The organism is Neobacillus sp. DZ-9, from assembly GCF_059587065.1.
In genome coordinates this window covers 172,675-634,047 of record NZ_JCAIOL010000003.1, presented here as the reverse complement: position 1 = coordinate 634,047, position 461,373 = coordinate 172,675, and the positions used below count along the sequence as shown (strand labels likewise).

At 39.3% G+C, this 461,373-nt stretch carries 431 protein-coding genes, 3 pseudogenes, 5 riboswitches and 1 other annotated feature (2 of these 440 cut by a window edge); of the genes and pseudogenes, 328 read left to right on the top strand and 106 right to left on the bottom strand.

Translation table 11 applies throughout. From position 1 onward, the window contains the following. From phnW to AC59HZ_RS11420, 6 genes are all read left to right on the top strand, one after another. Positions 1 to 809: the 3' portion of a 2-aminoethylphosphonate--pyruvate transaminase gene (gene phnW, locus AC59HZ_RS11445; protein ID WP_496545916.1), read on the top strand. The gene continues 286 nt to the left of window position 1, outside the view; only the last 809 of its 1,095 coding nucleotides appear in the window; the start codon falls outside the window, past its left edge; the stop codon is at positions 807 to 809. Continuing rightward, a complete protein-coding gene (gene phnX / locus AC59HZ_RS11440; RefSeq protein ID WP_496545915.1) occupies positions 806 to 1,639 on the top strand; it encodes a phosphonoacetaldehyde hydrolase in 834 nt (277 codons plus the stop codon). The genes phnW and phnX overlap by 4 nt, the downstream gene beginning before the upstream one ends. A 314-nt stretch (positions 1,640 to 1,953) precedes the next feature. Continuing rightward, positions 1,954 to 2,373, top strand: a complete 420-nt coding sequence (locus tag AC59HZ_RS11435; RefSeq protein ID WP_496545914.1) for a hypothetical protein — start codon at positions 1,954 to 1,956, stop codon at positions 2,371 to 2,373. A gap of 70 nt (positions 2,374 to 2,443) precedes the next feature. Further along, positions 2,444 to 2,740, top strand: a complete 297-nt coding sequence (locus AC59HZ_RS11430) for a hypothetical protein (protein WP_496545913.1) — start codon at positions 2,444 to 2,446, stop codon at positions 2,738 to 2,740. 324 nt (positions 2,741 to 3,064) lie between these two features. Continuing rightward, on the top strand, positions 3,065 to 3,448 hold the full coding sequence (locus AC59HZ_RS11425; protein WP_496545912.1) for a DUF1259 domain-containing protein: 384 nt from the start codon (positions 3,065 to 3,067) through the stop codon (positions 3,446 to 3,448). 289 nt (positions 3,449 to 3,737) lie between these two features. Further along, the gene (locus tag AC59HZ_RS11420) at positions 3,738 to 4,760 is read left to right on the top strand and encodes a hypothetical protein (RefSeq protein WP_496545911.1); all 1,023 of its coding nucleotides are present in this window, start codon (positions 3,738 to 3,740) and stop codon (positions 4,758 to 4,760) included. A 197-nt stretch (positions 4,761 to 4,957) separates the two neighbouring features. Here the strand turns inward: AC59HZ_RS11420 and AC59HZ_RS11415 are convergent, their stop codons facing one another. Beyond that, complete coding sequence (locus tag AC59HZ_RS11415; protein ID WP_496545910.1) at positions 4,958 to 6,391, bottom strand: MDR family MFS transporter; 1,434 nt, start codon at positions 6,389 to 6,391, stop codon at positions 4,958 to 4,960. Positions 6,392 to 6,704: 313 nt separating this feature from the next. On the opposite strand from AC59HZ_RS11415, the gene AC59HZ_RS11410 reads away from it, so the two are divergent. From AC59HZ_RS11410 to AC59HZ_RS11310, 21 genes are all read left to right on the top strand, one after another. Continuing rightward, on the top strand, positions 6,705 to 7,322 hold the full coding sequence (locus AC59HZ_RS11410) for a TetR/AcrR family transcriptional regulator (protein ID WP_496545909.1): 618 nt from the start codon (positions 6,705 to 6,707) through the stop codon (positions 7,320 to 7,322). 17 nt (positions 7,323 to 7,339) lie between these two features. Next, a complete protein-coding gene (locus AC59HZ_RS11405; protein WP_496545908.1) occupies positions 7,340 to 8,446 on the top strand; it encodes an S-methyl thiohydantoin desulfurase family protein in 1,107 nt (368 codons plus the stop codon). Continuing rightward, positions 8,443 to 10,011: a hydantoinase/oxoprolinase family protein gene (locus AC59HZ_RS11400; protein WP_496545907.1), complete on the top strand. Its 1,569-nt coding sequence runs from the start codon at positions 8,443 to 8,445 to the stop codon at positions 10,009 to 10,011. The genes AC59HZ_RS11405 and AC59HZ_RS11400 overlap by 4 nt, the downstream gene beginning before the upstream one ends. 62 nt (positions 10,012 to 10,073) lie before the next feature. Further along, positions 10,074 to 12,134: a hydantoinase/oxoprolinase family protein gene (locus AC59HZ_RS11395; protein ID WP_496545906.1), complete on the top strand. Its 2,061-nt coding sequence runs from the start codon at positions 10,074 to 10,076 to the stop codon at positions 12,132 to 12,134. Further along, positions 12,115 to 13,863: a hydantoinase B/oxoprolinase family protein gene (locus tag AC59HZ_RS11390; RefSeq protein WP_496545905.1), complete on the top strand. Its 1,749-nt coding sequence runs from the start codon at positions 12,115 to 12,117 to the stop codon at positions 13,861 to 13,863. The genes AC59HZ_RS11395 and AC59HZ_RS11390 overlap by 20 nt, the downstream gene beginning before the upstream one ends. Positions 13,864 to 13,908: 45 nt before the next feature. After that, complete coding sequence (locus tag AC59HZ_RS11385; protein ID WP_496545904.1) at positions 13,909 to 15,510, top strand: ABC transporter substrate-binding protein; 1,602 nt, start codon at positions 13,909 to 13,911, stop codon at positions 15,508 to 15,510. A gap of 10 nt (positions 15,511 to 15,520) precedes the next feature. Beyond that, the gene (locus AC59HZ_RS11380; protein WP_496545903.1) at positions 15,521 to 16,546 is read left to right on the top strand and encodes an ABC transporter permease; all 1,026 of its coding nucleotides are present in this window, start codon (positions 15,521 to 15,523) and stop codon (positions 16,544 to 16,546) included. Between the two features lie 15 nt (positions 16,547 to 16,561). After that, the gene (gene nikC / locus AC59HZ_RS11375) at positions 16,562 to 17,482 is read left to right on the top strand and encodes a nickel transporter permease (protein ID WP_496545902.1); all 921 of its coding nucleotides are present in this window, start codon (positions 16,562 to 16,564) and stop codon (positions 17,480 to 17,482) included. 16 nt (positions 17,483 to 17,498) lie between these two features. Then, complete coding sequence (locus tag AC59HZ_RS11370; protein ID WP_496545901.1) at positions 17,499 to 18,476, top strand: ABC transporter ATP-binding protein; 978 nt, start codon at positions 17,499 to 17,501, stop codon at positions 18,474 to 18,476. After that, a complete protein-coding gene (locus AC59HZ_RS11365; protein WP_496545900.1) occupies positions 18,469 to 19,452 on the top strand; it encodes an ABC transporter ATP-binding protein in 984 nt (327 codons plus the stop codon). Before AC59HZ_RS11370 ends, AC59HZ_RS11365 begins: the two co-directional genes overlap by 8 nt. A 495-nt stretch (positions 19,453 to 19,947) precedes the next feature. Then, complete coding sequence (locus tag AC59HZ_RS11360) at positions 19,948 to 20,955, top strand: LacI family DNA-binding transcriptional regulator (protein ID WP_496545899.1); 1,008 nt, start codon at positions 19,948 to 19,950, stop codon at positions 20,953 to 20,955. 15 nt (positions 20,956 to 20,970) lie between these two features. After that, positions 20,971 to 22,074, top strand: a complete 1,104-nt coding sequence (locus AC59HZ_RS11355) for a BMP family ABC transporter substrate-binding protein (protein ID WP_496545898.1) — start codon at positions 20,971 to 20,973, stop codon at positions 22,072 to 22,074. An 84-nt stretch (positions 22,075 to 22,158) separates the two neighbouring features. Further along, positions 22,159 to 23,712, top strand: a complete 1,554-nt coding sequence (locus AC59HZ_RS11350; protein ID WP_496545897.1) for an ABC transporter ATP-binding protein — start codon at positions 22,159 to 22,161, stop codon at positions 23,710 to 23,712. A 49-nt stretch (positions 23,713 to 23,761) separates the two neighbouring features. Further along, a complete protein-coding gene (locus tag AC59HZ_RS11345) occupies positions 23,762 to 24,754 on the top strand; it encodes an ABC transporter permease (RefSeq protein ID WP_496545896.1) in 993 nt (330 codons plus the stop codon). Next, a complete protein-coding gene (locus tag AC59HZ_RS11340; RefSeq protein ID WP_496545895.1) occupies positions 24,747 to 25,667 on the top strand; it encodes an ABC transporter permease in 921 nt (306 codons plus the stop codon). The genes AC59HZ_RS11345 and AC59HZ_RS11340 overlap by 8 nt, the downstream gene beginning before the upstream one ends. A 14-nt stretch (positions 25,668 to 25,681) precedes the next feature. Further along, a complete protein-coding gene (locus AC59HZ_RS11335) occupies positions 25,682 to 26,617 on the top strand; it encodes a nucleoside hydrolase (RefSeq protein ID WP_496545894.1) in 936 nt (311 codons plus the stop codon). Positions 26,618 to 26,621: 4 nt separating this feature from the next. Further along, positions 26,622 to 28,019, top strand: a complete 1,398-nt coding sequence (locus AC59HZ_RS11330) for an ADP-ribosylglycohydrolase family protein (RefSeq protein ID WP_496546046.1) — start codon at positions 26,622 to 26,624, stop codon at positions 28,017 to 28,019. Between the two features lie 70 nt (positions 28,020 to 28,089). Then, complete coding sequence (gene rbsK, locus AC59HZ_RS11325) at positions 28,090 to 28,980, top strand: ribokinase (RefSeq protein ID WP_496545893.1); 891 nt, start codon at positions 28,090 to 28,092, stop codon at positions 28,978 to 28,980. A 332-nt stretch (positions 28,981 to 29,312) separates the two neighbouring features. Next, positions 29,313 to 29,600, top strand: a complete 288-nt coding sequence (locus AC59HZ_RS11320; RefSeq protein ID WP_496545892.1) for an ArsR/SmtB family transcription factor — start codon at positions 29,313 to 29,315, stop codon at positions 29,598 to 29,600. 75 nt (positions 29,601 to 29,675) lie between these two features. Then, positions 29,676 to 30,776: an alkene reductase gene (locus AC59HZ_RS11315; RefSeq protein ID WP_496545891.1), complete on the top strand. Its 1,101-nt coding sequence runs from the start codon at positions 29,676 to 29,678 to the stop codon at positions 30,774 to 30,776. A 106-nt stretch (positions 30,777 to 30,882) separates the two neighbouring features. Further along, positions 30,883 to 32,073, top strand: coding sequence for an MFS transporter (locus tag AC59HZ_RS11310; protein ID WP_496545890.1), 1,191 nt, complete (start codon positions 30,883 to 30,885; stop codon positions 32,071 to 32,073). Positions 32,074 to 32,209: 136 nt separating this feature from the next. On the opposite strand, the gene AC59HZ_RS11305 is transcribed toward AC59HZ_RS11310, so the two are convergent. Further along, positions 32,210 to 32,878, bottom strand: a complete 669-nt coding sequence (locus AC59HZ_RS11305; protein ID WP_496545889.1) for a YjbE family putative metal transport protein — start codon at positions 32,876 to 32,878, stop codon at positions 32,210 to 32,212. 234 nt (positions 32,879 to 33,112) lie between these two features. Next, entirely contained in the window at positions 33,113 to 34,597 is a 1,485-nt protein-coding gene (locus AC59HZ_RS11300) for an aldehyde dehydrogenase family protein (protein ID WP_496545888.1), read from the bottom strand. A 222-nt stretch (positions 34,598 to 34,819) separates the two neighbouring features. Between AC59HZ_RS11300 and AC59HZ_RS11295 the strand changes: the two genes are divergently transcribed. The 4 genes from AC59HZ_RS11295 (at position 34,820) to AC59HZ_RS11280 (ending at position 38,699) form a co-directional block, all read left to right on the top strand. Next, positions 34,820 to 34,993, top strand: a complete 174-nt coding sequence (locus AC59HZ_RS11295) for a hypothetical protein (RefSeq protein ID WP_496545887.1) — start codon at positions 34,820 to 34,822, stop codon at positions 34,991 to 34,993. 199 nt (positions 34,994 to 35,192) lie between these two features. Beyond that, entirely contained in the window at positions 35,193 to 36,080 is an 888-nt protein-coding gene (locus tag AC59HZ_RS11290) for a YitT family protein (protein WP_496545886.1), read from the top strand. Positions 36,081 to 36,410: 330 nt separating this feature from the next. Further along, positions 36,411 to 37,436 carry an ROK family transcriptional regulator gene (locus AC59HZ_RS11285; protein WP_496545885.1) on the top strand — a complete coding sequence of 342 codons (1,026 nt, stop codon included), beginning with the start codon at positions 36,411 to 36,413 and terminating at the stop codon, positions 37,434 to 37,436. A 30-nt stretch (positions 37,437 to 37,466) separates the two neighbouring features. Continuing rightward, on the top strand, positions 37,467 to 38,699 hold the full coding sequence (locus AC59HZ_RS11280; protein ID WP_496545884.1) for an MFS transporter: 1,233 nt from the start codon (positions 37,467 to 37,469) through the stop codon (positions 38,697 to 38,699). 1 nt (position 38,700) lies between these two features. On the opposite strand, the gene AC59HZ_RS11275 is transcribed toward AC59HZ_RS11280, so the two are convergent. Next, a complete protein-coding gene (locus AC59HZ_RS11275; RefSeq protein ID WP_496545883.1) occupies positions 38,701 to 40,122 on the bottom strand; it encodes a PQQ-dependent sugar dehydrogenase in 1,422 nt (473 codons plus the stop codon). 279 nt (positions 40,123 to 40,401) lie between these two features. Here AC59HZ_RS11275 and AC59HZ_RS11270 point away from each other — a divergent pair, with 279 nt between their 5' ends. The 9 genes from AC59HZ_RS11270 (at position 40,402) to AC59HZ_RS11230 (ending at position 52,225) form a co-directional block, all read left to right on the top strand. Then, positions 40,402 to 41,937 carry a pectinesterase family protein gene (locus AC59HZ_RS11270; RefSeq protein ID WP_496545882.1) on the top strand — a complete coding sequence of 512 codons (1,536 nt, stop codon included), beginning with the start codon at positions 40,402 to 40,404 and terminating at the stop codon, positions 41,935 to 41,937. A gap of 95 nt (positions 41,938 to 42,032) precedes the next feature. Then, the gene (locus AC59HZ_RS11265) at positions 42,033 to 44,636 is read left to right on the top strand and encodes a right-handed parallel beta-helix repeat-containing protein (protein ID WP_496545881.1); all 2,604 of its coding nucleotides are present in this window, start codon (positions 42,033 to 42,035) and stop codon (positions 44,634 to 44,636) included. A gap of 245 nt (positions 44,637 to 44,881) precedes the next feature. Next, complete coding sequence (locus tag AC59HZ_RS11260; protein ID WP_496546045.1) at positions 44,882 to 46,153, top strand: pectate lyase family protein; 1,272 nt, start codon at positions 44,882 to 44,884, stop codon at positions 46,151 to 46,153. Positions 46,154 to 46,220: 67 nt separating this feature from the next. Continuing rightward, positions 46,221 to 47,801, top strand: a complete 1,581-nt coding sequence (locus AC59HZ_RS11255; protein ID WP_496545880.1) for a response regulator transcription factor — start codon at positions 46,221 to 46,223, stop codon at positions 47,799 to 47,801. 77 nt (positions 47,802 to 47,878) lie between these two features. Then, positions 47,879 to 49,195 (top strand): multi antimicrobial extrusion protein MatE, encoded by a 1,317-nt coding sequence (locus AC59HZ_RS11250; protein ID WP_496545879.1) that lies wholly within the window; start codon positions 47,879 to 47,881, stop codon positions 49,193 to 49,195. Between the two features lie 242 nt (positions 49,196 to 49,437). Further along, entirely contained in the window at positions 49,438 to 50,265 is an 828-nt protein-coding gene (locus AC59HZ_RS11245; protein ID WP_496545878.1) for an electron transfer flavoprotein subunit beta/FixA family protein, read from the top strand. Beyond that, positions 50,266 to 51,300 (top strand): electron transfer flavoprotein subunit alpha/FixB family protein, encoded by a 1,035-nt coding sequence (locus AC59HZ_RS11240; protein WP_496545877.1) that lies wholly within the window; start codon positions 50,266 to 50,268, stop codon positions 51,298 to 51,300. It abuts the gene before it with no gap. Between the two features lie 117 nt (positions 51,301 to 51,417). Continuing rightward, positions 51,418 to 51,533: riboswitch (SAM riboswitch) on the top strand. Between the two features lie 91 nt (positions 51,534 to 51,624). Then, positions 51,625 to 51,978: a peptide-methionine (S)-S-oxide reductase gene (locus AC59HZ_RS11235; protein ID WP_496545876.1), complete on the top strand. Its 354-nt coding sequence runs from the start codon at positions 51,625 to 51,627 to the stop codon at positions 51,976 to 51,978. A 22-nt stretch (positions 51,979 to 52,000) separates the two neighbouring features. After that, positions 52,001 to 52,225, top strand: a complete 225-nt coding sequence (locus AC59HZ_RS11230; RefSeq protein ID WP_496545875.1) for a TetR/AcrR family transcriptional regulator — start codon at positions 52,001 to 52,003, stop codon at positions 52,223 to 52,225. 94 nt (positions 52,226 to 52,319) lie between these two features. Here the strand turns inward: AC59HZ_RS11230 and AC59HZ_RS11225 are convergent, their stop codons facing one another. Beyond that, positions 52,320 to 54,242 carry an LTA synthase family protein gene (locus AC59HZ_RS11225; protein WP_496545874.1) on the bottom strand — a complete coding sequence of 641 codons (1,923 nt, stop codon included), beginning with the start codon at positions 54,240 to 54,242 and terminating at the stop codon, positions 52,320 to 52,322. A 501-nt stretch (positions 54,243 to 54,743) separates the two neighbouring features. Between AC59HZ_RS11225 and AC59HZ_RS11220 the strand changes: the two genes are divergently transcribed. The 4 genes from AC59HZ_RS11220 (at position 54,744) to AC59HZ_RS11205 (ending at position 61,280) form a co-directional block, all read left to right on the top strand. Next, positions 54,744 to 56,030 carry a glycosyltransferase family 2 protein gene (locus AC59HZ_RS11220; protein WP_496545873.1) on the top strand — a complete coding sequence of 429 codons (1,287 nt, stop codon included), beginning with the start codon at positions 54,744 to 54,746 and terminating at the stop codon, positions 56,028 to 56,030. A 160-nt stretch (positions 56,031 to 56,190) separates the two neighbouring features. After that, positions 56,191 to 56,721, top strand: a complete 531-nt coding sequence (locus tag AC59HZ_RS11215) for a TetR/AcrR family transcriptional regulator (RefSeq protein ID WP_496545872.1) — start codon at positions 56,191 to 56,193, stop codon at positions 56,719 to 56,721. Positions 56,722 to 56,902: 181 nt separating this feature from the next. Continuing rightward, positions 56,903 to 59,995 carry an MMPL family transporter gene (locus tag AC59HZ_RS11210; protein WP_496545871.1) on the top strand — a complete coding sequence of 1,031 codons (3,093 nt, stop codon included), beginning with the start codon at positions 56,903 to 56,905 and terminating at the stop codon, positions 59,993 to 59,995. 181 nt (positions 59,996 to 60,176) lie between these two features. Next, positions 60,177 to 61,280 carry an AI-2E family transporter gene (locus AC59HZ_RS11205; RefSeq protein ID WP_496545870.1) on the top strand — a complete coding sequence of 368 codons (1,104 nt, stop codon included), beginning with the start codon at positions 60,177 to 60,179 and terminating at the stop codon, positions 61,278 to 61,280. 30 nt (positions 61,281 to 61,310) lie between these two features. Here the strand turns inward: AC59HZ_RS11205 and gltC are convergent, their stop codons facing one another. Next, entirely contained in the window at positions 61,311 to 62,222 is a 912-nt protein-coding gene (gltC, locus tag AC59HZ_RS11200) for a glutamate biosynthesis transcriptional regulator GltC (RefSeq protein WP_496545869.1), read from the bottom strand. A 154-nt stretch (positions 62,223 to 62,376) separates the two neighbouring features. Here gltC and gdhA point away from each other — a divergent pair, with 154 nt between their 5' ends. The 4 genes from gdhA to AC59HZ_RS11180 all read left to right on the top strand — a co-directional run bounded on the left by gdhA (position 62,377) and on the right by AC59HZ_RS11180 (position 65,216). Next, positions 62,377 to 63,750 carry an NADP-specific glutamate dehydrogenase gene (gdhA, locus tag AC59HZ_RS11195; RefSeq protein WP_496546044.1) on the top strand — a complete coding sequence of 458 codons (1,374 nt, stop codon included), beginning with the start codon at positions 62,377 to 62,379 and terminating at the stop codon, positions 63,748 to 63,750. 451 nt (positions 63,751 to 64,201) lie between these two features. After that, a complete protein-coding gene (locus tag AC59HZ_RS11190; RefSeq protein ID WP_496545868.1) occupies positions 64,202 to 64,708 on the top strand; it encodes a hypothetical protein in 507 nt (168 codons plus the stop codon). Positions 64,709 to 64,949: 241 nt separating this feature from the next. Next, a complete protein-coding gene (locus tag AC59HZ_RS11185; RefSeq protein ID WP_496545867.1) occupies positions 64,950 to 65,075 on the top strand; it encodes a YjcZ family sporulation protein in 126 nt (41 codons plus the stop codon). A 51-nt stretch (positions 65,076 to 65,126) separates the two neighbouring features. Continuing rightward, a complete protein-coding gene (locus AC59HZ_RS11180) occupies positions 65,127 to 65,216 on the top strand; it encodes a YjcZ family sporulation protein (RefSeq protein WP_496545866.1) in 90 nt (29 codons plus the stop codon). A 479-nt stretch (positions 65,217 to 65,695) separates the two neighbouring features. Here AC59HZ_RS11180 and AC59HZ_RS11175 read toward each other — a convergent pair whose 3' ends face one another. Continuing rightward, positions 65,696 to 66,208, bottom strand: coding sequence for a GNAT family N-acetyltransferase (locus AC59HZ_RS11175; RefSeq protein WP_496545865.1), 513 nt, complete (start codon positions 66,206 to 66,208; stop codon positions 65,696 to 65,698). Positions 66,209 to 66,356: 148 nt separating this feature from the next. On the opposite strand from AC59HZ_RS11175, the gene AC59HZ_RS11170 reads away from it, so the two are divergent. From AC59HZ_RS11170 to AC59HZ_RS11150, 5 genes are all read left to right on the top strand, one after another. Beyond that, on the top strand, positions 66,357 to 67,277 hold the full coding sequence (locus AC59HZ_RS11170; RefSeq protein ID WP_496545864.1) for a LysR family transcriptional regulator: 921 nt from the start codon (positions 66,357 to 66,359) through the stop codon (positions 67,275 to 67,277). A 248-nt stretch (positions 67,278 to 67,525) separates the two neighbouring features. Beyond that, positions 67,526 to 68,590: an endospore germination permease gene (locus AC59HZ_RS11165; RefSeq protein ID WP_496545863.1), complete on the top strand. Its 1,065-nt coding sequence runs from the start codon at positions 67,526 to 67,528 to the stop codon at positions 68,588 to 68,590. Further along, on the top strand, positions 68,583 to 70,037 hold the full coding sequence (locus AC59HZ_RS11160) for a spore germination protein (protein ID WP_496545862.1): 1,455 nt from the start codon (positions 68,583 to 68,585) through the stop codon (positions 70,035 to 70,037). Before AC59HZ_RS11165 ends, AC59HZ_RS11160 begins: the two co-directional genes overlap by 8 nt. Before the next feature lie 5 nt (positions 70,038 to 70,042). Then, positions 70,043 to 71,149, top strand: coding sequence for a Ger(x)C family spore germination protein (locus AC59HZ_RS11155; RefSeq protein WP_496545861.1), 1,107 nt, complete (start codon positions 70,043 to 70,045; stop codon positions 71,147 to 71,149). Between the two features lie 220 nt (positions 71,150 to 71,369). Beyond that, on the top strand, positions 71,370 to 71,570 hold the full coding sequence (locus tag AC59HZ_RS11150) for a cold-shock protein (RefSeq protein ID WP_223587661.1): 201 nt from the start codon (positions 71,370 to 71,372) through the stop codon (positions 71,568 to 71,570). Between the two features lie 76 nt (positions 71,571 to 71,646). Here the strand turns inward: AC59HZ_RS11150 and pdxR are convergent, their stop codons facing one another. Next, on the bottom strand, positions 71,647 to 73,026 hold the full coding sequence (pdxR, locus tag AC59HZ_RS11145; protein ID WP_496545860.1) for a MocR-like pyridoxine biosynthesis transcription factor PdxR: 1,380 nt from the start codon (positions 73,024 to 73,026) through the stop codon (positions 71,647 to 71,649). Positions 73,027 to 73,101: 75 nt separating this feature from the next. Here pdxR and AC59HZ_RS11140 point away from each other — a divergent pair. The 3 genes and pseudogenes from AC59HZ_RS11140 to AC59HZ_RS11130 form a co-directional block, all read left to right on the top strand. Continuing rightward, positions 73,102 to 73,254 (top strand): annotated as a pseudogene (locus tag AC59HZ_RS11140) (FMN-binding negative transcriptional regulator); the annotation flags it as partial. Between the two features lie 12 nt (positions 73,255 to 73,266). Beyond that, the gene (locus tag AC59HZ_RS11135; protein ID WP_496545859.1) at positions 73,267 to 73,881 is read left to right on the top strand and encodes an FMN-binding negative transcriptional regulator; all 615 of its coding nucleotides are present in this window, start codon (positions 73,267 to 73,269) and stop codon (positions 73,879 to 73,881) included. A 1,283-nt stretch (positions 73,882 to 75,164) separates the two neighbouring features. Beyond that, the gene (locus AC59HZ_RS11130; RefSeq protein ID WP_496545858.1) at positions 75,165 to 75,713 is read left to right on the top strand and encodes a hypothetical protein; all 549 of its coding nucleotides are present in this window, start codon (positions 75,165 to 75,167) and stop codon (positions 75,711 to 75,713) included. 280 nt (positions 75,714 to 75,993) lie between these two features. On the opposite strand, the gene AC59HZ_RS11125 is transcribed toward AC59HZ_RS11130, so the two are convergent. Further along, positions 75,994 to 76,911 (bottom strand): AraC family transcriptional regulator, encoded by a 918-nt coding sequence (locus tag AC59HZ_RS11125; RefSeq protein ID WP_496545857.1) that lies wholly within the window; start codon positions 76,909 to 76,911, stop codon positions 75,994 to 75,996. 196 nt (positions 76,912 to 77,107) lie between these two features. On the opposite strand from AC59HZ_RS11125, the gene AC59HZ_RS11120 reads away from it, so the two are divergent. From AC59HZ_RS11120 to AC59HZ_RS11100, 5 genes are all read left to right on the top strand, one after another. Continuing rightward, complete coding sequence (locus AC59HZ_RS11120) at positions 77,108 to 78,091, top strand: aldo/keto reductase (protein WP_496545856.1); 984 nt, start codon at positions 77,108 to 77,110, stop codon at positions 78,089 to 78,091. A 33-nt stretch (positions 78,092 to 78,124) separates the two neighbouring features. Further along, positions 78,125 to 78,976 (top strand): aldo/keto reductase, encoded by an 852-nt coding sequence (locus tag AC59HZ_RS11115; protein WP_496545855.1) that lies wholly within the window; start codon positions 78,125 to 78,127, stop codon positions 78,974 to 78,976. Positions 78,977 to 79,383: 407 nt separating this feature from the next. Then, positions 79,384 to 80,238 (top strand): Cof-type HAD-IIB family hydrolase, encoded by an 855-nt coding sequence (locus AC59HZ_RS11110; protein WP_496545854.1) that lies wholly within the window; start codon positions 79,384 to 79,386, stop codon positions 80,236 to 80,238. Positions 80,239 to 80,543: 305 nt separating this feature from the next. After that, positions 80,544 to 81,716, top strand: a complete 1,173-nt coding sequence (locus AC59HZ_RS11105; protein WP_496545853.1) for a sulfite reductase subunit alpha — start codon at positions 80,544 to 80,546, stop codon at positions 81,714 to 81,716. Positions 81,717 to 82,164: 448 nt separating this feature from the next. After that, complete coding sequence (locus AC59HZ_RS11100; protein ID WP_496545852.1) at positions 82,165 to 82,995, top strand: DUF4405 domain-containing protein; 831 nt, start codon at positions 82,165 to 82,167, stop codon at positions 82,993 to 82,995. A 219-nt stretch (positions 82,996 to 83,214) separates the two neighbouring features. Here the strand turns inward: AC59HZ_RS11100 and AC59HZ_RS11095 are convergent, their stop codons facing one another. Continuing rightward, positions 83,215 to 83,907 carry a hypothetical protein gene (locus AC59HZ_RS11095; RefSeq protein WP_496545851.1) on the bottom strand — a complete coding sequence of 231 codons (693 nt, stop codon included), beginning with the start codon at positions 83,905 to 83,907 and terminating at the stop codon, positions 83,215 to 83,217. Between the two features lie 467 nt (positions 83,908 to 84,374). Here AC59HZ_RS11095 and AC59HZ_RS11090 point away from each other — a divergent pair, with 467 nt between their 5' ends. The 3 genes and pseudogenes from AC59HZ_RS11090 to AC59HZ_RS11080 all read left to right on the top strand — a co-directional run. Then, positions 84,375 to 84,773 (top strand): DoxX family protein, encoded by a 399-nt coding sequence (locus tag AC59HZ_RS11090; RefSeq protein WP_496545850.1) that lies wholly within the window; start codon positions 84,375 to 84,377, stop codon positions 84,771 to 84,773. A gap of 95 nt (positions 84,774 to 84,868) precedes the next feature. Beyond that, positions 84,869 to 85,837: a ring-cleaving dioxygenase gene (locus tag AC59HZ_RS11085; RefSeq protein ID WP_496545849.1), complete on the top strand. Its 969-nt coding sequence runs from the start codon at positions 84,869 to 84,871 to the stop codon at positions 85,835 to 85,837. A gap of 12 nt (positions 85,838 to 85,849) precedes the next feature. Beyond that, positions 85,850 to 85,984: pseudogene (locus AC59HZ_RS11080) on the top strand (carboxylesterase); the annotation flags it as partial. Positions 85,985 to 86,065: 81 nt separating this feature from the next. Here AC59HZ_RS11080 and AC59HZ_RS11075 read toward each other — a convergent pair. Beyond that, positions 86,066 to 87,004, bottom strand: coding sequence for a DNA-3-methyladenine glycosylase 2 (locus tag AC59HZ_RS11075; RefSeq protein WP_496545848.1), 939 nt, complete (start codon positions 87,002 to 87,004; stop codon positions 86,066 to 86,068). 179 nt (positions 87,005 to 87,183) lie between these two features. On the opposite strand from AC59HZ_RS11075, the gene AC59HZ_RS11070 reads away from it, so the two are divergent. The 8 genes from AC59HZ_RS11070 (at position 87,184) to AC59HZ_RS11035 (ending at position 94,335) form a co-directional block, all read left to right on the top strand. Further along, positions 87,184 to 87,774: a bifunctional transcriptional activator/DNA repair enzyme AdaA gene (locus AC59HZ_RS11070; protein ID WP_496545847.1), complete on the top strand. Its 591-nt coding sequence runs from the start codon at positions 87,184 to 87,186 to the stop codon at positions 87,772 to 87,774. Further along, entirely contained in the window at positions 87,771 to 88,295 is a 525-nt protein-coding gene (locus AC59HZ_RS11065; protein WP_496545846.1) for a methylated-DNA--[protein]-cysteine S-methyltransferase, read from the top strand. Before AC59HZ_RS11070 ends, AC59HZ_RS11065 begins: the two co-directional genes overlap by 4 nt. 198 nt (positions 88,296 to 88,493) lie before the next feature. Further along, entirely contained in the window at positions 88,494 to 89,207 is a 714-nt protein-coding gene (locus AC59HZ_RS11060; protein WP_496545845.1) for a metallophosphoesterase, read from the top strand. A gap of 25 nt (positions 89,208 to 89,232) precedes the next feature. Beyond that, on the top strand, positions 89,233 to 90,198 hold the full coding sequence (locus AC59HZ_RS11055) for an NAD(P)H-dependent flavin oxidoreductase (protein ID WP_496545844.1): 966 nt from the start codon (positions 89,233 to 89,235) through the stop codon (positions 90,196 to 90,198). Positions 90,199 to 90,521: 323 nt separating this feature from the next. Beyond that, positions 90,522 to 91,550 carry an ABC transporter permease gene (locus tag AC59HZ_RS11050; protein WP_496545843.1) on the top strand — a complete coding sequence of 343 codons (1,029 nt, stop codon included), beginning with the start codon at positions 90,522 to 90,524 and terminating at the stop codon, positions 91,548 to 91,550. A 5-nt stretch (positions 91,551 to 91,555) separates the two neighbouring features. Continuing rightward, a complete protein-coding gene (locus AC59HZ_RS11045) occupies positions 91,556 to 92,242 on the top strand; it encodes an ABC transporter ATP-binding protein (RefSeq protein ID WP_496545842.1) in 687 nt (228 codons plus the stop codon). A gap of 39 nt (positions 92,243 to 92,281) precedes the next feature. Then, complete coding sequence (locus AC59HZ_RS11040; protein ID WP_496545841.1) at positions 92,282 to 92,962, top strand: response regulator transcription factor; 681 nt, start codon at positions 92,282 to 92,284, stop codon at positions 92,960 to 92,962. After that, on the top strand, positions 92,959 to 94,335 hold the full coding sequence (locus AC59HZ_RS11035) for a sensor histidine kinase (RefSeq protein WP_496545840.1): 1,377 nt from the start codon (positions 92,959 to 92,961) through the stop codon (positions 94,333 to 94,335). Before AC59HZ_RS11040 ends, AC59HZ_RS11035 begins: the two co-directional genes overlap by 4 nt. Before the next feature lie 196 nt (positions 94,336 to 94,531). Here AC59HZ_RS11035 and AC59HZ_RS11030 read toward each other — a convergent pair whose 3' ends face one another. Next, positions 94,532 to 95,380, bottom strand: a complete 849-nt coding sequence (locus AC59HZ_RS11030) for a helix-turn-helix transcriptional regulator (protein ID WP_496545839.1) — start codon at positions 95,378 to 95,380, stop codon at positions 94,532 to 94,534. 123 nt (positions 95,381 to 95,503) lie between these two features. Here AC59HZ_RS11030 and fabF point away from each other — a divergent pair, with 123 nt between their 5' ends. The 4 genes from fabF (at position 95,504) to AC59HZ_RS11010 (ending at position 98,637) form a co-directional block, all read left to right on the top strand. Beyond that, positions 95,504 to 96,736: a beta-ketoacyl-ACP synthase II gene (fabF, locus tag AC59HZ_RS11025; protein WP_496545838.1), complete on the top strand. Its 1,233-nt coding sequence runs from the start codon at positions 95,504 to 95,506 to the stop codon at positions 96,734 to 96,736. Positions 96,737 to 97,114: 378 nt separating this feature from the next. Then, positions 97,115 to 97,756, top strand: a complete 642-nt coding sequence (phaP, locus tag AC59HZ_RS11020; RefSeq protein ID WP_496545837.1) for a polyhydroxyalkanoic acid inclusion protein PhaP — start codon at positions 97,115 to 97,117, stop codon at positions 97,754 to 97,756. A gap of 174 nt (positions 97,757 to 97,930) precedes the next feature. Next, positions 97,931 to 98,086: a sporulation histidine kinase inhibitor Sda gene (gene sda / locus AC59HZ_RS11015; RefSeq protein WP_496545836.1), complete on the top strand. Its 156-nt coding sequence runs from the start codon at positions 97,931 to 97,933 to the stop codon at positions 98,084 to 98,086. A gap of 305 nt (positions 98,087 to 98,391) precedes the next feature. Then, positions 98,392 to 98,637: a hypothetical protein gene (locus AC59HZ_RS11010; protein ID WP_496545835.1), complete on the top strand. Its 246-nt coding sequence runs from the start codon at positions 98,392 to 98,394 to the stop codon at positions 98,635 to 98,637. A 56-nt stretch (positions 98,638 to 98,693) separates the two neighbouring features. On the opposite strand, the gene AC59HZ_RS11005 is transcribed toward AC59HZ_RS11010, so the two are convergent. Then, a complete protein-coding gene (locus AC59HZ_RS11005) occupies positions 98,694 to 100,727 on the bottom strand; it encodes a glycoside hydrolase family 27 protein (RefSeq protein ID WP_496545834.1) in 2,034 nt (677 codons plus the stop codon). Between the two features lie 304 nt (positions 100,728 to 101,031). Between AC59HZ_RS11005 and AC59HZ_RS11000 the strand changes: the two genes are divergently transcribed. The 37 genes from AC59HZ_RS11000 to AC59HZ_RS10820 all read left to right on the top strand — a co-directional run bounded on the left by AC59HZ_RS11000 (position 101,032) and on the right by AC59HZ_RS10820 (position 144,044). Then, complete coding sequence (locus AC59HZ_RS11000; protein ID WP_496545833.1) at positions 101,032 to 101,931, top strand: LysR family transcriptional regulator; 900 nt, start codon at positions 101,032 to 101,034, stop codon at positions 101,929 to 101,931. A gap of 186 nt (positions 101,932 to 102,117) precedes the next feature. After that, positions 102,118 to 102,468 carry a hypothetical protein gene (locus AC59HZ_RS10995; RefSeq protein ID WP_496545832.1) on the top strand — a complete coding sequence of 117 codons (351 nt, stop codon included), beginning with the start codon at positions 102,118 to 102,120 and terminating at the stop codon, positions 102,466 to 102,468. Between the two features lie 333 nt (positions 102,469 to 102,801). Beyond that, entirely contained in the window at positions 102,802 to 103,839 is a 1,038-nt protein-coding gene (locus AC59HZ_RS10990; RefSeq protein WP_496545831.1) for an LLM class flavin-dependent oxidoreductase, read from the top strand. A 126-nt stretch (positions 103,840 to 103,965) separates the two neighbouring features. After that, complete coding sequence (locus tag AC59HZ_RS10985; protein WP_496545830.1) at positions 103,966 to 105,303, top strand: LLM class flavin-dependent oxidoreductase; 1,338 nt, start codon at positions 103,966 to 103,968, stop codon at positions 105,301 to 105,303. Between the two features lie 12 nt (positions 105,304 to 105,315). Further along, positions 105,316 to 106,968, top strand: coding sequence for an ABC transporter substrate-binding protein (locus AC59HZ_RS10980; protein WP_496545829.1), 1,653 nt, complete (start codon positions 105,316 to 105,318; stop codon positions 106,966 to 106,968). Positions 106,969 to 106,996: 28 nt separating this feature from the next. Continuing rightward, the gene (locus AC59HZ_RS10975; RefSeq protein WP_496546043.1) at positions 106,997 to 107,923 is read left to right on the top strand and encodes an ABC transporter permease; all 927 of its coding nucleotides are present in this window, start codon (positions 106,997 to 106,999) and stop codon (positions 107,921 to 107,923) included. A 37-nt stretch (positions 107,924 to 107,960) separates the two neighbouring features. Continuing rightward, positions 107,961 to 108,851 carry an ABC transporter permease gene (locus tag AC59HZ_RS10970; RefSeq protein WP_496545828.1) on the top strand — a complete coding sequence of 297 codons (891 nt, stop codon included), beginning with the start codon at positions 107,961 to 107,963 and terminating at the stop codon, positions 108,849 to 108,851. Positions 108,852 to 108,865: 14 nt separating this feature from the next. Then, positions 108,866 to 110,881 carry an ABC transporter ATP-binding protein gene (locus AC59HZ_RS10965; RefSeq protein WP_496545827.1) on the top strand — a complete coding sequence of 672 codons (2,016 nt, stop codon included), beginning with the start codon at positions 108,866 to 108,868 and terminating at the stop codon, positions 110,879 to 110,881. A gap of 39 nt (positions 110,882 to 110,920) precedes the next feature. Then, entirely contained in the window at positions 110,921 to 111,979 is a 1,059-nt protein-coding gene (locus tag AC59HZ_RS10960; RefSeq protein WP_496545826.1) for an LLM class flavin-dependent oxidoreductase, read from the top strand. Positions 111,980 to 112,015: 36 nt separating this feature from the next. Continuing rightward, entirely contained in the window at positions 112,016 to 113,347 is a 1,332-nt protein-coding gene (locus AC59HZ_RS10955; RefSeq protein ID WP_496545825.1) for an LLM class flavin-dependent oxidoreductase, read from the top strand. Positions 113,348 to 113,435: 88 nt separating this feature from the next. Beyond that, on the top strand, positions 113,436 to 114,194 hold the full coding sequence (locus AC59HZ_RS10950; RefSeq protein ID WP_496545824.1) for an alpha/beta hydrolase: 759 nt from the start codon (positions 113,436 to 113,438) through the stop codon (positions 114,192 to 114,194). 144 nt (positions 114,195 to 114,338) lie between these two features. Continuing rightward, on the top strand, positions 114,339 to 115,673 hold the full coding sequence (locus AC59HZ_RS10945; protein WP_496545823.1) for an LLM class flavin-dependent oxidoreductase: 1,335 nt from the start codon (positions 114,339 to 114,341) through the stop codon (positions 115,671 to 115,673). Between the two features lie 140 nt (positions 115,674 to 115,813). Further along, the gene (locus AC59HZ_RS10940; protein ID WP_496545822.1) at positions 115,814 to 116,089 is read left to right on the top strand and encodes a glutaredoxin family protein; all 276 of its coding nucleotides are present in this window, start codon (positions 115,814 to 115,816) and stop codon (positions 116,087 to 116,089) included. A gap of 54 nt (positions 116,090 to 116,143) precedes the next feature. Then, positions 116,144 to 116,974, top strand: coding sequence for a transporter substrate-binding domain-containing protein (locus tag AC59HZ_RS10935; protein ID WP_496545821.1), 831 nt, complete (start codon positions 116,144 to 116,146; stop codon positions 116,972 to 116,974). A gap of 35 nt (positions 116,975 to 117,009) precedes the next feature. Then, complete coding sequence (locus tag AC59HZ_RS10930; protein ID WP_496545820.1) at positions 117,010 to 117,717, top strand: amino acid ABC transporter permease; 708 nt, start codon at positions 117,010 to 117,012, stop codon at positions 117,715 to 117,717. Between the two features lie 15 nt (positions 117,718 to 117,732). Further along, positions 117,733 to 118,443: an amino acid ABC transporter permease gene (locus AC59HZ_RS10925; protein WP_496545819.1), complete on the top strand. Its 711-nt coding sequence runs from the start codon at positions 117,733 to 117,735 to the stop codon at positions 118,441 to 118,443. Continuing rightward, on the top strand, positions 118,440 to 119,210 hold the full coding sequence (locus tag AC59HZ_RS10920) for an amino acid ABC transporter ATP-binding protein (protein ID WP_496545818.1): 771 nt from the start codon (positions 118,440 to 118,442) through the stop codon (positions 119,208 to 119,210). The genes AC59HZ_RS10925 and AC59HZ_RS10920 overlap by 4 nt, the downstream gene beginning before the upstream one ends. A gap of 31 nt (positions 119,211 to 119,241) precedes the next feature. Beyond that, the gene (locus tag AC59HZ_RS10915; protein ID WP_496545817.1) at positions 119,242 to 119,754 is read left to right on the top strand and encodes a GNAT family N-acetyltransferase; all 513 of its coding nucleotides are present in this window, start codon (positions 119,242 to 119,244) and stop codon (positions 119,752 to 119,754) included. Positions 119,755 to 119,770: 16 nt separating this feature from the next. Further along, positions 119,771 to 120,910: an amidohydrolase gene (locus tag AC59HZ_RS10910; protein ID WP_496545816.1), complete on the top strand. Its 1,140-nt coding sequence runs from the start codon at positions 119,771 to 119,773 to the stop codon at positions 120,908 to 120,910. A 39-nt stretch (positions 120,911 to 120,949) separates the two neighbouring features. Further along, positions 120,950 to 121,174: a Fur-regulated basic protein FbpA gene (locus tag AC59HZ_RS10905; protein ID WP_496546042.1), complete on the top strand. Its 225-nt coding sequence runs from the start codon at positions 120,950 to 120,952 to the stop codon at positions 121,172 to 121,174. Positions 121,175 to 121,214: 40 nt separating this feature from the next. Beyond that, the gene (gene ssuE / locus AC59HZ_RS10900; protein WP_496545815.1) at positions 121,215 to 121,772 is read left to right on the top strand and encodes an NADPH-dependent FMN reductase; all 558 of its coding nucleotides are present in this window, start codon (positions 121,215 to 121,217) and stop codon (positions 121,770 to 121,772) included. A 106-nt stretch (positions 121,773 to 121,878) separates the two neighbouring features. After that, the gene (locus AC59HZ_RS10895; RefSeq protein ID WP_496545814.1) at positions 121,879 to 123,513 is read left to right on the top strand and encodes an ATP-binding protein; all 1,635 of its coding nucleotides are present in this window, start codon (positions 121,879 to 121,881) and stop codon (positions 123,511 to 123,513) included. Continuing rightward, on the top strand, positions 123,503 to 124,189 hold the full coding sequence (locus AC59HZ_RS10890) for a response regulator (protein WP_496545813.1): 687 nt from the start codon (positions 123,503 to 123,505) through the stop codon (positions 124,187 to 124,189). Before AC59HZ_RS10895 ends, AC59HZ_RS10890 begins: the two co-directional genes overlap by 11 nt. Positions 124,190 to 124,344: 155 nt before the next feature. Further along, entirely contained in the window at positions 124,345 to 125,637 is a 1,293-nt protein-coding gene (locus AC59HZ_RS10885) for a CitMHS family transporter (RefSeq protein WP_496545812.1), read from the top strand. A gap of 78 nt (positions 125,638 to 125,715) precedes the next feature. Beyond that, positions 125,716 to 126,639: an AEC family transporter gene (locus AC59HZ_RS10880; RefSeq protein ID WP_496545811.1), complete on the top strand. Its 924-nt coding sequence runs from the start codon at positions 125,716 to 125,718 to the stop codon at positions 126,637 to 126,639. A gap of 112 nt (positions 126,640 to 126,751) precedes the next feature. Beyond that, a complete protein-coding gene (glgB, locus tag AC59HZ_RS10875) occupies positions 126,752 to 128,686 on the top strand; it encodes a 1,4-alpha-glucan branching enzyme (protein ID WP_496545810.1) in 1,935 nt (644 codons plus the stop codon). Beyond that, positions 128,634 to 129,764, top strand: coding sequence for a glucose-1-phosphate adenylyltransferase (locus AC59HZ_RS10870; protein ID WP_496545809.1), 1,131 nt, complete (start codon positions 128,634 to 128,636; stop codon positions 129,762 to 129,764). Before glgB ends, AC59HZ_RS10870 begins: the two co-directional genes overlap by 53 nt. A gap of 45 nt (positions 129,765 to 129,809) precedes the next feature. Then, complete coding sequence (locus AC59HZ_RS10865; RefSeq protein ID WP_496545808.1) at positions 129,810 to 130,814, top strand: GlgC family sugar phosphate nucleotidyltransferase; 1,005 nt, start codon at positions 129,810 to 129,812, stop codon at positions 130,812 to 130,814. 7 nt (positions 130,815 to 130,821) lie between these two features. Then, positions 130,822 to 132,270, top strand: coding sequence for a glycogen synthase GlgA (glgA, locus tag AC59HZ_RS10860; protein ID WP_496545807.1), 1,449 nt, complete (start codon positions 130,822 to 130,824; stop codon positions 132,268 to 132,270). 153 nt (positions 132,271 to 132,423) lie between these two features. Then, the gene (locus AC59HZ_RS10855; RefSeq protein ID WP_496545806.1) at positions 132,424 to 133,383 is read left to right on the top strand and encodes an aldolase catalytic domain-containing protein; all 960 of its coding nucleotides are present in this window, start codon (positions 132,424 to 132,426) and stop codon (positions 133,381 to 133,383) included. Positions 133,384 to 133,755: 372 nt separating this feature from the next. After that, complete coding sequence (locus AC59HZ_RS10850) at positions 133,756 to 136,113, top strand: FdhF/YdeP family oxidoreductase (RefSeq protein WP_496545805.1); 2,358 nt, start codon at positions 133,756 to 133,758, stop codon at positions 136,111 to 136,113. A 24-nt stretch (positions 136,114 to 136,137) separates the two neighbouring features. Beyond that, on the top strand, positions 136,138 to 136,944 hold the full coding sequence (gene fdhD, locus AC59HZ_RS10845) for a formate dehydrogenase accessory sulfurtransferase FdhD (protein WP_496545804.1): 807 nt from the start codon (positions 136,138 to 136,140) through the stop codon (positions 136,942 to 136,944). 332 nt (positions 136,945 to 137,276) lie between these two features. Then, positions 137,277 to 139,307, top strand: a complete 2,031-nt coding sequence (locus AC59HZ_RS10840; RefSeq protein WP_496545803.1) for an alkyl/aryl-sulfatase — start codon at positions 137,277 to 137,279, stop codon at positions 139,305 to 139,307. Between the two features lie 150 nt (positions 139,308 to 139,457). Continuing rightward, positions 139,458 to 140,789, top strand: a complete 1,332-nt coding sequence (locus tag AC59HZ_RS10835; RefSeq protein WP_496545802.1) for a hypothetical protein — start codon at positions 139,458 to 139,460, stop codon at positions 140,787 to 140,789. A gap of 96 nt (positions 140,790 to 140,885) precedes the next feature. Continuing rightward, positions 140,886 to 142,004: a mandelate racemase/muconate lactonizing enzyme family protein gene (locus AC59HZ_RS10830; RefSeq protein WP_496545801.1), complete on the top strand. Its 1,119-nt coding sequence runs from the start codon at positions 140,886 to 140,888 to the stop codon at positions 142,002 to 142,004. Positions 142,005 to 142,026: 22 nt separating this feature from the next. Further along, entirely contained in the window at positions 142,027 to 143,160 is a 1,134-nt protein-coding gene (locus AC59HZ_RS10825) for a M20 peptidase aminoacylase family protein (RefSeq protein WP_496545800.1), read from the top strand. A gap of 71 nt (positions 143,161 to 143,231) precedes the next feature. Further along, positions 143,232 to 144,044, top strand: a complete 813-nt coding sequence (locus AC59HZ_RS10820; RefSeq protein WP_496545799.1) for a GNAT family N-acetyltransferase — start codon at positions 143,232 to 143,234, stop codon at positions 144,042 to 144,044. 51 nt (positions 144,045 to 144,095) lie between these two features. On the opposite strand, the gene AC59HZ_RS10815 is transcribed toward AC59HZ_RS10820, so the two are convergent. After that, a complete protein-coding gene (locus AC59HZ_RS10815; RefSeq protein WP_496545798.1) occupies positions 144,096 to 145,397 on the bottom strand; it encodes a M14 family zinc carboxypeptidase in 1,302 nt (433 codons plus the stop codon). A gap of 277 nt (positions 145,398 to 145,674) precedes the next feature. Between AC59HZ_RS10815 and AC59HZ_RS10810 the strand changes: the two genes are divergently transcribed. The 5 genes from AC59HZ_RS10810 to AC59HZ_RS10790 all read left to right on the top strand — a co-directional run bounded on the left by AC59HZ_RS10810 (position 145,675) and on the right by AC59HZ_RS10790 (position 151,752). Continuing rightward, positions 145,675 to 146,349 (top strand): DUF421 domain-containing protein, encoded by a 675-nt coding sequence (locus tag AC59HZ_RS10810; protein ID WP_496545797.1) that lies wholly within the window; start codon positions 145,675 to 145,677, stop codon positions 146,347 to 146,349. A gap of 217 nt (positions 146,350 to 146,566) precedes the next feature. Continuing rightward, complete coding sequence (locus tag AC59HZ_RS10805; RefSeq protein WP_496545796.1) at positions 146,567 to 147,805, top strand: MFS transporter; 1,239 nt, start codon at positions 146,567 to 146,569, stop codon at positions 147,803 to 147,805. A 90-nt stretch (positions 147,806 to 147,895) separates the two neighbouring features. After that, a complete protein-coding gene (locus tag AC59HZ_RS10800) occupies positions 147,896 to 148,804 on the top strand; it encodes a LysR family transcriptional regulator (RefSeq protein ID WP_496545795.1) in 909 nt (302 codons plus the stop codon). A gap of 166 nt (positions 148,805 to 148,970) precedes the next feature. After that, positions 148,971 to 150,143 (top strand): acyl-CoA dehydrogenase family protein, encoded by a 1,173-nt coding sequence (locus AC59HZ_RS10795; RefSeq protein ID WP_496545794.1) that lies wholly within the window; start codon positions 148,971 to 148,973, stop codon positions 150,141 to 150,143. Between the two features lie 34 nt (positions 150,144 to 150,177). Further along, a complete protein-coding gene (locus AC59HZ_RS10790) occupies positions 150,178 to 151,752 on the top strand; it encodes a class I adenylate-forming enzyme family protein (RefSeq protein ID WP_496545793.1) in 1,575 nt (524 codons plus the stop codon). Positions 151,753 to 151,825: 73 nt separating this feature from the next. Here AC59HZ_RS10790 and AC59HZ_RS10785 read toward each other — a convergent pair whose 3' ends face one another. Then, positions 151,826 to 153,385 (bottom strand): catalase, encoded by a 1,560-nt coding sequence (locus AC59HZ_RS10785; protein WP_496545792.1) that lies wholly within the window; start codon positions 153,383 to 153,385, stop codon positions 151,826 to 151,828. A gap of 122 nt (positions 153,386 to 153,507) precedes the next feature. Beyond that, entirely contained in the window at positions 153,508 to 154,392 is an 885-nt protein-coding gene (locus tag AC59HZ_RS10780; RefSeq protein ID WP_496546041.1) for a LysR family transcriptional regulator, read from the bottom strand. Positions 154,393 to 154,560: 168 nt separating this feature from the next. Between AC59HZ_RS10780 and AC59HZ_RS10775 the strand changes: the two genes are divergently transcribed. The 6 genes from AC59HZ_RS10775 (at position 154,561) to AC59HZ_RS10750 (ending at position 161,081) form a co-directional block, all read left to right on the top strand. Next, positions 154,561 to 157,449: a 2-oxoglutarate dehydrogenase E1 component gene (locus AC59HZ_RS10775; protein ID WP_496545791.1), complete on the top strand. Its 2,889-nt coding sequence runs from the start codon at positions 154,561 to 154,563 to the stop codon at positions 157,447 to 157,449. 387 nt (positions 157,450 to 157,836) lie between these two features. Next, on the top strand, positions 157,837 to 159,087 hold the full coding sequence (odhB, locus tag AC59HZ_RS10770) for a 2-oxoglutarate dehydrogenase complex dihydrolipoyllysine-residue succinyltransferase (RefSeq protein WP_496545790.1): 1,251 nt from the start codon (positions 157,837 to 157,839) through the stop codon (positions 159,085 to 159,087). Positions 159,088 to 159,110: 23 nt separating this feature from the next. Next, positions 159,111 to 159,296, top strand: coding sequence for a Spo0E family sporulation regulatory protein-aspartic acid phosphatase (locus AC59HZ_RS10765; protein ID WP_496545789.1), 186 nt, complete (start codon positions 159,111 to 159,113; stop codon positions 159,294 to 159,296). A gap of 105 nt (positions 159,297 to 159,401) precedes the next feature. Next, positions 159,402 to 159,584 (top strand): 4-oxalocrotonate tautomerase, encoded by a 183-nt coding sequence (locus tag AC59HZ_RS10760; protein WP_166258818.1) that lies wholly within the window; start codon positions 159,402 to 159,404, stop codon positions 159,582 to 159,584. Between the two features lie 227 nt (positions 159,585 to 159,811). Next, positions 159,812 to 160,288 (top strand): hypothetical protein, encoded by a 477-nt coding sequence (locus AC59HZ_RS10755; RefSeq protein ID WP_496545788.1) that lies wholly within the window; start codon positions 159,812 to 159,814, stop codon positions 160,286 to 160,288. A 229-nt stretch (positions 160,289 to 160,517) separates the two neighbouring features. Next, positions 160,518 to 161,081, top strand: a complete 564-nt coding sequence (locus AC59HZ_RS10750; protein ID WP_496545787.1) for a DUF2062 domain-containing protein — start codon at positions 160,518 to 160,520, stop codon at positions 161,079 to 161,081. Positions 161,082 to 161,142: 61 nt separating this feature from the next. Here AC59HZ_RS10750 and AC59HZ_RS10745 read toward each other — a convergent pair whose 3' ends face one another. Beyond that, positions 161,143 to 161,871: a GntR family transcriptional regulator gene (locus AC59HZ_RS10745; RefSeq protein ID WP_496545786.1), complete on the bottom strand. Its 729-nt coding sequence runs from the start codon at positions 161,869 to 161,871 to the stop codon at positions 161,143 to 161,145. A 341-nt stretch (positions 161,872 to 162,212) separates the two neighbouring features. Between AC59HZ_RS10745 and AC59HZ_RS10740 the strand changes: the two genes are divergently transcribed. From AC59HZ_RS10740 to AC59HZ_RS10715, 6 genes are all read left to right on the top strand, one after another. Continuing rightward, positions 162,213 to 162,521, top strand: a complete 309-nt coding sequence (locus AC59HZ_RS10740; protein ID WP_496545785.1) for a PTS sugar transporter subunit IIB — start codon at positions 162,213 to 162,215, stop codon at positions 162,519 to 162,521. Between the two features lie 5 nt (positions 162,522 to 162,526). Next, a complete protein-coding gene (locus AC59HZ_RS10735) occupies positions 162,527 to 163,897 on the top strand; it encodes a PTS sugar transporter subunit IIC (RefSeq protein WP_496545784.1) in 1,371 nt (456 codons plus the stop codon). Between the two features lie 25 nt (positions 163,898 to 163,922). Then, positions 163,923 to 165,263, top strand: coding sequence for a 6-phospho-beta-glucosidase (locus AC59HZ_RS10730; RefSeq protein ID WP_496545783.1), 1,341 nt, complete (start codon positions 163,923 to 163,925; stop codon positions 165,261 to 165,263). Further along, positions 165,251 to 165,559: a PTS lactose/cellobiose transporter subunit IIA gene (locus tag AC59HZ_RS10725; RefSeq protein WP_496545782.1), complete on the top strand. Its 309-nt coding sequence runs from the start codon at positions 165,251 to 165,253 to the stop codon at positions 165,557 to 165,559. The genes AC59HZ_RS10730 and AC59HZ_RS10725 overlap by 13 nt, the downstream gene beginning before the upstream one ends. A gap of 42 nt (positions 165,560 to 165,601) precedes the next feature. Beyond that, the gene (gene chbG / locus AC59HZ_RS10720) at positions 165,602 to 166,324 is read left to right on the top strand and encodes a chitin disaccharide deacetylase (RefSeq protein WP_496545781.1); all 723 of its coding nucleotides are present in this window, start codon (positions 165,602 to 165,604) and stop codon (positions 166,322 to 166,324) included. A gap of 112 nt (positions 166,325 to 166,436) precedes the next feature. After that, positions 166,437 to 166,685, top strand: coding sequence for a hypothetical protein (locus AC59HZ_RS10715; RefSeq protein WP_496545780.1), 249 nt, complete (start codon positions 166,437 to 166,439; stop codon positions 166,683 to 166,685). Positions 166,686 to 166,723: 38 nt separating this feature from the next. On the opposite strand, the gene AC59HZ_RS10710 is transcribed toward AC59HZ_RS10715, so the two are convergent. Then, positions 166,724 to 167,005, bottom strand: coding sequence for a hypothetical protein (locus AC59HZ_RS10710; protein ID WP_496545779.1), 282 nt, complete (start codon positions 167,003 to 167,005; stop codon positions 166,724 to 166,726). A gap of 2 nt (positions 167,006 to 167,007) precedes the next feature. Further along, complete coding sequence (locus AC59HZ_RS10705) at positions 167,008 to 167,208, bottom strand: hypothetical protein (protein ID WP_496545778.1); 201 nt, start codon at positions 167,206 to 167,208, stop codon at positions 167,008 to 167,010. Between the two features lie 137 nt (positions 167,209 to 167,345). Between AC59HZ_RS10705 and AC59HZ_RS10700 the strand changes: the two genes are divergently transcribed. Further along, the gene (locus tag AC59HZ_RS10700; RefSeq protein WP_496545777.1) at positions 167,346 to 167,855 is read left to right on the top strand and encodes a hypothetical protein; all 510 of its coding nucleotides are present in this window, start codon (positions 167,346 to 167,348) and stop codon (positions 167,853 to 167,855) included. 1 nt (position 167,856) lies between these two features. On the opposite strand, the gene AC59HZ_RS10695 is transcribed toward AC59HZ_RS10700, so the two are convergent. The 3 genes from AC59HZ_RS10695 to AC59HZ_RS10685 all read right to left on the bottom strand — a co-directional run bounded on the left by AC59HZ_RS10695 (position 167,857) and on the right by AC59HZ_RS10685 (position 169,551). Further along, positions 167,857 to 168,237 carry a hypothetical protein gene (locus tag AC59HZ_RS10695; RefSeq protein WP_496545776.1) on the bottom strand — a complete coding sequence of 127 codons (381 nt, stop codon included), beginning with the start codon at positions 168,235 to 168,237 and terminating at the stop codon, positions 167,857 to 167,859. A gap of 144 nt (positions 168,238 to 168,381) precedes the next feature. Continuing rightward, complete coding sequence (locus AC59HZ_RS10690) at positions 168,382 to 168,816, bottom strand: DMT family transporter (protein ID WP_496545775.1); 435 nt, start codon at positions 168,814 to 168,816, stop codon at positions 168,382 to 168,384. A 39-nt stretch (positions 168,817 to 168,855) separates the two neighbouring features. After that, the gene (locus tag AC59HZ_RS10685; RefSeq protein ID WP_496545774.1) at positions 168,856 to 169,551 is read right to left on the bottom strand and encodes a LuxR C-terminal-related transcriptional regulator; all 696 of its coding nucleotides are present in this window, start codon (positions 169,549 to 169,551) and stop codon (positions 168,856 to 168,858) included. A gap of 146 nt (positions 169,552 to 169,697) precedes the next feature. Between AC59HZ_RS10685 and lipP1 the strand changes: the two genes are divergently transcribed. From lipP1 to pgoN, 12 genes are all read left to right on the top strand, one after another. Further along, on the top strand, positions 169,698 to 170,645 hold the full coding sequence (lipP1, locus tag AC59HZ_RS10680) for a LipP1 family hormone-sensitive lipase (protein WP_496545773.1): 948 nt from the start codon (positions 169,698 to 169,700) through the stop codon (positions 170,643 to 170,645). A gap of 31 nt (positions 170,646 to 170,676) precedes the next feature. Next, the gene (locus AC59HZ_RS10675; protein WP_496545772.1) at positions 170,677 to 172,302 is read left to right on the top strand and encodes a flavin-containing monooxygenase; all 1,626 of its coding nucleotides are present in this window, start codon (positions 170,677 to 170,679) and stop codon (positions 172,300 to 172,302) included. Positions 172,303 to 172,482: 180 nt separating this feature from the next. Further along, entirely contained in the window at positions 172,483 to 173,253 is a 771-nt protein-coding gene (locus tag AC59HZ_RS10670; RefSeq protein ID WP_496545771.1) for a L,D-transpeptidase family protein, read from the top strand. A gap of 440 nt (positions 173,254 to 173,693) precedes the next feature. Then, positions 173,694 to 175,646 (top strand): lipoteichoic acid synthase, encoded by a 1,953-nt coding sequence (ltaS, locus tag AC59HZ_RS10665; RefSeq protein ID WP_496545770.1) that lies wholly within the window; start codon positions 173,694 to 173,696, stop codon positions 175,644 to 175,646. A 162-nt stretch (positions 175,647 to 175,808) separates the two neighbouring features. Beyond that, on the top strand, positions 175,809 to 177,686 hold the full coding sequence (gene htpG, locus AC59HZ_RS10660; RefSeq protein ID WP_496546040.1) for a molecular chaperone HtpG: 1,878 nt from the start codon (positions 175,809 to 175,811) through the stop codon (positions 177,684 to 177,686). Between the two features lie 173 nt (positions 177,687 to 177,859). Continuing rightward, positions 177,860 to 177,960, top strand: a riboswitch (SAM riboswitch). A 68-nt stretch (positions 177,961 to 178,028) separates the two neighbouring features. Continuing rightward, positions 178,029 to 178,187, top strand: a complete 159-nt coding sequence (locus AC59HZ_RS10655) for a YezD family protein (protein WP_496546039.1) — start codon at positions 178,029 to 178,031, stop codon at positions 178,185 to 178,187. Positions 178,188 to 178,264: 77 nt separating this feature from the next. Further along, the gene (locus AC59HZ_RS10650) at positions 178,265 to 178,981 is read left to right on the top strand and encodes a phosphoadenylyl-sulfate reductase (protein WP_496545769.1); all 717 of its coding nucleotides are present in this window, start codon (positions 178,265 to 178,267) and stop codon (positions 178,979 to 178,981) included. Next, positions 178,914 to 180,086, top strand: a complete 1,173-nt coding sequence (gene cysP, locus AC59HZ_RS10645; RefSeq protein ID WP_496545768.1) for a sulfate permease — start codon at positions 178,914 to 178,916, stop codon at positions 180,084 to 180,086. The genes AC59HZ_RS10650 and cysP overlap by 68 nt, the downstream gene beginning before the upstream one ends. A gap of 5 nt (positions 180,087 to 180,091) precedes the next feature. Next, positions 180,092 to 181,240, top strand: a complete 1,149-nt coding sequence (gene sat / locus AC59HZ_RS10640; RefSeq protein WP_496545767.1) for a sulfate adenylyltransferase — start codon at positions 180,092 to 180,094, stop codon at positions 181,238 to 181,240. Between the two features lie 12 nt (positions 181,241 to 181,252). Next, a complete protein-coding gene (gene cysC / locus AC59HZ_RS10635; RefSeq protein WP_496545766.1) occupies positions 181,253 to 181,852 on the top strand; it encodes an adenylyl-sulfate kinase in 600 nt (199 codons plus the stop codon). Positions 181,853 to 181,862: 10 nt separating this feature from the next. Continuing rightward, positions 181,863 to 182,603, top strand: a complete 741-nt coding sequence (locus AC59HZ_RS10630) for a sirohydrochlorin chelatase (RefSeq protein ID WP_496545765.1) — start codon at positions 181,863 to 181,865, stop codon at positions 182,601 to 182,603. A gap of 121 nt (positions 182,604 to 182,724) precedes the next feature. Then, the gene (gene pgoN / locus AC59HZ_RS10625; RefSeq protein WP_496545764.1) at positions 182,725 to 183,567 is read left to right on the top strand and encodes a glyoxal/methylglyoxal reductase; all 843 of its coding nucleotides are present in this window, start codon (positions 182,725 to 182,727) and stop codon (positions 183,565 to 183,567) included. A 64-nt stretch (positions 183,568 to 183,631) separates the two neighbouring features. Here pgoN and AC59HZ_RS10620 read toward each other — a convergent pair whose 3' ends face one another. Beyond that, positions 183,632 to 184,876 (bottom strand): MFS transporter, encoded by a 1,245-nt coding sequence (locus AC59HZ_RS10620; protein WP_496545763.1) that lies wholly within the window; start codon positions 184,874 to 184,876, stop codon positions 183,632 to 183,634. Between the two features lie 37 nt (positions 184,877 to 184,913). Continuing rightward, complete coding sequence (locus AC59HZ_RS10615; protein WP_496545762.1) at positions 184,914 to 185,369, bottom strand: CBS domain-containing protein; 456 nt, start codon at positions 185,367 to 185,369, stop codon at positions 184,914 to 184,916. Between the two features lie 194 nt (positions 185,370 to 185,563). Between AC59HZ_RS10615 and AC59HZ_RS10610 the strand changes: the two genes are divergently transcribed. Next, entirely contained in the window at positions 185,564 to 185,992 is a 429-nt protein-coding gene (locus tag AC59HZ_RS10610; protein WP_496545761.1) for a MarR family winged helix-turn-helix transcriptional regulator, read from the top strand. 54 nt (positions 185,993 to 186,046) lie between these two features. Here AC59HZ_RS10610 and AC59HZ_RS10605 read toward each other — a convergent pair whose 3' ends face one another. From AC59HZ_RS10605 to AC59HZ_RS10580, 6 genes are all read right to left on the bottom strand, one after another. After that, positions 186,047 to 188,479 carry a cytochrome P450 gene (locus tag AC59HZ_RS10605; protein ID WP_496545760.1) on the bottom strand — a complete coding sequence of 811 codons (2,433 nt, stop codon included), beginning with the start codon at positions 188,477 to 188,479 and terminating at the stop codon, positions 186,047 to 186,049. A gap of 372 nt (positions 188,480 to 188,851) precedes the next feature. Further along, positions 188,852 to 189,982, bottom strand: a complete 1,131-nt coding sequence (locus AC59HZ_RS10600; RefSeq protein WP_496546038.1) for a polysaccharide deacetylase family protein — start codon at positions 189,980 to 189,982, stop codon at positions 188,852 to 188,854. Between the two features lie 69 nt (positions 189,983 to 190,051). Further along, the gene (locus AC59HZ_RS10595; protein ID WP_430061996.1) at positions 190,052 to 190,324 is read right to left on the bottom strand and encodes a YqhV family protein; all 273 of its coding nucleotides are present in this window, start codon (positions 190,322 to 190,324) and stop codon (positions 190,052 to 190,054) included. Between the two features lie 132 nt (positions 190,325 to 190,456). Continuing rightward, positions 190,457 to 191,221, bottom strand: a complete 765-nt coding sequence (locus AC59HZ_RS10590) for a sulfite exporter TauE/SafE family protein (protein ID WP_496545759.1) — start codon at positions 191,219 to 191,221, stop codon at positions 190,457 to 190,459. 115 nt (positions 191,222 to 191,336) lie between these two features. Then, a complete protein-coding gene (locus AC59HZ_RS10585; protein WP_430061990.1) occupies positions 191,337 to 191,618 on the bottom strand; it encodes a hypothetical protein in 282 nt (93 codons plus the stop codon). A 13-nt stretch (positions 191,619 to 191,631) separates the two neighbouring features. After that, complete coding sequence (locus tag AC59HZ_RS10580) at positions 191,632 to 192,876, bottom strand: MFS transporter (RefSeq protein WP_496545758.1); 1,245 nt, start codon at positions 192,874 to 192,876, stop codon at positions 191,632 to 191,634. Positions 192,877 to 193,039: 163 nt separating this feature from the next. On the opposite strand from AC59HZ_RS10580, the gene AC59HZ_RS10575 reads away from it, so the two are divergent. From AC59HZ_RS10575 to cysC (AC59HZ_RS10555), 5 genes are read left to right on the top strand one after another with little or no spacing between them, the layout of a single operon-like run. Then, entirely contained in the window at positions 193,040 to 193,807 is a 768-nt protein-coding gene (locus AC59HZ_RS10575) for a phosphosulfolactate synthase (protein WP_496545757.1), read from the top strand. Continuing rightward, on the top strand, positions 193,792 to 194,319 hold the full coding sequence (locus AC59HZ_RS10570; RefSeq protein WP_496545756.1) for a histidine phosphatase family protein: 528 nt from the start codon (positions 193,792 to 193,794) through the stop codon (positions 194,317 to 194,319). The genes AC59HZ_RS10575 and AC59HZ_RS10570 overlap by 16 nt, the downstream gene beginning before the upstream one ends. A 15-nt stretch (positions 194,320 to 194,334) precedes the next feature. Next, positions 194,335 to 195,045 carry a phosphoadenylyl-sulfate reductase gene (locus tag AC59HZ_RS10565; RefSeq protein WP_496545755.1) on the top strand — a complete coding sequence of 237 codons (711 nt, stop codon included), beginning with the start codon at positions 194,335 to 194,337 and terminating at the stop codon, positions 195,043 to 195,045. Between the two features lie 21 nt (positions 195,046 to 195,066). Next, complete coding sequence (gene sat / locus AC59HZ_RS10560; RefSeq protein ID WP_496546037.1) at positions 195,067 to 196,215, top strand: sulfate adenylyltransferase; 1,149 nt, start codon at positions 195,067 to 195,069, stop codon at positions 196,213 to 196,215. Between the two features lie 12 nt (positions 196,216 to 196,227). Further along, positions 196,228 to 196,824 (top strand): adenylyl-sulfate kinase, encoded by a 597-nt coding sequence (gene cysC / locus AC59HZ_RS10555; protein WP_496545754.1) that lies wholly within the window; start codon positions 196,228 to 196,230, stop codon positions 196,822 to 196,824. Positions 196,825 to 196,834: 10 nt separating this feature from the next. Here the strand turns inward: cysC (AC59HZ_RS10555) and AC59HZ_RS10550 are convergent, their stop codons facing one another. Continuing rightward, positions 196,835 to 197,452: a YitT family protein gene (locus tag AC59HZ_RS10550; protein ID WP_496545753.1), complete on the bottom strand. Its 618-nt coding sequence runs from the start codon at positions 197,450 to 197,452 to the stop codon at positions 196,835 to 196,837. A 99-nt stretch (positions 197,453 to 197,551) separates the two neighbouring features. Beyond that, a complete protein-coding gene (locus tag AC59HZ_RS10545; RefSeq protein ID WP_496545752.1) occupies positions 197,552 to 198,712 on the bottom strand; it encodes a polysaccharide deacetylase family protein in 1,161 nt (386 codons plus the stop codon). A gap of 264 nt (positions 198,713 to 198,976) precedes the next feature. Between AC59HZ_RS10545 and AC59HZ_RS10540 the strand changes: the two genes are divergently transcribed. The 3 genes from AC59HZ_RS10540 (at position 198,977) to AC59HZ_RS10530 (ending at position 203,523) form a co-directional block, all read left to right on the top strand. Further along, a complete protein-coding gene (locus AC59HZ_RS10540; RefSeq protein ID WP_496545751.1) occupies positions 198,977 to 200,446 on the top strand; it encodes an amidohydrolase family protein in 1,470 nt (489 codons plus the stop codon). Between the two features lie 126 nt (positions 200,447 to 200,572). Next, entirely contained in the window at positions 200,573 to 202,138 is a 1,566-nt protein-coding gene (locus AC59HZ_RS10535) for a glutathione ABC transporter substrate-binding protein (protein WP_496545750.1), read from the top strand. Between the two features lie 161 nt (positions 202,139 to 202,299). Then, positions 202,300 to 203,523, top strand: a complete 1,224-nt coding sequence (locus tag AC59HZ_RS10530) for an amidohydrolase (protein ID WP_496545749.1) — start codon at positions 202,300 to 202,302, stop codon at positions 203,521 to 203,523. Between the two features lie 33 nt (positions 203,524 to 203,556). On the opposite strand, the gene ncs1 is transcribed toward AC59HZ_RS10530, so the two are convergent. The 8 genes from ncs1 to AC59HZ_RS10490 form a co-directional block, all read right to left on the bottom strand. Next, positions 203,557 to 205,014, bottom strand: a complete 1,458-nt coding sequence (gene ncs1 / locus AC59HZ_RS10525) for an NCS1 family nucleobase:cation symporter (protein ID WP_496545748.1) — start codon at positions 205,012 to 205,014, stop codon at positions 203,557 to 203,559. Between the two features lie 7 nt (positions 205,015 to 205,021). Further along, positions 205,022 to 206,344, bottom strand: coding sequence for an SLC5/6 family protein (locus AC59HZ_RS10520; RefSeq protein WP_496545747.1), 1,323 nt, complete (start codon positions 206,342 to 206,344; stop codon positions 205,022 to 205,024). Then, on the bottom strand, positions 206,341 to 207,033 hold the full coding sequence (locus AC59HZ_RS10515) for a response regulator transcription factor (protein WP_430072375.1): 693 nt from the start codon (positions 207,031 to 207,033) through the stop codon (positions 206,341 to 206,343). The genes AC59HZ_RS10520 and AC59HZ_RS10515 overlap by 4 nt, the downstream gene beginning before the upstream one ends. Next, entirely contained in the window at positions 207,033 to 207,782 is a 750-nt protein-coding gene (locus AC59HZ_RS10510; RefSeq protein WP_496545746.1) for a sensor histidine kinase, read from the bottom strand. Before AC59HZ_RS10510 ends, AC59HZ_RS10515 begins: the two co-directional genes overlap by 1 nt. 100 nt (positions 207,783 to 207,882) lie before the next feature. Continuing rightward, a complete protein-coding gene (locus AC59HZ_RS10505; protein ID WP_496545745.1) occupies positions 207,883 to 208,878 on the bottom strand; it encodes an ABC transporter ATP-binding protein in 996 nt (331 codons plus the stop codon). Then, positions 208,878 to 209,897 carry an ABC transporter ATP-binding protein gene (locus AC59HZ_RS10500; protein WP_496545744.1) on the bottom strand — a complete coding sequence of 340 codons (1,020 nt, stop codon included), beginning with the start codon at positions 209,895 to 209,897 and terminating at the stop codon, positions 208,878 to 208,880. The genes AC59HZ_RS10505 and AC59HZ_RS10500 overlap by 1 nt, the downstream gene beginning before the upstream one ends. Positions 209,898 to 209,915: 18 nt before the next feature. After that, positions 209,916 to 210,836, bottom strand: coding sequence for a nickel ABC transporter permease (gene nikB / locus AC59HZ_RS10495; RefSeq protein WP_496545743.1), 921 nt, complete (start codon positions 210,834 to 210,836; stop codon positions 209,916 to 209,918). A gap of 25 nt (positions 210,837 to 210,861) precedes the next feature. Further along, complete coding sequence (locus tag AC59HZ_RS10490) at positions 210,862 to 211,716, bottom strand: ABC transporter permease (RefSeq protein WP_496546036.1); 855 nt, start codon at positions 211,714 to 211,716, stop codon at positions 210,862 to 210,864. 337 nt (positions 211,717 to 212,053) lie between these two features. Between AC59HZ_RS10490 and AC59HZ_RS10485 the strand changes: the two genes are divergently transcribed. The 3 genes from AC59HZ_RS10485 (at position 212,054) to AC59HZ_RS10475 (ending at position 216,191) form a co-directional block, all read left to right on the top strand. Beyond that, positions 212,054 to 213,631, top strand: a complete 1,578-nt coding sequence (locus tag AC59HZ_RS10485; protein ID WP_496545742.1) for a glutathione ABC transporter substrate-binding protein — start codon at positions 212,054 to 212,056, stop codon at positions 213,629 to 213,631. A gap of 76 nt (positions 213,632 to 213,707) precedes the next feature. After that, positions 213,708 to 214,946 (top strand): amidohydrolase family protein, encoded by a 1,239-nt coding sequence (locus tag AC59HZ_RS10480; RefSeq protein ID WP_496545741.1) that lies wholly within the window; start codon positions 213,708 to 213,710, stop codon positions 214,944 to 214,946. A gap of 21 nt (positions 214,947 to 214,967) precedes the next feature. Then, positions 214,968 to 216,191, top strand: coding sequence for an amidohydrolase (locus AC59HZ_RS10475; RefSeq protein WP_496545740.1), 1,224 nt, complete (start codon positions 214,968 to 214,970; stop codon positions 216,189 to 216,191). 42 nt (positions 216,192 to 216,233) lie between these two features. Here AC59HZ_RS10475 and AC59HZ_RS10470 read toward each other — a convergent pair whose 3' ends face one another. Further along, positions 216,234 to 217,946, bottom strand: coding sequence for a PucR family transcriptional regulator (locus AC59HZ_RS10470; protein WP_496545739.1), 1,713 nt, complete (start codon positions 217,944 to 217,946; stop codon positions 216,234 to 216,236). Positions 217,947 to 218,163: 217 nt separating this feature from the next. On the opposite strand from AC59HZ_RS10470, the gene AC59HZ_RS10465 reads away from it, so the two are divergent. The 7 genes from AC59HZ_RS10465 (at position 218,164) to AC59HZ_RS10435 (ending at position 226,382) form a co-directional block, all read left to right on the top strand. Further along, complete coding sequence (locus tag AC59HZ_RS10465) at positions 218,164 to 219,051, top strand: oxamate carbamoyltransferase subunit AllH family protein (protein ID WP_496545738.1); 888 nt, start codon at positions 218,164 to 218,166, stop codon at positions 219,049 to 219,051. After that, a complete protein-coding gene (fdrA, locus tag AC59HZ_RS10460) occupies positions 219,045 to 220,592 on the top strand; it encodes an acyl-CoA synthetase FdrA (RefSeq protein WP_496545737.1) in 1,548 nt (515 codons plus the stop codon). The genes AC59HZ_RS10465 and fdrA overlap by 7 nt, the downstream gene beginning before the upstream one ends. 2 nt (positions 220,593 to 220,594) lie before the next feature. After that, positions 220,595 to 222,022, top strand: coding sequence for a YlbE family protein (locus AC59HZ_RS10455; protein WP_496545736.1), 1,428 nt, complete (start codon positions 220,595 to 220,597; stop codon positions 222,020 to 222,022). A gap of 117 nt (positions 222,023 to 222,139) precedes the next feature. Next, the gene (locus AC59HZ_RS10450) at positions 222,140 to 223,306 is read left to right on the top strand and encodes an ankyrin repeat domain-containing protein (RefSeq protein ID WP_496545735.1); all 1,167 of its coding nucleotides are present in this window, start codon (positions 222,140 to 222,142) and stop codon (positions 223,304 to 223,306) included. Positions 223,307 to 223,328: 22 nt separating this feature from the next. Beyond that, positions 223,329 to 224,291 (top strand): carbamate kinase, encoded by a 963-nt coding sequence (gene arcC / locus AC59HZ_RS10445; RefSeq protein WP_496545734.1) that lies wholly within the window; start codon positions 223,329 to 223,331, stop codon positions 224,289 to 224,291. A gap of 72 nt (positions 224,292 to 224,363) precedes the next feature. Next, the gene (locus AC59HZ_RS10440) at positions 224,364 to 225,905 is read left to right on the top strand and encodes a xanthine permease (protein WP_496545733.1); all 1,542 of its coding nucleotides are present in this window, start codon (positions 224,364 to 224,366) and stop codon (positions 225,903 to 225,905) included. Between the two features lie 24 nt (positions 225,906 to 225,929). Then, positions 225,930 to 226,382 (top strand): nucleoside deaminase, encoded by a 453-nt coding sequence (locus tag AC59HZ_RS10435; RefSeq protein WP_496545732.1) that lies wholly within the window; start codon positions 225,930 to 225,932, stop codon positions 226,380 to 226,382. A gap of 135 nt (positions 226,383 to 226,517) precedes the next feature. On the opposite strand, the gene AC59HZ_RS10430 is transcribed toward AC59HZ_RS10435, so the two are convergent. Both AC59HZ_RS10430 and AC59HZ_RS10425 read right to left on the bottom strand, forming a co-directional pair. Then, positions 226,518 to 227,402 carry an alpha/beta hydrolase gene (locus AC59HZ_RS10430; RefSeq protein WP_496545731.1) on the bottom strand — a complete coding sequence of 295 codons (885 nt, stop codon included), beginning with the start codon at positions 227,400 to 227,402 and terminating at the stop codon, positions 226,518 to 226,520. Between the two features lie 329 nt (positions 227,403 to 227,731). Further along, the gene (locus AC59HZ_RS10425; RefSeq protein WP_496545730.1) at positions 227,732 to 228,049 is read right to left on the bottom strand and encodes a hypothetical protein; all 318 of its coding nucleotides are present in this window, start codon (positions 228,047 to 228,049) and stop codon (positions 227,732 to 227,734) included. 266 nt (positions 228,050 to 228,315) lie between these two features. Between AC59HZ_RS10425 and AC59HZ_RS10420 the strand changes: the two genes are divergently transcribed. Continuing rightward, positions 228,316 to 229,308, top strand: coding sequence for a VanW family protein (locus tag AC59HZ_RS10420; protein WP_496545729.1), 993 nt, complete (start codon positions 228,316 to 228,318; stop codon positions 229,306 to 229,308). A gap of 185 nt (positions 229,309 to 229,493) precedes the next feature. After that, positions 229,494 to 230,219 carry a hypothetical protein gene (locus tag AC59HZ_RS10415; protein ID WP_496545728.1) on the top strand — a complete coding sequence of 242 codons (726 nt, stop codon included), beginning with the start codon at positions 229,494 to 229,496 and terminating at the stop codon, positions 230,217 to 230,219. A gap of 664 nt (positions 230,220 to 230,883) precedes the next feature. Here AC59HZ_RS10415 and AC59HZ_RS10410 read toward each other — a convergent pair. Beyond that, entirely contained in the window at positions 230,884 to 232,302 is a 1,419-nt protein-coding gene (locus AC59HZ_RS10410; protein ID WP_496545727.1) for a sigma-54 interaction domain-containing protein, read from the bottom strand. 214 nt (positions 232,303 to 232,516) lie between these two features. On the opposite strand from AC59HZ_RS10410, the gene pruA reads away from it, so the two are divergent. The 11 genes from pruA (at position 232,517) to AC59HZ_RS10355 (ending at position 243,631) form a co-directional block, all read left to right on the top strand. Continuing rightward, complete coding sequence (gene pruA / locus AC59HZ_RS10405; protein ID WP_496545726.1) at positions 232,517 to 234,061, top strand: L-glutamate gamma-semialdehyde dehydrogenase; 1,545 nt, start codon at positions 232,517 to 232,519, stop codon at positions 234,059 to 234,061. Positions 234,062 to 234,088: 27 nt separating this feature from the next. Continuing rightward, positions 234,089 to 235,291 (top strand): ornithine--oxo-acid transaminase, encoded by a 1,203-nt coding sequence (locus tag AC59HZ_RS10400; RefSeq protein WP_496545725.1) that lies wholly within the window; start codon positions 234,089 to 234,091, stop codon positions 235,289 to 235,291. A gap of 102 nt (positions 235,292 to 235,393) precedes the next feature. Beyond that, positions 235,394 to 236,686, top strand: a complete 1,293-nt coding sequence (locus AC59HZ_RS10395) for a Glu/Leu/Phe/Val family dehydrogenase (RefSeq protein WP_496545724.1) — start codon at positions 235,394 to 235,396, stop codon at positions 236,684 to 236,686. 84 nt (positions 236,687 to 236,770) lie between these two features. Further along, on the top strand, positions 236,771 to 237,025 hold the full coding sequence (locus AC59HZ_RS10390) for a biotin/lipoyl attachment domain-containing protein (protein ID WP_496545723.1): 255 nt from the start codon (positions 236,771 to 236,773) through the stop codon (positions 237,023 to 237,025). 334 nt (positions 237,026 to 237,359) lie between these two features. Next, positions 237,360 to 238,802, top strand: a complete 1,443-nt coding sequence (locus AC59HZ_RS10385; protein ID WP_496545722.1) for an amino acid permease — start codon at positions 237,360 to 237,362, stop codon at positions 238,800 to 238,802. Positions 238,803 to 238,897: 95 nt separating this feature from the next. Beyond that, positions 238,898 to 239,074 (top strand): hypothetical protein, encoded by a 177-nt coding sequence (locus tag AC59HZ_RS10380; protein ID WP_496545721.1) that lies wholly within the window; start codon positions 238,898 to 238,900, stop codon positions 239,072 to 239,074. Between the two features lie 104 nt (positions 239,075 to 239,178). Next, a complete protein-coding gene (locus AC59HZ_RS10375; RefSeq protein ID WP_496545720.1) occupies positions 239,179 to 239,526 on the top strand; it encodes a PadR family transcriptional regulator in 348 nt (115 codons plus the stop codon). Further along, positions 239,507 to 240,145: an HAAS signaling domain-containing protein gene (locus AC59HZ_RS10370; protein ID WP_496545719.1), complete on the top strand. Its 639-nt coding sequence runs from the start codon at positions 239,507 to 239,509 to the stop codon at positions 240,143 to 240,145. Before AC59HZ_RS10375 ends, AC59HZ_RS10370 begins: the two co-directional genes overlap by 20 nt. 69 nt (positions 240,146 to 240,214) lie before the next feature. Beyond that, positions 240,215 to 241,675, top strand: a complete 1,461-nt coding sequence (locus AC59HZ_RS10365; protein ID WP_496545718.1) for a DUF4153 domain-containing protein — start codon at positions 240,215 to 240,217, stop codon at positions 241,673 to 241,675. A 118-nt stretch (positions 241,676 to 241,793) separates the two neighbouring features. After that, positions 241,794 to 242,669 carry an ABC transporter permease subunit gene (locus tag AC59HZ_RS10360; RefSeq protein WP_496545717.1) on the top strand — a complete coding sequence of 292 codons (876 nt, stop codon included), beginning with the start codon at positions 241,794 to 241,796 and terminating at the stop codon, positions 242,667 to 242,669. After that, positions 242,666 to 243,631, top strand: coding sequence for a hypothetical protein (locus AC59HZ_RS10355; protein WP_496545716.1), 966 nt, complete (start codon positions 242,666 to 242,668; stop codon positions 243,629 to 243,631). Before AC59HZ_RS10360 ends, AC59HZ_RS10355 begins: the two co-directional genes overlap by 4 nt. 334 nt (positions 243,632 to 243,965) lie before the next feature. Here AC59HZ_RS10355 and AC59HZ_RS10350 read toward each other — a convergent pair whose 3' ends face one another. Next, positions 243,966 to 244,757 (bottom strand): TIGR00266 family protein, encoded by a 792-nt coding sequence (locus tag AC59HZ_RS10350; RefSeq protein ID WP_496545715.1) that lies wholly within the window; start codon positions 244,755 to 244,757, stop codon positions 243,966 to 243,968. Between the two features lie 343 nt (positions 244,758 to 245,100). Between AC59HZ_RS10350 and AC59HZ_RS10345 the strand changes: the two genes are divergently transcribed. The 5 genes from AC59HZ_RS10345 (at position 245,101) to AC59HZ_RS10325 (ending at position 252,220) form a co-directional block, all read left to right on the top strand. Continuing rightward, on the top strand, positions 245,101 to 246,846 hold the full coding sequence (locus AC59HZ_RS10345) for a SulP family inorganic anion transporter (RefSeq protein WP_496545714.1): 1,746 nt from the start codon (positions 245,101 to 245,103) through the stop codon (positions 246,844 to 246,846). A 21-nt stretch (positions 246,847 to 246,867) separates the two neighbouring features. Beyond that, positions 246,868 to 247,224: an ArsR/SmtB family transcription factor gene (locus tag AC59HZ_RS10340; RefSeq protein ID WP_496545713.1), complete on the top strand. Its 357-nt coding sequence runs from the start codon at positions 246,868 to 246,870 to the stop codon at positions 247,222 to 247,224. A gap of 351 nt (positions 247,225 to 247,575) precedes the next feature. Further along, entirely contained in the window at positions 247,576 to 247,776 is a 201-nt protein-coding gene (locus AC59HZ_RS10335) for a cold-shock protein (protein ID WP_026575162.1), read from the top strand. A 164-nt stretch (positions 247,777 to 247,940) separates the two neighbouring features. Beyond that, on the top strand, positions 247,941 to 249,086 hold the full coding sequence (locus AC59HZ_RS10330; RefSeq protein ID WP_496545712.1) for an exonuclease SbcCD subunit D: 1,146 nt from the start codon (positions 247,941 to 247,943) through the stop codon (positions 249,084 to 249,086). After that, positions 249,083 to 252,220: an AAA family ATPase gene (locus AC59HZ_RS10325; RefSeq protein ID WP_496545711.1), complete on the top strand. Its 3,138-nt coding sequence runs from the start codon at positions 249,083 to 249,085 to the stop codon at positions 252,218 to 252,220. The genes AC59HZ_RS10330 and AC59HZ_RS10325 overlap by 4 nt, the downstream gene beginning before the upstream one ends. Positions 252,221 to 252,556: 336 nt before the next feature. On the opposite strand, the gene AC59HZ_RS10320 is transcribed toward AC59HZ_RS10325, so the two are convergent. Then, a complete protein-coding gene (locus AC59HZ_RS10320) occupies positions 252,557 to 252,874 on the bottom strand; it encodes an antibiotic biosynthesis monooxygenase family protein (protein ID WP_496545710.1) in 318 nt (105 codons plus the stop codon). A 157-nt stretch (positions 252,875 to 253,031) separates the two neighbouring features. Here AC59HZ_RS10320 and AC59HZ_RS10315 point away from each other — a divergent pair, with 157 nt between their 5' ends. Beyond that, the gene (locus AC59HZ_RS10315; RefSeq protein ID WP_496545709.1) at positions 253,032 to 253,496 is read left to right on the top strand and encodes a GNAT family N-acetyltransferase; all 465 of its coding nucleotides are present in this window, start codon (positions 253,032 to 253,034) and stop codon (positions 253,494 to 253,496) included. Continuing rightward, the gene (locus tag AC59HZ_RS10310; RefSeq protein WP_496545708.1) at positions 253,493 to 253,957 is read left to right on the top strand and encodes a hypothetical protein; all 465 of its coding nucleotides are present in this window, start codon (positions 253,493 to 253,495) and stop codon (positions 253,955 to 253,957) included. Before AC59HZ_RS10315 ends, AC59HZ_RS10310 begins: the two co-directional genes overlap by 4 nt. A 47-nt stretch (positions 253,958 to 254,004) precedes the next feature. Here the strand turns inward: AC59HZ_RS10310 and AC59HZ_RS10305 are convergent, their stop codons facing one another. After that, a complete protein-coding gene (locus tag AC59HZ_RS10305) occupies positions 254,005 to 254,280 on the bottom strand; it encodes a hypothetical protein (protein ID WP_496545707.1) in 276 nt (91 codons plus the stop codon). Between the two features lie 614 nt (positions 254,281 to 254,894). Between AC59HZ_RS10305 and AC59HZ_RS10300 the strand changes: the two genes are divergently transcribed. From AC59HZ_RS10300 to selB, 3 genes are all read left to right on the top strand, one after another. Then, on the top strand, positions 254,895 to 255,413 hold the full coding sequence (locus AC59HZ_RS10300; RefSeq protein WP_496545706.1) for a hypothetical protein: 519 nt from the start codon (positions 254,895 to 254,897) through the stop codon (positions 255,411 to 255,413). Beyond that, the gene (coaW, locus tag AC59HZ_RS10295; RefSeq protein ID WP_496545705.1) at positions 255,388 to 256,194 is read left to right on the top strand and encodes a type II pantothenate kinase; all 807 of its coding nucleotides are present in this window, start codon (positions 255,388 to 255,390) and stop codon (positions 256,192 to 256,194) included. The genes AC59HZ_RS10300 and coaW overlap by 26 nt, the downstream gene beginning before the upstream one ends. Positions 256,195 to 256,264: 70 nt before the next feature. Then, complete coding sequence (gene selB, locus AC59HZ_RS10290) at positions 256,265 to 258,148, top strand: selenocysteine-specific translation elongation factor (RefSeq protein ID WP_496545704.1); 1,884 nt, start codon at positions 256,265 to 256,267, stop codon at positions 258,146 to 258,148. Positions 258,149 to 258,198: 50 nt separating this feature from the next. Here the strand turns inward: selB and AC59HZ_RS10285 are convergent, their stop codons facing one another. Next, a complete protein-coding gene (locus AC59HZ_RS10285; protein WP_496545703.1) occupies positions 258,199 to 259,680 on the bottom strand; it encodes a TerD family protein in 1,482 nt (493 codons plus the stop codon). A gap of 141 nt (positions 259,681 to 259,821) precedes the next feature. Here AC59HZ_RS10285 and AC59HZ_RS10280 point away from each other — a divergent pair, with 141 nt between their 5' ends. The 7 genes from AC59HZ_RS10280 (at position 259,822) to AC59HZ_RS10250 (ending at position 266,084) form a co-directional block, all read left to right on the top strand. Continuing rightward, positions 259,822 to 260,361, top strand: coding sequence for a GNAT family N-acetyltransferase (locus tag AC59HZ_RS10280; RefSeq protein ID WP_496545702.1), 540 nt, complete (start codon positions 259,822 to 259,824; stop codon positions 260,359 to 260,361). Positions 260,362 to 260,500: 139 nt separating this feature from the next. Continuing rightward, positions 260,501 to 261,478 (top strand): efflux RND transporter periplasmic adaptor subunit, encoded by a 978-nt coding sequence (locus AC59HZ_RS10275; protein WP_496545701.1) that lies wholly within the window; start codon positions 260,501 to 260,503, stop codon positions 261,476 to 261,478. Then, entirely contained in the window at positions 261,478 to 262,188 is a 711-nt protein-coding gene (locus tag AC59HZ_RS10270) for an ABC transporter ATP-binding protein (RefSeq protein ID WP_496545700.1), read from the top strand. The genes AC59HZ_RS10275 and AC59HZ_RS10270 overlap by 1 nt, the downstream gene beginning before the upstream one ends. Then, on the top strand, positions 262,166 to 263,332 hold the full coding sequence (locus AC59HZ_RS10265; RefSeq protein ID WP_496545699.1) for an ABC transporter permease: 1,167 nt from the start codon (positions 262,166 to 262,168) through the stop codon (positions 263,330 to 263,332). The genes AC59HZ_RS10270 and AC59HZ_RS10265 overlap by 23 nt, the downstream gene beginning before the upstream one ends. A gap of 95 nt (positions 263,333 to 263,427) precedes the next feature. Then, positions 263,428 to 264,099, top strand: coding sequence for a response regulator transcription factor (locus tag AC59HZ_RS10260; RefSeq protein WP_496545698.1), 672 nt, complete (start codon positions 263,428 to 263,430; stop codon positions 264,097 to 264,099). 9 nt (positions 264,100 to 264,108) lie between these two features. Then, complete coding sequence (locus AC59HZ_RS10255) at positions 264,109 to 265,371, top strand: sensor histidine kinase (RefSeq protein ID WP_496545697.1); 1,263 nt, start codon at positions 264,109 to 264,111, stop codon at positions 265,369 to 265,371. A 185-nt stretch (positions 265,372 to 265,556) separates the two neighbouring features. Further along, a complete protein-coding gene (locus AC59HZ_RS10250) occupies positions 265,557 to 266,084 on the top strand; it encodes a PepSY domain-containing protein (protein ID WP_496545696.1) in 528 nt (175 codons plus the stop codon). A gap of 49 nt (positions 266,085 to 266,133) precedes the next feature. Here AC59HZ_RS10250 and AC59HZ_RS10245 read toward each other — a convergent pair whose 3' ends face one another. Both AC59HZ_RS10245 and AC59HZ_RS10240 read right to left on the bottom strand, forming a co-directional pair. Then, positions 266,134 to 267,009 carry a cupredoxin domain-containing protein gene (locus AC59HZ_RS10245; RefSeq protein WP_496545695.1) on the bottom strand — a complete coding sequence of 292 codons (876 nt, stop codon included), beginning with the start codon at positions 267,007 to 267,009 and terminating at the stop codon, positions 266,134 to 266,136. 109 nt (positions 267,010 to 267,118) lie between these two features. Continuing rightward, entirely contained in the window at positions 267,119 to 267,259 is a 141-nt protein-coding gene (locus AC59HZ_RS10240) for a hypothetical protein (RefSeq protein ID WP_496545694.1), read from the bottom strand. 146 nt (positions 267,260 to 267,405) lie between these two features. Continuing rightward, positions 267,406 to 267,621, top strand: a binding site (T-box leader). 47 nt (positions 267,622 to 267,668) lie between these two features. On the opposite strand from AC59HZ_RS10240, the gene proS reads away from it, so the two are divergent. Together proS and AC59HZ_RS10230 are read left to right on the top strand one after the other, a co-directional pair. After that, entirely contained in the window at positions 267,669 to 269,099 is a 1,431-nt protein-coding gene (proS, locus tag AC59HZ_RS10235) for a proline--tRNA ligase (protein ID WP_496545693.1), read from the top strand. Between the two features lie 231 nt (positions 269,100 to 269,330). Further along, entirely contained in the window at positions 269,331 to 269,891 is a 561-nt protein-coding gene (locus AC59HZ_RS10230; RefSeq protein ID WP_496545692.1) for a GNAT family N-acetyltransferase, read from the top strand. A gap of 33 nt (positions 269,892 to 269,924) precedes the next feature. Here AC59HZ_RS10230 and AC59HZ_RS10225 read toward each other — a convergent pair whose 3' ends face one another. Next, positions 269,925 to 270,518, bottom strand: coding sequence for a YdcF family protein (locus AC59HZ_RS10225; RefSeq protein ID WP_496545691.1), 594 nt, complete (start codon positions 270,516 to 270,518; stop codon positions 269,925 to 269,927). Positions 270,519 to 270,688: 170 nt separating this feature from the next. On the opposite strand from AC59HZ_RS10225, the gene AC59HZ_RS10220 reads away from it, so the two are divergent. Beyond that, positions 270,689 to 271,354 carry a vWA domain-containing protein gene (locus AC59HZ_RS10220; RefSeq protein WP_496545690.1) on the top strand — a complete coding sequence of 222 codons (666 nt, stop codon included), beginning with the start codon at positions 270,689 to 270,691 and terminating at the stop codon, positions 271,352 to 271,354. A gap of 451 nt (positions 271,355 to 271,805) precedes the next feature. On the opposite strand, the gene AC59HZ_RS10215 is transcribed toward AC59HZ_RS10220, so the two are convergent. Then, positions 271,806 to 272,654 (bottom strand): DegV family protein, encoded by an 849-nt coding sequence (locus tag AC59HZ_RS10215; protein ID WP_496545689.1) that lies wholly within the window; start codon positions 272,652 to 272,654, stop codon positions 271,806 to 271,808. A 226-nt stretch (positions 272,655 to 272,880) separates the two neighbouring features. Between AC59HZ_RS10215 and hmpA the strand changes: the two genes are divergently transcribed. From hmpA to AC59HZ_RS10175, 8 genes are all read left to right on the top strand, one after another. Then, positions 272,881 to 274,095 (top strand): NO-inducible flavohemoprotein, encoded by a 1,215-nt coding sequence (gene hmpA, locus AC59HZ_RS10210; protein ID WP_496545688.1) that lies wholly within the window; start codon positions 272,881 to 272,883, stop codon positions 274,093 to 274,095. A 147-nt stretch (positions 274,096 to 274,242) separates the two neighbouring features. Beyond that, positions 274,243 to 274,857 carry a DedA family protein gene (locus AC59HZ_RS10205; protein WP_496545687.1) on the top strand — a complete coding sequence of 205 codons (615 nt, stop codon included), beginning with the start codon at positions 274,243 to 274,245 and terminating at the stop codon, positions 274,855 to 274,857. A 247-nt stretch (positions 274,858 to 275,104) separates the two neighbouring features. Next, on the top strand, positions 275,105 to 275,881 hold the full coding sequence (locus AC59HZ_RS10200) for an SGNH/GDSL hydrolase family protein (protein ID WP_496545686.1): 777 nt from the start codon (positions 275,105 to 275,107) through the stop codon (positions 275,879 to 275,881). 15 nt (positions 275,882 to 275,896) lie between these two features. Further along, the gene (locus AC59HZ_RS10195; RefSeq protein WP_496545685.1) at positions 275,897 to 276,811 is read left to right on the top strand and encodes an ABC transporter ATP-binding protein; all 915 of its coding nucleotides are present in this window, start codon (positions 275,897 to 275,899) and stop codon (positions 276,809 to 276,811) included. Further along, on the top strand, positions 276,804 to 277,784 hold the full coding sequence (locus tag AC59HZ_RS10190; protein WP_496545684.1) for an ABC transporter permease: 981 nt from the start codon (positions 276,804 to 276,806) through the stop codon (positions 277,782 to 277,784). Before AC59HZ_RS10195 ends, AC59HZ_RS10190 begins: the two co-directional genes overlap by 8 nt. 116 nt (positions 277,785 to 277,900) lie before the next feature. Then, complete coding sequence (locus AC59HZ_RS10185) at positions 277,901 to 278,269, top strand: VOC family protein (RefSeq protein ID WP_496545683.1); 369 nt, start codon at positions 277,901 to 277,903, stop codon at positions 278,267 to 278,269. A gap of 223 nt (positions 278,270 to 278,492) precedes the next feature. Beyond that, positions 278,493 to 279,044, top strand: a complete 552-nt coding sequence (locus AC59HZ_RS10180) for a hypothetical protein (protein WP_496545682.1) — start codon at positions 278,493 to 278,495, stop codon at positions 279,042 to 279,044. 111 nt (positions 279,045 to 279,155) lie between these two features. Next, positions 279,156 to 279,281, top strand: a complete 126-nt coding sequence (locus tag AC59HZ_RS10175; RefSeq protein ID WP_496545681.1) for a hypothetical protein — start codon at positions 279,156 to 279,158, stop codon at positions 279,279 to 279,281. A gap of 51 nt (positions 279,282 to 279,332) precedes the next feature. Here AC59HZ_RS10175 and AC59HZ_RS10170 read toward each other — a convergent pair whose 3' ends face one another. From AC59HZ_RS10170 to AC59HZ_RS10140, 7 genes are all read right to left on the bottom strand, one after another. Further along, the gene (locus AC59HZ_RS10170) at positions 279,333 to 279,572 is read right to left on the bottom strand and encodes a twin-arginine translocase TatA/TatE family subunit (RefSeq protein ID WP_496545680.1); all 240 of its coding nucleotides are present in this window, start codon (positions 279,570 to 279,572) and stop codon (positions 279,333 to 279,335) included. Between the two features lie 67 nt (positions 279,573 to 279,639). Then, on the bottom strand, positions 279,640 to 280,854 hold the full coding sequence (dltD, locus tag AC59HZ_RS10165; RefSeq protein WP_496545679.1) for a D-alanyl-lipoteichoic acid biosynthesis protein DltD: 1,215 nt from the start codon (positions 280,852 to 280,854) through the stop codon (positions 279,640 to 279,642). Then, positions 280,851 to 281,087 (bottom strand): D-alanine--poly(phosphoribitol) ligase subunit 2, encoded by a 237-nt coding sequence (gene dltC / locus AC59HZ_RS10160; RefSeq protein ID WP_496545678.1) that lies wholly within the window; start codon positions 281,085 to 281,087, stop codon positions 280,851 to 280,853. The genes dltD and dltC overlap by 4 nt, the downstream gene beginning before the upstream one ends. A 5-nt stretch (positions 281,088 to 281,092) precedes the next feature. Further along, a complete protein-coding gene (gene dltB, locus AC59HZ_RS10155; protein WP_496545677.1) occupies positions 281,093 to 282,259 on the bottom strand; it encodes a D-alanyl-lipoteichoic acid biosynthesis protein DltB in 1,167 nt (388 codons plus the stop codon). Then, positions 282,256 to 283,773, bottom strand: a complete 1,518-nt coding sequence (gene dltA / locus AC59HZ_RS10150) for a D-alanine--poly(phosphoribitol) ligase subunit DltA (RefSeq protein WP_496545676.1) — start codon at positions 283,771 to 283,773, stop codon at positions 282,256 to 282,258. Before dltA ends, dltB begins: the two co-directional genes overlap by 4 nt. A 17-nt stretch (positions 283,774 to 283,790) precedes the next feature. After that, positions 283,791 to 283,940: a teichoic acid D-Ala incorporation-associated protein DltX gene (gene dltX / locus AC59HZ_RS10145; RefSeq protein ID WP_289983013.1), complete on the bottom strand. Its 150-nt coding sequence runs from the start codon at positions 283,938 to 283,940 to the stop codon at positions 283,791 to 283,793. A gap of 162 nt (positions 283,941 to 284,102) precedes the next feature. Continuing rightward, entirely contained in the window at positions 284,103 to 285,125 is a 1,023-nt protein-coding gene (locus tag AC59HZ_RS10140; RefSeq protein WP_496546035.1) for a M42 family metallopeptidase, read from the bottom strand. Positions 285,126 to 285,374: 249 nt separating this feature from the next. Between AC59HZ_RS10140 and AC59HZ_RS10135 the strand changes: the two genes are divergently transcribed. After that, positions 285,375 to 285,821: a hypothetical protein gene (locus AC59HZ_RS10135; RefSeq protein ID WP_496545675.1), complete on the top strand. Its 447-nt coding sequence runs from the start codon at positions 285,375 to 285,377 to the stop codon at positions 285,819 to 285,821. 89 nt (positions 285,822 to 285,910) lie between these two features. On the opposite strand, the gene corA is transcribed toward AC59HZ_RS10135, so the two are convergent. The 3 genes from corA to AC59HZ_RS10120 all read right to left on the bottom strand — a co-directional run bounded on the left by corA (position 285,911) and on the right by AC59HZ_RS10120 (position 289,611). Further along, positions 285,911 to 286,867, bottom strand: a complete 957-nt coding sequence (corA, locus tag AC59HZ_RS10130; protein ID WP_496545674.1) for a magnesium/cobalt transporter CorA — start codon at positions 286,865 to 286,867, stop codon at positions 285,911 to 285,913. 11 nt (positions 286,868 to 286,878) lie between these two features. Continuing rightward, positions 286,879 to 288,222, bottom strand: a complete 1,344-nt coding sequence (locus AC59HZ_RS10125; RefSeq protein ID WP_496545673.1) for a hypothetical protein — start codon at positions 288,220 to 288,222, stop codon at positions 286,879 to 286,881. 207 nt (positions 288,223 to 288,429) lie between these two features. Next, positions 288,430 to 289,611, bottom strand: a complete 1,182-nt coding sequence (locus AC59HZ_RS10120; protein ID WP_496546034.1) for a TIGR04053 family radical SAM/SPASM domain-containing protein — start codon at positions 289,609 to 289,611, stop codon at positions 288,430 to 288,432. A gap of 369 nt (positions 289,612 to 289,980) precedes the next feature. On the opposite strand from AC59HZ_RS10120, the gene AC59HZ_RS10115 reads away from it, so the two are divergent. The 3 genes from AC59HZ_RS10115 (at position 289,981) to AC59HZ_RS10105 (ending at position 292,978) form a co-directional block, all read left to right on the top strand. After that, positions 289,981 to 290,742: a C40 family peptidase gene (locus AC59HZ_RS10115; RefSeq protein ID WP_496545672.1), complete on the top strand. Its 762-nt coding sequence runs from the start codon at positions 289,981 to 289,983 to the stop codon at positions 290,740 to 290,742. Positions 290,743 to 290,889: 147 nt separating this feature from the next. After that, a complete protein-coding gene (locus AC59HZ_RS10110) occupies positions 290,890 to 292,317 on the top strand; it encodes a PAS domain S-box protein (protein WP_496545671.1) in 1,428 nt (475 codons plus the stop codon). Positions 292,318 to 292,348: 31 nt separating this feature from the next. Then, on the top strand, positions 292,349 to 292,978 hold the full coding sequence (locus AC59HZ_RS10105) for a TVP38/TMEM64 family protein (RefSeq protein WP_496545670.1): 630 nt from the start codon (positions 292,349 to 292,351) through the stop codon (positions 292,976 to 292,978). On the opposite strand, the gene AC59HZ_RS10100 is transcribed toward AC59HZ_RS10105, so the two are convergent. Further along, positions 292,975 to 293,334, bottom strand: a complete 360-nt coding sequence (locus AC59HZ_RS10100; protein WP_496545669.1) for a hypothetical protein — start codon at positions 293,332 to 293,334, stop codon at positions 292,975 to 292,977. The genes AC59HZ_RS10105 and AC59HZ_RS10100 overlap by 4 nt on opposite strands. A gap of 406 nt (positions 293,335 to 293,740) precedes the next feature. Between AC59HZ_RS10100 and AC59HZ_RS10095 the strand changes: the two genes are divergently transcribed. Further along, entirely contained in the window at positions 293,741 to 294,247 is a 507-nt protein-coding gene (locus AC59HZ_RS10095) for an NUDIX hydrolase (protein WP_496545668.1), read from the top strand. A 170-nt stretch (positions 294,248 to 294,417) separates the two neighbouring features. On the opposite strand, the gene AC59HZ_RS10090 is transcribed toward AC59HZ_RS10095, so the two are convergent. Continuing rightward, positions 294,418 to 295,959, bottom strand: coding sequence for a multicopper oxidase family protein (locus AC59HZ_RS10090; RefSeq protein ID WP_496545667.1), 1,542 nt, complete (start codon positions 295,957 to 295,959; stop codon positions 294,418 to 294,420). 132 nt (positions 295,960 to 296,091) lie between these two features. On the opposite strand from AC59HZ_RS10090, the gene AC59HZ_RS10085 reads away from it, so the two are divergent. The 5 genes from AC59HZ_RS10085 to AC59HZ_RS10065 are packed head-to-tail and all read left to right on the top strand — an operon-like array spanning position 296,092 to position 301,357. After that, complete coding sequence (locus AC59HZ_RS10085; RefSeq protein ID WP_496545666.1) at positions 296,092 to 297,102, top strand: XdhC family protein; 1,011 nt, start codon at positions 296,092 to 296,094, stop codon at positions 297,100 to 297,102. Further along, positions 297,084 to 297,728 carry a nucleotidyltransferase family protein gene (locus tag AC59HZ_RS10080; protein WP_496545665.1) on the top strand — a complete coding sequence of 215 codons (645 nt, stop codon included), beginning with the start codon at positions 297,084 to 297,086 and terminating at the stop codon, positions 297,726 to 297,728. The genes AC59HZ_RS10085 and AC59HZ_RS10080 overlap by 19 nt, the downstream gene beginning before the upstream one ends. Then, a complete protein-coding gene (locus tag AC59HZ_RS10075) occupies positions 297,716 to 300,034 on the top strand; it encodes a xanthine dehydrogenase family protein molybdopterin-binding subunit (protein ID WP_496545664.1) in 2,319 nt (772 codons plus the stop codon). Before AC59HZ_RS10080 ends, AC59HZ_RS10075 begins: the two co-directional genes overlap by 13 nt. Beyond that, positions 300,034 to 300,873, top strand: coding sequence for an FAD binding domain-containing protein (locus AC59HZ_RS10070; RefSeq protein WP_496545663.1), 840 nt, complete (start codon positions 300,034 to 300,036; stop codon positions 300,871 to 300,873). Before AC59HZ_RS10075 ends, AC59HZ_RS10070 begins: the two co-directional genes overlap by 1 nt. A gap of 28 nt (positions 300,874 to 300,901) precedes the next feature. After that, on the top strand, positions 300,902 to 301,357 hold the full coding sequence (locus AC59HZ_RS10065) for a (2Fe-2S)-binding protein (protein WP_496545662.1): 456 nt from the start codon (positions 300,902 to 300,904) through the stop codon (positions 301,355 to 301,357). A 374-nt stretch (positions 301,358 to 301,731) separates the two neighbouring features. Here the strand turns inward: AC59HZ_RS10065 and AC59HZ_RS10060 are convergent, their stop codons facing one another. Then, entirely contained in the window at positions 301,732 to 303,792 is a 2,061-nt protein-coding gene (locus AC59HZ_RS10060) for a peptidoglycan D,D-transpeptidase FtsI family protein (RefSeq protein ID WP_496545661.1), read from the bottom strand. Positions 303,793 to 304,062: 270 nt separating this feature from the next. Between AC59HZ_RS10060 and AC59HZ_RS10055 the strand changes: the two genes are divergently transcribed. From AC59HZ_RS10055 to pssA, 5 genes are all read left to right on the top strand, one after another. Next, entirely contained in the window at positions 304,063 to 305,595 is a 1,533-nt protein-coding gene (locus AC59HZ_RS10055; protein ID WP_496545660.1) for a carboxypeptidase M32, read from the top strand. Positions 305,596 to 305,597: 2 nt separating this feature from the next. After that, positions 305,598 to 306,239, top strand: coding sequence for a pyridoxamine 5'-phosphate oxidase family protein (locus AC59HZ_RS10050; RefSeq protein WP_496545659.1), 642 nt, complete (start codon positions 305,598 to 305,600; stop codon positions 306,237 to 306,239). A 268-nt stretch (positions 306,240 to 306,507) separates the two neighbouring features. Continuing rightward, a complete protein-coding gene (locus tag AC59HZ_RS10045; RefSeq protein ID WP_496545658.1) occupies positions 306,508 to 307,290 on the top strand; it encodes a TerC family protein in 783 nt (260 codons plus the stop codon). A gap of 121 nt (positions 307,291 to 307,411) precedes the next feature. Further along, positions 307,412 to 308,050: a phosphatase PAP2 family protein gene (locus tag AC59HZ_RS10040; RefSeq protein WP_496545657.1), complete on the top strand. Its 639-nt coding sequence runs from the start codon at positions 307,412 to 307,414 to the stop codon at positions 308,048 to 308,050. Positions 308,051 to 308,086: 36 nt separating this feature from the next. Next, positions 308,087 to 308,788 (top strand): CDP-diacylglycerol--serine O-phosphatidyltransferase, encoded by a 702-nt coding sequence (gene pssA, locus AC59HZ_RS10035; protein WP_496545656.1) that lies wholly within the window; start codon positions 308,087 to 308,089, stop codon positions 308,786 to 308,788. 72 nt (positions 308,789 to 308,860) lie between these two features. On the opposite strand, the gene qoxD is transcribed toward pssA, so the two are convergent. From qoxD to qoxA, 4 genes are read right to left on the bottom strand one after another with little or no spacing between them, the layout of a single operon-like run. Next, positions 308,861 to 309,154, bottom strand: coding sequence for a cytochrome aa3 quinol oxidase subunit IV (gene qoxD / locus AC59HZ_RS10030; RefSeq protein ID WP_496545655.1), 294 nt, complete (start codon positions 309,152 to 309,154; stop codon positions 308,861 to 308,863). Position 309,155: 1 nt separating this feature from the next. Continuing rightward, positions 309,156 to 309,761: a cytochrome aa3 quinol oxidase subunit III gene (gene qoxC / locus AC59HZ_RS10025; RefSeq protein ID WP_496545654.1), complete on the bottom strand. Its 606-nt coding sequence runs from the start codon at positions 309,759 to 309,761 to the stop codon at positions 309,156 to 309,158. Continuing rightward, complete coding sequence (qoxB, locus tag AC59HZ_RS10020) at positions 309,751 to 311,727, bottom strand: cytochrome aa3 quinol oxidase subunit I (RefSeq protein WP_335716009.1); 1,977 nt, start codon at positions 311,725 to 311,727, stop codon at positions 309,751 to 309,753. The genes qoxC and qoxB overlap by 11 nt, the downstream gene beginning before the upstream one ends. After that, positions 311,717 to 312,667, bottom strand: a complete 951-nt coding sequence (qoxA, locus tag AC59HZ_RS10015) for a cytochrome aa3 quinol oxidase subunit II (protein WP_335716010.1) — start codon at positions 312,665 to 312,667, stop codon at positions 311,717 to 311,719. The genes qoxB and qoxA overlap by 11 nt, the downstream gene beginning before the upstream one ends. 371 nt (positions 312,668 to 313,038) lie before the next feature. Between qoxA and AC59HZ_RS10010 the strand changes: the two genes are divergently transcribed. From AC59HZ_RS10010 to AC59HZ_RS09995, 4 genes are all read left to right on the top strand, one after another. Next, positions 313,039 to 313,344 (top strand): iron-sulfur cluster assembly accessory protein, encoded by a 306-nt coding sequence (locus AC59HZ_RS10010; RefSeq protein ID WP_496545653.1) that lies wholly within the window; start codon positions 313,039 to 313,041, stop codon positions 313,342 to 313,344. Positions 313,345 to 313,636: 292 nt separating this feature from the next. Next, positions 313,637 to 315,352: an ABC transporter ATP-binding protein gene (locus tag AC59HZ_RS10005; protein ID WP_496545652.1), complete on the top strand. Its 1,716-nt coding sequence runs from the start codon at positions 313,637 to 313,639 to the stop codon at positions 315,350 to 315,352. Between the two features lie 123 nt (positions 315,353 to 315,475). Continuing rightward, positions 315,476 to 316,213 carry a Cof-type HAD-IIB family hydrolase gene (locus AC59HZ_RS10000; protein ID WP_496545651.1) on the top strand — a complete coding sequence of 246 codons (738 nt, stop codon included), beginning with the start codon at positions 315,476 to 315,478 and terminating at the stop codon, positions 316,211 to 316,213. Positions 316,214 to 316,332: 119 nt separating this feature from the next. Next, positions 316,333 to 316,533, top strand: a complete 201-nt coding sequence (locus tag AC59HZ_RS09995) for a cold-shock protein (protein ID WP_223587819.1) — start codon at positions 316,333 to 316,335, stop codon at positions 316,531 to 316,533. A 59-nt stretch (positions 316,534 to 316,592) separates the two neighbouring features. Here AC59HZ_RS09995 and AC59HZ_RS09990 read toward each other — a convergent pair whose 3' ends face one another. Beyond that, entirely contained in the window at positions 316,593 to 316,796 is a 204-nt protein-coding gene (locus AC59HZ_RS09990) for a hypothetical protein (RefSeq protein ID WP_496545650.1), read from the bottom strand. 262 nt (positions 316,797 to 317,058) lie between these two features. Here AC59HZ_RS09990 and katA point away from each other — a divergent pair, with 262 nt between their 5' ends. The 19 genes and pseudogenes from katA (at position 317,059) to AC59HZ_RS09895 (ending at position 333,604) form a co-directional block, all read left to right on the top strand. Then, on the top strand, positions 317,059 to 318,519 hold the full coding sequence (katA, locus tag AC59HZ_RS09985) for a catalase KatA (RefSeq protein WP_496545649.1): 1,461 nt from the start codon (positions 317,059 to 317,061) through the stop codon (positions 318,517 to 318,519). A gap of 137 nt (positions 318,520 to 318,656) precedes the next feature. Next, entirely contained in the window at positions 318,657 to 319,880 is a 1,224-nt protein-coding gene (locus AC59HZ_RS09980; protein ID WP_496545648.1) for a CapA family protein, read from the top strand. A 97-nt stretch (positions 319,881 to 319,977) separates the two neighbouring features. Then, positions 319,978 to 320,502 (top strand): CBO0543 family protein, encoded by a 525-nt coding sequence (locus tag AC59HZ_RS09975; protein ID WP_496545647.1) that lies wholly within the window; start codon positions 319,978 to 319,980, stop codon positions 320,500 to 320,502. 121 nt (positions 320,503 to 320,623) lie between these two features. After that, on the top strand, positions 320,624 to 321,115 hold the full coding sequence (locus tag AC59HZ_RS09970) for a GyrI-like domain-containing protein (RefSeq protein ID WP_496545646.1): 492 nt from the start codon (positions 320,624 to 320,626) through the stop codon (positions 321,113 to 321,115). A 92-nt stretch (positions 321,116 to 321,207) separates the two neighbouring features. Beyond that, positions 321,208 to 321,354, top strand: a riboswitch (FMN riboswitch). A gap of 124 nt (positions 321,355 to 321,478) precedes the next feature. After that, the gene (ribE, locus tag AC59HZ_RS09965) at positions 321,479 to 322,138 is read left to right on the top strand and encodes a riboflavin synthase (RefSeq protein WP_496545645.1); all 660 of its coding nucleotides are present in this window, start codon (positions 321,479 to 321,481) and stop codon (positions 322,136 to 322,138) included. A 15-nt stretch (positions 322,139 to 322,153) separates the two neighbouring features. After that, positions 322,154 to 322,759, top strand: a pseudogene (ribB, locus tag AC59HZ_RS09960) (3,4-dihydroxy-2-butanone-4-phosphate synthase); the annotation flags it as partial. A 212-nt stretch (positions 322,760 to 322,971) separates the two neighbouring features. Continuing rightward, a complete protein-coding gene (gene ribH, locus AC59HZ_RS09955) occupies positions 322,972 to 323,442 on the top strand; it encodes a 6,7-dimethyl-8-ribityllumazine synthase (RefSeq protein WP_496545644.1) in 471 nt (156 codons plus the stop codon). A 65-nt stretch (positions 323,443 to 323,507) separates the two neighbouring features. Continuing rightward, positions 323,508 to 323,698: riboswitch (cobalamin riboswitch) on the top strand. Positions 323,699 to 323,881: 183 nt separating this feature from the next. Next, positions 323,882 to 324,847 (top strand): ABC transporter substrate-binding protein, encoded by a 966-nt coding sequence (locus AC59HZ_RS09950; protein ID WP_496545643.1) that lies wholly within the window; start codon positions 323,882 to 323,884, stop codon positions 324,845 to 324,847. Further along, positions 324,813 to 325,874, top strand: coding sequence for a FecCD family ABC transporter permease (locus AC59HZ_RS09945; RefSeq protein WP_496545642.1), 1,062 nt, complete (start codon positions 324,813 to 324,815; stop codon positions 325,872 to 325,874). Before AC59HZ_RS09950 ends, AC59HZ_RS09945 begins: the two co-directional genes overlap by 35 nt. A 4-nt stretch (positions 325,875 to 325,878) precedes the next feature. Continuing rightward, entirely contained in the window at positions 325,879 to 327,339 is a 1,461-nt protein-coding gene (locus AC59HZ_RS09940; protein WP_496546033.1) for an adenosylcobinamide amidohydrolase, read from the top strand. After that, positions 327,339 to 328,322, top strand: a complete 984-nt coding sequence (gene cbiB / locus AC59HZ_RS09935) for an adenosylcobinamide-phosphate synthase CbiB (protein ID WP_496546032.1) — start codon at positions 327,339 to 327,341, stop codon at positions 328,320 to 328,322. Before AC59HZ_RS09940 ends, cbiB begins: the two co-directional genes overlap by 1 nt. Next, positions 328,279 to 329,358 (top strand): threonine-phosphate decarboxylase CobD, encoded by a 1,080-nt coding sequence (cobD, locus tag AC59HZ_RS09930; RefSeq protein ID WP_496545641.1) that lies wholly within the window; start codon positions 328,279 to 328,281, stop codon positions 329,356 to 329,358. Before cbiB ends, cobD begins: the two co-directional genes overlap by 44 nt. Beyond that, positions 329,337 to 329,900, top strand: coding sequence for a bifunctional adenosylcobinamide kinase/adenosylcobinamide-phosphate guanylyltransferase (locus AC59HZ_RS09925; protein WP_496545640.1), 564 nt, complete (start codon positions 329,337 to 329,339; stop codon positions 329,898 to 329,900). Before cobD ends, AC59HZ_RS09925 begins: the two co-directional genes overlap by 22 nt. A 150-nt stretch (positions 329,901 to 330,050) precedes the next feature. Next, positions 330,051 to 330,842, top strand: coding sequence for an adenosylcobinamide-GDP ribazoletransferase (gene cobS, locus AC59HZ_RS09920; protein WP_496545639.1), 792 nt, complete (start codon positions 330,051 to 330,053; stop codon positions 330,840 to 330,842). After that, complete coding sequence (locus tag AC59HZ_RS09915) at positions 330,812 to 331,411, top strand: histidine phosphatase family protein (protein WP_496545638.1); 600 nt, start codon at positions 330,812 to 330,814, stop codon at positions 331,409 to 331,411. Before cobS ends, AC59HZ_RS09915 begins: the two co-directional genes overlap by 31 nt. Next, entirely contained in the window at positions 331,363 to 331,794 is a 432-nt protein-coding gene (locus AC59HZ_RS09910) for a bifunctional adenosylcobinamide kinase/adenosylcobinamide-phosphate guanylyltransferase (RefSeq protein ID WP_496545637.1), read from the top strand. Before AC59HZ_RS09915 ends, AC59HZ_RS09910 begins: the two co-directional genes overlap by 49 nt. 13 nt (positions 331,795 to 331,807) lie before the next feature. Then, a complete protein-coding gene (locus AC59HZ_RS09905) occupies positions 331,808 to 332,392 on the top strand; it encodes a cob(I)yrinic acid a,c-diamide adenosyltransferase (protein WP_496545636.1) in 585 nt (194 codons plus the stop codon). Beyond that, positions 332,382 to 332,888 (top strand): ECF transporter S component, encoded by a 507-nt coding sequence (locus AC59HZ_RS09900; RefSeq protein WP_496545635.1) that lies wholly within the window; start codon positions 332,382 to 332,384, stop codon positions 332,886 to 332,888. The genes AC59HZ_RS09905 and AC59HZ_RS09900 overlap by 11 nt, the downstream gene beginning before the upstream one ends. Next, positions 332,885 to 333,604 (top strand): ATP-binding protein, encoded by a 720-nt coding sequence (locus AC59HZ_RS09895; RefSeq protein WP_496545634.1) that lies wholly within the window; start codon positions 332,885 to 332,887, stop codon positions 333,602 to 333,604. Before AC59HZ_RS09900 ends, AC59HZ_RS09895 begins: the two co-directional genes overlap by 4 nt. Positions 333,605 to 333,656: 52 nt before the next feature. Here the strand turns inward: AC59HZ_RS09895 and AC59HZ_RS09890 are convergent, their stop codons facing one another. After that, positions 333,657 to 335,756, bottom strand: coding sequence for a transglycosylase domain-containing protein (locus AC59HZ_RS09890; protein ID WP_496545633.1), 2,100 nt, complete (start codon positions 335,754 to 335,756; stop codon positions 333,657 to 333,659). Positions 335,757 to 335,913: 157 nt separating this feature from the next. Here AC59HZ_RS09890 and AC59HZ_RS09885 point away from each other — a divergent pair, with 157 nt between their 5' ends. Beyond that, positions 335,914 to 336,183: a phage holin gene (locus AC59HZ_RS09885; protein ID WP_496545632.1), complete on the top strand. Its 270-nt coding sequence runs from the start codon at positions 335,914 to 335,916 to the stop codon at positions 336,181 to 336,183. Between the two features lie 207 nt (positions 336,184 to 336,390). Next, entirely contained in the window at positions 336,391 to 337,611 is a 1,221-nt protein-coding gene (locus AC59HZ_RS09880; protein WP_496545631.1) for an MDR family MFS transporter, read from the top strand. Positions 337,612 to 337,944: 333 nt separating this feature from the next. Here AC59HZ_RS09880 and AC59HZ_RS09875 read toward each other — a convergent pair whose 3' ends face one another. Further along, the gene (locus AC59HZ_RS09875) at positions 337,945 to 338,181 is read right to left on the bottom strand and encodes a YczF family membrane protein (protein WP_496545630.1); all 237 of its coding nucleotides are present in this window, start codon (positions 338,179 to 338,181) and stop codon (positions 337,945 to 337,947) included. A gap of 209 nt (positions 338,182 to 338,390) precedes the next feature. Here AC59HZ_RS09875 and AC59HZ_RS09870 point away from each other — a divergent pair, with 209 nt between their 5' ends. The 3 genes from AC59HZ_RS09870 to AC59HZ_RS09860 are packed head-to-tail and all read left to right on the top strand — an operon-like array spanning position 338,391 to position 342,265. Then, entirely contained in the window at positions 338,391 to 339,926 is a 1,536-nt protein-coding gene (locus AC59HZ_RS09870) for a spore germination protein (protein ID WP_496546031.1), read from the top strand. After that, the gene (locus AC59HZ_RS09865) at positions 339,926 to 341,131 is read left to right on the top strand and encodes a Ger(x)C family spore germination protein (protein WP_496545629.1); all 1,206 of its coding nucleotides are present in this window, start codon (positions 339,926 to 339,928) and stop codon (positions 341,129 to 341,131) included. Before AC59HZ_RS09870 ends, AC59HZ_RS09865 begins: the two co-directional genes overlap by 1 nt. A gap of 27 nt (positions 341,132 to 341,158) precedes the next feature. Then, the gene (locus AC59HZ_RS09860) at positions 341,159 to 342,265 is read left to right on the top strand and encodes a GerAB/ArcD/ProY family transporter (protein ID WP_496545628.1); all 1,107 of its coding nucleotides are present in this window, start codon (positions 341,159 to 341,161) and stop codon (positions 342,263 to 342,265) included. On the opposite strand, the gene AC59HZ_RS09855 is transcribed toward AC59HZ_RS09860, so the two are convergent. The 3 genes from AC59HZ_RS09855 to AC59HZ_RS09845 all read right to left on the bottom strand — a co-directional run bounded on the left by AC59HZ_RS09855 (position 342,262) and on the right by AC59HZ_RS09845 (position 344,955). After that, complete coding sequence (locus AC59HZ_RS09855) at positions 342,262 to 343,917, bottom strand: PAS domain S-box protein (protein ID WP_496545627.1); 1,656 nt, start codon at positions 343,915 to 343,917, stop codon at positions 342,262 to 342,264. The genes AC59HZ_RS09860 and AC59HZ_RS09855 overlap by 4 nt on opposite strands. A 248-nt stretch (positions 343,918 to 344,165) precedes the next feature. After that, on the bottom strand, positions 344,166 to 344,666 hold the full coding sequence (locus AC59HZ_RS09850; protein WP_496545626.1) for a GNAT family N-acetyltransferase: 501 nt from the start codon (positions 344,664 to 344,666) through the stop codon (positions 344,166 to 344,168). Between the two features lie 136 nt (positions 344,667 to 344,802). After that, positions 344,803 to 344,955, bottom strand: a complete 153-nt coding sequence (locus AC59HZ_RS09845) for a YpzG family protein (RefSeq protein ID WP_223587800.1) — start codon at positions 344,953 to 344,955, stop codon at positions 344,803 to 344,805. A 254-nt stretch (positions 344,956 to 345,209) separates the two neighbouring features. Between AC59HZ_RS09845 and AC59HZ_RS09840 the strand changes: the two genes are divergently transcribed. The 27 genes from AC59HZ_RS09840 (at position 345,210) to AC59HZ_RS09710 (ending at position 373,957) form a co-directional block, all read left to right on the top strand. Then, complete coding sequence (locus tag AC59HZ_RS09840) at positions 345,210 to 346,388, top strand: acyl-CoA dehydrogenase family protein (RefSeq protein WP_496545625.1); 1,179 nt, start codon at positions 345,210 to 345,212, stop codon at positions 346,386 to 346,388. A gap of 54 nt (positions 346,389 to 346,442) precedes the next feature. After that, the gene (locus AC59HZ_RS09835; protein WP_496545624.1) at positions 346,443 to 347,207 is read left to right on the top strand and encodes a beta-ketoacyl-ACP reductase; all 765 of its coding nucleotides are present in this window, start codon (positions 346,443 to 346,445) and stop codon (positions 347,205 to 347,207) included. A gap of 20 nt (positions 347,208 to 347,227) precedes the next feature. Then, complete coding sequence (locus AC59HZ_RS09830) at positions 347,228 to 347,677, top strand: MaoC family dehydratase N-terminal domain-containing protein (protein ID WP_496545623.1); 450 nt, start codon at positions 347,228 to 347,230, stop codon at positions 347,675 to 347,677. After that, positions 347,674 to 348,075: a MaoC/PaaZ C-terminal domain-containing protein gene (locus tag AC59HZ_RS09825; RefSeq protein ID WP_496545622.1), complete on the top strand. Its 402-nt coding sequence runs from the start codon at positions 347,674 to 347,676 to the stop codon at positions 348,073 to 348,075. The genes AC59HZ_RS09830 and AC59HZ_RS09825 overlap by 4 nt, the downstream gene beginning before the upstream one ends. A 284-nt stretch (positions 348,076 to 348,359) precedes the next feature. Continuing rightward, the gene (locus AC59HZ_RS09820; RefSeq protein ID WP_496545621.1) at positions 348,360 to 349,127 is read left to right on the top strand and encodes a class II aldolase/adducin family protein; all 768 of its coding nucleotides are present in this window, start codon (positions 348,360 to 348,362) and stop codon (positions 349,125 to 349,127) included. A gap of 442 nt (positions 349,128 to 349,569) precedes the next feature. After that, complete coding sequence (locus AC59HZ_RS09815) at positions 349,570 to 350,481, top strand: ketopantoate reductase family protein (RefSeq protein WP_496545620.1); 912 nt, start codon at positions 349,570 to 349,572, stop codon at positions 350,479 to 350,481. 29 nt (positions 350,482 to 350,510) lie between these two features. Further along, a complete protein-coding gene (locus AC59HZ_RS09810) occupies positions 350,511 to 352,118 on the top strand; it encodes a long-chain-fatty-acid--CoA ligase (protein WP_496545619.1) in 1,608 nt (535 codons plus the stop codon). A 32-nt stretch (positions 352,119 to 352,150) separates the two neighbouring features. After that, positions 352,151 to 353,299 (top strand): acyl-CoA dehydrogenase family protein, encoded by a 1,149-nt coding sequence (locus AC59HZ_RS09805; RefSeq protein ID WP_496545618.1) that lies wholly within the window; start codon positions 352,151 to 352,153, stop codon positions 353,297 to 353,299. Positions 353,300 to 353,325: 26 nt separating this feature from the next. Continuing rightward, a complete protein-coding gene (locus AC59HZ_RS09800) occupies positions 353,326 to 354,507 on the top strand; it encodes a thiolase family protein (protein WP_496545617.1) in 1,182 nt (393 codons plus the stop codon). Positions 354,508 to 354,515: 8 nt separating this feature from the next. Continuing rightward, positions 354,516 to 354,905, top strand: coding sequence for a PaaI family thioesterase (locus tag AC59HZ_RS09795; RefSeq protein ID WP_496545616.1), 390 nt, complete (start codon positions 354,516 to 354,518; stop codon positions 354,903 to 354,905). Between the two features lie 19 nt (positions 354,906 to 354,924). Then, positions 354,925 to 355,332, top strand: a complete 408-nt coding sequence (locus tag AC59HZ_RS09790; protein WP_496545615.1) for a PaaI family thioesterase — start codon at positions 354,925 to 354,927, stop codon at positions 355,330 to 355,332. Between the two features lie 204 nt (positions 355,333 to 355,536). Further along, complete coding sequence (locus AC59HZ_RS09785) at positions 355,537 to 356,742, top strand: acyl-CoA dehydrogenase (RefSeq protein ID WP_496546030.1); 1,206 nt, start codon at positions 355,537 to 355,539, stop codon at positions 356,740 to 356,742. A 22-nt stretch (positions 356,743 to 356,764) separates the two neighbouring features. Next, a complete protein-coding gene (locus AC59HZ_RS09780) occupies positions 356,765 to 357,538 on the top strand; it encodes an SDR family oxidoreductase (protein WP_496545614.1) in 774 nt (257 codons plus the stop codon). A 39-nt stretch (positions 357,539 to 357,577) separates the two neighbouring features. Next, positions 357,578 to 358,747, top strand: a complete 1,170-nt coding sequence (locus tag AC59HZ_RS09775; protein ID WP_496545613.1) for a thiolase family protein — start codon at positions 357,578 to 357,580, stop codon at positions 358,745 to 358,747. A 108-nt stretch (positions 358,748 to 358,855) separates the two neighbouring features. Continuing rightward, entirely contained in the window at positions 358,856 to 359,428 is a 573-nt protein-coding gene (locus AC59HZ_RS09770; RefSeq protein WP_496545612.1) for a TetR/AcrR family transcriptional regulator, read from the top strand. Between the two features lie 27 nt (positions 359,429 to 359,455). Then, positions 359,456 to 361,132 carry a long-chain fatty acid--CoA ligase gene (locus AC59HZ_RS09765; RefSeq protein ID WP_496545611.1) on the top strand — a complete coding sequence of 559 codons (1,677 nt, stop codon included), beginning with the start codon at positions 359,456 to 359,458 and terminating at the stop codon, positions 361,130 to 361,132. 93 nt (positions 361,133 to 361,225) lie between these two features. Further along, positions 361,226 to 362,089 carry a branched-chain amino acid ABC transporter permease gene (locus AC59HZ_RS09760; RefSeq protein WP_496545610.1) on the top strand — a complete coding sequence of 288 codons (864 nt, stop codon included), beginning with the start codon at positions 361,226 to 361,228 and terminating at the stop codon, positions 362,087 to 362,089. Beyond that, the gene (locus tag AC59HZ_RS09755) at positions 362,089 to 363,138 is read left to right on the top strand and encodes a branched-chain amino acid ABC transporter permease (protein ID WP_496545609.1); all 1,050 of its coding nucleotides are present in this window, start codon (positions 362,089 to 362,091) and stop codon (positions 363,136 to 363,138) included. Before AC59HZ_RS09760 ends, AC59HZ_RS09755 begins: the two co-directional genes overlap by 1 nt. Before the next feature lie 5 nt (positions 363,139 to 363,143). Next, the gene (locus tag AC59HZ_RS09750; RefSeq protein ID WP_430066053.1) at positions 363,144 to 363,908 is read left to right on the top strand and encodes an ABC transporter ATP-binding protein; all 765 of its coding nucleotides are present in this window, start codon (positions 363,144 to 363,146) and stop codon (positions 363,906 to 363,908) included. Continuing rightward, a complete protein-coding gene (locus AC59HZ_RS09745) occupies positions 363,901 to 364,608 on the top strand; it encodes an ABC transporter ATP-binding protein (RefSeq protein ID WP_496545608.1) in 708 nt (235 codons plus the stop codon). Before AC59HZ_RS09750 ends, AC59HZ_RS09745 begins: the two co-directional genes overlap by 8 nt. Before the next feature lie 88 nt (positions 364,609 to 364,696). Next, positions 364,697 to 365,908, top strand: a complete 1,212-nt coding sequence (locus AC59HZ_RS09740) for an ABC transporter substrate-binding protein (protein ID WP_496545607.1) — start codon at positions 364,697 to 364,699, stop codon at positions 365,906 to 365,908. Positions 365,909 to 366,160: 252 nt separating this feature from the next. After that, positions 366,161 to 367,105 (top strand): MBL fold metallo-hydrolase, encoded by a 945-nt coding sequence (locus AC59HZ_RS09735; protein ID WP_496545606.1) that lies wholly within the window; start codon positions 366,161 to 366,163, stop codon positions 367,103 to 367,105. A gap of 42 nt (positions 367,106 to 367,147) precedes the next feature. After that, positions 367,148 to 368,665 carry a long-chain-fatty-acid--CoA ligase gene (locus AC59HZ_RS09730; protein WP_496545605.1) on the top strand — a complete coding sequence of 506 codons (1,518 nt, stop codon included), beginning with the start codon at positions 367,148 to 367,150 and terminating at the stop codon, positions 368,663 to 368,665. Positions 368,666 to 368,893: 228 nt separating this feature from the next. Further along, positions 368,894 to 369,787, top strand: a complete 894-nt coding sequence (locus AC59HZ_RS09725) for a R2-like ligand-binding oxidase (RefSeq protein ID WP_496545604.1) — start codon at positions 368,894 to 368,896, stop codon at positions 369,785 to 369,787. A 27-nt stretch (positions 369,788 to 369,814) separates the two neighbouring features. Then, positions 369,815 to 371,341: an aldehyde dehydrogenase family protein gene (locus AC59HZ_RS09720; RefSeq protein ID WP_496545603.1), complete on the top strand. Its 1,527-nt coding sequence runs from the start codon at positions 369,815 to 369,817 to the stop codon at positions 371,339 to 371,341. A 17-nt stretch (positions 371,342 to 371,358) separates the two neighbouring features. Next, a complete protein-coding gene (locus AC59HZ_RS09715) occupies positions 371,359 to 372,567 on the top strand; it encodes an iron-containing alcohol dehydrogenase (protein ID WP_496545602.1) in 1,209 nt (402 codons plus the stop codon). A gap of 178 nt (positions 372,568 to 372,745) precedes the next feature. Then, entirely contained in the window at positions 372,746 to 373,957 is a 1,212-nt protein-coding gene (locus AC59HZ_RS09710; protein ID WP_496546029.1) for an acyl-CoA dehydrogenase family protein, read from the top strand. Positions 373,958 to 373,994: 37 nt separating this feature from the next. On the opposite strand, the gene AC59HZ_RS09705 is transcribed toward AC59HZ_RS09710, so the two are convergent. Then, complete coding sequence (locus tag AC59HZ_RS09705) at positions 373,995 to 374,609, bottom strand: TetR/AcrR family transcriptional regulator (RefSeq protein ID WP_496545601.1); 615 nt, start codon at positions 374,607 to 374,609, stop codon at positions 373,995 to 373,997. 158 nt (positions 374,610 to 374,767) lie between these two features. On the opposite strand from AC59HZ_RS09705, the gene AC59HZ_RS09700 reads away from it, so the two are divergent. The 4 genes from AC59HZ_RS09700 to AC59HZ_RS09685 all read left to right on the top strand — a co-directional run bounded on the left by AC59HZ_RS09700 (position 374,768) and on the right by AC59HZ_RS09685 (position 378,989). After that, entirely contained in the window at positions 374,768 to 376,021 is a 1,254-nt protein-coding gene (locus tag AC59HZ_RS09700) for a GNAT family N-acetyltransferase (RefSeq protein WP_496545600.1), read from the top strand. 19 nt (positions 376,022 to 376,040) lie between these two features. Beyond that, positions 376,041 to 376,901: a GNAT family N-acetyltransferase gene (locus AC59HZ_RS09695; protein WP_496545599.1), complete on the top strand. Its 861-nt coding sequence runs from the start codon at positions 376,041 to 376,043 to the stop codon at positions 376,899 to 376,901. A 104-nt stretch (positions 376,902 to 377,005) separates the two neighbouring features. Continuing rightward, positions 377,006 to 377,944, top strand: a complete 939-nt coding sequence (locus AC59HZ_RS09690; RefSeq protein WP_496545598.1) for a manganese-dependent inorganic pyrophosphatase — start codon at positions 377,006 to 377,008, stop codon at positions 377,942 to 377,944. Between the two features lie 211 nt (positions 377,945 to 378,155). Then, positions 378,156 to 378,989 carry a DMT family transporter gene (locus AC59HZ_RS09685; protein ID WP_496545597.1) on the top strand — a complete coding sequence of 278 codons (834 nt, stop codon included), beginning with the start codon at positions 378,156 to 378,158 and terminating at the stop codon, positions 378,987 to 378,989. Between the two features lie 41 nt (positions 378,990 to 379,030). Here the strand turns inward: AC59HZ_RS09685 and AC59HZ_RS09680 are convergent, their stop codons facing one another. After that, positions 379,031 to 380,890, bottom strand: coding sequence for a helix-turn-helix domain-containing protein (locus tag AC59HZ_RS09680; protein ID WP_496545596.1), 1,860 nt, complete (start codon positions 380,888 to 380,890; stop codon positions 379,031 to 379,033). A gap of 277 nt (positions 380,891 to 381,167) precedes the next feature. Here AC59HZ_RS09680 and AC59HZ_RS09675 point away from each other — a divergent pair, with 277 nt between their 5' ends. The 4 genes from AC59HZ_RS09675 to AC59HZ_RS09660 are packed head-to-tail and all read left to right on the top strand — an operon-like array spanning position 381,168 to position 385,334. Beyond that, the gene (locus tag AC59HZ_RS09675) at positions 381,168 to 382,415 is read left to right on the top strand and encodes a Zn-dependent hydrolase (RefSeq protein WP_496545595.1); all 1,248 of its coding nucleotides are present in this window, start codon (positions 381,168 to 381,170) and stop codon (positions 382,413 to 382,415) included. A gap of 16 nt (positions 382,416 to 382,431) precedes the next feature. Then, the gene (locus AC59HZ_RS09670) at positions 382,432 to 383,616 is read left to right on the top strand and encodes a M20 family metallopeptidase (RefSeq protein WP_496545594.1); all 1,185 of its coding nucleotides are present in this window, start codon (positions 382,432 to 382,434) and stop codon (positions 383,614 to 383,616) included. 48 nt (positions 383,617 to 383,664) lie between these two features. Beyond that, the gene (locus tag AC59HZ_RS09665) at positions 383,665 to 383,859 is read left to right on the top strand and encodes a DUF3311 domain-containing protein (RefSeq protein ID WP_496545593.1); all 195 of its coding nucleotides are present in this window, start codon (positions 383,665 to 383,667) and stop codon (positions 383,857 to 383,859) included. Beyond that, positions 383,859 to 385,334: a sodium:solute symporter family protein gene (locus AC59HZ_RS09660; RefSeq protein WP_496545592.1), complete on the top strand. Its 1,476-nt coding sequence runs from the start codon at positions 383,859 to 383,861 to the stop codon at positions 385,332 to 385,334. The genes AC59HZ_RS09665 and AC59HZ_RS09660 overlap by 1 nt, the downstream gene beginning before the upstream one ends. 58 nt (positions 385,335 to 385,392) lie before the next feature. Here AC59HZ_RS09660 and AC59HZ_RS09655 read toward each other — a convergent pair whose 3' ends face one another. From AC59HZ_RS09655 to AC59HZ_RS09645, 3 genes are all read right to left on the bottom strand, one after another. Then, positions 385,393 to 385,959, bottom strand: coding sequence for a hypothetical protein (locus AC59HZ_RS09655; RefSeq protein WP_496545591.1), 567 nt, complete (start codon positions 385,957 to 385,959; stop codon positions 385,393 to 385,395). Between the two features lie 333 nt (positions 385,960 to 386,292). Then, positions 386,293 to 387,777 (bottom strand): amino acid permease, encoded by a 1,485-nt coding sequence (locus AC59HZ_RS09650; protein WP_496545590.1) that lies wholly within the window; start codon positions 387,775 to 387,777, stop codon positions 386,293 to 386,295. A gap of 102 nt (positions 387,778 to 387,879) precedes the next feature. Then, positions 387,880 to 388,728, bottom strand: coding sequence for a MurR/RpiR family transcriptional regulator (locus tag AC59HZ_RS09645; RefSeq protein WP_496545589.1), 849 nt, complete (start codon positions 388,726 to 388,728; stop codon positions 387,880 to 387,882). Positions 388,729 to 388,966: 238 nt separating this feature from the next. On the opposite strand from AC59HZ_RS09645, the gene AC59HZ_RS09640 reads away from it, so the two are divergent. Then, positions 388,967 to 389,539, top strand: coding sequence for a DNA-3-methyladenine glycosylase I (locus AC59HZ_RS09640; protein ID WP_496546028.1), 573 nt, complete (start codon positions 388,967 to 388,969; stop codon positions 389,537 to 389,539). A gap of 39 nt (positions 389,540 to 389,578) precedes the next feature. On the opposite strand, the gene AC59HZ_RS09635 is transcribed toward AC59HZ_RS09640, so the two are convergent. From AC59HZ_RS09635 to AC59HZ_RS09625, 3 genes are all read right to left on the bottom strand, one after another. Beyond that, a complete protein-coding gene (locus tag AC59HZ_RS09635) occupies positions 389,579 to 389,743 on the bottom strand; it encodes a hypothetical protein (protein ID WP_496545588.1) in 165 nt (54 codons plus the stop codon). Positions 389,744 to 389,857: 114 nt separating this feature from the next. Next, entirely contained in the window at positions 389,858 to 390,973 is a 1,116-nt protein-coding gene (locus AC59HZ_RS09630; RefSeq protein WP_496545587.1) for a metallophosphoesterase, read from the bottom strand. A gap of 242 nt (positions 390,974 to 391,215) precedes the next feature. After that, a complete protein-coding gene (locus tag AC59HZ_RS09625) occupies positions 391,216 to 391,392 on the bottom strand; it encodes a YuzK family famiily protein (protein ID WP_496545586.1) in 177 nt (58 codons plus the stop codon). A gap of 420 nt (positions 391,393 to 391,812) precedes the next feature. On the opposite strand from AC59HZ_RS09625, the gene AC59HZ_RS09620 reads away from it, so the two are divergent. From AC59HZ_RS09620 to AC59HZ_RS09570, 11 genes are all read left to right on the top strand, one after another. Continuing rightward, positions 391,813 to 391,989 (top strand): hypothetical protein, encoded by a 177-nt coding sequence (locus AC59HZ_RS09620; protein ID WP_496545585.1) that lies wholly within the window; start codon positions 391,813 to 391,815, stop codon positions 391,987 to 391,989. A 448-nt stretch (positions 391,990 to 392,437) separates the two neighbouring features. Further along, entirely contained in the window at positions 392,438 to 392,773 is a 336-nt protein-coding gene (locus tag AC59HZ_RS09615) for a metal-sensitive transcriptional regulator (protein WP_496545584.1), read from the top strand. A 13-nt stretch (positions 392,774 to 392,786) separates the two neighbouring features. Continuing rightward, the gene (gene copZ / locus AC59HZ_RS09610) at positions 392,787 to 392,993 is read left to right on the top strand and encodes a copper chaperone CopZ (RefSeq protein WP_496545583.1); all 207 of its coding nucleotides are present in this window, start codon (positions 392,787 to 392,789) and stop codon (positions 392,991 to 392,993) included. A gap of 70 nt (positions 392,994 to 393,063) precedes the next feature. Further along, complete coding sequence (locus AC59HZ_RS09605) at positions 393,064 to 393,438, top strand: YfjL-like protein (RefSeq protein ID WP_496545582.1); 375 nt, start codon at positions 393,064 to 393,066, stop codon at positions 393,436 to 393,438. Positions 393,439 to 393,730: 292 nt separating this feature from the next. Beyond that, positions 393,731 to 395,257, top strand: coding sequence for a multicopper oxidase domain-containing protein (locus AC59HZ_RS09600; RefSeq protein WP_496545581.1), 1,527 nt, complete (start codon positions 393,731 to 393,733; stop codon positions 395,255 to 395,257). A 54-nt stretch (positions 395,258 to 395,311) separates the two neighbouring features. Beyond that, on the top strand, positions 395,312 to 396,625 hold the full coding sequence (locus AC59HZ_RS09595; RefSeq protein WP_496545580.1) for a multicopper oxidase domain-containing protein: 1,314 nt from the start codon (positions 395,312 to 395,314) through the stop codon (positions 396,623 to 396,625). A gap of 223 nt (positions 396,626 to 396,848) precedes the next feature. Continuing rightward, complete coding sequence (locus tag AC59HZ_RS09590; protein ID WP_496545579.1) at positions 396,849 to 397,379, top strand: copper resistance CopC family protein; 531 nt, start codon at positions 396,849 to 396,851, stop codon at positions 397,377 to 397,379. A gap of 7 nt (positions 397,380 to 397,386) precedes the next feature. Next, positions 397,387 to 398,469 carry a CopD family protein gene (locus AC59HZ_RS09585; protein ID WP_496545578.1) on the top strand — a complete coding sequence of 361 codons (1,083 nt, stop codon included), beginning with the start codon at positions 397,387 to 397,389 and terminating at the stop codon, positions 398,467 to 398,469. Positions 398,470 to 398,612: 143 nt separating this feature from the next. Then, on the top strand, positions 398,613 to 403,046 hold the full coding sequence (locus tag AC59HZ_RS09580; protein ID WP_496545577.1) for a multicopper oxidase domain-containing protein: 4,434 nt from the start codon (positions 398,613 to 398,615) through the stop codon (positions 403,044 to 403,046). Between the two features lie 63 nt (positions 403,047 to 403,109). Further along, a complete protein-coding gene (locus AC59HZ_RS09575) occupies positions 403,110 to 405,293 on the top strand; it encodes a PKD domain-containing protein (protein ID WP_496545576.1) in 2,184 nt (727 codons plus the stop codon). Positions 405,294 to 405,436: 143 nt separating this feature from the next. Continuing rightward, positions 405,437 to 405,970: a hypothetical protein gene (locus AC59HZ_RS09570; RefSeq protein WP_496545575.1), complete on the top strand. Its 534-nt coding sequence runs from the start codon at positions 405,437 to 405,439 to the stop codon at positions 405,968 to 405,970. Positions 405,971 to 406,039: 69 nt separating this feature from the next. Here AC59HZ_RS09570 and AC59HZ_RS09565 read toward each other — a convergent pair whose 3' ends face one another. The 4 genes from AC59HZ_RS09565 to AC59HZ_RS09550 form a co-directional block, all read right to left on the bottom strand. Then, positions 406,040 to 406,795 carry an anti-sigma factor gene (locus tag AC59HZ_RS09565; RefSeq protein WP_496545574.1) on the bottom strand — a complete coding sequence of 252 codons (756 nt, stop codon included), beginning with the start codon at positions 406,793 to 406,795 and terminating at the stop codon, positions 406,040 to 406,042. A gap of 4 nt (positions 406,796 to 406,799) precedes the next feature. Then, positions 406,800 to 407,366 (bottom strand): RNA polymerase sigma factor, encoded by a 567-nt coding sequence (locus AC59HZ_RS09560; RefSeq protein ID WP_496545573.1) that lies wholly within the window; start codon positions 407,364 to 407,366, stop codon positions 406,800 to 406,802. A gap of 171 nt (positions 407,367 to 407,537) precedes the next feature. After that, positions 407,538 to 408,812 carry an MFS transporter gene (locus AC59HZ_RS09555; RefSeq protein WP_496545572.1) on the bottom strand — a complete coding sequence of 425 codons (1,275 nt, stop codon included), beginning with the start codon at positions 408,810 to 408,812 and terminating at the stop codon, positions 407,538 to 407,540. A gap of 21 nt (positions 408,813 to 408,833) precedes the next feature. Beyond that, positions 408,834 to 410,141 carry an alkaline phosphatase family protein gene (locus AC59HZ_RS09550; protein ID WP_496545571.1) on the bottom strand — a complete coding sequence of 436 codons (1,308 nt, stop codon included), beginning with the start codon at positions 410,139 to 410,141 and terminating at the stop codon, positions 408,834 to 408,836. A 182-nt stretch (positions 410,142 to 410,323) separates the two neighbouring features. On the opposite strand from AC59HZ_RS09550, the gene AC59HZ_RS09545 reads away from it, so the two are divergent. Further along, complete coding sequence (locus tag AC59HZ_RS09545) at positions 410,324 to 411,232, top strand: alpha/beta hydrolase (RefSeq protein ID WP_496545570.1); 909 nt, start codon at positions 410,324 to 410,326, stop codon at positions 411,230 to 411,232. Positions 411,233 to 411,422: 190 nt separating this feature from the next. Beyond that, entirely contained in the window at positions 411,423 to 412,451 is a 1,029-nt protein-coding gene (locus AC59HZ_RS09540) for an ATP-grasp domain-containing protein (protein WP_496545569.1), read from the top strand. 110 nt (positions 412,452 to 412,561) lie between these two features. Here AC59HZ_RS09540 and AC59HZ_RS09535 read toward each other — a convergent pair whose 3' ends face one another. Further along, the gene (locus tag AC59HZ_RS09535; RefSeq protein ID WP_496545568.1) at positions 412,562 to 413,902 is read right to left on the bottom strand and encodes an APC family permease; all 1,341 of its coding nucleotides are present in this window, start codon (positions 413,900 to 413,902) and stop codon (positions 412,562 to 412,564) included. Positions 413,903 to 414,089: 187 nt separating this feature from the next. Here AC59HZ_RS09535 and AC59HZ_RS09530 point away from each other — a divergent pair, with 187 nt between their 5' ends. Together AC59HZ_RS09530 and AC59HZ_RS09525 are read left to right on the top strand one after the other, a co-directional pair. Then, positions 414,090 to 414,497: a hypothetical protein gene (locus AC59HZ_RS09530; protein ID WP_496545567.1), complete on the top strand. Its 408-nt coding sequence runs from the start codon at positions 414,090 to 414,092 to the stop codon at positions 414,495 to 414,497. 136 nt (positions 414,498 to 414,633) lie between these two features. Beyond that, on the top strand, positions 414,634 to 415,038 hold the full coding sequence (locus AC59HZ_RS09525) for an acyl-CoA thioesterase (protein WP_496545566.1): 405 nt from the start codon (positions 414,634 to 414,636) through the stop codon (positions 415,036 to 415,038). A 55-nt stretch (positions 415,039 to 415,093) separates the two neighbouring features. Here AC59HZ_RS09525 and AC59HZ_RS09520 read toward each other — a convergent pair whose 3' ends face one another. Then, positions 415,094 to 416,155 (bottom strand): putative glycoside hydrolase, encoded by a 1,062-nt coding sequence (locus AC59HZ_RS09520; protein ID WP_496545565.1) that lies wholly within the window; start codon positions 416,153 to 416,155, stop codon positions 415,094 to 415,096. A gap of 85 nt (positions 416,156 to 416,240) precedes the next feature. Between AC59HZ_RS09520 and AC59HZ_RS09515 the strand changes: the two genes are divergently transcribed. The 4 genes from AC59HZ_RS09515 to AC59HZ_RS09500 all read left to right on the top strand — a co-directional run bounded on the left by AC59HZ_RS09515 (position 416,241) and on the right by AC59HZ_RS09500 (position 421,897). Further along, a complete protein-coding gene (locus AC59HZ_RS09515; protein WP_496545564.1) occupies positions 416,241 to 417,752 on the top strand; it encodes a helix-turn-helix domain-containing protein in 1,512 nt (503 codons plus the stop codon). Positions 417,753 to 417,936: 184 nt separating this feature from the next. After that, positions 417,937 to 419,613 (top strand): urocanate hydratase, encoded by a 1,677-nt coding sequence (gene hutU, locus AC59HZ_RS09510; RefSeq protein WP_496545563.1) that lies wholly within the window; start codon positions 417,937 to 417,939, stop codon positions 419,611 to 419,613. Between the two features lie 21 nt (positions 419,614 to 419,634). Then, positions 419,635 to 420,933, top strand: coding sequence for an imidazolonepropionase (gene hutI, locus AC59HZ_RS09505; protein ID WP_496545562.1), 1,299 nt, complete (start codon positions 419,635 to 419,637; stop codon positions 420,931 to 420,933). Then, the gene (locus AC59HZ_RS09500) at positions 420,905 to 421,897 is read left to right on the top strand and encodes an agmatinase family protein (protein ID WP_496545561.1); all 993 of its coding nucleotides are present in this window, start codon (positions 420,905 to 420,907) and stop codon (positions 421,895 to 421,897) included. Before hutI ends, AC59HZ_RS09500 begins: the two co-directional genes overlap by 29 nt. A 207-nt stretch (positions 421,898 to 422,104) precedes the next feature. Here AC59HZ_RS09500 and AC59HZ_RS09495 read toward each other — a convergent pair whose 3' ends face one another. Together AC59HZ_RS09495 and AC59HZ_RS09490 are read right to left on the bottom strand one after the other, a co-directional pair. Beyond that, a complete protein-coding gene (locus AC59HZ_RS09495; RefSeq protein WP_496545560.1) occupies positions 422,105 to 423,433 on the bottom strand; it encodes a YheC/YheD family endospore coat-associated protein in 1,329 nt (442 codons plus the stop codon). 193 nt (positions 423,434 to 423,626) lie between these two features. Next, on the bottom strand, positions 423,627 to 423,920 hold the full coding sequence (locus tag AC59HZ_RS09490) for a YciI family protein (protein WP_496545559.1): 294 nt from the start codon (positions 423,918 to 423,920) through the stop codon (positions 423,627 to 423,629). Positions 423,921 to 424,537: 617 nt separating this feature from the next. On the opposite strand from AC59HZ_RS09490, the gene AC59HZ_RS09485 reads away from it, so the two are divergent. From AC59HZ_RS09485 to AC59HZ_RS09435, 11 genes are all read left to right on the top strand, one after another. Continuing rightward, the gene (locus AC59HZ_RS09485) at positions 424,538 to 425,311 is read left to right on the top strand and encodes a TatD family hydrolase (protein WP_496546027.1); all 774 of its coding nucleotides are present in this window, start codon (positions 424,538 to 424,540) and stop codon (positions 425,309 to 425,311) included. Positions 425,312 to 425,326: 15 nt separating this feature from the next. Further along, complete coding sequence (locus tag AC59HZ_RS09480; protein WP_496545558.1) at positions 425,327 to 425,572, top strand: glutaredoxin family protein; 246 nt, start codon at positions 425,327 to 425,329, stop codon at positions 425,570 to 425,572. 126 nt (positions 425,573 to 425,698) lie between these two features. After that, positions 425,699 to 425,808, top strand: a riboswitch (TPP riboswitch). Between the two features lie 80 nt (positions 425,809 to 425,888). Next, positions 425,889 to 426,695, top strand: coding sequence for a hydroxyethylthiazole kinase (gene thiM / locus AC59HZ_RS09475; protein WP_496545557.1), 807 nt, complete (start codon positions 425,889 to 425,891; stop codon positions 426,693 to 426,695). Positions 426,696 to 426,709: 14 nt separating this feature from the next. Continuing rightward, positions 426,710 to 427,519 carry a bifunctional hydroxymethylpyrimidine kinase/phosphomethylpyrimidine kinase gene (gene thiD, locus AC59HZ_RS09470; protein WP_496545556.1) on the top strand — a complete coding sequence of 270 codons (810 nt, stop codon included), beginning with the start codon at positions 426,710 to 426,712 and terminating at the stop codon, positions 427,517 to 427,519. Further along, positions 427,516 to 428,154: a thiamine phosphate synthase gene (gene thiE, locus AC59HZ_RS09465; protein WP_496545555.1), complete on the top strand. Its 639-nt coding sequence runs from the start codon at positions 427,516 to 427,518 to the stop codon at positions 428,152 to 428,154. The genes thiD and thiE overlap by 4 nt, the downstream gene beginning before the upstream one ends. Then, complete coding sequence (gene thiW, locus AC59HZ_RS09460) at positions 428,151 to 428,660, top strand: energy coupling factor transporter S component ThiW (protein ID WP_289983238.1); 510 nt, start codon at positions 428,151 to 428,153, stop codon at positions 428,658 to 428,660. Before thiE ends, thiW begins: the two co-directional genes overlap by 4 nt. Next, on the top strand, positions 428,657 to 429,946 hold the full coding sequence (locus tag AC59HZ_RS09455) for an acetylornithine deacetylase (RefSeq protein WP_496545554.1): 1,290 nt from the start codon (positions 428,657 to 428,659) through the stop codon (positions 429,944 to 429,946). The genes thiW and AC59HZ_RS09455 overlap by 4 nt, the downstream gene beginning before the upstream one ends. Then, entirely contained in the window at positions 429,943 to 430,614 is a 672-nt protein-coding gene (gene tenA / locus AC59HZ_RS09450) for a thiaminase II (protein ID WP_496545553.1), read from the top strand. The genes AC59HZ_RS09455 and tenA overlap by 4 nt, the downstream gene beginning before the upstream one ends. Positions 430,615 to 430,621: 7 nt before the next feature. After that, positions 430,622 to 431,356: an ABC transporter ATP-binding protein gene (locus AC59HZ_RS09445; protein ID WP_496545552.1), complete on the top strand. Its 735-nt coding sequence runs from the start codon at positions 430,622 to 430,624 to the stop codon at positions 431,354 to 431,356. Then, the gene (locus AC59HZ_RS09440) at positions 431,346 to 432,113 is read left to right on the top strand and encodes an ABC transporter permease (protein ID WP_496545551.1); all 768 of its coding nucleotides are present in this window, start codon (positions 431,346 to 431,348) and stop codon (positions 432,111 to 432,113) included. The genes AC59HZ_RS09445 and AC59HZ_RS09440 overlap by 11 nt, the downstream gene beginning before the upstream one ends. A gap of 24 nt (positions 432,114 to 432,137) precedes the next feature. After that, positions 432,138 to 433,133 carry an ABC transporter substrate-binding protein gene (locus AC59HZ_RS09435; RefSeq protein ID WP_496545550.1) on the top strand — a complete coding sequence of 332 codons (996 nt, stop codon included), beginning with the start codon at positions 432,138 to 432,140 and terminating at the stop codon, positions 433,131 to 433,133. Between the two features lie 47 nt (positions 433,134 to 433,180). Here AC59HZ_RS09435 and AC59HZ_RS09430 read toward each other — a convergent pair whose 3' ends face one another. The 3 genes from AC59HZ_RS09430 to AC59HZ_RS09420 form a co-directional block, all read right to left on the bottom strand. Beyond that, positions 433,181 to 433,615 carry a VOC family protein gene (locus tag AC59HZ_RS09430; RefSeq protein WP_496545549.1) on the bottom strand — a complete coding sequence of 145 codons (435 nt, stop codon included), beginning with the start codon at positions 433,613 to 433,615 and terminating at the stop codon, positions 433,181 to 433,183. An 82-nt stretch (positions 433,616 to 433,697) separates the two neighbouring features. Then, a complete protein-coding gene (gene tgl / locus AC59HZ_RS09425) occupies positions 433,698 to 434,426 on the bottom strand; it encodes a spore coat transglutaminase TGL (RefSeq protein ID WP_496545548.1) in 729 nt (242 codons plus the stop codon). Positions 434,427 to 434,517: 91 nt separating this feature from the next. Next, entirely contained in the window at positions 434,518 to 435,738 is a 1,221-nt protein-coding gene (locus AC59HZ_RS09420; protein ID WP_496545547.1) for an MFS transporter, read from the bottom strand. A 175-nt stretch (positions 435,739 to 435,913) separates the two neighbouring features. On the opposite strand from AC59HZ_RS09420, the gene AC59HZ_RS09415 reads away from it, so the two are divergent. From AC59HZ_RS09415 to AC59HZ_RS09385, 7 genes are all read left to right on the top strand, one after another. Next, a complete protein-coding gene (locus AC59HZ_RS09415; protein ID WP_496545546.1) occupies positions 435,914 to 436,702 on the top strand; it encodes a hypothetical protein in 789 nt (262 codons plus the stop codon). Between the two features lie 115 nt (positions 436,703 to 436,817). Then, a complete protein-coding gene (locus AC59HZ_RS09410) occupies positions 436,818 to 438,188 on the top strand; it encodes an MATE family efflux transporter (RefSeq protein ID WP_496545545.1) in 1,371 nt (456 codons plus the stop codon). A 162-nt stretch (positions 438,189 to 438,350) separates the two neighbouring features. Then, the gene (locus AC59HZ_RS09405; RefSeq protein WP_496545544.1) at positions 438,351 to 438,611 is read left to right on the top strand and encodes a hypothetical protein; all 261 of its coding nucleotides are present in this window, start codon (positions 438,351 to 438,353) and stop codon (positions 438,609 to 438,611) included. Between the two features lie 217 nt (positions 438,612 to 438,828). Then, positions 438,829 to 439,863 carry a Bug family tripartite tricarboxylate transporter substrate binding protein gene (locus AC59HZ_RS09400; RefSeq protein WP_496545543.1) on the top strand — a complete coding sequence of 345 codons (1,035 nt, stop codon included), beginning with the start codon at positions 438,829 to 438,831 and terminating at the stop codon, positions 439,861 to 439,863. 60 nt (positions 439,864 to 439,923) lie between these two features. Continuing rightward, positions 439,924 to 440,376, top strand: a complete 453-nt coding sequence (locus AC59HZ_RS09395; protein ID WP_496545542.1) for a tripartite tricarboxylate transporter TctB family protein — start codon at positions 439,924 to 439,926, stop codon at positions 440,374 to 440,376. 15 nt (positions 440,377 to 440,391) lie between these two features. Then, positions 440,392 to 441,918, top strand: a complete 1,527-nt coding sequence (locus tag AC59HZ_RS09390; protein WP_496545541.1) for a tripartite tricarboxylate transporter permease — start codon at positions 440,392 to 440,394, stop codon at positions 441,916 to 441,918. A gap of 409 nt (positions 441,919 to 442,327) precedes the next feature. Then, positions 442,328 to 443,689 carry an arsenic transporter gene (locus tag AC59HZ_RS09385; RefSeq protein WP_496545540.1) on the top strand — a complete coding sequence of 454 codons (1,362 nt, stop codon included), beginning with the start codon at positions 442,328 to 442,330 and terminating at the stop codon, positions 443,687 to 443,689. 224 nt (positions 443,690 to 443,913) lie between these two features. Here the strand turns inward: AC59HZ_RS09385 and AC59HZ_RS09380 are convergent, their stop codons facing one another. Then, the gene (locus AC59HZ_RS09380; RefSeq protein ID WP_496545539.1) at positions 443,914 to 444,858 is read right to left on the bottom strand and encodes a DMT family transporter; all 945 of its coding nucleotides are present in this window, start codon (positions 444,856 to 444,858) and stop codon (positions 443,914 to 443,916) included. Positions 444,859 to 444,981: 123 nt separating this feature from the next. Between AC59HZ_RS09380 and argH the strand changes: the two genes are divergently transcribed. The 4 genes from argH (at position 444,982) to AC59HZ_RS09360 (ending at position 449,378) form a co-directional block, all read left to right on the top strand. Further along, the gene (gene argH, locus AC59HZ_RS09375; protein ID WP_496545538.1) at positions 444,982 to 446,466 is read left to right on the top strand and encodes an argininosuccinate lyase; all 1,485 of its coding nucleotides are present in this window, start codon (positions 444,982 to 444,984) and stop codon (positions 446,464 to 446,466) included. Positions 446,467 to 446,557: 91 nt separating this feature from the next. Beyond that, the gene (locus AC59HZ_RS09370) at positions 446,558 to 448,153 is read left to right on the top strand and encodes an ATP-binding protein (protein WP_496545537.1); all 1,596 of its coding nucleotides are present in this window, start codon (positions 446,558 to 446,560) and stop codon (positions 448,151 to 448,153) included. 2 nt (positions 448,154 to 448,155) lie between these two features. Beyond that, a complete protein-coding gene (locus AC59HZ_RS09365; RefSeq protein WP_496546026.1) occupies positions 448,156 to 448,869 on the top strand; it encodes a response regulator in 714 nt (237 codons plus the stop codon). A 368-nt stretch (positions 448,870 to 449,237) separates the two neighbouring features. Further along, complete coding sequence (locus tag AC59HZ_RS09360) at positions 449,238 to 449,378, top strand: YrzI family small protein (RefSeq protein ID WP_496545536.1); 141 nt, start codon at positions 449,238 to 449,240, stop codon at positions 449,376 to 449,378. A gap of 44 nt (positions 449,379 to 449,422) precedes the next feature. On the opposite strand, the gene AC59HZ_RS09355 is transcribed toward AC59HZ_RS09360, so the two are convergent. Further along, entirely contained in the window at positions 449,423 to 449,626 is a 204-nt protein-coding gene (locus tag AC59HZ_RS09355) for a hypothetical protein (protein WP_496545535.1), read from the bottom strand. Beyond that, positions 449,627 to 450,163 (bottom strand): HAD family hydrolase, encoded by a 537-nt coding sequence (locus AC59HZ_RS09350; RefSeq protein WP_496545534.1) that lies wholly within the window; start codon positions 450,161 to 450,163, stop codon positions 449,627 to 449,629. A gap of 259 nt (positions 450,164 to 450,422) precedes the next feature. Between AC59HZ_RS09350 and AC59HZ_RS09345 the strand changes: the two genes are divergently transcribed. Beyond that, positions 450,423 to 451,097, top strand: a complete 675-nt coding sequence (locus tag AC59HZ_RS09345) for a sigma factor-like helix-turn-helix DNA-binding protein (RefSeq protein ID WP_496545533.1) — start codon at positions 450,423 to 450,425, stop codon at positions 451,095 to 451,097. A gap of 29 nt (positions 451,098 to 451,126) precedes the next feature. Beyond that, positions 451,127 to 451,708: an ATP-dependent Clp endopeptidase proteolytic subunit ClpP gene (clpP, locus tag AC59HZ_RS09340; protein WP_496546025.1), complete on the top strand. Its 582-nt coding sequence runs from the start codon at positions 451,127 to 451,129 to the stop codon at positions 451,706 to 451,708. Positions 451,709 to 451,752: 44 nt separating this feature from the next. Here the strand turns inward: clpP and AC59HZ_RS09335 are convergent, their stop codons facing one another. The 5 genes from AC59HZ_RS09335 to AC59HZ_RS09315 form a co-directional block, all read right to left on the bottom strand. Continuing rightward, entirely contained in the window at positions 451,753 to 451,887 is a 135-nt protein-coding gene (locus AC59HZ_RS09335) for a hypothetical protein (protein ID WP_496545532.1), read from the bottom strand. A gap of 5 nt (positions 451,888 to 451,892) precedes the next feature. After that, on the bottom strand, positions 451,893 to 452,051 hold the full coding sequence (locus AC59HZ_RS09330) for a hypothetical protein (protein ID WP_496545531.1): 159 nt from the start codon (positions 452,049 to 452,051) through the stop codon (positions 451,893 to 451,895). A gap of 259 nt (positions 452,052 to 452,310) precedes the next feature. Beyond that, the gene (locus AC59HZ_RS09325; RefSeq protein WP_496545530.1) at positions 452,311 to 454,284 is read right to left on the bottom strand and encodes a M6 family metalloprotease domain-containing protein; all 1,974 of its coding nucleotides are present in this window, start codon (positions 454,282 to 454,284) and stop codon (positions 452,311 to 452,313) included. Positions 454,285 to 454,585: 301 nt separating this feature from the next. Further along, complete coding sequence (locus tag AC59HZ_RS09320; protein ID WP_496545529.1) at positions 454,586 to 454,771, bottom strand: hypothetical protein; 186 nt, start codon at positions 454,769 to 454,771, stop codon at positions 454,586 to 454,588. Between the two features lie 202 nt (positions 454,772 to 454,973). Next, the gene (locus AC59HZ_RS09315; protein ID WP_496545528.1) at positions 454,974 to 455,495 is read right to left on the bottom strand and encodes a DnaJ domain-containing protein; all 522 of its coding nucleotides are present in this window, start codon (positions 455,493 to 455,495) and stop codon (positions 454,974 to 454,976) included. Between the two features lie 264 nt (positions 455,496 to 455,759). On the opposite strand from AC59HZ_RS09315, the gene AC59HZ_RS09310 reads away from it, so the two are divergent. Beyond that, on the top strand, positions 455,760 to 456,716 hold the full coding sequence (locus AC59HZ_RS09310) for a S8 family peptidase (RefSeq protein WP_496545527.1): 957 nt from the start codon (positions 455,760 to 455,762) through the stop codon (positions 456,714 to 456,716). Between the two features lie 82 nt (positions 456,717 to 456,798). Then, on the top strand, positions 456,799 to 457,020 hold the full coding sequence (locus AC59HZ_RS09305) for a hypothetical protein (protein ID WP_430065808.1): 222 nt from the start codon (positions 456,799 to 456,801) through the stop codon (positions 457,018 to 457,020). Positions 457,021 to 457,069: 49 nt separating this feature from the next. Here the strand turns inward: AC59HZ_RS09305 and AC59HZ_RS09300 are convergent, their stop codons facing one another. Then, positions 457,070 to 457,783: a DUF421 domain-containing protein gene (locus AC59HZ_RS09300; protein ID WP_496545526.1), complete on the bottom strand. Its 714-nt coding sequence runs from the start codon at positions 457,781 to 457,783 to the stop codon at positions 457,070 to 457,072. Positions 457,784 to 457,913: 130 nt separating this feature from the next. Here AC59HZ_RS09300 and AC59HZ_RS09295 point away from each other — a divergent pair, with 130 nt between their 5' ends. Then, entirely contained in the window at positions 457,914 to 458,411 is a 498-nt protein-coding gene (locus AC59HZ_RS09295; protein ID WP_496545525.1) for a GNAT family N-acetyltransferase, read from the top strand. Between the two features lie 32 nt (positions 458,412 to 458,443). Here AC59HZ_RS09295 and AC59HZ_RS09290 read toward each other — a convergent pair whose 3' ends face one another. The 3 genes from AC59HZ_RS09290 to yyaC all read right to left on the bottom strand — a co-directional run. Further along, the gene (locus tag AC59HZ_RS09290) at positions 458,444 to 459,544 is read right to left on the bottom strand and encodes an AbrB family transcriptional regulator (RefSeq protein ID WP_496545524.1); all 1,101 of its coding nucleotides are present in this window, start codon (positions 459,542 to 459,544) and stop codon (positions 458,444 to 458,446) included. 127 nt (positions 459,545 to 459,671) lie between these two features. Next, positions 459,672 to 460,940, bottom strand: coding sequence for an MFS transporter (locus AC59HZ_RS09285; protein ID WP_496545523.1), 1,269 nt, complete (start codon positions 460,938 to 460,940; stop codon positions 459,672 to 459,674). A gap of 156 nt (positions 460,941 to 461,096) precedes the next feature. Then, a protein-coding gene (gene yyaC, locus AC59HZ_RS09280; protein ID WP_496545522.1) for a spore protease YyaC crosses the window boundary here: on the bottom strand, positions 461,097 to 461,373 show its end. Its footprint extends 308 nt past the window's final position; 277 of the gene's 585 nt are visible here — the last part of the coding sequence; its start codon lies off the right edge, out of view — the gene reads right to left on this strand; its stop codon occupies positions 461,097 to 461,099.

Below are 461,373 nucleotides of genomic sequence, written 5' to 3'. Positions count from 1 at the left end.
AAATGGCCCAATATATTGGACTGAATTATTTGGAATATCGTGTGGATTATAATCAATACCCAAATGAAGATGAATTACGAAAGATTTTAGATAAAGATCCACAGATTACCCATATGGTGATGGTTCATTGTGAAACCACAACAGGAATTCTTAATCCGCTCGACATGATCTCCAGACTTTCGAAGGAATATGGAAAAACCGTAATTATTGATGCGATGAGCAGTTTTGGCGGCATGGAAATCAATGTACCCGCTCTTGGGATTGACTATTTAATCAGCAGTGCTAATAAATGCATTCAAGGGGTTCCGGGGTTCGGATTTGTGATCGCCAAGATTGATAAGCTCTTAGCCTGTGAAGGAAATTCACACAGCTTGTCATTAGATTTATATGCTCAATGGAAGGAAATGGATAAAGAAGGGAAGTGGCGCTATACATCCCCAACACATGTTGTGGCTGCCTTTTCGAAAGCGATTGATGAGTTAATGGAAGAAGGCGGCATTTCCGCAAGATTTGCACGTTATCAAAATAATAATCGTCTTTTAAGAGAGAGACTTGAAAAAATAGGTTTCCATACTTATATCTCATCCGAACAGCAATCACCGATTATTTCAACGTTTCTTTTTCCGAATGAACAGTTCAGCTTTGCTGACTTCTATTCCTATGTGAAAGAGAAAGGATATGTCATTTATCCAGGGAAGCTAACAGAAAGAGACACTTTCCGAATCGGAAATATTGGCGAAATCTATGAAGAAGACATTCAAGAGTTATGTACTATTATCGAAGAATATATGGGAGTGGTGGCGAAATGAACAAAATAGAAGGAGTAATCTTTGATTGGGCAGGTACAACCGTTGATTTTGGATGTTTTGCACCAGTCCGTGTATTCGTTGATATTTTTAAAGATGCCGGCATTTATGTGACCATGGAAGAAGCAAGAGCTCCGATGGGAATGTTAAAAATCGACCATATTCGGGCGATGTTGTCTATGTCCAGAATATCAGAATTATGGGAAGAGAAGTATGGAAGACCCTTTAATGAACAAGATGTGGAAAACTTGTATGAAAAATTTGAACCTGCCCTTTTGGCTTCCTTAGCCGAATATACGGACCTCATTCCGGAGATCATCGAGACCGTTCAAGAATTAAGGAAACAGGGATTAAAGATTGGGTCCACTACAGGTTATACCGATAAAATGATGGATATAGTCGTTCCGAATGCGAAGAAAAAAGGCTATAGTCCAGATTTTTATCTTACACCCGATGCAACGAATTCGGTTGGAAGACCTTATCCTTACATGATTTATCGTAATATGGAACAATTAAAATTATCGGCATCCTGGAAGGTAGTAAAGGTAGGCGATACCATTTCAGATATTCAAGAAGGGAATCATGCTGGAGTATGGTCCGTTGGTGTCATTATTGGAAGCTCTGAAATGGGATTAAGTTTAGATGAATTTAATGCGCTATCTTTATCTGATAGGGAAAGGGCCATCACTAAAACAGAACATTCCTTTATGAAAAATGGGGCCGATTTTACAATCAGGTCCATGGGTGAGCTGCCAGCGTTAATTAATGAGATTAATGAACGGATCTCAGAAGAAGAAAGACCAAATGCAAGAGCATTATCGCTTAAGGCGTGAGGGTGTTATCAATTTTAGCCAGCAGCGTAAAGAGTGGATGAATCAGCTGTCTACGGAAAGTATGGACCAAATCCAAAATATATAAAAGAATGGCCCAGTTTGAACTGGGCCATTCTTTTATATATTTAAGGCTGCTTCACTAATTCTTTTCATTCTTGCTTTAGAAGACTAGTTTTTCCCTCAGAAGGGAAGTGATGAAAGTCGCTCTTTTTTTCTTTTCAATTATAATCTATAGTATATATTGATAATGGTTCTCAATTGCTGCCGGAACTAATAAAGTGCGATGACAAGTCCTATATAAAGGGAGTATTTCAATGTTAAAAAATAGCTATGAAGTTTCAATAAAAACTCTCACTGATTATCATTTGGAATCATTTATTAGTTGTCCTTACAGATTTTATAATCAATATATTTTAAATGAACCTAACCTCCCAATTCATTGGAGACAAGTGGTTCAGAAGGTAATTAATAAAATTGTAAAGGATTATTTTCATCTTTCAATTAAAGAGCAAAATAATGTGGGTTTATTAAAGTTAATAGAACAAAATTGGAGAGCCATTAATGTAAATATCTTTGAAAATAAAATTCAATATTATACTGTCTTATCAAAAATAACCGACCATTTACTCAGATTATTATCATCCAAAGAGACGGTAACCCCTCCATTATTCCTTTACGAAAAAGTACATACATATATTACGGAATTTAGAATCAGCAATATCTATAACATTTGAAGTAGGAGAATGGTCAAAAGATACTTTTATTTTAAAAAAATATCTCCTCGACTGTGATGAAAGTTTGATCATGCTCTATCAATATTTATCCACTGTTTTTTCATATAAAGCATTTGGTGTTCTTCCCGAAAGAATTGAGATGATAAGCCTTTTAGAAGGAAAAAAGTACATTTTCTATCCGACTGAACAAGAAATTTCTAGAGGGTTGAATTATCTTGGATTTATTAAGGATTGGATTAAAAAGCCTAGCCGATATAAAAAGATGAACTCATTTACTCAATGTGTGAAGTGTCCCTTAAATAAACAATGTGAAGTAGAAGTTATTGAAGAAGATGACACTTTTTTTGATTTTCCTAAATTGCATTAAGGAAATTTGATGAAAGGGGATTGTAAAAGTGTTAGTTTGTAAATACCATGTTAAGAAGGCTCTCAACAGGCTTGATATTCCTCATGTTGTTAAGGTTGATAATTTCAAAGGCAACTGTTCTTTTTGCAAAAAAGAAGCAAATTTTAAAATCTTTTACTCAATACCTTTCTTAAAAACATTTAATAAAAAAAATCAAGAACTTGTTAGTAAATAATATTCGTTAGTTTAAAATCGTAATTTTTTATTTCGAAATAAGATACATGTCCGTTTCAGAACTGTTCATTTATTCATACCCTAGTAATACTAGGGGGGAGATGAATAGCTATGTCTAATGATGAATTAATTTGTCAAGAGTTTGCAAGAATTATCGGAGGGCAAGAGGGTTTTGCTGGTGGAAAATGCGTAGCAACCATAAATCGTAATGAAATAAAAGCCATTATTTTAGGAAAACGTTTCAGAGTAACCTCTTCTTTCTCATTCGAATCAAGAGATAATCAGACTGGACGAGCATTGTGCTTAGGTAGGGTTGCACTTTTGCAAGTTGAAGTCGAGAATTTTATTGCTTCAATTCTTAAACAAGGAATATTAGTTTCATCCATACACAATGAGTGGCTTTTTGATGATCCGAAATTGATTTACGTTAATATTGAAGATGTTGATGATCCATTAGTTTTTGCAAGGAAGGTTAGAAAAGCGTTAAGTAGCTAAAAGTCTAATAAGAGCTGAAGATCGATGAATTGATTTTCAGCTCTTTTTCTTATTAGCTAACGAAGCAGAAAGTTTTAGGATTATTTTTGAAATTGATGAAACTTTATTCAGAATAATTCTTTTTAGAAATGGTGAAATAGCCCTCTCCGTTTTGTAAGTGAAGTCATATTGTTTTTATATATCCATGAATACCTAAGCCTAGGACAATCGCTGAACATAAAATAAATTTGGGGCCGTTATAATCAGGATAATAAAAAAATAAATAACCTTTGTGAGGGGAATGCAGCAAATGGAAGAACAAAATCAATACCGTGAAGATTTGCTGGAAGGGTGTAATAACATTTATTCTTACTGGAATAGTATGAGGCCAAGGTTTTCAAAACTTGTTGATATAATGATTTTAGAGGAATGGGAAGGATATTGCCGTCAATTAAAAGAGAAATTACTGGCGGATTTAAAAGTGGAAGTCGAGAACAATCAGTCAGCTGAAAGGCTATATCAACAGTGGGAACAGCTTTTCAAAGAATCGAATGCATATCAAGAAGAGATTGTAGACAATTCTGATAAACGTTTGGAATTGGAAGAGCAAAAACAATCCCAGGAAGAAGGATCTTGGGAAATAGAAGGTATTCAAGTGGAGATTGAGGATGAATCAGATAAATGGATGGATTTAGAGGAACAAAAGCAATACCGGGAAGAATTGCTGAATTGGTGTAATAATATTTACTCTAATTGGGAAAGTATGAGACCAAGATTTTCAAAACTTTTTGATATAAAAAGCTTAGAGGAATGGGAAGAATCCTACCGCCATTTAAAAGAGAAATTACAGGCAGATATAAAAGTGGACTCCGATGACTATCAGACAGCTGAAAGGCTATATGAACAGTGGGAACTGCTATTCAAAGAATCGAATGCTTATCAAGAAGAGATTGAAGTCGAGTCTGATCAACGTTTGGAATTGGAAGAGCCAATACAAATCCATGAAGATTTTTTGGAAACGGAAGCTTTACAAGAGGAGATTGAGGTTAAATTAGATAAATGGTTGGATGTAGAGGAACAAAAGCAATACCATGAATATTTGCTGGAATGGTGTAATAACATGTTTTCTAATTGGGAAAGTATGAGACCTAGGTTTTCAAAACTTATTGATACAAAAAGTTTAGTGGAATGGGAACAATCCTGCCGCCATTTAAAAGAGAAATTACAGGAAGATTCAAAAGTGGACTTCGATGACTATCAGACAGCCGAAAGACTACATGAACAGTGGGAACAGCTATACAAAGGATCATATTCTTATAAAGCAATGCTTTGAGTTTAATCTGCTGTAAGATTAATATATTCATCTCTTATTAATGGAACGGCATATCACATTTATTATAGACAAACGTGTATTTTTTATAAAATGGTCGAGAACACTTGTGACTGCCGTCATGAGTGTTCTCGACCATTATTTTGTTTCTAATATTGTACTAAAGCAAACGGGCCCGTTGCGGGCTCCCTTTGAAAACATTAATGCATCGGATTCATTTCCGCATGCTTGACGATAACGCGGCGAATAAAGAAGGCTAGAACAAGACTAATCAGCGTCACGATCATGGCAAACAAGAATACGTTCTGTGAGCCGAGCGTCATCGCATTAGCCATCTCGGTCGGTTTGGTTGGAGCAGGGGATTCGTGCATATACTTGTTCATGCCGCTCGTGAGGATGATGATAGCAATCGTTGTTCCGATCGCACCCGCAACCTGCTGCAACGTGTTCATGACTGCCGTACCGTGTGGGTAAAGCTCCGGCGGAAGCTGGTTCAGACCGTTCGTCTGCGCGGGCATCCAGACCATGGAGATACCAATCATTAGTCCGATATGCAAGGCGACGATAAATGCAATCGAAGATGAGGACGATATGCTGGAAAGACACCACAACATAATCGCCACGACGGCTAGGCCGGAAATAACAAGCCACTTTGGCCCATATTTGTCGAACAAACGCCCCATGCGCGGCGAAAGGATTCCGTTCAGCGCGCTGCCTGGCAACAGCATAAGTCCAGTGGTGAAAGCGGATAGTTTCATACCGTTTTGAAGAAACATTGGCAGAATAATCATACTGGACAAGATAATCATCATACAAGCCAGAACCATAAGCAGCCCCACGTTATACATTGGGTATTTAAAGACGCCAAGGTCCATCATCGGCTCACGCATAAACACCTGCCTAAGTATGAACAGCACAAGTGCAACCAGCCCGATGACGATGGAAAAGAGAACGGCCGGACTGGTCCAACTTTCTACTCCTTCGCCCGCCTTGCTGAAGCCAAAAACAACGCCGCCGAAGCCAATCGTTGATAATACAACAGATAGTAGATCGATGCGAGGCTTAGTGACTTCCGTAACATTTTCCAAATACTTCAGCCCTACCAACAGCCCTATTACTAAAAACGGCAGCGAGAGCCAGAAGATGTAGTGCCATGTAAAATATTCAATTAGAAGACCAGCCACTGTCGGACCAGTGGCTGGTGCGAACATAATTACAAGTCCGACGAAACCCATCGCCGCCCCGCGCTTCTCTGGTGGATATACGACGAGAATGGTATTGAACATGAGTGGAATCAGCAGGCCCATGCCAGCCGCCTGAAGAACGCGAGCGACCATAAGCATTTCGAAATTGAACGCGAGCGCCGCAATCAATGTGCCTGCGATCGAGCTTACTAACGAACCTATAAACAATTGTCTTGTCGTAAACCATTGCAGAAGGAGCCCAGTCATCGGCATCAAAATGCCGAGAGTAAGCAGAAACCCCGTTGTCAACCATTGTGCCGTAGCGGCTGAAATTTGGAACACGACCATTAAATTACTAATCGCAATGTTGAGAGCTGTTTCACTGAACATGCCAACGAAACCGCAGATGAGCAGCGACGCCATAATGGCACGCGTATTGTATTGCTTCATTTTCGGATTTCACTTCCCTCTGATATCTATTTTCCATTCCTATAAGTCTGTTATCTGTTAAATTTTATTGTCCACAATAATCTAAGTCAATTTATGTGCACTGTAAGGGATCAGTCTCAACTTGTACTAAGGATTTCATATGATATTAATGTTGCCAAAAAGCATAAAATAATCTTCTATTTAAAAGAAACCGAAGGAAAATTCCTTCAGCTTCTTTGTTTTATATTTTTTAAAATAGTCTGAAAAAATAATTGATTTTGAATATTAAATTAACTATAATAATCCCTAACTAATGCTCGTTAGGTGGTGAAGTATGAATAAAGAAAAGATTAAAGAGGTGGCCTTAAGGCTGTTTGCCAACAAGGGTTATGAACAAACCTCGTTATCAATGATTACAGCGGAGGTTGGGATTAAAACTCCATCTTTTTATGCTTTCTATAAAAGCAAAGAAGAATTATTCCTTACGATTGTCGAGGAAGTATTTGCTCATTATACCGAGCATATTTCCCATGTTTTTAAAAGCGTCAGCCATGAAGCCACAGAGAGAAGACTGTTTAAGATTCTTGAAGAAATGTACAAGTTTCATCAAATGGAAGTTGAAGAAACGGATTTCTATCGCAGATTTATGATGTTTGCCCCCGAGGGATTACATGAAAGGTTCCAAGAAGAATTTATTGAATCTGACAAGCTTCTTTCAAATATGCTTGGAGAGATTTTCCAAGGCGCGATCGACAAAGGGGAAGTCAGGAAGATAGAGTTAGAGGATTTAGTCGCAAGCTTTCTTTGCCTAATGGACGGGCTGTTTACACAATTATTTTACTATGACAGGGTACCAGAGAAGCTAGAACACCGACTGAAGCTCAACTGGAATGTCTATTGGTCAGGAATAAAAGCTGAAAAAGCTGCAAATCCATATTCTTTTAAATTTTAACTACAAGGAGGTAGACAATGAGATATTTAGGGATTAAGGAGATTGAAAACATTGCCATCGGGGCTGCAATTTTAGGAACCGGCGGCGGTGGAGACCCCTATATTGGCAAAATGATGGCCATTGAGGCGGTTAAAAGATATGGAGAAGTAAAGCTCATCACAGTGGATGAATTAAGCGATGAAGATTTAGTAGTTCCGGTTTCCTCCATCGGGGCGCCGACGGTCGGTGTTGAAAAAATCCCATCTGAGCGGGAGCTAACTGCACCGCTTGAACATCTTGAAAAAATACTTGGCAAAAAAGCAACCGCTGTAATGCCGATTGAAATTGGCGGAAGCAATTCGCTCATCCCTGTTGCAGCGGCCGCTAAAAAAGGGATTCCGTTACTGGATGCGGATGCGATGGGCCGTGCTTTTCCGGAATCACAAATGGTCACGTACCATTTGGACGGCCTTCAGCCCGGAACAGTGACCATGGCAGATGAAAAAGGAAATGTTGCTGTATTTTACCCAATCAACGGAAATTGGTCCGAGCGCCTTGCACGTGCGGTGACTATTCAAATGGGTGGTACTGCGAAAATGTGCGACTATGCGCTCGAAGGTAAGTATGTCAAACAAAGTGCCATTCCGAACACACTGACACTGGCGGAAGAAGTTGGAGCCATTATCAGCGGCTCTAAAGAAAAGGGTTTGAACCCAGTTAGTGAACTTTTGGAAAAAATGAACGGATATCAGCTTTTCTGTGGAAAAGCCGTTGATATCCGCCGAAAAATCCAAGACGGATTTACACGCGGGGAAGCTCTTTTTGAAGGCATCAAAGAGGATAAGGATAATAGTTTTAGACTCTTTTTCCAAAATGAACACCTGCTGGCGATTAATGAAGAAACGAAAGAACCGCTCGCCATTACCCCTGACTTAATTGCTGTCCTAGACCTTGAAACCGGCGCGCCGATTACGACAGAAGGATTGAAATATGGAACTCGTGTAGTGGTAACGGCGTTTCCATGTGATAAAAAGTGGAGAACGGCAAAGGGAATCGAAACGGCTGGCCCAGGTTATTTCGGCTATCCGTCCGAGTATCAGCCGGTGGAAGAATTGGCAGTGAAAAGGGGGTGTGCAATTAGATGAGCTATCGAATTGGAATAGATGTTGGCGGAACGAACACGGATGCCGTCTTGCTGGATAGAGACTTGCACGTTGTATCTAAAGTAAAGGAGGCAACGACAAAAGATATCAGCACGAGCATTAACCATGCGGTGCAATCACTCATAAAGCGAAGTGGAGTCAAGCCGGAAAGTATCAGTCATGCCATGCTGGGAACGACCCACTGTACCAATTCTATCGTAGAAAGAAAAAATTTAATGAAGGTAGGCGTGATCAGGCTGGGTGCTCCCGCTACCGACACTGTGCCTCCACTGGCATCTTGGCCTGAGGACATGATGGAGCACATTGGTCGTTATACAAGAATCGTTCGTGGCGGCTATGAATATGACGGACGTACCATTTCCAACATCAATGAGGAGGAAATTCGTGAAGTCTGCCGCTCCTTCAAAGGGCATGTGAACTCAGTGGCTATCATCGGTGTGTTTTCCCCAGTGAATCAGGACCAAGAAAAACGGGTGAAGGAAATAGTTAGAGAAGAGTTGGGCCCGGATACATATATCTCGATGTCTAATGAGATTGGCAGCATTGGGCTGCTCGAAAGGGAAAATGCAACGATTTTAAATGCAGCCTTAAAGGATACCGTCCGCAATGTGGCAAACGGTTTTAAAGAAGCCCTTGAAAAAGAAGGAATTCAAGCGAAAATTTATTTTTGCCAAAATGACGGAACGCTGATGTCTAACCAATACGCGTTGGAATATCCAATTCTCACGATTGCAAGCGGACCCACCAATTCCATTAGAGGAGCTGCCCATCTGACAGGCATGAAAGACGCCATCGTAGTGGACATTGGCGGCACCACAACTGATATTGGTGTGTTAGTCAATGGTTTTCCAAGGCAGTCTTCGTTAGCGGTGGATATTGGCGGAATCCGGACGAACTTCCGTATGCCGGACTTGTTATCCTTTGGACTCGGCGGTGGAACGATCGTCCGTCAAGATCATGAACATATTACCATCGGACCTGATAGCGTCGGCTATCAATTAAAAGAGAAAGCGTTAATTTTTGGAGGAGATATCTTAACCTCCACGGATATTGCTGTTAAACTAGGAAACTACAATTTTGAAGGTGCACAGACCGAAAGAATCGACCAGGAACTGGCTGAAAAGGTATCGCAGCTGATGATGGAAATGATTGAAGAGGGAATCGACCGGATGAAGACATCAAACCAGGATGTGCCGGTTATCCTTGTGGGCGGAGGCAGTATTCTTGTTTCTTCCACATTAAAAGGAGTCTCCGAACTACATCGCCCAGAAAATTACGATGCAGCGAATGCCATCGGAGCAGCGCTCGGTGAAGTAAGCGGTGAGACCGACAAAATCTATTCATTGGAGAAAATGTCTTACGAAGAAGTCATCGAAGATGCCAAGCAAAATGCCATTCAGGGTGCCGTTGCTGCGGGCGCTGCTAAAGAGACTGTGAAGATTGTACAGATGGAAGATGTACCGCTGGCCTACCTGCCGGGGAATTCCATCCATGTAAAAGTAAAAGTCGCTGGGACACTTGCTGGAACACCGAGTTTCTCATACTAAAAAACGTCCAGATTGATAGTTTTACAGTTTTTACAATCCCTTGGAAATTGGAAGTGAGATAAATGAGAGCAGCTACCGATGTCGGCGGAACGTTTACCGATTTGGTCTATGTGACGGATGAAGGTGAAATTGGCTACTCCAAGGCACATACGACACCTCCCCATTTCGAAATCGGGGTCTTAGATGTCTTGAATCAAGGCGGCATTTCCTATCAAGAGATCGAAACGTTCCTGCATGGAACAACGGTCATTATTAATGCATTAACCGAGCGCAAAGGAGTAAAGACCGGGTTAATTACCACAAAGGGATTCCGCGATGTCCTCGAGATCGCCCGCGGGAACCGGCCGGATTTATTCAATATGCGCTACCAAAAACCGAAGCCGATTATCCCTCGCTACTTAAGGAGAGAGGCGGAGGAACGCATCAATTATAAGGGGGAGATATTAGTTCCCCTACAGAAGAGCCAAATACACAAAATTATAGAAGATTTTAAAAAGGAACATGTTGAATCGATTGCTATTGCATTTTTGCATTCATACCGGAATCCGGCCCACGAAATGGAAGCCGTCAAATGGATTCAGCAATTATGGCCAGACGTTTCCATTACCTCTTCCCATGAATTAATCAAAGAATGGAGGGAATATGAGCGGACCAATACGGCGGCCATGAATTCCTATATCAAACCGATTGCCACATCTTATATTGACCGGCTGGAATCTAAGCTCCTGGAACGTGGCGCAAATGGTCAAAAATATATCATGCAGTCCAATGGCGGGACGACAACCTTCTCCCAAGCGAAAACCGCCCCGATTAACATGGTGGAATCGGGTCCAGTGGCCGGTGTGTTTGGTACAGCGATTTTAGGTAAAATCCTAGGTGAAGAGAATCTGATTGCCTTTGATGTCGGCGGCACTACCGCGAAATGCTCGTTAATTGAAAAGGGCCAGGTCAAAATCACAACGGACTATTTTATTGAAAAAACGGAAAAAACAGCTGGATATCCATTGAAAATTCCTGTTGTTGATATTGTGGAAATTGGCAACGGCGGCGGCTCGATTGCCTGGATTGAAGACTCCGGTGCTTTAAGGGTAGGGCCCCAGTCGGCCGGAGCCGTTCCGGGACCTGTCTGTTATGGAAAAGGCGGAGAAAAGCCGACGATCACGGATGCCAATCTAGTGACCGGGCGTCTTTCGGCAGCCAATTTTGAAAACGAAGTGGATTTGAATAATGTCAAAGAAGCGATTTTTCAACAAATTGCCAAGCCCTATAGATTAACGGTTGAAGACGCGGCGCTTGGAATTATCCGCCTCGCTAACTCCAACATGATGAATGCCTTAAAGCTTATTTCGGTAAGAAGAGGGCATGACCCGCGGGACTTTACCATGGTAGCGTTTGGAGGCGGCGGCCCGCTTCATGCCACTTGGCTAGCAAAAGAGTTGGGTATCAAAAAGGTGATTGTCCCGGTTGCGTCGGCTGTATTCTCGGCCTGGGGAATGCTGATGACCGATCTTCGACAGGATTTTATCCAAACATCCATCCAAAAATTAACTAGAGCCAGTTTCGAAAAGCTTAACGAGGAATGGGAAACACTCGAAAGCCAAGCACTAGAGCAATTTTTGCAGGAAGGTGTCATCGAGGGGGACATCGTGTTCTCAAGATATGCCGACCTTCGCTATGCCGGTCAGGAACACACTGTAAAGGTTCTGGTTCCAGGCGGCAAATGGGATGAAGCAGTGATTCGAGAGGTTATCGCAGCCTTCCATGTACAGCATGAAAAAACGTATACCTTCAAATTAGACAGCGGGGTCGAATTGGTAAACTTGCATCTTACGGGGTTTGGCCGCACCCAAAAACCAACGCTAAAAAAGTTGGACCCTTTACTGTACACGAAGTCACATCCGGCAGAATCAAGAAAGGTCTACTTCGAAGAGGGAGGCTGGCTCCTGACGGATGTTTATAAACGTGACACGTTAGGTCCTGAATCGAAAGTTAAAGGACCAGCTGTCGTAGAAGACAAGATGTCGTCAGTCGTTGTGTATCCGTCGCAGGTATTAAAGGTCGATTCGTATGGGAATTTAATTGTCTGGACAGGGGGAGCAGCAGATGATTCAGAAAACGATTGACCCTTTCACACTGGAGATTATTAAGGATTCTTTGGCATCCATTAGTGAGGAAATGTTTCTGACGCTCGGAAAGACATCGATGAGTCCCATCATCTATGAGGTGCTGGATTATGCAACAGGCATCACGGACCCTGAAGGGAACTTATTGACACAAGGCAATGGTGTCGCCGGCTTTATTGGAATGATTAGTTCTATGGTGAAGGAAACCCTTGAAAAATATCACCACAATATTCGTCCGGGGGATGTTTTTATCATCAACAATCCTTACAAGGGCGGCGGCTCCCATTTATCTGATGTTGGGCTCGTTACCCCAATCTTTTTTGAAAATGAACTGGTTGCTTTTTCCGCAAGTAAAGCCCATTGGACCGAGGTGGGCGGTAAGGACCCTGGTTCCTTTACAAACGATGCCACGGAAATCTATCAGGAGGGCTTGCAATTTCCATGTATCAGGCTGTTTGATCAAGGGAAGCTCAATGAACCGTTACTCGAAATGATTAAGGCCAATGTCCGATATCCTGACCTTTCAGTAAGCGACATGTGGGCGGAGATTGCCGCCATCCGGATTGGGGAGAAGCGGTATCAGGAGGTATGCCAAAAGTATGGGAAAGAAACGGTGCAGCGTGCGGCCCAATATTTGCTCGATCAGGGAGAACGAGTATCGAGGAAGCTAATCCAAGACCTTCCGGGCGGCGAGTACTTTGCGGAGGATTACGTTGACGCAGATGGATTGGGAAACGGTCCATTTAGGGTCCAAGTGAAGGTGACAATTACGGATGATGAGTTTATTTGTGATTTCAGGGGCAGTCATCCGCAGGTTCCGGGCCCGGTCAATTGCTCCTACACGACGCTGGTTTCCGATGTTCGCACGGTTTTTCTGGCGATTACCAATGACGATCACCACATCAATGATGGGGTATTCCGACCGCTGAAGGTCATTACCGATCCGGGATCAATTTTTTCCTGCGAACGGCCTGCTCCGATGTCCATCTATTGGGAAAGCGGTGCAGTTGGCGGCGAGCTTGTTTGGAAGGCACTTGCACCGATTTTACCGGAAAAGCTTGGGGCTGGGCATTTCCTATCCGTTTGTTCCGTTTCACTTGCCGGGAAGCACCCGGATACTGAGGAACCATTCTTGATTGTGGAGCCGTCTGTCGGTGGCTGGGGAGCGAGCAGCACTGAAGATGGTGTGAGTGCTCAATTCTGCATTGGCGACGGAGAAACGTATAATGTACCGGTTGAGATTGCCGAATCCAGATATGGCGTGCTAGTCGAGGAATATTCTTTAAATCAGGATGGCACCGGGTTTGGCGAATATGCTGGCGGTTCCGGAGTGACCCGGTCCTACAAAGCTTTAACAGATGGTCAGAACATAACTGTCACTTTTGGACGACACCTGCATAGACCATGGGGATTGAATGGCGGTCAGGAAGGGTCCAATAATCGGTTTTATGTTGTCAAGCAGTCGGGTGCACAGGAAGGCCCCTTTGGATTTTATGCCCGTTATCCGCTGGACAAAGGGGATGTGGTCAAACTTGTCACCGGTACCGGCGGAGGCTGCGGCGATCCGTTGAAACGGGATATTGAGAAGGTACTCTACGATGTCCGGAATCAATATTTAACCATCGATCAAGCAGAGGAAGTTTACGGAGTTGTGATTGATGAGGAGACGTTAACCATTAAGAGCATTAAGCCCTTACGAAAAACTCTTTTCAGACAGGAAGACCAATAGATAATTAAATATTAAATTATCACCACAAAACAAGGAGGAGAAAATATGAGGAATCAGAAAAAATATTATTACCTTTTTGTCACCATGATTTGTTCGTTCCTATTACTTGCGGCATGTTCTGGCAATCAAAAGACAAACTCATCATCTACAACTGCAAAAGCAGGCAAACCTCAGGGCGGCATCGCCACCTACGGTTCCCATGAAGATGTCATGACCTTCTGGGATCCAAGTGACAGCTATTCCAATGAAATTATCGCCATGAACAACATGTATGAAACGCTTCTTCGATATGATCCAAAAACACAATCCTTTGAAAAGGTATTAGCTGAAGATTACAACGCCTCCAAAGATGGACTTACCTGGACATTCAAACTCAAACAGGGCGTAAAGTTCCAAACTGGGAATGAATTGACCGCAGATGCAGCGAAAGCTTCCATCGAACGCACGATTCAGCGCGGCAAAGGGGCAGCCTTCATCTGGGATTCCGTCAAAGAAATCAAAGCAGTAGATAAATATACTTTAGAATTCGACCTGAAATATCCATCTGCCTTGGATACAGTTGTTTCCTCAGGTTATGCAGCCTACATCTTTGATTCCAAATATGCAGAAGAAAAGGGCGGTGATAAATGGTTTAATGAGGGACATGCAGCCGGTACCGGTCCATATATGCCTGAAAAATGGGAGCGAGGCAGCCAGTTAATTTTAACAGCCTTCGACCAATATTGGGGAAAATGGAAAAACAACAATTACCAAAAGGTTGTATTTAAAACCATCCCTGAGGCCAATACCCGCCTGCAAATGGCCAAAGGTGGTCAGCTCCAGATTGTTGACCAGCTTCCAAATGAGTTAATCAAATCCGTTGAAGGAGAAAAGAATGTTTCCGTTGTAAAAACGAATAGCTTCCAGCAGCTGATTATGCAGCTGAATACACAAAAAGCTCCATTAAATAATCCAAAGGTCCGCCAAGCGATTGCCTATGCAATCCCATATGACAAAATCATTAAGGATGTTTTAGGCGGCATGGCAGAGCAGTCTCACGGGAATGTGCCGAAAGGGCTGTGGGGGTATGATGAAAGCCTGACTCAATATCACCAGGACCTAGACAAAGCAAAGCAATTATTAAAAGAAGCTGGTGTCAACGGAGGAAAATTAACGCTAACGTATGCCTCTGCGGATGAAGAGCAGCGCCAAATTGCCGAACTTTACAAAATTGAGTTGGCGAAGATCGGCTTTAACGTAGACGTAAAAGGGATGATCTGGGATGCACAGTGGGATTTATCCAAGTCATCTGATGCTAAAAACCGTCAGGATATCTTCTTCATGTACTGGTGGCCGGATTACGCCGATCCGTATTCATTTATGAAAAATCTATACGGGTCTGAGAAAGATATCGTGTTCAATCTCGCTTATTATAACAATCCGAAGTATGATGCCATGATTATTGATGCTCAACAAGTTGCCGGAGTAAATCGTGACAAGGCGATCGCCGATTACAAACAAGCACAGCAAATTTTAGTTGACGATGTACCGGGGGTATCTCTCTACGACCGTCTATATGTTCGTGTCATCGATAACAGCTTTGGAGGATATGTAGATAATCCTGCCTATCCAAACGTGGTATTCTTCCACAACACCTTTAAAAAGTAGGTGACAAGAAATGATTCGATTTTTCGTCCGCAGAATTGGCCTAGGAATTCTAGTACTGTTTGGGGTTTCTCTCATTACATTCGTCATTGCGCGCGTCATCCCGTCCAATCCTGCGGCCCGTTGGATCGGGCCAAAAGCAACGGCCGAACAGATCAAGGCGGCTACCGTTGAATTAGGGTTGGACAAGCCAATTTCCACCCAGTATGTTCATTACATTAAAGGGCTGTTTTCAGGTGATTGGGGAGTATCGATTACTTCCCATCAACCTGTTTTAAAGGAACTATTAACCTATCTGCCTTCGAGTCTTGAAATTATTATCGGAGGGATGCTTATTGCCCTTATTATTGGGATTCCACTTGGTGTGTTAACAGCTGTCTACAAAGGTACATGGGTAGACCACCTATCAAGGGGAATCAGCATCGGGGGAGTTTCCATTCCTGCCTTCTGGCTGGCAATGATATTTCAACTGATTTTCTACCAGTTTCTTGGCGTGCTCCCTCTCGGGGAAAAAGTGTCCACAGATGTATCGCTGCTCTATCCGATTAAAACCGTTACGGGTTCTAATTTGGTCGATTCGATCATTCAAGGGAATTGGATGTTTTTCCAGGATTCACTTCTGCATTCGATATTGCCAATGCTGACAATGGCGGCTTTTCCTCTGGGAGTGGTTACACGGATGACCCGTTCCTCGATGCTCGAAGTCGTTAATGAGGATTACATGCGGGTTACGAAGGCATTTGGCTTCTCCAAATGGGTCCGCACGTTTAAGTACGCGCTAAAGAATGCGATGGGACCTACTGTCACTTCCCTTGGACTGACCTTTGCCTATTCGTTGACTTCTACTTTTTTAATAGAGTCGGTGTTTACATGGCCCGGCCTTGGTTTATATACTTCGAAAGCAATTCTATCCTCCGATTTTCCGGTAGTTATGGGGGTTACCATTTTTGTGACGGCAGCCTACCTTATTGTGAATTTACTTGTCGACGCAATTCTAGCCCTCTTGGACCCAAGGATAAAAGTCAATGCAGAGAGTTAAGGAGGAAATAATAAGATGAATTCTAATACGAATATAGCTCCTCCAGCTGCAACAAAGAGCAATTCTAAATCAAAAGTTGCAAACAGGCCTTTTTTCATAGAGGCCCGCTATTTTTTTAAAAATAATAAGCTCGCCTTTATCGGTTTTATTATTATTGTTGTCCTAATCTTACTGGCTTTGCTGGCACCAGTCATTATCCCTTATAAGCAGGATATTGCCCAAGAGACGCATATGGAGAACAAACTGCTGGCTCCAAGCGTTGCTCACCTTTTTGGCACTGATGAACTCGGCAGGGATTTATTCAGCCGGACCATCTATGGAACGCGCATTTCCTTTCAAATTGGCCTGATTGCCATTGGATTGTCTATTCTCATCGGGATTCCGCTAGGGTTGATTGCTGGTTACTTTGGAAAGTGGATTGATGAGGTTATTATGAGGATTAGCGATATCTTCCTTAGCTTTCCACCGCTCCTGCTTTCCATTGCTATTTCGGCCCTGCTTGGTCCATCGCTTACTAATATGATGATTTCGATTGCCATTTCGTGGTGGCCATGGTACACAAGGCTCATCCGCGGACAGGTGATTTCATTAAGGGAACGCGGTTTCGTTGAAGCGGCCAAATCTCTCGGTGTACCGTCATGGGTGATTATCCGGCGCCATATATTGCCGAACAGCTTGGCGCCGGTGATCGTGCAGATTTCAATGGATTTTGGCTCCATCATCCTGACAGCGGCGTCGCTTAGTTTCTTAGGGTTAGGGGCTCAGCCGCCGCAACCTGAATGGGGGCTTCTCGTGAATATCGGGAAAAATTACTTTTTAACCAACTGGTGGTATGTGACGTTTCCCGGTTTATTTATTTTTATCACGGTTATGGCCTTTAATCTTTTCGGGGACGGGCTGCGGGACTATTTAGATCCAAAAACCCGGGAGTCTTAATGGAGGGGGAATCAACGTGGATGTTCTATTAGAGATGAAAAATGTAAAAGTCGAAATCGAAACCCGCACGGGAACATTTACCGCATTGGATTTAGAAAACCTGTTCATTAACCGGGGTGAAACCGTCGCGCTCGTTGGTGAAACGGGCTCCGGAAAGTCAATGACTGCATCGGCGATTATGAATCTTTTCCCGACAAAAAAAGCAAAAGTTACCAAAGGTTCCATTCTTTTTGATGGAGAGGATTTACTCAAGCTCTCGGAGGAAAAAATGGAACAACATCGTGGCCAATCAATGACCATGATTTTTCAAGACCCGATGACTTCTTTAAATCCAGTTTTTCGTATCGGCGAACCAATGGTAAAAATGATCCACCGGCATTTGGGGGTAACGAAGCAAGAGGCGGTTCAAAAAGCAATCGAGGCTCTTTCTTTTGTCGGTCTGCCTGATCCTAAGAATCTAATAAAAAGGTATCCTCATGAATTAAGCGGCGGTCAGCGGCAACGTGTGATGATTGCGATGGCGATGGCCTGCAATCCTATGCTGCTTATTGCGGACGAACCGACAACTGCTCTGGATGTGACGATTCAGCTGCAAATTCTTTATTTGCTTAATCAAATGAAGGAGAAAAATGGAACCTCGGTACTTTTTATTACACATAACCTTAGTGTTGTTTCTCATATTGCGGACAGGATTGTCATTATGTACGGAGGGGTGATTCTGGAGTCAGGGAAGACTAAAGAGGTATTCGAGCATCCGAAACATCCGTACACAAAAATGCTCATTGATGCAATACCGAGAATCAATGACCAGCGTGAAAAACTCCCGGTCATTGAGGGAATGATTGACAGGACGTTAACGGGTTGTCCGTTTACGAACCGCTGCCCGATGGCAAAGCCTAAATGCGCACTGGCCAGGCCAGTTCTGGCGAAGGTTTCGCAAGAGCACAGTACGGCCTGTTTCTATCCGCTGGAGGAGGTGGAGAAGGTTGTCTAATTTACTAGAGTTAAAGGAAGTAAAAAAATACTTTCCAGTAAGGACGGGCCTAATGGGTAAAAAACAATTCCTCCATGCGGTTGATAATGTGTCTCTGGCGATTGAAGAAGGGGAGTGCTTTGGTCTTGTAGGTGAATCCGGGTGCGGAAAAAGTACACTTTCACGGACCATCTTAAAAAGCTACTCCCCCACAGAGGGGACGATTACCTTTCTAGGGCGGGACCTTTTTCAAATGGGGAAGGAAGAGGAAAAGAAGGCAAAAAAGAATATCCAAATGGTGTTTCAGGACCCCTACTGGTCTGTGAATCCAAAGATGAGAATCGGGGCGATTATCGAAGAGCCGCTAATTACTCACTTGAAAATGAGTAAACAAGAACGGGAAATTGAAGCGAAACGACTTTTAGGAGAGGTCGGTTTATCTGAGGATTTTTATTACCGATACCCGCACCAACTGAGCGGCGGCCAGCGGCAAAGGGTCGGCATCGCCCGCGCAATTGCACTGAATCCTAAATTAATCATTCTCGATGAACCTACTTCAGCGCTCGATATGAGTGTTCAGGCGCAAATTTTGAATTTGTTAAAGGAACTACAAAAAACCAAAGGGTTCACCTACTTGTTTGTTTCACATGATTTAAGTGTCATCCAGTATATGTGTTCAAGATTGGCCGTGATGTATTTGGGGGAAATCGTGGAAATGGGGGAAACCCGGGAGATTTTTGCTGCTCCGAAACATCCCTATACGAAGCTTCTGCTTCAATCGTTGCCGACGCTCGATAAAACGGATTTTACCCTAACGATGTATGAAGGCGAAATGCCAAAAGCCATTGATCCGCCTGAAGGCTGCCGGTTCATTACCAGGTGCCCGTATGCGGTCAGCGCCTGTCAGACAAAACAAGAGCTTATTTCAATGGACGGAAGTGAAGAACAGTTTGTTCGATGTCATCGGGTAGAGGAAATTGGCGGTCAGTTGAAATAGGGCTGAATTATTAGAGAGAAAGAGAGGGCGCACCTCTCTTTTTTATTATAGAGATTTTGGCATAGAAAAAGCACCAGCTGCTTTTATTGTTAATTTTTCCTTTTTGTGGAGTTAACTCATTTCGTAAATCAAAGTTTGTGAAGGATTGTTCTTAACTAACGATTTCTATTGTAGAATAATGGAGCTGGTTATATAAATACATCTAAAGACATTTTGTGAGTTCTAATGAAGATTGCCCGGTATTGGTTTTACCGGGCAATTTTTTATTCGAATAGGAACGAAGGTGGAGAGTATTTTTCGCGCTGCTTTTTCAACTCTTTGTTTTTCAGCCTTCGATAATTTTATTTTAAAATTATTATTTTAATATAGTTAATTACGAAACATTCTAATATTGTAAAAATTTAAGTTGACAACCTTCACATTTCAATTGTAAATTAAGACTATAAAAGTTACTAAAACGTTTTCGAAAAACGTTTTAGTAAAGGGGAGGGTTCAATGACTGTCACGATTAAAGACATCGCTCGTATGGCTGGAGTATCCGTTACCACCGTGTCGAAGGTTATCAATGGGAAGGATCATGATATAAGGGACAGTACAAGAGAAAAAGTCCAAAACCTTATTAAGGAACACAAGTATTCACCTAATAGACTTGCCCAAAGTATGATTACCAAGAAAACGAAAACCATTGGATTAATTATTCCCGATGTGCGAAATCCGTTCTTCACCGAAATCGCGAGGGGCGTTGAGGATATTGCGATCGAGAATGGGTATACGGTCTTTATTTGTAATTCTGATGATGATATCAAAAAAGAAATCATGTACATTGAAATGCTTGCAGACAAAAAGGTGGACGGACTCGTCCTTGCTCCCGCGATTTTGAGGGATGAACAATTGGAAAAAGAGGTGAATATTTCGACTCCGATTGTTCTAATCGATAGAGAGACCTCCATTCATGGGATTAAAGGGAAGATTCGAATTGATAATTTTCAAGGTGCATATGATGCGGTAAAGTGCTTGCTGGAACTTGGACATAAAGAGATTCTTTTCTTCTCGGGGCCGATTCACGAATTTCCTTCTAAAGATCGTTTGGCTGGGTATCGAAAAGCCTTGGAAGATTACGGGATTCCGTTTGCCGAGGAAAATGTTATCATCGGGGATTTTAAGCGGAAATGGTCAGAGGAAAGAATGGATGAGTTGATTCAGAAAGGCAAGTCGTTTTCAGGCGTTTTTTGTGGAAATGATCTTATCGCCATTGATGTGATAAAAAGCTTGCAAAAAAATGGAATTAAAATTCCAGAGGAAGTAAGTATCATAGGGTTTGATGATACTCCGATTGCTACGGTTGTTAGCCCCGAATTAACCACCATTCGACAGCCAAGTTATGAAATTGGCTATAAATCGATTGAATTGCTGTTAAAACAAATCTATGACGAAACAAACAGCTATCAGGAAATTCTATTAAGGCATGAATTGATTATTCGCGGTACTACAAAAAATATATAAAAAGAGGGGAAACACATGAAAAAACCATTATTATCACTTTTACTTGTTAGTTCTCTTGCCCTATCAGCTTGTGCGACCAAAAAGGAAGATTCTTCTTCTTCAGAACCAAAAGGAAAAGATAAACTTGATGTTGTCTTATTGATTCCCGGAACGCTTGGGGATAAATCATTCTTCGATGCAGCCAATCGCGGATTGGAAAGTGTGAAGAAGGAACTAGGTGCTCACACAAAAGTTATTGAGATGGGAACCGATAAAACGAAGTGGGAACCTACCTATAATGATGTCGCTAACGAGGATTGGGATATTGTTATTTCCGGCGGATCGGAAATAACTGATATCTTCAATGCCACTGCAGAAGCTCATCCGGAAAAGAAATTTATTAACTATGATACAGATATTGAAGAAACTCCAGACAATGTGTATGCCATGTCTTATTCAACTAATGAGGTTTCCTTTTTAGCGGGAGCAACTGCGGCACTTATTTCGACCTCTAATATGCCAAATGCCAATCCGGAAAAAGAAATTGGCTTTCTTGGAGGAATGGATATCCCAGGAATCAATCAATTCTTAGTAGGTTATATCCAAGGGGCTAAATATGTTGTGCCGGATATTAAAGTCATGACTTCCTATGCTGGCGACTTCGTGAACCCTGCGAAAGGGAAAGAATTATCGCTGATTCAGTACAATTCAGGTGTTGACGTTATCTTTAACGTAGCCGGCGGTACAGGCCTAGGTATCTTTGATGCTGCTAAAGAAAAAACAAAATATGCCATCGGTGTAGACTCTGACCAAGGTGCGTTATTCCAGGATTCAGATAGTGCGAAAGCAAATCTTATTTTGACTTCTGCGATTAAAAAAATTGATTCTACTATCTTAAATGCGGTTAAGAAAACAGAAGACGGTACATTAAAATATGGTAAACGTGAAGTTCTGGGCTTTAATGAAGATGGAGTAGGTCTTGCTGAAAATGATATTTTCAAAAAGGAGATACCTCAGGATCTGCAAACCAAAATTGATGATGTAAAAGAAAAATTAGTCAATAAGGAAATTAAAGTTGATAATGCAATGGGAATGAAAACCTCTGAAGTAGAAAAAATCAGAAATTCTGTTAAACCTTAATGGATATTTTTTAAAAACTTGGTGGATGAAAGGAAGTAGATTCATACTTCCTTTTCAATTTTAGTTCAAAAGGTGGTTGAGTCAATGCAAGAACCGCTGTTGGAAATGCGAAATATAACAAAGGTCTATTCAAATGGTGTAGTGGCCAATAAGAATGTGAACTTTTCCTTAACTAAAGGTGAAATTCATGCCATTGTTGGAGAAAATGGTGCAGGAAAATCAACCTTAATGAAAATGATGTTTGGAATGGAAGAACCCAGTGATGGAGAAATCTTTCTAAGAGGGGAGAAAATCAAGCTACAATCCCCACAAGATGCCATTGATCGTGCAATTGGGATGGTTCATCAGCATTTTATGCTGGTTCCTTCCTTTACTGTTGCCGAGAATATGGTTTTAGGGATGGAGCCTAAAAAGGGAATCGGAATGGATCAACAAGAAGCCGTTAGAATGACTAAGGAATTATCGGTAAAATATAATCTTTCCGTTGACCCTAATGCAAAGGTTCAAGATTTATCGGTTGGAATGAAGCAAAAGGTGGAAATTTTAAAAGCTCTCCTCCGCGGGGCTAAAATTCTTATCCTGGATGAGCCAACAGCCGTACTAACTCCGCAAGAAACGGAAGAGCTTTTTAGAGAGCTTACGTTACTGAAGGAAAATGGCCATACGATTGTGTTTATTTCGCACAAGTTAAAGGAAGTAAAGGCAATTTGTGATCGAATAACCATTATGCGTAGTGGTAGAAGTGAAGGTGTTTTTGAAACAAAGGACATCAGTGAGCAAGATATTTCAAGATTAATGGTCGGCAGGGATGTTTTACTAAAATATGATAAGGATCAATCCTCCTATGGAGCACCTGTCCTTAAGGTGAATGGCATCAACTACACTAATGGTTTAGGAAAGCAAGTCCTTCAAAATGTGAATTTCACTGTCAGAGCTGGTGAAATTGTCGGAATCGCAGGAGTGGAAGGAAATGGCCAAACCGAGCTCATCCAGGCCATTAGCGGTCAATTGCGTATTGATGAAGGCTCAATTCAACTATATCATGAGGAAATTTCCCGTTCCAATATTAAGCAAATTAGAGATAAGAAAGTATCTTATATTCCTGAGGATCGGATGCGACAGGGAGCGGCGAAAGAAGCCAGTATTTCCGATAATCTCATTTCTACTCATTATCGAAAAAAAGAATGGAGCAATGGGCTTTTCTTAAAAGGAAGGAAAATCGTTCAATTGGCTGAAAGTCTCATCGACGAGTTTAAAGTGCGCTGCTCGGGGCCTTCCCAAGAAATCGGAATGTTATCAGGCGGAAATATGCAGAAGGTCGTTGTGGCTCGTGAATGTTCGACGAATCCGGAATTGTTGTTAGCAGAACAACCTACCCGTGGAGTGGATGTGGGGGCAGCTCAATTGATCCATCAAAAGATGCTGGAAATGAGAAAGATGGGCTGTGCAATTCTTTTAGTTTCTGCTGATCTTAATGAAGTACTTGAATTAAGTGATAGTTTACTAGTTATGTATAATGGAGAAATCGCAGCTTATTATCAACATCCCCAGACATTATCAGAATCAGAGCTTGGACTCAATATGCTTGGGATTAAAAAGCAAACTCCGGAAGAGATAGGGAGGGCTATTTATCATTAAGTTAAAACATTTTGAAGGAATCAGAACTTTTGCAGTTATTATTATCTCTTTGGTCATTGCCTTTCTGATTATTTCCTTCGTCAGTGAGCAGCCGTTAACTACTATCGGAATTTTTCTATTTGAACCCGTCTTAACTCTGTCACATATCGGAAACGTGATTGAAATGGCGATTCCATTAACCTTTGCCGGACTGGCAACTGCCCTGTTATTTCGGACTGGTTTATTTAATCTAGGAGCAGAAGGGATTTTCTATATCTCTGGAATCACCGCAGCTTCAGTGGCAATCTTTTTCCACCTGAATGGATTTCTTCACCCGCTCGTTGCTATTTTAGCAGGAGGCTTGGTTGGCGCATTGATTTCGACCATTGTGGGTCTGATGAAGGCGAAATGGAATGCAAGTGAATTGGTCACTTCCTTAATGTTCAATAGCATTCTATTAGGTGTTGGTTTATATATTCTAAACTATCATTTGCGTGATGCAAAAGCATTCTCGACGGTTTCCTTTAAGTTTGAACCCACAGCATTACTTACAAAAATATTACCTGGAACTAGAATTCATACAGGTTTAATTATTGTCATCCTCGTCGTCATTGCAACCCATTACTTTTTGTATAAAACAAAGTGGGGATATGAACTCAGAATGACAGGTGTAAATCGAGAATTTGCAGAGTACTCAGGAATTAATACGGTCAAGATTATTATTCTCGTTCATATCATTGCAGGATTTATATCGGGGGTTGGCGGCTCCGTTGAAATCCTAGGAATGTATACGAAATTTCAATGGACGGCCTTACCGGGATATGGATTTGATGGAGCCTTAGTGGCAATGCTCGCCAAGAATAAACCATTGCATATCATCGCATCTGCCTTATTCCTTTCCTATATTCGGATTGGGGCAGATCTCATGGCACGAATGTCCGATGTACCAGCTGAAATGATTTCCATTATCCAAGCTATTATTATTCTATTAATTTCTGCTGAATTATTCCTACGTTTCTTAAAGAATAGAATGCTACTGAAGGAGGCGGAAAAAAATGCATAGTTTTATTAATGTAATTTTGACAACCGATTTTGCCTTTTCCGTCATCCGTGTAACCACTCCTATTTTGTTTGCGGCATTAGGGGCATTGATTTCATCGCGAGCGGGAATCATTAATATTGGGATGGAAGGTTCTATGCTTGTTGCTGCTTTAACAGGGGTTGTTATAAGTGCCTATTCCGGAAGCGCATGGGTCGGTCTTCTAGCGGCGATCCTGAGTGGAATCATGATATCGGCAATATTGGCCTATTTCACGTTGAAAATTAAAACTGATATTATTCTTGGCGGAATTGCCATCAATATGTTTGCGTCAGGCGGGACCATTTTCATCCTTTATTTACTAAGCGGGGATAAAGGAGCATCTACATCTCTGAAAAGTCAATCCGTGCCGTCCATCAATATTCCGATTTTGCAGGATATTCCCGTTATCGGGCCCATTTTTTCAGGACATAATGTATTAACTTATATATCTATTCTTTCTGTCTTTATTGTTTATTATCTATTAAAACGAACTCCGCTGGGACTACGAATCCGTTCAGTTGGAGAGAATGCTCATGCGGCTCAATCCGTTGGGGTAAGTGTTTATAAGGTTCAATATATTTCATTGTTATTGAGCGGCCTTTTTGCCGGTCTTGGCGGTGCCTACATGTCGATGGGCTACTTATCGATGTTTACTCGCGATATGATTGCCGGACGAGGGTGGATTGCGATTGCCGCTGAAGCGATGGGAAGAGGTTCAACAATCGGAACAACAGCTACAGCGCTGCTTTTTGGCGCAGCGGATGCTTTATCCAATGCCTTCCAAGTACTGAAGATTCCGAGTGAATTGATTTTTACAATCCCTTATGTTGCAACAGTTATAGGGTTATTACTGTTTTCTATTAAAGAAACACGCCGAAAAGCTAAGGTTAAATAGAAAGGAAGTATAATATGAGACATATTATCATCGATTGCGACCCAGGTCATGATGATGCAATTGCCATTCTGATGGCAATCGCTCATCCACAAGAATTGAATATTCTAGGAATTACCACGATAGGTGGAAATTCTATTTTAGAAAATATTACCGATAACGCTCTTAAATTATTAAGCTTTGTTGATCAAGACATTCCGGTTGCGAAAGGTTCGAAGGGCCCTCTATTAGGGAATCTACAAACCGGCGAGATCGCACATGGGGAATCAGGAATGGATGGCCCTCTGCTGCCGCCTTCTAAATTTACTGTTGTAGAGGAAAATGCCGTAGAGTTTATGCTCCATAAAATACGCGCTTCAGAGGAAAAGGTCACATTAGTTCCGATTGGTCCATTAACGAACATCGCGTTGCTATTTACAAGTTATCCAGAAGTAAAGGAAAAGATTGAATGCATCTCCTTAATGGGTGGAGGCATTTACGAGGGGAATATCACTGCAACTGCCGAATTTAACATTTATGTCGATCCGGAAGCTGCCCAAATTGTCTTTTCTTCTGGGGTTCCGATTGTCATGAGCGGCTTAGATGTCACGACAAAGGCTGAAATCACTGTAGACGAAATTGCCGAATTGAAAAAGAGAGGGAAAGTCTCCTATATGGTCGGCGAACTTTTAGATTTTTATAATCAATATAGCAAAAAAATGGGGTATGACGGCAGTGCCCTCCATGATCCATGTGCGATTGCATGGCTCCTAAAGCCTGAACTTTTTCAATCAAAATCCCTATTTGTCAATGTTGAAACACGGGGTGTGCTGACAAGGGGGATGACGGTGGCAGACAATCGGAAGAAGCCTTCTAATCCACCGAATACAGAAGTGTTATTTGAAGTGAATCGTGAAGGATTTATTGAGCTCATTTTTGACTCACTTCAAATTTTAGATGAAAAAATGGGGTGATGAGATGGCAGGCTGGGACAGCTTACAAGAGTTAGTAAGATTTGAAATCATTCAACGCTCAGAAGAAGGCTGTAATGTGGATGGTTTTCAAGACATGGTGCTTGCTGCTGGTACGGATAAAATCAAATTGATGAATGTATACGATCAGTTGATGAAACTTCCTATTGAGAATGATTTTCCTTTCACGGAACCCTCTAATCTTGAGGACATCCGAAAGCTTCGCCCAAAAAGTGCGCCAAAGGTTCAGGCCACACTTAATAATGAGAAATGGTTATTGGATCAACTATTTGGTGCATGGTTAGGCAGAAGTGCCGGCTGTGCCCTTGGGAAACCAATAGAGCACTGGGATTATCTGATAGGGAATAAGCATCATCCAGGATGGAAAAATGTTGAGCTTTGGTTCAAAGGGGCCAATGCATGGCCGATAAAAGGATATACTCCCCGTCATTCCAGTGCGGAACAAGAGTGGGGCCTAGGATTAAATGATTGGTCACCTGGAAGTACTAGCGATACCATCAAATATATGGAAAGTGATGATGATATTCGCTACACTGTTCTCGGGTTAATCCTCCTAGAAGAAAAGGGAATACACTTTGATTCATGGGATATCGGTAAACTTTGGCATAGGTATTTAACGTATCAACAGGTATGTACCGCTGAAACACAATCCTATTTAAATTTTGCCCATATCACCTCCCATATGAAAGGGAGTAAGCCAAATGATTGGGAGCAAAAAATGGATTGGGTTAGGACCAATTTAAATCCTTATCGGGAGTGGATTGGAGCGCAAATCCGTGTAGATGTCTATGGTTATGCTGCTGCTGGAAATCCTGAACTGGCAGCGGAACTCGCCTATCGAGATGCTTCTTTTTCCCATGTAAAGAATGGAATTTATGGAGCCATGTTTGTTGCAGCCATGATCGCGGCAGCTTTTGTTGAAAAAGATAATGAGAGAATCATCGAAATCGGATTAGGACAAATTCCTGAAAATTGTAGACTCTCAAATGCAGTAAAGAAGGCAATTAACATTGCTCAGACAGCGAATAGTCAAGAAGAATTATATCGCCGTATTTGGGATAGCTTTCAACAGTATGATCCTGTTCATACGATTAATAATGCTGCTTTAGTAGCAGCATCACTGATATATGCTGGTGATGATTTTGAAAAGGCTATCACCACAGCCGTTGGTGGTGGATGGGATACGGATTGTAACGGGGCAACCGTAGGTTCTATTATGGGGACAAAATTAGGGGCAGAGCATCTGCCAGAAAATTGGATTTCTCCATTAAATAATACCCTTTATTCGGAAATTGTAGGATTTCATCCTACACTCATTTCAACATGTGCGGACAGAACTTACCAAGTATATACGAAAATTCAACAACAGATAGGAATGGTTTAGTGGGCAATCCTATAAAGAGGTTTTGCCAATATGTGTGTGACTAGACAACAAGTAAATTAGGTGAAATATCGTGGGGAAAATTGCAGTAATAGGCAGTATGAATATGGATTATATTATTGAAACGGATCAGCTCCCGAATCTTGGAGAAACGGTGATGGCGAATCACTATTTTAAGTTGATTGGTGGAAAAGGGGCTAATCAAGCCGTAGCAGCAGCACGCCTTGGTGGGGAAGTTACCTTTTACGGTTCACTTGGAAATGATGAAGACGGTAAGTTAATAAGGGACCTGTTGGCAAAGGAAAACATTAATGTTTCACATTTGAACCATGTTGACCATGCCCCTACAGGAGTTGCTTTTATTGAGATTTTGAAAAGTGAGAATCGTATTTTAGTCGTTCCAGGAGCGAATTCTTTTACAAATCAATCTTATATAAAAACAATAGAACAAAACTTATTGGAAAATGATGTGTTTGTTTTTCAATTTGAAACCCCCTTAGAAATACTAGAATATTTAGTGCCGATCTTACATCAACTGGGGAAAATTATCATTGTAAATCCTGCCCCGGCTTTAAGGTTACCCAAGGAACTTATTGATCGAATTAACTATCTGATTCCAAATGAACATGAATACAGAATTGTTTTAAATGAGGATGAACATACGTTTGAATCTATTTTAGAGAAATATTCAAATAGATTAATAGTTACTTTTGGGAAACAAGGCGTGCTATATCATGATGGTAAGCAGATTGTCACCACCCCAGCTATTAACGTTAGTGCAGTGGATACTACTGGTGCAGGAGATACTTTTACAGGTGCGTTTGCTGCAGCTATAGCCAGTGGGAAAAACAAATTAGAAAGTATTAAGTTTGCAACGATTGCAGCTGGTTTATCTGTCACAAAAAAAGGCGCTCAAACTGGAATGCCTATTATAGAGGAAATGGAAAATTTTTCAAATAATTGATTTAGTAACTGTCTCTTTGTTGAGGGGATGATATTCCTGATACCTTGGGCTCCAATGGTAAACGGAGAAACCGTTCAATGGCAATGCATGAAATAGCACCAGAAGTGTTGCCACATCCACTTCTCACATGTGGAATACGTAAACAACGAGTAGCAAGATGGTTAAACCCAATATTAAACATCGCATTTTAAGTGTATTCATTAAAGCCCTGATAATAATAATATCTGGGTTTTTTTGAATTATTTTTATTTAGATATTAAAAAATCGAAAAGCATTCTCTTGACAGAGCATCTCTAATTAAATACAATATTTCTAGAAATACTGAAATAAGGATGACTGAAAGGAGGTTTTTAGCGGTGAATGATGATATTGCAGTAAAAGTCTATAAGGCACTAGGTGAATCGACTCGTTTACAAATCGTAAAATTACTTGCAGGGCAATCAGAGTTAGCTTGCTTGGAAATGGCAAATCAATTAAAAGTCCCTGCCAATTCAACATTGACACATCATTTAAAACCATTACTCGATTGCGGATTATTAGCCGTTCGCAGAGAGGGAACCTTCAGATATTACAGTTTACAACGAGAAGTCCTTGCAAAATACGCTCCCGCTTTACTTTAATGTTAAAGCGGATTAATTTTAAAATCAATTTCAGTATTTATAGAAATATCGAATAAACGAACGGGGGAAAAAAATATGGCTCAAATTATCAAAGAAACAAATTCTGGGGAAAAATTAAAAAATAGTTCAGAAAGTAAATTGTTTGAACCGATTAAAATCGGTGCTTGGAATTTACGCTCTCGTATTGCAATGGCACCGTTAACAAGATCCTTTGCAGATGATGAAACGGGCGTAGTAGGAGAGGATATTGTTGAATATTACCGAAAACGTGCTGCTGATGGAGTTGGTTTAATCATTTCAGAAGGAACGGTCATTAGTCCTCGTGGAAAAGGCAATCCTGGAGTTCCAGGCATTTATTCAGACGAACAAATTATGGGATGGAAAAAGGTAACTGATGCTGTGCATAAAGAGGGAGGAACAATGATCGCGCAAATCTGGCATGTTGGTCGTCTATCTCATCACGAGCTTGCTGGAAATCTGCCTCCTCAAGCACCATCAGCGATTCCAGCTGAAGGCCATGTCTCTCGTTTCCGTAAGCCATATGATGTTCCGGAAGAAATGACAATTGAAGATATTAATGAAGTAATCAATCAATATACGCAAGCTGCGAAAAATGCAATAGCTGCAGGTTTTGATGGTGTGGAAATTCACGGTGCCCACGGATACCTGATTGACCAATTTAATTCAGATATAACCAATCATCGTAAAGACGGATATGGTGGTGACCTTGCTCAAAGGTTAACATTCTTGAAGAAAGTTACTAAAGCAGTTATCGACGCAATCGGTACAGAACGAACAATGATCCGATTCTCTGCTTTTAAAGGAGATATACCAAATTACATGTGGGATGATCCAGAAATGGCAATTCGCACTTTCGTTGAGGCATTTAAGGAAGTGGGTGCAACTATGATTCACCCATCGACTATGCAATTTGATCGTGTGCTTGCAGATGGAAAAACGATGCATCAATTGGTTCGAAAATATTGGGATGGTGTGATTATTGGGGTAGGTACATTAAATCCAGAAATGGCGAATCAGGCAATTGAAGAAGGAATAATTGATGTCGCGGCTTTCGGACGTCCATTCATTGCTAATCCTGATTTTATTCATCGTTTAAAAAGTGGTAAAGAATTGGAAGAATACGAGGTAAAGAAGCATCTTTTTACATTAATTTAAAGCATTAGAATAGAAAGAAGCTTTTATAGCTTCTTTCATTTTGTTTACTATTTCAGTGTTTATGGAAATATAGAAATTATAAATGATATTGAGGAGGAAAATTGACATGACAAATACTGCAAAGATTTATATTTTAGCATTGATAAGTTTTTTAGTTGGTACTTCACAGTACATCATCTCAGGTATTTTGGATAAAATGGCAGATGCTCTTGGAGTGTCAATTGGAGCGGCTGGTCAATTAATTACAGTCTTTTCATTATCCTACGCAATCGGTACACCTATATTAATGGTATTAACGGCTAAAATGGAAAGACGTAAATTACTGATCTATACGTTATTTGTTTTTATTGTGGGAAATTTATTATCAGTAATTGTTCCAGGGTATGGATTATTTATGATTGCTCGCATTATTATGGCCTTAAGTACAGGTGTAGCGGTCGTTACAGTTTTAAGTATCGCTGCAAAGATTGCACCTGCTGATAAAAAGGCAAGTTCAATTGCAACAGTTGTCATGGGATTTACCGCATCATTAATCATTGGTGTTCCTATTGGACGTTTTATTACTTCTACGTATGGCTGGAAATTTGTATTTATCGGTATCGCATTACTAGTTTTACTTGTCATTTTAATTGTTTTAAATACAATACCAAAAATAAATGGTGGTGCTTCAATCCCTTTAACGAGACAAATCGAAATGTTCAAAAAACCAAAAATTGCTTTAGCTTTATCCATCACCTTCTTTTTAATGACAGGGTACGGGATTATTTTTACTTATTTATCTCCATACCTTGTAAATACAGTAGGTATGAGTGATTCTCTTTTAAGCATTACTTTACTTGTTCTTGGAGTTGCAAGCTTATTTGGTTCTAAACTAGGTGGCTTAAGTGCAGATAAAAGAGGCGTAATTTTTACATTAAAAAGAGGGTTACTTGTAAACGTATCATCTTTAATTGTGCTGTCATTCATATCACATTCAATTATTGCAGTATTTATTATATTGACAGTCTGGTCATTTGCAGGCTGGTCATCAGGTGCAACTCAGCAATATAATTTAGCAACGATATCACCTAAATCCTCAGAAGTGTTGCTAGGTCTAAACCAATCGATGATGCAATTAGGTTTTGCAGTTGGGGCAGGTTTAGGTGGAGTAATTGTGGGGCAAATATCATTGTCTTCCATTACATGGTTCAGTGCGTTAAGTGTTGTGTTTGCAAGTATTACAACATTTGGATTATCACGTTTCTTAAATAATAAAAAGGTGGTCAACAAAGTTTATGCGGCACCAAAGCGAGCTTGATCAAAGTGGTGAAACCAGTTAGAAGTAAGCGCCAAATAATCCCCATCTTCTAAAATATGTGGATAATTTGACGCTTACATAAATAGAGATTTTGACATAGAAAAAGGCACCGGATTTGAACGGTGCTTTTTCATGCTTATATTGTAGCTTTTGCTTCTTTTCCCATGTTGTTCTTTACAAACACTGCTACCACTAAAATGATAGCCATAGCAATTGGAATAACTAAATGAAGTGATTCTGGAATTAAGATGTGGAACTTTTCTAATCCTTTATCTTCAACCATCATTTTACCTGCAGCAAAGGTTAATAAACCTGCACCAGCATAAACGATAATTGGAAATCGCTCCATTAAGCTCGTTAATAATTTGCTGCCAAAAATAATGATTGGGATGGAGATAGCAATCCCAATGATAATTGGAAGAATTCCTTCCGCAACGCTTGATAAAGCGATAACATTATCAATAGACATTGCGAAATCGGCCATCGCAATCGTTTTGATTGCTGTTAGAACTTGATCTGATGGTTTGATATTTGCATTTTCCTCTTCTTTATTTGCAATTAAATTGTAGCTGATACGTAACAAGATTAAACCGCCCACTAATTGCACGAAGGGTAATCCTAAAAACTGAATTAAAACTGTTGCTGCTAAAATCCTTAAAACAATAGCCATTAATGTCCCGCCAAAAATTGCTCGATTTCTCAAATGCTGGGGTACTTTACTAGCAGCTAATGCAATAACCACCGCATTATCACCCGATAACAAAATATCGATTCCAATTAAACTTAAAATTTGCAGAACTGTCATGCCTTTTTGGTTCCCCCTGTTTATGTATATTTTTGAACTTCTATAATATTGATATATCATATCTTTTTGGAATCTGGTAAAAAACTTTATGAACTTAATATGGGAATTCTATCCAAACCTATTTGGGCAGCGAATCTACTAGCTTGTGCCAAACCACTAGTTATCAAGAAAATGGAATAAAAAAAGAAGGTTGCTGAAAATCAGCACCTTCTTTTTAAGTAATCTATTAATATTTTATTGCATGGAAATCCATACACTCTTTACTTCTGTATAGTTATTTAGTGCATAGGATCCCATTTCGCGTCCAATACCAGATTGTTTATATCCGCCAAACGGTGAAGCGGCATCAAAGGCATTGTAGCAGTTTACCCAAACTGTTCCTGCACGAAGATTGTTGGCAATGTAGTGTGCCTTTGCGACATCCCGTGTCCACACACCAGCTGCCAGCCCATATTCGCTATTGTTTGCACGATTTATTAATTCGTCTAAATCGTCATATGGCATAGCAGAAATAACAGGTCCAAAGATTTCTTCCTTAGCGATGGTCATTTCATCACGAACATCTGCAAAAATAGTAGGGGACACAAAATATCCTTGTTCCTGAGGCTTTTCACCGCCAACTACTAGCTGTGCACCTTCATTTAGGCCCTTCTCAATATAGCCAAGTACCCGCTTTTGCTGCTCATCTGATACGAGCGGTCCAATTTCTGTATCAGCATGAAGTCCGGCACCTTGCTTAATTTTTTTCGCATGTGCAGCCATATCCGCTACAACATTATCGAATTGCTTCTTTTGGATGAATACGCGGGAACCAGCACAGCAAACCTGTCCTTGGTTGAACATTACACCGTTCAGTGCACCTGGAATTGCCTTTGTTAAATCCGCATCAGGCAGGATGATGTTTGGTGATTTGCCTCCAAGCTCAAGTGTTACTCGTTTCAATGATTTAGAAGCATTGGACATGATCGATTTTCCGACTTCAGTAGAACCAGTGAATGCAATTTTATCCACTAAAGGATGGTCAACAAGAGGCTGACCAGCTGTTTCTCCAAAACCAGGAACGATGTTGACAACACCTGCTGGGAAACCGGCTTCTTGAATTAGCTCTGCCAAGTAAAGAGCTGATAGAGGAGTTTGCTCTGCTGGTTTTAACACAACTGTACAGCCAGTTGCAAGCGCGGCTCCGAGCTTCCACATTGCCATTAGAAGTGGGAAATTCCAAGGGATAATTTGTCCCACTACTCCCACTGCCTCATGGCGAGTATAGTTTAAGAATGGTCCGTTTACAGGAATGGTTTGACCGACAATCTTTGTAGACCAGCCTGCATAGTAGCGCATATGCTCAATGGCCAAAGGAATGTCTGCATTGGTTGTTTCCCGGATTGGTTTACCGTTATCTAATGTCTCTAATTGTGCTAGTTCAGCACTGTTCTCTTCCATTAAATCAGCAAGCTTGTACATAAGCCGGCTTCGATTAGCAGCACTCATTTTTGACCATGGTCCTTGATCAAATGCTTTACGGGCAGCTTTTACTGCAAGATCAATATCTTCCGCACCCGCTTCGTAAACACATGCTAGTACCTCACCGGTAGCGGGATTGTAAGTATCAAATGTTTTTTGTGATTTGCTCTCAACGAATTCACCATTAATAAATAAATTCTTCTTTCCAGTTAGGAACTTTTCAACCTTTTCTTTTAAAGCTGTGGTTAATTGACTCATCTTATTCCTCCTTAAAAGAATATGTATTCTATTAGGAAAATCATGGTAGCGTTTACATATGAAATGTTAACACTATGAAAATATATAAACAACAAAAAGAAAAATAAAAATTCTGACAATAAACGACACAAACATTGATTTTCGCGAAAATATACAAATAGTATAAACTTGATTACAATCTGTAAAGACTATCTTCATAATCATATGAAGGGGTTTTTGAACATGATTAAATCAGATTTATTGAAAGAAATAATTGAAAGAATACCAACAATGTCTGATGAAGAATTAATTTCATGGAGTGAAGATTGTTCCAAAGAAATAGAAAGAAGGAAAATGGTCAAAAAGCAAAAATTTATGAAAGCCAAAAAGGAAAACAGAATGAAACGAATAAAATAGAAAAAACCTATCAATAGTGAATGGACAGGTAATTTTCAAAGAGAAATTTCCCAATAGCGAAGTACAATTGAAACTACTCTTGGGTAAAAAAGCTGGTCAAGTTTCCGACTAGCTTTTTCGTATGAGTATATACAATGGGCATATTATTTGATTTGTTAATAATAGGGAAACAATAATAAATATTGAAGGGAGAGATTTAATGAATACAGCTGAAGCAAAAAAGGGAATAAGACACAAAAAATTAACATTAAGGAATATTGTCAAAAGGGCGTTATTTATTACTATTGGTGCAATCATTATGGCTTATGGGTTAGAAGCAGTGTTAATTCCAAACAATATGATTGACGGCGGTGTAACGGGCTTATCCATGATATTGAGTCATGTGACCGCAATAAATCTAAGTATATTTTTAGTTGTTTTAAACTTACCTTTCTTTTTCTTAGGATATAAACAAATCGGTAAAACCTTTGCTGTTAGCATGTTGTATGGAATTGTAGCTCTTTCTGTGGCGACTACTTTTATGCATCATGTAAAACCTATTGTAAATAATGAGTTACTGGCAGTTGTTTTCGGTGGTTTAATTTTAGGTTTAGGGGTAGGCTTAACAATCAGAAATGGCGGAGTTTTAGACGGTACAGAAACATTGGCGATTTTAGTGGAGAAAAGGCTCCCGTTCTCTGTCGGAGAAATCATTATGTTTGTTAATGTGATTATCTTCGCGATTGCAGCCTTTGTCTACTCTTTAGAAAATGCTTTATTTTCGATGCTTACATATTATATTGCATTCAAGACTATTGACGTTGTTGTTAAAGGATTGGATGATATGAAATCTGTGTATATCATAAGCGATAATACTACTGAGATTGCGGATGCTATAACAGAGCGTTTAGGTCGGGGAGTGACCTATTTGCACGGAGAGGGTTCCTACAGCGGTGAAGATAAACGAGTTATTTTATGTGTTTTTACTAGGCTTGAGGAAACCAAGATGAAAGATATTATCAGGGAGCTAGACCCCCAAGCATTCATAATTGCTACAGACGTATCCTCTGTATATGGTGGTCGATTTAAGAAAAAAGATATTCATTAAAAAGGAGTCAAAGCTAATTATAGCCGCACAGTGAGGGTCGTCACTTGTGCGGCTTTTTCAAGTTTTAAATACCTAGTTTATTCTCGTATAGGAGTCGCTTACTATCGGATAAGCAAAATAACTCTCGGATAAGCGGCATTTTGTCATAAAATAATTAAATTTTATTAAAAATCATATGAAGTGAAGTTTGATTCAATTTATATCCCCATTGCTTTCGATAATTTTCTATGATATATTACCAGCATCACTTATTAAAGAGATTTAATAAGTTTTTTATTGTATACTTATTAAACCTCTTTAATAAGTTCATGTTAACAGGTGGTGACCCTTGTGAATACGACTCCAAAATCGCTGAAAACGGAAATTCTTCGCGGTATTCGTAAATCTCTTTTAGAAAATGGAAGTGCAACAAAAGTTGAACTCAGCGATAAATTAGGAATTAGTTTCCCGACAATAAGCAAATTCTTAACCCAGATGGAAAAGGACGGTGAACTTATTTCAGTTGGTCTTGATGATTCGAGCGGTGGAAGAAGGGCAAAAAGATATACATACAATCCGGAGTATATGTTGGGGCTGGCCATTTTTTTAGAAAGAACAGAGACCAATTATATTGTTTTTAACTGTTTAGGAGAAGAAAAGGACTCGGGAAAAACCTCAAGTGCATTAGTAGATGATGATTTAAAATTATTAACCAAGTGTGTTGAAGAGTTAATAGAGAAGTATCCGAAAATTAATTCTGTAGCCATTGGTGTACCTGGTTCCGTTGAAAATGGACGGATTATTTATATACCAGGGTATGAACATCTTCAAAATTTTGATTTGAAGAGATACTTGGAAAATCGTTTTTCACTCCCTATTGTAATAGAAAATGATATGAATGCGGCAGTGCTTGGTTATCACGATAGTAAGGGAAATAAGAAAAATAAATCTTTGATTTATTTATATTCAGGTCAAAATGGTCCAGGTGCCGGAATTATGGTAAATGGAGCTGTGGTGCGAGGCAGCACTAATTTTTCAGGAGAGGTTACATTCGTTCCACAGTATGATGACCGAAATTTTGGTGAAGCTTTGGGAAATGGAAACGGGACGAAGAAAGTATTTATATCTGAGGAATATGAAATCGACGCAATTAGCAGGTTAATAGCTTCCTTTACAGCTATCATTAATCCTCACACCATTATCTTTTGCGATGATGAAGTCAATCAATTGATCCTAGACCACATAGCAGAACGAAGCTCAAGGTATATTCCAGCAGAGCACCTGCCGGAACTAATAATGAGTGATTGGAAACAAGACTATCTATTTGGATTGCAAAGTCTTGGTCTTGATCTCATGATCACCGGAATTGGCAGCTAAGACATTTTTAAAAAAAGGCGGTGTTTATTTATGGCTACATTCTTTTTAGTTATTATCTACTTGGCGTTTATCAGCTTGGGTTTACCTGATTCCATATTAGGAGTGTCATGGTCTATGATGCAATCGGAATTTGGGGCACCGCTTGAGACTGCTGGATTGCTTTTTATGACAATCGCTGGAGGAACCATTATTTCCAGTTTTGCTAGCGGAGCAGTGCTAAAACGCTTCGGAACTGGCATTGTTACCTTTTTCAGTTGTTTTATGACAGCTGGAGCACTGCTTGGGTTTCATTTTGCTCCCTCGATTTTTTGGTTGTTTATTTGTGCCATACCACTTGGATTAGGTGCAGGTGCAGTGGATGCGGGATTAAACAATTATGTAGCATCACATTACAAAGCACACCACATGAGCTGGCTTCATTGTTTTTGGGGAGTGGGAGCTACACTTGGTCCCGTCATTATGGCTCAGTTTCTATCAGGGCAACATTCATGGAGAAGCGGGTATCTTGCCATTGCAGGTATTCAGTTTGCATTAGTTGTCATTCTTTTCTTCACTTTGCCTTTATGGAAAAAGGTTGGAGGAAACAACCATGGTATCTCAGCTAATGAGTCAGAAAACAATAATAGTGTTTTGAATGGAGCAGATGCTAAAAAACGTAAACCCATTCAAATTAGGGGAGTTAAACTAGCTTTGATCTCTTTCTTGTTTTATTGTGGCGCAGAATCAACGATCGGTCTCTGGGGAAGTAGTTTCCTAGTAAATGTTAAAGATATATCCGTAGAAGCAGCGGCAAAATGGGTTTCCTTGTATTACGCTGGAATAACAATTGGTAGATTCATAACAGGATTTATTACGTTAAAAATAGGAAACCATACTCTTATTCGGATGGGGCAGCTACTAGCATTAACTGGTGCGGCGCTTCTTTTCCTGCCATTGCCGTCCACGTTCTCACTAGTTGGTTTTATTATGGTTGGATTAGGATTAGCACCTATTTTTCCATGTATGTTACATGAAACACCAAGTCGTTTTGGACAGGAACATTCTCAGACCATAATGGGGTATCAAATGGCTGTTGCCTATACCGGCAGTACGTTCCTGCCGCCACTTCTTGGTTTCATTGCCGCACACTCAACAATAGGAATCTTCCCATTTGTCGTTGCGGGTTTTATTGCAATAATGTTTTTAGGATCTGAAAAATTAAATTCCATTTTGAATAGATTCGATTTATTAAGTGAAAAAAATAAAAACTCTAACGTAATTTAATTCATAAAACAATTTCAAAAATAGTACCTTGGTTAAAATCAGTCACTTTCATAGAGCCATAAACACCTAAATATAGTTTGGTATGATCCAGGTTTGTTCCCAAATTAACATAATAAGATGATTGAGTTCCAAAATTATAATCGGTTTCGATCACACTAAAATCATTAAGTTTTCCATCTGTTCTTACCCTGCTATAAGCTAAAACCCCTCTTACCGGAGGGCGAGATTCTTCTTTTCGGGCAAGATCGGTAAACACAACGCTTCCCGTTAAATCGGGGATTCCATTCCCCATATAGGCTTGCACTCCTGTAAGGGCAGTTCCTCCAAACTTATCGGGGCGGGGGTCTTTATGAAAATAACTAGTAAGTGGATGAAGACGCTTTACTGAAGTTTTGACTGCTTCATCGTAATAAGCAATTGTTTTCTCTTCTAAACCTTGGGTGTTGGTGCAATTCCTAATTATCGATGTAGGAAAAGCACCCTCCCATCCTCGCCAGCCAAAGTTAATCATTCCTTCTGGATCAGATTCGGTGTTACTTAAAGATGCTTGCACAAGCTGAGGAACCGGTATTGGTTTATACTGAACGAATGAAAAAATCGACTCCACCAGATCCTGTCCGACATTTCCTACATATTTGATAAATTGATGATAAAACCGTTGAAAGGAAATGCCTGGTATATTGCGGACCCCTTTGGCCATTACTGTTAGCGTTTCCTGAATAGGTGCGGGAAGTTCATTAAAACGTGTGACTACAGGTGGATTATTGATAAATGTATTTTTACTTACATCAATTTCAATAATTTTACCGGCGATTTCCATATTGTCCTGACTTAAATTGAATGGATCATATCCCGACCCGCCATCCCCGGTTGTTAAAACAAGTTTCCCTGTTTCGGGTGAAAAGTTTAAACTATTGACACCATTATGATTCATAAATGGTCTTCTTAAGTTTAGTAGTGTCCGTCGTTTTTGAGGCTGTCCATTTGATTGGAAAACCCATTCTTCTACTGTATCAATATGATCATATTGAGATTCTCTATTTGTCCACTTTAGGTTTAAGGTTTTGGGATCACACGGGTTAGGATTAAAACCCTCAGTTGGTGCACCTGCACCTGGACCTTGTGTTCCATCGAGTGAATAATGAAGATAAAATAGACCGGTATAATAAAATTGGGGATGAAACGCAAGACCCAGCAATCCCCGTTCATCATAACCACCGCCGGACTCCCCAAGTTTTATGATTCGTGGACGAATATCTAAAAAAGTCCGTAAACTTGAGTTTGCTATGTAAAAGATCTCACCTACCTGGGTTGCAATAAATAATCGTTCCGTTGTGTCACCCGGAAGGATCGTTGTTTTCAAAACAGTGGGTAAATTGATCTGACTAACAATAGGACGTAAACGAACCTTAACTTTTTTCACCCGACCTTCCACTCCTTCTTATTGATTTCTTTTATAAGAATATGACTAGAACAGTTCTATCAGTACCAATAAGGGATGTGGTGCTGTTTTTGTCTTCAGAAAATTTAATGAGTAATTGTAACTATTAGTCTGGCAAATATGAAGTAATAAAACTGAAACTATTTTACTGTTTATTGAAAAAGTAAAAAATATAAAACAATTATCTAAAAATTTTGTATTCTCAAAAAAAGAACTCGCTTGCATAATAACACTTAGACTTTGCGAAAGGAAGGAATAGAATTGGACGTTTTTAAAAAGGGAAATAAAAAAATGGTGCTCTCTTCAGTGACATTGGTCGCAATGTTAAGTGGTTTTCATCCAGTTTACAGTTATGCTGAGTCAGCTGTGGAATCACCTAACTATATGGAATCCTCCGCTAATGCTTCTGTAACCGAGATTACCGTCATGGATGCTTCTCAATTAATTAGCGGACTTCATATGAAAAAGTTAAAAATGTTAGGGATAGCAGCGGAAGAGATGGAAACAGAAACTTCGAAAGTTTATCCGCCAGGAAATAAAGTTAAAATCAAAGAAGTGGATTCCATTGGTCATAACCTGATAGCGGTAACTTTTGACAGAAAGCTAGAATCCATAAACGTAAATGACGTCTCTTTATTTAATAATGGAGAAAGTCTTGTAGTGAAAAGAGCAGCAATCGCTGAAAATAAAGAAGGTCAAACTGTCATTTTTTATGAATCCGAACTCCCCATTAATTCAGAATCCTTCATCATGGAAGACAAAATTGTAGCCTCAGTAGTTAAGGAAGACTCCAAAGATATCAGTGGAAATACTTTAATGATCAATGATCACAGAAAGCTCAAAGATATTACACCGCAGTTGAACGAAATACCGAATATATTGACGGTATCCAAGGACGGCCTGGCAGATTATACTACGGTCCAGGGTGCAATTGATGCGGTTCCTGCTAATAATACCGAAAAAGTGGAAGTGTTTATCGAAAATGGTATATACAAGGAGCTTGTGACCATTCCTAAGGATAAGCCTTTTATTCACCTCAAAGGTGAAAACGCTTCCGGGACCGTCTTAACTTATGATAACTACTCTGGTAAGGCAAAGCCTGAAGGCGGAACCTATGGGACAACCGGAAGTGCCAGCGTTTATATCTATGGAGATGATTTTACCGCTGAAAGCCTTACGTTTGAAAATTCATTTGATGAGCAAAGTGTGAATGTTAACAATAAGCAGGCTGTTGCGGTTTACGCAAGAGGAGACCGTCAAACGTTTAAAAATTCCCGGTTTATTGGGAATCAGGACACCTTGTATGTAAATGGCGGAACACAATATTTCTACCAATCTTATATCGAGGGTGATGTTGATTTCATTTTTGGGCGTTCTAGTGCCGTCTTCGAAGAATGTGAGATTTTTTCTCTTGACCGAGGCTCGACAACTAATAATGGATTTGTAACCGCTGCCAGTACATTGAATACGGAGCCTTATGGATACTTATTCCTGAACTCAAAGCTGTTAAGCAATTCTCCGGCAGGTACCGTTTATTTGGGCAGGCCTTGGCATCCAAGCGGTGATCCTAATGCCATCGGAAGTGTAGTTTTTATGAATAGTTATCTCGGGCCACATATCATTGCGCAAGGCTGGACTGATATGTCAGGTTTTTCTTATAAAGACGCGAGATTTTATGAATACAAAAATTATGGTCCGGGAGCTGTCATCAATGAGGACCGCAGGCAACTGTCCGACGAAGAGGCCAAACTTTATACCATTGAAAATGTTCTGAAAGGCTGGAATCCTAAAGAGTAACTTTTAAAAAAAGAGAATACAGAAGAGACGTATGAGAAAAAAGCTGATGAAATTGCCCAAATTAGGGTTATTAAAATGAATTGGGAGTGATAGATTTGAAGGCATTCAAAAAAATTCGAAATGTTTTACTTGCCTTGCCTTTCCTTTTCAGCAGCATTCCTGCTGCATTTGCAGAAGAAACAGGCGGGAAGGAGGACACCGCCCAAAGTGAGAATTTAGTGTGGCAAAGTGTAACATTTGGCCAGTCTACCGATTTGAATTTTGCCGCGAATGTTTTGCCTGAAAAAATTGGTACAAACTATGCAGCACCGGAAAAGCCAGGCACCATTGATGGAAAAATTACCTTGGAGAGCAGGGGAGGAAAGCTGGCTCCTGGACACGATGGGTTGACATTCTATTATACAAAGCTCAATCCTAATACAGATAACTTTGTCTTGGAGGCGGACATGACCATTGAACAGTTCGGTCCGGAAACAGGGGCTGGACCAAATGGTCAGGAAAGTGCCGGGATTATGGTCAGGGACACGATTGGTGCACCGCGGCAAGACCCAATGATCCTTGGTTATGAAGAGGTTCCGGCTGCTTCCAATGTTTTCGGAGTCGGGATGATGCGCAATGGTGTAGCTCCAATTTACAGGACTGGTGTCGTTTATCCATGGGGCAATCTTGGAAGCCAATTAAAAGCCTCTCCCTTTACAACAGATTCAAAATATAAACTTCCTGTTGGAACACCTGTTAAGGTAAGACTGGAGCGGACTGACACAGAATTTATCATGTCTGCTACCTTCACTCAATTGGCTGAAGAAAAAACATTTGAACAAAGAGTCAAAGGAGCCGATCTTGTTCAAGTGATGGACAAGGATAATATGTATGTTGGTTTTTATGCAGCTAGAAATGCCAAAATGACCATTCAGAATGCAAAGCTGACTCTTAGTGAGGCACATACTGTACCCACACCGCCAACGGATCCTGTTCCAGACAAACCAGCAATGAATTTACTTTCGGCGCCGGAATCTGGTTCACAGCAGTATGATCTGAAAGCACTTGCCAATTATAAAGGTACCATTTCAGTATTAAAAGATGGGGAAGAAGTTGTGAGCGGGGCAGCGGTTCAAAAGGATCAAGTATATTTGTTCAGTACAGTATTGGATAACGAAACCACCGATTTTACCGTCACCTTTACACCAAATGAAGGGCCATCCACCTCACCCATCACCAAAAATCTTACCGTAATAAAGAAAATTTATACGAACGGGGCAGGCTTGTTTGTATCTCCCAAAGGGACTAGTTCTGCCAAAGGAACAATTGATGATCCAGTAGACCTGGAAACGGCCATTAAATTCGCTATACCTGGTGAAACCATTTACATGCGTGAGGGTACATATACCCCGTCTTCTATCATTAATATTAAGAAGGAATATAGTGGTTCTAAAGAAAAAGTGAAAACGTTAAGGGCTTACAATGGTGAAAAAGTAGTGATTGATGGGCAAGGGAAACTTAGTAATGTCCTGCAATTAAATGGAGATTACTGGCACTTGATTGGCATTCAGATCACGAAGGCGTCAACTGGCGGAATGAGAGTGAGCGGTGACCATAATGTAGTCGAGCAAATGCTGTTCAATTATAACGGAGATACAGGTCTGCAAATTAGCGGAAGTGGTTCCAATCCAGATTTATGGCCGAAGTATAATTTGATCTTAAATTGTGAATCACATGATAACCGAGACCTTTCCGATGAAAATGCAGACGGATTTGCCGCCAAGCTGGGTGTCGGTGTCGGAAATGTCTTTAGAGGTAACATCGCCCATCATAATATAGATGATGGCTGGGATTTGTACAATCGGACGAATGAAGGCGCGAATATGCCAATAACCCTAGAAGGAAATATTGCCTACTCAAACGGTAAACTGAGCAATGGTTATAACAAAGATGGCAACGCTGGTAATGGGTTTAAGCTCGGTGGGGAAGGATTGCCTGTTGCTCATATTGTTCGAAACAATATTGCTTTTGATAATAATATGGACGGTTTTACTGACAATTTTAATCCAGGTAAGATGGTTGTTGAAAATAACACAGCTTTTAATAATAAACGATTTAACTATGTGTTTCGGATCAATCCATACTTCACCGCCGAAGAGCAAGGGACTTTTAAGAACAACCTTTCCTATCGAACTGCTTCCGGTGCGGTAAAAGATTTTATTTCAGGTGACAATGATAGCACGAATTTCTTCTTTGACGGATCCAAAACATCCAACAAAGAGGGGAATGTCGTTACTTCTAAAGACTTTGTCAGTGTTGAGATACCAGGCAAGTTTGATAGAGATATAGATGGAAACATCCTATATGGCAGCTTTCCTCGCATCTCTCCTGATAGTTTCCTAAATAGTGAGGGTACCAATAAAGGCTATGTTGGCGCACTTCCAGCAGATCCTGTGTCCATTTGCCTGGAAGGCCCTGATACTCTAAGAGAAGGGGAAACAGGTAAACTGGTTGTTGTTGCTAGATTCTTTGATGGCTCTGAAAAAGTTTTATCCCCAGGAGTTCAGTTCAAGAGTGGTAATATCTCGATTGCTTCAGTAGACCGGGGAGGCAATCTTCGAGCAGGGGAGAAAGGGAAAACTTCCGTTACTGCTTCTTACCATGGATTGGAGGCAAAGTTTGACATCCATGTAAAACAAATGCCCCCAGGATTAAAATAAACGGATAGTGTAAAAGAAGGCAGCTTTTCAAAGCTGCCTTCTTTTGTCTTGCCCTCTTAAACAATATTTAAAATATTTCGAAATCTAAAAATATCAAACAAACTGCTAAAGATATTGAATTCTTTGTGTAAGCGTTTTCCGATAAAATGAGAAATGTGAAACTATTATAAAAAGTGTTGATTTTGACGATGAAAGGAATGTTCTGGGTGAAAAAAACATTTAGTAGTCTTTTGGCAGTCTCTTTAATGGCAATAGGAATTTCGTCGGTTTCAGCAGCTTCATCTGATTTGGGAAGGGAAGTACTGGCACCGAAAGATGGCTGGGCCGCCTATGCAACGGGGACGACTGGCGGAGCAAACGCCGCTGCAAATCATGTTTTTACTGTAACCAACAAAGCCGAACTACTTAATGCTCTTGGCGGCGGTAACTATAATACTCCTAAAATCATTTATATCAAAGGGAGTATTGACTTTAATGTTGATGAGAATAATCAACCAATCGGATCTGAATATTATGCAGACCCAGCTTATGACTATAATGCCTATCTAGAAGCCTATAAACCTGAAGTATGGGGACACGAAAAAGAAGTGTCCGGTTCTCTCGAGAATGCACGTGCCCGCTCCGCTCAGAAACAAAAAGAGCAGATAGTTGTGAATATCGGCTCAAACACATCCATTATTGGACTGGGCGATGATGCCAAAATCATCGGCGGCAGCTTTATTATGAGCGGAGTGGAGAATATCATTATCCGCAATATCGAATTTGAAGCACCTGTTGATTTCTTCCCGCAATGGGATCCTACAGACGGGGAGTTTGGTGAATGGAACTCCGAATATGATAATGTAACGGTAACAAATAACTCGCACAATGTCTGGATTGACCATAACAAGTTTACTGATGGAAAACATCATGATGAGGATTTCGGAAAAGTTTTTGGAAGAACCTATCAGCAGCATGACGGCTTGCTTGATGTCACGAATGGCGCTGATTATGTGACGATTTCTTACAATGTGTTAGAAGATCATGACAAGACCTCGCTAATCGGTTCCAGTGATAGTAAGAAGACCGATGAGGGACACTTAAAGGTCACGATTCACCATAACTATTACAAAAACCTCACACAGCGTCTTCCAAGGGTCCGTTATGGCCAAGTCCATGTTTACAACAATTATTATGAGTTTAATAACGACTCAGATTACAAGTTTGATTATGCTCTTGGAGTTGGCGTAAACTCAAAAATTTATGCAGAGAACAATTATTTTAATTTTGATTATGATGTTGATCCAGGAGAAATTATCAAGGATTGGAAGGGCACTTCAATTTATGAAAGCGGATCTTTTGTCAATGGAAAAAGCTCTGCAAATGAAGTCGATTTAGTCGATGCATTTAATCGATCACATACCGTCCAGCTAAATGAAAATGTTGGCTGGGAACCATCCTTATTTACAAGAATTGATCCGACACAGGCTGTTCCAGCGCTGGTAAAAGCTAAGGCAGGTACTGGCAAACTAAAATAGACGGTAAAGAACCCATAAAATGATTATGGGTTCTAGCTGTTTTATCTGGAAGGTTGATGATGGGAAAATGTATAAGGTAGCAATAGTTGATGACGATCGAATTATCCGTAAAGGATTATCCAGTGTTATACCATGGACGGAATATGGATTTGACTTGGTTGGAGTAGGTGCCGATGGTGAACAAGGTCTGGAAATTATAAAAGAGCATGATCCACACATTGTTATATCCGATATTCAAATGCCTTTTATGAATGGACTAGAAATGACTAAGGTGATCAAAGAACATAATCCCAAAACAAGAGTGATATTTTTAACGGGTTATGAAAATTTTAAATATGCCCAAGAGGCAATTAAATTAAAAGCTTATGATTACCTCCTTAAACCAGTGGAAACTAGTGAATTGATTGAAAAGCTGAAACAAGCTGCAATCGAATTAGAGCTAGAGCTGCGAAAAGAAAATTATATCACCGAAAGCCAATATTATTTTCAGCAGCAATTACTTAAAAGGTTAAGTCTTAACGGCCTTACGAACGATGAAATTGTTAAAGAGCTAAGAATAGTAGGAATGGAGCCTAAGGAGACAATTGGTGCGGTACTGTACGTCAAAATGGACCAAACAGATTTTGGCTCCCTCCACAAAATGGAGACGGTAAAGGACTGTATTATGGAGCACGGCAGAAATATCCTTGATTATTATAAAATTAAAGGCTGTGTTGTTAACGCTGAAACCGAGCATTTTGCTGTCTTTCTATTTGGGTCCGCTTTACTGGCAGAGGATTTTACTCATTCAATTACCAATATAACCAGTGAATTCCTTTCAACAGTACAAGAAAAGCTTCATACGACCATTACGATTACAAGGGGAAGAATCTATCATGAATTGGCACACCTTAGATGCGCCTTTCGAGAAGCAGTAAAAGCGATGGATTTTCGTCATATGGTAGGTATCAATCGTGCGTATTCTATTGAAGAAATTGAAACTTTAGAGTGTGCGGAAGTGGCTGAACAATTAAAGATTGAAGAAGATTTTTTCAGATATATTTCCCTGGGACTTCCGGAAAAAGTGACGGAGCTATTAGAGAATGCTAAAAATGAACTTCTGACAAATAAAAAAGTATCCCTGCAGGAAATGGTTTTGTTTGCGGTTAGGCACATTGGATTAATTTTTTATGAATCATCTAAAATAGCAAAAAACTGGGACTATACAAAATTCGGTAATATCGAGAGCAGGCTAGTAAAATTGCAGACCATCGATGAGATCTTTTCCGAGATTAAAATAATTGCTGTCGATTTAGCTGACTTTGTAAAAAGACTAAATGGAAATCGAAAGCACACACTGGTTGATAAGGCGATTGAATTCATTCGCGACAATTACAATGTAGCCAATTTAAGTCTCCAAACAGTGGCTGAAGAAGTTCATGTGAACTCGGCCTATCTGAGTAATCTTTTTAAAGTAGAGAAAGGCTTCAACTTTGGAGATTTTCTCCTTGAAACGAGGATGGAGAAGGCTATGGAGTTATTTCAGAAAACAGATTTGAAAACCTATGAGGTAGCTGGAATGTTAGGATACTCTAACCCCCAATATTTCAGCAGCAGTTTTAAAAAATATACGGGTTTTTCGCCAATCGAATTTAAGAAGCTAAAATAGTCATATTATTTCGGAACTCGAGATAAAAATAAATGACCCTGTAAAAAAACGGAGATGAAAGGGGTGGAAAAATTACATTGCCAAAGATATTGAAGGATTCCAGTTTTATTAGGATACTGATATTTTTTATTCCATTGGCCGTATCTGCAAGTCTAACGTCCATTTCTCATGTGATTATAAATGGAACCTTGAGCAGGGCCGACCATGCTGAGGCCATTATTGCCAATTACGCTATTGCCTTTTCTTTATTTGGAATCCTTGAACGTCCCGTCTTAGTTTTTAGACAAACGAGCTCAGCATTAGCAAAAGGGAAAGCTTCCTTCAACAAAATTGCTGCTTTTTTTATCAAGGTTTCGCTTACAATAACAGCTCTTTGTTCATTAATTGGTCTCACTCGGCTTGGGGAATTGGTGTTTAAATATGGCTTTAATGCCGAAGCTGAATCTATGGCTTCCTTGAGGGTAACCTTTCTCGTTCTTTCAGGCGTCATCTTATTTTCCGGTCTCCGCTGTTTATATCAGGGAATGATTATTAATAAGCTGGAAACAAAATGGTTAACCATTGGCGTCGTTGTTCGGTTGGCAGGTATGTTTGCTGTCGCCGCTTATTTGAATTTATCTCATCATGCAAATACAAGTGCTGCAGGTGCGATCATCTTTTTAGCAGGTATGGCAATCGAGTGCTTCATTAGTGTCTGGCGGGGGAATTCGATAGTTAAAGATAACGATAAGGAAACTGAAACAACATTAAGACAAAAAGAAATTTCTAATTTTTATTTTCCGTTAGTTTTTTATTTATCCTTCCAAACAATCTTAATCCCGATCATTTACGCATTCCTTGGGAAAATTCAAGATGTACATTTAGGGATTGCCTCCTTCGCATTGGCTTATAGCATTACCAACTTGATACTCAGCTTTTTTATGTACACTCATCAGATTGTCCTGCAATTCTATGAAAAAGACAAACGAACGGTTATAAAATGCGTGATTGTTTTCAGTATCGTTCCATCTGTTTTGCTGGCATTTCTTTGTTTTACAGCTGCCGGCCCTTGGTTTATGAGAACGGTGCTAGGTGCAGACATGACACTGGCAGCTGAAAGTCTGTATGTATTGAAATTTTTTATCATTAAAACATTGGTATTTCCTTGGGTGGATTACTTCGGGGGCATTCTTATGCTTCAAAAAAGTACAAAATCTCTATTAAAACCGCAAATTTTTGATATGGTCGCTGTGGTCCTCGTAATTATTCCGTTAGTATTTTGGAATCCGGCACTTAATGGCAGTGCAGGTGCTATTGCAGCTTCGACAGGTGAATTAATCGGCTTGATTGCTGTTTACTTCGTAATATCTCGCAGGCAAAAAATCCCTCAAGTAACAGAACAGAAGACTATTTAATTTTTTCAAAATATGTTAACTTGAACATTTTTATCGCGCATGGCTCCTCTCTCACTCGTGCGTTTTTTTGTTTTGGTCTTTTATTTGCAATATTTATAGATATATCTGTCAGAAATTTCGAATGTTAGGACATCTCTTTTAATAAAGTAAAAGTAAACGGGCATAAAAAGGCTTATTAGCCAGAAAAAAGCCGGCATGGTAAGTAATAAACCATGTGCTTTTGATTATAAGGGAGGGGTAAAATGCTGCATATTGTAGCCTGTATCAAGCAAGTACCTGATACCAAAATTATCAAGATGAATCCTAAAACAAACACGATGGACCGCAGGACGGCACCTGCGATATTGAATCCATATGATGCTCATGCGGTTGAAGAGGCCGTTCGGCTAAAGGAAAGGTATGGGGGAATCGTATCCGTTGTCACGATGGGGCCGCCTCCAGCTGTTAACGCGATCAAAACGTGTATTGAAATTGGCGCCGATGAGGGGTATTTGATCACCGACCGCCGGTTTGCGGGTGCGGATACATTGGCAACGAGCTATGCCGTGACAAAGGCGATTGAAAAAATTGCCAAAACGATGCCAGTTGATTTGATTATTTGCGGCAAAATGTCCATTGATGGAGATACCGGGCAAGTCGGACCAGGAATAGCAAGAAGGCTGGATATTCCACCGCTGACTTCCGTGAACAAAGTGGAGGAAATAAATCAAGAAGAAGGATATGCCATTGTCCATCGCAAATTGGAGGACGGATATGAAGTCGTCAAGTCCACACTGCCATGTTTGTTTTCTGTAGAAAAAACAATCAATGAAGTGCCATATTCCCCGCTGCCAAACATGATTAAAGCTGCTAGATACAAACCGCATATCTGGTCTGTTGATGACCTGGAAGGGGTTGATATTAAGCAGCTTGGTTTGAAGGGATCCCCAACGATTGTTTCCAAAGTATGGGCTCCGCAAAAACCAGCAGGGGGAACATTCCTTGAAGGCAATCCACGGGAACAAGTGGAGCAGTTGCTTTCTGTCGTGCTTGAAAAGCGAGAACTGTTTGAAGTGAAGGGGGAAATGTAATTGGATTTCAAAGATTACCAAGGTGTTTGGGTATTCATTGAACAAAAGGATGGTGTGGTTGCTTCTGTATCCCTTGAACTATTGGGTGCTGGAAGGAAGTTGGCAGACAAACGGGGAGTGGAATTGGCCGGCATTTTAATCGGTGAAAATGTTAAAGATTTAACAAAAACCGTATTTGAATACGGAGCAGATAAAGTGTATGTCTATGACCAACCCATCTTTAAAGATTACCGAACTGAGTCCTTCATGAGGGCGCTGCTGGATTGCACGGAAAAATATAAACCAGAAATTATCCTCTTCGGGGCTACCTCAACGGGAAAAGACCTGGCAAGCGCAGTTGCCACCGATATGCCGACAGGTTTGACGGCGGATACGACAGAGCTAGATGTAGAAGAGGAAACGGGGTTACTCTTGGCGAGCAGACCGGCATTTGGCGGAAATATTATGGCAACCATTTTGTGTAAAAAATACCGACCGCAAATGGCAACGGTTCGCGCCAAAGTCATGAAGGCGCTGCCTCCTCAACCTGGAAGAACAGGGAAGATCGTTGAAGAAACAATATCCCTAAAGGAAGAAGATATTCGGACAAAAGTCTTAGAAATAGTAAAGGAGACGGTAAAGAAAGTTAGAATCGACGAAGCTGACATCATTGTTGCCGGCGGGAAAGGCTTAGGGAGTTTCGAGGGATTTCAGTTAATCCATCAATTGGCGAAATCCGTCGGAGGAGCGGTTGGTGCCAGCCGAGATGTGGTGGAAGCAGGTTGGATAGAACACGCACATCAAGTAGGGCAAACCGGTGTGACTGTGACGCCAAAAATTTATTTTGCAATCGGAATTTCTGGTGCGATTCAACATATTGTGGGTATGAAAAATTCCGGTTTAATTATTGCCATTAATAAGGATAAAGATGCTCCTATTTTTCAAAACTGTCATTACGGAATTGTTGGCGATGCCTTTGAGATCGTTCCTATACTAATCGAACAGTTTCAAAATGCTTTATCTAGAGAAAAGGTAAGCAGTAGCAGCGAAGGATGAAGTAATTTTGTAAAACAGAAAGGTGGGGTTAGTAAGGTCCCACCTTTGTTTTTTTATTTATTACTTGAATTTCTTTTAAGCGGGTGTTATTGTTAATAAAAATAAATAGCGATAAACTTCTTATCCAGAGTGGTAGAGGGACAGGCCCTATGATACCCGGCAACCATCAGTCAAAATATTGACTTGAAACGGTGCTAATTCCTGCAAAGGTGTTAACCTTTGAAAGATGAGAGAAAAGTATTTCATCATACCAACCTCTCTTTATATCAAAGAGAGGTTTTTTGAATGGTAAGAAGGCTTATCGCTCAGGAGGAGCGATATTAAATGGAAAGAGCAGTGTTTGGTGCAAGCGAATTTTTTAGTCAAAAAGCATTTATTACAGGATTTCGTGGGATTGAAAAGGTTCGAACAGGACATCTAAAAGACTCAAATGTGAAGATAGTAGAAATATGGTTTAATCCTTGGAAGGTATCTTATGATGAAATAGTAGAATTGTTTTTTGACTTACATGACCCTACATCTAGAAAAGGTCAGCAATTTAAAAATCAATCCTTCATTTTCTTTGCTGATCTTCATCAAGTAACAGTAGCGAAACAAAAGAAAAACGACCTCCAACAACTATATAAAAATGAAATTATTACAGAAATTACTCCAGTATGGGAGCATATTAGCTTTTGAATTCATGATAGGGATGTGAACTATGAACTATACGACCGAGCGCACACGGCGCCAAATCATACAAAGTTTTATGCGTGTTTTACAAACGAAACGATTCTCACATATCACGATTCAAGATATATGTGACGATGCATTAATTCATCGCACGTCTTTTTATCGGTATTATGAAAATAATTACAGCCTGCTAAGAGATTTTATTTATCATTATCTGAAGAGATTATTAATTAAGTATGTACACACAGGATGAATTTAAAAAATATATAAGATTCTACGATTATAATTAAATTGAAAGGGATAGACGATGAACCTCTATCCCAATTGTTTTATCCCTTCTGATAAAGCTAAGTTCCCTTTTTCTTTTTCGGGCCCAGATATTCATATTCGCTTGGGTTGATTTTTTTAAAACCACTCGGATGATAAAAACGAAGCAAATCTTGATTTACGACGATATCTGATATCTTGAGTTCATTTTCCACTCTGTTTCTGGTGTTATTGCATGCCTTTTCATCAGAAAAAAGAGTCCCCGTAGTCACGCTATAGCATATTCCCCCTGATTGTATCACTTTCGATGAGACAAAGTCCCCATTTCTAAAAGCAACCCAATTTCGGTGCTGTGGCGATAATAGATCGGAGCCAAATTCGATATAATCTTTTGTATCGATTCCAAGAAGATGAAGAAGAGTCGGTCGCACGTCAACTTCCCCGCCTACTTGATGCTGCAATCCGCCACTAACACCTGGAACATGAATGAATAATGGAACCCTCTGAAGATTAGTATCCATTACCGGTGTAATTTTGTCCTCCTCAAGGGCTTTTGCCAGGGCAGGATAATTGTTACTGGAGAGACCATAATGGTCCCCATAAAGAACGATCACCGACTTATCATATAATCCATCACTTTTCAGAGCATCAAAGAATTGTTTCAATGCTTCATCCATATAGTGCGCGGATTGGATGTATTGATCTAACGCCCAGTCCCCAAAATCTCCTTTTGGGAAATCTGTATCCGCAGGATCAATCTCATATGGAAAATGGTTTGAAAGTGTAATGAACTTTGTGTAAAACGGTTGATTTAAACTTTCAAGCATCCGTATGCTTTCGGCAAAAAAGGGCTTGTCCTTCATTCCGAAATTTTTTATATTTTTCGATGTCATGCTGTAATAAGAACCGTCAAAAAACTGGTCATATCCTAATGCCTTATACATCACATTTCGGTTCCAGAATGTCTTATAGTTTCCGTGAAAAACTGCCGAATTGTATCCGTATCCTTTTAAAATTGCAGGAGTTGCTTGATAGGTGTTCTGTGCTTTGTTTATAAACACAGCGCCTTGATTCAGGGGGTATAGCGAATTTTCAATTAAAAACTCCGCGTCAGACGTTTTCCCTTGTCCTGTTTGGTGATAAAAATGATCAAAATAAAAGGTATGGCCATCATGAGCCAATGAATTCAAAAAGGGTGTGACAGGTTGTCCGTTCGGCAATTTAAAATCAATGATAAAATTTTGCAATGATTCCATTGAAACAAGTATGATGTTCATTCCCTTCGCCTTTCCAAAGAGATCTGGATTGGGAGGGGTATAGGATGCTTTTCGGTAGTTGACCACATTTATAACATTGCTATCGGATGCGAAGACACGTTGACTTGATGAATGTAAATATTGAATCATATCAAAGATAGTATAATTGTACACACCTAGGTATTTAACAATATAATTCCGATCAAATGAGAGGGATAAAAGTCGCGGCCGGTCTTTTTCTGCCAGTGCTAAATTTACAAAAAAAACGGTGATAGATAACATCAAAACGAATTTGAAGGTGATCCGCTTTTCATTTTTCAACTGTTTATATTTGGTGCCGGCAAGAACTATCAAGAGGATTGTATCGGTAAAATAAAAAATATCGAAGAAAGACATCAAACCTGCAGCACTATCCCCTAATTCTGATGCATTAAATTTTGCCTGAAGCAATACTGGGACAGTAATAAAATCATTGAAAAAACGGTAATAAACTATATTGACATACAATAAAAGAGACAAGAAACATTGGATTCCAATCAATACAAGGGTAAAATTCCTTTTGGAAATGAAAGCGAACCCTAAAAAGAAAAGTGAAGAACTGATAGGATTGAAGAATAATAAAAACCTTTGAAAATTATTGTCGATGCCCAATTTAAAATTAAGTTGGTAAGCGATATACGTTTTTATGCTGAACAAAAATACAGCAATGACAAATAAAACTAGATAGTTATTAACAGTTTTTTTCATATTTTTCACCTCTCAATCCAACACATAATGGCTATATCATGACACCGTTTAAGCAGACATCAACAGCCATGTATAACAGGGCCTAAAGATAAAGGACTCAAAAATCAGTATTAACGGTTTAAAAGAATTTCATTAATTTAATCAATTTATTTGGCATTTACTAGCTAATGGTGGTGAACATTTATAAAATGTTCAAGCTAAATATCTAACAATTATACTCTTATTTGGATAGTTTTATTTATTGGAATATGAATTTTTATTAACTTTACATAGACTTAACCAGGCGTTAACACTAGATTTAAAGATTTGTTATATATTTTTATTAAAATGGTATTTGACGGGGGGCTTATATTTAGTGATTTTCTTTTAATTTGATTTTTTGGAGTCGCCAGACAGTTTATGAATTCGAATTTATACAATACATATTTAAATTTCTTTCAAGGGAATTTCAACTGGTGATGAATGCTGCAAAATAAATGATATTACCTAGGGGGTAACGTCTTGGGTTCAGCAATATCGAATATAACGGATGATATTAATTTCTTCATTTATCTCTTATTTGCAATTGTGTATTCGTATCAGATTGTATTCATGCTTGTTGCTCTCAAAGCAAAACAGAATCATAATTCAGGAACTAGCAATGTTCACCCTAATAAATACGCAGTGATTATCGCAGCACGAAATGAAGAAATCGTTATCGGACAACTAATCAAAAGCATTAAAGCCCAGAAGTATCCTAAGGAATTGATTGATATTTTCCTTGTAGCTGACAATTGTACCGACAAAACTGCCATGATTGCAGAGGAAGCTGGGGCAATTGTAAGGGAGCGCTTCAATAAAACTCAAATTGGTAAAGGGTATGCCCTCGATTATATGTTAAACATTATTGAAAGGGAATTTTCAACAGAAAAGTATGAAGGATTTTTTGTGTTTGATGCCGACAATCTCCTTGATGAGAATTACATTATGGAAATGAACAAAACCTTCAATCAAGGATACAGGGTTATTACCAGCTATAGAAACTCCAAGAACTACGGTCATAATTGGATTTCTGCAGGTTATTCACTTTGGTTCCTGCACGAAGCTGAATATCGCAATCATCCAAGAATGATTCTTAACTCTAGTTGTGCTATTTCTGGTACAGGTTTTCTAGTACATGCCGACGTTATTAGGGAGAACGGAGGCTGGACACACCATCTACTTACTGAAGACATCGAGTTTACCATTTCTCAAATCATTAAAGGCGAACAAATTGGGTATTGCAAAAACGCTATTTTCTATGACGAGCAGCCAGTCACTTTCTCCCAGTCCTGGCATCAGAGACTACGTTGGGCGAAGGGGTTTTACCAAGTATTAGGAAAATACGGATGGGAAATGTTCAGAGGTATTTTTCGAGGAAAAGGGAATAGATTTGCATGTTATGATATGACCATGACAATATTGCCAGCCATTCTCGTTACCTGTATCAGCATTCTGGTAAGTGTCTTATTGTATATAGCTGGTTTTTTTGAAATAATAAATGGAAAAGTGAATTTCTATGTAATCAGTATGACAATATTAAAATCCTTCGTCTATAATTACAGTATACTGTTTATCATGGGTCTAATCACAACTTTGACTGAGTGGAAGAAAATTCATTGCTCTGGCTGGAAAAAAATCGTATATACAATCACTTTTCCGTTGTTTATGGTTACCTACATTCCTATTTCAATCGTAGCCTTGATTAAGGACGTTGAATGGAAACCAATTGCTCACACAGTGGCGAAATCTCTGGATGAATTAAGATAATTGTACCGTTAGCATTAGGTGAAAACCAACTACTAGACTGATGTAGTAGTTGAGATTAATATATAGATGTAGAACGGAGTATACAGGTCCCATACAATGGGACCTTATTTAATTGGGAATCTTTGTTTTCATTTGTGAATTCTTGATAGGGATGTGTACCATGAACTATACAACTGAACGAACACGGCGTCAAATCATACAAAGTTTTATGCGTGTTTTACAAACGAAACGATTCTCACATATCACGATTCAAGATATATGTGACGATGCATTAATTCATCGCACGTCTTTTTATCGGTATTATGAAGATAAATACAGCTTGCTAAGAGATTTTATTTATCATTTATCTGAAGAGATTATTAAATTAAATAAGGAGTGTAATTCTGACACGTTTAAGTTACTGGTTGATTATGTAGATGAACATTTTGTGTTATTTGAAAATACGTTATTGGGGTCTGATGGGCATATCTTTTTCAAAAGCATGGTTAAAATTGCCAGTGATATTTTACGTGAACATTCAAAAACAGAGGATGATCCCATTTCAACAAAAATCAATCAGTCGAAGTATCCTGAGGTTATGTGTGACTTATACGCCACTTCGTTTATGACCATCTTACAGAATTGGGTTAGTAAAGAATATAATTATAAGAAAGAGGAGCTGTTCGAAATCTTCAATCAGGTGATGTTGTAATAATACAAATTGCTGATAATGTATTATTTTGATGCACTCGTTCTATTTTGGTTTTTGAACCCTTCCTAATCCCTTGCTATAGTGACTATTGTGAAGAGGGAATACGATGATGTTTTGTTTTTACTGAATGAGATCTACAGGAAAAATAAACATTTATTCGAAATAGGAGGGAACAAGTAGGGTGAGATCAATCATAAAAGGCCGTTGGGCTATATTTGCTTTATGGCTGATTGCAACAATAGTGCTTACAGTCATTCAGCCCGACATCAATGCCATACTGCGGCAAAAAGGACAGCAAGGAACAGGTAATGAGAGCCCTTCGGTCATAGCAGACAATATCCTCAAAAAGATGGATACAACCAAAGGTACGAACAACCTTATCGTTTTTTATGATAAAAATAAAATATCTAATGATGAAATGAAAAAAATCGGTGATGCAGTAAAGTCAATCAGTGATAGCAGCAAAGAACTTGGTATTACCGATATGATCGACCCTTTTAGTATGCCAGAAGCAAAAAGCTCTTTGGTTTCTAAAGATGGCACGACTCTTATGGTGAGTTTTAAGATTGATAAGAAATCAAGAGAAGTGGACGATATAAAAAGAGATTTTGATAGCAAACTTAATAAAGTACCTGTTAAGTACTATCTTAGCGGAGAAGATTTTATCAATAATGATTATCTAAAAGCTTCTGTATCAGGAGTTGAGAAGAGCGCTGCATTGACCGTCATCTTTATTTTAGTTGTGCTTATTATTGCGTTTAGATCAGTCGTAACGCCATTGATTTCCTTAGTGACGGTGGCCTTTTCCTATCTTGTTTCTATGGGAATTGCCGCTCAATTAATTGATAAAGCAGGATTTCCGATTACAAGTCTTACCCAAATGCTCTTAGTGCTTATCCTTTTTGGTATCGGCACGGATTACAACATCCTTCTGTTTAATCGATTTAGGGAAGAACTATCCCATGGACACTCGGTAGATGAATCGATCATCAGAACCTATAAAACGGCGGGTAAAACGATTGCTTATAGTATCCTCACGGTATTTATTGCATTCCTTGCACTAGTTTTTGCGGAGTCACCAATCTATAAATCTGGTGTGGTTGTGGCAATCGGTGTAACGATCCTATTGCTTGAAATTCTGACCTTAACACCTTTCATGATGAAAGTTCTTGGCAATAAACTTTTCTGGCCTTCTAAGAATGCAGGAGGCGGTCATAAGGAAAACAAGTTCTGGGGAGCAACATCCTCCTTTGCGACAAAGCGTCCATTCATAACGGTGATCCTTATCGTTTTAATCCTGGGACCGATGGTGTATTTCCACCAACAAAAGCTTAACTTTGATACGATTGGAGAACTTGGAAATCACTATCCTTCTACAAAGGGCTTTCATATCATTGCGGACCATTTTGGCAAGGGCCAGGCAATGCCTGCGACGGTTGTCATTGAAAATAGTTCAGCATTAAATAATAATGAATCGCTTGCGGTTATTGATAACGTAACGGAAAGCCTCAAGGCTATTAAGGGAGTAAAGCAGGTTTCTTCGGTAACCCAGCCTCAAGGAAAACCAATTGATGGTTTTTACGTCGACAGTCAAATGGGGTCGGTTACGGATGGCATTTCAAAAACGCAAACTGGTGTGGACCAAATCAATGATGGGTTAAAGCAGGCGCAAGAAAAACTAGGATCAGCTGACTTTTCGAAGGTCAACCAAATGGTTGACGGTACAGCAACGCTTCAAGATGGGATGAACGACTTAACTAATGGATTAAAGCAAATCCAAGCTGGTATTGATAATGGGTCAAGTAATTCACAAACGATCAGCAATGGGATTGCAAACATCGAAACAAATCTCTCAAAGATGAGCAGCGGCGTTGCCGTGTTATCTGATAATTATGGTAAAATGCAGGCTGGATACAAAGAGATGGGGACCAACTACCAATCTGCAGCACAGGCTCTTCTGGGTGTTAAAAGTGCACTCTCTCAAATGCAATCGATGATGACAGGCTTGGGTCAGAGTTATGCAAATGCCAATAGTGATGCCAATTACCAGGCATTGAAGCAAACCATCGATCAGTTATCAACATCGTTAAGTCTAATTACTCCTGAAGGCATTAAAGTATTAAATGATAATTACAATACCGTAACGGCCGGTTTTGCAGAAGCCAATAAAAATCTTTCAAGCATGAGCAGCGGTTTATCCCGAATGGCAAATGGCTTGAAAGAAATTGAAGCTGGACTTGATAGAACTTCTTCAGGAATTGGCACAATCGTAACAAATATGAACAAGGTAACGGATGGTCTTGGCCAAATGAAATCGGGTCAGCAGCAGCTGGCAGACGGACTCAATGGTTTCAGTGTCTTTGGGCAAAAACTATCGGATGTAAACGGCGGACTTAAGCAAATATCTGATGGGCTCGGACAAACGAACGGTTTCTTAACGCAATATAAAGGAAATAAAACTTTCTTTATGCCGAAGGAAGCCTTGACGGACAAGAATTTTGAAAAATCATTAGATGCGTTCATGTCCAATGATAGAAAGATTACAAAAATGCTGATTGTTTTAAAAGCTGATCCTTATTCTCCTGAAGCTTTAAATACAATTAATAAAATAAATGCAACGGTTTCCAATGGACTTAAAGGAACAGAGCTTTCTGATGCCAAGTCTGGTACATCTGGGCCAAGTGCAACAACAAATGATACAAATGATATATTGAGCCGGGATCTCAATAGAACGACAACGATTGTTATTATCGGAGTATTGCTGGTGTTGTTCTTTGTTATAAGATCTTTCTGGACACCAGTTTTCATAACGGCATCCCTTTTGGGAGCGTACTATGCAGCCATGTTCGTGATTAACTATATTTTCATAGATCTGAAGGGGTATGAAGGGGTATCTTCCTTCGTTCCGTTCTTCTCCTTTATCATTATTGTCGCCTTGGGAGTAGACTATAGCATATTCTTGATGATGCGCTTTAGGGAATACCCTCATATGTCACAGAAAGAAGCCATCGTGGTGGCTTCAAGACACATTGGCGGTGTCATCATTGCAGCCGTCATTATACTTGGAGGTACTTTTGCCACACTAATGCCTGCTGGAATTATGGTTTTATATCAATTAGCAGTAGCAGTTATTACAGGACTAATTGTGCTTTGCTTTGTGCTTCTTCCAATCTTTTTGCCAGCGATGATTGCTCTTCCAGGTGCGCTAGCAAATTTATCTTCTAGAAAAAAGGAAAATGAATTAAGCATAGAGGAAAAAGTAGTAAGGACCTAATTTCAAATAAAAAGCCGATCTACCTTCTATTTATAAAGAAAGAATCGGCTTTTTTTCTTAATTATCTGTTTGAATTTTTTAAAATGTAATAGGACTTCAATAAAAGCTTTCATAATACTGTATATTTCCCCAAGATTTTGATATACTTTATCCAAATATTTGAAGCAAGAGGTACATATCCGTGACAAAATCTAAAATACAATTCTGGCTGATTCAAATTTTGCTTGTTTTGTCGATTATTTTCGTTTCAACCAAAATTTCATTTATGTTTAAGCCTATAGGGGTCTTTTTCTCGACGGTATTCTTTCCAATTCTCATTACCGGGTTTCTTTATTTCCTTTTGAATCCGGTTGTGAATTTTCTGGAACGAAAAAAACTCCCAAGGGTAGCAGCCATTTTGGTCATATATGTTGTGTTTGCAGGTCTTCTTGTATTGGCAGGAGGAAGCTTAGTCCCAGCCGTTTCAAAACAGGCAGCAGAGCTTGCCAATGATCTCCCTGGCTTTGCTCATAAGACGACTGATTATGTTAATAATGTAGTAAAGTCATCAGAGTTTAAAAACTTTAGGGTTCAGCAGAGTGAAATGATTGATAATGTTCAGAAGCGGTTATTGGAGTATGCAAATACTCTTCCAAACAAACTGACCAACATACTTGTCGGCTTTTTTGGCATCGTCACCAATATTGCGATTATTCTTGTAACGGTTCCATTTTTATTATTTTATATGTTTAAGGATGGACAAAAATTTCCTAGAGCAGTATCAAAGTTCATTCCTTCCGATTACAGGGATGAGAGCTTAAAAATTTTAAAAGAAACAGGAGAGACACTATCCGCCTATATTCAAGGGCAGGTAGTGGTCGCATTGGCTGTTGGAACATTGGCCTTTATCGGATATTTAATCATCGGCTTACGCTATGCATTAATAATGGCACTGATTGTGGCCTTCACCAATATTATCCCGTATGTCGGGCCAATCATTGGCGGAGCGCCTGCCGTGCTGGTCGGTTTCTTTGATTCACCTACTAAAGCCTTATTGGTAATAGTTGTAATCCTGGTCGCCCAGCAAATAGAAGGGAACTTCCTTTCTCCGATGATTTTAGGAAAATCATTGGATACGCACCCAGCAACTATTATCATCATTCTTTTAGCTGCGGGCAATCTTGCAGGAGTTCTTGGAATGGTGTTGGCTGTCCCAACGTATGCCGTTTCAAAAACAATTGTTTTAAACGTAGTCCGATTTTTGAGAGCCAGAAAAGCGGCGAGAAATATAGTAGAAGGAACCTGAGTCATAGACACAGGTTCCTTTTAGGTTAATTTATTTTTTAAATTCATTTAATCGTTCATAAGTTTCAAGCAGGAAATCATAAAACAAAGCTTCGGTAGGAAGTAGTTTCCGTTGGGCGGGGTAGATGACACCGACTGAACGCGTGAGATTCTCATCAGATAATGGGACCATGACAGTGGAACGAGGTGTGTTATCTACCAAAGTCATCTCAGGCATCAATGCTACACCCAGACCTGCTGATACTAATCCTTTTAATGCATCAATATCTTTCCCTTCGAAGGCAATTTGGGGTGAAAAACCTGCATCATTACAGGCCCCAACAACCTGTTCGCGAAAAACAAACCCTTCTGGCAGAACACAGAATGGGTCATCTTTTAAGTCTCGTAACCTAATCGATTTCCGGTCAGATAACGGATGATGAAGTGGGATGAGTGCAACGATATTCTCCGTAAATAGTGTAGCTCCTTTAATTTTTTTCTCTTTTTCCGGATTGGGCATGGGGGCGATCATGGCCAAATTAAATTCACCATTTACAACACCATCTATTAAATCATAATAAAGGGCATTGCTCATTTGGAATTTCGCTTCTGGGTACCTAGTGCGAAATGCATAAATGATGAACGGCAAAGTATGAGCCGCCATGCTTATAGGGAATGCAATTCGAACGGTTCCTTTGTAAGGATTTAAATTTTCCTCTACTTCTCTCTTTGCATCCTCCATCATATTCCAGACTTGTTTCATCCGTTCAAAAAAAATTCTTCCAATTGGGGTCAACTTAACACTTCTTCCCTCACGGATAAAAAGTTTTACCCCCAATTCGTTTTCTAAATTGAAGATTTGTCTGCTCACGGATGATTGGGCAACATGCAATGCATCTGCGGCCTCCGTTACATGCTCTCTCTTTGCCACCTCTATGAAATATTGAATTTGCCTTGTTTCCATTTTGAATCACTCCATTTAATGCGTAAAATGCATTAATTTCATCGAAAATTAAGATTGTAACTATTAATTAATAAATTATAAAATGAAAACACATTGAAGAAAAGGAATTTTCTTAATTTTAAAATAGACCTGGGGCTGAAAACATATGAAAATGATGGAAAGAGTGGAAGAGAATCAAACGCAAATTGTAAAAGAATACGTAAATCGTTTAATGAAAGGTGTTCAATTACGTAATCCAAATGAATCGGAATTTCAGCAGGCTGTTAGAGAAGTCCTTGATTCTTTAGTACCTGTCCTTGTAAAAAATCCGAACTATATTAAACAAGCAGTTCTAGAAAGAATGATGGAGCCTGAGCGAATGATTATCTTTAGAGTCCCTTGGGTGGACGATAGAGGAAATGTACAAGTGAATCGTGGATTTCGTGTTCAGTTTAATAGTGCAATAGGACCGTATAAAGGGGGACTTCGGTTTCACCCTTCTGTTAATGCAAGCATTATAAAATTTCTCGGATTTGAACAAATCTTTAAAAACTCATTAACAGGACAGCCAATAGGCGGCGGAAAAGGCGGTTCTGACTTTGATCCAAAAGGTAAATCTGATTTAGAAATAATGCGCTTTTGCCAGAGCTTTATGACAGAGTTAAGCAGACATATTGGACCTGATATCGATGTTCCTGCTGGGGATATCGGGGTTGGGGCTAAAGAGATCGGTTATATGTTCGGGCAATATAAAAAGTTAAAAGGGGCTTATGAAGCAGGTGTCTTAACGGGAAAAGGCATTGGTTATGGAGGAAGCTTGGGACGGAAAGAAGCGACAGGATATGGCACCGTATACCTTGTAGAAGAAATGCTGAAAACTCAGGGATTAAGCTTTAAAGGAAGTACTGTTGTTGTATCTGGATCGGGGAATGTTTCGATTTATGCAATGGAAAAAGCCATGCAGTTTGGTGCTAAAGTGGTTGCCTGCAGCGATTCAAATGGCTATATTTATGATCCAAATGGAATTAACCTAGAAACGGTTATAAGATTAAAAGAAGTAGAGAATAAAAGAATAAATGAGTACGTTAAAGTACATCTTGATGCAGTTTATCAAGAAGGGTGTTCAGGAATCTGGACGATCCCATGTGATATTGCTTTACCATGTGCAACTCAAAATGAGTTAAACAAGGAAGCTGCTGAACGGTTAATTTTGAATGGAGTAAAGGCAGTCGGAGAAGGTGCAAATATGCCTTCTACTTTAGAAGCCATTGATACTTTTATGGAGCATAATGTTTTATTCGCACCTGCCAAAGCTGCCAATGCAGGTGGGGTTGCAGTTTCCGCGTTAGAAATGGCCCAAAATAGTGCACGGTTAGCTTGGTCACAAGAAGAAGTAGATATGAAATTACAAGCGATCATGAAAGATATTTATAGTAAGAGTATGAAAGCCTCAGAAGAATATGATGCCCCAGGAAATCTGGTTGTCGGTGCCAATATAGCAGGTTTCTTAAAGGTAGCAGATGCAATGATTGAGCAGGGAATAAATTAAATTCATATTTTTGTCTTGATGAAAGGTCACTGATAGTGGCCTTTTTTGTTATTTATTATTTTTCTGAATTTTTGTAATAAATTTTATATATGTAATTTACATATACAGGTAACATATTGTATAATATGTGTAAATTACATATATGAGTCTAATAGGTCATAAGGTAAAAAAGTTCATCATTTTAAGAATGGGGGCATTTTTGTGAGTGAGAAAGAGGAAATACTACTGTATAAAACTTCTAATATTTTAAAGAAAGATACAAGCATGATGAATCTGAACGATATTATTGAGGAACTAGTACGAATTATTGAATTAAATAAGAAGAATAACTCATAACTGGGATTTAATTAAAAGTACATGGTTTTCAACAGAATAATCTTGAGTTTTCCCAAACACCCATGTTTGGCTATTCACATAAAATGAAAAAGGCTAAATTTCGGGAGGGAAAATAGTGAGTTATTTTTTGCCTGCTCAAAGTCAGCAACCACTTTTAATACATGTGTCTTCTGGTCCAGACAGTGCAGGAAACGGCTTTTCAAACTTTGAGACATCGGTTTACCCTAACTTTTTTTCAGCTTTTGTGACAGCGGTATACCTTCAACGATACGGAACTCCAGTTACAATGTTTTTTAATGGAGAAGGTGTGAATGGATTAATTAAAGGAAGGCTGGCAACCATGATTGGCAATCCTGAAACGGAAAAAACGATCACAGAACAATTAGGGATGTCCATTCCTGATTTTCTCAATAGCGACCAACCACAAAATTTGTTGGAATGGGCACAGACATTTGTCCGCCATGGAGGGCAAGTAACCTACTGTGGAACAACCAATACATGGGCCGGAAATGCAAAATCCTGGTCTGATAATTCTAAAATGGAATCGTTCGCCAACCCGCTAAATATTCAACAGGTAGCTGCCATTGTAATGAATAAAAATAGGAATTATATTTCTTTATAAAGATTGGAAAAACCCAACAGCAGAGGCTGTTGGATTTTTTATTTAAAGTGAATGTATGTGATTACTAACAGAGACCACCAGCATATTTTTCATCTCCTTAGAACATCCTAAAGAGCTTTTGCATATAATGCTGACATGTCTTAATTTTTATAGGCAAATTACCTATTTTAGCTAATCCAAGCTAACCTTATCTTAATTAAAATCATACACATTTGAGTTGATCCAAAAGGTGGTGAGTAATATGGTGTTTGGTTACGGCTGGGGCGGGAATTGCTACGGCGGCGGCCTTTCCGGTGGCGGTTCTTTTGTTTTAATCGTAGTATTGTTCATCCTTTTAATTATTGTCGGAGCATCTATGACTTATTAATAATCCAATACACGTTCTATCGGTAAAAATCATTATACTGGAGGTTATAAAATGAGCGGTGGACATGGGAGTGGTTTTGCGTTAATCGTAGTATTGTTCGTTCTTCTTATCATTATTGGTGCATCATTTATGTACTATTAATTTGGAATAAGAGAAATAAACCAAGAAAAAAGCGGGTGCGATTGTTCAAGAAGAACAGTCGCTTTTTTACTAACGGAGCAGGTTAGCATTATAATTCAAATGTGGAGGAGCCTTATTTCAAAGAGGGAATCCTTTTTTTTCTATTGTTGGTTTTAAAAAATATTAGACAAAATAAGAGATACTAATATTGATAAGCACCCAAAAACGAGAAGTAAAAATTGAGCCAAATTCAAATCATGGCTTTATTTAATTATTAATGCTAGTTGCACTCCCTTTCCTTGTTAAATAAGCAAACAGAAAGAGCATGTTTTGAAAAAAATTGATCAATACATGCTCATAATAGAATAAACCGGTTTAATCCATATGCTATTTTGTTCTTGATGACTGGAAATACGAACTTTTCTTTATCTGATGGATTCCATTCAGTCACAGCTTTTACCTTTTAGAAATGCTATTTATAAATATTGCAAAGAATATTTTTATTCTTCTGTCGGATTATTGGGTCCGTTCAGTTCTAATTGATAAAAAGCTAAGTCTAGCCATCTATTGAATTTAAAACCTGCCTTTTCTATTGTACCTGAATGAACAAAGCCAAAGTTTTTATGCATGGCAATGCTTTTTTCATTTGCGGCATCAATTCCAGCAATTAAGGTCATATACTCTCTTTCCTTGGCAGTAGCGATTAATTCTTTCATTAAAAAAGTCCCAATGCCATTTTTTCTGTATTCCTTGTCTACATAAACAGAATGTTCAATAGAATATTTATAAGCGGGCCATGCTCTAAAAGGACCGTATGTCGCAAAACCAACCACTTTATTATCTTGTTCGCATACTATTATTGGATAACCTTCAACCATCTTTTGTTCATACCAAATTTGTCTGCTTTCAAGCGTTTGGGGTTTATAGGCGTATACAGCAGTAGTATTGAGAATGGCATCATTATATATATCTAAGATGTCTATTAAATCCTTTTGAGTTGCTTCTCTTATCATTTTTTTCTTCCTCTCATAATAAAATTGTTTTTCCCTATTTATTGTAGAATGTTCCATACAAAACGTAAAATTGAACTTTTTAACCCCTTGCTATAGGATAAAGTTATAGCAACGCATCCAGCAAATTCAGATAAGAGAAGGTGAGAACATGACGCCCCAACAATTTCGATACATAGTGGAGATTGCCAAGCATAATTCTATTAGTCAAGCTGCCTCTGCACTTTACGTAACACAGCCGAGTATCAGCAAAGCGGTACGTGAACTCGAATCAGAGTTAGGGATTACTATTCTAGATAGAACGAATAAAGGCGTTATCTTCACAAAAGAAGGAACAGAGTTATTATTTTATGCAAAAAAGCTTCTAGAACAAATGGAGTCTGTTGTCCATCATTTTAACAAAGAGAAAACAATAAACTTAACAAAGTTTTCTATCTCATCTCAACATTATGGTTTCGCTATAGAGGCAGTTGCAAATTTAATGGATTATTTTGCCGACAGGAAATATGAGCTGTCGATTCGGGAAGGTAAGACAACGGATGTAATTGATGACGTATATGCAAGCAGAAGTATCCTTGGAATTTTATCTTTGACAGATTTAAATAAGCATTTTTTTGAGCGTTATTTCAGCTCAAAATCACTAATGTTTACTCCCCTTGGTTCACTGAAACAGCACGTTTTTCTCCGAAAAGAGCACCCTCTAGCTCATCTTGAATCCATTACCTTGGAGCAGTTAAGGGACTATCCTTATCTAACCTACCAACAGGACGACATGATGCTTCATTTTGCGGAAGAAGCCCTGAATGTAGACAATATCGGGAAACTAGTCTATCTCAAGGATAGAGGGGCAATGAATAATCTCCTGTCAAATACAGATAGTTACAATCTGGGAACCGGCTGTATTGTGAATAATTACATGAACCCCAATATTATCTCTATTCCATTGGAAGGCAGCAATATGATTCAATTGGGATTGGTGAAACGAAACGATGTATTTTTGCCGGATGAGCTCTTGGTTTATGTTGATTTTTTAAAATTAGCTATGGAAAAATCTAAGCCGAAGGAAATGTAACCCCGTCCTAATTTTAGGACAGGGTTATACATTTTTAAGGTTAAGCTTAGGAATGACCGCTGCGGCGGTCAGTTTTCTTTTTGGACCGTAGGGGCAGTAAAGACACAGGGTAAATTAAATAAAACTTCTTTGGGAATTGATTATTTTGGATAATATGCCATTTACATTGGGAAGATAATTTGGATAAGTAATAGGCTAGTAGGCTTTTTAACCTTTTACCGATGCATTCAAAGAAGGGGATTAGAGTGATGCAAAAGGTGATTTATTCTGTACATATGTATATTCTTCTCATCATGTCTACTGGATTTATGGTCCATGTATTGCTGCATCCCGTTGTTTTAACTTCATCCAAGCGGGACGCATGGATATCTGTAATCGCGAGCTTTGCCCCTTTCATCGTTTGGACGATACTTATATATTTCCTGCACAAAAAGTTCGGACAAAAAAACATTTTTACTTTAATATTTTCATTACCTCCCTGGATTTCATATGGCATCAGTATTTTATTTGGAATTTATTTTTTTCTGACTTCGTTTATCACATTCAAATATACAATCTTCTGGGCTAATGCGAATTACACGTATGACATCCCCAATTTTATGATCGCGCTTTTATTCGCTTTTCTTTGCTATTATGCTTCACATAAAGGAATTCGTACCATTGGTGCCATCTCATTTTTCTTATTGCCTTTTGTTGTGATGTTTGGTTTTTTAGTGGGAATTGGAAATATTAAAAATAAAGATTACAGCATGCTCTTTCCAATTTTTGAGCATGGATATAGACCTTTTCTTCACGGAATGATGTATACATGTGCCAGTCTCTTCGAAACGATCTATTTTCTTTTCATTACGCCTTATCTGAAGAACGGAATCAAAATGAAAATGTTCCTGACTGTTGCCATCTTTATCTTCCTTTTAACGCTCGGTCCATTAATTGGAGGCATCGCTGAATTTGGTGCTGAGGAGGCAGGAAAGCTGAAAGTTCTTGCGTATGAACAATGGAAGTTATTGAAACTTGGCACCCTTATCACCCGTCTTGATTTTTTGTCGATCTTCCAGTGGTTCTCTGGAGCATTCATACGGATCTGTTTAAGCATGTTAATCGTAAACCAGCTATTTTTTCGCAAAAAGAATCGCTGGATTCTACCCATTCTTTATAGTTTGCTTATGGTTAGCGTGGTCATCCCATGGGATTTCGAGTCATTTTATTCGTTTTTGTATTCCATCTATTACCCTGCAAGCCTCGTTTTCCTGCTTTTTTCTTTTGGACTATTGCTCCTTCTGAGCGTAATCAAAGGTGATGTTCATGAATAAAACGGAACTGACGACATTCAAACTAAAAGAGTGGTTTAAGAACTCATCCGATATTGTTATAATAACAAAATCCTATAAAGGGATTGTTTCTTTCCAGTCTCTTACCTTTTTGTATAGCCCAAATATAGTGAATACAAATACGATAAACGAAACAATTCTACCTATAATAACGGATGTGATCGAGAAAGAGCGAAGGTTTACGATTGAACGTTTAAACAGCTTCTTGGGAATCACGAAACTTACAGTTGATGAACATATCAAATATGAAATTGAGAAAAAGCTTTTTTCCGGAGAATTGGTCATATTTAATGAGGATTCAAAGGATGTATATTTTATTTCCATCTCAAATCCGCCAAAGAGAAGCCCGGAAGAATCCAATTTGGAGACTTCCGTAAGAGGACCAAGAGACGGCTTTGTGGAAAATATCAATGATAATATGGCATTAATCCGTCAACGATTAAAAACGTCTTCCTTAAAAAGTATAGAGTATACAATCGGTGAAAGAAGCAAAACCAAAATATTATTGCTTTATATCGAGGATATTTTTAACCCCTCGATTTTGGATGAAATACAAAAACGGATAGGATCTTTAAAAATAGATGTTTTAAACAGCAGCTATCAATTGGAAGAAATGCTCTATGACCGTACCTATTCCATTTTTCCGTTAATGGATTACATTGGCAGACCAGATTATGTTGTGGATTCCTTGAATCAAGGGAGATTTGCCATATTAGTAGAGGGCAGCCCTAGCTGTTTGCTTGGTCCGACAAGCGTGAATCAATTGTCGTTTTCTCCGGAAGATTCGAATAATAGCTTTTTTTATGTCAGTTTTGTCCGAATCTTAAGGTTGGTCGCATTATTTACTACGATGTTTTTACCGGGGTTTTACATTGCTTTGATCACGTTTCAAACGGAACAACTGCCTTATACCCTGCTTGCAACCATTTCCATGTCGAGAGTCGGGCTACCTTTAACAGGTTCAATGGAAGCATATATTATGCTAACCTTGTTTGAACTGTTTAAAGAAGCAGGTCTTAGGCTCCCAAAAGCTGTCGGACAAACCGTGGCTGTTTTAGGTGGATTGATTATCGGTGATGCAGCCATCCGAGCAGGATTAACGTCCCCATCCATGCTGGTTGTCATATCGATTACCGTGATTTCAGGTTATACATTGGTGAACCAAGATATTGCAGGAAATGTAATCATTCTTCGCTATTTTGTCCTTTTTCTGTCATCTATGTTTGGTTTGTATGGATTTTTTATATCCTTTTTTATCATCATAACTTTAGTTTTTTCGCTTGAAAGTTTCGGTCAACCATATGTTTCCCACTTTGTAAATGCTAATTTGCCTGAAATCTTAAAATCCTATCTAAAGTTTCCCTTTAAGCTTTTAAAAAAACGCAATCAAGCCTATCAGCCTAAGGATAGCACAAGGCAAAAGGAGTAGTTTTTATGAAGAGCTTTATCATTTTTATAATCTTAATTACTCTGTCGCTGCTTTTGACAGGTTGCTGGGGGGCAAAAAAAATTGAAGGGGAAGTATATATTACCGCCCTTGGGTTTGATTATAAAAATGGGAAATTCGAAGTGTATTCCCAGGGATTGAATTTTGGGAACATTGCTAAACAGGAAGGAGCCAAAATAGAAGATTTGCCTGTTTTGATCGGGGAAGCGAAAGATGAAAACATCCTATCAGCATACGGTGCATTAGAACAAAATACCTCTATGCCATTGAGTTTGGGACATGTTAAGGCAATCATATTAAGCGAAAGGATCATTAAAGAAAAAATGGCGGATGTGATCGATATCATGGGTCAATCGCCAAATCTTCGGTACAACATATTCCTTTTTGGCACAAAAGAGAATCTAAAGGAATTGTTACAAACTCATAGTTTTTTTAATTATTCGCAATTGTATTCAATCATCCATGGACCGGATGAGTTGATCAAACAAAACTATTCACTTCCAGTTCTGAGGTACAATCAATTTACTTCCCGTTATTATCGACCAATTGGAACCATCATGATTCCGTCTTTATCCATTGATAAAGCCCGTTTTTCAGAAGGAAAATCAAAACAGATAGCGATACTCAACGGAGAATACATAATGTCCCAGCAGAATTACAAAGGCTGGTTAAATAAAGAAGAACTTAGCGGGCTCAGGTGGTTCTCTAAAGGCATCCGTTCATTTAATGTCCGGGTAGCAACGAAAACGGTAGCGGTAAAAATAAAAAATCCCAAAACAAAAATTGTGGTTTTAAAAGGGAACCAGCCCTCATATAGGATTGCGGTAAAAGGACAGGCTGCCCTGTACCAAAATTCCGATAACAAAATATACAGGAAAATGCGAAGCGAAATAAATAAAAAAATTAAAAACGATATTCTAACGACCATACAAAAAGGCGACAAATTGAATACAGATGTCCTGAATATCAGCGAAAAGTCTTATAAATACCATTTAAAACATTGGGATATCCGTGCGATTAGAAGATTTAATCTGCATTCTGTAAAAGATATAAAGGTGGATATTGAGATAATCGAATCGGGAAAATACAAATAATGAAAGCCATAAAGATACAGTATTGGTTGTAGGTTTATAATTTATGATTAGATTGCTCTCAAACAAGGGGTGTAAAATCTCGTTTTGAAAACTTGAAAACGTTTTTAATTAGTGATATTCTTTAATAAATATTTTTGTTCGGTGTATTTCGTCTTGATGATCACTAAGAGCAAGGATAGTAATATATTGTGTGTTTAACACACTAGGAGGCAATTGAAAAATGGAAAATGGTAAAGTAAAATGGTTTAACAGCGAAAAAGGCTTCGGATTCATCGAGCGTGAAGGTGGAGAGGATGTTTTCGTTCACTTCTCAGCTATCCAAGGCGAGGGCTTCAAAACTCTTGAAGAAGGTCAATCCGTTACTTTTGACGTAGAGCAAGGTAACCGTGGACCTCAAGCGGCTAACGTTCGTAAAGCTTAATTCAAAAATAATTTTTTACTTTTACAAATGGAACACCCCGTCATCGTTAGATTCAACTAACCATGACGGGGTGTTTTTATGTCCAAGCCTTTTTTAAAAGCCCTACACCTAATTGTATTTCCTCACATGTAAGATTACTGAAGCCGAGCTTAATCATTGCATCTTCAGTATGATTCTTTATGAAATAGATGGTGGTAGGATACACTTTAACCCCATAAATGGAAGCACGCTCGATTAACCATTCTTCTGAACGATTTAGATGTACCTTAACTAAAACGTACAAACCAGACTGTTCCCCAATAATGGATATATTTTTGTTGAAGTGTTTTTTCAATTCTGAAACTAAGCACTGCATTTTTCGCTTATACACAAGTCGCATCCGTTTAATATGGCGATTCCATTCCCCCTCTTCCATAAATTTAGCCATTGTAAGTTGGCTAGGAAGGGAAGTGGTACTCTCGAAATGAAGAAATTGGTGTTTATAACGGTTTAAAAGTAACTGTGGCAGCACCATATAACTTAGACGGACTCCTGGAAGAAATGACTTTGAGAAATTTCCTAGGTAAATAACTCTTGTTGAATCAATGGAAGCAAGTGCTGGAAATGGCTGCTGCGTATAACGAAATTCACTATCATAATCGTCTTCGATAATATATCCATGCATCTTGTTAGCCCAATGAATAAGCATTTGTCTTTGTTGAATAGACATGCTTACACCTATTGGACTTTGATGGGAGGGGGTTACATAGATTAACCTTGAAGTCATTTGTTCTAATTTTGAAAAATCAGCACCTGTTTCATAAACTGGTAAAGTTTCAAAAGTGAAACAATGAAATTGAAAAGCCTCCCTTGCGCCATCATAACCTGGGTCTTCTACAATAATGCTAGTAAAATCATCCTTCAGGATTTGTCCGAGATAAATCAACATTTGTTGGGTACTACTGCCAATTATAATTGCATTTGGATCTGTTTTTACCCCACGAGATTGGAGTATATATGTTGCGATTTGTTCACGCAAGCACAGTTCACCAAAGGGTTCCCCGTATCGAAAGCTCTCCTGTAATGTTAAAACTTGATTTGCTATTCTTCTCCAAATTTTTAAGGGAAAATTAGTTTGATCTACGGTTCCTGCTCGGAAATCAATTAAGTCTGGTTTCACTGACCTTGTTTTTGTTTTATTAGAAAGGATCTGTGCATCTTTAAATAAAAGCGGCTCTAATTCATTTACAAAAAAACCTTTTCGACCTTCTCCACGTATATAGCCTTCAGCTACAAGCTGCTCATATGCCATTAATGTCGTATTACGGCTTACTTGCAAAGAGTCTGCAAGTTGACGAATGGAGGGCAAGGGATCTCCGGCTGGTATGTCTCCACGCTCTATAAATAATTTAAACTGTTCGTAAATTTGTTTGTATTTGGGGGAATCATTCATAAAGGCAAAAATAGTATTTTTCATTTAACCACCGATGACATGTTTATTTTTTTAATATTGTACCTTTTTAGATGTCAGTTAGCATAATAAAATATTTAAGTACAAGAAATTCAAGCTGCTTATAAATTAAGTCAGAACCGTAATGAGGAGGATTATCTAAACATCGTTGATCAACTGCATAGGGAGGAAAATCTAAATTCTCGACAAATGGCAGAAGTGATGAAAAAGAGAGTAAAAGATATGGAGAAATGAGGAGAAGACATTATGTATATACCTAAACATTTTCAACTCAATGATGAAGAAATGATTTATGATTTTATCAAGGAGTACAGCTTTGCCACTTTATTTTCTCAGCACAATGGAGAACCATATGCTACCCATCTTCCACTCACATTAAATAAAGGTGAAAATGCCTTATATGGTCATTTTGCTCGCCCGAATGAACAATGGAGAGATATAGGAAACCAACAAATTCTTGTAGTTTTCCAAGGTCCCCACTGTTATATATCTCCGTCTTGGTATGAAACTTCAATGGCAGTCCCTACCTGGAATTATGTTTCAATCCATATTTATGGAAGGCTGGAGATTATCGAAAATCAAAAAATAATATTTGATTCCTTAAATGACATGGTAAACAAATATGAAAAACCAGATAGAACATACAATTTAAATGAGATAGATTCCAGTTTTATTGAAGGAATGACGAAAGGGATTGTACCGTTTAAAATAAACATTACAAAGATGGAAGCGAAAGCTAAATTAAGTCAAAATCACCCAGTCGAACGACAACAGTTAGTGATTAAGCAGCTTGAAAACTCATCTGAACAAAGTAATTTACAAATAGCATTTCTTATGAAAAAAAACCTCAAAAGAATTTAGGTAAGGTAATCTTTAACGTATGGAAGTATTGGATAAATGACAACTTTTATATATTTAAGTTCTAACGGTAGCGATTGTTCGATTTGGTGACGTTTTTCATATTCAAATAATAGGTGCTTGTGTTGAAACTGAGCTGTCATCGTGGCAGCTTTTTCTTTTTCCACTTAGGAGGCAGGATAATTGAATAAGATTTGGCGAATATATCCCCTAAAAAAGCTTTTAGCCTTTTCTTCCTTTCCTAAAACCCAAGTAAAAAACACCCAAACTATATGATACAAACCCGAAAATAATCATAATAAGCTTCTTATGCAAATTCCACAGTAAGGCTATACTGGAAATGAAAGTTCCTTTTGTATGCAAATAATAGAGATAGACAATTAGCAGGGATAGGAAAATAAGAAAGATTACCTTAAGTAAACGAAAGAAATTCAAATTGTCGAGAAAAAGTGTTATCTTACTCTTCTTTTTTGAGGAAGATTTTTTTGGTCTTGTTTCTGTCATAAAATTCTCCTCTCGATTTTTTGTAAGAAAATGAAACCTTTTAATTAATAATAAATGATGAATCAATAGTTATAAACCTATAAAACTCGTAGTATTTAAGCGTGATTATTTTGATTATAGAAATTTCCTTTCCTTTCATCAAGTTTTGCTCTCAGAAAGAATCATGTTAATGCACAATTAATCCAACTACAATACTTCACAAAGTTAGAGATAAAGCAAATTTCACTAGAATCGCCTTTTCTGTTACACCTTTAAGAAGCCCTTCTAACGCTTCGTAAGAGCACTTCCCATTTCAAACAATGTAAGGAGCACAAACAATTGGTAGCCACTCTTCATTTTCCATTATAAAGCACTACTTAAGCTAACAGGGGATTGAGTTTAGTATTGATTGCTACGGCAACCCTTTTTTCGTATTAACCTATTTTTTCAATTAATTTTTAATGAAGAATTCATTAATATAGAAAATGCATTCATTTATCGTGCTACATTGTATTTATATAAAATTGAAGGTTATTTTAACTTTAAGTGGTTTGTTTTATAAAAAAATGAAGGCATTTATATGTCATATTTAGTTTATTTGAACAACGAAGTGATCAAACCGAATGTAGGGTTCTTAGAATTAATTAAACGATGTGAAGTATTTTATTTAATCTATCGGGTACTTAAGAAGAAGATGGGGTTTCGGTGACAATGACCAAGTTAAGAATCTAAAAGTTGTTTTTTAATTTAAAAATGCAGAAATGTAGTGCAAACACTACTCTTATTTATAGGAGGATAGAACAATGAATACACGGGAAATCAAGGTCAAAAAACAAGGTTGGATTCCTAAAAAGGAACGAATATGGGTAATCGTTACGATTATTGTCGCTGCTTCGATGATGCTTTGGGAACTCAAGGGACTATTACAGCTTTCATTAACCACTCTGCACAGCAGGCAGTTCGAACATACATTTAAAGCTTTTGGCTCCAATGCAAGAATTGCCTTATTTTTTGTACTTGCTTATTATGTGCTTCTTCGTGTTATTAGGCTTCGTATGCTGAAAGGTCAAAGCAAGGTGAAGAAGTGGTTATCCACTTTACTCCGTCTTACCCGAAGATGGCATACTCCAGCTGCGATTATCGCCATCGCTTTAATTATCTTGCATACGGTAGCTGTCTTTATGCACGGTTTCAAAATTGATTTTAATAATATAAGTGGATTACTTTCCTTGCTAGTCCTGCTTCCAGTTCCTATATCGGGAATATTTCGATATCAAAGGATGGACCGGAAGTGGCATTTGCGGTCTGGTGTTGCTTTTGCAATTCTATTTTTAATTCACTCTTTTTTATAGCCAACGTGTTATAAACCGTATTTGAGTTTGATAAATAGTCTATTTTCAGGTGAAATGAGTGTATAGCCTAGTTCATTAGAGAATAGGCTATTTTTTATAAACAAAAACACCGCAAAAGCGGGGCAAATGAATAGACATTTTACTTTACCTTTTTTGTTGTAAATTTACGTTTTGCGATAGGAAACGAAAACAGTTATAGGTACATTTGGTCTTTTTTTATAGAAATCGCCAATCATAGCATAAAAAAATGAAATTGGTCTTGTACCATAAGAGCAGGGATTCATGCATTTATCTTATCGTCATATTTCTCCCTAATACGCTTGATATCCTCAATAGGTGGAAGACCAAACATACGGGAATACTCTCGGCTGAATTGCGATGGACTTTCATAGCCCACCCGGAATGCAACATCAGCGGCATCTGTTGACTCGGATAATAACAAGCGACGGGCTTCCTGCAGCCTCAGTTGTTTTTGGAACTGTATCGGGCTCATGGCGGTTACTTCTTTAAAGTGTCTATGAAGTGACGAAACACTCATGTTCGCGATTTCCGCAAGCTCCTCAATGCGAAAAGACCTATCATAGTTATCCAGGATATGTTGTATAGCATCACTAATTTGAAAAGTAGAGCTTCCTTCTATTGCTATTTGCTCCAGGATAGATCCATGCTTCCCCTGCAGAACCCTATAGAGAATTTCTTTTTTGAAAAGAGGAGCAAGTACCGGAATTTCTTTAGGATTTTCTAGTAACAAAGCTAATCTGTTTACTGCGTCCAACAAAGATGGTTCAATCTTGCTGACAAACATTCCTCGTTTTGCACTTTCTTTCGGGCCAACCCGAATTTCGGAATCACTTAAAACCTCTAAGATTTGACTTGGTGTAAATTCCAGCTTAAGAGCCAAATAAGGAATGTCGGTGGAAGCTTCTATTACTTGGCCGCTAACTGGCAAGTCAACGGATGCTACCAGGTAATCGGATGGACTGTACCTAAAGCGTTCCTGTGCCAGAGATACTTCCTTCACACCTTGAACCACAATGCAAAGGGAAGGTTTGTATACTCTGTAAATTGGTTCGGTAACATTAGACTCACGAATGAAAAATAAAGATGGAATATCGGTAGTATGAACACCATCCCAGCCTGAATATCGCTCAATGAGTTTAGCAAGTTCATCCTGCTGTTTGTTTATTTGATAAGACATACAATCCTCCTTTGTTCATCATCATTGATGTTCCTATTATAATGCCTCTTTATTTAAAGCGTAAGTGGTTATGAGAGGATTAGGCAATCTTTTGCGACGAATGAGATACCGATTACGTTTTTATTTGTTAGATAATAAGTGAGTAGAAAGAACAAATGAAAAACAACTGAAAATAAAAATGAAAGGAAGAAAATTAATGCAAAAACGCAAATTGGGGAAAAGTGGATTAGAAGTTTCTGCAATAGGGCTCGGTTGTATGGGGATGAGTCATGGTTACGGCCCAGCTTCAGATAAGAGAGAAATGATTTCTCTAATCCATAAGGCGTTTGATCGTGGTGTGAATTTCTTCGATACCGCCGAAGTTTATGGTCCATATGTGAATGAGGAGCTAGTAGGGGAAGCTTTAGCCCCATTAAAGGGAAAGGTGATCATCGCCACAAAATTCGGTATCCAAATGGAAAATGGCAAACAGGTGCTTGACAGCAATCCGGAGCGCATTAGGCAATCAGTCGAAGGCTCGCTCAAACGCCTTAAAGTGGATACCATTGACTTGTACTATCAACATCGTGTCGACCCAAATGCTCCGATTGAGGAAGTAGCCGGAGCAGTTCAAGACCTAATCAAGGAAGGTAAGGTAAAACATTGGGGACTTTCTGAGGCGGGAGTGGCAACGATACGCCGTGCACACGCAGTTCAGCCGCTTACAGCGATTCAAAGTGAATACTCCATGATGTGGAGAAGTCCTGAAGAAGAACTGCTGCCTGCGCTCGAAGAACTGGGGATTGGCTTCGTTCCATTCAGCCCATTAGGAAAAGGATTCCTAACCGGAAAAATTGATAAAAATGCTACATTCGGTAACTCCGATTTCCGCAGTATTGTACCTCGCTTTAAGCCGGAGAATCTCGAAGCGAACCAGGTATTGGTCGAATTGATCAAGAACATTGCTGCAGTAAAGGACGCATCGCCCACTCAAATCGCCCTTGCATGGGTGCTTGCCCAGAAGCCATGGATCGTTCCAATTCCAGGCACTCGCAAATTGGAGCGTCTGGAAGAAAATCTTGGTTCAGTGGAAGTTGCGCTGACTCCTAAGGAACTAAGTGATGTAAATGAAGCACTCTCGAAGATCGAAATTTTGGGAGACCGCTATCCAGCAGAATTCGCAAATAGAGTGGGAAAATAATAGCCATTTGACATAAAAAATGGAGGATTTCAGATGCAAAAAGTAATTTTGAACAATGGTGTTGAGATGCCTATTCTAGGCTTCGGTGTTTATCAAATTCAAGATGCAAAAGAATGTGAACAAAGCGTTTATGATGCTATTATGGCAGGTTATCGTCTGATTGATACAGCAGCTTCTTATCTAAACGAAGAAGCAGTTGGCAGAGCCATCAAACGAAGTGGTGTGTCAAGAGAAGAACTTTTTATTACCACAAAACTTTGGGTTCAGGATACTGGTTATGAAAGCACGAAGAAAGCCTTCGCTAAATCTCTGGAGAGACTCCAATTGGATTATTTGGATTTGTATTTAATTCATCAACCATATGGCGATATTTATGGAACTTGGCGTGCAATGGAGGAATTGTATCGTGAAGGTAAAATCAAGGCTATTGGAGTGAGTAATTTTCATCCTGACCGGTTGATCGATTTAATCATTCATAATGAAGTGATTCCTGCTGTTAACCAGGTTGAAACACATCCTTTCAACCAGCAATTTGAAAGTGCTAAATTTATGAAAGAGAACACCGTTCAAATAGAGTCCTGGGGCCCATTTGCTGAAGGACGAAATAACATGTTTCAGAATGAAATATTAGTATCAATATCTGAAAAACATAATAAATCAGTTGCGCAAGTGATATTACGCTGGCTGACCCAAAAAGAAGTCGTTGCCATTCCAAAGTCTGTTCGGAAGGAAAGAATCATCGAAAACTTCAATATCTTTGACTTTGAACTAAGCACTGAGGATATGGAGAAGATTGCTACGTTAGATACGAAGGAGAGCTTGTTCTTTTCACATAGAGATCCTGAAATGGTAAAATGGATTGGTACCCGTAAATTAGATATTTAAAACTAAAACAAATTAGCAATTTAATGATTATCATTAATATAATTGAATCAAGTAGATGCAGGATTGTTACTATTGTCGCAGGCAAAACCTTAATTGGATTGTTACTGCTCATTTAGGCAAAACCTAAATCGCTAAAATCAGCAATTTTTTCGTTTGCAATTTTAGTGGTTTAGGTTTTTCTTTTTTTATGGCTATGTAAAAGTCCATTGCTTCTTATTTACACTGTTGATTGGAGCGGAAGGCGCGAAGACTCCTGCGGGAGTACGGGGCAGGGGAGACCCCGCAGGCGCCAAAGCGCCGAGGAGCCTCCCCGGCACGCCCGCGGAAAGCGAAGCGCCTGGAGCGCAAATCAACAACAACGTTTAACAGAGCCTATCATTAAAATTTTTGCAGAGGAGAGCAATCATATGAAACTAATTGCAGTTGATTTGGACGGGACAACACTCAATTCAAGAAAAGAAATTAGTGAAGAAAACATAAGGGTAATTAAAAAGGCACAGCAACAAGGGCATATCGTCATGGCATTATCGGGAAGATCAGCGATATCGGTTCATGCAGAACTTGCTAAATACGGTTTAGATTGCCCAGTCGGCGGAAATAACGGATCAGAATTGTATGCTGATGGCAAATTGATTGAGATAATTTCATTGACATTATCCCAAAGTCAAAGAATTGTCTTAGAACTGGAAAAAGAATCGATGCCATATAAAATTGGTACAGCCAAATGTACGTATGCACATAAAGATTGGTTGGAACGATTTGAGAACGTACTAACATCAGGTCGTGTACCAAAGGAATACTACACACATAAGGATTATAAAATGTATACAACTCCTCCACCTGTTTACGGACAGCCATTTTTTAATCAGCTTGAGGAGATTATTAACGAAGAATCTGATGTACAAAAATTCCTCATTTTAGGACTTTATCCAGAACAGAAACAGCGGTTGCATACGATTTTAGAATCGATTGAAGAAACGTATGTTACTTCTTCTTCCCCATTTAATCTTGAAGTTACACATATTAATGGTAATAAAGGGAATGGTCTCAAAACAATGGCTCGTCATTTTCAGATTCCATTAGAAAATACTGTTGCGATTGGCGATGAAAAAAACGATATTCCCATGTTCAAAGCTGCAGGTTTATCAATTGCAATGGGGAATGCCGAAGACGAAGTGAAAAAACAAAGTGATCTCGTTACTTTAACCAATGATGAACATGGAGTTGCCTACGCGATTGATAAATACATTTTGAAAGATTAAAAGATTTCACCAGCCCTATCAAATTTGGATTAGAGCCAGCGATTCTTGTCGCTGGCTCTGTTTTTTTTTTATGATGAGAAGTAATTCGTGATGTATGGCACACTTAAATAAAAAATTTTAGTGTAAAATAAAAATGATAGTTTTTATTGGAAAATTGAATATAATAGTTGTTTTATTAGAAAATGTATTAGATACTGTTGATGGATGCCCATTTAGTACAATTTAATTATCAAATGGGGCCCGAACAAAAATGTAAATGGTAATCAATCAAAATTTTATAATGCAAACTTTTTGAGGTGAAGATTATGCAACTTACTTTAGAAACCATAAAAGATAAAACGGCAGCAACACCATTTTCAAGAACAAATCCATTTAAAGCGAAAGTGCTCAACAATGTAAATTTAAATGGAGCAGGTTCTAGTAAAGAAACGCGTCATATTGAGCTATCATTAGAGGGGTCAGGCCTTTCTTATGTCCCAGGTGATGCACTTGGTATTATTCCGGCCAATGACCCAGAATTGGTGGCCTCTCTAATAGACGAGATGGCGTGGGATGAAGAAACAGTGGTAATCATTAATAAACAGGGTGAAACACTACCGTTAAAAGAAGCTTTGACAACTTATTTTGAAATTACACTATTATCGAAAAAAATCCTGCAGCAGGCAGCGGAATTTACAGATAATGATGAGTTAAAAAAGCTTGTGCTAATAGAAAATGCAAATCAGTTGAAAGAATATACTAATGGACGTGATCTGCTTGATATGTTCCGTGATTTCGGTCCATGGAAAGCTACAGCACAAGAGTTTGTTTCGCTTTTAAGAAAAATGACCCCGCGTCTTTATTCCATTGCCAGCAGCATTGCCGCTCATCCTGGTGAAGTGCATTTAACGATTGGTGCAGTTCGTTACTCGACACACGGCCGTGAGCGAAAAGGGGTATGTTCAGTTTTAGTTGCAGAACGTGTTCAAGAAGGGGATACGCTCCCAGTATTTGTTCAGCCAAATAAACACTTCCATCTCCCAGCATCCCAAGAGAAGGATATCATTATGGTAGGTCCTGGTACCGGCATTGCCCCATTCCGTTCCTTTATCGAAGAACGTGCTGTGAATAAAGCTGATGGCAGATCATGGCTGTTTTTTGGAGACCAGCATGCGGCGTCAGATTTCCTTTATCAAGATGAGTTAGAGAAGTATCAAAAAGATGAAGTATTGACAAGAGTAGACACTGCGTTCTCTCGTGATGCTGAACAGAAGGTATATGTTCAGCATAAAATGCTTGAAAACAGTAAGGAATTGTATGCATGGCTGGAAAATGGAGCTTACTTCTTCGTTTGTGGAGATAAGCAATATATGGCGAAAGACGTCCACGAGGCACTTCTTACCGTAATAGAAAAGGAAGGAAGCATGACTCGTGAAGAAGCCCAAGCTTATCTGGATGATATGAAAGAGCAAGGGCGCTACCAGCGTGATGTGTATTAAATATAATTAAGTATTTTCAATAAGAGTGACTTCATTTCCGCATATAGCGGCCAATGAAGTCACTCTTATTTTACGATGATTGGAGGGCAGGGGTTAGAGAAAGTCGTTGCATTTCCTTCTACGTTACCCAAATTTACTTTTGAATCCGTTAACAGTCACATAGAGAGCTTTTACGTTACCCATATCCACTTGTGATTCCGATTTCTGTCACGTAGACCCTTTGTATGTTACCCAAAATCATAATTGATTCCGTTTACAGTCACATAGAGCGCTCCTACGTTACCCAAATCCTCATTTGACCCCGATTTCAGTCACATAACTTCATTTTCTACGTTACCTTTTTCACTTTTTTACCCAAAAATTCATCTTGATTTTAAGGTTATCTTAAGGTTATCCAATTAAAATGGGAAACAGTTAAAGGTTACTATTTTATTTCGGGGGAATTACTGTGAAAAAGAATTATACAAAAATTGTCCTTGATTTGTTGATGGCCATTACGTTTGTGCTGCTAATGAATCCAAGAGTATTAGACGGTTTACCGTTTCATGAAATAGCAGGTCTGGTTATAGGAGTAGCAATCCTTGTCCACATCGGATTGAACTATCAGTGGGTAATCAATACAACCAAAAAAATACTGGACCCAAAACTCCCAAATAAAACGCGATTTAGTTACTTGTTGAATCTCCTCCTTTTAATTTCGATGGCTGCTGTCATTGTAACAGGGATACTTATTTCTAGGGTAGTATTCCCAAGTCTCGCTATTGAAGGAAATCATACGGTCCGTGAACTACACGGTTTTTCTGCTGATGCAACACTTGCTTTAGTGGGTCTACATGTTGGGGTACATTGGCAATGGATCATGAGTATTTGTAAAAAAGCGTTTAAATCGAAGGACGGAAAACTTAGGAAGGGTGTTTTTGCATCTGTTTTTCTATCACTAGCTTTTTTGGCAGGTGGTATTCAATGGTTTGCCTCAACTGCAACTCCAAGCAAAGGTGAATTCATGCCGAAACAAATGCAGCAAAGAGAGCAGGCAACTAATAATGGGGACACAGCGAACCAAGGTAATACAACGAATACAAATCAAGCACCGCCTAGCGGAGATTTCCGTGAAGGAAAATTCCATGGAAAAGAGGGACATGGCGGCGGCAGCAATCCATTTCTCGTCGTCCTTAACTATTTTGCAATTTGGGCAGCTATCATCATTCCTACCTATTATATAGAAAAACGAATATTAAGGAAAAAACGAGAATCAAAGCTTCGTCCTCAAACCTTATAATAAAAGCCCGCTTAATGTTGAGCGGGCTTTTTGTTAATATTCATTTAAAGAAAAAAGACTTAACCCCTTGGTTAAGTCTCTATATAAAATTTTCCACTTATTTTTTCCTTTCCTAATTTTTTCTCATTTATATTTTATCGAGAAGGATTATCCTATTAATCCTTGTGGTTCGATATTTTTAATAATATGAAGTTTTTATTCCATAATGGATAATACTTATCAACACCTCCTCATAATTAAAATAGTACGGTTCTGATCACCTGGACCGATGAAATCTAATGCGGCAGGAGAAAATACCCTAACTTTTCTTTTTACGCCCTCCAAGTGAATTCGGATTTGTCCTAGGACTACATCAGACTGAAAGACACTGCCTCCCAAGGAAATCTTCTTTTTGGTTCTCCTTTTGAAGACAGCCGTATTTTTCTTATTAACAGTGCGTTCCATATTATGCATTTCCACTTTCTCATTAAGCTGCGTTGAAATCTTCTCTGGTTGCAGGACTTCTTCTTCAATCGAAGCGACAATACCGATTTCACGTTTCTTTAATACTAAGACGAAGTGATAGCCTGTCTTTGATTTCTTCTTGACAACCTTTACTTCATCTGTAATAAACGTGACGAATTCTTCGGGTTTGTTCGTTTGTGAGTCTGGAGAGATTTCTTTTTGCTTGATGACTCGAAAGATTGCTTTTGCTCCAATTTCTTCAAAGTCAAAAGGTCTAATACTTTGGGTGCGAACGAGATATAGATCGGAAACCTTTCCTTTGCTAGTTAATTGGACACATAAAGCAACATCCTTATTCACCGCCTTTCCCTCATCGTTCGAGAGCATTGGGACATTCATGTTCATTCCTGGAAATTGAACGAAGATGTAGCTAAAGTTTTTCTTAGGCTCTACATTCAGAAGTCTCATAAACTCACAACCTTTCCGATTTTGTAATAGGGTAATTCCCCTTATAGGATTATAAATTCAATATTGTTTTTTACTTTCCTTTCAAAGTATGCTGAGTTTTCATCGTCACTTTCTTATGAAATCCGATGGATATTTCCTTTTGTTGAGTATTTATGAGCAATTCCATTATCGAAAAACAAAAATTGGAAAGTTTTTTGTCGTTTCAACAGAGTTTCAGTCCATTCATCAATTTCTAGGAATTGTAATAAAATCAATCGATATGTATTGACACAAAGGATTATTCGTATTATGATTATCTCAGATTCAAGATACTTTAATTAAAAGCGTTTTTCGGAGGTGTCATAAATGAAAAGTAATTGCACAAATTTCCTTTACTTTTTATTATTGAAAAAAAATTAAGAAAAACGTTAAAATTTTTTAAATATATATCTCGAATTCGAGATAAAAACAATTAGGAGGATTTTTAGATGATAAATATTGGTTTATTAATTATTCGTTTAGTAGTTGGTGTGTTATTCGTGGGTCACGGTGCTCAAAAATTGTTTGGCTGGTTTGGCGGACATGGTCTAAAAGGGACAGGAGGCTGGTTTGAATCCATTGGCATGAAACCAGGAGTAACCATGGCTCTATTTGCAGGACTAGCAGAATTGATTGGTGGAATCCTGTTTGCTTTAGGACTCTTAACCCCTGTTGCAGGAATCCTGATAGCAGGAACCATGGTAATGGCAATCGTGAAGGTGCACGCTCCTAACGGATTATGGGCAACAGCAAATGGATATGAATATAACCTTACATTGCTCGCAGTTGCTATTGGTGTAGTATTAATAGGACCTGGTCAATATGCTCTAGATGCTTTTTTAATCTAAATGTCTCGAATTAGGGAATTTTTAATTTAAAATATTTATATATAAACCAAATTTTAGCGGAAAATTACAATAAGAATCAAAGAGGAGTGAAAAACATGGAACTATTAGGATTACATCATGTATCAATTATGACTGGGAAAGCTGAAAAAAATTATGAATTCTATACGAAAATTTTAGGAATGAGACTGGTGAAAAAAACAGTCAATCAAGATGATACAAAGTCTTATCATCTATTCTATGCTGACGCAGAAGGAACACCTGGTACGGAAATTACCTTTTTTGATATCCCTGGACTTGGAAATTCATACAGAGGAACTTCTGAAATTTCTACTGTATCGTTGAGAGTTAAAAGTACAAATTCACTAGAATTTTGGAAGGATCGGTTTAGCCACTATGGAATTGAACATGGTGAAATTGAAAAAAGAGCTCAACGTGATACTTTAGCTTTTAGAGACTTTGATGGAACTCGATTAATGCTCGTTGCAGATAACGGTGAAAAAGGTGTAAGAGGCGGTATTCCTTGGCTGCGGGATGATATTCCAACGGAACATGCCATTATAGGTCTAGGGCCTGTAACACTTACGGTTGGAATTTCCGAACCAACGATTGGAGTCCTTACTGAGGTCATGGGTTTTCGTTTTGTCAGTTCTTATCCTTCTCTTGAAGGGGATTTCCCTGAAATCTTGGTTTATGCAACTGGAGAAGGAGGCAGCGGGGCAGAAGTTCATATTGAAACAAGGCCCGATTTGCCAAGAGCTCGGTTAGGCCGTGGAGGAGTCCATCATGTTGCTTTTCGGGTTCCGAATGAGGAAGAATACGATCAATGGGCACAGCACATAAAGAATAACCGTTTACCAAATTCAGGAAAGGTAGAGCGGTATTATTTTAAAGCGTTATATTTCAGAGAGCCAAATGGTATTTTGTTTGAACTATCAACCGATACACCAGGGTTTGCTGCAGATGAACCTATGGAAACAATGGGTCAAAAGTTATCATTACCGCCATTTTTAGAGACTCGTCGAAAAGAAATTGAAGAAAACTTACGGCCTCTAGACCTGATTTGAACGATTAGAATTTCGGCAGAACTCCAATCGTTATTAGAAAGGGCAAATGCAGATGTCGAACTTCATTGGGAAAATAGAGGGCATCAATTAACATTAGAAGAAGTGGAGGCTGCTGCGAGTTGGTATAAAGGGATTCAATTGAAGTAAAAAATTTTAATAATCAAGTAAACGCACTGGTGAAATTTCCGCCAGTGCGTTTTTGAGAACCTAAATTTAAACGAAATAATTTTAATAAAGAACCCGCCATAAATAAAAGGTGGCATAGGCTTGCCAATACTCCCATTTTGATTCATACGCTATGAGCTCATCCTTCGCAGGCTTTCTCTCCGAACCATTAAGATGTTTGATAGCATTATGCAGTCCGACATCATCAATCGGAAATGCATTAGTAAAATGCAAGCAGCGCATTAAGACATAATTCGCTGTCCATGGGCCAATTCCGCGAATCTTGATTAAACTCTTCTCTGCTTCTTTAAGGCTATCTATTCTCAATAATTTTTCTTTTGATAGTTCTGATCTGGCCATCAATTGCGCAATGCCAATAATATATTCACTTTTTTTCAATGTCATTTTAATATCGGCCAGGTCTGCTGGAGTTAACTGGGCAATTCGATTGTAGGAAGGAAATACCCAAAATTTCTTGCTATTCCACTCGATTGAATCACCAAATTTTTCAACAAATTGTCTTTTTAAGGTGTAGGCGAATGTTAAGTTTATCTGCTGTCCTAATACACCCCAGCAAAGTGCCTCGAATAAATCGGGAACGCCGATTAATCTTAATCCGTAAAATTTTTGGACTGGCCACTTAAGCAGCGGGTCTGCTTTAGCGATTTCGTAAAATGGTGTTAAATCGCGATCAAGGTCAAACCATTCACGAATAAAATTGAGAACCGCCGCTCGCTCGGACTGCCTAAAAGGTCCTGGGTCATTTAATAACTGCACGATCATCTGATTGCATTCATTTACGTGGATTTGTACTAAGACTCGGGTTTCACCAACAGCAATCACCCTGGTGATGATTTCATTTTCGACTTCAAACATAACTTCATTTTTGTTCCGTTCTAAATAGCCGAGATTTGCTTTTATATCAAAATCTTTTGGTAAATCAATGGTGATATTTCCGTTGTTTTCTTGAAAATAGTTCAATGTATTTTGTCTATCGGACACAATCTAATCCCCCACATCTTTTTCTTTCATTATCACAAAAATTAATTTCATTATCTTGCCTTTATATTTGAATATGCTTTTTTTTTATTAAATTCGAGTTATATTGATATTACCAAAACGCTGGTGGAGTTATTTAAGAATATTGACTCTGGACCTATAATAAAAGTAGAGGTGGTCAAATGAAACATGAGGGTTTAAGCGATGAAATGATGACCGATGAAAAGTGGCAGGCCATTATCAACAATGATGCAGCGTATAATCATCAATTCTTCTATGCTGTTAAGACCACAGGGGTTTTCTGTAAGCCTTCATGCAAATCGCGCATTCCTAAAAAGGAAAATGTCCGGATTTTTCAAAACGCTGAAGAAGCACTATCGGCCCATTTCCGTCCTTGTAAACGATGCAAGCCCACAAATGAGCGATTACCTGATAACGATTGGGTTGCGCTCATTACAGCCTATATTGATAAGAATTATCCTGAAAAGCTGACGTTAGAAAAACTGGCTGAAATGAGTCACGGAAGCCCATATCATTTGCATCGGACTTTTAAAAGGATTACCGGCATTACTCCTGTCGAGTATATCCAGCAAATCAGAATAAATACAGCGAAAAATTTATTGCTTCAGAATGATGTGCCAATTGCGGATATTGGAAAGGCGGTAGGGGTACCTAATATCCCTTATTTTATAACCTTATTTAAAAAGATGATCGGATATACTCCTGCTCAGTATCGACAATGTCATAATAAGTCGGAGGGTTTGAATAAATGAAGACACAAAAAAAGACACCCATATATTGGTCACTGCTTAAATTTAATGATTGGATTTTTAATATAGCGGCTACAGAGAAGGGACTTTGTTACGTTGGCTCACAGAACAAACCGTTTGAGGAATTGTCAGTTTGGGCAGAAAAACGATTTCCTGGCAGCCCTCTCATGGAAGATGGGAAGAAGCTTGAGCCTTATGCAGCCGAACTTATAGAATATTTTGAGGGGAAACGAAAGAATTTCTCTGTCCCGTTTGATTATCAGGGTACAGAGTTCCAAGTCGCTGTTTGGAACGCACTTTGTGAAATTCCGTTTGGAGAGACAAAATCCTATTCTGACATTGCGAACTATATCCATAAACCAGCCGCTGTTCGAGCAGTTGGCGCGGCTATTGGTGCTAATCCGGTGTTAATTACCGTGCCGTGCCACCGTGTTGTCGGAAAAAATGGCTCATTGACCGGATACCGCGGCGGATTAGAGATGAAGACGCAACTCCTTGATTTGGAGCGGCAAGGATCTCAATAGATATTAAGCATTGATGAGGCCAATATGCCTCATCTTTATTTTTTTACTAAGGTCCCTAACATAGTGGAAACATCGATTCTTTAATAAAAATTAGAAAATTCAGAGGAATTAACGCCTATTATGTTGAAATAATAATCAAGCATAATTTGTGATTTGCCCTTAATTATCAAAAAATTAGTCATGTAAGAGAGGTGAAAAATGAGGAAAATCGTAATTTCTGATATTCATGGATGTGCGGCAGAGCTTGATCAACTTTTGGACAAGACAAACGCTCAACCGGAAGAAGTTATTTTTCTAGGAGACTATATTGATTCCGGACCAGATAGTCTAGGGGTATTAGATAAAGTAATTGATTGGTGCGGCCAAGGTGCATCAGCATTACTAGGCAATCATGACGATTTATTTTTACGATGGCTGGATGATAAAGAAATTATTTTTTATTATGGCAGAATTGGCGGGATGGCTACGATTAATAGCTGCCTACAAAGACTTGGGATGGACAGTGTTGAATATTCCCAATTGCTGCATGACCAAATAAAAGAAAATGAAATAAGAAAAACCATTTTGAATTGTTTTCGTAAACAAATTTCCTTCTTACAATCGCTACCATTATATAAAAAGGAGTCAGAATTGATTTTTGTTCACGCGGGAATTAATCCGAAAAAAGGATTGGAAGAAACGACGAAAGTTGAGTTCCTCAATCTTCGTGATGAATTTATTTATGAGTATAAAGGTTTTGAAACGATCATTTTCGGTCATACACCAACTAGAAGATTACATAATCATAATAATGTATATTTTGGTCCGAACCAAGTAATCGGCATCGATGGAGGGTGTGCCTTCGGAGGACAGCTAAATGCATTAATCATAAACGATAGTCAGTTCAGTACAGCATCAGTATTAAGAAAATAAATTATCAAATGGAGGCAAAGTGGACATGTCAAATTTACCATCAATACTGAAAGGGTTGCGTATTCCCGTAATCGGCGCGCCGCTTTTTATCATTAGTAATCCGAAACTAGTCATTGCACAGTGTAAGGCAGGAATTGTTGGCTCTATGCCTGCACTAAATGCTAGGCCTGCGTCCATGCTCGATGAATGGCTGGCAGAAATCACAGAAGAGTTGGCAGCGCACAACGCCCAAAATCCGGATCGTCCTGCTGCCCCGTTCGCGATTAATCAAATCGTGCACAAGTCCAATGATCGGCTTGAGCATGACGTAGAATTGTGTAAGAAGTATAAAGTTCCGATCATTATTACTTCCCTAGGGGCTCGTGAGGATGTTAATGCAGCCATACATAGTTACGGTGGAATTGTAATGCATGATGTGATCAATAACAAGTTTGCGCACAAGGCCTTTGAAAAAGGGGCAGATGGGTTGATTGCTGTTGCTGCCGGTGCTGGTGGTCATGCTGGTGTGAAGAGCCCGTTTGCATTGATTCAAGAAATCCGCCAATGGTTCAACGGTCCGCTTGCATTGTCCGGATCGATTGCCAATGGTAATGCGGTATTAGCAGCCCAAGCGCTAGGGGCCGATTTTGCCTATATCGGATCGCCTTTCATTGCGACCCATGAAGCGAATGCTGTTGAAGAATATAAGCAGGCAATCGTTGATTCTACATCTGACGATATTATTTATAGTAATTTGTTTACAGGTGTTCATGGAAACTATCTGGCTCCATCCATCCGGAATGCTGGGTTGGATCCTGATGCACTTCCAGAAAGCGATCCAACTAAGATGAATTTTTCGGATGGATCATCGAAGCCGAAGGCATGGAAGGAAATCTGGGGATCTGGTCAGGGAATCGGAGTTATTAATGAGGTCACTGGTGCAGGAGAATTCGTTGACAAGCTATATCAAGAGTATTTGGCTGCAAAAGAGAGAATCGTTCATATCGGATGAACAATTCTCGCAAAAAAGGCACCTCCAATTGTTTCCCGATGTTGAACAATTATATAAAGAATTCAATTTTTATATTGTGGTGAAAGATAAAAGGATTGGCGATTTCTACCGCCAATCCTTTTTACATGGAATCTGAAATATTCTTGAACAAGGAGAAGCAACGCTGAGGCTTGGAACATTTATAATCAAGTCCGAAACGAAGATCCTCCACCTAATTCATTGTGTTAGAAATTCTAAAGATAAATGTCATTTCCTGTTCATCCCCCGTTCACAAACGGATTATAAACTAACGATATCAAAGAGAAATTGGGGGTATAAAGAAGATGAACATTGCTTGGAAAGAAATGAAGAGAAATAAAGGAAGGTTTTTGATTTTAGGCTCCATCGTTTTTCTGGTTAGTTTATTAACGTTTATCATCTCTGGTTTAGCAAACGGCTTATCCCAAGATAATGCAGCTTTAATTAAAGATTTGCCAAATGGCCAATTTTATATGACGAAAGAAGCAGACGAAACCTATAACCTTTCAAGAATTAATAGCACCACCCAAAAGAAAATACTAGACAAACACCAAAACGCTGCAGCCTTTTCAATTCAAATGGGTTTTTTGAATGAACGTGATCAAAAGCAGCGGAGCGTCGCCTTTGTTACGTCAACCGAATCGAAGTGGTTTCAAAATGTAAAAAAAGGAGAAGTCGTACTGGACCGTTCTATGGAAGAGGATGGGATAAAAATTGGTGATACGTTAACGAATAATCAGTACGATGGTAAGTTTATTGTAAAAGGCTTTGTAGATAACAGTAAATACAGCCATGCCCCCGTTGCGTATATCAATATGGAGGACTACCAAGAAATTTACCGGGCTAACCAAATGCAACTTATTTTCATACCTGGAAATTCAACACAAGGATTTGCTGGTCTACAAGCTTTTTCAAAGGATCAGTTCCTTAATACCATTCCGAGTTATAAAGCAGAACAGATGTCCCTGAATATGATTATTTGGTTTTTAGTGATTATTAGCGGAATGTTATTTGCTATCTTTTTCTACATGATGAACGTTCAAAAAATCGGATTATACGGTATTTTAAAAGCCATTGGTGTAAAAACAAGCGCTTTGTTTAAAATGATGTGGACGCAAATGGTGTTGATCACCATCATTGCGCTTGGTCTGTCGATTGCACTGAGCCAATTGTTTAATCTGGTGGCGCCTGAAGGAATGCCTTTCCGTTTAACCACGGAAAATACATTACAATTATCGATTATCTTCCTAGTAATCGGTTTTATTGGAGCTACGCTTTCCGGTGTTCAGATTAAAAAGATAGAACCATTACAAGCGATTCAACAAGGAGAGTGATAAAAATGACGATATTTACAATCGATCATGTCAGAAAAACTTTTACAAATGGTGAAGTGAAGGAAGAGATTCTAAAAGGAGTGAATCTTTCTCTCAAGGAAGGTGAGGTAACAGCATTAGTTGGAGCGTCCGGCTCTGGTAAAAGCACACTCCTAACCATAGCGGCGGGTCTGCAGCCCGCATCGGACGGAACAGTCATTTTCGAAGGAAACAATATAACGAAAATGAGTTCAGAACAAGTGCGAAATATTCGGGCGACTCAATTCGGTTTTGTCTTTCAATTTGCCCATCTGGTTCCATTTCTAACAGTTGAAGAACAACTGATGCTCATGTTGGAAGTATCAGAATCAAAAATGAATAAACGTGAACAAAAAACGGAAATGAACAGAATACTAAAATTAGTGGAAATGGACCATCGCAAAAACGCCTATCCTTCTTCTTTATCCGGCGGGGAAAAGCAGCGGGTTGCCATTGCCCGCGCCATAATTCATCAACCAAAGGTTCTTTTCGCGGATGAACCAACGGCAAGTTTGGATTCAAAACGGTCTAAAGATGTGATGGCGTTAATCCAAAATTTAACGAAAACGTTAAACATCATGACCTTAATGGTAACCCATGACGAAGAAATGCTCTCATTTGCCGATCATGTCATTAAAATGAGTGATGGACAGATTTTGCAAAGTGTCGTTTAATTTTTTGTAGACATTGTCATTTTTATAGGAGAAGAATTCATGACCAATATTTTAATTGTAGATGATGATATTAATGTTTTACAGCTTGTAACGATTCATTTATCTGAACAGGGTTATCAAGTATTCCAGGCAAAAGACGGGATGGAAGGGCTGGAAATATTGAAGAAAGCAGCATGTGATCTGGCCGTTGTCGATGTGATGATGCCTTTCATGGATGGCTATGCACTAACGAAAGAGATTCGAAAACAATACGATATCCCCGTTATTCTTTTAACGGCCAAAAATCAAATCGAGGATAAAGAGCAAGGATTTGAAGCCGGTACGGATGATTACCTTATTAAGCCATTTGAACCAAAGGAATTAAGCTATCGTGTTAAAGCGCTGTTACGGCGATATGATCATCATGCAGATGAATCCATTCTGCGTATTGGCAGTACGACGATCAACAAAAAGAGCTATGAGGTTCAGATTGGGAATCGAACCTTTCTTTTACCCCTAAGGGAATTTGAACTTTTAGCTTTTTTTATTTCGAATCCTAAGCAGGTGTTTTCCAGAGAACATCTCATCGAACAGATTTGGGGATTGAATTTTCAAGGGGACGAAAGAACAGTAGATGTCCATATTAAAAGATTAAGGGAGCGTTTCTCTAAGTTGACAGATGATTTCCAAATAAAAACAGTACGCGGTGTGGGATATCTTTTGGAGGTCCAACGTACATGAAATCCCTGTATGTGAAATTTATTGTTATGACCATTGGCATGATGTTGATTAGCTTTATCTTGGCTTTTATCATCTCCAATACCTATTATCAACAAAAGCTAAAGCCTTTTAATGATAGAAAAAATACAAAAGTCGCGCTGGATATTGCTGACTTTGCTGAAAAACATCCCGAGATTAACCTGAAAGAGTATTTGGATAGCACTTCTGCAGTAGGATACCAAATATGCCTCGTCGATCATCTGGGAAACAGAACTTTTTTTGGCGAGCCATTCAGGGACAAAAGTCTGTCAGGTTCAACTGAAAAGTATGTCTTAAACGGGCATGTTTTTCACGGGATTCTTGATTTTCCACAGCAAACATTTGTGACAGGCTTTTTTGCCAATGAACTAAAGAATACCATTGGGGTTCCCTTGAGATTTAACGGAAAAACCTTTGCTCTATTTGTACGGCCTGATATAAAATTTCTTTTCGGCGAGATGCATGTTCTATTTGGATGGATCTTGGTCTTGGCGATTACGTTGTCCATTGTGATGGTCCTTATTAATACAAAGTATTTAGTAAAACCGATATCCACCCTGACTAAAGCAACAAAATCACTGTCAAACGGTCGTTTTAATGTTGAACTGAAAATTAACCGCCATGATGAGTTAGGAGAGCTTTCACAAAGTTTTTTACAAATGGCAAGGAAATTAGAACAAATGGATGAGATGAGAAAGGAATTCATTTCTAATATATCTCATGATATCCAGTCGCCGCTTTCGAATATAAAAGGATACACAAGCCTTTTAGAAAATGAACTCATAAGTTTAGAAGATAGAAAACAGTATGTTTCGATCATTAATGGTGAAATTAGGAGGCTGTCTACCTTAACAAAACAATTATTGCTTCTCGCTTCATTTGATCGAAATGAGGATATCGTAAAGAAGAAACGATTTGATGTTAGCGGGCAAATTAAGGAATTGGTACGACATTATCAATGGGCAGTAAGCGAGAAAGAGATTATGCTCAGCTACTCCCTGCCAGATATAAAGATTGTCGGCGATCCATCCTTACTGAATACGGTGTGGGATAACCTATTATCCAATGCCATTAAATACAATAAGCCAAATGGTAATATAGAAATTTCACTCGAACAAAGAGAGCAATCTGTTTGCGTAACGTTTAAGGATACAGGAATAGGGATGAGTAATTCTGAAATAGAAAGGAGCTTTGAGCGCTTTTACCGTGCCGATAAGGCACGTACCCGAACAATCGAAGGGACGGGCCTCGGTTTATCCATCGTCAAAACGATTGTAGATCTGCACGGCGGTTCCATTCAGGTGAGCAGTAAAGAGAATGAAGGGACTACGTTTATTGTAGAATTGCCTGCTTAACAAGATATATTTAAAGAGAGACAGAACTGGATGCAATCAGTTCTGTCTTTTATAATAACCAATGCTACTTATGAGAGGTTAAAATTATCGACATTTAAGTTATAATGCCTTTTCCTTGCTTGATTAACGGATTAGCTTACTTGAACAAGATTCTTAAGCATTACGAACTGATTGTATAATTTTTATGATTTATTAATTAACTTTTTTCACTTTTATTCATCCTTCTCTTCAATTTTTCTTCAGTAGATGAACCCTCAACTGGAGTATAAATACTACACCAAAAATCTGTATCCCCATGAACTTGTAAAGAAGTTAAATTAAAAATCATTTTACCTGCCTTGGAATGTCTGAATTCAATCAACACTTCGGGAGCCATATTTACTTGATTTTCTTGCCATAAAGATTGAAAATCTGGATTAAGATTCGACATTTCTTCAAGAAAATGAGTGTACCATTCATCCCCCATATTTTGACCATAGTAAACCCTAAAGATGGAAAGAAATCCTTTCACAAAATGCTCCCAATTGACAGCTAAAGCCCTCAACTCTTTCCTCGTAAACACTAAGCGGATTAAGTTTCTCTGTTCGATGGGAATTTGTTCAAAATCCAGAAAAACATAGGCTGCAGCAGGATTCCAACCAACGATTTGGAAATGTCGGTCTGTGATCAGAGTAGGGCAGTATTTTAATTCTGTTAAAATTTTTTCTAAAGAAGGGGAAAGTTTTGTTTGTAAAACTTCATGTTTATACACATTTGTGTTAACTTCTAATGCTAAATCGTATAGATACTTTCGTTCATCATTATTTAACTGTAGAGCAGATGCTATAGAATCCAGTACAGAAGACGAGACCTTAATATCTCGCCCTTGTTCTAGCCATGTATACCAGGTAGTGCTTACTCCCGCTAACTGGGCGACTTCTTCCCTCCTTAGACCTGGAGTTCTCCGCCTAATTCCCGTCGGTAATCCTACTGATTGAGGTTGTATAGTTGCACGTTTTGACTTTAAAAATTTTGATAGAGCTTCTAATCTTGTTTTACTATTCATGTTAAATTACTCCTGTCTTAAAACGATAATCATATTACTAATTATACTAGGATAAACAACAACTTGTAATAGGATAAACACGGTGCCAAAATAAAGATAATCTAATAACGAGGGGGAATAAATATGGAACGAGTTGTGATTACTGGGATGGGAGTCGTGTCACCCTTGGGAAACAACGTTGAAACATTTTGGAGGAATTTAACCGAAGGCAGGTCTGGAATTTCTTACATTAATGCATTTGACATAAGTAAACATAAAACAAAAATTGCTGGATTTGTTAGGGATTTCAATGCTGAGGATATGCTTGGTCAGAAGGATGCAAGGCGTATGGATAGATTTTGTCAATTTGCTCTAGTTGCAGCTGAACAAGCATGGAACGATTCCAATCTGAACATTAAGGAAATAGATTTAGAGCGTCTTAGTGTATATATTGGTTCGGGAATAGGTGGAATTGAGACTTTGATGCAAAATATTGATGTACTTCGAGAAAGAGGACCACAAAGAGTAAGTCCAACAATGGTGCCTTCGATGATAGCAAATGCAGCTTCAGCACAAATAAGTATCAAATGGGGGGCATTGGGACCTTCTATGGCACCTGTTTCCGCTTGTGCAATTGGAAATACAGCTATTGGAGAGGCTTTCAGAATTATTAGGTATGGTACGGCTGATGTAGCATTTGCTGGAGGGGCTGAGGCAGCCATAACAGAATTGTCTCTAGCCAGTTTTGGGAATGCAAAAGCGTTGTCTTCGAGGAATGATGAACCAAGTGCTGCTAGTCGTCCTTTTGATGCGAATAGAGATGGATTTGTAATGTCTGAAGGTGCAGGAATTTTAATACTTGAATCTTTAACACATGCTTTACGCAGAAATGCACGAATTTATGCTGAAGTAATTGGATATGGTGCTAGTTCTGATGCCTATCACATGGTTTCTCCACATCCAGAAGGTAAAGGAGCCTATCTTGCAATGAAAATGGCTTTAACAGATGCGTCCATTTCTACTGATGATGTAGATGTAATTAGTGCTCATGCAACAAGTACAGAGATAGGTGACATATCTGAAACAAATGCTATAAAAAAATTGTTTGGCGAACAAGCATACAGGATACCAGTTACGGCTAATAAGTCGATGACAGGACATTTATTAGGAGCAGCTGGTGGGGTTGAAGCTATTGCATTAGCAAAAAGTCTCCAAGAGGGCATCATTCCGCCTACTATCAACTTAGAACACCCCGATCCATTATGTGATTTAGATTATGTACCAAACGTAGCCCGACAAACAAATCTCAAAATAGGGATCTCCAATTCATTTGGGTTTGGTGGGCATAATGCAGTAATTGCTTTGAAAAAGTATTAATTGTGAAAATAGTTTTATTAGATAGAGTGAAGAAATGTACTTACTATCGGGTTACTTCTCTTCAATAAGAATAAAATCAAGGACCTTATTTGTGGTCCTTGATTTATATTTAAATATCAACAATATTATTTAACAGAGCGTAAATAAAAGCATGGTGGTTTTGGAATAGTTCAGAACCACCATTTTTTATAAAATTATTAAAATTTAATCATTTTATTGTTTATGTACAATTGACGAAGCATGACCCATATGTGTAAAATACATATATAGTGATTTTGTGAATCAATGTTGTGACCTAGTATTCTTGAACTCTACATACCTCCCTTTCAGAAGGAGGAAAAATAGAGAAATTAACAGAGAAAATGAGGAGGAATTAAGGTGGCCCAAAAGGTGATTCAAAAGGAAGAAGTAGTAACAAAAGAAGTTAAAAAAGTTGAGGTTCCAAAAGTTGAGGCTGCAACAGATGAGATTCAAAACGTAGAGGAGCAAAAAGAAACAAGTTATGTTACAGAGTCATTTATTGAAACATTTTGGGATCAATTTGAAGGAGCAGTATCTCGTAATAGAGAATATAGAGCACAACGCCAAGAACTTTACTTAAAAGCTATTAAAGAAACAACAAAGTTCAATGGAGAATACCGCAAAACTTTAAAGGGTCTATTTGAGCAAGCGACAAAATTTAATAGCGATTTGCGTAATGGCTTATTTAAAAATTCTATTATTAAAACAAATGAATCTACTCAAGAAGTGACTGAATCTTTAAAAGGTCAAGTAAGTGAAGCAGCGAGTAAATTAGAAGAGCTTTATTCAACTCCATTTAACAGAGCGTTTGATTTAATGGAAAAATCAGAGAAGCTTGTTGAACAAAATAGTGAGTCATTCATTAAATATACAAATGAAGCATGGAATGCTTGGGAATCTGTAACAGACAACTATTTAAAACAAGCTAGAAAAACTCATCAAAATATTGCTCATCGTTTAGAAGATAGCGCACGTATACTTGTTGCTCCAAGTAAATAAAAGACAAATCTAAAGAAAACCACAATCTTAATCGGACAAAAAAAGCAGTTTTACCTACTGGAATGCTGCTTTTTTTGATACATTTGAATTGCTGATGACATTTTACAACTGAGTATTCCTTTCTTATATTTTTTATTGAAAGAAGGTATTTGAGTAAAGTGGAGTGAGACACGTATGCATAACCTGAGCACTGAACAATTGCTAGAAGCATTTAATTCTGCTATTAAGTTAAATCTTAGTAAAGACTTTATTATACTTTTGGCTAATGAGTTAAACACACGAATTATTATTGAATCACCCAAAAATGACTATAGAAAAATTATAAATTAGAATGTAGTACCCCTACAAGCAGACTTGAAAATGGATAAGGAACGTAAAGCCCCATCCATTAAAAAACTAGGATGGGCAGGTTTCTTTCATCCCCGCAAAATCAACAATACATTTGTAAACATTCCAATAGAACCTTGGATTTTTCTGAATATGGCTTGTCGTACACACATTTTTATTTAGCCTTTGATCAAAGTCAAACCGATTATAAATGGAAAAAACAGTCATGACTTTCAATGTTTTTTCAGAACCAAGGACAAGGATATTTTCATAAAATAGTTTATCAAACTATGAAGGTGTTTTTGTTGATGAACTATAGAGATACCCAAACCCAATCCATAATAGGTCAGGCGTGGACTGGTAAACATGTCATATTGCTGCATTGCACAGCAAATAATCAATTTATTGGCCTTTATAAAAGCTTTCATGCACCGACAGAGCCTCCAAGATCCAATTGTTCTGAAACATTATCTCAGTTACTCAGTATTGGGTATCAGATTCATGCCGTCACAGCCATTTCGCCCAATCATATCCAGTATGTATTGGTATTATAAAAAAGAGTTCGAGACAATGGTCCGAACTCTTTTTTATTGCAGTTAAATTTCGTTTGCTAGTCCCATACTTCTTCTTGACCAAACTTTTTCTGTCTTCTAAATAGCCTTTGGCCAATTAATTTATATTTCTTAGTGGCAATTCCAAGTCCTGTCAAAAGGATCAATATAATTATAACTATTAGAATTGCAAGTTGAGGTGTAAATGATGGTTTATCGGTCTGAGATGCGGGAGACTTTTCGCTAGTACCTACATCATTTTTTGCCGTTACCATATACGAATAATAGGTGCCCTTTATACGTGGGGCAGCCATATCGATATAGTTCGGGTTAGTTAGATTCGATGCGACTGGCTTGTAACTGCTGCTGAGTCCAAAGCGATTAATTTCCTTTCGATAGACTGTATATGAACCTGTACCAAATGTGGGATTCCAGGAAAGTGAAACAGAATCTTTATTTTTCCTTTTGGCTAATACCCAGTCCGGTGAATCAGGTGCTGTTGTCATTTTTGTATGAAAGGAATAGATGCCAATCTGTTTTTCAATTCCACTGGAAACGGAAGATACTTTCCAGTAGTAGCGTGTATCCGTATCCAAGTCAGCTAAAACGATAGACGACGAAGAAATGGTTTGATCAGATACAATGTTTTTAAAAATAGGATCGGCAGCCACTAGTACATGATAGCTGTCTGCCACGGACAGGGCTTCCCAGTTCAAAGAAACTTTGGATGGCTCCACCTCTATTTCCCCGCTTTTAGGAGAAACAGTAGGGGATGAAGAAGCCGGAACCACATGAATCATCCGGGAATCATGACTGGCCAGAATAGCCGTGAATCCTGAGTTCATATTTCCTAAATCTTGATGGCTCCACATATCACGAACCAAAGCTGGTCCTTCAATATCCAAGTCTGACCAATTAACAGCTACACTTTGAGTAGATGTACCAATATTAAAGAGCACAATATTGTACGAACCATCCGGCAGAGTTTGATAGAATACTTGAGAATTAGATGTTTTATATAAGCGTTTCCCTGGTATTCCACTTTGGTTGACACCAATAATTTCATCATTCGTAAGTAGGCTGATTCCATAGTCATCGAGCATTGTCAGGTCGCTGCCTATAACGAAATGGGATGCGGCAATGGCCCATAAAGATACATATGAACGTTTTTCTTCTATGGTTAAACCATCCTTACTTCCGTTAGCCACATTTAATGAATCCAAGTCATTCCAACCGCCTGATCCAGCATGAGGCTGCCAGTTTGCAACATCACTAAATCTTCGGGACACCTTTTTCCAATTGGTGTGTGTAGGTGTGCCGTAGGCCTCTACATCGTGGTCAGTCCGCCAGCCATTGGATAACTGCCGCCAGGTCGATATATGCTTGATATCCAAGTTATTGGATAACTCTACATGAATCGGTCTCCCTGTTTTCTTCAAAGCTTTTGCCCATGACTCAATATCAGGAATGTCTTGGTTACGAACTCCGTCAATCTTAAGGTAATCTACTCCATAGGAAGCAAACAGCCTTGCCCAAGAATCGATATATTCCTGCGCCCCAGGTTTTGAGTAATCGATTGCATACATATTGTCGAAATTAAAGCTAACTTTTTGACCTTTGCTCAGGTCCACAATATCTTTTGCATGGTAGGGAGTTCCTTCAATCGGTGTGTTTTGATCAATCGCGCCTTTAGGAATCCCAAGGGTTACATACAGACCAAACTTCAAACCTTTTTTGTGGATATAGTCCCCAACCGCTTTCATACCATTTGGAAATTTCTTAGGGTCGACTACCCATCTGCCATACTTGTCCACGGTTGTCGTCCAATCAAGCTGATAGTAATCATCAAGGTTTACATATCCGTATCCGTGCGACTTAAATCTTGCTGCCATAATATCAGCAGCCGCTTTAATGTTTTCCTCTGTCGGCTTCTTACGAATTGAACTCCAGCTGCTCCAGCCCATAAATGGGCGCTGGGCTAAATTGTTATAGGAAGAAGCTTCGACCTCATCCAAATCAATAATGGAAAAAGGAAAGTTACCGGCAAGGATGAATGTGCACGTTAATAAAGTTGAGATAACCTTCTTAAGCATAAAACTTCCCCCAAGATTTATAGATTTAATTGATAAGAAATAGTTTTATAGTTATTAAGTCAATAATATTACAGAAAACTTATTTTTTTAATGAACAATATGTTCCAACTTAATCGGTTGATTTAGTAGAATTTTTTTAAATTCTTACTTTACACATTGGATTAATTGGAGTAAAATTTAGAAAACTTTTAAAAAATGAAATCTGCCGATTGGTCGTCCAAAGGCTCCTTAACACATTCGTGTGTTTTGGAGCTTTTTTTATTGGCAACGGTAAATAATTAAATTGGGAAAGGGGTTGGAAGAATTGAATATCGATCATCTAGAAGCGTTTATGTATGTGGTTCATTTGGAAAGTATCCATAAAGCTGCAGAAGCTCTGTATTTATCTCAGCCAACCGTTACTGCGAGAATTAAAACATTGGAACGGGATTTAGGCATTGAATTATTTTTACGAAAGGGGAGAAGCTTGACATTATCGGAAGAAGGGAAAGCCTTTATTCCATATGCAGAGCAAATCATACAAACCTACGACCAAGGAAAGAAACTATTGAACAAAGAAGATAATCCAGAGGAAATTGTTATAGGGGCAAATATTATTACCTCACAATACTTTATTCCGTTTGCCCTTCCTTTCTTGAAAAGATCCCATCCCAAGCTGCGATTTAAATTTATCTCAGCGCCAAACGAAGTATTGCTGGAAAAACTTCTTCAGAAACAGGTCGATATCGCCTTTTTAAAGGAGGTATCTCATCATGGAATTCAAAAGCATGAGCTCTTAAATAATTCCGTCAGATTAGTAGTTTATCCGGATCACTCATTTCATTCTCAAAAAAATATTACTGTCCAGCAATTGGCTTTGGAACCGATGGTATTTTTCGAGTGTGGTGCTTTTGACTGGAATCGGATTCACAAATTATTTGAAGTGGCCAATGTAAAACCCAATATAGAATTTTTAGTGGACCATCTTGAAGTGGCAAAATCGATCATACTAAGCAAAAATGGCATAGGATTTTTACCTTTCTTATGCGTAAAAAAAGAATTGGAGCAGGGTGATCTTATCGAAATCGATGTTTCACATTTTATTCAGTTAAATCAGCATATTTATGCGGCTTACTTAAATAATAGTTATGATAATCAACAGCTATGGAATGATATTCTTTTTTCTGTTAAAGAATTTGAAAAGCAAAGCATCATATGTAATTAATTATTCCTATTTGTTGATTGATTTTTTCTATCAGTTAACATATTGCCATTACCATCTTCTGGGTGATAGGATTAATCTCAATTAAATAAAACAGCTCACGAACTTTACAAAGGGAATAGTACAATTATAATTCCGACTATTCTGGTTTGTATTATTGGTTTTATGTATATAAGGAGGATGACGTTTATGAAACCTCAAAGTAAAAATTCAATCAGAACATATACAAAGACTGTAAGTTCCTTAGCAGCCAGTAAGTATCTCAACTTGCCGGACTTGCAGTTTTTTATTTGGTGTAACCAACAGTACGGAGTCAATCGAGGGATATACAATACGATTGATCAATGGTTTTATGAATATGGAATTGACAATATATATTGCCGAAGAATTCAGCTCTTAGCGTTTTTAGATTTTGTCAAAGATGAGATGCACGAGCCAAATAAACAAAAATTTATTCGCTTTGGCCATGGTGGGCTAACAAAAAGACTGAATGAATTTCTGAAAGATGATGCTCAAGGTGGAAAGGTAATACCACTGTAGAGATAAAACAAACAAATAGAATCTTGAAACGTAAATGCTTAAGCGGGCGGTCATTGCCCCAAGAATCCCAAAAAGTGATTTGACGCGGTAAATGAAAAGGCAGTTCATTGCCCCAAGAATCCAAAAAAGTGCTTTGATGGTAAATGAAGAGGAATTTCCTTGTCCACAATGTCGTTATTGTTTTTTGATAGAATTTTTTTATCAATAATCTATTTTTTCCTATCAGCAAAAGTATTGCCAGCTCAGTATTTTCAGTGATAGGATTAACAACAATTAAAGCAAAACATACTTTTCATATTGGTAATATCGGAATAAAAATGGAGGCGAAAATAAATGAGTTATCAACTAAGTATTTTAGATCAGAGCCCTGTATTTCCTGGAACCACTGCTTCTCATGCATTACAGAAAACCGTAAGCTTGGCGCAAAAAGCGGAAGAATGGGGCTATTCACGTTTTTGGGTATCAGAGCATCATCATTCAGAACAAGTGGCAGGTTCCTCACCTGAAGTATTGATTTCATACCTATTGGCACGAACCAACTCTATTCGAGTTGGCTCAGGAGGAGTAATGCTGCAGCATTATAGTCCATATAAAGTTGCTGAAAACTTTCATGTCCTATCGACACTTGCTCCAGGCAGAGTTGACCTTGGTATAGGAAAAGCACCAGGCGGGCTTCCATTGTCAACAAAAGCCTTACAATTTGGGACAGTCAATAATGGGCATGACTTTAGTGAAAAGATTTCATTATTGCAAAAAATAATTGAAAATTCAGTCGAAGATGATCACCCGCTTGCGGGAATCCAAGCAACTCCCATTCCCAATGAAAAACCTGAAATTTTTCTGCTTGGTGCAAGTGTAAAAAGTGCAGAACTTGCTGCAAGTCTAGGAATCTCATTCGTTTTTGCCAAATTTATCAATAGTGATGATAGAATACTTCGAGATGCGGCAATTGCCTATCGGCAAGGTTTTCCTAGCGGAAAATTCATCATTTCACTGGCGGTTATTGCCGCTCCTACCCATGCTGAAGCAGAAGAGCTCATAGGTAATAGAAAAATTGTAAAAGTCCATCTGCAGAGCGGACGATCGGTGACATTACAATCGCTTGAACAAGCAAAAGTGTTCGGAAAGCAGGCTGGTGAACCATATGAAATCACGGAGCAAGAAGCCGATATTATTACAGGAACCCCTGCTTTGGTGAAAGAAAAGTTAGACCAGCTTTACAAAGCCTATCAGGTGGATGAATTTATTTTACATACACCAATTGAAAAAGATGAAGAAAGAATTCGATCCTTTCAGCTATTAAGCCCATTATACGAAGCAGAAGAGGATATCAAGCAGACACCAAATAAGGAATATGCCGCCAATAAATAAAGTAGATTCATTTAAAACAAGCTAGGAAATGATAACAAAGTATTTAAATCTATAAATAGGGCCACTTTAAAACGTTAAAACACACTATTCATGTAGGAATAGTAAACAATGAAGGGGGAAATAAAAATGCCAGCAAAAAGACAATTAAAATTAGGAACGATCATTCATGGCGTCGGAGGAAATATTGCCGCTTGGAGACATCCAGAGGTATTAACGGATGCGAGTGTGAATTTTGATTTTTATAAGGAACAAGCACAAAAGTCTGAAAAGGCAAAATTCGATTTTGTTTTTATTGCAGATGGTTTGCATATTAACGAAAAATCATTGCCTCATTTCTTAAATCGGTTTGAACCGCTAACAATTCTATCTGCACTTGCTGCCGTAACGAAACGAATTGGCCTTGCTGGAACCGTATCAACTTCCTATAGTGAACCGTTTACTGTCGCAAGACAATTTTCATCACTTGATCATATAAGTCATGGCCGTGCCGGCTGGAATGTAGTTACTTCTCCATTAGAGAAAACGGCATTAAACTTTAGCAAAACGATCGAGGAGCATCCTGATCATCCAAAAAGATATCGAATTGCCTCTGAATATCTAGATGTAGCCAAAGGATTATGGGATTCATGGGAAGATGATGCCTTTATTCGAGATAAGGAATCAGGGGTATTCTTTGATCCTGAAAAATTACATCAATTAAATCACAAAGGAGAGTTTTTCTCTGTACAAGGGCCATTAAATATAGCCAGATCGAAGCAAGGACGCCCGATCATCTTCCAAGCCGGTTCCTCTGAAGATGGGAAAAACCTTGCTGCCAAAGATGCTGATGCCATCTTCACAGGTCAGGCTACATTAGACGCAGCACAAAAATTCTATCAAGATGTGAAACGCAGGACGGCTGAATATGGCAGGAATCCTGAACACATTCTTATTTTGCCAGGCATCGAGCCGATTGTTGGGAAAACAGATGAAGAAGCAGAACAGAAATATCATGAGATTGCTAATTTAGTATCGATTGAACAGGCTTTGAATTATTTAGGACGCTTTTTTGAACATCATGATTTTTCACAGTATCCACTTGATGAAGCATTTCCAGAAATCGGGGATTTGGGATCAAACAGTTTCAAAAGTGGAACGGATCTTATCAAAAAGGAGGCGAAAGAACAAAACTTAACCCTCCGGCAGGTAGCGTTAAGGGCAGCGACACCAAGAACACCTTTTATTGGAACGCCAGAAAGAGTAGCTGATCTTATCCAAGAATGGTTCGAAGGCTATGGAGCCGATGGATTTATTATTCATTTCAATCTCCCAAGCAATTTAACTGGATTTATTGATCATGTAGTGCCGATTCTGCAAGAACGTGGATTATTTCGAACAGAATATGAATCTGACACATTGCGGGGGAATCTCGGACTTCCATACCCGGTTAATCATTATGCACAAGCTACAGTGAAAAATGGATAGGAGGCGTTTGCAATGAAACAAGTTAATCAGACAAAATTATTAGCCATTCTTTTAGTATTTGTCCTTTTAGTGTCAGGCTGTGCAAGTAGTACTAGTTCTAAAAATAGTAGTTCACAAGAAACAAACAAAGAGGCCGCATCACAACCAAGGTCAGGAGGAGAATTAACCTATGCACTGGCAACATCTCCTGATTCACTTGATCCCGCTCGAAGCGGTTTAGCGGTGGCAGTTCGTGCTTTCAGAACGATTTTTGATAGCTTGGTAGTCCAAGCGCCTGATAACACAATAAAACCGTGGCTTGCAACGGATTGGACGATTTCAAATGATGGGAAAAGTTATACCTTTACGCTGCGTAAAGACGTAAAGTTTCATGATGGAACCCCCTTTAATGCAGCAGCTGTTAAATATAGTTTTGACCGTATAAATGATCCCACAACTCAAGCAAAAAATGCCGTTGCTCTACTGAAACCGTATAAATCATCCGAAGTCCTTGATGATTACACCATTAAAATCAATCTGGCAACACCTTCAGCCTCGTTTTTAAGTAATTTAAGCCAGGCCATGCTTGGGATTGTTTCCCCAACAGCTGCAGAGAAGTATGGTGATCAATTTAGTAAAAACCCCGTAGGAACCGGACCCTATAAATTTGTCAGTTGGTCAGAAAACGCAGACATTGTTGTTGAAAAAAATAAGGATTATCAATGGGGACCCGCAAATGTAGAAAATAAGGAAGCACCTTATTTAGATAAAATTACATTTAAAATCATTCCAGAGGAGGCAACCCGTATCGGCAGTGTCCAAAGCGGGCAAGTGCTTGCGGCTGAAACTGTCCCGCCGCAAAATATCGCTGCGTTAAAGAATGATTCGAAAACTCAATTACTTAAGGTAAATACTATTGGCCTGCCATACACTCTCTTTTTCAATCAAAGAAAAACACCATGGAAGGATGTGAAGGTCCGGCAAGCAGTTCAACTTGCCGTTGATGTGGATTCGATTGTAAAGACATTATACTTGGGAACATACGAAAGGGCATGGTCACCAATCTCACCTGGCATATTAGGCTATGATAAATCGCTTGAAGGCGAGACAAAAGCAAATATTAAAAAAGCCAACCAAATTCTTGACGAACTTGGCTATAAAAAAGGTTCGGATGGGATCCGGGTAAAAGATGGAAAGCCATTTACATTGAAATATGTAGACGGATCACCTAATCGTGAGAAAAGAAATGATATTGCTGTTATAGTCCAGCAACAGTTAAAAAAGATTGGAATTAAAGTAGAAATAAACATTACGCAAGATGTTGCCACCGTTATCTATAAAAATGCGGATTATGATTTGTATGGGAATAGCCAAGTTAATTCTGATCCCAATGCTCTTAGTGCAATTTACCATACACGCACAGCTGCAGAGGAAGCTGTTTTTAAAGGCTTAACTGGAGGTTCAGACCCAGAACTGGATCAGTGGCTCGAGCAAGGAACTATAGAGCTGGATCCTGCAAAACGTAAAGATATTTATAAGAAAGTACAGCAAAAAATAATAAAAGATGCCTGGATCATTCCAGTTTATGTTTTCCCATACACCGTTGCGGCTTCTAAAGAAGTCAAAGGAATTACTTTCGACTCATTAGGCTATCCATTGTTCAATGATGTCAATGTTGAAAGATAAAGAAAAAAGGGGCTGATACATTGTGGCTATACTGAACAAGATCCTTTTAAAATTATTGACTGCAGTTGTATCGATTTTTGGCTCCTTAGTCCTTGTCTTTTGCATCATTTATCTGCTGCCGGGGGATCCAGTGCTTTCTATGCTTGATCCCTCTGTTGCCACACCCGAAATGGTAGCAAATTTACGCAAGGAATTGGGGCTGGATCAACCGTTTTATCTGCAATTCTTACACTATTTTATGAGTGTCCTACATGGGGACTTCGGTCAATCGTTAGTCAACAGGGATCTGGTTCTTCCCAAGATTTTAGAACACTTTCCTGCTACGCTTGCTCTAACACTAGCCAGCGCTTTAGTTTCGATTATAATTGGTGTATTTTTTGGTGTATTATCTGCGATTTACCGTAATAAATGGATCGATTTTATCGCCCGTTTGATCGGTTTATTTGGGATATCGATGCCGACATTTTGGTCGGGGATTTTACTTATATTAATTTTTTCAGTATTCCTGAACTGGTTTCCTGCAATGGGTTCAGATGGCTGGAAAACAATTGCCCTTCCATCACTTTCCCTCGGTTTTGTAGGTGCAGGATTAATCATTCGAATGGTGCGTACTAGTATGCTGGAAGTGATTAATGAACCATTCATTGTTACATTAAGGGCTAAAGGCCTTTCCGAACGTGCAGTCATGTATCGACATGCTCTTCGCAACGCCCTTATTCCTGCGATTACCATCATTGGTCTAAATATTGGAGAGCTTATGGCCGGTACAGTCGTTATAGAAACGGTATTTTCAAGACAAGGAATCGGCCGAATTGTTGCGGATGCCATTATGGCGAAAGACCTGCCTGTAATACAAGGTGTTGTCTTCTTCAGTGCGATTGTATTTGTGATTATCAATCTGTTAGTAGATCTATCCTATTCGATCATTGACCCAAGGGTACGCAGGACTAACTAAAAGGTAATAGAAAAATTATAAGCTGGAGGGAAATATAATGAAGGAAGTGGTTAATACCAAATCGGTGCTTCAGGTTCCAAAATGGAAGTTTGCAAGATTAAACACAAACTTCTCCGTTTCAAACTTCTTTATTTATGGTGCAGGTATAATTGTAATCTTCATTATTACCTGCGCCTTATTTCCAAAGTGGATTGCCCCCTATTCGCCAACCTTTATGGATACAGCCCATACCTTAAGTGCCCCAAATTCGGCACATTGGTTTGGAACAGATTATTTTGGGCGAGACGTTTTAAGTCTTGTCATTTATGGAAGCAGGGACTCGCTTATAATTGGGATTGCTTCCGTTCTCATTGGAGGATTAATAGGCGGAATAATAGGTTCCGGAGCCGGTTATTTTGGTGGCTTCATAGATGTCGTTTTTATGAGGTTTATTGAGATTTTGATGACCATTCCTGCGGTTCTCCTTTCCTTAGCGATTGCTGCCGCACTCGGGCCTGGTTTATTTAATATTGTCTTAGCGGTTGCTGCAGCATCCATTCCAGGATATGCACGGGTCATGAGAGGGCAGATGATAGCGATAAAAAAACGCCAGTATGTAGTTGCCTCTCGCTCAATTGGTACACCGGAGTGGAAGATTTTTCTATGGCACCTGCTGCCCAATTCCTGGTCCCCTCTGTTAGTCATGGCAACAATTGGTCTAGGATCCTCCATTTTAATTGGGGCAGGGTTAAGTTTTCTTGGACTGGGAGTAATTAAAGAAATTCCTGATTGGGGAGCACTACTTTCACAGGGACGCGGTTATTTGACGGTAGGATGGTGGATATGTACTTTTCCTGGCTTAGCGATTACTCTTTTGGTTCTCTCTGTAAACATTATGGGGGATAAACTGCGGGATACCTTTGATCCAAAAATAAGTAAAAAGAGATAAAGGAGGAACCTCAAATGGAGAAGTTACTTGACATCCAGCATTTAAAGGTAGATTTTGCGTTAAAAGATTCTGTTCTTACCGCCATAAACGATGTATCGCTACATATTAAAGCCGGGGAGACTGTCTGCCTTGTCGGAGAGTCTGGAAGCGGGAAAAGTGTTACCTCAAAGGCAATCATGAGGCTAATCGATTATGAAAATGGAATGATTTCAGATGGAAGTATAGTACTGAATGGAGTTGACCTCACCCAACTCTCTCAAAAGAAGCTCCGTTCGATTCGAGGTAAGAAAGTGGCGATGATCTTTCAAGAGCCAATGGCTGCTTTCGATCCCGTGTTTACAATAGGAAGCCAGATTATCGAAACCATTCTTGAAAACAAGCAATCTACTAAACTGCATGCGAAAAAACGTGCCCTTTATTTGCTTGAACGAGTGGGCATATCCGATGCTGAACTACGATTGAATCAATATCCGAACGAGTTATCTGGAGGCATGCTGCAACGGGCCATGATTGCGATGGCGCTTGCTTGCGGACCGGACCTTCTCATAGCGGATGAACCTACGACGGCCCTGGATGTTACCATACAAGCACAAATTTTGAAACTACTTCAAGAATTGAAAACTGAGTTTGGCATGTCTATTCTTTTAATTACACATGATATGGGCGTTGCAGCAGAAATGGCAGACCGGATTATTGTGATGTATGCCGGCCGAATCGTAGAGCAGGCAACGGCAGCACAATTGTTTGATCAGCCCCATCATCCTTATACACGTGGGTTGATGCAGTCGATTACGACGATGGATAGTGATCGAAGTAAAAAACTCTATTCTATCAATGGATCTATCCCGGGATTGGCCAATTTGCCATCGGGTTGCCAGTTTCATCCCCGCTGCCCCTTTGCAACGGATCGTTGTAGAGTAGAATCACCGCCTTTAATAGAAGTGAATAATCGACAAACTGCTTGCTGGTATGCAGAGGAAATATTGAAGACTGATTGGAAACAATCAGTAGAAGAAAAAGTGCTGGTGTCTGAAAATGAAGTTCTAACCAGCTCAAAGCACTCTGCAGCAACTTTGTTTACAATTCAGGAAGTGAGTAAATATTATCCGATTGGAAAAAGTCTTTTTTCTCGAAACCAATCCTTTATTAGAGCAGTGGACAAAGTCTCATTCACCATTGAAAAGGGAGAGACATTTGGTCTTGTTGGAGAATCAGGCAGTGGAAAGTCGACATTGGGCCGGGTTCTTTTACAGTTGGAAAAGTTGACTAGTGGTAACGTTTTTTTTCAAGACCGGAATTTAACAAAATTGGGGGCAGGAGAATTACGTGAAAAGCGGAAAGATATGCAAGTGATTTATCAAGACCCCTATGGTTCTGTAAATCCTCGATGGAAGGTTGGCGATATTATTGGCGAGCCATTTCAAGTTCATGAAACACTAAGTCTAAAAGAAAAGAAAAATAGGGTTCAAGACTTGTTAGAGAAAGTTGGCCTAAATAAAAACGGGTTTGATCGATATCCACATGAATTTTCTGGCGGGCAGCGTCAGCGTATTGCTATCGCAAGAGCACTTGCGCTAAATCCACAGTTTATTCTAGCTGATGAAGCTGTGTCAGCGTTAGATGTTTCTGTTCAGGCACAGATTATTAATTTATTGCAGGATTTACAGAAAGAGCGCAATTTAACCTATTTATTTATCGCACATGGTTTAAATATTGTCCGTCATGTCTCAGATCGTATTGGGGTGATGTATTTAGGTCAACTGGTGGAATTGGCCGATAGTGAAGAACTGTTCTTGCATCCTGCCCACCATTATACCAAAGGACTAATTGATTCAATTCCAGTCGCTGATCCTTTCTACACCAGGGAACGGATATCTATACAGGGAGAAATACCATCCCCATCGAATCCGCCGAGCGGCTGCCGTTTTCATACCCGTTGTCCGGCTGCGACGGCCCGTTGTCGAGAAGAACAACCCCGATTTAGGGAAATTAATAAAGGGCATTGGGCTGCCTGCCATAATCCTATTTAAAAAAGTAGAAGGACAAGAACTGAACGGGGGGAACTACTAATGAAAATTGTTTTGTTTGACCTTATGAGTAATCATCTAAATGGTGTAACAGGTGAAAATTTAACGGCACAGGAAAGAATTCAACAAGTGATTGATCAGGCCGTTTTGGCAGAATCGTTAGGTTTTGATGGCTATGGGGTAGGTGAGCGGCATGGGGCACCGTTTTTATCATCCTCTCCAGCTGTAATGTTAACAGCGATTGCTGCCAAAACCTCAAAAATTCGCTTACTGCCAACTGTTTCAGTTTTAAGTGTGCTTGACCCGGTTAGAGTCGCAGAGGATTATGCTACTCTTGACCATCTTTCTGGTGGGCGATTAGAATTGATGATTGGCAAAGGCAATGATCCACGCCATTACCCGTTATTTGGAATAACGGAGGAGGAGCAATGGGCTTCCCTTTCTGAGCGTTACGATCTTCTTAACCGCTTATGGACGGAAGAAAATGTCTCGTGGGAAGGAAACTACCGTTCGCCATTATATAATGTAACGACAGAACCAAGACCATATCAAAATCGGATACCTATTTGGCATGGGAGTGCATCGAGCCCACTTTCTACTGAACTGGCAGCAAAGAATGGAGAGCCCATTTTTTCATCTAATGCTTTTCATCCAATGGCTAAATATAAAGCATTAATCGACCATTACCGCGAACGTTTAGAATATTATGGGTTTGATTCGAAAAAAGCGGTTGTCGGTGCTGGGGCTGGAAGTTTGTACTTGGCCGATACAAAGGAAGAAGCTATTAACCGTTTCCGGCCGTACTATGATATTCAAATGAATACAGAGGCCGCAAAACATAACCAATCACCATTTAAGGATCTTGAGGATCACGTTGAAAATGGCTCAGCCTTAATTGGAAGCGCAGAATTTGTTATAGAGAAGATACTCAAATATCACCAGGCATTCGGACATCAAGTACAAAGTATAAGTGTGGGTGGCTTAAGTAAGGAAGAACAATATGAGCAGCTAGAAAGGTTTGCTACGGATGTTATGCCAGTTCTTAGACGAGAGGTTCCAAGTACAGTTTGGGAAACGGAAGCGGCTGTGGTGGAATCTTAATACAATAATTGTGAATTCTGACAGAAAGGGGTATTCATGAGCAAACTAAGGAGAAAAATGCATCTAAATCTATTTTTGTATAATATGGGACATCATGAGGCCTCATGGCGTCATCCGGAATCGACCTCTGATCAATTGATGAACTTCTCTTATTATAAACAATTGGCTCAAAAAGCAGAAATGGCAAAAATGGATTCTATCTTTCTCGCAGATCGTATTTCAACTTCACCAAAGACTGTCGATAACGGGCCGCTTATTTCCTATGAACCAACTTCATTATTATCGGCTTTGGCAGCAGTTACGGATCGTATAGGATTAATTGGAACTGTATCTACAAGTTTTAATGAGCCTTACAATGTTGCGCGAAGATTTTCTTCCCTTGATTTTCTGAGCAATGGGCGTGCTGGCTGGAATATCATAACTTCTGGAACTGATAGTGAAGCACAAAATTTTAATCTTGAAGAAATCCCTGATCATGCTAAACGCTATAAAAAAGCAAAAGAATTCTTAGAAGTAACGAGGAAGCTTTGGGATAGCTGGGAAGATGATGCTATTCTAGCTGATAAAGTGAATGGGATTTTTGCAGACAAACATAAAGTACATGAAATTCATCATAAGGGAGAATTCTTTAATGTTCGTGGACCGTTAAACATTCCAAGTTCCCCACAGAAAAGACCGGTACTCGTTCAAGCAGGAACATCAGAGGATGGAAAGGAGTTTTCCACTCAATATGCTGATGCCATTTTTACCGCACAGCAATCCTTTGAAGATGCAAGAGCTTTTTATCAAGATGTAAAAGCAAGGATAGCCAGGAACGGCAGGGACCCGAATCAAGTGAAAATATTGCCGGGGATTAGTTTTATTATAGGGAATACAGATGAGTATGCCAGAGAAAGAGAAGAAGAGTTAGCCGAATTCATGAATTTTAGCCATAGTTTAATACAGCTTTCGAATAGAATTGGGGTGGATCTAACTTCCGTTTCTTTAGATGAACCGCTGCCCAATCTTCCTGATACAGTGGAAATTCAGGGTCACCAAAGTCGCACTCATTTGATCATAAAAATGGCTCAAAGTGAAAATCTTACCGTTAAACAATTATTGATTCGTTTAGGAGGAGGAAGGGGACATTTTACAATCAGCGGGACCCCAAAGAGAATTGCGGATGAACTTGAATTTTGGTTTCTTAACAAAGCAGCTGATGGTTTTAATATCATGCCACAAGTAATGAATCGTGATTTCGAACCATTTGTCAATTTAGTTATACCAGAATTGCAGCGCAGACAGCTCTTTAGGACGGAGTATACAGGATATACATTGAGAGATCATTACGGTCTGCCGTTTCCAAAAAATCAATTTGTATCTTTATAACTGAATAAAATATCGGCTTTTTTTATTGCTCTAATTCCCACTAAGTTAATGTGTTTAGTTTGATTTAATAAAAAGGAGGGTGAAAAAGATGGAAGAAAGATTTCCTATTATTAAGGGGGCAGAAGAATTTTTTTATAAGGAAAGCAATATTGGGATTCTCATTTCACATGGATTTGTCGGTACTCCACAAAGTGTGCATTACGTTGGCGAAAAGCTTGCACAATTGGGGTATTCGGTTTTGGCACAAAGATTAAAAGGGCATGGAACCCATTATTATGATTTAGAGAATTGCACACATGAAGAGTGGTTTGAATCTTTGAAAAAGGGCTATCAAAAATTAGCCCAACATTGCAACAGCATTTTTGTATTAGGCCAGTCAATGGGTGGGACTCTGGCGCTTTGGCTTGCTCATAAATATCGGGATGTAAAAGGAATTATCTTGGTTAATCCAGCATTAACGCTTCCGTCTTATGACCATTTAAGGGGAAAAGCCCTTCCAAGATTTATTGTTGAAGGAAATCCGGATATTAAGGCAAAGGATGTTAATGAAATCACTTATGACAAAGTACCCATTAAAGCCATTCATCAACTGCAAACTTTAATGGACATAACACCAGCAATAATACCGGATATTCGTTGTCCAGTTTTAGGTGTTAAGTCGGCAGTCGATCATGTCGTTCCGCCGGAAAATACAGATTATATTATGAATCATATAGGGTCTGCAGGAAAGGACATGATTGTTCTGGAAAATTCCTATCATGTGGCATCTTTGGACCATGACAAGGATCTAATTATAGAGGAGTGCCAACGTTTTGTTCAACAGCATATTAGCCAGGGTGTAAGTTAGATTGATAGAATTTCCGAATGAAAACAATAAATTTTTCTATCAGATAAAGTATAGAATTCCCAATATTTAAGTGGTAGGATAAAGCACAAGAACAATAAAAAGTATTCCTATCAAATAACTAGGAGTTAAAAAGGAGGATCTTAAATGCCTAATCCAAAACAATTGAAATTTGGCGCAATTATTCATGGTGTTGGCGGAAATATTGCTGGATGGAGGCATCCCAATATTCAAGAAGATGCAAGTGTCAGTTTGGAATTTTACACCAATCAGGCTCAGAAAGCGGAAGAAGGGAAATTTGACTTAGTCTTTATTGCGGATGGGTTGCATATTAACGAGAAGTCGATCCCACACTTTTTAAATCGGTTTGAACCACTTACCATTTTGTCTGCCCTTGCTGCGGTCACTTCGAGAATAGGTCTCGTGGGTACACTATCAACCTCGTATAGTGAACCGTTCAATGTTGCAAGGCAATTTTCATCGCTTGACCATATCAGCCAAGGCCGGGCTGGATGGAATGTGGTTACCTCACCACTTGAAAAAACGGCTCTCAACTTCTGTAAATCGATCGAAGAACATCCTGATCACGCCAAAAGATACCGGATTGCAGCTGAATATTTGCAGGTAGCCAAAGGACTTTGGGATTCTTGGGAGGATGACACATTTGTCCGGGATAAAGAAACTGGAGTATTCTTTGATCCAGATAAATTACATCATTTGAATCATAGAGGGGAATTTTTCTCCGTACAAGGTCCGCTTAATATCGGCAGATCAAAGCAAGGCAGACCGGTCATATTTCAAGCTGGTTCCTCAGAGGCAGGAAAAGATCTTGCAGCCAAAGAAGCAGATGCCATCTTTACTGGCCATCCAACATTAGCAGCAGCACAAGAATTTTATCGGGATGTCAAAGAAAGAGCAAAAGCTTATGGACGTAATCCAGATGAGCTCGTCATCCTGCCAGGAATCGCACCAATCATTGCGGCTTCAGAGGAAGAGGCAGAAAGAAAATATCAAGAAATTGCTAATCTGGTTTCTATTGATAAAGCGTTGGATTATTTGGGCCGATATTTTGAGCATCACGATTTTTCAGTATATCCACTTGATGAACCGTTCCCTGATCTGGGAGACTTAGGTCAAAATAGCTTCCAAAGTCATACTAATCGAATTAAAAAGCAAGCAAATGAACAAAATTTAACGCTCCGCCAAGTTGCATTAAGAGAGACAACACCAAAGCCTGCTTTTTTTGGAACTCCGGAAAAAGTAGCGGATCTTATTCAGGAATGGTTTGAAGCTGATGGCGCTGATGGGTTTATTATTGGTTCAGCAGTTCCACATGGATTGAATGATTTTGTGGATCATGTCGTGCCGATTCTGCAAAAACGCGGATTATATAGAACCGAATACGAGGCTGACACATTACGCGGAAACCTGGGAATTCCTTTTCCGAAAAACCGATATGCAAAAAAGGTGATAACCAAATGATAAAACTGACTAAATATAGTTTTTCTAATCTGAATATCTGCCGGCTAGACAACTAGAGGCTCTTTATTAAAAGAGAATGAATCTTTTAATAAAGAGCCTATTTTATTAAAAATATATCAAAATTATAGGAGGAATAAAAAATGGGAAAAGAATTATCTGTTGTAGTTTGGGCTAAAGAAGGGTGCCGCTATTGCGGAGAGGTAAAACAATATTTTGAGGAACGAGGAATAAATTACGAAACGATCGATGTGACCCACCATGATGAACGCAGAGATATTTTGGAAGTCAAGTATGGTGTCCGCCATGTACCAGTGGTTGAAATTGGTCATGATGAGGTATATGAGGGAGTCACACAAGTCGGAATAGAGCATATCGAAAAAGTGCTAGAAAAATTTAATCATAAAATATTAAAATAATTCCGACTAAATCAATAGAAATTCAAGTAAATAAAAAGGATAGGTGCAAGTGATATGAAGAAAAAATTAACGATTTTAATAACGGTACTGCTAACTCTAGCGCTGGGTGCATGCTCTTCACAAGAAACGAATATCACTTCCAAGGCAAGCTCGGAAACAGGTAAAGGTGAAACGAAGGTTCAAAAAATAATAGTTGGAACAGGGACACAGTTTCCAAATGTCTGCTTTATTGATAAGAATGGAAAATTAACCGGTTATGATGTGGAATTAGTTCGGAAGATTGATGAAAAGCTGCCAGAATATCAGTTTGAATTCAAGACGATGGAGTTTTCAAATCTGTTAATTAGCTTAGAAACAAATAAAATCGATTTTATTGCCCACCAAATGGAAGTGAATGAAGAGCGTCAAAAGAAGTTTCTTTTTAATAACGAACCTTATAATATCTTTCCTCTTCATGTAACGGTCAATAAAAATAATAATGATATTCACTCCATTAAAGATTTAAAAGGGAAAAAGGCGATCGTCAGTGCAACTAGTAACTCCGCTGTTTTCCTTGAAAAGTATAACAAGGAAAATAATGCTGGAATTGAAATTGTCTATGCAGGTAATGGACCTGATTCAACGATTAATCAACTCAAAACAGGCAGGGCAGATGCCACGATTACAACACCCTTCTCAGTAGATTTTAATAATAAGGCTGTTGATGCTCAGCAAAAAGTGGTCGGTGAACCGCTCTTGAATTCAAAAGTTTATTTCCTTCTTAGAAAGGATGAAACACCGCTGCAAAAGAGAATCGACGAAGCACTCGTTGAGCTGAAAAAAGAAGGGGTAGTCAGTGAATTAAGTAAAAAATGGCTGGGAGCTGACTACACAGTCAACTTTTAACCAGTTGAAAGTTAGTGTTTGGAGGTGGCTAATAAATGGGGAAAGCATTTGATCCTTCATTAATTATCGAATTTATACCGACATTATTTCATTATCTAGGGGTGACTCTTCAGATTTTAGCAGCATCTATTTTTCTAGGACTTATCCTCGGTGTAGCAGCCGCTATACCGAGGCTGTTTAAAATACCTATCTTAAATCAATTGGTCATTTTATATGTTTCTTTTATACGCGGGACACCGATTCTAATCCAATTATTCCTTGTTTTTTATGGGTTACCTGCCGTCCTTCAGATTATCAATATAGATGTTTCAAAACTGGAGGCTATTTATTTCGTAATCATTACTTATGCGATTAGTAATGGAGCTGGATTTTCAGAAATTTTCCGAGGAGCCATACATGCGGTTGATAAAGGGCAAACGGAAGCGGCCTATTCAGTGGGAATGACCAGCACTCAGAACTTTTTTCGAATCGTATTGCCACAGGCCCTTCGGATTGCATTTCCTAATGTGGCTAACTCCGTTATCGGTTCAATAAAAGATACTTCACTCGCGTTCACGATTGGTGTAATGGATATGATGGGGAGAGGGGATACGTTGATTTCAGCAACCGCCCATGCGCTCGAAGTGTATATATCTCTTTCTATTATCTATTATTCTGTTGTTCTATTGTTTGAAAAGATATTTAAAAAACTGGAAAAATATTTCAATCGTTATCAGAAAGCTGATCTATCAGCAGCTGCCTAAAAAGGAGGGATATACATGACGATCGATATTCCTTTTATCTGGACCGCTTTTAAAGAAATCATTAAGTCTCTTCCCATTACACTTATATTAACCCTTGTTCCCTTGGCGGTTGGTTTTTTAATCGGATTGGCGGTGGCACTAGTCAGGATATATAAGACAAGGTTTCTACATCAGGCAGCGAATGGATATGTTTCTTTTTTTAGAGGTACGCCAATCATCATGCACATTATGGTCATTTATTATGGAATCCCCTTATTAATTGATCAGGTGTCATCCAAATTTGATTTAAACATTCAAACAAACAAAATACCGATTATATTGTTTGTACTGATTGCCTTGTCGTTAGCCGCAGGTGCCTATTTATCTGAAATTATCCGCTCAGGGATCATCAGTGTTTCGACTGGTCAATTGGAAGCGGCTTACTCGGTGGGGATGACAAGGTTTCAAGCGATGTTCCGAATCGTTCTACCACAGGCTTTGGCTCAGTCTATTCCCAATTTTACTAATCTATTTGTCGGTTTTTTACACACATCTTCTATTGCATTTCTCGTTTCAGAGAAAGAATTGACGGGTGCCGCCAATATCGTCGCTTCTACGAATCTGAAATTTTTAGAGGCCTTTATCGCGGCAGGAATCATCTATTGGGGACTTACGGTTATGGTAGAGGGAATTTCTTTTTTACTTGAAAAAAGGGTGACATCGTATAGTCGAGGAGGCGTGTCATGATTGATTTAAAAGGAATAAAAAAATCATTCCATAAAACGGATGTGTTAAAAGGGATTAACTTGAAAATCGAAAAAGGCGAAGTAGTAACGATTCTTGGTCCAAGCGGATCGGGAAAAACGACGCTGCTTAGATGCTTAAATTTTTTGGAGAAGCCTGATGGAGGCGTAGTTGAAATTGGAAATATACAGGTCGATACCGAAAAGGCAACGAAAAAGGAGATGTTGTCTATTAGAAAACAATCGGCGATGGTTTTTCAACATTATAATTTATTTGCACATAAGACGGTGTTGCAAAATGTAATGGAAGGGCTGATCGTCGCGAAAAAAGTGAAGAAAAAGGATGCCAGGTACCGAAGCGAACGGGTGCTTGAAAAAGTGGGCCTTCAAGATAAATTACACTATTATCCATCGCAACTATCTGGGGGCCAGCAACAACGGGTAGGAATTGCAAGGGCACTGGCGCTAAATCCTGAAGTCATTCTCTTTGATGAGCCTACGTCCGCTCTTGATCCAGAATTAGTCGGCGAAGTGCTTTCCGTTATTAAGACAATCGCTCAGGAAGGGATTACGATGGTCGTGGTCACACATGAAATGAGTTTTGCAAGGGAAGTTTCGGATCGTGTTTTGTTTATGGATGGAGGAGTGATTGTAGAAGAAGGTACACCGTTGGAAATTTTTCATGCTCCAAAGGAAGAACGGACCCGTCGATTCTTGCAGCGCATTTCCAGTGACTCATTTTTTCCATATTTAAAAGAACGGGTGAATTAAAAACTAACTGAATTGGGAGAAGGTGTCCATCATGTCGATAGACCAAATTATCATAGACGAATTAGTGGAAGAAGATAAAGAAACGGTCCGCAACTTATTAGTAGAGAGCTATCAGCAGTATGAGGATGCTTATACGAATCCTCAAGTATGGGAGACTTATTTAACCAATATTAAGGCATCAGTTGACAATCCAGACGTCGAAAAGATTTTGATTGCGAAAAGTGATGACAAAATTCTTGGTACATTGCAGTTATTTCTATCATCGGAAAAGGCCTATCAAAGGCCGGAATTACAAATTTTTTCTCCGATCGTACGGCTTTTGGCCGTTCATCCGGAGGCGCGGGGACGAGGCATAGCCCAAGAATTATTAAAAGCGAGTCTCGATATTGCAAAATCGCAGGGAGCCGATAAATTGTATTTGCACACCGGTGATAAAATGCAGAATGCCATTCGCCTGTATGAATGGTTTGGGTTTAAGCGAGATCGAACGAAAGAATTTCTGAACAATGATATTTTAGTAAAATGCTATCGATTTGATTTATAGGAAAGGAATTTTTGTTATGAATCAGGAGGAATTTGAGCGGTACTTAATATCGATTCGTCGTCATTTGCATCAATACCCGGAATTATCGAAACAAGAATTTGAAACAACGAAGTCCATTGAAAAATGGCTTCTGGAACTAGGCATCCCACTTCGGAAAACGGATTTGGAAACGGGTGTGTTTGCTGACATAAAAGGAGGGGAAACTGGTCCGATTGTGGCGGTACGTGCGGATATTGATGCACTTCCGATTGAAGAAAAAATGGGCCTGACCTATGCATCAAAAAATAAAGGGGTCATGCATGCTTGCGGTCATGACTTTCATACAGCGGCACTTATTGGTGCGGCTCGTCTTTTAAAAAGACACCAATCTGAGCTAAATGGAACCATACGCTTGCTCTTCCAACCTGCAGAGGAATTAGGAGGAGGCGCTAAACAGGTAATAGATGACGGACAATTGGATGGAGTTGAGGCGATTATTGGTCTTCACAATAAACCAGACTTGCCTGTAGGCACCATTGGTTTAAAGGAAGGTCCATTAATGTCGGCAGTAGATCGCTTTCAAATTGTTCTGTATGGTAAAGGAAGTCATGCCGCCATACCGCAAAATGGAAAGGACCCAATCCTTACTGCCGGCCAACTTATTACGGCCCTTCAGACCGTGGTCAGCCGGAATGTGTCCCCGCTTCATAGTGCCGTACTGAGTGTGACGAAGATAATTGGCGGCAGTACGTGGAACGTCATTCCAGGGGAAGTAAAACTTGAGGGAACAATTCGAACCTTTGATCAGGCTATTCGGGACGAAGTAAAGTCGAGGTTCTACAACATTGTCGAAGCGATTGCCAAAGCTTTTTCACATGAAGTGGAAATTGATTGGTTTGCAGGACCGCCGCCACTTACCAATCATAAAACAATCACAGAGGTTGCCAAGAAATCTGCCGAAAAGCAGTCGTTGTATGTTATCGATCCGGAACCCTCTATGGCTGGTGAGGATTTCTCCTACTATCTTCAAGAGATTCCAGGAACATTTGCTTTTTTTGGTACAAATGGGACCGAGGAATGGCACCATCCAGCATTCACTCTTGATGAATCAGCGCTTATAAAAGCGGCGTATTATTTATTTGAAACATCAAGAGAATTGTTAAATCTAAATTATTGAATTTTTATGAAAGATGGAATTCAAAGACTATATATAGGAGTGATTGAGTTGGGAGAGATTCTTCGAAAAGCTGTGGAAAATAAGCGGAAAAATTTAATCGACAAACTCATTGCTTTTAATGTCTATAAGAAAGATGATCAACATCTTTTTGAATTATCCTTGACGCAACTTGAAGACGAGTATAAAAGATTTCAATCACTTAATCATCCTCATAGCGATTTTGGGTCGATTCAATTGATTAATAAAAAACCGAACAAAAGGTAATTTGGAATTTATAAATTATTTATGAAAGGGAGTTAGAACGATGAGTAAAGTTACAATTATTTCTGGAAGCCCATCAGAGGAAACGAGATTAAATGGTGTTTTACATGATGTTTTAAATTATTTCCATGGAGTACAGACAACTCCGGAAATTATAAATGTCCGCCATCTGCCGGCAGAAGATTTAATTCTGGCGAAGTTTGATAGTGAAGAAATTAAAAAAGCCAATCAGAAGGTTGAGGATTCAAATATTATCGTAATTCTCACACCGGTTTATAAAGCATCATTTACAGGAGTTTTAAAAACGTATTTGGATCTCCTGCCGCAAAGCGGACTCGAGGGTAAGACTGTTTTACCAATTGCGGTTGGCGGAACTTTTGGTCACCTATTAATGATTGATTATGCCCTAAAACCTGTCCTTGCTGCTTTGGGAGCAACCAATATTTTAAAAGGGGCATTTATTTTAGACAATCAAATTAATAAATTAGGAAATAACCGCTATGAATTAAATTCAGAAGCCAAAGAGCGTTTAGAATCATCATTAGAAGCGATAAACACTTCATTAACCACTCGAGAAAGTGTTTCAAGGTCCATTCTATGAAGGTAAGATTTTACGGCAGCCGTGTGCTGCCGTTTTTTTTATTAATGAAAACATTTACAAACAATTTTCCAGGAATTAAGGATATAATGGTTTCTAAACATAATCCATGAAGCTTCAAAAGGAGGTGTACCGCCTGAAAACGAAAAAAATATTATTACAGACAAAAATATTTGGGCTGGTCCTATCGCTGGGGTTATTGTTGATTCTGCTGTTGACTGTATTTTTCAGCTATATGGAAAGTAAACAAATAGAGGAAAACAAGGGCCGGATGGCATTGGAAATCTCGAAAACGGTCTCATTTATCCCTCCCATTATTTCAGCATTCGAAGCAGCCGATCCATCTAAATCGATTCAGCCTCTTGCAGAGAAGATCCGCAAAGAGACGGGAGCTGAATTCGTTGTCATCGGAAACAAAGAGGGAATAAGATATTCACATCCTATAACCTCCAAGCTTGGGAAAAAAATGAGGGGTGGAGATAATGAAAGGGCCCTTAACAAAGGAGAATATTATGTCTCCAAAGCGAAGGGGTCGCTCGGACCCTCAATTAGAGGGAAATCTCCTATTTTTAACGAAAAGGGAGAGGTAATCGGAATCGTTTCTGTAGGTTTCCTGCTTCAGGATGTAAGGCAGCAAATTATGAATACGCTTTCCAAGGTGCTTCTTGTTTCACTATTTGCCCTTATCATTTCGCTTATCGGCAGCATCCTGCTCGGACGAAACATCCGTAAAGATACAATGGGGCTTGAACCCTATGAAATAGCGTCACTTTATAAAGAAAAGAACGCCGTCCTGCATGGTGTTAAGGAAGGAATTTTGGCCATCAATAAAGATGGATTCATCACCATGATGAATCAGCCGGCGAAACGACTTTTACATATTAAGGGATCTGTCCGCCATTTGAAGGTGGACGGGCTGTTCCCATCAGACTACTTATATGAGGTACTAAGAACGGGAAATCCGCAAGAGGATAAAGAAATGGTCTGGAAGGATAAAACCGTCATCGTCAATTGCACCCCGCTCTTTGATGAAACGGGAATTAGTGGTGTCGTAGCTTCTTTCCGGGATAAAACCGAGATTGAGCAAATGGTTAATACCATATCAGAAGTAAAAAGTTATTCAGAAGACTTACGGGCCCAAACACATGAATTTACCAATAAATTATATGTATTAATGGGATTGCTTCAGCTCGGCGAATATGAACAGGCAATCGAGATGATCCAAACGGAAACACAAAGTTTGCAGATTCAGAATTCTATTGTTTTTAACCATATTAATGATACCAAGGTGCAGGCGATTCTGTTAGGAAAACTAGGAAAAGCTTCAGAAAAGAAAATAAATTTTGAAATAGTAGCAGACAGTTATCTATCGGAATTACCATCACATATTAAACTTTCGAACCTAATCATTATCCTGGGGAACTTAATTGATAATGCCTTTGAAGCTGTCTATGGTAAAGACTCCCCTAGCGTAAAATTGTTCACGACGGATATCGGAAGTGATATCATTTTTGAGATTGCCGATAATGGAAAGGGAATTAGTGAAAGAGAAATTCCTTTACTATTTAACAGGGGTTATTCTTCTAAGACTGGTGCTGAGCCAAGAGGATTTGGCCTCGCAAATGCAGAAGAGGCTGTGGCTGAAATGAATGGAATGATTGAGGTTCAAAGTAATCCTGAAAATGGAACGGTCTTTACGGTGTACCTTCCAAAGGAATACGAGAGGAGTCAAAATGTTGAATAAAATAAAAGCGGTTATTGCAGAAGATGATTTTCGAATTGCTGATATACATGAGAAATTTTTAAACAAATTTAATGAAATTGAAGTGGCTGGAAAAGCACTGAATGGCAGTCAGACAATTGAAATGCTGAAAGAAAAAACCCCCGAATTATTGATATTGGATATCTATATGCCGGATATGCTTGGATCAGATTTGCTCCCTATCATCCGTGAACGTTTTCCAAAGGTCAGTATTATCATGATTACAGCAGCGACTGATAAAGATTTCATTGAAAAAGCATTGGGTTATGGAGTCGAAAATTATTTGATAAAACCGGTAAATCGGGAAAGATTTGACGAAGTTATTCTCGATTTTATCAAAAAGCACAATCTTTTAAATTCAAAACAGGAAATAAATCAAAAATATGTGGACATTCTTTTTGGAAATAAGGAATTTGAAAAACCAGGAAAGGAAACTGAATTGCCAAAAGGAATCGATGAAATTACACTTGGCAAGGTGAAAAACGTTTTACAGGTTAAAAACCAAGGTCTTTCTGCCGAAGAGGTGGGAAATGAAATTGGAGCCTCCCGAATCACAGCGCGGCGCTATTTGGAATACCTGTCATCCATAAAGGAAGCCAAGGCGGAAGTGGTCTATGGAATTGTCGGAAGACCGGAACGAAAATATTATCCTATTTAAAAATGGTGCCTATAGGCATCATTTTTTATATTTAAATCCCGTGAACAAAATGTACAAAATACATCTTTATTTACAATAATAACTTTATTTTGCAAACGTTTTCACTCTAGAAAATTTTGATTATTATTAATTTACAAACAAAAGGGGTGAAGACGATGTTAGCAACTTTAGGATTTTTAATGATTATTGTATTTATGGTATTAATTATGACAAAACGTCTTTCAGCGATGATCGCCTTAATGGTGGTGCCGGTTGTATTTGCCTTAATCGGCGGATTCGGAAAAGAAATGGGGCCTATGGCGCTTGAAGGGATTAAAAGCGTGGCGCCGACAGGAATCATGATCCTGTTTGCGATTCTCTTTTTCGGAATTATGATCGATGCCGGGGTATTTGACCCTATCATTTCGACAATCTTGAAACTAGTAAAAGGGGATCCCGTAAAAATTGCGATAGGAACAGCCGTCCTTGCGCTGTTAATCTCCCTTGATGGTGATGGAACAACTACTTATATGATCACCATTTCTGCCATGCTTCCTTTGTATAAGCGAATCGGCATGAAACCATTGGTATTGGCTGGAATCGCAGTATCATCATCAGGAGTAATGAACCTTCTTCCATGGGGCGGACCAACCGCAAGAGCAATGACAGCTTTACATCTTGAAATGGGCGATATTTTTACTCCAGTAATTCCAAGTATGGTAGGCGGCGTACTTTTTGTATTGTTTATGGCCTACACCCTTGGACGAAAAGAGCGAAAACGAATTGGTGTCCTAGAAATCGATTATAGCACTGTATCAGAAATTGCTGCTACAACGGCGGATGCCTACTTAAAGCGTCCAAAGTTAATCATCGTAAACTATTTACTTACTATTCTATTGTTAGTTGCACTTATTCAAGAGGTACTGCCATCAACCGTATTGTTTATGATTGGCTTTGCCATTGCCATTACAATCAATTATCCAAATATAAAAGAACAAAAAGAACGGATCATGCACTATGCTGATAATGCATTATCTGTTGTTTCCATGGTTTTTGCGGCAGGGATTTTTACAGGGATTCTTTCAGGAACAAAAATGGTAGATGCGATGGCCGGAACAATGATTTCTCATATCCCAGATGCCCTTGGTTCTCATTTTGCTCTTATTACCGCGATAATCAGTGCACCATTTACATTTTTTATGTCAAACGATGCCTTTTACTACGGAGTACTTCCTTTACTTGCCAAGGCGGCCAGCGGATATGGAATTGATCCAGCTATGATCGGACGGGCATCACTAATGGGTTTACCAGTTCATCTATTAAGCCCTTTAGTGCCTTCGACTTATTTATTGGTTGGAATGGTAGGAAAAGATTTCGGAGATTTGCAACGCTCTTTCCTAAAATGGGCCTGCGGATCAACCGCGGTCATGATTTTAGTCGCTATTGTTTTATCCATTATTCCGATTTAGCTAGGTTAATATAGTCCAAGACCCTAAAGAGGTTTTGGGCTTTATTAATTTTAAAGGAATGAATAGAAGGAGATTTTTATGGAAGTATTTTTTCTTATATTAATAAATGTCATTTTACCAGTCTTTACGCTAATAGGAGCGGGAGTATTTTTACATCGAAAATGTCAGTTTGATATGAACACTTTGTCTAAATTAAATAATTATTTTTTGATGCCTTGTGTTAGTTTTGTAAATATTTATCAAACCAATGTTGGCGGAAAAACTCTTGTCCATATACTAAGCTTCTTATTGATACAATGCAGCAGTTTAATGATTATAACTGCAGTCATTTCAAAAGCGGCCAAATTTGAAAATGGTCTGTCATCGACCTTTAAAAATAGCGTGGTACTTAACAATTCCGGAAACTTTGGACTGCCGGTAAGCCAGCTTGTTTTCCAGCATAATCCATTGGGTGCGTCAATACAGATTGTGGTTATGATTTTTCAGAACTTACTCACCTACACCTATGGGCTGTTAAATTCGGTTTCCGTTGATCAAAGTGGATTCAAAGCGATTAAGAAGTTTCTTAAAAATCCAGTTATTTATGCTTTTTTATTGGGACTGATTTTCCACACCTTGCATATAAAATTACCTGACTTTCTATGGACGCCAATTAGCAATACTTCTAATGCTTTTCTGGCCGTTGCGCTCGTTACGCTTGGTGCACAAAGTGCCTATTTAAAAATTACTCGTTTATCCATGCCGCTGTTTCTAAGTTTATTTGGCCGTCTCATTCTTTCACCAGCCATCGCATTACTGATTATTTTTCTTTTAAAGTTGGATGGAACAACGGCACAGGCGTTGTTTATTGCCAGCTCCTTCCCAACATCAAGAAATAGCGCTTTATTTGCTTTAGAGTATGGAAATCATCCAGAGTATGCCGCTCAAGTTGTTTTACTGTCTACCTTGCTTAGCATGATTACAGTAACCACTGTTGTTTTTTTATCAACCATTTTATTTTAATAGTTTGGTTTTGCTTTGCTGCCCAGAATAATGGGCAACTTCTTTTAACATGCTACAAATTAGAGTATTTGATTAAGGAGATCGAAAATTCAGCAGCAAAGAGGTGAGAATTGTGACCTTAAAACATCCAACAAAATATGATATCCACCTTTTTCACGAAGGGAGTTTGTATGAAAGCTACAAAGTTTTTGGCTCACACCTTGAAACGAAAGAGTGTGTAATGGGTACCCGTTTTTCTGTCTGGGCACCCCATGCTGCCCGTGTCAACGTGGTTGGGGATTTTAATAATTGGGATGGAATCTGGCATGGTATGACAAAACTAAATGATGAAGGAATATGGTCATTATTTATTCCAGGTCTGCTGGAACATGAGATATACAAATATCAAATTATTACATCTGAGGGAAAAACAATCTTGAAGGCAGATCCCTATGCATTTTATTCTGAGCTAAGACCGCACACAGCATCAATTGTTTACAACATTGAAGGATATGATTGGAACGATCAAAAGTGGTTTAAAAATAAACGGAAGAAAAGTGTATATGAAGAACCACTTGCTATTTACGAGGTGCATTTAAGTTCATGGAAGAAAAAGGATAATGGGGAGTTTTATTCATACCGAGAGCTGGCAGAGGATCTGATCCCTTATGTACTGGAGCATAAATTTACACATGTTGAAATAATGCCCATAATTGAACATCCTTATGATCGTTCCTGGGGCTATCAAGGAACCGGATATTATTCCCCGACAAGTCGTTATGGTACACCGCATGATTTAATGTATTTTATCGACCAATGCCATCAAAGTGGTATAGGAATTATACTTGATTGGGTGCCAGGACACTATGGAAGGGATGCCCATGGGTTGTATTTGTTTGATGGGCAGCCTGTATATGAATATGAAGATACATACGTACGCGAGAATGAAATATGGGGAACAGCCAATTTTGATTTGGGAAAGCCTGAAGTCCAGAGCTTCTTAATCTCGAACGCCTTATTCTGGATGAAATACTACCACGTTGACGGATTCCGGATCGATGCCGTTGCTAATATGCTGTATTGGAATGCCGGGGGGATTTATCAAAAAAATGAATTCGCGGTTTCGTTTCTTAGGAAGCTGAATGAGAGTGTCTTTAACGCCGATCCTGCTATTTTGATGATGGCGGAGGATTCGACAGATTGGCCTCTAGTCACCTCACCTGCCTATGAAGGCGGCTTAGGCTTTAACTATAAATGGAATATGGGGTGGATGAACGATATTTTAATATATATGGAAGCAGAGCCCCAAAATCGTAAGGATTTACATGATAAAGTCACCTTTTCCCTCATGTATGCTTTTTCGGAAAACTTCGTCCTGCCTTTGTCACATGATGAGGTGGTTCACGGAAAAAGATCCCTTTTAAATAAAATGCCGGGTGATTATTGGCGAAAATTTGCCCAGCTTCGTCTATTGTTTGGGTATTTGATGACGCACCCTGGTAAAAAACTGTTGTTTATGGGCGGAGAATTCGGCCAGTTTGATGAATGGAAGGATTTAGAGGATTTAGATTGGGAATTACACAATTTCGAGATGCACCGCTTCATGCATGAATATTTTAAAGAATTGATGAACCTGTATAAACGTTCAAAACCATTGTGGGAACTCGACCATGATCGTGAAGGCTTTGAGTGGATTGATCCAAATAATAAAGATCAAAGTATTTTCTCATATATTAGAAAAGGGAAAATAGAAGACAATATTCTTGTCATGGTTTGCAATTTTACAGAGGTTGTTTATGAAAACTATAAAGTGGGGGTTCCATCCTACCTTTATTACAATGAAATCTTAAATAGCGATGCGGTTTTATTTGGTGGTTCTGGCAGGGTAAATAAAAAGAAAATCAAAACGATTGAAAAACCGTTTCATAATCAGCCATGCCACCTGGAAATGACCATCCCGCCTTTTGGTATTTCCATTTTACGACCAGTGAAAACAAGAAAGGGGAAAATAAGCAATGGTACAGAAAAAAAAGTGCGTAGCCATGTTACTAGCAGGCGGCCAAGGTAGCCGTCTCAGTGCGCTGACAAGAGATAAGGCCAAGCCGGCCGTTTCATTTGGCGGCAAGTATAGAATCATCGATTTTCCGTTAAGCAACTGTACAAACTCAGGAATTGATACAGTAGGTGTATTGACCCAGTATCTGCCGCTTGTTTTGCATTCCTATATCGGGATCGGCAGCGCATGGGATTTAGATAGAATTAATGGGGGTGTTACCGTATTGCCTCCCTATTCGGAAACGGCAGGGGTCAGGTGGTATAAAGGTACCGCAAACGCCATTTACCAAAATTTGAATTATTTAAGACAGTACAATCCAGAGTACGTTCTAATCCTTTCAGGCGACCATATTTATAAAATGAATTATTCCAAAATGCTTGATTACCATATCGAAAAAGAAGCAGATGTATCGATTTCAGTTATTGAGGTTCCCTGGGAGGAAGCCAGCCGTTTCGGAATTATGAATACAAATGAAGATTTAGAAATTATTGAATTTGAGGAAAAGCCGAAAGAGCCAAAAAGTAATTTAGCTTCAATGGGTATTTATATTTTTAAATGGCCGGTCTTAAGAACGTTTTTAGAGATGGATGATAAAAATCCTGAATCCTCCAATGATTTCGGCAAGGATATTATTCCTTTATTACTGGAAGAAAAGAAAAAGGTCGTGGCTTATCCATTTGAGGGCTATTGGAAGGATGTTGGTACTGTAGGCAGCCTGTGGGAAGCCAATATGGACTTACTAAATGAGGATACGGACTTGGATCTTTATGACCGTAATTGGAGAATTTATTCTGTCAACCCAAATCAGCCGCCGCAATATATTGCCCCTACCGCTCAAATTGAAGAATCCTTAATTAATGAAGGCTGCATTGTAGAAGGGACAATTAAGCATTCTGTTTTGTTCCAAGGCGTTACAGTGGAGGAAGGAAGTATGATTCAGGACTCTGTTATCATGCCGGACGCCCGTGTCGGAAAAAATGTAGTGATCGAGCGAGCGATTGTCGCACCGGGTATGGTGGTGGAAGATAATACCGTTATTCGCCCCTCACAGAACAATGGTGCTGTAATTTTGTTTGCTGATGAAGATTAGCAAAAAAACCACTAGGAAAGGTAGGAAGATACTTTGCCGTGTTCCATGCTTGGCATTATCAATGCAACAAATGAGTTTGAAACATTTCAGAATTTAACTGCCCATCGTACCTTAGCATCTCTTCCCTTTGCAGGACGATATCGTTTAATCGACTTTATGTTATCGAATATGGTGAATTCAGGGATTACAAATGTAGCTATTTTTACCGGACATGAGATACGGTCGCTAATGGACCATTTAGGAACTGGAAAGCAATGGGACTTAGATAGAAAGCGTGATGGTTTGTTTGTGTTCACTCCAGATGGCAAATCCCGGTACGAAAGATTTGGTTCATTTGCGCATTTTGCCAGAAATATAACCTATTTCTTACGCAGTAAGCAAAAGTACGTAGTAATCACAAATTGCTATACAATTGGCACTATTGATTTCTGTAAAATTTTAGATCTTCATAAAGAAACAGAAGCGGATATTACGGAGGTATTCTATAATGGGAAATCGCTGGAAACCTATATTTTGAGCAAAGATTTATTGCTCTCTCTTTTTGAAAAATACAAGAACCAAGGATATTACAGTATTTTTGATGTAGTCCATGATAAACGTCATAATTTTAAATTAAATTTGTATGAATGCACTGGCTATATTGCAATCATTGACTCCCTTCAGAGCTACTATCAAAATAGTCTCGATTTAATGCAGCCGGTGGTATGGAAGCAGGTTTTTACAAAGGAAGAGCCAATTTTCACGAAGGTAAAGGACGAGCCGCCAACAAGGTATAAAAGGGCAGCAAAAGTGGCGAATTCAATGATTGCAAATGGATGCGTAATTGAAGGGGACGTGGAGAATAGCATCCTTTTCCGTTCTGTTAAAGTTGGAAAGGGCGCTGTGATTCGTAACTCCATCATCATGCAGAAGTGTCAAATAGCAGAAAATTGTGTATTGGATGGAGTAATTATCGATAAAGATGTCAAGATTGAGAATGGTGTACGCTTGACAGGCACCTTAGTGTCACCATATATAGTAGGAAAAGGTACAGTTCAAGAGGGGCGTTGAGGATAAAGTGAAAGTGCTATTTGCAGTTTCTGAGTGTGTCCCGTTTGTGAAAACAGGCGGACTTGCCGACGTAGCGGGCGCTTTGCCCAAAGCGTTAAAAAGGTTAGGGGCACAGGTACGTGTAATACTGCCAAATTACAGTGTAATTCCAGATAAACTGAGAAAATCATTTCAATTTCAAAAGGCGATTTATGTGAAGCTCGGTTGGCGCAGTCAATACTGTGGCATCTATTCCTATGAGCATGAAGATATTACCTATTATTTAATTGATAACGAATATTATTTTTATCGTGATACTCTATATGGTCATTATGATGATGGGGAACGATTTTCTTTTTTCTCGAAGGCGGTTTTGGAGTGTATTCCGCATCTCGATTTTACTCCTGATGTGATTCATTCTCATGACTGGCACACCGCGATGGTGAATTTCTTATTGGACGCCCAATATCGTCTAAATCCACTCTATAGAGACATAAAGACAGTTTATACGATTCATAATTTGCAATTTCAGGGGATATTCCCATATGAAGTAATGAGTGATTTGTTAGGATTAAGTCATCAATATTTTAACAGCGAGCAGCTGGAGTTTTACGGAAATTTAAATTTTATGAAGGGTGGAATCGTTGCATCGGATGTCGTTACAACTGTCAGCCCGACTTATAAAGAGGAAATTCAATATCCGCATTTTGGGGAACGGCTCGATGGCTTTTTACGAAAGCATAGCGAAAAGTTGATAGGCATCGTAAATGGTATTGACGACGTTGTTTACAATCCAAAAACAGATCGAGATATAGCTGTTTCCTATGATTTTGATTCGTTAACGGGTAAAGCTGAAAATAAGCAAGAATTGCAGCGATTTTTTGGATTGCCGGAAAAGGAAAGCACACCCGTTATGGCGATGGTAACGCGCTTAACCGCACAAAAAGGGTTAGACTTGGTGCACCATGTTTTTCACAGCATGATGGAGGAGGATATACAACTCATCGTTCTTGGATCTGGGGACCATCATTATGAAAATTTCTTTAGTCGAATGGAGCAAGAATATCCAGATAGGGTAAAGATTTATTTAGGCTTTAATGAAGGGTTGGCGCATCAAGTATATGCAGGGGCTGATTTGTTTTTAATGCCTTCACAGTTTGAGCCTTGCGGATTAGGACAGCTTATTGCCCTCCAATACGGGACGATCCCCATTGTTAGAGAAACGGGCGGCTTGAATGATACGGTGCAACCATACAATGAAGAAACAGATGGGGGGAACGGATTCACTTTTAAGAATTTTAACGCCCATGATATGCTCCATACAGTTAGAAGAGCGATTTATTTTTATCATCAAAAGGAAACTTGGCCCCGTCTTGTAAAAAAAGCGATGAGTCAAGATTATAGCTGGCTGAAATCAGCTAAGAAATACAATGAAATTTATGAGAACCTCATTGCGGAAAGAAATCAAGCTAATTGACTTTGTTCAATTGGCTATTTTTCTTAATATTAGGAAAAAGATTGACTTCTCTTAACAAAACATGGTATAAACACCATAAGTTATTTTAGTACATAAAAGCGTGAAAGTTAAAAAATGATATCTTAATTGATGGAAACAGGGGGAAAAACGATCATGGAACAACGCACCAAAATATTAGACTGTACCATTCGAGATGGAGGCTTGGTTAACAATTGGGACTTCAGTGTCGAATTTGTTCAAGATTTGTATAATGGCCTTAGTGAAGCTGGTGTTGAATACATGGAGATCGGCTACAAAAATTCTCCAAAGCTGCTTAAGGCAACTGAGCCAAATCCTTGGAGATTTCTAGACGATAATTTCCTAAAAGAAATTATTCCTGAGAAAAAGTTTACGAAGCTATCTGCACTGGTAGATATTGGACGAGTAGATCCAAACGACATTCTGCCGAGAGAACAAAGTGTATTGGATATGATTCGAGTGGCGTGTTATATCCGTGAAGTGGATAAAGGCTTAGAATTAGTTCAAATGTTTCACGATTTGGGCTATGAAACATCCTTAAATATCATGGCTTTATCAAGTGTACCTGAACAACAGCTGATTAAAGCGTTTCAATTGGTGAAAGAGAGCCCTGTAGATGTTGTTTATATCGTGGATTCTTTCGGAAGCTTAGATCCTGTTGATATTGACCACCAGGTGAAAAAGTTCAAAGAGTTGATCCCTAACAAACAGCTTGGCATTCATACCCATAACAACATGCAGCTTGCATTCGCCAATACCTTGACAGCAATTCGAAATGGCGTTATATTTTTGGATTCTTCCGTTTATGGCATGGGCCGTGCTGCCGGTAACTGTAACACAGAGCTTCTTGTCAGCTACATTCAAAAACCAAGCTATGAGCTTAAGCCAGTTCTTGGCATAATTGAGAAACATATGTTGGAAATGCGACAACAGTGGGAGTGGGGCTACATCATTCCTTATATGATTTCTGGTGTACTTAATGAGCATCCACGTGTCGCAATGGCGTACCGCGATAGCGAAGACCGTGATAAATTTGTTGATTTTTATGATAAGGTAACATCACCGGAGGTTGCTCTGGCTCCTACTTTAAAATAGGTCGAAAATGAAAACTCGCCAATCTTGAACTGCCTCGAATTGTTGGTCTCATTCTAACAATGAAGGGAGCAGTTCAAGTGAGGGAGTTTTGTTTATGTCTTGAATTGTATCCGCTTCCATGGTATTATAAAAACCATCAATTGTGAACAAGTTGTGAATTTTTAGAAGACTTTATCATTTTCATGTTTAACTGGAAGCATAGGAGTTTCGTGAATAAAATTAATTAAGAACTTTTACCGAATGACAGTTTGTTGGTAGTTGGCAGCGACCTGTTAGAGGCTAACCACCTTGGAGCTTTCATCCTCTTATGCGATGAATTCTTTCCCTGGTGGTTTTTTATTGGAATTTAGAATATTAGAGGGGGAGCGGATCATGGGGAAAACATTGCATCCGGGGCCGCAGAAAAAATCAATGGTGCCGGCACCAAAACACTGGGTAAGTCCCATTCCGTTTGGGTTGGGTAAATTAAAACCAAAACATATTCGCGATACTATGAAAGTCGTTTGGGAGAATAAAGATAATTTCGGTTATGCAGCCAATATTATCACCAAAGGGGTTTGTGATGGCTGTGCGCTTGGCGTTTCCGGTTTATATGACCAGACATTAACAGGGCCGCATGTTTGTACAACCCGCTTAAATGTGTTAAGGCTCAATACGATGCCTGCGATTAAGCCGGAAATTCTTCATGCAGACATTGACGAATTAAGAAAATTTGACAGTACTGAGCTTCGGAAGCTCGGACGTATCCCCTATCCGTTAATTCGGAGAAAAGGGGAACGAAAGTTTTCGCGTCTCACATGGGACCAAGCGATGGAAATGATTGCGCTGAAAATGCGAAAGTTAAACCCAAAACAATATGCTTTTTATTTGACGGCACGCGGGATTACAAATGAAAGCTATTATGTGGCAGGGAAGATGGCCCGTTTACTCGGGACCAATCATATCGATAATGCATCCCGGATATGTCATGCACCAAGTAAAACTGCTTTAAAGCGTTCCATAGGAGTAGGGGCTTCCACCTGCAATTATTTAGATTGGATTGGCACTGATGTCTTGTTATTTTGGGGAAGTGTTGCATCGAATTCCTCCCCTGTATCCTCCAAATATATGCTTGAGGCCAAGAAAAAAGGAACCAAAATCATTGTCGTAAACCCGTATCGGGAGCCAGCGATGGATCAATATTGGATTCCCTCAAACCCGGAATCGGCATTGTTTGGAACAAAAATCGCGGATGATTTCTATCAAGTCAACATTGGCGGTGATATCGCCTTCATGCATGGGATTATGAAACATTGGTTTTCAATGGAAGAGAACCAATATGGCTCAGCGATTAATCATGAGTTTATTGAGGCTCATGTACATGGCTATGAACAGCTAAAGAAAAAGGTTCAAGAACAAAGCTGGGATTCCATCGTTGAATCCTCAGGTGTTCCAAAGGAACGAATTATAGGATTGGCAGAGCTTTTAGCCAAAAGCAAGAATGCCGTGTATGCATGGGCACTTGGGCTTACAATGCATTCCTTTGCAACAGACAATATCTCTCAAGTGGCAAACCTGGCTCTGCTTCGGGGACATCTTGGAAGAAAGCTTTCCGGTCTGATGCCGTTCCGGGGTCACTCTAGTGTACAAGGAAGCGGAGAGATGGGTGCAGACCCATTCGTATTACCTGGCGGCGGCTGGGATTCGACTAACGCAGAAAGAATCGAAAAGCTTTGGGGATTTGAACTTCCAAAGTGGCAGGGAGATATCGTAGGGGTAACACTGGAAAACATCGTGCTCCCGGATGATCACGAGCGAAAAATCAAGCTGTATTACTTATCCGGTGGGAATTTTTTAGAAACGATGCCGGACCCTGATTTTATTGAAAAAGCATTATCTGAATTGGAGGTACGTGTTCACCAGGACATTATTTTAAACACCTCAACCTTGGTTGATGCTAAAGAGGCGGTTATCGTATTGCCGGCAAAAACACGATACGAGCAGGAGGATGGCGGCACCAGTACATCGACGGAACGGATGGTATATTTCTCGCCTGAGATTCCCGGCAATAAAAATAGAATCGAAGAAGCAAGAGCAGAATGGAAAATTTATATTGATCTTGCCAAGCGTGTCAAACCCGAATCGGCCCATTTGATTAATTTTGCCAATGGGTATGCCGTCCGGGAGGAAATCGGGAAAGCAAATCCTGATTATGAAGGCATCCAACACTTGAAAAAACAGGGAGACTCCTTCCAGTGGGGCGGCGCATGGTTATGTGAGGACGGGATTTGTCCGACCTCTGATGGAAAGGGAACATTGATTCCAGTTGTAATTCCAGATTTAAATAAAAAACCTGAACAATTTATCGTCACTTCCCGCCGCGGCAAGCAGTTTAATTCAATGGTTTATAACGAAGTGGATCCGTTAAACGGTGCTGGCCGGTATGACGTTCTCATGAATGCTTCTGATGCCAAAAAGCTGAGCATCGCGGAAGGTGAAGGAATTGTTGTATATAACGGTTTTGGCGTATTCCAGGGCAAAGCAAAATTTGTTGAAATTGCACCAGGGAATATTGAGGTTCACTTCCCGGAAGGAAACTTCTTGCTCCCGCGCGGCCGGTATGAGAAATTTGCCGGAATTCCGGATTACAATATCACGGTTTATGTTGAAAAAGCAGAGAGATATAATGCTAGAAAAGATACAGATTACCTTGAAAATCCAATTCCCGACCTGGAAACAGAAGTAGGTTAATTCTAATAGAAAGGAGAAAGCGCTGTGATAAATGAAATCACTACCCTGCAAAACATTGTCAGGTATAATGGACAGCGATTTGTTGAGGCTGAGGATGACATCGCTATCGAATCAGCCTTAACGATCATATTAGATGGAGACGAGTTTGCCACAATGGTATGCACCCCTTCTGAATTGCAGGAATTGGTGGTTGGGTTTTTAGCTTCTGAAGGAGTGATTCGGAGCTATCAAGATATCAAATCTCTGCACATCGATGAGGATAAGGGATTCGCTTATGTAGATCTAATAAACCAGTATTCAATACAAAAAGATTTTCATTCGAAGCGATTTATTGGATCCTGTTGTGGTAAAGGGCGTCAGTTTTACTTTCATAATGATGTCAAAACGGCAAAAACCATCAGATCAAATTTGACGATTACACCTCATCAATGCCGCAAATTAATGGAGAAGCTTCAGGAAAGCTCTCTACATTTTCAGCAAACAGGGGGCGTGCATAATGCCGCTTTATGCACAAGGGACGGAATCGTCATTTCAAGAACCGATATTGGACGGCATAATGCCTTGGATAAACTTTTTGGCTATTGCATTATCCATAAAATTCCACTGAAGGATAAGATTATAGCCTTTAGCGGCCGAATCTCATCGGAGGTTTTGCTAAAAGCAGCTAAAATTGGAGTGAGCATAATCCTATCGAAATCCGCCCCAACGAATCTTGCCTTAAGTCTGGCGGATGAACTTGGAATTACCGCTGTTGGCTTTATTCGAGGAAACGGATTTAATGTGTACACCCATCAAGAACGTATCCAAAAAGTAGTAACTCAGACTAATTGAGAGGGAAATTGCAATGAAAAAGATACTAGTTACTGGTTTTGACCCGTTTGGCGGTGGAAATGAAAAAGATCTAACAGTGGTAGGCGGAGAAATTTGTTAATTAAAGCTTGAAAAGGGACAAGTTGTCCCAATCAACAGTGTTGAATTCGATTCATAATTTAGGAAATGTCCGAGATATCTTATAAGGATAAATATGCAACCCCCAAAAAGTGTCCAATGAATGGACACTTTTTTTGCTGTTTGAGCACTATTGGATTGTAAAAAATATTTAAAATAAAGGATAAAAGAAAATGAGAGTAAAATCATAACAAATAAACGTGGAGGTAGCTGTTATGACGTTAAACCACAAGAATTTTATTAAAAAGAGTTCGAAAGCAGTCCCATATGTAATTGCTTTATGGTTAACTGGTGATTTTGCCAGTAGTACATATGCTTCCATGCAGCATAAACCTGTTAAACCTAAAGGTGCAACAGTAATAACCAAAAAGGTAAATGCAAACGTTATTAGTCAATTAAATTTTGCAGATAGGCAGGATTTTGAGGATGCAAATCGAGGATTCCTTGCTCCATTAGAGCCAGTATTGAAAACTGATAGTGGTGATTTACCTATAAACTTTTCTAAACTTGCAGCAATTGTTAATACTCCTGCCGCGCCATCTTCCGTTAACCCTAGTTTGTGGCGTTCAGCCCAATTACAAAATATTGGCGGGATATTTAAGGTGAAAGATGGGGTTTATCAAATTAGAGGTTTGGATATAGCGGTCATGACTATTATAGAAGGAAAAGAGGGTATCGTCATTTGTGATACACTGTCTACTAAAGAAAATGCCAAAACAGCATTAGAGTTGTATTTTAAAGTAAGAGGTAAAAAACCGGTCACCGGTATCGTAGTCAGTCATAGTCATTTAGACCATTTTGGTGGAATGCAAGGGGTAATGCAATATGCAGAACAACCAACTATTCCAGTGGTGGCTCCTGATGGATTCATGGATGAGGCCATTAGTGAAAATGTTCTATTAGGAAACATCATGGTAAGGCGTGCACAATATCAGTTTGCTCAAGGAATTCCTATAGGTGCTACTGGATCAGTATCGCAAGGGATTGGTCCCGCAATTCCAGCAGGTGCATCAAGTGGGTCAAGTGGTATTTTAAAACCTACTGTTGTCATCAAACAAGATGGTGAAAAACAGGTGATTGATGGTGTAACCTTCTCATTTTTGATGGCTCAAAATACAGAAGCTCCAGCAGAAATGAATGCTTATTTAGAAAATTATAAGACAATGTGGGTAGCAGAGAATGTAAATCATTCACTTCATAATATTTATACGCTGCGTGGTGCAAAAACTCGTGATGCTGCAGCATGGTCTGATGCTATTGATCGTGTAGAGAAATTCGTCCAAACAACGGATGCAGAAGTTTTAATTACTTCTCATTTCTTTCCCACTTGGGGTAAAGACAGAATAAATGAATTGTTGGTAAAACAGCGTGACCTGTATAAGTATTTACATGACCAAACGATCCGTTTAGCAAATGAAGGTTACACAATGGATGAAATTGCAGAAATGGTTACACTTCCAGATAGCTTGGGTAAATTCTGGGCCAATAGGGGCTATTATGGAACCATCAAACACAATGTAAAAGCTATATACAACTTCTACCTAGGTTATTACAGCGGTAACCCTTCTGATTTAGATCCACTTCCACAAGAAGTTTCAGGTAAAAGATATGTAGAGTACATGGGTGGAGAAAAGAAGGTGCTAAATCGTGCAAAAGAAGACTTCAAACAGGGGCAATATCGCTGGGTCGCACAAGTGTTGAAAAATGTGGTCATGGCAAATCCTTCAAATAAAGAAGCAAAAAATCTTTTGGCGGATGCTTATGAGCAACTTGGTTATCAGGCTGAATCAGCGAGCTGGCGTAACTCGTACCTCGTTGGTGCTCACGAATTAAGAAATGGTATTGATAATAAGTTTTATGCGAGCTTTAGATTGAATACATCCGCCGTATTGGCAAATATGCCTGTAAATGACTACTTAGACTTTCTAGCTGTTAAACTGAATGGAATGAAAGCAGATAAGAAAAAAATTACATTAACCTTGTATATGATTGATACGAAGGAAAAGTTTGTGCTGATCTTAGAAAACTCAGTATTACATTATGAAAAAGGACAAGTTTCAGTGCAACCAGATGCCTCCTTAACGTTAGATAAAGCAACTCTGTTCGGAATAGGTTCAGGTGCCGTAACAGTTAACCAAGCAATTGCCGGAGGAAAACTTGCCGTTAACGGAGACAAAGGTAAGTTAATTGAATTACTGTCTCTTATGGACACCTTTGATCCTGAGCCAAACATCGTAACACCTTAACAGGAATAAAAAAGGAATTGAAATATTTAGTTAAGGGCTTCCTTTAAAATGGGTAGCCTTTTAATTTAACATGGTTTACTATAAAAATAAAAACAGTTATGTAGAATATTAAGGCATTTTAGATAGTGCAAGTTATCAGGAGTTGTAAAAATGTTCGTTATTGGTGTTTTAGGATCAAACTTATTTATTGAAGCCATTTCTGAATATTACCCATTATTTCCAGAAGTATCGTTTGTCGACTATACCTATGAATCTCCTTGGGAAATTGACCATTTGATTGATAAAGCCGGAAAAGAGGTTGATCTCTTACTTTTTTCAGGAGCCATCGCCTTTTATTTTGGTCAAAGAAAAATAAACGAGTATAACCTAATGGCAACTTATGTTCCTTTTAACGAGTTTGTTGTTTCTTTATCATTATTTTCCATTTTTTATCATGAAAAGATACCGCTGGATAAGATTTCAATTGATTTGCCGAGGCAGGATTTCATTGAAAATGTATTAAAAGAAATACAGATTTCAAATGGACCTAATTTTATAAAAGATTATCCATGGATTTTTAACTTTGAAGAAGAGAGGTCATCCTTTGATTTTTCGCAATTTGTACAATTTCACGCTGACCTTTATAAAGAGAAAAAAGCACAATTTGCGTTAACTAGTATTCATGCCGTATATGAAGAACTTCAGAAATTTGAGATTCCATCGATTTATATGGTTCAGCCTAAACAATCCATAAAAGAAGCTTTGGAAAAGTCCATAACGTTGACAAAGTTAAAGAAAACAAAAGATTCTCAAATTGCCGTCATCTCTATAAAAGTAAACAATTTTCCGACTAATCAGGATGAACAAGTATTTCGACTCCAAATGCTCCAGAATTTAAATGAGATGGCAAGACAATTGAATGCCAGGGTATCAATGGATCATTATCAACCATTTCTTATATATACCAATCGGGGATCATTGGAGGCAGTTCAGAAAGAACGACTGCAAACAATCCTCGAGCTTGATGGGAAAATTAAATTCTCCTTACAAATCGGAATTGGGTACGGTTATACAATGAATGATGCGGAAAACCATGCAAATCAAGCATTGTATTTTACTGAAAAACATTCTTCGGAAAAGACAACTGTTTTTCTATTGGATGAAGATAAAAAATTAATTGGACCACTGTTTGAGAATGAAAAACAATATACGTTAAAAAACGAAGATCAGGAAATTCAATTATTAGCTGAACAACTTAAAATGACGGCGAAGAATTTGCTTAGGTTTTTTGATTTTCTGAGAATCAATCAATTTCGTTCTTTTTCCGCACAGGAATTGGCCGATTATTTTGTCGTAAGCAGGCGCTCTGCTGAACGGATAATAAAAAGATTTCTTGAACAAAAATATTTACACATTACGGGCGAAGAGCAACCATATGATCAAGGACGTCCACGTGCCCTTTATAATATCACGGAGAAACTAAAAATTATGCTAAATTCATAAAAATGATTGATTTTTATGAATTTACAGCATAGTATAATAAATAACTAATTAACGACAGTTAAACGACAATGTCGTTAAAAGGAAAGGGAGATTAACTTGAAAATTATTAAAGCAGACATCGTTGGCATCCATTTGCCGTTAAAAACACCATTTATTATTTCCTATGAGACATATGATTACATGCCTTCCGTTATTGTGAAGCTGGAAACAGATAATGGATTAGTGGGATATGGGGAAGCCGTTCCTGATGAGCATGTAACAGGGGAAACCTTCTTTAGCACAATTGAAGTTTTAAAGCATCACTTAATTCCTGCCATAATGGGAGAGAGCCCATTTGCAATTGAAAGAATCCATCACATCATGGATAGCCGCATTCACGCTAATCCCGCGGCAAAAGCTGCGATTGATATAGCTTGTTATGATTTAATGGGAAAATATACGGACAAGCCCATCTACGAATTAATCGGCGGGAAATTTCATGACGAGCTCACTTTTGCAAAAGTGTTAAGTATCGAGGAGCCTGAAATTATGGCCGAGAAAGCGAAACAGGCGGTTGCTCAAGGCTATAGCTCCTTAAAACTAAAAGTTGGTTTTGATCTAAATATGGATTTAGAACGAGTGAAATCTGTTCGAAATGCGGTAGGATTTGAGGTGCCAATCCGAGTAGATGTCAATCAAGGCTGGAAGGATTATTCAACAGCAACTCAGGCCCTTCCAATACTTGAACCACTACGAATCTCCTGGCTCGAGCAGCCAATCAAAATGGGAGACATCGATGGGCTCGCGGAGCTTAGAAAGAAAACGGTTATCCCGATTATGGCGGATGAAAGTGTTCATAATGGCTCCCATCTTCATGAAATAATCAAGAAAAATGCAGCCGATAAAATCAACATTAAATTAATGAAATCCGGCGGTATCTATCCAGCGATTCATATGGCCAAAACAGCAGAATACGCAGGAATCTCCTGCCAAGTTGGATCAATGGTCGAGTCCTCCATCGGGTCGGCAGCTGGCTATCATACTGCTATGGCTAGAAAAAACATCACAAGTACAGAATTGACTGGGCCATTATTATTTAGTAAGGAAATAGGCAATTTGGAATATCGAATTCCTTTCGTTCATTTAAGCGGAAAGCCAGGATTAGGGGTTGACGTGCAGGAGGATGCGCTCCAAGAGTTAACGGTAAAACAAGAGACTGTACAGCTTCTAGACTAAACAGAGTTATGAGGGATTGAGTATGAAAAATGCAATAGAAAAAATTAGGCCTATTATTTTTGAGTTATTTGACCATTTACACGAGCATCCGGAGCTAAGTTGGAAGGAGGTAAAAACTACCGAATTCATCGCAGATTTTTTGCAAAAAAACGGATGTCTTATCAGGACTTTTCCAGACCATACTGGTGTTATCGGTGAATGGGGGAATGGTACAGAGGATTCCTTGATCGTTGGAATACGTGCTGATATGGATTCGTTGTGGCAGGAGGTTAATGGGACGTTTAAAGCCAATCATTCCTGCGGTCATGATGCCCATATGACCATGGTTTTAGGGATGCTGCTTTTATTAAAAGAAATGCAGGTACATTTGCCGGGGCGTCTTAAATTAATTTTTCAGCCTGCAGAAGAGACTGGCAATGGTGCTTTAAAAATGATTGAAAAACAGGTTGTGGAAGACATTGATTTTTTATATGGCGTCCATTTACGTCCGATTCATGAGCTTTCGAAGGGGACGGCATCACCCGGGATCATTCACGGGGCAGCAGAAACAGTTTTTGCTAGAATCATAGGTTTCGATACCCATGGAGCGCGGCCTGATTTAGGGGTGAATGCGATTGAAGTGGTTGGAACGATTATTGAGCAATTAAAAGGAATTCGATTGAATCCATATGACTCTTACTCTGTTAAAATGACACAGGTTAGCGCTGGCGGTGAAAACAGTAATATCATACCTGGATCTGCCCAATTCCATTTAGATTTGAGGGCCCAAACCAATGAAACGATGAATGAGTTGGTAAAAAAGGTTGATCATATTTTAGAGCGAGTTTCAGCACTATATGAAGTGAAAATTGATTTTGACCATAAAGAAAAGGTATACTCAGCGGTTTTAAATAAAGAGGCCCAACAGATTATGGGTCAAGCAATTGAGAAAGCATTGGGTAAGGAGCAGGTCAAACCGCCGGTGGTAACTCCAGGTGCGGAGGACTTTCATTTTTATACAAAGGAGCGCCCGCATCTGAAGGCTGCCATGCTGGGTTTAGGCTGTGATTTAGAGCCTGGCTTGCATCATCCAAATATGAAGTTTCACCGGGAATCATTGTTAGATGGAATTGAAATTCTTACTCGAACCGTACTGGCAACTTTTGAACTAAGCTAATCAGTAAGTGGGACAAAATATTAAATAGCATAATTATTCTAAAATTCTATTAGGAAAAGGAAGTAAAATGGATGAGGAATACAAAAAATATCAGTTTTCGTGCCATCGAATCAATCGCAGGCCTCGAAAATGTGAGAAGGTTAGAGTCAATCATTTGGAGTGAGTATGAATCCACTCCAATCCACCAAACCCTCACAGCGATTAAAAATGGGGGAATCATGCTCGGTGCCTATTTCAATGAGGAGCTCATTGGGTTTCAATACAGCTTTCCGGGATTTAACGGCGAAAAGACGTATTTATGTTCACATATTTTAGGCATCCATCCCGAGTATCGGAAATTAGGGATTGGTGAACAACTGAAACGCCAGCAAAAAGAAGAAGCGTTGAAAAAGGCATATGATTTAATTACCTGGACATACGACCCATTGGAAACGGTCAATGGATATTTGAATCTGCACAAGCTTGGAGCACGTTGTAATACCTATGTTGAAAACTGCTATGGAGAAATGCAGGATGAACTAAATGAAGGCATGCCGTCAGATCGTTTTACAGTGGAATGGTGGATTAATGAAGAAGCGCTTGAAAAATCGAACCAGTATGATATCGATAACGATTCCTTATTAATTAAAGTAGTGAATGATTCCAACGGGTACCTTGTTCCCTTAGAATCGGATTTAATGAGAAATTCGGAATCGGGTTTTCTTTTTGTACCAGTACCAAGTGATATGCAAAATCTTAAGAAATATAGTCCTGAGCTTGCCTTATCGTGGCGAATGAGCACCAGGGAAATATTTACACACTATTTTCAAAATGGCTGGACGGCAATCGATTTAGTGAAGAGCCAATCGAACCCGGCATTATATCTTTATGTTTTGAAATCATAGAAATTTATAAAAATAAAAGGGATGGGCCCGAGGCTCATCCCTTTATTCAGTTTAAAAATCGTGATTTCCCCCAGGACTAACTGGCAAAGCATAGTCAGGTATTGCATCATATACGGCTGGATCCGCATTTTCAATGGAACCATCTGCTAAACTGTTAAGTACAGCCATCACAGGAACCTTAGCCGTTTCTTTTAACATCCCGTTTTGCTTTTGACCTAATGTCTGAGTTTGTCCCTTAATTTCAATCAGCATGGTGGCTGTTCCATTTAATTGAATGGCGCCCAATCCAGAACCTGGATAGTTCACCTGAGGGTATTTTTGAATCGCTCCAAAAGAAGAATTCCCACGCTGCAAGGATTCATAGGCGACTGCATTTATTTTTTTGCTGAAAGTTTCAACCTTTGGATCAACCGCATACGTTTTACCGCTGAATGGATCTACGTACGGTTTTGTTGTAAACAGGGCCAGCAGCTGGATGGAAACAGATCGTTTGTCTTCTTCTGATAATTGGTTGAATCCACGATGATGCAGGTCAATGGCCACATCCGGATTAAATTCTTTTACTAATTTTGTTAATGCACGTGTTTCAGGCGAGAAGACTAATGATGCCTGTGAACCGTTGTTAGATTTTGAGTCGTTTAGAATATCAGCAACTTTTTGTGGATCTTTTTTGATTTCTTTATTTATATCTAAATCGTAATTCGGATGGAAATCACGATTCAAGTCAAAACCAGGGATTCCATAAACAACTTTTCCATCATTATTTTGGCCGCGTTCACTTCCTTCAGCATTGTAATACCAAGGAGCTTTTGTATCGGCAGGAAGACCTAGTGCAGCTGGATTCCATGTTTGATGGGAATATCGTACTGGGAATGGCTTTCCTTCAAACTGATTGGCAGTTCCATCTGGATTGATCCGAGGGACAAACCAAACGTTCACCTTGTCCAAAATTTGTTGAGATTCTTTTCCCCCTGCGGATAGTTTTTGGATTAATTCGACTGCTGCTTCTGTACCTAGCGGTTCATTACCATGTATTTGCGTATAAATTAGAACACGCTTCTTGTTCGGAGAGTTATCCCCAAGTTTTGCTACATAAAGCGGATTGCCATCATTGGATGTTCCGATTTGCTCTAATTTCATTTTCCCATTTGATGATTGTTGAATTTGTTTCAATTTTGCTTCTAATTGTTCATTTGACATTAAACTTTCAAAGGAAAGATTCTGTGGATCCTGTACCCATGGTCCATTTGGGGTAGTAATAGGTTCTGCAAAAACGGCAGTAGAGCCGAATCCAATGGTCGCGGCCAACATCCCGCTAGATAGTATGTATCCGAGTGCTTTTTTCTTTTTCATTTCTAGTTCCTCCAATTGGAAATAATTACACAAAATATTAGCATAATTTAAGTGTTGAACAAATAGTTCATTTGGAAAATTGTGATAATTGAGAATATATTACTAAGTGGTTATGATTTTCCTATTAGGCTGTACATCCTATATACCTAGTTAGCTATTAAAGTAATAGTGCTTTATTTCTACCTTATCTTTACTACTAATTGATTTCTAAATAATTGAGAAAAATAAATTTAAATAACCATGTTCAACAAGGAAGAGAATGGAGTTTGTTATTTTTATGAAAATCATGTACCTGACAATAGAACTTATCATTGGATTTTTTTCCCTGTTCATAATAGTAAAGATTGTTGGAAAAAAAATTATTAGTCAAATTACCCCTTTTACCTTTATCTCTGCGATTGTATTGGGAGAACTACTTGGAAATGCATTATATGATCATAAAATAGGAGTGTTCTATATTGTTTATTCCATGGCAATTTGGGGAGGATTGCTTTTTATTGTTGAGTATCTCAGTCAGAAGTCACTATCATTTAGGGGTGCAGTAGAAGGGAAGCCCTCTGCCCTAATAAAAAATGGAATTATCGATCGTGAAGAATTAAGGAAAAATAGGATGAATATTAATCAGCTGCAAAGCCTGCTCAGACAAAGTGAAACCTTTTCTATTAGGGAAGTGGCCTATTGTTATTTAGAGGTAAACGGATCTTTAAGTATTCTAAAAAAGACAAAATATCAAAAAACTACTCAAGAAGATTTTAATTTGCCTTCACAAGCAGTATTTGTTCCCGTCACCATCATTCGAGACGGTGAGGTTTTATGGGATGAAATCATGGAATTAGGCTTTGATGAATTCTGGCTGGAATCACAATTGAAAAAGCAAAATATAACGGATTACAAAGACATATTTATAGCCGAATGGCTGCAGGACGACGGTCTTTTTGTCCAGCCAATATAAATTTAAAAAAGGAATGAAGGAAGAGGTCAATCTATCTAATGGCCTCTATTTTTAATGTATATATAAATATCATTTATGTATACATAAATATCATTGAATTTACTTAAATTGGATTTATGTTAGAATTAATCCAACATTAATAAAATTCTGAACTATAAAATGAAAACGCTTCCGGTTTGGTAGGTAATGAAAAAATGAAATAATGGAGTGAGATGGAATGGAGATGTATGCTAGTAGAAATCGGAAAATGATGATTATGGGTCTTTTATTTTTTGGAATGGTTTTAAGTTTTTTTGACCGCGTAGCCATTAATGTAGCGGTTATTCCTATGGGCCAGGAGTTTCATCTTACAACCTCCCAGACAGGTTTGCTCATTAGTATATTTTTTATTAGTTACTCGCTTATGCAGCCGCTTGGTGGATGGATGACAGATAAATTTGGTGCAAGGGTCATGATTACTTTTTCACTCTTTAGTTGGTCTTTGTTTACGTTATTGACTGGATTTGCTTGGTCTTTTATTTCATTATTATTTATTCGTTTTATTTTTGGATTAGGAGAAGGTCCTTTTTATCCGTCTAGTATGTCTACCATTCGGGATCATTTCCCTCAAAAAGAACGCGGGAGGGCCAATTCCTTTTTCCTGTCTGCTCAAAACATAGGTGGAATATTAGGTACCGCTCTTGCTGCGGCCCTGGTGGCAGCAATTGGATGGAGAGGGATGTTTTCATTTGCCGGTATTTTAGGCATGATTGTCGCTTTCGGATTTTGGTTTCTCCTGAAGCCTCAACGCATCCAGGAGAAGAAGGAAGGCAGCAAGAAACAAACTAAAGTTCCTGTGAAACTATTATTAAAAATAGAAAACATTTGGAAGATTATCTCATTTAAATTTCTATCTAATATTATTAACTACGGTCTAATCACCTGGATGCCTATCTATTTAGTGAAAGAAAAAGGAGTGGATTTTGTAGCGGCAGGAAGTTTATTGGCCATTCCTTATATTATCGGCTTCTTTATGTTTAATGTTAGCGGGTGGATTCTGGATAAATTTATGGTAGGCCGGGAGAAGTATCTTGCCGCTGCAGGTGCATTGTTATCTGCGATTTTCCTTTATTTCATGGCAAATGCCACGTCAATTGCAATAATTATTACATTTCTAACACTTAATTCCATAGCGTTATCTTTTTTCGGAACTGTTCTTTATACGATTATCATCAAATATTCGCCAAAGGAACTTACAGGTTCTGCTTCTGGGCTTGTAACATTTGCTGGCCAAATTGCTGGAGCGGTATCTCCGTCAGCAATCGGCTTGATTATTAGTTTATTTAAGGGATCCTATAATGCAGCCTTCTGGTTTTTAGTTATATCATCGTTACTAGGAACGGTTATTGCCCTTTCCATAAAAAATAATTCAGCCCAACCCTCAAAAGGATATGAAAATAAAACAGCAGCCGTTTAAAATTTTTAAAATACAAGGATTCTCTATGATTTGAACAGACCTCCTATACGATGTATGATTCAATTAAGAGAGAGAGAAGGAGAATCATCCATGAATATTGAACAATTGGAATATATCATAAAGGTCGCTGAAATGCGCTCCATTTCCACAGCCTCAGAAAGTCTCCATATTTCCCAAGCCGGAATTAGTATGGCCATAACGAGCCTAGAAAAGGAATTAGGCATTAAGATCTTCAAGCGTTCACGATTAGGTACGATTCCGACAGATGAGGGAAACGAAATCATACAAAAAGCGTATGAGGTTTTGAGTAAGCTTGAAGAAATAAAAGACAAGGCTCAAATGCATACAGGGACGATGGAGAAAGAGCTGCGCCTTTCATCTACCCAAGGCCTATTTCTTACGGTTTTGCCCAAATCCTTAGCCTTATTCAAGAAAAAGTACCCTGATGTCAATATCGTTATCGAAGAAAAAGGGGGACAAGAAGTCATCAATGATGTCTTAAATAATAAGATCGACATCGGACTATTAAATATCCCAAAGAAAAATCCAAGAGAAGATGAGCTGGATTTTCAAACCTTGATGGAAGCAAAGGTTATCGTATCAGTCAGCAGGAATTCTCCTTTAGCCAGCCGGAAAAGTATTAAACCGACTGAATTACTAGATCAGAACCTAGTTTTTTATAATGGTCCAAAAATGAAAGAGTATATCAAAGATTTTTTTGACCAATACGGAGAAATGAAAATTTTATTTTTAACGAATAATACAGAGATTATTAAGAAAACGGTTGCGGAAGGATTGGCGATTTCATTATCTTATGAAATTGGTATTAACAGCGATCCTTATTACCAAACTGGTGATCTTGTACCGATCCCCTTGGTTAATTTTAATAACAATACAATGAAACTCGGGTTTGTGCGCTCGAAAAAACAGCACTCTTCAAAGGCTGCCAAAGAGTTCATCAAATGTCTTGAGTTCTATACAACTACTTTAAAATATTAGTTTCCTATTAAAGATAGGGGCTAATTTTTTTATTGAAATTGCATAAATAAAATTTAAGTATACATAACAATTGTTTATTTTACTTAAAAATAATTTATATTTATAATTAGTTTAAGATTTAAAATATTTAAACAATAGAAAAAAAAGACTGAAAGAAGGGAAATCAATGTTAACTACGCTGAAAGAGGACTTAAAGGTAATTCGTGCCAAATTGCAGGATTTCATCCAGACTGAATTGCTTCCATATGAACAAAAGCATCATCTGAATGCAGAGGAAGATATTCCAAGGGATGCGATTAAATGGGTAAGAAAGCGATCCAGAGAACTAGGATTCTATGGAATTAACCTCCCGATTGAATATGGGGGACAGGATATCAGCTTAAAAGGTCTTTGCCTATTAAAAGAAGAATTGGCACGTTCTGGAGCTGTTTTATGGGGTCAGGTACTTGGGGAAATTGGCGGGCCCTTAAGAATCGGTCAAATGCTAGAAAGTTTTACAAAGGAGCAAATCGAAAAATATGTCATTCCAGTCGTTGCCGGAGATGCAAGCTGCTGTTTCGCACTTACGGAACCGAATGCTGGTTCGGATGCCTTCGCAATTGAAACCACAGCCATTCGAGAGGGAGAGGACTATATATTAACCGGGAAGAAGCATTTTATCAGTGCAGCCCCTTATGCTGATTTTGCTATTGTGATAGCTAGAGAATTAGTGGAGGGAGAGAAGCCTAGAATCACGGCTTTTCTTGTAGAAAAGAAATCACCGCATAATTCCGGCTTCGAACTAGGTGACATTCAAGTCCCGATTTCGGGAGAACGTATTCATGCTGAATTAATTTTTAACAAATGCCGGGTACCTGCCTCTAATATCATTGGAGCACCAGGAAAAGGCTTGCTTCTTGGGTTGAAAAGAATAAACACGAATCGCGCCTCCCACGCTGCCGGTTTTGTCGGAATGGCTCAGCACCTTCTTGATTTATCGGTAGAACAGGCTAAAAAGAGGGTACAATTCGGACGACCTATTTCGGATTTTCAAGCCATTCAGCATATGCTGGCGGAAATGGCTACAGATATCTACGCTGCAAGATGCATGGTTTACGATGTGGTTGAAAAGATTGATCAGGGAGAGGAAGATCGGGCAGGTGCCTCGATGGCCAAACTATTTGCATCAGAAGTAGTAAACCGTGTCGCTGATAAGGCTATTCAAATATTCGGCTCTCAGGGATTGGCTAAAGGACATCCGGTCGAAAAAATGTACAGAAGCTCACGGATGTACCGAATTCTTACCGGGACCTCTGAAATTCAAAAAAATACGATTGCAAAAGAATTATTGAGGGATTAATCATAGATTGATAGTTTTGGGGAGGGAACGATTGATGATGAAAAAGATGACATTCCAGTCATTGCTTCTTAAAGGATTAAAACGATTTGGCGAGCTGCCTGCCATCACCCTGCTGCCATCAGAGGAGACGTTGACATATAAGGAGCTGTTGGCCAAAACAGAACTCCTAACTTCATATTTGTTCGAATTAGGGTGCGGGAGGGGCACCCATATTGCCACTCTTATTCCTAATAGCCTTGAAGCAGTGCTATTTGGTTTGGCAGTCCAGCAAAGCGGAGGAACGTTAGTCCCGTTAGGAGAGAAGCTGGGGACTCGTGAAGTTGGTTTCATTTTGAGGGAAGCAAAACCACAAGTGGTCATTATGGCCTCCCAGGCACATACTGCAACAATTCTTGAATACTTAGAAGAATCTAATAGTCAGGATATCCATATTATTGGGCTTCCCGAATTTGGTGTCGAGTACCCCGACCAGTTTGAACTATTCCAGTGGCCAAAGGAAAAAAAGCAATTAGCTTCGCCTGCCGCCATGCCGGAGGATATCGCTGTCCTATCTTACACAGGCGGGACTACGGGTACACCCAAAGGCGTCATGCATACACAGGAAGGGTTGGCCGCCGGCCTTCTTTCTGCTGCAGTTGAAGATCCGCTTGACGACAGAGACAGGGTATTGTTGAGCACGCCAATCGTGCATTCGGCCGGGTCTCTGCTTTGGAGGTCACTAACCTCAGGAGTGCATGTCTATGTCATGCGTTCCTTTGATGCTGAACAGTTTATCGAAAGCATTAAGGAATATAAAATTACTACTACATTCATGGTTCCGACCATGCTGTACAGGCTTCTCGATCAGACGAAGACAATGGACTATGATGTAAGTTCCATGCGCAATATTTATTATGGTGCCTCACCTATATCACCAAAGCGGCTGAAGGAAGCATTTGAAGTGTTCGGACCTATTATGCGTCAGCAGTACGGAATGACAGAATGCAATATCGTCATTTCGAGACTGGCAAAAAGTGCCCATCTTTGGGCCTACCATCACAATCTGGAAGTCTTGAAGAGCTGTGGAAAACCATGCCTATTAACCGAGATTCGACTTATCGATGACAAAGGGAATGATGTGGGGACAAATGAGCTGGGAGAGATTATCGTAAAATCTCCTGCCATGATGGCGGGATATTATCAAAGACCCGAACTTACCGAAGAAGCCATTCGTGACGGCTGGTTCTATACGGGTGATATTGGCAGGATGGATGAAAATGGTTACCTCTATATAGTAGACCGGAAGAAAGATATGATAATATCTGGCGGAATGAACGTCTATTCTTCAGAAGTGGAAAGGGTAGTCAATCAGCATCCAGCTGTTGCGATGAGTGCGTGTATTGGTGTTCCCGATCCCGATTGGGGCGAAGCTGTCTGCGTAGTTGTAGTGCTTAGAGAAGGTTTTAGCTGTTCGGAGGAGGAAATCATCGGTTTTTGTAAGCAGAGCACGTCAAAGTATATGGTCCCTAAAGTGGTTGATTTCCAAGAGAAGTTCCCGCTCACTCCGATTGGAAAGATTGATAAGAAAGAATTAAAACATAAGTATGCAGAAAGGCTGCTAACCATCTAATTAAATGAAAGCTGGGGCATAGATGGCCAAGAAAAAAAGAGCTGAACTCTTAAAGTTTAGCTCTTTTCAACTTTTAATATGGATCAGAAGGCTGCCCCATTTGTTCAGCTTTTTGTACTGCCTCTTCCATTTTGGTATCTTCATTCGTTCCTGAGTCTCTTAGGCCTTCCGCAACTCTTTTTCCATAGTCTTCATCACATTTTGTAAAGATTTCAATCATCTTGTCCTGAATTTCAATTCGGCATGATGAAAGGGCGTCGACAAGGTTGGAAATTAATTCGTCTCGTTCCCAATCACTAAATCTCCGATACGTCTCTCCTGCCTGCCCAAAATTGTTCTTGCGTGAAATGGTTTCCCTTTTTAGGTTTCCCTCGACATATGGTTCATGTTCTTTTCCAGGGTTTTTTGCTTCCTTTAAACCGCCAATTAACGAAGGCTCATAATTCACATGGATGTTTTTGCTTTTTCCAAATTCAGTCCGATAGTCCATTTGTCCGCCTTCTTGATTAGTGGCTACATGTTTCTTTGGGCTATTTATCGGCAGCTTTAAATAGTTTGAACCGACTCGGTAACGTTGTGTATCCGAATAGGAGTATGTACGCCCCTGGAGAAGTTTATCATCAGAAAAATCCAGTCCATCGACAAGGACACCGGTTCCAAATGCTACTTGTTCCACTTCTGCAAAGTAATTCTCAGGATTTTTGTTTAACACCATTTTTCCAACCTTATGCCATGGAAACTCATCTTTATACCAAAGCTTGGTTGGATCAAGTGGATCAAAGTCTAATTCCGGATGCTCTCCGTCCTCCATGATTTGAACATAGAGCTCCCATTCCGGATAGTCGCCCTTTTCAATGGCTTTATACAAATCCAATGTAGCGTGATTGAAATCGCTCTTTTGAATTTCATCAGCTTCATTTTGGGTCAGATTTTTGATTCCTTGAAGCGGCTCCCAATGATATTTAACCAATACTCCTTTACCATCTTCATTCACCCATTTATAGGCATGTACACCTGATCCCTGCATTTGCCGGTAATTGGCTGGAATACCCCATGGAGAATTGACAAAGGTTACCATATGGGCAGATTCAGGACTTTGGCATAAAAAGTCAAAGGTTCTTTCAGGGTCTGCAACGTTTGTTACCGGATCTGGCCGAAATGAGTGAACCATATCAGGGAACTTTAATGGATCACGAATAAAGAAAATCTTTAAATTGTTACCGACTAAATCCCAGTTGCCATCTTCCGTGTAAAATTTAACTGCAAAACCTCTGGGATCGCGCAGAGTTTCAGGAGAATTACCGCCGTGTACAACTGTGGAGAAGCGAACGAATACAGGTGTTTGGACATCTATGTTGGTAAAGACCTTTGCACGGGTATATTGAGAAATCGGCTCACCATTAACAGTGCCATATGATTGAAAATATCCATGCGCCCCAGCACCACGAGCATGTACAACCCGCTCAGGAATTCGTTCACGATCAAAATGGCTGATTTTTTCTATGAAATCATAGTTCTCTAATGTCATAGGTCCTCTGTTACCGATAGTACGAACACTTTGATTGTTGGTGACAGGATGTCCTTGCTGGTTTGTTAACATATCTTCTGATTCATTATTTTGTTTCTCCGACATAATAAGCCTCCTTCATGTACAACAATAGAAAGTATTTCCATCGGATGCAGAAGTATGTATGGATTGAAGTAAATAGGGCCACGTAGAAATAATCTACGTGACCCTATTTCATCACAAAAAAATCAATTATCTTTCCAACCAAAATCTTCAATGAATTGGACAAATGCTTTAACAACATTCCATTCCAAAGATTCCTTATGATAATACATCCACGTTCTTCGTAATATTGGATTTCCATCTTGATCCTTTAATTGGATTTTGTATAAGTCATCTATCCCGGCCAGGACCTTGCTGGACAAGATGCCATAGCCTAAACCGTTTAATACCATTTCTTTACACGTATCCACTTGATCGACCTCAATACTAATAAAAGGCGCCTCGGCATAATTTTCCGCCCACCAATGGTCAATGACGGATTTTAATAAGTAATCTCCTCGATATTCGATTCTTGGCAGACGCGGGAGGTCAGTTATATTGATCTGTTCCTTAGATGCGATGCAGATGGTCTCCTCAAATAGTTGATGCGTTGCTAATCCTCTCCAACCGTAGTCTCCTCGAACAAAGCCGATATGAACATCCTTATTGTGAATAAGTTGGGTTACATCTCTGCTCCATCCTGTAATGACTTTGAATTCCACGTGGGGGTATTTGATTTTAAATTGTTTTAATATATATGGAAGTTCATAGTTCGCAAAAAAATTAGATACCCCTAATTTCAACGTTCCTGCGACCAGATTACTCTCGTTATTACTCATATTTTGGACATTTTCTTTAATCTTTTCTAAGTGAGCGAGCGCTTCTTCAGCACAATGGACAAGATATTCTCCTTGAGGGGTAAAATGGATGCCCCTGCTTTCGCGAGTTACGATTTGAACACCCAGCTCTTCCTGCATATGCTTTAATCGGCTTGTTAATGCAGGCTGAGTAAGAAATAAAAGTCGTGCTGTTTTTGTTAGATTTTTTTGATTATATAGTTCTTTCAATATTTCCCAATCACGGTAATCCATTGTTTCACCCATCTATCTGATATAAAAATTTTTTATAAATAAATATAATTTTTTCGCATTTTATTTATTTCAATTATTACATTATCCTTATACATAGGCAATTAAAATTACCTACTTTAAAACTATTCAAATATAACATAAAAAGTACTAATCATGGGGGTAAAGTGAATGGGAGAACGGAAAAACCAACCAAATCCATGGAAAAAATTTAATGGTCCAAACCTTGGCTATGTAATCGAACAATATGAACGTTATACGAATGGGGAAGAAACCACTGACCCAAAATTAACAGAGCTTTTTATTCAATGGGGCTCACCTTTGTCTTTTGAAGCAACTCAACTAGAAGATACCGTTGAACATGAAACGATTGTTCCTTCGGCAAATATAGCAAAAGCAATGAAAGTGGTAAAACTTTTGGAAGACATTCGCGTGCATGGACATTTAGTGGCAAAAATGTATCCATTAGAGGCGAATGCACAAAATATTGAGATTTTTGCCTTGGGAAAGTATGGGCTGAATGAAAATGACCTGAAAGCGATTCCAGCGAAGCTCGTTTGGGAGGATGCACCGGAAGGCATTCAAACCGCATTTGATGTAATGAATCGTTTAAAGGAAAGTTATACATCGTTCCTTGCCTGGGAGTTTAACCACGTTAGTGATGCTGAAGAACGGACTTGGCTGGCTAAGATGGTTGAAAAGGGTTCCTTGAAGCGTTCTTTATCGAAAGAAGAACGAACAAGTCTATTAAAGAGTTTGACAGAAGTCGAAGGTTTTGAACAATTTTTACATAAAACCTTCGTTGGTCAAAAAAGATTCTCCATTGAAGGTGTAGATATGCTCGTCCCAATGTTGGACGAAGCAGTGCGTGAAGGTGTCGAAGAGGGTGTCCGAAACGTCGTGATTGGAATGGCACATCGCGGTCGTTTAAGTGTACTTGCGCATGTGTTAAAAAAACCTTACAGCAAAATTTTCTCAGAGTTTCAGCATTCCGTTGCTAAACAACAAGGTCCGTCAGCGGATTTAGTCGACATTAGCGAGGGCTGGACAGGGGATGTGAAATACCATTTAGGCCGGGATCGATTCGTAGAAGGTTCAGGTACGGTCCGTCCACGTATTACCTTAGCGAATAATCCGAGTCATCTGGAATTTGTCAATCCGGTAGTGGAAGGTTTCGCAAGGGCCGCCCAAGAGGAAAGACAGAAGCCAGGTTATCCAGAGCAGAATGTTAAAAAAGCCTTTGCCATTTTGGTCCATGGAGATGCAGCCTTCCCGGGCCAGGGAATTGTAGCGGAGACATTGAATTTAGGCGGACTAAAAGGATATCGAACAGGTGGAACGATCCATATTATTGCGAATAACATGGTCGGATTTACGACAGACAGCCATGATTCTCGTTCAACTCGATATTCAAGTGATTTAGCAAAAGGATTCGAGATTCCGATTGTCCATGTTAATGCTGATGATCCAGAGGCTTGTCTAGAGGCTGTTCGTCTTGCTTATCAATACCGTGCTCGTTTCCAAAAGGATTTTGTGATTGATTTAGTAGGTTACCGCCGATTTGGCCACAATGAAATGGACGATCCTGCGGTTACCCAGCCACAGGTATATAAAAAAATCACAAACCATTCAACGGTTAGAGCATTGTATGCTGCACAGCTGCTAAACAACGGTACTCTAAATCAACCAGAAGTAGAAGAAATCAATCGTAGTGTTCAAGAACTATTACATGCAGAGTATGACAAAGTGTCTGAGAAGCAGCAGGGTGAAGCACCAGCTGAAGTGGCGGTTCCGGGTGTAATTGCAAAAGGAATTCCACCGTTAGAGACAAAAGTGCCGCTTGACACTCTTCAAGAATTAAATCGTGAATTACTAAACTGGCCAGAAGGTTTTCGTGTTTATCCAAAATTAAAGCGGATTCTCGAGCGCCGTGAAAATGCCTTGGATGAGAACGGAAAAGTGGAATGGGCGGTAGCTGAAGTGCTCGCCTTCGCGTCGATGTTAAAAGAAGGAACTCCGATTCGTTTAACTGGTCAAGATTCCGAGCGTGGTACGTTTGCACAACGTCATATTGTACTCCATGACGCAGAAACAAACGAAACGTATTCACCATTGCACCATCTCCCGCAAGCGAGCGCATCGTTTGCGGTTCATAATAGCCCGCTGTCGGAAGCTGCAGTAGTAGGCTATGAATATGGTTACAACGTATTTGCACCTGAAACGCTTGTCATGTGGGAAGCGCAGTACGGAGACTTTGCCAACACTGCACAGCCACTCTTTGATCAATTTGTTTCATCTGCAAGAGCAAAATGGGGGCAAAAATCAGGCTTGACTCTCCTTCTGCCTCACGGTTATGAAGGGCAAGGTCCTGAGCACTCCAGTGCCCGCCCGGAACGTTTCTTACAGTTGGCAGCGGAAAACAACTGGACGGTTGCCAACTTAACAAGTGCGGCTCAATATTTTCATATTTTACGCCGTCAGGCCGCTACGTTAGGAACAGAATTTGTTCGTCCATTGGTGATTATGACACCAAAGAGTCTGCTTCGTCACCCGCAGGTATCTTCTCCTGCAGCGGCTCTTAGCGAAGACGGTTTCCAAACGGTGATTGAACAGCCGCAACTTGGAAAAGAAACTGAAAAAGTAAAGCGATTAGTGTTAACAACAGGTAAGATGGCCATCGATCTTGCAGTAGAAATAGAATCAGGTAAAGAAAATCGAAACTTGGATGAGGTACACATCGTTCGTATTGAGCAATTGTATCCGTTCCCTCAAGAAAAAATAGAAGCGATCGTAAAGCGTTATCCTAATTTGAAGGAAATCGTTTGGGTACAGGAAGAACCGAAGAATATGGGAGCGTGGCATTATATTGCCCCAACCCTTTTCGAACTTGCATCCGGCAGTCTGTCAGTCGGTTATATTGGACGTCAATACCGTTCAAGCACCGCGGGCGGCGATCCACTTGTTCATAAAAAGGAACAAGAACGCATTGTCCAACAGTCATTAGATTCAGAGAGTTTTGTAGATACACAGAAACAAGAAAGTCAGTTATTTGCACGCTAATATTGGAATGTGATTAATAGGAACTCTATAGGACAAAATACTGAAAAATTGCTAGGTTAGTGTCCCATAGGAGAGTTCTATGGGACAACACACTAGCGAGTCGGATGGAAAGTGTCTTATTGGAGAGTTCTATGAGACAATTCACTAACGAATCGGTCGAAAGTGTCCCATAGAAGAGCTCTATGGGACAACACACTAGCGAATTGGATGGAAAGTGTCCCATAGGAGAGTGCTATGAGACAAAACACTGCCGAATCGGAAGGAAAGTGTCTCATTGAAGAGCACTATGGGACAAAGCACAGAATAAACAAGAGGTAATGTCTCATAGAGCCACATCATCGTCAAAAAAATAGTGGACTTAACATAATTCACAGGAGGATAAGACACATGATTGAAATCAAAGTACCAGAACTCGCGGAATCCATTTCGGAAGGAACGATTTCACAATGGCTTATTAATATTGGAGATAAAGTCGCCAAAGGTGATAGTATCGTAGAATTGGAAACTGACAAGGTTAATATCGAATTGAATGCTGAAGATTCAGGGGTTGTCACAAAGGTATTAAAAGAACCTGGCGATACGGTAGAAGTAGGCGATGTTATTGCCATTATAGAAGAGAATGCAGCTGAAGGCTCTGCTCCGGCTGCAACGCCAGCAGCTCCAGAAAAACCAGCACAAGAAACGATCAATCAACCAAGCGCCCAACCTGAGCCAGAACTTCCGAAAGCCGAACGTCCGATTGCGTCGCCGGCAGCAAGAAAAATGGCAAGAGAACTAGGAATCGATTTAAACCAAGTACGCAGCAGTGATCCACTTGGCAGAATTAGACCAGATGATGTGAAAGCTCATACGCAATCACCTGCGGTACAGGAAGCACCAAAAGTGGAAAAAACAAGCCCAAAACCAGCCGTAAAACAAATAGATGAAGAGTTTGATAAACCAGTAGAACGCGTTAGAATGTCTCGCCGACGTCAAACTATCGCAAAACGTCTAGTTGAAGTTCAACATACTGCAGCGATGTTAACCACTTTTAACGAAGTTGACATGTCCGCTATTATGAATCTACGTAATCAGAGGAAAGATGCCTTTTTTAATAAGCATGGTGTTCGTCTTGGGTTCATGTCATTCTTTACAAAAGCCGTTGTCTCTGCCTTGAAGCAATTCCCGCTTTTAAATGCCGAAATTAACGGAGACGAATTGATTCTCAAGAAGTTTTACGATATCGGAATTGCCGTAGCAGCACCAGAGGGCTTGGTCGTTCCGGTTGTCCGCGATGCCAACAAGAAAAACTTTGCCGAAATTGAAGGGGAAATCAGTAATCTTGGTAAAAAAGCCCGTGATAACGCCCTTACTTTAAATGATTTGCAAGGTGGTACATTTACGATTACTAACGGCGGAGTGTTTGGTTCTTTAATGTCAACACCGATTTTGAATAGCCCGCAAGTGGGGATTCTCGGTATGCACAAGATCCAAACAAGGCCAGTAGCAATCGATGAAGTAAGAATGGAAAACCGTCCGATGATGTATATTGCTTTGTCTTATGATCATCGAATTGTTGACGGAAAAGAGGCAGTCAGCTTCCTGGCTACTGTAAAAGAGTTGTTGGAAGATCCACACTCACTATTATTAGAAGGATAAAAGCTTAAGGAGGAGCAAGTTTCATGATGCTTAAGAATGCCCTTGACTTAAGGAAAGACATACGCGAACATCGTAATGACTTGTATGTTTTGGCTAAAAGTAAAGGGCTGACTCATCCAGAAGTCATAAAAATCAGCCAACAAATAGATGATGAAATTTCCTTGTTACAAAAAATCATCCGGGACCTCAGCACCTTTAAGAAATTTTAGCTGATTAGTGAAAAAAACTTAAACTACACAGTGATTTTATCACTTGTGTAGTTTTTTTATTTTCTCAAGTGTTAATATAGTAGGATACGAGGAAGGAGAGGTTAAATGCCGATTATTCATGTTCAAATGATGGAAGGAAGACCAAAGGAAAAAGTAGCCGAATTAATCCGCAACGTTACGAATACTGTATCAGAAACATTAGATTCACCGAAGGAGAATATTAGAGTACTGGTCACTGAAATTCCTAAAACACATTGGGGAAAAGCTGGAGAACCAGTTGAAAAATAAAAGACGAATTTAAGGGAAAAGAATTGTTGATTTTGATATCAATACATTATCAAAAAGCTGTACCCAATGAAGAGTCAGCTTTTTTAGTTGATAACATTCTTAATTTGATTACTTCAAATTTTTAAGACAAGAAGAAATTTTGGATTTTTAGTTGGATTATGTTAGATAAAAAGTGTTAAAATAACCAAATATGAGAATATGGTATTTATTATCGTCTGGAGGCAAATATGCTAACTTTTGAAGAAAAAATTGCAATTATAGAAGAATTTCCTGAACTTGAGAGAGTAAATGTTTCTCTTGGCAGGGTTAATTTCCAATTTAAAGAAAGTGTTTCTGATAAGAAAAATGTTGTTTATCACCTTCATCCAAATGGGAATGGCTTTGTTTATGCTGGCCAGCTGCCGAATTATCAGACCAATGATAAAGGCATGGCTAATATCCGTGACTTTTCTGAGCAGGAATTAAAACAAATCATTAAAGAATCGATCATCAGTTTATCTGCAGTTGAAAAAACGGTGACAGAGACGGCAATTATTGGAGAAAATCAAGAAGAACGCTGGGTTAACGAAGAAAATGAAGTTCTTCTTTTAATAAATGAAGACGAAGCTTGGAATATTTATTTTGGACTTAACCTGGAAGAATCCTTCAGCACTTATGAGGAAGCTGAGATTTTTTTAGTTGAAGAAGGCTTTAAACGCAGTTAGTTCCTTGAACCTCTTTCCTAAAAATTAGGGAGAGGTTTTTAATGTGTAAGAAAATTTAAAATCCCCTGAAATTGTTAATTTTCATTTTAGAACAAAAGGCTCATTTTATGCTATATTGTAAGTAAGAAGATTTAATTTCAAGTGACAACGCTTTAGAGTTTGGGCCTGGCCTTGAATAAATTACTTTTAACTAAAATGACTCTACTTAATTTCAAGACGGGGTGACCTAATGATGATAAATCAAAAAAAATATAATTTTTTTACTCGGATTGGAAGGGCTTTTAAACTGAATTATGTGAAACTTTTGCGGTCTTCAGGTGGGGCAAAAAAAGTATCGTTAGGTTTTGCGATTGGATTTGGTTTAGAAATGTTAGTGATTTCAACGGCATCGCTGATCTATATTTTTTTTATTCCAGTTGTTCGTTTAGCGAAAGGATCATTACCTGCATCAGTTATCGGAAATGTTATTGGCAAGCTTACTTTTTTACCCATTATTCTATTACCCTTTGCTAGAAAAATCGGGAAGTTAATCCTGCCAATGAAAGTAAAGGTTGGCCATCATACACCATTTTCGTTTCAAAGTTTAATGCATGGCGATTTCCGTTCATTATTAACGCTCCTACACGGAGGAGTTCATGTTTTAATCGGTATGACTTTTTTCGGGGTTGTTCTAGGAGTAGCTTCTTACTTTGTTGTCCATTACCTTTACGAAACGGAAAAAAACAGAAGATTAACAAAAAGACGTACGAAACATTCACTTCAAAAAAATGTACCCAATAAGAATTTCGTGTAATGTTTAATAAGATCGATGTAAGGGAGCAATGAATAAATCATTGCTCCTTCTTTTTTTATCGCTAGTAATTTCGTTCGATGACAAAATGGGCCAAATCACCACGATAGATGGTTTTCGAAAATTCTATAATTGATCCATCATGAAGATAGGCAAAGGTATCGAGTACAAAGCAAGGATCACCGATATTAATTTGAAGTTTTTCAGCTGCCTCCTGATCTGCGATAAACAACTCAAGACTTTCAATGGTCTTGTCAATTTTTAATCCAAATTGAGTTTCCATTTGTTTATATAATGATTTTTCGCACCCTTGTTTATTTAAAGCCGGCGTTTTATACCAAGGTAAATAAGCGGTTTCATACTGAATTGCTTCTTCATTTACATACCGGATTCTTTCAAGGACATTAACTGGTTCACCTTCAGGAATCTTTAATTGCTCACTTAGAAATTCGTCTGCAGGTATCACTTCTAATTGCAATACCTTGATTAATGGTTTTTTTCCCTGCATTGAAATTTGACTGGAAAAATGGTCAACCGTCGTGGTTAAAATTTGTTTTACTTTATTTGCGGATACAAAAGTTCCGCTACCCCGTTTACGATAGACATAGCCTTCCACTGTCAATTGCTGTAAGGCAGTCCGAATGGTTGTCCTGCTTACTCCGTATTTTTCGCAAAACTCTGCCTCAGTTGGCAGCTGTGAGTTAGGTTTGTATTCTCCCTCGTTTATCAACTGGATAATTGCATCCTTTACCTTAAGATGCAGCGCGCTACCGTCTTTCACATCTTCTATCATTTTGAACTTCCCCCTCAATATCTATAGATTATCAAAAAAATGGAAGGAAATGCACTACTTAAATACAAATTTTTTAAATTTGTTATTACAAATAATAAAAACAATAACAAATAATTAAAAATTGTATTGTAAATATTCTGAATTGTTATTACAATGAGTTTATAACATCGCAATAATGCTTTTTTCGAAATTAGTTTTATTTTTGCATTCTGGTAAAAGGAGGTTCCCATAAACTGAATTATTCCAGTTTTCAATCTTCTATTATGAAGTGTTTTATTACTCATTGGATGCTTTTGCAATCATTTAAATTTATGTAATCGCTTTCTTTAAGGGGGATATAAATGAACATTTTATTATGCTGTTCAGCTGGTATGTCTACGAGTCTATTGGTTTCCAAAATGGAAGCTAGCGCAAAATCAAAAGGAATAGAGTGTACTATTTGGGCCGTGGGATCTACTGAAATCAATCAACATATCAATAAGGCAGATGTATTGCTTCTTGGACCGCAAGTTCGCTATTTGCTTTCTCAGCTAAAAAAGACAGGAGAAAAGCTGGGGATTCCTGTTGAATCGATTAACCCGATGCATTATGGTCTTTGCAATGGAGAGGAAGTTTTAAAGCAGGCCATTCAATTAATAAAAGGGGAGTAGATACGATGATGAATTTTATCGATAAATTTATTATGCCTTTTGCAAATAAACTGGGGAACAATCGGCACCTTCTAGCTATTCGGGATGCATTAGTCGGGATGATCGCTATTACCATGATCGGTTCCTTGGCGGTGCTCCTAAACAATCTAGGAAAAGTCCCAGGGATCGGCAAATATTATGAAAAACTAATGGTATCCCTTTTCGGGGAAACTTGGACAACATTAGGCGGGGATATATGGTGGGGAACCCTTGCTTTTATGACCATCTTTGCGGTTTTTGGAATTGCATATAAACTGGCAAGGTCTTATGGAGACGATGGTTTTGAAGCAATGCTTGTTGCTGGAGCAGCCTTCTTTGTTCTCATTCCTCAAGTAGCTAACGTATCGATTACGCCTGAGGGCGGTGAAGCTGTAACAGGCGGTGCCTGGGGGTTTATAGGTTGGAATTATTTCAATGCAACGGCGTTATTCACCGGTATTATTGTTTCGATTGCCGCTACTGAAATTTTTGTCCGTTTAGCTAAATTAAAGTATTTGGTCATTAAATTGCCTGATGGCGTTCCGCCGGCGGTATCACGATCATTTGCTAAGCTCCTCCCTGGAATGGCAACGATTTTTATCATTGGATTGTTTGGTCTAGTTTTACGTAAATTTATTAGTGACGGTGTTTATTTAAACGACTGGATCAATAAAGTTCTTGTATCACCTCTCACAGGCGCGGTGGACTCCATGCTGTTTGCTATTTTAATCGTATTTTTGGTGCATGGCTTTTGGATTCTTGGTCTTCACGGACCAAACATCCTTGGGGGAATTACCACTCCTTTAATGACTAAACTGGGCCAGGAAAATGTCAACATGTATGCGCAAGGGGTAACTGATTTAAGCAAATATCACGTCCTATCAGGCTCATTCTTAGATGCTTTTGTCTATTTAGGAGGGTCAGGCGCCACATTAGGCCTGCTAGTAGCCATGATTATTGCCGGACGGAAACGTAATAAGCAATTAATAGCCTTAGGTACTCCTCCGGGGATTTTCCAAATTAATGAACCCATTCTCTTCGGATTGCCGATTGTATTAAATCCCATCTGGTTTATTCCTTTTATCTTAGGACCAATTATTATGACCATTGTATCTTATTTATCTATCAGCTTAGGTTTGGTCCATCCCGTTGTGGCTGATATCCCATGGGTAACACCAGCAATCGTAGGTGGCTTATTAGCAACCGGCGGGCATATTTCCGGCGCGATTTTAGCGGCAGTAAATTTAGGCATATCGATCGTTATTTATCTGCCTTTTGTCATTGCTCAAGGCCGAATCGATGCAAGGAGAGAAAAGGTAGAAGAAGCATCTCAACCTAATAACACTTTAAATATCTAATTGAAGCAACCAGAGGTGAGGAAGAATGAAAAAAGGTTTAAAAATTGTAACGATAGGGGGAGGCTCCAGCTATACCCCTGAATTAATAGAAGGTTTTATTAATTATTATCCTGAGCTTCCTGTAAGTGAACTATGGCTGGTTGATGTAGAGGAAGGGAAGGAAAAGCTTGAAATCGTCGGAAATCTAGCAAAAAGAATGGTGCAAAAAGCAGGAGTTCCGATTAAAATCAATTTGACCTTAGATCGTAAAGAAGCATTAAAGTCTGCCGATTTCGTAACGACTCAATTTCGTGTAGGGTTACTGGATGCTCGTAAAAAAGATGAAAGTATTCCATTAAAGCATGGTGTACTAGGTCAAGAAACAAAGGGGCCGGGCGGTTTATTTAAAGCCTTTAGGACCATACCTGTAATTCTTGATATTTGCCGGGATATAGAGGAGCTTTGTCCCAATGCCTGGCTCATCAACTTTACCAATCCGGCAGGAATGGTTACGGAGGCTGTGCTTCGTTACAGTAATATTCGTAGAGTAGTAGGGCTGTGTAATGTACCTATCGGGATGGAAATGGGCGTTGCCAAACTATTAGGAGTGGACCATCAAAGAGTCAGAATTGATTTTGCCGGATTAAATCACATGGTTTACGGATTAGATGTTTTTGTCGATGGTGTATCTGTTAAAGATCAGGTGTTTTCCCTCATTAATGACCCGAAGAACAGCATCACTATGCAAAACATCTATGCCATGGGATGGGAGCCTGAATTTCTGAAAGCTTTAGATGTTTTTCCGTGCCCGTATCATAACTACTATTATAAATCTGGAGAAATGTTAGAAAAAGAATTGAAAAACTATAAAGATGGCGGCACCCGCGCAGAGGTCGTAAAAAAGCTGGAGGATGAGCTGTTTGAGCTATATAAAGACCCTGATTTAGCCATCAAGCCCCCTCAATTAGAAAAAAGAGGCGGTGCTTACTATAGTGATGCTGCTGTTCGGCTGATTCACTCAATGTATACCGATAAACGGGACATACAGGCAGTTAACACGATTAACAGAGGCGCTATTTCAAGTCTGCCCTATGATTCAGCTGTTGAACTTAGTTGTATTATTACAAAGGATGGGCCAAAACCTATTTCTGTTGGTGAATTACCAATACAAATACGTGGACTTGTCCAGCAAATAAAATCTTTTGAAAGGGTTGCGATTGAAGCTGCCATCAGTGGTGACTATGGAACGGCTTTACTGGCGATGACCATAAATCCCCTTGTACCAAGTGATCGTCTGGCAAAGGTTATCTTAGACGAGATGCTCGAAGCACACAAAGACTACCTCCCGCAATTTCAAAAGAGGAGAGAAATAGAATGGAAAATTTAGAAACGGTCATCTTTCAAATCATTCTTCATGGCGGTAATGGTCGCAGCGCGGCGATGGAAGCCATACAAGCCGCAAAACAAGGAGAATTTGAACAGGCAAAAGGAAAATTAAAGGAAGCAGAAAATGCCTTAAATGAAGCGCATCATATTCAAACCTCACTCATACAGGGGGAAATTAGGGGAGAAAAAACGGAGATTTCTCTTTTGATGGTTCACGCACAAGATCATTTAATGAATGCTATGACAGTGAAGGATTTGGCTGCAGAATTGGTTGAGCTGTATCAGAAAATCAAATGATTCATAGCCGTCAAGAGGAATCACCTAAAGGGTGAAATCAAAATGATTAATTTAATTGTTAACGCAGATGACTTTGGCTTTAGCCATGGAGTAAACCATGGAATAGTTGACAGCTTTTTGTATGGAATTGTAAATTCAACGACGATGATGATGAATATGGACGGTACAGAACATGCGATTCAATTGGCTAAAAATAATCCAGAATTGCGTGTAGGAATTCATCTCACCCTTACATGCGGGAAACCCATCCTTGATAACGTACGTTCATTGGTTGATGAAGAGGGGTACTTTTATTCCTTGTCGGCTTTTAATCCAACTGATATTTCATTAGAGGAACTAGAAAGAGAGTGGACTGCTCAGATTGACCGGTTTATCCGTTCAGGTCTAAAACCAACCCATCTTGATAGTCACCACCATGTTCATACCATGAAAGAATTGCATCCTGTGATTAAAAACTTATCTTATAAATACAGGCTTCCGGTTCGGCCCAATGGATTCATTTCCATTCCCGAAGTTGAATCCTTCACTGATGTTTCTTTGTCCGATTTCTACGGGGACGGGGTAAGAGCAGATTACTTTGACAGGTTAAATGATGGGATATATGATGGGTTAACAGTTGAAGTTATGTGTCACCCAGCATACCTTGATCATCACTTATTAAATGGGTCTTCTTATACTCATAAAAGATTAACTGAACTAGAAATTCTGACTTCCGTTCAATTACCTAAAAACATAAACCTGTTGTCATTCGCTGAACATATTTAAGGAACCATTTCCTCCTAATAAAATTAACCATTAAGGTTGTTCGTCACCGAAATGCTGGTTATAACATAAAATGATTAACAGTAACGGAGCGTTTGGAATAGGAGGAAATTGAGTGCCGTCAGTAATCAATTTAGGAATGGTGAATGTTAATTCCCAGCAGCCTAGTGCGGCAATCTTTATCGGGGAATCTGTCGTGACAGGGATGGACGCCAACCGAAAATATAATTTAGGGATTGGGGGACTTTATGGTAACCTTAATGCTGTAACAGGGAATCTCGTTAATAATGCAGATAGTTTTGAAGTAGTGGATGGGGTTATTTTTGATCAAGACTTTAAACCAAGTATCGGTGGAAATATATAGAAAAGAGAAATCATTACAAAACAACAAACCCTTATTAGTCATGGGTTTGTTGTTTGTTTTTTGGCCATTTTTTGCAATTTGTGTTCTTCTTTTAGTTGTTTTCTATTCGTCGCTTCCTGTTCATAATTTGTTAACGATGCACTCGTACGGGCAAGATTGTTTCGATCTCCATGGATGTTGCCTAAACCTTGGTTATGTTTTTTGTTGCTTTTAAAGTCTTCAATGAAATTGTTACCAATGCTAAAGCAAGATGCTCCTTCAATGCTTCCGATTTTTATTGTTCCAATATGAAAAGTTGGAGATAAAATAGGGGAGGCCATTATTATTCATCCTCCATTTTTACTTTGGTTGTAACCCAATGATTTTCACTGATCCAATTTTCATCTCCTGAAATTACGCCCATTACTTCATTTGTGACCTCAGTGGTATGAAAATTTTTAAGCTTGTTTTTATTTCCGATAAAAACGCCAGCGGATTTTCCCAATTCCATGATGTCGATTTTACCAAGAGTAAGATTAATCACGATTGTCATCCCCTTGCCTCATTATATATTAGGGTATTCAATTTGTGGGCTAATGACACTATTCCGAGGAAAATCACCATCCTACTTCCGTAAACATAAAGTAATTTAATACAAATTTAAAATGTGGTGAGCCATTTATGTTTAAAACTTCACAATTCAATTTTATCGGGGGTATAAATGTCCAAACCATGCAAAGACAATCCGGCATTTTTATCGGGGAACATAACAATGCGATTGGCTGGAGCGCACATGGAAAAGATAATTATGTAATTGGTAATATTAGCGGGCAATCAAATTTTCTCTACCAAAATACTTCTTTATTACTGGACCCTGATTTTGTTGATACACCAATTGACGATCGGGATATAAATTTATCCTTTGACTTACCTGGGAAAGAAAATCAGGCTTCAAGTATTAATCTTGATAGCATTAATGTCAATACGCAAGTGGACAATAGCGCTGTTTTCGTAGGAAAAGGACATGTAACGGGGATGGATGCGAATCAGAAAGCGAATTATACGCAAGGAAGTTTATTTGGGAATAGCAATCACTTATTAAATAATTTCAATCTGAACTATGATCAAGATACGATTGATGCCCTCATTGATGATCAGGATATTAAAATTGCCAATATCATGAAGGAATAATCTATAAATCGTTTCGGACTCGAAATCCTTTTGAGGTTTTAACCATTTTTTCTTGTTGATAAGAAGATTGGTCAGACTTTGCTTCTTTTTTGGCACTTTCTTTGTCAACCTTTAGAATAAGCGGTTCTATCAAGTCTTCGGGGCTGCTGATATTATTCCCAATAATTAATTTCCCGCTCAACTCGTCAATTTCTATATTATCCAAGCGAAAAACAATATTCTCTAAGTAATCAATTTGAACATGATCAAAATGGAGATTTTTATCGCTGCTTTGCTTTTGCCCTTGTTCTAATAGCTCAATAATCCTGTCCAGTTTCGTTTCAATTTGAGAGTTTATTTTATTTTCTTCCTGTTTTTTTCTAAAAGAAAAAAATTTAAACATAAACTCCCTCCTCCTTTGGACAATACTTATCTTATAAAGTTTATTTTTCAGAGCGGCAGGTTATGAATTAAAAGGTGAAACAAAAAGCGCATTGTGATTATGTCACAATGCGTTTATTCAATATAATGGTATTCTTAAAGAAAATTATTTTTTTTGAAACAGTATAACAGAAGTAAATAACAGGATAATGGCTATTATCTTTTTTGTATCGATTGGAATTGTTTTCCCCCCGAAAAGGCCAAAATGATCGATTAAGGCTCCAATGAGTAATTGCCCTGCAATTACAGCAACCATGGTGGGGGCTACCCCGATTTTTGGTACAACTATTACCATGATGCATACATATAATGCACCTAGAAAACCTCCAAGCAGCTGCCATTTTGGTACAGAAAAAATAGTTCCCAGATTGCCTTTGCCAAAGAACAAGACTAGAAGGAAAAGGGCGAGTGATCCTATTGAAAACGAGATAAATGCGCCTTCTAAGGCCCCTGTTTTTTTACCTAAGCCTCCATTAATTTGGGCTTGAATTGCTATTGCAACACCGCCGACAAATGAAATAAATGGAAAAATCCACTTCATTTTTCTCCCCCTGACACACAATAAAGCGCTTTCGATTTTTCAAGAAATTATCCCTTTTCGAAATAGTTCTCCGACAGCATGTGAACGATTTTGCGCTCCCAGCTTTTTGATGGCTGATTTTACATATTGTTTAACCGTCAATTCGCTTATATCCATAGAATCAGCCATTTCTTTTGTGCTTTCTCCCCATGCGATTCTTCTCATGACCTCTAATTCCCGTTTGCTTAATACCTGTGAATCCTCAGCAATCTCAGACTTTTCAAGGTATTTTCCGACTACTTTGCCATAATGGGTCAGTGCTGTCAGAGTTTTATCATCAAAAACTGCTTCCACTGAAACCTCATTTGAACAAATATATCCAATAACCACAGACCTGTAGCAAATGGGTACAACCACGACAGAATTCATATTAGAGGTCGTTATGTACTTACTGCTAATTTGTTTCAGCACATCCAAACCAGTGCAATGCTTCGCTTTTTTCTCACGAATAGCGGAATAAATGATGGGCAATGAACGGATATCATCACGAATTTCGCCTATATGCACAATTCCATTTTGAGTCAATAAAATGATACCTTCTCCAAGGTAGCCTAATGGAGAAAATCTAAATAAGTAGGCATTCTTGACAGGAAAGAGCTCCATAAATGATTCCAGGATTTTATATAATCTTTCCTCATGGCATGAGGCACTATCCAACTTATGGATATGCTGCTGTAAGGTATACTGAGAAGTCAAATTATCAACTCCTTTTAGGGGATATAGTACGTATAAAAATGGGAATATTCAAACTATACAAATAATTATATCCTATAGATAGGCATTATGAGAAATCGTATCTCTTAATGTATGAAAAATATTCAATTAAGAAGGGAAGATGTGTTTTGGCCAATTTAGACCCACAAGCAAAAGTATACTTAGAAATGTTTAGCCAAATGCCCGCACTCCAATCCTTAGACGCACAGACAGTTAGAGAGATGTTTGCTCTAGCCCCGCCCGTTGAAGTGGAACTAGCTACGCTTGCAAACGTGGAGGATAGAATGATTCCTGTCGCCGATGATACTGAAATTAAAGTTAGAATTTATACCCCTGAAGGCCAAGGACCATTTCCTCTCTTTGTTTATTACCATGGCGGAGGCTGGGTGATCGGAGATCTCGAAACAGCAGATGCCAGCTGCCGAATGATTGCTAATAGGACAGGAAGAGTTGTTGTTTCCGTGGATTATAGATTGTCGCCGGAATTTAAGTTCCCAGTGCCTGTTGAAGATTCCTATGCAGCTTTGAAGTGGGTAAGTGAAAATGCTGTGTCACTAAATGGAAACGCTTCCAATCTTGTGGTGGGAGGCGATAGTGCTGGCGGAAACCTTTCTGCCGTCGTTTCATTGCTTGCAAAGGAACAAAATGGGCCAAAGATAGCGGCACAGGTTTTGATTTATCCAGTAACAGCCCTTGGTTACGACACGAAATCCTATCAAGAATTCGAAAACGGATTCGGTTTGGATCGTGATTTGATGATTTGGTTTGGAAATTACTATATTAATAGTGAAGAGGATACAAAAAATAAATATGTGGCGCCATTATTGGCTGAGGATTTAACCGATTTACCACCAGCATACGTCCTAACAGCAGAAAATGACGTACTAAGAGATGAAGGATTGGCTTACGCAGAACGCCTTAAGCAGGCTGGAGTAAGAGTTGAAACGACAATTGAAGCAGGTTTAGTCCATGGATATTTTACTAATATGGCTGTTTTCCCTGAGCGAATTAAAGAATCTATTTCTAAATTCGGTAAATTTTTAAGTGAAATTGACCAAAAGGTTACTAGAGTTTGATCAAAAATTCTTAGTGTGGGGGTAGGGATAAATGGCCAATAAGCTTAACAATTTCGATGCGGTCGTTGTTGGGGCAGGCTTTTCGGGTTTATATATGCTGTATCGCTTACGTGAGGCAGGTTTTTCTACTCGGGTTTTTGAGGCAGGAGAAGGGGTTGGAGGCACTTGGTATTGGAATCGCTACCCTGGAGCGCGCTGCGACTCGGAAAGCATCTACTATAACTACACTTTTTCGGAAGAACTTTATAAAGAATGGACCTGGTCATCACGATATCCTGAACAACCAGAAATACTGCAGTACCTTAACTTCGTTGCGGACAAATTCAAATTACGTCCCGATATCCAGTTTAAAACCCGCATCACGGGGGCTCATTACGATGAGGAAGAAAATAAATGGCAGATTCAGTTAGATGATGGGACGACTGTGACCGCTAAGTATTTTATCACCGGTGTGGGTTGTCTTTCTGCTGCCAATCTACCTAATTTTAAGGGCATAGAAAATTTTAAAGGTGAGCGGTACCATACAGGGCACTGGCCGCATGAGAAAGTTGATTTCACGGGTAAACGGGTTGGAATCATTGGCACTGGCTCAAGTGGGGTCCAGGCAATCCCAGTAATTGCTGAGGAGGCGGGGCATCTTACAGTCTTCCAACGAACTCCACAGTACAGTGCACCCGCGAGGAACCATCCCTATGACCCAGAATACATCCGGCAATCAAAAGAAAACTTTAAAGAAATCAAGAAGCAAATGCGGGAGTCCCAAGGAGGCCAGCCTGTACCTATTCCAACCAAGTCGGCAGTTGAAGTTTCCAAAGAAGATCGTGAGCGGGTATACAACGACGCCTGGGAGAATGGCGGTTTAGGCATTTTTAGTTCCTATTATGACATCACGATAAATGAAGCAGCTAACGAAACGGCAGCTGAATTCATCCGGTCTAAAATTTGCGAAATTGTTAAAAAACCAGAAATGGCCCAAAAGCTGCTTCCTTCGTATTATTACGGAACTAAAAGGCCAATCATTGATACCAATTATTATGAAACATTTAACCGCGACAATGTTTCATTAGTTGATGTGAAAAGTTCGCCTATTGTGGAAATTACACAGAAGGGGATCAAAACCAGTGAAGCAGAGTATGAACTTGACGCGATTGTATTTGCAACCGGGTTCGATGGTATGACAGGACCATTATTAAAAATGGATATCAGGGGTAAAGATGGTGTGTCCCTTAAGGAAAAATGGATGGGTGGAGCCCAGACAAGAACCTACCTTGGAGTAGCCAATGCTGGTTTTCCTAATTTCTTTATGATTACTGGTCCAGAAAGTCCTTCTGTCCTAAGCAACATGCCTGTGTCCATTGAACAACATGTCGAATGGATTGGGGATTGCATCGAGTATCTACGAGAAAATGGTATGGAAACAATTGAGGCTAATGTTGATGCTGAAGAAGGATGGAGTCAACATTGCAGAGAGGTTGCAGAGGCAACACTATTTACAAAGACTGACTCTTGGTATATGGGAGCGAATATTCCTGGAAAACCGCGCAGATTTTTGATTTATCTTGGCGGTGTTGGAGCTTACCGCCAAAAGTGCGATGAAATTACGGCAAATGGTTATGAAGGGTTTACAATGAAGCCTTCAAAAAAGCCTGTATCTTAATAGTAAGATAACTAATAAAAACCCAAATAATAGCCACTGAAATAAAAAAGTGTCTAATATTTGGGTTTTTTTTATATTTGGGTACAATGTAATAATTTTAATATTATTGTAATCTTAACAAGCCCCTCCAACATATGATACACGGATTGGTCATTTAATCATCGTATTGGAGGGGTAGAAGTGCCAAGAAGATGGGGTATACTGTTTGTTGTGATTTTATTGATGTTGGCAAATTTCACTTTTGGGATTCCCTCGGGGTATGCGGCTTCTGTGGGCAAGCTTATTATCATTAATAAGGCAAATAACCGTCTTGCGTACTATGACAATGGTCGATTTATCCGCGAGTTTAAAGTTGGGACGGGAAGAAGCCAATCGTTAACGCCGGAAGGAAAATTTAAAATTGTGAATAAGATTGTGAACAGGCCATACTATAAGGGTCATATACCTGGAGGAGACCCGCGTAATCCCCTTGGTAACCGCTGGATCGGACTAAATGCACGAGGAACTTGGGGAACAACGTACGCCATTCATGGAAATAATAATCCAAGCTCCATCGGCGGTTATGTGAGCAGCGGCTGTATTCGGATGTATGATAATGAGGTAGAGTGGCTATTCAGTCAAGTGCCAATCAATACGCCAGTTGTTATTACCTCATCGGCAAAATCCTTCAATTCAATCGCTACAGCCAATGGATATAAGGTTTCAGGAGGGTCTAGTACACCGACAGTTCCAGTAAGTACAAATGGAGGTATCCTTAAGAAAGGCAGCCAGGGTCCTGCCGTAATGGATCTTCAACGAAAACTGACTTCCCTAGGATATAATACAAAAGGGACAGATGGAATTTTTGGAGTAAATACAGAAAATGCACTTCGACAATTTCAAAAAGCCCGAAAGCTGACAGTCGATGGTGTTGTTGGACCAGTAACGAAAAAAGCACTAGGCATTAAATAAAATATCGAACTGTAACGCACTATGGATTCTTCTTAAAGGGTTCACTTGTGGGGGGCACGAAGACAAATTGGCAGATGAAATGGCATGTAAATTGACGCATGCCATTTTTGTTGTTATATCAAGGTTTAATTTCAATTTCATTTAGAATTGGCAGTCCAATATTAAAGTGTTTTTTGAGTGACAATACTTGTTGTACATTGAAAATTCATGTCAATATAGCTGTCATTTACGCTGCCGAAACGTGGTCAAGCACCTCATAAGTGAATCCTTTAGGATTCTTCTAAAGTGCGTATTTTATTAAAAATTAACCATTTCCTTAATTTGTTCATAAATAGGACATATTTAGCAGTTATGATAAATGGTAGGTGGATTGGATTGAATATGATATAGAACTGTATTATAAAAGTATGTAATATGTATTAGAAGGTAGGTGTTAATAAATGAATACTTTATTTCAAAAAGGTCAAGGTATTTTTAATAAATATATTGGCTTTTTCTTTTTGGCTGTATTATTCCTTTGGATAAAAACATATATAGTCCAACTAACACAGTTTAACTTAGGTATAGAAAACTATTTACAAAAGTTTTTATTATTTATTAATCCATTAGGATCATCTCTGTTGTTTTTAGGATTGGCATCCTTTTTTAAGGGTCGTAAAAAATACATTTGGTTAATTATTATCGACTTTTTCTTGTCGTTTCTTTTATATGCCAATGTTGTTTATTATCGTTTCTTTAATGATTTTATTACACTCCCGACATTAACTCAGACCCAAAATTTTGGTGACGTAAGCAGCAGTGTTACTTCCTTATTAAGGCCTTATGATTATTTGTTTTTTGTGGATATCGTTGTCTTGATTGCTTTAATGGCCTTTCGTTTTGTAAAACTTGAGGTCAAAGATATGGGCCGCCATAAATTAGCTGCCTTATTTTCCATAACATTGTTCATTTCATGTTTCAATCTTGCATTAGCTGAAGTTGATCGTCCGCAATTATTGACAAGAGGATTTGACCGTAACTATATTGTGAAGTATTTAGGGATGTATAATTATACGATTTACGATGCAATTAATAGTACAAAAGCATCTGCCCAAAGAGTTATGGCAAACAGTGATGATGTTACAGAAGTCCTTAATTATACGCAATCAAATTATGCTAGTCCGAACCCGAAATACTTTGGTGCCGGTAAAGGTATGAATGTGATTTATTTACATCTTGAATCCATGCAAAACTTCCTAATTAATTACAAGTTAAACGGACAAGAAGTGACTCCTTTTTTAAATTCATTAACGAAAGATAATAACACTCTATATTTCGATAACTTTTTCCATCAGACTGCCCAAGGTAAAACATCTGATGCAGAATTTATGCTGGAAAACTCGTTATTCGGGTTACCACAAGGCTCGGCTTTTACTACTAAAGGTTTAAATACGTACCAGGCAGCTCCAGCTATTTTAGGACAGAATGGATATACTTCTGCCGTTTTCCATGGGAATTCGGGAAGTTTTTGGAATCGGAATGAAATTTATAAATCGTTTGGTTATGATAAATTTTTTGATTCACAATATTATAAATTAGATTCTGGTAACTTGGCGGAATATGGACTGATGGACAAGCCCTTCTTTAATCAATCCATTCCATTATTAGAAACATTGCCGCAGCCATTTTATACAAAATTTATTACCGTCTCGAATCATTATCCTTACCCTCTTGATGAAAAAGAGGCTACCATCGCACCTGCTGCTACGGGGGATAAATCAGTTGATTCGTACTTCCAGACTGCCCGTTATGCAGACGAAGCGTTAAAGCAATTCTTTGATTACTTGAAGAAATCAGGTCTTTATGATCATTCCATTATTATTATGTATGGTGACCACTACGGTATTTCAGAAAACCATAATAAAGCTATGGAAAAAGTGCTTGGAAAAGAAATTACTCCTTTTGAAAGTACTGGATTACAACGTGTACCTTTCTTCATTCGTGTACCCGGTATGGAAGGCGGCGTAAGCCACGAATATGGTGGACAAGTTGATATTCTTCCTACACTTCTGCATTTGTTAGGTATTGATACGAAAAATTATATTCAATTTGGAACTGATTTGTTATCAGAACAGCACGATGATTTGATTCCATTCCGCAATGGAGATTTTGTTAGTCCAACGATTACCTCTGTTGGTGGTAAATTCTATAATTCCAATAACGGTATGAAATTAGATAATGATCAGGTAGAAGAGGCTAAGAAAGATCAGAAAATCGTAGAAGAAAAATTATTACTTTCGGATAAGGTTGTGAATGGGGATTTATTACGTTTCTACACCCCTCAAAACTTTACTCCAGTTGATCGTTCAAAATACGATTATAATAAAAAAGATAAAGCGGATTCCAATAAATAAAAAATAAGCAAGCTGCCCGAGGTTAAAATCTTGGGCAGTTTTTTATTGACTAAAAAAAATATTTATGTTATTTAAAATATGGGTTAGCACTCAAAGTGATGGAGTGCTAACGAGTATATAAAGGAATTGATTTTTCAAATTTGAAGGGAGATATCTTAAATGATGGAAACAAAACAGTTTCAAGCTGAATCCAAACGACTATTAGACATGATGATTAACTCCATTTATACTCATCGTGAGATTTTTCTAAGAGAGTTAATTTCAAATGCAAGCGATGCCATTGACAAGCTATATTATAAAGCGTTAACAGATGATTCTTTAACCTTTGATAAAGATAGCTACTACATAAAGGTAAATGCTGATAAGGCAGGCAGGACCCTAACAATCATCGATACTGGAATTGGGATGACAAAGGAAGAGCTTGAAAATAATCTTGGAACCATTGCCAAAAGCGGCTCTTTAGCCTTTAAAAGCGAAAATGAAGTGAAGGATGGCCATGAAATCATTGGTCAATTTGGTGTCGGGTTTTATTCTGCCTTTATGGTGGCTGACGTTGTTACCGTTACCAGCAAAGCGTTAGGCAGCGATACGGCCTACAAATGGGAATCTTGTGGTGCAGAAGGATATACGATTGTGCCATGTGAGAAAGATTCCGTAGGTACTGAAATTATTTTAAAAATCAAAGAGAATACCGAAGACGAGAATTACGATGAGTATTTAGAGGAATATCGTTTAAAATCGATCATTAAAAAATACTCAGACTTTATTCGCTACCCAATTAAAATGGAGGTTTCTTCAAAAAGACTTAAAGAAGGCAGTGAAAATGAATACGAAGATTATCAAGAAGAACAAACCATCAATAGTATGGTGCCAATTTGGCGCAAGAACAAAAAGGACCTGACTGATGAAGATTATGCTAATTTCTATGCAGAAAAGCATTATGGTTTTGATAAGCCTTTAAAGCATATCCATATCAGTGTTGATGGGGCAGTAAGATATAATGCCATCCTTTATATCCCGGAAAACATTCCGTTCGATTACTATTCACCTGAATTTGAAAAGGGCTTAGAGCTATATTCCAGTGGAGTATTGATTATGAACAAATGCTCTGATTTACTTCCGGACTACTTTAGCTTTGTCAAAGGTATGGTCGACTCTGAGGATTTGTCACTGAATATTTCACGTGAAATGCTGCAGCATGACCGCCAGTTAAAGCTGATCGCGAAAAATATCAGCAAGAAAATCAAAAGCGAATTACAAGCTTTATTGAAAAATGAACGTGAAAAATATGATGAATTTTACAAGTCATTTGGCAGACAGTTAAAATACGGTGTATACAGTGATTTCGGAACACATAAAGAAGAACTGCAGGATCTATTGATGTTCTATTCTTCTAAAGAAAAGAAAATGGTAACCTTAGATGAATATGTTTCAAGAATGCCGGAGGATCAGAAATATATTTATTATGCTACCGGTGATTCCATTGAAAGAATTGAAAAATTGCCACAGACGGAGCTAGTGGCAGACAAAGGTTATGAGATTCTATATTTCACCGATGATATTGACGAGTTTGCGATTAAAATGCTTATGAACTACAAGGAAAAAGAATTCAAATCTGTCTCTAGCGGTGATCTCGGAATTGAGGCAGATGATAAGCAAAATGATTCAGGCGAAGCGACGGAAAATAAGGACCTGTTTGATTATATGAAAAACATCTTATCAGGCAAAGTAACGGATGTTAGAGTTTCAAAAAGATTAAAGACCCATCCGGTATGTTTAACCACTGATGGTGAAGTCACGATCGAGATGGAGAAAATTTTGAAAGCCATGCCTGGTAACCAAAATATTAAAGCGGACAAGGTATTAGAGATTAATACAAATCACGAAGTATTCAAATCGTTAAAAGATTCATTTGCGAACGATAAAGAAAAATTGTCTTTATACACGAGCCTGCTGTATAATCAGGCTCTGTTAATTGAAGGTCTTCCAATTAATGACCCAGTTGAGTTTACAAACGATATTTGCAAAATCATGGTATAAATAAAAAGGGTTGCAAGCGAGGCTTGCAATCCTTTTTATTGTTGCTTTTTCACAGCATCCTTCATTTATGCTAATTGCAGTTTTTTAAACAAAATAAATTGTTAAAATATTTTAATCATTTATATTGACGAATCCCTATTGGTATAGTAGGATTAATGACATCAACTAAATATCGCTTATCTAGAGCGGCTGAGGGACTGGCCCGTTGAAGCCCGGCAACCTACAAAGAAAGGTGCTAATTCCAGCAAAATGTGCTCATTTTGGGAGATAAGGTGTTTTACATAAGTGAAGACGCCTTTCCTTAATGGGAGAGGCGTTTTTGTGAAAAGGGGGGCGAATTATCTGAAACCATCAGAATGGCAAGAAATTGCTTCACACCTTGAGCAAATGCTTGGCACATTAAAATTCGGATCCATCACCCTAGTGGTGCAAGATGGCAAGGTAGTACAAATTGAGAAAAATGAAAAGGTTCGTTTTCAATCGAATAAACGCGCTGACTAGACAAACTAGAGGCGGTCTTCACCATATTTCTGATGGAAGACTGCTTTTTTTATAGACTGAGAGGAGGCAAATAAGAAATGACGAGTTCAGTAACTTATGAAAATTGGAATCAAATTTCAGATTCGTTTTCTATAGAAGATGAAACAAAGGGAGCTCTTGGTGTTCTAAAGTGGGCCTATAGTAATTATCTAGAAGAGAAAATTGTTTATGCATCCAGTTTTGGTGCGGAAGCAATTGTTTTAATTGATTTGATTCACCAGGTGAAACCAGATGCCCATATTGTTTTTTTAGACACGGGGCTGCATTTTCTGGAAACCTATGATGTCATTGATAAAATCCAAGCCCGCTTCCCTACACTGAAAATTGAAAAGAAACAGCCGGCACTTACATTGGATGAACAATCTGCCCAATATGGATCAGCTTTATGGAAACGGGATCCAAACCAATGCTGTCAAATTCGAAAAGTAATTCCGTTAAGGGAAACGCTGACCCAGAAGGAAGCATGGATCTCGGGGCTTCGCCGCGAGCAGTCACCAACAAGGCAGAATACTCAATTTCTAAACAAGGATGACAAATTTGAAAATATTAAAATTTGTCCATTGATTCATTGGACTTGGGATGAAGTTTGGTCCTACATCCGCGAGAAAGACCTTCCTTATAACGAACTGCACGATCGTAATTATCCAAGTATAGGATGTTTTCCTTGTACTCAGGCTGTAAGCTCTAATGGTGATTCACGTGAAGGGCGCTGGACTGGAAGCAGCAAAACTGAGTGCGGTTTGCACTCATCGTAAGGAGGGGGTTCTAACGCTTACAATTATTGCTGTTACCATCGGAATATTCTTTGCCGTAAATATTGGAGCCAGCGGGGCAGCCGCCTCAATGGGAATTTCCTATGGCGCCGGAGTAATAAAAAAACAAGTGGCTTTATTCCTTTGTGGAATAGTGGTCTTTCTAGGTGCCTGGCTTGGTGGCGGGGAGGTTGTCAAAACAATTGGCAGCGGTATTGTTCCAAGCAGTACCTTTACAAATGCGATTGCCTTAATTGTGTTAGCTGCAGCAGCCTTATCCTTATTTTTAGCAAATGTTTTTGGTATTCCGCTATCCACCAGTGAAGTTACGGTAGGTTCTGTGGTTGGCGCAGGCATTGTCTATCAATCGGTATACCTAGGGAAGCTTTTATGGATTGCCGTGTTTTGGCTGTTCACACCCTTTGCAGCCTTTGTGATTGCCATCCTTGCTGCCAGTTTTTTAAAAATAAAACCAATAAAGTCCTTTGTTGAAAAGTCAAAGGCTGGGCCCATTTTGGTAGTAATGGTTATCCTCATGGGATTGTTCGAAGCCTTTTCAGCAGGAATGAACAATGTGGCAAATGCTGTTGGACCATTAGTGGCTGCGGGTTTAATGTCTAAAGGAAGTGGAGTTCTTTGGGGTGGTCTGGCGGTTGCCTTAGGTGCTTTCCTTCTTGGTCACAAAGTGATTGAAACAAATGGCAAAAAAATTACCACACTTAAGTTAGAAGAAGGCTGTGTCATTTCAGGTACTGGAGCAAGCATTGTCACTGCTGCTTCCATATTCGGAATACCGGTGCCATTAACGCAAATCACTACGTCTTCGATTATAGGAATTGGTTTTGCCAAGCATGGGAAATCCGTTTTGAAAAAGGACATTGTTGTACAGTTGTTGAAAGTTTGGATTGTTTCACCCGTATTATCAATGGTGCTTTCCTATACGATCATCCAATTAGTAATTGTCCAAAACTTTTACCCAATCATCGTTATGATTGGAGCTCTCATCTCCGTTTTCGGAGTTCTGTCCTTAATGAGAAAGTCTTCACCATCTGGTGCGGCTTCTAATACAACAATCACAAATGAATTTAAACTAGTAAAGAAAGGTTGATCATTATGTCATTTTTACCAAAACCTCATGGAGGAAAGCTTGTAGAAGCCTTCGATCCTTACTATGATTTTTCAAATGTTGAAAAAGTACTTAATATTGATGCGATTGCATTAAGTGACCTCGAATTGATTGGTATTGGGCTTTTTAGTCCATTAAAAGGATTCCTTGGGAAAGAAGATTATGAGTCTGTTGTAAGCAATATGCGTTTGGCGGATAATACGATTTGGTCGATTCCTGTTACCCTGCCTGTATCCTATGAATTTGCAGGTACGCTAGTTGCGGGTGAGGAAATTAAGTTAAAATATAATGATGAAGTTTATGGAGTCATTAAGGTTTCTGAATGGTATGAGCCAGACTTAGAGAAAGAAGCTCTTGAAGTTTATAAGACAAATGAACTCGCTCATCCTGGTGTGAAACGTCTATTTGAAAGAGGCCCTGTTTATGTTGCTGGTGATGTAGTCCTAGTTAAAAAACCGGAAAAAGGCGTTTTCGGAGATGTTTGGTTCGAGCCAAAGGAAACCCGTGCGTTATTTGAAGAAAAAGGCTGGAAGACTGTTGTTGGTTTCCAAACTCGTAATCCAATTCACCGCGCCCATGAGTATATTCAAAAAGCAGCTCTTGAGACGGTTGATGGACTGTTTGTTAATCCGCTTGTTGGTGAAACAAAGTCTGACGATGTCCCAGCAGATGTCCGCCTTAAAAGCTATCGTGTATTACTAGAAAACTACTATCCTAAAGAACGTGTTCAGCTTGGAGTTTATCCAGCTGCAATGCGATATGCTGGCCCTAGGGAAGCAGTTTTTCATGCGATTGCCCGGAAGAATTTTGGCTGTACCCACTTTATTGTCGGCCGTGACCATGCTGGAGTAGGCAACTATTATGGAACCTACGATGCACAGCACATTTTTAGTAATTTTACAGAAGAAGAGCTTGGAATTAAACCTTTATTCTTTGAGCATAGCTTCTACTGCACAAAATGCGATGGTATGGCATCGGATAAAACTTGCCCGCATGGTAAGGAAGATCGTGTGATTCTTTCTGGTACAAAGGTTAGAGAATTACTTCGTGCCGGACAGCTTCCACCGTCAACCTTCAGCAGAAAAGAAGTGGTCGAAGTTCTAATTGAAGGCATGAGAGAAAAAACAACTGTTTAAGGGTGAACTAAGATGAGTAAATCAACGAATATTACATGGCACGATACAACCATTTCGAAATCTGATCGCAATGCACAAAATGGACATGGAAGCTGTACACTTTGGTTTACTGGTCTTTCTGGTTCTGGCAAATCGACAATTGCTAATGCAGTCTCCAATGAATTGTTCCGCCAAGGAATTAATGAGTATGTTCTCGATGGAGACAATATTCGCCACGGTTTAAACAAAGACCTTGGATTTTCAGACCATGACCGAACAGAAAATATTCGACGTATTGGGGAAGTGGCGAAGCTTTTCGTGGATAGCGGAAAAATCGTCACAACCGCCTTTATTTCTCCTTTCCGCTCTGATCGGGAACAGGTAAGGGATTTATTTCTTGAGGGAGAATTCATTGAAGTTTTTGTTAGCTGTCCAATCGAAGAATGTGAAAAACGTGATCCAAAGCAGCTTTATGCTAAAGCGCGCCGTGGAGAGATAAAAGATTTTACAGGGATTGATTCTCCTTATGAAGCCCCTGAGAAACCGGAAATAACCATTCATTCTCATCAGGTTTCAGTTGGAGAAGCGGTAGAACAGGTATTAAATTATCTGCGAGAGAAGAACATAATTTAGAAGGTTTCGAGTGAAGGGAGCAATCACCGTGAAGGCAATTCTATACATTGGCCATGGAACTCGTTCGAAAAAAGGGGCGGAGGAAGCCATCTCCTTTATCCAAAGGGTAATGGAAAGGATTAATGTCCCGATTCAGGAAGTCAGTTTCCTAGAATTGACTCGCCCATTAATTGAAGAGGGCTTTCAGCGATGTGTAGAAAGGGGAGCAACGGAAGTGACTGTTGTTCCTCTGTTCCTTTTAGCTGCCGGTCATATAAAGGAAGATATCCCTTATGCTCTTTCTGCCTTGCGTGAGAATTATCCTCACATTCCTATAAAGGTAAAGGATCCTTTCGGAGTTCAGGGGATCCTCCTTGATGGTGTTGCTGAACTTGTTAGAGATACTGTCTCAGATTTATCTACAAACGATTCTCTCCTGATAGTCGGGAGAGGAAGTAGTGATCCCAGTATTCACGATGCCTTTACAGAAATTTCTTTTGGTATTCGTCAGCGTCTTGGTGTGGAGCGGGTTTCAGTTTGTTTTTTGGCAGCGGCTGAACCAAGACTCGAAGAAGGTTTGGAGAATATTAGCAACGGTGCGGCCGGACGGGTGATTGTTGTCCCATATTTATTATTTTCCGGTCTTCTATTAAATGAAGTAAATCAAAAGGTCCGCAAAAGGCAAAATTGTGGTCAGCAGATTGTACATACTGGGCAATTAAGTAAGCATCGTGTAATTGAGGATATTGTTATTCAACGAGCAGCAGAATAAAGATTTCAGACAAGCACTCTCTTGGGTGCTTTATTTTTTGAGCATAGCTCTTGGATAAATTTCACAACTTATTATAGTATTTAAAGTAGGAGAATTTTTTGCCAAAGAAAGGAGAATATCAATGCCAACAAGTTTAAAGGATACAACAACTCTACATAATGGTGTTGAAATGCCATGGTTTGGGCTCGGTGTTTTTAAAGTAAAGGAAGGTTCCGAAGTTGTTGAATCTGTTAAGTCGGCGATTAAAAATGGTTATAAAAGCATTGATACAGCTGCCATTTATCAAAATGAAGAGGGCGTAGGTCAAGGGATTAGAGAGGCAAGTATACCAAGAGAAGAACTGTTTATTACATCAAAAGTGTGGAATTCTGATCAAGGGTATGATTCAACGCTTAAGGCTTACGAAACCAGCTTGAAGAAACTTGGGCTGGACTATTTGGACCTTTACCTAATTCACTGGCCAGGAAAAACCAAGTATAAAGAAACCTGGAAGGCACTTGAAAAGTTATATAAAGACGGACGTGTCCGGGCAATTGGTGTAAGTAATTTTAAGATTCATCATTTAGAGGACTTGCTTAAGGATGCCGAAATTAAACCAATGGTCAACCAAGTCGAATATCATCCACATCTAACACAGAAAGAGTTACTAGCTTTTTGCCAAAAGGAAGGTATTCAGCTTGAAGCATGGTCGCCGCTTAAACAAGGACAGTTATTAAATGATTCAGTGATTACTGAAGTTGCTGCAAAGCATGGGAAATCCCCAGCTCAAGTGATTTTACGCTGGGATTTGCAAAATAAAGTGGTTACCATTCCAAAATCAATCAAAGAGCAGCGAATCATTGAAAATGCGGATATTTTTGATTTTGAATTATCTTTAGAGGATATGGAAAAAATTGATGGGCTCAACAAAGATGAACGAGTAGGCTCCGATCCGGATGATATGTCGTATGGGTTTAGTGAGTAAAAGTAAATAGAAGTGAGTAATTAAAAAAAGGATCTGCTATTTTAAGGCAGATCCTTTCGTCATATTAATGCCCAGCCCCAACATCATCCACATGTTTAATATGCTTGCCATTAAACCAGATAAACAGCACGGAAACTAATACAAATCCAGCTCCCACAATAAACGGAACGGATGGGTTGTAAATCTCGGCTAGCTTTCCAGCTGTATAAGGAGCAATCGCACCTCCGATAAAGCGTAAAAAGCTGTACGCTGCAGAGGCTGTTGACCGTTCCACGGGAGCAGCGTTCATTACAGCAGTCGTAATCAGAGTATTATTATTACCTAATAAAGCCCCCGCGATGATAACCGCTGCGATGATTACCCATTGTGTCGAAGTCCAAATACCCATTGCAAATAATACAAGGGCGAACAGAGTGAGCATTGCACACATAGATTTAATTGTTCCAAAGCGAGCCTGTAATTTTGGTGCCATGAAAACCGAAGTGACAGCTAATAAAATTCCCCAGCCTAAGAAAACAAAACCTAATCCATGTTCATCCAAGCCCATAACAAATGGTGCAAAGGCTAATAAAGTGAAAAATCCAAAGTTATATAACGCCGCAGCGATACCGAAAACAAGCAATGAACGATGTTTCAAGGCTCTAAACGGATCGGCCAAGGATGTTTTAGTTTGTACTGCATTTTGTGAACTGGTTTTTGGCATTAAGATTAATAAACCAAAGAATGCAATGACCATTAAAGCTGCTACGCCAAGGAAAGGTCCTCTCCAAGACATAGCGCCTAACCAGCCGCCAAGAAGGGGACCGACAGAAATTCCAAGGCCGATAGCCGCTTCATAAAGGATAATCGCTTTTGCGGTTCCACTTTTTGAAAGCGACACAATAGCTGCTAAAGCCGTTGCCACGAACAAGGCATTACCTAAACCCCATCCTCCACGAAGACCAACAAGTGCCCAAATACCATTTGAAAAACCACCCAATGCAGAGAAAACAGCGATGATAACGATACCCACCATTAGAGTCCATTTTATTCCAAGTCTTGACGAAATCATCCCAGTAATCAACATCGCCACAGCCATTACGGCATTATAGCTGGTGAATAGCAGGGTTACTTGGCTTTGTGAAGCATGCAGTTTCTCAGCAATTGCCGGAAGGATTGGGTCAACAAGCCCAAGACCCATAAAAGCAATAATACAAGCAAAAAAAACAGCCCAGACAGCCTTTGGTTGTTTTAGTAAACTAGATTCGGTTTTTACTATCGATGAACCCTTTGCTGAACCTGATGAAACAGATTGTGTTGTTGACGACATTCAAATTCCTCCCCTTTTATAAAGACTTCCTTTGAAATTAAACTAATGACTTAAAGGAATTCCTAATTACATCTCCACGGCTAATTATTCCTGCCAATACCCCATTTTTCTCGACAGGAACCTTCTTAATTTGCTTCTTTCCTAAAAAAGCAGCAATGTTCTCAATATCCTCTTCCCAGGAAACTGTGAAAACCTTCTTTTTGGCAATTTCCATTACATTTAAATTTAAAATCCTTTCTATTCTATCCTCAAATTCTTCCTGGTCGCCTTTTATAACAAAGGCAAAATAAAAGCTGTCCACGATATGATCATCATGTTTTCCAATATAACGCAATACATCTCCATCACTTATAAATCCAACTACTTCATTTTTATCATTAACAATTGGAAGGCCGCTTATTTGATATTCAATAAATTTATCGATAACCGCTCTGACTGTATCAGTTTCTTTTACCTTATATACTTGACTGACCATAATATCTTTTGCTTGCATGATTTTCCCCCCTCTAAATGTTTCTTTTTTGAAAAATAGTTGTATAATGAAAGTATATATTTGTATTATACAACTATTATTCAGAGTGTCAATAGTGCGAATCAATAATGCACTATCGTCCTGCATTACATTTGCACATCGGAGTATGTTATCATTATTCGTAGAAAATAAGTATAGATGGGGGAGATTAGAAAATGTATGATGATTCCTTGGAAATCATAGAGTTAGAATTGGCAGTCCTCATTCGCAGAATAACATCTGCAACTTCTCATAAAAAAGTTGGCCAACTTGACCGCTCTGCGTATCTGTTACTTCATCAAATAGCCACAAAAGGTGCTGCCGGAGTGAAAGCTTTGGCTGGTAAATTTCAACTAGATATTTCTACTGTAAGCAGACAAGCTGCCGCTTTAGAACAAAAAGGCTTATTGTATCGGATTCCTGATGAAACCGATGGGAGGGCTTATTCGCTTCAGATAACCGAACAAGGTTTAACGGAGTTAAAAGAAGATAAACATCTCAGGATGCAAAGAGTAGGAGAGGTAATGAGAACCTGGACAGATGATGAACGTCAAACATTTGCCATCCTTTTAAAAAAATACAATCAATCTGTTCTAATTGAATAGAAAAAAGAGGTGACGCAAAAAGTCGATGAAACAACTTTTGGTCAGCCTCTTTTTTTATTTTGCTTTACTTGTATGCTTCAGAGGTGATAAAAGCTCAATAAATCTTTCAAAAGGGAGCTCGCATGCCGGATATTTTTCTAATAAGGATAGCATTGAAATACCTTTATCAACGACATGGACTTTGTATGAATCCTCATTAAGAAGGGCATCTATTTCTCTTTTATGTGGAGGACATACTGTAAAGGAAGCAAGTTCTTGCAGTTGTTCATGAGTAACAGTCTCCTCAAGGTTAACACTAAAGCTTAGCAAATCCCAGGCACGAACCGGAAAATCTAATGGAAGATGTGTTGCATCATGTTTTATTCCTGTCAAAACTAATTGGTCCTTTCCTTCCAAACCATAACGAAGAAGAGCACGTTCCACTAGTCCTGATGAATTATGTGAAAGGTCTTCAATATGGACATTTTCTTCTAATTTAGCCTTTTCTTGATGCTGAGAATCCCCATTTACAAATTGAATCGTTAAACCATTGACAGACGGAACAGGCTCTTCCGTGAAATCTATCCCCAATACCTCGATGACATTAGGCCAAAATTGTTCATGCCAATCCTCGAACTGCTTTTCAAATTCACTGCTGGCATCGCCTTGCCCCTTTTGTACTAATCGAGTGGCGCCTTTTTCAGCCAGTTTTTCATCTATTAAATTCGGTATACTTTGATAGGTGCTTGCCCAATTGGTGTCACCGCAGCCAAAAACAGCATAACGAACTCCATTTAATCTTGTTTCTTCCTCTTTAAGCCACTTCACAAATTTGCGGGCATTTTTTGGCGGGTTGCCATTATAGGAAGAAGAAACAATTACTACTAACCCTTCTTTAGGAAGGGTGCCGGCAAACCCATCGAGCGGAGCAGCCTCACTTTGGAAACCTTTGAAACGAGCTGTTACCGCCAAATCCTTGGCAATCCCTTCTGCTGTACCCATATTAGAACCATATAGCACGAGAAAAGGGGTGTTGTGCGCCCCCCTGACGGATTGACTAGCCGGAGGTAATTCAATCATTGGTTTATTAATATCTTCTCCGGTCTCATTTAGTAATAAGGAAGCCGCACTTTGGGATTCACGCGGACGGACCTGCATCGTTAATCCGTCTGGCTTAAGTGTCAAGGTTTCTTTAACGGACAATTGATAATTGGTATGGTCGAACAGCTGGAAGTGCTTTAAAATCATCCCAATTAATAATGTGGCTTCGTGCATCGCAAATTGTTGTCCAATACATGCCCGTTGGCCGTTACCGAAAGGTTTATAGGCATGGTGAGGGACGGTTTTTGGATCTTCAAATCTTTCTGGTCTGAATTCCTCAACATCTTCGCCCCATGCAGCCGTATCGCGATGAAGTTTTAAATTAAATACATTGACAACATCCCGTTTCTTAAGGGGATATTTACCAGCCAGCATCGTGTCTTCTTTTGCATAAAGAGAGAAGAGCGGTGCAGTTGGCCATAGTCTTAAGGACTCATTTAAAATCATGCGAATGTATTTTAAACTGCGAACTTGTTGATACGTTGGTACAGTACTAGTTAGTACTCGGTCTACCTCCGAGTACGCCTTTGCCAAGATTTCTGGGTGCTTCATTAGAAAATACAAGGTAAAGGAAAGTAATCCACTTGTCGTTTCATGACCGGCAATTAAAAATGTTATAATTTGATAGCGGATATTTTCGTCACTTAGCTTTTCGCCTGTAGTTGGATCTGCACTGTTTAGCATCCGAGAAAGAAGGTCTTCCGCGTCATGATCTTCACTCGATTTACGTTCTTCAATGATTTGATCAACTAATGAAAACATGTATTGAATATCACGTTTAAACTGCTGCTTTTTCTTTACCATTAATTTATCATGTAAGCCAAGACGATTGCTTTGATTCATTGCTTCATCAAGAGCATTGCTCATGCTTTTAATAAAACGGTGTGGTTTTTCACGGTAAAAGCTGTTAAAGCGATAATTGAATCCGCATAATCCAATTGTATCTAACGTCAGGCGAGTCATATCTTCCGAAACATCTATACTTTCGTCAGAATTTAGTCTGGCCCATTTTTGAATGAGCTGGACTGCAATATCCACCATCATCGAATGGTACCCTTTCATGGCACTTTGACTAAAGCTTGGGAGGAGAATATTATGAGCCTTCTTCCAATTTTCCTCCTTGGTCCAACTCGTAAATAGACCATCTCCTGAAAAGGATCGTACTTTTTGCAACGGTGCATTGACAAGTTTATCGAAACGCGACTCATCGGATGCATCCTCTACTAATTCTGCAGAAGAAATAAATATTCCAGTCCCAGTTGGAAATTTCAGTTTGAAAATAGGACCGAACTCATAGCTAAGTTTCATGATTGATTGTGTTGGTTTATGTACATCAAGTTGTGGGAGGTTACCAAGCGGGCCGTACGTTTTAGGCTGCGGAATTGCAGCGTTGTCAGTAGTTACCATGTCTTTTTATGGACCTTCCTTCCTGTCAATTGGACTGATTTTAAAAATTTATAATATTAAAATAATATTTACATAGATTATAACATGTCTGTGTTGGTAATATAAGATGTCAGAAAATTAAAGATTTAGATAAATTTCGACAAAATTATTACTTTCGACAACATACATTGTTTATAAAAAAGGTTTTTACGACTGTAAACGGTTACAAAACAGGTAAGTTAAGAAAAAGGAAACAAAACATGTCGATTTTATTTAGAATTGTTTTTTTCTCCTCTCCAAATACTCCGGAGAACGAATTATTATTTTGGCAGAATATCTAATGTAAAAGGAGTAAATGTTTTTGAAAAATAAAATAGGAAGCTTCCCAGCTTCCTATTTTGGTTCAACTAATGCAGCGAATTGATGAATTGTCGTAGAGTAAGAGATGCGTACGCGATGCATGACCAACATTTCATCTGGTGCACCCTTCTCAATAAATTGCCCAGGTTTTGTGGTAGTGGCGAATTGATAGTATTTCTTCGTTTCCGCTACAACTTGATCATTAAAATGACCATAGGGGTAGGCGATGGCAATAACGGGTTTTCCCGTTATTTGTTCAATTTTTTCCTTTGAAGCATAAAGCTCTTCCTCATAATTTTTAATTTTCGGAAGATCTGCATGGGACATCGTATGGGATTGAATAGAGAATATTCCCGAATTCACCATTTCCTTTATATCTGATGAAGATAAGCGATAATCCCCGCTGTCGATATAGCCGGCGATGACATATTCCGTAGCAGTGGGAAGGAACTTGGCATCTTTCAATTCTTGTAGGATCCGAAAAGCATTTAAATTATTTTTCATGCCATCGTCGAAAGTAACAAGTATCGGTTTATTTACTTTATTTATTTCATCCCAGTGTTCAAAGGTGAGGAAGGTGTAGCCGTTATCCTTTAAATAGCGCATTTGAGCTTCGAAATTAGCTGGGGTTACGAATAACTCTTTTAGTCCTTCACCTTTATATTCATCAATCGCGTGATACATCAGAATCGGTACATATTGTTGAAACGTTATGGACGATTTTGCCAGCAGCTCCTCAGTTCCATCTGGGTGAACGCCATATGCCTCTACCTGGTACTCGCCGCGCTTCCCCGAAAATTCCTTGGTATTAAATAAATACGAAAAATTATTTTCTTTTTGATTAGAAATAAATGATTTCATACTTGCAGGACCGTCGGCTGTACGCCAAATATGGTAGTTTACCTCTGACACTTCGACTGTTCTATCAATTATAGATATCATGGCATTAGTTGATTCATAGGCGAAGGGACTAACTGAAATGCCAGCTTTTGGCTGGAAGGCTGTCACTTTGTTCACTTCTGGTTGTTTAGTCTCAGGTTCATTAGATATCTCTGTTTGTTTAACCGGTTTTTCTGCTTTGTGCATCTTTGCGTCCGCCTTTGATAGGCTGCAGCCTGAAAGCACTAAAGTGGAAATAAGCGCAATATTAAGCAGCTTGTACATTTTATCCATCCTTGTAAAATAGTAATCTCGAAAAGTATCATACCATTTACGGATGGGGAAGAAAAGACTCTATGACTTTACACCTATTAATATGAAACTGACACCGAGGAAAATCCATAGCATCTTTATATACGATATTTTTTCAACAATGCTCAAAGTCCCGATTGTTGTAGTTAAAATCAATATGAGAGGTCCGACTAATGCAAGCGAACTATTAACAATAAGTGCTTTTTCAACCGAATTAAACTTTATCATTAAAATAGCAGCACTTACCTCGATGCATCCTGAGATAATTCTTAAGAGTGCCATGCCTAATACGGCTTTTTCAATAAAGGTAAACATGAAATCCTCCTGTTTTCATCCTTTTCTTCCTCATTATATGTTGAATTTTCCAATATAAGGACATGTATTTAGATTTGAAAAGAAAGACATGGAAAAAACACGGTAATTTTCCCGTGTTTTTTCGCCTCAAAGTTAAATTAGTTTAAATCCACTAATTAATATGATTACCGCTAAAATGGTCCGGAGCGGTTTTGCAGGGAATTTGGCTGATAAGGTGCTGCCTAAAACGACACCTGGGATTGAACCCAGTAAAAGGTTAAACATTAGTTGATAATCAACATTGCCAATGCCTGCATGCATGATTCCTGCCGCAGAGACCAATAAAAAGGCATGAGCGATATCCGTCCCGACTAGCTCAGAGGGTCTCATTTTATAAAGATACAGCATGGCTAAAGCGAATAATGATCCTGAGCCAATGGATGTAAGCCCAACGATAAATCCTAAAATAGCCCCAATTCCAATGGTTAAAAATCTTTTGTCATGAATAGGCTTCAATTGAATCGAATTCAATTCAAATTTATCCTTTGCAAAGGTTTTGATAAGTGTGGTAATGGCTACTAATATTAAAACATATCCGAGTGCATGCTTAATCACTAGCTCTTGATTATGAAAAAAAGAATCAAAAAGATGCAGGATAAGAACGGCGGCGATGGCACTCGGTATACTGCCCATAGCTAAGTATTTTACAAGCTGGAGGTTAATAGTCTTTTGCCTCCAATGCTGGATCGAACCGAACAGCTTGGTGATGGAATTATATACAAGATCGGTTCCTACAGCAATGGCTGGATTAATACCTAACAGAATTAAAACAGGTGTTAATAACGCGGCTCCACCTACACCTGTCAGGCCCACCAAAAATCCGATTATAAGACCCATTACAATGATACCAATACTCATTAAGCACACCCCGTATTTAACTATAACAATTGACTTTACACCATTAAATTATGAAATGGGTATTTGTCTTGCTAATAAAAAAAGAGGGGACTCAAAGTTTATTTTGAGTCTCCTCTTATCCTTCTTCCTCGTCATTCAATTTTATTTTTTTACAACCAACATATAAGCAGGTGAAAATATCAAGACCTGGCTTTGCTTTCGTTAATCCTTTTAAATACGGGGTCACCAAATCTTTAAAATCCGCACCAACGCCTTCTTCTTCCAGAATTCCATAAACGAACAACTTTTTTTCATCAAACAAAAAGGCAACATTTCCAACAGCTTTGTTTTTTGAATCTACGACATTTAGGACTTGAAATTCAGGTGTAATCACCTCTGGTGAAAAATAAATTTGCAAGCCAATCATCCCTTTATGTAAACTGTAATTTTTCAAACAATGTATCGCTATTTTCTGCCGGTTCTTTTTTCGCAACATGAATTAGAATGAGGCAAAGCAGACCGCAAAGCAAAGTTAACCCTGCAGTTGTTAGAAACATCCCTGTGCGGGACCACTCCATTAATTTACTAAATATAGGCGGGCCGATGGCTACTCCTAAGAACCGAACCGAACCATATAGAGAGGTAACAAAGCCTCTCCGATCAGCTGGAACAGATCCGGTAATAAAACTATTTATGCATGGGAGGACAAGCCCTGTCCCAATACTGCTAATCACAAGGACAGCAAAAAAAGGAATTAATTTATGAAATAAAATCAAAGACGAGAAAGAGGCAGTCATTAAGAGCAAACCTAAAATAATTAACGCCTTCATTAATTTCATCTTTTTCCCGATTTTACTGCCGGTAAAATACGAAGTTGTGGTCATAAATAAAAGGGGAATCGCCAGGCTACTGCCTTTTAACAAACCATCAATATGATGTTCCTTTTCAAGAATATCAGAAATATAGAACAAAATTCCAAATAGCGCAAATAGGCAGGTTGCCCCGGTTAAATAAGCGGCAAATAACCAGCGTCCTTCTGTTTTAAAAACAGAAATCAGCCCTTTAACATATTTTCCAACTGGGGGCGGCTCTTTCTCTTTTTTCTTTTCCTTGATAAAAAAGATCGTTAATAGTACAGAGATAAGACAAAAAATTGGAAAGGCAAAAAATACGGCATACCAGAACAGAAGGGCTAATAGAGAGCCTATGATCGGACTAATAACCTTACCGAAGCCATTTGACGCTTCTACTAATCCTAAAACCTTGCTTTGTTCTCCGCCTTTAAATAAGTCCCCAGTTAAAGCCATGGCAATCGGTGCAGTTCCAGCTGCGCCGATTCCCTGCATAATTCTGCCTGCGAGAATCCACATATAAGAATTGGAAAACCAAGCGGCTGCAGCTCCTGCTAAAAATCCGCCGCTTCCATATAAAATGAGTGCAGGGATAATCACGGCCTTCCTTGAAAAGCGATCTGATAAGTAACCCAAAATGGGAATAGAAACAGCAGCCGCAATCGAAAAGACCGAAATAATGAAACTAATCTTAAATTGAGAAACATCGAGCTCTGCTTTCATTTTTGGAAGAATTGGTATCAGCATCGAGTTACCCAGAACCAGAATCAGCGGAATGGAACTGATGGCGAGAATTGTTAAGCCTTTATGTTTTTGCTTCGGCACTGATTGTACACCCCTGACAATAATGATTAGCTTTATTATTGTTTGATGCCAGGCTTTTGTTTATTCAGGCAAATGCCTATTTTCTAAGGAATGGGCCCATTATTTACACATTCACCCATTTTACGAATAATCTATTTTAGAAAAATAGAGGAGGCGCATCCTTATGGATTTTTTAACCTTGCCGAAAAGGACTTCCGGAACAAGGACCCACGGATTGACTTCAGTTGTCGATTTCGGAACTCCAATTGGTGAATTAAAAAATATTTTAGCTGATTACAGCTCATACATTGACATTGCTAAAATTGGAATCGGATCTGCATTGGTTACACCTAATATAAAGGAAAAAATAGAGCTGTATCAGCAATATAATATTATTCCTTATTGCGGCGGCACATTATTTGAAAAATGCTATTTCCAAAATAAACTCACAGAGTATCAAACCTATTTACATGATTTAGGTGTGAACTGGGTAGAAATTTCAACGGGAACCTTAGAAATTCCATTACAAGAACGCCTCCATCTTATTTCTCTATTTAAAAAGGACTTTCAGGTTATATCAGAAGTAGGATCCAAGGATTGCCATAAAGAAATGCCGATTTCTGAATGGAGACGGGAGATCCAGCTTTTGTTAGAAGCAGGCTGTAATTATGTGATTACGGAAGGAAGAGATTCTGGAACTTCGGGTATATATAAACAATGCGGAAACATAAGATCCGATTTAATTCAAGAATTACTAAGAGATATTGATCATAATAAAATTATTTTTGAAGCGCCTGCAGCTAAGCACCAAATGTACTTTATTAATGAAATCGGCCCGAACGTTAATTTAGGAAATGTAAAATTAACGGATGTACTAATTCTAGAAGCCCAGCGTTGCGGACTTAGAAGTGAAACCTTTTATTTGGAGGCGCATGAATGCAACTTACCTTAATACGACATCTTCCAACAGAATGGAATAAAAGGACTTGGCTTCAAGGACGGCGAGACATTGACATTTCGGAAATTACCGCCGAAGTAAATAAAGAGATTGCGGACAATCAATTACTACTCGAAAAACTATCCCCATTTACTCATGTCTTAGCCAGTTCATTAAAACGTACTCATCAAACAGCCAAGCTCTATGGTTATAAGTGCGAAATCGAAAATTTGTTGGACGAATTAGATTTTGGAGTATTTGAAGGTGTACCAAAGGCAGATATGATTTTAGAATTCGGCGAAAGGTGGACTGAATCTCCAAAGGAAATTGTATTAGGCGAGAGTATACAAAATCTAGAGAAAAGAATTGAATTGTTTTTAGAAAAATATCGAAAATCATCTAATATTCTAGCCTTCGGCCATGGTTCTTGGATCAGGGCGGTGATTTCCTATAATCAGTATGGCCATGTAAATAATATGAATAAAAGTTTAATCGGTAACAATGAATGTATCACCGTAACATTTTGAGAGGGAGGAATGGAATTGCCCGAAATGTTGACGTATGAAAATTGGGATGAACGAAAAGAGGCAGAGATTCTGGATAAATATCCAGACTATTTAGATGTGTTAAAATGGGCCTTCGATGAATATGGCGATGATATTGTTTATGCCTGTAGCTTTGGAGCCGAGGGAATCGTGTTAATTGATTTAATTCATAAAGTTAAGAAAAACGCCAAGATTATTTTCCTTGATACCGGACTGCATTTTTCTGAGACCTATGAATTAATAGAAAAAGTTAAAGAGCGTTATCCAACATTACAAATTGAATTGATAAAGCCTATTATGACACTAAACCAACAGGAGAAATGGTATGGTGAAGAGCTTTGGAATCATAATCCAAATCTTTGCTGCCATATGAGGAAGGTTGTTCCTCTAAAAAATGCCTTAAATGATGTGATCGCATGGATTTCTGGTTTAAGAAGAGAACAATCCCCAACAAGGAGCCTCACGAATTATATTAATAGAGATGAAAAATTCCATAAAATAAAAATTTGCCCCCTTATTCATTGGACTTGGAATGATATCATGACCTATATCCACTTAAACAAGCTCCCCTATAATCCATTACACGATAAAGGATATCCTAGTATAGGCTGTGCCACATGTACAAAAGCAATTACAAATACAGATGAGAGCCGTTCAGGCCGCTGGTCGGGTCATTCTAAAACAGAATGCGGACTTCATCAACAATAGAGGTTTTGGGAGGAACAAATGGTGAGTGAAAGTGTGCCCCATGGCGGTAACTTAATCAATCGTATAGACCATAATTACTCGATTGATTTATCGCTTAAATATATAGAACTCGACAAATTAGAAATAAGTGATTTAGAATTAATTGCTAATGGAGCTTATAGTCCACTGGAAGGTTTTATGGGAAGAGCGGATTATGACTCCGTAGTTAAAAATATGAGATTGTCGAATGGACTGCCTTGGTCCATACCGATTACATTGGCGATTGACAAAAAGAAGGCAATGGAAATAAAAGCAGGAGATAGGGTCAATTTAGTTCATAAGGGCACAGTCTATGGTGTGATGGGAATTGAGGAAATCTTTTTTCCGGACAAAAAATTAGAGGCAGAAATGGTTTATCGGACCTTGGATTTAAATCACCCAGGTGTAAAAAAACTAATTGAAAGAGCAGAAATTTATGTCGGAGGTCCGATTACCCTGATCAAGCGGCCGCCCAAATTAATGTTTTCAACCTACTTTTTAGACCCTTTGCAAACAAGGATGAAATTTCAAGAATTAGGCTGGAGGACAGTAGTAGGATTCCAAACCCGTAATCCTGTTCACCGGGCCCATGAATATATTCAAAAATCCGCATTGGAGACTGTCGATGGACTCTTCCTAAACCCCCTTGTAGGGGAGACGAAGGCTGATGATATCCCAAGTGAAATTCGCATGAAAAGCTATCAAGTACTGCTAGAAAACTATTACCCAAAAGATAGGGTTTTTTTGTCTGTATTTCCGGCTTCCATGCGCTATGCCGGACCAAGAGAAGCTATTTTTCATGCGATCGTTAGGAAAAATTTTGGCTGTACCCATTTTATTGTAGGAAGAGATCATGCAGGTGTAGGAAATTATTATGGCACCTATGATTCACAAAAAATATTCAGTCACTTTTCTGAAGAGGAACTAGGGATTAAACCACTCTTTTTTGAACATAGTTTTTACTGTAAAAAATGTGAAAATATGGCCTCTGAAAAAACATGTCCTCATGAACCTCAATATCATGTCATTTTATCTGGAACGAAAGTTAGAGGTATGTTGAAGAATGGAGAACAGCCGCCGAAAGAGTTCAGTCGTCCAGAAGTAGTCGAAATATTGATTCAAGGGATGAAGGAAGTATATACCAAAAACTAAAGGGTGTAGGAAATGGGGAATAGCAACATTACCTGGCATCAATCCGCGGTTACAAAAACGGACCGCCATCAATTAAATGGGCACAAAAGCTGTGTTTTATGGTTTACCGGTTTATCAGGGTCCGGGAAATCAACGTTGGCTAACGCTGTAGACCATGCATTTTTCGAACTGGGCTTTCGAAGTTATGTATTAGATGGCGACAATATCCGTCATGGCTTGAATAGTGATTTAAGCTTTAGGGTTGAGGACCGTAAGGAAAATATTCGTAGGATTGGGGAAGTAGCAAAGCTTTTTGTTGATAGCGGCCAAATTGTTTCTTCGGCATTTATCTCTCCCTTTCAAGGGGACCGCGAACTTGTTCGCCAGTTATTTGAACCGGATGAGTTTATTGAGATTTTTGTAAAATGTCCTCTCCAAGTTTGCGAGGACCGCGATCCAAAGGGATTATACGTGAAGGCAAGAATAGGAGAAATTCCTGAATTCACAGGAATATCCTCTCCATATGAAATTCCTGAAAACCCAGAAATCATTATTGAAACGAATAAACTATCAATTGATCAGTCAGTCGAGGCAGTCATTGCCTATTTAAGAGAAAAGAAGATCCTATAGCAGGGATCTTCTATTTTTTTCTCCAATTAGAAGATAAAAATGTTAGTTTTTGAAACTTGAAATTATAGATATAATCAATAATATTAGTGGAGAAGAATTGGCAAATAATAGCAAATATAACGATTTTATAATTAATGACAAGAGCTGTAAATAAAAAGATTAAAAAATTGATCCCCATCATCACTTTTCCAGGGCTCCAATTCTTGTAATTAGCAATCATTAAAGCCGGAATGACCATTCCTCCGCTCGAAGCTCCTGCACGAATCAATAATCCTACACCTATACCAAAAAAGATAGAACCTCCAACAATATCAAACAAGATATTTATATGCTGCAAGGGGGCCTGAGAAGTTAGGAAGCTGACGACTGTAGAGGTTGTTGCAACTGATATAATCGTACGTATTGTCCAGGTGAACCCAAAATATTTTAAGGCAAACATTAAAAAAACAATATTGGCCAGCCATAAAGAGAATCCAAGGGATAAATGGAACCAGTGATTCAATAAAATAGCTAGCCCTGCTGCACCTCCTGATGGGATCGAGTGCGGAAATAAAAAGATAGACATAGAGAATCCTTGCAGCGTAGCTCCAAAAAGTAAACAGAAATAGGTTAAGAGTGTTTTTTTCATATCCGGCTGCAATAATCCCTCCCCAATAAACCTTCCTTGTCCATTTTATGATTCCCTTCTTTAAAAAATGCAAAAAGAGCCGGCTAGGCCGGCCTTACTTTAATTTAATAGTTCTGTTAGCGTAACTAATTTGTAGCCTTGTGCTTGCAGCCATGGAATGACGGTATCAACAGCTTCAGGGGTATTGATGCCCCCAATATGCATAAGAATAATATCGCCATTGCTTGCACCAGCTTTTATCCTTGAAACGAGTGTCTCAGTGGATGGCTGCTGCCAGTCGATGGTATCGAGTGACCATTGAATACTGAATGGATAACCTGCCTGCCCTACGATCTTTAATGCCGCTGGGTTGTATGAGCCAAATGGAAAACGGAAATAGGGCTGAGGGGATTTTCCGGTCGCTTTTTTAATCGCCTGATCCGCCTTGATAATATCCTGCTTAAAGGCAGCGGCGGTCGTTTTTACTGCATCAGGATGGGAATAGGAATGGTTGCCAATTTCGTGACCTTCGTCGGCTATTCTTTTTGCAAGGTCTGGATACTTTTCAACCCATTTACCTGTAAGGAAAAAGGTTGCTTTTAGATTGTATTTTTTCAGTACGTCTAAAATGGCAATCCCCGCGGCATCACTTCCGGCATCAAAGGTTAGGGCGATTTCCTTTTTCTGCAGGCTGCCGTTAGAGATGAGTACGGAAGAAGCAGTAGTTGGCGGCGGATCCTGTTTCGGCGGTTCTACAGGCGGAGGGGGCTCAACATTTTTTCCATAAAGCTTTAAGATTTGGCCTGCATAAATGACATCGGATTTAAGGATATTCCATTGTTTAATTTTCACCACTGTTACTTCTGCGCGAGTTGCAATGGAGTAAAGAGTATCCCCTTTAACAACTTCATACTTTACAATTTCATCGGCGGGTACATTAATTTTTTCGGGTGTTTCCGGAGTTGGTCTATCAGGTTTTTCCTCACTTGGGGTATCTGGCTGTGGATTCTCCTTAACAGGTGGTTCTTCTTTGACTGGATCAGGATCGTTACTCTGACCGCTGTCAACTGGGGTCACTACACCTGGTGAATCATTTTGTTTTCCTTGGTCCAATAGGTTCTCAGCATGAAAGAATAACATGAAAATAACACCTATAAAGCTAATCGCTGACAGGCTATAATAAATCCACTTTCCAGCAGTTCGTTTGATATGGGAGACCACCCCCAAGACAAGAAATATCGTAAAAATAAGGAAAATAAGTAGGATGATGATTTCCTGCATGATAAATTCCCCCTTTGCTTTCTGAATGAACAGGGAGCAGAAATCGGTTTGATTATGGTTCAGCCTTAAAGGGGACAAGGTGAGGTATGGGTGAGGAAAATGCCTAATTTCTGCCTTAATTATACGATATGAGGCATTCGCCCATAGGTGCCGAAAATCTTAAAAAGTAGAAATATTTAAAAAAAGAGTAATGATTCCGAAAATAATTAGGAAGTTATTTTTTTATAATTTATTAATAGGGAGTTGACGAAAGGAGGAACAAAAATGAAAACAAAACTAAAAGGAAGATATGTCATCGGTTTTGATGGCCATGACCATGTTCTAATTGAAAACGCTGAGGTCGTTTATGAACAAGACACCATTATTTATGTAGGAAAAAATTATGCAGGTGAAGTAAACGAGGAAATCGATGCAGGAAATGCGGTCATTAGTCCAGGTTTTATTGATTTAAATGCGTTAGGTGATATTGACCATGATATCTTACATGTAGAGGCTAGTTCAAAGCGACAAAAGAACCTCCTTTGGTCTGAGCAGTATGTTAAAAACGGGCATCATGAGGTAATGACCGCTGAAGAGGAAGCCTTCAAATCCCTTTATGCCTACTCACAACTGATCCTTCATGGAATCACGACGGCGATGCCAATCACTTCTGTTTTTTATAAAAAATGGGCTGAAACCTATGAGGAGCTTGGTGCTGCAGCTAATCATGCTGCTAGTCTGGGATTAAGAATATATCTAGGTCCAAGCTATCAATCAGGGATCAGAGTGGTACAGCCTGATGGTACGATTAAACTTTACTGGGATGAAGCAGCAGGAAAAGAAGGTTTACAGTGGGCAGTAAGGTTTGTGGAAGAATTCGATGGCACGTATGATGGACTGGTCAGAGGGATGCTTGCACCGGAACGTATTGAGTGTCAAACGGCAGAAAGTCTGACTCAAACAAAATATTATAGTGATCAACTAGGTGTTCCTATTAAATTACATGCAGCACAGGGAAGCTTTGAGTACCACACTATTTTAGAAAAATACGGAGTAACACCAATACAGTATTTATATAACCTCGGCTTCTTAGGAGCAAAAACAGGAATTCCTCATGCTCATTTTATTGCAGGATATAGTGAAGCGATTAAAGGCGAAGGCGATGATATAGCTCTTTTAAAAGAAACGAATACTACTGTTATTCATTGTCCATTAATCATTGGCAGACATATGTCAGCATTAGAATCATTTGCAAAATATAAAAGAGCAGGAATCAATTTGGCACTTGGTACAGATACCTTTCCGCCGGATATGTTCCAAAACATTAGGACCGGAAGTATGTTTTCACGATTTATCGAAAAAGAAGTAGAGGATTCAACCTACACAGATTTCTTCCAGGCGGCTACACTTGGAGCAGCAAAATTTCTAGGCAGGGAGGATTTAGGACGCCTTTCAGTTGGCGCGAAAGCAGATATTATTGCCATTGACTTAGATGGTTTTCATATGGGAGTTCTTGACGACCCAATCAGAACTATGTTTCTAAGTGGAACAGGAAGGGACGTAAAGCTATCAATTATTAACGGAAAAATTGTGATGAAGGATCAAAAAATCCCTAATCTTGATTTAGAAGAAATCAAAACAAAGGGGCAGCAATATTTTCACAAAATGAAAAAGGGATATTTAGAAAGGGACTATCAGCAATTGCAAGAAATTGACTTATTTCCTCCTTCCATTAAAATAGTAGATTCTATATAAATTGTTAAAAAGAAGTAAAGATATTGAAAATAAAAGTAAATATATTCGAAATAAAATTATCTGAATATTTTCTATAATTAGACAAGTAACAACAAAGATTATAAAAATATTCAGGAGGTAGAGTCGATGAATGTAATTCGGGGGGGAAGAAGTTTATTTCTGCTAATGCTGGTGTTGTTTCTTATTACTGGGTGCTCAACTAATAAGAACGTGAGCACAAAAGAGACCGGGAAGAAGACAGCGTCAAAAGAAGGTGGGACACTAGTGATAGCCCGTTTGTCTGATGCAGAAAATTTAGATCAACAGTTTATGTCTACCATCAATGCAGCAAGCGTTACACACCGCAAAGTGTATGAAGGTTTAGTTGGCCGTGATAAAAATGCCGAAATCCAGCCATTGTTAGCAGAAAAATGGGAACAGTTGAATGATACCACATGGGAATTTAAATTAAGAAAAGGTGTTAAATTCCATGATGGTACCGATTTTAATGCAAAAGCAGTGAAAGCTACATTTGATCGGCTCTTAGATCCTAAGGTAGCTTCTCCAAGAGCTGTTGTTTTTAAAATGGTAAAAGAAGTAAAGGTAATTGATGATTATACTGTTCAGTTTATTTTATCTGAGCCATTTTCCCCGCTGCTGTCAATTTTGGCAAGCCATGAAGGCGGAATCATTAGTCCTAAAACCATCGAAAAATACGGAAAAAACATTATTAAAGAGCCAAATGGAACAGGCCCGTTTGTTTTTGAATCTTGGACGCCTGGACAAGAAATTGTCTTAACCAAAAATAAAAATTATTGGGGAGAAAAAGCAAAGGTCGACAAAGTTGTATTTAAGGTCGTACCTGAGGAAACCACCAGAATTTCCATGCTGGAAACGGGAGAAGCCCAAATTGCTGAACCCCTTTCTGTCCCAATGATGGATACGGTCGCAGCTTCGCAGGCAATAGATGTTTATCGAAGTGAAGGATATGGAACCGAATATATTGGCTTTAACGTTCAAAAGAAACCATTTACTGATGAACGAGTCCGGAAGGCCATCGCCCATGCAGTTGAAATGGATTCCATCTTGAAAGGGGTCTATAACAACGTAGGGAAGAAGGCTAATTCGTTATTAGGTTCAAAAGTTTTCGGTTATAATCCTGATATGAAAGCGTACGATTATAACTTAAATGAGGCGAAGAAATTACTGGCTGAGGCAGGCTATCCAAATGGATTTGAAGTGACCCTAAAAACAATGGATAGTAAAGAAAGAGTGAATATGGCCGAAGTTCTTCAATCACAATTAAAAGGGATTGGAGTAAAATTAAAAATCCAGGTGTTGGAGTACGGGACCTTTGTTGACCAAGCAAACAAGGGAGACACTGAAATGTTTATCCTGAGCTGGAGAAATGCGACGGGGGATGCCGATTATAATCAGTATAACCTATTCCATACAAACTCTCAGGGTGGAGCTGGGAATACTTTCTTCTACAGTAATAAAGAAGCTGATCGATTAATCCAAGCTGCCCGCAGTGAAAAAGACCCAGAAAAACGGAAAGAATTATATGCCCAGTCACAACAATTAGAAATGAAAGAAGCGGTTTATATTCCGGTTCGAGTCATTGAAAATTTAGCAGCTGTCTCAAAGGATGTAAAAGGCTTTTCTATTAGTCCATCTGGCTATCTGGAATTAAATGATGTCTCAATAAAATAGACTCTATAAGATAAGAGGGATATCCATTGGATAACCCCTTTTATCATGTTGGCTGTGTTAAAGGTCATTATTGATTTTGAAACTCTGTTGATTGGAGCGCAAATCAACAGCCAAGTTTAACACAGCCAACATGTTAATAAAAATTGAAAGGAAGATTTGAAATGAATAACAAATATTGGCTACAGAATGCTCGGTTAGAAACAGGATATAAGAAAGAGAACGACAGAGTTGTCGAAACACAGACAGAACTTTGTCACCTATTAATAGAGGATGGGAAAATAGCAAAAATCATCAAAGCTGTAGAACAAAGGGAAGATGAGCTTCCGGTTAAAGATGCAAAAGGCCTGCTTTTGCTCCCTTCCTTTATTGAAAAGCATGTCCATCTGGATAAAACTTACATGGGTGATGCTTGGCGCGCATGTATCCCGGCTAAAGGGGTAATAGACCGCTGTAATATTGAAAAAAATATTCTCGCATCTCTTCCCTCAAGTACACAACAGCGGGCAGAAGCGCTTCTTGAAGTTCTATTATCCTATGGTTCCACACATGTTCGAACACATGTCGATATTTATCCTGAAGTGAAATTGCAAAATTTAGAAGGCGTGCAGCATGCTTTAGAAACCTATTCCCATAAAGTAAGTTCAGAAATTGTAGCGTTCGCCCAGCATGGGTTACTCCGTCCCGGAACAGCAGAACTTTTGAGAGAAGCGTTGAGAAACGGGGCAGGGCTCGTAGGAGCTGTCGATCCAGCGACTGTCGATCAAAATATCGAAGCCTCTTTGGTCCAGTTAATGGATTTGGCAGTTGAAGGGAATGCCGATATTGATTTGCATTTACATGATCCTGGTCATTTAGGTACATTCACGATGAAGCGACTTGCCATTTTAACGAAAGAAGCCGGATGGGAAGGAAGAGTAGCAGTCAGTCATGCTTTTGGTTTAGGGGATGTTTCTCGTGAAGAAGCAATTGAAATGGCGGAAATTTTAAGAGAGGCAGGAATTTCAATTGTTACGAGCCTTCCAATTGGAAGAAACATTCCTCCGGTAACCCTTTTAACTGAATATGGCGTTGAAGTGGCTATCGGCAACGATAATATCTATGATTCTTGGTGGCCGACGGGAAATGGGGATGTCTTTGAAAGGGCTGGAAGATTAATTGAACGCTGCCGCTGGACAGATGAAGTATCACTGGCACAATCCTTAAAATATATAACTGGCGGAATAACTCCTTTAAACAAAGAAGGCAGTCAGGTATGGCCAAAAGAAGGAGATACAGCCAATTTAGTATTGGTAGAAGCAAGCTGTTCAGCAGAGGCCGTTGCAAGGCGATCAAACCGAAAAGCAGTATTTTTTCAAGGTAATTTGGTTTCTGGGTCTTTAACTTAATTTATATAACAAAAGCAAAAGGGGATGATGGAATCATCCCCTTCTTGGTATGCTTGCCACATCCTGATCCAACTGGCGGGCATTAAACCAATTGCTTAAATAATAGAATAGTAGATAAAGAAGAACAGAAACAAGCATTCCACTAAACCAAGATACCTTATATAGCGGCTCAAGGCTTGGGATAAATTTTCCGAGTAAACTTAGACTACCCGCCAAAAGGGTAGTTAGAATGGCAGGAAAATTAAATTCTTTCGTCGACCGTATATTGGTTTTTAAAGAATATACCTCTTGTAAATTAATTTCTTTTTTATTAATTAAAAAGTAATGTACAAGCATTACCCCGATAACAGGACTTAACATTCCTCCAACCATATTTAAAAAGGTTAAAATACTGGTAGGGTTCTCCATAAGCTTCCAAGGCATAATCAGTAAACCAATCAACGCAGCGATTATTGCGCCAGATTTAAAGTTGAGACTTTTCGGTAAAAGGGCTGCCAATTGAGAACCGGCAGGAATAATATTTCCAACAATGTTTACAGATAATGTTGATAAACAAATGGTTAGCAAGGAAAGGACAATTGCAAATTTGCTATCAAAACGATCGATCACTTCAAGAACATTCCAGATTGGAACCCCAAAGGCAACCTCTGAGCCAATGATAATTGTAATACTAGCAACAGCAAACAATAAATAGGTACTGAAAAGTCCAGCAACTTGACCCAAAACCTGTTCTTTATTTGAACGTGAATATCTCGTTACATCCGAAACGCTTAATATTTGAGCAACCCAGGTGGCTAAAATAGCGGACATGCAGCTGATAATAATGAATATACTATTTCCGTCTACACCTCTCGAACGATAGTTTAAGATGGGAGCGATTCCTCCGGCTAAATGAATGGCCCAAATTGCCATTCCCCCAAAAACGATAAAAACCATAGGAGAGAGCAGTTTCGTTAACTTCCCTAATGAGTTGATACCGGCAAAGATAAATAAAACATTGATCATCCAATAGAGCAAAAGGGAAATAAGACTGGACAGACTTAATCCTAAAAAGCTCCAATTAGCCCCTAAGGCTGTATAGGGTGCCCAAATTTCCCCAATTAATATGGTGACAGCCAGGCTGCCAGCATAGGTTTGTAACCCGAACCACATAATCGCTGCCACAACTCCCCTAAGTATTCCCGGAAAAATGGCTCCTTTCCGGCCAAAGCTCGTCCGGATTAAGATTGAGAAGGGGATTCCATATTTCTCTCCGGCATGCCCATTCAAGATCATCATAGCTGACAAGATGAGGGCTGAAAGGATAATGATAAAAAATACCTGCCATATGGATAAACCTAACGCAAAAAAACCACCAATCGTAACGTAGGATGGGACATTATGTACGGAGCCCATCCAAATGGAGAAATAATGTCCAAACTTCCATGTGCGAGCTTCGGGGGATGTTGGTAATAAATCCGGGCTATACATGTTTGAATCTTCTTGTTTCAAATTGAACTCACCCCGACTTCCTGATATGTCTAAATCGTATTGAGAATCGTTGATAAATCATAACAAATATACAGATAACTCCAGATATAATGAAACTCACCCAAATGGTCATCAAATTGTCGTTCCATGGTATTAAGAACAAGCCCCCCACAGTACCAATCAAGGAAGAAAGGGGAATGAGTACAGGTAAAGTTTTGTTGCTAAGAATAATAAATAACATCGGCACAATAATTGCTGCATAAATATTTCCTGTGAAAAACAAAAGCTGCAGTGGGTTAGGTGAAAGGATACTCACAATAATGAGTAAACCGATACACACGATACCGGAAAAAATGTAGGAAATTTTCCATTTCTCACGATCTGATAAAGGACGAAATAATTCTATTATATTTTTCACAACCAGTGTTGTAGTGGCATGGAGCTCTGAACTAATGGCAGACGAAATAACACTAAAGCAAAATGAGACAAATAAAACGATGAGCATGGTTGATTGAATTTTATCCACAAGTTCAAACAGCAAAGAGTATATATTTTTGTAGCTTCTGCCAAACATAATAATCATGAGAAGTGAGGTAAAGGCAAGAGGAACCGTGGCCCAAATGACACCTGCAAGTGTAAAGGTCATCCGTACTTTTTCTCGTTGAATAATAAATACTCTTTGCCATGTGGCCCGATCAATCATGGCCTGTCCAAAACCAATCAAGATAGCAGTGAAAATAAACCAAATCGAATCTGTATTTTTAAAGAATAAAATGTACGGATGATATAATTTGATTCCCTCATAAACAGGATGAACACCTTCCTGGATATAAAAATACACAGGGATTACGATAACGGTCCCGAAGATTAAGGTGACATTAACACCTGCAAGTTGATGGATCCTCTGCATTCCACCTACACCGCCGACAAAAAAACAAAATCCCAAAAACAAGAACATCCCAATAAAAACAGGAATAGGGAACATAATGTGGATGAGAATTCCTGCCCCCATTGCCTGAATAAATAAAGAGTGCAGGCTGGTGAAAATTAGTATAGCGATGACAATCCAGTAGCCAGCCGGTGTTAATTTTTTTCTTAATACATCCCCAATCGTTTGTTGATCAGGGAATTTATCACGCAGTACTTTGGCTATAAATCCAAACAAAATAAGTGCTATTGCCCCCATTAAGGAATAGCCAAGTCCTCCTGTTAATCCGTATTTAATTAACGTTTCAGGAGAGGAAAGGATAGTATTGCCTGTTATCCACCTTGCTAAAAGACTGACAACCCCATAGCCAACACCTAATTTAACAGCACCGCTAATATAAAATTGAAAAGAATTTTTATTCAACGGTATGTCTCCTTTAAACGGTAGTCCCGTGGTGATTGTCCAGTCATTTTTCGAAAGATTTGACTAAAGTAGTGCTGGCTATTAAATCCGCATCTTTCAGAGATCGTGCTAATGCTTAAATCAGGGGAGTCGATTAACATTTTTTGCGCTTCTTTTAAACGGTAATCATTTAAATATTCCGAAAAGCCCATTCCGACTTCCTCATGAAATTTTCTGCTTAAATAAGCAGGGTTAATGTGGATTTTAGACGCCAAATAATTCAATGATAATTTTTCACTATATTCCTGGTGAATGATTTGTAAAGCGTTTACGATTGGCTCAGTATATCGCCCCAGCCTTTCATACTTGCTCAAGACACCCATCAGCTCGTCTTCAATAACAGGCTTTGTAATGTAATCAATAACCCCTAATCTTATCGAGGCCTGTGCATATTCAAAATTTTGAAATGCTGTCACCATAATAATGTCCATCGAATAAGAACTGGTCAGTTCCTTCGCTAACTCCAAACCAGATTTTCCTGGCAGCTGGATATCTAAAAAAGCGATAAAGATTTCATGTTGTTTGATAATTTGTAGGGCTTGGGAGGCATCAAGTGCCTTGAAAATTTTCCAGTTTGGAAATTTTTTTTGAATTAAATATTCAAGTTGTTCCAATTCAAGCGGTTCATCATCGACTAAAAGAATATTCATTACATTGCACCTTCTTTTGCTAATGGGAAAATGGCGGTTACACTGGTCCCAGTTTCTGTATTGGTTAATGTTACGGAAGTACGATCCCCTGGAAAAAGAATCTCAAGCCTTTTGGCGATATTTTCTAATCCAAGGCCGCCATCGTTAGATTGGAGCACTTGTCCTTCTAGAGAATTATTCCAAACGGTTACATATACTTCTTCATTTTTTTTATTAATTATGATCTTTAAAAAGGCTTCACCGATATGCTTTTCAAAGGCATGTTTAAAGGCATTCTCGACAAGAGTTTGAATTAAAAAAGGGATAATAACAGATTGGCCAACCTCTGGGTCGATCGATATTTCATAATGGAGTCTATCACGAAACCTTATTTTTTGTATTTCCAAGTAGTAATTAATATAAGATAATTCCTCATTGATGGTAATTAGAGGTGAATTGGTTTTATATTTAAATTTAAGTAATCTTGAAAGAGTTTCAATCGAGCGAATTAGTTCCGATTTTCTTTCTAACCTGGCCAAGCTTAAAATCGAATTTAATGTATTAAAGAGAAAATGCGGCTGGATTTCCTGGTTTAATTGATTATATAGCGCTGTTTGCAGCTCTTTTTCAAGGGCAATTTCCCGTGTTTGTTTTTCTAGAAGGTCAATTCGTTTTTCAAATACAAATAAGAACAACACGGTAAAGGCACCTAATAAAGGGGCTAACACACATAGCATGATATAAAGGGAAAAAGTTTCAATATTAAGCATGGAACGAGATGCTCCTTTAGATGTAGAAAAAGGGAGTCAAACCTCACTCCCTTTTTTAATATAATATTTTATCTAATTTATCTCATTTTTGAAAATAGCTTTATTGGAATAGCTGCTCTGCAAAATGGCAGCTGACATAATGATTTTTATTTATTTCGCGTAAAGCAGGTTCTTCCATTTTACACCTCTCTGTCGCAAACGGACAACGGGTGTGAAAACGACATCCGCTAGGCGGGTCAATAGGGGAGGGGACATCTCCTTTTAATATAACTTTCTCCCTTGAATACGTTGGATTTGGAACAGGAATAGATGATAATAATGCCTTTGTATATGGATGGTGCGGTGAATCAAATAGTGCTTTCTTTTCTGCAATTTCAACGACCTTACCAAGATACATGACCATAACCCGGTCAGAGATATGACGTACGACACTTAAATCGTGCGAAATAAAAAGGAAGGTGAGTTGAAATTGATTTTGCAGCTTTTTTAATAGATTTAGTATTTGCGCTTGGATGGATACATCCAAAGCAGAAACCGCCTCATCACAAATAATTAATTTAGGATTTACCGCAAGCGCGCGGGCAATTCCAATCCTTTGTCGCTGCCCTCCGCTAAACTCGTGGGGATAGCGATCAAGTGCTTCCTCAGGAAGACCGACATAACCAAGTAATTCTAACATTCTTTCCATCCGTTTATCTTTCGGAACAACTTGTTGAATCGCCATTGCTTCATTTAATATTTGCTTGATCGTTTGCCGTGGGTTGAGTGAAGCAAAGGGATCCTGGAAAATAACCTGCAGATCTCCTCTTAGCTTTCTCATTTCTTTTTTATTAAAATCGAGTATATTTTGCCCAGAATATAAGACTTTTCCGTCTGTCGGTTCATCCAGTCTTAAAATCGCTCGTCCAGTTGTTGATTTTCCGCAGCCAGATTCGCCGACAATACTTAACGTTTCCCCTTCATAGAGATGGAAGGAAATATCATCAACAGCTTTTACATAGTTTTTTGGTTTAAATAGGGAGTCTGTTTTAACTGGGAAATACTGCTTTAAATGATCCACCTCTAATAATACTTTCTTTTTTTCCGCAGTTTGCATTATTGTACAGCCTCCTTTTCAATAACTTGACCAGTCCATATATCTGTATACATCCAACAGCGAACCTTAGAGCCATCAGCTTGTTCTACTAACTCCGGCTGTCTGGCATGACATAGTGGCTGCTGGAAAGGGCATCTTGAGGCGAACCTGCAGCCGATCGGCATATTATAAGGACTTGGGACACTGCCTTCAATCGTTTGTAATTCTTCCTGATCTTCGTGAATCTTCGGTAAAGAATTTATTAACCCTAGGGTATAGGGATGCTTTGGGTTGGTGAAGATGTATTCGGTAGCTGCATGCTCGACAATATTGCCGGCATACATAACTGCAACGGAGTCGCATGTTTCTGCGACAACACCCAAATCATGTGTAATCATGATGACACCCATGCCTAACTTGGTTTGCAGGTCTTTGATTAACGTTAGTATTTGGGCTTGAATCGTTACATCCAAGGCTGTCGTTGGCTCATCAGCAATCAATACTTCAGGGGTACAGGCGAGTGCCATCGCAATCATGACCCTTTGGCGCATACCGCCGCTTAATTGGAAAGGCTCCTGCTTTGCTCTTTTTTCAGGAGAGGGGATTCCAACGAGCTTGAGCATTTCAATGGATTTAATCCATGCTTCTTTTTTTCCCATATTTTGATGTAGTCGTAAAGCTTCCGCAATTTGTTCACCAACCGGAATGACGGGGTTTAAGGAGGTCATCGGCTCTTGGAAAATCATTGAAATTTCGTTTCCGCGAATTTTCCTCATTTCGTCCTCTGGAAGGGACACCAAATCCTTTCCTTTGAAAAGAATCTGCCCGCCCGCGATTTTACCAGGAGGGGAGGGGATTAAACGGAGAATCGAAAGGGATGTCATACTTTTCCCGCAGCCGGATTCGCCGACAATACCCAAGGTCTCACCCTTTTTTAATGTGAAATCGATGCCATCTACTGCTTTACTTACGCCGCGCTTAGTATAGAAATGAGTTTTTAATCCTTTGACTTCTAATATCGGTTTGTTTTTCTCAGTCATAACTTCATTCACCACCTGTTAATTTAATTCGATCCGTTTATTAAAGAATCGATAGAATACATCAACAAATAAATTCACGATTACGAAGATAAGCGAGGCCATTAATACTCCGCCCTGGACCATTGGTAAATCACGCATCCGAATCGCATCTACAATCATACGGCCTAGTCCATTGATGGCGAATATCGATTCAACAAGTACCGTTCCCCCAAGAAGAGAACCAAATTGTAACCCCACTACGGTGATAACTGGAATTAGAGCATTTCTTAAGGCATGTTTATAAATAATTACGCGTTCACGAAGTCCTTTGGCTCGTGCTGTCCGGATATAATCCTGACGAACGACCTCTAACATACTGGACCTGGTCATCCGGGCAACGATGGCAGCACCCCCGGCACCTAATGTAAGGGACGGAAGAATTACATGCAGGATGCTGTCCCATCCTGCAACAGGAAGGAGTTGCAGCTTAACGGAAAAGAAATACATCATCATCAATCCAAACCAAAAGCTTGGAAGTGAAATCCCTAGAAGGGCAACTAACATTACACCTGTATCTGTAAGGGAGTAAGGCTTTATTGCTGAAATAATCCCGGCAGCCATCCCTAAAATGATGGTGATAAGAATACTAAAAAATGCAAGCTCCATGGTGATCGGTAAGCGAACCATAATTTCATCCAAAACTGGCTGGCTATTTTTTAACGAAGTGCCAAAATCACCATGAAAGATATTCGCTAAGTAGTCAAAATATTGAACTAATAAAGGCCGGTTTAATCCTAATTGCTCACGAATTCCATTAATCGTTTCTTTAGAAGCCCCCTCACCTGCGAGCAAAACGGCAGGATCACCAGGAACGAGCTGCATAATGAAGAAAACAACGAACGTTACCCCGATTACGACCGGGATGGTTTGCAATAAACGACGAAAAATAAACATTAACATTGATGGCCATCCTCCTTTTAATCTATTATTTTTTCATTCGTGGATCGAACGCGTCCCGTAATCCATCTCCGAAAATATTAAATCCTAATACGAGTATTGATATCGTTAACCCAGGGAAAATAGCAATATAGGGAGCAGAAAACAAGAAATCCCTTCCATTACTTAACATTGTTCCCCATTCAGGAGAAGGGGGTTGTGCCCCAAGACCAAGGAATGACAATCCTGCAGCGGATAGAATCGCAGTAGCAAGTCGTAAGGTTCCTTGGACAATAATTGGTGAAAGAATATTCGGAAAAATATGTTTAAAAATGATCGTCAAATCATTGGCACCCAACGACCTTATGGCATCGATATACTCGAGCCTTTTGACCTCGAGCGTAGAGCCGCGTACAATCCGGGCAAATAACGGAACGGAGAATGCCCCAACAGCAATCGTAACATTAATTAGACTTGGTCCAAGGGCACTAATAATCGCTAAAGCGAGTAGGATTCCCGGGAAAGCCAGCATAACGTCCATCATTCTCATAATAATGGAATCAACCCATTTTCCATAATAGCCGGCAACAAGTCCAAAAATAATCCCAAAGAGTGCACCGAAAAATACAGCTGCAAATCCGACCCCCATGGAAAGTCTTGAACCGTAAATAATCCGGCTTAAAATATCTCTCCCTTTATCATCTGTTCCCATCCAATGGTCACCAGAGGGCGGCATTAATTTATTTTCCAATTTAATTTCATATGGATCATAGGGTGCCAAAAGTGGGGCAAATATCGCGATGAGAATATAAAAAACAATAATTACTGCTCCAACTAAAGCCGCTTTATTTAACATTAAAACAGAAAAGAAATCTTTCAATTTAGATTGTTTTGGTTGACTCATAGTTTGTTTGATTACGACAGAACGATCTGTTTTTACTTCTACTGACATGAAAAAACCTCCTTATATTTTTTTGAAAAAACATGATGCTGATTCTTGCTGGTTTAATCCCCCTTCCAAACCATTTTTTCAATGGGAATATGTACAAATTATCAAAATTTTAATGAATGTAAATATTTTTTAAATTGTTTGTCAAAATAGTTAAAAATTCAGTAAATATTCTGTAAATATTCTTGTTCACCATCTTCTATAATGCAGATAAGCAAATCTAGAGGCAGGTGAAATTGGTTTACATCTTAGATTCTGAATTTTTAAAAAGACAACAAAGGAGCAGGGGAAAATGGAGAGAAAAAGACGAACCATCAAAAATGGCATTCTATTTGTATTAATTGGATTAATGCTGATAATTGCTCAAGCATGTTCTACAAAACCATCTACATCTAATGAGTCAGCAAGTAAACAAGAAGGACCAAAACAAGGCGGCACCTTAACCGTAGTCAGGCTTTCTGATGCAACCAAGCTAGACCCTCATTTCATTACTGATATTCCTTCCGCAAATATTGTTTATCAAAAGGTTTATGAGGGCCTGGTTGAACCAGATAAAGATTTTAAGATTCAACCATTATTAGCAAAAGAGTGGAAAGTGATCGATGGTACTACTTGGGAATTTAAATTAAGAGAAGGCATAAAATTCCATGATGGTGCACCATTTAATGCTGATGCTGTTAAAAAAACCTTTGATCGTTTGCTAGATCCGAAAACAGCTTCGCCGCAGCGCGAAAAGTTTTCAATGATTAAAGAAGTGAAGGTTGTGGATGAAAACACTGTTCAATTAATCCTTGAATATCCGTATGCACCACTTCTATCGATTTTGGCAAGTAATGAAGGAAGTATCATTAGTCCAAAAGCTTTGGCGGAAAATCCTGATTCATTATCACAGCATCCAGTTGGGACAGGGCCTTTTGTGTTCGAGTCTTGGAAGACTGGCCAAGAAATTTCCTTAAAGAAAAATGAAAACTATTGGGGCAAAAAACCAAATATTGATCGTGTTGTATTCAAGGTCGTCCCTGAAGATGCTACTCGTCTTGCCATGATTGAAACAGGAGAAGCGCAAATCAATGATCAGGTACCTGTAACAGAAATTGATCGCATTGAAGCTTCTGACAAAATGGCACTTTATCGTACTGATGGACTAGCTGTTGAATATCTTGGATTCAATGTAAAGAAAAAGCCATTTGATGATGTAAGGGTTCGTAAGGCAATCAGCCACGCAATTGAAAGAGAAGCCATTATCAAAGGTGTCTATAATAATGTAGGAACTCTTGCAAACGTAGCGATGAGCCCGAAAGTGTTTGGCTATAGTGATAAAGTTAAGCCATATGACTATGATTTAAACGAAGCAAAGAAACTATTAAAAGAAGCTGGCTATGAAAAAGGTCTTAAAGTTACATTATTAACGAGTGACCGAAAAGAACGTATCAATATGGCAGAAGTTATTCAATCTCAGTTAAAAGGGATTGGCGTAGATGTGAAAATCCAAGTTATGGAGTATGGCGCCTATATCGGTATGATTGAAAAAGGTGAACACGACATGGCGATTGGCGGATGGGGAAATGCAACAGGTGATGGAGATTACAACCAATATAACCTATTCCATTCAGCATCCCAGGGACCTCCAGGAAATCATTTCTACTATAGCAATCCTGATGTAGACAAAATGATTGAAGCGGCACGAAGAGAATTAGATGAGAAAAAGCGTTTAAAGCTTTATGAAGAAGTTATGCAGAAGGAAATTGACGATGCCGTTTATGTTCCAATCCGTAACTACGAGCATATCGCTGCTTATAGTAAAAATGTAAGTGGATTCTGGTTAAATGCTGCAAGTTATTTAATGATTGATGACGTTGTTATTAAGTAAAAAGGGATGATGTTATTTGGGGAAGTACTTTTGCGAAAAAAGTACTTTTTCCTAATTTAATTGAGGAGGAATTGGAATGGGAACTTTTTGGTTGACGAATGTCCGCTTAGAAAAAGGATTTATTTATGAAAATAATCGTGTGGCTGGTACCGAAACGGAACTCTGCCACTTGAAGATTGTAGATGGAACCATAACTGAAATTACAAATATAAAGCCTGAAAAGGACATAAAGCAAATCGATGCTAATAGCAAGCTTTTGCTTCCTTCCTTAAGGGACATGCATATCCATATCGATAAAACTTATTATGGTGGACCATGGAAAGCCTGTACACCTATCACGAACGGTATTTTTACTAGATTGGAAGAGGAGAAAGAATTACTTCCAAAGCTCCTTCCTACTGCTCAAGAACGAGCGGAGAAAATGATTGAATTATTATTGGAAAACGGACATACCCATATTCGCACCCATTGTAATGTGGATCCCGTCATCGGTTTGAAAAATTTAGAGGCAACAGTTAATGCCTTGAAAAAATACGAAGATGTGCTCTCCTATGATATCGTGGCTTTTCCACAGCATGGACTATTAAAAAGTGACTCAGTACAGCTCATCCGTGATGCCATGAAGAATGGCGCCACATTAGTTGGCGGGGTAGACCCCGCGACAGTGGACCGGAATATCGAAAAATCCTTATATACCATCTTTGATATTGCCGTTGAAAATAATAAAGGCGTCGACATTCATCTTCATGATCCCAACACCTTAGGGGCATTTACTTTTGAAAGGATGGCGCATTATACAAAGGAAGCAGGGCTTAAGGGAAGATCCACCATTAGCCATGGGATTGCATTAGGCGATTTAAATGGGGAAGCACTCATTGAAATGGCTGCTATCATAAAAGAGCAAGAGATGGATGTGACCACGACAGTACCGATTAATCGGGCGACAATTCCGATTCCAACTCTAGATAAATTAGGTGTTCCCGTTTCTGTTGGCCATGATAGTATTACGGATCATTGGTCCCCATTCGGAACAGGAAATACAATCCAAAAGCTGGGAACTCTTGCCGAAAGATTTCGTTTGAGTGACGAATATTCTTTATCTACAGTCTTAAAGTACGGAACCGGTGGTGTGACGCCACTTAATGATAAAGGAGAGCGCGTCTGGCCAAAGGTTGGCGATGAGGCAACCATGATGCTGGTCAATGCATCATGTTCAGCCGAGGCTGTTGCTAGAAGAGCAACGGTAGAAGCGCTGTTTTTTAAAGGGAAAAAAGTTGAAAGCAAGCAGACAGAAGCGAATTCAGTTCGAGTTTAAGAGAATAAAGGAGTAGATTCGATGACAACCTCATATTGGTTAAAAAATGTACGGTTAGAGACAGGCTTCGTCCAGGATGAAAATGGAGTCTATGAAACAAAGACAGAACTTTTTCATTTAAAAATACAAGATGGAAAAATAGTAGAAAAGCAGAAGTTCAGTTTCCCCATTCCATCTGGCGAGAAAACGGTTGATGGAAAAGGATATTTGGCGGTGCCAACTTTTAAAGAAATGCATAACCATTTAGATAAAACCTATCTTTCACTAAATTGGAAAGCCCCAATACCGGCCAGGAATTTGGAAGAACGATTACATTTGGAAGCGATGGAACTAGCGGAATTGGCTCCAACCACTAAACAGCGGGCAAGTGCCATGATCGACTTACTGCTATCACAAGGCGCTTCACATATTCGCACTCATGTAAATATTGACCCCTTTATCGGTTTAAAAAATTTAGAGGGCGTCAAAGCTGCTCTTGAGGATTATTCAGATAAACTAACCTATGAAATTGTCGCCTTCCCTCAGCACGGCCTTTTAAGAGAGAAGGTCCTTCCGCTAATGAAAGAGGCGATGAGATCAGGTGCCAATCTAGTTGGCGGTTTAGACCCAGCCGGAATTGATCATAATATCGAAAAGTCTCTCAATGAGGTTATGAACCTTGCAGTAGAATTTGATGCTGATGTTGATATTCATTTGCATGACGGCGGCCATGTTGGTTTTTATACAGTCGATAAATTAGCAGAATTGGCAGCAGACGCAAAATGGCACAATCGCGTTGCTGTCAGCCATGCCTTTTGTTTAGGTGATGTTCCGCTCCCGCAGCAAGAAGAAATCGCTGATAAATTAAGTGATCTAGGTATGTCAATCATGTCCACTATCCCCATAAACAGAACATTACCGCCAATCGAGTTATTTGACCGGAAGGGAGTCAGTGTCTTTCTTGGCTGTGATGGCTTCTATGACTCATGGGGACCATACGGAACAGGGGATCTATTAGAGAAAGTAACTAAATATTGTGAACTTTATCGTAAAAGTGATGAAAGATCGCTTGCCCAATCGTTAAAATTTGCAACAGGCGGACCAACACCATTAACTAAAGATGGAGAAATGGCCTGGCCGCTTAATGGCGAGGATGCCAACCTTGTTCTACTAAATGCTTCTTGTTCAGCAGAAGCCGTTGCCAGAACACCAAAACGTGAGGCTGTTATCTTTAAAGGGAAAGTGGTATTTGGTCAACTTCAATAAGTGTTAAAGGAAAAGGTCCCGTCTAAATTTAGACGGGACTTTTCATTTTGAATCTAATCGCAGGTTTTTATTTAAAAGTCTAAATATCTTTAAAGAAAGTTGAATCTGCAGCAATTCCTCAGAATTTTTTAAATCGGTATTTAAAATTTCCTTTATTTTTTCAATCCTGTAAATGAGCGTATTTCTATGTAAGAACATCGCTTTCGCAGTTTCACTGGTATTAAGATTATTTGAAAAATAATTCTCTAAGGTAAATAGATAACTGGTTCCATGTAATTGATCATGTCCATAGATTTTTCCAAGATGCTTCATAAAAAAGTCTTCTAATTCTATATCTTTAATATTAGAGTCAAGGAAATAATAAACGGAATGGTCTTCAAAATGAGAAATCCCGCCGCGTTCATCAAATTTTTGCATCAGCCTTAAGGATTCATTAGCTTCTGAAAAACTTTTGTGCAGGGATTGGATCTTTTCATACTGTCTTCCAATTCCAATAAATAGGATGGTATCATTCAGTTGTTTTTTGAGAATATCATAAATTTTTGATCCGTAATTCTTCGCTTCGTTTACTGTAATTGACGGTCTATGTTCATTCTGACCAATTAAAATGATAATACGATTATTTCGATAAAAACAAGTAATCTCCCCGTTTGCTAAGATTGAAAAATCATAAATCAAATCGACGCATTTTCTTGTCTTGATTTCCAATTGAACTTTGCGCGCAACAATATCATCATATTTGGCTAATTCTTTGGACTGAATGTCAATGACTAAACAATAGTATTTATAAGTTGAATTTAAACCATGCATTTCACTCAGTGTCTGAATGGTTTCACTTGAGGTTATCTTTCCAGTTAATAAATCATCAAAGAAGTCCTCTCTAATTTTTAATTTTACTTCCTCAATTTCCTTCGCTTTTATCCTTTCTAGCGCCATATTAGTTGATGCCTGTTCTAAAATAATAAAGTCAAACTCCGATAATTCACGGACTGTCTGCCAAACAACGATATACCCATAAATATTATTTGATACAGCAACAGGCAGTATGCGGCATTTTATTTCCATTCCTTCTAAACGATACATTCGATTAATTGATTTCTTCATTTCACTGATGTTGTGCGGAATGGTATCAATGAATTCTTTTTTGAATACAGATCTGTTTTTGACTAGATCTAGACAATAGGCAAGCGGGATTTTGTTATCGGCATGCTCAGTATAATGTAGTAATTTCCAATCATTGTCCACTAAAATAATCGGATTATTAATGGTTTCCGACAGCATGGATGAAATTTTCTCAATTCCGCCGCCTTCAAGGGTAATTCTAAAAAACAAGTTATGCATGTCCAATGTTTTTCTATTTAACAGGTCGTATCTTCCAGAAGCCTTTTCATTAATGATAGAAATAACTCTTGATAATGTATATTCAAAGGGTAACTCGATTAATGGCAGGCCTAACTTGTTAGCGTGATCGATCATAGCTTGCGGGAGAGACTCGAAGTATCGTTTCATTTTTACAATAAGGCCCGCACAATTGATTTGTGCAAGCTCGTTAAGAATTCTAATTTGCAATTCTGTATCATCTTTAAAAATATATCCGGTTGATAATAGAAGTTCATTTGGTGAAAGCCAATCAAATGCCTCTGGATTTTCTATGATGTTAACCAATGATATTTCATTATTAATACCTTTTTCTCCTGCCACTATTTTTAAGCCATCGATAGCTTTTATTTCAAAAAGATCTTTAACTCGCAGCAATCCTTCCCTCTCCTTTGTCAAAAATTCCACACATTTCATTGTACATGATGCACAAATGAAACTAGAGCTTTTTGGTTTGATTAAACGAAGACTGTCTTATGATATATAACTAAAATAATTATGTAAGGGTTTTAAATTGTCAAATGAAATTGTAAGGAGGTTCAATTTGAATATCAGAAATTAGAGCTAAAAAGTCAAGATCTATGAGGTGTCTTTCGTGAGAAATATATTATCTGGTGATGTCGATTTTATCAAGAGATTAAATTGCTCTAATTTCACAGGTTTTGTTCATAGTGCATTTAAGCGGACCTTTAATATTCAATGTTTTGATGGTGGCGATTTATACACAATTGCATGCAGTTCTGTTGATAATGCGCCCAATACGTTAATTGTTGATACAGAAAATACTAGTCAATGGAACATTGAAGTAAATGACAGGGTTTTTGTGGAAGATAAAATCTTATACATCTCAAATAAACTCGCCTTAAATATTAGTCAAGCAAATGTATGGGAAAGCCTTTTGCCTCCATATCCCAGCAATGAAGATATCCTCCTTCACAATGTTAGGAGGGCAAGGGACTACATTGATTGTCAAGGTAAAGGCGGGGGGATAAAAAAACGCCTAATACCATTAAACCCATTTGAAGCTGAAATGTCCAATATGCTTGAACAGCGAACTAAATCTCTTTTAAATGATTTGGCCGTGAATCGAATAGACCTTGCAATTAAACATGCCGTTTCATTGGTCGGACTTGGACCTGGGTTGACACCATCAGGGGATGATTTCTTAACAGGATTGTTTACAACCCTTCATATGGAGCACAGTCCCCTATATGAGCACAAGTCATTTTGTGAAAAAGTAACAAAGAAAGCCAAACCTTTAACGAATGACATCAGTTATGCAGCGTTAAAGGAAGCATCCATTGGTAAAGTGAGAGAGTCTATCATTTCATTGGTTAACTCCTTGTTAATTGGGAATGAGGATGACTTAATTCTCTCTTTAAATAAAGTATTAAACATCGGTTCTTCATCTGGGACAGATCTAGCCTTAGGACTTGTCTGCGGATTAGAAGCGAATATAAAAGCAGGAGGTAAACTATGTTAGTTCAAGCCTTAATTAAGCCAAACACATATTTCGATTCAGTTTCTTTAATGTCGCTATCAACGAAAGCAAATCAAATTGATGGTGTTGAACAGGCCATTATTGCAATGGGAACAGAAATGAATAAAGAAGTTATGAAAAATGTCGGTTTAATGACAACTGAAGTGGAGGAAGCTGGCACAAGTGATTTAATCATTGTAGTAAAAGCTGAAACTGACGAACTGTGCGAAAACGCTTTCGAGAAAATTAATGATTTATTTACTAAAAAGAATTCGGGCAAAAAAGGGAAAAGTGATATTAAATATTCCACGATTTCCGCTGCAGCCGAAAATAACCCAGATGCCAACTTTGCGATTATTGCTGTAAATGGGGCATATGCAGCCAGAGAAGCAAGAAAAGCACTTGAGAAGGATTTACATGTCATGATGTTCAGCGACAATGTAAGCATCGAAGATGAAATTGAATTAAAGAATTTAGCTCATGAAAAAGGTTTATTAATGATGGGCCCTGACTGTGGAACAGCAATTATTGGCAATACAGCCCTCTGCTTCGCAAATGCTGTAAGAAAAGGAAACATCGGTATTGTTGCGGCATCTGGAACTGGCAGTCAAGAGGTAAGCGTACGCATTCACGAATTTGGCGGCGGAATTTCCCAATTGATCGGTACAGGTGGAAGAGATTTGAAAGAAGAGGTTGGAGGAATCATGATGCTTGATGGTATTCAAGCACTTGAAAACGATGAAGAAACAAAAGTAATCGTTCTTGTTTCAAAGCCGCCTGCATCTAGCGTGGAAGAGAAAGTGTTAGCAAAAATTAAATCATGTAAAAAACCGGTTGTCGTTTGGTTTGTTGGCGGGGATGAAGAAAAAATTACTGCTGCGGGCGCCCATTTTGCAAAAATGTCCAAAGAAGCTGCACTTAAAGCAGTAATTATAGCTGGAGCAGATGAAAGCAAGCTAAACAAACGAGCATTAAATATTCCGCTTATCGAAGAAGTTCGCACAAAGTTAACTGCGGAACAGAAATATATTCGTGGTCTTTTCAGCGGCGGAACGTTGGCTGATGAAGCAATGCATGCGGCAATGGAGAAGTTTGACAATGTTTACAGTAACATTCAAAGAAATCCAGAATTTCGTTTGAAAGATAGATATACAAGCCAGGAGCATACATTCATCGACTTTGGCGATGATGAATACACGCAAGGTAAGCCGCATCCAATGATTGATCCGTCTACTCGTCTAGAAAGGTTTATTCAAGAGTCCAAAGATCCATCCGTTGGTGTTATCGTAATGGACTTTGTTTTGGGCTACGGAGCTCACGAAGATCCAGTCGGAGCATTCCTTCCTGCAATGATAGAAGCAAAACAGCAGGCTGAACAAGAAGGAAGACATTTAGAAATCATTGGATATGTACTTGGTACAGAATTAGATCCGCAAGATTATGAAGAACAAATTAATAAACTGCTGGCAGCTGGAGTAACTCATGCAAGCAGCATGCAGAATGCAGGTTTATTGGCTCGTGAATTTGTTGTGAAGGGAGAATAGTCATGAGTAAGATTAATGAACTTTTTAAAAGTAAGCCACATGTTGTCAATGTAGGAATTGAGTCATTCAAAGATGATTTATTACAACAAGGTGCACAAGTCATTCATTTAGAGTGGACACCTCCTGGAAGAGGGAACCCTTCTTTAATTGCTGCACTTGATAAACTTGAAAATCCAGCTATTATGCAAAAAATTGAAGAAGCTAATAAATTGGCAGTTGAAAGAATTATAAATTCGCAGCCAGTATTAATCGGTTATGATCAAGCGATTAACTGTGTTCCTGGTATGACAAAAACAACCATTCTTCATGCCGGACCTCCAATCACTTGGGATAAAATGAATGGTCCGATGAAGGGTGCTGTTACCGGAGCGCTAGTATTTGAAGGCTTGGCTAAGGATTTAGAGGAAGCAGCTGAACTTGCTGCATCAGGTGAAATTACATTCTCACCATGTCATGAACACAACTGTGTTGGTTCAATGGCCGGTGTTACGTCTGCCTCAATGTACATGCATATCGTTGAGAACAAAACATATGGCAATATTGCCTATACAAACTTAAGTGAACAGCTAGCAAAAATTCTTAGAATGGGCGCTAATGATAAGAGTGTCATCGATCGTTTAGTATGGATGCGCGATGTATTTGGTCCTATTTTAAGAGATGCTATGAAACTAAATTCTGATGGCATTGATTTACGTTTGATGCTTGCACAGGCCCTTCATATGGGAGATGAGTGCCACAACCGAAATGTTGCTGGAACAACCCTATTAATACAAGCATTATCTCCTTATATTTTGCTAACAGATTACACAATCGAGCAAAAGAAGGAAGTATTGGATTTCGTAGCAAGCAGCGATTATTTCTCCGGTCCAACCTGGATGGCAATGGCGAAATGTGCCCTTGATGCTGCTCATGGTATTGAAAATAGTACCATCGTGACAACCATGGCACGTAACGGTGTGGAATTCGGAATCCGTGTTAGTGGAATGGCAGGAAACACATGGTTTACTGGTCCAGCACAAAAAGTAATTGGTCCAATGTTTGCTGGTTACAAGCCGGAGGATTCCGGACTTGATATTGGTGATAGTGCCATTACTGAAACATATGGATTCGGCGGATTTGCAATGGCAACTGCTCCAGCAATTGTTGCATTAGTAGGTGGTACAGTAGAAGAGGCGATCGGTTTTACAACTAAAATGAAGGAAATCACCACAGAGCAAAACTCTAACGTGACGATCCCTTTACTTGATTTTATGGGGATTCCAACTGGAATAGATGTTCGAAAAGTTGTTCAAACCGGAATTATGCCAATTATAAATACCGCTATTGCCCATAAAGAAGCAGGTATTGGAATGATTGGTGCGGGGATTACCTACCCTCCAGTAGAAGCTTTTGAGAAAGCAATGTTGGCCTTAAGCGAAAATATTCATTAATCAATTGCGCGTATTGGGGAAGGTGATTTCCGAAACCTTGATAAGTTGGTTTTGGTAACTTCCCCAAATGCGTCATTAGAACAGTGTTGGAGGACATTAGAACAGGAGCGGTTATAAATGGAAGACAAATCCTTAAATTTGGAACTTATCTATGCAAGTGAACAGGGAGATGCAGAAGCTGTACAAAGATTACTACAGGACGGCGCCACTGTTGATTTTAAAGATGAAAATGGCCGGACTGCGTTAATGGCTGCGACTCAAAAAAATCAATCAAATACTGTGAAACAGTTGTTAGAAGCAGGCAGTGATGTTAATACAAGAGATATTACCCAGCTAACACCTTTCATTTGTTCTGGTGCAAATGGTTTTCATGAAATTCTTAGCCTGATGTTAAAGTATGGAGCCGACCTTGACAGTGTCAATCGTTTTGGAGGTACAGCCCTATTACCTTCAAGTGAGAAAGGGTATTTAAAAACAGTCCAAGTATGCTTAGATGCAGGAGTTCCTGTCAATCATGCAAATAATTTAGGCTGGTCAGCCCTTCTAGAATCTGTGATTTTGGGTAATGGCGGCCGATTATACTCTAACATTATTGAAGTTCTTGTGGAAGCAGGGGCAGATGTGAATTTGCCAGATCGAGACGGAAAATCATCCCTTCAGCATGCCGCAGAATTAAAGCAGGATAAAGTAGTTAAAATTCTTATTAAGGAATATCAAGAAGATAACCAAGCAATTCAAACAGCCAAAAAGCTATATAAAGAAAATAGCTTTGATGAGGCAATTCTAGTAATCAATCAAGCCCTTTCAGAGGATCCAAGCAATCTTGATTATTATTTCTACAAAGGATATAGCTTGCAAGAATTAAAGCGATACGAAGAAGCGCTGGAAGAGTACAACAAAGCTTTAGCAATCAATTCCGATGATCTAGATTTCTATTTCTATACAGCAAATTGCTTAAGATTAATGAACAAGACTGAGGAAGCGCTTACAGAATATGATAAAGCTTGTGAATTAAACCCTGATGAAACGTTTTACCGTTACCACAAATCCAATTATTTAAGAGAATTGGGCAGACATGAGGATGCTGTACAGGAAATGGATATATTGCTTGCAATGCAGCCGCATCGTTATGATTTCTCCTTCCACAAGGCTAACAGTCTAAGATCATTAGGGAGACATAATGAAGCGATAGAAGCAATTGAGAATGCCATTAAACATGACCCGTCGAACCCTTTATATCATCTTCATAAAGAGCAGTCTATTAAATTATTAAAAAACAACTAGAAAACAGATTGGAGAGAACGAAATGGAAAAATTAGTGATTGTAGCAATAGGCGGGAATTCATTGGTCCGCGAAAATGGACGTGATTCCGTTCAGGATCAATATGAAGCAGTCTGCGAGACGGCGGTAAATATCGCTGATATGGTTGCTGAGGGCTTAAACGTGGTTGTTACCCATGGTAACGGACCACAGGTAGGGTTCGGTCTAAGAAGATCTGAATTAGCCAATGAAGTTGCCGGAATGCCGGAAGTGCCCCTTGTAAATTGCGGCGCCGAAACCCAGGGCGGAATCGGCTACCAAGTTCAGCAAGCTTTGATTAATGAATTTACGAAAAGAGGCATTAACAAAAAAGTGGCTACTGTTATTACACAGGTTGCAGTTAGTGCAGATGACCCGAATTTTGAAAACCCTACGAAGCCTGTAGGTTCATTCTTTACTTTTGAACAAGCAGAGGAAATGAAGAAAGAACATCCGGATTGGATGTTTATTGAAGACTCCGGCCGAGGCTACAGGAGAGTGGTATCGTCACCGAAACCAATTGATATTGTAGAAAAAGACGCAATTAAAACCTTAATTGAGGCGGGTTTTGTTGTCATTGCTGTCGGCGGCGGCGGTATTCCAGTCGTTAAAACAGAAAGCAATGAATATGTGGGCGTTGATGCCGTCATTGATAAAGACTTTGCAACCAGCCTATTAGCTGAACAAGTTCAGGCAGATACCTTGATTATTACGACTGGCGTCTCCAGAGTTTGCATTAATTTTGGCAAGCCAAATCAACAGGCGCTTGAAAATATTTCAATTGAAGAAACAAAACAGTTTGTTGCAGAAGGCCACTTCCCTCCAGGCAGCATGCTTCCTAAAATTGAAGCAAGTATAAATTTCTTGGAAAAGGGCGGTTCCAGGGTCATCATCACAAACCCTGAAAGTCTAAAGGATGCCATTCAGGAAAAAGCAGGTACCCATATTGTAAAAAAAAGATACTCATGACCCTTTAAGAAATTAATGCTTTTTATAATTTAGCTGCAATAAGAAACTATACATTTTTAAGGAGATTTTTACATGGGAAATATATCTTTATGGAAAAAAGGAGACTTTGCAGCTTCCTTCGGTTTGTTCGTTAATGTTTTGACAGACTTTTTGGTTATGATCTCATTATTACTGACTGTAGTTGGGATGCCAAAAGAGTTTGTTTTTAAACAAATTGTTCCTGGCTTTGGACTTGCTGTACTTCTATCTGGCCTTGTTTTTGCTTATTTTGCATATAAATTAGCTAAGAAAACAGGTAGAAAAGATATTACCGCACTACCATCAGGTTCTAGTTCACCTGGTATTTTTCTTATCGTTTTTGTAATTATGCTTCCTCTATATCATCAAACAAAGGATGCTGCTTTCACAACTACAGTCGGTGTACTTTGGTGCTTCTTTGAGGCCACTATGCTAATAATAGGTGCATTCCTAGGTGATACTCTTAGAAAGTTCGTCCCGAGAACTGTATTGCTGGCAGCCTTGGCTGGTTTGGCATTTGTATTCTTGGGTATGAACCCAATGCTGCAATCTTTTGAAATGCCTGTTGTGGCATTTGTTGCAATTATCATCATCTTCATGAACTGGTTAAGTAAACATCCAATTTTCAAGAAAATACCTACGGGATTATTATTGATCGTAATTGGAACTGCTATTGCTTGGTTATTTGGATATCAAAGTCCTGCTGAGGTTTCTGAAGCTCTGAAATCATTTGGCTTTAATCCTCCTATGCTGCATTTAAATGGGCTTTTTGACCATATAGACGCTGCTCTGCCATATTTATTAACTGCTGTACCTCTAGGGTTGGCAAACTACATTTTTAATCTGGAAAACGTTGAAGCTGCTGCTGTTTGTGGGGATGAATATAAAACTAGAGACGTTATGCTTACAAACGGTATTTGTTCTGCAATAGGTGGCCTTTGTGGTAACCCATTCCCAGTAACGGTATATGTAGGTCATGCAGGTTGGAAAGAAGTTGGTGCAGGTATAGGCTATTCTATCGCTAGCTCTGTTGCCATCTTCTTATTATCGATTTTAAGTCTTATGGGTTTGTTGCTAGCTGTTATCCCAATTGCGGCTATTGTTCCGATGCTCGTGTTTATTGCGATTGTAACAGGGCATCAAGCTGTCAAAAACAGTCCGCAATTTGAAGTCCCAGTAATATTTGTATGTTTCTTCCCATGGGTTGCTACTTGGGCACTTACCGCTGTTAATAATGCAATTTCAGCTACAGGTATGTCTGTAGGGAATGCTGCCAATCAAGTTTCTACACTTGCCCTGCACAATTCTGGACTTTTCTACGATGGCTTGGTTGCTTTAGGTAATGGTGCTCCAATTACTAGTGTTCTTTGGGGTTGTATAGCTATATTTACGATCCGTAACACGCCTATTGGAGGCATAATAGCTGCAGTGTTAGGGGCCATTTTAACCTTTGTGGGTGCAATTCATACAAACACTATCGGATTTGCACAACCAACTGCTATGCCTTTCGTTTGGGGATATCTACTAATTGCAGGATTTTTAGTATATAAACTCTATGTAAATAAGAAAGAAAACATTGGTCCTGTTACAGAGTAAAAGTAAACTTGGAGGAATTAGGCTATGGATTACATTAAAATGGCAGTAGATGCAACGATTGAAGGAATGAACAAAAAAATTGGCGGACCATTTGGTGCCACAATTGTACGCAACGGTGAAGTTATTGCAGCTGTAAGCAATACAATGATGAGAGATACTGACCCTTCTGCGCATGCAGAGCTGGTTGCTGTTAGAGAAGCTTGTAAAAAATTAGGGACCTTTGATTTATCAGATTGCGTAATGTATGCAACTTGTGAGCCATGTCCGATGTGTGTTTCTGTCATGATTTGGGCGGGTATTAATGAGGTTTACTACGTTAATACAAAAGAAGATGCTAATAAGCATGGGTTTTCAGATATGCACCTGCGCAAATATTTAAAAGGTGAAGATGATAGTGTTATAAAAATGGTTAAAGTCGAACCAAGAAATGATTGCGATTACTTATTTGAGCATTTTCATAAGCTTAACGATAAGTAACAAATATTCGAAAAATTCCGGTCTGTAAAAATCGAAACTAATTGATGAAGATTTGGGACAAACTAGCCCTTTATAATAAAAAGCGACTTTAATATTCAAATTTATGAATGTTAAAGTCGTTTTTTTAGTGCTGCTTTATAGATCATCTTTTTCTGTAAGGTGAGTGTGTAGAAATTCAATGACTTGCTTTAGTGCACTTTGAACAATGGGATTATGGAATTCTTTATCAAATACATGTTCTCCGTTAGCGATGGTTATTAATCTTGCTTCGACGGACTGTTTTAAAATAGCAGCTCTCATAAAAACAGACTGCTCGAAAGGGACATCCGTATCTTTTGTACCATGTAACAAAAGTGTTGGCGGATACTCTTTCGTAACATTGTGTATAGGACAAAAAGGACGGAGTGCCTCTTTATTGACAGCAGGATTAATACCAGTGATTTCTTCAATCCAAGCTCCGTGTTGCCTTGCATACACATAAAGGAGGAATCTCTGCTCTACAGATGCCTCTGTAATCGGCTGATGGGTAACTAGTGCATGAGCAAGGTTTCTCGGAACAAGGTCCTTTTCAAGGTAATATTTACTCGGACTTGTTGCCCAGCCGCCTAATAGATCGCCATATCCATAAAAGGAGATAATTGCACGCGGTTTATGTTTAAATGTCCCTGCAGAAAGGGCCAAAAATCCACCAGCTGAACTGCCCACTACTGCAATCTTTTTTGGATCAATCGAAAATCGTTTTGCTCCTTCTGTTTGCAGCCAAAGAAGAGCGTCTTCAACATCCTCAAGGATATCTTGTAGTTTTGTCTCTGGGGCTAATCGGTAGTCGATTGAAAAAAGGGATATCCCATTATCTGTGTAAAGCTGGATCATTTCTTCTGTCATTTCTTCTCTTGTTCCCCAAACGAGCCCGCCCCCATGAATATAAATAACCACTGGAGAGTTCTCGCGGCTGGTTCCATAAAAATCAGCCTTAATGGAACAATCGTTAATTTCCTTGTATATTACTGTTTTCTTCATTCCTATTCTCACGTCCAAACATGATAGTAATTCCAGCCTTTTTCTAGTTGAATTTTCGTTATTAATTTGAAATCCTTTACATTAAGAATTGTATTCTCAAAAAGCTTTTAATTCATCGTCCACGCAGACCAAAAAGGAAGCCTTTCCTTTATACAAGTTGTACAATAGAGTTCTTTTTGTATAATGCCTAATCAGTAAACATGCTAAGTATCCATCTTTTCAACAGAAAGTCGAAATTATTCGCAACGGCTGGGTCCAAAGGGAGAGAATCAGTGGTGGGCCAAAAAAATATAGAACATACTTTGATGGTATGTTCTATATTTTTAAGTTTATTTCATCTCATTTAACGCTCTGTATATTTGGGTATACATACTGCCTTGAATGATATTTTCAAGAAAGAAATCACCAATAAGCTTAAGATATTCTTCATCATCAAACATCTTTTTATTTTGCAGTTCCATTTCAGCTAACCCTTCATAGGTCGATAGTAGTGCATATGTATGATCTTCCCCGGATATGGGAGTCAATATTTCAACCTTATGGTCATAATTTTCATTCCGAAATTTTTTGAGCTCTTTTAAATTATCAATCCCCTCTTTAAATTTATCCTGTTTGATTTCAAACGTCTGATAAACATACACAGACATTTTTAACACCCCCAATTAATTTCCAGTTTGATGTTAATATTTGCAAATCGGTCTTAAATATTCATAGGGAAAAATAGATAATGAGTTTTTCTCTTTTTTAGTACTTTTGTCATTATTTTATTTTCGGTAAAGTGATAGAATTGAAAATTAAAGATACAAGTTTCATATTTTCAATGCAATATTTTGGAATTATTTTGAAACAAAATTGTGGTTGAAAACGTCTAAGATTAAAACGACGTAAATTAGAAGGGGAAAAGCTAGGGGAAATGACAAAATTAAAATGGGCAATTTCATTTTTATTAGCAGGTAGTTTAATAGGTTTGGCAGGCTGTTCGGTGCAATCAACAAAAGAAAAGGTAGCACATGCAACGGAAAAGCAAGAGAAAAAAATAGTAAAGAAGGAAGAACCTAAGAAACAAGAAGAAGAGAAACCTGTTTTTGTTAATATTATCGACCCGAGTAGTAAAACGGTTATAAAAACAATTTCTCCAAAGGATATGGGATTTAAAACCGACATTGAAAAATATAAAGCTGAAATAGCAAAATTGGCGAAGGATTTTGCACGGGGAACAAAGGATATCCCTGGATATGATAAAAGAATGATTCTTGATAAATTGGATGCAAATGGTCAGGTTATCAAGGGGACTCCGCAAACCATTCTAGATGAGGATGAATTGACAGGAAAGATCCTCCAGCTTTCCGAAACAGGCGGCAATGTAGAAGTCCCGCTCTATGTAACTGCCAGTGGATATAAGGTGGAAGACGTATCCCAATTAGGGGAGACAGTTGTCGCCTCTTATACGACCCATTTTAATAGCGGGATTGTTGGCAGGTCAAAAAACATTGCTTTATCCGCAGCTGCTATTAATAATGTAATCATCGGTGTCCAAGACAGCTTCTCTTTTAATACGACCGTTGGGCCAAGTGATGCAGCCCACGGCTATCAAAAAGCACCTGAGATTCAGGATGGGAAATTAGTCGATGGGTTTGGCGGCGGGATTTGTCAGACTTCTTCAACCCTGTATAATGCCATTGATCAGCTGGCTGTCAGCTATATTGAAAAGCATCATCATTCCCTTCATGTCGGATACGTCCCTGAAGGAAGGGATGCAACAGTATCCTATGGAGGTAAGGATTTTAGATTTAAAAATACCACTGGTGTACCAATTGTCTTAAAAGCTATTGTAAGAAAAGGTTCTCTTACCGTTGAAGTAAGAACTTCAAATGCGTATAAAAGTCTTATTAAGAAAGCAATTTAAATAGGAAATCTTTATTTTTTAACCTTCGGCCAGCATCCTTAAAATGCTGGTCTTTTTATTTAAAGAAGTAAACCCATTTATTCTTGAATATTAAACCATCACTTGACTTGCTGCATATTTTGATTAATAACGGGTGAAATCGACTATAGAAAAAATATTTTAGCGGGTGTAGGGGGAACTATGGGATGGATCAAAGTAAATACGCCTCAATGAAGCAAAACTTTATTGAAGAAGCGACGAAAGTGAAAGAAAGTTTTGATACTGCTAAAAAAGGGCTCTTAGAAGAATTTGAAGTAAGAAAAATGGTTTTTGAGGCTGTCAATGATCGGTTTTTAAAAACGGAAGAAGCATTTTATCGGGGTGAAGTATCACAGGCAGAGTATGATCGAGTGAAAAGGGATCAAACACTAGTAGAAGAAACAATGAATGACTTAAGTAAAAAGCTTGATGAAATCAATAAGCTTATGGCAAAGCGTCTCGAAGTCGTTCTTGCAAAGCTTAATGACTTAAAAAAGGAATATGTCGATGAAATTAACCAAGAGAAGAAAAAATTAAAATATCAGTTAATGAAGGCAAAATATAACTATCTTCAAGATACAATCAACGCCAAAAAATATTTCCTTAAACAATTAAAACAGGCCAAAAAAGATTTTAATAAAACTTCTAAGGAGATTCATAAAACCTCACAAGAAATGAGTTCGGAAAATGATCTTCAGGAGATTATTCAGTCTTTAGGACTTGACTCGATTATCGAACTGCCGGACGATTTTCAAGTTGTCGTATCAGAAGTCATTGACGATGAAGAAACAGCGATAACAAAAGAGGAATTGCGTGATGCTTTACACTTAGGACAGATATCGACTAAATTAGAAAAAAAAATAAACAAAGCTATTCGCTTAGGGTTAATTTAAAGCTGTGTTAGAGGTAATGGCTGATTTTGAAACTATGTTGAATGGAGCGCAAATAAATAGCCAAATTAAAGAACCTTTAACAGCTCTATTTTCGATAGAGCTGTTAAAGGTTTTTGTAAGGATTATCTCGTTTCCTCCCAGTCCGTATAATTGCCGCTGCCTTGACACCCTGGACATTCAAAGGAATTAAAATATGCAAATTCATTATAAGGATAAACTGTATAACCTCTGCCTTGGCAATCAGGACATTTGCCTTGGTCTTTCATATTTGAAACATGATTTTGATATCTGGTCTCTTTCCATTGGTTAAATGAGTTGAGAAGTCCCATTTAATTCACCTCATCTTTTTACAATAGTATGGGGGAAAAATGGAATTTTTATGCTTGTATTTTCCATTTATCAAACTTCTTTATTATTGTTTGATAATATTTTATATGAAAAAACGCTCACTTTTGTGAGCGTCAGATTGTCGAGAAAGTGTATTTTTCTCGGCAATTTTTTATGAATTAATTGGCTCTGCTATCTGGCCTGTTGATTTCCGCTCCGGTCACTCGCTTTCCGCGGGGAGGCTCCCCGGCACGCCCGCGGAAAGCGAAGCGCCTGGAGCGCAAATCAACAGACTAATTTAAAAGCCAATCTACTTTTTACCAATAGGCTTTTCTTTTTAACTATTTCCAATGTTTAATTTCTTCATCCGATATTGCAGGCTTTGTCGGCTTAAACCTAGAAGGCCCGCAGTCTTAGAAATATTGAAATCATTTTTTTTCAAGACATGGTCAATATAAGATTTTTCAAATAATTCCATTTGGTCCTTTAATGGAACCGTGGTTTCTGCATTTTCATTAATAAAAGTATCTACAGTTGAAATAGGGATCATCCGTTCTTTCAACTGCATTCTACTGCGATACTGATAGGGTAAATGGGAGTAACGAATAATTTCCTCATCCATTATAATGTTCATCGCCGCTTCAATAATATGCTCTAACTCACGGACATTACCATGCCATTCATATTCAAAGAAGGATTGTTTAACCTCCTCAGATAACCCTTGAACATTCATATGGAAGCGTTCATTATATTTTTCGATAAAGTGCTCCACTAATAACGGTATATCTTCTTTTCTTTCTCTTAAAGGCGGAATAAAGATGGTCACCACACCCAGGCGGTAATATAAATCTTTTCGCAAATGATTATTGGCGATTGCATCAATCGGATCCTCATTAATATTGGCAATGACTCTGACATCAACAGGTGTATCTTTGGTATCTCCGATGCGACGTATCATCTTTTCTTGAAGAACACGCAATAATTTTGCCTGAAGATTTAAATTTAAGGAATTGATTTCATCAAGCAATAACGTTCCGCCTTCCGCCTGTTCAAATAATCCAGGGTGATCAGTTGCCCCTGTAAATGCTCCTCGCTTTGTTCCGAAGAGCAGACCTTCAATTAAATTGTCAGGTAAGGCTGCACAATTTTGCGAGATAAAGGGAGCAGATAACCGGCCGCTGGCATTATGAATGCTTTGGGCAAAAAGCTCTTTTCCTGTGCCGGTTTCGCCGACAATTAATACATAGGAAGAGGTACGGCTGGCACGGGTGGCCGCTTCGATGACCTCTCTAATAGCAGAGCTTTTTCCAATAATTTTATCAAACGTATACCGTGTAGACCCCTTATTCAAATTTCCCTTCATGAGACGTTCTAATTTCGTCACATCGTTTGCAATCTCGACAGCACCTTGCAGGGTATCACCTTGATAAATAGGGATGGTATTGTTTATCGTCGTGATTGCCTGGCCTTTATTATTAAAATAGGTTTGTTTAACGTTGGCAGTTTCTTTGCCTTCCTGCAGTGCTTTTACAAGAGTACTAGATTGGTCATCCTTAAACATGAACACATCTAATAACTTTTTATTGATAACGTCCTGAAAATCCATGGATTCCATTTGCATCATTTTTTTATTATAAATAATAGACCTGCCTGTTTCGTCTACGGCATGTACCCCGACATCGACCTCGTCTAATATCCGTTTATATATCCGATTTAAATATTGTAAGTAGTGGATGTTCTGATTTGTACTTTCCATGATGATTTCATTCCTTTTGTTTAATCCTTTATGCACCTATTTAATCAAAAAAAACGTTTTAATGCAAAGAAATTTTGCGTTATTGTAAAAATAATGCGGATTTGTGCAAAAAATAATGGCGAACGTGTTGTCAGAAACCCCATAAAACCGCAAAAATAATGTTGGCACGGAACTTGCATATTGTTTTAATGGAACAATAAAAGGGGGTAAAAAAATGCAAGCGTATTCTCATGAACCATTTACTAATTTTGCAGATGAAAAAAATATTAAAGCTTTTGAAGAGGCACTAGCATATGTCCAATCCCAATTAGGAACTCATTACCCAGTGGTCATTGGCGGTGAAAAGATTACGACGGAAGAAAAAATCGTTTCAATAAATCCGGCTAATAAAGAAGAGGTCATCGGAAGCGTTTCAATGGCCAATCAAGAATTAGCAGAAAAAGCGATGACTGCGGCATTGACGGCTTTTGAATCATGGAAAACATGGAAACCGGAGCACCGAGCCAATATCTTATTCCGTGCTGCTGCTATCATGCGCCGACGAAAGCACGAATTTTCTAGTTATCTAGTAAAAGAAGCTGGAAAGCCGTGGAAAGAAGCGGATGCTGATACTGCTGAAGCGATTGACTTCATTGAGTACTATGGCAGACAAATGTTGAAAATCAAAGAAGGTGTACAGGTTCAAAGCCGCGCAGGCGAGTATAACCAATTTAGCTATATTCCATTAGGAGTAGGGATCATTATTTCACCATTTAATTTCCCATTAGCGATAATGGCAGGAACCACAGTTGCGGCAATTGTTTCCGGTAATTCCGTTCTATTAAAGCCTGCAAATTCAACGCCAATTGTTGCTGCAAAGTTTGTTGAATTGATGCATGAAGCAGGGCTTCCAAGTGGAGTATTAAACTTTGTCCCAGGCAGTGGCGCACAAATTGGTGATTATCTTGTAGATCATCCGAAAACACGTTTTGTATCCTTCACAGGTTCACGTGAAGTTGGCTGCCGAATTTACGAGCGCGCTGCAAAGGTAAATCCAGGACAAATTTGGTTAAAACGCGTAATTGCAGAAATGGGCGGAAAAGACACTGTGGTTGTCGATAATGATGCTGATTTGGATTTAGCCGCAGCTTCCATTGTTTATTCGGCTTTCGGATTCTCAGGTCAAAAATGTTCTGCAGGCTCCCGTGCTGTCGTTCATCAGGATGTTTATGATGAAGTTCTCGAAAAAGCTGTTGCCTTAACGAAAACACTAAAACTAGGAAACACGGAATCACTTGAAACTTATATGGGACCAGTAATTGATGAGAAATCGTTCAAGAAAATAATGAACTATATCGAAATTGGTAAGGAAGAAGGCAGGCTCATGACTGGTGGAGAAGGAGACGACTCAACTGGTTACTTCATTCAACCAACGATATTTGCGGATCTAGATGAAAATGCCCGCCTGATGCAGGAAGAAATTTTCGGACCGGTTGTGACATTCTGCAAAGCACGAGATTTTGACCATATGATGCAAGTCGCCAATAATACGGACTATGGTTTAACAGGAGCCTTAATCTCAAACAACCGCGAACATATTGAAAGAGCACGCGAAGAATTCCATGTTGGAAACCTTTATTTTAACCGTACATGTACAGGAGCAATCGTTGGATATCAGCCATTTGGCGGATTCAATATGTCAGGCACAGATTCTAAAGCAGGCGGTCCTGATTACTTACTTCTTCATATGCAAGCAAAAACAACATCGGAAATGCTCTAATAGCATGTAAATAAGGAGGAAAAGATTATGAACGGAACAACAACAAAATCAACCACTATTATTGAACAAACTCAAAAATTCGGTGCAAACAATTATCATCCGCTGCCAATCGTTATCGCCAAGGCAGAAGGTGTTTGGGTGGAAAACCCTGAAGGACATCGTTACATGGATATGCTTAGTGCCTATTCCGCCGTCAACCAAGGGCACCGTCATCCTAAAATTATTCAAGCATTAAAAGACCAAGCAGATAAAGTGACCTTAACATCTCGTGCATTTCACAATGATCAGCTTGGACCGTGGTACGAAACAATTTGTAGGCTGACAAATAAAGATATGGCCCTTCCAATGAACACAGGAGCAGAAGCGGTTGAAACAGCACTAAAGGCTGCCCGCCGCTGGGGTTATGATGTGAAGGGAATTGCTGAAAATCAAGCTGAGATCATTGCGTGCATAGGAAACTTCCATGGCCGGACAATGGGAGCAGTTTCCTTATCCTCTGATCCTGAGTATAAACGCGGATTCGGACCAATGCTTCCAGGAATCAAATTAATTCCTTATGGCGATCTTGAAGCATTAAAGGCAGCAATTACCCCAAATACAGCTGCGTTCTTAATGGAACCAATTCAAGGTGAAGCTGGAATTATCTTACCGCCTGAAGGGTTCTTAAAGGCAGCATCAAACTTATGTAAAGAAAACAACGTCTTATTTATTGCTGATGAAATTCAAGTTGGGTTAGCTCGTACAGGAAAAATGTTTGCTTGTGATTGGGAAGAAGTAGAGCCAGATATGTTGATCTTAGGAAAAGCACTAGGAGGCGGCGTATTCCCAATTTCTTGTGTTGTTGCCAATTCTGATGTGTTAGGTGTATTTAACCCAGGTTCACACGGATCAACATTTGGTGGAAACCCGCTTGCTTGTGCTGTATCCCTGGCAGCATTAGATGTCATTGAAGAAGAAAAATTGGCGGAACGCTCTTTAGAACTAGGAAAATACTTCCTTGAACAATTAAAAACAATTAACAATCCGATGATTAAAGATGTACGAGGAAAAGGCTTGTTTATCGGTGTTGAATTAACAGAAGCAGCAAGACCATATTGCGAAAAATTAAAAGAAGAAGGCCTACTATGTAAAGAAACACATGATACAGTAATTCGCTTTGCACCACCGCTAATCATTTCAAAAGAAGAAATCGACTGGGCCATTGCAAAAATTCAAGCAGTATTATCGTAGTAACATTCAACAGGCTGATGTTAAAAGCCATTGTTGATTGGAGCGCAAATCAACAAACTAGTTTAACAGAAAACATATTTTATAATACGACGGGGTGCCGAAATGTCTGCTAACAAAGTGGTAGATGAAATTACGAAAGAACAGCAAAAAGAGCAAGAATCATTAAATTTATTTTTATCAACACAAACAGTCATTCAAAAAGCGCTGAATAAATTAGGCTATGCAAACGAAATGTATGAATTATTGAAAGAACCAATTCGTATGCTAACAGTTCGAATTCCAGTGCGAATGGATGACGGTTCGGTCAAAATTTTTACAGGGTATCGCTCCCAGCATAATGATGCGGTAGGACCAACAAAAGGCGGCGTCCGCTTCCATCCTGAGGTAGACGAAGAAGAAGTAAAAGCCTTGTCGATTTGGATGAGCTTAAAGTGCGGAATTACAGATCTTCCATATGGCGGCGGTAAAGGTGGCATTATTTGTGACCCGCGTAAGATGTCTTTTAGAGAGCTTGAAAGATTAAGCCGCGGATACGTTCGTGCTATCAGCCAAATTGTGGGACCAACAAAAGATATTCCAGCTCCAGATGTCTATACGAATTCGCAAATAATGGCCTGGATGATGGATGAGTACAGCCGTTTACGCGAGTTTGATTCACCAGGATTTATCACTGGAAAACCGATCGTATTAGGCGGATCTCAAGGTCGTGAAACTGCGACTGCCCAAGGCGTAACCATTTGTATTGAAGAAGCAGTTAAGAAAAAAGGTATTGAGTTACAAGGGGCGCGCGTCGTTATTCAGGGATTTGGAAATGCCGGAAGCTTCTTAGCTAAATTTATGCATGATGCCGGTGCAAAAGTTGTCGCTGTTTCTGACGTATATGGCGGCGTTTACGATCCGAACGGACTAGATATTGATAACTTGCTCGATAGAAGAGACAGTTTCGGCTCTTTCTCACAATTATTTAAAAATACGATAACGAATAAAGAACTGCTTGAACTAGACTGTGATATCCTTGTTCCTGCTGCCATTTCCAACCAAATTACTGCGGAAAATGCAGCGAATATTAAGGCATCCATCGTGGTGGAAGCGGCAAATGGACCAACCACACTTGAGGCAACAACAATCCTGACAGAACGTGGTGTCCTACTCGTTCCGGATATTTTAGCAAGTGCAGGCGGTGTAACAGTCTCCTATTTTGAATGGGTGCAAAATAATCAAGGCTACTATTGGTCAGAAGAAGAAGTAAATGAAAAACTGGCAAAGGTAATGGTTGGTTCATTTGAAAATATATATCAAACTGCTGAAACACACCAAGTAGATATGCGTTTAGCAGCCTATATGGTTGGAATTAAAAAAGTGGCCGAGGCATCAAGATTCCGCGGCTGGGTATAAAAACGCAAAAAAAATGGTAACTCATCTTTCATCTATATAAGAATCCGCTATGACTGTAACGAAATCAAAATAGGAGTGAAGAAATTGCAAAAGGTAAAGGAAACTATTTACAGTCCTTGTTCCGGCACCGTAGAAAAAGTTTTAACTGAGGAAAACAACCATGTTTATGAGTGGGAAAAATTGTTCCAAATTAAAACCCATAACGGTAAGATTGAAGAGATTTCGATTGGCATAAGCGGTCATATTACATCACTGCATGTAAAGAAGGGCCAGAGAGTTACCAAAGAAACTTCTCTAGCTATTATTCAAGATGATTTACTAATTACAGGCAGTGATTAAAAAAACATGCTCTTCCCATTTTAATGGGAAGAGTATTTTTGCGTTTAATGTGCAAAATATTTTTCAAATATGCAAAATAAATTGGCGGATTTGTTCGAAAATTATTCACAAATTAGGATTTTAAAAGTTGGCATAGAAATTGCATATATAAATAGTAGAAATAGTGATAAATTTAGAAAGATTTGGCGGTTGATAAATTTCGACAAATATTTTAATCTTTCATTTGTGCAAGGAATGTGAAATTCTTTCTTCAAACAAAAATTATCCTATTTTAGCATAACCCGTCTTTAATTTGAAAGCGCATTCTTCATCGAGGGAACAAGGGGGAAATTTAATGAATTTACCGGGAAACAATGCATCAAATGAATTACAAAGAACGATGAAGTCCAGACATCTATTTATGATTTCGCTAGGAGGGGTTATCGGATCCGGTCTATTCCTTGGCTCAGGATATACTATTAGCCAAGCAGGACCAACCGGTGCCATTCTTTCCTATATTGTCGGTGGCTTTATTATGTTTTTGACCATGGTATGTCTGGGTGAACTATCAGTAGCCATGCCGGTTTCAGGATCATTTCAAACGTATACGACCAAATTTATTGGACCGGGAACAGGTTTCGCGCTTGGATGGCTCTATTGGCTCGGCTGGGCTGTTACGGTGGCGCTAGAATTATTATCTGCCGGTCAGCTCATGCAAAGATGGTTCCCTCATTCACCGATTTGGATTTGGTGTGCGATATTTGCGATTCTGTTATTTGCACTTAATGCTCTTTCAGCAAAAGCGTTTGGTGAAGCAGAGTTTTGGTTTTCCAGCATTAAGATTTTAGCCATAATTATGTTTATTGTTTTAGGCGGCGCTGCCATGTTCGGTCTAATTGACATGAAAGGCGGACATGCTGCACCATTTTTATCTAATTTTACAGCACATGGGATCATGCCGCACGGTTTCACAGCACTAATCGTTACGATGATTGCGGTAAACTTTTCGTTCCAAGGGACCGAATTAATTGGTATCGCAGCAGGTGAAAGTGATGACCCGGAGAAAACTATTCCAAAATCAATTAGACAAACGGTTTGGCGTACACTGTTCTTCTTCGTATTAGCGATCTTTGTAGTAGCTGGATTAATTCCGATGGAAAAAGCGGGTGTCGTCGAAAGTCCATTTGTTGTCGTTTTTGATAGTATCGGTATCCCTTATGCCGCAGATATTATGAACTTTGTTATTCTAACTGCCTTACTATCTGTTGCGAACTCAGGCCTTTATGCGGCAACACGTATGCTTTATGCGATGTCTAAAGAAAAAATGACCAGTCCAAAGCTTACAAAAGTAAGCAAAAGTGGAGTTCCAATTAACGCTTTATTTTTTACAATCGGTATTGCACTATTATCCTTACTTTCAGGGTTTTTTGCAGAAGAAACAGTCTTTATGTGGCTACTCTCCGTAGCAGGATTAGGGGCACAAGTCGGATGGATTTCCATTACAGCCTCACAAATTGCTTTCCGGAGAAAGTTTATTCGCGAAGGCGGTAAAGTGGAAGATCTTAAATTTAAGACACCTTTATTTCCACTTCTTCCGATTATTGCATTAGTCTTAAACGTTTCTGTTCTTGTTAGTTTAGCGTTTGACCCTGCCCAAAGACTCGCACTATATCTTGGCGTACCATTTGTGGTTGCGTGTTACTTGATCTATCACTTTAAAATTAAAAAGAATCGTGAACAGGACGGAACGGAAGAACAAGAACTTCAGCTTCAGGACAACAAAAAAATGATTATTTAATATCGTAAAAACGCTTGGGGTGCAGTTCACAATTTCCAAGCGTTTTTTTTGGATATTCCTGCCCAAACTTCAAACAATAACATCGAGGTGATGAAATGGGAAATTGGAATGAACAGGCAGCTCCGAATAATAACCTTCCGCCAAAAACGATTCGGTCATCAGAAATGATGTTGGGGGACAAAGCAAATCATGCGTTCAAAGAGGTATTATCAGATGGCGGTGAGAGAGACCAGTTCATTAAGCGCCAAGAAAACGACCTAAAAATGAAATAGAAAAAAACAGTGACGATTGAAATTTTCGTCACTATTTTTCTTTACAAATGAATTGGAACGATGTAGAATTTCTATGTACCTAATATTTCTAGGTAGGTGAGAAAATGTTTAACCGCGAATTAGTGAAAGGCAGTACCTCTTTAATTTTATTGCAATTATTAAATGAGCGCGATATGTACGGCTATGAATTAGTGAAAGAGCTGGAACAGCGCAGCGATAATGGCTTGAGCGTGAAAGAAGGGACCTTATATCCTGCCTTGCACAAGCTAGAGAAGCAGGAGTATATTGAATGCTACTGGCAGGAGCAGGAAAAAGGTCCAGCGCGTAAATATTATCGGATTACAAATGCCGGTAAAGAACTGTTAGATGAGAAAACTCGCGAATGGCAGGATTTTGTTCAAGTTATGAATAAAGTAATTGGGAGATCGAAGCATGGAACGGTCAAAGATTAGGTTTCTTGAAGAATTATCAAAGGGATTGATAAACCATAAAGAAAAAGAGAATATTCTTCTTGAATATGAATCCCATATTGAAGAAATCCTGATTGAATCCAATGATTGTCATACTGAAGCTGAAATCTATGATAGAATCGTCTCCCGTTTGGGCAGTCCTGATGAGATATCTGGCTTGTGGAACGAGGAGCTCTCGGTTACGCCAAGTAATATGAAATTGGTGTTCATCCTGTTAAATATTATCTTTTTCGGTGGAGGAAGTTTATTAACTTTAGCCCATAATCTTTATCAATGGGAATGGCTGTCTGTCCTTTGGCAACATTTAACCTCTATTCCTATTCTAATTGCCATTTTATACATGTTTTTTTGGGCATTACTCGGATATGAAATCGGCAAAGGTTTTGGTCATAGGGGGAAAACCCTTTTAAGAAAAACATTCTTACTTTCTCTAATCCCTAACTTATTGTTAATGGTTCTGACAGTATTTGAAATCATACCTCATTCCTGGTTTGCACCATTATTAACGAAAACATTTATTTTTGCTTGTATCATTTTTACCATTTTTCTTTATCCAATTAGCTGGTTTGGCTACCGCTGGGGAAGGAAAGCATCGATATAAGCAGTTTTTTTTGATTATATACCTAGTAAAACTATATATATAGAAATTCTACATGAAAGAGGGATGACGGTGGAAACGAAAATTAGTAAATCAGATTGGCTTTTTTTAGTTTTTTGCTTACTGCTTGGTATTTTAGGGGAAGAAGCATTTTTTCGGGGTAAAATTGGAATTTCTTATTTTGTATTTATTGCAGGTTTCTACGCGGTATTTTTTTGGCGTTACCGCCGATACACTTTTTCCCATCAAAGAATGGGCTATCTGATCCTTTGTTGTATTTGGCTCTTGTCTGCAAGCTTTTTCTTGAATGACAACGAGGTTACTTATGGACTCAATATTATGGCTATTCCTTGCTTGGTCATCTTTCATCTTGTTTTAGTCACCAGCCCGAAACATATGAAGTGGAATCAACTTGGGATGATTCCCTATTTATTTTCCATGCTTTTAGATTCAGTAAAATATAATGCGGCTTTTTCTGGTGTATTTGCAAAGGGATTGAAACAAGGTGTTGACGAGAGGAAGACCGTCATATGGAAAAAAGTACTTATTGGATTGGTCATTTCACTGCCTGTTTTAATTATCGTACTAAATTTACTCATGTCGGCAGATGCGCAGTTTAAACGGATGATAGGCGGAATACCGGAGTGGTTTAACGTCATCGATTTGGAAAGTATTTTTAGGGTTGTAATTATTCTCTTCTATACCGCGGGCTTTTTTGGATTCATGCAGATCCTTTTAAAAAAACAAATAAAAGTTATCAAACAAACCGCTAATGATCAAGGTTCCAAGCTTGATTCGATTATTACCATTACGGTTTTAATTGTAATCAATGCGGTATATTTATTATTTACAATGGTTCAGTTTAAATATTTCTTCAGCGGCTCTTTGCAAGGGGATTATACGTACGCAGAGTACGCACGAAAAGGCTTCTTTGAGCTATTGTTTGTAACGCTGATAAATTTATCGATTACAGTAGTAGTACTGACTGTCGTTAATCATGGGACTAATTTTGTAAAGCGGTTCATGCAAATTTTGCTTACAATTTTGGTATTGGCTAGTTTTGTTATGCTCATATCTGCTTTTATGCGTTTAGGCATGTACGAGGACGCCTATGGATTCACCTTTACTAGGATACTTGCCCATTCGTTCATGATATTCCTTGTTGTCATTTTCATGTATACATTGGTAAAGGTCTGGGTTGAAAAACTGTCATTGTTTCATTTTTACTTTATTTCATCTTTAATTTACTTCACAGCCATCACAATAATAGACTTAGATAAAATGGTTGTGAAGGAGAATATGGATCGCTACACGGAAAGCGGGAAGATCGATATTTACTATCTAAACAACCTATCCTACACAGGTGTGATGGGATTGATTGACCTGTATGAAAAGGATAAATCAATAAATGGGTTAGAAGGAATATTGTTTAAACGGAAGCAGCAGGCCCTAACAGAAAATAACCCTTGGCAGTCATATAATTTAAAAAGAGAGCAGGCTTTCGCAAAACTTAAAAAGCTTGATTTAAACTAGAAAAAAAGCGTGCAAAAAAAATTTGCATGCTTTTCTTTTTTTTGTGTAACTTTTTCATAAATATTTCGTCTTTCTAAATTGCGAATATTTTAAAAAGTTGATTTTTGTGGGGGATGAAATGAAACGATTTATACGTAATATTATTCGACTTGTTTTGATTATTGCCGGGTTCCTATTTATTTTTAAACTTCCATTCTTATTAGGAATTGGAAAAGATCATGTTGTGTTAAATTTTAAAGCATTTTTTGGGGGTGTGAAGTCAGATTTTCAATCTTTATTTCGAATAAAGGATGCTGCCTATCTGTCGTTTTTTAAGCAATTGAACATTGCGGAAAGTTATCAGTATTCAATTACGATTCTATTTTTTAGTTTAATCTTTATTATTTTCATGGGTTTGGTATTTGCAGTTTTGGTTATGCTCGCACCAGAGAAGCTGAGAAATAATTTAAAAAGTGGTATTAACTTTTTTGAAGCAGTTCCAGATTTATTAGTGATTTTTTTATTTCAGTTTTTTGTCATAATTCTCTATAAAAAAACAGGCATTAAATTTTTACAGTTATATGGTGTTTTTGGTGCAAAGCCGTACTTTGTCCCAATCATGACAGTCTCCTTCCTGCCTTTATTTTTATTGATACAGTTTTTAATTAAGGTTATTACCGATGAACAATCCCAGCAATACGTGCTCTATGCGAAAGCCAAAGGAATCGGACGCCTTAGAACCCTGATTTTACATATTATGAGAAACGTTTTTCCACTTTCTGTATTACAGCTTAGGACCATTGTTTGGGTATTACTTTCCAATATTTATTTAGTTGAATATTTGTTTAACATTAATGGATTTACGCAGCAATTTTTTAAAATCATTTCTATGGGAGGAGATTTCGTCTCGCTCGTAGTCTGTTTGTTAATGTTTTCGCTTCCATTGGTGTTCATTGAAGCGGCAGGCTGGACGATTTCAAAGTTAATAAGAGGGAAGGAGCGTGTAACGATATGAAGAAATATAAAAAAACAATAATCGGCTCTTCCTTACTACTTCTATTGTTATTAATGAGTATTTTCTATCCTGCCTACGGACCGAAAGATTATAATCATCAGGTTTTAGTTAAAAATGAACAAGGCCAGATCATTGGCAGGGCTCCGTTTCCACCTTCCGAAAAGCATATACTTGGAACCAATCGAAATGGTGAAGATATCCATTGGCTTTTGCTATATGGGGCAAAATTCACGCTTATTTCTACATTTGGAGTCGCCATATTAAGGGTATTAATTGGTGGATTATTGGGGATTTTTCTATCAATCTGGACCCCTTTTTTAAAAAGTTATGTGAAGGACTTTTTCCTGCCCTTCCGTTATATCCCTTTAATTCTCATAGGGATTATTTTAATGATTCCAATTGTAGGGGATTTTAATAATGTTGCAATCTCATCGATTGTTACCTATCAAATTATTATTCTCGTTTTTATTGGTGTCCCATCTGTAACAATATTCGCATCAGATGTAACAGATGAGTTATTAAAAACATCCTTCGTTCAAAGTTCAATTTTGATGGGTGCTGGTAAATTTCATCTTATAAGAAGACAATTGCTGCCCTATTTACGTTCTTACAGCGTTTTATTTACCGTTCAGCAGCTTATCAGTACGCTTCAGATAACGATGCAGCTTGGGCTGTTTGGTATGTTTCTCGGTGGAAGGAATAGGGCGGGAATCTTTGGAATTGATGACCCAGATAATCCGCCGCCACATCCTGCAACAATCACTAACGAATGGGCCGGATTAATCGGCCAGAATTTTAATGAATTTTTGCTTGCTCCCTGGACGATCTTTTGTCCTGTGATAGGGTTTTTTATTGTCATTGCTATTGTTAATATGATTAAAAAAGAATTAGAAGAAAACATGAATGGCCTGCGAGTTGTGAAAAAGAAAGAAAAAAAGAAAAATGAAGGGGTCCTGGAATAAGGAACAGGGTGTAAGTTAAACTGGATAGTGAAAAAAACCGGACCTCGGTCCGGTTTTTTTATTGAGGAAGAAGGAATTCTACAAAAATTAATGTGTATTCTACAAAAAAATAGGGGGATTCTACAATATTTTGAGTGCATTCTTCAAATTATTAGGAGTATTCTACAAAATGAAGTGGGATTACCCCGAAATTAATAGGTATTCTACAAAAAAATTGAGAGATTCTACAAAAATAAGTGGATATTCTACAAAAATTAAGCGGTATTCTACAATTTTTGACTTGTATCGAAGCACAAAAAAAGCAGGATCTTGATGATCCTGCTCATGCTTATTATTAGTCCCCACTAAACATATCAAAGATCCCTTTAGCAATACTGCCCTCATCTTTACTGCCGCCGCGAGAAGGGGCTGCAGCAAATACACGGCTGGCAAGACGACTGAATGGCAGTGATTGAATCCAAACAGATCCTGGACCACGCAATGTAGCGAAGAATAATCCTTCACCGCCAAACAAGGCAGTTTTAACGCCTTTAACAAATTCAATATCATAACCTACACTGCTGGTCATTGCTACTAAACAACCAGTATCTACCCTAAGAGTTTGGCCGGGTAGGAGGTCCTTTTTAATAATGGTTCCGCCGGCGTGAACGAATGCCAACCCGTCACCTTCAAGCTTTTGCATAATAAACCCCTCCCCGCCGAAAAAGCCTGCGCCAAGTTTCCGTTGGAATTCTATTCCAACCTGAACGCCTTTTGCTGCTGCAAGGAATGCATCTTTTTGACATATGATTTTTCCGCCATATTGGGTTAAATCCATTGGAATGATTTTACCAGGATATGGAGAGGCAAAGGAAACCCGCTTTTTTCCAGCTCCTGCATTAGTAAAGGTAGTCATAAACAAGCTTTCACCTGTAAGAACACGTTTACCTGCACTAAATAGTTTACCCATCAGGCCGCCGCCGCCGCCTCCAGATCCATCACCAAAAATGGTCTCCATATGTATGTCATCTTCCATCATCATGAAGCTACCCGCTTCTGCTACAACCGTTTCATGAGGATCAAGTTCTACTTCTACGAACTGCATATCATCGCCATAAATCTTGTAATCGATTTCGTGATTGTTCATTGTAATCCCTCCAAATTTTAAAATGTCCACCTCCTTACATTATAAAAAATTCAGGAAAAATATACTATTTTTAAATGAAGATAAAATAAAAAGACGTCTGTCAAAAACAGACGTCTTTCGCGTATTGAGGCGAAAAACCACACTCCACAATGTGTTCCTAAAAGGAATGTTTTTCGGCTTACACAATTCAGCTCATCGCTTAACTATCTTAACATTAATGGGCACCAGAACACAAGCTAAAAATTTTGGTTTATTTTTCAAACAAAATTCTTGATAGGATATATGAATTATTATATATTCAAATAATCAGATATACTAAAATAAAAAGATAAGAAGGGTTCATATGTTTAGTGACAATAGGTTCCATCAATATTCATTAAAAAGCGTACCAAAGGACTTGCTCTCAGGTTTGATTGTCGGAGTTATCGCAATTCCACTTGGTATGGCGTTTGCCATTGCTTCAGGGGTGAAGCCGGAGTATGGAATCTATACGACGATTGTTGCAGGGATTCTCATCTCTCTGCTTGGAGGATCGAAATATCAAATTGGCGGTCCTACCGGTGCATTTATTCCAATTTTATTCGGAGTGGTAGTGTCTTACGGTTATGAAAATCTCCTGATTGCTGGGTTTATGGCCGGAGTTATTCTTCTCTTGATGGGAGTTCTGAAGCTTGGGTCACTCATTAAATATATCCCTAGACCAGTAACAATCGGGTTTACTGCAGGGATTGCGGTTACGATTTTCACTGGACAATTACCTAGTTTCTTAGGTTTAGAGGGAATCAAGAAGCATGAGGAATTTATACGCAACATTGAAGAAATCATTGTCCATCTTAACTCAACGAATGTTTTTAGTATTATCACAGCACTCATATGTATAATAACGGTTATTTTTACACCAAAAATTGCACCAAAGGTTCCAGGTCCGCTTATTGGCTTAATTGTATCCACACTTGCAGCAACCTTGTTTTATCCCTCACAAGTCGCAACCATTGGAACGGCATATGGAGAAATTCCAAGTACACTGCCTGCACTCCATATACCGAACCTGAATATTGAGCAAGTTATGAAATTATTGAAGCCCGCCTTTATCATTGCGATGCTTGGCGGAATAGAATCACTTCTGTCTGCTGTTGTGGCCGATGGGATGACAAATAGCCGGCATAATAGTAATAAGGAATTAATCGGGCAGGGAATCGCAAATATGATCACCCCATTATTCGGCGGTATTCCTGCAACTGGAGCGATTGCCCGGACAGCTACAAATATTAAAAATGGTGCTGTTTCGCCATTTTCAGGGATCATTCATGGGATTGTTGTTCTGCTTGTGCTGCTGTTTTCTGCACCATACGCTTCATACATCCCACTTGCCAGCATGGCACCTATTTTAATGGTCGTCGCCTGGAATATGAGTGAAAGGAAGGTATTTGCTCATATATTAAAAACAAAATCGACAGATTCACTAGTACTCTTAGTTACGTTTTTATTGACCGTTTTTGTGAATTTGACAACCGCTGTTGAGGTGGGACTTGTCATGTCAGCCCTTTTGTTCACTAAACGGATGAGCGACCTAATGGTCACGGCGAAGGCCTTGCCTAATCGAAAGCATAAAAATGAAAAAGTAGAGACTGGCATGGTCACTGATACACATGACTGTCCGCAAATCAGCATCTTTAATGTCGAAGGTCCTTTATTCTTCGGTGCAGCCGAAACATTTGAAAAAACCATCATGAGCACAATAAACTACCACCCCAAAATTTTATTGCTGCGAATGAGCAGGGTCCCGTTAATGGATACAACAGGTGAAGCGAATTTATCTAGTATTGTTCATCATTTTTCGAAAAATGGTATAGTATTGATATCAGGCTTAAATGGCCAGCCGGAAAGCGTTCTAAAGAGAACTGGATTGTTTCAAACGATTGGCGGAGATCATTTTTTTGAGCATACTGGAGAAGCCATTCAATTTGCCCTGGAGCAAATTAATAAAAATAAATGCCTTGGCTGTAAGCATTTTGCATTCAGGGAATGTAAGAAGCTATCTGCCACTGAGGCGGTAGAAGATAGGAAGGGACTAACTGCTACCATCTAATAATATTTAGGAGTGGAAGAATTGAATCTTGAAATGCAGCAGTTTAAAGCGGATTTTTTTAAAGCACTGGCGCATCCTTTGAGAATCCGCATTTTGGAGCTTTTAGCAGAAGGGGATAAAAACGTCAACGAAATCCAAACTCTGGTTGGCAGTGAAGGCTCTGCTGTCTCCCAACAGCTTACGATCTTGAGAGCCAAAAATATTGTTACAGGAACTAAAGAGGGAAATAAGGTCATTTACACACTGAAGGACCCGATGATTATTGAACTGTTGGCTGTTGCCAGACAAATCTTTAATAATCATCTTGTTGATACCATTACAATATTGGATAAATTTAAAGAAGAAGATGAAGAAGAAGCTATGGTGCCGAAGAATTAAAATCTTCGGTCTTTTAGTGAACAACAGAAAGCGATTACAAATATTTTTCGACAAAATCCTGCACGGTCATTGTCTCGATGTATAAAGCAATCAATTTATATAGTAAAATTCCAAACAGAAATTGGCAGATATGTAGAATTGTGTTGGTTTATGTCAATCTTGGATTTATTGACATATAGGCCTAAAAGCGTTATATTTTAAACAGCCGTTGCACGAGATTAGATTTATGTTACATGCTTGTTCAAAGTTTTAACCGATGTTTGGATGAGGAACTGAAGTAAAGCTATCACGTTGTAATTTGGTGAATTTTACACATGGCTTGTATGCAAGCCAATAGGAGGATATTTTTACATGAAAAACGGTAAAGTAAAATGGTTTAATTCAGAAAAAGGTTTCGGTTTCATCGAAGCAGAAGACGGAAACGATGTATTCGTTCACTATTCTGCAATCCAATCTGAAGGTTTCAAAACTTTAGAAGAAGGTCAAGAAGTTTCTTTCGAAGTAGTTGAAGGAGCTCGTGGACCACAAGCTGCTAACGTAACTAAGAAGTAATTTAAAAAAACCTATTATAACAGTCCGGTTAATTGCCGGGCTGTTTTTTATTTTATAAAAAACATACCCTTCCTTCCAGTAAACTGCCAGCATTTCCAAGACCTTAATGTATGGTATTTTGCTATAATAGAAGTATTGGGAAAAAATGCAGTGGGGTGAAGCAAATGAAATTTATCCATACAGCCGATTGGCATTTAGGCAAACTGGTCCACGGTGTTTATATGACAGAAAATCAGCGGGAAGCACTTGAACAATTTGTAGAAATTGTCGCCGAGGAAAAGCCTGATGCCGTGGTCATCGCTGGCGATTTATACGATCGTTCCGTTCCGCCAACCGATGCCGTTGAGTTACTTGATGAAATTCTTATTAAAATTAACGTTGAATTAAAAACGCCCGTCGTGGCAATTGCCGGAAATCACGATAGTGCTGAAAGACTTTCTTTTGGCAGCTCGTGGTACAAGCATAGCCAATTCTATTTATCTGGCAAGTTAACAAACAGCTTCAAACCCGTCCAAATCAATGGGGTGAACTTTTATCTGGTTCCTTATGCGGAACCAGGTGTTGTAAGACAGCTTCTTGGCGATGCCTCCATTCATTCCCATCAGGATGCGATGAAAGCCCTTATTGGCAATATGGAAGAAACGCTAAATCCGAATGAACCAAATGTCTTGGTCGGTCATGCATTTGTTCTGGGAGGACAAACCTCAGACTCCGAACGGATTTTGTCCGTTGGCGGCTCGGGATGTGTCGGTGCTGAACTGTTTGAACCATTCTCATATACCGCACTTGGCCACTTACACAGTCCTGATGCTATTAAACACAACAAAGTGAAATATGCTGGCTCCCTTTTAAAATACTCTTTTTCCGAAGCTAAACAGAACAAGTCTATTTCGATCATTGAGATGGATGATAAAGGTAACTTTACTCATCGTTACCGTTCCCTCACACCAAAACATGATATGCGGGAACTGCAAGGACATTTAGAAGAACTACTCGATCCGCACTTTTATGAAAAAGAACGAATTCATGACTATTTAAAAATCACCCTGCTTGATGAAGGGGCCTTAATTGATCCGATTAATAAACTGCGTCAGGTTTATCCAAATGTTCTGCACCTCGAGCGGAAAATTGATGTTACTGATTTAAAGAAAAAGCAATCTTTTAATGCAATCAGAAGTGAGAAAAAATCAGAGATTGAGTTATTTGAGCAATTTTATACGGAAATGACCACGTCCGAATTTACCCAAGATAAAAAGGATGCAATAGTTGGGGTTATTGAACAAGTGCTAAAGGGGGAAATGGCGAAATGAGACCATTAAAACTGACGATGCAAGCGTTTGGCCCTTATGCAGGAACTGAGACTATTGACTTTTCCAAACTGGGAAATCGGACGATGTTTGTGATTTCTGGAAAAACGGGTGCAGGTAAAACAACGATCTTCGACGCTATTAGTTATGCCATTTATGGCAAAGCGAGCGGGGAGGATAGGAACGGCCCTGAGTTAAGAAGTCAATTTGCCAAGGACGATCTTTTAACAGAGGTCTCATTAGATTTTTCCCTTCGAAACAAAGTATATTCTATCACCAGGTCGCCTCAGCAGCAAAAGAAAAAAGACAAAGGGGAAGGTTTTACATCAATTGGTGCAAAAGCCGAGCTTTTTGTGTTGGATGAGTCAGGTGAGAAAAAGCTGCTCGCTTCTAAAATCACCGATGTGGAAGAGAAAATTAAAGAAATTATGCTGATTGATGCGAATCAATTCCGGCAAATCTTAATGATACCCCAAGGTGAATTCCGCAAGCTATTAACGTCTGACAGTAAAGATAAAGAAGTCATTTTACAAAGGCTTTTTCATACCCAGTTTTATAAAATGGTCGAAGAAAAACTGAAGGATGAGGCTACAGAGCTGAAAAGGTCTGTTGAAGATCAAGTTCAAGCGAGGAATGAAGCGATTCGCCGTATTCATGCTGTCGTAAATGAAGAGTTACGTGAATTCTTGGAAGCAGACAGCGTAAACGATACAGTTATCATGCCTCTTCTGCAAGGAGAAATAGCAGGATTAGGAGAAAAACTCGAACAGCTGGACCTTAAATTGAAAGATAAGGCCCAGGAGCAGGACATGCTGAAGAATCAGCTTTTCGAAGCCGAAGCCATCCTAAAACAATTGCAAACGAAAGAGGAATTGAAGGTGCAGCGAGGCACGCTGATTTCTCAAGAGGAATTGTTCACAGAAAAAGAACAGCAGGTTCAAAGGGCTCAAAAGGCCGCCGTTTTAGCCGAGCAAGAAGCGCTATGTCATCGGTTGAAAAAGGAAGAAGACCAGCTTGGAGTAAATGTCCAATCAATTAAGATTGATATTGAAAAATTACAAGTGCTGCTTACCCAATATAAAGGGCAGCTTCAAAAAGAGATGGATCGTGAAGGAGAGCGTAAGTCCGCGCTTGACGCGGTCAATCGACTCTTGAATATGAAAGAGGATGTCTATTCATTTGCCGCTATGGTTAAAGAGGCTTCCAGGGTGGAAGCATTTTTAAAAAATGCCCAGGACAAACATCGTCATTCCGAACAAACACTATTGCAATTAGATGAACGGCTTAAATTTTTGCAACAGCAAAGTTCTGAAATCGAAAAGGGGAAGCTTTCCTTCCTAGAAAATGAGCGGAAGGTAGAAAAGCTTGATGCAGAGTTAGAGCGTCTAGAAAAATATCAAACATTTCATATTCGCCATCAAAATGCGGTGCAAAATCTTAAACACATAACGGGACGGTATGAAAATACAGCTGCAAGGTTAGCAGATGCAAAGTCGCTAGTGGAAGTGTTGGAGAATAAATGGCTTCATGGCCAGGCATCACTTTTAGCAGCCAGGCTTCAAACTGGTGAGGCCTGTCCTGTGTGCGGTTCTGAGCACCATCCTGCACCAGCCTTTAATCAAAATGACACAATTCCAACAGAACAGGATATGAAGGTTGCGAAAGAACAAGCGTCCCTTCGAGAAAAAGAAAAGTCTACTGATGAGGCCGCCCTTTACCAGAGTCAGTCTGCCGAAAAGGTCCAAAGGGAAGCGTTGGATGAAATTTTGCAGGAAATTCGTATACATCGGGTGGATTTTAAAGAAAATGATTATTCATTAGTTAAGTCCGAAGTTGTCGCTGCGAAAAATAGTTTGATTCTTACACAAAGAGAATTATCTCAACAAATTGAACAGCTAGAGAAAGTGAAGACAGAGATAGAGAAAAGAGAAGTTCAAAAGCTAGGATTACAAAAAGCGATCCAGCAATTTGCTAGTGAGGTGACGGAATTAACGATTCAATTTACTGAAAAGAAAACAAATCTGACTAGATTGATGAATGTTATTCCAGAGAACCTTCGTTCAGAGGCCGAATATGAAAATGCACTTGCTGTTTCACGTAAAAGTCATGAAAACTTAGTGAAACTACTGGAAGACGCGCAGCAGCGTTTGCAAACAGTAAAAGAAAAGCTTGCGGCTGAAACGGCAAGATTACAGAATGCAATGAAACACTATGATGAAAAGCAGGAAGAGCTTAATACAGAACGTGAGGTCTTCAAAAATAGACTTTCTGAACAGGGATTTGAAAATTTTGGAGTGTACCATGCTTCGAAACTAATTGAAAATGAAATTCGCAGGCTTGAAAATGAAATCCGTGATTATCGTGAAGTGCTGCGTTCAGTAACTGATCGATTGAGGGAGTTAACGGAACTTTTGGCAGATGTGAAAACACCAGATGTTGAAGGACTTAAGTCCGAGGTAAGCAAGATTGGCAATGAAATTGAAAATCTCTCAAATCAACGCACCGATCTTTTTGTGAAAAAACGGGATAATGAGGATATCTTCAACCAGGTTGAACATTTGAATGAAAAAATGAAGGTGCTTGAAGAACGGTACAAGCTGATCGGCCATCTTTCCGAGATTGCCAAAGGACAGAATAATTTCCGGATTACCTTTGAACGATTTGTACTGGCGTCTTTCCTGGACGATATTCTTCGTGAAGCCAATGTACGGTTAAGGAAAATGACTTCTGGACGCTTTCAGCTGTTAAGGAAAACAGACCGTTCAAAAGGGAATGCCCAAAGCGGTTTGGAATTGCTTGTTTTTGACCAATATACGGGGCAGGAGCGCCATGTTAAAACTTTATCCGGCGGTGAAAGCTTTAAGGCATCTTTATCCTTAGCGTTAGGTCTTGCCGATGTCGTTCAAAATTATGCTGGCGGCGTCTCCCTAGAAACGATGTTTATTGATGAAGGCTTCGGTACACTTGATCCTGAATCACTTGATCAGGCCATTGAAGCATTAATGGATATCCAAAGCAGCGGACGCTTGGTGGGCATCATCTCCCATGTCCCGGAATTAAAAGAACGAATAGATGTCAGACTGGAAGTCATTTCAGGACAAACCGGCAGTACGACTGAATTTATGTTTACAAACTAATTTTTTATAAGCAGTGGATTTCACTTAGGTGAAATCACACTGCTTTTTTGTTATTGAAATACACTTTCATTGCCCGTGGAGCTTGTTTTATCCTGTTGACGGTAAATGAAACGGACTTTTATTGCCCGAGGAGCTTGTTTTATCCTGTTGGCGGGAAATGAAACGGACTTTCATTGCCCGAGGAGAGTGTTTTATCCTGTTGACGGTAAATGAAACGCACATTCATTGCCCGGTGAAGGTGCTTTTTCTCGTTTAAGGTAAATGAAACGCACTTTCATTTACCGAAGAGAGTGAATTCGCATATTCATGGGCAATGAATCCTTTTTCAACCGGATCCTAAAGGGCTTTAAAGTTAGGAAACGGGTACTGAGCTTCAGCAAGAGTTGAAAGACTAGTCAATTCAGATATTGCACCAATTTTATTCCAAACTGCCATAACATTTGGATTTTGGTGTGCATTTTCAATCGCTTCCGTCGATTTCCACTCAGCTATTTCGATAATAGTACCATCTTCGGCTTGAAGCGTTAATAACTCACGGTCTGTTAATAATCCTTCTTTGCGCAATGTAGGAATATGTACTTTCAAGACTTCCATTAATTCTTCCTCATTACCAGGCGTTGGCCGATAAAGGGCCATAAAAACTAACGCAGACATTCAATTTCCTCCTTTTATTGTGATTAATTAACTATACCCAATTTTATAATATAAATAAATCAACATTAATAATGAATACTTCCAAGTAGAGAGGTATTTTTGATAGAAACGTAGAAAGGTATAAGGGGAATATTGCAATAATAAGGGAGAAAGCACCATGATCAAAGAGATAAATTTACAAAATGATTGTTTACTAAAAGAACTGTTTGACCTTCAAAGAGCTTCCTATCTTGTTGAAGCGGAGTTAATCAATTTTTTTGAAATACCGCCCTTAAAAGAGTCCTTGGAGGATCTAAAAGAGAGTGAGGAAACCTTTATTGGATATTTTGAAGATAGCGAGTTGGCGGGGGCTATCTCTTACACTATTCAAGAGCAAGTGGTTACGATTTGCCGAATGGTTGTCCATCCAAACCATTTTCGAAAAGGGATTGCCCAAATGCTTCTGACCTATGTTGAGAAAAATCATTCTGACTTACCGATATTTAAAGTATCAACCGGGAAAGAAAACAGCCCTGCCAAGAATCTATATCTTAAAAATGGGTTTCAGTTAACGGGAGATATTGAGGTTGTCCCTGGATTATATATTAGCCATTTCGAAAAAAGAAAGGAAGAAATGCAATGACAGTTAAAGAAACATCTACTTTCACACACAAACAACTTGCCGGAAAATATTTTAATGCCGCGTGGGATATCCTTGATCTTACAACAAGAACGATAGAAGATGAGGAGAAAATGGTACATCTTGCTCATTCATCCTTTTGGCATTGGACACAAGTAGAGGACCATACGCCTAAAAATCTATCAATTGGTTACTGGCAGCTTTCACGAGTGTATGCAACCGTTGGTAACGGGGAAAGAGCACAATTTTATGCGGAACGCTGCTTGGATGTTAGTTTAGAGCATAAGATAGAACCCTTTTATGTGGGGTATGCATATGAAGCATTAGGACGAGCGAAGTTCCTTTTAAATCAGCGCGACCTAGCGATAGAGTACTCGAAACTAGCACAAGAATATGCAGAGCAAGTTCAAAACGAAAATGAAAAATCTATGCTGAAAAACGATTTGAAAACGATAGGATTTTAATAAAACAATTAAGGAGCCCAGAAATTGAGGCTCCTTAATTGTTAAAATTACTTGCTGCTGTAGAATTCCTTGACCTTTTTGATTTCGGATTCTAAATCTTCATCTATATCAGCATAAAATAATACAGCGGCAAACTCTTCAGGTGTTAAAAATGCAGACCCTGTTTCCATTTCTTTCAGACGAATAGCATTATTGGTTTTCTCCAGCTCGATAACTCGAAAACTATTTTCGGAATTTAACTTTGCTGTTTTGCTGCCGTTCTTATTAACATTTACAACAATATTTCTATTACCTAATTGAACAGAATCAACTGTTTTAGTCATCAGTTTTTAGATTATTTGTGTAAAAAATTTAGACCATCTAGGAATAAATTTTTCAATTTAGTAAAGATAAAGTAATTTTTAAAAATAAGGAAACCATAGAGGTAATGATGTCAGGAAAATGTTCAATTAAGGTGATTTGATGGTCATAACCTTTTATTTTGTCATTAGTTGGCTGATGATGGGCTTGTTCATTTTTAATCGTAAAAAAAGCTGGGGCACGAAAAAAGAAGTGGCTTTTCTTGTATTACTAGGCTGCCTCATTAATTCGCATACCTATTTAGGCTTATTTGAGACATTTAAATGGATGAAAACAACTATAGAGCCAAAATTGTATATTGCTTTTCTCCTTTTTAGAAGTGTGTTTATCCCTTTGTTTGTATCATTTTTCACACTTCTATTTGTAAACTGCCAAAAAAATAAAAAGCTAATGTGCCTATTCATTTATTGTTTAATCATTTTTGGGCTCGATAAAGTAAGCCTCAGTTTTGAACTGTATAGGTTCAAGAAGTGGAATCATTTTTTTACATTAGGGTATTATCTTCTCTACTTGTTTTTTATGATTATAGCATTGAAGTGGTTTAAGCGGTTAGACGGGAAGGAGGTGGATTTAGGAGATGATGCTGACAGAAAAAGGCTTTGGTTTAAATGATTACTTTGTGATTGCTGCGGTATTTATCTCATGGATCATCTATTACTTTCTTCCAAAGATTTTTTCAAAACAATTTACTGTTCTTATCTGTTTATATAGCTTGACCATATCTAGTATCTTTGATAATTCCTTCGGTGCTACTCCGTTTGATTTTTATGATATTATGGACGGACCTGCTTATACAGTCATGGATATACTTGTATATTTCCTATATCCGCCAGCCGGCTATGTTTTTTTGTTCCTCTATAAAAAACTTCGAATAAAAGATCAGCAACAAGTGTTATACATCCTAGTATTTACTGCCTTATCGCTTGGAATCGAATGGATCTATCATAAAATGGGCGTTTTTAAGTACAAAGATGGCTATAACATTTTTTACTCCATCTGTATTTATTTGTTCGTCCAATCTATTTTGGTTTTATTTTATCGATTTCTATATAACCACAGGGGGGAAAGGATTGCCACATCAAAAAGCAGGGATTGACGCAGGCGGGACACTCGTGAAAATCGTTTATCAGGAAAGTAATAAAAAACATTATAAAAAGTATCCTATAAATCAATTAAATGAAGCCATTTCATGGTTCAATATAGTCGCTCCAAATGTAAGTGTCGGCTTAACGGGGGGAAAGGCACATCTAATTCAAAAAAAGTATTTACCTAGTGCCGTACATATTCCTGAGTTTCAAGCGACCTGTGAAGGGGCAAGAATTTTAATGCTTGAGGAGGAGAAAAGCAGTGATCAACCTTTTTTAATCGTGAACATTGGAACGGGAACATCCTGGCATTTAGTAGTTGGAGAAAAGTATGAGCGAATACTCGGCAGTGGAATTGGCGGAGGTACATTTGTCGGGCTGGGCTCCATATTAACCAAAAAGGAAGATTTTCAGGCTCTTATCAATCTTGCAAATAAAGGAGAAAAAGAGAATATCGATCTGCTGGTAAAAGATATTTATGAATCGGCCGAACCGCCAATTGATGGGCATTTAACTGCTGCTAACTTTGCAAAAGGATTAAAGGTGAAGCATTCAGATGCCGATCGAATGGCTGCTGTTACAAATTTGATCGCAGAAACAATTGCCCTCCTAACGCTGCAATCTGCCGCCATTCATCAGGTTAAAACAATTGTCCTTATTGGCAGCACCTTAATTAGAAATGAATCTTTAACATCCACTCTAGAATACTTTATGAAAAGATTTGAGCTAGAAACCGTCTTTTTAGATAAAGGGGAATATTGCGGGGCTGTTGGGGCTTATGATTTTGTCTAAAAAGTTCGCTTGAACAATGTTCCTTTTAAAGCTACAGTAAAGGGGAAGACCGATAAAGTAGGTGGCAAACTTGGAAAAACGATATTTTACGATTGGAATGGCAGGACATATCGACCATGGTAAAACGTCCCTAACAAAGGCACTTACCAATGTCGATACCGACCGTTTAAAGGAAGAAAAAGAAAGACAAATCTCGATTGAACTAGGATTTGCTCCACTATATGAAGATGAAGAAATTCAGATATCTGTGATTGACGTTCCTGGTCATGAACGGTTTATTAGGCAAATGATTGCTGGGGTGGCTGGAATAGACCTTGTCGTTCTGGTCGTTGCTGCTGATGAAGGAGTCATGCCTCAAACGCGGGAACATCTTGATATTTTAAAATTTTTGGGTGTGAAAAATGGTTTAGTAGCGATAACGAAAATCGACCGGGTTGATGAGGATTTTATTGAACTCGTTAAGGATGATATTTTAGAAGAACTTACTGATACTGTTTTTGAAGATGCCCCCTTTGTGCTGGTGGACAGCCTTTCCCATAAGGGAATCAGTGAAATTAAAGAATTGATTATTCAGACATTAAAGGAGCAAGAAATGCGTGATGCCAAAGGAGCTTTTCGCCTTCCGATTGATCAAGTGTTCACTGTAAAAGGACAGGGAACCGTTGTCCGTGGAACGGTTTATGAAGGGACTGTCGAGGAAGGGCAGGCATTACTCATCATGCCAAAAGGAATCGAAGTTCGAAGCCGTCAAATACAAGTCCATCATCATCCAGCACAAAAAGCCTATGCAGGGCAAAGAGCCGCTTTAAACCTCTCTGGTGTTTCTAGGGAAGACCTGGAACGGGGGGATGTCCTGGTTTCTTCCGAACATTTTATCGTTACTAAGACTATTGATGTAGCTATTCGAATTGTCGATGAACTCGAGCATTTAGTGAAGCAGCGAATGCCAATTAAGCTGCATATTGGTACAGCTGAGGTTATGGGAAGAATTGTTTTCTTTGACCGAAATGAAATTAAAGAAGAAAATGGAGAAATCCTTTGCCAGCTAAGGCTTGAAGAAGAAATTCTCACAAAGCGGGGCGACCGTTTTATTTTACGCAGGCCAAGCCCGCAGGAAACAATTGGCGGCGGCTGGGTTATAGACCCCAGAGGCCAAAAATATCGCTTTGGGAATCAAACCATTGAAGAACTTGAAAAGAAAAAGGCAGGTTCTCCGAAAGAACGAATGATGGCTGCTTTATTCGAAGCGAAAAGCCTGCCTCTCACAGAGCTGATAAAGCGGACTGCACTTGATGAAGCAACCTTAAACAAACATTTGGGTGATGAAGAATTTGTTTTATATAATGGAAAGGAATACTCTCTTCGACTAGTAATCAATTCAATTGAAGAAGATATTTTTGATAGATTGCAGGAGTTTCATCAAACTCATTCGATGAAACAGGGTTTAAATAAAGCAGAGCTGCTACAATCCATGCAAAAAAGATTTCCTAAATCGCTGCTGGATTATGTGATTGAAAATGGAATCACAAATGGCATATTTAAGCGAAGAGAGCAATTTGTTTCATTAGTTTCCTTTGTTCCTCATGTGACGAAAAGCTGGGCAAAGAGGACAGAAAATATGCTAGTGGAAATGAAAAGCGATGGATTAAAGGTTCGTTATGTAAAAGATTATTTTAATGCAGCGGGTATTCCTGAAAATATATTGCCGGATTTAAAACGGTTTCTAGAGGATGAAGCCTTAATTGTTCCATTGGATGAACAATTTGCTTATCATGGGGATGTGTTTGCAGCTGCAGTGGAAAAGCTTCGCAGGCAAACGGGCACCGAGTTTGATGTGGGGGAAGCAAAGGAAGTGTTGGAGCTTTCACGTAAATACATGATTCCATTTTTAGAACGATTGGATGCACAAGGACTAACGAAGCGGGTAGAAAATAAACGGGTTTGGAAAGTATAAAAAGAAAAGCCTCGATTCCTAGTTAGGAACGAGGCTTTCGCTATGTCTATTTAAGATAGAAACTCAGCTGGATTTAAGCCTAGCTCGCGGCATATGTCAGCAACCATCTGCTGTTCATTTTGATCGAATTGTCCATCAGCATATCCAATGGCAATACAATAGCGGGCTACTAAGCGGGCGATTTCTGGTTTTGGCCTTATTTTACCTAAGGCACGGAAGGCTTCAGTCCGGCCCATCATCCGGTCATGTTCCATTTTAGATACGAACATATTGAATTTTTGAATGACTTTGTTGGTATCAAAAACTCGTAATTCTTCACTTTGATGGACAAAATCAAGCATCTTTTGTCTTTCTGAAGCATCTAAGTATCCATCTGCCATGGCTGTCAATGCACATGCGGCCACAACTGCCTCCAAAACATCCTGGCTTTTATAACGATTAAATAATTCTTGTGCTTTCTTCTTTTGCGTATTGGCCCATTCCATATAATCCGTATTGGAAGGAGACCAGGTGCTTCCACAATTGTTACAGGTAAACTTTAATTGATTTTTTCCAATAAAACCGCCGAGCAGGCCAACAGGACCAAGGATCAGACCGCCAACAGCTGCCTTTCCAAGACCAAAGCCCTTCTTTCCGGTCCGTACGTTCGGAGAGTGACAGCGCGGACAAACGATGTCATCTCCGCCATATGTATGAGCAGAAGGCGAGGATGTTGAATAGCTCTGCGCTGGATATCCATAAGCAGGCTGCCGGTTTGATGGTTCAGGCTGCAAATGAATGGGCTGCTGCTGATAGGTATTTTGGTTATTTTGACTTTGCCTATATGGATCATAATGAGTTTGGTTTTGCTGATATGGATTATTATTACTTGTATTTTGCTGATATGAATTTTGCGTGCTTGGACTCTGTTGATAATTTTGTTGTAGTGATGGCTGAATTGGTACGGCAGGAGCAGGATCGTCAACTGTAATCCCAAAATTCCTGCATAATGCTGCTAAGCCCCCTTGAAATCCGCTCGCAATCGCATTAAATTTCCATTCTCCATTATGGCGATATAATTCGGCTGCGACAATGGCTGTTTCTACTGTGAAATCTCTACCTAAGTTAAATCTTAGTAATTCCTCATTCGTCAATTCATTAAAAATCCGGACGTAGGAATCGGATACCTGTCCGAAATTTTGCCGTTTCATTTGGGCATCATGAATCGTAATCGTGAAAGCAATTCGGTGTATATGTTCAGGAACTCTGTTTAAATCAATTCTGATTTGTTCGTCATCCCTTACTCCGGAGCCAATACGATTATCTCCACTGTATAGGACGGAACCATTTCCACCGGAGGGATTGTTATAAAAAACAAAATCTTGATCACTGTTTGCTTTTCCAGATGCACCTAATAAAAAAGCGGAAGCATCCAAATCAAAGTTAGAACCCGGGTTATTAATATTCCATCCTAGGCCGACAACGACATTTTGAAGGCCGGGATGGGATTTTGTCAAATCCACCTTTTGGCCTTTACTAAGGGAAACACCCACACTTTTCACTCCTAATTTGTTAATTAATAATATGTACGGTTAAGCTTTGGAAAAGTTTCATTTAAAATAAGTTTTCGTCATTCCGTAATGGAATATGATGCTAAAATGAATAAAAAATGCAATAGGGAGGGGATAAAGAATATGATTGAAACGGAACGATTGCTGCTGAGGCCGCTGTTATTAAGTGATGCAGAGCAGGTGGAAGAACTTGCGGGAGATTATGAAATAGCAAAAACCACATTGACCATTCCGCACCCTTATCCAAAAGGAGCTGCGAAGCAGTTCATTTTAAAGATGAATAATGCTGAGAAAGAGGGAAAGCTTGTTATTTTCGCCGTCACAAAAAAAGAGGATGGTATTTTAATAGGCATTATCAACATTTCTATCAATATCCACCATGAAAGAGGAGAACTTGCTTATTGGATTGGAAAGGAATATTGGGGAAAGGGATATGGAACCGAGGCGGCAAAGTCAGTCATTAAACTTGGCTTTGAAGAACTCCATCTAAATCGAATTTTTGCAGCAGCATTTACGAACAATCAAGGCTCATGGAGAATTATGGAGAAAATTGGGATGAAGCATGAAGGCACCTTAAATCAGCATGTCCATAAATGGGGAGAATACGAAGACTTGGCCTACTATGGAATAGTAAAAACGGAATATTTTAATCCATTAAAATAGAAAAGAAGCACGCTGACTCAGGTTCAGCGTGCTTCAATTATTTTCATTAAGGAAAAGTTAAGGAATGAATTGAATAATAGGCTTATTCCAAAATAATTCATCTCCAGGCAGTCGGACTGGAAAAAAGGAGTAGGCAAAAATGAAAAAATGGATCTATATTTCTTTGGGTATTTTGCTAGTGGGGTTTGTTGGCTACCAATGGTATTCATCAAAAAATGGCACAAAAACGGCTTCAGCCAGTGTAAGGACTGCCGTTGTCCAGCAAGGCAAATTAGAAGTGAAGATCAGTGGTTCTGGAACGGTACAGCCAGTTACGAGTGAAGACATTAAATCAACGATTGATAACAATGAAATAGACGAAGTGTTAGCTGTTGCCGGTGAAGAGGTAAAGAAAGGGGACGAGCTTATTACCTTTACAGACGGAAGTGACCCTGTCACAGCACCTGCTGATGGTGTCGTCACCACTCTTGCCGTTACTGCAGGAGAACGTGTGACAAACGGACAAGTAGTTGCTCATTTAACAAACTACAAAGATTTACAAACCGTCGTTCAAATTGATGAACTTGATATTCCAAAAATTAAAAATGGCCAAACGGTTAGTTTAAAAGTAAACGCCTTTCCAGATCAAGCGTACACGGGAAAAGTTACAGCAATTGCCGAGGAAGGGACTTCATCAAATGGTGTTTCTACCTTTGATGTAACAATCCATATCGACAAACCAGACAATCTTAAAGTAGGAATGAGTACCGAAGCCAGCATTTTAACGGCAAGTAAAGAGAATGCCCTTTATGTACCACTTGATGCCATTTACACGTCCAATAATCAAAAATATGTCATTATCGCATCATCAGATACAACGAATCAAAATTCAGGGACCGAGCAAAAAACTGTTAAAACGGGGTTAGCGAATGAAGATTATGTGGAGATTACCGATGGAGTAACGGCAGGAGAAACCGTTCAGTTACCGCAATTAGCCACTGGAAGTACTTCGAATAATGGCCAAAGAATGATGCAGGGCAGCGGCTTTGGAGGAGGATTCGGCGGTTTCGGTAACACTGGCGGCTTTAACCGCAGCGGAACCGGACAAAGGCAATTTACCGGAAGGAGCGGAAACTAGTGGTGAGACCGATTATTCAAATTAGTAACTTAATGAAATCCTATAAACTCGGTGGCGAAACGGTTCATGCCTTAAATAATGTTTCTCTCGATATTCAAAAAGGAGAATTTCTAGCTATTATTGGCCCATCAGGTTCAGGTAAATCAACCTTAATGAACATGCTTGGCTGCCTGGACCGGCCACAGGCAGGTAAGTATCTCCTTGATGGTAAGGATATTGGAAAAATGAATGATAATCAGTTAGCAACGATTCGGAACCAAAAAATCGGATTTATTTTTCAAAATTTTAATCTATTAACAAAATTAACCGCACTTGAAAATGTGGAACTGCCCTTGTTATATAGCGGTGTTCCAGTAAAAGAGCGACGAGAGAGAGCTATAGCGGGCCTTAGTAAGGTTGGATTGAAAGAGCGTTCAGGTCATTTACCGACACAGCTTTCAGGAGGCCAGCAGCAGCGGGTAGCGATTGCCAGAGCCCTTGTTGGCAATCCAGCTATCCTTCTCGCTGATGAACCGACAGGTGCACTGGACAGTAAAACCAGCAAGGAAATATTACAGGTAATGAAAGAATTAAACGAGTTAGGCCATACGATCATTTTAATTACCCACGATTTAGCGATTGCTAAAGAAGCAAGGCGAATGGTCAGCATTCAGGACGGTCAGCTTCAGGAAAATGGGGGTGAACTCATTGGGAATTTTGCAATCTATTAAAATGGCACTGCGCAGCATTCAAAGTAATAAGCTAAGGTCAGCATTAACCATGCTCGGCATGATCATTGGTGTTTCCTCCGTCATCGTGCTCGTGTCGATCGCCCAAGGTTCGGCAAAGAACGTAACCAGCCAAATCAATCAGCTAGGAACAAATCTTCTGACGATTAATACCTTTGGGACGGATTTAACCTTAACAGAAGATAAAATAAATGAGCTGAGTAAACTGAATGGCGTCAAAGCATTATCACCGGTGGTTTCCGGCCGTGTAAACGTGAAAAAGGATCGGACCAATTCACAAGTTTCGTTAACAGGGACCAATGCCGATTATTCCAAAGTTCGGGATACAAAGGTAAGTAATGGGCGTTTTATTAACGATCTTGATATTGAATATAGGCAGAAAATTGCCGTTATCGGATCGGAAACGGCCTCCACCTTTTTTGGTGGGGATAATCCTGTAGGTCAATATATTCAAATTGAAGGCACTTCCTTTAAAGTGGTTGGGGTTCTCGCATCTAAAGGAAGCTCGCTAGGTCAAAGCGGCGATAATGTCGTGATTGTCCCGCTAAGCACCGGGCAGCGTTTAGTGAAAAGCACATCGATTAATCAAGTTTATTTACAAGGAAAAAGCGAGGATCAAATGGATTTTGTCATGAATGAGGTAGAAATGACAATGGCTTCAATGTATCCCGGCAAGAGTGATTCCTATAGTGTGACCAACCAGCAGGATATCATGGATACGATGAGCTCAGTTTCCAGTACAATGACGATGATGTTAGGCGGAATTGCCAGCATCTCCTTATTAGTCGGTGGCATTGGCATTATGAATATTATGCTTGTTTCCGTATCTGAACGAACAAAGGAAATCGGGATTCGCAAAGCCATTGGAGCGAAAAGGCGTGATGTTCTCCTCCAGTTCCTTATTGAAGCAGTCGTATTAAGTGGTGTTGGCGGTCTAATTGGAATCCTAGCCGGAGTCGGAATTGGGAAACTACTTTCCTCTATTCTAAGTTTAACCGTTTCCTTTACATCATCCGTAATGCTTTTATCCTTCTTATTCTCATTGGCTGTAGGTGTGGTATTTGGGGTGTTCCCTGCTAATAAAGCATCTAAATTGAACCCAATTCAAGCCCTTCGTTATGAATAAATACGTTTATGGCGGACTCGACTATGTTGTGTCCGCTTCGTTTGCTATATAATAATTGTATTAAATAAGCCTTTATTAAAATTGGAGAGATTAATATGCGGTTATTAGTTGTAGAAGACAATCTTCCATTATTAGAATCCATTGTCGAGCTTTTATCGGATGAATTTGAAGTGGATCAAGCATCCAATGGGGAGGATGCATTGTTTTTAGCAATGCAGAATATTCATGATGCGATTGTCTTAGATGTAATGATTCCGGAAATTGACGGATTTGAAGTGTTGCAAACTATCCGGCGGGACGGCATCAAAATCCCTGTCTTATTTCTGACAGCCAGGGATTCCTTAGAGGACCGAGTAAAAGGTTTGGACTTCGGCGGTGACGATTATTTAGTGAAGCCGTTTCAGGCTGCTGAGCTAAAGGCAAGAATTCGGGCATTATTAAGAAGAAGCGGCAGTTTAACAACCAATCAAACGATTCAGTACCGGGGAATTGAACTCCTCGGGAAGGAAAGAGATATTCAAGTCGATGGTGATTCTATAAAGCTTACTACTAAGCAGTATGAGCTATTGGAATATTTGATTCAAAACAAAGGCGCGATTTTAACAAAAGAACAAATTTATGACAGGGTTTGGGGCTTTGATTCCGATACGACGATTGCAATTGTCGAAGTGTTTATGCACCATCTCCGAAAAAAGCTAGAACCATATGGGTATCATGTCGATATCAAAACGATTCGTGGCGTAGGATATATGCTTAGCGAGGAATAGGAGTATATCATGTTTCGTCAAACACATATTAGACTTACTCTGTTAAACTCCTTAGTCTTTATCATTTTGATTAGCACCCTTGGCAGCATCATTTATTTTTATACAGAAAATCGGCTTTATAAGGATGTAAATCAGTCGCTATTGGAATCCGTGAACCATATTGAAGAGCAACGGCCGCCTGGGCTAAGTGCTAAGCATGATGAAGTAGATCCTGGTCCTAGGTTCATTCGGAGAGATCCGCGAATCATGACCTTGATTTGGGATGAGAATAACAATCTTGTAGCAGAACAAAACCGAGAATCTGAGATTTTTCAAAATAACGAAAAAATTATTCGACCGAAAAAGTTAAAAACGTTGCAGGATGTTGATGTAGAAAACTTTTCATATCGGTATGTGGCTTTTAAAGTGGATACTCCTGTATTGGGAAAAATTACTGTTCAATTCATTCGTAATGTGAATTCAGAAAAGGAATTGTTGGACAGGCTTTTGTTAATTATGCTGATAGGCTGTGGCCTTGGAATTATCTGTGCGATAGCGGCGGGGTATTTCTTGGCTGGCAAGGCGCTAGTCCCGATTAAAAATGCCTGGCAGAAGCAGCAGGAGTTTGTTTCTGATGCATCACATGAGTTAAGGACGCCGCTTGCGGTTATCCAGGCAAAGACGGATTTATTGTTCCGAAGTCCTTCCGCTACTGTGCAGGATAAAATACTTGATGTGTCTGCGATTTCTACCGAATCAAGACGCATGTCCAAGCTGGTAGCTAACCTTTTAACGCTGGCACGGTCTGACTCCGATCAAATCGAAATGAAGAAAGATTCGTTTCAGCTGGATGACCTTTTAAAGGAAATCCTTCAACACTACGAAGAAATCGTGATGTACCAAGAAAAGTCGCTGCGGATAGAAGCCAATGAACCAGTTAGATTTTATGCGGATAAAGAAAGGATTCATCAGCTGATTGTGATTTTGTTAGATAATGCCATGAAATACACAAACGAAGGCGGGGATATCCTGCTTTCCTGCAGGCAAACCCATTCTTCGATTATTCTTGAGGTAAAGGATAATGGAATCGGTATTCCTGAACAAGATATTCCTAAAATCTTTGACCGTTTTTATCAAAGTGATAAAGCCCGGACAGCTGCTGAAGGAACCGGCCTTGGTTTATCGATCGCCAAATGGATCATTGAGAAACATCATGGAAAAACAAAAGTTCATAGTACCCTTGGAAAGGGCACGAAAATAGAAATCATTTTTCCAAGAACCCAAAAAAATTAATTTGGGTTCTTTTTTTAAGACTGTTTTAAAGGTTATTGTTCATTTTGAAACCTGTTGATTGGAGCGTAAATCAACAACTATGTTAACAGCCCCTTTTCTTAAGAAAATCTTAAGGAAAGCCCTTCATAATAACCTTATCAATTTGTCCAAATACAGCATGGAAATTAGAAGGGAGAACAATTTATATGAAAAAAATGAGAAGAGCACATTTATGGATTGGCTTAATTGCTTCTGTCCTAATCTTTATGGAATCTATCACGGGACTGCTGTTGAACGAACCTTGGCTTATTGGACAATCCCAGGTAGAGGGCGGCCGTGGCAATTTCCAACCGGGACAATTTAACCAAAGGCAATTTAATCAAGGACAAGCAGGTCAAGGTATGAGTCAAAATTCAGGACAACCGAACAGTCAAATGCAAGGTCAAGCGAATGGTCAAGCGAATGGTCAATTCCAAGGACCACCGGGGTTTGGAAATAACGGTAATTTCGCTTTCAGAGCACGAGGTGAAGGTATGGGTCAGGGCTCTATCTTAAGCACGATAAGAGGTCTGCATGAAGGGAGAATTGGCAATACAAACATCAAATGGTTGATCGACCTAACTGCAATTGCCATGATATTTTTAACGGGGACAGGTATCTATTTATCAATTAAAGTTCTAAGCGCTGATCGAAAAAGAAGAAAAAGCCAAGAAGAAGATTTTGAGGTAATGTAGATTAATATGGAAAGAGCACACGGATTTGGTTCGTGTGCTTTGCTCATTTCTATTCAACAATTATTGTGCCTTTAAACATTTTCATTCCGCAGCTAAAGGTATATTCCCCTGATTTGTTCGGTGTAAATGTGAGATTAGTTGTACCGGTCTTAAGGTTAACGTTATTAATATTAAAGTCTGGAATCATAAAAGTGGATAAACAACTGTTCTCTAGCGGATTTTGGATTTCCAATTGAACAGGCACCCCTTTTTTAACCCTGATTAAGTTAGGGCTATAACCCTTTTCGGTTACAAGCATTTTTACTTTTGGAGTTTGTTCCTTTGTCACATCCACCTCAGTATTCGCAATCTCCTGTGTGGTCTCAGCATGAGCGGTTTCTGTTTGGCCTGGAATTTTGACCATATCGCTGGAATACATAAATAAAAATAAGGAAACAAGCACAATTCCTGCACCAATAATTGCAAAAGGTGATAACTCTTCGGTATTTATAGAATATTTACTATTTGTCGCTACAAAAATATAAACAATGACAAAACCGATGATAAGAATATAAAACCCAACTAAAATACCTAATAAAATCGCAGGGTTTAAGAATTGAAGAAATACTCCGAGTATCGCGCCATTTATACCACCTATCAAACCTGCAATCGAACCCGTTAAAATTGCCAATAATCCAATCGGATGTCCAGCTAAGAACCCAATAACGAATCCAATAATCATGCTGACTCCCACGACAAGGAAGGTTTCGCCGGAACAAATGCCGATGATACTCCCTGAAAGCAGGCCAGTGATAACCGCAATGACCATGCTGATCATGACACCTTGTGTACCTGCCAGTTTGGTTTTATTGCGGTAAACAAGAAAAATAGAATACCCTGAGCAAATCGTAACAATTGCTGCTGAAATAATCGAAAAAATGTCCATATTTGTCTCCTCTTATGTCGTTAAGGATTATTAAGATTAAACAACATAAGAATATTATAATTGTAAATATTTGAATCGGAGATAGAAGCAATTGAACGTTTTATGAATATTAAGGCTTAGAGTTATTTTCTTTATCTAGAGTATTTTTATAAATGCGTTTTAGGGTTTCATTTTGCATTCTAATAAGTTCAAGCAATAATTCTTTTTCTTCCTCTTCCTGCTCGAGTTCATCCTTGTCTTCTTTTTTCATGCAAATCACCCCGTTATTTCCTAATTATTTGAATTTTAACCGATTTATCTATTTGTTGAAAGCAGTATTTTTATTGCTAAAGAAAAATATCCCAAAATAAGATTTGACTTTTCGTATTGGGACAGATATAATTTTCAAAAAATAGTATTGAAACATTGACGAGGACTAGTAAATTGAAACGGTCTTACAAAGAGAGGAAACCATTGGTGCGAGGTTTCTTAAGACGGTCATTTGAACCTGCCTCTGAGTTCTGTATCGGATATTTTGAAGATACATGCGGATAGAGTCCGTTATCATGGAAAGTGTATAAAGCTTTTTGCTTTATGAATTTAGGGTGGTACCGCCAGGCCTTGGTCCCTTTTTAGGATCAAGGCCTTTTTATATTTAATTTTAATAATGAGGTGTCAAAATGGCAAAGGAATTTGTAAAAGATGTAACCAGCATGGACGAGGATTTCGCCCAGTGGTATACAGATGTTGTCACAAAAGCAGATTTAATTGATTATTCAAGCGTCCGCGGTTCAATGATTATCCGCCCATACGGTTATGCATTATGGGATAATATTAAAAATGAATTAGACCGCCGCATTAAAGAAACCGGGCATGAAAATGTCTACATGCCATTATTTATCCCAGAGAGCCTGCTTCAAAAAGAAAAGGATCATGTTGAAGGTTTTGCACCTGAAGTAGCGTGGGTTACACATGGCGGTTCTGAAGAATTGGCAGAGAGATTAGTTGTCCGTCCGACTTCAGAGGTTTTATTCTGCGAGCATTACAAAAATATCATTCATTCCTATAGAGATTTACCAAAGCTGTATAATCAATGGGCTAACGTAGTCCGCTGGGAAAAAACAACCCGTCCTTTCTTAAGGACCTTAGAGTTCTTATGGCAGGAAGGTCATACGGCCCATGCGACTGACGAGGACGCGATGGAAGAAACCATTAAAATGCTGAATGTTTATGCGGCAATTTGTGAAGAAATTCTTGCGATCCCTGTTGTAAAAGGGCAAAAGACGGAAAAAGAAAAATTTGCCGGTGCTAAGGCTACTTTTACAATTGAAAGCCTAATGCACGACGGAAAAGCATTACAATCTGGAACTTCCCATCACTTTGGAACAGGGTTTGCTGAAGCATTCGGTATTCAATATACGGACAAAGAAGGTAAGCTTCAATATGTTCACCAAACATCATGGGGCTTTACAACAAGAATTATCGGAGCACTAATCATGGTTCACGGCGACGACCGCGGTCTTGTGATTCCGCCAAAAGCAGCACCAACTCAAGTTATGATTGTACCAATTGCACAGCATAAAGAAGGCGTGCTTGACTTTGCCTACGATTTGAAAAATTCTCTTGGGGCTGTTGCTCGTGTTGATATTGATGCCAGCGACAAAAAACCAGGCTGGAAGTTCAATGAGTACGAGATGAAGGGTATTCCAGTTCGTCTGGAAGTCGGACCAAAGGACATTGAAAACAAGCAAGTTGTTTTAGTAAGACGGGATACGTTAGAGAAGGTAATTGTTCCTTTGGATCAATTAGAAACAAAGTTAGTTGAATTATTGGATGACATTCAAAGCAATTTATATAACAAAGCATTGAATCACCGTGAAGAAAGAACCACTGTTGCCTTGACTCTTCCTGAATTAAAGGAATCACTTGAAGCAAAACCAGGCTTTATTAAAGCAATGTGGTGCGGCGAGTTAGCCTGCGAGGAAAAAATTAAAGAGGACACGACGGCGACATCTCGTTGTATCCCCTTCGAACAAGAAAATCTGTCCGATAAATGTGTATGCTGTGGAAAAGAAGCAGATAAGATGGTTTATTGGGCAAAAGCATACTAAAAATACTCTTTCATGGGGCCTTTCCTTTCCGGAAGGGCCTTTTTGAATAGGTAATGCTTTTTAAAATAGGTTCAATTCGAGACTCTTTATTTTTATCGGCGAATTTTTAGGTTTTATCAGCGAATCTGACTCGTTTATCAGCGAATTTTTCATTTTATCAGCGAATTGCTTTTTTAAAAGGAAAATCAGTAATTATAGCGAATTTTAATATTTCAGAAGGGGGACAAAACGATGAAACCTATACTAAGAGATTTTCCAGAAGAATTTTCCACAGAAAGACTGCAGATCCGCAAACCAATGCCTGGTGACGGACAAACCGTTTACGAAGCTATGCAGGCTTCAATAGAGGAACTGAAGCCATGGATGCCTTGGGCCCATCGGGAGCAGACTGAGCTAGACGTTGAAGCGAACATGCGTGATGCACACGCCAAGTTTTTAACTCGCGAAGATTTAAGGCTGCACCTATATGATAAAGAGAGTGGCAAATTCATTGGATCTTCTGGTTTACATAGAATTAACTGGGATGTGCCGAAATTTGAGATTGGTTACTGGGTTGACTCACGTTATAGTGGAAAAGGGTACATTACGGAGGCTGTGGAAGCAATAACGAATTTTGCTTTTACTGAACTACATGCGAAAAGGGTAGAAATTCGCTGCGATTCAAAAAATGTAAGAAGTAAAGCCATAGCTGAACGATTAGGCTTCGATTTAGAAGGTATTTTAAAAAAGGATTCTATTTCAGCAGATGGAAAAGAACTACGAGATACTTGCATATATGCAAAAACCGTATGAACCAATTAACCAAGAGTACCGAATTTGGTACTCTTATATACTATCTAGAAAATATCTCTTCAAATAATATTTCGTAATCGCTAAATATTCACGAATATAGGATTTCGGTACAGCTATCAAAGGAGTCTTCGCAGGTATTCCCTTCACTTCCAAATCATTGGCACGTGCAATTGAAATAGCCCGATACATATGAAAATTATTTGTAACGATGAGTCCAGCCTTTGCTTCCTTTGGAATTAGTTTTTTTGAAAAACGAATATTTTCATATGTATCTGTGGATTGATCTTCTAAGATAATCCTACTCTCGGTTATTCCTTTCTTAATAAGCTCTCTCTTGATGGATTCCGCTTCAGAGATATCTTCCCCAGGACCTTTTCCTCCCGAGGCAATAACGATTGCCTTTTCGTTTTCCTTTAAATATTTCGCTGCTGCCTGTATTCTGCTGGCGAAGGCCAGTGAAGGGACGGTTCCTTTCACCCTTGCCCCCAGGACAATTAAATAATCAGCATTCTTGGCTGATTCCAAATGGCTATATTGACTAATTTTAATTTGTAAAAAGGTGAAATAAATCAGCCCTAGAGCTGAACATAACACCAGCAACTGAAAAAAATTTTTCTTATTCTTCATGATTTCAAATCCATTTCAGTAAATTATTTTATACCAATCTATCATATTATACAAAATATTAAATTAGTATTGGTTGAAATCACTAACATATTTTTCAAATAGAGTATAATAATAGAAGAATCTTTTATCAATGGTAGGACTTCAACCGTACATATTAGGAGGGAATTAAAATGTCAACAATTAGTTTACTTAAGAAAAAAGCGGGTATTGTTTTAGAAAAGAAGAAGCTTATAAATGTTGTGGCTCGAGTTGGTTTAGTATTGGATATTTCTGGTTCAATGAGAGGGTTATACAAAAATGGTACTGTTCAGAAGGTGGTTGAGCGGATTTTGGCAGTTGCCAGCCAATTCGATGACGATGGCACACTAGATGTGTGGGTGTATGACAATGAATTTTCTCGTTTAAAATCAGTCACTGAGAGAGATTTTGTCAATTATGTTGAAGACTATATTTTAAATAACGATTTGATTCATAAATTTGGGAGAAATGATGAGCCTCCTGTTATGGAGGACGTTATTATGAAATACACCAATGAATCCCCATCAACTGAACCCGCATTTATCGTTTTTATTAACGATGGCGGCTGCAAAAGAACGATTAAGAAACCAGTGGTCGAATCTTCAAATAAGCCCATCTTTTGGCAATTTGTTGGCATAGGAGATTCCAATTTTGAGGTGCTCGAAAAATTAGACTCAATGGAAGGACGCTTTGTCGATAATGCGAACTTTTTCCATATTAAAGATATCGAAAGAACAACGGATGAAGAATTGTATAATCAGCTTCTAAATGAATTTCCTTCTTGGTTAGAAGAAGTAAAAAATAAAGGGATATTATAACTTTATGATTAATTGGATTTTATGAGGACAGAATTAGTTATATTTGCCGAATCTTGTCCTCATGAAGGGCTCATGAGGACAGGGGAGGGCAATTTTAATAGAGTATTGTCCTCATGAAGGGCCCATGAGGACACGGGTAGCCGGTTTTAATAGAGTATTGTCCTCATGAAGGGCCCATGAGGACACGGGTAGCCGGTTTTAATAGAGTATTGTCCTCATGAAGGGCCCATGAGGACACGGGTAGCCGGTTTTAATAGAGTATTGTCCTCATGAAGGGCCCATGAGGACACGGGTAGCCGGTTTTAATAGAGTATTGTCCTCATGAAGGGCTCATGAGGACACGGGTAGCCGGTTTTAATAGAGTATTGTCCTCATGAAGGGCTCATGAGGACAAAGTTAGCCAGTTTTATTAAAGTTTTGTCCTCATGAATGTATCTGATACAAGAGTCCTTCACTCACATACCCACGAAAGTCCAAGTGTCCCAACTCCCGTATGTACCCCTGCAACCGTTATCAGCATTAAAATTTCTGTTTCAATCTCTGGGAATGACGCGTTTACTAATTTTTCAAGCTCGATTGCCCTATCCTGGTCATTGGCATGGACGATGGCTACTTTTCGAACCAACTTTGATTCGAGGTCTTCCTTTAATTTATTATCAAGCCAAGTTTGGGCTTTTTTTACGGTTCGGACTTTATCTTTAATTTTTGCGGCGCCTTCTTCAATTGATAAAATCGGCTTGATATTAAAGAGGGACGCTAACAATTTTTGACTGCCTGACACGCGGCCGCTTTTGTGAAGCTGATCTAAATTGGAGGGGACTAAATATAATCGTGTGTCCTCACGGTAATCATTTAAAGAAGCAACCACATCAGGAATATCCAGCCCCTGCTCCACCAGTTCAATTCCGCGCTTGATTAAAAAGGATAGCGGATAAGAACCAGTTTTTGTATCAATCGCAAACAATTTAAAATCTTCCATGCCTGCTGCCATAACAGATGATTGATAGGTACCAGTTAAAAGGCTCGAAGCGTGGAGAGCTATTCCAAAGTCATAGTCTTCTTTTAATTGATGATAAAGTTCTACAAAGTCATTGATGGAAGGCTGGGAGGACTGAAACTTATCATCTTCGGTTTTCATTCGGTCATAAAATTCCTTTTCGGATATATCAATTGTTTCCTTATAAAATTCATCATTAATTACAACGTGCAAGGGAATCACATGTATATGATGCTGTTTAATAAATTCTTTACTTAGAGAAGAAGTCGTATCGGTGATCCATGCAATTTTTGCTTTCTTCATATTTTCCTATCCTGCCTTTATAAAATCTTATTCTAACTAGGTTCACAATACAAAAATAGCAATTTTATAACTAGTTACATTTGTCATGCGAAAAAGTGAACAATTTGTGAAAAGTTTCGCAAAAATTTTTAAATGATAGCAAAGTGTGATTTAAATCACTTAATTGATGTGAATTTAGCCATATAATCACATTGGTAATAGGGAAAACAAGTAGGGAGTGTTTAAAATGCTAAACCAAAAAACAATTGATATCATTAAATCAACCGTACCCGTTTTAGAACAACATGGGGAAAAGATTACAACCCGTTTTTATCAGTTAATGTTTGGGAATCACCCAGAACTTTTGAACGTTTTTAATCATGCTAACCAAAAACAGGGCAGACAGCAAAAAGCTCTTGCCGGCACGGTATACGCCGCTGCCAAGTATATCGATAACCTTGAAGCCATTATTCCTGTTGTAAAACAAATTGCCCATAAGCATCGAAGCCTTGGGATTAAACCTGAACAATATCCAATCGTCGGAAAACATCTGCTGCTTGCAATTAAGGATGTTTTAGGCGATGCGGCAACAGATGAAATTATTGATGCATGGGCTCAAGCCTATGGTGTCATCGCAGATGCCTTTATTAGTATTGAGGCGGAAATGTATGATGAAGCCGAAAGCCAAAAAGGCGGATGGGATGGCTTCCGAAATTTCATCGTTGATAGAAAAGTAGTTGAAAGTGATGTCATTACGTCCTTTTACTTAAAGCCTAGGGATCAAAGAGAAATCGCAGACTTTCTTCCAGGTCAATATATCAGTATCATGCTGGAGATTGAGGGGGAGGAATATTCCCATATTCGTCAATACAGTCTCTCTGATGCGCCTGGTAAAGATTATTACCGAATCAGTGTTAAACGGGAATCAGGAGTTCAATGCCCTGAAGGAATGGTCTCCAATTACCTGCATGCTCAAGTGAATGAAGGCGATATTTTGAAGGTAAGTGCACCAGCAGGAGATTTTGTCCTTGATACAGAAAAATCAACACCAGTGGTTCTATTAAGTGGTGGTGTTGGGTTAACACCAATGATGAGCATGTTAAAAACTGTTGTGGAAGTACAGCCGGAACGAAAGGTTACTTTTGTCCATGCCGCTGCCAATGGTAATGTTCATGCTCTTAGGGATGAAGTAGAGGAATTAGCTCAACTTGAAAATGTAACATCCTCTTTCTTCTATGATTCACCAACAGAGGAAGACCGCAAGAACAATCGTTTTGATGTCGAAGGCTATGTGACAAGTGAATGGCTGCAAGAAAAAGTTTCCTTTGAAAATGCCGATTTTTATTTCTGCGGACCAGTACCTTTTATGAAAGCAATTAATCGCTTTTTGAAGGAACTAGGAGTTAATGAAGAAAGAATTCACTTTGAATTCTTTGGTCCAAAGGGCAATTTAGAAGATTAATAGAGTAATTTGCCGGTTTCCAACCAGGAAGCCGGCATTTTTTATTTTATAAATAATGGTCTCCGATTACTATATATACGAAAGATGGATAAAATATTGTTATGACAAAAAATGGTCTTATCTTTTTATTAGGGTGAGGTGGAGATTATGGAGTTTTTACTTTCCTTTATGAACGAATATGGATACCTCGTCCTATTTCTCTCATTGGCGCTTGGGATCATCGTACTTCCGATTCCAATGGAAGCCTTGATGGGTTATGCAGGTTTTCTTTCATTTCAAGGACAGCTAAACTGGATTGGCTGCATTGTTGCCTCTTCGACGGGGTGTGTCATTGGTATGATCATCACGTATTTTATTGGGGCAAAGCTAGGTATGCCCTTTTTTGAAAAATATGGTTCACAGTTGCGTTTTCGTCCGGAAAAAATTCATTCTACGTCAGTATGGTTTAATAAATATGGAAACAAGCTTTTAATTATTGTCTTTTTCATCCCGGTTTTAAGGCATATTACGGGCTATTTTTTAGGGATCACCCGGTTACCTTTAAAGGTATTTTCTATCTATTCTTTAATTGGCTCTTTTCTATGGGTTGCTACCTTTATTATGTTAGGAAAAATGCTTGGTCCGAATTGGGATCTCCTATTCCACGGGATCATGAAGAAATACATAATGTTAAGTTGTATTATTCTTGGAATATTACTATTAGGGGTTTTGCTATTTAAAAAATATAAAAAAGGAATCTTAAAACAAGAACAAACCAGGTAGAAAAGAAAAGTAGGAATCCATTTGCGGATTCCTTTTATTTTTTTAATGTTGGCTGTGTTAAAGCTCTTTGTTGATTTTTTCACCCCTGTTGATTGGAGCGAAGCGCCTGGAGCGGAAATCAACAAGCAAGTATAACACAGCCTAAATGTTAATAAATAATGAACATTACATATTTGAAAGTCCAGAAAGTTTGATTCACCCTTCATCTGTGATTAAATAAAAGAAAAGGCCAGAAAGGATGAGATTTTTGAATAAAAATGTCATACGATCCATTACTGTCATTTCAGTGCTATTTTGCCTCCTCTGGCTGATTGGTCTTGGCTTTGCAGTGGGTGAGTATTATGCAGGAAAGCCGGAAAAGGTTCCGGAAACAAGCACGGTATCTAAGAAAGAGGAAAACAAAAAAGGATTAACTATCCTGGCTTTAGGTGATTCCCTGACAAGAGGAACGGGGGACGAAACCGGTAAAGGATATGTCGGCGTTTTATTGGATGAAATCAAGGGAAAAACAAAACGTCCTGTTCAGTTAACAAATCTCGGCATCAATGGGCAAAGGTCGGACCAGCTTAAAAAGCAAATCGGGCAAAAGGAAGTACAAAGACAAATTCAAAAAGCTGACATGGTGCTCGTAACAATTGGCGGCAACGATTTATTTAGAGGAGGACAAGGAATAGTTGACTTCCAAGCAGGAAACATTGCCACTATTGAGAAAAAATATCTTAATAATTTGAAATTTATTTTCGAACAAATACGTAAAAGCAACAGCAAGGCAAACGTGTTTTTTATTGGATTATATAATCCTTTTATTGAATTGGATCAGGGAAAAGAAATGTCAAAGGTCGTTCGTCACTGGAATTACGACAGTGCAGAAGTAAGTGCTGCTTTTCCTAAAATCGTATTTGTCCCTACATTTGATTTATTTGAACTGAAAGTTAATGATTATCTTTATTCTGACAAGTTTCATCCGAATTCAAAAGGGTATCGTTTAATTGCCGAACGAGTGGCCTCATTGCTCACCTGGTAAGGAGAGGGAAATAGTATGGAGAAAAAAATCACATTATCAGTGAAGAATTTAAAAAAAGTGATTGGAAGAAGAGAGATTATTAAGGATTTGACTTTTGATTTGCGTGAAGGGGAAGTGTTCGGCTTCCTCGGACCTAACGGGGCTGGCAAAACAACCACGATTCGAATGCTGGTCGGCTTGATTAAACCTACTTCTGGAAGTATTCAGATTTGTGGAAACAATATTGAAGATCATTTTCAAGAAGCAATGAACAACCTTGGCTGTATTGTTGAAAATCCGGAATTATATCCATATTTATCTGGGTATAATAATTTGCTTCATTTTGCCCGAATGCTTGATGATGTTGGGGATGAGCGAATAAGAGAAGTTACTGAACTTGTTGGCTTGACTGAAAGGATTCATGATAAGGTGAAAACATATTCCTTAGGGATGAGACAGAGATTAGGAATTGCCCAGGCACTCCTGGGAAAGCCCAAAGTATTAATTTTAGATGAACCAACTAATGGGTTGGATCCGGCGGGAATACGTGAGATGCGGCAGTTTATCCGTTTTTTGGCTGAAGCAGAAGGCTTAAGTGTTCTCGTATCCAGCCATTTATTGAGTGAAATTCAGCTTTTATGTGACCGGGTGGCGATTATTTCAAAAGGGGCTATTATCCGCGTTGATACGGTCCAACAGCTGTTAGAAAATCGTGAACGTGTAGTTTGGCATGTTGATCCCTTTGAAAAAGGAAAACAAATATTGGGCTCCTTAACATCCATTGAGGAAAAAGACGATCGGACCATTTTAACAGAATTCGATGAAAAGAAAACACCGGAATGGAATAAACGACTCGTTCAAGCAGGGGTTTCTGTCATTGAAATCAATCGGAAAATGCCTGTACTGGAAGACTTATTCCTCGAATTAACCGGGGGTGATACGATTGAATAAACTGATTCAAAATGAAATGATGAAGCTAATTGCAAAAAAACGGTTGATCGTCATTGCCATCATAATTGGCATTCTTGTTATGTTATTTACATATGCACAGTATAAGCAGGTTCAAACTCAGCGGGAAAAATTAGGGACCAGTGACTGGAGAACGATTTTACAACAGCAAATCGTGGATACGACTAATCGGTTAAGCAGCAGCCGAATTTCAGACGATTGGAAAAAGCAGCTTCAAATCTCATTACAGCAGCAGCAATATTATCTTGACCATGACATTAATCCAGCAGAGCCGGGTGCTCCAACGTTCATGAGGATTTTCCTGGAAAGCTCGATTGATTTATTTATCCCTTTGATGGTCATGGTCATAGCTAGTGATTTGGTCTCTTCTGAACATAGTCTTGGCTCGATAAAGCTACTTTTGACAAGACCTGTGAAACGGTGGAAAGTGCTCTTAAGTAAATACATAACCCTCTGTTTAGCAGTGTCATTAGTAATTGCGATTGCTGGTATTTTGTCTTATGCCCTTTCTGGGGTTGTTTTTGGCTATAAAGGCTGGGGAGCCCCGATTTTAACAGGATTTAATGTGACCGATACGGGTTTAAATACCTCGGAAGTCAAGCTTTTAAGCCTGTGGAAGTTCTTGTTAATGGATTTTGGGCTGGTATGGTTCGTTTCCATCGTAGTAGGTACATTATCCTTTATGTTATCAGTTTTGATTAGGAGTACGGCAGCTGGTATGGGCGTAATGCTCGCTGCATTAATTTCAGGTGCAATCTTAAGTAATATGGTTTCTTCTTGGGAATCAGCAAAATACTTTTTTATGGTCAATTTACGATTAACCGACTACATGAAAGGTACGGCTCCACCCATTGAAGGAATGAATCTTTCTTTTTCAATGATGGTTTTGTTTGTTTGGTGGGCAGCAGCCCTTCTCGTATCATTTTTAGTGTTTACAAAAAAAGATGTCTATTAAAAAAACTATCTCCGTTCAGGTGGAAATAGTTTTTTTTTGAACATAACTTTTATTTGATAGAAAATTATTAATTTTATAAAATAGAAGTGTATAGATGAAGAACTGGAGGGGTCAATATGTCATTTACCATTAAAAAAATCGATCATGTTCAGCTTGCGGGACCAAAAGGGTGTGAGGAGGCTGCAAAAGAATTTTTTGGTGAAATCCTTGGGTTAACAGAGGTGGAGAAACCGGAGGAATTAAAAAAACGCGGCGGAGTATGGTTTGAATTCGGCACCTTCCAAATTCACATTGGGGTGGAGGAGCCGTTTGCTCCAGCTAAAAAAGCACACCCAGCTTTCGTGGTTGAAAATATTGAAGACTTAAAAGCCCGCCTTCAGGAGAAACAAGTAGATTTTACTTCAGACGATAATCTTCCTGGTGCCTCACGGATTCATGTACATGACCCATTCGGCAATCGCATGGAATTTTTGGAGTGGGTTTAAACTCTATTTGATACGATCTTAAATTTTGCTTTTCATTAATTGAGCAGCCCCTATCCAATAGGATAGGGCTGTTTTCCTTTTTCCTGGCTGTTGAGATAAATAGAAAATCCCTAAATTTTTGTCGAAATGGTAAATTTTTTTTGAAAATCTGGGCATGATAAATTCGTGCCGATTTAAAACTGGTTTAATCTTCTAAGTATAATAAGTAAGGAAGGGATATTTAATGAAATTAAAGTTGTTCAGTTTGTCGTTGGGGTTATTATTGGCATTTCCAGGAATTGTTGGTGCACATGAGCATGCACCCGTAGACCATATGGAAAAAACACCTTGTGACTGTGCAGAAGGGAAAGAGCATCATCAAATGCACAGAGACTGGCAAGCACATATGCAGGAAAGAGAGCAAAAGCTTTTGGCTTGGGTAGACCAATTTACACCAAATAAAAAAGCAGAATGGACGAAGGTTCTTGATGAAAGAAAAGCGCTTCACAAGCAATGGATGAGTCCTGAAAATGCGAAAAAGCGCGAGCAATGGAAAAATGAGAAAATGGCAAAAATACAGGAATTAAAGAAGCAATTGGATGCAGGTAAAATTACTAAAGAGGAATTCATAAAGCAGGCACATGGCGGCAAGGGGATGGGACACTGGAAAATGTACCATGATTTAAGTCTTGCCGTTGAGAAAAAGGATAACAAACAAGCAGCGCTGCTATTAAATCAGCTATTACAGCAAACTAAAGAACATAATCAAAAGCTTAAAGAATTATTAAAGAAATAATGACTGCAGTGAAAAAGCCGATTCTCATGGATTGGCTTTTTCTAATTTAAGTAGTTAAAAATGCAAAACATGGGGAAATTAATAATGATGCATTTATGAGGAGGGTTCCGAATGAAACGAAAAAATTTAATGCTGGCAACTGTAGGATTAGGAGCAGCGTTTTTACTTCGAAATGAAAAATCCCGAAAAATGATAATGAACCAGTTCCAAGGGATGGCAAAGAAATCCCGGAAGTAAATAATACAAAAACATCCCTTTCGAACGAAGGGATGTTTTCCATTTGTGACATTACTTTTTTAATTCAATTTTTTCCTGTTTTACTTCTTTAATTTCTTCCTGTTTCACTTCTTTTATTTCTTCTTTAATTTCTTCCTTGATATCGTCGGCAATTCCTTCTGTCGCTCTCTTAAACTCACGGATTGATCTGCCAAACGCCTTTCCAATTTCCGGTAGCTTATTTGGCCCAAAGATAACCAAAGCAACAATTAAAATTAATATTAATCCCGGTACACCAATATTTGAAAACATAATTACATCTCCTAGTGAGTGGCTGGTAAATAGTCTACATTATTATAACGGATATACTGTAATTATACTAGTTTATCGGCAATTTTGCTTGAGCTATTGTGTCTGACACATTTTTTCCATCATAAAAGTCTTTTATAACTTTATCTGTATATACCCAGCCTTTCCAGCCTATATGAATCGTATCCTTCATAAAATAGGGGTCGTACTCATGATTTGAAAAATCGGCAATTTGAAAGCCCTCAGATTCAATTTGCTTTTTTATTCGGGTGTAGTAAGATTGTCGGCCTTCTAACGGGAAACCTGTATAATCATACCACTTACCATTTACGGGTACAGAAACAAATAATGGTTTCGCACCGGATTCCTTCAGCAAATCAAGGACAAGCTGAAAATCACCATATTCAGGGGACTCCCCATAGGATGCACCGACCTTTGAATCTTTTAAGGAAGGAACCATTTTCTTTATTTTATTGTACTGATAATTACTAATATAAAAAGGATTATTCGTTGATAGTCGTTCTCCCATGTGCTCTGCTTGGACCTCTAATTGGTCCCAGGATTTATTCCGGACCTTTTTGTTAATATCACGATTACGGGAATATCCGCCTGCGAGCGTATAATAATAATCCTTTTTAACCAATAAATCATGATAAAAAATGGCAAAGGGACGATAGATAGCAGCCTTTTTCTTTGTCCAAGAATCATTCGTAATTTCCGCTTTTAACATCGTTGAAAGAAGCGGATCACTATTAATTGGCGAAAAAGTAAGCAAACGCTTAATCGCTTTTTTCTTTATCACGGGATCTATATTTTGATTCAAGGCAAAATCATATCCTTGAAGGGAAGAATAATTGGGAACAAAATGGCTTTCGTCGGCTCCTCCCGGTTGAAACCATTGCGGAGACAGGACAAAAACGAGCTTTTTCCCCTTTAGCTGACTCGTATGCTCTGAAAAATTTAAAAAGTGAATTAATGATTCTGTCCCGCCACGACCAACAAGAAATGGAGTAAATCCATCTTTCGATTCCTTGAAATAATTGGAAGGATGAAAACGATCCAGCCTTGCAAGCTCAGATGAGCCATAAATCGGCAAATACTGTTTATTCTTCAACATTTTTCCTTGAACATACTTTCCTTGAAACATAAATGGATTTAATTCCGTTGCCGCTTGAGTGACCCTAGTTTTTGGAATGAGATCTTCAATCCATTGATTGGGTATTAAAATCAACATAGCCAGAACAAGGAAAGCTAAGAAAATTGGTGAAAATAAAGGTTTTTTCATCTTCTATCAGCCAATAAATTGGCAATGTTATTTGGTGTATTCCAACTATCGCGATCGAATTCTGTGATCGGAATAAGAATATTAAACCGTTCCTCGGCCAGGACCAGTAATTCAACAGTGCCAAAAGAATCCAACAGACCAGCAGAAAATAAATCAATATCCGGATTTTCCTTCACAACATCGTCCTGGCAGATTTCAGCTAATAATGCGATAACTTCATTTTTAAATTCCATGTTGATCAAACTCCCTTTTGAAATAATTGTCCTGAGAAAATATAAAAGCCAAAGCAAATGAAGTGGAACGTAATGATAATAGCTGCCACATGGGTAAATTTATTGTTTGGCCACCATTTATGCTTCTTGTTAAATCGTTCAAATGAATTATATAGAACCATCAGCAGGGCGTGATAAATTCCATATAGAATATATTGGATTTCAAGGCCATGCCAGAAGCCCATTATTAAAAAGAGTAAAATATAGCCTAGATTTGAGACAATGTTGCGGTTTTTTATCCATTTCTTTTTTGTCATCCAGAAAACAAATCTCATGTATACATAATCTCTAAACCAGAAGGAGAGACTCAAGTGCCAGCGATTCCAGAAATCCTTAATATTTCGGCTGATAAAAGGTTTGTTAAAGTTTTCCGGAGATTTAATTCCCATAATATAACTGACACCAATCGCAAAAGCACTATATCCTGCAAAATCGAAAAAGAGATAGAGGCTGTAAGCATACATATAATATAAGTGATGCTGAAATTGGCTATGGGCAATAAATCGTAAATTAGCGATAAAAAAATGATTAATAGAATAACCAATAATATATTTATATAAAAACCCTAGGAAGATTTTATTGATTCCATCATAAAGCAGCTGCTTATAATCATCTCCGGATATTTCCGTTTCTAAATCCTTTTCAAACCGGCGGTAGCGGTCAATCGGGCCCGATGAAATCGTTGGGAAGAATAAGATAAAATACAGCAGCTTAGATAAAGGCAGTTCCTTTTTAATTAGCCCATCTCTAATTTCCATAATGATTTGTGTACCCTTAAAAGTTAAATAAGAGATTCCCAGAAAACCAATTACGCTAATGTTCGAAAAATATGGCAGGAGCTTCGAAACGGCCAAGGGCAGAATTGATAGAAAAACCGCTGTGTAAAAAATCCCATTGCCATTCGATTGTTTTCGGTAATGCAAATATAACCTGATTAATATAACCTGCCAAATGGTAAACAGTATTAAAGCCAAAGCCTGATTAAGAGAAGATGAAAATATCAAACCTAAGGCAGCAATCGTTGCTAACATATTATAGGTATGAAACCTCTTTCCCCGTAAACCAAAAATAATCGTCGGTGCTAAAAGGATCGCGATGATGAAAAAGAATGTGAAGGAACCATATGGTGTCATTTCAGCACCATATCCTTTATTGTTTTTCGATCCAGTTTCCCATTAGCCGTAATCGGAAGCTCATTATAATAGGAGAACTTCCTCGGAATCATGTAAGCTGGGAGATATTCGACAAGTTCTTTTTTAATCGTACTCGTTAACTGATATTCTTTTTCAAAATCATGGTTATCAGGGATAATCACGGCTTCTAAATAGTCAATTTTCTCATTTTGAAAAACGGGAATGACTGCTGCAGCTTTTACATACTTTGATTTTGCAATATGGAATTCAATCTCTTCTAATTCCATTCGGTACCCATGCAGTTTAATTTGAAAATCAATTCTGCCTTTGTAAAAAATAAGCCCTTCTTGATTTTTGTAGCCGGCATCCCCTGTGCGATAGGCAAGATGACCATTATATTGAAAAAATGCCCGTTCAGTTAATTCCTGCTGTCTAAGATACCCTTTACTAACACTAGGACCGACAATAACCATTTCTCCATTTTCACCATTGGAAACCTCATTACCATTTTCATCTAAAAATAGAATCAGTGTACCTTCTTTTGGTTTTCCAATCGGGAGATATTGATAGGAATCCAACATTTCAGCAGTAACCTCAATCGAGGTTACTGCTACCGTCGCCTCTGTTGGTCCATAGGTGTTGAATATTTTTGCTTTAGGAAACCTGTCGAACAATTGCCGGCAGATGCCAACAGGGAGGATTTCTCCGCAAAATAAAAACACGCTAAGCTCGGGCAGCAATTCCTCTTTAAAAGAGGGGTCCATTAAACACATTTGTACAAAGGAAGGTGTTGATGTCCAAATTTGTGTTTTAGAATCGGTTAATGCCTCAAATAATAGTTTTGGCTTTGCAATCATTTCTTTGGTAATGGCAAAAAGAGTTCCACCGCTTACCAATGCAGGGTAAAGGTCCATAACTGAAAGATCAAAGGAATAGGGTGCTTGATTTAAAAATCGAAACGGTCCATCGATCGGAAAATCCACAGTCATCCAATCTACAAAGCTCTCCAAATTAGCTGCTGAAATTTGAACTCCTTTAGGATTACCAGTGCTGCCGGACGTATATATAATATAAAAATTATCTTGGTTTTCCACCCAGTTTTTCGGGTCAACTTGCTGTTCAAAGGGATGCCCCAATAGGATATCTTCTACAGTCACCACAGTAACTGATGAAGTATCAATATCCATGACTTGCCCAGAACAATTAATGACTAATTCCAATCGAGCACTGTTGATGATATTTATCACGCGCTCCGACGGAATCGAAGTATCTACCGGTATATAAGAATGACCTGACTTTACGCTGCCTAAGAAAGAGACCAGCATCGAGGCTTCCATATGACCGTATACCAATATCGGTGATTGATTTCGTAAATTTTGGTTTAATAGAAAGTCAGCCACTTGCTCTGACTGTCTCCAAAGCTCGGAGTAAGTAATTTCCGCATTGGGTGATATATAGGCCAATGTTTCTGGTTGTGTTTGTGCAAGCTCACTTATGGTGTTTAATATTCTCATTGTTTACCTACCTCACATTAAAAGTCGTTGTAAATATAAGAACCCGCACTTGCATCATTAAAACCGTACATAAAAAATAACAAGAGAAGAATCAGCAAATAATAGACAAAGCGGCCGAACCACTTTAACTTTTGATTGACAATGAAAGCTTTAAATTTAGCAAACATCGTGGTGTACCCCCTAAAATCCCAACTGACTTAATTATAATAATGCGGTTTTGAATCTCTTGCATTAAAATTAGATGAGAAACGAATTAATTTTAAGTGACCAAATCCTAAAAATAATAAAAAAAAGGCCAAGTTGTGACACGTGGCCTTTTTCAATGATGATTATAATACTAATTCTGATTGGATGTAATGGAACAATAGCTTAGCGGTATTTGCAAGCGATGATTGATGTGTCCGTTCAAAGGCATGAGATGAATCAATACCTGGTCCGATTAGTCCATGGACAATATCATGCCCTGCACGTATGGCCGCTGACGCATCGGAGCCATAAAACGGATAAATATCGAGTTTATATTCGATATCATTTTCTTCAGCCAAACGGACCAGATTTTTTCGTAATCCATAGTGGTAAGGACCGCTCGCATCCTTAACACAAATGGAAACGGTGTATTCATCGGTTGATTGACCATCACCCATAGCTCCCATATCAACGGCTAAGTATTCAACCGTTTCTGGTGTAATATTGGAATTGCCGCCATAGCCGATTTCTTCATTGTTGGAAATCAGAAAATGAGTCGTATATGGGAGCGTTATATTTTCAACTTTTATCTGTTTCATTAACTGCAGTAACACGGCTACGCTTGCCTTATCATCTAGATGGCGGGATTTTATGAAGCCGCTCGGCGTTACTTCCACACGCGGATCAAAAGATACGAAGTCGCCTACTTCAATTCCAAGTTCCCGGATATCTTCAGCATTATGTACTTTTTCGTCAATTCGAATTTCCATGTTTTCCTGATTTCGTTCTGCTTTTCCGGCATCTTTATATACGTGGACGGAGGTCTGGTGCATTAAAATGGTCCCCGTAAATTTTTTGCCGCTGCTGGTTTCTATCTGGCAATATTCTCCTTCAATCGAATTGAACTTAAATCCGCCGATTAGGTCAATTTTGAGTCTGCCATTCGATTTGATTTCCTTAACCATTGCCCCGAGTGTATCTACATGAGCCGTCAGCATCCTGTGGCGGCCTTGATCCTTACCTTCAATCGTCGCAATTAATCCGCCTTTTCGGTTTCTTTTCGTCTCAATTTTTAGCTCGGAAAGGTATTTTTCAACAAAAGTTATGACTTCATTTGTATTCCCGGACGGGCTTGGAATTGATACTAAGTCCGTCAATAATTTCATGGTTTCCTCTGTATATTTATTTGGCACGGAATGTTCCCCTTTCAGCATTTTCATACATATTTATTATACCTATAATCAGCAGTATCTTGTCTTATTTGAACCAGCCTTTTTTCTTGAAATTTTTTTTATATAGGGTTCAGGAAATTTCTAGAAGCGTATACAAATTTCTGGTAAAATATTATAGTATACTTATTGATTTTAATATCAAATATTCTATTAGAATTAATTCTCTTTAGAGGTAATGAATAAATGAAGGACGCTAATTTTACACACCATATAAATACGCTTATTACAAACTTTGAACAAGCAAATGACAGGGCTCGATTTGAAATGATTAAAGTAGATGATACATTAATATATACAGACATAGATCAAAGTCTACTTGATTTCGTTAACCTAAAACGACATGATATAATTGGAAAAACATTTTTTGACCTCCCTATAAAGAAACATTGGGCAAAGAAAATGTCAGGAATTTATGAAAATGTTTGGGAAGGCAATGAAACAGGTTATTATTCATTTCCATACTCAAATGAAAATATTTTTTTAATAATTGCTATAAGGCCTATCATCGTAAATGGAAAAACAGTTAAGATAGAAGGTAGATGTGCACCTATAGAAAATAAGGAATTCGATAAGGGGTTTTCAGGTACGCTTATATTCCTAAATGATTTTAATATGAAGTTAAGAGGCTGACCCAAAAGGCCGTTGAATAACGACTCTTTTCGGCCAGCTTTTATTTATACTGTGTTAAACTTGGCTGTTGCTTCCCATATATCCTGCAATTAAAACCATCCCTTTTTCTTAAACCAGAGAAACATTGATAACCCAATTACGCCCATTAAAACCAAAGAATAGCCGTATCCATATTTCCAATCCAATTCTGGCATATGTTTAAAGTTCATCCCGAAAATTCCCGCAATTAAGGTTAGGGGGGCGAAAATGGAAGTCATAATCGTAAGAACCTTCATCACATTATTGGTTTGATGGGAATTTAACGAAAGATAATTATCCCGAATGTCAGCGGTTATCTCGCGGTTTGCCATCAGCATTTCCGATAATTTTAAAAGATGATCGTAGATATCAGAATAATATTCTTTTCTTGTTATAATGTTTTTCAAATGCTGTGAATTTAACATTCGGTAGAGCAGATCACGCATTGGATTAACAGTATGAGTTAGATTCAATAACATATATCTTGTTTCGAATAATTCTTTTAATAAATTATTCATTGGTTTATTAAGAGTGTTATCTTCAATTTCATCTAACTTATCCTCAATTTTGTAAATAATAGGGAAGTAATTGTCTACGATTTTGTCTAAAATTTCGTAAAACACATGAGTATTTGTAAACTTATCTAAGTTTTTTAAAGTTGTTATTCTATCCACTACTTGAGAAACTTCAATAGAAGGCTTAAGGTGGAAAGTAACTATATAGTTTTCACCTACAAAAAATTCTAGCTCCTCCTTGATGATTTCCTCTCTTTCTTCTCGAACAATGTGTGTAATAAAAAATGTATATTCATCGTAATAATCGAGTTTAGGTCTTTGAAGGGTAGTATTTATGCAATCTTCAATAGCAAGTGGATGAAAATTAAAAGTTTCATTTAAATGTTTAATCTCCTCATCAGTTGGTTCATTAAAATCCACCCAAAAGCGTTTATATTTGGTTAATGTTAATTTATCAATTGTATCTTTTTTTTCTAATGTATCTGACTGGGTAATACCCATGAAGCTGATCATATTAAAAACTCCTAATTACTTTTTTTCGGGAACCTGGATGAAATCACCGCCTGCTCATCCCATTGTTTTTTATTTTTTCGTTCCTGAATGACTTGATACAAGCTTTGGAAACCAAGTATGGCTACCACGATTATACCACTAAAAACAATAAAGACGGCGAAGTATTCAAAGGGATTATAAGACTTAAAATGTGACCAATGAATCTTTCCTTCTAGATCCTTAGTAAATAGATTCATACTGAAGATTCCGCAGATCACCGTATAAAGCGTGAGAACTAAAAGGAGCATACTGTCCTTTTTTGTAACTGAATTTTCCTCATACTTAAAAAGGCTAAAAAGGGTCTCTTTAGTATTTAAATATAACGAGTCAATTTTATAGGCACGTTTAAAAAGTTTAAAAAGCTCCTGTCCCTCGAGTTTAGCTGGATATTCGACAAAGAAAAAATTAGAGGTAAACGAATTTATAATATAGATCAGTTTTTCTATCTTATTATAATCCTTCTCTATATGAATAGTTGAATAGAGATGGGCAATTTTAACAAAAACCAATTTATTAAATATATTGATCAAGTGGAGGTAGTAATTTTCTCCGTAAAAGCGTTTGGCTACAGACATTAAATTTGTGGTGCTGCCATTTGTTAGACATGTAAAACAGTGTTCATTTACACAAATATATGTATGGGGGGCCCAACGGCTATAGATGTGGTCTGTTAAATAGTTAGTTATATATTCATGATTTCCTGCGTCACCACCACAAAGTGTGACGGAGCGAAAAACATCGATTTCATCAATGGCTTCATCATTAGCTAAATGAAGAAGCGATTGGATATGCTTTTTGTCTGGCTCCAAAAAAGGCGGAGGGGAATCAAAATCAACAAAGGGCCACAAATCTGGAAGCAAGTCCTCATAATCCTTCCTATTAAATTTATTTGCAAACTCTATCGCATTAGATAAAGAGACATCCTTTATTTCTGTCCGCACCGTAATAAATCCAAGCTCATAAGGACAAATGATTAAATCAATGGAATGTATTAGAAAGGGTAATTTTAGGTCGGTAGTTGACAATAAACCATCCATGCTAAAAGCCTTCGTAAATCTTTGGAATCCCTTCTCGTGTCCAGAAGAGGGGAAAAGAAATTGGGATGTTAATGGAAGAAAAAAAGACTCCATTTCACTGTGTGAGACTTGGTAACCTCCATAATAGGCCGATTCATTTTGTAATTCATTTAAGCGAAATGAAGTAAATTGATTCTTTTGTAGATATAAGATGAAATTACGTATCTTAGCTGCCTTCCATGAGAAGGGGAGAATAAATTGAAAAAATGCCTGTGATACCTGTTTTTCCTTTATCATCATTTCATTATATTCCTTTCAAATAAAAGCTGTCTAAAATCAACATTCCCGATTTAATAGAATAAAATTCCAATCTTTGAGGGAAATTACGATGAAAGAAATTGTTAGGAGCAAGGAGATGCCATCTTATAAAGAGGTAGAGATCAGTGATACAGGACTAATTGAATGAGTAGAATGGGCATTCCTAAAATTGGAATGCCCATTTTTAATTTAAATTAAAGCGGATGTTTCTTTATTTCTCATTGCTTGTGGAATATATACACAAAATGGTTCACTCTCTAAATAGTCTCCAGTTACTGCAAAGGTTCTTGAGCGGGAACCGCCGCAAATTTTGTTGTATTCACAGACACCGCATTTGCCTATATAGTTGTCAGGCTGGCGAATCTCCTTGAATACTTTTGATTCCCGGTAAATTTCTGCAAGTGGAGTATCACGAACATTCCCGCCGACAATCGGCAATAAGCCGCTCGGCATGACATCGCCAATATGTGACACGAACGCAAAGCCGTTTCCATCGTTTACGCCTTTTGGCGCACGCTTTAAGCCATCGTGCATCGAGGCGAAATCAGTCGTAATCGTATCTTCGTAGTTAATTTCTCCTTTTTCGATTAAATGGTCCCGCTGTTTTTGCTGCAATACCACCCGGCGGTAATGCTGTGCTGCGGTCGTCTTAATATCATATGGAGCTTTTTTGCTTAATTCGTATAGCCAGCGGAAAACTTTTTCATGCTCTGCCGGTGAAATACATGCGTCTAATTGACCGCGTCCAGTTGGAACAAGCAGGAAGATGTACCACATTACTGCCTTTAACTCACCAACCAACTTAGCCATTTCTTCGAGATGATCATAGTTGTATCGTGAGATAACCGTATTAATTTGCAACGGCATGTCTAATTCGTTTAAGTATTTTATTTTTTCCAGCGTTAGTTCAAATGAACCTGGTGTTCCGCGAAACTGATCGTGAATTTCAGGGGTTGGTCCATCAAGGCTGAAACCCCATCGAGAAAGGCCAACTTCTTTTGCCTTTTTCATTTTTTCGATTGTTACATTTGGCGTGGCACTAGGTGTCATTGAAACACGCATTCCTTTTTTAATGGCATAATCAGCGAGCTCAAAAAGATCTTCCCTCATCATGCAATCTCCGCCAGTGAACACCAGCATTGGGTTATCCATTTCGTAAATTTGGTCAATGAGATTAATTCCCTCTGAAAAGGATAATTCCCGCGGGTCAGGGGAATGCTGCGCATCAGCTCGACAGTGAACGCATTTTAGCTGACAAGCTCTTGTTACTTCCCAAATTACAATAAATGGATTTTGATCATAATCAATCGGCTTTCCCATTCCATGTGGATGTCCCGTGGGCCTTGGATGTCCTTTACTAATTCCATGCATTTTCATCACCAGATTCATTATTATTTTTAAAAACATTTAAATTGTTTCTATAGGTTCATTATAATTTTATCGGTAGAGTGTGCATGGGAGGTTTGTTACAAAATTTCTACATTGTTTTCAAGGAAACTAGTAAATAATCTATTTTTTAAAATATTACAAATATGTTACAGGGGTACAGCCCATTTTTCGATAGAAGTGGTTCTAGCCTATACAGTGCCTAGAAAGACAATATTTCTTTCGTGTAATAATAGGTGCATTCATTACCAATTTAGGTATAAACTGTCTTGAAAACCATATCTTTGCCATATTACCCAGGCATCTATCTCCTTTATGATAAAAGTACCAATAAATTAAAGGAGTCGTGCCTCTATGAAAAAACATCTACTGACACTCGCGGCCGCTGCAGGCATCTTGTTTACCTCTTTTGGAGGTTCTGTATATGCACATGAAAATATCTATACGGTCCAATCAGGTGACACCCTATGGAAAATCTCGCAAGCAAACGGAGTGTCAGTTGCTAATTTAAGGGCATGGAATCAGCTTACTAGCGATAATATCTATGTAAATCAGAAACTTTCATTATTAGCACCTCATACTCACGAAACAACTTATACAGTTCAAAAAGGGGATTCCCTTTGGGGTGTCGCAACCCGAAATAATCTCTCAGTAGCACAGCTTAAATCTATCAATAACTTAACATCAGATACAATTTATGTGGGCCAAGTTTTAAAGGTTGCCGCGAATTCGCAATCTCCAATTCCGGCTCCAACGGTTTCAAAGGCTCAAATGGTTATGGATGAAGCAAAGAAATATATCGGAACCCCGTATTTATGGGGAGGAAATACTCCGGCTGGCTTTGATTGCAGCGGGTTTACCAGTTATGTCCTCAATAAAATTGGTATTACAATTCCACGAACAGCTGCAACCCAGTGGTCGGGATTAAAGGTGATCAGTACCCCAAATCCTGGTGATTTAGTATTTTTTGAAACTTATGCGCCAGGACCAACACATGTTGGAATTTATTTAGGCGACAATAAATTTATTCAAGCGGGATCACATGGTGTTGCCATCGCTGATATGACAAATACCTATTGGAAACCAAAATACCTTGGTGCAAGAACTCCGTATTAATAAAATATTAAAATGACCTTTTATCTAAAATGATAGAAGGTTTTTTCTTTCGGAAAATTCGAAAATTAATAGTTTATGAAATAGGGTTTTAGCTTTATACTAAATAGGTATCTCTTTTTTTAGTTGCAAGCTTGTTGGGAGGATTATATGTTTAATTCCACACATTTTAAGGAAGTATTTTATCAATCAAGGATTCCTCAATTAATTGGCTGCATTGACTTTACGAATATGCAATTTAATCCTGCTTTCTGTGATTTTCTTGGATTTACATTGGATGAATTAGCTGAAATATCTTTAGAAGAAGTTTCATATAAAGAGGATCTTGCCAAGGACTTTAATTTGTTTCAAGAGATTTTAAGTGGACAAAGAAATGAGTATGAAATTGAAAAAAGGTATATACACAAGTCTGGTGAAATTAAGACCGGTATTTTAAATGTTTCCAGAATTAAAGCCCAAGGTACCGAGGAAGATTACCTACTTGCACAAGTTATAGATATAACGGAAAAAAAGCAAATGGAACTGGTTTTAAGAGAAAGTGAGCAAAAGTACAGACTGCTGGCTGAGCATTCATCAGATGTCATCATGCTTCATCGCGTGGATTTTTCCTATCTATATATATCACCCTCAGTAAAGACGGTTCTGGGCTACGAGCCAGAGGAATTGCTTGGAAAAAATCCTGAGGAAATCATTCATCCGGATGATATGGAAACAATGCTAACACAGAATAGCCTAATAGGTCCGGAAAATACTTCGATGTTAGTGACTTATCGCTGTAAAAAGAAAAACGGAACCTATATTTGGTTAGAATCAACCACCAAGGCTTTAACAAATCCTTTAACAGGTGAAGTGCAGGAAATTGTGACAGTTTCGCGGGATATCCAGCACCGGATTGAAACAGGTGAACGTTTGCGTAAATCTGAAAAGCTGGCTGTTGTCGGCCAAATGGCCGCAGCGGTAGCTCATGAAATTCGAAATCCTCTAACTCCTATTAAAGGATTCATGCAGTTATTAAACGCCGAAAAAGAAATCAATCCAGTTTACTTAGGTATAGTTTTGGATGAATTACAGCGCCTCGAAGTAATCATTTCCGAATTTTTAACGATGGCAAAGCCCCATACAGAAAAAACCAGCCTTGTTCAAATAAATAGTCTTGTTGGACAGGTGGTTCAATTATTACAAACACAAGCTTTGATGAAGAACAATGAAATCAATTTTATCTCCAATAAAACAGTGCCTGCAATTATTGGAGATCCGAATTCATTAAAGCAGGTTTTCATGAATGTCATTCAAAATTCCCTAGATGCATTGTCCGAAAAAGGCCAAATTGATGTTATTATTTGTGTGGATGAATTAGCTGTTATCATTAAGATTAGGGATAACGGCTGTGGTATACCTGAAGGAAGGCTGTTAAAGCTTGGTGAACCATTTTATTCAACTAAGGAAAAAGGTACTGGTCTTGGGTTAATGACCAGCTACCGAATTATTGAAAGCCATCATGGAAAAATAAACGTTGAGAGTGAAGAGGGACATGGGACAACCGTAACCATTTGGCTTCCCATTCCATCAAAAAAATAATTCAAATTATGTGGAGTTTAGAGGAGATAGAATGATTAAGCGATTCGTAAGTTTAACGATTTTACTGTTGATCATTGCGATTGGATTTTTTCAGAAGGATGAATTATTGCATCTAATAAAAGGAGGTGGCTCAGTCTCTCTCCTGATTAGCATGCTTCTCGTAGCCATCTGTGTGTTTTTTCCAGTCATTCCCTTTCCTGTACTGGCAGGAATCATAGGCGGCGTCTTTGGAACAGTCCAGGGGGTGTTCGTTTCCTTAACAGGTGCCATGATTGGGACAATGGGATTCTTCTTTTTAAGCAGATATGGATTTCGGGATTTCGCGCAGGCAAAACTAGCTAAGCATACGAAAGTGCAAGAATACGAAGATTTTCTTAACAGAAACTCATTCGTTGCCATCCTTTCATGCCGCTTAGTTCCAATCATTCCTGCACCGATAGTTAATATTATTTGTGGATTAAGTCATGTTAAATGGCCAATCTTTTTTATCGCGTCGACAATTGGAAAGCTTCCAAATATTTTAATCTTGTCCTATGCAGGAGCCTTATTTAAGAGCAGTAAGCTGTATTCCTTTGGCTTATATGGAATCTATATACTTATTATCTTGCTCATCAATTTTGTCATCATTTATCGAAAAACAGCCAAAAAATCTCTAGATTAAATGACTTTTTGTACATTTACACCATTTTGGTTCTCAACCTGGATGATATCGGTAAAAAAGCTTTTTAAAATAAGCCATTTTGCAGGATAGCTGTAAATAAAATCCTCCAAAACCAGCGAGGAATAGTGGATCAAGCAATCCAATCCTCGTTTTTCTTTCTTTAAATCATATAAAAGGGCATGTGGAATAGTGTAATAATCATTCACTTGATAGGGATTGAGTGTTACAATCTCTATCTTTTGCTGAAATATATAATGTTTAATCGACTCTTCCTGAAGTCTACTACTATCTTCCTTTGATAATCCATTTAAACTTATTCGGTCATTGATAAAATAAATACCCTTCAATCCTAACACCTTCTCATTAGCTTGATTGGTATTGTTATTGACAGGGTTTGAAAGAAGTATACATAATTATGTCTTCAAAAAAATATACCCGGCCGAGTGCCGGGTACCAAACAAAATCTATATAAAGGGGGGCGGAGGTTAAGGTTCTTTTGTGAACCTGTTTATATCTTAATCGATAAATATGAACAAACTATGAAAGAAAGTTTAATAGTTTAAGAAAGGTGAACAGGTTGAAAGATTTCCATTGCTGTGCAACATGCAAACACTTTATAGTCGAGAAGAAACCGGAAGGAATACGCTATTTCTGCAGCCGTTTAGGCTATGAAACCAAAACAAACTATAAATTTAATTGCTGGAGTCCGAAAGAAAACATCCTAAAATTAATGAAGAGAAAAGAGACTGGAGGCGGTCATTAATGGGGGATAAAACATTAATAACCTTAAGTGGGATGGTTTTAAAGGAAGATTCCTTTAAAAGACCTTATTTCGAATTAGAAGATTTTCATGGGGTTGTCATGCTTGCAAAGGAAAATGATTCTCTTTTATTAATTGAGCAATATAGAAGACCTGTCAATTCTACTGTATGGCAGTTACCAGGTGGCGGTGTGAAAAACGGGGAGGATCTGGAACAAGCAGCTAGACGCGAATTTCTAGAAGAAACAGGTTATACATGCGGCTCTGTACATTATCTTGGGACTCTACACCCAGCATCATGGAGAACAAATGAGGTAACCCATGTATTTTTTACGAAAGAAGTTGGGGTAAACCTTAATCAACAGCTTGAAGAGCATGAAAAAATTAAAGTGAAGAAAATAAGTATTCAAGAATGTTTTCAACTTGTTAAAGAAAATCAGCTGCAAGATTCAGAACTATGCTACGCATTGCTGCAAGCTATTTTGAAGGGATTTATTTCAATTGATTAGTCAGATAAATTAATGAAGATTACCATTTAGGAAAACTAAAATTTGGCACCGTTTTTTAAGGCAAATGAAAACCCGGTGGATATAAGCCCACCAGGTCAAGTTTTAAAAGTAACGATTCCAGATGAAGTAGAATGTTAAAAAAGGTTGAACGAATTGCTCCGAAATATTGGCTAATGCGGCGGCCGTACAATGTATGGCCGCATCATTTCGTAATCCTCATGCTCGAGCATATGGCAATGCCAGACATATTGCCCAGTATAGGGGAAGAAAGGAATGATGATTCTTGTAATTTGACCAGGAGGACATCTTACCGTGTCTTTCCATCCCTGTTCCGAATGATCCGCGGTGACTGAAGGGCCGGTGTATTTAATTTGTTTGGTCGTTTTAAAAAATTCCACATCAAACGGGCGGCGGTCGATTATTTGAAACTGAACGAGATGAACGTGTATCGGATGGTCATCGCCATTAGTATTAACGAAATTCCAAACTTCAGTTGAACCGACGATGGGATTTTCAGTAACCGGAGCATCCCATTTCTTCTTATCAAGCAGCAAAAGCGGTCTTCCATATTGATCTTTTTCCTCACTTAATTCTAAAAATCGATATTTCCATACGCTCTGCTCAGCGATCCTGCCCATTGGGCCAAAATGGGGTGGAATCACAGTAGTATCAATCGTGGACAAGGCTTTATTTACTCGAAACTGCATAACTACTCCAGTTGTTTCTGGGTCTACAGGGTCCCCAATTGGAAAGTGAGTAGGTGCATCATTTTTCAACGTAACCATCTTACCTTCGAGGTTTGAAAAGTCTATGATCACATCGACTCTTTCTGCTGGCGCTAGAAGTAGTCTTTTCACTCCAATCGGCCGCTCCAAAAATCCACTATCCGTGCCAATTTGGTAAAACAATTGCCTTGAATCCAAGGATAGTCCAAAAAAACGGGAATTTGCTCCATTTAACAACCGAAAGCGATATTTTCTCGGTTCAACCTCTAAATAAGGCCATACCTTGCCATTAACAAGGATCGAATCTCCAAAAAAGGAAGATATTATCGAGGGAAAGATTCCAGAATCATTTATCTCAGGCTGTTCCGGATATAATAACGAGCCATCCACATGGAATGATCGATCCTGGAGCAGCAACGGTATTTCATAGGGTCCACTTGGAAGGTTCAGAGAATGTTCCTTTTCATCCCTAATAAGATAAAATCCAGCCAGTCCGGCATAGATATTTAATCGGGTAATCCCGATTGCATGGTCATGATACCAAAGGGCACGGGCGCTTTGCTGATTAAAGTATTGATATATTTGATTTTGAAAAAAGTATCCTCTTATTTTATAGTCTTTGGTAAACCAGGCATCGGGATAGCCATCACTCGCTGGTTCTGTTCTTCCTCCATGAAGATGGACGACAGTTCTTACATCTGGTTTTTCTTTTTCCGCTCCATGAACTGTGTGATCAATTGGAAAAAGATGCCTGGCTGGCAAATCGTTCGCCCATTTGACAAATACTTTTTCTCCTTTTTTGACCTCAATCGTAGGACCTGGGTAAATTCCCTCATATCCCCAAATCGTTGTTTTGGGCAAATCTTGATGCAAAGATTGTTTGGCTTCCCTCATGCACACTTCATAATACGTGAATTCCTTAGATTTCCACTTTGGTTTTAATACAGGGGGAATTGGTAAAGGATCTGTAAATTTCGTTAATTTCATGATAACTCCCCTTTTTCTTGATGTTATTAATATCTATGAATGATTCGAATGAAAAATTAACCATTCTAGGAATAGCTTCCTGCTTAATATAAATAAAATAGGAATTTACTTGTCTGAAGTGAGGGAGTTTTGATGGAAGATATATTCCTAATTTTGGATGCAATAGAATGCTCTGGGAAAAAGGTGCTTGCTACTATCATTAGGGTAAACGGCTCTGCTTATAAAAAAGAAGGAGCCACCATGCTTTTTTTTGAGGATGGCAGTCAAATTGGCCTATTAAGTGCCGGTTGTTTAGAAACAGATCTAGCTGTCAGGGTACAGGAGGTGTTCGATAAGCAAAGGGCCTATACTCTGCAGTATGACATGAGCGACGATAATGATTTAGGATGGGGGCAAGGGGCAGGCTGTAATGGGACAATTGATATTTTGCTAGAGCCCATAAGCGGGCAGCTTCAAAAGGATTTGATAATGGTAAGGAAACAATTAGAAAACAATCATTCAGTTATGGTATTGAAAAATTTAGATAATGTGGGAGAGTATGTTTTTCTTACAAAAGAAGGGCCGCCATTTGGTCAATGGTCAGGCGTTATTCCAAATGTTGATATCGGAGAGAAATCTGGAGTTATCGAGGGACTGCCTATTTATCAACAAACCTATCAGCCAAAGCCTCGATTGATTGTATTCGGGGCAGGTCCTGATGCTAGACCATTGGTATCATTGGCAGCGGAAACTGGTTTTTCTGTTACTATTTGTGACTGGCGCAACGAATTCTGTCAAAAAAAATATTTCCCTGGTGCTGACCGCCTTTTACTGGGATTTCCCAGTGAGCAGCTAAAAGAAATTTCGTTTACCCCCTATGATTTTGTGATTATTATGACGCATCATTTTCAGAGAGATCAAAAGATCCTTCTGTCCATACTTAATGAGAATGTTAGTTACTTAGGTGTGTTGGGACCAAAAGAAAGAACGAAACGGCTGCTTAGAAATGAAGAGATTCCTAAACGGCTCCATTCTCCCATTGGCCTCGCAATTGGTGCAAAGGGTTCTGTTGAGATCGCAGTCAGTATTGTATCCGAAATGATTGAAGTGTTAAGAAAGCCGGTTCGTAAAAAAGTGGAGTTATTATGGACAGTTCCAGATTAGTTGGAATATATTTGGCGGCCGGCAAAAGCACTAGAATGGGCAGGGATAAACTGAATTTAGCCATCGATGGACAGTGGCTGGGAAGCTTAGCCTTACGGGCTGCATTGGAATCAAAGCTGGAGCACATCATAACTGTCACAAGAATAGGAGATTCACTTAAGTGGTTAGCTCCTTTTTCGAATAGAAAAGATATAAGTATTCTAGTTTGTGAGGAAGCTGACCAGGGACAAAGTGCTTCATTAAAGTCAGGGGTAAAGGCTGCTGTGGAACTAGGAGCGGACGGAGTGGTGATACTCCTTGCCGACCAGCCATTTGTGACAGGAGCGATGATTAATCGTTTAGTGGATGAATTCTCTGCTCCTAATGACTATTCTCATTTAAGTTATTCGCAAAATGGAATTTCTAAACCGCCTGTTCTCATTGGAAGAAAACTTTTTCCATCTTTAATGAAATTGGAAGGGGACCAGGGAGCACGTTCCTTAATTCGCGGGGCGCAAGCAATGCAAGGAAAACAAGTGGAACTAAATGGAGGCATTTATTTTTTTGATGTTGATACGTTTGATGACTACCAAGCGTTATTAGAAATTTGGCCATTAAAAGGGAGGGCTGGAGCTTGGAGGTTATAGGCAAAAGTGTCATTCGCAAAGAGGCACTTGATAAAGTGACGGGCAGGGCGAAGTATACAAATGACTATCATTCAGTTTCAATGCTTACTGGGCATAAGGTTATCAGCCCTTTTGGTCATGCCAAAATTGTTGATATTGACACTGAGGAGGCCTGGAAAGTTCCGGGTGTGCGTGCAATTCTCACCGGGAATCACTATCCATTAACAGGGGAAGCGATTCGTGACCGGCCTGTGATTGCGGCTGATAAGGTTCGGTACCATGGGGAAGTTGTTGCACTTGTCGTCGCCGATTCTCCTGAACAAGCCAAAACAGCTGGCGATCTAATAAAGGTCCAATATGAATTACTGCCGGTTGTCAATTCGCCTACACAGGCGTTTCAAAAGGATGCACCACTTGTCCATGAGCAATTAGGTGAATACAAGAAAGAAGGAGATTCAGATCCTGTGCCAGGTACCAACATTGCCAACCATATAAAAATCCGCAAGGGGAATATGGATCAGGGCTGGTCGGAAAGTGAAACAATGGTGGAAGAAAGCTTTTCTTTTGCCCCTTCCGACCATTCGGCCATGGAAACTAGGTGTGCGACAGCGGAAATTCTTCCGGATGGAAATATCATCATTATGACTTCTTCTCAAGCACCGTATATGGTCAAAACGTTAATCTCCGAATTTTTCGGGGAGGATATCGGGAAAATCATTGTTCACACACCATTTGTCGGGGGTGGTTATGGAGGGAAAGCTCCTGTTCAGCTTGAGCTGCTGGCTTATGTTGCTTCCAAAGAAGTCGGAGGAAAACCGGTTATGATTTTTAACACAAGAGAAGAAGATATTATCACCTCACCTTGTCACATTGGTTTAGATGCCACTGTTAAATTAGGAGCAGACAGAACTGGGAAAATTAGGGCTGCTGAAATTCAGTATTTATGGGATGGAGGGGCCTATTCGGATAAAGCCATCGATGTAACAAGGTCAGGAGCGGTCGATTGTACAGGTCCTTATAAAATTGAAAATGTTTGGTGCGATTCTTACTGTATGTATACGAATCATCCATATGCATCACCCTATAGGGGCTTTAGTCACTCCGAACTTTCCTTTGTAATAGAAAGAACAATGGATCTGCTGGCGCAAAAATTAAATATGGATCCGCTTGAAATTAGGTATATTAATGCGATTAAACCAGGCGACACTACGCCGACCAGGGTGAGATTAAATAAAAGTAACGTTGGGAATCTGCAAAAATGTATTGAAAAAGTCAGGGAATTAATCCACTGGGATAAAGGAGCAGTACAAAAAATAGATGAAAGATTTGTAAGAGTTAAAGGGGTCAGCTGCAGCTGGAAGACCTCAACGATTGACACGAATGCTCCATCTGGAGCTATTCTAACCTTTAATCCCGACGGCAGTATTAATTTGATGTCAGGCCTGGTTGAAATTGGCACTGGAACAAAAACAGTCTTAGCCCAAATTCTGGCGGAACGATTGAAAATGAATGTTGACAATATACATGTCCGGATGGAAGTCGATACTCAAACAATGCCAGAGCATTTTAAGACAGTTGCAAGCAGGGGAACGTTTATGGCTGGAAGGGCTGTCTTAAAAGCTGCAGATGATGTCATCAAACAGCTGAAAGATGTAGCTTCATGTGTTTTAAGGGCACCAAAGGAAGATCTGGAGGTGGCCGATAGCAGGGTATTTTTAAGAGATGATCCAATCATTGGGCTCCATTTTAAAGAAATCGGTTATGGCTACAAGTATCCGAATGGAAACGCAATTGGCGGTCAAATCATTGGAAGAGGTAATTATATTTTAAGGCATTTAACACCTTTAGTCCCTGAAACGGGTGAAGGGAGACCTGGACCTGAATGGTCAGTTGCGGCATATGCAGTGGAAATTGAATTTGATCGGCGTAATTTGACGTACCGTGTCATTAAAGCCTGTAGTGTCGTAGATGCAGGAAAGGTCTTAAATGAAAAAGCGGCTTTAGGGCAGGTAATGGGTGCGATGAGTATGGGTATCGCCTTCGCTTGTCGTGAAACATTTTATTTTGATGAACTCGGCCGGGTCTTAAACCCGCAGCTTCGAACCTACCGGCCGCTAAGATACGGTGAAAATCCTGAATACTTGGTGGGATTTGTAGAGTCCCCACAGCTTGATGCCCCTTATGGTGCTCGTGGAATAGGGGAATTAGGACTTATGGGGATGCCAGGAGCAATCGGGAATGCCTTGTCGATCGCAGCAGATGTTTCACTTCATAATCTGCCTTTGATACCTGAGTTGATTTGGAAAACAAAGGAGGCGTCAAAGTAATGCTTCCGTTTGATTTTGAATACTATAAGCCGGAAACTTTGAAAGAAGCAGTTGATTTGTATCAATATTTAGAACAACAGGGTAACCAGCCGATGTTTTTTTCAGGCGGAACGGAATTAATTACGCTTGGGAGAATCAATTTAGCCTATACGGATGCTGTTATTGACATTAAGGATATTGCGGAATGTAAGGTAATGCAGGTAAGCGGGGATCATGTACTTCTCGGCAGCACTCTCACCTTAACTCAAATTGAAAAAGCCAATCTTTTTCCGTTATTAACAAAGACAGCAAGTCAAGTAGCCGACCATACAGCACGTGGAAAAATTACCTTGGGTGGAAATATTTGTGCGCAGATTTTCTACAGGGAGGCTGTATTGCCCTTTTTGCTTGCCGATAGTCAAGTATTAATTGTTGGATCTGAAGGAAAACAAGTCATTCCCATAAATGAGATATTTCTCGGCCAACTCAGATTGAGAAAAGGGGAGTTTTTGGTTCAACTAGCAACGGAGAGCAGGTTTGTCAGGGCGCCGTTTTTCAGCATCAAACGCCGTCAGCAATGGGATATGGGGTATCCGCTGATAACAATAGCCGCATTGAAAACTAACGATTTAGTGCGTGTAGCAATTAGTGGTTTATGTCCATTTCCTTTTCGCTCTAAGGAAGTGGAGGCCGCTTTAAATAATAAAGGACTCTCGATTGAAGAACGCGTGGAAGGGGCCCTGGAAGTTATGCCGGATCCGCTTTTAGATGATGTTGAAGGGTCAGCAGAATACCGATTATTTGTGTTGAAGAATTTATTGTTTGATGTACTTGGGGCGTTGGATGTTGTGAGAGTTTGATAGTTTCGTTGAAGGATGGTGGTGATGCTTGAAATTTCATACAATCACGTTAAACATTAACGGAGAAAATCGAATGGTTACCGTTAGGTCAGCTGATACTCTTTTATACACCTTGCGCGCGAAACTTGGCCTGACAGGTGCGAAGCCTGGGTGTTTAAATGGTGATTGCGGAGCCTGTTCGGTGAACATCGATGGCTGGCCAATGAAATCTTGTTTAATGCTGACCGTGGAAGCAATCGGTAAAAAGGTAACGACCATCGAAGGATTGCAAAATACTCCGATTCAACAAGCGTTTATTGAAAACTTCGCTTTCCAATGCGGCTACTGCACACCTGGTTTTATTATGAATTGTCACTCGTTAATTGAGCAGCAACCAGATGCTGATGACGAGACGATAAAGGAGTGGCTCGAATCAAATATTTGCCGCTGCACCGGTTATGCTGAAATTGAGCGGGCAGTTAAATCGGTGTTAAAAAAGAAATAGGGATTGCCTTGCGAAGGACTTTACAATTTTAGTGTAGGTAAAAATACGATGAAAATATTATGAGGACAAAAAACAGCACGGAAAATGGAAAACTGTCTTCATAAGGCGTTCATGAGGACAAAACTCATGGGTGAAAAGCAAAGACTGTACTCATGGAGCGTTCATGAGGACAAAACTCGAGGGTGAAAAGCAAAAACTGTCCTCATGAGGCGTTCATGAGGACAACAGACGAGGTGAAATCAGTAATACTGTCCTCATAGAGCGTTCATGAGGACAAAACTCGAGGGTGAAGAGCAAAAACTGTCCTCATGAGGCGTTCATGAGGACAAAACTCTGAGTGAAAAAGCAAAAACTGTCCTCATGAGGGCGGTTTTTTATTTTTTCATTTGAAAATACATATCCAATACCCGGCGGCCGATCTTTAGGTTGGCCCTGTTATCCTCTTTACCAGCGTAAGCCCATGGGACCAACACGGCCATGGCCACTTCGGGATTTGTACTTGGTGCATAACTGACCAAACTAAGGTTCATAACAGCAGGCGGCTCTTTGCCAAAACGGCTGCGAAGCGGTCCGTCATAGAAGGCTTCTGCAGTCCCGGTTTTACCTGCAGGAGCATAGGTAACACCGCTGAAAAATTTATAGGCTGTACCTCCAGGCTCCTGCATGACCTTTCTAAAACCTGTTTGTACACGGTTCATCCATACTTTTTTCGCATCAATCGTATTAAGTACTAGCGGGTGAATATCTTTTACAACTGCTCCAGGCTCATTGGAGCCTTCAACCGGTTCGCGAATTTGCTTTACCACATGTGGCTGCATCCGGTAGCCGCCATTGGCAATCGTCGAAACATACTGGGCTAATTGCATCGCAGAGTATGTATCATATTGGCCAATGACGAGGTCGAGTAAATAACCAGGTAGTTTGCTTTGCCCTTTAACACCCGTTTGTTCGTTCGGTAAATCAATTCCGGTTCTTGTACCGAGACCGAAAGAAGCAAATGAATTTCTGATGGTATCAAAAGCGGTATTATCAATTTTCAAAGGTTTATCATATTCATAATGTCCGTTACCAATTCTGATGGCTGTTCGGAACATATAAACGTTGGAGGATTTCTTTAAGGCATTGATTTCGTTCAGTTTCCCAAGGTAGGTATATGATTTTTTCAAGGGAGTGGCTTGAATTTTCAGACCGGCATCGTCAAATATGGTACCAGGAGAAATGGCCCCTGTTTTATACCCTGTTAAGACGGTGGCACCCTTCACTGCAGAACCTACATTAAAGGTGGTCGTGAATGTTCCCAGAGCATCATCCTCCATTTCTACCTTTCCAGTTTCTTGATTTCTTTCTATTTTTTTACCTGACATGGCCAAGACTTCACCGTTTCTAGGATCCATTAACACCACATAAGCCCGGTCGGTCAGACTGGTTCCAGGTAATTGCTTTGCCGCCCAAAGCTCTTCTTCAATAATTTTATCAACCGCCTTTTGTAGATCCATATCAATGGTAAGGACAAGGTCATTTCCCTTTTTGCCATTCGTGATTGTTTGGGTTTCAATCACATTTCCTGTTTTATCGGTTATATTTTTGACTTTGGACTTGTAGCCATGAAGAATATCCTCGTATTGCATTTCCAGCTGGCTTTTACCTACCCGGTCATTTCGGCTGTAACCCTTTGCTAAATAATAATCCAATCTGTCGGCGGGCAGGCCTTCATCTGACTTTGTTACCTTTCCAAGCACGGATCTTAATGTGTTTTCAAACAAGTAGGTTCGATCCCAATCTGTTGTGGTGTCCACACCTGGAAGTGATTGAAGATTTTCACTCACGGCAGCAATTTCCTGCTCTGTTACGTCTACATTTTTTATAATTTGCGGTGTGTATTTATACCCGCTATTAAATTCCCGATAAAGTGCTAGTACTTCCAGATTCTGATTGATTTCCTTCAATTCCAAAGGAGTTATCCGATCCCGCTTTAACTTATATAGATCACTATCGGTTAGTATTTTGGCTTCATATAATTCTTTTTCTTTTTTGGTAATCTTGTCATCAGCGCGCTTTGGATGCTTCAAAATCCAAAAATCCCGTTGATCGCGGTCTGTCACCTTATCTGTTTTCTTATCAATGAGTTTGGCTAGTTTTTCAGCAGTTTCAACCATTTCATCCTGGCTGAACCCTTCATTGGTGAAGGTGATGGCGTTTTTTGGAATGTTATCAACAATAACTTTAAAATCACGGTCATACATTTTTCCTCTTGGAACCGGATTACTAACCGTTATATCCTCTTTTCTTTCTAAATCTCTTTTAAAATTTTCCCCATAGACAATCTGTACAAAGCCAAGTCGTAAAATAAGGATAGAAAATAGCAAAAATACACTAAAAAACAAAAAATTTAATCTAAAGGGAAAATGAGATTTTTTCTTTTTTTGCTTTTCCAAAGGTTTGCACATCCTTTACAAGCCGGTAAACACACCACGATATTATTATTTTACGTTTCTCATCGATTTTATGTAAAGTATTTCCTGTTTCTCTAATAATTGGGGGGGATCATGCAGGTGTCGACAGAATTTTTCTAAACTAAATTTTTTGTCAACCAAAAGATTTTCTAATTTTTTCCCTTATTGGAATTTTTACTTTATAATGAATTTGGATTGGTAATGTTCATAGACCAATTCCATTAAAAAAAGAAAATAGGGGGTCTACTACATATGGAACAGAAAGTAATTGATCCAGTTTTACAGAAAGCATTGGAACAATTTACAGCACTAGATGAAAAAATCACCCATTTTTCAAGTATCATAGGGTTGACTGATTGGGATCAAAAGGTCATGGCGCCGAAAAAAGGCAGGGCTATTTTCGCCAAAGCAACCGGTACTCTTAGAACTGAAGTGTTTAAGCTAATGGTATCAGGTGAAATGGGGGAACTGCTGGAAACCTTATCTAAACCGGAAAATGTAAAGGATTTAGACGACTATACAAAAGCAAAGGTCCGTGAATACAAAGCATATTATCAAAAATCAAAGAGTATTCCTGCCAATCTTTTTCAGGAATACAGCATCCTAACGGCTCAGGCAAATGATGCATGGGATGAAGCAAGAGCGAACAATGATTTTGCACGGTTCCTGCCTTATTTGGAAAAAATAGTAGCCTATAAGCGTAAGTTTGCTGAAATTTATGGCTATGAGGAGCATCCTTACGATGCATTATTAGATGAGTTTGAGCCTGGTTTAACAGTAAAAAGACTAGATCCATTGTTTGCTAAGTTAAGAGAATCAAGTGTTAAACTCTTAGAGCGTATTCGAGAGAATGGAAAACGGACAATAGCTGAAGTTTTTGATCAGTCTTATGAAATTGAAAAACAGAAAGAGTTTAATCGCTTTATTCTGCCGATCATTGGGTTTGATCTTGATGCCGGCCGGTTAGACGAAACTGTTCATCCATTTGCTCAAACTGTTAATACAAGCGATGTCCGATTAACGACTCGCTATTTAGAAAAAAATGTCCGCTCAGCCCTGTTTGGTACCATTCATGAAGCAGGCCACGGAATTTACGAGCAGCATGTTAATCCTGAATTTGAAGAATCCATCCTTCAAAGCGGGGCATCGTTTGGAATTCATGAATCGCAATCAAGATTTTTAGAGAATATGGTCGGCCGCAGCAAGGAATTTTGGAAATTCTTTTACCCTAAACTGCAGGAGTATTTTCCAGCCCAGTTGAAGAATGTTTCCCTTGATGAATTTTACCGAGCTGTGAATTCGGTTGAGCCATCATTAATTCGTGTGGAAGCAGACGAATTAACCTATAATCTTCATATTATGCTGCGCTATGAAATTGAAAAAGCGTTGATTGCTGGAGAGATTGAGGCAAAAGACCTGCCTGAAATTTGGAACAAAAAAATGCAGGATTATCTTGGGATTACTCCTAGTACGGATACATTAGGCGTGCTTCAGGATGTCCATTGGTCCTTTGGCGGTATAGGTTATTTCCCTTCCTATTCTTTAGGAAACCTTTATGCCGCACAAATTCTTCGCACGATTCAAAATGACCTGCCTGATTTTTATAACCATATAGAAAATGGCAGATTTGACGTGATTCAAGAATGGTTAAAAGGAAATATCCATCAGTACGGTAAGCTTTACACGCCAAATGAATTAATCGTTAAGGTGACGGGTGAGGAATTAAACGCAGAATATCTTGTCGAGTATCTTGAGAAAAAATATGCTGAGGTATATGGATTTTAATTATGATACCACGAACACTTGTTTTTAAAGACGTTATATCAACCTATGAAGAGCTTCGAAGTTTGATTGGCACTCCGAGTGAAAGAGCGGAAAAAAAGGTTATCCATTATATTGACGCACATTGTCAAAATTTTATTTCTTTGTCTCCTTTTCTAGTTATGTCAACCACTGATAAAAAAGGAAATTGTGACGTTTCCCCAAGAGGGGATCACTCTGGCTTCGTCATGGTTCTAAATGAGAAACAGCTTCTGATCCCTGAACGACCCGGCAATAAGCGAGTGGACTCAATGAAGAATATTCTCGAAAACCCGCGTGTTGGCCTTCAATTTTTTATCCCTGGATTAGGTGAAACACTGAGGATAAATGGAAAGGCAAGTTTAGTGAAGGATAATGATTTGTTAGAAAAAATGGCGGTGAATGGAAAAAGACCTCTCCTGGGGATAGGGGTTGAGGTTGAAGAATGTTTTATTCATTGTGCGAAAGCAATATTACGTTCTGGGCTTTGGAAGTCGGAAACATGGAAGGATAAAGCCCTCCTTCCAAGGGCTGCAAAAATCTTAGCTGAGCACGCAAACATTGAAGGGATTTCGGTCGATGAAGTTGAAGCAAGCCTTATAGAAGGTTACAAGAATAGACTTTATTAAAATTGACATCCCGAATAATATATCGTATATTAATAGTAATTAAATATTTCCTTTTTAAAGGGGAGTAGCTGCTACAATAAAGTCGTCATTCCGAGAATTTTATTCTCCGGCTTTATTGGCAACATTTACGTTGTTAGCAAGACCTTTACTTTACTGTAAAGGTCTTTTTGTATGCTTTTTTCATGGCCTTTACTGTATACAGTAAAGGCCTATTTTTATGGCATAAGGAGTATTTTGAAAAAAATCTAACTTTAAGGGAGGAATTTTCATGGATTTAACGCTTTTACTTGAGTATGGATGGGTATTATTGATTTTGGTTGGGTTAGAGGGACTCTTAGCTGCCGACAACGCCTTGGTTTTGGCGATAATGGTAAAGCACTTGCCTGAAGAGAAAAGGAAGAAAGCATTATTTTACGGATTAGCAGGGGCGTTTGTGTTCCGTTTTGCTTCATTATTTGCGATTTCTTTCTTAGTTGATGTGTGGCAGGTTCAAGCAATCGGTGCCCTTTATTTATTGTTTATGGCTGGTAATCATATTTTCCGCAAGGTTGTCAAAAAGAAAGAGAATGAAAAGGATGGTAAGGTTCGTAAAGGCGGAAGCTTTTGGAGAACGGTCCTTATGGTGGAATTAGCGGATATTGCCTTCGCCGTTGATTCGATTCTTGCAGCGGTAGCGATGGCAGTTGTCCTTCCAGAAACACCGCTACCAGCAATAGGGGGACTTGATGGAGGGAAATTCCTCGTAATATTTGCTGGCGGAATTATCGGATTAATCATTATGCGCTTTGCCGCAAATCAGTTTGTGAAGCTTTTGGAAAAAAGGCCAGGTCTTGAAATTGCTGCTTTTACCATTGTCGGCTGGGTAGGCGTTAAGCTTGCCGTTTATACTCTTTCACATCCAGAGCTTGCTATATTAAATGAGGAATTTGCCCATTCAACTGCCTGGAAAATAAGCTTTTATATTGTATTAGCTGGTATTGCGGCAGCAGGCTGGTTTTTCTCGAAAGACAAGGAATCAAATCCGATGAAAAAAGAACCAAAGGTTTCATAAATGAGTGAAAGCAATTCCTCTTTGGGGGAATTACTTTTTTACATTTTCTTCTTTTTCTGTTAAGGTGAAAATAAACTAGGGTGGAGGGAATTTTTTCATGATTTTAAGGGCCTATTTAATAATGGCTTTTATTGTTAGCGTTGTATGTATCATAGGCTTTAGTTTAATCTCCTTATTAATCAGCGACCGGAAAATAATCAGGTTTGATCGTGTGGTAATTCAGGTGATTCAAGGTCAAGAATCTCCTGGATTAACAAACGTTATGAAGATGTTTACGTATATTGGTTCAGCAACTTTTGTTATCATTCTTAGTCTGGTGCTTATGTTTTTCCTTTATAAAGTACTGCATCATGGAATTGAACTTATTTTATTTATTACAGCTATCGTTGGTTCTGCCTGTATTAATGGGATTTTAAAGAATATTTTTCAGCGCGTCAGACCGGATTTGCACCGTTTGATTGAGATCGAGGGATACAGTTTTCCAAGCGGACATGCGATGAATGCTTTTACGGTTTATGGGATCATCACTTTTTTACTTTGGCGGCATATTCCAAATAAATGGGGAAGAAGTATTTTGATTGTCTTTAGTATTGTGATGATCCTTTCGATCGGTATTAGCCGTATTTATTTAGGGGTACATTATCCAAGTGATGTTATCGGCGGTTATTTTGCTAGTGGATTTTGGCTGGCTGTGTTAATATGGTTTTTCCAATTTTACAAGGAAAAACGGTATAATAAGAAATATAAAAGCGAGATATGAGGTTCAGAACTGAAAGCTTCGCGGTTAAAAATTGGAGTGATACATATTATTAGAAATAGTATACCTAACTTATTTACACTGTTAAATTTATTTTGCGGTTTCCTGTCGGTGATGTATTCGGCACAAGGTGATTATAAAAATGCGGCCATCCTTATCTTAATAGGGATGATGCTGGATAGTATGGATGGTCGGATTGCGCGAATGCTGAGGGTCGAAAGTGAACTTGGGAAAGAGCTAGATTCATTGGCGGACATTGTCACCTTTGGTGTGGCACCTGCGATGATGGCATATTATTCCTATTTTTCTTATTTTGGGATACCAGGCATGGCGATTTCCGGTCTTTTCCCTTTATTCGGAGCTTATCGATTGGCAAGGTTTAATATTAATGCGGTGAAATCGTCCCTTAAATATTTCACAGGTGTCCCGATAACCGCGGCAGGCGGTCTGTTGACATTGTTAACAACGTTTCAATGGAAGATGCCTGAGATTATCCTGCCTATTTCGTTTTTTGTCTTATGTTATTTAATGGTTAGTACGATTAAAATACCGAGTCTAAAGGATATCCCGCTGCCAAAATACGGGATCCTCATCACGCTTTTCTTAGGATATGCCATTTATTTCGTGTTTAAAAAAGAACAGTACCGGTTTCCATACTTCATATATGTGGCGATTCCTTTATATGTCGCTTTTATCAGCTACCAGCTTGTAAGGACAAAACGAAAACGAAATCCAAAATAACAAAAGGGTGTCAGGCACCAATGTGAAAATTTCACACGGTGCCTGACACCCTTTATTTTTACGTTCTTCTTATTACATCCCGAAAGACATAACCCAAATCGAACCTGCAACAGTGACGACTGCGATGAAGAAGCCGTAAGCTACGTTGATTACCTGTGATTTTCCATCTTCGCCTTCGTTCATGTGCATGAACATGTATAACTGAAGACCTGCTTGGATGACGGCAAGCGATCCAATAATCCAAAGTATGGTTTTAAACGGAAGGGAGGTTTTGATGGCAACTCCTAGTGCTGCAAAGGTAAGCACCAGTGACATAATAAATCCGATTACATGTGTGACAGGGAATCCTTTATGATTTTTCTCCATCTTACGCCACCATCCTTGCTAAATAAACAAATGTAAAGATAAAGATCCACACAACGTCCAGGAAGTGCCAGTATAACCCGATGATAAATGTCTTTCTAGCAGTAACTGGCGTTAAACCTCTTCGGAAAATCTGGATGATGACCATAGTGGCCCAGCCAATCCCCATGGAAACGTGAAGCCCGTGTGTTCCAAGTAATACAAAGAAGCTTGATAAAAACGCACTTGTTTGCATTGTGGCGCCTTCATGGACATAATGAATGAATTCTGTAACCTCCATGAAAACAAACCCAGCCCCAAGTAAAAGAGTGATGATGAACCAAAGTAACAATCCATTACGGCTACCGCGGCGCATTTCATAGATTGCGAGACCGCAAGTGAAACTGCTCGTTAACAGAAGGATGGTTTCTACCATGACATCCTTAATTTCAAAAAGGTCTTTAGGGGTAGGCCCGCCGGCATAGCGGGCATTTAGAACAGAAAAGACAGCGAATAATGTTCCGAATAGGATGATTTCGGCACCAAGGAAAATCCAGAATCCCAAAATATTCATTCTGTTTTGTTCTGTTTGATATTCAAGCGGCAAAGCAGTATTGATGTTAGCTGACATGGTTGTTCACCCCTTTATTCACACTTCTCCATGCCTTTTCAGTTTTCTTGATCTCATCTTTATGAACGTGGAACCCATCATTGTAATCGAATGAACGGATAATCAACCCGGCAAGGATTCCGACCGTGGCCACAAGGGCGGCGAGCTTCCATTCGAAGACCAAGAGGAATCCAGTGATTCCAAAAATAACACCCATATAAAATGGCAGACCTGAATTGCTTGGCATATGGATTTCTTCTACTTCTTCATCTTTTAAAGTAAGACCTTCATTGTGTTTCTTCATATACCAGAAGGCGTCGATTGATTTCACTTCTGGAAGTTTTGCAAAATTATAGAATTGAACTGGAGAAGCGGTAGCCCACTCAAGTGTACGTGCATCCCATGGATCGTTTGAGATATTACGGTCTGCATATCTGGCACTCCAGTAAATGTTATAGCAAAGGGCTCCAAAGCCAATGGCTAGAATAACGGCACCAATCGTTGATACTAGGAATAATGGAGCATAACCAGATTCAGCTGAATAGGTGTAAGAACGTCTGACAGCCCCATCTAATCCTAGGAAGAACATTGGCATAAACGTTAAGTTAAAGCCAATTGTAAAGAACCAGAAATGAATTTTTCCGATTTTTTCATTTAACATGTGCCCAAACATTTTAGGCCACCAGTAATAAAGACCAGCAAATACGGCAAATACTACACCCGGTATTAATACATAGTGGAAATGGGCCACAAGGAAAAGAGTATTATGGTACTGATAATCAGCTGCACCCATTGCCAGCATAACCCCGGTAACACCACCGATGACAAAGCATGGGATGAATGCAAGTGCCCAAAGCATCGCAGTTGTTAATTCAATCCGGCCTTTCCGCATCGTGAATAGCCAGTTAAACATTTTAACACCAGTTGGAATGGCGATCATCATCGTCGTAATGGAGAAGACTGAGTTTACTCCAGGTCCGGCACCCATGGTAAAGAAATGGTGAACCCAAACTAGCATACTTAAAAACGCAATACCAACGATTGAAAATACCATTGAATTATATCCAAACAACCTTTTACGTGAGAAGGTTGAGATAACCTCTGAGAACATCCCGAAAGCAGGGAGTACAACGATATATACTTCTGGGTGACCCCATAGCCAGAACAGGTTCGCCCACATCATATCCATTCCGCCGCCTGAGATCGTAAAGAAATGGGTACCGAAAATACGGTCAAAGGTCATCAATGCAAGAGCAACGGTAAAGATAGGGAATGATGCGACGATAATGACCGAAGCAATGAATGATGTCCAGGTGAACATTGGCATTCTCATTAATGTCATGCCTTTTGTACGCATTTTTAAAACTGTGACGATGAAGTTAATTCCCGTCATCAATGTCCCAATTCCGGCAATTTGCAGGGCAACCGCATAATAGTTATTTCCGATACCAGGCGTAAATTCTTTACCGGCAAGAGGGAAGTAAGCCGTCCAGCCAGCATCTGGAGATCCACCGACAACGAAAGAAATATTAAACAGCATCGCACCGCTGAAGAACAGCCAAAAGCTTAAGGCGTTCAATTGTGGGAAGGCAACGTCACGAGCTCCAATTTGCAGCGGAACGACCACGTTCATTAAACCAATTAACAATGGCATTGCTGCGAACAAAATCATGATAACGCCATGAGTTGTAAAGATTTCATTATAGTGCTGTGCATCTAAAAATTTCATTTCAGGACGCGAGGTTTGCGCCTTCATTAACAGACCATCTACACCTCCGCGGAAGAACATCAATACACCTGAAAGGATGTACATTATCCCAATCCGCTTATGATCAACGGTTGTCAGCCATTCTCGCCACAGCCATTTCCATTTTTTTAAATAGGTTATACCGGCAACTATACCAACCATCGTTAGTACTATAGCAATCTGTGAACCTAGGATTAATGGGTTTCCTACGATGAAAAAGTCATGCCAATTAATTCCCATTGTGTTCACCTCCGTTAGAATCATTCATTTCCGTGTTGTTTTCTTCATCTTTAAAAATCTTACCTTGAACTCCGTGAACCTTGTATAACTCAGGATTTGTATAAGTTTTGGAATTCATTTTCCCATGGTCGACCCATGCTAAGTGGGTGCCAGTAAATGTTTCACGTCCTAAGTGAGTTGGTTTTAAAAGCTCATTGTATTTTTTCTCTGTTAGCTTAGGAGCGTTTGCTTTTACCTCTTTAACCCATTTTTCAAAGTCTTTAGAGGATTTAGCTTCCACAGTGAATTCCATATCGGCATATCCCTTGCCGTTAAAGTTCGTATTTCTTCCTAAAAATTCACCAGGATTATCTGCTGTCAAATAAAGCTGTGTTTCCATTTTGTTCATCGTATATTTTTGACCGCCAAGTGCAGGAACCCAAAAGGATTGCATTGTACCAGCAGAGGTTAATTTAAACTTAACCGGTGTACCAGCCGGAATGTTAACATAGTTCACCGTTTCAATGCCTTGCTCAGGATAGCTAAAGATCCATTTCCAGTCAGCTGAAGTGACATTGATGGTAATTGGTTTTTTATCTTCATAGCCTGCAGGCACTTTTTCTAGTTTATAAATGGTATTTACAGTAGGGATTGTTAAAGCAATAACTATCAAAATCGGGATCGCTGTCCAAATGATCTCTAATTTAGTACTGCCGTGCTCTTCAGGCGGTACGTAGTCTTTATTCTTTGGTGTAGCACGGTACTTCCAAACAATATACCCAAATAATCCAAAAACAACGACAACGACAATTAGCATAAATACGAGTGACCAGTTTATCAAACCAAGAATGTCTCTGGCAGCAGGACCTTTTGGGTCAAATACCACCATTTTGTTGCAGCCACTTAAAAATAAGACAGGCAGGAAAGCCAGCAGGGGGATTAAATAGCCCTTTTTAAACATTTTAAAGCTCCTCTCAGGCAAATTGTTCATTTTTTCACAATCCTTACGTGAATTCATTCACAAACTTCAATAGGATAACTCCATTTTGAAAAAAATACAAGCATAAAATCCAATTAAACTAATTATTATTTTAGATTAATTTTCGGATTAAGTTTCCTCTTTCACAATATTACCAAGATGTCTATGATGATAATATAGGTTTTTGAAAAAAGTTGTGACAAATTTGTTAAGGATTTAAAATGCTAATCATGGAATAGTTTGGAAATATAAATCCACAGCCTTAATCATTGTTGAAAAATGGCTTAAAATTGTCTATTTTAGAATAATAATGAGATAATATTAATACTACATAGAAAGAGGAGACAGGTACGATGAACGTCAAAATTAATCGAATTGCAGCTAAAGCATTGAAAAAAATGATGGATGTGGAGGAAGCGGAAGGAAAGATGTTCCGCGTTTATGTCACTAGTATTCATGGGGATCATGCGCATTATGATTTAATGCTTGATACGCCAACTGAAAATGATGAAGTTGTAAAAACCGATAAGGATATTGATTTTATTCTCGATAAAAACGATGAGTACTTGGATGGTGTTTGGATTCAATACTTCCAAGTGCCAAAAGAGGAATGGGTCATTACCAATCCATCAAAAGGCAGCCATCACCATCATCATTAAAAAAAATTGCCTTGTGCTAAACCAATTATTACAAGTAATGAGGTCTTAATTAAGGACATTTTGAATGGAAACAAGATCAATTTTGTCCTTAAGAGGCCTTATTGAGGACATTTTGGAGGGAAACAAAGCCAATTTTGTCCTTAAGATATCTTAAATTCATCCCACCAAGAAATGCTCACCTAAAACAAATCCCCCAAAAAACACATTTAGTCTTATTTTCAAAAATCTTGAAATTGTTCATAATTTTTTCAAATAATCCTATTATTGCTACTTTTGAACTAAGGAGAATGGTATGATTCGGCGTTTCTTTTCTTATTATTTACCCCACAAAAGGCTATTTATTTTAGATTTTAGCAGTGCAGTGGTGGTTGCGGTATTAGAATTAGCATTTCCGCTCGCAGTAAAGTGGTTTATTGACGTACTGCTGCCTGGAGGTGATTGGCCAACCATTGTTTCGGTAAGCATTGGATTATTCCTGCTTTACTTAATAAGTACATTTCTGCAATTTGTCGTAAATTATTGGGGGCATAAACTAGGGATTAATATTGAAACGGATATGAGACAAGAACTGTTTGAGCATGTACAGAAGCAGTCATTTCGCTTTTTTGACAATACCAAAACAGGACATTTAATGAGCCGGATAACAAATGACTTATTTGATCTGGGCGAACTTGCCCATCACGGGCCTGAAGATGTCTTTATTGCGGTTATGACGTTCATCGGGGCATTCTGGATAATGCTTACCATAAACGTAAAACTGGCCCTCGTTTCAATTTTAGTTCTTCCATTATTAATCTTACTTGTGGTCGTTTGTAATTTGAAAATGAACAAGGCGTGGGGGCAAATGTATTCAAGCATAGCTGATGTGAATGCTCGCGTCGAGGATAGCGTTTCTGGAAGCCGTGTCGTTCAATCGTTTACAAATGAAGAATTTGAGATTGCTAGATTTAGAAAAAATAATCAACGATACCGCGCTGCTAAGCTTGGGGGATATCGAGTTATGTCCTTCAGTTTATCAGGCATTTACATGATGACAAGACTAATTACGATTATCGTTTTAGTTTACGGTGCATGGTTAAGCTTTTCAGGACAGCTTTCCTACGGGGAACTGGTCGGATTTGTACTCTATGTCAATGTCCTCTTTAAACCGATTGATAAAATTAGCGCAATAATGGAACTGTACCCAAAAGGAATGGCTGGATTTAAACGGTTTATTGAGTTAATCGATGAAAAGCCGGATGTAAAAGATACAGAAGAAGCCGTTAAAGTTTCTGAACTTAATGGCAATATTACCTTTCATGAGGTTACATTTCGTTATGACATGCAAAAAACCGTTCTTGAAAATATAAATCTAAATATATGTGCTGGCGAGACCGTAGCCTTTGTCGGTCCATCTGGCGCAGGGAAAACAACAATTTGCTCGCTGATTCCCAGATTTTATGATGTTAACAGCGGCGCTATTTTCATCGATGGACTTGATATTCGAAATATGACAAAAAAATCATTGCGGTCACAAATTGGCATTGTTCAACAAGATGTATTTCTTTTTACAGGAACACTCCGTGAAAATATTGCGTATGGAAAACACGAGGCAACCGATGAGGAAATCGCAGATGCGGCCCGCCGTGCCCATCTTGAGAAATTTATTGCTACTCTTCCAGATGGATACGAAACACAAATTGGGGAAAGAGGCTTAAAGCTTTCTGGTGGTCAAAAACAACGAATTGCCATTGCAAGGATGTTCCTGAAAAACCCGCCAATTTTAATATTGGATGAAGCAACTTCTGCGCTTGATACAGAAACGGAATTGGTTATTCAAGAAGCCTTGTCAGAACTCGCGCAAAATCGAACGACATTAATCATTGCCCATAGGCTCGCAACCATCCGAAATGCCGACAGAATCATCGTCGTGACCGAGGACGGTATAGCAGAAGAAGGCCGCCATGATGAACTGATTGAGCAGGGAGGGATTTTTGCCAATCTCCACCGTGTGCAATACCAGCAATAATCTGAAACTGCGATTTTATCGCAGTTTTTTTCTTATTCATACAGTCAAGAAATTTTGATTTTTATTCATAAAAAGTGTTTACTTAAACAATGAAAACATTTGAAAGGGGAAGTTTATTTCGAAATGGATACCGACATTAAATTGATTGCTCTTGATATGGATGGGACACTATTAAACAACAAAGGAAAAATATCAGAAGGGAATAGGCTGGCAATTAAGGAAGCGCAAGAAAAAGGTATTATTGTAGTTCTAAGCACTGGCCGTTCTTTGCTCACAAGCAGGGAACACGCTGACACTCTTGACCTCACATCCTATTTGGTTACTGTAAATGGCAGCGAAATATGGGATGAAAAACGTGAAATAGTTGAAAGAAATCTTGTTAAATCGGAGCTTATCGAGTGGATGTGGGAGTTGTCTAAACAGCATAAAACAAAATTCTGGGCAATCAGTACCGAACGCAATTGGCATGATGATATGCCTGAGGATTTACATACGAAGGAATGGTTAAAATTTGGCTTTAATATCGATGATGATGCAACAAGAGAGCTGATTAAAAAAGAATTACAAGCTAAAGGGGAGTTCGAACTAAGCAATTCCACCTTAAAAAACATCGAGGTAAATCCATCGGGAATCAATAAAGCAAAAGGACTCAAGATTGTCTGCGACCGCCTAGGAATACAAATGAATCAAGTGATGGCAGTCGGGGATAGTCTAAATGATATGGCGATGATTACTGAGGCCGGACTTGGTGTGGCAATGGGTAATGCCCAGGAGACAGTCAAACAGGCTGCTAATTGGATCACATCAACAAATGAAGAGGATGGAGTTGCCGAAGCCATTCGTAAATGGGTGCTTAAATAAGAAAATTTTCATGTTTTGGAATAAAGATTGTATAGGAAGAAAAAGGATTGGTAAAAATAATCAAGCAAGTATAATTTGCAAAAAAATGTTATGGCTACATGCTAGGAGGCTACAAAGAAATGGAAACAGGTAGAGTAAAATGGTTTAACGGTGAAAAAGGTTTTGGATTCATTGAGCGCGAAGGCGGCGATGATGTATTCGTTCACTTCTCAGCGATTCAAGGTGAAGGCTACAAAACCTTAGATGAAGGTCAAGAGGTTACGTTTGAAATCGAAAATGGACAACGTGGACCACAAGCGGTTAACGTCCGTAAATCATAAGTAACATTAAAAAAACAGACTCAGGTTACTGGGTCTGTTTTTTTAATGTTAGCCTTTCATTAAACACCCATTTTTCTGCGTGAGTTGCTTACTTTTTTCGTTTGCTGGCTTGTTAGTTTTTTCGTTGCTTGAGAACCGCTCATATTCCCACTTCCAGCGGCTGCCTTGTTCTTTTTGTTTTCAAGCTGCTGTTTCATAGCTTCTTGTAAGCTAATTTTCTTTTTTTGTGTTTCAGCCGGATTTACTTGATTAGATTCTGACATAATTGCCTCCTAAAATAGATGATAAATACAGTATAATCTATTTTTTTACATATTAAAATTTAATAAATACAAATTTTTTGGACGTTCTTCCTTAATTTTGGAAAAACGTCCTTTCTTTTTAAAACCTATGTAATAGTGGGTGTAGATGTTTAATTAATGATAATCAATATTAATTTATAATAATTATAAATTAATATTGATTTTAATAAAATTTATATTATAATTTAGTCAAGGGTTAAAAAATTGTTTATGAGGTGATCAAATGAGTAATGAAAACAAATACTTAACAACAGGAACTGGAGCACCAGTCGGTGATAATCAAAATTCAATAACAGCAGGGTCACGGGGACCAATATTAATCCAAGATGTTCATCTCCTTGAAAAATTGGCCCATTTTAACCGGGAGCGTGTACCTGAGCGTGTTGTTCATGCAAAAGGGGCTGGTGCGCATGGATATTTTGAAGTGACAAATGATATGTCAAAATATACAAAGGCTAAGCTTTTTAACGGTGTTGGAAAGAGAACACCTATGTTTATCCGTTTCTCAACCGTTGCTGGTGAATTAGGTTCTGCAGATACCGTTCGTGATCCCCGCGGCTTTGCGGTGAAGTTTTATACAGGAGAAGGTAATTACGACCTTGTTGGAAATAACACACCTATTTTCTTTATTCGTGATGCGATTAAATTCCCTGATTTTATTCATACACAAAAAAGAGATCCGAAAACCCACTTGAAAAATCCAAATGCAGTTTGGGATTTCTGGTCATTGTCACCTGAATCGCTGCACCAGGTCACATATTTAATGGGAGACCGCGGACTTCCAGCAACCTTAAGACATATGAATGGCTACGGCAGTCATACCTTTAAGTGGGTCAATGCTGAAGGTGAAGCAGTTTGGGTGAAATATCACTTTAAGACAGAGCAAGGCGTTAAAAACATGGCGGCTGATGTTGCAGGTAAATTAGCAGGAGAGAATCCTGATTATCATACTGAAGACTTATTTAATGCGATTGAAAAAGGCGACTTCCCTGCCTGGAGATTGCATGTTCAAATTATGCCATTTGAAGATGCCTATAAATACCGCTTTGACCCATTTGATGTGACGAAGATTTGGTCCCACAAGGATTATCCGCTGATCGAGGTAGGACGCATGGTGCTTAATCGCAATCCTGAGAACTATTTTGCAGAAGTGGAGCAGGCAACTTTCTCGCCTGGAACAATGGTACCAGGAATCGAGGCATCACCAGATAAAATGCTTCAAGGGCGTTTATTCGCTTATTCCGATGCCCATCGTTACCGTGTTGGCGCGAACCACAATCTATTGCCGATTAACCGTCCAAAGGTTGAAGTGAACAACTATCAACGTGACGGTGCGATGCGTTCCGACAACAATGGCGGAGGTTCCATTTATTATGAACCGAACAGCTTTAGCGGACCAAAGGAAGCACCAGAACATAAGCAAACAGCCTTTGAGGTTACAGGTGCAGCAGAACAAGCAGCATATGATCAAAACGATCATTACACTCAAGCTGGGGATCTTTATCGACTAATGTCTGTGGATGAGCGGACACGTTTAGTAGAAACAATCGTTGGGGCGATGAAGCCTGTTGAAAGAGATGATATTAAGCTTCGTCAAATCCAGCATTTTTACAAAGCTGACCGAGAGTATGGCGAGCGGATAGCAAAAGGGCTAAATCTGGCCATTCCCCAGGAAGTTAAATAAATCTAGTAAACTATTAAGACCGTTCAGTTACTGAGCGGTCTTTTACCATTAAAGAATATCTGAATTTTCTACAAAAAACGACAGCATTTTCCCTTTTCTCCTATTAAACTTATTTATAAAGTCAAGGGGGGAGAGAATTGTTTAAATATAAAATCTTGGTCATCATGTTGATTTTTATAGGTGGTCAAGTACTATTACACTCAACGGCCTATGGCAAACAATACATAACCTATGAAAAAAAATCGTTTTTCAGTTTTTATGCTGATCAGCTTTTTGAGAGAAATAATAAACAAATTCATTCCATGGATAGGAAACCTTCCTATTATGATCAACTTTTGGCGCTGCAGCAAACACCCTATAATTTCTCAGTTAAACAGAAGGTGGCTTCAACACTCATAGAGGAACCAATTCGGATAACGTTTGCAGGGGATGCGATGTTTGATTGGTCAGTAAAGCAAACAGTCAAACAAAAAGGAGCGGATTATCCTTTCGAATATATTAAAACGGAACTTGATTCCAGTGATTTAAGCGTAGTCAATCTAGAGACATCCATTACCACCGGAGGGACTAAGCAAGGGAAACAATATACCTTTCGTTCAGACCCAATTGCGTTATCAGGACTAAAGAACGCGGGTTTTCAACTCGTTAGTCTGGCCAACAATCATTCGCTTGATTTTGGGCTACAAGGGTTTACGGATACAGTCGCCAATTTAAAGCAATATCAATTGGATTATGTCGGCGGCGGTTTGAACAAAGATGAAGCGTATGCAGCCAAATCCTATAGAATAAAAGGGAAAATTGTTAAAATACTGGCTTTTTCAAAGGTTCTGCCTGACTTTAGCTGGGTAGCGACAACTTCAAAACCTGGACTTGCGAATGGTTATGATATCAGTCTGATCAACCGAACCATTCAAACAGAAAAAGAGGATGCCGATTATTTATTCGTGTTTATCCACTGGGGCATTGAAACGAAGCGCACTCCTGAACCCTTCCAGCGAGAATGGGCAAAGTTAATGATTGATGCAGGTGCGGACGGGGTTATTGGAAGTCATCCCCATGTTCTGCAAGGCTTTGAATATTATAAAGACAAACCGATTGCCTATTCGCTCGGAAATTTCCTCTTTCCAAACTATATAAAAGGGAATGCAGCGCAAACGGGTGTATTACACTTGGATATAAAGAATGAAAAAATTGGGATGACTTTTGTGCCTTATCGTATCTCTAATGATCAAATTGTAAAACAAAATGATCGGGAACAACTTACTGTATGGAATGAACTCCAGCGACTTTCCTTCGGTGATTTGCAAATTCAAGATGGGATGATTAAAGACCCGGCTAGCGTTGCTGAAGCCGGAAACTAGAGAAGCAGAGGTAATTTATTTACCTCTGCTTTTTATGTGATTAATTTACAATTTACTGGAAAAAATACAGGTAATTAGAATGTGAAGGAGAAGTCATGTGAATCTGAACGTGATGTATGGGGCCATTTTTATTTTTTCAGCAATAAAATGGGGTGATTGGAAAAATTGGGGGGCCTATTACCCTACCTTTCTTTTCTTGATGGTTGGGGATTTGGTGTATCAGTTTTTATTTTTTAAACATAGCATGTGGGAATATGTTCCGATTGGAAGCGATAAATTATGGGCAAAGCACACACATATTGCTTTCTTAGTTATGTTAATAAAATATCCTGTGACGATCAGTATTTTTCTCGGCCATATGCCTAAGGCGGTTTGGAAAAAAATGCTTCATATCCTGGCTTGGACTCTTGTCTATACGATAAATGAATACACAGATCTGAAATTAGGAGCCATGGTCCATAAAAACGGCTGGAATTTATGGTGGTCTGCATTTTTTAGCTTTGTTATGTTTTCTGTTTTGGCTGTCCACTATAAAAAACCATGGTTAGCTTGGATCCTATCAGCGATATATGCTGCTTTTCTATGGAATATATTTAATATTTCACAAGATATTTTGAAATAATTCCTTTCGCGCGCAACCTAGGACAACATAGGTTGTTTTTTTGATGGAAATTTTTATGAAATATTATATTAACCGAATTATTAAGGAGGGATTTGAGTACTAAATTTAGAATATTTATAATATGATGATTTTAAAAGGGGGGATTTGCTTGGGAATCCAAGTAATAGAAAAAGAAGAGATAAAAGTAGTTGGAATTTCTTGGAGTGGAACTTATTCAGAAGCTGAGCTCATTCCGAGTCTATTTAAAGAGATGGAGAATCGTTTAAGAGAAGTTCCCCATCAAACGGAAGAGCCAGTGTTGATTGCGCCGTTTCATAGCAGGGAAACGGAGTTTACCTATTATGTCGCGAAACCGGTAGAAAAAATTGAAGCCATCCCAGAAGGCATGGTGGGATTTGCTATCCCGCGAAAAAACTATGTCGTTGGAGTCCATAAGGGCAGAACAGAGGAAGTTAAGAATACATATCTTAAAATGTTCGAATGGATGAAGGAATATGGCTATGAACAGGATCACTATGCTTTAAGTATAGAAGTCTATAAAGAAGAACATAAACAACAAAATGCAAATGGAGATCTCCATTTTGAAATTTATTTACCTGTGAAAACATATTAAAATAAAAGGACATTCCAGAATTTTTCTGAAAATAGGAGTCCTTTCCCTTTACTCTTTTATTAAAGTATACTACCATAGAAAGTATATTTTAATAATTCCTTCGGGGTAAGGTGAAATTCCTAACCGGCGGTGATGAAGCGATGCTTCTTAGTCCGTGACCCGGTTAACGTACTCGTTAAACGGTGGATCTGGTGAAATTCCAGGGCCGACAGTTAAAGTCTGGATGGGAGAAGGAAAAAACAGGGTTATGAAAAGGTCAAAAATTGCCTGTTTCTAAGCCTTGCTTTCCTATTGTCTTTATTTGGACCCTGAAGTGTAAATCCTTCAGGGTTTTTTGTATTCCTTTATAAAGGAGAAGAAAAAATGTTTACCGGAATTATTGAAGAAATTGGGTCAATCATAAATATTCAGAGGACAGGAGAATCGTTTGTACTAACCATTGACGCGAAAAGAATTCTTGAAGACGTCCATCTTGGTGATAGTATTGCTGTTAATGGTGTATGCCTGACTGTGACCTCCTACACGAGAAATCGCTTTACCGTTGATGTAATGCCGGAAACCGTTAGGGCTTCGAGTTTAAATATGGTTAAACGTGGTTCTAAGGTCAACCTTGAAAGAGCAATGGCTGCTGGAGGAAGGTTTGGTGGTCACTTCGTTTCAGGGCATATTGATGGTACAGGAATCATTAAAAGCAAAAAAGCATTAGAAAATGCCGTATATTATGAAATTGAGGCAGACCCCGAATTATTAAGATATATCATTGTAAGAGGATCTATAGCAGTTGATGGGACTAGCCTTACCGTTTTTGCAGTTTCCGAAAATAGCTTTACCTTATCTTTAATCCCGCATACCCTTGGTGAAAGTATATTAGGGCAAAAAGACTCTGGTGATATCGTTAATTTGGAATGCGATATGATTGGCAAATACGTGGGACATTTTATGAATAATCCTGGAAAAAATAATCAGCACAAAAGTAGTGGAGGAATTTCCGCTAAATTTTTAGAAGAAAACGGCTTTTATTAAAAGGAGTGATTATCCGTGTTTGATACCATTGAAGCAGCAATTTCTGATTTAAAAGAGGGAAAAGTGATCATTGTTTGTGATGACGAGGGTCGGGAGAATGAAGGTGATTTTTTGTCGCTCGCTGAAAAAGCGACACCAGATGTTATCAATCTTATGGCTACCCATGGAAAAGGCCTAATATGTGTTCCAATTGATGAAGAACTGGCACAAAAGCTGGAACTTGATCCGATGGTTTCAAAAAACACTGACCCGCATGGAACCGCCTTTACCGTAAGCATTGACCATAAATTTTCAACTACAGGAATTTCAGCATTTGAACGCTCAGCAACGGTCCTAAGCATGATTGATCCGGAATCAAAGCCAGAAGATTTTAAAAGACCGGGGCACATTTTTCCACTTGTCGCAAGAAGCGGGGGGGTTCTTAAGCGAACAGGACATACCGAAGCGGCCATAGACCTAGCTAAACTCTGCGGCTCAGCGCCAGCGGGAGTCATTTGCGAAATTATGAATGAAGACGGAACAATGGCCCGTGTCCCAGAACTTCGAAAAATTGCTGATAATCTAGAAGTAAAAATGATTACCATTGAAGATTTAATTAATTACCGAAAGAATAAAGAAAAAGATACTGCAAACAAATTCTAAAGAAATAAATTTTTTAGAAATTGATGATTGGAGCGGAAGGTGCTCGACTCCAGCGGGAGTACGGAGCAGGGGAGACCCCGCAGGCGCGCAAATTGCCGAGGAGGCTCCCCGGCACGCCCTCGGAAAGCGAGCGCCTGTAGCGAAAATCATCAACTAAGTTTATCGCCAAATAAAAAAATGGAGGAATTAAGATGGGACATATTTTTGAAGGAAATTTAGTAGGCTCAGGATTAAAGGTTGGAATCGTCGTAGGACGTTTCAATGAATTTATCACAAGTAAATTATTAAGCGGAGCGCAGGATGCACTAAAACGGCATGGAGTAAGTGAGACTGATGTTGACGTTGCATGGGTTCCGGGCGCATTTGAACTGCCGTTAATTGCTCAAAAAATGGCAAACAGCAAAAAGTATGATGCTGTCATCACACTTGGTACCGTTATTCGCGGTTCTACTCCACATTTTGATTATGTTTGTAATGAGACAGCAAAGGGAGTATCACGTATAAACTTAGACAGCGGGATTCCAGTTATTTTTGGTGTTTTGACAACAGATTCGATTGAGCAAGCCATTGAGCGTGCCGGTACGAAAGCTGGAAATAAAGGCTGGGAAGCAGCTGCAGGTGCAATTGAAATGGCAAACTTGTGCAGAAATCTCGATAAATAATTGATATTATTGCAAAAAAACATATACAATTTATAAAACTTTATTTATAATTTCAATTAACAAAAAATATATATTGAAATTTAGGTGTTAAAATCTTTTTAAGAGGATAACTTAAAAGGGAAGTTGGTGCAAAGCCAACGCGGTCCCGCCACTGTAAATGGGAGTTTACCTATATTAAAGTCACTGTCGAATTGATGGGAAGACATAGGAAGCAATGATCATGAGCCAGGAAACCTGCCTATCTTTTAATCGCCGAAATACCTACGAGGATAGGGGGTGAACGACTAGTCTCTGCTACTTATGACAGTTATTCTGTTTTTCAAACCAACATCTTCCGTTCATGGGGATGTTTTTTTTGTATCGGAAGAACTTTAGCTTGGCGGAGAAAACTTTATTTTTTGTAAATTAAGCTATTTAATTAGTATAAAGGGGAATAAAAATGAAGAAATTATATTCGCTATTAATCGTAATGTTATTGATTTTAGGTGCTTTATCAGGCTGTGCGGAAAAGAAAGAACAGGTTAAAGATGGAAGCAACACAAATGTTGAAAAAAAATCTGAGAACATTACTTTTCCCGTCACAATAAAGGATGCATTAAATAATAATGTTGTCCTCAATAAGAAGCCTGAAAAAATTGTTTCTCTAATTCCTAGTAATACCGAGATTGTTTTTGCATTAGGCCTTGGGAAGAACGTAGTGGGTGTATCTGATTTTGATAACTATCCAGAGGAAACGGCTAAAAAAGAGAAAATTGGCGGACAAGAGATTAATCTAGAAAAAATCATCTCCTTAAAGCCAGATGTAGTATTTGCCCATGCATCCAATGCTCAGAATTCAACTGATGGGTTAAAGCAGTTAACGGATGCGGGGATTCCGGTAATCGTTGTGAACGATGCACAAAATTTTGACCAAGTTTATGATTCTATTGACATGATAGGAAAGGCAACTGGGGAAAAAAAGAAAGCTGATGATATGATTCAAGGAATGAAAGATAAATTAGCAGAAATTAAGGCAAAGGCTAAAGAAATTAAAGAAAAGAAAAAGGTATTGGTTGAGGTATCACCTGCTCCAGAAATTTATACACCTGGTAAAAATACTTTTATGAATGAAATGCTAACGATTATTAATGCAGAAAATCTCGCTAATGATCAAGAGGGCTGGATTAAAATTGATCAGGAAGCTATGATTAAGCGAAATCCTGATGTCATTATAACTACATATGGATATTATGTGAAAAATCCAGCTGAACAAGTGTTAACCAGAAAAGGCTGGGAAAATGTCAATGCAGTTAAAAATAAACAAGTAATCGATGTTGATTCTGATCGCGTTACACGTCCAGGACCAAGGATTGTTGAAGGAGTAGAGGACCTTGCAAAGGCTATCTATCCAGAAGTTTTTAAATAATAAGGTATTCGCCTATGTGGCAGCTGGCATTTTCCTTATTTTTTCCATGTTATTAGGAATATCAATTGGCACCGTTTCTGTACCGGTGCCTGCCATTATTAAAATTATCAGCGCGAAATTCTTGGGATTTATTTCACTTGATGCAATCGATCCAATGTATACAAGCATTGTTATCAACATTCGCCTGCCTCGAGTGTTATTATCCGGTCTTGTAGGGGCTGCTCTTGCGATAGCAGGGGCGGCTTTTCAAGGTCTGTTAAGAAACCCGCTGGCAGATCCTTATACATTGGGTGTATCATCTGGAGCCTCTGTGGGTGCGGTCCTTACCCTTTTTTTTCAAATTTCACTTCCATTTATCGGCCCATTCACACTCCCATTGCTTAGTATCGTTTTTTCCTTTATTACCATTTTCTTGGTGATAACATTTGCTCGTAAAATTGAGCGCTCAATGAGAGTGGAAACGATCATTCTAACAGGTATTATTTTCAGTTCATTTCTGGGAGCTATAATTTCTCTAATGATTGCGCTTACCGGAGATGAGCTAAGACAGATTATAGGCTGGCTTCTTGGAAGTGTATCGATGAGAGGCTGGGAATACATAAAAATCATTTTGCCATTTTTCATTCTCGGTTCAGTAATCCTTATCTTAAATGGAAGAGAGTTAAATTCCATGTCCTTTGGGGAAGAGAGAGCCCGCCATTTAGGTGTCAATGTGTATAAGAGAAAGCTGATTATCTTGTCGGCTGGTTCTATTTTAACAGGAGCGGCGGTGGCTGTATCGGGAACAATAGGCTTTGTTGGGCTAGTTATCCCACATCTTTCGAGGCTGCTATGGGGGCCGGATCATAAACATCTCCTTCCTTTATCCATTATTACCGGAAGCGGATTTTTAATTTTAGCTGACCTTGTTTCAAGAATCGTTATTTCTCCGACTGAACTCCCGATTGGAGTCATTACAGCCTTAATCGGTGCACCCGTATTCGCAATAATCCTATTACAACGAAAAAGGATGGAAAGAAGTGGTTAAAAGAATGCTCAGCGTTCAACAGGTTACAGGTGGTTACTCTAGCGAAGCCGTTTTAAAAGATATTTCTTTTGAAGTCAAACAAGGGGAATTGTTTGGGATACTAGGCCCAAATGGGAGCGGAAAAACGACACTTTTGAAAATGCTAAGTGGTATTTTACCGATACAGAACGGCCGGATTCTGATAAATGAAAAATTGCTGCAGGATTACAAGCCAAAGCAGCTGGCCCAAATTATCGCGGTCCTTTCACAGCACTCCTCGCAATCGTTTGCGTATTCGGTAAAAGAAACAGTTTCTCTTGGCCGATATGCTCATCAAAAGGGATTGTTTCAAACATGGAGTACGCGGGATGAAGAAATAGTCCAAAAAGTAATGAGGCAGGTTGGTATCTCCTCGTTTCAACATAAAAATATTCAGGAATTATCGGGCGGTGAGAAGCAAAGGGTTTTTCTTGCACAAGCGCTGGCTCAGGAGCCGGAAATCCTTCTTTTAGATGAACCGACGAACCACCTGGATTTATCTTATCAAAAGGAATTACTTGACCATTTAAAACAATGGACGGCACAAAACAGATTGACCGTCATTTCTATTTTTCATGATTTAAATCTTGCGGGACTATATTGTGATCGCTTACTGTTGCTTGAAAAAGGCACCATTAATATCGACCATATTCCAAATGAAGTACTTAGGGAAGAACGAATTATGGATGTATATCATACAAATATCCAAAAACACCCGCATCCAAAAGTGGCAGCTCCGCAAATGGTTTTATTACCTGAAGTTACTAAACAGGAAATCATTGAAATAAATGAAGATTTGGTACATGTTACATATGATTATATCGAGCTTAAATCCCCCATTCCATTAAGAACAATGTCCTCGGGCGTTATAGGATCTGGAACTGGGTGGCACCAGACTTTTGTGAACCGTCATGTGGACAAAAACTACAACTGTAATGATCATCGATTGGAAATGGCGGCTTTCTTACGATCAAAAGGATTTGAGCCATCCGAAACCGTAGGAATGATGACGGCTGTAATATTGGAAGATGCCGTATACCAACAATTAAAACTGGATGAATTCTCCATATTTGTACTTGTTACAGCAGGAGTTGGCAATGCGGTTGATGCATCTAGAAGTGATAGGCATACGGTTGAATTGGTGCCTGGCACCATCAATACATGGATTTTTGTAAATGGAGAGCTGACCGAGGAAGCTTATATTCAAGGAATAATGACCGCTACCGAAGCAAAAGCAAAGGCCTTGCATGATTTAGAGGTTATCGATCAAGTTACTGGCACGATTGCTACAGGGACATCGACCGATAGTATTCTAATTGCCGCTACTCAAAATGGAAAGTTATTGGAGTTTGCTGGAACCATCACTCCCCTAGGGAAACTTATTAGTAAAGCGGTATATCAGTGCACCGTAGAAGCGATTCAAAAGTCCTGTAAGAGGAAACCATGATGATTGTATATCATTTAATATCGATAACCATTGCTTATATCATTGACTTACTGATAGGTGATCCTCCACGTTGGCCACACCCCGTTCGATGGATTGGTTCGATGATTTCGTTTATTGAAGGGAGATTGAATAATGGAGGATCCAAAAAATTAAAAGGGGTTATCATGCTCCTTTTTGTGTTATTCATATCCTTTATTGTTTGTTTGTTAATAGTGTTAATAGGTTACAAGATTCACCCCATTGCCGGGATTTGTATAGAAAGTATCATTATCGCAACAACGATTGCCCAAAAAAGCTTGAAGAAGGCCTCGTTGGATGTTTATCTCCCATTAAAAAAAGGAGATTTAATGGAAGCAAGAATAAAACTTTCCTATATTGTAGGCCGGGATACTGACTCATTGGCTGAGGGGGAAATTGCCAGGGGAGCAATAGAGACGGTTGCTGAAAATACGAGTGATGGAGTAACAGCACCGTTGTTCTGGGCTCTAATTGGCGGTGCACCACTTGCAATCGTTTACAGGGCAGCCAATACTTGCGATTCGATGGTTGGTCACGTAAATGATAAATATAAGGAATTTGGCTGGGCTTCTGCCAAATGGGATGATCTGATGAACTGGATTCCGAGCCGGATAACGGGAGTCTTCATGTTGATTGCCAACCGTCCGGAACACATGAGTTTACGTAAGGCCTGGGCTATTTTATTTCGGGATGCTAAAAAGCACCCAAGCCCAAATAGCGGCTGGGGAGAAGCTGCTGCAGCTGCCATTATGGGTATTCAACTTGGCGGTATCAACTATTACAAGGGAATGATATCAAATCGGGCAAAGATGGGGGAACCAATCCTGCCCATTCATTCAGGCCACATCATAAAGGCAAATGAAATTTTAAGCAAAACGGTCCTTTTATTTTTACTATTTTTATGGATTGGAGGGATAGCCCTTGAATTGGCCTTCACATGGCTCAAATCCGCAGTATCTATATAAAGCAATGGGACTTAAACTCCCTGACAAGCAGATTGATTTTAGTGCCAATATTAATCCGCTTGGTCCGCCGCCATCTTTACAGGAAAATTGGAATAGCTTTCTTCAAAAAATAATGGTTTATCCAGATCCTTTTGCGTCCAATCTTAAGGAAAGAATAGCAAATAACGAAGGCCTAACCGATGATTCCATTTTGATCGGGAATGGAGGTGCAGAGCTGATTTCCCTAATAGGAAGGATGATGGCTGGAAAAAAAGTATTGTTAGTGGAACCGGCCTTTTCGGAATATGAAGCAGCTTGCCGGGCTAATCAGTGCGAAATCTTTTACCATCAATTAATCGAACCAGCCTTTGAATTGAACCCTGATGATATACTCCCAAAATTGGAACAGGCAGATGCCTTGTTTCTATGTAACCCAAACAATCCAACAGGCATTCAGTATCCAGCATCAACGATCCTTTCAATTATAGAGGCAAGTGAAAAGTACAATTGCTTCGTAATCGTAGATGAGGCTTTTTATGATTTTTTAATAGATTATGAATTATTGACACCTTACTTAAACAGATTTTCTAACTTAATCATCATTCGTTCGATGACAAAGATGTTTGCCATCCCGGGTATTCGCCTAGGCTATATGTTGGCACAACCTAAAATCATTGCGGAACTCAGCTCGTTGCAGCCTCATTGGAGCGTCAATGCCATTGCATTATTGGCAGGTGAAATTTGCATGCAAGAGGCATCCTTTATCGAAAAGACTAAAGACTTTATTTACAATGAACGGAAAAGGCTGTTTCATTTCCTAAAAGATCAAGAATACCAGGTATCGGATTCTAGCGTTAATTTTTATTTATTGCGGGATCCTTTTATTGAAAATCAGTATGAGTTGTTTGAGTTTCTGATTTTAAAGGGATTCGTTCCCCGACATACCCTTAACTTTCCTGGTTTGGATGGAACATGGCTTCGCTTTGCGATTAAAGGTTCTGAAGAAAACAATCAGCTCATGGAGGTGCTGGCGGAATGGAAAAGGTCTCAACATTGATCTTTATAACAGGCGGAGTACGAAGTGGAAAAAGCAGCTTTGCAGAGAGGTTGGCAGTGGATATGGCAGAGTCCTGTGGGGGAAAGCTTCACTATCTTGCAACTGGTGTCCAATCTGATGATGAGATGAGAAAAAGGATCGTTAAGCATCAGCAAGATCGGGCAGCAGGGAAGCACCATTGGAAAACGGTTGAGCAATCTGTCCAAATAGGAAAGCTAGTAGAATATTTTACCGATCGAGATATTATTTTATTAGACTGTGTCACGACTCTATTAAACAATGAGCTTTTTATCAGTGACCGGGAATGGGATGAAAGCTTTTTAAAAAAGGTTACAGAAAATATCATCACTGGAATTATGGATATTAAAAACCGGGCAAAAAAAACAATTGTTGTCAGCAATGAGGTTTTAAATGTGCCATTAGACGGTAACAAACTGGTTTTCCTATACGGGAAAATGCTGGGACACATTCATCAGCAATTAGTAAAGGAAGCAGACCAGGCTTATCTTGTTGAGGCAGGTATCCCGATCCTAATGAAATAAGTGAAAGGATGAAAGGCGACATGATCCAGGTCTAGAAGTAAGGAAAATCAGGGAATTAAAGGATAAAAGGTTTGATGATCTTGCTTCCCAAATGAAAAGCCATATAAGATGGGATGTTTTGAAAGATCGAATCATGAATTGGAGTACAAAATGATAAAAATGCTAAAAGGTTTCTTAATTAATCTGCAATTTTTTACGTCTATTCCCATTCCATTAGAAATACCCATGGATAAGGAGCATTTAAAGAAATCTGTACAATCCTTTCCCCTATTAGGATTATTTCAGGGGAGTATTTATACTATTCTCATCTATGTTTGTTTAGAATGGACCCCATTCTCACAGCTGGCTGCTGCCTTCCTGCTATGGCTGGCAACCATTCTTCTTACAGGAGGAATCCATTTAGATGGCTGGATGGATGCTAGTGATGCGTACTTTTCTTATCGGGACCGCGAGAAAAGACTAGAGATTATGAAAGACCCTCGAACGGGTGCATTTGGAGTTTTATCGGTAATCATTTTATTGACCTGCAGATTTATCTTTATCTATGAGATTGCGAAGAACATCCAATTTTCATCTTACATCTTGATTATGGCAATCCCTTTTTTAAGTAAAAGTGTAATGGGTGCTCTCTTATTCACCGTTAAATCAGCCAAAAAAGAGGGTTTAGGCTCTTTGTTTCAAAGTGCCGCAACACTGAAAACATTGTGGGTTTACCCCGTTTACATCGCATCCTATCTGTTAGCAGTTATGGTATGGACTCAATCTATCCAGTTCTTAAGTATTTTAATCATTGTTGCTTTGGGATGTTTCTTTTTTAGCCGCTATAAATCTGTAAAATGGTTCGGCGGAATTACAGGGGATGTATTGGGAGCTGCCGTTGAAGGGACTGAGTTATTCCTATGGATGACTGTGTGGTTATTGCATTATTTCGCCATGGCATGACCCTAGCAAATAGAAGAAAAGCGTATTTGGGTTGGGAGGATTCCCCTTTATGCCCTGAATCGACGCAATTATCGACCAATAAGAGATATGAATGCTATTTTTCAAGTGATCTAAAAAGATGTCAGAAAACCGCGGAAATCCTATTTCCTGATCATTCCCTTATTCTATTATATAATTTACGAGAAATGCACTTCGGAAAATGGGAAGGGAAAACCTACACTGACCTGAAAGAAGACAAGCACTATCAAAGCTGGTTATCAGACCCAATGGGATTTGCTCCCCCAGATGGGGAGTCCTTAATGGGATTTACCGATCGAATTCAAGCCGGATGGAAACAAATTGTAAACGAAATAATGAATCAAAACCGGCGTCGCGTAGCAGTAATTACCCATGGCGGGGTCATTAGAATGTTATTAACACAATTTGCGCCGGATGAGAAATCGTTTTGGAATTGGGAAGTAATGCATGACAAAGGATATGAACTAATTTTTGAAAAAGAGGCGTTAAGGAGGGGGCAGCGATGCACTTTGTTACAGGAGGTGCCTTTAACGGTAAAAGAGCCTGGGTAAAAATATCCTACATGGTCAATGAAAATGATTGCTGGATATCTGCATATGATCATCATCCTCTCCCAGAGGAATTGGAAGATGATCAAGATTTGGTAATACTCGAAGGTATTGAAAAATGGCTGAAGGGTCTAGCAGTGGAATATGATGCAAAGCAATGCCGTGAAATCTGGAATAGCTATTTGGACCTTTGGACTTCATGGGAAAAAGCAAAGGCAGATCGGAAGATAATCATCATTGGGACGGATATTACCAAAGGGATTGTACCTATGGAAGCTGAGAATAGAAATTGGCGTGATATTACAGGATGGGCATATCAGGATTTGGCCAAAAAGTCACAACAAATGGATGTCATTTGGTATGGATTAAATCAAAAAATAAAGTAAAGGGGTTTAGGACATGAGAATTTATACAAGAACAGGTGATAAAGGAAAAACAAGTATTATTGGCGGCAGGGTAGATAAGGATGACCATCGAGTAGAGGCTTATGGGACAGTGGATGAAGTAAATTGCTTCGTGGGACAGGCGATAACAGAACTAGACTCGGAATTATTTAAGGATATTCTTCTTGATTTGGAAAAGATCCAGCATGAATTATTCGATTGTGGCGGCGATCTGGCTAATGTGTCTGAGAAGCGGGAATTAAAGCTTCAAAAGGAATCGATTGAGTACTTGGAAAAGAAAATTGATGAGTACATTGAAGAGGCACCTGAACTGGAACGGTTCATTTTACCAGGTGGAACCAAGCCCTCAGCATCGATTCATATTGCTAGAACGGTGACAAGGCGAGCAGAAAGATTAGTAGTGAAACTATTAAAGGCTGATTCGAAGACACCGGAGTTGGCTCTCCAATACTTAAATCGTCTATCAGATTTTTTCTTTGCGTTAGCGAGAGTCATAAATTATCGCATGAAGGTTAACGATGTTGAGTATGTTCGCAGTGCCATTGTGTTTAGGGAAGGAAAACGTAAAAATGAAAAGTAATATGGCAGGTAAACGGATTACTCTGCTCGCCATGCTTACAGCATTGTCGGTAGTAGGCGCTTCAATAAAAATACCTGCAATTGTTGGGAGCGTAGCTTTGGATGTTTTCCCAGCCCTGCTGGCTGCCGCTTTATTAAGCGGCGGGGCAGGAGCTGTCGTTGCCGCATTTGGTCATTTAATATCATCCCTGCTGTCTGGTTTTCCGTTAGGACCGCTGCATATACTTATAGCAGGAGAGATGGCTGTGCTTGTTTGGATGTTTGGCCTAATGTATAAGTATAATAAAAAGATATCCGCAGCGAGTCTTTTCATTGTAGGAAATGCTGTGATTGCACCAATACCTTTCATATTTTTAATGAATAAGGGTTTTTACGCAGCTATTGTCCCTTCCTTATTAATTGGCTCTGTTATCAATACAGGGATTGCTCTTATTGCGATTCCAAGTCTTTCTTCCATTGTTCTATCCACCTTAACAAAAGTCGAGAGAAAAGAATGAGGGATATTATTTCGCTGCCATTGGATACAGACAATTCTTTAATTATTGCCAGTGATAACAGCGGTGCGATTGGAATGAAGGAACATGATCATGTTCTAGTCTCTTACGAATCAGTGGCCTATTATTCCTTTCGAGTAGCGGCTATGGAGTGTATGGCAGCAGGCGGTGTGCCGATGAGTGTAATCCTTCATAACTTTTGTGGAAATGAACCATGGGAAGAGCTATTAATGGGGATACAAAATGGGTTGGCGGAAATAGGAATGAGGAAAGTTCCGATCACTGGGAGCTCGGAAAGTAATTTTCCGTTGCTACAATCAGCCATTGGCTTAGTAGTGCTTGGGAAAAAAACAAATTCTAAAGTAACGGAACTTGTTTTTTCCTCCCAGTTAAAATTTGCTGTTATTGGACAGCCTTTGGTAGGGACCGAAGTCACGGAACAGCCGGAAAAAATTGTTCCTCTTACCATTTTTCAAGAAGTATGCAAGCTGGACGAGATCATGGTTTGGCCAGTCGGCTCGAAGGGAATCTTTTTTGAACTGAATCAAATGTTCCCCCAAGTAAGATTTAGAGTGGAGATGGTCAGCACAGAAGTGGACATCTTTAAATCGTCTGGCCCTGCCACCTGCTTTGTAGTGATGTACAATTCTAAAGAGGAAGAAAGAATAAAGAATATAACAGGTACCTTTTTCCATTCATTACGAGTGTCGAATTTTTAGGCTCCAAATTTAACAGAGCCAATTATAAAAATAGCACGCCTCATCAGGCGTGCTATTTTCCAATGCTTTGCAGTTTTTCGACTAACGAATTTACTCCCTTACCAATTGAATATAAAGCCTGATCTAAATTCTTTTTCCATGAAGGAACTTTTTCTTTGATGGCGGCGCCGATTTTTTCCGCATTTTCATTTAATTCCTTACTGATTTTCTTTGCTTGTTCATTGATCCTTTCCCCAGTATTCGTCTTTCCTTTAAGCTGGTCGTTAATGGAAGTAACCTCAAAGCTATCTTTTGGAAGATAGCGCTGCGATTCCAGCATGATTTCTCTGAAAATCGGAACCACATTGGCTGAGCTTGAGCTCGGCAGGTAATGCTGCCGGTCTGTCTGGTCATAGCCAAGCCAAATCGCGCCGACAAGGTTTGGCGTGTAGCCAACCATCCATTGATCCTTCGTTCCATTGACCGTGAAGGGAAGCTGAGTTGAGCCTGTTTTTCCGGCAATTTGCATTCCAGGGATATGGGCCCGCTTTCCTGTTCCAGTTTCCACTACATTTAAGAGCATCGAGGTCATCTCATTGGCGACAGATTTAGAGGTGACTTTGGTCGTTTTTGCTTCTCGCTCCGCGATAATATTCCCAGTCGGACCGACAATTTTTGTAATCAAATGGCTGTCCTGCCGCTTTCCGCCATTTGGGAAAGCTGAAAAAGCATTAGCCATTTGCAAAGGTGACACGCCCTTACTCATTCCGCCAAGGGCGATAGCCAGGTTTCGATCTTCCTTTTCAACAGGTATTCCAAACCGTTTTAAGGAATCAATCCCTTTATTTAAGCCCACTTTATCAAGCAGCCAAACGGCAGGAATATTCAACGATTCTTCCAAAGCCTTATACATCTGAACCTTGCCTTGGTAGTTTTTTGAAAAATTTTCCGGTTTGTAATTACCGAACGTCATCGGCTCATCGACAAGCTCGGATGAATAGTCATAGCCATTTTCAAGTGCAGGTGTATATACAGCAAGTGGTTTGATTGAGGACCCAGGCTGTGCCTTTAATTGAGTCGCTCGGTTAAAACCGCGAAAAACGTGTTCACCCCTTCCGCCGACAAGGGCACGGACTCCACCTGAGGCGGGGTCCATTAATACCGAACCACTTTGAACCAATGTATTTCCGCTTCCTCTAGGGAATAATGAGTTTTTGCTATATACTTTTTCAAGTCCCGCCTGGAGGTTCTGGTCCATCTCGGTATGGATGCGGTACCCTCTCGTTAAGATCTCATCCTGGGTTAATCCATACTTGGAAATCGCTTCATTCAAAACAGCATCGACATAATAAGGGTATTTACGATCAACAAAGCTTCCTCCACCATCATGAAGACGGATTTTTTCTTTTTTGGCCTGGTTATACTGAGTCGTATTGATAAACCCTAATTCCTTCATTTTGGCCAATACCACATTTCGCCGTTTCATCGAAAGGTCATAGTTTTTATACGGGTCAAGGTAATTAGGTGCGTGTAATAGCCCTGCAAGCATGGCAGCTTCACTCACGCTGATGTCCTTGATATTTTTATTGAAATATTTCTTTGAAGCGTTGCCGATTCCCCAAGCGCCGCTGCCGAAATAAACTTGATTAAGGTACATTTGCAGAATTTCTTCTTTTGTATAGACCTTTTCAATTTTGACTGCTAAAAACAATTCCTCAGCTTTTCTCTTATAAGTCCTTTCTGGTGATAAAAGGGCATTTTTCGTCAGTTGCTGTGTTAGCGTGCTGCCGCCGCCAGTAATTCTTCCTGCAAAAAGGTTTCCAAAAAAGGCACGAGCGATTCCTTGAATATCAAAGCCGCCATGCTCATAAAAGCGTTCATCTTCAATGGCCACCACCGCATTTGGCACATATTTTGGCAGTTCTTCAATTTTAATGCCTTTGGTACGGTTTGTTGCGACATTGCTTGCCACTTTGCCATTTTTATCATAAATAACGGTCGGCTGGCTTAATCCTTCCTTCAAGGATTGAACATTTGCTCTAGTGGCCAGCCAGCCAAAATAACAGATTGTCACGAGAACTACAACCAGGATGAGTAATAAGAATATTTGTGTTAGATGTTTCTTTTTCCAAAAACTTGAGATCATGTCCCAAAGTGGATGTAACTTGTCCATAAGAGCTCCTTCTCTATTAGGGATTATTGATTTTTTCTATTATAAATTTTCTTGTGGAAAAAGACCAACAATAAGAAATTCGTGATATTCGTGGACAACCAATTTCAGTCCAAGCATATGTTATAGAAAGGCCAATTAACATAGGGAAGGGGATGGGATGATGATAAACTGGAAGGTCCGATTTCGCAACAAAAACTGGGTAATCGCATTTATTTCACAGCTAATGATTGTTGCACAACTGGTGCTAGCTGGATTAAACTCACTAGGGATTACCGAATTTCACCTAACTGATGCGATTCAAAATTCTATATTGACACTCGTAAATGCTATATTTGTAATTCTATCCATGCTCGGGCTCGTTCAAGATCCAACCACGAAAGGTTTTGGAGACAGTGAAAGGGCTATGAATTATAAAGACCCAAACTAATCAATCAGCAATGTTAAAGAACATTGTTGATTTTACCATTGTTGATTGGAGCTCCTCGAGCGCAAATCAACAACTATGTTTAACAAAAAGTCAGTTCCCATGCGGTTCTGACTTTTTTGATGACCATAAAAATTAGGAAAATTCTTTACAATTTTCGTCTAACATAGTTTACTAAGTAAGTATAAAATAATTTGCGAGGCTATACATATGAACAAAGTGAAAAACTATATTGGACAATTCCACCCAATTGTCTGGGTATTATTGATTGGCACCGTTTTATCCAGAGGCTCTGCCTATATGACATTGCCATTTTTATCGATTTATTTATCACGGCATATCGATCTTTCTCCGATCATCATCGGTTTAACAGTCGGTATGAGTCCATTAATGGCCACAGTCGGAGGATTTATCGGGGGCCATTTATCAGACCGGTTTGGCAGAAGGCCGATTATGCTTACCGCTTTGTTTACATTAGCATTTGTCTATATTGGCTTTACAGTTGCGAATAGTCAGGAATGGTTCATCCTTTTAAATGCGATTAATGGACTATGCACTTCTTTTTTTGAACCTACATCACAAGCACTTATGGCCGATTTGACAGACAAGAAAATTAGGATGAAGGTGTACTCCTTAAGGTATACCGCCATGAACATTGGAGCATCAGTTGGGCCGCTTTTAGGCGCCTATTTGGCTAATCACTCAGCAAAGCTATCTTTCGCCATTACTGGTTCAACCTACTTTGCATATGGAATCGTTCTTTTTATTTTAATGAAAAAACTCTTTATTACGAAACAATCAGAAACGAAAAAAGTAGTATCTTTTGTGGATGCATTCAAAATCATCAAGACCGATAAAGCGTTAAGATACCTTTTATTTGGGATCATTTTAATAAACATCGGCTATGTCCAAATAGACTCCAATTTGCCGCAATTCCTGGAAGGGACAGTGGAAAACGGCGTAACCATTTTTTCTGTTTTGCTTACCATTAATGCTGTGATGGTGGTATGCTTTCAGATGCCAATCAGCCATTTTGCTGAAAAATTTAGCTTAATGCAGGCGATGGCTGGAGGTTCAATATTTATCGCGGCTGGGTTACTTGGCTTTAGCTTCATCAATGGCTGGGTGATAGCCATAATTTCAATGGTCCTCTTAACAATCGGTGAAATTTTAATTTTCCCGTCTAACAGTATGATGATGGACAAATTAGCACCGGAGCATTTACGTGGAACTTATTTTGGGGCAGGCCAATTCCGGAAAATTGGGAATTTCCTGGGTCCCATATTTGGGGGATTTCTCCTCAGTCATTTCTACGGACAATTCATGTTTTGGATTATTTCAATCCTCACACTGGGAAGTATTATTTTCTTCACCGCAGGAAACAGGTCGTATATCAAAGCAAAAATATCCACGGTGGAAAAAACGATGTAAACCTTATCCCTCCACATTTTTCCATTATTCTGGTAAAATAAAGAATAGATAGAAATTTTCAAATAGAATGTAAGGACTATTTGAGAAGGGGGTCCATGGAATGTGGTACTGGGCTGGTATCTTTGCTTTATTTTGCTGTCTATTTCTTATCATTGAGGAAATAATCTATTATCTGTGGAATCGCTATGTTTATGGGCCAAATCACGAAAGAAAAAGCATTTGGAAAAATAGAGTTAAAGTGATCCTCTGTTTTTTCAAACGGAAATCTCCAACAAATATTCATGAAAATAAGGAAGAAGAAAGCTCGCTTTAATTGAAAGCGGGCTTTCTTCTTTATGAGTTTGAAGGAGGATTTTGCCGTTTCTTATTTAAATAAGCTCCAATCGAATTAATAAAAAAGAAGAGGATAAACAGTGATAATATAATATATTCCGCCGGTTCCATTACTCTAAAAGGATTTGTTGCTTTCCAAAGCACCCCAGATAATCTTACTCCCATTATCAAATCGATTGAAATAATTAAGGTTATTAAAAAAGCCGCTAATAAACCAGTGACCAATATAATTTTCATAATCCTCACCCATATTTATGTGATGTTATTATTTTTCTACTTAGGAATGGAATTATCCCTTGGATAAAATATAACACCTTGGGGAATCTATCCATTATTGGTAAGAAGAAAATTGAAACTTCATTGAGTGAGGCGGAGATTACGTGTCGATTTTGTCTAATATTTTGAAAAAAAAGCAAAAAAAGAGACAGAACGATAATTACAGGCAAATGCAAGATCCTGGTAAACCGGACGAATTGCCAATTCATAGGGACTACAAAGATAATATTGCGAAAATAAAAGAAGAATATGGTAACAGTACCGATGTTTCATACCGCGAGTTTAAATTTTGCGGCAGCAGGGGGACTGCCGTTTATATTGATGGCCTAGCCAGTAATAGTATGATCAATGATTTTTTTATGGAAACAGTGACAGAAGAAGTGAGGGAGATGGTTACCGACTGTTTCCAACAAATGATTGACTTCGCAAATGGTCTGGGAAACGTCGAAACGATCTCGAATTGGAACGAAGTACATGATGCCATCTTGGTTGGGAATACCATATTTTTTTTAGATGGCTACAATAAAGCCATTAGTGTGGAAACAAAGGGATGGGAGAAACGTGCCATCACCGAACCTTCAACCCAATTATCGATTCAAGGGCCGAAGGATTCGTTTACGGAGACTCTTCGAACAAACACAGCCCTAATTAGACGAAGGATAAAAAGTCCAAATTTATGGATTGAATCGATAAAGCTGGGTACCGTAACGCAAACCGATATCGCCATCATGTATATAAAGGGAATTGCCAATGAGAAAATTATTGGAGAAGTAAAAGAAAGGTTAAATCGCATTAATATTGATGCGGTTCAAGCTTCAGGATATGTTGAGCAATTATTTGAGGACCAAACCTGGACACCGTTTCCCACCACACACCATTCTGAAAGACCAGATGTTATTTCTTCCCATTTGCTTGAGGGAAGAATTGCCATTGTCATGGATGGAACCCCATTTGTAGTAACGGTACCAGCATTATTTATTCAATTTTTCCAAGCGCCAGATGATTATTATGCTCGTTTTGATATATCCACAAGCATTCGGATCTTACGAATTTTATCCTTTTTTATCGCTCTAATTGGACCAGCAGTATACATAGCCGGGACCACCTTTCATCAGGAAATGATTCCAACTACCATGGCCATCGCGATTGCAGCTCAAAGAGAAAATGTCCCTTTTCCGGCCTTTGTTGAAGCATTAATAATGGAGGTTACCTTTGAAATATTAAGGGAGGCAGGGTTAAGACTTCCACGGGCAGTGGGTCAAGCAGTTTCCATCGTTGGAGCGCTTGTAATAGGGCAAGCGGCCGTTCAGGCAGGTTTTGTATCACCAGTAATGGTCATCGTCGTTTCTATCACAGCCATTGCCAATTTTTCGACGCCCGTTTTTACAATGGCCATTGCTGCCAGATTAATTCGCTTTATCTTAATGGGCCTTGCCACTATTTTAGGGTTTTATGGAATTATGCTGGGTCTGATGTTTATGACCATCCATTTATGCTCGCTAAGGTCTTTTGGCATTCCCTACATGATGCCAATCGCTCCTTTTAATATAAAAAATCAGCAGGATGTGTTCATTCGTTTTCCAATATGGGCCATGAAAAATAGACCGATGTTTATCAGTAAGGGAAATATGGCCCGGGCGGGAGAAAATCAAAAACCGGGTCCGCCAAAGCAGGACGAAGATCAGTCATCACAAGGTGAGTCCTGATGAGACGATATTTGTTGCTGTCTATTTGTGTGCTTTTTCTTCTACCTTCCTTAACCGCGTGCTGGAATCAAAAGGAGTTAACCGATTTAGCCTTTGTGATGGCAATTGGAATTGATAAGGGAACAAACAAAAAGTTTGATGTTTCGTTTCAACTTGTAAATCCGGGCAATGTTTCCTCTGGGCAAACCGGCGGGGGACAAGGACTGCCAATTGCCGTATATAAAAGCTCAGGGAACACCATTACAGAGGCAGCAAGACACGCGACAAAGAAAATTTCCAGACGTCTATATTATGCTCACACAAATTTAGTGGCAGTTAGTGAAGACGTGGCAAAAACTGATTTGCTCGATATTATTGATGCATTAGATCGGGATCCAGAATTTAGAACGACTACTGAAATGGTGATTGCGAGAGGTACGTCTGCAGAAAACGTGGTTTCAGCACTGACAAACCTTGATAAACTTCCTGTCAATAAGATTACTAAGGAGCTTAAATCCACCCAAAATATGCTGGGTGAAAATATGAGTGTCAATGTAGATGATTTTATTAGTGGAATTATCAGTAGTGGAAAAGAACCCATTTTAAATGGATATAAAGTAGAGGGTAAGAAGGAACAAGCGAAAAAAGCCGAAAACCTTCAAATTACCAAGTCAGATGCCTATCTTGAGGCTAATGGTTTAGCTATTTTTAAAAACGGAAAATTAAAAGGGTGGATTGAAGGCAACAATGCCAGAGGGGTTATCTGGATTCTAAATAAGGTAAAAAGCACTGATATTAATGTCGAATGGAATGGTAAAAAGAGTGCCATTACAATGGCACCCATTCGCTCCAAAACAGAAGTTTCGGTTAAATTTAAAAATGGAAAACCAGTTATTCATATTCGCATTGAAGATGAAGGCTGGATTAGCGAAGCCAATACCGCGATTGATTTAACGAATCCGAAAGTAATTGAGAAAATAGATAAGCTTGTGGAAAAAGAAATTAAAAGGCAAATAGTAAGTACAGTAAAAGCAGCTCAAAAAAAGAAAAGTGATATTTTTGGATTTGGTGAACGGGTGCATCGAGCAGACCCTAAACTGTGGAAAAAGCTTAAGAGGAATTGGAACGAACAATTTGCCAATTTAGAAGTAAATGTCGAGGTAGATTCCTACATTCGGCGAGAAGGAATTCGTACCAAACCGTTTTGGTCAACGATGAATAAGTAACCCGTTGTGAGTAGGGAAGTGTAGCAAATGGAAAAGGCAAAAATAAAAGCATCCCAATTATTTGTTCTCATAGTTTTGTATGAAATGGGCAGTGCGATTCTTGTTGGAATGGGGGCAGGTGCCGGACAGGACGCCTGGATATCCATTTTGCTTGGAATGACAACAGGAGTGCTTCTCTTTTTCGTTTACTACCGTTTGTTTAAGTATTATCCAGACCTTCCGCTAACCAGTTATCTTCAAAAAATAGCCGGAAAATGGATTGGCCGCTTTATTGCATTGCTTTATATCGTTTACTTTATCTACGGTGCTTCAAGGGTATTAAGGGATTTCGGAGAACTTTTAACTACAACCATCTATTCGAGCACTCCGTTATTTGTCATCAATACCCTGATGCTCTTGACGATTATTTATGCTATTCATAAGGGCTTTGAAGTCATTGCTCGAGTGGGGGAAATTTATTTTGCGATTATCTACATGATGGCAATTGGAGGATTTTCCTTAATCCTCTTTTCTGGTTTGATTCATTTTGAAAATCTATTACCAATACTTGAAAATGGATGGAAGCCTGTGATAAAAACCTTTCTTCGTGAAACTCTCACTTTCCCATTCGGAGAAATGATTGTCTTTACGATGCTGCTTCCATTTTTAAATGATCCAAAAAAAGTGAAAATTGCCTGTATTGGCGGGATTCTTCTAAGTGGAATTAATATCACGATAACGGCTGTCATTAATATTGCTGCATTAGGAACGGATTTATTTATTCGTTCCAATTTTCCATTGTTAACAACAATCGGGAAAATTCAATTAGCCAATTTTATCGAGCGGCTCGATGTATTATTTATGCTGTATCTTGTTATTGGTGGATTTTTTAAAATAACTATATATTATTATGTAGCTGTGGCTGGTGCGGCAGATATATTCAATTTCAAGAATCAACGTAAACTGGGGTTTCCAATCGGAGTGCTAGTGTTATTTTCATCCGTGACTATTGCAACCAGTTATGCGGAACATATTAAAGAAGGGCTGGATGTTGTCACGATATATTTGCATTGGCCCTTCCAGATTATAATTCCCTGTATATTATTAATCTTGGCATTTTTTCGAAATCGAAAAAAAAACCCAAGCCCGTCCTAGGCGGGCTTGGGTTTTTGTGAAAAATCCTGCTTCATAGGCAGGGTGATTTTTACGGACGTTCCCTGATTTTTTTGACTGTCAAAAAGGATTGTCCCTTTGTGAGATTGAACAATCTTAAAGCTGACAGTTAGACCTAAACCTGTTCCTTTTTCCTTTGAAGAATAGAACGGTTCGCCAATTTTTTCTAATCGCTCTTTAGAAATGCCGCAACCATTGTCTTTGACAGCAATCATTACCTGATCGTTTTCTAACTGTTCAAGGACAATGGACACTTTCCCCCCATTTATGGAGGCTTCAATCGCATTTTTAATAATATTAATAAATAATTGTTTCAGCTGGTTCGGATCGCATTCTATATTGATCTCATTTTCAGGATAAATCGATTCAATTTGCACATTATATAAACTCGCCTCAGTGCTTAATAAGGAAATAACATCGTTCAAAAGCTTTTGAATGTCTGCAGTAGTGTATTTCAACAGCTGCGGTTTGGCTAAAAGTAATAATTCACCAACAATATGATTTATCCGATTTAATTCATCTAACATGATTTGATAATAGAATTGGTGCTTCTTATCTTCCATTTGTAAAAGCTGTACAAATCCCTTTAATGAAGTGAGTGGATTACGTATTTCATGGGCAACACTCGCAGATAACTCACCAACAACCGACAGCTTCTCCGTCCTCCTTAGACGTTCCTCTGTTTGTCTTAAGGCAGTCACATCTCTGCCATAGCCGATGATTCCAGTTATCTTCCCGTTAATTACAATTGGGAGTGAAGTAGCTTGAATGGTTAGTGTATTCCCATTAGCATGTGGAATTTCGAGTTCATACATAATGGGTTTGCTTTCATCAACTAAAGAAGAAATAAATCGATTGAGATACCTTTTATATTTATTAGGCAATAATGTTCCTATATTTTTACCAATCATCTCTTCTCGTTTGAAGCCGGTTATCACATCAAAGTGAGGGTTTAGATTGGTTATGTTTCCGTTCAAGTCCAACATATATACGATATCTGGACTGTACTCAAACATTGATTTATATTGCTGCTGGCTTTCGGCTAATTGTCTTGCCATATTTTTTCTCTCAGTTATATCCCGGCCAATGATAACCAATCCTTCTCTGCTCCCATCAGGATGGAACAAAGGAACTTTAATGGTATCAAAGGTTTTAGTTGTTCCATCTGGCACAGGCAGAACTTCTTCAATCCGGGTTATTGCTTTATTTTTCCATGCTTCCTCATCGGAAATTTCGCAATATCTGAGCGCGTCTCCATAGAACTCGGTGTATTCCGCTAATTCAGAATCCTTTTTTCCCCGATAATCTACGTCTTCAAGCTGAAATAATTGTAAACCAAATTCATTGGCTTCAATCCATCTGCCTTCGCCATCCTTAAAGTTTACAAAATCAACCATTGCGTTGATTAAAGTGGATAGACGCGTTTGGTCCTCTTTTGATGCATTTAATTCTTGTGATTTTACACTTAAAAAGTAAATAAACCATCCAGTAACAAAGATATATAGAACCTCTTTGAATCTGGCGGCAAAATCAATATAAGAAGAAGGTACAAACTGATTAATTAAATAATTTGTACCATATATCCATACTATACTTAATATGCAGTAGAGGAAAATTAGCTTTTTTTTCTCCATGAATTCTCCAGTTCCTTCAAGGAAATTATTTTCCAAGAATGTAAGAAAACTTTTTCTTACATAATAATACAGGAAAATTAGGTGTTTTGGAATATTTCAATTATGGAAATCTATTTTAAGGTAAATTCCTTTACCATTTCTACTGTAACCAGTTGTTGATCGAGATATAGAAAGTCATTTATTTTTTGTTCTATTTATTAACATGTTCAGTAATGGCTTTATGTACACTCATGGGGGTTACTCTTCTTTTATATTTTTTTACCGAGGATTAATAAATCTCTTTCTACTCCATCTAATTCGGCTACATTAGGCAAATGGGCCCATTTTTCAAAACCAAAGCGAATAAATAGTTTAACGCTCGGTTCGTTATGGGCAAAAATAAATCCGAGCAAGGTTTTGATCTTCAGTTTTGGACAGGCATCCAAAGCTTGTTGGATTAAATATTTACCAAGTTTTTTTCCTCTAAAGTCTTGATGAATGTATATACTAATTTCAGCCGTGGCATTATAGGCGGGTCTCCCATAAAAAGATTGAAAGCTTACCCAGGCGCATATATTGCCATTACTTTCAACAACCCATAGAGGACGAATAGCAGGAGAATGATCGTCAAACCATTTCATACGGCTTTCTACACTTACTGGTTCGGTATCCGCTGTTACCATTTTACTGGAAATTGTTGAGTTGTAAATGTCCACAATAATTGGCAGGTCGCTTATTTCTGCATCTCTAATTTTAAACTCTTCAAACATTACTATTGTCACTCCTGTATGTTTTTTAACTAGCATTTATGTTATCGTTCAAAGCAAAGAATATCAATAAAAAGAAAGGCCTTTTCCCAATTTTTTTAATTGAGAAAAGACCAATTTCGTTTCCATTGCCAAGCTCTTACCAACGGTGAGCCTTGGCATTGCTCCTTAAGATGATCGCACTTTGCGTCAATTGAGTCTCTCCGTTTACCTGTGATCTGGCAAACTTCGGTCTCGTGTTGTTGTGGCAAATTCGCTCTGAGCGTGAATCTAAATGATCTTTGTAGCTCATCAAATATCACCTCATCCTAGGATTTGAAACGGATATTCACTAAGGAATATCATATATATCATGTGTAAAAATACATAAAAATAGTCAATAAAAAGAAAAAATTTCAATTTCATATAAATTAAAACTTGTATTTTCTGAAATTTCGAAATAAAATTAAGTTACATACCAACCGGTAGGTATGTTTCGGTTGATCATTGCATATTATTTTTAAGGGTAAAAAACTAGATTCCAAGAATAAGGATGGAGTGATTACTATGCATTTGCGTCTGACAGATGAACAGAAAATGGTGCAAAAAACTATTAGAAGATTTGTAGAAAAAGAACTGATCCCACTAGAAAACGATGTCCTCAGAAATGAGCGGGAAGGCAAACCAAGTCTGCCTCCAGGGAAATTAAAAGAATTGCAATTGAAGGCGAAAGAGGCAGGCTTTTGGGGAATTAACACACCTGAACAGTATGGCGGTGCAGATTTAGGTCAGATGATGATGGCAATAGTGTTAATGGAAGTTTCTAAGACCTTTGTTCCGTTTTCATTTGGCGGTTCTGCTGATAATATTCTTTACTATGCAAATGAAGAACAAAAGAAAAAATATCTCATCCCGACAATCAATGGTGAAAAGAAGTCTTGCTTTGCCATGACAGAACCAGGAGCAGGCTCTGATACGCAAAACATAAAAATGACTGCAGTTAGAGATGGAAGCGAATGGGTTCTAAATGGTGAAAAGACCTTTATTACAGGCGGCAACGAAGCTGATTTCGTAATGGCCATTGCCATTACGGATAAAGAAAGACATCAAGCGACACGTGGACGCGAAGGTGTAACCTGTTTTATTGTTGACCGTGATATGGGCTGGAAATCTGAGTATATACATACTATGGGAGAATGGGGTCCAGCTGGCTTGGTCTTTGATAATGTACGCGTTCCTGAGGAAAATATTCTTGGTGAATTGCATAAAGGCTACAATCTTGGATTGGAATGGATTGGATTTGCAAGATGGATTGTCGGAGCAAGAGCTGTAGGAGCTGCTGAACGCTTATTGCAAATGGCTATTGATTATTCCAAAGAACGAATTACCTTTGGTAAGCCCATCGCTGAGCGCCAGGCAATTCAGTGGCAAATCGCTGATTCTGCCGTTGAAATTGAAGCAGCCCGCTGGCTTGTTTTAAATGCTGCCTTTACCCTTGATCAAGGCGAAGATAATCGCCATCTTGCTTCGATGGCTAAATTATATGGAGCAAATATGGGAAACAGAGTAGTAGACCGAGTTCTGCAAATTCATGGCGGCATGGGTTATACAAGGGAATTGCCAATTGAACGCTGGTACCGTGAAGCAAGACTTTGGAGAATTTACGATGGTACTGATGAAATCCAGCGTATGATTATTGCCCGTAACTTGATTAAAGGTCATGCAAAGGTTGGTCAACACGTTTAAATCCTTTTTGAAAGCGTTGTCTTAATAGAAATTTTTATTGTGGGAGGAAGAAAAATGGCAGGAAGATTCGCAGGAAGAGTAGCTTTTATTACAGGGGGAAGCCGTGGAATCGGGAAAGGCATTGTCGAGCTTTTTGCAAGCGAAGGAGCAAAGGTTGCGATTATTGATTTAAACGAAGAGGCATTAAGTGAGACAGCCAATGAATTACGGGAAAAAGGCTATGAAGTGTATTCGAAGGTGGCAAACGTTGTCGATGCTGAACAAGTAGAAGCTGCTGCAAAAGAGGTTCATGATACATTCGGTTCGATTGATATTCTAGTCAATAATGCTGGTGTTATTCGTGATAATCTTTTATTCAAAATGACAGATTCCGATTGGCAGACTGTTATGGATGTTCATCTAAAAGGATCCTTTAATGCGGCCCGTGCTGCCCAAAAATATATGGTTGAGCAAAAATACGGCCGTATTATTAATATTTCTTCTACGTCAGCACTTGGAAATCGTGGTCAGGCCAATTACGCTGCTGCAAAAGCAGGTCTCCAAGGTTTCACAAAAACACTGGCGATTGAGCTTGGAAGATATGGAATTACTGCGAACTCTGTTGCCCCTGGTTTCATTGAAACCGATATGACAAAAGAAACGGCTGCAAGAATTGGCATTCCTTTTGAGCAATTAATCCAAGCAAGCGTATCGAATATTCCTGTGGGAAGAAGCGGTAAGCCAGAGGATATTGCTAATGCTGTTGCTTTCTTTGCAGATGAAAAGTCTTCATTTGTAAATGGGCAAGTCATCTATGTAGCCGGCGGACCAAAATGTTAATTAGGTGAGGTGAGGATGAATTGTTTAAAGATCAAATAGGCAAGCAATCAAACAGGGTGAAAAATGTTGTTGAAAGAGGAGCCGTCAAGAAATTTGCCGAGTCCATCGGTGACCTTCATCCAATTTATTTTGATGAGGAAGTTGGCGAGCAGTCCAGATACCGTAAGAATATTGCACCACCGACATTCCCAAGAGTTTTTGATTATGGTGTGATTGAAGGATTAAACCTTCCAAATAAAGGCTTGATTCACGGAGAACAAACCTTTCATTATGTCCGTCCATTATTAGTGGGGGAAGAAGTTTACTGTTATTCAAAAGTAAAGAACTACTTTGAGAAAAAAGGTAACTTTGGTGAAATGGGCTTCCTCGTACTCGAAAACTATGGCGATGATGCGGCAGGGAATACCATTTTTAGCTCAACCTCAACGGTTGTCATTTCTGAAGCTGTTAGGAAGGTGTTGACCCGATGAGTACACTTACTGAATTACAAATTGGCGAATCGTTAAAAGAGATTCAATTAGAGCCTGTTTCAAGAATGGACCTCATTAAATATTCGGGAGCTTCCGGGGATTTTAATCCGATTCATACGATTGATGATGAAGCGAAAAAGGCAGGATTACCAGGCATTATTGCTCACGGGATGTGGACGATGGGTAATCTTGCAAAATTGTTTACTGAGTACTATGAGGAAGGCTTTATCGAGGATTATTCAATCCGTTTTAAAGGTATGGTATTTTTGAATGATGTCGTCACCCTTAAAGCGAAATTGAAGGAAAAAGTAGAAAATAAGCTGCGCTTTACCGTTCAAGCGGTTAACGGGGAAGGCAAAGATGTATTAAAGGGTGAGGTAGTTTATCACCAATACTAACACGATAGACAGAATTGAAAAATTGGCTGTGTTAAAACCCATTGTTGATTTTTAACACTGTTGATTGGAGCGGAAGGTGCGAAGACTCCTGCGGGAGTACGGGGCAGGGGAGACCCCGCAGGCGCTAAAGCGCCGAGGAGGCTTCCCGGCACGCCCGCGAACCGCTCGCACCTGGAGCGCAAATCAACACCAAATTTAACAGAGCCAAAAAATTAAAAACCCGGCATTTATTGAATTTTTCATAATGCTGGGTTTATTTCTATCAATTATTAAAGGGTGATAACATGTCTGCGAAAATGACTTTGAGCTATAAGCCTCCTGTTTTCTCATCAGTAGAAGAGGAAAGACAGCATTTAAAACAAAAATTAGCGGCCTCGTTTCGTTTATTTTCTAAATTTGGCTTTGATGAAGGGGTCGCAGGACATATTACGGCACGTGATCCTGAGCGGAAGGATCACTTTTGGGTGAATCCATTCGGGATGCATTTTAGTCAGATCAAAGCCTCCGATTTGATTCTTTGTAACCATGATGGAGTTGTCGTTGAAGGAAATTATCCTGTGAATCGTGCAGCTTTTGCTATCCATTCTCAGGTTCATGCCGCACGCCCTGATGTGATTGCGGCTGCCCATGCTCATTCGGTTTATGGGAAATCATGGTCTTCTCTTGGACGACTCCTTGATCCGATTACTCAGGACGCCTGTGCATTTTATAATGATCATTCTTTATTCGATGATTTTACCGGTGTCGTTTTGGATATTGAAGAAGGCCGGAGGATTGGAAAAGCTTTAGGAAATCGAAAGGCATGTATTTTAAGAAATCATGGACTTTTGACAGTTGGAAAATCTGTGGATGAAGCGGCATGGTGGTTTATTACAATGGAACGGTCGTGCCAGGCACAAATACTTGCAGAATCGGTAGGAACACCAATTGTTATTGATGATGAAAATGCGGCTGGAACCTATGAGACAGTCGGAACCCATGAAGCAGGATGGTTCCAATTCCAGCCATTATGGAACCGGATTGTGAAAGAACAGCCGGATTTATTGGATTAATCAATTGTTTTTGCCAGAGTTGGTCAGAAAGAGATTAACACTCACAAAAGTTGTTGATGGTGCCCGAAACTTGGTCGAAAGACTGGTCACAGGTTATTTTGCGGAGTTTTTAAAACCCATGATTAAGGAAAATTTCCTCAACGGTAATTAAGAGGAGCTCCAAATGCCCGTGATCATGAAAAAATTTCCTCACGTGTAATTAAGAGGGGCTCCTAATACCCATGATCATGAAAAAATTGCTTCAAGGGTAATTAAGAGGGGCTCCAAATACCCGTGATCATGGAAAAACTGCTTCAAGGGTAATTAAGAGGGCTCCAAATGCCCGTGATCATGGAAAAATTGCTTCAAGGGTAATTAAGAGGGGCTCCTAATACCCATGATCAATAATAAAATTTAACTGAATTTTTAAAATGCATACATATTTTTCTTTGGAGGATCGCAAATGAAGATAGGGGTAGCAGGCACCGGTGCCGTTGGCGGATATTTTGGCGGGCTTTTGCAAAAGGCAGGTCATGAAGTTGTTTTTTTAGCGCGTGGAACCTCACTTGAAAGAATGCAAGAAAAAGGACTAGCAATTGAAAGCGAAGTAGAGAGCTTTACTGTAGACGGAGTCTTTACTGAGCAATATGAGTCATTTTCAGACATTGACCTGTTGTTATTTTGTGTGAAATCAACAAGTACAACGGAGGTTGCAACAAAGTTCCTTCCGTTTTTAAAAGAATCCTCCCTTATTATGACGTTTCAAAACGGGGTGGATAATGAAGAAATTCTGGCTGACATTTTTGGGGAAAAGCGGATTTTATCCTGCGCTACCTACATTCAGGCGATTGTGACCGAGACGGGTGCTGTGAAACAAATCGGCGTTCCGCCTAGGCTTTTGATAGGCGCCTTGGATAATAGCTTATCTGAAGAGGCTAACGAAATTGCAGCGCAATTTAATGCGGCAAACATTGCTACATTTACTACTAGTAACGTTTTGGAAATCAAATGGAAAAAGTTACTTTGGAATGTCACCTTCAATCCAATAACAGCCTTAATTGAGTCAAAAGTGGGGGCTGTCTATGAAAATGAAGGCTTGTATTCCACTGCCGAAAAAATATGTAAAGAAGGAATTGCAGTTGCTAGAGCATTAGGTTTTGCTATCGATGAAGATTTTTACGAAACCATTTTTGCACAAGGGAACCTGGCAAGAAATCACCATACCTCGATGCTGCAGGATAAGCTTAAAGGAAAAACACTTGAGCTGGAATCCATCGCCGGCTATATCGTAAAAAAAGGCAAGGAACTAAAGGTAGCAACACCTGTCCTTGAAACAATCTATCATCTATTAAACTACCAGACAAGAATAGTATAAAATCAAATCCATTTGGAGAGGTGAATGGTTTGGATGCAGAGTACGAACGTCCCTGGATGGATCATTACCCCGAGACGACTAATCTTTCCTTTCAAATCCCAGAAGTTAGTTTGTATTCATTTTTAAAGGATACGACAAGGAAATATGGTGAAAAAACTGCGCTCATATTTGGAGATGAATCCTTGAACTACTTGCAGTTGAAGGATCAGGTCGACCGGCTTGCCGCCGCATGGCAAAACTTAGGTGCTAAAAAAGGAGATAGACTTGGTTTAATGGTATCTAACCATCCCTTTTATGTTATTTCCTATTACGCAGCATTGAAGCTGGGAATGATCGTGGTTCAGATTAATCCCCACTATACTCCAAGAGAACTTCTTGAAATTTTTCATGATTCCGAAATAACTTATTTGGTTATTGAACCGTCTGGAGTTGAAAAAGTACCACAACTCAAAGAATCTTATAGCTTTAATGCAATTTTTGTCACGGAAATTTCCGAAGAAAGTAAAGATTTTTACAGTGTTCGCCAATTAATTAACAGCTTTCCTCCGATGAATGAATCCTGTGCTATTGATGCCCAAAATGACATTGCCGTTATTCAATATACAGGTGGAACGACCGGTAAAAAGAAGGGCGCGATGCTGACTCATTTTAATTTGACTGCCAATGTCCTTCAAAGTAAAGCGCTTTACGGAGCCCGAATGTTTTTTGGCGAAGAAACAATCTTAACTGCCACTCCTCTCTACCATGTGTATGGGATGACCAGTGGAATGAACCTATCCATATACATTGGCGCAGCGAATGTATTGGTCAATAAATTTGAAATGGAAAAAGTACTCCATCTCATTCAAACTTACAGGCCGACGTTCTTCCCAGGTGTCCCAAAAATGTACAATGCCTTTGTGAATTATCCGAATATTGGAAATTATGATTTAACGAGCTTTAAAACCTGTACCAGTGGTTCAGCTCCATTGCCCATCGAAATCTTAAAGAAGTTTGAAGGGTTGACAGGTGCATTGATAGGTGAAGGCTATGGGTTATCAGAAACATCGCCATCTACTCACAGAAACCCACCGGATGGGTTAATGAAGGTTGGAAGCATTGGAATTCCGCTGCCGAAAACAGATTGCCGAATTGTTAATGATGTTGGAGAAGATCTTCCGGAAAAAACGGTTGGGGAATTACTGATAAAAGGGCCGCAGGTGATGTTAGGATACTGGAATAAGCCTGAAGAAACGAACCAGGCCTTACGGGATGGATGGCTTTATACAGGTGACTTAGCCACGATGGATGAGGACGGATATTTTTATATCGTCGGCCGGAAAAAAGAAATGATTATTGTTGGCGGATTTAATGTATATCCGCAGGAGGTTGAAGGAGTGCTGTACGAACACCCTGATGTCCTCGAAGCGGCAGTGGTTGGGATACCTGACAGCCAAGTGGGAGAATTGGTGAAGGCCTTTATCGTGCCAAAGCAGGGCAGTGAAATAAATGAAGAGGATTTGCGAGAGCATTGCTATCAGCTCTTAACCCGATACAAAGTTCCTAAACAATTCGAAGTCATCGAAGCTTTACCGCGGAATACGGTTGGAAAGATATTAAAGCGAGTCCTGTTAGCAGATGCAAAGAAAACAGTATAAAGATTATATTTAGATGAACTAGGGGTGCAACCATGAACTTTGAATTAGACGAAGACATTCTGTTTATGAAAAAGAATATTAGAGATTTTATTCAAACCGAGGTTGAAGCAGTTGCGATGCAAATTGAAGAAGAAAACCATATTCCTGAACGAATCATTAATCTTTCAAAGGAAATGGGTCTGTTTGGTTTAAGTATACCTGAAGAGTACGGCGGCCTTGGGATTGGCATGGTAGGTAAATGTGCTTTATATGAGGAGATCGGGCAAACGCATAATGGGTATACCACACTAATTGGAGCACATACAGGAATTGGGACTGTGGGCATTGTTGAAATGGGAAATGAACAGCAAAAGAAAAAGTATCTTCCCGATATGGCAAGCGGCGAAAAACTAGGCGCATTTGCTTTAACAGAGCCGGCTGCCGGATCAAATGCAGCTAATTTAAAAACAACAGCGGTGAGACGCGGGGATAAATACATTTTAAACGGTTTGAAGCATTACATTACCAATGCCACAGAGGCAAGTGTTTTTACGGTGATGGCCGTTACAGATCCTGATCAAGGTGCCAAGGGGATCACCTCTTTTATTGTGGAAAAAGATTTTCCAGGGGTTCAGGTCGGAGCAATTGAAAAAAAGATGGGATTAAGAGGATCGCACTCTGCAGAATTAATTTTTGAAGATTGTGAGGTTCCAGTTGAAAATGTATTGGGAGATGAAGGCCAAGGTTATGTGAATGCGTTAAAAATATTGGCAAATGGCCGTGCTGGTTTAGCTTCACGAAACCTAGGATCCTGTCAAAAACTATTAGATATGTCAACAAGATATGCCAAAGAACGGATCCAATTTGGCAAGCCGATTATTAAAAACCAGGCAGTCAGCCATATGCTGGCGGAGATGGCAGTGGAAATTGAAGCACTCCGTTCCTTTACCTACCGTGTTGCTTGGATGGTTGATCAAGGAATGAAGGTGATAAAAGAAGCGGCCATGCTGAAGCTTTATGGCTCAGAGGTATATAACCGCGTGGCAGATAAAGCTGTGCAAATTCATGGGGGACTGGGCTATATCGCCGATTATCCAGTAGAACGCTATTATCGGGATGCCAGGATTACGAGAATTTATGAAGGCACCTCTGAAATCCAGAAAAATATCATTGCAGCACAATTAGAAAAAGAGTACAGCTAATTCTATAAAACTAGGGGGATTTGAAAGTGAACGAGATTGTCATTTTGAGTGCCGTTCGTACACCCGTAGGAAGGTATGGCGGTGCATTAAAAAGTCTAAATTCTGGTCAGCTCGCTTCAATTGCTATCGAAGAGGCAATTAAAAGGGCTGGCATTTCTGCCGAGCAAGTCGATGAAGTAATTTTAGGAGAGGTAAGACAATCTACTGAGTCTTCGAATGTGGCCAGAGTAGCCGCTTTAAGGGCAGGGGTATCAGAAACTGCTCCAGCATTTACTATTAACCGCTTATGTGCTTCCGGCATGCAAGCAATTTGCTCCGGTGCCCAGCAAATTGCCTTCGGGCAGGCAGAAATCGTGGTTGCGGGCGGTACAGAAAGCTTGAGCAATGCCCCTATTTATCTAAGAAACTCTCGTTTTGGCGGAGATAATACAAAGTTGGTTGATTCGAACACTGAAGCGGGTCAACAGCCCCCTGAAATCTATGGCCATGATCTTGGCATGGGCATAACCGCAGAAAATGTTGCTGAGCGATTTTCGATTTCCCGAGAGGACCAGGATGCCTTTGCGCTGCAAAGTCAATTAAGAGCATCTGCTGCCATAAATAATAATCATTTCCAGAATGAAATCGTTCCGGTTGAGATTAAAAGCAGAAAAAGCTCATTTGTCTTTACCGTTGATGAACATCCAAGACCGGAAACGTCTTTAGCAGCACTTCGTAAACTTCGCCCTGCCTTTAAAGAAAATGGCACTGTTACAGCTGGAAATGCCTGTGGCAGAAATGACGGGGCAGCCGCATTAGTACTGACATCAGCAAGTCATGCTGATAAATTGGGGGTAAAGCCGCTTGCCAAAATCGTGGATTGGGCCTCTGTAGGGGTTTCTCCCGAAATCATGGGGATTGGACCAGTACCGGCGGTTAAAAAGCTTTTGGAGCGCACAGGATTAACTCTTGAGGATATTGATTTAATTGAGCTGAACGAAGCTTTCGCCTCGCAAGCCCTTGCGGTTATTCGTGAATTAAATTTAGATATGGATAAGGTAAATGTTAATGGCGGCGCTATTGCCCTTGGGCATCCACTTGGGGCTACAGGAGCAAAAATCATTACCACCCTAATTCACGAACTAATACGCCGTGAAAAGAATAAGGGAATCGCTACTCTATGCGTCGGCGGAGGTCAGGGAATGGCATTGATGGTCGAGGTTATGTAGAAAGGAACATGGGAGTGAACAGACCAAAGACATCATCCACATTTTTTGATTATATGGGGTTTAGAAGCACGATCGCTGATAAGTTTGAATTAGATTTACCCTTGCAGCCGCATATGCTCCAGGACGATGGTACGATTCATCCTGGTGTTTTTTCAACGATGCTCGATATTTCTATGGGTGCCACCATCTCCATAGAAACCAATTCCTTTGCTACCACAATTAATTTAAACCTATCATTTTTCGATCTAACGCCAAAAAATAACTATCAGGCTAAAACGAAAATATTGAAGCATGAGGGTAAATATGTAACGGCTGAGGGGACGATCTTCACTGAAGAAGGGGTTCTAATTGCTAAGGGAATTGGTACTTTCAAGGCAACTCCGATTAAACAGGAGTAAGGAAGGGAGGGGGAGGAAGATGCAGATGGTGGAAAAAGAAATTTATAAAATTATTGAAAAGAACCCATTTTTTAAGCATATCGGGTTTGAGCTTGTAAGCGGAAACGAAGATGAAATTTTACTCAAGCTGGCAGTAAAAAAAGACTTGTTAAACACGAATAATTCTCTGCATGGCGGTGTCCATGCCTCTATGCTTGACATGGTTCAATCCATTCATCTGCGTACAATTTATCAAACATCTATATCAGCAGTGAATTTGGATGTGCATTATTTTGCTCCCATTAACACCGGAGATCTCTTTGCCAGGGCAAAAATACTTCAGCAAGGTTTTAAATTAGCTACGATAGAATCGGAAATAATCGATGAAAATGAACAGCTTATTGCAAAAGGCACAGGTGTCTATAAGATATTTCGACAGTCGCAATAAAATTTTTTTCAAAAAAATACTAGATTAATATAAGAATTTATGTGTTTTTTCAAGAACAAGAGAGTCTATTTGTTAATAAAATATGTTTCTACTATATTAATGAGAAATTTGTCGAAAAGCATTGTGTTGAATATTCTAAAAATTATGGATATATTAAATTTAACAACATACCAACTAGTTAGTATGTTAAAAGGAGTGTTAATGATGAATTTCACTTATTCTGAAAAAGTGCAAGAATTACAAAAAAAGCTTAATGACTTCATGGAAAAATTTATTTATCCAAATGAAAAGGTATATCATGAGCAAATTGATAAAAATGCTCCATTTTCCAAGGTTCCTCCAATCATGGAAGAGTTGAAGGAAAAAGCAAAACAGCATGGATTATGGAACTTGTTCTTACCAGAAAGTGAATATGGTGCTGGATTAACGAATTTGGAATACGCTCCGCTTTGTGAAATTATGGGCCGATCCAGCATTGCCCCTGAAGTATTTAACTGTGCTGCACCAGACACAGGAAATATGGAAGTCCTTGTTCGATATGGAAAGGAAGATCATAAAGAACAATGGCTTAAACCGTTATTAAACGGAGAGATTCGTTCCTGTTTCTCGATGACAGAACCAGATGTGGCTTCCTCTGATGCGACCAACATCCAGGCAAGTATTATCCGCGATGGCGATGAATATGTCATCAATGGAACGAAATGGTGGTCATCAGGTGCAGGAGACCCACGTTGTAAAATAGCGATTGTCATGGGTAAAAACGATCCGTCCGCTCCAACCCATGAACAACAATCTATGATTCTAGTACCACTAGACACTCCAGGAGTAACGATTAAACGGATCTTGCCGGTTTTCGGTTATGACCATGCTCCGCACGGACATGCTGAAATTGAATATAAAAATGTTCGCGTACCTGCTTCCAATATGCTCTGGGATGAAGGAAAAGGCTTCGCTATTGCACAAGGTCGACTCGGCCCAGGACGAATTCATCACTGCATGAGAACAATCGGTGCTGCAGAACGTGCACTTGAAGAGCTTTGTAAGCGCGTTCAATCGAGGACAGCTTTTGGTAAAAACCTTTCCGAGCAAGGTGTCATTCAGGAATGGATTGCCGAGGCAAGAATTGATATAGAGCAGGCTAGATTACTGACACTTAAAGCGGCATACATGATGGATACAGTAGGGAATAAAGAAGCGAAAGCAGAAATTGCCATGATTAAAGTAGTTGCTCCAAATATGGCATTAAAGGTAATCGATCGCGCCATTCAGGCATTTGGTGCAGCTGGTGTTAGTGAAGATACACCGCTGGCTGCCAGCTGGGCAAATATCCGAACTCTAAGATTAGCGGATGGCCCGGATGAGGTTCACAAGCGAGCGATTGCAAGATACGAATTGAAAAAATACCGTTAATGGTTTTATAGGAGGAAATACCATGCATGTTCAAAAATTGTTTGATTTAACCGGAAAAGTAGCAATCGTAACTGGAGGCGGCAGAGGGCTCGGCCAGCAGATCGCTGAGGGCTTTGCGGAAGCTGGAGCAAATGTTGTTGTTTGTTCAAGGAAGCTTGAGGCCTGTGAAGAAGTGGCTGAAGGGCTTAGAAAGCTGGGGGTTGAAAGCTTTGCTTTAAAATGTGATGTTTCCAATCCAGAAGATGTAAAAAACGTCGTAGAACGAACCGTGGAAAGGTTCGGAAGAATTGATATTCTTGTCAATAATAGTGGAGCTTCCTGGGGGGCGCCAGTAGAAGAAATGCCGCTTGAAGCCTGGCAAAAGGTTATGAATGTTAACGTAACCGGAACTTTCCTAATGTCCCAGGCAGTTGGAAAGGTCATGATCGAGCAAAAAGCTGGAAAAATCATTAACATTGCTTCCGTTGCTGGTTTGCAAGGAAGCAATCCAAAATATATGAATGCCATTGGCTATAACTCTAGTAAAGGTGCAGTCATAACCTTTACAAAGGATCTAGCAGTTAAATGGGGCCCACATGGTATCTACGTTAATGCCATTGCACCGGGCTTCTTCCCAACGAAAATGTCTAAAGGGCTGCTTGACGAAGGCGGTGAAGCCATCCTTGAAGGTACCCCATTAAGAAAGTTTGGCTCTGAAACTGATTTAAAAGGAGTTGCGCTATTTTTAGCAGCACCAGCATCAAATTTTGTTACTGGTGACATCGTAGTGGTAGACGGCGGCGCTCATGCCATGTAAGAGACAATGGGAAAAATTTGACTAAAGGAGTCGATATAATTGAAAAGAGATGCTGTCATCGTTTCAGCTGTTCGAACAGCGATCGGCAGGCAGGGTGGTGCCCTAGCAGGTGTTCCTGCACATGTTTTAGGTGCAGAAGTAATCAAAGAAGCAGTAAAAAGAGCGAAAATTAAGCCTGAAATGATTGATGATGTTATTTTTGGCAATGTGCTGTCGGGCGGAGGAAATATTGCTAGATTATCTGTCATCCAAACAGGATTATCGATAGATATCCCAGGGGTAACCGTTGACCGTCAATGCGGATCTGGCATTAACGCTATTAATCTGGCAGCTCAGGCGATTAAAGCAGGTGATGGAGATATCTTTATAGCTGGCGGAACAGAGAGCATGAGCCGTGCCCCATATTTGATGGCGCGTCCTGAAAAACCATATCATGCCGAACCGCCGAGCTTTACGAAATTACAGGTATCAACTGAAGAAGCCGGCAACCCACCAATGGGAATAACCGCAGAAAATCTGGCAGAAAAATACCAGATTTCTAGAGAAGAGCAAGATGAATTTTCGTTTCAAAGTCAACAGCGGATGGCAACAGCCATGAAAGAAGGACGTTTTGACGAACAAATTGTGCCGATAACAATCCCGGTTAAAAAGGGAGAGCCTGTGATCTTTAATACCGATGAACACCCAAGGCCGCAAACGACAATCGAAGGATTGGCCAAACTGAACCCGGCGTTTTTAAAAGGCGGCACAGTTACAGCTGGAAGCAGTTCAGGATTAAATGATGCCGCATCCGCACTTGTCATCATGTCGAGAGAAAAAGCGGAAGAATTAAATCTCACTCCGTTAGCTGTTATTCGCCAATATGCTGTTGCGGGAGTGGATCCGAATATCATGGGAATTGGACCTGTTCCGGCGGTAAGAAAAGTATTGGAAAAATCAGGCCTTTCGCTAGACCAAATAGATCTTGTTGAAATTAATGAAGCTTTCGCCTCTCAAGTGTTAGCTTGTAATCGAGAACTTGAAATGGATCTCGCAAAAGTAAATGTAAACGGGGGAGCAATTGCCCATGGACATCCGTTAGGAGCAACCGGTGCCATCCTGGCAACAAAAGCTGTATATGAATTACATCGCTCCGAAGGAAGGTACGCCTTGATTACCGCTTGTATTGGCGGCGGTCAAGGAATCGCAACTATCATTGAACGCGAATAATATCAAAACTGAGCATTAGGCAAATAGGAAAAGGAGGGAGTTTGTTGCCTCCCTTTCCTTCCAACTAGATTAATAGTCGAAAGGAAACATCCTATGAAGCAAAAAATAATGGAAACTGGGATCCATCTATTTCACCAAAATGGTTTTAAATCCACTTCTGTGCAGGATATTGTTCAAGAAATGGGTGTTACGAAGGGAACCTTTTACTATTACTTTAGCAGTAAAGAAGAATTATTGAAGGATATTCACTTATCGTATATCGAGGAGATTGTGATGCAGCAGGAAGTCATTTTACAAAACACTTCCTATGATTTTACCAAAAAACTATATGAGATTGTCTTTATGCTCATAAACAACATCCAATCAAAAGGCCCTAGTGCCCGAATTTTTACGAGGGAACAAAGGCATTTAAATGAAAAAAATGTTCAAGAGATAAAAGAAAAACGAGCTACATTCCGAAGAAATACGCAGAAATTGGTCGAAGAAGGAATTAATCAAGGCGTAATAAAGAAGGAGTTCCGAGCCGATATCCTAACGTTAGGAATTCTTGGAATGACGAATTGGAGCTATTATTGGTTCAATCCTGACGGCGAAGTCCCAGTGGAAAAAGTGGTTGAGATTTTTCTAGATATGGTCCTTAACGGAATCTCAAATCCGGAGAAAGTGTCAAACTCCATTTAACATTCTAATGAAAAGGAGAGCTGCATCATGTTAACTCTTCATCACAAATATTGGCCAAAACTTGCAAAATCGTTGAAGGTACCTTCAACTTCACTTTATGACAACCTTCAAGTAAGTGCACGTCGATATCCAGATCAAGATGCCATTTATTATTACGGAAACAAACTTACATATCAGGACCTAGATGCTGAAGTAAATGCCCTAGCAGGGTATTTAGAGCATAAGTTAGGAGTCCGTAAAGGTGACAAGGTTTTGCTGTTCATGCAAAATTCGCCGCAATTCATCATTGGCTACTATGCAATAATAAGGGCGAATGCCGTGGTTGTGCCGATCAATCCGATGCTAGTTGCCAATGAATTGGAATTTTATATCCGGGATTGTGGAATTAAAACGGCAATACTTGGACAAGAACTATACGATCGTGTCCAGCCGCTATTAGGCAGAACTTCCCTTGAGAATTTGTTAATTGCTGCTTATTCCGATTATAAAGGGGAAGATTTCCAAGGAGTATTGCCACAGGAGGTTGAACTGCCAAGAGCAACCTTCACTGAAGCCTACCATTACCATTGGTGTGATGCCATTCAGGTAAATCTGAATCCATCTGATCATACATCGAAGGGTGATGACCTGGCAGTTCTTCCTTATACATCCGGTACAACCGGACTGCCAAAGGGATGTATGCATACGAACAAGACAGTACAGGCGAACACGGTTGGCTGTTATCATTGGTCACAGTCAACACCAAATGCGCTTCACCTCATGACGCTTCCTCTTTTCCATGTTACAGGAATGGTGCATAGCATGCATATGCCAATATACAGCGGTAGCACCATTGTGGTCATGACCAGATGGAACCGGGATACTGCTGTCGACTTAATTAAGAATTTAGGATGTACCCATTGGGTTACAATTGCGACAATGATTGTCGATTTCTTAGCGAATCCTAAATTAACAGCGGAGGATATTTCAACATTAACCTCTATTTCTGGAGGGGGCGCTGCACTGCCAGAAGCAGTTGGTGAAAAATTATATAAACTATCGGGATTACGATTTGTGGAAGGATATGGGCTTTCCGAAACGATTGCCCAAACCCATTTCAATCCGGCAGAACGTCCTAAAATGCAATGCCTTGGGATTCCATCCTTTGATGTGGATGCTAAAATTATCGATCCTGCAACGGGAAAAGAACTAGGTGTCGGTGAAGTTGGAGAAATCATCGTCAATGGTCCTCAGGTAATGGTAGGTTATTATAACCGTGATGATGAAAATAGAAGTTCATTTATCGATTTAGACGGGAAGAAGTTTTTCAGAACAGGTGATATTGGCCGGTATGATGAAGAAGGTTATTTCTTCATTGTCGATCGTGTGAAACGGATGATCAATGCATCTGGATTTAAGGTTTGGCCGACAGAAGTGGAATCTTATCTTTATAAACACCCAGCAATCCAGCAAGCCTGTGTTGTAGGCGTTCCTGATCCAAGAAGAGGAGAAACCGTCAAAGCATTTGTCATTTTAAATGAAGGCTTTGAAGGGAAAGTGAATGAGGAAGAAATCATCGAGTGGTCAAAAGAAAATATGGCTGCTTATAAATACCCAAGATATATTGAATTCAGAAAGCAGTTCCCTATGACATCTAGCGGAAAGATTTTATGGCGTACTCTGCAGGATGAGGAAAATGCAAAAGCGGAAAATACAGTTCAATAAGAGTGAATATTAAACGGTGAGCTTCAAATGGAGGGCTCACCGGATGGAATATTTTGTGGACAAGCAGTGTTTTAACAAAAAAGGAGGAGAGCAATGGAGATTTTAATACAGCAGTTATTTAATGGTCTGACCATTGGAAGCGTATATGCCTTGGTAGCGTTAGGATTAACGTTAGTTTATGGTATTCTGCACATTCCAAATTTCGCTCACGGTGCATTATACATGATGGGCGGGTACGTAACATTAACCATGATGACCAAATTTGGACTTCATTACTGGATTGCGATATTCGTTTCAATTATTGTAGTTGGCCTCATCGGAGTATTAATGGAACGGTTAGTCTTCCACCCGCTTAGAGAGGCACCGCCAATCCATGATAAGATTGCTGCCATTGGTATTCTCTTATTCTTGGAGGCATTCGCTCAAAAATTTTGGGGTGCCGATTACCAGTCAATGCCAACCCCATATGAAAGTGTTGTACAAATTTTTGGTTTAACGATTACTATGCAAAGGCTGTTAATTGTTATCGCTGCAATTGTCGTTATGGTGTTGTTATATCTATTCCTGAAAAAGACCTATACAGGTGCAACGATCATTGCCATGTCGCAAAATCGTGAAGGGGCAAACTTAGTTGGGGTAAATACGAATAAGGTTGCCATGTTAACTTTTATGATTTCAGGGGGCCTTGCTGCGATCGCTTCATCATTATCGGCACCTATTAATCTAGTATTCCCAGGGATGGGACAACTCGTCATTTTAAAAGCATTTGTAATCATCATCCTTGGAGGAATGGGAAGTATCCCGGGCGCGATTGTAGGAGGTTATATTTTAGGATTTAGTGAAAGTTTAGGTGCAACGTATATCTCTAATGACTATAAGGACATCATTGCCTTTATCCTCCTTGTTATTATCCTAACAGTGAAGCCGACTGGACTGTTTTCAAAGGGGGGCCATTAATGTCAACGATCTTAAATAAAAAAATCGTCATTCCTGTTTTAGTTTTACTTGCGGTTTTCTTTCCTTTCATGACACAAAATAATACTTATATTATTCACGTCATGACGTTATCCTTCATCTGGATGATCGGGGTTTATGGTCTCAATTTACTAGCTGGTTATACGGGATACCTTTCTTTGGCACATGCCGGATTCTTTGCAATCGGTGCGTATTCACTTGGAATTTTAACAGTTAAAGCACAAATGAATTTCTGGCTGGCCTTTTTGTTAGCCCTTGTTATTACAAGTGTCTTAGGTCTTGTAGTCGGCGTAATTGCTTTACGGACAAAAGAGCATTTCTTCGCCATTTATACATTGTGCTTAGGTTATATTCTTTATCTAGTGATTGATAAATGGGAGAGCCTGACAGAAGGCGTCCGTGGATTAATTGGGATTCCTGCCCCAGCCAATATTGGTCCAATCAAATTTGATAACGAACTATCAAATTATTATCTTGTTTTAGTGTTCTTACTCCTGGTCGTTCTAGTTATGTATCGAATTATTCACTCTTTATCAGGAAGAACCTATATTGCGATTCGTAATAGTGAGGATCTTGCGCAAACCATCGGAATTTCAACGATGAAAAACAAATTAACCGTATTTGTTCTTTCAACGTTCTTTGCTGGTCTCTCTGGTGCTTTGTATGCTTCATTTGTACGCTTTATTGGACCTGACATTGGTGCTATTAATATTACGTTTGACTTATTAACCTATTTACTAGTAGGAGGGATTGGAACATTAAGCGGTCCTATTGTTGGTACTCTGCTCATCGTTTGGCTATCCCAATTTTTGCAAGATTTACAGGATCAACGGATGCTCATATTTGGACCAGTTTTAACTTTATTGGTTATTTTTTACCCTCGTGGTATCGTTGGAGGAGTTTCTGGTCTTTTCCAAATGATCAGATCGAAAGGCAGTCAGAAATCAACAATAGCGCCAAAAACTCGAATTGCCAAAGAAATGGTTATTGAAAAAAATACAATCTCAGATAAACAAGTGAAGGAGGGATAGGCGTGATCTTTTTAGAAACAAAAAATCTGACTAAGAGGTTCGGTGGTAATACAGCCGTTAATAATGTCGACTTCACGATTGAACAAGGGAAAATTAATGCGATTATCGGACCTAATGGTGCTGGGAAATCTACCTTTTTTAACTTGATCAGCGGATTCCATCAGCCGACTTCCGGGCAGGTTATTTTTAAAGGAGTGGATATTACTAAGTTGCCATCCAATAAAATAGCGGAACTTGGAGTCGCGCGTACCTTTCAAACAACTAATCTTTTTGAGCAATCGACTGTTTTAGATAATGTAATCGTCGGTCATAGATTAAGAACGAAATCAACGTTAGTTGATGCCATATTAAGAACACCTCGTCTAAAGAGGGAAGAGGCACAATGCCGTGACAAGGCAATGGAAGTGTTAGAATTCGTTGGTTTGAAAAACATCGCAGGTAACATTGTTGGCAGCTTAACTCAAGAAGAGAAGAAGCGGACAGCATTTGCGCTAGCGCTAGCGACCGATCCGGAAATTGTTTTCCTAGATGAACCGGCCGCTGGTGTGAACCCTGATGAAACCGAAGGCTTAGCGGAATTAATGCAAAAGATGGTGTCAAAGGGGATTACGGTTTGCTTAATCGAGCACAAAATGCAAATGATTATGAGAATAGCTGACAAAATTATGGTCTTGAACTATGGTGAAAAAATTGCCGAGGGCAGGCCAGAGGAAATCCGTAATAACGAAACGGTTATTAAAGCTTATTTGGGAGGGAGCGCCATTGCTTAAACTTAATAATGTCTCTGTCAAATATGGAAGCTTTACAGCCGTCCATGACATTAATATTGAAGTAAATGCTGGGGAAATCGTTGTCCTATTAGGTGCAAACGGGGCTGGAAAGAGTACAACCTTCAGAACTATAAGCGGATTAAGCAAGCCGGCAGTCGGCGAAGTTCTCTTTGAAGGGGAAAAAATCAATAGGAAGTCAGCTGATCAAATTGTCCAATTAGGTATAGGTCAATGCCCTGAAGGACGTAAACTGTTCCCTGCGATGTCAGTTGAAGAGAATCTTAATATGGGTGCCTATGTACATCGTGGGAGAAAAGCGCAAATCAAGCAATCTCTTGAATATGTATATGAATTATTCCCAATTTTAAAGGATAAGCGCCATGACGCGGCGGGTTCTCTGAGCGGCGGACAGCAGCAAATGGTTGCCATCGGCCGAGCATTGATGTCAAAACCAAAGTTAATGCTCCTGGATGAACCATCCATTGGTCTTGCTCCATTAATCGTTGAGCAAATGTTTGAAGTTATTCAGAAAATTAATAAAGAGGGAACCACGATCCTGTTAGCTGAACAAAATGCCAACGCTGCTTTAAAAATTGCTGACAAAGGCTATGTTTTTGAAAATGGCTCCATTGTTCTTCAAGGCACCTCGGCCGAATTGTTCGCTAATGATGAGGTACGAAAAGCTTATATTGGTGCCTAATTCTAACATTGCCTTTAAGGGGGTGATGAAGGGATTATTCATCACTAGCAATATCTGAAGATTAGAAAAATTAATAGGGGGAAAACCAATGAAAAGAATAAAGTCTTTATTAATGATGTGTTTTATCTTCGTAATGATTTTCAGTTTGGCTGCATGTAATAGTACAAGCGATAAAACGTCAAGCAAGCCAGCATCAAATGGCGGCGGCAGTAAGTCAGATGAAGTAGGAACAGTCAACATTGGTTACACTGGGCCATTAAGCGGACCTGCAGCATTTTACGGTAAGCGTACCCTAAACGGTATTTCGATGGCGGCTGAGGAAATTAACAGCGCTGGCGGATTTGAAGTTGGCGGTAAAAAGTACAAATTAAATATCGTTTCTTTAGACGATAAATACCTACCGAACGAAGCAGGGGCCAATGCGAAAAGGCTCATGCAGGAAAATAAAACGCCAATTATTTTTACACCGCACAGCGGTGGCGTATTCGCACTACAAGTATTTAACCAACAGGATAAATTCATTATTGGAGCTTACACAAGTGAACCGAAAGTTTCTGATGTTGGCAACAAACTAACTGTCCGAATTCCTCCTCGTTATGATGGCTATCTAAAGCCGTTTACTGATTATACAATGGACAAGTTCGGAAAGAAAATTGCTTTCCTTCCAACTGCATCTCAATATGGCAAGGACTGGTCTGCAAAGCTTAAACCATATTGGGAAAAACAAGGTGGAAAAGTGGTTTACAATTCTTCTATTGACTTTGCAAAAGAAACTGATTTCTTTACGATCGTTACAAATGCTCTTAAAGAAAAGCCGGATGTATTATTTATCGGTGGTGCATCTGAACCAACAGCAAAAGTGGCAAAACAAGCAAGAGAGCTTGGATTTAAGGGTGGTTTCATCGTTATGGACCAAGCTAAATTAGATGAAATGAAAAAGATTACTGGCGGCTATGATGCACTTAACGGAGCAATTGGTGTAATGCCATTAGTTGATTCTGATGAGGCTGCTGTCCCTGAATATGTGAAGAATTATAAAGCTAAATATAATGAAGATCCAGGCTCTGAAGCAGGCTTAAATTACATTGGTATGTATGCATTCGTTGAAGCTATGAAGGCTGCGGGTTCCGTTGACGATGTTGAAAAAATCCGTGCCAATATGCAAAAGGGTCTTGATAACATGCCAGATAAAGCAAAGGTTTACAATATTCCTAAAATTGGCGAGGATGGCGGTTTCGAATCAGAGTTAGTAGTTGCAGCAGTTGAAAACGGTAAAATCGTGCCAATTAAAGTGAAATAAATTCAAATAATAAAAGAGTAATAGCCAATTTAAAAAAGCTTTTCCCCCTTGTAGAAATTACGATAATGCTTCATCCGTGATTGTACACAAGGGGGATTAATTATTTTTTGAAAAAAATAATTAATTTTCATATTTTGTAGGAAGTTAATCATATTATATGATTGCCAGTAATATAGTTTTGTTAGCAGATGGGTTAAACCACCTGCGAATTGTGGTGGTAGTATAATTTTTTTGGAATGGAGGGGCAATGGATTGGTTAAAATCGTCCCCCTTGAATTAGAAACCCACTTTGCTGAAGGGACAGTGAATGCCTTTTTGGCGATTGGTGAAACCGTTACGTTAATCGATACAGGAAATCCCGGAAAAGAATCTTTTCAGCAGCTTAAATCAAAATTACATAATAATGGTGTTACATTAAAAGATATTGATCAAATTGTGCTTACCCATATTCATATAGACCACTCGGGAGCTATTCCACATATTCAGGAAGAGATAGATATACCTATTCTTGTCCATGAGAAGGCAAAGGGTTCGATTAATGCTGGTTTAAACGAGTTTGAGAGAGTCCAGCAGTTTTTTAATTATTTTTTAGAAAGCTGTGGGGCAGATCCCTTCGAGCATATCATTCAACGTCGCTTCAGAGAGGAAAAGTGGAGAAATGTTTCCTTCCTAAATGAAGGGGATGAAATTCATTTGGGTGGAGAAAGGTTTGAACTAGTACATGTTCCCGGTCATAGCCAATGTGACATTTTACTCTGGAATCCCGAAACAGGGGATGCTCTTGCAGGTGACCATCTTATAAAGGCCTTTTCTGTAAACGCTTTTATCGAACCGCCTAATCCGGGGGAGAATGTCAGGCCAAAACCGCTCCTTCAGTACCGTCACTCTCTCGAAAAAGTAAGCGGGCTGCCACTAACGATGATTTACCCGGGTCATGGAGAGGCATTTTCTGAACATTTATCGTTAATTAAAACAAGATTGCTAGAACAGGAGAAGCGTTGTGACCAGATAGTACAAATTCTTCGCAGAGGTGAGAAAACAATATTTGAGATCTGTTCTGAAATGTATCCACGTTTACATGGCAGAACCGTGTTTCTAGGATTATCACAAATTCAAGGTCATTTAGATTTGCTTGAGGAGAGACATCTTGTCAGATATGAACAAAAAGGTTCGTTTGTCGTTTGCCACGCCATATAAAGATGGTGAAATTCTTTCATTTTATAAATAGGAGAGGATTTAATGAAGTTAAAGGACCTGCTAGAGACCAATATCGCTGAGTTTGGGGAGTATCCGCTATTATTTTTCAAGGATAGGACTTTTACAAATGTGGAAACGAAACAATTTGCTGACCAATTTGCCAACGGATTACAAACTCTTGGCATTGATAAAGACGACCGGGTTATTGTTTGCATGCCCAATTGTCCCGAAGTCCTTTTTTCCTATCAGGGAATTACAAGGGCGGGTGCAATCATCGTTCCGGTTATGTTCACGCTTCATCCAAAAGAGCTTCATTACATTGCCTTAAATTCAGGGGCTAAAGCAGTTATAACTTCCTCCTATTTTCTTCAAAATGTGGAAAAAGCTTTAGAAGGATTACCGTCAAAACCTCAGTTAATTGTGGTTGATCAACCATCAAATGACGAGGCGAGAAACTTTTATGATGTATTGGAGCAAGGTGAGGGCCGTGAGTTTGGTGAAGTGAATCCAGAAGATACGGCAGTTATTTTATATACATCTGGTACTACTGGTAATCCAAAAGGAGTTCTCTTAACCCATAAAAATCTCTTTTCCAATGCAGCGAATTCCGCTAAACATAATGATACAGAGCAAGGAACTACACTTGGGGTTCTGCCACTTGCGCATGTCTATGGTCTGACGGTTTCAAATGTATGCTTCCTGACAGGAAGCTCGATTGTTGTTTTCTCCAGCTTTGATGTTAAAGCGGTTTTTAGCACGATTGAAAAATATGGTGTTAAAACTTTTTCTGCCGTTCCTGCGATGATTCACGCCTTAGTTTCCTATCCAGAAGCTGACCGATATGACACTTCAAGCCTGGAGTCAGTAGGTTCTGGATCAGCACCGCTTCCGGTCGCCTTAATAAATGCATTTGAACAAAAGTTTGGCGCAAAGGTTTATGAAGGCTATGGATTATCAGAAGCAGCACCGGTAGTCACTGCACACAGGAAAGGCTATGAAATCAAACCAGGTTCGGTCGGAATTCCGATTCCGGGGGTAGAAGTGAAAATTGTGAATGAAATTGGTGAGGAGCTTCCTTTAGGCGAAGTGGGAGAATTAGTCGTTCGCGGTGATAATGTTACGCCAGGATACTACCAGAATCCGGAAGAATCACTTCGAGTGATAAAGGATTCATGGTTATATACTGGTGACATGGCCCGGATTGATGAGGGCGGCTATGTATACATTGTCGACCGGAAAAAGGATTTAATTATACGCGGCGGCTTTAATGTTTACCCCCGTGATGTCGAAGAAATTCTCAATGCTCATGAACAGGTGTTTGAAGCAGCAGTTGTCGGAGTTCCGGATGAGCGAATGGGCGAAGAAATGGTCGCCTGCGTTGTCATGAAACCGGGTAATGATGTGACGGAGGAGGAATTAATCTGTTATTGCCAGGACCACCTCGCCAAAAACAAAACACCTAGAAGAGTCGTGTTTCTTGAATCCTTGCCTCGAAATGGGGTGGGGAAAATCTTGAAAACACATTTGCGTAAAGCGGCTGCGGATATTGTTATTTCATGAGGACAACAAACATGGAAATCCCTATAGGATTGTCCTCATGGACCCTCTATAAGGACAGCAAACATCGAAATCCCTCTAGGATTGTCTTCATGAACCCTCTATGTGGACAGAAATCATCAAAATCTCATCAGGTTTGTCCGCATGGATCCTCCATGAGGACAAAAAACAATGACACACCAGAAGCTTTGTCTTCATAAATCCTTGAACTATATAAAAGGAGGAAATGTTATGGAAAAAAGAACCATTTTGACAACGAGCAAACGAGGTTTACTTGAAGATTCTTTCCCTTATCGTCTATATCAAAAAGCAAAGCGGTTGGGAACTTGGAATCCGGCCGATATCGATTTTAGCCAGGATCAACGGGATTGGCAAACCCTTAATGCTGTACAAAAACAGGATATCCTGAGGCTGATTTCGCAATTCCAGGCAGGGGAAGAGGCTGTAACACTTGATCTTCTACCACTAATCATGGCAATTGCTAAAGAAGGCCGTCTAGAAGAAGAAATGTTTCTAACGACCTTTTTATTTGAGGAAGCCAAGCACACCGAATTTTTCCGTCTTGTTTTAAATGCTCTTGGCGAGCGAGGGGATCTTTCCCATTTCCATACAGAAACATATCAAAAGATATTCTATGAAATCCTCCCAACGACGATGGACCGCCTTGTAACCGACCAATCTCCAGAAGCGATAGCTGAGGCATCTGTCGTTTACAACATGTTTGTTGAAGGCGTATTAGCAGAAACGGGATATTACTCGTTCTATGAGGCGTTAGAAAAGTCTAATATTATGCCAGGCCTGCTCGAAGGAGTAGGAAATTTAAAGAAGGATGAGTCAAGACATATCGGCTATGGCACCTTCCTTTTGCAAAGATTGATTTGTGAACATCCACATCTCTTTGATTTTGTTGCAACTAAGATGGCAGAACTGACTCCGTTAGCTATTCGGTTAAATCAGGAAGGAATTGCCGGAAGGGATGTAAGCTCGTTCGGAGGAAATCCTGATGATGTCATGAATTTTACTCTAAAACAACTATCAGTCCGGATGGAAGTATTAGCAAGAGCGAAAGGTAAAAAAATCGAAGAGATTTATAGAGTAACAGACAGTGAGATTGGGGTTCTGTAATGAAAATATAACTAAGGAGGATTTACGATGACTGTACAGGTAGAGGTACCAGCATTTCCCCACTTTATAAACGGAAAGTGGGAGCAAGCTCGCAGCCAGGAAATGTTTGATGTGCTCAACCCAGCAACTGGTGAGCTGGTAGCTAAGGTTGCAAAAGGGACGCCGGCTGACGTGGAACTTGCTGTGAAAGCGGCACGTGATGCCTTTGACCATGGTGATTGGAAAAGTATGAAGCCAAAAGATCGGGCAAATGTACTCTATGCTATTTCCTATCAAATTGCTGAGAATGCAGAAGAATTGGCGTACTTGGAAGCAATTAGTTCAGGTGGAACTGTACGCCGGATTGGCAGCAGCGATATTCTACAAATGGTTGATTTATTTCAAACGCTGGCAAAATTTACGTTAGAATATCCTTTTTCTGAGACTCTTCCAGTTCCTCCATTCCCTGGGCCGGCCCATAACTTTATCTGGAGAGAGCCTATTGGCGTTTGTGCAGCCATCACCCCTTGGAATCTGCCAATGGTGATCGCGACATGGAAGATTGCTCCGGCACTGGCTATGGGGAATACCATTGTGATTAAGCCTGCAAGCTATACCCCGCTTTCTACTTTGAAACTAGCAGAAATTATCTCTGCCGTCGTGCCTCCAGGCGTCATAAACGTTGTGGCCGGTCCTGGTGCAGAAGTAGGTGAGGCCCTGGTGACAAATCCAAAAGTTGACAAGGTTGCCTTTACAGGATCAACCGAGGTTGGCAGAAGAATTATGGGACTTGCCGCAGGGACGATCAAAAATACTACCTTAGAGCTTGGAGGAAAATCGCCAAATATTATTTTAGAAGATGCCGACCTAAGTATCGCTCTCCCTGGAAGTTTGTTTGGCGTATTCCTTCATTCCGGTCAGTTATGTGAATCCGGTACCCGGTTATTTGTACCTGATAAGCTTTATGACCAGGTCGTAGAAGGACTTGTGGCCTTGGCTGGAAAAATAAAGCTCGGAAATCCGCTTGATCCTGCAACGGATGTTGGACCTGTCATTTCGAAAAAACAAAAAGAAACCATTCTCTCTTACATTGAAGCTGGTAAGCAAGAAGGAGCAACATTAGTTTGCGGCGGTAAAGAAGTGAAAGTGCCAGGCTGTGAAGAAGGTCATTTCATCGAGCCAACGATTTTTACGAATGTAACAAACGATATGAAAATTGCTCAAGAAGAAATTTTCGGACCTGTACTATCTGTCATCCGTTATTCCGATTTAGATGAAGCGATTAAAATGGCAAATGATACGATTTATGGCTTAGCTGCCGGTATTTGGACTCGTGATGTAAACAAGGCGTATGAGGTTGCAAGAAAGCTTCAAGCAGGAGTGGTTTGGATCAATGACTGGCATATGCTCCGCAGTGATGCTCCGTTCGGCGGATATAAACAAAGCGGCATCGGACGGGAAATGGGGCAGCATTCACTAGATGCCTATACACAAGTGAAGCATGTTCACACCTCCATGACCCCAGAGCTTGAAAGACGTAATTGGTACGGTATTTTATTCGGCCAAAACAAATGAAGAGGTGAGGATTTAATATGAAAACAACCTTATCACAGTTCATGTTACGTACTGGAATTTACAGCGGTTCAAATTCACGGGCCATGGTACCGAGTTTATTCGCCGGGCTTGGTGCCAAACGTGTTCTTCTTTTAAGCGATAAAGGACTAGAAAAAGCAGGTATCGTCGAAAAAGTAGCATCTATTTTTGAGTTAACTGGCCATGGAAGCGGCCCGCAGTTGGTTGGAACGTATCTTGATATTGCTCAAGATGCGGAAAGCCGTTGTATTAATGATGCAGTCCGTTATGCAAAGGAAGTTGGGGCAGATAGTTTGCTGGCAGTAGGCGGCGGTAGTGTACTTGATACTGTCAAAGGTGTAAAGTACGCACTCCATAAAGGGCTTGCCGACATTAAAGAGGCCATTCCTGGCGGCTTATTGTATGAGTCTTTTCCAAAGGCGAACTATATTCCAATTCCGCATATTGCCATACCGACGACAGCGGGCACCGGATCAGAGGTGTCGCCAATTGCGGTTATTTATAATGAAGACATTCAAATGAAGACGAATATCATCAATCCGTTTTTAAGTGCCGATATGACGGTTTTAGATCCGGATTTAACTGTCGGACTTCCGCCATTCATTACCGCCTTTACCGGTTTTGATGCTTTAACACATGCGATTGAGGCACTGGCATCACCGACAGCGACAGGTTTGACCGATGCTTATGCCCTTCATGCGATTCGCTTAATTGAGAAAAATCTTCCGGTGGCAGTATACGACGGCGGGAACCTTGATGCCCGGATGGATCTGCTGCAGGCGAGTTTAATGGGAATTACTGCCTTCAGCTTTGCCTTAAACGCGATTCCAGTTCATAATATGGCCCACGCTTATGGTGCATTGTTCCGCATCCCGCATGGCTTGGCAAACGCTGTGTTCTTACCGGTAGTCATGGAACTGGTCCCGCAGCTGTATTTGCCGAAGGCGGCTGAATTAGCTCAAGCCTTAAATTTAGATGTGAAGGGAAATTCACCTGAAACAGCTTTATCTAAGGTTGTGGAGAAAATTCGCTTGCTCCAGAAAAAGTGCGGCCTGCCAGCTGATTTTAAAGAATACAATATTTCCGAAGAAGCTCTGCTGCAGACGATTACAGCTGTCATGAAGGACCCGGCAGCCTTGAGCTTCCCAATGCCAAAGGAATTGATTGCGGCGATTGGGCAAAAGGTTGTTCCGTTGACGGTTAAGTAATCTGGTGAAACCCGGCCAGCTTTTTGAAAAAATTTGCTGGCTGGGGTTATTTGCAAATAAAACAGCTCAATTCGCAAATAAATGGATTAGATTCGCAAATAAACAGGTAAAATTCACAAATTAAACCAGGGATTCTCGCAATTAAACTTACAATAGACTCAGGAGGAACAGAACAATGATGGATTTTTCACTTACAGAGGAACAAGAATTATTAAGAAAAACAGTAAGACAGTTTGTAGACAAGGAAATTAACCCATATATTCGTGAATGGGATGAAAAACAGCATTTTGAATCGTCCATTCTGACTCGATTGGCTGATTTGGGCCTAATGGGTGTATGCATTCCCGAGCAATACGGCGGCAGCGGTATGGATTATAATGCTTTAGCCATTGTCTGCGAGGAATTAGAAAGAGGTGATACTGCCTTCCGTACAGCGGTATCAGTTCACACAGGTCTTAACAGCATGACATTGCTGCAATGGGGCAATGAGGAACAAAAGCAAAAGTACCTTACACCACAAGCTAAAGGTGAAAAGGTTGGGGCCTTTGGATTAACCGAGCCAAATGCCGGATCAGACGTTGCGGCGATGCAAACAACAGCTGTAAGAGAAGGCGATTATTACATATTAAATGGGTCCAAAACATGGATTTCCCTTTGTGATGCAGCCGATCACTTTTTAGTGTTTGCATACACTGATAAGAGCAAAAGACATCACGGAATCTCCGCATTTATTGTAGAGCGGAAATGGGAAGGATTTTCTTCAAAAGCGATTAAAGGTAAACTAGGAATTCGTGCAGGGAATACGGGAGAACTCTTTTTTGACAATGTGAGAATCCCGAAAGAAAATTTACTTGGACAAGAGGGAGAGGGCTTTAAAATTGCCATGTCTGCGCTGGATAACGGCAGATTTACAGTGGCAGCAGGTGCATGCGGAACCATCATGGCCAGCCTAGAAGCAAGCTTAAAATATTGTCACGAAAGAAGTACTTTTGGAAAAGAAATCGGCAAGCACCAGCTTGTGCAGCAAATGATTGCTAAAATGGAGGCGGGCCTTCAGATATCACGTTTACTTGTATTTAGAGCTGGCTGGTTAAAAAATCAAGGGAAACGAAATACACGCGAAACTTCTCTAGCAAAATGGCAGGCTTGTGATTATGCTTGGGAAGCCGCAAATGATGCAGTACAAATCCACGGGGCATATGGATTCTCCAATGAGTACCCGGTAGAGCGTTATTTAAGAAATGCTAAGGCACCAGTTATTTATGAAGGAACTCGTGAAATACATACTGTTATGCAGGCGGAATATGTTTTAGGCTACCGCGAGGACAAGCCATTATCAAACACACTACCAGCATGGCCGTTTGAAGAAGTAAAGGAAACGGTAAAGTAAAATGTAAAACCCATTATGGCGATACCATAATGGGTTTTTAGTTAAATCCTAATTTAGCATAAATTAGATCTTTTATTTCCTTATAGACTTTTTGATAAGGATATTGTTCTAATAACATGGAAAAATGCAAGGAAATACCATCGATAACACCCCAGAATATGAAGGATAGTTCATCTGGATTAACGCTTGTTGAGATTTCCCCTTTTTCGATTCCTTCCACCAAAATATTTTTAAAAAGGTTTTTATATACTTCATATCGAGCCAGCATGATATCACGTAGTTCGTTTTTTCTAGTGGAATACAGCCAAAATTCGATATGTACCCGGGTTGAATTCGAAAATTGAGGGTGTTGATCAAGGTTACTATATAGATAGAAAAAATAATCCAGCTTTTCTCTAGTGTCTGCCAATTTTTCGAGCTCGTGTTTTAGTGAAGTAATATTCTCTTGGGTATGTTGATTCATTAATTCAATGTAAATATCATCCTTCGAGTTAAAATAATTATAAATGGCCCCTTTACTGATTTTGGAATGGGCCACGATATCGTCAATGGTGGCAACTTGAAATCCTTTTTCAGCAAAACATTCGAAGGCACTCTTGAGGATTGCCTCTTTCTTTTCTTGTTTATATTTATCGGAAACTACTGGTGGCATAAACATCCTCCCCCAAAAGATAATTGACTAAGACTAATCTTAGCAAAAAACATGTCAAAATGTAATGAAAGATTTTTATCAGAAAATATTGAAAAAGGGAAATGGATTTGGTTTAATAAAAATAGACTGAATAGTCGGTTTTTGAGTGGAGGGAAACGATGAGCGAGATTCGAAAATTAAATAGCGAAGAATTAAAGGAATTCGTAGATATTGTTACAAATGCTTATCCTGGGATAATGCAGCCAACAGAAGAGATGAAAGAAGCCACTTTAAAAAGATTTAGCGAGCGACAGGACCAAGATGATTCCCTCGATTTTTTCGGCCTGTTTAGAAATGACAGATTATTGGGAGGGATGAGGCTTCATTACTACCAAATGAACCTTTTCGGAAAATACATTTCTGTAGGGGGAGTTGGGCTTGTAGCAGTCGATCTTTTACATAAAAAAGAAAAAGCTGCTAAGGAGCTCCTGGAATATTTTCTAAGTTTCTTTTTAGATAAGGGAACCAATATGGTGCTGCTTTATCCATTTCGGCCTGATTTTTACAAAAAGATGGGATTTGGGTATGGCCCAAAAATGCACCAGTATCGAATCACTCCGGATAGCTTCCCACTAGGTCCGAGTAAATGTAGGCTTAGGTTTTTGAGTTTAATTGATAAAGAGAAAGTAAGAGATTGTTATTCAAGGTATGCGCTAAAAACCCATGGCATGTTTAATAAAACCGATGCGGAATTAGAAGGGATGTTTAAAAATCCGGAAATCAGAATTATTGGATTTGAAGACAATTGTGAAATTAAAGGCTATATCCAGTTTTCATTTGAAAAAAGGAGCCAAACCAATTTTATATACAATGACTTGGTCATCAAAGAAATGATTTTCGAAACGCCAGAAGCCTTGCTAGAAATTAGCACCTTTCTTCATACCCAAGCGGATCAGGTAAACCAAATTGTATGGAATACTCAAGAAGAGAATGTCCACTTTTTGATCGAGGATCCACGTAATGGTTCTCATAATCTTCTTCCAAGCGTATACCATGAAACCAACCTCTCGGGGGTAGGATTAATGTATCGCATCATTAATGTTCATGGGATATTTGAAGATTTAAAGAATCATAATTTCAACCATGTAACGACTAAGGTAAAACTTAAGATTAAGGATACATTTTTGCCGCAAAACAATGTCGAGTTAATCCTCCATGTTCATAACGGTTGGTTGGAAGTTGCTTCAAATGGTGATTATGATGTTGAAATCTTATTGGACATATCTGATTTTTCTTCCATGCTCATGGGGGTTGTAACCTTTAAAGAGCTATATTTATTAGGAAGAACAGAAATATCAAATTCCGAGTATATAGAGACAATGAACCGTCTGTTTTTCTCAATCGAAAAACCTAGATGTATTTCTTTATTTTAGTAGAGGAGGGGGAAAAGGAATGCAAATTTCTTTGAAAAAATTAACCGAATGCACCATTCAGGAGGCAGTTACGGCCTGGAACCGAGGATTTGAAGGTTATTTTGTCCAAATTGAAATGACGCCCGAGCATTTCTTCAATCGTTTAGTAAATGAAGGTCTTTCATTAAACCATTCCATTGTTGCATTTGATCAGAATAATCCTGTTGCCATCGTGATGAATGGGTTTCGGACTGTTAACGGTAAAAAAACAGCTTGGAATGGTGGAACGGGAATAGCACCGGTATACCGAGGGAAAGGTGTTTCTCAACTATTAATGGAAGAAACCTTAAAACTTTATCAGGAAAATGGGATCAAAGCTGCCACGCTTGAAGCGATAAAGGAAAATGAGAAAGCCATTCGATTATACCAAAAGTTTGGTTATGAAATAACGGATTCACTTGTTTTCTTAAGCGGGATACCAAAGGTTACGGACGTGAATACAATTCAAGCAGTATCGATCCGCCCTGAAAAGCTCCCACTTCTTCCTTTTTATAAAGAAAATGTCCCATGGCAATGCCAATGGCAAAGCGTGAAGACCGGTGAGGCCCAAGTTTATTATGATGAGGAAGGAAATCCCCAGGGATATGGCTTGTATAAGAAAGTGTGGAACCAAAATAGTCAGCTAGAGAAGGTATTTTTATATCAGTTGGAACTATTAGAAGACGTGGATGCTCAAAACATCAAAGCCATTTTGGCAGCGATCACTGAAAATGCCGATGATCCGGTGAACTTCACGATCATCAATGGATCCACGTCCAATCCTGTTATTCAATACCTTATGGAGAATGGATTTAATAAAACAACAGAGCAGGTTCAGATGGTGAAAAAAATCAGCCAATAAATTTTTTTTGAAACCTAAATCGTATTATTATATAATTTCCATTAGGGCCATGTTCATTTGATGGGGCGGTCTTACATACTTTAATACGATTAGGAGTAGTAAACATGGAAAAAATACTGATTTTCGGACATAAAAATCCAGACACAGATTCAATTTGTTCTGCGATCGCCTATGCAGACTTAAAAACACAGCTAGGGTTAGAGGTTGAACCTATCCGTCTTGGCCAAATTAATGGGGAAACGCAATTTGCGCTTGATAAATTCAATGCTGAGGTTCCACGTTTAGTTGAAGCCGTGGCTTCCGAAGTCAACTCCGTTATTTTAGTTGACCATAATGAGCGCCAGCAAAGTGCAAACGATATTACTGATGTTCGTGTAATAGAAGTAATCGACCACCACCGGATTGCCAACTTTGAAACAAGTGATCCTTTATACTACCGCTGCGAACCAGTTGGCTGTACAGCAACTATTTTAAATAAAATGTACAAGGAAAATGGTAAGGAAATTAAACCTGAGATTGCTGGACTAATGCTTTCAGCGATTATTTCTGATTCCTTGTTATTCAAATCACCAACCTGCACACAAGAAGACGTGGCTGCTGCGCGTGAATTGGCAGAAATCGCAGGTATTGATGCGGAAAGCTACGGATTAGAAATGCTTAAAGCTGGTGCAGATGTTAGGGATAAATCTATTGAAGAACTTTTAAGCCTAGATGCTAAAGGCTTTGAAATGGGCTCAAGCAAAGTGGAAATTGCGCAAGTGAATGTAGTTGACACGGCTGATGTTCTTGCACGCCAAGAGGAATTAGAAGCTGCTATTTCTCAAATAATCGAAGAAAAGAACCTTGATTTATTCTTATTTGTCGTAACAGATATTTTAACAAACGATTCAATTGGTTTAGCTCTTGGTAGCAAGACTGCTGCTGTAGAAAAAGCTTATAATGTGACACTTTATAATAACACTGCAACCTTAAAAGGTGTTGTTTCCCGTAAAAAACAAATTGTTCCTGTCTTAACAGATATTTTCACTAAAGGTGAGATGTAATAAAAAACCGTTCATGCTTATAATCGGCATGAACGGTTTTTTAATTGGTTTGTATAAGTTGTTCAGAATTTGGAATTTTATTTCCAAATATTCATTAAGAAAGTGTTGATTTAAATATTCCTTCTTTTCATTCTAAAAAATTTATTGTAATCTATAAAATATTTAGAATACCGAAATTTTTTAAAAAACTTTCTGAAAAGGTGGAAGAGCTTTGATTTTCTTGTCGCTAATTAGTTCATTTTTTAATGCGGTAAATGCCCTTTATGCAAAAAAAATTGTTACTGAGATGAAAGATAATAACAGCTTCATCGTTGCATCATTTGCCTACATTGCTTTCCTGCTGGGACTTTCTTTGCCGTGGCTTTACTCATTTATGGGTAATCCTGTTTCTATTACTTTGCTGGTCGGAGTTATTTTCCTCGATATGTTAGGGAATATTTTGTTTTTCAAAGCAATGGAGCGTATCGAGGTTTCAGTTCTGTCAGTGTATATGGCACTGACACCACTGTTTACGTTTATTCCCAATACTTTTTTATATGGTTTTCATCCATTTGTCCTTGTGTCTGTTTTGTTTATTATGGTAGGGGTCTATTTCTTAAACTTAAAGGGGCCAAGCCCATTTACTCCGTTTAAAGAGTTAACAAAGCCTGGGAATCTGTTGGGGATTGCTTCTGCCGTAACTTTCGGTGTCAGCATGGTACCTTCACAGCAGCTTTTGATTCACGAATGGATCAATCCGGTAACCCTTTATTTCTACAGATCCTGTGGAATTGCACTTTGTACATATCTTATTTACCGTCCAAGAATATGGTTTCCCAGTCTCCACGGCCATTTGAGTATGCGGGGGATTACAGTTATTATCCAGTGGATGTGTCTTTTTACAGCACTCAAATTTGCTGATGGCACACTCGTTGTTTCTCTTGCGTTCACATCACCTTTATTCGCCGTATTTCTAGCTTGGCTTTATTTTAAGGAACGAATTACTCCAGCCAAGCTTACAGCATGTGTGATTACTATTCTCGGAATTATTATTACAGTCGTATAAAGTACAAAATGGGCGCACCTGAATCCTAGTGCGCCCATTTTTTATAGAACGGAAATGTACTTATTTTCTTGCAGTTTGTCTTTGATAAACGGATAAAGATTTACAGCCAGATGGATGTTCAAGAATTGCTGACTGTCCGAAAAATCCGTTGACAGGATATCTTCGATTCTTTTTAACCGGTACATTAAAGTATTCGTATGAACATGGATGGCTTCAGCTGCTTCCTTAGCATTTTGATTGTGTTCGAGGTAAGCAAACAGAGATGGAAGGAGTTCGCCTTTCCGGGATTGATCATAATCAATTAATGGACCTAGTACCTCTCTTATAAAATCAGATAGTTCTTCTTCGCTGTTTTGAAGCAGAAGCCGTTGAACACCGAGATCTTTATAACTGATAACCTGGTTTTTCCCTCTGAAACTCCGTAGGAATTGCAGACATTTCGCCGCTTCCTGCAAAGATTTGGTTACCTTCAATAAACTCGAATGAATCCTGCCGATCCCAATTGAGACGGTCGTTCCCCAATTTTTTAATTGAATTTCCTGCTGGAATTTCGAAACGAGCTCTTTTACTTGATGATGAGCATAAGAGGCAGATACCTTTTGTTGAAAAGTTAAAAGGATGACGATTTGATCTTGATTCCTAGCAGCTATCCCCTTTAAGAAATTTTTTAAAAATACGCGGTTGGCTAGTTGGACCAGATGGCGGATAATACTGTTTCGTTTTGGGATATTATCGGATTCGTCAAGCCGAATGATGAGTGCCATATAGTCCCCCATAGGGTCGAAATCCATCTGTTTTGTTTTTTGAAGAATCGTGTCGTCCATTTTGCCGGAAAAGAGGACGTCGATAAATTGATCATTTATTCTTTCTTGTGCATCAAAAATGGCTTGTTCTTTTACTAACTCCAGTGCGATAACTGTACAAGCATGCTCCAATGCGGCAATATCCACTTCGCGCATTTTTTCAGGTGCAACAATGACCAAAGAGCCAAAAAGTGTCGTCTTTGCCCCGACTGGGAGAACTGTTAAACATTGATTCCCCTCATTTATGGTTATTTCATTAAAAGAACGGGGAGTCCCAGGTGTCTTGATAGAATCCTGTGCCATTTTTTTAATAGTTAATAAGTCAGTATTCCCTAGATTGTCCTGAAAGGCAGAAGAAATAAGCTCGCTAAGGTCATCAAACAGCAATACCGTGTTGCCGGTCGTAGCGTGCAAATAGGAAATAATCGAATCAAGTCCTTCACCGTTTAAAACTAGTTTCGCGAGCTGATTATGGATATCCACCGAACGAGAAAGCATCTCGTTTTGTTGTGAAATGGTATTATTTAATGATTCCAGCTGTCTTACAATCTCTTCCTGTTCGCGGTAAAGACTGGCTTTTTCCAGGGCAACGGCCGCTTGATGGGCAATTGCGGTTAATAGATTAATATCCTCCGGAATGAAGTGAAGCGACGGGTCGAAAGAATCAAGCGTAATCACTCCTATACAATCCCCTTTTAACAGGATAGGGGCGCAAATGGTCGAATAAGGGACTGTTGGGATGGTTTTAAGCATCAGTGCATGGTTCTTTTCCGAAAGGGTGGCGGTTGCTTTTTCCACTTCCGTCCTGTTATGAAAAATCAAGCATTTCTGTGCAGTGAATGCAAGACCTGTCATTGACTCGCCCGGTTTAAGCCTCACATTTGAAATTTCAGATTTAAAATTGCTGTCAGATTTTGGAATGAGTACATCTTCTTTTGGATCATAGATAAATAATACGCCTCCATGGGCAGCATCAATGACAGAGATGGTTTGAACCATAATCGAGTTAATAATAATATCGATATCCAAGGATGAGTTTAAAACATTGGAAACATGTATTAATGACTGCAGCTGTCGATGGCTAAGAGTTTCCTTCATGATGCACCTCCTATCTATTCTTCAAAAATAATCTTAAAACCCATTTTTATTATATATTCTAACAAATAATTTTCGTAATTGTGTGATTTTTATAAGGTATAATAAGGAAAAGGGATATTCGACACTATTTTTTGTGTTTTTTCACAAATTGTTTGTTTGAAATTTTGTGTAAAAAAACATAAAAAATATTCAGATAAGTTTTATAATTATAAATACATAAAAAATATACGCCAGTCCATTAAAGTGATAAAAAAGATTTGGCAGAAAGGATAAAGCCTTGATAAACGCAGAAAGATTATGGAGCCGGTTGCAGCTCCTGAGCGAAGTAGGGAAAACAGAATCCGGGGGAGTCACACGTTTGTCTTTTACTCAGGAGGAAAGAGAGGCAAAGAACCTGGTTGCATCCTTTATGAAAGAAGCGGGATTAGCAGTTCGGGAAGATGAAGTTGGAAACTTGATTGGGAGAAAAGAAGGATTGAATCCGGAAGCTCCAGTGGTTCTTACTGGTTCCCATGTTGATTCCGTCTTTAATGGAGGCAATTTCGATGGCCCATTGGGAGTTCTGGCTGCTGTGGAAGCGCTCCAAGTTATGAATGATGAAGGGATTAATACAGAACATCCAATTGAAGTCATTGCTTTTACCGATGAAGAGGGAGCAAGATTCAGCTTTGGTATGATTGGCAGCCGGGGAATAGCTGGTACTCTGACACAGGAGGAGCTGCTTAATAAGGATAAACAAGGTATTTCGATCGCGGAAGCATTCGTCTCCAGTGGTCTTAACCCTGATGAAATCGGCAAAGCAGTTCGTATGCCTGAGGATGTTAAAGCATATGTGGAGCTTCATATTGAGCAGGGGAAAGTCCTCGAGAGCTTGAATCTTTCAACAGGTATTGTCTCAGGACTTGCCGGCCCGTTATGGCTCAAGTTTATTTTTGAAGGAGAGGTTGGCCATGCTGGTGCGACTCCAATGTCAATCAGACATGATGCTTTAACTGCAGCATCAAGAGTGATGTTAGTGATCGAAGAGGAAGCTTCGAAAACAGGAACGACAGTGGGGACTGTTGGACAAGTTCAAGTATTGCCTGGGGGAATCAATATCATTCCCGGCCATGTTGAATTCTCATTAGATTTACGGGATATTGATGAGAAAGTCCGCGATGAAGTGGAAAAGCAAATAAGGAAAGCAGCAGCCCATATCTGTGAAAATCAAGGTGTTAAATTAACCATTGAAGACCTGCAAAGAGTTGCACCAGCACCATGCTCCGACCTAATCAAAAATGCAGCAATTGAAGCATTTGAAACACTTGGGCTTGAGGTTCATTTTCTCCCAAGCGGGGCGGGCCATGACGGAATGCAATTACTGGATTTATGTCCGATAGGGATGATCTTCATCCGCTCCAAGAATGGCATAAGCCATGATCCGGCTGAATGGAGTTCTAAAGAGGACTGTGTAGACGGAGCGAATGTCCTCTATCAAACAGTTCTGAAACTGGCTGTCCAAAAAGTTAATGCAACAATGAAATAAATTGGAGATGATTACAATGAATACAGATACAGCATCAAATCTAAATCAATTGGCAAGTGATCTAAACGAACAGGTCATTTCATGGAGAAGACATTTACATCAAAATCCGGAAGTTTCCTTTCATGAAGAAAATACGGCGCAATTTATTTTTGATACATTACATTCTTTTGGAAACTTAGAAATTTCCAGGCCGACAAAAACAAGTGTCATGGCACGATTGATTGGAACTCAACCTGGAAAAACTCTTGCGATTCGCGCAGACATGGATGCTCTGCCGATTCAGGAAGAAAACACATTTGACTTTGCTTCTAAAAACCCAGGAGTAATGCATGCATGCGGCCATGACGGACATACAGCGATGCTCCTCGGAACAGCAAAAATTCTTTCTGGATTAAAGGACCAAATTAAAGGGGAAGTTCGTTTCTTATTCCAGCACGCTGAAGAGCTTTTTCCCGGCGGTGCCGAGGAAATGGTTCAGGCCGGTGTAATGGACGGAGTTGATTTAGTCATTGGAACACACCTGTGGTCGCCTATGGAAAAAGGCAAAGTCGGCGTAGTTTACGGTCCAATGATGGCCGCTCCTGATACTTTTTGGATTACAGTAAAGGGGAAAGGCGGACATGCTGCCTTGCCGCATCAAACAATCGATTCCATCGCGATTGCGGCCCAGGTTGTAACCAATCTGCAGCATATTGTCTCAAGGAATACGGATCCGCTTGATAGCCTAGTTATTTCTGTAACCCAAATTCTCGGCGGTACCACGCATAATGTTATTCCAGGGGCTGTTACACTTTGGGGTACGGTTCGAACCCTTGATCCCAAACTGCGTGAATTGATTCCGGGAAAAATGGAACGTGTCGTGAAGGGGATCACGGAAGCACATGAAGGATCCTATGATTTTAAATATGAATTTGGCTATCGTCCAGTTATCAATAACAACGAAGTGACTGCTGTCATTGAAGAAACTGTTAGAGAAGTTTTTGGTGAAGAAGCCCTTGATATGATGAGACCAAATATGGGCGGTGAAGATTTCTCGGCCTTTATGGAAAAAGCTCCAGGCTGTTATTTCTATGTCGGAGCAGGAAACGAAGCGGAAGGAATTACGTATCCACATCATCATGCACGCTTCACCATTGATGAAGATGCACTCGAAATCGGTGTGAAAACATTCCTCCATGCAACATTTAAATTTTTGGGGTGAAGTTTGTAGAACAAAGCAGCAATGATATAAAAAAATGGGGGTTAATTTATGAAATTACATCAGCTTCTTGCAATTATTCCGTTCATTGGTTTACTTGGGGGCATACCATTCGTCAATAAAGTCACTCCATATGTTTTCGGGATGCCTTTTGTTCTATTTTATATCGTTTTATGGGTAGTACTAACTTCTGGCATCATGGCGATTGTTTTCAAATTGGACCCGGAAAATAAGGAGGAGATTTAATGAATACCGCATTAATTATTATATTTGGATTTTTAGCATTATCCATCTTCCTTGGTGTCCAAGCCCAAAAGGGGAAGGACATGAGCCTTGAGCAATGGTCTGTAGGAGGCCGAGGCTTCGGAACCATCTTTGTTTTTCTTTTGATGGCAGGTGAAATCTATACAACCTTTACATTCTTAGGTGGAAGTGGATGGGCATATGGGAAAGGAGGCCCTACGTATTATATATTAGGGTACGGCTGTCTAGCTTATATCATGTCTTATTGGCTGCTTCCTGCCATTTGGAAATATGCGAAAGATAACAAATTGATGTCTCAATCCGATTTCTTTGTCAGCAAATATAAAAGCCCACTGCTTGGTGTCTTCGTATCATTAGTAGGTGTTGTCGCACTTATTCCATATCTTGTTCTTCAATTAAAAGGATTGGGTATTATTGTATCTGAAGCATCTGGTGGATCGATTTCCTCAACTGCAGCGATTTGGATCGGTGTAATCGCCGTTACAGCATACGTTATGATCTCAGGGATTCACGGTTCAGCATGGACTGCGGTAATAAAAGATATAATGATCCTCGGTGTTGTCTTATTCCTAGGAATCTATTTACCGATCCATTATTACGGCGGCTTCCAGCCAATGTTTGAAGCGATTGAAGCTGCTAAACCAGGATTCCTTGCGCTGCCTGCTACTGGTTTAAGTGTATCTTGGTTTATTTCTACCGTTCTATTAACAGCACTTGGCTTCTATATGTGGCCTCATACCTTCGGCTCGATTTATTCAGCCCAAAGTGCCAAGGTATTCCGTAAGAATGCCATTATCATGCCGCTTTACCAGCTAGTGTTATTGTTTGTATTCTTTGTTGGCTTTGCAGCTATCCTTCAGGTTAAAGGTTTGGAAGGCGCGGCAGGTGACCTTGCATTATTAAAGCTTTCGATGCAAACGTTTGATCCATGGGTAGTTGGCTTGATTGGGGCTGCAGGTTTATTAACCGCAATCGTTCCGGGTTCTATGATTATGATGTCAGCATCAACGCTGCTTGCGAAAAACGTTTATAAGGTATTTGTTCCAAAGGCTTCTGATCAGCAGGTTTCAAAATTGGCTAAAAATCTCGTACCTGTAGTTGCAATCATTGCACTTTATTTCACCTTTAAAGGCGGGGATACTCTTGTAACCTTGTTATTAATGGGATATAGCTTAGTGACACAATTGTTCCCGGCATTAGTATTCAGCTTAGCTAAAAAGAACATTGTGACAAAAGCGGGTGCGTTTGCAGGTATTGCAGTTGGGGTATTTACAGTAGCTTATATTACAATCAGCGCTTCAACGATTGGAACACTTTTCCCAGCACTGCCGCAATTTATCAAAGACTTAAATGTCGGTGTTATCGCCCTTGTTATTAATCTTGTCGTTACGTTTGTTGTAAGTGCGGTTACAAGATCAGCAAAAACGGCAAATAACCCGAATCAGAGTGTAGCCTAAATCTAAAAAAGTTCACGGTCAGTAAAAGCCGTGAACTTTTTTCGTATGAAATATTAGATTATTGCTGGTCGGATTGCTTCTGACCTTCTTCCTTCTTATTATTCAAAAGAAAGAAGGTTAATGGTTTTTCAGAGCCGGTCATTAGTTTATAAACATAAGAAGAAGTTACTTTATAGCTATCTTCAATTTTTCCCGCTAAATAATTCGTCCTTTCAAAAAGGATGGAACGAATATTGTTCAGCTGCCGTGACAATTTGTCAATCAGGGCTTCCTGAGTATCTAAACGCTGTAAAACTCCCCCTTGAAACTCCGCTTGTTCGGCAAGTTTTCCTGCCAATTCTTTTTGCAATTCAAGCTGCTTATTATTAATAGTCTGTAAGTATTGGATGATCTGGTTTTCAAATTCCTTTTGGAACTGATGATTTTCTCTTAGGTCGTGGAGTTGATTGTCAACCTGTTTCCAATGAATGGCTTCGGTCTCTTTATGAAGCTGTGATTGCATTCTAAGTTCATTAATTAACTCGGTAAAATAATCCTTCCGCGAGTACGCCTGATTAGGTTCATTTATATTTTGCTTATTTTTAAACACTTCAGGGTGCTCACGATTGTTGATAAATAATCCCATACCTCACCCGCCCTTTTTTGCTTTAGTAGTGATATTTTATGACTGAAACCACAATGGGGGGACAAATATGGGCGATTGACCAGGTGTATTAATAAATTCTAGAATACTATGATACTAACCATAAAGTGCAGGTGAAGGAAAGTGTTTATTTTTAATCTCTTCAATAATAAATGTGCGATTTGCAAAAGGAAGGTAAAGCCTTTAAGAACCTATATCAATGATAAAGGCGAAACTTTGAAAGTTTGTATTCCTTGTTCGGAGTACGCAGAAAGACGTGCTTATCGAATTAAAAAGTAAACAGCCAGGCTGATTGCCTGGCTGTTTGTTAGGAATTTATTCCCGGCTGAAATCAGCCTCTTTTAATGGTACCATTTTTGACTTTTTAGTTATTTTATAACCTAAATAACCCAATATGAATAGTGGTAGTCCAATATAGGAAACAGCGATTCCATACCAGTCAATCTTATCGCCGATAAAGGCACCATAATTGGTTCCAAGCATGGCAATTAAACATAAAACTGTTGCTAAGATAGGGCCCAATGGGAACCATTTTGCGAAATATGGCAAATCTTTAAAATCTCTGCCTTGAGCAACATAGGCTTTTCGGAATCGGTAATGTGTGATGGAAATACTTAACCAGGATAGATAACCAGCTAATCCAGCCGCATTTAATAACCAAGAATAAACGGTTCCGTCGCCAAAAAAGGAAGTCAGGAAGCAAAGCATACCAACGAAAGTCGTAATGTATAAAGCGTTAACTGGTACACCGCCCTTATTGACTTTCTTCAAAAAGGCTGGAGCTTTTCCTTCTTCTGCTAATACCCATAGAACACGTGAACCAACATATAGGGATGAGTTTCCTGCAGACAATACGGAAGTAAGAATGACTGCATTCATGGCTGCTGCCGCAAATGCAAGTCCTGCATGCTTAAATACAAGTGTGAACGGACTGACAGCGATATTTTCAAGATCTTCGCTTAATAGATTCGGATCCTTATAGCTGATTAATGCCCCAATAATGAAAATGGCTAAGACATAAAACAATAGAATACGCCAGAAGATTTGCTTAATCGCTTTAGGGATATTTTTCTCAGGGTTTTCACTTTCCCCAGCTGCAACCCCAACCATTTCTGTACCTTGGAAAGCAAAGCCAACAACCATGAACACACTGAAAATCGACAATAGACCGCCTTTAAATGGAGCCTCACCTTTTGTGAAGTTGTCAAAACCGCCAGTGTGGCCGCCCATAATTCCAAAAATCATCAATAAACCGACAGCGATAAAAATAACGATAGTCGCTACTTTGATTAAGGAAAACCAAAATTCCGATTCCCCATAACCTTTTACTGATAATACATTAAGACCAAAAATCACGGCGAGGAATAGGGCACTCCAGACGATTCCTGGAACATCCGGCAGCCAGTACTTCATAATTAAAGCTGAAGCTGACAATTCAAGAGCAAGAATGATCGCATTGTTATACCAATAGTTCCAGCCAACAGCAAATCCTAAAGCAGGGTCGACAAATCTTGCGGTATATGTACTGAATGAACCAGAAATTGGAATAAATGCAGCCATCTCAGCAAGACTCGTCATCAAGAAATAAACCATAATCCCAGCAATTAGATAGGCAGCTAAAGCCCCGCCAGGACCAGCATCATGAATGGTCGTTCCACTTGCTAAAAACAGACCAGTTCCGATCGTTCCTCCAATGGCAATCATCGTTAAATGTCTTGTTTTAAGTTTACGTTCCAAATGCTCTTTTTCTGGTAAGGTCGACTGAACAATAACGTCAGATTTACGTGCAGAATTTTGCATTGATACACCTCTTTTATAATGAAATAATAATAGCTAATTTGAATGATAGATCGTTAGTTTTAAACTCATGGATGATAGCGTTTACAACAATTTCCATAGTACTTATTCATTGAAAACATTTAAGCTGGTATACATTTTTTCTAATTTTTGTTGATGTTTTTGGACCCGTTCCTGGTCTTTTTCGTGGATTCCTTCAATAATCAAATCGACTAAACTGATAACTGACGCGATTGAATTACTGCCAGTTTGGGCATTCTCCTCTGTGGTTAGTGCAATATTTGCAATTCTTCCAACAGGAGAAAGCAGGCGATCTGTTACGGCAATTAAACATATATCATTTTCAGCAACATATTCAGCTAATTTAATCGTGTCATTTGAGTATCTTGGAAAGGAAAAAACGACCACGACAGAATCTTTCGTTAAATTTGAAAATTTTTCAAGGAACTCTCCGGTAGGGGAGCACAATGTTACATGATCTCTAATGGAGGCGAGCATATAGGAAAACCAGTAGGCAGCAGCATGGGAAAGCATATGTCCGGCAATTAACACTTGATCTGCCTTAATAATGGTTTCAACAGCTTTCCAAATTTCCTCTACATTTGTTCGATTAATTAATTGCTTTAATAAATGGATTTCGTTTAATATTACTCTTTTAAAAGGGTCACTGTTTCTGAAAGGCAAGCGGTTACTATTTTCAGAATCTGCTTGATTCTCCTGAAGGAGACCTTGTTGAATCGTCGTTTGCATTTCGCTGAATCCTTCAAATCCTAATGCGTAGGATAGTCGTATTACGGTGGTTTCACTTACAGTTGCCTGCCGGCCAATTTGAAATGCTGTTTTGAAGGCGGCTTGATTGAGGTTTTCACTCAGGTATTTAGCCACTTTTTTTTGACCTGCCGATAAGTCGGAGAACCTGTTACGAACTAATTGTTGAAAAGAGACCTTTTCCATTCCACTGTCCTTTCCAAATGAAGGAAATCCTTCATTTATTTTTTTTGGTGCAGTCAATCCTTTTTCTGTTATATACACTATCATAAGTTTGCTAAAATGAGAAGGAGTATTTTTATTTTTTAGATTATTTTGATTAACGTAAGAAAATGGGATTTATCACTCTGCAGAATCAGGACTAGATAATAAGGAGAAAATCGAAGATAATAGAAGGAATTAAACAAATAGGGAAGTGGAAAATTTGAATCGATGCGGCTGGGTAAATCAGGATCCATTATATATCCATTATCATGACGAGGAATGGGGAGTGCCTGTCTACGATGACCGTTTACTGTTTGAGTATTTAAATCTTGAGGGAGCACAGGCTGGACTAAGCTGGTATACGATTTTGAAAAAGCGGGAGAATTATCGGAAGGCTTTTGATCATTTTGAGGCAGATAAAATTATTACGTATGATGAAAAAAAGATTGAGGAGCTTTTACATAATGAAGGAATTGTTAGAAATAAGCTGAAAATCAACGGGGTTATTACCAACGCCAAGGCATATTTGAAGATAGTGGAGGAATTTGGCTCCTTCAGTCAGTACATTTGGTCTTTTGTGGGTGGCAAACCAATTCAAAATCACTTTAAGGAATTAAAAGATGTACCTGCATCCACGGAGATCAGTGACAAATTAAGCAAGGATTTAAAAAAGCGCGGTTTTAAATTTGTCGGTTCCACGATTTGTTATGCGTTTATGCAGGCTGTTGGAATGGTAAATGATCATATCGTAACGTGTGACTGTTATCAAAAAACAGCTAAGGTGAAGCAGTAAAAAAGGCGATAATCTCTGTGAGGAGATATCGCCTTTTATCTATTTACTTAACTTGTTTTCCAAAAGAAAATCTGAAGTTGGCAGGGTAATTATTTTTCCACCAATTTGAACATGAATGGTATCGTTAAATATGGCCTTCACAATTCCTTTTAAAGAAATTGTAGAATTAACCGAGATTTTTTTAGATTCAGACTGATTTGCCAAATTAACCAACACCTTTCAAAAATGTTATTTTATCTATTATATATGATGGAAAGTAATGAATGCGAGAAAAATATCAGAAAAATGAAAAAATTATTTGATGCTTTGAAATTGAAATTATTTTGATTCCTTAAAGGAAACATCAATTTGAATAATTTCAGAACGGCTGCCAATCCGAAGCGGGGGACCCCAAAAACCAAAGCCTGATGATACAATCGTATGAAGCTGATTTTTCTTCAAATAACCCCAGTCTACTTCAAACATTCTTCTTGTTATCAGATGGTTTGGTGCCATTTGCCCTCGATGAGTATGCCCTGACAATAGAAGGTCTACTTGATTTTTCTCTGCTTGAATAAGGTCCGAAGGTTGATGATCCATCATAAGGATCGGAAGTGTTAATGGTTTGTCAGATAATAACTCAGCTATCGACTTTCGATCGCGATCGGTTTTGTCTTTACGGCCTGCTAAATAAAAGCTGTCAGCAATTGTAATTACATCATCTAGTAAAATAGTAATGCCGATCCGTTCCATTTCCTGCAAAAACCGTGGAATACCGCCTCCATAATATTCATGATTTCCTAGAACACCATATACACCCAATGGAGCAGAAAGCCCCTTCAAGACATCTCCCATTTTCTTTTGGATAAATGGCTCAGGATCATCGTCAATGATGTCACCAGGCAGTAAGATAATATCGGGATTAAGGGAGTTCACTTCGCGAACAAGCCTTCTGGCATGCTCTAAACCTGACAATCTGCCAAAATGCATATCGGATGCCATAGCGATCCTAAGTTTCGAAAGATTGCCTGCTTGATTTGGAATGGAAATGGAAAACCTGCGAACAATCGGGCTGTATGCGTTATAGCTGCCATAAATAAATACAATAAGAAATGCCGAAAATACGATTCCGCCAATCCAATTAACGACAGCAATTGCAGGAAAATTGAAAACAATCAAAATCAACGCAACAAGGTTCGCTAGGGGAAGGAAAAGGACCGCGTATTGAAGGAAGCCAAACCAATAAGCTCCCACTACTTTAAAAATGGCCATTTTTTTCAGAAAATAACCAATAAGGTAGGAAAAGGAAATAAGCCCAACGATGAATCCATAAATCCATTTGTCCTGTAGTCCAAATGCGGAATGAAGCCAAACCCATCCATTCCAGCCAATATAAAACGTTAACGCTGAATAGATAGTAATCATGAGCGAAAAACTTATGATCCGTTGATTCATAAAAAACTCCCTTATTTAGGTCTCATTAGGCATAAATACCTGAATTGTAGTTCAAGTATTGCATGAACGTTTTTTGAAGTCAATTAATCTACACTATGGTATGGGGGATTTACAAGGTCATTAGTACTTCGCGGAAACCGCCTATGATAAGGCATCAGGGGGAGAGCAAAATATTTGGGTCACGCAGAAGTTTTCTACGTGACCCTTTTTATGTTTAAGTCTTCTTTTAGTTACTCAGTCCTTCAAAACCTGAACCCGTTCGCTCTTTTTTCAATATAGTTAATGTGTAATTTCCGATCTAATTCTGTAAGTATGCGCTGGTATTTTTGATGCTCTCGCTCTCTTCGTTGTTCAACCTTCATCCTGACTCGATGGTTCCTTCGATAAACCTCGTAACAAACTCCATGGGCTTTCATCATCGCTTTTTCCATTTCATTTGTGTAATTCAGCTTTAAATAATGAATAACGAATCCCTCCGGTTAATTTCGCTTTGAGCGATTTTTTTGTCGTGCACAGTTTTAATCTTAGCATTCAGATTTTGAATGCACAAAGTCGATATAAAGGTGTAAGGAGGGATATATTGGAATGAGATGGAACCTCAATAAAATACCTCGTGCATGCTTAAAGATTGAACCAAATCCTTCCTTTAAGAGCATGTTTTGTTAAAAATGGGCATTAGGACAATCTTGAATAATGAAACAGTCAAATCATAAAAACGTCTAATATAGAAACAGGATAGTAAACAATTGAAGGGAAGAAGGCCTATGTTCCTTTTCATAATTTTTCTTTTTGGACTCTTATTACCATTCCTTTTGATGAAATTTAAGTCCAAATGGGCAATGTGGATTCCTGCCATCCTATTCCTAATGGGTACATTCATTACGGGAATAAAAGCTTGGATCTTTCCTGGGCAAGACATGTCGGCATTGGGAGACATTATTTATTTTATGATTCTTGGCTCTGCCACTATAGGGACCATTATTGGTGCGATAATTGTGGGGGTTATGAAGAAGTGAAGGAGCTATCTGTTAGCTCTTTTTTTATTGAAATGTTGTGTTTAAGACCACTGTTGACATTTTACACTTGTTGATTGGAGCGGAAGGCGCGAAGACTACTGCGGGAGTACGGGGCAGGGGAGACCCCGCAGGAGCGAAGCGACGAGGAGGCTTTCCGGCACGCCCGCGAACCGCTCGCGCCTGGAGCGCAAATCAACAACAAATTTAACAGAACGTAATTTGAAAATAATTTAGAAAAATATTTTATTTTTTATTGACAAAATAGGGTAGGGGGGTATAGTATAGAAGAATGAGATAAATAATAAAGAAATTCCAAATAGATTGGAGGAAAGAAAAGTATGTGATTCAAATAAATTAATATAATGAATTCGTACAGACAATGTCACGGTATCTTCATCGAATTACGGTACTGGGGTATGATATAATGGCGAAAAAGGAGGCGGTTTTTATGTCTTTAGATCTTGGCAAAGAAGAAGAATCCTGCTGTGAACCTGAAGGGAACCACCGGAAAAGCCACCATTCAGATAAAGTTAAAACCAATCTGATTACAAGGCTAAACCGGATTGAAGGCCAAATTCGCGGTATTAAAGGACTTATCGAAAAAGATACGTACTGTGATGACGTAATCAACCAAATTTCCGCCACCCAATCAGCGCTAAATAGTGTTGCCAAAGTATTACTTGAAGGACATATGAAAAGCTGTGTCGTGGAGCGAATCCAGGATGGGGATTATGAAGTTCTGGATGAGGTCCTGACAACAATCCAAAAATTAATGAAAAAATAATGGAGGAATCAAAATGGAAAATGTAACGTTAAATGTCAGCGGAATGTCTTGTGGTCATTGTGTCAAAGCGGTAGAGGGCAGCGTCGGAGCTCTTCAAGGTGTTAAAAAAGTGGCTGTTAAACTTGACAAGGGCCAAGTAGATATAGAATTCGACACGAACGTCGTTTCCTTAAGCACGATTAAAGAAACCATTGATGACCAGGGATACGATGTAAAATAATGATAATAACAAAACGAGCCTGAGGGTTCGTTTTTTTTTTTTTGAATATTTCTGTCATCCCTAATGCGAAGTGAGAAGGAATAATTCAAAAAAAGGTCGAATATTATATTTTAAATATTCAGATAATTGTGAGGTGAGGTATATTAAGGCCACAAAAATAATTTTATGGTTGGTATCCTTGCTTTTACTAGGAATTAGCTTTTACGTATACTCACAATTTTATGGAACGCCTTGGGAGAAAAAACAACAAGAGATGAATATGGAAAAATATTTAGAAGAAAAATACCATCATGATTTTGCCATTAAGAAGACTACTTATAATTTTTTAAGTGAAACCTATCAGGCGTATGCTTATCCACGAAAACAATCCCAACTTCTTTTCTTGGTTGAACAAGCTCCAAATTCGAAAGAAGGCTATTCAGATACCTATTATAAAGTAAAATAAATGACCTCGGTAAATAAAACCGGGGTCATTCTATTTTTAATAATAGTAGAATAGACCTATAAAACTTTCAAAATTTAATTAGGAATTTTCCCAAGTAGCACTGAATAGTTATAAAGTACCGTCAGATAGAAATAAAATCCAAAAAGTGAAATGAAAGTATTGACTCCAGGATATGAAATAGTCCTTTTGGGGTATTTTTGATAGAGAGGTTTGACCTTACAGATGACGGCCCATATTCCACCATGAGGAAAAGGAAAAAATCTGATCTTTAATGTGCGTAAAGGAGGAAAACATGAAGAGAAGAGATTTTGTAAAGTATGCGGGGGGCGGCATTGCATCATTAATTGTAGGGAGCGTCATGCCTTCATGGATCTCCAAAAACCCGCTGCTAGCCACCACTACAAAACAAGTTCAGGAACTTAATTTTACCATAACGGATGCAGTAAAGGATATGGCGACGCACAATTCAATAAACAAGGCACAATGTTATTTTTGGTTCTACAAAGAGAAAAATTTACCAGCGGAGGTTCCAGGTCCTCATATTTTTACAACGGCTGGCAATACAGTAAAAGTTACATTAACCAATTCCCTCGATGAACCTCATGCGTTTTACATAAGCGGATTGGTAGATAGTGGGCCCATTCGTCCAGGAGAAACAAAAACAATCGAATTTACCCCACAAACAGCGGGGAGTTATTTATATTACGACAATTTAAACGCACCTGTGAACCGAGTGATGGGACTTCACGGGGCATTAGTAGTCATTCCTATAGCGGCAGCGAGTGGGCATAAATATACCCCTTACTCAAATCCGACTCCAGCAGTACAGCAGCTATTCGATGATTTTGGTTCAACTGAACATTTCCCAGGATTAGCCTGGGAGCAAGGGGATGATGCCACCCATACCCCTGCATTTAGACAATATATTTGGATACTTCATGAAGCAAGCTCCCGTTTGTTTGAAGAGGTAGGGAAATATACACCTGGAAAAGATTATCCGGCTGCCCAATTCATGAAAGCTTTTCAATATGACCGTTACAGACCGGATGGATTAAACAAAAAACCTGAATTCTTCACAATTAATGGACATTCAGGCTGGTTCGCCGCCCATAATCCTTATATTACTCCAAACCATAGGGTTGGAGAACCAGTTGTAATTAGGATTTTAAACGCAGGGCTATCCATGCATTCTTTACACATTCATGCAAACCACGTCTACCGAATTGGTGTAAATGGCGTTGTTCAGGAGAATCCGATTTGGATGGATACTTTAACGGTTGATCCGCTGGAGATCTATGAATGGGCCGTTCCGTATATTCGTCCGCCTGATGTTCCGAATGAGCGTGGAATCGGGCTTCCTGATAAACCATTAATGTCAATCCCGAATCCAAGGATTGTCGGTTCTACCCCTCACCTGGTGTGGCCGCCAACGGAGGAATTGAACATACACTTGCCAGACATTGGTGAAAAGGTCGGTGATTATGATCTCGCTGTTCAATTATCACCAATTTGTTATCCAATGCATGACCACTCGGAAGCAAGCCAATCTTCGCAGGGCGGGAATTACGGATTGGGAATGATGAGTGGAATTCATTTTATTGGAGATCGGAATACACCTGGAGGAGTAACGACTTTTCCGAATGCTCCAACCTATCATGGTCCGGTAGAAACAGGAGGGGCTGCAGGACCAGAAATGGGCATGGATGGATCCCATACCATGACATCCAATACCACAAAGACAAATGCAAGAACGGTGATAATTAATAACCCGACTAACACCGATCCCGTAAAGAATGAACACCAATTACACGGAAACTAGGAAATAGATTCATAGTTTAGAAAAATATTTATGAATGGACAAAGGAGAAATGGTATGTCGTCATCAAAACCAGGTTATCAAATCCCACGAAGGTCAGTAAAAGGCCATGAAGCCAGCTGGGTAAAATCATTTAATCCACCAAAGACCAGTCCGCCTACTCCGGAACTCTTAGCGCCGACAAATCCTGTACCTGCCTTTGTTGCAGCAAATGTTCCGGGTGCCTCCATGATGATACCGAACACGCAACGGGTTGACTTAATGCATGGAACGGAATTAAAAACGTGGGACGGCAAGAAACTGGAATTCTTTCTTATTGCCAATCCTGATGTCCCGGAAGCTGCAGATGGAATCTTTCCAGGCCCAACGATCCGTGTCCCCCGTGGTGTTATTTATCATGGCCAAGTTAAAGGACATGGGCAGCCGCCACATACCGTTCATTGGCACGGCATTGAACCTACTGCGATGAATGATGGGGTGGGGCACTGCTCCATGGAGGTAGGGGACTACGCCTATCAATGGCAGCCGAATCATATTGGCAGTTACTTTTACCATTGTCATAGGAACACCCTTCAGCATTTTGAATATGGCTTATATGGGTTTCTTATCATTGAGCCGCCTGATGCGTATGACCCGAAGGATGGGAAGAATGTAGGGGGTTACCCTCGCCGGACAGCCGCAAATCTTTCAAATTTCCCTAAATTCCCTGGATTTGTTGGCGGCAGTCTTGAAAGCGGGGATCCACATGCGATGACGGTTCCTTATGATGTTGAGGCCTTATGGGTCATTGACGATATTGATTCCGTTTGGCGTGAACAGGCACAAGATGCACACCAGACCTTCCCTGAACATGGGGATCAGCCGGGTGTCAATGATGATTTTCACTTTAATGACTCTGGAAAATACAATTTCTTTGCCTTTAATGATTACAATCCAGATTATTTTGTTGTTACTGGTGAATACTTCCCTGGCCGTGTTGGGGGGACTGCAACAATAAGACCTGGTGTGACCATCCCTGCCGCCTATAATAGCGGGGTTGAGGGAATGCAGGTTTCCATCAATGCAAAGATAAACCAGACAGTCCTGGTACGCATGCTATGTGCCGCATATGTGAAGATTAGAATTACGTTCCCGGTAGATGTCGTTGTGATTGCCTGTGATGGACGTTCCTTCGGTGTTCCCCCTTTTGGTAAATATAATCATCCTTACACGCTTAAGGCAGGTACTCCGTTTGAGATGAGTACGGCTCAGAGGTGTGATGTGTTATTCAGGACTGAAAAACTAATGAATACTTTTGCTCAAGTAGAATATCGACATCATTTGAGCGATGCTTTTCTTTTAAATGGCAGGATTCCGATTACAATTAAGTAACCGTTGGCAGACAGCCTCCCAGTAGATGGGAGGGCTTTTTTAGGACATTTGTACTAGTTTTCTTCTATCTTGAATAAATATATTTATCAGAATTTTCTAACTTAGAGAAAATTTGTAAAAGATTGTGAGAATTAAAATAGATAATCTTTCTTTATTCCTAGGAAGATAGAAGGGGGTACATTTTATAAACAAATTTATCGTATTATTTTTCATTGTTTTTTTGTTGATCCCATCTATTGCGAGTGCGCATACGCAGCTAACAGCTTCCACCCCGGCGGAAGGAGGGATTATTTCAGACGAACTAAAAGAGTTTACGCTGAACTTTGAGGAAAAAATTGAAAATTTAAGTACAATGAAACTCCTAAAAGATGGTAAGGAAATTCATATTAAGCAGGTTCAAATTCAGACGGAAAAAATGATAGGGACATTACAGGAACCCTTGGAAAATGGGTCCTACCTTATTCAATGGAATATAGCCGGAAATGATGGACATCCTGTCACAGGTGAAATAAAATTTCAGGTTCAAAGGGAGCAAGTCGATCAGAACCAGAATACTCCTGCTGCTAATCAAGAGGAGATTACCCTTGATGAGGATAAACCAATCATGCCTGCTGTTACTAACAATAAGGAAAAAATAGAAAAAAGCAGTTTAGAGCCACAGGAAAAGAATTCAAGTTGGAAGATTGCAACGTTAATCATCGGCTTTTTATTCATTCTAGGATTGACAGTAATTTTGTCATTTAGAAAGAAGTGAGCAAGCAATGAGCTACCTGATTCCCTTTACTGAATTTGGACAGTATTTATTGTTTTCCATATTGGTGGGGCATGTTGTATTGCTGTTTGTTCCGGAAAACAAAAGACCTAATCCTTTTATTTCTAAACCTGCTTTGCTGCTTTGCGCACTTGGAATCATCGTTTTTACCTTTGCCCCGATTTTACAAGCTATCCTTTATTATAAAAACAATTTCGGCTTACTATCTGCCACAGTTTCTGTCATAACCGGCTTTCAAATTGGCCGTGCGTGGATATTTTTATGTCTTTTTTCTCTGTGTTTATGGGTCACCATTTATGTAAATGGATCTAAATTTTTTCGGGCGCAGTGGCTCCTATTAATGATTTTTGCAAATGGGAATGCTGGTCATGCGGCATCCCTGACATACTGGCTGGGAATAATGGCCCATACAATTCACTTCCTCATGATGACGATTTGGGCAGGGGTTTTACTAAATGTAGGCTGGTTTTCCCGGGACCGGGATAATTGGCCAAGCTTTTTACGCTGGTTCACACCACTTGCCATGGTAAGTTTCATCATTATTGTCATAAGCGGATTTTTTCTAATGTTTTTTGTTATGAAAAGCGGGCAATATTTAAATAGCTGGCAGGTACCCTACGGAAGGATGTTACTCTTAAAACACATCAGTATTATTCCTGTCTTAGCTTTTGCTTTCATAAACGGCTTTCTTTCCAAACAATCTATGAAGCTGTCAAACTTCAATCCCAGGCCATGGTTAAGAGCTGAAAGTATTATTTTATTGATTGTATTCTTTTGCACCGGGGTACTAGGAACTTTATCCCCGCCGAATGAAGTGACCAACGGTTTTTCCACAGGGGCTAAACAAACTTGGATGGATTGGATTCTGGCAAAAAATATGATTCCTTTCAGCCAAACAGAACTTGCACCTACCCTCCCTTCAGCATTGTTAATGTTTATTTCTCTTCTATTTTTATCTCTTATCCTTATTAGCTTTAAAAAAAAGAGCACTGCCTTTGCTATTGTTTTTGCTATTAGTTTTATTCTCACAATATATTTAGGACTAATGTTCACTGTAACTATAACAATATAGGCGAAAGGATGATAAAAGTAATATTAGATAAGTCCTGAACATATAAATTTTTGTAGTGTTTTAATCAATTATTTATGCTATTGATTTTAAACTCCTTATTGGGAAACTTTTATCAAATTAATAGAGGGTGAAGTGGTCAAATATTGAATAAAAAGTCCCGGTTTTTACTTATATTTAGCTTAATTATTTTATTGACCATTTCTGCGATATCTGTTGGTATCATCATGAAATCATCTCAGCCGCCGCAAATAATTGCCCTTGAGAAGACTGGCCAGGCACCAAAAAGAGTAGCTGCCTCCAATCAAAGTCTTTCAAGTGCCGAAGTCTCTTCATCCAACCATCATGATCCATCACAAACAAACAAACAAAACTATACCATTTTACGAACAAATGCTGTGCAGGGCGGAACCCCAACCTTAACTGAACTGACAAATAATTTACAAAATAAATGTGAAAAAGGCTCGCGTGTTCGTTATTTCGAAATAATTGCTCTCAATATAGATATGGTTTACAACAAATTTGGTGACCATGATCCAGATGCCAAGATTTATGCCTTAAAAGAAGAAGCTGAAAATATACAAAGTTCGATTGCAAGAAATCCAGGCAAACCAGTCAAAGAAGTTCAGCCTCTTACCATCCGGGCGAATAAGGGTGATTGTATTGAGGTTGCTTTTACCAATAAGTTAAAAGAGAAGGCTTCTATCCATATCCAAGGTGTCGGGTATGACGTAAAGGGTTCGGATGGGACGAGTGCTGGATATAATCCTGATTCTACAGCAGCGCCATATTCGGAAATCCGCTACCGCTGGAATGCCGATGAAGAAGGTACCTTCCTTTTTACCAATGGTGCAGACTTTACTTATTTTACCGACCCTGCCCACGGAAAAGGAACAATGGGAGATGGCTTATTCGGTGCATTAATTGTTGAACCAGAAGGAGCCAAATGGACGGACCTGCAAACGGGGGAAGAGATAAAGAGTGGTCTATACGCCAATATTGAACTCCCAAATCAACCAGATTTTCGAGAATATGCTTTATTTTTTCATGATGGTATTGACGCAATTGCCGGCAGCACCACACCTGCTCCAACTAAACCGCAAGAGGAAGAAAACCCTATTCCAGAGCCGCCAGATGGAGACGGGAAGGAAGTGAATGGAATCGAAAAAGAGTTATATGCGGTAAATTACCGGGCAGAGCCATTGGATGAACGAATGCAAAACGCATTAACCAAAGATGGAAAAGATGCGACGATGTTCTATTCTTCATGGGTATATGGGGATCCTGCAACCCCTATTACCCCTGCCTACATTGGTGATCCGATTAAATTTAGAATAATTGGGGCCAATCAAGATGAAAACCATGTGTTTCATCTCCATGGGCACCGCTGGAAAAGTGAAACGAAAAAGACAAATACGGTGGACTCAGAAACCTTGAATATCGGGAGTGCCGAAACGCTCGATTTGACCAATAGTGCTGGCTATATTCAGGATGGTAAAGGGGCACCCGGTGATTATTTATGGCATTGTCATTTGTTTCCTCATTATTTACAAGGAATGTGGGGACTGTTGAGGGTTTTTGATAAATTACAACCTGATTTATTGCCGCTTAAAGACAGAAAGCCTCCAGAAAGTCCAACCGAAGCGAACCCAGGATTTCCGAAATACATTCCTGGAGAATTAGGGAAACAAGCTCCAAAGCCGCCGGATCCTGACTTGCGTCCGCCAACTGAGGGTGAAAAGGCAGCTTTAGGGGCTTTGGTTCCAGGAGCTCCCAATTTTGACCGATGTCCAAAGAATGCACCCGTTCGAAAATATAACATTGTAGGGATTGAAACGGACATTGTCTACAATAATGCAGGAGATCATGACAAGGAAGGCCGGATGTATGTCCTGGCCGAAGATGAGGCCAAGGTCTTAAACGGAACTTTGAGGCCCCGCCCTCTTGTTATTCGCGCCAATGAAGGGGACTGCGTCGAAGTGACATTGGAAAACCATTTGTATAAGGCAAAAGAGCCTAATAGGCTTTCAATCCATATCCATTTTGTCGGCTTTGATCCGCTTGGATCAGATGGAACTGCAGTCGGCTGGAACTATAATCAAGGTGTTCTTCCGAGTGAAAAAATTCGTTATCGCTGGTATGCCGATGAAGAGGGGAATATTTTCTTCCATGACCATATGTCTGCTGGCGAAAAAGGCTTCCACGGAACGTTCGGGTCATTAATAGTAGAACCTAAAGGCTCAAAATGGCTAAATCCCAAGACAGGACTGGAAATTCAATCAGGAACGGAAGCCATGATTGTCCCGCCTAATAAAGAGGATTTTCGTGAGCAGGTCCTCATATATCACGATTTTGCCCGGATGTGGGATAAAAACGGAAAATTACTACCTCTAGAGGCAGATCCTTCGGAAGTTTATAAAGCCCATGGGTATGCAGCCGTCAATTACTCAAATGAACCATTTTTTAGAAGAAATAATGGGGATCCAGCCTATGTATTCAGTTCCTGGGTTCATGGTGACCCACAAACACCTATTATTGAATCCTACCCTGGGGATCCGATTAAAGTCCGGTTAATTCAAGGCGCTCATGAAACACAGCATAACTTTAATGTCCATGGATTGAATTGGAAAAAAGAATCGGGAAACAAGGATTCAGAGATAACCTCTACACAATCCATCGGGATGTCAGAACAGTTTTCTATGGATATTCAGCCGAATCCGGTTGGTGTTAAACAACGTGATTATCTATGGTCTTCCCAGCCAATCGAGGATTTATGGAGCGGATTATGGGGATTTGTCCGGGTTTGGGGCGAACAAAATGCCAGTCTGAAGAGTCTGCCGGACCGTCCGGTAATGAAAACGAAAACAGACCCAGAAAAAGTGAAACAAATGAAAAAAAACAATCGTAATCCGCTAAAACCGAAGAGTACCGGCAATCCATGCCCGCCTTCGGCACAGGTGAAAAAATTTGATGTGACTGCCTTTATGAAGGATATCCAGTACAACAAATCGGGGGACCATGATCCATTTGGAATCATGTTTGCGTTAACCCAGGATGTTTCTGCCATTCTCAAGGGCCAAAAGAGTGCCGAGCCCCTTGTTATCCGGGCAAATGAAGGCGAATGCATTCAAGTGACGTTGAAAAACAACTTGCCCTTTAAACCGCCAGTAAATAAGGATGACCCAGACCTGCTAATGGCCGGACAGGTTAATTGGAAAAACTCAAACCGTGTTTCTTTACACCCGCAAATGGTGCAATACGATGTACAGGGGTCGGATGGTGCAACCATAGGCTATAATTACGATCAAACCATTGGTCCGGGAGAAACGATTACCTATAATTGGTATGCAGACAAAGAGTACGGGGGGACGATCCTTTATGATTATGGAGACATTCGCAGTCATCGATTGCATGGCGCCTACGGGTCGCTCATCATAGAACCGAAGGGTTCCCAGTACAGAAATCCGGTGACCAGGAAAACCTTATTATCCGGCGCGCGTGCTGATATCATCGTCCCTGATAAACCTGATTTTAGGGAACAAGCGCTTATGTTTTCAGATGGACTTTTTACAATTGGAAAAGATGGGAGTGCGCCAACGCCTGGTGAAGTAGACCCTAAAACGGGTGAACATGCCGATATGGAAGATCGTGGTGAAAAGGGGATCAATTATAGCTCTGAGCCGTTTAAACACCGTTTGGCTGTCAACCCAGACAAGTCACTTGTATTCAGCTCGGTTATTCATGGTGACCCTTCAACTCCGATTCCGGAAGGCTATGTAGGGGACCCAATTCGTTTAAGAGTGATGCAGACAGCAGACCGTTCAAGAGGAAGTGTCTTTACGCTTCATAGCAATCGCTGGCGTTATCAGTGGACTGATCCTAATTCCAAGCTTGTATCTAGTCAAGGATCGCTGACTACCGGAGAATCGCTCGATATTATTCCAATTCAAAAAGAAGGTTTCTTAAATCCGGCAGGTGATTATCTCTATCGCGAGATGAAGCTGAGACGATATTTGGAGGGCGGCTTATGGGGGATACTTCGCATACATGACAAGCCGAAAAGTCAATTACTTTCCCTGCCTGACCGTCAGCCTCGTCCACCTCTAAATGTTAGAGAAGGGAAACAATCAAAAACCATTGTTTGGGATAGCTCTGCAAATAAAGATATTGTTGGTTACAACATTTATCGGAAAGCGATTCTTGAAAAGGATTTTAAAAAGGTGAACAGGGAGATTATCAATACAAATTCGTTTACTGAAACAGACCCGCTGCTGCCGAAAAATTATTATTATACAGTTACCGCGGTCGACCGTTATGGAAATGAATCGCCATATAGCAAGGAAATAATAACCAGTCCAACAAGAGTAAAAACGCTATGGAGTAAAAAGAAAGAGCTTAATAAAACTGGTCACATGTTTAGCTATAAAACCATGCAGCCTAACGAATATCTAGAGATAAAAAATGAGGATTTGAGTTTCCTAGAACCTTTGTTTCAAAATGTAAGAATCGAAATAAATAAGATAGGAAAAGAATATCCAGGTTTCAGTAACCCAGTTGAAGTAAGAGATAAGGTTATTTGATTTCCCCATGTTGAAGTAATTTTTCTCAACAATATTTCCATTTGAAAAGGTGGGCGGTTAAAGTTGGAACCTAGAAAAAATATTCATTCCGGAAAAAAAGTGGAGCGGAAAAGAAATCCCTTAAAACGATTATTTATCATGATATTAACAGTGCTAGTCGTGCTTAGCGGAGGTATTTTTTGGGCTAAAGCCGAAACGATTCAAAAGCCAGATTTTAAATTGAAATCATACGGGCCAATCGATGAGGATAATGGATTTCCTGTATGGTACAAAGACAGCGCTGATACTAGGCTGCAACTTTGTCTTGATGTAAACGACCCTAATTGCGCATTAATACCTGAGGAGATTCCTAGACCAGATGAGCCCATTTCTCTCAAAAATAATAATTTTCCAGAAGAAGCCTTTTACCAGTTGGCAAGTTCAGTAATCGATCTTCCAAATGGAGGCAGAGCTGTTGGAACCTTTGCGCTAGAAGCCTCTTGGGCCAATGGAATCCCACAAGATGGCGACCAGATCGTTTTCGGAAGAGTTCGTTTTCGAATTGATGGACTAGTGACAGGAAACACTTACACCATCACCCATCCATATGGGGTTGATAAATTGGTAGCTACAGCAGCCGATAAAAAAGATCCAACAAATGGGGAAATTAGATTTGTAGAAGACATTGGTACCACTGGCGGCTTTACTGCGGCCATGAACAGTCGTATCGGACGATTTTTAAAATGGGATAAGGATGCACCTGCAGGCTATGTTGGAGACCCGAACACGGATCATACAATTACCGGCGGCTATAATAATCAGAACTTTTTTAAAGTGGAAGGTGTCGGAATTGGAAAAGGACCTTGTGGTGACAACTGTGCCGAAACAGACCAGTTTAGTCTGATGGGGAAATTAGCGACTAAAGCAGGTGTAGATGTTGTAAGGGCAACGTATAGCCGTAATGTTGATCAAGATGGCAAAGCATTAGATGGGGGCACAGTCGATGTTTTTGCTTCAACTGAAGAGGATAAAACATACGCCATTGATGTTACCACAAATAAACCAGGAGATCTGCCTATCAGGATGAGGGGGGCGAATGGCAAATATTTTGCACGAATCCCTTTTACAGGGGATACGCCGCCATTAATAACAGTAACGAATACAACCGACAAACCTGTTACTGTCAAAAAGGATATAAAACCTTTGGATAAAATAACGGGGTCAGCAACTTATAATATAGCGAATAATTCCCTCTTTGTTAAAGCTGTATCAAGTGATCAAGTGAAAAAGCCAGAGCTTACCGCTAAAGGTTTCACTGGAGTTATCACCGAGAGTGGTGTGGAGATACCTACGAGTTATGTACCGCCTTCCATAACGATAAAGTCGTCAAATGGTGGGGAGGTCACCATTCCGGTTGATATTGATGGGGATCCATATGGACCGCTTTTAGCAAATGCTGGGACTCCAATGACAGTTAAGGTGGGTAATTTAGTTACACTGGATGGCAAGCAATCGATTGGTGTTGTACCAGGCACTACTACAATAGAATGGACTCAATTATCACCTGGAGCTACCCCAGTTAAATTAACTGGTGCCGATACGTTAACTCCAACGTTTACCGCGGCAACTGGAATGGGTGTGTTGGAATTTCAACTGAAGCTGACAAATCCTAATGGAGTCACATCCACAAGTACAGTAAAAGTGACGGTGGAGGATGTGGCGATTCCAGACCCAGTACCAGATGTTGGACCAAATCAAAATGTTGATCAAGGTACACAAGTCACCTTGGACGGCAGTAAATCACAAAATGCCATCGATTACACTTGGATCCAGACAGATAGTAATCCAAAAGTAACAATGGATATGAATAATCCAGCTAAGCCAACGTTTATGATGCCAAAGAAAAATGTTAAATACACATTCAAACTACAAGTTAAGGGCGCGAATGGAAAGATAGTCGAGTCAACCAAAGCAGTTACCATTTCCGCTAAACCAGATATTATTTCCAATGTTACTGCAGAATTCCGTACAAGATTATCGACATGGAGGGTGGATGGTACTTCAAATGTATTAGGACCTGGAGTTAAAGTTACCATTTATCTGGTTGATCCAAATAAGAACGAGAAGGTAATAGGAACGGCTGACGTTGATACTTTAGGTGCATTCAGGTTTAGAGATACTGGTCCATCGTTTGTTGCGGGTAGTACCCTTAAGATCGTATCAAGCTCTGGCGGTATTAAAGAGAATGTATCAATTGTACGTAAATAAAATTGATTAGATTTTTTCCCATGTATAGTAAAGCAAGTTTTCTGTGCATGGGAATTTTTTTAATTTTCTTCGAACCGTATAGGCGAACATTTCGTTAACTTATAACGAAAGCCCAATACGATATACGAAGGAGATGTCTGTTAATGAAAATTCGTTTTACACTAGTAACAGTATTATCATTAATTTTTATGCTTTTGTTTGGTGCAGTGGCATTCGCTGCAGGAGTGCCTGATTTCACGCAATTAGGATTTCCGAAAGTAGTGGCAGAAAAGAAAATCGAAGCAGGGGAAGCGGCGAAAATTAGTCATAGCGGAATAAAAATTGATATACCAGAAGGAGCATTTAATAATGATGTGAAATTTCAGGTGCTGGAAGGGGATAATGATAACTTCCAGGCAAATGCTCCTTCCGGTCAAACCGTGATTATGAATTTTGCTTTTAGAGTAATAGATTCAAAGACAAATGAGATTATTGGTAAGTTTAATAAACCAGTTATGTTCAGCTTTAAAGATAAGGATGTTAATCAGTGGAGTATTTACAATAACGTGACAACAGACGGGGCCATTGCTCCGAATCAGGTGCCTGCCATTATTGACGGCAGAACATTAACACATGGGATTGGCGGTGCCCCTGTTGGCTGGGTAATCACATCCCCGTCAAACAGTACCAAAAAATAATGGAATACCCAAATACTTAAGTAAAAAGCCCCAGATTCTCATTTCCGAGAATCTGGGGCTTTATTTCATCTAGGTACCCAACACCTTTTTCCCACGGGGCTGGGTTCCATTGGCATCTGGTTCGAGCGAAACACCTATCGCGTCAAAAGCTATGTCATATTCATGTAAGGGATAGGAGAGGAAGCCATTTCCGTTCTGATCCACTTGAAATGTACCACAGCTGGTTCGTTTTCCGTCATGGATTAACCAAACCTGATAGGCTTCTGAACCTTGAGTGGAGGCCAGTCCTTGAACCTTGAACACCAGCTGTCTTGTATCCCCCTGCTGATAGAGCCAGGCATTACCTTGTGCAGAGCTTGAAGCGGGATCCGCAGATTTTAATGAATAAACTTTTACGACCTCAGCAGGGAGCTGTGTTTTTTCTTTTACCTCTGCCAGCTCTTCCCTAAGTTGAAAATTATTCCACAAAACACCGCCAAAGGTTAATAGAAGGACTGCAGCAGCAGCTCCAAATACGGTTTGCCGAATACGTCTAAACGGTTTAGATTCTGGACGAGGTCTATTTTCCACAGGGGTGGTGTTACTAGAGTTGTCATTTTGAAAAATGGCATTCATGACTTCTGACTTTAATTCAGAAGGTACTTCAACATCATCCAATTTAAAAGGGATCAAATTCCACGCCTCCCGCATTTCTTGGACTTCATTGCGACAATCTGAACAATTTAAAAGGTGTTCTTCAAATAGAACCATTTCTTCTTCTGTTGCTTCTCCGAGCAAGTAAGAGACTAATTCAATGGACAATGAACAACTGTGATTAATTGTCATTTTTTCATTCCCCCATCTCCGTAACCATACGATTTCGTAAGATTTTAAGAGTTTGATGCAGCCGGCTTTTAATGGTGCCGATTGGTTCTTGTTTCATATCCGCTATTTCGCGGAGCGTATAGCCTTCCCAGTATAGCCACTGAATAAGTTCAATTTGGCTGTTTGATAGATATTGATAGGCTTTTTGTATTTGTTCTCTCAACAGCTTTCTTGACACAATTTCAGCCGGATTATTGGCAGGGTATCCTGGGATTTGCTCCAATTGGTCCTGTCCGATTGCGATAAAGGAAGATTCCTTTTTTTCTTTCCGGTGATGGTCAATGGTGATATTTCGTGTAATGGTAAGGAGCCAATTCACAAACTGGCCTTTTTCCGGATTATACCCAGTCTCTGACGTCCATATCCGCATAAAGACAGCTTGGACAATCACTTTGGCTTTATCAGGATCCTTCGTCGCTTTTAAACTAAACGAGTATACTAGTTTAATATAGCGATCATATAATTCTTCTAAAGCAGGTCGATGTTTTTCTTTAATTAATTGCATCAATTCGACATCACTCTTATTTTGCATAAAAAAGGCAATCCCCCTCATCATTTCCCTGGTCCCTTTACAAAAATAAACGAATCAAAAAGAAAAACGGTTTGTAAACATTATATAGAAATATATATGAATTATGGTGACAATCCCCATGTTTTTTTAAAAAAAATAGACCTCGGCGTTGACGAGGTCATTGTCAGGTTTTTATTGAGAAATAGAATTTGATTTTGAGATGTTGGTTGTTTCTGGTACCCGGAGGAGAACTAGGCCGCCGATGATAAATAAGACAACTAAGCTGAATACCCCGCTGTTTGTATTTCCTGTCACATAGGCTGTAAATCCCATTAGAGAAGGGCCTAGGATGGCGGCGAATTTGTAAAAGATACTATAAAAGCCGAAAAATTCGTTTGCATGTTCTTTTGGAACAAGCTTGGCAAAGTAGGAGCGGCTTAATGCCTGAATTCCACCTTGTGAAGAAGCAACAAGCATCGCAAGAATCCAAAAATCTAACGTCGTTTTTAAGAAATAGGCATAAGTACAAATGACGATATACACAAATATACCGATGAGCAGCATGGTCTTGGCATTAAATTTATCGGCAAGTTTCCCATACAAAACCGCAAATGGTGCAGCCACGACTTGAGTAGCAAATAAAATGATTAATAGACTTTGAGAATCGATTCCTAAATCTGTTCCGTATGTGGTTGACATGGTAATGATCGTATTAACCCCGTCAATATAAAAGAAATAAGCAAGTAAAAATAGAAATAACGGGCGATATAATTTAATTTTGGAAAAAGTGCTAAAAAACTGTTTAAAACCATTCACAATCGGGTTTGGAACTCGTTCTTTATAGTATACCTGGTTTACATTTCTTAGCATCGGGATAGTGAACAATCCCCACCACAACGCCGTAATCGCAAACGAGATTTGGCTTGCAACAGAAACGGATAGAGGAAGGATCTCTTGCTGAGCAAGAATGATCAGTGCAATCCCAATAATGAAGGGAATCGTGCTGCCGATATAGCCCATAGCATAACCTTTTGATGAAACCTGGTTCATTCGTTCCTCGGTCGTCACATCGACTAGAAAAGCATCATAGAAAATATTGGTTCCGCCAAAGCCAATGACCGTAACCATATAACAGATTAGCAGGATTAACCATTGGTCGCTTGGGACTAATGCCAGTAATAAGGTAAAAATAATGCCTAAAGCAAAAAAGAAGGTGAAAAATCGTTTCTTGAACCCTTTGAAATCGGCGATGCTGCCCAAAACAGGTGCACAAATGGAAATCAGCAGGGTCGCAAACGAATTGGCATAGCCCCAGTAGGCTGTGGAAGTTGCCGCCGCAAGTCCTGCCTCTTTGGCAGCTGCCTTAAAATACAAAGGAAAAACTGCTGTGGTGATCATAATTGAATAGGCGGAATTTGCCCAATCAAATAAAACCCAGCTTTTTTCTTGTTTGGTCATCCGGCTCATCTCGTATCCCCCTTTATTTTTTTATAAATCTAGTAATTCTTCAACCACGCTTCCATCTGTATCGCCTAAGCTGACACCGAGCAGTCTTGCGAAGGTTGGGCCTTCATCAATGAGTCGGATAGCAGGGAGAGTGATGTGGCGAATCCCTTTTCCTGCTGCCATTAGAATGGTTCCATAATTCTCTTTTTCCGGTGAATATCCGTGAGTGGCCAGGGTGTATTTTTTATCGAGAGTTACTTCTTCTTGTGTAATTGATTTGAGATATTCTCCTTCATAATCTTCTAGAAAGTAATAACCCTTCCGTGCCTCCAACATAAATGCACATTGACTGTCTGCCCCTTTTTCCGCTGCTTGGTCACCGGTGAGAACTTTTTCAATACCGGAGTCAGGATCTTGAAGCAGGGAATCTAGCAGTGATTGGAGTTCGCGGATTGTAGTTAGATCTTCCTGGTCCTTAAGATAAATATATGCGGAGCCATCACAACTTTTACAGTAGGCCTTCCAATTAATTATTTTGCCTTTTGGATTGGTGATGATGAGGTTTTGCTTGTTCAAAAGAACATTTGGATGTATTGCTTTACTTTCATCCAAGGCGCTATGATCTCCTAAAACTACTATGGTTGAGTTTTCTTCGATTCCGCTCTCCTTTATTGCATCAAGGATTCTGCCGAGCCTCGTATGGTGGCGGTGAATCGCTGCGATGGCTTCATCGCCGGAAAAACCGTGATAATGACGCTGGGAATCTAAATCGGTAAAGTGAATCATCATTAAATTCGGCTTCTTTGTTTTTATGGTATCTACTGCTGATTCGAGCACAAAGTCGTCCAGCTCGGGCTGATTCAAACCGTTGCGTAAATGTCCGAAGCGTTTGTTTAGTTCCCATTGAAACCGAGGGGTCCCACTCATTAAAGAAACAAGAATTTGATTTTGCCATGGTCGGTTGGCGAATATCTCTGGCATATTATAATCAATATTGGCCTTGGCCGTAACGGGCCATAATAGCGCTGCAGTTGTCATTTCTGCTTTTTTGACTTCATCATAGAGGGTTGTTCCTTGAATGGAATCACGGAACCAATTCCAGTCCGGGGAAAGTCTTCCAGGCTGGAGCAGGGTATTATTAATGACTCCATGGCGGATAGGATAGTTCCCAGTTACGATCGTGGCATGACAGGGATATGTGACAGATGGGTATATGGATTCAACATGCTGGACGTAGGCCCCGTTATTTAGAATGGTCTTAAAATGGGGCAGGTCTTGAATGATGGGATAATCTAAAGCTGAGAGACAATCAAAGGATATAATAATTAGGTGGTCAGTAAGACGATTCATGAAAAACCTCCGGATCGGTTGTACAGATAATTCAATTGTACTACACGAAGGTAGAAATGGAAGAAGGGTTATAAAATATTTACGGAATCTTTGAAAAATTAATATTGGAAATAATATGTAATAATGATTTTTCCAGTATAATGTATATATATTAATCGTCGTCTTAAAGAGGGGAAAGAATTATGCGAAGTTTCAAAAGTTATTTTTTAGAAAAAGTAATTAAACTTTCTGTTAAAAGAGTAATGGGCAAACGGATGCTGGAAGTGGGGATTGATGAAAGACGGCAAAAACTTGATGATGCTTCAAAAAGATTTAGGATGCCGAAAGACAGTAAAGTGGAATCCATTCATATAGAAGGAATGTATGCTGAGTGGATTTCCTCTCAAGGCACTCTGAATGATAAGGTGATTCTGTATTTACATGGGGGCGGTTATGAATACTGCTCCGTTCAAACCCATCGCACGCTTGCTGCTGGAATTGGGAAGGCAGCAGGGGTGAAAGTTTTGATCCCGGAATATCGGCTGGCACCTGAGCATCCCTTTCCCGCCGCCATTGAAGATTCTGTCCGTATATATCGGTGGCTGCTTGAAGAGGGGTATCATGCTTCTAATATTATTGTTGCAGGGGATTCTGCCGGCGGGGGCTTGAGTCTTGCTGTCGCTTTAGTTTTAAGAGATCAGAATGAACCGCTGCCTGCTGGGATTGTTGCTCTTTCGCCATGGGTAGATTTAACAAGCAGCGGTGAAAGCTATAAAACAAACAGAGATTTGGATCCATATTTGAATGTAGAGGGTGTTTGGAAAGTGGCGAGCGAATATGCAGGCAGGGAATCTCTTGATCATCCATTGATTTCACCTGTTTTTGCTGATTTAACAGGATTGCCCCCATTGTTTATCCAAGTTGGTAATCATGAGATTTTGCAAAGTGATGCGGAGCTGCTCGCCGTCCAGGCAAGAAAGGCTGGAGTCGATGTATCTTTTAAAGTTTGGGATGGGATGTGGCATGTTTGGCAAATGAGTGGTGAATTTTTGCCGGAAGCAAGAAAAGCAATTCAGGAAATTGGGGATTTTGTGAAGAGAATATTTAATTGAATGCAAATTGTAATAATATTGCTGAAATAAATTTTTGCATCAAAAATCAATCATGTAAAAAGTTTTGTTTAAACGTTTCTGCTTGTGCAGGAGCGTTTTTCATTTTTTAATATAATATTTTGTGTTATAAAATGAATCCTGTTGGCACATAATGGAAAAGTCCTAAATTACAACATGAAAGAGGTTTCATATGAAGATTTGGTTTAATCGATGGTTTACAACGGTTTCGCATTATATGGATTTGATTCGTGAGAACGATGAGGGTCGAAAATTTATTATTTATGGTACGCATCCTAATAAAGATGCGCTATATCTGCAAAATTGTGATTACGCCTTTATTGAGCCGGAAGTGTCAGGGGATGAATATATTGCTTTTTGTCTTGATTTTTGTCAGAGACATGGGATTGATCTTTTTATTCCGCGAAAAGAAAATGTGCTCATTTCGAAACGTTTGGCGGAGTTTGAGGCATTAGGTGTAAAAGTCTTGGTTTGCCCAGATAATGAAATAATGGAAACTGTTGACAATAAATCAGCTGCCTATCGATCCGTAGCAAATAGGGTACCGAGCTTTTTAATTCCAGATTATCACGTTGTCAATAATATCGAAGATTTTAAAATGGCTTATGAGTCCTTGAAAGAAAAAGGTCATGAAGTTTGTTTTAAACCCGTCATTGGTGAAGGCGCAAATGGTTTTCGTGTCATCAAGGAAGATGTTGATTCCATTCAGCAGCTTCTCCAGCATGGGATTCGATTTCGGATTCCGTACAAATATGCTTGTGAAATTTTTAGCCAGCAGGAATCCTTTCCAGATTTAATGGTGATGGAATATTTGGATGGAAGAGAATATAGTATTGATTGCTTGTCGTCCCAAAACGAGCTCTATGCGGCAATTCCTAGGATGAAAGGGGATGGCCGGGTACGGGAGTTAGTGGAAAGCCTTGAATTAATGAATCTTGCTCGTGATTTTCATGAGGAATATAAATTGCCCTATGTGTTCAACATTCAAATGAAATATGGAAACGGGGTCCCTAAGCTCCTTGAGATCAATCCAAGGATGAGCGGCGGGATGCACATTAGCTGCCTTTCAGGAATCAATTTCCCATACCTGGCAATAAAAATCCTCCTCGGAGAAACGGTGCGCCCAATGACACCTAAATTTGGAATTCGAGCCAGCCACATCGAAAAAGAAATGATCCTGAAGTACAAGGACATAAGCTAAATAAAAAATATAAGTAAAATTAAAAAGTGTCTTTCTGTGGTGTCAGGCACCATAGAAAGACACTTTTTGTGTTTTTGTCCGCCTGGGGTGGACAATTCCTATATTGCGGGTTAGCTTACTTTGGATAGTGGTTGTTGCTTTTGTTGTTTTGATTTTAATATTGAGTAGACTGGGATTCCGATTATGGTTACAAGTATCGATAAGAATGCGTCCATTGGTTTGTTTATGACGGTGCTGCCAATGATATATAAGGCGCCAAGAATGGCCACGATTGGTGTAATCGGATATAAAGGAACTTTGTAAAGTTTTTGATTGTTGGATTTTTCCTTTTTTCTTAGTAAGAAGACGGCCACAAAGGATAGTGCATAGAATGTGAAAACTGTAAAAATCGCTATATCAGAAAGACGGTCAGGATCTGCCGCAAGCATCATAATAATGGAGATAGCCAATTGCAGCAAGGTTGCCCCCACCGGCGTCTTATATTTTGGGTGAATCGAAGACATGGCTTTTGCTGCTGGCAGGAATCCATCCTTTGCCATCGCATAGGGGATCCGCGGGAATGTAAGAATTTTCCCATTTAAGCAGCCGAAAATAGAAACGAGAATGCCGATGGATAACAGGTTTCCGCCCATTTTTCCAAATAGAATAGCAGCGGCTGAACTTGCTGCATTCGGCCCTAATTCCACAATTTTACTTGCAGGCAGTACGTGAAGCATGGCAAGGTTTACTGTCAAGTAGGCAGCAATAACAATTAATATCCCAGTAATAATGGCTTGAGGAAGTGTTTTGCTAGGGTTTTTCATTTCGCCGGCCATATATCCTACATTCATAAAGCCATCATATGCCCAAAGTGTTGCTAAGACTGCTGCTCCCATGCTTAATGACTGTGTGACGCCGCTGTCCATATTCATTATTTGAACATCACCTTGGAAAAGGCCGAAAACGGCAATCAAAATGATCGGAATTAACTTTCCAATCGTAGAGATATTTTGTATTAATCCACCATATTGTGTGCCTAATAAATTCATAAAGCCAAGGAAGAGTATGGTTACGATTCCTATGATGGTATTGCTTTCCGCTGAGAAACCAAACAAGTTCGCCACAAGCGTACCAAAATAGAGACCAAGTGCCCCCATGATTGCAGGGCCGTAAATCAGGGTTTGAACCCAGCCGCATAAGAACCCCAAAAACTTTCCATACACATCTTCAATATATGCATACAGGCCGCCTGTTTTGGGGATTTTCACACTGACCTCAGCAATTGTCAAACCGCTTGCCAGAGTAATGATTCCGCCAATAATCCAAGCCCATAGTGCAAGAGTTGAGGAGCCAGTTGAAGAAATGACGATTCCAGGTTTCATGAAGATTCCAGAACCAATTACTGTACCGACCACCAAGGATGTAGCAACTGCGAAGCCAATATTTTTCTTTAAATGTGCCTCATTCCCCATAAATCCGCCTCCCGTGAACATATGTATTTTCTGGATTTACACAAATTATAGCATGAATAAAATCATTTATATTTTTTTGAAATATTTAAATTATTATTGAAAAATAGTTATAGTCAGTATTGTTAATTGGATTGTTTTTGGTTATGGTAAGTGTATGAATTTAGAGGGAATTGAGGCAGAGCTTAGTATGAAATTTTTAATTAGAACACAAGTTTTAGCAGTGATGGTTTCATTTTTATGGATTGTCTATCTCGTTATTTTGGCTTATTTAAATCAGCCAGGCCGTGCTCTTCAGTATATGAACTGGTTTGTTTATGGCTTCGCTATACTATTTGCGATAATTTTTATATTTTTAACCAAAAAAATGATTAATCGTAATCGGCTGGCTGTTCCCTTGGTACTTATACCATGTTTAATCATATATGAGCCTCTGATGGAGGGAATTCTTTTAAGAGTGGTTAATGAAAGCAACAGAATGACCCTAAATTTTCTCTCCCTTTCCACGGGTTCAATAAAGTTTATTTCCATTATTTTCGGTGTAGTTGTGGGAATTATGTTTTCAAGGGTAAAAAAGATTGAGAAAAGACCGCTTTAAGCTGATCTATTTACAGGATCAGTTTTTTTCTTATTTAGTAAAAAGGGATTCTTTCTTCCATAAGTTAAAAGATTGTTATACAGTATAACTAAGAATATTTACGGAAGAAGTAACTTAAATGAAAGGAGGAGTCCCATTGACTTACACCGAATTAGAACTCATTGCTGAATCCAAAAAAGGTCATGTAAATAATGTGAAACTATATGAATACTTGGATCAGGCAAGGTTGGAATGGTACCATTTTTGTATTTTCCTTGGTGTCGAAGCAGTAGCCGTACATATTAGTGTTGATTATAAAAAGGAAGTTTTCCAAGGTGACAAGCTATTTATCAAAACGACGATTGAACGTGTAGGGAATACCAGCTTTACACTGAATCAAAAAATAATCAGAGATGAACATGAACTTGTCGTTTCGGCAGAGGCAGTCCTTACAATCATCGATCGAAAATTAAGAAGCAAGGTAAGGGTTCCTGATGAGGTCAGAAACCTGCTAAGTAAAGATACTTTACTTGATCACAAACCATTCGCTCCAACCACTTAAAAAAGATAAGGGACAAATCCCACTCCAATGGGAAGTTGTCCCTTTTTACTTCTATTTAATACGGGGTATAATCCACATTTGGTGTATAGTTGTTTGCAGCGTTCCATAATAAATATTCATTGACGCCCTGTGAATGAAGGGCGCGAATTTGATCCTCAATTTCCTGTTTCCCATACACTTTATAATTCCCCTTACCGAGCCAAGCAGCGGTGAAATCCTGAAGCCACGGCCTTGAAGTAGGAGGGGTGGCCAATTTATTTAATCGGTTTTTTTCAACCTTTGCATATTCGGAAACAAGACGATAAGGATCTAAATCAGGCTTAGTGATTCCGAAAATCCCTGTCCAATGGCTGGGATAAATCATCGCAGAAATGACATCCACATTCTCAGCAATTTGGGAGAAATTTTGGCCAATTCCTTGTGCTTCAGGTATTACTGTCGCATTTCCAAACGTATCCACTGACATTTTGACGCCATAATGCTTCAATTTTTCCTTCGCATATTTAACAAACCCAGTTACGGAAGCAACGCGATTGCTACCTTCTTTTTGGCCGGAATAAGTTAATGTACCTTCAAAGGTTGAAAATTTTTCCGGAAATCTGACATAGTCAAATTGAATCTCTTTAAATCCTATTTTCGCTGCCTCAATCGCCATGCCGATATTATAGTCCCAAACCTTTTTGACAAAAGGGTTCGTAAACGAATCACCCCGTGAATTTTTCCAAATGCCATTTGTAGTTTTAAACGACCAATCGGGGTTAGCGCTCGCCAAAACATTATCCTTAAATACGACAATCCGGGCAATCGGATATATATTATTTTTCTTAAGTGTCAACATTAATGTAGATGGATTCTTAATATATGGACGACTGTCCGTATAAAAGGGTGAATTTTTAGAGGGCTGAAAGGTGAGATTGCCATGGTCATCTTTAATATCAATAACCATTGCATTCAATTCGGTTTGGTTGATTAGGTTCATTAATTTTTCAAAAATTGGGCCTTGTGTGTTTTCTGCTTTTACATAAATCCCCTTTATCGGCTCCTGTGTGCGGGCTGAGATCGGGTTATCTATTGAAAAAGCAATCAGGACCATGAATAGAATAATAAATTTCCTCATATTCTCACTCCTCTTTCACTTTTTATTATCGTTTACCACCGGATACTTTTTTTATGTATAATGTTTCTGAAAGGGGTGAGCAAGAATGGAAGGGAAATGGCTGATTGCCGACCGAGATTTAAACGAGCGTGAAGGATTAAAGTGGCTGCTGAAAACTTCCTCTATTCCAGTAACCAACATTTTTCTAGCATCGAATTTTCAAGAATTCATCGTACTTTTTGAAAAAGAATCCCCGGATATTGTGCTGATGGAGCTGGATATGGTCAGCAAAGAGGAATGGTACAGCTTCCGCGAGCTCATCCAGATTTATGACCCCATTCTCCTGCTGACTAGTGCCGAAGCGACCTTCGAAAAGGCAAGGCTCGCGATTGATATGCAGGCATTGGAGTTAATGATCAAACCTTTTTCGACAACCAAGGTCAAGTCAGCCTATCAAAAGGCATCGAGGAGGCTTGGCAAAAAAAACACGTTACATAGTAATTTTCATTCTAATTCATATAAAGATGTATCTTATGAAGCTTTATTTATCCCACATACCATGAACTCAGAGAACTACCATATCGCTGCGTTCCAAACTGAAAGCATTGAGACGATTCCTACCTTGCATTCTTTTTTAACAGAATATCCCTTCAAGGATATGCACGGAATTTTTGCCGTAAATGACATGGTGATTCTTCTCTTTAAGGAAACCTGCTCTAATATAAAGGAACAATGTCAAAAAGCGATGAGAAAGTGGGACGAAGAATTCTCTGAACCTCTTGCGATTGTGGTCAATAAGGGAAACTCGGAACCATTAACGCTAAATCAAAAATATTTGCAAACGAGAAAAATGCTCGAATTTACTTATTATAAGGGATACCAACAAGTAGTTGAGCTTGATTATTCGCCCGATTGGGTTCATATCGATCCTTTCCTGGCCCCTCCTGAGCAGCGCGAATGGGTGGACATGCTTGCCAACAGTGACTTAGAAAAAATAAAAAAATGGCTTTATGACGAATTTCTTCAATTAAAACAGCGTTATCCTGATCCTGGCTTAGTAAGGATTCGATTAACCAGTATCCTTGCTCAAGTAAGAAGGTATATGATGACCTATAATCTTGATGCAGACCAAAGCTATGAACGGGAATACCGATATATATTTAATTCTATTTTATATGACACCGTTCTTTATCGGACGGTGCAAAATCTCATCCTCTTCATACAAAAATTATTTTTAGGTGCCGAAGCAAGTATTCTTAATTTTAAGCAAGACCCGGTTGAGCGCGGCATTGCCTTTATGGAGGCAAATTTTTCGAATAGCGATCTTAGACTTGAAGATGTTGCACGATATGTCGATCGAAATGCATCCTATTTTAGCCATCTGCTGATTACAAAAACGGGCTCGAGCTTTACTGATTTTTTGACAAGGATTCGAATGAAGGAGGCAAAACGGCTTTTAACAGAAACCACCTTACCGGTTAAGGAAATTTCGCTGCTTTCTGGCTATCAAAATTCAAATTACTTTAGCAGAATGTTTAAGGAAGCAGTTGGAATCTCCCCAAGGGAATTTCGACTGAAAAAAATGGATATGCAACACAGTGATAAAGACTCAGAATAAGCTCTGAGTCTTTTTTTCTAAAAAAAATATCTTTTTCTAAAAATTTTAAAGCTTTACAAGGTTGTCCCCTAAATATCCTTTAGATGAAAACATAAATATTATCCTTCATCCAATTTTTCAACTGTATTTTTCAGAAGATTATATTTTTATAATACTAGTAGAAACATAATAAGGAGTGACGATAATGGAAACGACAAATACGGCAAAACCACGCGTTATTCAAAACTATAAAGGAACAGAACTTCACGCAAAAGGCTGGATTCAAGAAGCTGCTCTTCGCATGCTTTATAACAACCTAGACCAAGAAGTAGCAGAAAGACCTGAAGATCTTGTTGTCTACGGAGGTATTGGGAAAGCTGCTCGTAACTGGGAATCTTTTGATGCCATTGTGAAAACGCTTTTAGAACTAGAAGATGATGAAACACTTTTAGTTCAATCAGGTAAGCCAGTAGTTGTATGGAAATCACACAAAGATGCACCACGCGTATTGCTTGCGAACTCAAACCTTGTACCTGCATGGGCAAATTGGGAGCACTTCCATGAGCTTGATAAAAAAGGCTTGATGATGTACGGTCAAATGACAGCAGGTAGCTGGATCTATATTGGAAGCCAAGGTATTGTTCAAGGTACGTATGAAACATTTGCAGAACTTGGACGTCAAGAGTTTGGCGGTTCATTAAAACATACCATTACATTAACAGCTGGTCTTGGCGGCATGGGCGGCGCTCAGCCACTTGCCGTAACCATGAACGATGGTGTCTGTATCGCCATTGATGTGGATGAAACAAGAATTGACCGCCGAATCGAAACTCGTTATTTGGATGTAAAAACAAAAGACCTTGATGAGGCACTTAAAATAGCGTTTGAAGCGAAAAAAGTAGGAAAAGCACTTTCCATCGGACTTCTTGGCAATGCAGCAGAAATCTTACCATTAATGATTGAGAAAGGCTTCAATCCAGATGTGTTAACAGACCAAACATCTGCTCATGACCCGCTTAACGGCTATGTGCCAGTAGGCTATTCTTTAGAAGAAGCAGCGAAGTTAAGAAAAGAAGATCCGACACTTTATGTGAAACTTTCTAAACAAAGCATGGCCACACATGTAAAAGCTATGTTAACGATGCAGCAAAAAGGTGCCGTTACATTTGACTACGGTAACAATATCCGTCAGGTTGCAAAAGATGAAGGCGTTGAAAATGCATTCGACTTCCCAGGATTTGTCCCTGCTTACATTCGTCCATTATTCTGCGAAGGAAAAGGACCTTTCCGCTGGGCAGCCTTATCTGGTGATCCTGAAGATATTCGCAAAATTGATGAAGCATTACTTCGCGAGTTCAAAGATGACGAGCATCTTTGCAAATGGGTGAAGATGGCTCAAGAAAGAATCGCTTTCCAAGGACTTCCTGCCCGTATTTGCTGGTTAGGCTATGGAGACCGTGCCCGCTTTGGTAAAGTCATCAATGACATGGTTGCTTCTGGGGAAGTTTCTGCACCAATCGTTATCGGCCGTGACCACCTGGATGCTGGTTCTGTTGCTTCACCGAACCGTGAAACGGAAGCAATGAAGGACGGAAGTGATGCAGTTTCTGACTGGCCAATTCTTAACGCTATGATCAATGCAGTTGGCGGTGCAAGCTGGATTTCCCTTCACCACGGCGGCGGAGTTGGTATGGGATATTCGCAGCACTCTGGTATGGTTATCGTTGCGGACGGTACAAAGGATGCGGAAATTCGCTTACAGCGTGTATTAACAACTGACCCTGGTATGGGTGTAGTTCGTCATGCTGATGCAGGTTACGATTTAGCCATCAAGACAGCGAAAGAAAAAGGCATCAAGATGCCAATGCTGCAACAAGACTAAAATCGAAGGGATTTGAAACGAATGAGTAAAGCACTTTTTATTAGAAATGCTTCTCAGCTCGTTACCCTAAAGGGGAGCTCTAAGGCTCCCCTTGTTAAGGGTGCGATGTCTGAACTTAGCATCATTGAGAACGGCAGTGTTTGGATTGAGGACGGAGTAATTCAGGCTGTTGGTACGGATGAGGAATTAGCAGTAAAGTATGGTGCTCGTTTAGTTGATGCGGAAGTTGTCGATGCAACAGGTAAACTTGTGACCCCAGGTCTTGTCGATCCACATACCCATGTTGTTTTTGCCGGTAGCAGGGAAAATGAATTCAATATGCGCCTTCAAGGAGCCACCTATATGGATATCATGAATTCCGGCGGTGGGATTCATGCGACCACACGGGCAACACAGGCTGCCAGCCATGAACAGTTATTTAGTGAAAGCTATGACCGTTTGAATGCGTTCATTCGTCACGGTGTTACCACAGTAGAAGCAAAAAGCGGCTATGGCATGGAGTGGGCAACGGAATTAAAGCAGCTGGAAGTGGCAAAGGAACTGAACGAAAAGCATGTGATTGATGTTGTCTCTACCTTTATGGGCGCCCATGCAGTTCCGAAAGAATATAAAGAAAATCCGGATGCGTTCGTGGATTTGTTGATTGACGAAATGATCCCAAAAGTGGCCGAACTCGGCCTTGCCGAATTCAATGATGTGTTCTGTGAGCATGGCGTGTTTACACCGGAGCAATCACGCAGGATCCTTGAAGCGGGTAAACGCCACGGGCTGCTGGCGAAAATTCATGCGGATGAAATTGAGCCGTATGAAGGTGCAGAGCTAGCTGCTGAAGTGGGTGCGGTTTCTGCAGACCACTTATTGAAGGCATCTGAAAAGGGCATGAAGGCAATGGCGGAAAAGGGAGTAGTCGGAGTATTACTTCCAGGAACGGCATACTTTTTAATGGCAGAGTCTGCTAATGGTCGGAAAATGATTGATTTGGGTGTCCCTGTTGCTTTGTCAACGGATTGCAACCCAGGTTCGTCACCAACGGTTTCCCTTCCATTTATTATGAGTCTTGGCTGTTTAAAAATGGGGATGACTCCTGCGGAAGTCATTTCGGCAACAACGATCAATGCGGCGCATGCGATTAATCGGGCTGCTGAGATTGGCAGCTTGGAGGTAGGCAAAAAAGGTGATGTGACCATTTTTAATGTGCCAAACTATATGAAACTTCAATACTCCTATGGGGTTAACCACGTGGACACGGTTGTGAAAAATGGTGCAGTGGTTGTCAAGGGAGGTCATCTTAGTGAAGAGCTTTCTTTATCCAAAAATTAATCCTCATAGTTTTACATGGGTAAGACCGGAGGGACGTGCTCCGGAGAAGGTTCATGAATGGATTCAGCCGTTGACTACAACGGCAGATCCTGAAATAAGTAAAGAAACAGAGATTGTCGTTGTCGGTGTGCCTTTGTCTCGTTCATCGATTAGCGCATCTGGTGCTTCTGAATTTCCGGATGCTTTTAGGCGTGCTTGGAAAGGTTTTACCACTTACAATCTTGACGAGGATATTGACCTTGCGGAATTGAGCGCCTTGGATGTGGGGGACGTTCCTATGCATGTCACCGATATCCGCCGCTGTCATGAGAATATTATCGAGGCCTCTGAAGCTCTTCACAGTCATTTTATTAATTCGAAGGTTTGTGCCATTGGCGGCGACCATTCAATTACGGCAATGATGGTGAAAGGGCTCCATAAGGCGAAGCCTGGAGAGCGAATCGGAATTCTTCAATTTGATACTCATTTTGATTTACGTGATATGAGCGATAACGGCCCTTCAAACGGTACACCTATGCGGAACCTGATTGAAAGTGGTGTAGTCGAGGGCTCTAATATGTACAACATTGGCTTGCACGGGTTTTTTAATACAAAGGAATTAAAGCAATATGCGGATGAAAAGGGAGTTAACTATATTACCTTGAGCCGCGCTCGGAAGAAAAGCATCGAAGCGACCGTTCTTCAGTGTTTAGAAGAGCTTTCTGCGAAAGTAGATACAATTTATTTAACGGTTGATATGGATGTCCTTGATATCGCCTATGCTCCAGGGGTGCCGGCCTCAACGCCGGGGGGCATGACCACGGCAGAACTGCTGGAAGGAGTACTAGCAGCAGGCCGTCATCCAAAAGTAAAAGCCATGGACATCGTCTGTCTGGACCCACTAAAAGACACTCAAATTCAGCCAACCGTCAAACTAGGTACCCACGTATTTTTAACGTTTGCAACTGGGGTAATGCTAAGATAGGTGTCAGGCACCATAAAAAGACAAAACAAAGGAATTGTCCACCTTAGGTGGACAATTCCTTTGTTCATTTTTATTTTATTTTATTTTATTTTATTTTATTTTATTTTATTTTATTTTATTTTATTTTATTTTATTTTATTTTATTTTATTTTATTTTATTTTATTTAACATAATAATATTATGTCAACTAAAACCAAATCATCTAGTTTAATTAAACCCTGCAAGTTTCTTTGCATAGAGCATGTTGGTTTTGAGGATTTCGTAGTAGAGGTCGGGGAAACCGGCAACGAGTGCAATTTCATGGGAAGGGTTGCGATGTTGGACGTCAAGGATCCAAATATCTTCATTCTCATCAATCTTTACATCTACACTAGCATTGGCAAAGTGAACTCCTTTTTCTTCTATTACTTTAACCGCTTCTATCGATTTATCAGTTATTTCCTTCACCAACATGGCCGTTTTCACTTCATTAAGATCCCAGACTTCTTTCAAAGTATCTTTTCCCAATTCAACATACGGATATATATTGCTTAATATAGTGCCCGGTTTTCCTTGTCGTGCAAACATGTTCATGACTTGCCATGTGCCCTTTGAATTCTTGATAACAATCACGCGAAAGTCAATGGTCCGGTCATGGGTAGTTTGCAGTTCAATCGATTGTTGGATCATATAGTCTCCTGCTTTAAAATATTTAGCAAACAATTCATAGGCTTGGTTTTTTTCAGAGAATTTTACTTTCTTAGTTTCTCCCTTTTGAGGATTCGTGACGATGATGTAGCTATTTTCCTTTGATATTTTGTAAATATAGGAATCTCTTGAGGTGCTGATAGATTTAACCATCACTTTAGAGTGTTTCTGTAAAAAAGTGTATAGTTCTTCAGGAGATTCATACAAAATGGAATGTGGCAGATAATCCTTCACATTATAGGAGGACTCTAAAATCTTATGAATACTCCATTTACTATATTGAAAATCATTAAAAATCGCATCACCGATAACAGATTGAAAATGCTTAATCCATTTAGAGGTTGCCTTCTTCGTCAGAACAAAAATAGAGGAAGGGTAGGGAAATGTCCCTTTTTCCCATTGTTTCGATTTGGGATCATAAAGATAACCTTTTACTGTATGATTTTCTTTATTTACACCTTCAATTGAAAAAACAAGAACAGCACCTTTGATTTCTCTGTAATAGATTAAATAATCCAATAGGTCCTCTAGTTGACTAGTGATAGAATTAACCGAATTTCCGGCTAGTAACCCGATAAAGGGACCGAAGTGAATTTCGTCGTCTTTCAGAAGGATTTCATAGTGGCAGTTAAGAGGAATGTTTAATTGATCAAGAATATCGGATGAAATGCCAATCTCATTTTCCTGAAGGTTATGGGATGTATAAACAGGTGCCCGAAGCGATTGACTGCCGAAGTAAAAAATCCTTTCAGTCCAGCGGGTAATACCGATAAATTTGGCAACCTCCGGGTGCAGTCTTACTACCCCTTCACTATCCTGATCCCGCCTTAAGCGAAAAAAACTTTCCATTGTTTACCCCCTAACATAAATGTGGATAAGTTATTGTATGATTACTTTATTAATATTGTTTTGATTTGAATAAAAAATGGGGGGACAAAGGGTTAAATTGGTCTAATGTTTATGAAAGTTAAAGATAAAATCACTGCCTTATCACAAAAAAGCAGGTGTCGAATGACGCCCGCAATGTGATGATGACATATTTTTATTTCCCTTGGATGAGAGAAACTCTATATTTATGTAATTCTGAACTCATAACTCCGTTTGAAACAGCAGGGTCATTATTCATTACTGTCTCCGCATTTTCCCATGATTCTGATTTAAACACGCAAATTCCAAACGCTCCATCTAAACAAGGTCCTGCCAAAATTAATTTTTCTTCGGCTAACAGTTGTTTAAGATACTCGAAATGATCTGCCATGACTTTTGCCTCTTCATTTGTCATTGATTCAATAAAATCTGAGCGATTCGGCCTAATAAGATAGACAAACTCTTCCAAATAAATTTCCCCTTTGTTTTTTGCAAAAATATTTAAACAGATTTAATTTTATTTTTCATTTTTCTATTTTTGGTTATTCGCCTAATGACATAAATTCCAGCGATTAATGCAAGTAAATTTAAAGAATCACCAAAATTGATAGTAAGACTAAAATGATTGTTAACCCTTACATCAGTCTTATTATTGTTATTCGTACTAGAATGCGATTTCGACTCCTTCAACTCATTTCCCACCAGCACCACCCCCATACTATTAATATATTATATTTCTTTATACAAATCATTCCAATTATTTATCATGGTGTCAGGCACCATAGAAAGACAACCCCCCCTTGAATGTCCACCTCAAGTGGACATTCAAGGGGGGGTTGTCTGTTTTTTGAGAACAAGTGCGAAAAAAGTCGAAAAAATGAAGAGCTTAAATTATTTCCTGTTTTCATGTTTTTTTAGGATAAGGAATGGTAAAATGGCTTTATTATAGGCTCTAATGAAAATTAACTGTCGAGGAAATATTCTTTTATTCCTTGGGAAAGCGCAAGAACAGACATTTCTCGAATTTATTTGTCGTATGAAAGCGCTTTAATTGTTGATGTTAAGGGGATGTGTTAGTTGTTTAAAATGATTGATACCCATATTCATCTTGACCAATACAATGATGATGAAATGAAGCATATAATTAATAGTTCTCCTCTGATAGATAGAATGATCTCTGTTTCATTTGATCTTGATTCGTGTACCAGAAACCTTGAATTAAGCCGAAGATATCAAAAAGTGAAGGCTGCTTTTGGTTTCCACCCTGAGCAAACCTTGCCTAGTAAAGAGTACATAAGTGAATTACTAAAGTGGATAGATCAGCACCGTGGTGACATGATTGCTATCGGAGAGGTTGGACTTCCTTATTATTTAAGGCAACAGAATAAGGTTTCTGCAGACCAATATGAACAATACCATAATATACTGGAGAATTTTATCCAAAGTGCGGTCATATGGGATAAACCAATTGTCCTTCATGCGGTCCATGAGGATGCACCGATTGTTTGTGACCTTTTGGAAAAGTACTCTATTAAAAAGGCACATTTTCACTGGTTTAAGGGAGATCTGAAAACCATAATGAGAATGATAGAGAATGGTTATTTTATTTCTATTACTCCTGATATTATTTATAAAGAAAAAATTAGGAACTTAGTTCAAATGTATCCCTTGGACCAGATGATGATTGAAACAGATGGTCCATGGCCGTTTGAAGGTCCTTTTTCAGGGAAAATAACCCATCCGAATATGATGATTGAAACAATACGGGAAATTTCAAAAATAAAAAAATTGTCATTGGAAGAAGTTTCTGATACATTATGGCGAAACACCATATCATTTTATGGGCTAGAGAATCGATAAAAGAAGGGGAAAACAATGATGAGCAAGCAAGTGATAGTCTATACGACAAACGACTGCATTGAATGTACAATGGTTAAAAAAGTACTCACAGAAGAAGGGATCCCTTTTGAAAGCAGGAACGTTTCGGGAAACCCTGAATATCAAAGGGAAGTGGAAGGGTACGGATTTTTAGGGGTGCCAGTAACAGTAGTTGGTAATCGGGTAGTTAAAGGATTTACAAATGAATTAAAGGAGCTAATAGAGCTGGCGAAAAAAGAATAAAACCATTTAGCAAATTATATTTATCATAATAATATTATGTAAACTTGATTGAATAATTTTTTTAAGTAATTAAATCTTTACTTATAAGTTTAATAGGAGTATTATTGATTTAAATTTAATACGTTAAGTATCTACTAGGGGTGCCCATAATGCGGGCTGAGAGAAAACTGCAACGTTTTTAACCCTTTGGACCTGATCTGGATAATACCAGCGTAGGAAAGTAGTCGAGAATTGTCATTGCGCTTACTTGCTTATAAACCAGGTCCATATATGGATCTGGTTTTTTTATTTTAAAAAAAGAAAAGAGGAAAATCTAATGGAAAAAAACAGTTTGTATGAAACATTACAAAAAGTAAGAGAAGTGAATCCGCTTGTACATAATATCACAAATGTAGTTGTAACGAATTTTACAGCAAATGGGTTATTGGCACTTGGCGCATCACCGGTTATGGCTTATGCGGAGGAAGAAGTTGCCGATATGGCCAAAATCGCAAGTGCGCTCGTTTTAAATATTGGTACCTTAAACTCTCAAAACGTCAATTCTATGATTCTTGCAGGAAAATCTGCGAATCAACACAATGTCCCGGTCATTTTTGACCCAGTTGGTGCCGGAGCAACAAGCTATCGGACAGAAACAGCCCAAAGAATCATGAAGGAAGTCAAAGTCGCAATCATTAGAGGCAATGCGGCAGAAATCGCAAATGTCGTTGGTGAAAAGTGGGAAATCAAGGGCGTTGACGCTGGTAATACCGAGGGAAATGTGATTGATCTTGCGATTACAGCTGCCCAGAAAATGAATTGCTTAGTTGTCATAACTGGAAAAGAAGATATCGTCAGCGATGGCAAAACTACATATGCCATTACTAATGGTCATCCAATCTTAACAAAAGTGACCGGAACAGGATGCTTATTGACCTCTGTAATCGGTGCTTTTGCAGGTGTCGAAAAAGATCTAATAAAGGCTTCCGTTGCTGCGTTAACTTTTTATGGAATTGCAGCAGAAAAGGCAGCACAAAAAACAATTGAACAAGGACCAGGCAGTTTCCAAATCGAATTTTTAAACCAATTGTCAATTGTTTCAACTGATGATATCAAGGAGCACAGCGCAATCAGACTGGTTTAAGGGAGGTAAATAAAATGATAAAAGCATTAACGATTGCAGGATCGGATAGCGGCGGCGGAGCGGGTATCCAGGCAGATCTTAAAACTTTTCAGGAATTGCAGGTTTTTGGGATGTCAGCATTGACCGCAGTTACCGCGCAAAATACACTCGGTGTTCACGGAGTGTATCCGATGTCAGTAGAAGCCGTAGTAAAACAAATGCAAGCAATTGGTGATGATATGGGAACGGATGCCGTGAAAACCGGAATGCTGTTTAATGCAGAGATTATCGAGGCCGTTGCTGAAAATATAAGAAAATATAAATGGGAAAATCTTGTGGTGGACCCCGTCATGATTGCTAAGGGCGGCGCTTCCTTACTGCTGTCAGAAGCCATTGTTGCCATGAAAACATATTTATTGCCACTTGCAAAGGTCATTACACCGAACATACCGGAAGCAGAGGTTCTTACTGGCATGTCGATTCAAACGGCCAAAGATAAGGAGGAAGCTGCTAAGAGATTATTAGAATTTGGCGTTCAAAACGTTATCATCAAAGGCGGCCATGATGAGGATGAATCTCTATCCATCGATTTATTGTTTGACGGGACAGAATTCTACACTTTTTCCAAGGATCGAATTCAAACGAAAAACACTCACGGAACTGGATGTACTTTTTCAGCAGCGATCACGGCTGAACTTGCAAAAGGCAAGTCTTTATATGAGGCAGTCGCATTAGCCAAGGATTTTATTCATGATGCGATCCAATTAGATTTGGAGATTGGCAAAGGCCATGGTCCAACCAACCATTGGGGATATCGAGTAAGGAATGAGGGCTTAATCTTATGAAAAACTTACGAGACTACCTAAAAGTCTATTTTATCATGGGCAGCCCCAACTGCCTGAAGGACCCGGCAGAGGTTTTAAAAGAAGCCATCGCTGGTGGTATTACCCTGTTTCAATTTCGTGAAAAAGGAGAAGTCGCTTTAACCGGAGAGGATAAATTTACTCTCGCCAGAGAACTACAGAGCATTTGCAGAGAGCATCACATCCCGTTCATCGTCAATGACGATATCGAGCTAGCACTCTCGATTGATGCAGACGGTGTCCATATCGGCCAAGAGGATGAGTCTGTGAAAACGGTTAGAAAAAAAATTGGCGATAAACTCCTCGGTGTGTCTGTCCATTCCACAGAGGAAGCGATGACTGCGATAAGAGAAGGCGCAGATTATTTCGGTATTGGTCCCGTTTTTTCGACTAAAACAAAAGCGGATGCCAAGCCGTCCCGAGGTACAGAACTTATAGAGACACTTAGAAAGAATGGATACCAAACCCCTATTGTCGGCATTGGCGGAATTACGGCGGAAAATGCCCGATCTGTGGTGGAGGCCGGGGCAGATGGTGTTTCCGTTATTACGGCAATCAGTCATGCAAAGTCACCTTTAGAAGCTGCCAAGAAATTAAAAGGTGCGGTGATAGGATGAAAAGAACCCATAAACTTACATTAACGGCAATGATGATTGCGATAGGGACGATTTCTAGTAGTTTAGTATCGATTCCGATTGGATTTACCAAGGTCTTTCCTGTTCAGCACTTTTTAAATGTATTATCGGCAGTATTATTAGGACCTTATTACGCAGTGGCCCAGGCTTTTTGTGTATCCCTATTAAGAAACTTAATGGGAACCGGATCCGTATTTGCTTTCCCTGGCAGCATGGTCGGGGCATTGCTGGCATCCTTATTATTTTGGAAAACTAGAAAAATATATCTTGCTTTTATAGGAGAGGTCATTGGAACAGGCATCTTGGGTGCGCTCCTTTCCTATCCAATCGCAACCCTGATTCTTGGACAAAAAGCGACCTTATTTGGATTTATTCCGTTATTTATTTTTAGCTCCTTTGCAGGTGCATTGATTGGATTTGTAATTCTTACTATTTTTTCAAAAAATAAAGTTGTGAATTTGGCAGATTCCAAGGCTGTGAACAAATGAGAAAAGAATTGCTGGAACGGATATCGAATGAAGTGGAAGCAAGAAATGAGGAATTGCTGGAACTGTTAACGAAGCTTATTGCCTTTCCGACTGTAAGCCCTCCTGCCCGAAATACCACGGAGGTACAGGACTTCATTAAAGACTATTTGCAAGACTTGGGATTTACAACGGAAAAATGGGACGTCTACCCCAATGACCCGAATGTGGTTGGCATTTTACACGGTGAATCTTCTGGCCAGTTTAATAGCCTAATTGTGAATGGCCATGTCGATGTGGCCGAGGTTGGGGATGATAAAGAGTGGAATTCAGCGCCATTTGAAACCATAACCAAGGATGGCTATATATACGGCCGTGGCGTTGCCGATATGAAAGGCGGAATCGCTGCCTCACTTGTGGCTATTAAACTTTTAAAAGAACTAGGCATTCCGCTGCAAGGTGACCTCCAATTCCAATCTGTTATTGGAGAGGAAGTAGGGGAGGCCGGAACACTTTCATGCATGGAAAAGGGATTTAAAGCAGATTATGCCGTTGTTGTCGATACAAGCGATTTACATATTCAAGGACAGGGTGGCGTGATTACTGGCTGGATTACGATTCAAAGCAAAAAAACCTACCATGACGGGCTAAGAAGGAAAATGATTCATGCAGGCGGAGGTATCAACGGGGCCAGTGCGATTGAGAAAATGACGAAAATCATTGCCGGGCTTCAAGAACTTGAACGGCACTGGGCTGTGACGAAAAGCTATGATGGCTTTCCGCATGGCACTAATACGATCAATCCTGCCGTCATTGAGGGAGGCAGGCATGCAGCCTTTGTGGCCGACCGCTGTTCATTATGGATCACTGTACATTTTTACCCCAATGAAGATTACGAAGACGTGATTAAGGAAATTGAACAGCATATTGGTGCTGTCGCTGCTTCAGACCCATGGCTAAGGGAGAATCCTCCGGAATTTGTTTGGGGCGGTAAATCGATGATTGTGGACCGCGGAGAAATTTTCCCATCATTGGAAATCGATCCTGAGCATCTTGGAACAAAACTTCTAACTAATTCCTTTGAAAAATTGCTCGGCATTAAGCCAGCGGTTGGGATGTCAACCACTGTAACGGACGCAGGCTGGCTTGGCAGGGCGGGGATTCCGACGGTTATCTTCGGACCCGGAAAACTAGAAGATGCCCATGCTGTCAATGAAAAAGTAGAAATCCGCCAATTGCTGGATTTTACAAAAGTATTAGCCGTATTTATTGCAGAGTGGTGCAATACAAGGAAGGAGGAACAGCAATGAAATTTTCACAAAGGCTTTATCATAAAGTAGAGGATATTTGGAAAAAAACGCATCAGCATCCATTTGTTGTCGGAATGGGGACGGGTGAATTACCTGTTGAATCCTTTATCCGTTACATGAAACAGGATTATGTGTACTTAATCGACTATTCTAAGCTGTTTGCTTTGGGTGCTGTAAAGGCGGGGGACCTGGAGACAATGGCGGCGTTCGCTAAACTCCTAAACGAAACCTTACATGGAGAAATGGAACTCCATCGTCAGTACGCTGAAAGATTTGGAATTACATATGAGCAGCTTGAAGAAACAAAGCCAACTCCCATCAACTTAGCTTATACCCGGTACATGTTGAATGTCGCCCAAAATGGCTCATTGGAGGAATTAGTCGCTGCTTTACTGCCGTGTATGTGGAGCTATTGGGAAATTAGCAAAATGCTAGCAGATAGCTATCCAGATTCTATCAATCACTATCAGTATGGTGACTGGGTAAAAATGTACTCTTCGAGTGAATTTGGTGAGCTTGCCTCTTGGCTCATTAATTTATTGGATGCATACGCAGATGGAAAACCTGAACGGGAGCTGGCCATTTTAGAAGAACACTTTTTGACGACTTCTCGATTTGAGTACATGTTCTGGGATATGGTTTATGAGGGAGGCGATTGGCCTGTCTAATTCGTCCATGTTATCCATCAAAGATCTGACATATTCATTTAGCGGCGAAAGGCCAATTTTTCAAAAAATTACTTTGAATGTACAGCCAGGCGAATTTGTATCCGTTATCGGGGCAAGCGGTTCTGGAAAAAGTACTCTTTTTAAATTGATTACGGGTTTACTAGAGCCAGAGGTGGGAGAAATTCGCATTGGGCAGCAGGATTCAAAGAGAAGATTAGGACAGGTAGGCTACATGCCTCAAAAAGACCTTCTTTTGCCATGGAGGACGGTTTTGGACAATGTGCTGCTGCCGCTTGAGGTAACAAAGGAAAAAAGCCAAGAAAAAATCCCAGAAGTCCGCGAATGGTTAGCCCGTTTTGGACTGGCAGACTACGAAAAAGCATTCCCAAATGAACTCTCCGGAGGCATGAAGCAACGGGTCGCTTTTTTAAGAACATTGGTGACGGGCAGAGACCTCTTATTGTTAGATGAGCCGTTTGGAGCATTGGATTCTTTAACGAAACGCAACATGCATAGCTGGTTACTGGGGCTGTGGGGAGAATTACAAAAAACGGTCCTGTTCATCACCCATGACCTTGAGGAAGCGATTTTATTAAGCGATCGAATTTATTTGTTAAGAGGCAACGGCATCCAAGAAATAAAAGTCAGCTTGCCGAGACCTAGAAGTTCAGAGCTAATCTATCAATCTGATTTTATGGTGATGCGAAAAGAATTGGAGTGGCTGATTCAAAATGAAAGGTAATTTAAAAAAATGGACGGGCGATTATGGGTTGTTTTTGCTTGTGGTTATCCTTCTTGTCAGTTTGTGGCAATGGATCGTCCAGCATGGAATGGTACCAGCGTTTATCCTGCCTTCCCCATCGGCGATTTGGGCATCCCTGATCGATAACCGTGAGCTTCTGTTCGAAGAGCATTTGCCTGCAACACTAAAGGAAGTCCTAATTGGATTTGGACTTTCACTCGCTGGAGGTCTCATGTTAGGTATAGGGATGCATTTTTTCCGTGCGGTAGAAAAAATCTTATATCCCTTTCTCGTCATCTCACAAACGGTACCGTTGATCGCGATTTCGCCGATTTTCATCATGTGGTTCGGGTATTCGATATGGAGTAAAATTGCTGTCACAATCTTAACGGCATTTTTTCCAATTGTCGTGAGTACTTATGATGGCTTGAAGGCAGGCGGGAAGGAATATCGCGAATTATTGCAAACCATGGGTGCGGACCGCTGGATGATTTTTAAGAAAATCCAAATGCCAATGGCACTGCCTTCCATTTTTTCTGGATTGAAAATGTCTGTTGTGTATTGTGTCGTGGGAGCGACAATTGGAGAATGGCTGGGGGCAAGTGAAGGGCTCGGCTACTTCAGCCGAAGGATGTCAGGAAACCTAAAGGCAGATGCAGTGTTTGCTGCCATTTTCCTATTGTCCTTATTAGGAATTGTCTTGTTTTTATTGATTGGTGTAGTAGAAAAACAGTTATTGAAAAATCAAAATCGTTAACATCAAGGAAGGTTGTTTGTCGAAATGAAAAAGAGTTTTTTAATCATGTTAAGTCTATTGTTATTACTATTAAGTGCTTGTGGGAAAAGTGAATCCGCTAAATCTTCGGGCAAGGATGATGGGCTTCAGAAGGTCACTCTAATGCTGGATTGGTATCCGAATGCTGTCCATTCTTTCCTTTACGCAGCACAAGAAAAGGGCTATTTTAAGGAACAAGGTTTGGATGTGGATATTCAAATGCCTGCTGATACAAATGATCCTCTTAAACTAGTGGCAGCGGACAAAATTGATATGGCCTTAAGCTATCAACCGCAGGTTTTAGTGGCACGAGGAGAGGATATCCCTGTTCAGTCCTTTGCTGCAATCGTCCGCCATCCCTTAAACCAGTTAATGATACCTGCAGATAGTTCGGTTCAATCGCCGAAGGACTTAGCAGGTAAGACGATTGGCTATCCATCAATTCCACTCGATGAAGCGATTGTATCGACAATGGTGAAGGCAGATGGGGGAGAAGCAGGTAAGATAAAAATGGTCGATGTTGGCTGGGACTTGATTCCGGCGATGGCAACAAAGAAAACAGATGCTCTTATTGGCGGCTATATTAACCATGAGAAATTATTGTTAGATAAAGAAGGCCATCCAATGCGGACATTAAACCCTGCTGATTATGGGGTTCCCGATTATTATGAATTGGTATTGGTTGGCAGTGAAAAGGGATTAAAAGCGAAGCCAGAGGTATTTAAAAAGTTTATAGCGGCAATCACGAAAGGCCAGAAATATGTTTCGGAACATCCAGAAGAGGGACTTTCCGTCTTAATGAAACATGAAGACAAATCCTCCCCGCTTGAAAAGGACGTCGAAACAAAAAGCTTGGAAATCCTACTTCCTTTAATGGATGCGAAGGATAAATCCTTTGGATACCAAGACCCTGAAACATGGAGCAAAGTCGCACAGTGGCTAAAAGAAAACAAAGTCATAAAAGAAACAGTGAAACCTGAAGATTCATTCATAAACTTTTAGGTGATAATCAAAATAAAAAGACCTCAACATTGTTGAGGTCTTTCGTTTTATTTATCCCATGCATTTTCGCCGCTGTCATAATTAAACAGCCAATGTATTCCAAACTTATCTGTTACCATTCCGTAGCATTTACTCCAGAAGGTTTCTTGAAGCTCCATACCCACTTTTCCGCCTTCCTTGAGTTGATGAAAGGCATTTTTAATCTCATCCAAATTCTTACTGACAAATGCCAAGTTTACGTTATTTCCTTCAACAAACTCCATCCCAGGAAAAGTATCAGAAAACATGACATTACTGCCGCTGATGTTGAGCCGTGTGTGCATAACTAAATTTTTTGCTTCTTCAGGCATAGGATAATTAGGATCCGAAGGCGTTTCTCCAAAGGTCATAATATGTGGTTTTTCTGTGCCGAAAACCTGAGCATAGAATTCCACAGCTTCCCGGCAGTTGCCATTAAAATTTAAATAAACATCAACAGACATAGTTTTCCTCCACAAACAATTATTGTAAATCAATTTATTTTACCATTTCTATGTTTGTAATAAAAATCGTTTTGCCTATCTCTTATAAAAATCCTTGATAATATACCCTTGATATGAGGTTCATTAAGTAGGCTGATTTGGAAGGGTTTGGTTTTCTTTTTGAATTTAAAAACTTTATAATGGTGCTGGCATTTCGAATTCCTACACCATGGCCATAGTATTGGTCGTCTCCGAAGAAGATGACATTTTCGGCACGCCAATGAGCCTGTTTCGGGTCAAAATCAGGATTGTTGAAGTGAAGCACATCACCAGGGATAAAATCATCCCCGTACTTCTGGAAAATTTGCAGATCCTCATCAAATTGCCAATCCATTAAATAAAGACGGTCGAAGAGAACATTAAACCGGTCGCTGCCGATGGAATAAAGTGTTGCAAGGTACAAGACAATCGCAATCCCAGTGGAGCATTCAAATGCATAGAGAGAGCCGTTTTTAATGATGTCTAATATCGCAACAGAAGGGCTGACGCCAGGTTTTATTAGGAAGCCGCCATTACTCAACCGGTCCCAAAGTTTCCGATTCGGAAACGCATAATTAAACGTCGTAAATTTTACCCCGCTTTTATTAAGTTCCCTTGCCGCTCTCAGGGTATTGCTGCGAAATAAAAGCTCAAATTTCAAATGGGCAATATCTTGATACGCATATTCCACTTGATTGGCTGCCATTTGTTTCAAAATTGTCCGTTGTTCAGCATTCGTAACCTCTTTAAATAACGTCTCCGGCTTAACCGGCTGGTTATTTATTATAATCATAGTGTCCTCCAGTTTTCATAATCAACTCCCTATATAAAAGTATGAAAGTCCCAAACTATATATTTCAGTAAAAAAAGCTAGGGCGGGCACCCTAGCTTTTTTCCAAGATTGGTTTTTTATTTTTCATAAATCTCACGTACATTAACAAAAATACCAGCGCACTCATAAACCGAAGGATTGAACTAATTCCCATGGAGGTTTGAATCCCCGTTACTTCTAACAGCCAAATCCCGAGTTGCGGAGCGATAAACGCGACTAAACTTAGCAGGACATTATAGGTGGTAATACAATAGGTTCTTTTCTCCGCCGGAGACTGCTCCAATAATAGATTGAACAATAATAGGGTGGTCCCGGAAAGAAAAAATCCAGAAATCATACCGACAATCGTTAAATAATAAAGATTCGTAGACATAACCGTCAAAATCGGAGCAGAGGCCATTCCGGCCGCAACCCAAACAAGCATCAACGTATTCGATTTTTGCTCCGCCCACTTTTTCCATAATGGGAAAGTGAATATCTGTACCAATTGATTTCCAACAGAAAAAAGGCTAATCCAAAGAATCGTCGCATGTGCATATTTAACATTGTAAATATTGAATATGCCCCATGCTATCTGCCAGGCAAAGTTAAAGCATAGTGCCGCAATAAGAAACCACCTATATCCTTGATCTTTAAAAATAGACCAATCCATTGATGAGTTCTTTCGTTCGATATCTTTTTTGGGCTGGGCCGTTTCTTTGTGCTTTAGCAAGAAAAACATTTCAAGTAAGCCAAAAACAAAGGCCATAAAAAATAACCACTGATAAGCAGCAGCATTTTCTGTTTCTTTTTTCATGACAACGCCAATAATAAGTGTTGTCACCATTCCGACAATCGTAAGTAACCGACTTCGGTCACTGAAAAAGGTTCCTCTCCGTTCTTCACGAATCATTCCGCTTATAAGCGTTTGCCAGCCGATATTAGAAATCGTCCCAGGCACATTCATTACCGCGATAAGGATTAAGAAAGTCCAAGCCTGATAGGATGACGGAAGAAAAACAACACCTACCAAAAGCAAGAACATCACTCTAGCCCAAAAAACATTCATCGCAACAGTTTTCTTTTGCTCATCCAGCTTATTTAACAATATCGCTGCTGGAATCGTCATGATGAGTGTAACCAAAGGAGGGAGTGAACTAATTAAACCTACTTGGTAATTATTTGCCCCAAGAATCGAAATGGCGAAAATCGGAAAGTAGTTACCAGCCAGATTTAAAGCAATTATTGACACCATTCCATGATAAATGCTGATTTTTTCATTATAAGTACGCATGTGCCCCCACCAGCTTTACTATTAATATCTAAAGCTATTATACCTACAAATTCCTTCGATGCACTAAATATTTTTTGAAAAATAAAAGTAATGCCTCTGCGGCGATCGAACGTTCTAATTTTAGGATTTGTGAGGGTTAATGTTATAATATAACCACTTACATAGAGGGAAGGAAGTGGCTAGATTGCCAATCCAAAATACTCAAAAGGATTTGACTCAATATATTCCGCCAAAAGGGGAATATGAAAGCTTCCGCGACGAGGATCATTATAAGGAAAAATTAAAGGAATGGGGGCTATCTTCGGCAAGGGAGGCCAAAAAGGAATTCTGGTACAAGGATCGAAACGCCCAGCGCATCGTAACAATCAAAGGCTATGAAGCCTACGGAAATAATGGTGGGTTTAATACCCTTGTTATTGAATTTCAAGATGGAAAGGTTAGCTGCATTCATCCTGCTTATTTAAAAGAAATGCAGCAAGGAAGTTTTGGAAAAGAAAGCCTGCTGACGATTGAGGAAAAAGAAATAACAGAAGATACAGTACCAGCCCCTGTGAAAAAGGAAACAGCTCAAAAAGAAGAGTCAGAGAAACCAAAGACAAAGGAGGCCAAACCAAAGAAAGAGAAAGCACCTAAACTCGAGCTTCCGGCTGATAAGGTTCATTTTACGGCAACCGTTAAACAATTTGCGATGACCTACAATCCATTTAATGAAGAAAATGATGAAGTGGTGGTTTTAGAAAATGTGCAGATTGTGCAGGATAACCCACTTGACCTTGGTCTCGCATGGTGCAGTCACAGCAAAACACTCAAAAAATTTGAATTAACTCCGGGCGATTCGCTTGAATTTGACGGAAAAGTAGCCGCAAAGAAATTGGCGAAAGGAAAAGATGTCGAAGAAGAATACCTCGTTGATGAGCCAGTATTATACAAGGTTAATAACCCATCGAAAATTGTAAAGAAATAGGACTTCCAAAAGAAGTTCTCTTTTTTTGGGAAATTTAATTTAAAGTGGGGAATTATCATCCTTTATAGCGTATAATGAAGTTTCGGGTTTTTATTTTCTCAAGGAGAAAGCGCTTATGAATCAGACTTTTACTATAAAAGAAAAAACGAAACAAATTTTTGTCCTGTTAATTCCTATCTTAATTACACAGCTTGGCATGTTTTCAATGGTGTTTTTTAATACGATTATGTCAGGAAAATATAATTCTTCCGATTTGGCTGGTGTTGCGATTGGCTCCTCCATATGGAGTCCAATTTTCACAGGTATCAGCAGCATACTGCTCGCGGTTTCACCTATTGCAGCACAGCGGTTTGGTGAGAAAAAGAGCAATGAAGTAACCTCAATTGTAAAACATGGAGTATATCTTTCTGTATTCATAACAATTCTAATAATTGTTCTCGGTTTCTTCTTGTTAGGTCCGATTTTAGATACAATGAACCTTACGGCAAGAGTTCAGGATACCGCATTTGATTATCTCGTCGGACTTAGTTACGGAATCCTGCCACTGTTTATTTTTAATGTTCTGAGATCCTTTATTTATGCACTTGGGAAGACAAGAGTGATCATGATTATTATGATAATATCATTGCCGCTTAATTTCTTGTTAAATTATTGTTTAATTTTTGGAAATTGGGGTTTCCCTGAGCTTGGCGGGGCAGGGGCTGGATATGCCACAGCCATTACCGATTGGGCATTTATGGCAATGACCATTTTCATCGTAAAAAAACAAGAGCCGTTTTCTTCCTATCCAATATTTGAAAACATGAAGGAATTTTCATGGGAAAAATGTAAAGAGATTTTAAAAATTGGCGTTCCAATGGGACTTTCTACTTTTTTTGAAACGAGTATGTTTGCGGTAGTGACGATTCTTTTAAGTAAATTTAATGTAACAACGATTGCAGCTTACCAATCGGCCTTAAACATTGTATCCTTTTTGTACATGATTCCTATCAGCATATCCATGGTCCAGACGGTGCTTGTCGGTTTTGAGGTGGGAGCAAAGCGTTATAAAGATGCGAAGCAATATAGCTGGCTTGGCGTGTATCTCGCCATATTAATCGCCATCTTTACAGGATTACTGGTAGTTGCATTCCGCTATCAAGTCGCCGGCTTCTATTCAAATGAAACAGCTGTCATCAACCTAACGGCAAACTTTTTAATTTTTGCCTTGTTTTTCCAAATTGCGGATGCTATTCAGGCAACTGCTCAGGCTGCATTAAGAGGATATAAAGATGTGAATATTGCCTTTATCATGACCCTTATCGCATACTGGCTGATTTGTTTGCCAGTCGGCTATCTTCTTGCCAACTATACCAGCTTGGGAGCAAGAGGCTACTGGATTGGGCTAACCGTGGGTTTACTAGCAGCAGGAGTCGCCTTATCCCTAAGACTTATTTATATACAAAAGCGAAAATTTGACGGTGCTGCAATGAAGGTAGTAGTGTAGCCCATTCTAATTAAAAGACGCCATCATCATGAATGGCGTCTTCTTTTTATTAATAATTTCATCATTATTTTGTATCCATATCACCCAATTTTCTTGCCTCTATCCCATTTTCCAAAATAGACACATACACTATTTTGCAGACAAATAGAGGAGGAGATGTAAATGCAAAGCCAGCTTTTAGGAGTTTATGGAGACAACCCTGATCTAAGGTACTATCCGGGCCACGTCTATCATCATGGTCACGGCGGTTATTATCCAGGGTACGGTTACCATCATGGTCACGGCGGGTACTATCCAGGCTATGGGTATCATCATGGACATGGCGGGTATTATCCAGGCTACGGCTATCATCACGGCCACGGCGGATATTATCCAGGATATGGATACCACCACGGCCATGGCGGGTATCATTCAGGACGCTAATAATGTTTGAAAGTAGTTTAAGGCTGCCATTAAGGCAGCCTTTATTTTTTTATATTGATATCGAAACTACATATCAGGGACCGAAACCTTTTTTTTATGCCGTGAACAAAATGAACAAAATGGTTTATAAGTTTTTAATGCTGTTTAAATGCAAAAACTATGAATCTTCTAAATTTTAAGTAAAATTAAGAAAACGGTTACAAGGGGGAATAGAAAAATGTTTTCGATCAAAAAAATTTCAGCAGTAATGTGTGCAGGTGCATTGGCATTAAGCTTAGGCGCTTGCAGCAGTAAAGAAACAGCAAGTTCAGGTTCTAGTAAAAAAGAGGCTGGTCCAAGCTATCCTACAAAAGCGATTTCTGTCGTAGCCCCATCTGGTGCTGGCGGCGGCTGGGATTTAACAGCCCGCTCCTTTACAAAAGTATTGAGCGAAACGAAGCTCGTCAGTCAGCCTTTAACAGTGGAGAATAAGCCAGGCGGCGGAGGTGCCGTGTTTATGGCTGAATACGCCACACAGCAAGTAGCAAATAACGAAATGATGTTCGTTAATTCACCGCCGATTATTATCAACAACTTGAAAAAAGAAGGAAACAGCCCTTACGGCTACAAAAATACAACACCTCTTGCTCAATTGACAAAAGATTATGGAGCAATTGTTGTCAAAAAGGATTCCAAATTTACTGACTTAAAATCCCTTTTAGATGAAGTCAAGAAGGATCCTAGCAAACTTACCTTTGCCGGTGGCTCCGCACCAGGTTCTATGGACCATTTAATTTCCATTCTTCCAGCTTTTAAATATGGAGTGGATCCTACAAAAATTAAATATGTTTCATATGATGGCGGCGGGGAGGCCATTACATCCCTTCTTGGCGGTAACGCTGATGTTATTGGAACAGATGCTTCTAGCGTAAAAGAGTTCCTAAAAGCTGGAAAGGTTCGTGTGCTCGCTGTTACGGCTGCTGATCGTTTAAGCGGTGATTTTAAGGACGTGCCAACGGCTAAAGAACAAGGTGTGGATGCTGAGTTCACGATTTGGCGCGGAGTATTTGGTCCAGAAAAAATGTCTAAAGAAGCAAAATCCTACTGGGAAACAACAATCGATAAACTTGTAAAAACTCCTGAATGGAAGACAGAAGTAGAGACACAAGGCTGGGAACTAGAATATAAAAATAGTTCTGATTTCAGAAAATTCTTAGGTGAGCAAGATAAACAAGTTCAACAATTACTAGAAGCATTGGGCATGCAGAAGTAAAAAGTGTAGGGAAGGAGTTTGCTTTCTCCTTCCCAATTTTTTAAAAAGGGGGATTTTTGAATGGCTATTAAGTTTGATCGGATTGCATCCATTGTCTTTCTAGCTGTTGGCGTACTGTTTATCATCGGCAGCAGGCATCTATCAAGTTCATCCTATGGAAGTGTTGTAGGACCGGACATTTTTCCATTAGTACTTGGGATCATACTTGTGTTATTAAGTATCCGCTTGTTTTTCGAAACGAATATGTCAAAGGGCGGACAGAGCAAGACGGAAAAATTAGAGTACAAACCATTCCTTATTATCTTTCTGGCTACCTTGATTTATATTTTAACGCTGGAATCCATCGGCTATGTGATTACGACCTTTTTATTTTTACTAGTATGTTTTCAAACGATGGAGCGTTCTAAGCTGCTGACCTCCATCATTATATCTGCTGCCTTTTCTGGACTCGTTTATTTTTTATTTGTAGACGTGTTAAAAGGGACACTGCCAGGATGGCCAATTTGGTTTTAAGAGAGGAGGCTAAAAATGAGTACACTTGATTATTTATTTCAAGGATTTGGAACCGCACTTATTTGGTATAATCTTATTTTTGCTTTCGTAGGGGTACTAATTGGAACAGCTGTTGGGGTTTTGCCAGGGATCGGCCCAATGAGCGGTGTCGCTTTACTTATCCCTGTAACGGCCTCCATCACTGGCAGCCTTCCGCCCGAGCAAGCGGCGACTAGTGCGATTATTTTGCTGGCTGGAGTCTATTATGGAGCGATGTACGGTGGTTCAACCACTTCGATTTTATTAAATACACCTGGAGAATCTTCTTCAGTTGTCACAACCCTGGACGGTTATCAAATGGCCAAAAAGGGAAGAGCCGGCAGTGCATTATCGATTGCGGCAATTGGTTCATTCGTTGCAGGTATTGTCACGTTGCTTGCTTTGATTTTCCTAGCAAAACCATTATCAGCGGTGGCACTGAAATTTGGCCCGGCAGAATATTTTTCCTTGATGCTTTTGGGTCTCGGGGCTGTCAGCGGTTTAGCTGGAAAATCGGTTACTAAAGCTTTGATTATGACCGTTTGCGGGTTACTGCTTGGAACCATCGGGATTGACAGTGTCTCAGGTATTGCCCGTTTTACCTTCGATGTGCCATGGCTGTACCAGGGAATTGAATTCTTAACGATTGCGGTTGGATTATTTGCCCTTGGTGAAGTATTCAAAACCATTTTAGAAAAAGAAGAAGAAGATGGAGAAATGGCGAAGATTAATAATTTAATCCCTTCTAAGGAAGAAATGAAAGAATCCGCAGCACCTATTGCCCGTGGATCCATTCTAGGGTTTTTCGTCGGTATTTTGCCGGGAGCCGGGGCAACGCTGGCATCCTTCTTCTCTTATTTATTAGAAAAAAAGATTTCGAAAAACCCTGCGAAATTTGGCACAGGCGCGATTGCTGGGGTAGCTGCACCAGAATCCGCCAATAATGCGGCCTCTGGCGGTGCGATGATCCCTTTATTAACAATGGGAATCCCGGGATCTGGAACAACGGCAATCTTGATGGGAGCGTTAATGATGTACAATGTCCAGCCTGGTCCATTATTATTTGAAGACCATCCGCAGGTGGCATGGGGACTGATTGCTAGTATGTTTATTGGAAATATCATGTTGTTGATCTTAAACCTGCCACTTGTAAAGGTGTTCGCAAAAATTATTCAAACACCAAAGCAATTTTTGATTCCGATGATTATCGCGATTTCTATTTTTGGAGTTTACGCCGTGCAGGTGTCGATGTACGATTTATTGCTTTTATTAGCTTGTGGCGTGTCAGGTTACTTCTTAAGCAAAAACGACTACCCAATCGCTCCGCTCGTTCTAGGGCTGGTATTGGGACCAATGGTTGAAAATAACCTGCGAAGAGCATTAACCATTTCGAATGGCGATTACAGTGTATTCTTTACCCGACCGATTTCACTGGCCTTCCTGCTAATTACAGCCCTCTGGCTGATAGTACCGTTCATGATGAAGAGAAAAGGGAAAGAAGTCGTTATTAATGTTGAGGGATAAAAGATCTAACCAAGCGAAGCTTATGGCTTCGCTTTTTTATGTTGGCTGTTTAAAGGTCATTTTTTATTTTGGAACGCTGTTGATTGGAGAGGAAGGCGCGAGACTCCTGCGGGAGGACGTGGCAGGGGAGCCCGCGAACCGCTTGCGCCTTGAGCGCAAATCAACAGACAAGTTTAACAAAGCAGTTATTTCTAAAAAATTACTAGTGATATTTTTTAGACTCTAGTGGATTTATAGGAAAAAAGGGTACAAACCTAAAGCCTGTCTTATGCGAGATACATATAGATAGAGTACAAGAACACAAGAAGGACAGATGGAAGGGGGGGACATGAGCGGATTAACCGAAATTAGGAGGTACGTCGTCTCAGAGAAACATTCTGAATTACCAGCTAGATGAAAGGAGAAAAAAATGTTTCATTTAACCGTTTGGATAACCATTATCACTTTTTTGGTTACCCTCGGATTTATCCTTTGGAGGCCTAGAGGCATTAATGAAGCCGTCCCCGCCTCTATTGGTGCGATTATTGTTGTGCTTAGCGGAAGTGTTTCACTCACTGACCTTGGTATCATTGCTGACACTATCAGTGGTGCAGCTATTACGATCATGGCGACAATTGTCATGGCGATCGTATTAGAAAGCTTTGGTTTTTTCAACTGGGTAGCAGAAAAATTGGCGGCGAAGGCCAAGGGCTCAGGGATTCGGTTATTTTGGTATGTCAACCTTTTGTGCTTTCTAATGACACTATTTTTCAATAATGATGGAAGCATCTTAATCACCACACCCATTCTAGGCATGCTCTTAAACAATATGGGCTTAAAAAATCATCAAAAAATCCCTTACTTACTGTCAGGCGGGCTGATTGCCACAGCTTCGAGTGCTCCGATTGGGGTAAGTAATATTGTTAATTTGATTGCTTTAAAAATTGTTCATATGAGTCTGTACTTGCACACAGCGATGATGTTTGTACCGGCAACACTTGGATTGCTGCTGCTCGTTGGGCTTTTGTTCCTTCGTTTTTACAAAGTATTGCCGAAAAAAATTCCAACTGAAGTATCAGGATTGTCGCTAAAATCCTACCATCCACTAAAATCCGGAATTCAGCATAATTCGGAAAAAGATCGCTCGAGATTTATGCGAAATGTTCTTTTGTTCGTTTTTGCTGTCCGAGTCAGCCTATTCGTCGCTTCGTTTTTTAACATTCCAGTGTCACTGATGGCTGTATTTGGCTCGTTGGTCCTGCTAGCTTGGCGATGGGCCTATTTAAAAATACCGCCAATCGATATGTTGAAAAAAACCCCGTGGTATATCATTGTTTTCGCCTTTTGTATGTATGTCATTATTTACGGTCTGAATAATATTGGCTTAACAGACTGGCTGATTGGTTTCATGGAGCCGATTGTTGCTGGAAGCCTGCTGCATGCGAGCGTGATGATGGGTGTTCTTCTATCAGTACTCTCCAATATCTTTAATAACCACCCGGCTCTTATGGTTGGAACACTTACGTTAATGAATATGGATCTAAGTTTACTTGAATTGAAAGTAGCCTACTTGGCGAACGTAATTGGCAGTGATATGGGATCTTTACTTCTTCCAATGGGGACGCTAGCAACCCTGATGTGGATGCACATTGTTAGAAAGGGAAAAGTGAAAATTACCTGGTGGGAATACGTTAAAATCACAAGTGTTGTCATCCCACCTGCAGTATTATTCACCTTAGTCGTATTATATTATTGGGTTTCCTGGCTTTTTGGCGGTGTTCTGCAAAACTAAACCATTCGGGAATACAATTACCATAAGAAAAGAGTGATCGTCCATGAGAAATATAAGTACACAAAAAGAATAATCCACCTGCGTTGGCAGACGCTGATGGATTATTCATAACCTTCTAGAGTTATATTTAACCGTATCAATCGGGATACGGTCTTATTTTTGGTGTACCACCTATTGTTAAGATATGTGATTTATAAAAGAATGTTCGAGGAAAAAAAATCCAATTAAGCCATTTTGTTAGGCTGAGCTTTTATTAAAGGTTTCACAGTAGGTAAATTCGCGATAGTTACCCCAGATATCACGAGGATTCCACCAATAATTTGGCTAATCAAAATCGGGTTTCCTAAAATAAAATGAGAAGCAATAATCGCTACAAACGGCTGAATATTCATGAACATGGAAGCAGTTCCTGCACCAGCCTTCGCAACCCCCTTATTCCACCAAAAACCGGCCACACCTTGTGCGAGAATCCCTGCAGCAATTAGTAAAATCCACATGAAAATGGAAGGGCTGACGACCGATCCGCTGACAATCCCTTCCACACCTGCGGCGGGAATCATTAAGACACTGCCAAGGACCGTTGCATAAATCGTAATAATAAAGGAATTCATCGTTTTCGATAATCCCCGAATAAATATTAGACTGATGCAAAGACAAAGCATCGCAATTAAAATATTGAAATCGCCCCATGAAATTCCGATTGAACCTTTTCCAACCCCAATGATTGAAAATACGCCAATCAAGCTGATCAACGCTCCCGAGGCTTTCTTTAAAGTTAATTTTACTTTAAATATAATCCGTTCTAATAGAATCGTAGCAATGGGAGAAAGCGCAAGGATTAAGGAAGCATTTGCAGGTGTTGTGTGTTTGAGCCCAGTAAAATAAAAGGTTTGATTAAGAAGCGTTCCAAAGATACCGACACCAAGGAGGTATTTCCACTCCGTATTCGTTGGCCGCTTCATTCCTTTAACGGAGAATGCAAGAATGATTAAAAACAGTGAAGTAAAACAGATCCGTACGGTGGACAAAAACACGGGTGAAAATTCCTTAAGCAAGTATGCACTGACAGGATAATTGCATCCCCACAGCACCGATACTAAAAACAAGCTTAATAGAGTTTTTTGATTACTACCTGACATAGGCATAGACACGCCTTTCTGATCGAACATTGATGTAAATCCATTTGCTATTATAGCATCCTGTTTCGTGTGTCGAAAGAATTTTTTAAAAAAATCACTTTAAAATAATTCATTCGTATAATTAAATAAAGGACAATAATCGGAGTGGAACGTATGAATAATGAGTTTATTAAAAAGGAAGGGCAGGTTTTTCCGGGAAAAACTTATGTCGAAGAATTATTAAAGCCGGTTTTTAATGATCAAAGAGATTATTTATTTCACGTCATGTTCGATATCCACCGGGCCCATGTAATCATGCTCGAGGAGCAGCGAATCATAGAAACTGCCGAAGCTAAAAAAATGCTAGAGGGGATTAATAAGGTTGCTACTACAGAAACAGCACAAATCCCTTATGATCCTCAGTATGAAGATTTATTTTTCATGATGGAAGCCAAAATAGCTGAGGAAATTGGCGATGAGCTTGCCGGAAAAATTCATATCGGGCGAAGCCGGAATGATATGGGGGTGGCTATGTACCGCTTGGTGTTAAGGGAACATCTTTTACAGCTGCTTGAGGGTAGTTATCAATTGGGTGAGGTATTACTAGCGAAGGCTGAAGAACATAGTGAAACGTATATGACGGCCTATACCCATACCCAACCCGCACAGCCAACGACCTTAGGGCATTATTTCTTGGCGATATATGATGTGTTGATACGGGACATCAAACGGCTTTGGTCCGCATTTGAAACGGTTAATCAGTCTCCGCTTGGGGCAGCTGCTTTATCTACGACTGGTTTTCCAATCAGCCGCTCTCGTACTTGTGAATTATTAGGATTTGATAAAGTAATAGAAAACTCATATGACTCGATTGCGGGGGCTGATTATCTAATGGAAGCATCCACCGCTTTAATGGCCTGTATGGTGAATACCGGAAGATGGATTCAAGATTTCCTCTTGCATGTCACAAGAGAATTCGGCTCATTCAAGGTTGCGGACCCCTACGTCCAAGTAAGCAGCATTATGCCTCAGAAGCGGAATCCCGTGTCGATCGAACATTCACGGGCACTGGCAAGCAGCTCCTATGGTGAGGCCCTCGTGGCAATCCAAATGATTCATAATACGCCCTTCGGTGATATTGTCGATACTGAAGATGACCTGCAGCCTCATTTATATCGGGCATTTACGAAAGCTAACCGCGTAATGAAAATCATGTATGCAGTTATGATGACGCTACAGGTGAACGAGGAGCATTTAAAGGTCATGTCTGAAAAATCCTGCATCACTATTACGGAGTTCGCCGATACCTTGACAAGGAACTATGATATTCCCTTTAAAAAAGCCCATTCCATCGCGAGCACCCTTTCAAGAAGGACTGGTAAAGAGCAAAAAGAATTGTTCGACTGGAAGGTGGATGAAATTAATTCCATGCTCAAGGATTTGGCCAATGTATCGCTCAATGAGGAGGAATGGAAAAAAATCATATCCTCTGAGCACTTTGTCGAAGTGAGAAGGATCCAGGGAGGACCAAATCCTAATGAGGTTAAGAGGATGATCGAAGATCGAAAGTCCCGTTTAAGTGAAGGCTTAAAAGATTTACGGCTGATCATTGGTAAATTAGCAAGTAAAAGAAAAAAAATGGTAGATTATCGCTTGTAAAGATAAAAACAGTCCTAAAATGGCTGTTTTATTTTTTTGTCCTCTTTTTAATAGTAGATTTTTTTAATATGATAGAGTTAGAGGTGGTTGAATGCGATTACATACAAAGTTAATGCTCGGTATCTCCATTCTCATTATTGTGATGGGAACAATTATTGAATTTACTTTTAAAAATATTATGGAAACTAATCTGAAGCATGAAATCGGCTCGAAGGCCTTATCAGTAGCGCAATCGATTGCCAATATGCCTGAAATACAAGCAGCGTTTCGAACCGATAATCCAGCTGCCATTATTCAGCCTATTGCTGAAAATATTCGGAAACAGGTTGGGGCTGAATTTATTGTCATTGGGAACCGGAATGAAATCAGATATTCGCATCCCAATCCGGTCCGTTTAGGTCAAAAAATGGTTGGGGGAGATAATGACCGTGTGTTTAAAGGGAAATCAGTCATTTCTGAATCGACAGGGACCTTGGGGCCCTCTTTAAGAGGAAAAGCACCGATTTTTAGTGGTGGTCAGGTGATTGGTGTTGTTTCGGTTGGTTATCTTCAGACTGAAATTCAAAAAGAAGTTTCGAAAATACAACAAAAAATCTTTGTTGCTACACTGATTATATTAGCAGGGGGCCTAATTGCTGCAATACTAATCTCATTTAATATCAAAAGGGCCATTTTCGGACTTGAACCAAAGGAAATAGCCTGGATGTATCAGGAAAAGCATGCGATACTAGAGTCCATTCATGAGGCGATCATTGCGATTGATACCGTTGGTCGGATCACTGTAGTAAATGAAACTGCTCATAAAATTTTGAATGTTCCGAATGATATTTTACTAAGGGGCAAAAAAATTGATGAAGTTATTGAAAATACGAAGCTGTATGACGTGGTTAAATCAGGTCAGGCAGAGTATGATCAGGAAATTATTATTTTTGGAGACGTCTTTTTGGCTAACCGGATTCCTATTTTTAACAAGCGGGGAATAGTCGTAGGAGCTGTTGCCAGCTTCCGGAATAAGTCCGAGCTTGCTTCGCTGCTTCAGGAATTATCACATGTAAAAGCTTATGCGGAAGGGCTTCGTGCCCAGACTCATGAATATTCCAATCGGCTTTACACTTTACTTGGCTTGATCCAGCTTGGCTCCTATAAAGAAGCGATTGATTTTATCTCTAGAGAAGTGGACGTGGCCCAAGGGTTTATTCAATTTTTAATGCAGGAAATTCCGGATCCGATTATTGCAGGATTCATTTTAGGGAAAGTAAGTTTAGCGAGTGAGTTGAAAATTGATCTTTCAATAGATAGACAGAGCAGTTTTAAGGATATCCCTTTTGAAATTAGCAGAGATTCATTAGTGACGATTATAGGGAACTTAGTCAATAATGCTTTTGAAGCCGTTAGGGAAAATGGATTGCATGAAAAACGTGTTTCGCTGTTTTTAACGGATCTTGGAAAAGACCTGATTATTGAAGTAGAAGATAACGGGCAAGGGATTGATTCAAAGCATCAGGACCAAATTTTCTCGGCAGGTTTTTCAACCAAGAATACAGGTAGTAATGCCGGAATCGGCTTAAGTTTGGTACAAAAAGCGATAAGAGATTTAGGGGGATCTGTTACATTTTCTTCGAGTGCGGGTGAGGGAACGATTTTTACGGTGGCGATACCGAAGCAAGCAAAGGGGGAGATTGAATGAAAATGACGGGAAACAAGCCTATCGAAGTGTTAATTGTTGAGGATGATTTAAGGATTGCTGAAATACAAAAACGGTTTTTGGAACAGCTGGAAGGGTTTCAAACGGTTGGGATTGCTGCAAGTTATGTGGAGGCAAAGACCTTAATCGAGATCCTGCAGCCGGATTTGCTTTTATTGGATGTTTATTTTCCAGATATGAATGGACTTGAGCTATTAAAGGAAACCAAACAGCATCCAAAACAAATGGACGTCATTATGATAACGGCTACTAAAGAGATTCAAATGGTCCAGGAAGCGATTAGCATTGGTGTATTTGATTACATCATTAAGCCGGTGGTTTTTGAGCGATTTAAGCAATCTTTGCAAAGATATCAAGAGTATCATAAAAGACTGACTCAATTAAATATGGAAAATATCCATGTTACCCAGCAGCAGGTGGACATGCTTTTGCGTAAGGAAAGCGATGGAGCGGGAGGGATAAGTGGCGAGAGGGGGTATTTACCAAAAGGGATTGACCCGCTTACTCTCGATAAGGTACTGGAGGTTCTCGAAAAGTTGGCTGAGGGTCTAACAGCCGAACGGGTCGCCAAAGAAATTGGCGTCAGCCGAACCACCGCCAGACGTTACCTCGAACACCTCGTAGCCGAAGAAAAAATAGCTGCCGACCTCGCCTACGGAACCGTGGGGAGACCGGAGAGGGTATATTTGTGTTGTTAATAAGGTGTCAGGCACCGCAAAAAGACATTATTAGTAATTTGTCCACTCCACGCGGACAGTTTTGACAGGCATTCGCTTGGATGCTTGTCTTTTTTATTATTTATTATTGATAAACCTGCCAAGATAAGGTAAAATTAAAATAGACTACACAGTCTATTTAAGGAGGAGGAATTTAAATGGGAGTGTATTTTTTGCTATAAAATAAACTGACCAGTCATTTTAAATGAATTTCTACGACCAAAGTTCCAAAATCTTTAGGACCAACAATGTAGAAGAAATCCTTCCCAATATCGATTCGGTAAAAAATAACAGACATTATAATGAAACCAAAAGATACAGGATAAAGCTTTACAAAGGAGGAACGAAAAATGACTTTAAATATATTTTTCTTAACCATTACCATCAATAAACGGAAAATGAGTGTAAGTGACGCAGTCCATCAAGAAATGGTTAAAAAGTTGTACGAAAAGAATAAAGACCAGCAAATTTCGATGCGTTATTTTATGTAACAGAAAAAACCTTGATTCATGCCACTGAATCAAGGTTTTTTCTGTTATTTAGCTACCTGATAAAAAGCATAATCCCGTAAATATTCCGGAAGCTGGAGCAGAGATTGCAATTCCGCCACAGTCCCGTTTGGTTCAATATCTATATCCACGATGTTATAGCTCCATTCAAACTCCGCCGGGATATGAATGGCATTAATTCCAAGCTCAATCGCGGGCTTAATATCTTTTTTTAGAGAATTACCGACCATTCAAGTGGAATACTTCTCCGTCGCAATCTCATCCAGAACCATTTGCAACGTGTCTGAATTTTTTTGTTCATAAATAAACATACGCTGTTCAAAGTAATTTTCCAAACCTAATTGGTTAATTTTCCTTCTTTGATTTTCTTCATCGCCGCCAGTAAATAAATACAAATCATGACCATCCTTCTGCAGCCTTTCCAAAACTTCATATAAATATGGGTATGGTTGCACATCAATCTTAAAAACACTCTGACCGATACTGTGTATATGTTCTACTTCACAATCTGTTATGACTCTTCCGTATTTCACGCAAAAATATTTATAGGTTAAATCAAGTGATTCTGGATATAAGGAAGAATGTAAGCCGAATTCCTCTACATTTTTTAATTCAAGCTCTACCTGTTTTTGGAGGATCTCTTCTTTCGTAGCAGAATGAAACCAATCAAGCATTTGATCAGCAAATTTGCATTTAGATTCTTTAAAGTATTTGCTACAGTGGATGAGGGTATCATCTAAATCCATTATTAAGGTTTGTTGATTCATAAAATCAATTCCCCCTTTAATAGTGGTTTAGAATAAATATATGGGTAAACAGTATCCAAATGCTAAAAAAAGAATGTCCTCCAGAAAAATACACCATAGGTATTAAGGGACAAAATAGTGATCCTAATTCAAAAGGTAAATTACCTAGATAATCAATTTTCACCCGCATATATTAATAAAAAAAAATTTTATAACCCCGTATCTTTTTCCCTGCCTTAAAACGTTTATAAGGTAGAGAGTGCTAAAGGAGTGAAAAAACATGTCACACAAGCTTAGACCATTCCCCATAGAAGACCCACATCAGGGAGAGGATCTATTTTGGAAAGAACATTATCCAAAACTGCAGCGATATTGCCGCTTCATTGCTCAAAATAAATGGGATGGCGATGACATCGCCCAAGAAACATATCTAAAAGCGTTGAAATATCAACAAAAAATGTCCACAGCTTTATTAAATAAAATTGCCTACCATCATTTGATTGATTTGCTCAGAAAAAGGAAGTATGAAACGATTGACTCTGAAATTGAAAAGGTTTCAACAACCCAGCAATTGGATGAGACTGTCGATATGCTGATTGAGCAATTCACACCAAAGCAAGCCATCATCTTTTTGTTAAAAGAAGCATTTCAATATCAAATAAAGGAAATTGCCGACATCTTAGAAACATCAGAAATGGCGGTAAAGTCCAATTTGTATCGAGCGAAAAAGCGGTTGGAAAAAGTAGAAGATCAATCTCATTCATTGGATACTTTCTGGGATACCGAGGAACGGGAGCAGCTTACAGAGCTTTTTAAAGAATCGTTATTAAATGAAGACCCTGCTGTTCTTATCCAAGCTATTCCAACTATACAAAGTATGTTTAACGTATCAAAGTTCGTTACACGACCAACTCCATCTCACTCTCCTTCAAGCACTCTCTGTATGGCGGCATAGCCAATTAAATGCTTTAAGGAGGAAAAATGATGAGCACCATTCCATATGTAATCGAACAATCCAATCGCGGTGAGCGTTCCTATGATATTTATTCGCGGTTATTAAAGGACAGAATCATTATCATTGGGGATGAAATCAATGATCACGTGGCTAATAGTGTAGTTGCCCAGTTATTATTTTTAGCAGCAGATGCCCCGGATAAAGAGATTTCCCTTTATATTAATAGCCCTGGCGGGTCCACCTCAGCGGGCTTTGCCATTTTTGACACGATGCAATTCATTAAACCGGATGTTAGAACGATCTGTACCGGCATGGCGGCATCATTCGGAGCGATGCTGCTGCTGGCGGGGACGAAGGGGAAACGATATGCGCTGCCAAATAGTGAAATCATGATTCACCAGCCATTAGGTGGGGCGAGAGGGCAGGCAACCGAAATCGAAATTTCCGCACGCCGTATTCTCAAACTAAGGGAACATATTAATCAAATCATTTCCGAGCGGACAGGGAAGCCGCTTGAAAAAGTAGCACGAGACACAGACCGCGATTTTTTCATGAGTGCCGAGGAAGCAAAGGAATATGGGATCATTGATGAAATTCTATATCCAAAATGAGTCACAAAAAGGGCAGGTTTAACCTTGCCCTTTGCTTGTTTATCCTAGCATTTCTTTCCTTCAAACTTCATCTTATATTCAGCATCGCTTATATTCGGGTTCTTTCTGGGCGGTGATTTACTCATAGCTTTCTTCAATTCTACCGTGGCATCATCATTTGTATTATACTTTCCATCCATGCTTGTCACTCCTTCCTATTTGACTCTTGTATAACAACGTGTTTTGGTGCTTTTGGATAACCGTTCTTGCCCGAATCGTCCGGCCCCGTCAGGTTATTTCGCTGATCCAGAACCTTTCCGGAGTATTCAATCGGATTATTTTTTGGCATAAAATTCACCTCCATTTATAGGATGGTTGAAAAATTCATTCGAATGCAGGGAAAATCATTTTTTCGGATGTGAGAGAGAAAAGTTACGAGGGATTTTGGATTCGCTGATAAATTATAGTGAGATGTAATATTACATTAAAAAATATACGATCTTGCAAAAATATATTTCTAGAATATTTGCGAATTCACCAAGTTTATTTGCGAATCGAGAAGAAAGGCCTCACATAAATGAAAAAGCTGAACCAAAATTTTTGGTTCAGCCTCGGGAAAGATCTTATTTTCCATTCCCAGCACCAATTCGTCGAGTGGCGGTAACAGATTTTGCAGGATCTGTTTCTGAAGTACTAGTTAAAGTAAGATCCGTAGGCACCGGTTGAACACCCGTTTTGCTATTCTTAGGAATCTTTACATAAACCGGAACATTAACCGTTTTTCCAGCCTCCATTTTGATAACGTTATTCTCCAACATGATTTCCCAGCCAGCCTGGGTCTTGGCGTTCAGACGGATGAGATCACTACTATTTCCAGTATTCGTCACACTAAAATTATAAAGAGCGACTCTTCCCGGTGCGGCAAATTCTGACGAGCCATTCGCAACAGCAACCCCACGATTAAATGAACCTCCACTATCCATATTACGTACGGCAACTCGGTAGGAAAGAGCACCAGTTGCGTCATATTTTTTTCCTAAAATATAGAAATGGAGACGGTTATATTCATCCTTATATTCACTAACAACTCCAGCCTCGGTACCAGCCTTGAAAAGAGAATCGGCTAATTGCTGATAATCACCTTTAGACAGCATAGCAGTTGTACCGTCCGGCCGTTTAAAGTCGACCAGATTGATATCCTCTTTATGCGAGTCAATCACCCAAATGTTTGGAGCTGACTCGGTATTCTTTGTTTTCGCCAATAATACTCCAGAGTCTGGGACAAATGAATCGTAACCGACTCTGTCAACAACTTCAATGGTGTAATTATTGTACCATTTGGCTCCGCGCTGCATATCGGCACGCCAATCATCATTCAGTGAGTTCACCGGTGTATTGTCCACCATGCTGATATTAATACCGTGAAGACCAGTCCGTCCAAATTGACTGCCGGTCGGCACCTCACGAGAGATGATATCCGCAAAGACAGGACCGCTTTCGGCAAGCTTGTCTCGATCTAAACTTAGATATTGATCAGGTGCCAGGAAGCCCTGCTTGATTTTGTTCCGGAGCATATGATGTGACGGGGCTGATGCGCCTAATGTAGATGGAACCATCCATCTTGTGTGCGGGCCGCCTGGGCCATTGAAGCTGCCGCGGCTCATTAACTCCCAAGGTCCAGAATAGGTACGAGAAACAGGAACACCATATGGATTGTTGTAGTTATCGCCAAGGTTCATAATATGGCCGAATTCATGTGCGAAAGTACCCATTCCATCATTTTCACCTTGGATAGAGGTGCCACCGCCAGCGCTTGACCAAATACCTTTTGCTGCATACCAGGAAGTCCAAGGGACATAACGAGTAACGGCCGAATTTGGCATGCCAGTTACATTAGGTCCAAAAGGAGCGCTTACCGATTCCGCATTTTGGAACATCATTTCACCCAGTTCCTGCCAAACACCAGATTCATCATATCCTGAATGAACAATAAATCTAAAGTCGAAGTTTTCACCGGAGGCAGATAGGTCAGCCTGAGCTTTTTGAACCGCTTCTGTACGAAGGTTTCTTCCCTTGAATCCTGCAGGCATGTTTACCTGCTGTCCGAATTCATTCAATCCATACTCAAATTCATTTCCATCCATTCGATATGGACCGAACGCCTTCAATTCAATTTTCCATTTACCGAAGGAATTCTCACGCCAATATTCATTAACTGTTCGATAGTTGTTCAATGCGGAAGGCATATTAAGGAAATCCTCCCACCATTTGCCGAGCTGATCACGAGGCACTTTTCCAGTGCCAATTGGATTACCGGCTATCTCCGAACCTTCAGGCTGACTTAAAATAAAATCGCGGTCAGGGAAATCTACGATAATTAATGCTCCTTTAATAACTCTTTCCGGCTGAATATCAGCGGTATTCCAGTCAATACCGGGAACAGGACGGTAATCACTCCAGGACATATCTCGAGGCAGGACCCAGGACTTGGAATCAATGGGTTCTGGAAAATCTGATAAACCAGGCTGTTCTGCGTACGCTGTCGTTGAAATGGCTGTTAATAAAAAACTAATCAAAAATACTAGAGTTCTTTTCAAAAATTCAACCCCCTCAATGTTTTATCTGTACAGGAAAATAATAGCATTTTCTGATTATTTCGAATATAGAAATAACCAGAAAATGTAATAATAAGGATTTATTCCCTATTATTAGGAATAATAGAAAACAAGACTAGTAGAAAATGAGTATAAAAAAATAGGTAATAAACACTAATGTTTGTCCACACTGTTGACGTTGAAAACGAGCAGAGGAATTAATCTTCGGCGGGGCAATGAGATGTATAGTAATTGAACAAAAAAAAACGGAAGGTGACTTTCACCTTCCGTTTTACATGTCGTTTTATGAGCGCTGTATGGTAGACGTGGAGAAGTTTTTCACCATTTTTTGCAGGTTTCGATGCGCTTCTCTTAACTTAATCGTTTCATCAATGATGTTTTGGAAACCTTCCAAATCTCTATCAGATGCATTTAACAAGGACTTCGGGATTCCTTCGACAATTTGTTGTAGGGTTATTTCCATAGCCAAGACAATGACCACCTTTCAACTTATTAATAAGACATCTGATTTGTCTTTCTTAATATTTTTCGATTGTGTTCAGTTTTTCCTGCCAGTACCTTAGAAAACTTATCTACAAATAGCCCAAGATTTTTATCAAGATAGTAAAAATCTTGCATAAAACGACACCATCCATTATGTAATTACTATCAATTGTAGAAAAATATTATTGCTAATTCGTTTTTGCCGCTTCATAGTGTTCATAGAACACCTTAAAAAGCCGATCGTCACCACCCCGATCAGGATGCAATGCTTTTAGCAGTTTTTTAAACTCCTTCTTCACTAAATCTTTGTCAGCATTGGCTTCTAATCCTAATACTGACTGATAATTGATAGAAGCAGGTTCTGAAATAGCATATTCTGCCTGCAGCATTTTTTTCAAAGATCTTACTTTCGCTTGCTCGATACGGATACTACTTTTTAACTCCTCAATCTTATCCTTCAATTTCTGGTTTTCCTTGAAGGTTTTCTCCCAATCCTGGTAATCAACACCAAATTTTCTGCGATTTTCTTCCATTATTTTTTCTAAAATAAAGGCAGCCAAATCATTGGGTTTAATCACGTAATCAATGTTTAAATTTGTAGTACGTTTCGCTTTTAATTTTCCATCGAGGATCCAGCGGATAACCATTTGCTCGCTCGTTGTAATACCCTCGGCACCTAGTAATTTGGTGACTTCTTTCACATTAAGCATGTTCTCAACTCTTATCTCTAACTTAGTAAAATGCTAAATTCAATGTACCATAGATAAATTTTTAGTAGTTTACCATCATGTATTAATTTGATTAAAATTACTTTTCGGAATTTTTACAGCCTGTCCATTTTAATCCTTTGTTCCTATATTACGAGTGAATGGAGGAAAAACAGTCCAAAGGAATCTATTTTAATAGATTCAGAATTGTTAAACTATTACTATCATCAGGGGTTGGCTTCCATAAAATCTGTTAGGGGGAATACGATGGAGCGAAAAGTACGCTTGATTCCGTACCAGGTAATGGCAGAGGTTGAAGAAGTAACCGAGGTGCCAAAAGGGGTTGAAATGATTCAGTCCCCGAAAGTTTGGGAAAAAACAAAAGGGAAGGGCATCACCATAGCGATCTTAGATACAGGCTGTGATCTCACGCATCCTGACTTAAAGGAACGGATTATTGGCGGATGCAATTTTACGAATGATGACAAAGGGAACAAAACGATTTATCAGGATTACAATGGGCACGGGACACATGTTGCCGGGACCATCGCAGCAACCGCCAACCAGAAGGGTGTAGTCGGGGTTGCCCCTGAAGCGAATCTATTAATCGTAAAAGTACTTGATAAAAATGGCTCTGGTCAATATGACTGGATTATCAATGGAATCTATTATGCTATTGAACAAAAGGTAGATATCATCTCGATGAGCCTCGGCGGACCAGAGGATGTACCGGAATTACACGAAGCCATCCAAAAAGCGGTGGCCAATAATATTCTGGTCGTGTGTGCAGCAGGAAATGAAGGGGATGGACAAGGTTCTACAGATGAACTCGATTATCCAGGATCCTATAATGAGGTTATAAGTGTTGGAGCGATCAACCTTGAACGTCATATTTCTGATTTTAGTAATTCCAATAAAGAGGTCGATGTGGTGGCACCCGGTGAAAATATCCTTTCCACTTATTTGAAGGGGAAATATGCTAAACTTAGCGGCACTTCAATGGCAACACCACATGTCTCCGGGGCTCTGGCTCTAATAAAATCCTTGTCAAATCAGGCATTCGAGAGAAATCTATCAGAACCAGAACTATATGCCCAATTAATTAGGAGAACGGTCCCGTTAGGATATTCTCCTAAGCTTGAAGGTAACGGGATGGTCTATTTAACAGCTGTAGATTATCTAGTGGACGTATTCAATGAAACAACGAATGTAGTAAATGTTTAAAAGTTTTAAAGAGTTTGTCCTGCAAATACCCAATCATTTCTATGAAAAATTCATTTAATAGAAATGAAGGGAGTTGATTTGCTTGAGCTCACAAAGTTTTCGAGACTTTGCACATAAGCTTGTTGGTGAAGAAGTAGAAGTTGTGACGAATAATGGGACCTTTACTGGAACACTAGAATATGTTGGCGGCGACAGCATCATTTTGCGTACTAGAATCAGAGGCCGCATCGTAAGATTGGCTATTCGCATCGCGTTAATTATCGCCCTATTCAGTTTGCTAACAGGTCGCAGATTTACCTTTTAAAAAATAGAGTCTAAATAAGAGTGGCTGCCAGTAGTTAGGGCAGCCATTTTCATTCGGTGTCTAACGGTGATTTCAAATGATCGTCAAATAAATCAATAAATAGACTGCCATTGGATGAAATGACGGCATATTGAACCGACTTGATTTGTAAACTCCTTGATTTTAATTCTTGATCCAGCCAATTTTTTGAAAAATTATGGTTGAAATTCTTCTCTATTACCTTTCCGTCCATAATGAGTTCCTTTGGCAGAATAACGTTTTCATTTAAATTAGATGCTGGAGTAACGTCCTTTTTGCTGACATTTTGGTATTGTGTTTTCTTCAATACTGATAATTTTCCGCTCACCTCTAAGAGTGCATATTCCACCTCAAATAAATCAAATATTCCTTGCTCCCGTAGCTGCTGATTTAAATCATCCAAGGTATACCTAATTTTTTTCATGTTAGCATCAAGAATTTTCCCATTATCAATGATGACAGTCGGCTGCCCGGACAGCCATCTGCGAAATGGCCGACTGTTTGCAGAAATAAGGGATAAGAAAAAATAGATCAAAATTAGGGCAAGGAAAGAAGAGATCATCGGAATGAAGTGGAGATTCGTATCAAACCCCATATTCCCAATGAAAGAGCCTATCGTGATTGACAAAGCAAAATTATAATAATTTGTATGGGAGTTAACCTGTTTTCCGACCCAGAGTGAAACGGCCATTAAAACGATATAGGAAATACTTGTACGGATAATCGCTTCAAAAACAAGATGCAAGGTACTTCATCCTTCTCTTTAAATTGTTCCTATTTCAGTATGGGCTAAAATGGTAATTAAAATGTAAGATAATCTGCCATATTTGTAGTTCGGATTAATGCTGTGAGTTATCATGAAAGGGGAGGTGTTTATGTTGATCATTGAGGAATTGGATTCGATTGAGGAATCTATTTCGAAACTATCTGGGCTATTGGTGAAAGTAGTGGATGATGGTGCGGCCGTAGGCTTTCTGCCGCCAATGGAACTATCACAATCTAGGGAGTATTGGGAAACAGTTTTATCACCTGGTGTGATTTTATTTGTGGCTAAAATTCACAATCGGATTGTCGGGAGTGTCCAATTACATTTATGCACGAAACGAAACGGTTTACATAGAGCAGATATTGCCAAGCTCATTACGGATCCTGACTTTAGACGGCAGGGTTTAGGCCGTGCACTAATGCAAAAAGCAGAGGAACGTGCATTACAAGAAGGTCGGTCATTGTTAGTTCTGGATACAAGAGAGGGAGACCCCTCCAATATTCTGTATCAATCACTAGGATTTATCGAAGCCGGACGAATCCCGAATTTTGCCAAGTCAGCAAATGGAGAACTGCATACGACTGTTTTGTATTATAAAACTCTATAATAAATAAAGCGGTGTTCAATGTGAACACTGCTTTATATTTGCTTCGCTTTCCTCCGTACCCTAAAAAACAACTTCAAAATCGGCGGAACCGCAAAATAGATAAATAGGAGCCGGAATAATTGATATCCGGTTACCATGGATAAATCGGCATGCACTTCATGAGCGAGAATACCCATTTGATCCATACCGCCGGGTGCTAGGCTTAAAAAACTTGTCGAAGGAGTAATATGGTAATGAAAAACAAGCAGCAAGCTTAAGCCGATGGAGCCAAGAATCATTACCATGCCGCTAATTAGGGCAAGGGTAATCATTTTGCTTTTGTGCGGCAATTTTTCCGGTTTTAATAACAATCCGATGTATGCGCCAATCAAGAATTGTGATAGATCCAAGATCGTTGGGGAAAGTGGAGGCCCATTTAGTCCAGAAATATTCATGACGGCAGTCCCAATGATCGGCCCCAACAAAAATGGAGTTGGAAACCTAAGTTTTTTTCCAAGAAAAGCACAAAGCACACAAACAACTGTAAACAAAAGAATGGTTGGAAAAAAAGGTCCAGAAAATGCTTCTGACTTATGCATAATATCCGTAACCGGAGTTGAGTTAGTTTCTTTAAAAAAAGGTCCTAAAATCAGAAAGGGAACAAAGAAAATGATCATCAACAATCTTGCCACCTGAAGGAAGGTAACTGTTGTGAGGTCAATTCCTTTCACTTCCTCGGCAAAGGTAATCATCTGTGAAAGACCACCCGGAATACTGCCAGTTAGCACCGTTGGATAATCTACACCAGTAAGTTTGGAGACAACAAATGCAATTCCCGCGCAAAATACCACAAGTGTTACAGTCATGAGGAGCATCGAAGGAAGCTTTTCAAGAATTTGCAATAGTGCATCCTTTGTGAACGAAAGTCCTATGGAATAGCCCACAAAGATTAACCCGGTATCACGAATGTAGCTTGGCCAGAATAACGGAAGCTTCACCAGCCGTGCGCCAATCAGGACAGCGGTCATCGGACCAAGCAGCCATGGTATTGGAGTATGAAGGATGGTGAAAATAATTCCACCAATGAAGGCAGTTACCAGTGTAATCAAAAAACGTATTCTTTTGTCCTCCGTGGTCATTGCCAAATTCTTCAATAGAAACCCTTCTGTCTTAAAAAAAATTTTATAATAAACTTTATTTTGCCTTTGTTTCGGGTTTTCATTGCACGAGTAAGCCAACTTAATCATCCAACGGTCAATGAAGCTATAAACCACGAAAAGCCTAAGCCAACATTTCACTCGGCTGCTTGGCTTCCTGGCGCTGTTCTTTGATAAGAATGCCGCCAATTAAGCCGACCATAGAAAACAGGACGGGGATGATAAACCCATAGTGATAGCCAACACTGCTGCCGGCGTCATGAAAATGGTCTAAAACCTTTCCGAAAATAATTGGCAGAAGCACCGCACTTGTAAATCCACCTGTATTCGCAAACCCCGAAATCACTCCCACCTCTTTCATTGGGAACGATTTGCGGACAACCGCAAAGGTCAACGAGCTGGCACCATTTCCATAGCCAATGATAAAGAAAAGAACCACAAGCATACTATAGGATGGCTTCCCATTAAATAAAATGAACGCAACCCAGCTTATAAAAACAATAATATGGACAAAGATATAAGGTCTTTTAATGGAATTCAGCCGACCTGAAATCCAGCCCGTTAACGGAGCTCCAATAATTGCCCCAACTAAACCAATCATTATTAGCTGACTTGCATCCGATCGGCTCATCCCGTACACATGCATCCCATAAGGAACAGCCCAAGAACCGATAAAGCCAACATACGTACCGACCACGCCAAAATGACATAAGAAGGTTGCCCAGGCTTGTCGGTCAGAAAACATCCGTCTTAATAAAACAAAGGTATTTTCACGCTTTTTCTCTTTTTTAACTGATAAAGCAGCGTTCGTGAAAATTTTCTTTGGTTTGTTTACGAGAACAACATATAAAAGAAGCCCACATAAACATAATATGATTCCTGTTATGAAAAAAGGGGTTCTCCAGCCAGATAAGGTGATCCAAGCTGAAAAGGGAACGGTAGCCATTAAGAAACCAAAGCTTCCGCTCATCCCGGCGAAGCCCAGTAAGCCGACAAATTCTCTTACTTTAAACCATTGGCTCATGATTAAAACCAAATTGACCCAAATCGTCGCATCACCCATTCCCGCCATCAATCTGGCAATAAGAAGCATATATTCATTTGTTGCCAGACTATAAAGAAGCGTTCCTAACCCATTGAGAATCGCCCCAACGATTAAAAACACATTAGGACCAAACCGGTCAGAAAGGATACCAATGGGAACCTGCAGCCCAGCATAGGCCAAGAATTGTACACTGGTCAAGAGGCCGATGGTTGCTGCCGTAATATTAAAATCTTTCATTAATTGATCGGAAATTAATCCCGGTGCTGTCCTTTGACTCACGATTAAAAAATAAGTGAACAAGACGGTGGCGAAAACCACCCAACGATACCTGCTATTTTGTTTATCCAATGATCTCTACCCCTGTTTACTTTTATTCCCTTCCAATTATACTCTAATTTTTTTATAAAAGGATTTTGTAAGAAAATTGGATGCGTTTACACGAAAATTTTTTTTTTGAAATAAGATTAGAAAAAAAAATCCCTGTGCAATCAGGGGAAAAGGAAATTAATGATGAAGCAGGATCGGGTGGTTTGAAGGATAATTAAAATACTGCCGAACCGAAAGTGAAATTCCTTTTGCAATATTAACAGCCATCGTATAGATCAGGTGGAGGTTTGTGTGAAATAAAGAAGTCTCGATAGATGGATCATTTTCTAGGACAACTCCCATCACGCTGCAGTCGCCGATAGGAGGAAGCTGATTTCCAAGACCTGCGCCTGGAAGCATGGAGCCTTCTCGAACGACAATTGAATTTACGATCCCAACTGAACCAAGAACACTA

What these genes read in the sequence shown, in the direction of transcription:
- AC59HZ_RS10360 (WP_496545717.1), top strand. Translation starts at nt 241,794, where the DNA reads ATGAAACGATTTATACGTAATATTATTCGACTTGTTTTGATTATTGCC.
- AC59HZ_RS11005 (WP_496545834.1), bottom strand. Translation starts at nt 100,727, where the DNA reads ATGCTTAAGAAGGTTATCTCAACTTTATTAACGTGCACATTCATCCTT.
- AC59HZ_RS09410 (WP_496545545.1), top strand. Translation starts at nt 436,818, where the DNA reads ATGAATCAGACTTTTACTATAAAAGAAAAAACGAAACAAATTTTTGTC.
- AC59HZ_RS11405 (WP_496545908.1), top strand. Translation starts at nt 7,340, where the DNA reads ATGAGATATTTAGGGATTAAGGAGATTGAAAACATTGCCATCGGGGCT.
- AC59HZ_RS10385 (WP_496545722.1), top strand. Translation starts at nt 237,360, where the DNA reads ATGAATTTACCGGGAAACAATGCATCAAATGAATTACAAAGAACGATG.
- AC59HZ_RS09625 (WP_496545586.1), bottom strand. Translation starts at nt 391,392, where the DNA reads ATGATGAAAGCCCATGGAGTTTGTTACGAGGTTTATCGAAGGAACCAT.
- AC59HZ_RS11320 (WP_496545892.1), top strand. Translation starts at nt 29,313, where the DNA reads ATGACTGAAAGGAGGTTTTTAGCGGTGAATGATGATATTGCAGTAAAA.
- AC59HZ_RS09485 (WP_496546027.1), top strand. Translation starts at nt 424,538, where the DNA reads ATGATTGATACCCATATTCATCTTGACCAATACAATGATGATGAAATG.
- pruA (WP_496545726.1), top strand. Translation starts at nt 232,517, where the DNA reads ATGCAAGCGTATTCTCATGAACCATTTACTAATTTTGCAGATGAAAAA.
- AC59HZ_RS11230 (WP_496545875.1), top strand. Translation starts at nt 52,001, where the DNA reads ATGAACTATACGACCGAGCGCACACGGCGCCAAATCATACAAAGTTTT.
- AC59HZ_RS11280 (WP_496545884.1), top strand. Translation starts at nt 37,467, where the DNA reads ATGGCTACATTCTTTTTAGTTATTATCTACTTGGCGTTTATCAGCTTG.
- AC59HZ_RS10125 (WP_496545673.1), bottom strand. Translation starts at nt 288,222, where the DNA reads ATGATGATAAAGGAAAAACAGGTATCACAGGCATTTTTTCAATTTATT.
- AC59HZ_RS11425 (WP_496545912.1), top strand. Translation starts at nt 3,065, where the DNA reads ATGTCTAATGATGAATTAATTTGTCAAGAGTTTGCAAGAATTATCGGA.
- AC59HZ_RS10430 (WP_496545731.1), bottom strand. Translation starts at nt 227,402, where the DNA reads ATGAAGAAAACAGTAATATACAAGGAAATTAACGATTGTTCCATTAAG.
- phnX (WP_496545915.1), top strand. Translation starts at nt 806, where the DNA reads ATGAACAAAATAGAAGGAGTAATCTTTGATTGGGCAGGTACAACCGTT.
- ltaS (WP_496545770.1), top strand. Translation starts at nt 173,694, where the DNA reads ATGAATACTTTATTTCAAAAAGGTCAAGGTATTTTTAATAAATATATT.
- AC59HZ_RS11435 (WP_496545914.1), top strand. Translation starts at nt 1,954, where the DNA reads ATGTTAAAAAATAGCTATGAAGTTTCAATAAAAACTCTCACTGATTAT.
- AC59HZ_RS10910 (WP_496545816.1), top strand. Translation starts at nt 119,771, where the DNA reads ATGAATCAGGAGGAATTTGAGCGGTACTTAATATCGATTCGTCGTCAT.
- AC59HZ_RS09445 (WP_496545552.1), top strand. Translation starts at nt 430,622, where the DNA reads ATGTTATCCATCAAAGATCTGACATATTCATTTAGCGGCGAAAGGCCA.
- AC59HZ_RS10215 (WP_496545689.1), bottom strand. Translation starts at nt 272,654, where the DNA reads ATGAAGAAAGCAAAAATTGCATGGATCACCGATACGACTTCTTCTCTA.
- AC59HZ_RS10245 (WP_496545695.1), bottom strand. Translation starts at nt 267,009, where the DNA reads ATGGACATTTTTTCGATTATTTCAGCAGCAATTGTTACGATTTGCTCA.
- AC59HZ_RS11165 (WP_496545863.1), top strand. Translation starts at nt 67,526, where the DNA reads ATGCAAAAGGTGATTTATTCTGTACATATGTATATTCTTCTCATCATG.
- AC59HZ_RS11385 (WP_496545904.1), top strand. Translation starts at nt 13,909, where the DNA reads ATGAGGAATCAGAAAAAATATTATTACCTTTTTGTCACCATGATTTGT.
- thiW (WP_289983238.1), top strand. Translation starts at nt 428,151, where the DNA reads ATGAAAAGAACCCATAAACTTACATTAACGGCAATGATGATTGCGATA.
- AC59HZ_RS09740 (WP_496545607.1), top strand. Translation starts at nt 364,697, where the DNA reads ATGAAAAGAATAAAGTCTTTATTAATGATGTGTTTTATCTTCGTAATG.
- AC59HZ_RS09390 (WP_496545541.1), top strand. Translation starts at nt 440,392, where the DNA reads ATGAGTACACTTGATTATTTATTTCAAGGATTTGGAACCGCACTTATT.
- AC59HZ_RS11160 (WP_496545862.1), top strand. Translation starts at nt 68,583, where the DNA reads ATGAATAAAACGGAACTGACGACATTCAAACTAAAAGAGTGGTTTAAG.
- AC59HZ_RS10990 (WP_496545831.1), top strand. Translation starts at nt 102,802, where the DNA reads ATGAGTTATCAACTAAGTATTTTAGATCAGAGCCCTGTATTTCCTGGA.
- AC59HZ_RS10650 (WP_496545769.1), top strand. Translation starts at nt 178,265, where the DNA reads ATGACGAGTTCAGTAACTTATGAAAATTGGAATCAAATTTCAGATTCG.
- AC59HZ_RS09885 (WP_496545632.1), top strand. Translation starts at nt 335,914, where the DNA reads ATGATGATAAACTGGAAGGTCCGATTTCGCAACAAAAACTGGGTAATC.
- AC59HZ_RS10205 (WP_496545687.1), top strand. Translation starts at nt 274,243, where the DNA reads ATGGAGTTTTTACTTTCCTTTATGAACGAATATGGATACCTCGTCCTA.
- AC59HZ_RS10515 (WP_430072375.1), bottom strand. Translation starts at nt 207,033, where the DNA reads ATGAATATTCTTTTAGTCGATGATGAACCGCTTGAATTGGAACAACTT.
- AC59HZ_RS09420 (WP_496545547.1), bottom strand. Translation starts at nt 435,738, where the DNA reads ATGCGTACTTATAATGAAAAAATCAGCATTTATCATGGAATGGTGTCA.
- AC59HZ_RS10570 (WP_496545756.1), top strand. Translation starts at nt 193,792, where the DNA reads ATGCAACTTACCTTAATACGACATCTTCCAACAGAATGGAATAAAAGG.
- AC59HZ_RS10730 (WP_496545783.1), top strand. Translation starts at nt 163,923, where the DNA reads ATGAAAAAAGGTTTAAAAATTGTAACGATAGGGGGAGGCTCCAGCTAT.
- AC59HZ_RS09970 (WP_496545646.1), top strand. Translation starts at nt 320,624, where the DNA reads ATGATGATTTTAAAAGGGGGGATTTGCTTGGGAATCCAAGTAATAGAA.
- AC59HZ_RS09855 (WP_496545627.1), bottom strand. Translation starts at nt 343,917, where the DNA reads ATGGAGAAAAAAAAGCTAATTTTCCTCTACTGCATATTAAGTATAGTA.
- AC59HZ_RS11120 (WP_496545856.1), top strand. Translation starts at nt 77,108, where the DNA reads ATGCAAAAACGCAAATTGGGGAAAAGTGGATTAGAAGTTTCTGCAATA.
- arcC (WP_496545734.1), top strand. Translation starts at nt 223,329, where the DNA reads ATGGAAAAATTAGTGATTGTAGCAATAGGCGGGAATTCATTGGTCCGC.
- AC59HZ_RS10085 (WP_496545666.1), top strand. Translation starts at nt 296,092, where the DNA reads ATGGAAGATATATTCCTAATTTTGGATGCAATAGAATGCTCTGGGAAA.
- AC59HZ_RS11215 (WP_496545872.1), top strand. Translation starts at nt 56,191, where the DNA reads ATGAACTATACAACTGAACGAACACGGCGTCAAATCATACAAAGTTTT.
- chbG (WP_496545781.1), top strand. Translation starts at nt 165,602, where the DNA reads ATGATTAATTTAATTGTTAACGCAGATGACTTTGGCTTTAGCCATGGA.
- hutI (WP_496545562.1), top strand. Translation starts at nt 419,635, where the DNA reads ATGAGTAAAGCACTTTTTATTAGAAATGCTTCTCAGCTCGTTACCCTA.
- AC59HZ_RS10010 (WP_496545653.1), top strand. Translation starts at nt 313,039, where the DNA reads ATGAACGTCAAAATTAATCGAATTGCAGCTAAAGCATTGAAAAAAATG.
- AC59HZ_RS10135 (WP_496545675.1), top strand. Translation starts at nt 285,375, where the DNA reads ATGAAGGACGCTAATTTTACACACCATATAAATACGCTTATTACAAAC.
- AC59HZ_RS10695 (WP_496545776.1), bottom strand. Translation starts at nt 168,237, where the DNA reads ATGTTTAAATTTTTTTCTTTTAGAAAAAAACAGGAAGAAAATAAAATA.
- AC59HZ_RS11090 (WP_496545850.1), top strand. Translation starts at nt 84,375, where the DNA reads ATGATAAATATTGGTTTATTAATTATTCGTTTAGTAGTTGGTGTGTTA.
- AC59HZ_RS10940 (WP_496545822.1), top strand. Translation starts at nt 115,814, where the DNA reads ATGGGAAAAGAATTATCTGTTGTAGTTTGGGCTAAAGAAGGGTGCCGC.
- cobS (WP_496545639.1), top strand. Translation starts at nt 330,051, where the DNA reads ATGATAAAAATGCTAAAAGGTTTCTTAATTAATCTGCAATTTTTTACG.
- AC59HZ_RS10700 (WP_496545777.1), top strand. Translation starts at nt 167,346, where the DNA reads ATGTTTAAAACTTCACAATTCAATTTTATCGGGGGTATAAATGTCCAA.
- nikB (WP_496545743.1), bottom strand. Translation starts at nt 210,836, where the DNA reads ATGTTAATGTTTATTTTTCGTCGTTTATTGCAAACCATCCCGGTCGTA.
- AC59HZ_RS10485 (WP_496545742.1), top strand. Translation starts at nt 212,054, where the DNA reads ATGGAGAGAAAAAGACGAACCATCAAAAATGGCATTCTATTTGTATTA.
- AC59HZ_RS10040 (WP_496545657.1), top strand. Translation starts at nt 307,412, where the DNA reads ATGGCTTTTATTGTTAGCGTTGTATGTATCATAGGCTTTAGTTTAATC.
- AC59HZ_RS09725 (WP_496545604.1), top strand. Translation starts at nt 368,894, where the DNA reads ATGGAAAAAAGAACCATTTTGACAACGAGCAAACGAGGTTTACTTGAA.
- AC59HZ_RS10895 (WP_496545814.1), top strand. Translation starts at nt 121,879, where the DNA reads ATGAAGCTTCAAAAGGAGGTGTACCGCCTGAAAACGAAAAAAATATTA.
- AC59HZ_RS09430 (WP_496545549.1), bottom strand. Translation starts at nt 433,615, where the DNA reads ATGTCTGTTGATGTTTATTTAAATTTTAATGGCAACTGCCGGGAAGCT.
- AC59HZ_RS10855 (WP_496545806.1), top strand. Translation starts at nt 132,424, where the DNA reads ATGGAACAACGCACCAAAATATTAGACTGTACCATTCGAGATGGAGGC.
- AC59HZ_RS10915 (WP_496545817.1), top strand. Translation starts at nt 119,242, where the DNA reads ATGTCGATAGACCAAATTATCATAGACGAATTAGTGGAAGAAGATAAA.
- AC59HZ_RS09530 (WP_496545567.1), top strand. Translation starts at nt 414,090, where the DNA reads ATGAAATTTTTAATTAGAACACAAGTTTTAGCAGTGATGGTTTCATTT.
- AC59HZ_RS11400 (WP_496545907.1), top strand. Translation starts at nt 8,443, where the DNA reads ATGAGCTATCGAATTGGAATAGATGTTGGCGGAACGAACACGGATGCC.
- AC59HZ_RS09880 (WP_496545631.1), top strand. Translation starts at nt 336,391, where the DNA reads ATGAACAAAGTGAAAAACTATATTGGACAATTCCACCCAATTGTCTGG.
- AC59HZ_RS10045 (WP_496545658.1), top strand. Translation starts at nt 306,508, where the DNA reads ATGGATTTAACGCTTTTACTTGAGTATGGATGGGTATTATTGATTTTG.
- AC59HZ_RS10610 (WP_496545761.1), top strand. Translation starts at nt 185,564, where the DNA reads ATGTATGATGATTCCTTGGAAATCATAGAGTTAGAATTGGCAGTCCTC.
- corA (WP_496545674.1), bottom strand. Translation starts at nt 286,867, where the DNA reads ATGATCAGCTTCATGGGTATTACCCAGTCAGATACATTAGAAAAAAAA.
- AC59HZ_RS10255 (WP_496545697.1), top strand. Translation starts at nt 264,109, where the DNA reads ATGTTTCGTCAAACACATATTAGACTTACTCTGTTAAACTCCTTAGTC.
- pdxR (WP_496545860.1), bottom strand. Translation starts at nt 73,026, where the DNA reads ATGAAAAATACTATTTTTGCCTTTATGAATGATTCCCCCAAATACAAA.
- AC59HZ_RS11040 (WP_496545841.1), top strand. Translation starts at nt 92,282, where the DNA reads ATGACCAATATTTTAATTGTAGATGATGATATTAATGTTTTACAGCTT.
- AC59HZ_RS10355 (WP_496545716.1), top strand. Translation starts at nt 242,666, where the DNA reads ATGAAGAAATATAAAAAAACAATAATCGGCTCTTCCTTACTACTTCTA.
- AC59HZ_RS11290 (WP_496545886.1), top strand. Translation starts at nt 35,193, where the DNA reads ATGAATACAGCTGAAGCAAAAAAGGGAATAAGACACAAAAAATTAACA.
- AC59HZ_RS09370 (WP_496545537.1), top strand. Translation starts at nt 446,558, where the DNA reads ATGCGATTACATACAAAGTTAATGCTCGGTATCTCCATTCTCATTATT.
- AC59HZ_RS11350 (WP_496545897.1), top strand. Translation starts at nt 22,159, where the DNA reads ATGCAAGAACCGCTGTTGGAAATGCGAAATATAACAAAGGTCTATTCA.
- AC59HZ_RS10105 (WP_496545670.1), top strand. Translation starts at nt 292,349, where the DNA reads ATGATTAAGCGATTCGTAAGTTTAACGATTTTACTGTTGATCATTGCG.
- AC59HZ_RS11315 (WP_496545891.1), top strand. Translation starts at nt 29,676, where the DNA reads ATGGCTCAAATTATCAAAGAAACAAATTCTGGGGAAAAATTAAAAAAT.
- AC59HZ_RS10605 (WP_496545760.1), bottom strand. Translation starts at nt 188,479, where the DNA reads ATGGTAACTACTGACAACGCTGCAATTCCGCAGCCTAAAACGTACGGC.
- AC59HZ_RS10315 (WP_496545709.1), top strand. Translation starts at nt 253,032, where the DNA reads ATGATCAAAGAGATAAATTTACAAAATGATTGTTTACTAAAAGAACTG.
- AC59HZ_RS10230 (WP_496545692.1), top strand. Translation starts at nt 269,331, where the DNA reads ATGAAACCTATACTAAGAGATTTTCCAGAAGAATTTTCCACAGAAAGA.
- AC59HZ_RS10820 (WP_496545799.1), top strand. Translation starts at nt 143,232, where the DNA reads ATGAGGAATACAAAAAATATCAGTTTTCGTGCCATCGAATCAATCGCA.
- AC59HZ_RS10300 (WP_496545706.1), top strand. Translation starts at nt 254,895, where the DNA reads ATGATGCTGACAGAAAAAGGCTTTGGTTTAAATGATTACTTTGTGATT.
- AC59HZ_RS09690 (WP_496545598.1), top strand. Translation starts at nt 377,006, where the DNA reads ATGGAAAAAATACTGATTTTCGGACATAAAAATCCAGACACAGATTCA.
- AC59HZ_RS10450 (WP_496545735.1), top strand. Translation starts at nt 222,140, where the DNA reads ATGGAAGACAAATCCTTAAATTTGGAACTTATCTATGCAAGTGAACAG.
- AC59HZ_RS10330 (WP_496545712.1), top strand. Translation starts at nt 247,941, where the DNA reads ATGAAATTTATCCATACAGCCGATTGGCATTTAGGCAAACTGGTCCAC.
- AC59HZ_RS10175 (WP_496545681.1), top strand. Translation starts at nt 279,156, where the DNA reads ATGAAACGAAAAAATTTAATGCTGGCAACTGTAGGATTAGGAGCAGCG.
- AC59HZ_RS11410 (WP_496545909.1), top strand. Translation starts at nt 6,705, where the DNA reads ATGAATAAAGAAAAGATTAAAGAGGTGGCCTTAAGGCTGTTTGCCAAC.
- AC59HZ_RS10305 (WP_496545707.1), bottom strand. Translation starts at nt 254,280, where the DNA reads ATGACTAAAACAGTTGATTCTGTTCAATTAGGTAATAGAAATATTGTT.
- AC59HZ_RS09715 (WP_496545602.1), top strand. Translation starts at nt 371,359, where the DNA reads ATGAAAACAACCTTATCACAGTTCATGTTACGTACTGGAATTTACAGC.
- AC59HZ_RS09380 (WP_496545539.1), bottom strand. Translation starts at nt 444,858, where the DNA reads ATGTTCGATCAGAAAGGCGTGTCTATGCCTATGTCAGGTAGTAATCAA.
- AC59HZ_RS09705 (WP_496545601.1), bottom strand. Translation starts at nt 374,609, where the DNA reads ATGCCACCAGTAGTTTCCGATAAATATAAACAAGAAAAGAAAGAGGCA.
- AC59HZ_RS09995 (WP_223587819.1), top strand. Translation starts at nt 316,333, where the DNA reads ATGGAAACAGGTAGAGTAAAATGGTTTAACGGTGAAAAAGGTTTTGGA.
- dltX (WP_289983013.1), bottom strand. Translation starts at nt 283,940, where the DNA reads ATGTTTGCTAAATTTAAAGCTTTCATTGTCAATCAAAAGTTAAAGTGG.
- dltB (WP_496545677.1), bottom strand. Translation starts at nt 282,259, where the DNA reads ATGACACCATATGGTTCCTTCACATTCTTTTTCATCATCGCGATCCTT.
- AC59HZ_RS10170 (WP_496545680.1), bottom strand. Translation starts at nt 279,572, where the DNA reads ATGTTTTCAAATATTGGTGTACCGGGATTAATATTAATTTTAATTGTT.
- AC59HZ_RS09545 (WP_496545570.1), top strand. Translation starts at nt 410,324, where the DNA reads ATGCGAAGTTTCAAAAGTTATTTTTTAGAAAAAGTAATTAAACTTTCT.
- AC59HZ_RS11430 (WP_496545913.1), top strand. Translation starts at nt 2,444, where the DNA reads ATGCTCTATCAATATTTATCCACTGTTTTTTCATATAAAGCATTTGGT.
- AC59HZ_RS09805 (WP_496545618.1), top strand. Translation starts at nt 352,151, where the DNA reads ATGAACTTTGAATTAGACGAAGACATTCTGTTTATGAAAAAGAATATT.
- AC59HZ_RS09400 (WP_496545543.1), top strand. Translation starts at nt 438,829, where the DNA reads ATGTTTTCGATCAAAAAAATTTCAGCAGTAATGTGTGCAGGTGCATTG.
- AC59HZ_RS10400 (WP_496545725.1), top strand. Translation starts at nt 234,089, where the DNA reads ATGAACGGAACAACAACAAAATCAACCACTATTATTGAACAAACTCAA.
- AC59HZ_RS09700 (WP_496545600.1), top strand. Translation starts at nt 374,768, where the DNA reads ATGAGCGAGATTCGAAAATTAAATAGCGAAGAATTAAAGGAATTCGTA.
- ribE (WP_496545645.1), top strand. Translation starts at nt 321,479, where the DNA reads ATGTTTACCGGAATTATTGAAGAAATTGGGTCAATCATAAATATTCAG.
- AC59HZ_RS09870 (WP_496546031.1), top strand. Translation starts at nt 338,391, where the DNA reads ATGCAAGATCCTGGTAAACCGGACGAATTGCCAATTCATAGGGACTAC.
- AC59HZ_RS10765 (WP_496545789.1), top strand. Translation starts at nt 159,111, where the DNA reads ATGATGCTTAAGAATGCCCTTGACTTAAGGAAAGACATACGCGAACAT.
- AC59HZ_RS09435 (WP_496545550.1), top strand. Translation starts at nt 432,138, where the DNA reads ATGAAAAAGAGTTTTTTAATCATGTTAAGTCTATTGTTATTACTATTA.
- AC59HZ_RS11035 (WP_496545840.1), top strand. Translation starts at nt 92,959, where the DNA reads ATGAAATCCCTGTATGTGAAATTTATTGTTATGACCATTGGCATGATG.
- AC59HZ_RS09710 (WP_496546029.1), top strand. Translation starts at nt 372,746, where the DNA reads ATGGATTTTTCACTTACAGAGGAACAAGAATTATTAAGAAAAACAGTA.
- AC59HZ_RS11135 (WP_496545859.1), top strand. Translation starts at nt 73,267, where the DNA reads ATGTATATACCTAAACATTTTCAACTCAATGATGAAGAAATGATTTAT.
- AC59HZ_RS10410 (WP_496545727.1), bottom strand. Translation starts at nt 232,302, where the DNA reads ATGGAAAGTACAAATCAGAACATCCACTACTTACAATATTTAAATCGG.
- AC59HZ_RS11340 (WP_496545895.1), top strand. Translation starts at nt 24,747, where the DNA reads ATGCATAGTTTTATTAATGTAATTTTGACAACCGATTTTGCCTTTTCC.
- AC59HZ_RS10395 (WP_496545724.1), top strand. Translation starts at nt 235,394, where the DNA reads ATGTCTGCTAACAAAGTGGTAGATGAAATTACGAAAGAACAGCAAAAA.
- AC59HZ_RS09875 (WP_496545630.1), bottom strand. Translation starts at nt 338,181, where the DNA reads ATGAAAATTATATTGGTCACTGGTTTATTAGCGGCTTTTTTAATAACC.
- AC59HZ_RS10080 (WP_496545665.1), top strand. Translation starts at nt 297,084, where the DNA reads ATGGACAGTTCCAGATTAGTTGGAATATATTTGGCGGCCGGCAAAAGC.
- AC59HZ_RS11085 (WP_496545849.1), top strand. Translation starts at nt 84,869, where the DNA reads ATGGAACTATTAGGATTACATCATGTATCAATTATGACTGGGAAAGCT.
- AC59HZ_RS10140 (WP_496546035.1), bottom strand. Translation starts at nt 285,125, where the DNA reads ATGAAATTATTGACGGACTTAGTATCAATTCCAAGCCCGTCCGGGAAT.
- AC59HZ_RS10740 (WP_496545785.1), top strand. Translation starts at nt 162,213, where the DNA reads ATGAACATTTTATTATGCTGTTCAGCTGGTATGTCTACGAGTCTATTG.
- AC59HZ_RS10745 (WP_496545786.1), bottom strand. Translation starts at nt 161,871, where the DNA reads ATGATAGAAGATGTGAAAGACGGTAGCGCGCTGCATCTTAAGGTAAAG.
- AC59HZ_RS11105 (WP_496545853.1), top strand. Translation starts at nt 80,544, where the DNA reads ATGCAACTTACTTTAGAAACCATAAAAGATAAAACGGCAGCAACACCA.
- AC59HZ_RS11125 (WP_496545857.1), bottom strand. Translation starts at nt 76,911, where the DNA reads ATGTCTTATCAAATAAACAAACAGCAGGATGAACTTGCTAAACTCATT.
- qoxB (WP_335716009.1), bottom strand. Translation starts at nt 311,727, where the DNA reads ATGGGAATTAATTGGCATGACTTTTTCATCGTAGGAAACCCATTAATC.
- AC59HZ_RS09925 (WP_496545640.1), top strand. Translation starts at nt 329,337, where the DNA reads ATGGAAAAGGTCTCAACATTGATCTTTATAACAGGCGGAGTACGAAGT.
- AC59HZ_RS09910 (WP_496545637.1), top strand. Translation starts at nt 331,363, where the DNA reads ATGCACTTTGTTACAGGAGGTGCCTTTAACGGTAAAAGAGCCTGGGTA.
- AC59HZ_RS10090 (WP_496545667.1), bottom strand. Translation starts at nt 295,959, where the DNA reads ATGAAATTAACGAAATTTACAGATCCTTTACCAATTCCCCCTGTATTA.
- AC59HZ_RS10530 (WP_496545749.1), top strand. Translation starts at nt 202,300, where the DNA reads ATGAATAACAAATATTGGCTACAGAATGCTCGGTTAGAAACAGGATAT.
- AC59HZ_RS10475 (WP_496545740.1), top strand. Translation starts at nt 214,968, where the DNA reads ATGACAACCTCATATTGGTTAAAAAATGTACGGTTAGAGACAGGCTTC.
- AC59HZ_RS11260 (WP_496546045.1), top strand. Translation starts at nt 44,882, where the DNA reads ATGGCAATAGGAATTTCGTCGGTTTCAGCAGCTTCATCTGATTTGGGA.
- AC59HZ_RS09670 (WP_496545594.1), top strand. Translation starts at nt 382,432, where the DNA reads ATGAATACAGATACAGCATCAAATCTAAATCAATTGGCAAGTGATCTA.
- AC59HZ_RS10250 (WP_496545696.1), top strand. Translation starts at nt 265,557, where the DNA reads ATGAAAAAAATGAGAAGAGCACATTTATGGATTGGCTTAATTGCTTCT.
- AC59HZ_RS11225 (WP_496545874.1), bottom strand. Translation starts at nt 54,242, where the DNA reads ATGAAAAAAACTGTTAATAACTATCTAGTTTTATTTGTCATTGCTGTA.
- AC59HZ_RS09815 (WP_496545620.1), top strand. Translation starts at nt 349,570, where the DNA reads ATGAAGATAGGGGTAGCAGGCACCGGTGCCGTTGGCGGATATTTTGGC.
- AC59HZ_RS10805 (WP_496545796.1), top strand. Translation starts at nt 146,567, where the DNA reads ATGGAGATGTATGCTAGTAGAAATCGGAAAATGATGATTATGGGTCTT.
- argH (WP_496545538.1), top strand. Translation starts at nt 444,982, where the DNA reads ATGAATAATGAGTTTATTAAAAAGGAAGGGCAGGTTTTTCCGGGAAAA.
- AC59HZ_RS10945 (WP_496545823.1), top strand. Translation starts at nt 114,339, where the DNA reads ATGCCTAATCCAAAACAATTGAAATTTGGCGCAATTATTCATGGTGTT.
- AC59HZ_RS09440 (WP_496545551.1), top strand. Translation starts at nt 431,346, where the DNA reads ATGAAAGGTAATTTAAAAAAATGGACGGGCGATTATGGGTTGTTTTTG.
- AC59HZ_RS11360 (WP_496545899.1), top strand. Translation starts at nt 19,948, where the DNA reads ATGACTGTCACGATTAAAGACATCGCTCGTATGGCTGGAGTATCCGTT.
- AC59HZ_RS10180 (WP_496545682.1), top strand. Translation starts at nt 278,493, where the DNA reads ATGAAATTAAAGTTGTTCAGTTTGTCGTTGGGGTTATTATTGGCATTT.
- AC59HZ_RS10225 (WP_496545691.1), bottom strand. Translation starts at nt 270,518, where the DNA reads ATGAAGAATAAGAAAAATTTTTTTCAGTTGCTGGTGTTATGTTCAGCT.
- AC59HZ_RS10835 (WP_496545802.1), top strand. Translation starts at nt 139,458, where the DNA reads ATGTTCGTTATTGGTGTTTTAGGATCAAACTTATTTATTGAAGCCATT.
- AC59HZ_RS10590 (WP_496545759.1), bottom strand. Translation starts at nt 191,221, where the DNA reads ATGAGTATTGGTATCATTGTAATGGGTCTTATAATCGGATTTTTGGTG.
- AC59HZ_RS10840 (WP_496545803.1), top strand. Translation starts at nt 137,277, where the DNA reads ATGACGTTAAACCACAAGAATTTTATTAAAAAGAGTTCGAAAGCAGTC.
- AC59HZ_RS09840 (WP_496545625.1), top strand. Translation starts at nt 345,210, where the DNA reads ATGCATTTGCGTCTGACAGATGAACAGAAAATGGTGCAAAAAACTATT.
- pgoN (WP_496545764.1), top strand. Translation starts at nt 182,725, where the DNA reads ATGCCAACAAGTTTAAAGGATACAACAACTCTACATAATGGTGTTGAA.
- cysC (WP_496545754.1), top strand. Translation starts at nt 196,228, where the DNA reads ATGGGGAATAGCAACATTACCTGGCATCAATCCGCGGTTACAAAAACG.
- AC59HZ_RS10870 (WP_496545809.1), top strand. Translation starts at nt 128,634, where the DNA reads ATGGTACAGAAAAAAAAGTGCGTAGCCATGTTACTAGCAGGCGGCCAA.
- AC59HZ_RS09760 (WP_496545610.1), top strand. Translation starts at nt 361,226, where the DNA reads ATGGAGATTTTAATACAGCAGTTATTTAATGGTCTGACCATTGGAAGC.
- AC59HZ_RS10220 (WP_496545690.1), top strand. Translation starts at nt 270,689, where the DNA reads ATGTCAACAATTAGTTTACTTAAGAAAAAAGCGGGTATTGTTTTAGAA.
- AC59HZ_RS11295 (WP_496545887.1), top strand. Translation starts at nt 34,820, where the DNA reads ATGATTAAATCAGATTTATTGAAAGAAATAATTGAAAGAATACCAACA.
- AC59HZ_RS10005 (WP_496545652.1), top strand. Translation starts at nt 313,637, where the DNA reads ATGATTCGGCGTTTCTTTTCTTATTATTTACCCCACAAAAGGCTATTT.
- AC59HZ_RS11070 (WP_496545847.1), top strand. Translation starts at nt 87,184, where the DNA reads ATGAAACATGAGGGTTTAAGCGATGAAATGATGACCGATGAAAAGTGG.
- AC59HZ_RS10440 (WP_496545733.1), top strand. Translation starts at nt 224,364, where the DNA reads ATGGGAAATATATCTTTATGGAAAAAAGGAGACTTTGCAGCTTCCTTC.
- AC59HZ_RS10375 (WP_496545720.1), top strand. Translation starts at nt 239,179, where the DNA reads ATGTTTAACCGCGAATTAGTGAAAGGCAGTACCTCTTTAATTTTATTG.
- AC59HZ_RS10710 (WP_496545779.1), bottom strand. Translation starts at nt 167,005, where the DNA reads ATGGCCTCCCCTATTTTATCTCCAACTTTTCATATTGGAACAATAAAA.
- AC59HZ_RS10890 (WP_496545813.1), top strand. Translation starts at nt 123,503, where the DNA reads ATGTTGAATAAAATAAAAGCGGTTATTGCAGAAGATGATTTTCGAATT.
- AC59HZ_RS11185 (WP_496545867.1), top strand. Translation starts at nt 64,950, where the DNA reads ATGGTGTTTGGTTACGGCTGGGGCGGGAATTGCTACGGCGGCGGCCTT.
- AC59HZ_RS09345 (WP_496545533.1), top strand. Translation starts at nt 450,423, where the DNA reads ATGTCACACAAGCTTAGACCATTCCCCATAGAAGACCCACATCAGGGA.
- qoxA (WP_335716010.1), bottom strand. Translation starts at nt 312,667, where the DNA reads ATGTTTAAAAAGGGCTATTTAATCCCCCTGCTGGCTTTCCTGCCTGTC.
- dltD (WP_496545679.1), bottom strand. Translation starts at nt 280,854, where the DNA reads ATGAAAAAACCTTTATTTTCACCAATTTTCTTAGCTTTCCTTGTTCTG.
- AC59HZ_RS09865 (WP_496545629.1), top strand. Translation starts at nt 339,926, where the DNA reads ATGAGACGATATTTGTTGCTGTCTATTTGTGTGCTTTTTCTTCTACCT.
- fabF (WP_496545838.1), top strand. Translation starts at nt 95,504, where the DNA reads ATGGAACGAGTTGTGATTACTGGGATGGGAGTCGTGTCACCCTTGGGA.
- AC59HZ_RS09795 (WP_496545616.1), top strand. Translation starts at nt 354,516, where the DNA reads ATGGGAGTGAACAGACCAAAGACATCATCCACATTTTTTGATTATATG.
- AC59HZ_RS11330 (WP_496546046.1), top strand. Translation starts at nt 26,622, where the DNA reads ATGGCAGGCTGGGACAGCTTACAAGAGTTAGTAAGATTTGAAATCATT.
- cbiB (WP_496546032.1), top strand. Translation starts at nt 327,339, where the DNA reads ATGATTGTATATCATTTAATATCGATAACCATTGCTTATATCATTGAC.
- AC59HZ_RS09720 (WP_496545603.1), top strand. Translation starts at nt 369,815, where the DNA reads ATGACTGTACAGGTAGAGGTACCAGCATTTCCCCACTTTATAAACGGA.
- AC59HZ_RS09900 (WP_496545635.1), top strand. Translation starts at nt 332,382, where the DNA reads ATGAAAAGTAATATGGCAGGTAAACGGATTACTCTGCTCGCCATGCTT.
- AC59HZ_RS10455 (WP_496545736.1), top strand. Translation starts at nt 220,595, where the DNA reads ATGAGTAAGATTAATGAACTTTTTAAAAGTAAGCCACATGTTGTCAAT.
- hmpA (WP_496545688.1), top strand. Translation starts at nt 272,881, where the DNA reads ATGCTAAACCAAAAAACAATTGATATCATTAAATCAACCGTACCCGTT.
- AC59HZ_RS10420 (WP_496545729.1), top strand. Translation starts at nt 228,316, where the DNA reads ATGACAAAATTAAAATGGGCAATTTCATTTTTATTAGCAGGTAGTTTA.
- AC59HZ_RS10930 (WP_496545820.1), top strand. Translation starts at nt 117,010, where the DNA reads ATGGGGAAAGCATTTGATCCTTCATTAATTATCGAATTTATACCGACA.
- AC59HZ_RS09890 (WP_496545633.1), bottom strand. Translation starts at nt 335,756, where the DNA reads ATGGACAAGTTACATCCACTTTGGGACATGATCTCAAGTTTTTGGAAA.
- katA (WP_496545649.1), top strand. Translation starts at nt 317,059, where the DNA reads ATGAGTAATGAAAACAAATACTTAACAACAGGAACTGGAGCACCAGTC.
- AC59HZ_RS10380 (WP_496545721.1), top strand. Translation starts at nt 238,898, where the DNA reads ATGGGAAATTGGAATGAACAGGCAGCTCCGAATAATAACCTTCCGCCA.
- AC59HZ_RS09595 (WP_496545580.1), top strand. Translation starts at nt 395,312, where the DNA reads ATGTCGTCATCAAAACCAGGTTATCAAATCCCACGAAGGTCAGTAAAA.
- AC59HZ_RS09455 (WP_496545554.1), top strand. Translation starts at nt 428,657, where the DNA reads ATGAGAAAAGAATTGCTGGAACGGATATCGAATGAAGTGGAAGCAAGA.
- AC59HZ_RS10505 (WP_496545745.1), bottom strand. Translation starts at nt 208,878, where the DNA reads ATGCAAACTGCGGAAAAAAAGAAAGTATTATTAGAGGTGGATCATTTA.
- AC59HZ_RS11420 (WP_496545911.1), top strand. Translation starts at nt 3,738, where the DNA reads ATGGAAGAACAAAATCAATACCGTGAAGATTTGCTGGAAGGGTGTAAT.
- AC59HZ_RS09820 (WP_496545621.1), top strand. Translation starts at nt 348,360, where the DNA reads ATGTCTGCGAAAATGACTTTGAGCTATAAGCCTCCTGTTTTCTCATCA.
- AC59HZ_RS09515 (WP_496545564.1), top strand. Translation starts at nt 416,241, where the DNA reads ATGGAAGGGAAATGGCTGATTGCCGACCGAGATTTAAACGAGCGTGAA.
- dltA (WP_496545676.1), bottom strand. Translation starts at nt 283,773, where the DNA reads ATGAGAATATTAAACACCATAAGTGAGCTTGCACAAACACAACCAGAA.
- AC59HZ_RS09790 (WP_496545615.1), top strand. Translation starts at nt 354,925, where the DNA reads ATGCAGATGGTGGAAAAAGAAATTTATAAAATTATTGAAAAGAACCCA.
- AC59HZ_RS10920 (WP_496545818.1), top strand. Translation starts at nt 118,440, where the DNA reads ATGATTGATTTAAAAGGAATAAAAAAATCATTCCATAAAACGGATGTG.
- AC59HZ_RS10240 (WP_496545694.1), bottom strand. Translation starts at nt 267,259, where the DNA reads ATGAAAAAAGAAGACAAGGATGAACTCGAGCAGGAAGAGGAAGAAAAA.
- AC59HZ_RS09335 (WP_496545532.1), bottom strand. Translation starts at nt 451,887, where the DNA reads ATGGATGGAAAGTATAATACAAATGATGATGCCACGGTAGAATTGAAG.
- AC59HZ_RS10955 (WP_496545825.1), top strand. Translation starts at nt 112,016, where the DNA reads ATGAGCAAACTAAGGAGAAAAATGCATCTAAATCTATTTTTGTATAAT.
- AC59HZ_RS09395 (WP_496545542.1), top strand. Translation starts at nt 439,924, where the DNA reads ATGGCTATTAAGTTTGATCGGATTGCATCCATTGTCTTTCTAGCTGTT.
- AC59HZ_RS10260 (WP_496545698.1), top strand. Translation starts at nt 263,428, where the DNA reads ATGCGGTTATTAGTTGTAGAAGACAATCTTCCATTATTAGAATCCATT.
- AC59HZ_RS09570 (WP_496545575.1), top strand. Translation starts at nt 405,437, where the DNA reads ATGAAAATTCGTTTTACACTAGTAACAGTATTATCATTAATTTTTATG.
- AC59HZ_RS09655 (WP_496545591.1), bottom strand. Translation starts at nt 385,959, where the DNA reads ATGGGATTATTTATCAACAATCGTGAGCACCCTGAAGTGTTTAAAAAT.
- cysC (WP_496545766.1), top strand. Translation starts at nt 181,253, where the DNA reads ATGAGTAAATCAACGAATATTACATGGCACGATACAACCATTTCGAAA.
- AC59HZ_RS10325 (WP_496545711.1), top strand. Translation starts at nt 249,083, where the DNA reads ATGAGACCATTAAAACTGACGATGCAAGCGTTTGGCCCTTATGCAGGA.
- AC59HZ_RS09860 (WP_496545628.1), top strand. Translation starts at nt 341,159, where the DNA reads ATGGAAAAGGCAAAAATAAAAGCATCCCAATTATTTGTTCTCATAGTT.
- gdhA (WP_496546044.1), top strand. Translation starts at nt 62,377, where the DNA reads ATGGAAAGAGTGGAAGAGAATCAAACGCAAATTGTAAAAGAATACGTA.
- AC59HZ_RS10540 (WP_496545751.1), top strand. Translation starts at nt 198,977, where the DNA reads ATGAAAACAAAACTAAAAGGAAGATATGTCATCGGTTTTGATGGCCAT.
- AC59HZ_RS11095 (WP_496545851.1), bottom strand. Translation starts at nt 83,907, where the DNA reads ATGAGACTTCTGAATGTAGAGCCTAAGAAAAACTTTAGCTACATCTTC.
- AC59HZ_RS09535 (WP_496545568.1), bottom strand. Translation starts at nt 413,902, where the DNA reads ATGGGGAATGAGGCACATTTAAAGAAAAATATTGGCTTCGCAGTTGCT.
- AC59HZ_RS09645 (WP_496545589.1), bottom strand. Translation starts at nt 388,728, where the DNA reads ATGGAAAAGGTCTCTTTTCAACAATTAGTTCGTAACAGGTTCTCCGAC.
- AC59HZ_RS10415 (WP_496545728.1), top strand. Translation starts at nt 229,494, where the DNA reads ATGGATCAAAGTAAATACGCCTCAATGAAGCAAAACTTTATTGAAGAA.
- AC59HZ_RS10925 (WP_496545819.1), top strand. Translation starts at nt 117,733, where the DNA reads ATGACGATCGATATTCCTTTTATCTGGACCGCTTTTAAAGAAATCATT.
- AC59HZ_RS09550 (WP_496545571.1), bottom strand. Translation starts at nt 410,141, where the DNA reads ATGAATCGTCTTACTGACCACCTAATTATTATATCCTTTGATTGTCTC.
- AC59HZ_RS10095 (WP_496545668.1), top strand. Translation starts at nt 293,741, where the DNA reads ATGGGGGATAAAACATTAATAACCTTAAGTGGGATGGTTTTAAAGGAA.
- AC59HZ_RS10320 (WP_496545710.1), bottom strand. Translation starts at nt 252,874, where the DNA reads ATGTCTGCGTTAGTTTTTATGGCCCTTTATCGGCCAACGCCTGGTAAT.
- AC59HZ_RS10435 (WP_496545732.1), top strand. Translation starts at nt 225,930, where the DNA reads ATGGATTACATTAAAATGGCAGTAGATGCAACGATTGAAGGAATGAAC.
- AC59HZ_RS10810 (WP_496545797.1), top strand. Translation starts at nt 145,675, where the DNA reads ATGAAAATCATGTACCTGACAATAGAACTTATCATTGGATTTTTTTCC.
- AC59HZ_RS09350 (WP_496545534.1), bottom strand. Translation starts at nt 450,163, where the DNA reads ATGAATCAACAAACCTTAATAATGGATTTAGATGATACCCTCATCCAC.
- AC59HZ_RS09940 (WP_496546033.1), top strand. Translation starts at nt 325,879, where the DNA reads ATGCTCAGCGTTCAACAGGTTACAGGTGGTTACTCTAGCGAAGCCGTT.
- AC59HZ_RS10500 (WP_496545744.1), bottom strand. Translation starts at nt 209,897, where the DNA reads ATGACTGAGAAAAACAAACCGATATTAGAAGTCAAAGGATTAAAAACT.
- AC59HZ_RS09950 (WP_496545643.1), top strand. Translation starts at nt 323,882, where the DNA reads ATGAAGAAATTATATTCGCTATTAATCGTAATGTTATTGATTTTAGGT.
- AC59HZ_RS11030 (WP_496545839.1), bottom strand. Translation starts at nt 95,380, where the DNA reads ATGAATAGTAAAACAAGATTAGAAGCTCTATCAAAATTTTTAAAGTCA.
- AC59HZ_RS11110 (WP_496545854.1), top strand. Translation starts at nt 79,384, where the DNA reads ATGAAACTAATTGCAGTTGATTTGGACGGGACAACACTCAATTCAAGA.
- AC59HZ_RS09845 (WP_223587800.1), bottom strand. Translation starts at nt 344,955, where the DNA reads ATGAGCTACAAAGATCATTTAGATTCACGCTCAGAGCGAATTTGCCAC.
- AC59HZ_RS11065 (WP_496545846.1), top strand. Translation starts at nt 87,771, where the DNA reads ATGAAGACACAAAAAAAGACACCCATATATTGGTCACTGCTTAAATTT.
- AC59HZ_RS09585 (WP_496545578.1), top strand. Translation starts at nt 397,387, where the DNA reads ATGAGCTACCTGATTCCCTTTACTGAATTTGGACAGTATTTATTGTTT.
- AC59HZ_RS10545 (WP_496545752.1), bottom strand. Translation starts at nt 198,712, where the DNA reads ATGCAGGAAATCATCATCCTACTTATTTTCCTTATTTTTACGATATTT.
- AC59HZ_RS11050 (WP_496545843.1), top strand. Translation starts at nt 90,522, where the DNA reads ATGAACATTGCTTGGAAAGAAATGAAGAGAAATAAAGGAAGGTTTTTG.
- AC59HZ_RS11310 (WP_496545890.1), top strand. Translation starts at nt 30,883, where the DNA reads ATGACAAATACTGCAAAGATTTATATTTTAGCATTGATAAGTTTTTTA.
- AC59HZ_RS09385 (WP_496545540.1), top strand. Translation starts at nt 442,328, where the DNA reads ATGTTTCATTTAACCGTTTGGATAACCATTATCACTTTTTTGGTTACC.
- thiE (WP_496545555.1), top strand. Translation starts at nt 427,516, where the DNA reads ATGAAAAACTTACGAGACTACCTAAAAGTCTATTTTATCATGGGCAGC.
- AC59HZ_RS09650 (WP_496545590.1), bottom strand. Translation starts at nt 387,777, where the DNA reads ATGCAAAATTCTGCACGTAAATCTGACGTTATTGTTCAGTCGACCTTA.
- AC59HZ_RS10195 (WP_496545685.1), top strand. Translation starts at nt 275,897, where the DNA reads ATGGAGAAAAAAATCACATTATCAGTGAAGAATTTAAAAAAAGTGATT.
- AC59HZ_RS11390 (WP_496545905.1), top strand. Translation starts at nt 12,115, where the DNA reads ATGATTCAGAAAACGATTGACCCTTTCACACTGGAGATTATTAAGGAT.
- AC59HZ_RS09780 (WP_496545614.1), top strand. Translation starts at nt 356,765, where the DNA reads ATGCATGTTCAAAAATTGTTTGATTTAACCGGAAAAGTAGCAATCGTA.
- AC59HZ_RS09825 (WP_496545622.1), top strand. Translation starts at nt 347,674, where the DNA reads ATGAGTACACTTACTGAATTACAAATTGGCGAATCGTTAAAAGAGATT.
- AC59HZ_RS10790 (WP_496545793.1), top strand. Translation starts at nt 150,178, where the DNA reads ATGATGAAAAAGATGACATTCCAGTCATTGCTTCTTAAAGGATTAAAA.
- AC59HZ_RS11235 (WP_496545876.1), top strand. Translation starts at nt 51,625, where the DNA reads ATGGAAAGAGCAGTGTTTGGTGCAAGCGAATTTTTTAGTCAAAAAGCA.
- AC59HZ_RS10600 (WP_496546038.1), bottom strand. Translation starts at nt 189,982, where the DNA reads ATGTACAAGCTGCTTAATATTGCGCTTATTTCCACTTTAGTGCTTTCA.
- AC59HZ_RS11060 (WP_496545845.1), top strand. Translation starts at nt 88,494, where the DNA reads ATGAGGAAAATCGTAATTTCTGATATTCATGGATGTGCGGCAGAGCTT.
- AC59HZ_RS11300 (WP_496545888.1), bottom strand. Translation starts at nt 34,597, where the DNA reads ATGAGTCAATTAACCACAGCTTTAAAAGAAAAGGTTGAAAAGTTCCTA.
- sat (WP_496545767.1), top strand. Translation starts at nt 180,092, where the DNA reads ATGTCATTTTTACCAAAACCTCATGGAGGAAAGCTTGTAGAAGCCTTC.
- AC59HZ_RS09680 (WP_496545596.1), bottom strand. Translation starts at nt 380,890, where the DNA reads ATGAAGGAAACTCTTAGCCATCGACAGCTGCAGTCATTAATACATGTT.
- AC59HZ_RS09365 (WP_496546026.1), top strand. Translation starts at nt 448,156, where the DNA reads ATGACGGGAAACAAGCCTATCGAAGTGTTAATTGTTGAGGATGATTTA.
- AC59HZ_RS09695 (WP_496545599.1), top strand. Translation starts at nt 376,041, where the DNA reads ATGCAAATTTCTTTGAAAAAATTAACCGAATGCACCATTCAGGAGGCA.
- tenA (WP_496545553.1), top strand. Translation starts at nt 429,943, where the DNA reads ATGAAATTTTCACAAAGGCTTTATCATAAAGTAGAGGATATTTGGAAA.
- AC59HZ_RS11245 (WP_496545878.1), top strand. Translation starts at nt 49,438, where the DNA reads ATGCTGCATATTGTAGCCTGTATCAAGCAAGTACCTGATACCAAAATT.
- AC59HZ_RS10735 (WP_496545784.1), top strand. Translation starts at nt 162,527, where the DNA reads ATGATGAATTTTATCGATAAATTTATTATGCCTTTTGCAAATAAACTG.
- AC59HZ_RS09620 (WP_496545585.1), top strand. Translation starts at nt 391,813, where the DNA reads ATGTGGATTCCTGCCATCCTATTCCTAATGGGTACATTCATTACGGGA.
- AC59HZ_RS11305 (WP_496545889.1), bottom strand. Translation starts at nt 32,878, where the DNA reads ATGACAGTTCTGCAAATTTTAAGTTTAATTGGAATCGATATTTTGTTA.
- qoxC (WP_496545654.1), bottom strand. Translation starts at nt 309,761, where the DNA reads ATGTCAGCTAACATCAATACTGCTTTGCCGCTTGAATATCAAACAGAA.
- AC59HZ_RS10825 (WP_496545800.1), top strand. Translation starts at nt 142,027, where the DNA reads ATGAAAAATGCAATAGAAAAAATTAGGCCTATTATTTTTGAGTTATTT.
- AC59HZ_RS10785 (WP_496545792.1), bottom strand. Translation starts at nt 153,385, where the DNA reads ATGTCGGAGAAACAAAATAATGAATCAGAAGATATGTTAACAAACCAG.
- AC59HZ_RS10350 (WP_496545715.1), bottom strand. Translation starts at nt 244,757, where the DNA reads ATGAACAATCACGAAATCGATTACAAGATTTATGGCGATGATATGCAG.
- AC59HZ_RS10345 (WP_496545714.1), top strand. Translation starts at nt 245,101, where the DNA reads ATGTTTAGTGACAATAGGTTCCATCAATATTCATTAAAAAGCGTACCA.
- AC59HZ_RS10775 (WP_496545791.1), top strand. Translation starts at nt 154,561, where the DNA reads ATGGGAGAACGGAAAAACCAACCAAATCCATGGAAAAAATTTAATGGT.
- AC59HZ_RS11010 (WP_496545835.1), top strand. Translation starts at nt 98,392, where the DNA reads ATGAACTATAGAGATACCCAAACCCAATCCATAATAGGTCAGGCGTGG.
- AC59HZ_RS09315 (WP_496545528.1), bottom strand. Translation starts at nt 455,495, where the DNA reads ATGCTTAATGTGAAAGAAGTCACCAAATTACTAGGTGCCGAGGGTATT.
- AC59HZ_RS09895 (WP_496545634.1), top strand. Translation starts at nt 332,885, where the DNA reads ATGAGGGATATTATTTCGCTGCCATTGGATACAGACAATTCTTTAATT.
- AC59HZ_RS09765 (WP_496545611.1), top strand. Translation starts at nt 359,456, where the DNA reads ATGTTAACTCTTCATCACAAATATTGGCCAAAACTTGCAAAATCGTTG.
- dltC (WP_496545678.1), bottom strand. Translation starts at nt 281,087, where the DNA reads ATGGAATTTAAAAATGAAGTTATCGCATTATTAGCTGAAATCTGCCAG.
- AC59HZ_RS10960 (WP_496545826.1), top strand. Translation starts at nt 110,921, where the DNA reads ATGAAAATTGTTTTGTTTGACCTTATGAGTAATCATCTAAATGGTGTA.
- ribH (WP_496545644.1), top strand. Translation starts at nt 322,972, where the DNA reads ATGGGACATATTTTTGAAGGAAATTTAGTAGGCTCAGGATTAAAGGTT.
- gltC (WP_496545869.1), bottom strand. Translation starts at nt 62,222, where the DNA reads ATGGAAACAAGGCAAATTCAATATTTCATAGAGGTGGCAAAGAGAGAG.
- AC59HZ_RS10110 (WP_496545671.1), top strand. Translation starts at nt 290,890, where the DNA reads ATGTTTAATTCCACACATTTTAAGGAAGTATTTTATCAATCAAGGATT.
- AC59HZ_RS10850 (WP_496545805.1), top strand. Translation starts at nt 133,756, where the DNA reads ATGGGGAAAACATTGCATCCGGGGCCGCAGAAAAAATCAATGGTGCCG.
- AC59HZ_RS11170 (WP_496545864.1), top strand. Translation starts at nt 66,357, where the DNA reads ATGACGCCCCAACAATTTCGATACATAGTGGAGATTGCCAAGCATAAT.
- AC59HZ_RS10070 (WP_496545663.1), top strand. Translation starts at nt 300,034, where the DNA reads ATGCTTCCGTTTGATTTTGAATACTATAAGCCGGAAACTTTGAAAGAA.
- AC59HZ_RS11355 (WP_496545898.1), top strand. Translation starts at nt 20,971, where the DNA reads ATGAAAAAACCATTATTATCACTTTTACTTGTTAGTTCTCTTGCCCTA.
- AC59HZ_RS10985 (WP_496545830.1), top strand. Translation starts at nt 103,966, where the DNA reads ATGCCAGCAAAAAGACAATTAAAATTAGGAACGATCATTCATGGCGTC.
- AC59HZ_RS10800 (WP_496545795.1), top strand. Translation starts at nt 147,896, where the DNA reads ATGAATATTGAACAATTGGAATATATCATAAAGGTCGCTGAAATGCGC.
- AC59HZ_RS09615 (WP_496545584.1), top strand. Translation starts at nt 392,438, where the DNA reads ATGTCTTTAGATCTTGGCAAAGAAGAAGAATCCTGCTGTGAACCTGAA.
- fdrA (WP_496545737.1), top strand. Translation starts at nt 219,045, where the DNA reads ATGTTAGTTCAAGCCTTAATTAAGCCAAACACATATTTCGATTCAGTT.
- AC59HZ_RS09850 (WP_496545626.1), bottom strand. Translation starts at nt 344,666, where the DNA reads ATGTTTGAAGAGTTTAAAATTAGAGATGCAGAAATAAGCGACCTGCCA.
- AC59HZ_RS09330 (WP_496545531.1), bottom strand. Translation starts at nt 452,051, where the DNA reads ATGGAGGTGAATTTTATGCCAAAAAATAATCCGATTGAATACTCCGGA.
- AC59HZ_RS10950 (WP_496545824.1), top strand. Translation starts at nt 113,436, where the DNA reads ATGGAAGAAAGATTTCCTATTATTAAGGGGGCAGAAGAATTTTTTTAT.
- AC59HZ_RS09835 (WP_496545624.1), top strand. Translation starts at nt 346,443, where the DNA reads ATGGCAGGAAGATTCGCAGGAAGAGTAGCTTTTATTACAGGGGGAAGC.
- AC59HZ_RS11155 (WP_496545861.1), top strand. Translation starts at nt 70,043, where the DNA reads ATGAAGAGCTTTATCATTTTTATAATCTTAATTACTCTGTCGCTGCTT.
- AC59HZ_RS09755 (WP_496545609.1), top strand. Translation starts at nt 362,089, where the DNA reads ATGTCAACGATCTTAAATAAAAAAATCGTCATTCCTGTTTTAGTTTTA.
- AC59HZ_RS10510 (WP_496545746.1), bottom strand. Translation starts at nt 207,782, where the DNA reads ATGCTTAATATTGAAACTTTTTCCCTTTATATCATGCTATGTGTGTTA.
- ssuE (WP_496545815.1), top strand. Translation starts at nt 121,215, where the DNA reads ATGAGTAAAGTTACAATTATTTCTGGAAGCCCATCAGAGGAAACGAGA.
- sda (WP_496545836.1), top strand. Translation starts at nt 97,931, where the DNA reads ATGCATAACCTGAGCACTGAACAATTGCTAGAAGCATTTAATTCTGCT.
- AC59HZ_RS11175 (WP_496545865.1), bottom strand. Translation starts at nt 66,208, where the DNA reads ATGATAAGAGAAGCAACTCAAAAGGATTTAATAGACATCTTAGATATA.
- AC59HZ_RS11395 (WP_496545906.1), top strand. Translation starts at nt 10,074, where the DNA reads ATGAGAGCAGCTACCGATGTCGGCGGAACGTTTACCGATTTGGTCTAT.
- AC59HZ_RS09360 (WP_496545536.1), top strand. Translation starts at nt 449,238, where the DNA reads ATGACTTTAAATATATTTTTCTTAACCATTACCATCAATAAACGGAAA.
- htpG (WP_496546040.1), top strand. Translation starts at nt 175,809, where the DNA reads ATGGAAACAAAACAGTTTCAAGCTGAATCCAAACGACTATTAGACATG.
- AC59HZ_RS10120 (WP_496546034.1), bottom strand. Translation starts at nt 289,611, where the DNA reads ATGCATGGAATTAGTAAAGGACATCCAAGGCCCACGGGACATCCACAT.
- AC59HZ_RS10595 (WP_430061996.1), bottom strand. Translation starts at nt 190,324, where the DNA reads ATGTTTACCTTTATTGAAAAAGCCGTATTAGGCATGGCACTCTTAAGA.
- nikC (WP_496545902.1), top strand. Translation starts at nt 16,562, where the DNA reads ATGAATTCTAATACGAATATAGCTCCTCCAGCTGCAACAAAGAGCAAT.
- AC59HZ_RS10275 (WP_496545701.1), top strand. Translation starts at nt 260,501, where the DNA reads ATGAAAAAATGGATCTATATTTCTTTGGGTATTTTGCTAGTGGGGTTT.
- AC59HZ_RS10865 (WP_496545808.1), top strand. Translation starts at nt 129,810, where the DNA reads ATGCTTGGCATTATCAATGCAACAAATGAGTTTGAAACATTTCAGAAT.
- AC59HZ_RS11150 (WP_223587661.1), top strand. Translation starts at nt 71,370, where the DNA reads ATGGAAAATGGTAAAGTAAAATGGTTTAACAGCGAAAAAGGCTTCGGA.
- AC59HZ_RS11255 (WP_496545880.1), top strand. Translation starts at nt 46,221, where the DNA reads ATGTATAAGGTAGCAATAGTTGATGACGATCGAATTATCCGTAAAGGA.
- AC59HZ_RS10935 (WP_496545821.1), top strand. Translation starts at nt 116,144, where the DNA reads ATGAAGAAAAAATTAACGATTTTAATAACGGTACTGCTAACTCTAGCG.
- AC59HZ_RS09730 (WP_496545605.1), top strand. Translation starts at nt 367,148, where the DNA reads ATGAAGTTAAAGGACCTGCTAGAGACCAATATCGCTGAGTTTGGGGAG.
- AC59HZ_RS09770 (WP_496545612.1), top strand. Translation starts at nt 358,856, where the DNA reads ATGGAAACTGGGATCCATCTATTTCACCAAAATGGTTTTAAATCCACT.
- AC59HZ_RS10280 (WP_496545702.1), top strand. Translation starts at nt 259,822, where the DNA reads ATGATTGAAACGGAACGATTGCTGCTGAGGCCGCTGTTATTAAGTGAT.
- AC59HZ_RS09520 (WP_496545565.1), bottom strand. Translation starts at nt 416,155, where the DNA reads ATGAGGAAATTTATTATTCTATTCATGGTCCTGATTGCTTTTTCAATA.
- AC59HZ_RS10690 (WP_496545775.1), bottom strand. Translation starts at nt 168,816, where the DNA reads ATGAAGTGGATTTTTCCATTTATTTCATTTGTCGGCGGTGTTGCAATA.
- AC59HZ_RS10615 (WP_496545762.1), bottom strand. Translation starts at nt 185,369, where the DNA reads ATGCAAGCAAAAGATATTATGGTCAGTCAAGTATATAAGGTAAAAGAA.
- AC59HZ_RS10310 (WP_496545708.1), top strand. Translation starts at nt 253,493, where the DNA reads ATGACAGTTAAAGAAACATCTACTTTCACACACAAACAACTTGCCGGA.
- AC59HZ_RS10535 (WP_496545750.1), top strand. Translation starts at nt 200,573, where the DNA reads ATGAATGTAATTCGGGGGGGAAGAAGTTTATTTCTGCTAATGCTGGTG.
- AC59HZ_RS10995 (WP_496545832.1), top strand. Translation starts at nt 102,118, where the DNA reads ATGAAACCTCAAAGTAAAAATTCAATCAGAACATATACAAAGACTGTA.
- AC59HZ_RS09630 (WP_496545587.1), bottom strand. Translation starts at nt 390,973, where the DNA reads ATGAATCAACGGATCATAAGTTTTTCGCTCATGATTACTATCTATTCA.
- AC59HZ_RS11335 (WP_496545894.1), top strand. Translation starts at nt 25,682, where the DNA reads ATGAGACATATTATCATCGATTGCGACCCAGGTCATGATGATGCAATT.
- copZ (WP_496545583.1), top strand. Translation starts at nt 392,787, where the DNA reads ATGGAAAATGTAACGTTAAATGTCAGCGGAATGTCTTGTGGTCATTGT.
- qoxD (WP_496545655.1), bottom strand. Translation starts at nt 309,154, where the DNA reads ATGGAGAAAAATCATAAAGGATTCCCTGTCACACATGTAATCGGATTT.
- AC59HZ_RS09560 (WP_496545573.1), bottom strand. Translation starts at nt 407,366, where the DNA reads ATGCAAAATAAGAGTGATGTCGAATTGATGCAATTAATTAAAGAAAAA.
- AC59HZ_RS10880 (WP_496545811.1), top strand. Translation starts at nt 125,716, where the DNA reads ATGGAAGTATTTTTTCTTATATTAATAAATGTCATTTTACCAGTCTTT.
- AC59HZ_RS10575 (WP_496545757.1), top strand. Translation starts at nt 193,040, where the DNA reads ATGGATTTTTTAACCTTGCCGAAAAGGACTTCCGGAACAAGGACCCAC.
- AC59HZ_RS10370 (WP_496545719.1), top strand. Translation starts at nt 239,507, where the DNA reads ATGGAACGGTCAAAGATTAGGTTTCTTGAAGAATTATCAAAGGGATTG.
- AC59HZ_RS10965 (WP_496545827.1), top strand. Translation starts at nt 108,866, where the DNA reads ATGGAGAAGTTACTTGACATCCAGCATTTAAAGGTAGATTTTGCGTTA.
- clpP (WP_496546025.1), top strand. Translation starts at nt 451,127, where the DNA reads ATGAGCACCATTCCATATGTAATCGAACAATCCAATCGCGGTGAGCGT.
- AC59HZ_RS09355 (WP_496545535.1), bottom strand. Translation starts at nt 449,626, where the DNA reads ATGGTCGGTAATTCTCTAAAAAAAGATATTAAGCCCGCGATTGAGCTT.
- AC59HZ_RS09480 (WP_496545558.1), top strand. Translation starts at nt 425,327, where the DNA reads ATGATGAGCAAGCAAGTGATAGTCTATACGACAAACGACTGCATTGAA.
- AC59HZ_RS09555 (WP_496545572.1), bottom strand. Translation starts at nt 408,812, where the DNA reads ATGAGCCGGATGACCAAACAAGAAAAAAGCTGGGTTTTATTTGATTGG.
- AC59HZ_RS09990 (WP_496545650.1), bottom strand. Translation starts at nt 316,796, where the DNA reads ATGTCAGAATCTAATCAAGTAAATCCGGCTGAAACACAAAAAAAGAAA.
- AC59HZ_RS11130 (WP_496545858.1), top strand. Translation starts at nt 75,165, where the DNA reads ATGAATACACGGGAAATCAAGGTCAAAAAACAAGGTTGGATTCCTAAA.
- AC59HZ_RS10620 (WP_496545763.1), bottom strand. Translation starts at nt 184,876, where the DNA reads ATGTCGTCAACAACACAATCTGTTTCATCAGGTTCAGCAAAGGGTTCA.
- AC59HZ_RS10000 (WP_496545651.1), top strand. Translation starts at nt 315,476, where the DNA reads ATGGATACCGACATTAAATTGATTGCTCTTGATATGGATGGGACACTA.
- thiD (WP_496545556.1), top strand. Translation starts at nt 426,710, where the DNA reads ATGATAAAAGCATTAACGATTGCAGGATCGGATAGCGGCGGCGGAGCG.
- AC59HZ_RS10815 (WP_496545798.1), bottom strand. Translation starts at nt 145,397, where the DNA reads ATGAAAAAGAAAAAAGCACTCGGATACATACTATCTAGCGGGATGTTG.
- AC59HZ_RS09405 (WP_496545544.1), top strand. Translation starts at nt 438,351, where the DNA reads ATGCAAAGCCAGCTTTTAGGAGTTTATGGAGACAACCCTGATCTAAGG.
- AC59HZ_RS11180 (WP_496545866.1), top strand. Translation starts at nt 65,127, where the DNA reads ATGAGCGGTGGACATGGGAGTGGTTTTGCGTTAATCGTAGTATTGTTC.
- AC59HZ_RS10795 (WP_496545794.1), top strand. Translation starts at nt 148,971, where the DNA reads ATGTTAACTACGCTGAAAGAGGACTTAAAGGTAATTCGTGCCAAATTG.
- AC59HZ_RS10480 (WP_496545741.1), top strand. Translation starts at nt 213,708, where the DNA reads ATGGGAACTTTTTGGTTGACGAATGTCCGCTTAGAAAAAGGATTTATT.
- AC59HZ_RS10055 (WP_496545660.1), top strand. Translation starts at nt 304,063, where the DNA reads ATGGAACAGAAAGTAATTGATCCAGTTTTACAGAAAGCATTGGAACAA.
- tgl (WP_496545548.1), bottom strand. Translation starts at nt 434,426, where the DNA reads ATGATTATAATAAATAACCAGCCGGTTAAGCCGGAGACGTTATTTAAA.
- AC59HZ_RS10050 (WP_496545659.1), top strand. Translation starts at nt 305,598, where the DNA reads ATGATACCACGAACACTTGTTTTTAAAGACGTTATATCAACCTATGAA.
- AC59HZ_RS10750 (WP_496545787.1), top strand. Translation starts at nt 160,518, where the DNA reads ATGATGATAAATCAAAAAAAATATAATTTTTTTACTCGGATTGGAAGG.
- proS (WP_496545693.1), top strand. Translation starts at nt 267,669, where the DNA reads ATGGCAAAGGAATTTGTAAAAGATGTAACCAGCATGGACGAGGATTTC.
- AC59HZ_RS09565 (WP_496545574.1), bottom strand. Translation starts at nt 406,795, where the DNA reads ATGACAATTAATCACAGTTGTTCATTGTCCATTGAATTAGTCTCTTAC.
- AC59HZ_RS10490 (WP_496546036.1), bottom strand. Translation starts at nt 211,716, where the DNA reads ATGAGTCAACCAAAACAATCTAAATTGAAAGATTTCTTTTCTGTTTTA.
- AC59HZ_RS11415 (WP_496545910.1), bottom strand. Translation starts at nt 6,391, where the DNA reads ATGAAGCAATACAATACGCGTGCCATTATGGCGTCGCTGCTCATCTGC.
- AC59HZ_RS09540 (WP_496545569.1), top strand. Translation starts at nt 411,423, where the DNA reads ATGAAGATTTGGTTTAATCGATGGTTTACAACGGTTTCGCATTATATG.
- AC59HZ_RS09600 (WP_496545581.1), top strand. Translation starts at nt 393,731, where the DNA reads ATGAAGAGAAGAGATTTTGTAAAGTATGCGGGGGGCGGCATTGCATCA.
- cysP (WP_496545768.1), top strand. Translation starts at nt 178,914, where the DNA reads ATGGTGATTCACGTGAAGGGCGCTGGACTGGAAGCAGCAAAACTGAGT.
- AC59HZ_RS11045 (WP_496545842.1), top strand. Translation starts at nt 91,556, where the DNA reads ATGACGATATTTACAATCGATCATGTCAGAAAAACTTTTACAAATGGT.
- AC59HZ_RS10780 (WP_496546041.1), bottom strand. Translation starts at nt 154,392, where the DNA reads ATGGATTACCGTGATTGGGAAATATTGAAAGAACTATATAATCAAAAA.
- hutU (WP_496545563.1), top strand. Translation starts at nt 417,937, where the DNA reads ATGGAAACGACAAATACGGCAAAACCACGCGTTATTCAAAACTATAAA.
- AC59HZ_RS09905 (WP_496545636.1), top strand. Translation starts at nt 331,808, where the DNA reads ATGAGAATTTATACAAGAACAGGTGATAAAGGAAAAACAAGTATTATT.
- AC59HZ_RS10185 (WP_496545683.1), top strand. Translation starts at nt 277,901, where the DNA reads ATGTCATTTACCATTAAAAAAATCGATCATGTTCAGCTTGCGGGACCA.
- AC59HZ_RS10755 (WP_496545788.1), top strand. Translation starts at nt 159,812, where the DNA reads ATGCTAACTTTTGAAGAAAAAATTGCAATTATAGAAGAATTTCCTGAA.
- AC59HZ_RS09665 (WP_496545593.1), top strand. Translation starts at nt 383,665, where the DNA reads ATGAAATTACATCAGCTTCTTGCAATTATTCCGTTCATTGGTTTACTT.
- AC59HZ_RS10760 (WP_166258818.1), top strand. Translation starts at nt 159,402, where the DNA reads ATGCCGATTATTCATGTTCAAATGATGGAAGGAAGACCAAAGGAAAAA.
- AC59HZ_RS11055 (WP_496545844.1), top strand. Translation starts at nt 89,233, where the DNA reads ATGTCAAATTTACCATCAATACTGAAAGGGTTGCGTATTCCCGTAATC.
- AC59HZ_RS10550 (WP_496545753.1), bottom strand. Translation starts at nt 197,452, where the DNA reads ATGAAAAAAACACTCTTAACCTATTTCTGTTTACTTTTTGGAGCTACG.
- AC59HZ_RS09495 (WP_496545560.1), bottom strand. Translation starts at nt 423,433, where the DNA reads ATGGAAAGTTTTTTTCGCTTAAGGCGGGATCAGGATAGTGAAGGGGTA.
- AC59HZ_RS10675 (WP_496545772.1), top strand. Translation starts at nt 170,677, where the DNA reads ATGGCCAATAAGCTTAACAATTTCGATGCGGTCGTTGTTGGGGCAGGC.
- AC59HZ_RS09785 (WP_496546030.1), top strand. Translation starts at nt 355,537, where the DNA reads ATGAATTTCACTTATTCTGAAAAAGTGCAAGAATTACAAAAAAAGCTT.
- AC59HZ_RS09310 (WP_496545527.1), top strand. Translation starts at nt 455,760, where the DNA reads ATGGAGCGAAAAGTACGCTTGATTCCGTACCAGGTAATGGCAGAGGTT.
- AC59HZ_RS09660 (WP_496545592.1), top strand. Translation starts at nt 383,859, where the DNA reads ATGAATACCGCATTAATTATTATATTTGGATTTTTAGCATTATCCATC.
- AC59HZ_RS11115 (WP_496545855.1), top strand. Translation starts at nt 78,125, where the DNA reads ATGCAAAAAGTAATTTTGAACAATGGTGTTGAGATGCCTATTCTAGGC.
- AC59HZ_RS09295 (WP_496545525.1), top strand. Translation starts at nt 457,914, where the DNA reads ATGTTGATCATTGAGGAATTGGATTCGATTGAGGAATCTATTTCGAAA.
- AC59HZ_RS10980 (WP_496545829.1), top strand. Translation starts at nt 105,316, where the DNA reads ATGAAACAAGTTAATCAGACAAAATTATTAGCCATTCTTTTAGTATTT.
- AC59HZ_RS11380 (WP_496545903.1), top strand. Translation starts at nt 15,521, where the DNA reads ATGATTCGATTTTTCGTCCGCAGAATTGGCCTAGGAATTCTAGTACTG.
- odhB (WP_496545790.1), top strand. Translation starts at nt 157,837, where the DNA reads ATGATTGAAATCAAAGTACCAGAACTCGCGGAATCCATTTCGGAAGGA.
- AC59HZ_RS10425 (WP_496545730.1), bottom strand. Translation starts at nt 228,049, where the DNA reads ATGTCTGTGTATGTTTATCAGACGTTTGAAATCAAACAGGATAAATTT.
- AC59HZ_RS10885 (WP_496545812.1), top strand. Translation starts at nt 124,345, where the DNA reads ATGTTAGCAACTTTAGGATTTTTAATGATTATTGTATTTATGGTATTA.
- AC59HZ_RS10115 (WP_496545672.1), top strand. Translation starts at nt 289,981, where the DNA reads ATGAAAAAACATCTACTGACACTCGCGGCCGCTGCAGGCATCTTGTTT.
- AC59HZ_RS10335 (WP_026575162.1), top strand. Translation starts at nt 247,576, where the DNA reads ATGAAAAACGGTAAAGTAAAATGGTTTAATTCAGAAAAAGGTTTCGGT.
- thiM (WP_496545557.1), top strand. Translation starts at nt 425,889, where the DNA reads ATGGAAAAAAACAGTTTGTATGAAACATTACAAAAAGTAAGAGAAGTG.
- AC59HZ_RS10725 (WP_496545782.1), top strand. Translation starts at nt 165,251, where the DNA reads ATGGAAAATTTAGAAACGGTCATCTTTCAAATCATTCTTCATGGCGGT.
- AC59HZ_RS10970 (WP_496545828.1), top strand. Translation starts at nt 107,961, where the DNA reads ATGAAGGAAGTGGTTAATACCAAATCGGTGCTTCAGGTTCCAAAATGG.